Annotated in this window: 294 protein-coding genes, 6 tRNA genes, 1 other RNA gene and 9 pseudogenes; 160 read left to right on the top strand and 150 right to left on the bottom strand. The window is 51.5% G+C overall.

The genetic code is table 11. The annotated features are described in order from the left end of the window. The 4 genes from A7098_RS13060 to A7098_RS13045 all read left to right on the top strand — a co-directional run. Window positions 1-2,241 (top strand): phage tail protein (locus A7098_RS13060; protein ID WP_105280911.1); only part of this gene is annotated, 2,241 nt, incomplete at its 5' end. A gap of 66 nt (window positions 2,242-2,307) precedes the next feature. Beyond that, complete coding sequence (locus A7098_RS13055) at window positions 2,308-2,907, top strand: Ail/Lom family outer membrane beta-barrel protein (protein ID WP_021562222.1); 600 nt, start codon at window positions 2,308-2,310, stop codon at window positions 2,905-2,907. Window positions 2,908-2,971: 64 nt separating this feature from the next. Beyond that, a complete protein-coding gene (locus tag A7098_RS13050; protein ID WP_105280910.1) occupies window positions 2,972-6,322 on the top strand; it encodes a prophage tail fiber N-terminal domain-containing protein in 3,351 nt (1,116 codons plus the stop codon). Beyond that, window positions 6,322-6,906 (top strand): tail fiber assembly protein, encoded by a 585-nt coding sequence (locus tag A7098_RS13045; RefSeq protein ID WP_089641405.1) that lies wholly within the window; start codon window positions 6,322-6,324, stop codon window positions 6,904-6,906. Before A7098_RS13050 ends, A7098_RS13045 begins: the two co-directional genes overlap by 1 nt. Window positions 6,907-7,021: 115 nt before the next feature. Here A7098_RS13045 and A7098_RS13040 read toward each other — a convergent pair whose 3' ends face one another. Then, window positions 7,022-7,270 (bottom strand): DinI-like family protein, encoded by a 249-nt coding sequence (locus A7098_RS13040; protein ID WP_001217553.1) that lies wholly within the window; start codon window positions 7,268-7,270, stop codon window positions 7,022-7,024. Window positions 7,271-7,331: 61 nt separating this feature from the next. Further along, window positions 7,332-8,429 carry a site-specific integrase gene (locus A7098_RS13035; protein WP_000332276.1) on the bottom strand — a complete coding sequence of 366 codons (1,098 nt, stop codon included), beginning with the start codon at window positions 8,427-8,429 and terminating at the stop codon, window positions 7,332-7,334. An 88-nt stretch (window positions 8,430-8,517) separates the two neighbouring features. On the opposite strand from A7098_RS13035, the gene dusA reads away from it, so the two are divergent. Then, window positions 8,518-9,555, top strand: coding sequence for a tRNA dihydrouridine(20/20a) synthase DusA (dusA, locus tag A7098_RS13030; RefSeq protein ID WP_089641404.1), 1,038 nt, complete (start codon window positions 8,518-8,520; stop codon window positions 9,553-9,555). Window positions 9,556-9,690: 135 nt separating this feature from the next. Next, entirely contained in the window at window positions 9,691-9,933 is a 243-nt protein-coding gene (gene pspG, locus A7098_RS13025; protein ID WP_000891404.1) for an envelope stress response protein PspG, read from the top strand. 163 nt (window positions 9,934-10,096) lie between these two features. Here pspG and A7098_RS13020 read toward each other — a convergent pair whose 3' ends face one another. Next, on the bottom strand, window positions 10,097-11,080 hold the full coding sequence (locus tag A7098_RS13020) for a quinone oxidoreductase (protein ID WP_000235546.1): 984 nt from the start codon (window positions 11,078-11,080) through the stop codon (window positions 10,097-10,099). An 82-nt stretch (window positions 11,081-11,162) separates the two neighbouring features. Between A7098_RS13020 and dnaB the strand changes: the two genes are divergently transcribed. The 6 genes from dnaB (at window position 11,163) to A7098_RS12990 (ending at window position 17,082) form a co-directional block, all read left to right on the top strand. Continuing rightward, the gene (gene dnaB, locus A7098_RS13015; protein WP_000918355.1) at window positions 11,163-12,578 is read left to right on the top strand and encodes a replicative DNA helicase; all 1,416 of its coding nucleotides are present in this window, start codon (window positions 11,163-11,165) and stop codon (window positions 12,576-12,578) included. Between the two features lie 52 nt (window positions 12,579-12,630). Continuing rightward, the gene (gene alr, locus A7098_RS13010; RefSeq protein ID WP_001147290.1) at window positions 12,631-13,710 is read left to right on the top strand and encodes an alanine racemase; all 1,080 of its coding nucleotides are present in this window, start codon (window positions 12,631-12,633) and stop codon (window positions 13,708-13,710) included. A gap of 242 nt (window positions 13,711-13,952) precedes the next feature. Next, window positions 13,953-15,146, top strand: coding sequence for an aromatic amino acid transaminase (tyrB, locus tag A7098_RS13005; RefSeq protein ID WP_105280909.1), 1,194 nt, complete (start codon window positions 13,953-13,955; stop codon window positions 15,144-15,146). A gap of 335 nt (window positions 15,147-15,481) precedes the next feature. Continuing rightward, window positions 15,482-16,195: an acid phosphatase AphA gene (gene aphA, locus A7098_RS13000; RefSeq protein ID WP_010344812.1), complete on the top strand. Its 714-nt coding sequence runs from the start codon at window positions 15,482-15,484 to the stop codon at window positions 16,193-16,195. A 110-nt stretch (window positions 16,196-16,305) separates the two neighbouring features. Beyond that, window positions 16,306-16,722 carry a secondary thiamine-phosphate synthase enzyme YjbQ gene (locus A7098_RS12995; protein ID WP_000270381.1) on the top strand — a complete coding sequence of 139 codons (417 nt, stop codon included), beginning with the start codon at window positions 16,306-16,308 and terminating at the stop codon, window positions 16,720-16,722. 3 nt (window positions 16,723-16,725) lie between these two features. After that, the gene (locus A7098_RS12990) at window positions 16,726-17,082 is read left to right on the top strand and encodes an MmcQ/YjbR family DNA-binding protein (protein ID WP_000155671.1); all 357 of its coding nucleotides are present in this window, start codon (window positions 16,726-16,728) and stop codon (window positions 17,080-17,082) included. A 241-nt stretch (window positions 17,083-17,323) separates the two neighbouring features. Here the strand turns inward: A7098_RS12990 and uvrA are convergent, their stop codons facing one another. Beyond that, window positions 17,324-20,146, bottom strand: a complete 2,823-nt coding sequence (gene uvrA / locus A7098_RS12985; protein WP_000357756.1) for an excinuclease ABC subunit UvrA — start codon at window positions 20,144-20,146, stop codon at window positions 17,324-17,326. A gap of 250 nt (window positions 20,147-20,396) precedes the next feature. On the opposite strand from uvrA, the gene ssb1 reads away from it, so the two are divergent. Next, window positions 20,397-20,933 carry a single-stranded DNA-binding protein SSB1 gene (ssb1, locus tag A7098_RS12980; RefSeq protein ID WP_000168309.1) on the top strand — a complete coding sequence of 179 codons (537 nt, stop codon included), beginning with the start codon at window positions 20,397-20,399 and terminating at the stop codon, window positions 20,931-20,933. Between the two features lie 98 nt (window positions 20,934-21,031). Here ssb1 and A7098_RS12975 read toward each other — a convergent pair whose 3' ends face one another. Next, window positions 21,032-21,313: a YjcB family protein gene (locus tag A7098_RS12975; protein ID WP_000224317.1), complete on the bottom strand. Its 282-nt coding sequence runs from the start codon at window positions 21,311-21,313 to the stop codon at window positions 21,032-21,034. A gap of 447 nt (window positions 21,314-21,760) precedes the next feature. On the opposite strand from A7098_RS12975, the gene A7098_RS12965 reads away from it, so the two are divergent. Continuing rightward, on the top strand, window positions 21,761-23,347 hold the full coding sequence (locus A7098_RS12965) for an EAL domain-containing protein (protein ID WP_105280908.1): 1,587 nt from the start codon (window positions 21,761-21,763) through the stop codon (window positions 23,345-23,347). 2 nt (window positions 23,348-23,349) lie between these two features. On the opposite strand, the gene soxS is transcribed toward A7098_RS12965, so the two are convergent. Then, window positions 23,350-23,673: a superoxide response transcriptional regulator SoxS gene (gene soxS / locus A7098_RS12960; RefSeq protein ID WP_000019357.1), complete on the bottom strand. Its 324-nt coding sequence runs from the start codon at window positions 23,671-23,673 to the stop codon at window positions 23,350-23,352. Window positions 23,674-23,758: 85 nt separating this feature from the next. Between soxS and soxR the strand changes: the two genes are divergently transcribed. From soxR to A7098_RS12935, 3 genes are all read left to right on the top strand, one after another. Then, window positions 23,759-24,223 carry a redox-sensitive transcriptional activator SoxR gene (gene soxR, locus A7098_RS12955; protein WP_000412428.1) on the top strand — a complete coding sequence of 155 codons (465 nt, stop codon included), beginning with the start codon at window positions 23,759-23,761 and terminating at the stop codon, window positions 24,221-24,223. A 547-nt stretch (window positions 24,224-24,770) separates the two neighbouring features. Next, window positions 24,771-26,120 carry a guanine/hypoxanthine transporter GhxP gene (gene ghxP, locus A7098_RS12940; protein ID WP_000106865.1) on the top strand — a complete coding sequence of 450 codons (1,350 nt, stop codon included), beginning with the start codon at window positions 24,771-24,773 and terminating at the stop codon, window positions 26,118-26,120. A gap of 150 nt (window positions 26,121-26,270) precedes the next feature. Further along, a complete protein-coding gene (locus A7098_RS12935) occupies window positions 26,271-27,920 on the top strand; it encodes a Na+/H+ antiporter (protein WP_000402198.1) in 1,650 nt (549 codons plus the stop codon). Here the strand turns inward: A7098_RS12935 and A7098_RS12930 are convergent. Next, complete coding sequence (locus A7098_RS12930) at window positions 27,914-28,840, bottom strand: LysR family transcriptional regulator (RefSeq protein ID WP_105280907.1); 927 nt, start codon at window positions 28,838-28,840, stop codon at window positions 27,914-27,916. The genes A7098_RS12935 and A7098_RS12930 overlap by 7 nt on opposite strands. Before the next feature lie 103 nt (window positions 28,841-28,943). Between A7098_RS12930 and A7098_RS12925 the strand changes: the two genes are divergently transcribed. Beyond that, entirely contained in the window at window positions 28,944-29,354 is a 411-nt protein-coding gene (locus A7098_RS12925) for a CidA/LrgA family protein (RefSeq protein ID WP_000109436.1), read from the top strand. Then, window positions 29,347-30,036, top strand: coding sequence for an LrgB family protein (locus tag A7098_RS12920; protein ID WP_105280906.1), 690 nt, complete (start codon window positions 29,347-29,349; stop codon window positions 30,034-30,036). The genes A7098_RS12925 and A7098_RS12920 overlap by 8 nt, the downstream gene beginning before the upstream one ends. A 38-nt stretch (window positions 30,037-30,074) precedes the next feature. Here the strand turns inward: A7098_RS12920 and actP are convergent, their stop codons facing one another. From actP to acs, 3 genes are all read right to left on the bottom strand, one after another. Next, entirely contained in the window at window positions 30,075-31,724 is a 1,650-nt protein-coding gene (gene actP, locus A7098_RS12915; protein WP_000832546.1) for a cation/acetate symporter ActP, read from the bottom strand. Continuing rightward, the gene (locus A7098_RS12910) at window positions 31,721-32,035 is read right to left on the bottom strand and encodes a DUF485 domain-containing protein (RefSeq protein WP_001296646.1); all 315 of its coding nucleotides are present in this window, start codon (window positions 32,033-32,035) and stop codon (window positions 31,721-31,723) included. The genes actP and A7098_RS12910 overlap by 4 nt, the downstream gene beginning before the upstream one ends. Before the next feature lie 200 nt (window positions 32,036-32,235). Continuing rightward, window positions 32,236-34,194: an acetate--CoA ligase gene (gene acs, locus A7098_RS12905; protein WP_000078202.1), complete on the bottom strand. Its 1,959-nt coding sequence runs from the start codon at window positions 34,192-34,194 to the stop codon at window positions 32,236-32,238. A 393-nt stretch (window positions 34,195-34,587) separates the two neighbouring features. On the opposite strand from acs, the gene nrfA reads away from it, so the two are divergent. The 8 genes from nrfA (at window position 34,588) to gltP (ending at window position 42,619) form a co-directional block, all read left to right on the top strand. Beyond that, window positions 34,588-36,024 (top strand): ammonia-forming nitrite reductase cytochrome c552 subunit, encoded by a 1,437-nt coding sequence (gene nrfA / locus A7098_RS12890; protein WP_105280905.1) that lies wholly within the window; start codon window positions 34,588-34,590, stop codon window positions 36,022-36,024. 45 nt (window positions 36,025-36,069) lie between these two features. Beyond that, window positions 36,070-36,636 carry a cytochrome c nitrite reductase pentaheme subunit gene (gene nrfB, locus A7098_RS12885; protein ID WP_010344836.1) on the top strand — a complete coding sequence of 189 codons (567 nt, stop codon included), beginning with the start codon at window positions 36,070-36,072 and terminating at the stop codon, window positions 36,634-36,636. After that, window positions 36,633-37,304, top strand: coding sequence for a cytochrome c nitrite reductase Fe-S protein (nrfC, locus tag A7098_RS12880; RefSeq protein WP_105280904.1), 672 nt, complete (start codon window positions 36,633-36,635; stop codon window positions 37,302-37,304). The genes nrfB and nrfC overlap by 4 nt, the downstream gene beginning before the upstream one ends. Further along, window positions 37,301-38,257 carry a cytochrome c nitrite reductase subunit NrfD gene (gene nrfD / locus A7098_RS12875; RefSeq protein ID WP_105280903.1) on the top strand — a complete coding sequence of 319 codons (957 nt, stop codon included), beginning with the start codon at window positions 37,301-37,303 and terminating at the stop codon, window positions 38,255-38,257. The genes nrfC and nrfD overlap by 4 nt, the downstream gene beginning before the upstream one ends. Window positions 38,258-38,276: 19 nt before the next feature. Further along, window positions 38,277-39,995: a heme lyase CcmF/NrfE family subunit gene (locus A7098_RS12870; protein WP_105280902.1), complete on the top strand. Its 1,719-nt coding sequence runs from the start codon at window positions 38,277-38,279 to the stop codon at window positions 39,993-39,995. After that, on the top strand, window positions 39,988-40,371 hold the full coding sequence (gene nrfF / locus A7098_RS12865; RefSeq protein WP_105280901.1) for a heme lyase NrfEFG subunit NrfF: 384 nt from the start codon (window positions 39,988-39,990) through the stop codon (window positions 40,369-40,371). The genes A7098_RS12870 and nrfF overlap by 8 nt, the downstream gene beginning before the upstream one ends. Beyond that, window positions 40,368-40,964, top strand: coding sequence for a heme lyase NrfEFG subunit NrfG (nrfG, locus tag A7098_RS12860; RefSeq protein WP_105280900.1), 597 nt, complete (start codon window positions 40,368-40,370; stop codon window positions 40,962-40,964). Before nrfF ends, nrfG begins: the two co-directional genes overlap by 4 nt. 341 nt (window positions 40,965-41,305) lie before the next feature. Further along, complete coding sequence (gene gltP, locus A7098_RS12850; RefSeq protein WP_000789605.1) at window positions 41,306-42,619, top strand: glutamate/aspartate:proton symporter GltP; 1,314 nt, start codon at window positions 41,306-41,308, stop codon at window positions 42,617-42,619. A 306-nt stretch (window positions 42,620-42,925) separates the two neighbouring features. On the opposite strand, the gene yjcO is transcribed toward gltP, so the two are convergent. From yjcO to yjcS, 7 genes and pseudogenes are all read right to left on the bottom strand, one after another. After that, a complete protein-coding gene (gene yjcO, locus A7098_RS12845) occupies window positions 42,926-43,615 on the bottom strand; it encodes a Sel1 family TPR-like repeat protein YjcO (RefSeq protein WP_105280899.1) in 690 nt (229 codons plus the stop codon). 93 nt (window positions 43,616-43,708) lie between these two features. Next, entirely contained in the window at window positions 43,709-45,856 is a 2,148-nt protein-coding gene (fdhF, locus tag A7098_RS12840) for a formate dehydrogenase subunit alpha (protein WP_077629703.1), read from the bottom strand. 197 nt (window positions 45,857-46,053) lie between these two features. Further along, window positions 46,054-47,520, bottom strand: a complete 1,467-nt coding sequence (gene mdtP, locus A7098_RS12835) for a multidrug efflux transporter outer membrane subunit MdtP (protein ID WP_105280898.1) — start codon at window positions 47,518-47,520, stop codon at window positions 46,054-46,056. After that, window positions 47,517-49,326: pseudogene (locus A7098_RS12830) on the bottom strand (FUSC family protein). Before A7098_RS12830 ends, mdtP begins: the two are co-directional and overlap by 4 nt. Beyond that, window positions 49,326-50,357, bottom strand: a complete 1,032-nt coding sequence (mdtN, locus tag A7098_RS12825) for a multidrug efflux transporter periplasmic adaptor subunit MdtN (RefSeq protein WP_105280897.1) — start codon at window positions 50,355-50,357, stop codon at window positions 49,326-49,328. Before mdtN ends, A7098_RS12830 begins: the two are co-directional and overlap by 1 nt. 18 nt (window positions 50,358-50,375) lie before the next feature. Continuing rightward, window positions 50,376-50,651: a YtcA family lipoprotein gene (locus A7098_RS12820; RefSeq protein WP_010344852.1), complete on the bottom strand. Its 276-nt coding sequence runs from the start codon at window positions 50,649-50,651 to the stop codon at window positions 50,376-50,378. Between the two features lie 208 nt (window positions 50,652-50,859). After that, the gene (gene yjcS / locus A7098_RS12815; RefSeq protein ID WP_105280896.1) at window positions 50,860-52,845 is read right to left on the bottom strand and encodes an alkyl sulfatase YjcS; all 1,986 of its coding nucleotides are present in this window, start codon (window positions 52,843-52,845) and stop codon (window positions 50,860-50,862) included. A 290-nt stretch (window positions 52,846-53,135) separates the two neighbouring features. On the opposite strand from yjcS, the gene A7098_RS12810 reads away from it, so the two are divergent. Next, window positions 53,136-53,843, top strand: coding sequence for a response regulator transcription factor (locus tag A7098_RS12810; RefSeq protein WP_000805926.1), 708 nt, complete (start codon window positions 53,136-53,138; stop codon window positions 53,841-53,843). On the opposite strand, the gene A7098_RS12805 is transcribed toward A7098_RS12810, so the two are convergent. Genes A7098_RS12805 through A7098_RS12790 form a run of 4 tightly spaced genes read right to left on the bottom strand, consistent with a single transcriptional unit; the run spans window position 53,840 to window position 58,365 of the window. After that, window positions 53,840-54,841 (bottom strand): carbohydrate kinase family protein, encoded by a 1,002-nt coding sequence (locus A7098_RS12805; protein WP_000970595.1) that lies wholly within the window; start codon window positions 54,839-54,841, stop codon window positions 53,840-53,842. The genes A7098_RS12810 and A7098_RS12805 overlap by 4 nt on opposite strands. Window positions 54,842-54,901: 60 nt before the next feature. Next, on the bottom strand, window positions 54,902-55,843 hold the full coding sequence (locus A7098_RS12800; RefSeq protein ID WP_032226457.1) for an ABC transporter substrate-binding protein: 942 nt from the start codon (window positions 55,841-55,843) through the stop codon (window positions 54,902-54,904). A gap of 30 nt (window positions 55,844-55,873) precedes the next feature. Next, the gene (locus tag A7098_RS12795) at window positions 55,874-56,848 is read right to left on the bottom strand and encodes a ribose ABC transporter permease (protein ID WP_105280895.1); all 975 of its coding nucleotides are present in this window, start codon (window positions 56,846-56,848) and stop codon (window positions 55,874-55,876) included. Next, window positions 56,845-58,365: a sugar ABC transporter ATP-binding protein gene (locus A7098_RS12790; RefSeq protein WP_105280894.1), complete on the bottom strand. Its 1,521-nt coding sequence runs from the start codon at window positions 58,363-58,365 to the stop codon at window positions 56,845-56,847. Before A7098_RS12790 ends, A7098_RS12795 begins: the two co-directional genes overlap by 4 nt. A 113-nt stretch (window positions 58,366-58,478) precedes the next feature. Here A7098_RS12790 and A7098_RS12780 point away from each other — a divergent pair, with 113 nt between their 5' ends. The 3 genes from A7098_RS12780 to yjdP all read left to right on the top strand — a co-directional run bounded on the left by A7098_RS12780 (window position 58,479) and on the right by yjdP (window position 61,886). Next, complete coding sequence (locus A7098_RS12780) at window positions 58,479-60,743, top strand: hybrid sensor histidine kinase/response regulator (protein ID WP_105280893.1); 2,265 nt, start codon at window positions 58,479-58,481, stop codon at window positions 60,741-60,743. A gap of 112 nt (window positions 60,744-60,855) precedes the next feature. Further along, the gene (locus A7098_RS12775) at window positions 60,856-61,488 is read left to right on the top strand and encodes an N-acetyltransferase (RefSeq protein ID WP_000636711.1); all 633 of its coding nucleotides are present in this window, start codon (window positions 60,856-60,858) and stop codon (window positions 61,486-61,488) included. Window positions 61,489-61,556: 68 nt separating this feature from the next. Continuing rightward, window positions 61,557-61,886: a DDRRRQL repeat protein YjdP gene (yjdP, locus tag A7098_RS12770; RefSeq protein ID WP_000806200.1), complete on the top strand. Its 330-nt coding sequence runs from the start codon at window positions 61,557-61,559 to the stop codon at window positions 61,884-61,886. 63 nt (window positions 61,887-61,949) lie between these two features. Here the strand turns inward: yjdP and yjdN are convergent, their stop codons facing one another. Together yjdN and A7098_RS12760 are read right to left on the bottom strand one after the other, a co-directional pair. Further along, window positions 61,950-62,393, bottom strand: coding sequence for a VOC family metalloprotein YjdN (yjdN, locus tag A7098_RS12765; protein WP_001131294.1), 444 nt, complete (start codon window positions 62,391-62,393; stop codon window positions 61,950-61,952). A gap of 239 nt (window positions 62,394-62,632) precedes the next feature. After that, window positions 62,633-62,968: a zinc ribbon domain-containing protein YjdM gene (locus A7098_RS12760; RefSeq protein ID WP_001300891.1), complete on the bottom strand. Its 336-nt coding sequence runs from the start codon at window positions 62,966-62,968 to the stop codon at window positions 62,633-62,635. A gap of 399 nt (window positions 62,969-63,367) precedes the next feature. Between A7098_RS12760 and crfC the strand changes: the two genes are divergently transcribed. The 4 genes from crfC to pmrR all read left to right on the top strand — a co-directional run bounded on the left by crfC (window position 63,368) and on the right by pmrR (window position 68,441). Continuing rightward, window positions 63,368-65,596, top strand: coding sequence for a clamp-binding protein CrfC (gene crfC, locus A7098_RS12750; RefSeq protein WP_105280892.1), 2,229 nt, complete (start codon window positions 63,368-63,370; stop codon window positions 65,594-65,596). Next, the gene (locus A7098_RS12745) at window positions 65,593-66,465 is read left to right on the top strand and encodes a diguanylate cyclase regulator RdcB family protein (protein ID WP_105280891.1); all 873 of its coding nucleotides are present in this window, start codon (window positions 65,593-65,595) and stop codon (window positions 66,463-66,465) included. Before crfC ends, A7098_RS12745 begins: the two co-directional genes overlap by 4 nt. 269 nt (window positions 66,466-66,734) lie before the next feature. Further along, on the top strand, window positions 66,735-68,237 hold the full coding sequence (gene proP / locus A7098_RS12740) for a glycine betaine/L-proline transporter ProP (RefSeq protein ID WP_010353876.1): 1,503 nt from the start codon (window positions 66,735-66,737) through the stop codon (window positions 68,235-68,237). 114 nt (window positions 68,238-68,351) lie between these two features. Continuing rightward, window positions 68,352-68,441, top strand: coding sequence for an LpxT activity modulator PmrR (pmrR, locus tag A7098_RS12735; protein ID WP_000797657.1), 90 nt, complete (start codon window positions 68,352-68,354; stop codon window positions 68,439-68,441). On the opposite strand, the gene pmrB is transcribed toward pmrR, so the two are convergent. The 7 genes from pmrB to melR all read right to left on the bottom strand — a co-directional run bounded on the left by pmrB (window position 68,417) and on the right by melR (window position 77,875). Next, a complete protein-coding gene (gene pmrB, locus A7098_RS12730) occupies window positions 68,417-69,517 on the bottom strand; it encodes a two-component system sensor histidine kinase PmrB (RefSeq protein WP_001052143.1) in 1,101 nt (366 codons plus the stop codon). The genes pmrR and pmrB overlap by 25 nt on opposite strands. Next, the gene (gene basR / locus A7098_RS12725) at window positions 69,518-70,186 is read right to left on the bottom strand and encodes a two-component system response regulator BasR (protein WP_000697918.1); all 669 of its coding nucleotides are present in this window, start codon (window positions 70,184-70,186) and stop codon (window positions 69,518-69,520) included. It lies immediately after the preceding gene. Continuing rightward, window positions 70,183-71,826, bottom strand: coding sequence for a phosphoethanolamine transferase EptA (gene eptA / locus A7098_RS12720; protein ID WP_105280890.1), 1,644 nt, complete (start codon window positions 71,824-71,826; stop codon window positions 70,183-70,185). The genes basR and eptA overlap by 4 nt, the downstream gene beginning before the upstream one ends. 103 nt (window positions 71,827-71,929) lie before the next feature. Beyond that, the gene (adiC, locus tag A7098_RS12715; RefSeq protein WP_000093133.1) at window positions 71,930-73,267 is read right to left on the bottom strand and encodes an arginine/agmatine antiporter; all 1,338 of its coding nucleotides are present in this window, start codon (window positions 73,265-73,267) and stop codon (window positions 71,930-71,932) included. Between the two features lie 136 nt (window positions 73,268-73,403). Continuing rightward, window positions 73,404-74,165 carry an AraC family transcriptional regulator gene (locus A7098_RS12710; RefSeq protein ID WP_001217089.1) on the bottom strand — a complete coding sequence of 254 codons (762 nt, stop codon included), beginning with the start codon at window positions 74,163-74,165 and terminating at the stop codon, window positions 73,404-73,406. Between the two features lie 336 nt (window positions 74,166-74,501). Next, a complete protein-coding gene (adiA, locus tag A7098_RS12705) occupies window positions 74,502-76,769 on the bottom strand; it encodes an arginine decarboxylase (RefSeq protein WP_105280916.1) in 2,268 nt (755 codons plus the stop codon). Between the two features lie 197 nt (window positions 76,770-76,966). Then, complete coding sequence (melR, locus tag A7098_RS12700; protein WP_085461272.1) at window positions 76,967-77,875, bottom strand: transcriptional regulator MelR; 909 nt, start codon at window positions 77,873-77,875, stop codon at window positions 76,967-76,969. Between the two features lie 260 nt (window positions 77,876-78,135). Here melR and melA point away from each other — a divergent pair, with 260 nt between their 5' ends. After that, window positions 78,136-79,491, top strand: coding sequence for an alpha-galactosidase (gene melA / locus A7098_RS12695; protein ID WP_105280889.1), 1,356 nt, complete (start codon window positions 78,136-78,138; stop codon window positions 79,489-79,491). Here melA and A7098_RS12690 read toward each other — a convergent pair. From A7098_RS12690 to A7098_RS12670, 5 genes are all read right to left on the bottom strand, one after another. Continuing rightward, the gene (locus tag A7098_RS12690; protein WP_105280888.1) at window positions 79,488-80,138 is read right to left on the bottom strand and encodes a DUF2238 domain-containing protein; all 651 of its coding nucleotides are present in this window, start codon (window positions 80,136-80,138) and stop codon (window positions 79,488-79,490) included. The genes melA and A7098_RS12690 overlap by 4 nt on opposite strands. A gap of 122 nt (window positions 80,139-80,260) precedes the next feature. Next, window positions 80,261-81,907 (bottom strand): class I fumarate hydratase, encoded by a 1,647-nt coding sequence (gene fumB / locus A7098_RS12685; RefSeq protein WP_000066143.1) that lies wholly within the window; start codon window positions 81,905-81,907, stop codon window positions 80,261-80,263. Between the two features lie 77 nt (window positions 81,908-81,984). Beyond that, the gene (gene dcuB / locus A7098_RS12680) at window positions 81,985-83,325 is read right to left on the bottom strand and encodes an anaerobic C4-dicarboxylate transporter DcuB (RefSeq protein ID WP_000899528.1); all 1,341 of its coding nucleotides are present in this window, start codon (window positions 83,323-83,325) and stop codon (window positions 81,985-81,987) included. Window positions 83,326-83,896: 571 nt separating this feature from the next. After that, on the bottom strand, window positions 83,897-84,616 hold the full coding sequence (gene dcuR, locus A7098_RS12675; RefSeq protein WP_000611279.1) for a two-component system response regulator DcuR: 720 nt from the start codon (window positions 84,614-84,616) through the stop codon (window positions 83,897-83,899). Further along, on the bottom strand, window positions 84,613-86,244 hold the full coding sequence (locus A7098_RS12670) for a sensor histidine kinase (protein WP_105280887.1): 1,632 nt from the start codon (window positions 86,242-86,244) through the stop codon (window positions 84,613-84,615). The genes dcuR and A7098_RS12670 overlap by 4 nt, the downstream gene beginning before the upstream one ends. A 178-nt stretch (window positions 86,245-86,422) precedes the next feature. On the opposite strand from A7098_RS12670, the gene yjdI reads away from it, so the two are divergent. Together yjdI and A7098_RS12660 are read left to right on the top strand one after the other, a co-directional pair. Beyond that, a complete protein-coding gene (yjdI, locus tag A7098_RS12665) occupies window positions 86,423-86,653 on the top strand; it encodes a 4Fe-4S mono-cluster protein YjdI (protein ID WP_000371865.1) in 231 nt (76 codons plus the stop codon). Window positions 86,654-86,664: 11 nt separating this feature from the next. Continuing rightward, on the top strand, window positions 86,665-86,937 hold the full coding sequence (locus tag A7098_RS12660; RefSeq protein WP_000405640.1) for a GNAT family N-acetyltransferase: 273 nt from the start codon (window positions 86,665-86,667) through the stop codon (window positions 86,935-86,937). Window positions 86,938-87,008: 71 nt separating this feature from the next. On the opposite strand, the gene A7098_RS12655 is transcribed toward A7098_RS12660, so the two are convergent. The 6 genes from A7098_RS12655 to aspA all read right to left on the bottom strand — a co-directional run bounded on the left by A7098_RS12655 (window position 87,009) and on the right by aspA (window position 92,785). Next, window positions 87,009-87,084 (bottom strand) — tRNA-Phe (locus A7098_RS12655). Window positions 87,085-87,190: 106 nt separating this feature from the next. Beyond that, complete coding sequence (locus A7098_RS12650) at window positions 87,191-87,766, bottom strand: transcriptional regulator (RefSeq protein ID WP_105280886.1); 576 nt, start codon at window positions 87,764-87,766, stop codon at window positions 87,191-87,193. Between the two features lie 36 nt (window positions 87,767-87,802). Further along, window positions 87,803-89,500 carry a protein-disulfide reductase DsbD gene (gene dsbD / locus A7098_RS12645; RefSeq protein WP_000068988.1) on the bottom strand — a complete coding sequence of 566 codons (1,698 nt, stop codon included), beginning with the start codon at window positions 89,498-89,500 and terminating at the stop codon, window positions 87,803-87,805. Continuing rightward, entirely contained in the window at window positions 89,476-89,814 is a 339-nt protein-coding gene (gene cutA, locus A7098_RS12640; RefSeq protein WP_085461256.1) for a divalent cation tolerance protein CutA, read from the bottom strand. The genes dsbD and cutA overlap by 25 nt, the downstream gene beginning before the upstream one ends. Before the next feature lie 115 nt (window positions 89,815-89,929). Continuing rightward, entirely contained in the window at window positions 89,930-91,231 is a 1,302-nt protein-coding gene (gene dcuA / locus A7098_RS12635) for an anaerobic C4-dicarboxylate transporter DcuA (protein ID WP_000961959.1), read from the bottom strand. Window positions 91,232-91,348: 117 nt separating this feature from the next. Beyond that, on the bottom strand, window positions 91,349-92,785 hold the full coding sequence (aspA, locus tag A7098_RS12630) for an aspartate ammonia-lyase (RefSeq protein WP_010344893.1): 1,437 nt from the start codon (window positions 92,783-92,785) through the stop codon (window positions 91,349-91,351). 336 nt (window positions 92,786-93,121) lie between these two features. On the opposite strand from aspA, the gene A7098_RS12625 reads away from it, so the two are divergent. Further along, window positions 93,122-93,598, top strand: coding sequence for an FxsA family protein (locus A7098_RS12625; RefSeq protein ID WP_001267446.1), 477 nt, complete (start codon window positions 93,122-93,124; stop codon window positions 93,596-93,598). A 15-nt stretch (window positions 93,599-93,613) separates the two neighbouring features. Here A7098_RS12625 and yjeH read toward each other — a convergent pair whose 3' ends face one another. Further along, window positions 93,614-94,870, bottom strand: coding sequence for an L-methionine/branched-chain amino acid transporter (gene yjeH / locus A7098_RS12620; protein ID WP_105280885.1), 1,257 nt, complete (start codon window positions 94,868-94,870; stop codon window positions 93,614-93,616). Between the two features lie 275 nt (window positions 94,871-95,145). Between yjeH and A7098_RS12615 the strand changes: the two genes are divergently transcribed. The 3 genes from A7098_RS12615 (at window position 95,146) to A7098_RS12600 (ending at window position 97,620) form a co-directional block, all read left to right on the top strand. Next, a complete protein-coding gene (locus tag A7098_RS12615; protein ID WP_001026276.1) occupies window positions 95,146-95,439 on the top strand; it encodes a co-chaperone GroES in 294 nt (97 codons plus the stop codon). 43 nt (window positions 95,440-95,482) lie between these two features. Then, window positions 95,483-97,129 carry a chaperonin GroEL gene (groL, locus tag A7098_RS12610; RefSeq protein ID WP_000729121.1) on the top strand — a complete coding sequence of 549 codons (1,647 nt, stop codon included), beginning with the start codon at window positions 95,483-95,485 and terminating at the stop codon, window positions 97,127-97,129. A gap of 137 nt (window positions 97,130-97,266) precedes the next feature. Further along, on the top strand, window positions 97,267-97,620 hold the full coding sequence (locus A7098_RS12600; RefSeq protein ID WP_000558209.1) for a DUF4156 domain-containing protein: 354 nt from the start codon (window positions 97,267-97,269) through the stop codon (window positions 97,618-97,620). 202 nt (window positions 97,621-97,822) lie between these two features. Here A7098_RS12600 and A7098_RS12595 read toward each other — a convergent pair whose 3' ends face one another. Continuing rightward, window positions 97,823-98,692, bottom strand: coding sequence for a YjeJ family protein (locus A7098_RS12595; protein ID WP_105280884.1), 870 nt, complete (start codon window positions 98,690-98,692; stop codon window positions 97,823-97,825). 381 nt (window positions 98,693-99,073) lie between these two features. Then, entirely contained in the window at window positions 99,074-100,102 is a 1,029-nt protein-coding gene (gene epmB, locus A7098_RS12590) for an EF-P beta-lysylation protein EpmB (protein WP_105280883.1), read from the bottom strand. A 41-nt stretch (window positions 100,103-100,143) separates the two neighbouring features. Between epmB and efp the strand changes: the two genes are divergently transcribed. The 4 genes from efp to sugE all read left to right on the top strand — a co-directional run bounded on the left by efp (window position 100,144) and on the right by sugE (window position 101,639). Beyond that, a complete protein-coding gene (gene efp / locus A7098_RS12585; RefSeq protein WP_000257278.1) occupies window positions 100,144-100,710 on the top strand; it encodes an elongation factor P in 567 nt (188 codons plus the stop codon). Window positions 100,711-100,761: 51 nt separating this feature from the next. Beyond that, window positions 100,762-100,887 (top strand): lipoprotein antitoxin entericidin A, encoded by a 126-nt coding sequence (ecnA, locus tag A7098_RS12580; RefSeq protein ID WP_000977757.1) that lies wholly within the window; start codon window positions 100,762-100,764, stop codon window positions 100,885-100,887. A 111-nt stretch (window positions 100,888-100,998) separates the two neighbouring features. Further along, window positions 100,999-101,145, top strand: a complete 147-nt coding sequence (ecnB, locus tag A7098_RS12575; RefSeq protein ID WP_000239596.1) for a lipoprotein toxin entericidin B — start codon at window positions 100,999-101,001, stop codon at window positions 101,143-101,145. Window positions 101,146-101,321: 176 nt separating this feature from the next. Then, window positions 101,322-101,639: a quaternary ammonium compound efflux SMR transporter SugE gene (sugE, locus tag A7098_RS12570; protein WP_000118487.1), complete on the top strand. Its 318-nt coding sequence runs from the start codon at window positions 101,322-101,324 to the stop codon at window positions 101,637-101,639. On the opposite strand, the gene blc is transcribed toward sugE, so the two are convergent. From blc to frdA, 6 genes are all read right to left on the bottom strand, one after another. Next, entirely contained in the window at window positions 101,636-102,169 is a 534-nt protein-coding gene (gene blc / locus A7098_RS12565) for a lipocalin Blc (protein WP_001238383.1), read from the bottom strand. The genes sugE and blc overlap by 4 nt on opposite strands. Before the next feature lie 88 nt (window positions 102,170-102,257). Next, entirely contained in the window at window positions 102,258-103,391 is a 1,134-nt protein-coding gene (locus tag A7098_RS12560; RefSeq protein WP_032226438.1) for a BlaEC family class C beta-lactamase, read from the bottom strand. Window positions 103,392-103,453: 62 nt separating this feature from the next. Further along, entirely contained in the window at window positions 103,454-103,813 is a 360-nt protein-coding gene (gene frdD / locus A7098_RS12555) for a fumarate reductase subunit FrdD (RefSeq protein ID WP_010344911.1), read from the bottom strand. Window positions 103,814-103,823: 10 nt separating this feature from the next. Then, window positions 103,824-104,219, bottom strand: a complete 396-nt coding sequence (gene frdC / locus A7098_RS12550) for a fumarate reductase subunit FrdC (protein WP_000208757.1) — start codon at window positions 104,217-104,219, stop codon at window positions 103,824-103,826. A 10-nt stretch (window positions 104,220-104,229) separates the two neighbouring features. After that, the gene (gene frdB / locus A7098_RS12545; protein ID WP_000829498.1) at window positions 104,230-104,964 is read right to left on the bottom strand and encodes a fumarate reductase iron-sulfur protein; all 735 of its coding nucleotides are present in this window, start codon (window positions 104,962-104,964) and stop codon (window positions 104,230-104,232) included. Continuing rightward, a complete protein-coding gene (gene frdA, locus A7098_RS12540) occupies window positions 104,957-106,765 on the bottom strand; it encodes a fumarate reductase (quinol) flavoprotein subunit (RefSeq protein WP_105280882.1) in 1,809 nt (602 codons plus the stop codon). The genes frdB and frdA overlap by 8 nt, the downstream gene beginning before the upstream one ends. A 324-nt stretch (window positions 106,766-107,089) precedes the next feature. Between frdA and epmA the strand changes: the two genes are divergently transcribed. After that, a complete protein-coding gene (gene epmA, locus A7098_RS12535) occupies window positions 107,090-108,067 on the top strand; it encodes an elongation factor P--(R)-beta-lysine ligase (protein WP_000004775.1) in 978 nt (325 codons plus the stop codon). 217 nt (window positions 108,068-108,284) lie between these two features. Beyond that, window positions 108,285-109,787 (top strand): glutamate/gamma-aminobutyrate family transporter YjeM, encoded by a 1,503-nt coding sequence (gene yjeM / locus A7098_RS12530; protein ID WP_024212636.1) that lies wholly within the window; start codon window positions 108,285-108,287, stop codon window positions 109,785-109,787. Window positions 109,788-109,936: 149 nt separating this feature from the next. On the opposite strand, the gene mscM is transcribed toward yjeM, so the two are convergent. The 3 genes from mscM to rsgA all read right to left on the bottom strand — a co-directional run bounded on the left by mscM (window position 109,937) and on the right by rsgA (window position 115,399). Then, window positions 109,937-113,260: a miniconductance mechanosensitive channel MscM gene (gene mscM / locus A7098_RS12525; protein WP_001236786.1), complete on the bottom strand. Its 3,324-nt coding sequence runs from the start codon at window positions 113,258-113,260 to the stop codon at window positions 109,937-109,939. Between the two features lie 21 nt (window positions 113,261-113,281). Next, window positions 113,282-114,250, bottom strand: coding sequence for an archaetidylserine decarboxylase (gene asd / locus A7098_RS12520; protein WP_000934903.1), 969 nt, complete (start codon window positions 114,248-114,250; stop codon window positions 113,282-113,284). 96 nt (window positions 114,251-114,346) lie between these two features. Then, window positions 114,347-115,399: a small ribosomal subunit biogenesis GTPase RsgA gene (rsgA, locus tag A7098_RS12515; protein WP_105280881.1), complete on the bottom strand. Its 1,053-nt coding sequence runs from the start codon at window positions 115,397-115,399 to the stop codon at window positions 114,347-114,349. Between the two features lie 95 nt (window positions 115,400-115,494). Between rsgA and orn the strand changes: the two genes are divergently transcribed. From orn to A7098_RS12490, 5 genes are all read left to right on the top strand, one after another. Next, window positions 115,495-116,040, top strand: coding sequence for an oligoribonuclease (gene orn, locus A7098_RS12510; protein WP_001275617.1), 546 nt, complete (start codon window positions 115,495-115,497; stop codon window positions 116,038-116,040). Window positions 116,041-116,250: 210 nt separating this feature from the next. Continuing rightward, window positions 116,251-116,326, top strand: a tRNA-Gly gene (locus tag A7098_RS12505). A 156-nt stretch (window positions 116,327-116,482) separates the two neighbouring features. Beyond that, window positions 116,483-116,558, top strand: a tRNA-Gly gene (locus A7098_RS12500). Between the two features lie 156 nt (window positions 116,559-116,714). Then, window positions 116,715-116,790 (top strand) — tRNA-Gly (locus A7098_RS12495). Window positions 116,791-117,023: 233 nt separating this feature from the next. After that, entirely contained in the window at window positions 117,024-117,077 is a 54-nt protein-coding gene (locus A7098_RS12490) for a hypothetical protein (protein WP_100664635.1), read from the top strand. Here A7098_RS12490 and queG read toward each other — a convergent pair. Then, window positions 117,060-118,199, bottom strand: a complete 1,140-nt coding sequence (queG, locus tag A7098_RS12485; RefSeq protein WP_105280880.1) for a tRNA epoxyqueuosine(34) reductase QueG — start codon at window positions 118,197-118,199, stop codon at window positions 117,060-117,062. The genes A7098_RS12490 and queG overlap by 18 nt on opposite strands. Here queG and nnr point away from each other — a divergent pair. The 21 genes from nnr (at window position 118,198) to A7098_RS12380 (ending at window position 140,148) form a co-directional block, all read left to right on the top strand. Beyond that, window positions 118,198-119,745 carry a bifunctional ADP-dependent NAD(P)H-hydrate dehydratase/NAD(P)H-hydrate epimerase gene (gene nnr, locus A7098_RS12480; RefSeq protein WP_105280879.1) on the top strand — a complete coding sequence of 516 codons (1,548 nt, stop codon included), beginning with the start codon at window positions 118,198-118,200 and terminating at the stop codon, window positions 119,743-119,745. The two genes, queG and nnr, sit on opposite strands and share 2 nt — an antisense overlap. Then, window positions 119,717-120,178 (top strand): tRNA (adenosine(37)-N6)-threonylcarbamoyltransferase complex ATPase subunit type 1 TsaE, encoded by a 462-nt coding sequence (gene tsaE, locus A7098_RS12475; RefSeq protein ID WP_000981977.1) that lies wholly within the window; start codon window positions 119,717-119,719, stop codon window positions 120,176-120,178. Before nnr ends, tsaE begins: the two co-directional genes overlap by 29 nt. A gap of 17 nt (window positions 120,179-120,195) precedes the next feature. After that, window positions 120,196-121,533: an N-acetylmuramoyl-L-alanine amidase AmiB gene (gene amiB / locus A7098_RS12470; protein WP_105280878.1), complete on the top strand. Its 1,338-nt coding sequence runs from the start codon at window positions 120,196-120,198 to the stop codon at window positions 121,531-121,533. A 9-nt stretch (window positions 121,534-121,542) separates the two neighbouring features. Further along, window positions 121,543-123,390 carry a DNA mismatch repair endonuclease MutL gene (gene mutL / locus A7098_RS12465; RefSeq protein WP_105280877.1) on the top strand — a complete coding sequence of 616 codons (1,848 nt, stop codon included), beginning with the start codon at window positions 121,543-121,545 and terminating at the stop codon, window positions 123,388-123,390. Further along, window positions 123,383-124,333, top strand: a complete 951-nt coding sequence (miaA, locus tag A7098_RS12460) for a tRNA (adenosine(37)-N6)-dimethylallyltransferase MiaA (protein WP_105280876.1) — start codon at window positions 123,383-123,385, stop codon at window positions 124,331-124,333. Before mutL ends, miaA begins: the two co-directional genes overlap by 8 nt. Window positions 124,334-124,418: 85 nt before the next feature. Next, on the top strand, window positions 124,419-124,727 hold the full coding sequence (hfq, locus tag A7098_RS12455; RefSeq protein ID WP_001051883.1) for an RNA chaperone Hfq: 309 nt from the start codon (window positions 124,419-124,421) through the stop codon (window positions 124,725-124,727). 76 nt (window positions 124,728-124,803) lie between these two features. Next, entirely contained in the window at window positions 124,804-126,084 is a 1,281-nt protein-coding gene (hflX, locus tag A7098_RS12450; RefSeq protein WP_000460360.1) for a ribosome rescue GTPase HflX, read from the top strand. Window positions 126,085-126,170: 86 nt separating this feature from the next. Further along, window positions 126,171-127,430: an FtsH protease activity modulator HflK gene (gene hflK, locus A7098_RS12445; RefSeq protein WP_105280875.1), complete on the top strand. Its 1,260-nt coding sequence runs from the start codon at window positions 126,171-126,173 to the stop codon at window positions 127,428-127,430. Window positions 127,431-127,432: 2 nt separating this feature from the next. Next, complete coding sequence (gene hflC, locus A7098_RS12440; RefSeq protein WP_001232412.1) at window positions 127,433-128,437, top strand: protease modulator HflC; 1,005 nt, start codon at window positions 127,433-127,435, stop codon at window positions 128,435-128,437. 81 nt (window positions 128,438-128,518) lie between these two features. After that, window positions 128,519-128,716, top strand: a complete 198-nt coding sequence (locus A7098_RS12435; protein WP_001089300.1) for a DUF2065 domain-containing protein — start codon at window positions 128,519-128,521, stop codon at window positions 128,714-128,716. A gap of 103 nt (window positions 128,717-128,819) precedes the next feature. Then, complete coding sequence (gene purA, locus A7098_RS12430) at window positions 128,820-130,118, top strand: adenylosuccinate synthase (protein WP_000527963.1); 1,299 nt, start codon at window positions 128,820-128,822, stop codon at window positions 130,116-130,118. A 204-nt stretch (window positions 130,119-130,322) separates the two neighbouring features. Beyond that, window positions 130,323-130,748 (top strand): nitric oxide-sensing transcriptional repressor NsrR, encoded by a 426-nt coding sequence (nsrR, locus tag A7098_RS12425; protein WP_001177639.1) that lies wholly within the window; start codon window positions 130,323-130,325, stop codon window positions 130,746-130,748. Window positions 130,749-130,786: 38 nt separating this feature from the next. After that, a complete protein-coding gene (gene rnr / locus A7098_RS12420) occupies window positions 130,787-133,228 on the top strand; it encodes a ribonuclease R (protein ID WP_000076288.1) in 2,442 nt (813 codons plus the stop codon). Window positions 133,229-133,523: 295 nt separating this feature from the next. After that, the gene (gene rlmB / locus A7098_RS12415; RefSeq protein ID WP_032226431.1) at window positions 133,524-134,255 is read left to right on the top strand and encodes a 23S rRNA (guanosine(2251)-2'-O)-methyltransferase RlmB; all 732 of its coding nucleotides are present in this window, start codon (window positions 133,524-133,526) and stop codon (window positions 134,253-134,255) included. Window positions 134,256-134,380: 125 nt separating this feature from the next. Then, a complete protein-coding gene (locus A7098_RS12410) occupies window positions 134,381-134,782 on the top strand; it encodes a DUF2170 family protein (protein ID WP_032226430.1) in 402 nt (133 codons plus the stop codon). An 18-nt stretch (window positions 134,783-134,800) separates the two neighbouring features. Further along, window positions 134,801-135,499: a PspA/IM30 family protein gene (locus A7098_RS12405; RefSeq protein WP_000511939.1), complete on the top strand. Its 699-nt coding sequence runs from the start codon at window positions 134,801-134,803 to the stop codon at window positions 135,497-135,499. 50 nt (window positions 135,500-135,549) lie between these two features. Further along, complete coding sequence (locus tag A7098_RS12400; protein WP_105280874.1) at window positions 135,550-136,209, top strand: YjfK family protein; 660 nt, start codon at window positions 135,550-135,552, stop codon at window positions 136,207-136,209. 17 nt (window positions 136,210-136,226) lie between these two features. After that, window positions 136,227-136,625 (top strand): DUF350 domain-containing protein, encoded by a 399-nt coding sequence (locus A7098_RS12395; RefSeq protein WP_000547757.1) that lies wholly within the window; start codon window positions 136,227-136,229, stop codon window positions 136,623-136,625. A 9-nt stretch (window positions 136,626-136,634) separates the two neighbouring features. Beyond that, complete coding sequence (locus A7098_RS12390) at window positions 136,635-137,273, top strand: DUF1190 domain-containing protein (RefSeq protein ID WP_105280873.1); 639 nt, start codon at window positions 136,635-136,637, stop codon at window positions 137,271-137,273. A 2-nt stretch (window positions 137,274-137,275) separates the two neighbouring features. Beyond that, on the top strand, window positions 137,276-138,439 hold the full coding sequence (locus A7098_RS12385) for a glutathionylspermidine synthase family protein (protein ID WP_032226426.1): 1,164 nt from the start codon (window positions 137,276-137,278) through the stop codon (window positions 138,437-138,439). An 83-nt stretch (window positions 138,440-138,522) separates the two neighbouring features. Beyond that, a complete protein-coding gene (locus tag A7098_RS12380; RefSeq protein WP_024212398.1) occupies window positions 138,523-140,148 on the top strand; it encodes an isovaleryl-CoA dehydrogenase in 1,626 nt (541 codons plus the stop codon). A 104-nt stretch (window positions 140,149-140,252) separates the two neighbouring features. Here A7098_RS12380 and yjfN read toward each other — a convergent pair whose 3' ends face one another. Next, window positions 140,253-140,528, bottom strand: a complete 276-nt coding sequence (yjfN, locus tag A7098_RS12375; RefSeq protein WP_010348195.1) for a DUF1471 family protease activator YjfN — start codon at window positions 140,526-140,528, stop codon at window positions 140,253-140,255. A gap of 273 nt (window positions 140,529-140,801) precedes the next feature. Next, window positions 140,802-141,131 (bottom strand): biofilm peroxide resistance protein BsmA, encoded by a 330-nt coding sequence (gene bsmA, locus A7098_RS12370; protein ID WP_000254628.1) that lies wholly within the window; start codon window positions 141,129-141,131, stop codon window positions 140,802-140,804. Between the two features lie 181 nt (window positions 141,132-141,312). Here bsmA and yjfP point away from each other — a divergent pair, with 181 nt between their 5' ends. After that, window positions 141,313-142,062, top strand: coding sequence for an esterase (yjfP, locus tag A7098_RS12365; RefSeq protein ID WP_105280872.1), 750 nt, complete (start codon window positions 141,313-141,315; stop codon window positions 142,060-142,062). On the opposite strand, the gene ulaR is transcribed toward yjfP, so the two are convergent. Together ulaR and ulaG are read right to left on the bottom strand one after the other, a co-directional pair. Continuing rightward, on the bottom strand, window positions 142,059-142,814 hold the full coding sequence (gene ulaR / locus A7098_RS12360; RefSeq protein WP_000133631.1) for an HTH-type transcriptional regulator UlaR: 756 nt from the start codon (window positions 142,812-142,814) through the stop codon (window positions 142,059-142,061). The two genes, yjfP and ulaR, sit on opposite strands and share 4 nt — an antisense overlap. Before the next feature lie 107 nt (window positions 142,815-142,921). Continuing rightward, on the bottom strand, window positions 142,922-143,986 hold the full coding sequence (ulaG, locus tag A7098_RS12355) for an L-ascorbate 6-phosphate lactonase (RefSeq protein ID WP_001295191.1): 1,065 nt from the start codon (window positions 143,984-143,986) through the stop codon (window positions 142,922-142,924). Between the two features lie 354 nt (window positions 143,987-144,340). Here ulaG and ulaA point away from each other — a divergent pair, with 354 nt between their 5' ends. The 7 genes from ulaA (at window position 144,341) to A7098_RS12320 (ending at window position 149,395) form a co-directional block, all read left to right on the top strand. Continuing rightward, the gene (gene ulaA, locus A7098_RS12350; protein ID WP_001355100.1) at window positions 144,341-145,738 is read left to right on the top strand and encodes a PTS ascorbate transporter subunit IIC; all 1,398 of its coding nucleotides are present in this window, start codon (window positions 144,341-144,343) and stop codon (window positions 145,736-145,738) included. A gap of 15 nt (window positions 145,739-145,753) precedes the next feature. Beyond that, the gene (gene ulaB, locus A7098_RS12345) at window positions 145,754-146,059 is read left to right on the top strand and encodes a PTS ascorbate transporter subunit IIB (protein WP_000218362.1); all 306 of its coding nucleotides are present in this window, start codon (window positions 145,754-145,756) and stop codon (window positions 146,057-146,059) included. Window positions 146,060-146,068: 9 nt separating this feature from the next. Further along, complete coding sequence (gene ulaC, locus A7098_RS12340; RefSeq protein ID WP_000776514.1) at window positions 146,069-146,533, top strand: PTS ascorbate transporter subunit IIA; 465 nt, start codon at window positions 146,069-146,071, stop codon at window positions 146,531-146,533. 13 nt (window positions 146,534-146,546) lie between these two features. Further along, entirely contained in the window at window positions 146,547-147,197 is a 651-nt protein-coding gene (gene ulaD, locus A7098_RS12335) for a 3-keto-L-gulonate-6-phosphate decarboxylase UlaD (RefSeq protein WP_000056760.1), read from the top strand. A gap of 9 nt (window positions 147,198-147,206) precedes the next feature. Further along, entirely contained in the window at window positions 147,207-148,061 is an 855-nt protein-coding gene (gene ulaE, locus A7098_RS12330) for an L-ribulose-5-phosphate 3-epimerase UlaE (protein ID WP_000949498.1), read from the top strand. Next, window positions 148,061-148,747, top strand: coding sequence for an L-ribulose-5-phosphate 4-epimerase UlaF (gene ulaF / locus A7098_RS12325; RefSeq protein WP_105280871.1), 687 nt, complete (start codon window positions 148,061-148,063; stop codon window positions 148,745-148,747). Before ulaE ends, ulaF begins: the two co-directional genes overlap by 1 nt. Window positions 148,748-148,843: 96 nt before the next feature. Next, the gene (locus A7098_RS12320) at window positions 148,844-149,395 is read left to right on the top strand and encodes a DUF1440 domain-containing protein (protein WP_000155761.1); all 552 of its coding nucleotides are present in this window, start codon (window positions 148,844-148,846) and stop codon (window positions 149,393-149,395) included. A 74-nt stretch (window positions 149,396-149,469) separates the two neighbouring features. On the opposite strand, the gene yjfY is transcribed toward A7098_RS12320, so the two are convergent. Further along, window positions 149,470-149,745 (bottom strand): DUF1471 family protein YjfY, encoded by a 276-nt coding sequence (gene yjfY / locus A7098_RS12315; protein ID WP_000492914.1) that lies wholly within the window; start codon window positions 149,743-149,745, stop codon window positions 149,470-149,472. A gap of 326 nt (window positions 149,746-150,071) precedes the next feature. Here yjfY and rpsF point away from each other — a divergent pair, with 326 nt between their 5' ends. From rpsF to rplI, 4 genes are read left to right on the top strand one after another with little or no spacing between them, the layout of a single operon-like run. Next, complete coding sequence (gene rpsF, locus A7098_RS12310) at window positions 150,072-150,467, top strand: 30S ribosomal protein S6 (RefSeq protein WP_001216676.1); 396 nt, start codon at window positions 150,072-150,074, stop codon at window positions 150,465-150,467. Window positions 150,468-150,473: 6 nt separating this feature from the next. Beyond that, window positions 150,474-150,788 carry a primosomal replication protein N gene (gene priB, locus A7098_RS12305; RefSeq protein ID WP_001296681.1) on the top strand — a complete coding sequence of 105 codons (315 nt, stop codon included), beginning with the start codon at window positions 150,474-150,476 and terminating at the stop codon, window positions 150,786-150,788. Between the two features lie 4 nt (window positions 150,789-150,792). Further along, a complete protein-coding gene (gene rpsR, locus A7098_RS12300; RefSeq protein ID WP_000135199.1) occupies window positions 150,793-151,020 on the top strand; it encodes a 30S ribosomal protein S18 in 228 nt (75 codons plus the stop codon). A gap of 41 nt (window positions 151,021-151,061) precedes the next feature. Continuing rightward, window positions 151,062-151,511 (top strand): 50S ribosomal protein L9, encoded by a 450-nt coding sequence (gene rplI, locus A7098_RS12295; protein WP_001196062.1) that lies wholly within the window; start codon window positions 151,062-151,064, stop codon window positions 151,509-151,511. Between the two features lie 101 nt (window positions 151,512-151,612). Here the strand turns inward: rplI and A7098_RS12290 are convergent, their stop codons facing one another. From A7098_RS12290 to A7098_RS12265, 6 genes are all read right to left on the bottom strand, one after another. Beyond that, window positions 151,613-152,890, bottom strand: a complete 1,278-nt coding sequence (locus tag A7098_RS12290) for an MFS transporter (RefSeq protein ID WP_001033619.1) — start codon at window positions 152,888-152,890, stop codon at window positions 151,613-151,615. A 95-nt stretch (window positions 152,891-152,985) separates the two neighbouring features. Next, complete coding sequence (locus tag A7098_RS12285) at window positions 152,986-155,055, bottom strand: FAD-binding protein (RefSeq protein WP_105280870.1); 2,070 nt, start codon at window positions 155,053-155,055, stop codon at window positions 152,986-152,988. Continuing rightward, a complete protein-coding gene (locus A7098_RS12280; RefSeq protein WP_105280869.1) occupies window positions 155,052-156,593 on the bottom strand; it encodes an acyl CoA:acetate/3-ketoacid CoA transferase in 1,542 nt (513 codons plus the stop codon). The genes A7098_RS12285 and A7098_RS12280 overlap by 4 nt, the downstream gene beginning before the upstream one ends. 9 nt (window positions 156,594-156,602) lie before the next feature. Continuing rightward, a complete protein-coding gene (locus A7098_RS12275; RefSeq protein WP_105280868.1) occupies window positions 156,603-157,379 on the bottom strand; it encodes an enoyl-CoA hydratase/isomerase family protein in 777 nt (258 codons plus the stop codon). A gap of 9 nt (window positions 157,380-157,388) precedes the next feature. Beyond that, window positions 157,389-158,231 (bottom strand): sugar phosphate isomerase/epimerase family protein, encoded by an 843-nt coding sequence (locus A7098_RS12270; RefSeq protein ID WP_105280867.1) that lies wholly within the window; start codon window positions 158,229-158,231, stop codon window positions 157,389-157,391. Between the two features lie 9 nt (window positions 158,232-158,240). Further along, window positions 158,241-159,032, bottom strand: coding sequence for a 3-ketoacyl-ACP reductase (locus A7098_RS12265; protein ID WP_000843394.1), 792 nt, complete (start codon window positions 159,030-159,032; stop codon window positions 158,241-158,243). A 211-nt stretch (window positions 159,033-159,243) separates the two neighbouring features. Here A7098_RS12265 and A7098_RS12260 point away from each other — a divergent pair, with 211 nt between their 5' ends. Next, window positions 159,244-159,891 (top strand): TetR/AcrR family transcriptional regulator, encoded by a 648-nt coding sequence (locus tag A7098_RS12260; RefSeq protein WP_105280866.1) that lies wholly within the window; start codon window positions 159,244-159,246, stop codon window positions 159,889-159,891. On the opposite strand, the gene ytfB is transcribed toward A7098_RS12260, so the two are convergent. After that, window positions 159,875-160,513, bottom strand: a complete 639-nt coding sequence (gene ytfB, locus A7098_RS12255; RefSeq protein WP_085461241.1) for a cell division protein YtfB — start codon at window positions 160,511-160,513, stop codon at window positions 159,875-159,877. The two genes, A7098_RS12260 and ytfB, sit on opposite strands and share 17 nt — an antisense overlap. A 217-nt stretch (window positions 160,514-160,730) precedes the next feature. On the opposite strand from ytfB, the gene fklB reads away from it, so the two are divergent. Next, entirely contained in the window at window positions 160,731-161,351 is a 621-nt protein-coding gene (gene fklB / locus A7098_RS12245) for an FKBP-type peptidyl-prolyl cis-trans isomerase (RefSeq protein WP_032226411.1), read from the top strand. A gap of 308 nt (window positions 161,352-161,659) precedes the next feature. Then, window positions 161,660-163,072 (top strand): D-serine/D-alanine/glycine transporter, encoded by a 1,413-nt coding sequence (gene cycA, locus A7098_RS12240; RefSeq protein ID WP_105280865.1) that lies wholly within the window; start codon window positions 161,660-161,662, stop codon window positions 163,070-163,072. A 44-nt stretch (window positions 163,073-163,116) separates the two neighbouring features. Here cycA and ytfE read toward each other — a convergent pair whose 3' ends face one another. The 3 genes from ytfE to qorB all read right to left on the bottom strand — a co-directional run bounded on the left by ytfE (window position 163,117) and on the right by qorB (window position 165,821). Continuing rightward, window positions 163,117-163,779 (bottom strand): iron-sulfur cluster repair protein YtfE, encoded by a 663-nt coding sequence (gene ytfE / locus A7098_RS12235; RefSeq protein ID WP_000331451.1) that lies wholly within the window; start codon window positions 163,777-163,779, stop codon window positions 163,117-163,119. Between the two features lie 107 nt (window positions 163,780-163,886). Next, window positions 163,887-164,852, bottom strand: a complete 966-nt coding sequence (locus A7098_RS12230) for a DMT family transporter (protein ID WP_105280864.1) — start codon at window positions 164,850-164,852, stop codon at window positions 163,887-163,889. Between the two features lie 108 nt (window positions 164,853-164,960). Beyond that, the gene (qorB, locus tag A7098_RS12225; protein WP_105280863.1) at window positions 164,961-165,821 is read right to left on the bottom strand and encodes an NAD(P)H:quinone oxidoreductase; all 861 of its coding nucleotides are present in this window, start codon (window positions 165,819-165,821) and stop codon (window positions 164,961-164,963) included. A gap of 88 nt (window positions 165,822-165,909) precedes the next feature. On the opposite strand from qorB, the gene A7098_RS12220 reads away from it, so the two are divergent. Beyond that, window positions 165,910-166,290 (top strand): helix-turn-helix domain-containing protein, encoded by a 381-nt coding sequence (locus A7098_RS12220; protein WP_105280862.1) that lies wholly within the window; start codon window positions 165,910-165,912, stop codon window positions 166,288-166,290. Window positions 166,291-166,418: 128 nt separating this feature from the next. Here A7098_RS12220 and cpdB read toward each other — a convergent pair whose 3' ends face one another. Further along, entirely contained in the window at window positions 166,419-168,362 is a 1,944-nt protein-coding gene (gene cpdB, locus A7098_RS12215) for a 2',3'-cyclic-nucleotide 2'-phosphodiesterase (RefSeq protein ID WP_105280861.1), read from the bottom strand. Window positions 168,363-168,532: 170 nt separating this feature from the next. Between cpdB and cysQ the strand changes: the two genes are divergently transcribed. Beyond that, entirely contained in the window at window positions 168,533-169,273 is a 741-nt protein-coding gene (cysQ, locus tag A7098_RS12210; RefSeq protein WP_000893402.1) for a 3'(2'),5'-bisphosphate nucleotidase CysQ, read from the top strand. Here cysQ and A7098_RS12205 read toward each other — a convergent pair. Next, window positions 169,263-169,820: a YtfJ family protein gene (locus A7098_RS12205; protein WP_105280860.1), complete on the bottom strand. Its 558-nt coding sequence runs from the start codon at window positions 169,818-169,820 to the stop codon at window positions 169,263-169,265. The genes cysQ and A7098_RS12205 overlap by 11 nt on opposite strands. Window positions 169,821-170,144: 324 nt before the next feature. Here A7098_RS12205 and A7098_RS12200 point away from each other — a divergent pair, with 324 nt between their 5' ends. Next, window positions 170,145-170,351, top strand: a complete 207-nt coding sequence (locus tag A7098_RS12200; protein ID WP_000689228.1) for a DUF1107 domain-containing protein — start codon at window positions 170,145-170,147, stop codon at window positions 170,349-170,351. A 59-nt stretch (window positions 170,352-170,410) separates the two neighbouring features. Here A7098_RS12200 and A7098_RS12195 read toward each other — a convergent pair whose 3' ends face one another. Beyond that, on the bottom strand, window positions 170,411-171,754 hold the full coding sequence (locus A7098_RS12195; RefSeq protein WP_000935031.1) for a hemolysin family protein: 1,344 nt from the start codon (window positions 171,752-171,754) through the stop codon (window positions 170,411-170,413). 187 nt (window positions 171,755-171,941) lie between these two features. After that, complete coding sequence (gene msrA / locus A7098_RS12190; protein ID WP_105280859.1) at window positions 171,942-172,580, bottom strand: peptide-methionine (S)-S-oxide reductase MsrA; 639 nt, start codon at window positions 172,578-172,580, stop codon at window positions 171,942-171,944. Between the two features lie 204 nt (window positions 172,581-172,784). Here msrA and tamA point away from each other — a divergent pair, with 204 nt between their 5' ends. The 5 genes from tamA to chpB all read left to right on the top strand — a co-directional run bounded on the left by tamA (window position 172,785) and on the right by chpB (window position 179,444). Next, window positions 172,785-174,518, top strand: a complete 1,734-nt coding sequence (gene tamA / locus A7098_RS12180) for an autotransporter assembly complex protein TamA (RefSeq protein WP_105280858.1) — start codon at window positions 172,785-172,787, stop codon at window positions 174,516-174,518. Next, the gene (gene tamB, locus A7098_RS12175) at window positions 174,515-178,294 is read left to right on the top strand and encodes an autotransporter assembly complex protein TamB (RefSeq protein WP_105280857.1); all 3,780 of its coding nucleotides are present in this window, start codon (window positions 174,515-174,517) and stop codon (window positions 178,292-178,294) included. Before tamA ends, tamB begins: the two co-directional genes overlap by 4 nt. 2 nt (window positions 178,295-178,296) lie before the next feature. Further along, a complete protein-coding gene (locus A7098_RS12170; protein WP_001219162.1) occupies window positions 178,297-178,641 on the top strand; it encodes a gamma-glutamylcyclotransferase in 345 nt (114 codons plus the stop codon). A gap of 207 nt (window positions 178,642-178,848) precedes the next feature. Further along, complete coding sequence (gene chpS / locus A7098_RS12165; RefSeq protein ID WP_001223205.1) at window positions 178,849-179,100, top strand: type II toxin-antitoxin system antitoxin ChpS; 252 nt, start codon at window positions 178,849-178,851, stop codon at window positions 179,098-179,100. Then, window positions 179,094-179,444: an endoribonuclease toxin ChpB gene (gene chpB / locus A7098_RS12160; protein WP_000239583.1), complete on the top strand. Its 351-nt coding sequence runs from the start codon at window positions 179,094-179,096 to the stop codon at window positions 179,442-179,444. The genes chpS and chpB overlap by 7 nt, the downstream gene beginning before the upstream one ends. Before the next feature lie 78 nt (window positions 179,445-179,522). Here the strand turns inward: chpB and ppa are convergent, their stop codons facing one another. Further along, on the bottom strand, window positions 179,523-180,053 hold the full coding sequence (gene ppa, locus A7098_RS12155) for an inorganic diphosphatase (RefSeq protein WP_000055074.1): 531 nt from the start codon (window positions 180,051-180,053) through the stop codon (window positions 179,523-179,525). Window positions 180,054-180,361: 308 nt separating this feature from the next. Here ppa and ytfQ point away from each other — a divergent pair, with 308 nt between their 5' ends. The 4 genes from ytfQ (at window position 180,362) to yjfF (ending at window position 185,151) form a co-directional block, all read left to right on the top strand. Next, complete coding sequence (gene ytfQ / locus A7098_RS12145) at window positions 180,362-181,318, top strand: galactofuranose ABC transporter substrate-binding protein YtfQ (protein WP_000265933.1); 957 nt, start codon at window positions 180,362-180,364, stop codon at window positions 181,316-181,318. Between the two features lie 312 nt (window positions 181,319-181,630). Further along, the gene (ytfR, locus tag A7098_RS12135) at window positions 181,631-183,133 is read left to right on the top strand and encodes a galactofuranose ABC transporter, ATP-binding protein YtfR (protein ID WP_000205844.1); all 1,503 of its coding nucleotides are present in this window, start codon (window positions 181,631-181,633) and stop codon (window positions 183,131-183,133) included. Window positions 183,134-183,146: 13 nt separating this feature from the next. Further along, on the top strand, window positions 183,147-184,169 hold the full coding sequence (gene ytfT, locus A7098_RS12130; protein WP_032226398.1) for a galactofuranose ABC transporter, ATP-binding protein YtfT: 1,023 nt from the start codon (window positions 183,147-183,149) through the stop codon (window positions 184,167-184,169). Further along, window positions 184,156-185,151: a galactofuranose ABC transporter, permease protein YjfF gene (gene yjfF, locus A7098_RS12125; RefSeq protein ID WP_000596004.1), complete on the top strand. Its 996-nt coding sequence runs from the start codon at window positions 184,156-184,158 to the stop codon at window positions 185,149-185,151. The genes ytfT and yjfF overlap by 14 nt, the downstream gene beginning before the upstream one ends. Window positions 185,152-185,183: 32 nt before the next feature. On the opposite strand, the gene fbp is transcribed toward yjfF, so the two are convergent. Then, window positions 185,184-186,182, bottom strand: a complete 999-nt coding sequence (fbp, locus tag A7098_RS12120) for a class 1 fructose-bisphosphatase (protein WP_000853753.1) — start codon at window positions 186,180-186,182, stop codon at window positions 185,184-185,186. A 175-nt stretch (window positions 186,183-186,357) separates the two neighbouring features. Here fbp and mpl point away from each other — a divergent pair, with 175 nt between their 5' ends. Beyond that, window positions 186,358-187,731, top strand: a complete 1,374-nt coding sequence (gene mpl, locus A7098_RS12115) for a UDP-N-acetylmuramate:L-alanyl-gamma-D-glutamyl-meso-diaminopimelate ligase (protein ID WP_001219777.1) — start codon at window positions 186,358-186,360, stop codon at window positions 187,729-187,731. Between the two features lie 85 nt (window positions 187,732-187,816). Here mpl and yjgA read toward each other — a convergent pair whose 3' ends face one another. Then, complete coding sequence (gene yjgA / locus A7098_RS12110; protein ID WP_000166265.1) at window positions 187,817-188,368, bottom strand: ribosome biogenesis factor YjgA; 552 nt, start codon at window positions 188,366-188,368, stop codon at window positions 187,817-187,819. A 93-nt stretch (window positions 188,369-188,461) separates the two neighbouring features. Here yjgA and pmbA point away from each other — a divergent pair, with 93 nt between their 5' ends. The 4 genes from pmbA (at window position 188,462) to A7098_RS12085 (ending at window position 191,096) form a co-directional block, all read left to right on the top strand. Further along, window positions 188,462-189,814 carry a metalloprotease PmbA gene (gene pmbA / locus A7098_RS12105; RefSeq protein WP_001162186.1) on the top strand — a complete coding sequence of 451 codons (1,353 nt, stop codon included), beginning with the start codon at window positions 188,462-188,464 and terminating at the stop codon, window positions 189,812-189,814. Between the two features lie 181 nt (window positions 189,815-189,995). After that, window positions 189,996-190,382, top strand: a complete 387-nt coding sequence (cybC, locus tag A7098_RS12100; RefSeq protein ID WP_001232258.1) for a cytochrome b562 — start codon at window positions 189,996-189,998, stop codon at window positions 190,380-190,382. A gap of 191 nt (window positions 190,383-190,573) precedes the next feature. Beyond that, complete coding sequence (locus tag A7098_RS12090) at window positions 190,574-190,816, top strand: type II toxin-antitoxin system RelB/DinJ family antitoxin (protein WP_000212715.1); 243 nt, start codon at window positions 190,574-190,576, stop codon at window positions 190,814-190,816. After that, entirely contained in the window at window positions 190,806-191,096 is a 291-nt protein-coding gene (locus tag A7098_RS12085) for a type II toxin-antitoxin system RelE/ParE family toxin (protein WP_105280855.1), read from the top strand. Before A7098_RS12090 ends, A7098_RS12085 begins: the two co-directional genes overlap by 11 nt. On the opposite strand, the gene nrdG is transcribed toward A7098_RS12085, so the two are convergent. The 5 genes and pseudogenes from nrdG to treR form a co-directional block, all read right to left on the bottom strand. After that, window positions 191,097-191,561, bottom strand: a complete 465-nt coding sequence (nrdG, locus tag A7098_RS12080) for an anaerobic ribonucleoside-triphosphate reductase-activating protein (RefSeq protein ID WP_105280854.1) — start codon at window positions 191,559-191,561, stop codon at window positions 191,097-191,099. 186 nt (window positions 191,562-191,747) lie between these two features. Further along, window positions 191,748-193,886 carry an anaerobic ribonucleoside-triphosphate reductase gene (nrdD, locus tag A7098_RS12075; RefSeq protein ID WP_105280853.1) on the bottom strand — a complete coding sequence of 713 codons (2,139 nt, stop codon included), beginning with the start codon at window positions 193,884-193,886 and terminating at the stop codon, window positions 191,748-191,750. 393 nt (window positions 193,887-194,279) lie between these two features. After that, window positions 194,280-195,935 (bottom strand): alpha,alpha-phosphotrehalase, encoded by a 1,656-nt coding sequence (gene treC / locus A7098_RS12070; RefSeq protein WP_000183360.1) that lies wholly within the window; start codon window positions 195,933-195,935, stop codon window positions 194,280-194,282. A 49-nt stretch (window positions 195,936-195,984) separates the two neighbouring features. Continuing rightward, window positions 195,985-197,406 carry a PTS trehalose transporter subunit IIBC gene (gene treB / locus A7098_RS12065; protein WP_021551481.1) on the bottom strand — a complete coding sequence of 474 codons (1,422 nt, stop codon included), beginning with the start codon at window positions 197,404-197,406 and terminating at the stop codon, window positions 195,985-195,987. Window positions 197,407-197,524: 118 nt separating this feature from the next. Then, a pseudogene (gene treR / locus A7098_RS12060) lies at window positions 197,525-198,475 on the bottom strand (trehalose operon repressor TreR); the annotation flags it as partial. 171 nt (window positions 198,476-198,646) lie between these two features. On the opposite strand from treR, the gene mgtL reads away from it, so the two are divergent. After that, a complete protein-coding gene (gene mgtL / locus A7098_RS12055) occupies window positions 198,647-198,700 on the top strand; it encodes a mgtA regulatory leader peptide MgtL (RefSeq protein ID WP_001387276.1) in 54 nt (17 codons plus the stop codon). Between the two features lie 140 nt (window positions 198,701-198,840). Further along, window positions 198,841-201,537, top strand: a complete 2,697-nt coding sequence (mgtA, locus tag A7098_RS12050; RefSeq protein ID WP_105280852.1) for a magnesium-translocating P-type ATPase — start codon at window positions 198,841-198,843, stop codon at window positions 201,535-201,537. A 205-nt stretch (window positions 201,538-201,742) separates the two neighbouring features. Here mgtA and ridA read toward each other — a convergent pair whose 3' ends face one another. From ridA to pyrL, 4 genes are all read right to left on the bottom strand, one after another. Continuing rightward, window positions 201,743-202,129 (bottom strand): 2-iminobutanoate/2-iminopropanoate deaminase, encoded by a 387-nt coding sequence (gene ridA, locus A7098_RS12045; protein ID WP_000047539.1) that lies wholly within the window; start codon window positions 202,127-202,129, stop codon window positions 201,743-201,745. Window positions 202,130-202,201: 72 nt separating this feature from the next. Continuing rightward, on the bottom strand, window positions 202,202-202,663 hold the full coding sequence (gene pyrI / locus A7098_RS12040) for an aspartate carbamoyltransferase regulatory subunit (RefSeq protein ID WP_000148581.1): 462 nt from the start codon (window positions 202,661-202,663) through the stop codon (window positions 202,202-202,204). 12 nt (window positions 202,664-202,675) lie between these two features. After that, the gene (pyrB, locus tag A7098_RS12035; RefSeq protein WP_000013052.1) at window positions 202,676-203,611 is read right to left on the bottom strand and encodes an aspartate carbamoyltransferase; all 936 of its coding nucleotides are present in this window, start codon (window positions 203,609-203,611) and stop codon (window positions 202,676-202,678) included. Between the two features lie 2 nt (window positions 203,612-203,613). Next, window positions 203,614-203,748: a pyr operon leader peptide gene (gene pyrL, locus A7098_RS12030; protein WP_001296693.1), complete on the bottom strand. Its 135-nt coding sequence runs from the start codon at window positions 203,746-203,748 to the stop codon at window positions 203,614-203,616. Window positions 203,749-204,010: 262 nt separating this feature from the next. On the opposite strand from pyrL, the gene tabA reads away from it, so the two are divergent. Next, entirely contained in the window at window positions 204,011-204,463 is a 453-nt protein-coding gene (gene tabA, locus A7098_RS12025) for a toxin-antitoxin biofilm protein TabA (protein ID WP_105280851.1), read from the top strand. Between the two features lie 45 nt (window positions 204,464-204,508). Here the strand turns inward: tabA and argF are convergent, their stop codons facing one another. Beyond that, the gene (gene argF, locus A7098_RS12020) at window positions 204,509-205,513 is read right to left on the bottom strand and encodes an ornithine carbamoyltransferase (protein WP_085461232.1); all 1,005 of its coding nucleotides are present in this window, start codon (window positions 205,511-205,513) and stop codon (window positions 204,509-204,511) included. A gap of 161 nt (window positions 205,514-205,674) precedes the next feature. Between argF and rraB the strand changes: the two genes are divergently transcribed. Further along, entirely contained in the window at window positions 205,675-206,091 is a 417-nt protein-coding gene (gene rraB, locus A7098_RS12015) for a ribonuclease E inhibitor RraB (RefSeq protein ID WP_000002947.1), read from the top strand. Window positions 206,092-206,136: 45 nt separating this feature from the next. Here rraB and A7098_RS12010 read toward each other — a convergent pair whose 3' ends face one another. After that, a complete protein-coding gene (locus tag A7098_RS12010; protein WP_010346276.1) occupies window positions 206,137-206,640 on the bottom strand; it encodes a GNAT family N-acetyltransferase in 504 nt (167 codons plus the stop codon). A 192-nt stretch (window positions 206,641-206,832) separates the two neighbouring features. Here A7098_RS12010 and A7098_RS12005 point away from each other — a divergent pair, with 192 nt between their 5' ends. Then, on the top strand, window positions 206,833-208,020 hold the full coding sequence (locus A7098_RS12005) for a DUF898 family protein (RefSeq protein WP_001014714.1): 1,188 nt from the start codon (window positions 206,833-206,835) through the stop codon (window positions 208,018-208,020). Between the two features lie 46 nt (window positions 208,021-208,066). Here the strand turns inward: A7098_RS12005 and valS are convergent, their stop codons facing one another. The 3 genes from valS to pepA all read right to left on the bottom strand — a co-directional run bounded on the left by valS (window position 208,067) and on the right by pepA (window position 213,010). Next, a complete protein-coding gene (gene valS / locus A7098_RS12000; protein WP_105280850.1) occupies window positions 208,067-210,922 on the bottom strand; it encodes a valine--tRNA ligase in 2,856 nt (951 codons plus the stop codon). Beyond that, window positions 210,922-211,365 (bottom strand): DNA polymerase III subunit chi, encoded by a 444-nt coding sequence (gene holC / locus A7098_RS11995; protein ID WP_000786399.1) that lies wholly within the window; start codon window positions 211,363-211,365, stop codon window positions 210,922-210,924. The genes valS and holC overlap by 1 nt, the downstream gene beginning before the upstream one ends. Before the next feature lie 133 nt (window positions 211,366-211,498). Beyond that, the gene (pepA, locus tag A7098_RS11990; protein WP_000397144.1) at window positions 211,499-213,010 is read right to left on the bottom strand and encodes a leucyl aminopeptidase; all 1,512 of its coding nucleotides are present in this window, start codon (window positions 213,008-213,010) and stop codon (window positions 211,499-211,501) included. A gap of 153 nt (window positions 213,011-213,163) precedes the next feature. Between pepA and ytgA the strand changes: the two genes are divergently transcribed. From ytgA to lptG, 3 genes are all read left to right on the top strand, one after another. Continuing rightward, window positions 213,164-213,214, top strand: coding sequence for a protein YtgA (gene ytgA, locus A7098_RS24235; protein ID WP_211180521.1), 51 nt, complete (start codon window positions 213,164-213,166; stop codon window positions 213,212-213,214). 62 nt (window positions 213,215-213,276) lie between these two features. Next, window positions 213,277-214,377, top strand: coding sequence for an LPS export ABC transporter permease LptF (gene lptF, locus A7098_RS11985; RefSeq protein WP_000584137.1), 1,101 nt, complete (start codon window positions 213,277-213,279; stop codon window positions 214,375-214,377). After that, the gene (lptG, locus tag A7098_RS11980) at window positions 214,377-215,459 is read left to right on the top strand and encodes an LPS export ABC transporter permease LptG (protein ID WP_010346283.1); all 1,083 of its coding nucleotides are present in this window, start codon (window positions 214,377-214,379) and stop codon (window positions 215,457-215,459) included. The genes lptF and lptG overlap by 1 nt, the downstream gene beginning before the upstream one ends. 188 nt (window positions 215,460-215,647) lie before the next feature. On the opposite strand, the gene A7098_RS11975 is transcribed toward lptG, so the two are convergent. Then, on the bottom strand, window positions 215,648-217,150 hold the full coding sequence (locus A7098_RS11975) for a helicase HerA-like C-terminal domain-containing protein (protein ID WP_105280849.1): 1,503 nt from the start codon (window positions 217,148-217,150) through the stop codon (window positions 215,648-215,650). A 116-nt stretch (window positions 217,151-217,266) separates the two neighbouring features. Continuing rightward, a pseudogene (locus tag A7098_RS11970) lies at window positions 217,267-217,446 on the bottom strand (alcohol dehydrogenase); the annotation flags it as partial. 278 nt (window positions 217,447-217,724) lie between these two features. Here A7098_RS11970 and A7098_RS11965 point away from each other — a divergent pair. After that, window positions 217,725-217,809 (top strand) — tRNA-Leu (locus tag A7098_RS11965). 393 nt (window positions 217,810-218,202) lie between these two features. Here A7098_RS11965 and A7098_RS11960 read toward each other — a convergent pair. After that, a pseudogene (locus tag A7098_RS11960) lies at window positions 218,203-218,379 on the bottom strand (transposase); the annotation flags it as partial. A gap of 163 nt (window positions 218,380-218,542) precedes the next feature. Here A7098_RS11960 and A7098_RS11955 point away from each other — a divergent pair. Next, window positions 218,543-219,235 (top strand): SinI family restriction endonuclease, encoded by a 693-nt coding sequence (locus tag A7098_RS11955; RefSeq protein ID WP_000032527.1) that lies wholly within the window; start codon window positions 218,543-218,545, stop codon window positions 219,233-219,235. 177 nt (window positions 219,236-219,412) lie between these two features. Beyond that, window positions 219,413-220,620: pseudogene (locus A7098_RS11950) on the top strand (IS256 family transposase). A 34-nt stretch (window positions 220,621-220,654) separates the two neighbouring features. Here A7098_RS11950 and dcm read toward each other — a convergent pair. The 5 genes and pseudogenes from dcm to argG form a co-directional block, all read right to left on the bottom strand. Then, complete coding sequence (dcm, locus tag A7098_RS11945) at window positions 220,655-221,887, bottom strand: DNA (cytosine-5-)-methyltransferase (protein WP_105280915.1); 1,233 nt, start codon at window positions 221,885-221,887, stop codon at window positions 220,655-220,657. An 80-nt stretch (window positions 221,888-221,967) separates the two neighbouring features. Continuing rightward, entirely contained in the window at window positions 221,968-222,687 is a 720-nt protein-coding gene (locus tag A7098_RS11940; RefSeq protein WP_000054478.1) for an Eco47II family restriction endonuclease, read from the bottom strand. Between the two features lie 296 nt (window positions 222,688-222,983). Further along, a pseudogene (locus A7098_RS24230) lies at window positions 222,984-223,241 on the bottom strand (integrase); the annotation flags it as partial. Beyond that, a pseudogene (locus tag A7098_RS11930) lies at window positions 223,231-223,335 on the bottom strand (integrase core domain-containing protein); the annotation flags it as partial. The pseudogenes A7098_RS11930 and A7098_RS24230, both read right to left, overlap by 11 nt. 403 nt (window positions 223,336-223,738) lie before the next feature. After that, window positions 223,739-225,082: an argininosuccinate synthase gene (argG, locus tag A7098_RS11925; RefSeq protein ID WP_000207675.1), complete on the bottom strand. Its 1,344-nt coding sequence runs from the start codon at window positions 225,080-225,082 to the stop codon at window positions 223,739-223,741. Between the two features lie 347 nt (window positions 225,083-225,429). Here argG and A7098_RS11920 point away from each other — a divergent pair. The 12 genes from A7098_RS11920 to mtr all read left to right on the top strand — a co-directional run bounded on the left by A7098_RS11920 (window position 225,430) and on the right by mtr (window position 239,145). Then, window positions 225,430-225,506, top strand: a tRNA-Met gene (locus A7098_RS11920). Window positions 225,507-225,712: 206 nt separating this feature from the next. Beyond that, window positions 225,713-226,165: a ribosome maturation factor RimP gene (gene rimP, locus A7098_RS11915; RefSeq protein WP_001300397.1), complete on the top strand. Its 453-nt coding sequence runs from the start codon at window positions 225,713-225,715 to the stop codon at window positions 226,163-226,165. Window positions 226,166-226,192: 27 nt separating this feature from the next. After that, window positions 226,193-227,680 (top strand): transcription termination factor NusA, encoded by a 1,488-nt coding sequence (gene nusA, locus A7098_RS11910; RefSeq protein WP_001031044.1) that lies wholly within the window; start codon window positions 226,193-226,195, stop codon window positions 227,678-227,680. Between the two features lie 24 nt (window positions 227,681-227,704). Beyond that, window positions 227,705-230,377 carry a translation initiation factor IF-2 gene (gene infB / locus A7098_RS11905; protein WP_000133059.1) on the top strand — a complete coding sequence of 891 codons (2,673 nt, stop codon included), beginning with the start codon at window positions 227,705-227,707 and terminating at the stop codon, window positions 230,375-230,377. Between the two features lie 162 nt (window positions 230,378-230,539). Continuing rightward, window positions 230,540-230,941: a 30S ribosome-binding factor RbfA gene (rbfA, locus tag A7098_RS11900; protein ID WP_001040205.1), complete on the top strand. Its 402-nt coding sequence runs from the start codon at window positions 230,540-230,542 to the stop codon at window positions 230,939-230,941. Continuing rightward, entirely contained in the window at window positions 230,941-231,885 is a 945-nt protein-coding gene (gene truB / locus A7098_RS11895; protein ID WP_105280848.1) for a tRNA pseudouridine(55) synthase TruB, read from the top strand. The genes rbfA and truB overlap by 1 nt, the downstream gene beginning before the upstream one ends. A 148-nt stretch (window positions 231,886-232,033) precedes the next feature. After that, a complete protein-coding gene (gene rpsO / locus A7098_RS11890) occupies window positions 232,034-232,303 on the top strand; it encodes a 30S ribosomal protein S15 (protein WP_000059470.1) in 270 nt (89 codons plus the stop codon). A gap of 246 nt (window positions 232,304-232,549) precedes the next feature. Beyond that, window positions 232,550-234,685 (top strand): polyribonucleotide nucleotidyltransferase, encoded by a 2,136-nt coding sequence (pnp, locus tag A7098_RS11885; protein WP_000933927.1) that lies wholly within the window; start codon window positions 232,550-232,552, stop codon window positions 234,683-234,685. A gap of 108 nt (window positions 234,686-234,793) precedes the next feature. Beyond that, entirely contained in the window at window positions 234,794-235,678 is an 885-nt protein-coding gene (gene nlpI, locus A7098_RS11880) for a lipoprotein NlpI (RefSeq protein ID WP_000802080.1), read from the top strand. 106 nt (window positions 235,679-235,784) lie between these two features. After that, complete coding sequence (yrbN, locus tag A7098_RS11875; RefSeq protein WP_010723222.1) at window positions 235,785-235,865, top strand: protein YrbN; 81 nt, start codon at window positions 235,785-235,787, stop codon at window positions 235,863-235,865. Then, entirely contained in the window at window positions 235,858-237,747 is a 1,890-nt protein-coding gene (gene deaD, locus A7098_RS11870; RefSeq protein WP_001301504.1) for an ATP-dependent RNA helicase DeaD, read from the top strand. Before yrbN ends, deaD begins: the two co-directional genes overlap by 8 nt. 153 nt (window positions 237,748-237,900) lie before the next feature. Then, window positions 237,901-239,145: a tryptophan permease gene (gene mtr, locus A7098_RS11865; protein ID WP_000224338.1), complete on the top strand. Its 1,245-nt coding sequence runs from the start codon at window positions 237,901-237,903 to the stop codon at window positions 239,143-239,145. 72 nt (window positions 239,146-239,217) lie between these two features. Here mtr and A7098_RS11860 read toward each other — a convergent pair whose 3' ends face one another. From A7098_RS11860 to A7098_RS11850, 3 genes are all read right to left on the bottom strand, one after another. Further along, window positions 239,218-240,225, bottom strand: a complete 1,008-nt coding sequence (locus A7098_RS11860) for an LLM class flavin-dependent oxidoreductase (protein ID WP_000130415.1) — start codon at window positions 240,223-240,225, stop codon at window positions 239,218-239,220. 80 nt (window positions 240,226-240,305) lie between these two features. Then, window positions 240,306-241,184 (bottom strand): U32 family peptidase, encoded by an 879-nt coding sequence (locus A7098_RS11855; RefSeq protein ID WP_032226531.1) that lies wholly within the window; start codon window positions 241,182-241,184, stop codon window positions 240,306-240,308. Between the two features lie 8 nt (window positions 241,185-241,192). After that, on the bottom strand, window positions 241,193-242,188 hold the full coding sequence (locus A7098_RS11850; RefSeq protein WP_000421305.1) for a peptidase U32 family protein: 996 nt from the start codon (window positions 242,186-242,188) through the stop codon (window positions 241,193-241,195). A gap of 208 nt (window positions 242,189-242,396) precedes the next feature. Between A7098_RS11850 and A7098_RS11845 the strand changes: the two genes are divergently transcribed. Together A7098_RS11845 and A7098_RS11840 are read left to right on the top strand one after the other, a co-directional pair. Then, on the top strand, window positions 242,397-242,921 hold the full coding sequence (locus A7098_RS11845; RefSeq protein ID WP_001517154.1) for an SCP2 domain-containing protein: 525 nt from the start codon (window positions 242,397-242,399) through the stop codon (window positions 242,919-242,921). Next, window positions 242,915-243,418: a GNAT family N-acetyltransferase gene (locus A7098_RS11840; RefSeq protein ID WP_000908553.1), complete on the top strand. Its 504-nt coding sequence runs from the start codon at window positions 242,915-242,917 to the stop codon at window positions 243,416-243,418. The genes A7098_RS11845 and A7098_RS11840 overlap by 7 nt, the downstream gene beginning before the upstream one ends. Here A7098_RS11840 and yhbQ read toward each other — a convergent pair. After that, window positions 243,405-243,707, bottom strand: coding sequence for a DNA damage response exodeoxyribonuclease YhbQ (gene yhbQ, locus A7098_RS11835; RefSeq protein WP_105280847.1), 303 nt, complete (start codon window positions 243,705-243,707; stop codon window positions 243,405-243,407). The genes A7098_RS11840 and yhbQ overlap by 14 nt on opposite strands. A gap of 50 nt (window positions 243,708-243,757) precedes the next feature. On the opposite strand from yhbQ, the gene A7098_RS11830 reads away from it, so the two are divergent. Continuing rightward, window positions 243,758-244,201 carry a YhbP family protein gene (locus A7098_RS11830; RefSeq protein WP_105280846.1) on the top strand — a complete coding sequence of 148 codons (444 nt, stop codon included), beginning with the start codon at window positions 243,758-243,760 and terminating at the stop codon, window positions 244,199-244,201. Here A7098_RS11830 and yhbO read toward each other — a convergent pair. Then, the gene (yhbO, locus tag A7098_RS11825) at window positions 244,181-244,699 is read right to left on the bottom strand and encodes a protein/nucleic acid deglycase (RefSeq protein ID WP_000037602.1); all 519 of its coding nucleotides are present in this window, start codon (window positions 244,697-244,699) and stop codon (window positions 244,181-244,183) included. The genes A7098_RS11830 and yhbO overlap by 21 nt on opposite strands. A 127-nt stretch (window positions 244,700-244,826) precedes the next feature. Here yhbO and A7098_RS11820 point away from each other — a divergent pair, with 127 nt between their 5' ends. Both A7098_RS11820 and A7098_RS11815 read left to right on the top strand, forming a co-directional pair. Next, on the top strand, window positions 244,827-245,462 hold the full coding sequence (locus A7098_RS11820) for an NAD(P)H-binding protein (protein ID WP_105280845.1): 636 nt from the start codon (window positions 244,827-244,829) through the stop codon (window positions 245,460-245,462). A gap of 72 nt (window positions 245,463-245,534) precedes the next feature. After that, window positions 245,535-246,575: a permease gene (locus tag A7098_RS11815; RefSeq protein WP_105280844.1), complete on the top strand. Its 1,041-nt coding sequence runs from the start codon at window positions 245,535-245,537 to the stop codon at window positions 246,573-246,575. A 467-nt stretch (window positions 246,576-247,042) separates the two neighbouring features. On the opposite strand, the gene dolP is transcribed toward A7098_RS11815, so the two are convergent. From dolP to lpoA, 4 genes are read right to left on the bottom strand one after another with little or no spacing between them, the layout of a single operon-like run. Further along, window positions 247,043-247,618 (bottom strand): division/outer membrane stress-associated lipid-binding lipoprotein, encoded by a 576-nt coding sequence (gene dolP / locus A7098_RS11810; protein WP_000646033.1) that lies wholly within the window; start codon window positions 247,616-247,618, stop codon window positions 247,043-247,045. Between the two features lie 9 nt (window positions 247,619-247,627). Further along, window positions 247,628-248,218 carry a DnaA initiator-associating protein DiaA gene (diaA, locus tag A7098_RS11805; RefSeq protein WP_001158034.1) on the bottom strand — a complete coding sequence of 197 codons (591 nt, stop codon included), beginning with the start codon at window positions 248,216-248,218 and terminating at the stop codon, window positions 247,628-247,630. Window positions 248,219-248,237: 19 nt separating this feature from the next. Next, on the bottom strand, window positions 248,238-248,633 hold the full coding sequence (locus A7098_RS11800; RefSeq protein ID WP_000246839.1) for a YraN family protein: 396 nt from the start codon (window positions 248,631-248,633) through the stop codon (window positions 248,238-248,240). Next, window positions 248,591-250,627: a penicillin-binding protein activator LpoA gene (lpoA, locus tag A7098_RS11795; protein ID WP_105280843.1), complete on the bottom strand. Its 2,037-nt coding sequence runs from the start codon at window positions 250,625-250,627 to the stop codon at window positions 248,591-248,593. The genes A7098_RS11800 and lpoA overlap by 43 nt, the downstream gene beginning before the upstream one ends. Window positions 250,628-250,691: 64 nt before the next feature. Here lpoA and rsmI point away from each other — a divergent pair, with 64 nt between their 5' ends. After that, complete coding sequence (gene rsmI / locus A7098_RS11790; protein WP_000809261.1) at window positions 250,692-251,555, top strand: 16S rRNA (cytidine(1402)-2'-O)-methyltransferase; 864 nt, start codon at window positions 250,692-250,694, stop codon at window positions 251,553-251,555. A 49-nt stretch (window positions 251,556-251,604) separates the two neighbouring features. Here the strand turns inward: rsmI and A7098_RS11785 are convergent, their stop codons facing one another. The 12 genes and pseudogenes from A7098_RS11785 to kbaZ form a co-directional block, all read right to left on the bottom strand. Further along, entirely contained in the window at window positions 251,605-252,318 is a 714-nt protein-coding gene (locus tag A7098_RS11785; RefSeq protein ID WP_105280842.1) for a galactosamine-6-phosphate isomerase, read from the bottom strand. A 68-nt stretch (window positions 252,319-252,386) separates the two neighbouring features. Further along, window positions 252,387-252,485: pseudogene (locus A7098_RS24225) on the bottom strand (hypothetical protein); the annotation flags it as partial. 61 nt (window positions 252,486-252,546) lie between these two features. Continuing rightward, complete coding sequence (gene agaD / locus A7098_RS11775) at window positions 252,547-253,338, bottom strand: PTS galactosamine transporter subunit IID (RefSeq protein WP_105280840.1); 792 nt, start codon at window positions 253,336-253,338, stop codon at window positions 252,547-252,549. After that, complete coding sequence (agaC, locus tag A7098_RS11770; protein ID WP_032226370.1) at window positions 253,328-254,131, bottom strand: PTS galactosamine transporter subunit IIC; 804 nt, start codon at window positions 254,129-254,131, stop codon at window positions 253,328-253,330. The genes agaD and agaC overlap by 11 nt, the downstream gene beginning before the upstream one ends. A gap of 38 nt (window positions 254,132-254,169) precedes the next feature. Beyond that, on the bottom strand, window positions 254,170-254,646 hold the full coding sequence (gene agaB / locus A7098_RS11765) for a PTS galactosamine transporter subunit IIB (protein WP_000098036.1): 477 nt from the start codon (window positions 254,644-254,646) through the stop codon (window positions 254,170-254,172). A gap of 166 nt (window positions 254,647-254,812) precedes the next feature. Beyond that, window positions 254,813-255,673: a tagatose-bisphosphate aldolase subunit KbaY gene (gene kbaY, locus A7098_RS11760; RefSeq protein WP_000022777.1), complete on the bottom strand. Its 861-nt coding sequence runs from the start codon at window positions 255,671-255,673 to the stop codon at window positions 254,813-254,815. A gap of 12 nt (window positions 255,674-255,685) precedes the next feature. Continuing rightward, window positions 255,686-256,834: an AgaS family sugar isomerase gene (locus A7098_RS11755; protein ID WP_001114846.1), complete on the bottom strand. Its 1,149-nt coding sequence runs from the start codon at window positions 256,832-256,834 to the stop codon at window positions 255,686-255,688. 423 nt (window positions 256,835-257,257) lie between these two features. Continuing rightward, window positions 257,258-257,692, bottom strand: coding sequence for a PTS galactosamine/N-acetylgalactosamine transporter subunit IIA (gene agaF / locus A7098_RS11750; RefSeq protein ID WP_105280839.1), 435 nt, complete (start codon window positions 257,690-257,692; stop codon window positions 257,258-257,260). A gap of 17 nt (window positions 257,693-257,709) precedes the next feature. Continuing rightward, a complete protein-coding gene (agaE, locus tag A7098_RS11745) occupies window positions 257,710-258,588 on the bottom strand; it encodes a PTS N-acetylgalactosamine transporter subunit IID (RefSeq protein WP_105280838.1) in 879 nt (292 codons plus the stop codon). Beyond that, window positions 258,578-259,357, bottom strand: coding sequence for a PTS N-acetylgalactosamine transporter subunit IIC (gene agaW, locus A7098_RS11740; protein WP_000406229.1), 780 nt, complete (start codon window positions 259,355-259,357; stop codon window positions 258,578-258,580). Before agaW ends, agaE begins: the two co-directional genes overlap by 11 nt. A gap of 10 nt (window positions 259,358-259,367) precedes the next feature. After that, window positions 259,368-259,841 (bottom strand): PTS N-acetylgalactosamine transporter subunit IIB, encoded by a 474-nt coding sequence (gene agaV / locus A7098_RS11735; protein ID WP_001132990.1) that lies wholly within the window; start codon window positions 259,839-259,841, stop codon window positions 259,368-259,370. Window positions 259,842-259,862: 21 nt separating this feature from the next. Further along, window positions 259,863-261,143, bottom strand: coding sequence for a tagatose-bisphosphate aldolase subunit KbaZ (gene kbaZ, locus A7098_RS11730; protein WP_105280837.1), 1,281 nt, complete (start codon window positions 261,141-261,143; stop codon window positions 259,863-259,865). Between the two features lie 249 nt (window positions 261,144-261,392). Between kbaZ and agaR the strand changes: the two genes are divergently transcribed. Continuing rightward, on the top strand, window positions 261,393-262,202 hold the full coding sequence (gene agaR / locus A7098_RS11720; RefSeq protein WP_105280836.1) for an aga operon transcriptional regulator AgaR: 810 nt from the start codon (window positions 261,393-261,395) through the stop codon (window positions 262,200-262,202). A 54-nt stretch (window positions 262,203-262,256) separates the two neighbouring features. On the opposite strand, the gene yhaV is transcribed toward agaR, so the two are convergent. From yhaV to garD, 3 genes are all read right to left on the bottom strand, one after another. After that, window positions 262,257-262,721 carry a type II toxin-antitoxin system ribonuclease toxin YhaV gene (gene yhaV, locus A7098_RS11715; RefSeq protein WP_032221941.1) on the bottom strand — a complete coding sequence of 155 codons (465 nt, stop codon included), beginning with the start codon at window positions 262,719-262,721 and terminating at the stop codon, window positions 262,257-262,259. Continuing rightward, window positions 262,721-263,056, bottom strand: coding sequence for a type II toxin-antitoxin system antitoxin PrlF (gene prlF / locus A7098_RS11710; protein WP_016159726.1), 336 nt, complete (start codon window positions 263,054-263,056; stop codon window positions 262,721-262,723). The genes yhaV and prlF overlap by 1 nt, the downstream gene beginning before the upstream one ends. Before the next feature lie 148 nt (window positions 263,057-263,204). After that, on the bottom strand, window positions 263,205-264,776 hold the full coding sequence (gene garD, locus A7098_RS11705) for a galactarate dehydratase (RefSeq protein ID WP_105279315.1): 1,572 nt from the start codon (window positions 264,774-264,776) through the stop codon (window positions 263,205-263,207). Window positions 264,777-265,320: 544 nt separating this feature from the next. Between garD and garL the strand changes: the two genes are divergently transcribed. The 4 genes from garL (at window position 265,321) to rnpB (ending at window position 268,662) form a co-directional block, all read left to right on the top strand. Then, on the top strand, window positions 265,321-266,091 hold the full coding sequence (garL, locus tag A7098_RS11700) for a 2-dehydro-3-deoxyglucarate aldolase (RefSeq protein WP_105280835.1): 771 nt from the start codon (window positions 265,321-265,323) through the stop codon (window positions 266,089-266,091). A 29-nt stretch (window positions 266,092-266,120) separates the two neighbouring features. Further along, window positions 266,121-267,011 carry a 2-hydroxy-3-oxopropionate reductase gene (gene garR, locus A7098_RS11695; protein ID WP_105280914.1) on the top strand — a complete coding sequence of 297 codons (891 nt, stop codon included), beginning with the start codon at window positions 266,121-266,123 and terminating at the stop codon, window positions 267,009-267,011. Between the two features lie 96 nt (window positions 267,012-267,107). Beyond that, window positions 267,108-268,253 carry a glycerate 2-kinase gene (gene garK / locus A7098_RS11690; protein ID WP_085461223.1) on the top strand — a complete coding sequence of 382 codons (1,146 nt, stop codon included), beginning with the start codon at window positions 267,108-267,110 and terminating at the stop codon, window positions 268,251-268,253. Between the two features lie 32 nt (window positions 268,254-268,285). After that, an RNA gene (rnpB, locus tag A7098_RS11685) (RNase P RNA component class A) lies at window positions 268,286-268,662 on the top strand. Between the two features lie 222 nt (window positions 268,663-268,884). Here the strand turns inward: rnpB and tdcR are convergent. Then, window positions 268,885-269,103 carry a transcriptional activator TdcR gene (gene tdcR, locus A7098_RS11680; RefSeq protein WP_038808901.1) on the bottom strand — a complete coding sequence of 73 codons (219 nt, stop codon included), beginning with the start codon at window positions 269,101-269,103 and terminating at the stop codon, window positions 268,885-268,887. A gap of 313 nt (window positions 269,104-269,416) precedes the next feature. Here tdcR and tdcA point away from each other — a divergent pair, with 313 nt between their 5' ends. The 9 genes from tdcA to cyuA all read left to right on the top strand — a co-directional run bounded on the left by tdcA (window position 269,417) and on the right by cyuA (window position 281,142). After that, window positions 269,417-270,355, top strand: coding sequence for a transcriptional regulator TdcA (gene tdcA, locus A7098_RS11675; protein ID WP_000104199.1), 939 nt, complete (start codon window positions 269,417-269,419; stop codon window positions 270,353-270,355). Window positions 270,356-270,454: 99 nt separating this feature from the next. Beyond that, window positions 270,455-271,444 (top strand): bifunctional threonine ammonia-lyase/L-serine ammonia-lyase TdcB, encoded by a 990-nt coding sequence (tdcB, locus tag A7098_RS11670; RefSeq protein WP_032226359.1) that lies wholly within the window; start codon window positions 270,455-270,457, stop codon window positions 271,442-271,444. 21 nt (window positions 271,445-271,465) lie between these two features. Further along, on the top strand, window positions 271,466-272,797 hold the full coding sequence (gene tdcC, locus A7098_RS11665) for a threonine/serine transporter TdcC (RefSeq protein WP_000107715.1): 1,332 nt from the start codon (window positions 271,466-271,468) through the stop codon (window positions 272,795-272,797). Between the two features lie 25 nt (window positions 272,798-272,822). Further along, window positions 272,823-274,031 (top strand): propionate kinase, encoded by a 1,209-nt coding sequence (gene tdcD, locus A7098_RS11660; RefSeq protein WP_010346322.1) that lies wholly within the window; start codon window positions 272,823-272,825, stop codon window positions 274,029-274,031. Window positions 274,032-274,064: 33 nt separating this feature from the next. Continuing rightward, entirely contained in the window at window positions 274,065-276,359 is a 2,295-nt protein-coding gene (gene tdcE, locus A7098_RS11655; RefSeq protein ID WP_105280834.1) for a 2-ketobutyrate formate-lyase/pyruvate formate-lyase, read from the top strand. Window positions 276,360-276,372: 13 nt separating this feature from the next. Then, window positions 276,373-276,762, top strand: a complete 390-nt coding sequence (locus A7098_RS11650) for an enamine/imine deaminase (RefSeq protein ID WP_000719986.1) — start codon at window positions 276,373-276,375, stop codon at window positions 276,760-276,762. Between the two features lie 68 nt (window positions 276,763-276,830). Then, window positions 276,831-278,195, top strand: coding sequence for an L-serine ammonia-lyase (tdcG, locus tag A7098_RS11645; RefSeq protein ID WP_000622149.1), 1,365 nt, complete (start codon window positions 276,831-276,833; stop codon window positions 278,193-278,195). 277 nt (window positions 278,196-278,472) lie between these two features. Beyond that, entirely contained in the window at window positions 278,473-279,804 is a 1,332-nt protein-coding gene (locus A7098_RS11640; RefSeq protein WP_000401617.1) for an amino acid permease, read from the top strand. 27 nt (window positions 279,805-279,831) lie between these two features. Then, window positions 279,832-281,142 (top strand): cysteine desulfidase, encoded by a 1,311-nt coding sequence (gene cyuA, locus A7098_RS11635; protein ID WP_000460496.1) that lies wholly within the window; start codon window positions 279,832-279,834, stop codon window positions 281,140-281,142. A 140-nt stretch (window positions 281,143-281,282) separates the two neighbouring features. Here cyuA and yhaL read toward each other — a convergent pair whose 3' ends face one another. Both yhaL and A7098_RS11625 read right to left on the bottom strand, forming a co-directional pair. After that, the gene (yhaL, locus tag A7098_RS11630; RefSeq protein WP_010346326.1) at window positions 281,283-281,447 is read right to left on the bottom strand and encodes a protein YhaL; all 165 of its coding nucleotides are present in this window, start codon (window positions 281,445-281,447) and stop codon (window positions 281,283-281,285) included. Between the two features lie 22 nt (window positions 281,448-281,469). Then, on the bottom strand, window positions 281,470-282,171 hold the full coding sequence (locus tag A7098_RS11625; protein ID WP_105280833.1) for a pirin family protein: 702 nt from the start codon (window positions 282,169-282,171) through the stop codon (window positions 281,470-281,472). A 104-nt stretch (window positions 282,172-282,275) separates the two neighbouring features. On the opposite strand from A7098_RS11625, the gene yhaJ reads away from it, so the two are divergent. Further along, complete coding sequence (gene yhaJ / locus A7098_RS11620; RefSeq protein ID WP_001041002.1) at window positions 282,276-283,172, top strand: DNA-binding transcriptional regulator YhaJ; 897 nt, start codon at window positions 282,276-282,278, stop codon at window positions 283,170-283,172. Between the two features lie 33 nt (window positions 283,173-283,205). Here the strand turns inward: yhaJ and A7098_RS11615 are convergent, their stop codons facing one another. From A7098_RS11615 to exuR, 10 genes are all read right to left on the bottom strand, one after another. Next, complete coding sequence (locus A7098_RS11615) at window positions 283,206-283,574, bottom strand: DUF805 domain-containing protein (RefSeq protein WP_000384146.1); 369 nt, start codon at window positions 283,572-283,574, stop codon at window positions 283,206-283,208. Between the two features lie 292 nt (window positions 283,575-283,866). Then, entirely contained in the window at window positions 283,867-284,853 is a 987-nt protein-coding gene (gene yqjG, locus A7098_RS11610; RefSeq protein ID WP_105280832.1) for a glutathionyl-hydroquinone reductase YqjG, read from the bottom strand. A 138-nt stretch (window positions 284,854-284,991) separates the two neighbouring features. Next, window positions 284,992-285,384 carry a DoxX family protein gene (locus A7098_RS11605; protein ID WP_000732221.1) on the bottom strand — a complete coding sequence of 131 codons (393 nt, stop codon included), beginning with the start codon at window positions 285,382-285,384 and terminating at the stop codon, window positions 284,992-284,994. Between the two features lie 185 nt (window positions 285,385-285,569). After that, complete coding sequence (locus A7098_RS11600; RefSeq protein ID WP_000015589.1) at window positions 285,570-285,869, bottom strand: YqjK-like family protein; 300 nt, start codon at window positions 285,867-285,869, stop codon at window positions 285,570-285,572. Continuing rightward, window positions 285,859-286,263: a phage holin family protein gene (locus A7098_RS11595; RefSeq protein ID WP_000785727.1), complete on the bottom strand. Its 405-nt coding sequence runs from the start codon at window positions 286,261-286,263 to the stop codon at window positions 285,859-285,861. The genes A7098_RS11600 and A7098_RS11595 overlap by 11 nt, the downstream gene beginning before the upstream one ends. Window positions 286,264-286,265: 2 nt before the next feature. After that, complete coding sequence (locus tag A7098_RS11590) at window positions 286,266-286,571, bottom strand: YqjD family protein (protein ID WP_000031409.1); 306 nt, start codon at window positions 286,569-286,571, stop codon at window positions 286,266-286,268. Window positions 286,572-286,608: 37 nt separating this feature from the next. Further along, entirely contained in the window at window positions 286,609-286,977 is a 369-nt protein-coding gene (yqjC, locus tag A7098_RS11585) for a DUF1090 family protein YqjC (RefSeq protein WP_010346332.1), read from the bottom strand. Window positions 286,978-287,123: 146 nt separating this feature from the next. Then, window positions 287,124-287,507: an EnvZ/OmpR regulon moderator MzrA gene (gene mzrA, locus A7098_RS11580; protein ID WP_001166774.1), complete on the bottom strand. Its 384-nt coding sequence runs from the start codon at window positions 287,505-287,507 to the stop codon at window positions 287,124-287,126. Window positions 287,508-287,510: 3 nt separating this feature from the next. Next, the gene (gene yqjA, locus A7098_RS11575) at window positions 287,511-288,173 is read right to left on the bottom strand and encodes a DedA family general envelope maintenance protein YqjA (RefSeq protein ID WP_000422149.1); all 663 of its coding nucleotides are present in this window, start codon (window positions 288,171-288,173) and stop codon (window positions 287,511-287,513) included. A 343-nt stretch (window positions 288,174-288,516) separates the two neighbouring features. Then, the gene (gene exuR, locus A7098_RS11570) at window positions 288,517-289,293 is read right to left on the bottom strand and encodes a transcriptional regulator ExuR (RefSeq protein WP_000406033.1); all 777 of its coding nucleotides are present in this window, start codon (window positions 289,291-289,293) and stop codon (window positions 288,517-288,519) included. Between the two features lie 295 nt (window positions 289,294-289,588). On the opposite strand from exuR, the gene A7098_RS11565 reads away from it, so the two are divergent. The 4 genes and pseudogenes from A7098_RS11565 to A7098_RS11550 all read left to right on the top strand — a co-directional run bounded on the left by A7098_RS11565 (window position 289,589) and on the right by A7098_RS11550 (window position 294,684). Then, on the top strand, window positions 289,589-290,305 hold the full coding sequence (locus A7098_RS11565) for a fimbria/pilus periplasmic chaperone (RefSeq protein ID WP_000225830.1): 717 nt from the start codon (window positions 289,589-289,591) through the stop codon (window positions 290,303-290,305). Window positions 290,306-290,334: 29 nt separating this feature from the next. Beyond that, a complete protein-coding gene (locus A7098_RS11560) occupies window positions 290,335-290,835 on the top strand; it encodes a CS1 type fimbrial major subunit (RefSeq protein ID WP_000708860.1) in 501 nt (166 codons plus the stop codon). A gap of 90 nt (window positions 290,836-290,925) precedes the next feature. Then, window positions 290,926-293,610: a TcfC E-set like domain-containing protein gene (locus A7098_RS11555; RefSeq protein ID WP_105280830.1), complete on the top strand. Its 2,685-nt coding sequence runs from the start codon at window positions 290,926-290,928 to the stop codon at window positions 293,608-293,610. After that, window positions 293,607-294,684: pseudogene (locus A7098_RS11550) on the top strand (CfaE/CblD family pilus tip adhesin). Before A7098_RS11555 ends, A7098_RS11550 begins: the two are co-directional and overlap by 4 nt. Window positions 294,685-294,766: 82 nt before the next feature. Here the strand turns inward: A7098_RS11550 and exuT are convergent. Further along, window positions 294,767-296,065, bottom strand: coding sequence for a hexuronate transporter ExuT (gene exuT, locus A7098_RS11545; protein WP_024165155.1), 1,299 nt, complete (start codon window positions 296,063-296,065; stop codon window positions 294,767-294,769). A 478-nt stretch (window positions 296,066-296,543) separates the two neighbouring features. Between exuT and uxaC the strand changes: the two genes are divergently transcribed. The 3 genes from uxaC (at window position 296,544) to A7098_RS11530 (ending at window position 300,092) form a co-directional block, all read left to right on the top strand. Further along, window positions 296,544-297,956 (top strand): glucuronate isomerase, encoded by a 1,413-nt coding sequence (gene uxaC / locus A7098_RS11540; RefSeq protein ID WP_105280829.1) that lies wholly within the window; start codon window positions 296,544-296,546, stop codon window positions 297,954-297,956. Window positions 297,957-297,970: 14 nt separating this feature from the next. Then, window positions 297,971-299,458, top strand: coding sequence for an altronate dehydratase (gene uxaA / locus A7098_RS11535; RefSeq protein ID WP_105280828.1), 1,488 nt, complete (start codon window positions 297,971-297,973; stop codon window positions 299,456-299,458). 82 nt (window positions 299,459-299,540) lie between these two features. Continuing rightward, the gene (locus tag A7098_RS11530; protein WP_000128138.1) at window positions 299,541-300,092 is read left to right on the top strand and encodes a YgjV family protein; all 552 of its coding nucleotides are present in this window, start codon (window positions 299,541-299,543) and stop codon (window positions 300,090-300,092) included. Window positions 300,093-300,095: 3 nt separating this feature from the next. On the opposite strand, the gene sstT is transcribed toward A7098_RS11530, so the two are convergent. From sstT to A7098_RS11505, 5 genes are all read right to left on the bottom strand, one after another. Beyond that, complete coding sequence (gene sstT / locus A7098_RS11525; RefSeq protein ID WP_000211391.1) at window positions 300,096-301,340, bottom strand: serine/threonine transporter SstT; 1,245 nt, start codon at window positions 301,338-301,340, stop codon at window positions 300,096-300,098. Between the two features lie 399 nt (window positions 301,341-301,739). Further along, entirely contained in the window at window positions 301,740-302,705 is a 966-nt protein-coding gene (gene alx, locus A7098_RS11520) for a TerC family membrane protein Alx (RefSeq protein WP_001098822.1), read from the bottom strand. Between the two features lie 283 nt (window positions 302,706-302,988). Beyond that, the gene (locus A7098_RS11515) at window positions 302,989-303,975 is read right to left on the bottom strand and encodes a Gfo/Idh/MocA family protein (RefSeq protein WP_105280913.1); all 987 of its coding nucleotides are present in this window, start codon (window positions 303,973-303,975) and stop codon (window positions 302,989-302,991) included. Between the two features lie 78 nt (window positions 303,976-304,053). Next, window positions 304,054-304,746 carry a vancomycin high temperature exclusion protein gene (locus A7098_RS11510; protein ID WP_105280827.1) on the bottom strand — a complete coding sequence of 231 codons (693 nt, stop codon included), beginning with the start codon at window positions 304,744-304,746 and terminating at the stop codon, window positions 304,054-304,056. A gap of 76 nt (window positions 304,747-304,822) precedes the next feature. After that, window positions 304,823-305,326, bottom strand: coding sequence for a M48 family metallopeptidase (locus A7098_RS11505; protein ID WP_001295542.1), 504 nt, complete (start codon window positions 305,324-305,326; stop codon window positions 304,823-304,825). An 84-nt stretch (window positions 305,327-305,410) separates the two neighbouring features. Between A7098_RS11505 and rlmG the strand changes: the two genes are divergently transcribed. Continuing rightward, complete coding sequence (gene rlmG / locus A7098_RS11500) at window positions 305,411-306,547, top strand: 23S rRNA (guanine(1835)-N(2))-methyltransferase RlmG (RefSeq protein WP_105280826.1); 1,137 nt, start codon at window positions 305,411-305,413, stop codon at window positions 306,545-306,547. A gap of 117 nt (window positions 306,548-306,664) precedes the next feature. Here rlmG and fadH read toward each other — a convergent pair whose 3' ends face one another. The 7 genes from fadH to ebgR all read right to left on the bottom strand — a co-directional run bounded on the left by fadH (window position 306,665) and on the right by ebgR (window position 318,889). Continuing rightward, window positions 306,665-308,683, bottom strand: a complete 2,019-nt coding sequence (gene fadH, locus A7098_RS11495) for an NADPH-dependent 2,4-dienoyl-CoA reductase (RefSeq protein WP_105280825.1) — start codon at window positions 308,681-308,683, stop codon at window positions 306,665-306,667. Between the two features lie 432 nt (window positions 308,684-309,115). Further along, entirely contained in the window at window positions 309,116-311,467 is a 2,352-nt protein-coding gene (gene ygjK / locus A7098_RS11490) for an alpha-glucosidase (protein WP_105280824.1), read from the bottom strand. Between the two features lie 16 nt (window positions 311,468-311,483). Next, a complete protein-coding gene (gene ygjJ, locus A7098_RS11485; RefSeq protein ID WP_105280823.1) occupies window positions 311,484-312,554 on the bottom strand; it encodes a protein YgjJ in 1,071 nt (356 codons plus the stop codon). A 133-nt stretch (window positions 312,555-312,687) separates the two neighbouring features. Then, window positions 312,688-314,121, bottom strand: coding sequence for an amino acid permease (locus A7098_RS11480; RefSeq protein ID WP_001285446.1), 1,434 nt, complete (start codon window positions 314,119-314,121; stop codon window positions 312,688-312,690). A gap of 62 nt (window positions 314,122-314,183) precedes the next feature. Beyond that, window positions 314,184-314,633, bottom strand: coding sequence for a beta-galactosidase subunit beta (locus A7098_RS11475; RefSeq protein ID WP_001219943.1), 450 nt, complete (start codon window positions 314,631-314,633; stop codon window positions 314,184-314,186). Next, on the bottom strand, window positions 314,630-317,722 hold the full coding sequence (gene ebgA, locus A7098_RS11470; RefSeq protein WP_105280822.1) for a beta-galactosidase subunit alpha: 3,093 nt from the start codon (window positions 317,720-317,722) through the stop codon (window positions 314,630-314,632). Before ebgA ends, A7098_RS11475 begins: the two co-directional genes overlap by 4 nt. Before the next feature lie 183 nt (window positions 317,723-317,905). Further along, complete coding sequence (gene ebgR, locus A7098_RS11465) at window positions 317,906-318,889, bottom strand: transcriptional regulator EbgR (protein ID WP_105280821.1); 984 nt, start codon at window positions 318,887-318,889, stop codon at window positions 317,906-317,908. A 216-nt stretch (window positions 318,890-319,105) separates the two neighbouring features. On the opposite strand from ebgR, the gene A7098_RS11455 reads away from it, so the two are divergent. Further along, the gene (locus A7098_RS11455) at window positions 319,106-319,438 is read left to right on the top strand and encodes a tRNA-binding protein (RefSeq protein ID WP_000450588.1); all 333 of its coding nucleotides are present in this window, start codon (window positions 319,106-319,108) and stop codon (window positions 319,436-319,438) included. Between the two features lie 42 nt (window positions 319,439-319,480). On the opposite strand, the gene ygjG is transcribed toward A7098_RS11455, so the two are convergent. Next, a complete protein-coding gene (gene ygjG, locus A7098_RS11450; protein ID WP_001309772.1) occupies window positions 319,481-320,860 on the bottom strand; it encodes a putrescine aminotransferase in 1,380 nt (459 codons plus the stop codon). A gap of 418 nt (window positions 320,861-321,278) precedes the next feature. On the opposite strand from ygjG, the gene aer reads away from it, so the two are divergent. Then, entirely contained in the window at window positions 321,279-322,799 is a 1,521-nt protein-coding gene (gene aer / locus A7098_RS11440) for an aerotaxis sensor receptor Aer (RefSeq protein ID WP_085461208.1), read from the top strand. A gap of 295 nt (window positions 322,800-323,094) precedes the next feature. Here the strand turns inward: aer and nfeR are convergent. After that, a partial coding sequence (nfeR, locus tag A7098_RS11435) for a DNA-binding transcriptional regulator NfeR (protein WP_105280819.1) occupies window positions 323,095-323,672 on the bottom strand: 578 nt, incomplete at its 5' end.

The raw sequence follows: 323,672 nt of genomic DNA, 5'->3' as shown, positions 1-323,672 counted from the left end.
CGCTACAGCTTCAGCGCCCTGAAGGACCGCCATAATGCCGTTGAGGTGAACTGGATTGACCCGGACAACGGCTGGGAGACGGCGACAGAGCTTGTGGAGGACACGCAGGCCATTGCCCGTTACGGTCGTAACGTCACGAAGATGGATGCCTTTGGCTGTACCAGTCGGGGGCAGGCACACCGCGCCGGGCTGTGGCTGATTAAAACAGAACTGCTGGAAACGCAGACCGTGGATTTCAGCGTCGGCGCAGAAGGGCTTCGCCATGTACCGGGCGATGTTATTGAAATCTGTGATGATGACTATGCCGGTATCAGCACCGGTGGTCGTGTGCTGGCGGTGAACAGCCAGACCCGGACGCTGACGCTCGACCGTGAAATCACGCTGCCATCCTCCGGTACCACGCTGATAAGCCTGGTTGACGGAAGTGGCAATCCGGTCAGCGTGGAGGTTCAGTCCGTCACCGACGGCGTGAAGGTAAAAGTGAGCCGTGTTCCTGACGGTGTTGCTGAATACAGCGTGTGGGGGCTGAAGCTGCCGACGCTGCGCCAGCGCCTGTTCCGCTGCGTGAGTATCCGTGAGAACGACGACGGCACGTATGCCATCACCGCCGTGCAGCATGTACCGGAAAAAGAGGCCATCGTGGATAACGGGGCGCACTTTGACGGCGACCAGAGCGGCACGGTGAATGGTGTCACGCCGCCAGCGGTGCAGCACCTGACCGCCGAAGTCACCGCAGACAGCGGGGAATACCAGGTGCTGGCGCGCTGGGACACGCCGAAGGTGGTGAAGGGCGTGAGCTTCCTGCTCCGTCTGACCGTGGCAGCGGACGACGGCAGTGAGCGGCTGGTCAGCACGGCCCGGACGACGGAAACCACATACCGCTTCACGCAACTGGCGCCAGGGAACTACAGGCTGACAGTCCGGGCGGCAAATGCCTGGGGGCAGCAGGGCGATCCGGCATCGGTATCGTTCCGTATTGCCGCACCGGCAGCGCCGTCGCGGATTGAGCTGACGCCGGGCTATTTTCAGATAACCGCCACGCCCCATCTTGCCGTTTATGATCCGACGGTACAGTTTGAGTTCTGGTTCTCGGAAACGCGGATTACCGATATCAGGCAGGTTGAAACCACAGCCCGCTACCTTGGCACGGGGCTGTACTGGATAGCTGCCAGTATCAATATCAGGCCGGGCCATGATTATTATTTTTACGTTCGCAGTGTGAACACCGTTGGCAAATCGGCATTCGTGGAGGCTGTTGGTCGGGCGAGCGATGATGCGGAAGGTTACCTGGATTTTTTCAAAGGCCAGATAACCGAATCCCATCTTGGCAAGGAGCTGCTGGAAAAAGTCGAGCTGACGGAGGATAACGCCAGCAAACTGGAGGAGTTTTCGAAAGAGTGGAAGGACGCCAGTGATAAGTGGAATGCCATGTGGGGCGTCAAAATTGAGCAGACCAAAGACGGCAAACATTATGTCGCGGGTATTGGCCTCAGCATGGAGGACACGGAGGAAGGCAAACTGAGCCAGTTCCTGGTTGCCGCTAACCGTATCGCGTTTATTGATCCGTCTAATGGCAACACAAGACCAATGTTTGTTGGTCAGGGCGATCAGATATTCATGAACGACGTGTTCCTGAAACGCCTGACGGCTCCGACCATTACCAGCGGCGGTAATCCTCCGGCATTTTCCCTGACACCGGACGGGCGGCTGACGGCGAAAAATGCCGATATCAGCGGTAACGTGAATGCGAACTCCGGGACGCTCAACAACGTCACGATTAACGAGAACTGTCGGGTTCTGGGAAAACTGTCCGCGAACCAGATTGAAGGCGATCTCGTTAAAACAGTGGGCAAAGCTTTCCCCCGGGACTCCCGTGCACCGGAACGGTGGCCATCAGGGACCATTACCGTCAGGGTTTATGACGATCAGCCGTTTGACCGGCAGATTGTTATTCCTGCGGTGGCATTCAGCGGCGCTAAACATGAGAGAGAGCATACTGATATTTACTCCTCATGCCGTCTGATAGTGCGGAAAAACGGTGCTGAAATTTATAACCGTACCGCGCTGGATAATACGCTGATTTACAGTGGCGTTATTGATATGCCTGCCGGTCACGGTCACATGACGCTGGAGTTTTCGGTGTCAGCATGGCTGGTAAATGACTGGTATCCCACAGCAAGTATCAGCGATTTGCTGGTTGTGGTGATGAAGAAAGCCACCGCAGGCATCAGTATCAGCTGAATTTTATAACCCATAACGGGCGTCAGAAATGACGCCTTTTTTATTGCAGAAAAGCGAGAGGTAATTATGCGTAAACTTTATGCCGCCATTTTGTCCGCAGCCATTTGTCTGGCCGTATCCGGTGCGTCTGCATGGGCGTCTGAACATCAGTCCACGCTGAGCGCGGGGTATCTTCATGCCTCGACGAACGTTCCCGGCAGCGATGATCTGAACGGGATTAACGTGAAATACCGTTATGAGTTTACGGACACACTGGGGATGGTGACGTCATTCAGCTATGCAGGAGACAAGAATCGCCAGCTGACCCATTACAGCGATACCCGCTGGCATGAAGATTCCGTTCGTAACCGCTGGTTCAGCGTAATGGCGGGGCCGTCTGTGCGCGTGAATGAATGGTTCAGCGTGTATGCGATGGCGGGTGTGGCTTACAGCCGTGTGTCGACTTTCTTCGGGGATTATCTCCGCGTAACTGACAACAAGGGGAAAACGCACGATGTGCTGACCGGAAGTGATGACGGTCGCCACAGCAACACGTCTCTGGCGTGGGGGGCTGGCGTGCAGTTTAACCCGACCGAATCCGTGGCCATTGATATTGCTTATGAAGGCTCCGGCAGTGGCGACTGGCGCACTGACGGTTTCATCGTGGGTGTCGGTTATAAATTCTGATTAGCCAGGTAACACAGTGTTATGACAGCCCGCCGGTTCAGGCGGGCTTTTTTGTGGGGTGAATATGGCAGTAAAGATTTCAGGTGTACTGAAAGACGGCACAGGAAAACCGGTACAGAACTGCACAATCCAGCTGAAAGCAAAACGTAACAGCACCACGGTGGTGGTGAACACGCTGGCCTCAGAAAATCCGGATGAAGCCGGGCGTTACAGCATGGACGTTGAGTACGGTCAGTACAGCGTTATTCTGTTGGTGGAAGGATTCCCGCCGTCACATGCCGGGACCATCACCGTGTATGAAGATTCCCGACCCGGTACGCTGAATGATTTTCTCGGTGCCATGACGGAGGATGATGCCCGTCCGGAGGCACTGCGCCGTTTTGAGCTGATGGTGGAAGAGGTGGCGCGTAACGCGTCCGTGGTGGCACAGAACACGGCAGCCGCGAAGAAGTCAGCCAGTGATGCCAGCACATCAGCCCGTGAGGCGGCAACCCATGCGACTGATGCTGCAGGCTCAGCACGCGCAGCCAGCACATCAGCCGGGCAGGCCGCGACGTCGGCTCAGTCAGCGTCTTCCAGCGCAGGAACGGCATCAACAAAGGCCACTGAAGCATCGAAAAGTGCTGCTGCTGCAGAGTCCTCAAAAAGCGCGGCAGCTACCAGTGCCAGTGCCGCGAAAACGTCAGAAACGAATGCCGCAGCGTCACAACAATCAGCAGCCACTTCTGCATCCACCGCGACCACGAAAGCGTCAGAAGCTGCCACCTCAGCCCGGGATGCGGCGGCCTCAAAAGAGGCAGCGAAATCATCAGAAACGAACGCATCCTCGAGCGCCAGTAGCGCAACTTCCTCGGCAACGGCGGCAGGAAATTCCGCGAAGGCGGCAAAAACGTCCGAGACGAACGCTAAGTCTTCTGAGACGGCAGCGGGACAGAGCGCCTCAGCTGCGGCAGGCTCAAAAACAGCGGCTGCATCATCTGCCAGCGCCGCGTCAACAAGTGCCGGGCAGGCCTCAGCCAGTGCCACCGCCGCCGGAAAATCGGCAGAAAGCGCCGCATCATCCGCTTCAACAGCCACAACGAAGGCTGGCGAAGCCACTGAACAGGCCAGCGCAGCAGCGAGTTCTGCTTCCGCAGCGAAGACATCCGAAACGAACGCGAAAGCGTCGGAAACCAGCGCAGAATCCTCAAAAACGGCTGCCGCATCGTCAGCCAGTTCGGCGGCGTCATCGGCATCATCGGCGTCTGCTTCAAAAGATGAGGCGACCAGACTGGCGTCAGCAGCGAAGGGCAGCGCCACGACAGCATCCACGAAGGCGACAGAGGCAGCTGGCAGTGCGACGGCGGCAGCACAGAGCAAAAGTACGGCGGAATCCGCGGCAACGCGCGCCGAGACAGCGGCAAAACGGGCAGAGGATATTGCATCCGCCGTGGCGCTTGAGGATGCGAGCACGACGAAAAAGGGGATAGTACAGCTCAGCAGTGCGACCAACAGTACGTCTGAAACGCTGGCGGCAACGCCAAAGGCAGTAAAATCAGCCTATGACAATGCAGAGAAACGTCTGCAGAAAGACCAGAACGGCGCTGATATACCCGATAAGGGACGCTTCCTGAACAACATTAACGCGGTCAGTAAAACAGACTTTGCTGATAAGCGTGGTATGCGTTATGTGCGGGTTAACGCTCCTGCAGGTGCAACATCTGGAAAATATTACCCTGTTGTTGTTATGCGTTCTGCTGGCTCAGTAAGCGAACTGGCATCAAGGGTCATTATCACCACGGCAACGCGAACCGCAGGCGATCCGATGAATAACTGCGAGTTTAACGGATTTGTTATGCCTGGTGGCTGGACTGACAGGGGGCGTTATGCTTATGGAATGTTCTGGCAATATCAAAACAATGAACGAGCCATCCACTCAATAATGATGAGTAATAAGGGCGATGATTTGCGCTCTGTGTTCTATGTTGATGGCGCTGCTTTCCCTGTTTTTGCGTTTATCGAAGATGGCCTGTCAATATCCGCACCTGGTGCTGATCTCGTTGTTAATGATACGACCTATAAGTTTGGGGCAACAAATCCAGCGACTGAATGTATCGCGGCGGACGTTATCCTTGATTTTAAGAGTGGGCGTGGTTTTTATGAGTCTCATTCGTTAATCGTTAACGATAATTTGTCGTGCAAAAAACTTTTTGCCACAGACGAAATTGTAGCGCGTGGTGGTAATCAGATTCGAATGATAGGTGGGGAGTATGGGGCATTATGGCGTAATGATGGCGCTAAAACTTACCTGCTGCTTACCAATCAAGGTGATGTTTATGGTGGCTGGAATACATTAAGACCGTTTGCTATTGATAACGCAACTGGCGAACTGGTTATTGGAACCAAACTGTCCGCAAGTCTGAACGGTAATGCATTAACAGCAACAAAGCTGCAAACGCCAAGACGGGTTTCTGGTGTTGAGTTTGATGGTTCCAAAGATATTACTTTAACCGCCGCGCATGTGGCTGCTTTTGCCAGAAGGGCAACGGATACATATGCCGATGCGGATGGTGGCGTTCCCTGGAATGCCGAATCAGGCGCTTATAATGTCACCCGCTCTGGCGACAGCTATATTCTGGTTAACTTCTATACCGGAGTCGGAAGTTGCCGGACCTTGCAGATGAAGGCGCATTACAGAAATGGTGGTCTGTTCTACCGTTCTTCAAGAGACGGTTATGGTTTTGAGGAAGACTGGGCAGAAGTTTATACCTCGAAAAATCTTCCACCAGAAAGCTACCCAGTCGGCGCACCAATCCCGTGGCCATCAGATACCGTTCCGTCTGGTTATGCCCTGATGCAGGGGCAGACTTTTGACAAATCTGCCTACCCGAAACTTGCAGCCGCTTATCCGTCAGGCGTGATCCCTGATATGCGTGGCTGGACGATTAAGGGCAAGCCCGCCAGTGGTCGTGCCGTATTGTCTCAGGAACAGGACGGCATAAAATCGCATACCCACAGCGCCAGCGCATCCAGTACTGATTTGGGGACGAAAACCACATCGTCGTTTGATTACGGCACTAAATCCACGAATAACACTGGTGCGCATACCCATAGTGTTAGCGGTACGGCTGCTTCAGCCGGTGCACATACCCATTCGATGACATTTGTTTCAGGTGGTTCCAGTGGTGCTCCGGGAAGTGGATCACCTGATTATTCTAAATACAGTGTTAACACTTCTTCTGCAGGCGCTCATACGCACTCTGTATCGGGTACTGCTGCAAGCGCAGGTGCACACGCACATACTGTCGGTATTGGTGCTCATACGCACTCCGTTGCGATTGGTTCACATGGACATACCATCACCGTTAACGCTGCTGGTAACGCGGAAAACACCGTCAAAAACATCGCATTTAACTATATTGTGAGGCTTGCATAATGGCATTCAGAATGAGTGAACAACCACGGACCATAAAAATTTATAATCTGCTGGCCGGAACTAATGAATTTATTGGTGAAGGTGACGCATATATTCCGCCTCATACCGGTCTGCCTGCAAACAGTACCGCTATTGCACCGCCAGATATTCCGGCTGGCTTTGTGGCTGTTTTCAACAGTGATGAGGCATCGTGGCATCTCGTTGAAGATCATCGGGGTAAAACGGTTTATGACGTGGCATCAGGGGACGCGTTATTTATTTCTGAACTCGGTCCGTTACCGGAAAATGTTACCTGGTTGTCGCCGGAAGGGGAATATCAGAAGTGGAACGGTACAGCCTGGGTGAAAGATGCAGAAGCAGAAAAACTATTCCGGATCCGGGAGGCGGAAGAAACAAAAAACAGCCTGATGCAGGCAGCGAATGAGAATATTGCGCCACTTCAGGATGCTGTGGATCTGGAGATCGCAACGGAAGAAGAGGCGTCGTTGCTGGCAGCATGGAAGAAGTATCGGGTGTTGCTGAACCGTGTTGATACATCAACTGCACCTGATATTGAGTGGCCGGAAGAACCAGACACAATGTAAGCAAAAAAGAAAAACCGCAGACACGACGTATGCAGGACGTGCTGCGGTTGGCTGGTGAACTTTCGATAGTGCGAGTATTGAATGATTTCCAGCCGTTACCGATTTTACGTGTTAATTAGTGAACAAACCACTCGTCAGCAGATTCCCAGGTATCTTTCAGAGTCTCCTGAACAAAAGTTTTTGCAGAATCCTTATCTGCGGTGCGTGTAACAGAAAGGCCATCGTTGCTGGTGGCTTTTACGATCACCTCTACATCGTCATAACGTTTACTGATGCGTCGGGTTAATTCTTCCTTTAACGCATCCACAGCACCGGTTGGCATTTTAGTCATTTTTTCTTTGGCTATGCAGATTTCAATACGCATAAAAGTCCCTCTATACTGTGTTTGTATACAGTATTATTTTTAACTGTATGGATAAACAGTGTCAAGAGGTCTTATTCCTGCTCCTTTGGAGCTCTTCAAAACGATTATGTAAAGATTTCGGATACAGTTCGGTATATACCTGCCATAGCACGTTTAATGAACGATGCCCTGTAACCTGGGCGACTTCCTCAATACTAAAACCAGCCTCAAATAAGCGACTTGCCCCTTCTCTACGCAAATCATGGTATCTCAGATCCTTAATACCTAATTTGCTTCTTACCCTCTGAAATCCCGCAGTAACAGAAGTGCTGTTATATGGAAAAATGAATTCCGATTTTTGAGGCTGTCGTTGGACGATATCCCAGGCTTCCCCAAGCAAGGCTACTTTCATGTGGTTGCCTTCCTTTTTGCGTGGATCTTTCCTGTCTCTTACGAGTATAGATTTTTGTTCCTGGTCGAGATCTTCCCATCGTAACCGGCATACTTCTCCGATTCGCATACAGGACCACACAGAAAATTTGAGGATATCAACGAACGGAATTTTTGAGCATTTATGAGTAGATCGTTGTTGAAGGCCTTCAATGAGCATGTCCAGTTCATCAGATGCTGGTCTACGATTACGACGGTTTGATTTACCAATCAAACCAAGTTTAAGTAGATATGGACGAGCACTTTTCGCCGGGTTTGATGTGTAATTAATTCCGTATACAGGTTTGGCCGCATCCAGAACACTGCCAAGATAACTAACATCGTGGCTGACTGTTGCTGGACCTGCACCAGCGTTGTTTCTTAGCCTGCAATGTTCAATTACGTCATTTTCTGTCAGTTCAGATAGTTTGATCGCGGATATGTCACTATCCATAAGCAGTTCCAGCACATATCTTTTAGTACGGCCTGCTTTACCTCCAGCATTTGGGTCATTTAAATATTTGTGTAGTAAGTCACGGACTGTAAGTCCGTCAACTGCATTTGATGATGGAATGCCATATAGATCTAATTCCATCACTTTCTGTGTGCCCCATGTTTTGGCATGAGCATGTTTAGGGAATGTTTTGCTTTCCCTGTAAGTGATAACACCTTTTTCTTTGATAATCACATTACAGCGATAGCGTGGTGTGCCATCGGATTTTAGTCGTTTCTCTATGTTATAGTACGCCATTACACGACCTCGTTATTTCGGGTTCCCATAAAGCGTGGGAACCTGTGCGGGAACCTAACGCGAGAAAAATAGCCTGAAATGTTCAAAAATGCACGATAATCATGAAACACAAAAAATTAATCAAACCAGCGCAATGCCTGAAAAAACTGACGTTCACTGGAGTGGTCGGTTTAGCGTTGCACCAATGCTCGACTGGACGGACAGACATTGCCGTTATTTCCTGCGTCTGCTCTCCCGCAATACACTTCTCTATACCGAAATGGTGACCACGGGGGCAATTATTCACGGTAAAGGTGATTACCTGGCGTACAGTGAAGAAGAGCATCCGGTGGCGTTGCAACTGGGTGGAAGCGATCCAGCGGCACTGGCGCAGTGTGCGAAGCTGGCAGAAGCGCGCGGATACGATGAAATCAACCTGAATGTCGGCTGCCCGTCTGACCGGGTACAGAACGGCATGTTTGGCGCGTGCCTGATGGGTAATGCGCAACTGGTAGCCGACTGCGTTAAAGCGATGCGCGATGTGGTGTCGATTCCAGTCACGGTGAAAACGCGTATTGGTATTGACGACCAGGACAGCTATGAATTTCTTTGTGATTTCATCAACACCGTTTCCGGTAAAGGCGAATGTGAGATGTTTATCATCCACGCGCGTAAAGCCTGGCTTTCTGGTTTAAGCCCGAAAGAAAACCGCGAAATCCCGCCGCTCGATTACCCGCGCGTCTATCAACTGAAGCGTGACTTTCCGCATCTGACGATGTCGATTAACGGTGGCATCAAGTCGCTGGAAGAGGCTAAAGCGCATTTGCAACATATGGATGGTGTGATGGTCGGACGTGAGGCGTACCAGAATCCGGGGATTCTGGCGGCGGTGGATCGAGAGATCTTTGGTTCCTCGGATACTGATGCCGATCCGGTGGCGGTAGTCCGCGCCATGTATCCGTACATTGAGCGTGAGCTTAGCCAGGGGACGTATCTCGGCCATATTACCCGGCATATGCTGGGTCTGTTCCAGGGTATTCCTGGTGCGCGGCAGTGGCGTCGTTATTTAAGTGAAAATGCCCATAAAGCGGGTGCTGACATTAACGTGCTGGAACATGCGCTCAAACTGGTGGCGGATAAGCGTTAATTTTTCACCACAAAGTAGTCAAATTCACTATGCCCTGCGCACCGTCGCGGGGCATATTTTTTGATAAATCATAATGTTAGTTTTTGGCATGATTCTTGTAATGGCTGCAAGAGATTTCATATTTGGGAGTACATCATGCTGGAACTACTTTTTGTGATTGGCTTTTTTGTCATGTTGATGGTCACCGGCGTTTCGTTGCTGGGCATTATCGCCGCGCTGGTTGTGGCGACGGCCATTATGTTCCTCGGTGGTATGCTGGCATTGATGATTAAGTTGCTGCCGTGGTTACTGCTGGCGATTGCGGTGGTGTGGGTTATTAAGGCGATTAAAGCACCAAAAGTGCCGAAATATCAGCGTTATGACCGCTGGCGTTACTAAGGGATTGTGCGGATGATCACAACCTAAGGTTTTATCCTTAGAACAAAATAGGAATTGATTATCAAATCTGTCACTATTGCGTCTCTAACAGATTCATCGTGCTGTACCCTACATACAGCCGAACTATAAAAGAAAGGGCTTCCCAGGTGGAAGCCCAATTTCTTTATGGGATCAGTAAGCTGGAACCCTGCGTCGCCCGGCTTTCCAGAATCTCATGCGCTCGCCGCGCATCCTTCAGCGGATATTTCTGTTGCTCTGCGACATCGACCTTAATCACGCCGCTGGCGATCAAAGAAAACAGTTCATTACTGGCTTCGGTTAACTCATCCCGCGTGGTGATATAGCCTTGCAGGGAAGGGCGTGTCACATACAGCGAGCCTTTCTGATTGAGAATGCCTAAGTTCACACCCGTCACCGCGCCTGATGAGTTACCAAAACTGACCATTAAACCGCGACGTTGCAGACAATCCAGCGACCGTTCCCAGGTATCTTTGCCTACGGAATCGTACACCACGCGCACTTTCTTGCCGTCGGTGATCTCTTTTAATCGCTCGACCAGATTTTCGTCGCGATAGTTAATTACCTGCCATGCACCCGCTTTTAATGCACTTTGCGCTTTTTGCGCGCTACCCACAGTGCCAATAAGTTTTGCTCCTAAGGCTTTTGCCCACTGGCAGGCAATTAAGCCCACGCCGCCAGCAGCCGCATGGAACAGGAACTGTTCGTCAGGTTTGATTTCATACGTTTTGCGCAGCAGATAATAAACCGTTAAGCCTTTCAGGAACGACGCGGCAGCTTGCTCAAAAGAGATCGCCGCTGGCAGAATTGCCGCTTTATCGGCATTGACGTTATGCACAGAACTGTAAGCCCCTAACGTTGACTGCGCATAAACCACACGATCGCCCGCTTTAATATGTTTCACGCCGCTGCCGACTTTGCTCACAATGCCAGCCGCTTCGGTGCCTAATCCGCTGGGTAGCGATGGCGGTGGATAAAGGCCGCTGCGGATATAAGTGTCGATGAAATTGATGCCAATGGCTTTATTTTCGACCTGGATTTCATTCTCTGCCGGATCGGCAGGAGTAAATTCCACGGTTTGAAGTACTTCCGGGCCACCGTGCTTGTGAAATTCAATTCGTGTTGCCATGTGTCCTCCAGAACGTATCGTCAGGGTCTGCTTCATATGGTAAAGTTTCGACCCATTCTTTATCTCGGTAACTCCATTCACTATGGCAGGAAATAAACCCTTCAACAAACAGCAGGCTGAACCCCGCGATCGCGATCCACAAGTTGCCGGGCTGAAAGTGCCTCCGCACTCGATCGAAGCGGAGCAGTCGGTGTTGGGCGGTTTAATGCTGGATAACGAACGCTGGGACGATGTGGCCGAGCGAGTGGTGGCAGATGATTTCTACACCCGTCCGCACCGTCATATCTTTACCGAAATGGCGCGTTTGCAGGAAAGCGGTAGCCCAATTGACCTGATCACCCTTGCCGAATCACTGGAGCGCCAGGGGCAACTTGACAGCGTTGGTGGTTTTGCTTATTTGGCGGAACTGTCAAAAAATACGCCAAGTGCAGCGAACATCAGTGCCTATGCCGACATCGTGCGCGAACGTGCCGTTGTCCGTGAGATGATCTCAGTTGCGAATGAGATTGCCGAAGCCGGTTTTGATCCGCAAGGGCGCACCAGTGAAGACTTGCTCGACCTTGCTGAATCTCGCGTCTTTAAAATTGCCGAAAGTCGTGCCAATAAAGACGAAGGGCCGAAGAATATCGCCGATGTGCTCGACGCCACGGTGGCGCGTATTGAGCAACTGTTCCAGCAACCGCACGATGGTGTAACCGGTGTTAATACCGGCTATGACGATCTCAACAAAAAAACCGCTGGCTTGCAGCCGTCGGATTTGATCATCGTCGCCGCGCGTCCGTCGATGGGTAAAACGACATTTGCGATGAACCTCGTCGAAAACGCGGCGATGTTGCAGGATAAACCAGTACTTATCTTCTCGCTGGAGATGCCATCGGAACAGATTATGATGCGTTCTCTGGCGTCGTTGTCGCGCGTTGACCAGACCAAAATTCGTACCGGGCAACTGGATGATGAAGACTGGGCGCGTATTTCCGGCACGATGGGCATTTTGCTGGAAAAACGAAATATCTACATTGATGACTCCTCCGGCCTGACGCCAACGGAAGTGCGCTCCCGCGCGCGCCGTATTGCCCGTGAACACGGCGGCATCGGACTCATCATGATCGACTACCTGCAATTGATGCGCGTACCGGCGCTTTCAGACAACCGTACGCTGGAAATTGCAGAAATCTCCCGCTCGCTAAAAGCCCTGGCGAAAGAACTGAATGTGCCGGTGGTGGCGCTGTCTCAGTTGAACCGTTCTCTGGAACAACGTGCTGACAAACGCCCGGTCAACTCCGACCTGCGTGAATCCGGTTCCATCGAGCAGGATGCGGACTTGATCATGTTTATCTATCGTGATGAGGTTTATCACGAAAACAGTGACTTAAAAGGCATCGCGGAAATTATTATCGGTAAACAACGTAACGGCCCAATCGGGACGGTACGCCTGACCTTTAACGGTCAATGGTCGCGTTTCGACAACTACGCGGGGCCACAGTACGACGACGAATAATAATTATTTTATGAATTAGGTAATTAAAGCAAACACTTATCAAGGAACACAAATGCAAGCGGCAACTGTTGTGATTAACCGCCGCGCTCTGCGACACAACCTGCAACGTCTGCGTGAACTGGCACCTGCCAGTAAACTGGTTGCGGTGGTGAAAGCGAACGCCTACGGTCACGGTCTGATTGAGACCGCGCGAACGCTCCCCGATGCCGACGCCTTTGGCGTTGCCCGTCTCGAAGAAGCCCTGCGGCTTAGGGCGGGGGGCATCACGCAACCTATTTTGTTACTGGAAGGCTTTTTTGAAGCAGACGATCTGCCGACGATCTCCGCTGAACATCTGCATACTGCCGTGCATAACGAAGAACAGCTTGCTGCGCTGGAAGAGGCCAATCTGGAGGAGCCAGTTACCGTCTGGATGAAACTCGACACCGGTATGCACCGGCTGGGCGTGTTACCGGAACAAGCTGAAGCGTTTTATCAACGACTTACGCAATGTAAAAACGTCCGTCAGCCGGTGAATATTGTCAGCCACTTTGCTCGTGCTGATGAGCCAAAATGCGGCGCGACTGAGAAACAACTCGATATCTTCAATACCTTTTGCGAAGGCAGACCCGGCAAGCGTTCAATCGCCGCATCGGGCGGAATTTTGTTATGGCCGCAGTCGCATTTTGATTGGGTGCGCCCGGGCATCATTCTTTATGGCGTGTCACCGCTGGAAGATGGCTCCACCGGTGCCGATTTCGGTTGCCAGCCAGTGATGTCACTGACCTCCAGCCTGATTGCCGTGCGTGAGCATAAAGCAGGTGAACCAGTAGGCTATGGCGGCACCTGGATTAGCGAGCGCGATACCCGCCTTGGCGTGGTGGCGATGGGCTATGGCGATGGCTACCCGCGCGCCGCGCCGTCCGGTACACCAGTGCTGGTGAACGGCCGCGAAGTGCCGATTGTGGGGCGAGTCGCGATGGATATGATCTGCGTAGATTTAGGCCCGCAGGCGCAGGATAAAGCCGGGGATCAGGTCATTTTATGGGGCGAAGGTCTGCCCGTAGAGCGTATCGCAGAAATGACGAAAGTGAGTGCTTACGAACTTATCACGCGCCTGACATCAAGGGTCGCGATGAAATACGTGGATTAATCGTTCTGCAATAGTTGATTGTCTGTGCCGGATGCGGTGTGAAAGCCTTATCCGGCCTGCAAATTTATGTAAATTCAATAAATTGATACACTCTTGTCGTTCGTACCTCTGAAGGTTTTGCGTTTTTTATCAGCTTCGCTGCGTTATTAATTGCTGCTCATTGCTAAACATCCTCTCGATCTTCCCCATCTTCCGGTTTATTGTGTTTTAACCACCTGCCCGTAAACCTGGAGAACCATCGCGTGTTTCAAAAAGTTGACGCCTACGCTGGCGACCCGATTCTTTCGCTTATGGAGCGTTTTAAAGAAGACCCTCGCAGCGACAAAGTGAATTTGAGTATCGGTCTGTACTACAACGAAGACGGGATTATTCCACAATTAAAAGCCGTCGAAGAAGCGGAAGCGCGCCTGAATGCGCAGGCTCACGGCGCTTCACTTTATCTGCCGATGGAAGGGCTTAACAGCTATCGCCATGCTATTGCGCCACTGCTGTTTGGCGCTAATCATCCGGTGTTACAACAACAGCGCGTGGCGACTATTCAAACGCTTGGCGGTTCAGGGGCATTGAAAGTGGGGGCTGACTTCCTGAAACGCTACTTCCCGGAATCAGGTGTGTGGGTCAGCGATCCCACCTGGGAAAATCACGTAGCAATATTTGCTGGGGCTGGATTCGAAGTGAGCACTTACCCCTGGTATGATGAAGTGACCAACGGTGTGCGTTTTGACGATCTGTTGGCGACGCTGAAAACATTGCCTGCCCGCAGTATTGTGCTGCTGCATCCGTGCTGTCATAACCCAACGGGCGCCGATCTCACCAACGACCAATGGGACGCAGTCATTGAAATTCTCAAAGCACGCGAGCTTATCCCATTTCTCGATATCGCTTATCAAGGATTTGGTGCCGGTATGGAAGAGGATGCCTACGCCATTCGCGCCACTGCCAGCGCCGGATTACCTGCTCTGGTAAGCAATTCATTCTCGAAAATTTTCTCCCTGTACGGCGAACGTGTCGGCGGTCTTTCGGTGGTGTGTGAAGATGCCGAAGCCGCAGGCCGTGTGCTGGGGCAACTGAAAGCTACTGTGCGCCGTATTTACTCCAGCCCGCCGAATTTTGGTGCACAGGTAGTGGCAACGGTGCTGAATGATGAGGCGTTGAAAGCCAGTTGGTTGGCAGAAGTAGAAGAAATGCGTACCCGTATTCTGGCAATGCGTCAGCAACTGGTGCGGGTGTTGAGCACTGAGATGCCGGAGCGCAATTTTGATTACCTGCTTAAGCAACGCGGCATGTTCAGCTATACCGGTTTAAGCGCCGCTCAGGTCGATCGCCTGCGCGAGGAATTTGGCGTTTACCTGATCGCCAGCGGTCGTATGTGTGTTGCCGGGCTTAACTCTGCGAACGTGCAGCGCGTTGCAAAGGCGTTTGCTGCAGTGATGTAAGGTTAACCAGCAGGCGGTTGAAAAGCCGCCTGCTCTATTATAAATAAGGGGGGCTATGTATTATCCAGGTAAATAGTACGAAGGAGATGAAGACTTATTTCTTATAAACGTGAATAAAATAGGCGTTTCATTTCCGAACATTTTTATACTATGGAAATATATTAAGTTATTAAATAGTTACAAACACGGACTGGTCTCATGTGATCCTTCTCCCTTTCTTCACAAAAGCCGCAGATAATCCTTCCTTTCCCTCGCTGCTGGCGTTATGGTCAGATGGCTTTTCCAACACACTTCATAATAAAAAGTTTCAACTTACTGACTATTTAGGGAAAAATATGCGCAAGATCACACAGGCATTGAGTGCCGTTTGCTTATTGTTCGCTCTAAACAGTTCTGCTGTTGCGTTAGCCTCTTCACCTTCACCGCTTAATCCCGGCACTAACGTTGCCAGACTCGCTGAACAGGCACCTGTCCATTGGGTATCGGTCGCACAAATTGAAAATAGCCTTGCCGGGCGCCCACCGATGGCGGTTGGGTTTGATATCGATGATACCGTTTTGTTTTCCAGCCCCGGATTCTGGCGCGGCAAGAAAATATTCTCGCCAGAAAGCGAAGATTATCTAAAAAACCCAGCATTCTGGGAAAAGATGAACAATGGTTGGGATGAATTCAGCATTCCAAAAGAGGTCGCACGTCAGCTAATTGATATACATGTCCGCCGTGGCGATACCATCTTTTTTGTGACTGGTCGTAGCCCAACGAAAACAGAAACGGTTTCGAAAACATTAGCCGACGATTTCCACATTCCGGCAAGCAGTATGAATCCGGTAATCTTTGCGGGTGATAAACCAGGACAAAACACGAAAACGCAGTGGTTGCAGGATAAAAATATCCGAATGTTTTATGGTGATTCCGATAATGATATGACTGCCGCGCGTGATGTCGGCATTCGTGGTATCCGTATTCTGCGTGCCTCCAACTCTACCTACAAACCCTTGCCACAAGCGGGTGCTTTTGGCGAAGAGGTGATCGTAAATTCAGAATACTGATAGTGCGGGAGAGTGTGTCACTCTCCCGAATGCTGTTTTTTTAATCACACCTTTATCCTTTCGCTGTCTTGCTGCAAACTGATTAAGAGAGTTTTATCAAGGAGCAGCACATGTGGTATCAAAAGACGCTCACGCTTAGCGCCAAATCTCGCGGGTTTCATCTGGTAACGGATGAAATTCTGAATCAACTGGCAGATATGCCGCGTGTTAATGTCGGTTTACTGCACCTGTTGCTGCAACACACTTCCGCCTCTCTGACACTTAATGAGAATTGCGACCCCACGGTACGCCAGGACATGGAGCGTTTTTTCCTCCGCACTGTTCCCGATAACGGAAACTATGAGCATGATTATGAAGGGGCAGATGATATGCCTTCACATATCAAATCTTCCATGCTGGGAGTATCGCTTGTTTTGCCAGTGCATAAAGGACGTATTCAGACCGGCACCTGGCAGGGTATCTGGCTGGGGGAACATCGTGTCCACGGCGGATCGCGTCGCATCATCGCGACACTACAAGGGGAGTAAAAAATGACCATATCGGAGTTGCTACAATATTGCATGGCAAAACCTGGCGCTGAACAGAGCGTTCACAGCGACTGGAAAGCGACGCAAATCAAAGTGGAAGATGTGCTGTTTGCGATGGTGAAAGAAGTGGAAAATCGCCCGGCGGTTTCGCTGAAAACCAGCCCGGAACTGGCGGATCTTCTGCGTCAGCAGCACAGCGATGTACGTCCCAGCCGACATCTGAATAAAGCGCACTGGAGTACCGTATATCTCGACGGATCGTTGCCGGATTCGCAAATCTATTATCTGGTCGATGCGTCGTATCAGCAGGCGGTGAATTTGCTGCCGGAAGAAAAACGCAAATTGCTGGTACAACTCTGAAAGGAAAAGACCGTTCAGAAAGCGGCCTGATATTGCTGAAAAACTGGCTTAAAAGTCAAAAGCGGCACGGTTTTCCCCCTCGCCCTTTTAGGGAGAGGGCCGGGGTGAGGGTAAATAATCACGCCAGTGCTGGTCTGTTCCCCTCACCCTAACCCTCTCCCCGGAGGGGCGAGGGGACTGTCCGAGCACATTTTTAGACTTTGTCATCAGTCTGAGGCCGCTCAGAAAGCGGCCTTTGTGATTACAGCATTGGTTTGAGGAAGCGCGCTGTATGCGAAGCTTCGCACTCCGCGACGGTTTCTGGCGTACCGGAGACGAGGATTTCGCCGCCGCCGCTGCCGCCTTCCGGACCAAGATCGACAATCCAGTCGGCGGTTTTAATCACGTCCAGATTGTGCTCAATCACCACAATGGTGTTGCCCTGATCGCGCAGTTTATGCAGTACGTCGAGCAGTTGCTGAATATCGGCAAAGTGCAGACCGGTGGTCGGCTCATCGAGAATATACAGCGTCTGCCCGGTGCCGCGTTTTGACAGCTCACGCGCCAGCTTCACGCGCTGGGCTTCACCACCGGAAAGCGTGGTGGCGGACTGCCCGAGGCGGATGTACGTCAGGCCAACATCCATCAGCGTTTGCAGTTTACGCGCCAGCGCCGGTACGGCATCAAAGAATTCACGCGCCTCTTCGATGGTCATATCCAGCACTTCGTGGATGGTTTTGCCTTTGTACTTTATCTCCAGCGTTTCGCGGTTATAGCGTTTACCTTTGCACTGGTCGCACGGTACGTAAATATCCGGCAGGAAGTGCATTTCAACTTTGATCACGCCATCGCCCTGACAGGCCTCGCAGCGTCCGCCACGGACGTTAAAGCTGAACCGTCCTGGCGTATAACCGCGCGCGCGGGATTCCGGTACGCCCGCAAACAATTCGCGCACAGGCGTAAACACGCCGGTATAGGTTGCCGGGTTGGAACGCGGAGTACGACCAATTGGGCTTTGGTCGATATCGATGACTTTATCGAAATGCTCCAGCCCCTGAATATCACGGTAGGGTGCCGGTTCGGCGATAGTCGCGCCGTTCAACTGGCGTTGGGCAATCGGGAACAGCGTGTCGTTAATCAGCGTCGATTTACCGGAACCTGAAACCCCTGTAATGCAGGTAAACAGACCTACTGGCAACGTTAGCGTCACATCTTTCAGGTTGTTGCCGCGTGCGCCTGTCAGTTTCAGCACTTTTTCCGGATTCGCAGGGACGCGTTTCTTCGGCACTTCAATCTTGCGTTTACCGCTCATGTACTGCCCGGTCAACGACTCTGGCACTGCCATAATCGCTTCCAGCGGCCCTTCCGCGACCACTTCGCCACCGTGAACACCCGCGCCTGGACCGATGTCTATAACGTGGTCAGCCGCGCGAATTGCGTCTTCATCGTGTTCCACCACAATCACGGTATTACCAAGATCTCGCAGATGGATAAGCGTACCCAGCAAACGTTCGTTATCGCGCTGGTGCAGGCCGATAGACGGCTCATCCAGCACATACATAACGCCAACCAGCCCTGCGCCAATCTGGCTCGCCAGACGGATACGCTGGGCTTCGCCGCCGGAAAGTGTCTCTGCCGAGCGGGAAAGTGTCAGGTAATTCAGCCCAACGTTAACGAGGAATTTCAGCCGATCACCAATCTCTTTGAGGATTTTTTCCGCAATTTTCGCGCGTTGTCCGGCGAGTTTAAGATTGTTGAAAAACTCCATCGCATGACCGATGCTCATGTCAGAGATTGCAGGTAGCGGCGTATTCTCGACATAAACATGGCGCGCTTCACGGCGCAAACGCGTCCCTTCACAACTGGCGCACGGACGATTGCTGATAAACTTAGCTAACTCTTCACGTACCGCGCTGGATTCCGTCTCTTTATAACGGCGCTCCATATTGTGCAGCACGCCTTCGAACGGATGGCGGCGGATGGAGGTATCGCCGCGATCGTTCATGTATTTAAATTCGATATTTTCTTTGCCAGAACCGTACAGCACCACTTTATGCACGTTTGCGCTCAGACTGCCCCACGGCGCTTCGACGTCAAACTTATAGTGATCTGCCAGTGATTTCAGCATCTGGAAATAATAGAAGTTGCGGCGATCCCAGCCACGGATCGCCCCGCCAGCCAGCGACAGTTCCGGGTTCTGGATCACGCGATCGGGATCGAAATATTGCTGTACGCCGAGGCCGTCACAGGTCGGGCAGGCGCCCGCCGGGTTGTTAAACGAGAACAGGCGTGGTTCCAGTTCGCGCATACTGTAGCCGCAAATCGGGCAGGCGAAGTTCGCGGAGAACAGCAGTTCTTCCGCTTTGGGATCGTCCATATCCGCAACAACCGCCGTACCGCCGGAAAGCTCCAGTGCGGTTTCAAACGATTCCGCCAGACGCTGGGTAAGATCGTCACGCACCTTGAAGCGATCGATAACCACTTCAATGGTGTGTTTCTTTTGCAGTTCCAGTTTCGGCGGATCGGAAAGATCGCAGACTTCGCCATCAATACGCGCGCGGATATAACCCTGACTCGCCAGATTCTCCAGCGTTTTAGTGTGTTCGCCTTTGCGCTCTTTGATGATTGGCGCGAGTAGCATCAGACGTTTGCCTTCCGGCTGCGAAAGCACGTTATCCACCATCTGGCTGACAGTTTGCGCTGCCAGCGGAACGTCGTGGTCCGGGCAGCGCGGCTCGCCGACGCGAGCGTACAGCAGACGCAAATAGTCGTGGATTTCAGTGATGGTCCCCACTGTGGAACGCGGGTTATGAGACGTCGATTTCTGTTCAATTGAGATGGCGGGAGAAAGCCCCTCAATATGATCGACATCCGGTTTTTCCATCAGTGACAGAAACTGCCGCGCGTAGGCGGAAAGGGATTCAACGTAACGACGCTGCCCTTCGGCATATAAGGTGTCGAAAGCGAGCGAGGATTTGCCAGAACCCGAAAGCCCGGTGACGACAATCAGTTTGTCGCGGGGGATAACGAGGTTGATATTCTTGAGATTATGGGTGCGGGCGCCCCGAACTTCGATCTTATCCATTCACCTTTCCCGGATTAAACACTTTTTTGCCCGGCGGCATGGCGCTACCGGCGATCACAAACGGTTAATTATGACACAAATCGACCTGAATGAATATACAGTATTGGAATGCAAAACCCGGAATGCTGTGTAACAATGTCGGGCCATGTTTGTTTACCGGAACCGAGGTCACATCGTGGTAAAACCGCTATTGGTAATGCTACAATCGCGCGTTTACACTTATTAGAACGTTTTTTTCAGGAGACACGACATGGCCAGCAGAGGCGTAAATAAGGTTATTCTCGTTGGTAATCTGGGCCAGGACCCGGAAGTACGCTATATGCCGAATGGTGGCGCAGTTGCCAACATTACGCTGGCTACTTCCGAATCCTGGCGTGATAAAGCGACCGGCGAGATGAAAGAGCAGACTGAATGGCACCGTGTTGTGCTGTTCGGCAAACTGGCGGAAGTTGCCAGCGAATATCTGCGTAAAGGTTCTCAGGTTTATATCGAAGGTCAGCTGCGTACCCGCAAATGGACTGACCAATCCGGCCAGGATCGCTACACCACAGAAGTCGTGGTGAACGTTGGCGGCACCATGCAGATGCTGGGTGGTCGCCAGGGCGGCGGCGCACCGGCAGGCGGTAACGTCGGTGGCGGTCAGCCGCAGGGCGGTTGGGGGCAGCCTCAGCAGCCGCAGGGTGGCAATCAGTTCAGCGGCGGTGCGCAGTCTCGCCCGCAGCAGTCCGCTCCGGCAGCGCCGTCTAACGAGCCGCCGATGGATTTCGATGACGACATTCCGTTCTGATTTGTCATTAAAACAATAGGTTATATTGTTTTAATGTGGGTGATTAAAGCATCCGCCAGCCATAAAAAAGAAGCCTCCGTTATGGAGGCTTCTACATATCAGGTCAAAATCATCGGCCACTGTGGTGGAGTTTGACCCATCCCTTCCACCATCACCGACTCAATGTTGTGCCAGATGGCAGTAATATCGGTCATTGTGATGCCAAGCAACCCCATTGCGAACCAACAGGCGGAAACCACGCCCAGACCGCTACTGATCACTGCCAGCCCGACATAATCAGAGCGCCGGAAACGGATGTTGAGCGTGCTGGCCAGAAACATCAATATGGCGCTAAGAAGCTGCCAGCGAAGGAGAACCACGCCAGTGGTGAGGGTAGCCATCAAACATTTCCTCTGAAAATTACCAAGCCCTGGATAGCACGGCATTACTCACGGGGGGCGTGATACACTCTGGCTATCGCGGGACTTTCAGAACATAAAATGAAACACTTAGTTTGTTTCATAAATTTTTGTGAACTATATCACAATTGCTCGTTTGTTAGCCAGATTATGCTGCTACTTTTATTGCTGCACTAATTATGTGGTTTTTCAGTGAAATCGAGACAATGCATAATAAAGAAATATTTTAACTTCCTGCCTGACCTGCATTTTTTCAGCAAAGCCCTTTTGATATCAGCGAGTTATTTTTATTTAAACAAAGATTATGAAGGTATCAATTTCAAATCAGGCAAAAGTGCTATTTATACCGTAAGATTTATCTAACGTCGTCGGTAGCCAGGGTTTTAACCTTGCAATGACCAGGTATAACCAGGCAGGGAATTGATAGAAATGAGTCATAGTGTGCGACACAAATTGCTGGCGTTGCCGGGTATTATCTTTGTAGTCCTCCTTCCCATCATTCTGTCGCTATGGATCGCCTTTCTTTGGGCTAAAGCGGAAGCGAATAATCAACTTCGTGCTTTTGCCCAGTTGGCACTGGAGAAATCCGAGCTGGTCATTCGCCAGGCAGATTTAGCAAGCGACGATGCGGAAGGCTATCAGGGACAAATTTGTACTCCCACTCATCAACAACAAATGTTGAATATTATCCGTGGTTATCTTTATATCAACGAATTGATCTATGCCCACGATAACCTTTTTTTATGCTCAACATTAATGGCTCCCGTTAACGGCTATACGATATCGCCAGCGAACTATAAGCGTGAACCTAATGTCTCAATCTATTATTATCGCGACACTCCTTTTTTTGCCGGTTATAAAATGACCTATATGCAACGAGGAAACTATGTCGCGGTAATTAACCCTTTATTCTGGAGCGAGGTGATGTCTGACGATCCAACGCTGCAATGGGGGGTATATGATACGGTGACGAAAACCTTTTTCTCTTTAAGTAAACAAGCCTCAGCAGAAAAATTCTCACCATTGATTCATCAAAGGGAAATAACCGTACAGCAGAACGGTTATTTATATGCGATAGTCCATTCAACAAAACGTCCCATTGCTGCTATCGTTGCAACCTCCAATCAGCGTATTTTGTCACACTTTTATAATCACCTTGTATTTGCCTTACCGGCAGGCATTATGGGCAGCCTGGTGCTGCTTTTACTCTGGCTGCGTATAAACCAGAAGTACCAGTCACCTAAGCGTAAATTGCAACGTGCCCTCGAAAAACGGCAGCTTTGTCTCTATTACCAACCGATTATTGATATTAAAACGAATAAATGTATTGGTGCTGAGGCATTGCTACGCTGGCCGGGGAATCAGGGACAGGTAATGACGCCAGCAGAGTTTATTCCGCTGGCGGAACAAGAGGGTCTAATTACGCAGGTGACAGATTATGTCATTAATATGGTGTTTGACGATCTTGGTTCCTTGCTGGCAAAACACCCTGAATTATCTACTTCAATTAATTTGTCTGCCTCCGATTTTCATACTTCAAGGGTGATTGCCTTAACCAATCAAAAAATAGAACAATTCACCGTGCGTCCGCAGCAAATTAAATTTGAAGTCACTGAACATGCATTTTTAGATGTCGCCAAAATGACGCCGATTATTCTGGCTTTCCGTCAGGCTGGTTACGAAGTGGCGATCGATGACTTTGGTATTGGCTACTCCAACCTGCATAACCTTAACTCATTGAATATTGATATCCTGAAAATCGATAAATCGTTTGTTGAGACGTTGACCACGCATAAAACCAGCCATTTGATTGCGGAACACATCATCGAACTGGCACATAGTTTGGGTCTAAAAACGATTGCAGAAGGGGTGGAAACGGAGGATCAGGTCAACTGGCTGCGCAAACGCGGCGTGCGCTATTGTCAGGGCTGGTACTTTGCAAAGGCGATGCCGCCGCAGGTTTTTATGGCATGGGCAGAGCAATTACCCGCGCATGACGCCATGCGCGGGCAGTAACCCTAGATCCGGTGGCGGTAATCGCTGGGAGTGCGATCAAATTGCCGACGGAAAACGCGGGAAAAGGTCTGCTGTGAAACGTAACCCAGATCCATCGCGATATCAAAAATAGGGCGCTCGGTGGTGCGCAGTTCAACGGCAGCCAGTAGCAGTCGGCGTTGACGAATGTAATCGCCAAGCGTCTGATGCGTCACAGTGCGGAACATTCGCTGTAAATACCACTTTGAATAACCTGATTTTTTCGCCACCACATCAATGTTCAGCGGCTGGTCGATATGCTCGTCAATCCATGCGATAAGATCCTGAATAATTTTCTGATGGGACATAAATCTGCCTCTTTTCAGTGTTCAGTTCGTTAATTCATCTGTTGGGGAGTATAATTCCTCAAGTTAACTTGAGGTAAAGCGATTTATGGAAAAGAAATTACCCCGCATTAAAGCCTTGCTTACTCCAGGCGAAGTGGCGAAACGTAGCGGCGTGGCGGTATCGGCGCTGCACTTCTATGAAAGCAAAGGATTGATTACCAGTATCCGCAATAGCGGTAATCAGCGGCGATATAAGCGTGATGTGTTGCGATACGTCGCAATTATCAAAATTGCTCAACGCATTGGCATTCCGCTGGCGACCATTGGTGAAGCGTTTGGTGTGTTGCCCGAAGGGCATACGTTAAGTGCGAAAGAGTGGAAACAGCTATCTTCGCAATGGCGAGAAGAACTGGATCGACGCATTCATACCTTAGTCGCGCTGCGTGATGAACTGGACGGTTGTATTGGCTGCGGCTGCCTTTCGCGTAGCGACTGCCCGTTGCGTAACCCGGGCGACCGCTTAGGGGAAGAAGGCACCGGCGCACGCTTGCTGGAAGATGAACAAAACTAAAGCGCCACAAGGGCGCTTTAGTTTGTTTTCCGGTCTTTGTCTTTCACTCTATCCCGCTGGTACACGGGAGGGTTTCCCCCGACGTCAACACACCTCATTCGAGCACGTGGTGGAGGTTCCGGTTAGTGTTGATACTTTAATTGTATGTCACCGCTGTTTCTTCGCCAGTGCAAAGTGATCCTTTTTAACCGCAATATTTTTGCCATCTTGCGTGATTTTTTACCGTAAACCTTCGCCACAAGTTGCCTACAAATGCCGTAATTTTGCGCATCCACGATAACGTTTGCGCATCAATTGCCTGGTTTTTCATCGTCAACACAAGAAAAGGGAAAAAAGCAGCAAACTTCGGTTGAAAAAGCCGCTATGATCGCCGGATAATCGTTTGCTTTTTTTTACCACCCGTTTTGTATGCGCGGAGCTAAACGTTTGCTTTTTTGCGACGCCCCAGATTGTCGCAAACCTGAAGCAGGAAGAATAACGTTTCGCTGGCAGGGGATTGTCCGCCACGCATCTTGACGAAAAATAAACTCTCAGGGGATGTTTTCTTATGTCTACGCCATCAGCGCGTACCGGCGGTTCACTCGACGCCTGGTTTAAAATTTCACAACGTGGAAGCACCGTCCGTCAGGAAGTGGTTGCCGGGTTAACAACGTTTCTGGCGATGGTCTACTCGGTTATCGTCGTTCCAGGTATGTTGGGTAAAGCGGGCTTCCCGCCAGCGGCAGTTTTTGTTGCAACTTGTCTGGTTGCCGGGATTGGTTCTATCGCGATGGGGTTATGGGCCAATCTGCCGTTGGCTATCGGCTGCGCCATCTCTCTGACGGCGTTTACCGCATTCAGCCTGGTGCTGGGGCAACATATTAGCGTACCTGTCGCGCTGGGTGCCGTGTTCCTGATGGGTGTTCTGTTTACGGTAATTTCTGCCACGGGTATCCGTAGCTGGATTTTGCGCAACTTACCGCACGGCGTGGCACACGGCACGGGGATTGGTATCGGCCTGTTCTTGCTGCTGATTGCCGCTAATGGTGTCGGTCTGGTGATTAAAAACCCGCTCGACGGTCTGCCCGTTGCGCTGGGTGATTTCGCAACCTTCCCGGTGATTATGTCGCTGGTAGGTCTGGCGGTAATTATCGGTCTGGAAAAACTGAAAGTACCAGGCGGTATCCTGTTAACCATTATCGGCATCTCGATTGTGGGTCTGCTCTTTGATCCTAACGTCCATTTCTCTGGCGTTTTCGCCATGCCTTCATTGAGCGATGAGAACGGTAATTCGCTAATTGGTAGCCTGGATATTATGGGGGCGCTGAACCCTGTGGTTCTGCCGAGCGTACTGGCGCTGGTGATGACTGCTGTTTTCGATGCTACCGGAACCATCCGTGCGGTAGCCGGTCAGGCGAACCTGCTGGATAAAGACGGGCAGATTATCGACGGTGGTAAAGCACTGACCACCGACTCCCTGAGCAGCGTTTTCTCTGGCCTGGTCGGTGCGGCTCCGGCTGCGGTATACATTGAGTCTGCGGCAGGTACAGCGGCGGGCGGTAAAACCGGTCTGACGGCAATCACGGTTGGCGTGCTGTTTCTGCTGATTCTGTTCCTCTCTCCGCTCTCTTACCTCGTTCCGGGTTACGCAACAGCTCCGGCGCTGATGTACGTTGGCCTGTTGATGTTGAGCAACGTGGCGAAAATCGACTTTGCTGATTTCGTCGATGCAATGGCGGGTCTGGTAACAGCAGTATTCATCGTGCTGACCTGTAACATCGTAACTGGCATCATGATCGGCTTCGCGACCCTGGTGATTGGTCGTCTGGTTTCTGGCGAATGGCGTAAGCTGAACATCGGTACGGTCGTTATCGCCGTGGCGCTGGTCACCTTCTATGCTGGAGGCTGGGCAATCTAAGCTTTAATAAGATTCTGAAAACGGGTGGCAATGGCTGCCCGTTTTTATTTTCTCCGTACATTGTGTGAGCTTTTGCGATATTCTGAAAAACTGAGAGTCCGGGCATAACGCCTTTCTCAAATCATAAAAAACATTGCAAACAGGGAACGCATGGAAATCTTCTTCACCATACTGATAATGACCCTCGTGGTCTCGCTGTCCGGGGTGGTCACTCGTGTCATGCCCTTTCAGATCCCGCTTCCGCTTATGCAAATCGCCATCGGTGCGCTACTGGCGTGGCCGACGTTTGGTTTGCATGTGGAGTTTGATCCTGAACTCTTTTTAGTCTTGTTTATCCCGCCGTTGCTGTTTGCTGATGGCTGGAAAACACCAACCCGCGAATTTCTCGAACATGGTCGGGAAATATTCGGCCTCGCGCTGGCGCTGGTGGTGGTCACTGTGGTCGGCATTGGCTTCCTTATTTACTGGGTGGTGCCGGGTATCCCGCTGATACCCGCCTTTGCGCTGGCGGCGGTGCTCTCTCCGACCGATGCCGTGGCGCTCTCCGGGATTGTTGGCGAAGGGCGCATCCCGAAAAAAATCATGGGTATTTTGCAGGGCGAAGCGTTGATGAATGACGCCTCCGGCCTGGTGTCGCTGAAGTTTGCCGTGGCAGTTGCGATGGGGACGATGATCTTCACCGTTGGCGGCGCGACGGTTGAATTTATGAAAGTGGCCATTGGCGGTATTCTCGCCGGTTTTGCGGTGAGCTGGCTGTATGGTCGCTCGTTGCGTTTCCTCAGCCGCTGGGGCGGTGATGAACCCGCGACGCAGATCGTATTGCTGTTCCTGCTGCCGTTTGCCTCTTATCTGATTGCCGAACATATTGGCGTTTCCGGCATCCTTGCAGCAGTTGCCGCCGGGATGACCATCACCCGTTCCGGCGTGATGCGCCGTGCGCCGCTGGCGATGCGACTGCGCGCGAACAGCACCTGGGCGATGCTGGAATTTGTCTTTAACGGCATGGTGTTCTTGCTGTTGGGTCTGCAACTACCGGGTATTCTGGAAACGTCGCTGGTTGCGGCGGAAATTGACCCTAACGTCGAAATCTGGATGTTGTTTACTGACATCATCTTGATTTATGCGGCGCTAATGCTGGTGCGTTTTGGCTGGCTGTGGACGATGAAAAAGTTCAGCAACCGGTTCCTGAAGAAGAAGCCGATGGAGTTTGGTTCGTGGACGACACGAGAAATCCTTATCGCTTCTTTCGCCGGGGTGCGCGGGGCAATTACTCTTGCTGGTGTGCTCTCTATTCCTCTGCTGTTGCCGGATGGAAATGTCTTCCCGGCGCGTTATGAGCTGGTGTTCCTGGCGGCTGGTGTCATTCTCTTTTCGCTGTTTGTCGGCGTAGTGATGCTGCCTGTTCTGCTACAACACATTGAAGTTGCAGACCATTCACAACAGTTGAAAGAGGAGCGAATCGCGCGCGCGGCAACCGCTGAAGTGGCAATTGTGGCGATCCAGAAAATGGAGGAGCGTCTGGCGGCGGATACCGAAGAGAATATCGACAACCAGTTGCTCACTGAAGTCAGCTCTCGCGTCATTGGTAATCTGCGCCGTCGCGCCGATGGACGTAATGACGTTGAAAGTTCGGTTCAGGAAGAGAACCTGGAGCGTCGCTTCCGTCTGGCGGCGCTGCGTTCTGAACGCGCTGAACTCTACCACCTGCGCGCCACGCGGGAGATCAGCAACGAAACGCTGCAAAAATTACTGCACGATCTCGATTTGCTGGAAGCGTTGTTGATTGAGGAAAATCAATAATCTGCAGGGTTGGCGGGTGAGCCCGCCAACCTGTCTTGCTCTGGCATTAACCAGTATCCTTCACAACAGGTCAGCCACGCCTGGGCACAGTGGGAAAGGTAAACGCCCTCACGCCAAATCATTCCTAATTTCCAGCGTAGTTCGCTTTCCAGCGGCAGCCATTTTAAGGTGTTTTTATCTAATCGCTGGCAAATGGGTTCCGGCAAAATGGCTATTCCGACACCAGCCTGAACCATCGCGGCGAGAAAATCCCATTGTCCGCTGCGAACCGCAATCCTCGGCTTAACGCCATGTTCATCGAATAACGCCATCAATTGCTTACTTAAGGCAAAATCTTCGTTATAGATAAGAAGAGGATGTTCCGCCAGTGTCTCTGGTGAGACGGCATCACGCTCAAGCCATTTACCTGAACGCGGCACCAGAACACAAAGCGGATGACTAAACAGCGATAACGTTGTCAGGCCACTTTCTTCTACTGGCAGGGCGGTCAGTGCCATATCCAGTTCGCCGTTCATTACCGCTTGTTGTACCGTCAGACCACCAAACTCCGAAATCTTCAGTTCCACGCCGGGGTAACGCTGGCGGAACAAGCCAATCGGCCCGGCCATTAACATCCCAACCATCGGCGGGATCCCCAACCGTAAAACGCCGGTTTTAAGCTGATTGATATCGCTAAGCTCAGCTTCCAGTTGCCGAAACTCAGCCAATATAGCCAGCCCGCGCTCAAATACGACGCGACCAGTATCAGTGAGAAGCAGCCGACGACCATCGCGGATCAACAATATACAGTTCAGCTCATCTTCGAGATTCTTCAGCATCTTGCTGATGGTGGGCTGGGTCACAAACAACTTCTCCGCTGCGCGGGTGAAGCTTTGCTGGCGCACGACTTCGACAAAATAACGCAGCGTTCTGATATCCATAACTATTCCCTTTGACTATACCTGCAATGATTTTAATTCATTTCAGTAGCGGCATGAGGCTCTCTATACTTAACGTTCTGTTTTATTTTCAGGATATCCCCTCATGTCCGTGGCGCTTCGCCGCATTACCCCTGCCGTTGTGCAATCTCTTCAGGTATTTGTGCAGGTTGTGCTGTATGCAGGTTTATTTATTTTTGCGCAATATCTCGTCTCCTGGCTGCATTTGCCGCTGCCTGCCAACCTGGTGGGGATGATCCTGATGCTGGCGCTGATTGTTTGCCGCATTATTCCTCTGCAATGGGTACGTGCCGGGGCGCGCTGGTTACTGGCTGAAATGCTGCTGTTTTTTGTTCCTGCCGTGGTGGCGGTGGTGAACTATGCACAACTATTGCTGGTGGATGGTTGGCGTATTTTTGCAGTGATCGCGTTGAGCACGGTGATGGTATTGGGCACGACCGCCTGGGTAGTGGAAAAAGTCTATCGCTATGAAATGCGCAGGTTAAACCGTGACTAATTTTCAGTTAAGTGTGCTTTGTCTGGCGATAACCCTGGTTATCTATTTTCTTAACAAACGCCTTTATCGCCGCTTTCGTAAACTGCCGTTGATGCCTCTGGTGCTGACGCCTGCGCTACTGGTTATGCTGCTGGTTTTTGGCAATATTTCCTGGCAAAACTATATTGGCGAAGCGCACTGGCTACTATGGCTATTAGGCCCGGCAACCATCGCCTTTGCGGTGCCGGTGTATGACAATCGGGCGATCATTAAACGTCACTGGATGTCGCTGACGGCGGGCGTACTGACGGCAACGGTGGTGGCAGTGACCAGCTCGGTGTGGCTGGCACGATTATTTACCCTGTCGGATGAGATCCAGCGTAGCCTGGCGGTGCGTTCGGTCACTACACCATTTGCTCTGGCAGCGAGCCAGTCGCTCGGCGGACAGCCTGATCTGGTGGCGTTGTTTGTGGTGGTCACCGGCGTGTTTGGCATGGCGATTGGCGACGTGCTGTTTTTACGTCTCTCGATTCGCGAAGGGATGGCGAAAGGTGCCGGATTTGGCGCGGCGTCTCATGGCGCCGGGATCGCGCGATCGTATGAATTGGGTCAACAAGAGGGCGTGGTTGCCAGTCTGGTCATGATGCTTTCTGGCGTATTAATGGTACTGGTTTCGCCGCTGGTGGCCTGGATGATGTTCTGAAGAAATTCCCCGGTCGCCTGACCGGGGAAGGGTAGAGATTAATGTGCGCGGCCTTGCTCAACGCCAAAGCCTGTCTGGGAACGGATAAACTGCGCACGGAACAGTTCACGCTCACGCGCCCCTTCCGCTGAATTATCGGTTGCCGAGAAGAACCAGATGCCGAGGAATGCCACGGTGATCGAGAACAGCGCCGGGTATTCATACGGGAAGATGGCTTTTTCGTGACCAAGGATCTGTACCCAAATAGTCGGGCCGAGGATCATCAGCACTACAGCGGTAATCAGCCCCAGCCAACCCCCCAGCATCGCACCACGCGTGGTCAGTTTCGACCAGTACATAGAAAGCAGAATGATTGGGAAGTTACAGCTCGCCGCGATGGCAAACGCCAGACCCACCATGAAGGCGATGTTCTGATTTTCAAACAGGACACCGAGGATAATGGCAATCACGCCCAAAATCAGGACGGTGATTTTCGATACCCGCAGCTCTTCACGTTCGGTCGCGCCTTTTTTGAAGACGTTGGCGTAAAGGTCATGCGAAACCGCCGATGCACCTGCCAGCGTCAGACCGGCAACCACCGCGAGGATGGTGGCGAAAGCAACCGCTGAAATAAAGCCGAGGAACAGGTTACCGCCTACCGCATTGGCCAGGTGAACCGCCGCCATGTTGTTACCGCCAATCAGCGCCCCTGCCGCGTCTTTATAGGCCGGATTCGCACCGACCAGCATGATCGCGCCAAAACCGATAATAAAGGTCAGGATATAGAAGTAGCCCATAAATCCGGTGGCGTAGAACACGCTCTTACGCGCTTCACGGGCATCGCTGACCGTAAAGAAGCGCATCAGAATATGCGGTAAGCCAGCCGTACCAAACATCAGCCCCAGCCCCAGCGACAGCGCAGATATTGGATCTTTCACCAGCCCGCCCGGCTTCATGATGTCGACACCTTTCGGGTGCACCGCCATCGCTTCGCTGAACAGATTGTTGAAGCTAAAGCCAACATGTTTCATCACCATAAAGGCCATAAAGCTGGCACCGAACAGCAACAGTACGGCTTTGATAATCTGTACCCAGGTGGTCGCCAGCATTCCGCCGAACAGGACGTACATCATCATCAGTACGCCGACCAGAACCACCGCAATGTGATAGTTAAGGCCAAACAACAGTTCGATCAGTTTACCTGCGCCTACCATCTGGGCGATAAGGTAAAGCGCCACGACCACCAGAGAACCACAGGCCGAAAGAATACGAATCGGCCCTTGTTTCAGACGGTACGAGGCCACATCCGCAAAGGTATAGCGACCGAGGTTACGCAGACGTTCGGCAATCAGGAACAGAATAATTGGCCAGCCCACCAGGAAGCCCAGCGAGTAAATTAAGCCGTCATAGCCGGAGGTAAACACCAGCGCGGAGATGCCCAAAAATGAGGCGGCAGACATATAGTCACCCGCAATCGCCAGCCCGTTCTGGAAACCGGTGATATTGCCGCCTGCGGTGTAGTAGTCATTACGAGAACGTACACGTTTTGACGCCCAGTAGGTAATACCGAGCGTAAACACGACGAAAATCAGGAACATAATAATCGCCTGCCAGTTCGTCGGCTGGCGCTCTACGGCCCCGCTAATAGCATCCGCCGCGTTAGCTGCGAAAGGGAGTGTGGCGGCAAGCGCCGTCAGAACTCTTTTCATGATGCTTGTACCTCATGCAGGACTTCATTATTAAGACGGTCAAATTCGCCGTTCGCCCGCCAGATGTAGATACCAGTGAGAACAAAGGAGATCACAATCACTCCAACACCGACTGGAATCCCGCGTGTGACGCTGGTGTTCGGGTTCAGCGGAGTGCCCAGCCAGCCGGGCGCGAAGGCGATCAGTAAAATAAAGCCGATATAAACTGCCAGCATAATAATCGACAGGATGGTGGCAAACCGTTGCCGTTTTTCGACTAACTCCCTGAAATGCGCATTGTCTTCTATCCGCTGATAAATAGTGCCATTCATCACAGATTCTCCAGAGGTAATGTAGGGATTGTTTTAATTCCCGCTCCCTTATGGGAGAAGGTTATCGCTCAGGTAACCCTTGCCGAATCTAGGCCGGATAAGGCGTTATACGCCGCATCCGGCAATCAATGCCTGATGCGACGCTGTCGCGTCTTATCAGGCCTACAAACCGTTACCGACTCGCATCCGGCAATTGTGGGTTACGACGGCATTGCGATAGCCTGCTTCTCTTCAAGCAGCTTCTCGACTACGCCAGGATCGGCAAGCGTCGAGGTATCGCCCAGGTTGCTGGTATCGCCCGCCGCAATTTTGCGCAGAATACGGCGCATAATTTTGCCGGAGCGGGTTTTAGGCAGGGAGTCGGTCCAGTGCAGCACGTCTGGCGTTGCCAGCGGGCCAATCTCTTTACGCACCCAGTTGCGGACTTCTGCGTACAGTTCTGGTGACGGTTCCTCCCCGTGATTAAGCGTGACGTAGGCGTAGATCGCCTGACCTTTAATATTGTGCGGAATACCGACGACAGCGGCTTCGGCTATCTTCGGATGCGCCACCAGCGCCGACTCAATCTCCGCTGTCCCCAGACGGTGACCGGAGACGTTCAACACGTCGTCCACGCGCCCGGTGATCCAGTAATAGCCATCTTCGTCACGACGCGCGCCATCGCCACTGAAATACATATTTTTGAAGGTGGAAAAGTAGGTCTGTTCAAAACGCTCGTGATCGCCAAACAGCGTGCGCGCCTGACCCGGCCAGGAGTCGGTGATCACCAGGCTGCCTTCGGTAGCGCCTTCCAGCGGGTTACCTTCGTTATCGACCAGCGCCGGTTGCACGCCGAAGAACGGACGTGTTGCTGAACCGGCTTTCAGCTCGGTAGCGCCAGGCAGTGGGGTAATCATGAAACCGCCGGTTTCGGTCTGCCACCAGGTATCGACCACCGGACATTTCTCGTTGCCGATCTTCTTCCAGTACCACTCCCACGCTTCCGGGTTAATTGGCTCGCCCACAGAACCAAGAATGCGTAGCGACGAACGATCGGTGCCTTCAATCGCTTTATCGCCTTCCGCCATCAGTGCGCGAATCGCCGTGGGTGCGGTATAGAGAATATTGACCTGATGCTTATCCACCACCTGTGCCATACGGGCAGGCGTCGGCCAGTTCGGTACGCCTTCAAACATCAGCGTGGTTGCCCCGCAGGCCAGCGGACCATACAGCAAGTAACTGTGTCCGGTAACCCAGCCCACATCGGCGGTGCACCAGTAGATATCGCCCGGATGATAATCAAAGACATATTTAAAGGTCAGCGCCGCGTACACCAGATAACCGCCGGTAGTGTGCAGCACGCCTTTCGGCTTACCGGTAGAACCGGAGGTGTAGAGAATAAACAACGGATCTTCGGCGTTTACTTCTTCCGGCTGGTGCTGATCGCTCGCTTGCTCAACCAGGTCGTGCCACCACAGGTCGCGTCCTTCCTGCCAGTCGATTTTCCCGCCAGTACGCTTCAGTACAACCACATGTTCAATGCTGGTGACGTTCGGATTTTTCAGCGCGTCATCGACGTTTTTCTTCAGCGGAATGCTACGTCCAGCGCGTACACCTTCGTCGGAAGTGATCACCAATCGTGAGTTGGAATCGATAATACGTCCGGCAACGGCTTCCGGCGAGAAGCCGCCGAAAATCACCGAATGCACCGCACCAATGCGGGCGCAGGCCAACATCGCGACTGCGGCTTCCGGCACCATCGGCATATAAATCGCCACCACATCACCTTTTTTAATGCCCAGCTCAAGCAGGGTATTGGCGAAGCGGCAGACGTCGCGGTGCAGCTCTTTATAGCTGATATGTTTGCTCTGGCTGGCGTCATCGCCTTCCCAGATGATAGCGGTGCGATCGCCGTTTTCTTGCAGATGGCGGTCGAGGCAGTTGGCCGCCAGATTTAGCGTGCCGTCCTCGTACCATTTAATGGACACATTACCCGGGGCAAAGGAGGTGTTTTTCACCTTCTGGTAGGGTTTGATCCAGTCGAGAATTTTTCCCTGTTCGCCCCAGAAGGTATCTGGTGCGTTAATAGATTGTTGATACATCGCTTCGTACTGCTGAGGGTTTATCAGGCAACGGTCTGCGATGTTGGCAGGAATGGTGTGTTTGTGAATTTGACTCATGCTTTTGTTCTCCTTGTAGGATGTTAATAATATGTGGCATAAGCGTTAAATGTAGGGGTATTGGCAGTTTTGTTTAGTATTTGGGCGACAGATCACGCAAAAGTAGAATTGTGCAAATAAACGGCAGGGTAATTTTTGAAGGACACCAACAAAAGTTGATTAATTCTTTGAGGAACATGCAGTTATGCATGCTGTTGAAAAAGAGGAAGATACCGACTAACTCTAAAGTGGTATTTTACATGCACTTACAATTGATTAAAGACAACATTCTGAGTGTGGTTATTTGTTACACATAGGGGCGAGCAATGTCATAACAGTGTATGTGCGGTTACTGTTATGAAAAAACAATAAAAACTGCCATTTCCTCAATGGCAAAATTTGGATGAAGCCCCTATGACAAGGATAAAAATAAACGCACGCCGTATCTTCAGCTTATTGATTCCTTTTTTCTTTTTCACTTCTGTTCACGCTGAACAAACGGCCGCTCCCGCGAAACCTGTAACTGTGGAAGCGAAGAATGAAACCTTTGCCCCGCAGCACCCCGATCAATATCTCTCCTGGAAAGCCACCTCGGAACAATCAGAGCGTGTTGACGCACTGGCGGAAGATCCACGTCTGGTGATCCTGTGGGCGGGGTATCCCTTCTCACGCGATTACAACAAGCCGCGTGGACATGCCTTTGCTGTGACCGATGTACGTGAAACGTTGCGTACCGGTGCGCCGAAAAACGCTGAAGATGGTCCGCTACCGATGGCATGCTGGAGTTGTAAAAGCCCGGATGTGGCGCGTCTGATCCAGAAAGACGGTGAAGATGGCTACTTCCACGGTAAATGGGCGCGCGGCGGCCCGGAAATCGTCAACAATTTAGGTTGTGCCGATTGCCATAACACTGCCTCACCAGAGTTCGCCAAAGGCAAGCCGGAGTTAACCCTTTCCCGTCCGTATGCGGCTCGCGCGATGGACGCCATTGGTAAACCTTTTGAGAAAGCCGGACGCTTCGACCAGCAATCAATGGTTTGCGGTCAGTGCCATGTGGAGTATTACTTCGACGGCAAAAACAAAGCCGTTAAATTCCCGTGGGATAACGGCATGAAAGTCGAAAACATGGAGCAGTATTACGACAAAATTGCCTTCTCTGACTGGACTAACTCCCTGTCGAAAACGCCAATGCTGAAAGCGCAGCACCCGGAATATGAAACCTGGACAGCGGGCATTCACGGTAAAAACAACGTGACCTGTATCGACTGCCATATGCCAAAAGTGCAGAACGCCGAAGGCAAACTCTACACCGACCATAAAATTGGCAATCCGTTTGATAACTTCGCCCAGACTTGTGCGAACTGCCATACCCAGGACAAAGCCACGCTGCAAAAACTGGTCGCGGAGCGTAAACAGTCGATTAACGACCTGAAAATCAAGGTCGAAGATCAACTGGTTCACGCCCACTTCGAAGCGAAAGCGGCGCTGGATGCTGGCGCGACGGAAGCCGAAATGAAGCCGATTCAGGACGATATCCGTCATGCTCAGTGGCGTTGGGATCTGGCGATCGCTTCCCACGGCATTCATATGCACGCGCCGGAAGAAGGTCTGCGGATGCTTGGCACGGCGATGGATAAAGCGGCGGATGCGCGTACCAAACTGGCGCGTTTGCTGGCGACCAAAGGCATCACCCATGAAATCCAGATCCCGGATATCTCGACCAAAGAGAAAGCCCAGCAGGCCATTGGCCTGAACATGGAACAAATCAAGGCCGAGAAGCAGGACTTCATCAAAACGGTGATCCCACAGTGGGAAGAGCAGGCACGTAAAAACGGTCTGTTAAGCCAATAACCCCCGTTCCGCCTCGCAAGGGGCGGAAAACACAATGGAGTGAATATGAGCGTATTACGTTCGTTATTAACTGCCGGGGTGCTGGCGTCGGGCCTGTTGTGGAGCCTGAACGGAATTACCGCTACCCCTGCGGCGCAGGCATCTGGTGATCGCTACGAAGTTACCCAGCAGCGTAACCCGGATGCCGCCTGTCTGGACTGTCATAAGCCAGACACCGAAGGTATGCATGGCAAACATGCTTCCGTTATCAACCCGAATAATAAATTGCCGGTTACCTGCACCAACTGTCACGGCCAGCCGTCACCGCAACACCGCGAAGGGGTGAAAGATGTGATGCGCTTTAACGAGCCGATGTACAACGTTGGTGAGCAGAACAGTGTTTGTATGTCCTGCCATCTGCCGGAACAGTTGCAAAAAGCGTTCTGGCCGCACGATGTCCACGTGACTAAAGTGGCGTGCGCCAGCTGCCATTCCCTGCATCCACAGCAAGATACGATGCAGACGTTAAGTGACAAAGGACGGATTAAGATTTGCGTCGATTGCCACAGCGATCAGCGCACCAATCCGAACTTTAACCCGGCGTCTGTTCCGTTGCTTAAGGAGCAGCCATGACCTGGTCACGTCGCCAGTTTCTCACCGGCGTCGGCGTGCTGGCAGCCGTCAGCGGCACCGCAGGACGCGTGGTGGCGAAAACGTTGAATATCAATGGCGTGCGTTACGGCATGGTGCATGACGAGTCGTTATGCATCGGCTGTACCGCCTGTATGGATGCTTGTCGGGAAGTAAACAAGGTGCCGGAAGGTGTCTCGCGCCTGACGATTATTCGTAGCGAGCCACTGGGCGAATTTCCTGATGTGAAATATCGCTTCTTCCGTAAGTCTTGCCAGCACTGCGACCATGCGCCTTGCGTTGACGTCTGCCCGACCGGCGCCTCTTTTCGCGATGCCGCCAGCGGGATTGTCGATGTTAATCCGGATCTCTGCGTCGGTTGTCAGTACTGCATCGCCGCTTGTCCGTACCGCGTGCGCTTTATCCATCCGGTCACGAAGACGGCGGACAAATGCGATTTCTGCCGTAAGACCAATTTACAGGCCGGTAAGCTGCCCGCGTGCGTTGAAGCTTGCCCGACGAAAGCACTGACGTTTGGCAATCTGGACGATCCTAACAGTGAGATTTCGCAACTGCTGCGCCAGAAGCCCACTTACCGCTACAAGCTGGCGCTGGGAACCAAACCGAAGCTGTACCGCGTACCGTTTAAATACGGGGAGGTGAGTCAATGACGCAGGCTTCCGCATTTCATTTTGAATCACTGGTGTGGGACTGGCCGATTGCCATCTATCTGTTTTTGGTGGGGATTTCTGCCGGGCTGGTGACGCTGGCGGTGTTGCTGCGTCGCTTCTACCCGCAGGCGGGCGGCGCAGACAGTACGTTGCTGCGTACCACGCTGATTGTCGGGCCCGGCGCGGTGATCCTCGGTCTGTTGATCCTCGTCTTCCACCTGACGAGACCGTGGACCTTCTGGAAGCTGATGTTCCACTACAGTTTTACCTCGGTGATGTCGATGGGGGTAATGCTGTTTCAGCTCTACATGGTGGTGCTGGTGCTGTGGCTGGCGAAAATCTTTGAACACGATTTGCTTGCCCTGCAACAACGCTGGTTGCCGAAGCTGGGGATCGTGCAAAAGGTTCTGAACCTGCTGTCACCCGTTCATCGCGGACTGGAAACGCTGATGCTGGTGCTGGCGGTGTTGTTGGGGGCTTATACCGGCTTTCTGCTGTCGGCGCTGAAATCGTATCCGTTTCTCAATAACCCGATCCTGCCGGTGCTGTTCCTGTTCTCCGGCATCTCGTCCGGTGCGGCAGTGGCGCTGATCGCCATGGCGATACGCCAGCGCAGTAATCCGCATTCCACGGAAGCGCACTTTGTTCACCGCATGGAAATCCCCGTGGTATGGGGTGAAATCTTCCTGCTGGTGGCGTTTTTTGTCGGCATGGCGCTGGGCGATGACGGTAAAGTGCGTGCACTGGTGGCGGCGTTGGGCGGCGGTTTCTGGACGTGGTGGTTCTGGCTTGGTGTCGCCGGGCTGGGACTAATTATGCCAATGTTGCTCAAACCGTGGGTCAATCGCAGTTCCGGCATTCCTGCCGTGCTGGCGGCGTGTGGAGCCAGTCTGGTCGGTGTGTTGATGCTGCGTTTTTTCATTCTCTACGCCGGACAGTTGACGGTGGCGTAAACCAGAAAAGAGGTGGTTTCTGGACGTATTCCTTCCTGAAGTCGGTTTTCTGGCGTTGTTGTTAAGTCTTGGGGTCAATGTGTTGACCCCGTTGACAACCTTCGCGGGTGTGCGGTTGCGCTGGCCTGCGATGATGCGGCTCACCAGCATCGGCATTCTGGCGCAGTTCGCGCTCCTGCTGCTCGCCTTTGGCGTACTGACGTATTGTTTTCTCATCAGCGATTTCTCGGTCATTTATGTCGCCCAACATAGCTATAGCCTGCTGTCGTGGGAACTCAAACTGGCGGCGGTGTGGGGCGGTCATGAAGGTTCGCTGCTGCTTTGGGTGCTGCTACTTTCCGCCTGGAGCGCGCTGTTTGCCTGGCATTATCGGCAGCAAACCGATCCGTTATTTCCGCTGACGCTAGCCGTTTTATCTCTCATGCTCGCCGCACTGCTACTGTTTGTGGTGCTGTGGTCCGATCCCTTCGTGCGGATATTTCCACCAGCAATCGAAGGCCGCGATCTCAATCCGATGCTGCAACATCCCGGTCTTATCTTCCATCCGCCGCTGCTTTATCTCGGCTATGGCGGTTTGATGGTGGCGGCGAGCGTGGCGCTGGCGAGTTTACTGCGCGGCGAGTTTGATGCGGCCAGCGCCCGAATTTGCTGGCGCTGGGCGTTACCTGGCTGGAGTGCATTAACTGCGGGGATCATCCTCGGTTCCTGGTGGGCCTACTGCGAACTCGGCTGGGGCGGCTGGTGGTTCTGGGATCCGGTGGAAAACGCCTCTTTATTACCCTGGCTTTCTGCCACTGCGCTGCTGCACAGTTTGTCCCTGACACGCCAGCGGGGGATTTTCTGCCACTGGTCGCTGTTACTGGCGATAGTTACTCTGATGCTGTCGCTGCTGGGCACCTTAATTGTCCGTTCTGGCATTCTGGTTTCGGTTCATGCGTTCGCGCTGGATAACGTCCGCGCCGTGCCGTTGTTCAGCCTGTTTGCACTGATTAGCCTTGCGTCTTTGGCTCTGTATGGCTGGCGAGCGCGGGACGGTGGCCCGGTGGTGCGTTTTTCGGTGTTATCGTGGGAAATGTTAATCCTCGCTACGCTGTTGCTGTTTTGCGCAGTGCTACTGATCGTGCTGGTGGGAACGCTTTATCCGATGATTTACGGCCTGCTGGGCTGGGGACGCCTCTCCGTTGGCGCGCTGTATTTTAACCGCGCGACGTTACCGTTTGGTCTGTTGATGCTGGTGGTGATTGTGCTGGCGACGTTTGTCTCTGGCAAACGCGCGCAGCTTCCGGCGCTGGTAGCTCATGCGGGCGTGCTGTTATTTGCCGCCGGGATCGTGGTCTCCAGCGTCAGCCGTCAGGAGATCAGCCTGAATTTACAGCCGGGTCAGCAGGTGACGCTGGCAGGATACACCTTCCGTTTTGAGCGCCTCGATCTACAAGCCAAAGGTAATTACACCAGCGAAAAAGCGATAGTGGCGTTATTTGACCATCAGCAACGCATTGGTGAACTGACACCGGAGCGGCGTTTTTACGAAGCACGTCGTCAGCAAATGATGGAGCCGTCAATTCGCTGGAACGGCATCCATGACTGGTATGCGGTCATGGGTGAAAAAACCGGAGCGGATCGTTACGCTTTTCGTTTGTATGTACAAAGCGGTGTGCGCTGGATCTGGGGGGGAGGATTGTTGATGATTGCGGGCGCATTGTTAAGCGGATGGCGGGGGAGGAAGCGCGATGAATAAAGGACTTCTCACGCTACTGCTGTTATTTACCTGTTTTGCGCGCGCTCAGGTTGTAGACACCTGGCAATTCGCCAATCCGCAACAACAGCAACAGGCGTTAAATATTGCCAGCCAGTTACGTTGTCCGCAGTGCCAAAATCAGAACTTACTGGAATCCAACGCGCCGGTGGCAGTCAGTATGCGCCATCAGGTTTACAGCATGGTGGCGGAGGGGAAAAGCGAAGCTGAAATCATTGGCTGGATGACCGAACGCTACGGTAATTTTGTTCGCTATAACCCACCGCTGACCGGTCAGACGCTGGTGTTGTGGGCGCTGCCAGTGGTGTTGTTACTACTGATGGCACTGCTCCTCTGGCGAGTGAGGGCGAAGCGATGAAACAGCACCAAATACCGGTGAAAACACTGACAACTCTCACGATTTTTATGTTATTTATCTGTGTCGGTAGTTATCTGTTAAGCCCAAAATGGCAGGCGGTACGTGCGGAGTATCAGCGTCAGCGCGATCCGCTACATCAGTTTGCCAGCCAGCAAACCCCGGAAGCGCAGCTTCAGGCATTGCAGGATAAAATTCGTGCTAATCCACAAAACAGCGAACAGTGGGCGTTGCTGGGCGAGTATTACCTGTGGCAAAACGATTACAGTAATTCGCTGCTGGCATACCGTCAGGCGTTGCAACTACGTGGTGAGAACGCTGAACTGTATGCGGCGCTGGCGACGGTGCTTTATTACCAGGCCAGCCAGCATATGACCGCCCAGACTCGCGCAATGATCGACAAAGCCCTCGCGCTGGACGAAAACGAAATTACCGCCCTGATGCTGCTGGCTTCCGATGCTTTTATGCAGGCGAATTACGCGCAGGCCATCGAACTATGGCAAAAAGTGATGGATCTCAATTCACCCAGGGTCAACCGGACACAGTTGGTTGAGTCGATTAATATGGCAAAACTCCTTCAACGGCGATCGGATTAATCATTCGGCGTTGCAGATTATGTTATTGAGCTGCGTAAAAAATAATCGAATGAATACATGTAAAAAATAATCACCATTAACGATTATTGCAGATTAAACAAATAAAAATCTTTCCATAACAAATGGTTATTCATATAACCTGTCATAAACTCGCGTTATTATGCATTAATGCAGCGAAAAGCTCTGTTGTTAAAGGGTTGCGCAACATACCGCGCAAATGATACTGATCATAAGCGTTAAAAAAATCTACAAACCAACGCAACACAATTCATGCCCTGGCAGTATGTCACGTTCTCGCGTTTCTGAACGGGGAACGGTGCTCCATTGAGGAAGTCATTCATATGAAAAATATAAAATTCAGCCTGGCCTGGCAGATTCTGTTTGCTATGGTGCTGGGCATTCTCCTGGGAAGCTACCTGCACTACCATAGCGACAGTCGCGAATGGCTGGTCGTCAATTTGCTCTCTCCGGCGGGTGATATCTTCATCCACCTGATCAAAATGATTGTTGTGCCGATTGTGATCTCCACGCTGGTGGTAGGTATCGCGGGTGTTGGTGATGCCAAACAGCTTGGGCGTATTGGCGCGAAAACCATTATCTACTTTGAAGTGATCACCACCGTCGCCATCATTCTGGGGATCACTCTGGCAAACGTCTTCCAGCCCGGTGCCGGGGTGGATATGTCGCAGCTGGCGACCGTCGATATCTCGAAATATCAGAGCACTACGGAAGCGGTACAAAGCAGTTCCCACGGCATTATGGGCACGATTTTGTCGCTGGTGCCGACGAACATTGTGGCGTCGATGGCGAAAGGCGAAATGCTGCCGATCATCTTCTTCTCGGTGCTGTTTGGTCTGGGGCTTTCCTCCCTGCCCGCGACGCATCGTGAACCGCTGGTGACCGTGTTCCGCTCCATCTCTGAAACCATGTTTAAAGTGACTCACATGGTGATGCGTTATGCACCGGTGGGTGTGTTTGCGCTGATTGCGGTGACGGTGGCTAACTTTGGTTTCTCTTCTCTGTGGCCACTGGCGAAGCTGGTGCTGCTGGTGCATTTCGCTATTCTGTTCTTCGCGCTGGTGGTGCTGGGAATTGTGGCGCGCCTGTGCGGGTTAAGCGTCTGGATCCTGATTCGTATTCTGAAAGATGAGCTGATTCTGGCGTACTCCACTGCCAGCTCTGAAAGCGTACTGCCGCGAATTATTGAGAAGATGGAAGCCTACGGAGCACCGGCGTCGATCACCAGCTTCGTGGTGCCGACCGGTTACTCTTTTAACCTTGATGGTTCGACGCTGTATCAAAGTATTGCCGCTATCTTCATCGCGCAGTTGTATGGCATTGATTTGTCCATCTGGCAGGAAATCATTCTGGTGCTGACGCTGATGGTGACCTCGAAAGGGATTGCTGGCGTGCCGGGTGTGTCGTTTGTGGTGCTGCTGGCAACGCTGGGTAGCGTCGGTATTCCTCTGGAAGGTCTGGCGTTTATTGCCGGTGTTGACCGTATCCTCGACATGGCGCGTACCGCGCTGAACGTGGTGGGTAACGCGCTGGCGGTGCTGGTGATTGCCAAGTGGGAACACAAATTTGACCGCAAAAAGGCGATGGCCTACGAACGTGAAATGCTGGGCAAATTTGATAAGACTGCGGATCAGTAATTGAAGATTGCCGGGGGTATATCCACCCGGCAATGTATGGATGCCTGATGCGACGCTGTCGCGTCTTATCAGGCCTACGCCAGACAGCGCAATAGCCTGATTTAGCGTGATTTTGTAGGTCGGATAAGGCGTTTACTCCGCATCCGACATCAATGCCTGATGCGACGCTTGCCGCGTCTTATCAGGCCTACGCCAGACAGTGCAATAGCCTGATTTAGCGTGATTTTTGTAGGTCGGATAAGGCGTTTACGCCGCATCCGACATCAACGCCTGATGCGACGCTTAACGCGTCTTATCAGGCCTATCTTAACCGTTGGTTAATTTTTCAAACTCTTCACACCCGGTATCAAACCCTTCCATACAGCTCAGGTTCAACCAATGCAGCGCCTTTTGTTTGTTCTTCTCGATAAAACCCTCTTCACCGTTTAAGAACATCATCCCCGCCCAGTACTCGGAATAACCGGTACGGGAAATCGCGGAGCTGCGTTTGAAATACCAGGTTGCTTTGTCATCGTCAGCCGTAATGCCCACGCCGTTGGCGTAAATCAAGCCAAGCAGCATCTGGGCATCAACGGCGGTATCATTCTCCAGATCTTCCGAGGCGTTTTCTAACAGCGAAATCGCCTTCGGATAATCTGGTTTACCCGCCTGGCTATTAACCAGAATATGCGCCAGCGTCACTTCACCTTCTTTACTGCCCGCCTGCGCTGCTTTCTCGGCGAGCACTTTTGCTTGTGGATAGTCCAGACTGACCGGATTGGTGATTTTGATCTGCGCTAACAGCGCGCAGGCATCGGCATCACCGCTGTCAGCGGCTTTCTGTGCCCAATATTCGGCTTTGCTCAAATCGCCGGAGCTAAACCAGCTGTCGGCAAGAAAATATTGTGCGCGTCGGTCTCCGGCCTCTGCTGCCTTTACATACTGGCTGCCGGGTTCGGAGTCGTTTGCGTGGGCAAAGAATGTCAAAAACAACATCAATGCGATAATTTTTTTCATTTTGATAATACGATTGGGTAGGGAGTAACCAGTATAAAGAGTTCGAATGGATAAAAAAACAGCCTCCGAAAGGAGGCTGTAAGAGGGACTGATTTACGCCAGCGCCGCTTCGCGCAGGCGAGTTTTCAACTTGTTGTACTCGTCGATCACGTACTGCTCGGCGGCGCGCTGATCGGCGATCGGCTCGACGCGCACGGCGCAGTATTTGTACTCCGGCGTTTTCGTAATCGGGCTTAAGTTCTCGGTAACCAGCTCGTTACAGGCACCAATCCACCACTGGTAGGTCATGTAAATCGCTCCTTTGTTCGGACGATCGCTGACCTGCGCACGGGTGATAATTTTGCCTTTACGCGAATGCACCCAAACCAATGCCTCGTCTTCAATACCCAGACGTTTGGCGTCTTCGGTATTAATTTGCGCGTAGCCAGGTTCATCAGCCAGCGCCGCCAGCGCCGCACAGTTACCAGTCATCGAACGACAGGAGTAGTGACCAACTTCACGCACCGTTGACAGTACCATCGGGTACTCGTCGGTGAGCTTGTCGATTGGCGCTACCCAGTCGCAGGTGAAGAACTGCGCCAGACCGTTCGGGGTATCAAACTTCTCTTTAAACAGATAAGAAGTCCCCTGATCGGCATCTGAAGTATCGCGGCAAGGCCACTGAATGAAGCCCAGTTCGCCCATTTTCTCGTAAGTCGCACCGTAGAAATCCGGGCACAGATGACGCAACTCATCCCAGATCTCCTGGGTGTTGTTGTAGTGCATCGGATAACCCATACGGGTGGCGATTTCACTGATGATTTGCCAGTCCGTTTTCAGATCCCATTTCGGTTCAACTGCTTTGAAGAAACGCTGGAAGCCACGGTCAGCCGCAGTAAACACGCCTTCATGCTCGCCCCACGAGGTTGACGGTAAAATAACATCCGCCGCCGACGCGGTTTTGGTCATAAAGATGTCCTGAACGATGACCAGTTCCAGATCTTCAAAGGCTTTACGTACTGCCGACAGTTCCGCATCAGTTTGCAGCGGATCTTCGCCCATAATGTACGCCGCACGGACTTCGCCATGCGCCGCACGGTGCGGCAGTTCGCTGATGCGATAACCGGTATGGGCCGGCAGGCTTTCCACGCCCCAGGCTTTGGCGAATTTCTCGCGGTTAGCCGGATCTTTCACGTACTGATAGCCCGGATACGTATCCGGCAGCGCGCCCATATCGCAGGCACCCTGCACGTTGTTCTGACCACGAACCGGGTTAACGCCCGCATGTGGCTTACCGAGGTTACCGGTCAGCATCGCGAGGCTGGTCAGAGAACGCACGGTTTCCACGCCCTGATAGAACTGGGTAACACCCATGCCCCACAGAATGGATGCGCTTTCGGCCTGGGCATACATCCGCGCCGCCTGACGAATCTCACTGGCGCTGACGCCGGTGATATCTTCAACCGACTCCGGCGTGTAGCCTTCAACGATTTTACGATACTCTTCAAAGCCTTCTGTGCGGGAAGCGACGAACGCTTTGTCGTACAGATTTTCTTCAATAATGACATGGCCCATCGCATTCAACAGCGCGATGTTCGAGCCGTTTTTCAGTGCGATGTGCATGTCAGCAATGCGCGCGGTTTCAATTTTGCGCGGATCGCAGACGATAATTTTCGCCCCGTTACGTTTAGCGTTAATTACGTGATTCGCCACGATTGGGTGGGAATCTGCCGGGTTGTACCCGAAAACGAACACTAAATCGGTATTATCAATTTCGTTAATGGCATTGCTCATTGCGCCGTTACCGACCGATTGGTGCAGACCTGCAACCGATGGGCCGTGTCAGACGCGAGCGCAGCAGTCAACGTTATTAGTACCAATAACGGCGCGCGCAAATTTTTGCATTACATAGTTGGTTTCGTTACCCGTACCACGCGAGGAGCCGGTCGTCTGGATGGCATCCGGACCGTACTTCTCTTTGATGGCGCTCAGGCGCTCGGCAACGTAATTCAGTGCCTCATCCCAGGAAACAGGTTCGAGTTTGCCGCCACGCTGGCGACGGATCATGGGGGTTTTCAGGCGCGGGGTCAGGATCTGGGTATCGTTAATGAAATCCCAGCCATAATAACCCTTCAGACACAGAGTACCCTGGTTGGTTTTCCCCTGCGCTGCCTCCGCCCGGACGATTTTGCCGTTATCGACGACCAGGTTGATTTTGCAACCTGATGCGCAATATGGGCAAACCGTGACGACTTTTTTCATCGGTCTCGCTCCAGTTAATCAAATCACGCATACGCGCTCTCGACTACAGTATGCATCTTTTATGCCACATTTTATTTGGGGACATTCCTTGATATTACGGGCACTATTTATTCAAAACTCTGACGAAAAACAGGCTGTCGTCAGTTTTGACGTGACGAAACGAAATACCGCGTGACAGCCATCACGCGGCAGACATTTTATTTTTTCTCGATGCCGGGAGCCGCCTGATACCCGCCGCCCAGCGATTTCATCAACTGAATGCTTTGGATCACGCGGCGGCTATCCAGCATCAGTAATGACATCTCTTCGGCAAGCACCGGCAATTCGGCTTCGGTTGCCTGTAAGCGGCTGGTTAAACCGCGCTTGTAGGCGGCGTCGGCGGCGCGCTGGGTGAAGCGGGTCGCTTCTACGCGTTCTGCCTGCATCTTCCGCTCGTCATTCAGCGTTTGCAGACGCGTGCCATTGACTGCGACATCGCGCACTGCGTTCAGCACGGACTGGTTGTAGCGTTCAATCATCATGTTGCTGGCGGCACGAGTGCCTTCGAGATTGGCATTCAACCGTCCACCGTCAAACAGCGGCAATTTCAGGCCTGGAATGAAGTTGAACTGGCGACTGCTTTTTTTGAATAAGGTATCCAGGTGAATGGAATCCAGGCCGAAAAACGCTTTGATATCAAAGCTTGGGTAGAACAGCGCCCGCGCGGAATCCACCTGATTTAATGACGCCTGAACATACCAGCGCATGGCTTGCAGATCCGGACGTCTGGCGAGCAACTCATAAGAGAGTGTCGCCGGAATGCCGGTCTGTACCTGTGGTAACGCCACTGGTTTGATCTCCGGCATATCGCTGGCGCCCGCGCCAGTCAATGCGCGCAGAGATTCTCGTGTTTCAGTGATTTGCCCTTTGACGGCAGCAATTTGTTTATCGACCGCCAGAATCTGCGCCCGCGCGCCGTGGAACGGTACTTGCGCTTCCAGGCCGTGCGCCACTTTGCTCTGATGCGCTTTCACCGCGTAATCAATCACGCTGCGGGTTTGCTCTAACAGATCGAGCATCTGGTAGCTGGCCTGCATACTGTAATAAAGCTGCGCTACGCCTGTAGTGAGCGACAGTTCCACTGCCGCAGTTTCTGCCAGCGCGGCGTTATGCGCGCCAATGGCGGCGGCAACCGCTGAGCGATGTACGCCCCATAAATCGAGATCCAGTCCAGCAAATAAACCTACGGTGGCTTCGGTGTAGTACGGACCATCCATTCCCAGTGCGGGCGCATCCATCGCATAAGGGCTTAAAAAGCCGTTGGCAGAGACGCGCTGGCGGTTGAGCATCCCTAACGCCGCCACCTGCAATTGTGAACCAGCATCTAACAAATCTGCCTGCGACCGCGCTTTTTCTTCCCGCAATTTCGCTTCGGCGAGGGTGTGAGAACCGCTTAACGTCCGTTGGATCAGCGCATCCAGTTGTGGATCATTAAACTGTCTCCACCACTGCGCTTGCGGCCAGCCGGAACTGGCAAGATGAATATCATCGGCAAGTTTGATCTGCTCTGGTTTAAGCTGTTGATGAGGGGCTGAATCCTTACGCACTAACGCACAGCCGGAAATCAGCGTCGTGCTGCCGAGAATGCTGCACAACAACAAGCGTGAAAGTTGACGATTGATCATTGAGTGGCTCCTTGTGCCTGTTCCGTGGCGGGCGTTAATGCCGGGGCTGTCCAGTCTGGCAAGCGGGCGATGAGCTGACAGACGTGTTGCTCCTGTTTTAATAAGGTGGGCAGGATGGCCTGCGAGGCGGGTATCTCTTCAAGCGTTATTTGAGGAGAACGGCTGAGCGCGGTTGCCAGACCGGCAGTGTATTTCTCCAGTGCGTCGGCAAAGTGGCTGGCTCTGTCCGGCTGGAGCGCGTGATCCAGCGCCTGAGCCGAGTTCCAGGTGGCATCCCAGGCGTGAAGAATGTCGCGTCCCTGACGAATAACTGTTTGCGAGCGTTCAATCAGTAAGGCGCGTTCATCGCCGTCCAGTTGACGTTCAAGCGCCACGCGTTGGCACATTTCTTCACAGGCATTAAACGCCGCATGTAGACCTATACGAATTTGCAGATAAGTGCGCAGAGCCGTGACTTCCTGCTGGCGCGGGATACGCATCAGTTTGCTTAACATACCCAGCGCGCCAGCCAGTTTTTGCGGCAGTGCACGCGCTTCGCTTTCAGGCCAGACAAAGGTGTAAATCACCGCCGATACCGCCGTACCGATAAGAATGCCGATGGCACGATCGCGTATTTCCACCAGGTCGTAAACCGGACCAAAGACGTTTTCGAGCGTGGCGAGAGCAAAGGTCACCACCATCTGCGTGCCGATATAAGAAGAACGCTCAGAGCTGGTGGCGAACCACGCGCCCACCAGGAAAATCGGTGCCAGTACGAGCAGCAATTCGACAATGTTGTCCAGCCATGGCATGACCAGTAGCGTAAACAGCAACGCCAGAATTGCACCGCAAAAAGCTCCGCCAAAACGTAGCGCCATCTTCTGGTACGAAGAACCGATATTGGGGTTAGCGACGATCACGCAGGTCAGCATACAGGTGTGAATGCCTTCCCAGTCCACGCCGCTGTAGAAGGTATAACAGATCAAACAGGCCAGCAGCGTTTTTACCGCGTAACGCATATAGTCCGGATTAGTAAAGGCATCGGCGACCATTGACGGCGGTTTGGCGGCGGGCGTTGGCGGCGTGTGCGGGTCCATCTGACCAAGCTGTAACATTATGGGTTCGCCAGTCGGCGTCGTCCGCGAGGCAAAAGACATTCAGTTTTTGCAGCGCCAGCGCCTCTCTTTCAATCCGCGTTTCGGGTAGCGGCGCAAGGCTTTCTGTCAGGTGACGTACCGCGTCATCAAGCCGATCATTAAGCGCCTGATGCATCTGCGTAATAGCGCGGCTGGGAAACCACAGCACGCCGATTAACGTCATCAGCAAGGTTGGATAGAGGCCGACAACGATACACCACAGCGTTAAGCGCACGACCACTTCCGGGTAGTCGAGCATGGCGGGGAAGGTTTGCCCGTAAATGGCGACAATGGCGACGGCGAAAAAGACCAGTCCCAGCCGATGGGTGCGCATCAAAAACATGCAGCCCATCAGGACAGGACCTGCGATGATCAATCTGATCAACGGTTCGCCGTATGACCATTTGTAGATCAAAAACAGGCTGCCGATCTCCAGCACCGTGGCAACCACAAATAAGATCGCGACAAATTTGGTGTAAAACGCGTTCGACTGAATACCGTAAAACAGCACTGCCAGTGATAACGCCACGAAGGGGATCTCGAAGGTCATTGAGATCAGAATCACCAGCAGGCAGCCTACCCAGAGCTGCACGGTCTGCGGCACACGACCAGGTCGCCGCTCGCTTAACTCTTCATGAAAGAACGCCAGCAGCCTGACCACCGGTAATGGCAGGGAGTTGAGCGCGCTCATTATTGCGGCTCAAGATTAGCGACTGCCGACGCGCCAATACGGAACATTTCCGGGTCAGGTTTATCGACCATGATTTTGACCGGAAAACGCTGGGCAACGCGAACCCAGTTAATAGAGCGAGACACTTTCGGCAGGCCGCCCAGCACCAGACCGCCGTCATCCGGCAGCACGCCGTAGCCAATGGAATCCACTTTACCCTCGAAGGTTTTGCCGCTGTCGCTCATCAGGCGAATCGTCGCAGGCGTACCGGCATGAATATTTTTCAGATCGGTTTCGCGGAAGTTGGCGATAACGTACCAGTGACGAGTGTCAATTAGCGTGAAAATAGGGCGCATGGCAGAAGCAAATTGCCCAACCGAGGTTTTGAGGGAAATGACCCGACCATCAAACGGCGCGCGGACGGTTGCCATTTCCAGATGCAGTTTGGTTAGCGCGATATCCGCTTCCACCGCCGCACGTTGGGCGACCAGCGCATCGACGCCGCTGACGGCGCTGGCGGCTGACTGCGCCTGTAACAATACGGCATTAAGATCCGCTTCTGCGGCGCGCTGCGCCGTTCTTGCACGGTCAACGTCTTCCGCTGAGACAAAACCTTCTTTCAGTAATGGCTCGGTGCGGCGTAATGTATCTGTGGCCTGTTTCGCGGCGGCACGGGCTTTTTCTACTGTTGCGTTAACTGAGTCGGCGCCAAACTGTTGCGCGTCAACGCTACGCTGGGTGAGCATAATTTGCTTATCCAGCGCCGCGAGGGAGGCTTCGGCTTTCGCCAGATTCGCTTCGTATGGGCGAGGGTCGATGCGGAACAGCAAATCGCCCTGTTTGACTGCCTGGTTGTCTGTGACTGCCAGTTCCACAATACGACCGCTGACTTCCGGCACTACATCGATGGTATCGGCAGAAGCATAAGCGTCGTTGGTTGATGGCGCACTGTCTACGCGCCAGATAACGAAAACGAGGGCAACCAGCGCCAGCGCAACGACCAGCAGGGCAGGGATCTTACTGCGAGGAGCTTTTTTCGGCGTACTTTCCATGAGCGCATCTCAAATAGATTAGAAAAATGCCAGCCAGAACAGCATGGCGTAGAGAGCAAAAAGGGCGGTATAAATAATTCCGACAAATGCCAGATTGATATTTGCCCTCTGAATAATTCGCCTCGTGATGAGTGTCACAATAAGGCTGGCAATAGCGCAGAAAAACCAGCTGGGATAATAAGCGCCAATCACCGGGATCGCCGGAGATAATGAGCATCCCGAAACCATGATGACGGGAATTATCCAGGCTGCTTTTTTGAATTGCATCACCATGCGAGAGAGAACTGTTGGCATAATAAATACATCCTGTCTGCTGCGAACAATATCTGTAGTGAATATCAATATCCATTGAAGGCGTCAGTATGGCTATTTTCTTGATGAATAAAAATAGCTTTATTCAGCCACCGCATTCATAACTTATATATATTGTGTATTAATTTTCTGTATGTATTTTTAATATAAATACTTTCGGGGGCTTGAATGCCCCCGAAAATGAGTGGAATTAATTCGGGGTTACAATATTCACCCACAAATCGAAATTATCCAGACAAGCAATAATTTCTTCCAGTTTCGCACCATTGCCAATAATTTTGGCTTTCTTCGCTTTTACCAGATCCGCCATTTTCGCCTGTCCGGTCAGCACGGCGTGCAGATCTTCACGGCTAATGTAGAAGGACGCATTGGCTTGCGGTTGCAGCGTTTTACGGTAGTTAAGCACGCTATCGTTCAGGGTCAGGTTGAGGTTATCGCCGTTACTCATATTGAAGTTCAGGCTGATGTTCTTCCCGGCGGCTTTTTCGCTATCGAGGCGAACAGCCATAAAGTCGAACAGCATTTCGACCGACATCCCGCGAATGGTATCCGGGGAACCGGTGGTGCCGTGGCTGAACTTATGTACCCCTTCGCGCAGCTCTTTCGCGCCAGTCAGGTAGAAACCGCGCCAGGTGGCTGACTCCGCCTGATAACCAAGCTGTTCAAAGTTATTGGCTTGCAGATTCTTCGCCACCTGGTCGCCCGGATTGGCGGCAATCACCTGTTTCAGTAACTCTGCCGACCAGCGATAATCACCCTGCTTGTTTGCTTCTTGCGCCAGGTTGATGACGCGTGCGGAACCGCCCAGCGCCTGCACATAACGTTTACCCATCTCCACCTGTCCATACGGATGCAGGTTTGCCGGGTTACCGTCGTAATAGCCGAGGTAGAAGTTATATACCGCACGGGCGTTGTGGCTGACAGAACCGTAATAGCCACGGCTGGCCCAGTTATTGGCAAGCGCAGGTGGCAGCTTAATCATGTCGCCGATTTCATTCATGGTGTAGCCCTGGTTTGCCAGGTGCAGGGTCTGGTCGTGAATGTACTTGATAGTATCGCGATATTTACCAATATAATCATTGATATGCTTATTGCCCCATACCGGCCAGGTGTGCGGCATAAACAGGACTTCCGCTTCGTTACCCCACATATCCAGCGTTTCGTTCAGGTACTCGGTCCATTTGCTGGTATCGCGGGTTTTCGCGCCGCGCAGAGTGTAGAAGTTGTGCAGGGTATGAGTGGCGTTCTCGGCGGTACACAGGGCTTTCAGTGCCGGAATATAGAAGTGCATTTCCGCTGGCGCTTCGCTGCCAGGGGTCATCAGGAAGTCAAACTCCAGACCGTCGATAATCATCTTCTCGCCAGTTCTGACGATTGTTTTGGTTGGCGCAATAATGCTTGGGTCACCGGTTGCCAGCGTCACACCGAGACCGTTACCCACGTTACCCTGCGCGTTGTGCGGCAGTAACAGGCCGTAAGAGTAGAGCGCACGGCGGCTCATGATGTTACCCGCCAGTACGTTTTCACTGATGGCTTCGTCCATAAATCCAGCAGGGGCAATCACCTGCACTTTGCCCGATTTAACATCAGCTTCGGAGATAATGCCTTTTACGCCGCCATAGTGGTCGGTGTGGCTGTGGGTGTAGATAACCGCAACAATCGGTTTTTGCGGACGATGCTGGAAGTAAAGGTCAAGGGCGGCTTTTGCGGCAGGCGGCGTTACCAGCGGGTCGATAACAATAATGCCTTTCTCGCCTTCCACGAACGTAATGTTGGAGATGTCCTGGCCGCGCACCTGATACATTTTATCGGTGACTTTGAACAGGCCAGAAATACCGTTGATCTGTGACTGACGCCACAGGCTGGGGTTTACCGTTTCCGGCGCAGCGGCATTAATATCAAATTTGTAATCGTCCGCGCGGTAGTAAACTTTGCCGTTCGCATCACGCAGAATACCTTCATCGAGCAGCGGGGCGATAAATCCGCGCTGGGCGTCGTCAAAATCCTGACGATCGCTAAACGGTAATGATTTGGCGTAATTCTGATTTACCTGTTGCGTATATTGGGAGGTGGCTTTCGCTTCCTCTTTCGCGTAAGCGGTATTTACCATCATGCCGCTGGCGGCGGTTAACGCAATAACAATCCTGCTCAAACGGAATAACCGAGAGTTATTCATATAAATCTCCATTTATCATTTGTGTCGTAAATATGTAATCCATGCAAAATACGTCATTTAAAGCTGGCGATATCATAATTGGGAAATTGCGACTTTAATAAGTGGAAGTGTGAGCGGAACGAGCCATTTTATTAGGGGTTTGTGCTGAAGGTGAAAAAGTACGGCATATCTATTAACAATATCAATAATGTGACATGAATTATATTTTCATTATATATATTGCTTTCCTCTTTCACTTCGCCAGGAAGTACGCACAATGATTAATCAGGTGAATAATGCGGAGTGTAACCATGAAACCCGTGGTGCTGGTGGTGGATGATGACGCGGCTATCTGTGCACTGTTGCAGGACGTGTTAAGCGAACATGTCTTTACGGTTTCAGTCTGCCATACCGGACAGGCGGCAATATCGTGTATTGAAGGCGATCCTGATATTGCGCTGGTGGTGCTGGATATGATGTTGCCTGATACCAACGGCCTGATGGTATTACAACAACTACAGAAAATGCGTCCTGCATTGCCGGTGGTGATGCTGACCGGTCTGGGCAGTGAGTCTGATGTGGTGGTCGGGCTGGAAATGGGCGCGGATGATTACATCTGCAAGCCATTTACCCCACGGGTAGTGGTCGCGCGACTAAAAGCGGTGTTACGGCGCGTTGGCGTGCTGGCGGTCAATGAGGAGAAAAATGCCGGGCTGTCATTTAATGGCTGGTATCTCGATACCACACGCTGCCAGCTACACAATCCGCGACAGCAACTTGTTGAGCTGACTCAGGGCGAATATTGCTTGTTGCTGGCTCTGGCACAAAACGCCCGTCGGGTATTGAGCCGTGAGCAGTTGCTGGAGTTTACCCATAGTGACAGCATAGAGGTGTTTGATCGCACCATCGACGTATTAATCATGCGACTACGACGCAAAATCGAACTGAACCCGCATCAGCCAATGTTGATTAAAACTCTGCGCGGTCTGGGTTATGTCTTCGCTGCCGACGTGCATTAATCCGACATTTCTGTTTGCAGCTCTTCCAGTGTTTTTGCCCCGTCGATGGCGTTGGCGCATAACAGGCTCGCGCGTGCGCAGGCATGTGCCAGTTTGATGCTCTCGGTAAGCGTCCAGCGTTCGTGGCAGCCATACAAAAATCCGGCACAAAACGCATCACCCGCGCCGACGCTACCGATAATCTCGCGCGGTTCTAATTTCCGTGAGGGTATCCACATGCCGCCCTGTTCCGGCGTCTCTCCCCATGCGCCTTCCGCGCAGTGAATCACCACGCGCTGGCGCACGCCCGCATCTAACAGTTCGCGCGCGGCGGCGGCAATATGCGCGATATGTGGCTCGCCGTTAGGCAAACGAATCTCCAGCCCGCTAAATTCCCCAGCCTCCAGTTCGTTAATCACCAGATAATCCAGATGACGCAACGCGGGCAATACCAGCGGCTGATAGCGCGGATCGCCCTTGCGGGAAACCAGATCGAGACAGGTTTCATAGCCAGCGTCATGCATCTGCGCCAGCAGGCGGGCGCTGCGAGTGCCATAAACATCGTCTGGCATATCCAGGCTTTCGAGCAACAGCAGATAACCGAGATGGAAGATTTTCATGCTGCTATCAAGCTGGTCGAACGCCGGAAGATCCAGCAGCCGGTTAGCGCCCGGTGAATGGAAAAATGTGCGCTGTCCGCTGGGATCGGTCATCACCTGCGACATCGACGTCGGCGCAAAAGTGGTGCGCTGCACATGCTGGCGGTTGACGTGATACTGCTCCAGCATTGCCATAATGTAATCGCCATCGCTGTCCTGACCGATTAGCCCGACCGCCTGCAAAGGCAGCCCGGCGCGCATTTTCGCCAGCGTCAGCAGGACGTTAAGCGGCGCGCCGCCGGTGGAGCGTTCGCTGTGGGTGATCTCCGCCAGCCAGCCGCGCTCCGGCCACTGGATAATCTGGTGGACGTGGTCAACCAGCATATTTCCTGCTGCGATAATACCTTTACGTTCCATCATGCCCGCTCCTGGATTAGCTAATGCGCTGTCGCCGGGCAGCGTCGCCGCCCGGCTTCGGACTTATTTCACCGTCCAGCCTTTGTAATTGCCGACGTTGTCTTTGTCGATCATCGTCACCGGGATCAGCACCGGCTCTTTCGGCGCGGGTTTGCCCTGCAAAATGTCATAACCGATCTCGACGGCTTTCGCCGCCATCACCTGTGGGTCTTGTGCGGGAGTCGCGACAAACAATGAGTTCTCACGCTTCAGCGCCTCTTCGGCGTCCGGGCTACCATCCACGCCAACAATAAAGAACTCGTTACGTTGTGCCTGTTTTGCTGCCAGATCGGCGCCGATCGCGGTGGGATCGTTAATCGCAAACACGCCGTCGATCTTCGGATTCGCCGCCAGCAGCCCGGTCATCACCTCCAGTCCGCCTTCACGACTGCCTTTGGCGTTCTGGTTGTCAGAGAGCACCTTGATGTCAGGATGGCGTTTAAATTCGGTCTGGCAGCCTTCGACGCGGTTCTGCACGGCGGACACCGGCGGGCCGTTGATGATCACCACGTTGCCTTTGCCTTTCAGGCGATCGGTGATGTATTTACAGGCCATTTCGCCCGCCTGGGTGTTATCGGAAGTAATGGTGGCGTCGGCACCTTCTGCCGCTACGTCAACCGCCACCACCACGATCCCGGCGTCTTTCGCCCGTTTCACCGCCGGGCCGATCCCTTTTGAATCGGCAGCGTTAAGGATGATCATATCGACGTTAGCGGCGATAAAGTTGTCAATTTGCGACACCTGCTGGCCCAGATCGTAGCCGCTGGAAACCAGCGTCACTTTGACGTTATCGCCTGCCAGTTTACGCGCTTCCAGCTCCGCGCCTTTGGTTATCTGTACGAAGAACGGGTTCGCCAGGTCGCCTACCGTTACGCCTATCGATTTCAGTTCTTTCGCCTGGGCGAACGGTGCCGCAGCCAGCAGCGCGCCTGCACAGAGCGCGGTCACTAAGGGCTTCAATCTCATACTGTATTCCTCATGTGTAGGGTATTGTTGTTATGCGCTTTGATGATGTCGGGTACGGTATTTGTCGATCAGCACCGCAATGATGATCACCGCCCCTTTGATCACCAACTGCCAGAAGTAAGAGACGCCCATTAAGGTCATGCCGTTGTTGAGCGTGGCGATAATCAGCGCGCCGACCAGCGTGCCGGTGATGGTGCCGATCCCGCCAACAAAACTGGTGCCGCCGAGGATCACCGCCGCAATGGCGTCCAGTTCGTAACCCATGCCTAAGTTGCCGTTGGCGCTGTATAGCCGCGAGGCGCTCATAATCCCGCCCAGCCCTGAAAGCAGGCCGCTCATGCCATAAACAAACAGCAGCACCAGCCAGACCTTAATGCCGGTAAGACGCGCCGCCTGCATATTGCCGCCGACGGCGTAGATATGAACGCCAAGTGTGGTGCGGCGCAGAATAAACCAGCACACCACGATCACCGCCAGCGCAATCACCACCAGCCACGGGACCGGCCCGAGATAGTTATTACCTATCCACTCGAAATTAATGTTGGAGTTGATGACCGTGGTGCCGTCTGCCAGCAGATACGCCGCCCCACGTAGCGCCGTATAGGTGCCGAGCGTGACGATAAATGGCGGCAATCCGGCAAAGGTCACCAGTGCGCCGTTGAACAACCCCAGCAGCAGGCCGAGCATCAGCGCCGCTGGAATCGACAGCATGGCGAACTCCGGGCTAAGGGAGACGACCATCGCCGCCACCGCCGTGGTGCCGAGAATTGAACCTACAGAAAGATCGATCCCGCCGGTCAAAATGATGAAGGTCATTCCTGCCGCCAACACAATGTTGATTGACGCCTGGCGGGTAATATTCAGCAGGTTGCTTTCGGTAAAAAAGTTTGGCGCGATAAAGCCAAAAATCGCCACGATCAGGATCAGAATCGGCAAAATGCCGACCGTTTGCATCAGATCGCTCATTAACATTTTTTTGGCAGAGGTCTTTGCAGATGTCGTCATGAGCGCACCGCCTGGGAATGGGCGTCGTTGACGCCGGTCGCTAAGGTCATAATGTTTTCCTGGGTGATGTTGTTGCCGTTTAACTCACCGGCAATGCTGCCTTCGCGCATTACATAAACGCGATCGCTCATCCCGACTATCTCCGGCAGTTCGCTGGAGATCATCAGGATCGCTACGCCCTTGTGCGCCATCTCGTTCATGATCCGGTAGATCTCGCTTTTTGCGCCGACATCCACGCCGCGCGTGGGTTCATCGAGCAGTAAAATGCGTGGGTCAATCGCCACCCAGCGGGAGATCAACAGTTTTTGCTGATTACCGCCCGAAAGCCCACCTGCTCGCACCTGGGCATGAGGCACGCGGATGTTGAGCAACTTAATGGCGTCATCGGAAATGGTTTGTGCTTTTTTGCGATTGAGCATCCCCCAGCTGGCATCGCGCTCCAGGGTTGCCATGGTGATGTTTTCGGCTGCCGCCATTTCAAGGAACAATCCCTGTTCTTTGCGGTTTTCGGTGAGAAAACCAATGCCAAGATCGATGGCTTCGCGCGGGGAGTGGATCACCACCGGTTCGCCATCGACTTCAATCATTCCGCCTGTCGCTTTCCGCACGCCGAAAATTAACTGCGCCAGTTCGGAACGTCCGGCGCCCACCAGCCCGGCGAGGCCGACAATTTCGCCGGAACGCACCAGCAGGCTACTCGGCTGGACTTTGCCGCCGTCGGTCAGGTGGTGAACGTTCAGGCGGGCTTTGCCGAGCGGGATATCGCGCTCTTTATTGAACAGATCGCTCAGCGGCCTGCCGACCATCATCCGCACCAGTTCCCCGGCGTTGAGATTGTCGCGGGTCAGGCTGCCAACGTATTGCCCGTCACGCAGCACGCTGACGCGATCGGAAATCTCATACACTTCTGCCATGCGGTGGCTGATGTAGATAATCGCCATCCCTTCATCGCGCAGTCGCATAATCAGTTCAAACAGGCGGTGAGTTTCGCGGGAGGAGAGGGCGGCGGTAGGTTCGTCCATCACCAGAATGCGGCTGTTGCGATGCAACGCGCGGGCGATTTCGACCTGCTGTTGCTCGGCGATGGTCAGCGTCATGACTTTATCGCTGGCGTTAAACTGCGCGCCGAGGCGGTCGATCACTTTTTGCGCCTGCACCAGCATCTCTTTACGCTGCACCAGCCCGCCGTGGGAAAGCTCGCTGCCGAGGAAAATATTTTCTGCCACCGTCAGATTCGGTGCCAGCTGCATCTCCTGATAAATCAGCGTAATACCGGCGCTTAAGGCATCTTTCGGTGTGCGAATGTGAAAGGGCTTGCCGTCTATCAGGATCTCGCCGCTGGTGGCGGTATACGCCCCCGCCAGCACCTTCATCAGCGTGCTTTTTCCGGCGCCGTTTTCCCCCATCAGGGCATGGATCTCGCCAGGGTAAACCGTCAAATCCACCCCTTTGAGCGCGTAAAATTTGCCGAAGGCTTTGGCAATATTGCGCATCTCCAGAACTGGCGTGCTGTTCATGGCGGACTCCTGCGAGGTTGTCGATATCAGCACTCCATCACAGGAAAGTAAATGCAAAATGTCAGAAGCCGTTCATATTTGTCATATTGCGATTTTTCTTTACGGAGCGTGATATGGCGCACCCCGGACGTCACTTTTTTGCCAGCGCGCGCGGGCGGTTGCTGCTTTTAAATTTGCTTGTGGTGGCGGTGACGCTGATGGTCAGCGGCGTGGCGGTAATGGGCTTTCGTCATGCCAGCCAGATGCAGGAGCAGGTGCAGCAGCAAACGGTGGATGATATGACCGGCAGCCTGAATCTGGCGCGTGACACCGCAAACGTGGCGACAGCGGCGGTGCGATTATCACAGGTGGTGGGGGCGCTGGAATATAAAGGTGAAGCCGAGCGATTGCAGGAGACACAGCGGGCATTAAAAAGCTCGCTTGCACAACTGGCGAACGCGCCTTTAGCACAGCAGGACGCCGGGCTGGTGGCGCGAATCATCCAGCGCAGTAATGAACTGCAAACCAGCGTCGGCGGAATGCTGGAGCGGGGGCAAAGGCGGCACCTGGAACGTAACGCGCTGTTAAGTTCGCTATATCAAAACTTAAGTTATCTGCGGCATCTGCAAAAAGTCACTTACGCGGAAGATGATCTTTTGCTTAACGAGATGAACCGGCTGATCGTTGCCGCCATTGCCACTCCAGCACCGCAGGCGATTATTCATCAACTGGTTGAAGTGATGTCAGCTCTGCCGACTCATAGTGATACGCCGTTAGTAAATACGCTACTTACTGATTTTAATCGTGAACTGCGCAAACTCGCGCCGCTTTCGGCGTCACTGGAGCAAAGCGATCTGGCGATTAGCTGGTATATGTTTCACATCAAAGCTCTGGTGGCGATCCTTAACAGCGATATAAACCATTATGCCGAACAGGTGGCGATGCTTTCCGGTCAGCGGGTAGCACAAAGTTACCAGGATCTGCGCTCCGGCGAGAGGGTGATCATGATTTTTGCCCTGTTAGCGGTGGTGATCACCGCATTTGCAGGTTGGTATATCTATCGCAATCTCGGCTCAAACCTGACGGCGATTTCCCGCGCCATGAGCCGTCTGGCGCACGGTGAAGCAGACGTCAGCTTTCCGGCGTTACAGCGGCGCGATGAGTTAGGTGAACTGGCACGCGCCTTTAACGTCTTCGCCCGTAATACCGCATCGCTTGAGCGGACGTCACGGCTGCTGAAAGAGAAAACCACGCAGATGGAGATTGCTCAAACCGAGCGGCAGGGGCTGGAAGAGGCGCTGTTGCACAGCCAGAAACTAAAAGCGGTCGGGCAACTGACGGGAGGACTGGCGCATGATTTTAATAATCTGTTGGCGGTGATTATTGGCAGCCTGGAGCTGGTGAACACGGACTCGCCCGACGCGCCGCGAATACAGCGAGCGCAGCAAGCCGCCGAACGTGGCGCGCTACTAACCCAGCGACTGTTGGCGTTTTCCCGCAAGCAGTCCTTACATCCACAAGCCATTGAACTGAAAACATTACTGGAAGAGTTAAGTGAATTGATGCGCCACTCCTTACCGACAACGCTGACGCTGGAGATTGAAGCACAGTCTCCGGCGTGGCCTGCGTGGATTGACGTCAGCCAACTGGAAAACGCCATCATCAACCTGGTGATGAACGCTCGTGATGCGATGGAAGGGCTGACGGGAACCCTCAAAATCCGCACCTGGAACCAGCGTGTCACCCGTAGCGGTGGGCAGCGTCAGGACATGGTGGCTCTGGAGGTTATCGATCATGGCTGTGGAATGTCGCAGGAGGTGAAAAGCCAGGTATTCGAGCCGTTCTTTACCACCAAACAGACGGGCAGTGGCAGCGGACTAGGCTTGTCGATGGTCTATGGTTTCGTGCGTCAGTCCGGCGGGAGGGTGGAAATCGAAAGTGCACAGGGGCAGGGAACGACAGTCAGACTACAGCTTCCCCGTGCGTTGTTGGCGGCGAAAAATGTATCGTCAGCGGTGGTAGAACAGACAGCCGTCAGCGGCGATAAGCTGGTGTTGGTGCTGGAAGATGAAGCTGCAGTACGCCAGACAATCTGCGAACAGTTGCACCTGCTGGGCTATTTGACGCTGGAAGCCAGCAGCGGCGAACAGGCGCTGGATCTGCTGGCGGCATCAGTGGAAATCGATATTTTTATCAGCGACTTAATGCTCCCAGGCGGTATGAGCGGCGCAGAAGTGGTCAATGCAGCACGCAAACGCTACCCACACCTGATGCTGCTGCTCATCAGTGGTCAGGATTTACGCCCCAGCTATAACCCCGCGTTGCCAGAAGTGGCGCTGCTGCGCAAACCTTTTACCCGCGTGCAACTGGCGCAGGCATTGGGGCAAATTGAGGGATGATTTTCAGAATTTATCAAGAGGCCTGGAGCAAACGTGCTGCTATTGTGAGCAATTCTGCTCTGAATGGGATATAAAAGGAATTATGTCAGTACTGACAAGAGGCGATTCACATATGATCGTGATGCCAACCACCTATAGCCCAATGACGGTTGCTCGTTCTTTTCGCGTGGTGGAAGAGATCGAGCTTTCCGGGCGTCTGTTACAGGTGATTTATGACAGCCAGACGCCAAGAGCGGCCATCATTGAAGCGGACATTGAAGTTTTTGCAGGCGTGCCACGTCATCGGGTACTCGCCGCTCTCGACCTGCAGCGTAAAAAAGAGTTCGGCAGCGATATTATTGCCGTTGAACGCTGGTGGGAAGACTCGGATCTGGTACAAGTGGAAGGTATCTGCGTCTCCCCAGGTGAACGCGATAAAGGTCTGGCAACGCGACTGTATGAAGCGTTAATCCTGCAATGCGGAATCACACTCATCAGCGATTTTGATCAGTATGATGGCGGGAAGATGCTCTGGCAGAAGATCGCGCGCGAGTCCGATCAGATTTCGGTGTTTATATTAGACACTGAACAAGAGACATTTTGGCCTTACGATGGCACGAAAGTGATCTACGATGGTGGCTGCATTCCGGAAGAACGTATCTGGAGTATTTCTCCGGATCAAAAATGTCATAGCATTGTGCTGGTGGCGGAAAATAAACGGCGAGCTATCCAGCTAATGGAAGAGTCTGCGCCTTACCGTATTTGAGATTACTCCGCTACTCCGGTTATTCACACTCAACTAACGTTAAGCCAGTCCATCACAGAGACTGTCTTATGAAACCTTACTCCACGCTCTTTCTTTTCACCCTGCTCACGCTGACCACCGTTCCGGCTCAGGCCGATATTATCGACGACACGATTGGTAATATTCAGCAGGCGATTAACGACGCTTATAACCCTGACCGTGGGCGTGACTATGAAGATTCGCGCGACGACGGCTGGCAGCGTCAAGTGAGCGACGATCGTCGCAGACAATATGACGACCGCCGCCGCCAGTTTGAAGATCGCCGCAGGCAGCTGGACGACCGCCAGCGCCAGCTTGATCAGGAGCGTCGGCAGCTGGAAGATGAAGAGCGGAGAATGGAAGATGAGTATGGGCGGTGATGTTGGGTATGGGGCAGGCATCGCCCCTCCCCCTAATTCTCCCCATCAGCTATTAAAGCCCGGCTATTGTGTTGACTGCTGCTTAACGACATTAATCATCCACGGCACTCCAAATTTATCGGTAACTTTGCCGAAGCCATGTGCCCAGAAGGTTTCCTGCCAGTCCATTTCGATTTTTCCGTTGGCGGCAAGGTTGTCAAACCAACGTTTCCCTTCCTCGACCTGTTGCGAATCGAGCACCAACGTAAATCCGGAGTAGTTGGCTTTTCCTGACGGTATGGCATCGCTCATCATGATGTCGCTTCCGGCAATGCGCACGTTAGCATGGGCGATGGCAGTATCGGGAAATTGCATCCCTGAAGGACAACCTTCGGAGCTTTCCTGCGCGGGTTTCGGCATTTCCCCAAAGCTGATTTTATAGAGCAGTTCCGCATCTAACGTGCGTTGGTAATAGGCTATGGCGTCGGCACAGTTACCGGCAAAAGAGATATAGGGGCTTAACGGCATGATGGTGACCTCAGTTAAGAGAAGTCAGTTAAGTGTAGTTTGAATTTTGTATAGATGAAGAGTAGGCCTCATAAGACGCGGCAAGCGTCGCATCAGGCATTGGCCCGTTGCCGGATGCGGCGTAAACGCCTTATTCCGGCCTACGGATGGCGCGGGAATTTGTAGGCCTGATAAGACGCGCAAGCGTCGCATCAGGCATTTGGCACCGTTGCCGGATGTATCGCACCCGGCATTCGAAATCAGTTCTTTTTCACAAACTCAGATTTCAGTTTCATTGGACCAAAACCGTCGATTTTGCAATCGATGTTATGGTCGCCTTCAACCAGGCGGATGTTTTTCACTTTGGTGCCGATTTTCAGCATCGAAGAGCTACCTTTCACCTTCAGATCTTTAATGATGGTAACGCTGTCGCCGTCAGCCAGCAGGTTGCCGTTAGCATCTTTAACGATCAGCTCGTCGCTTTCCTGCGCAGGTTCAGCGTCGTTCCATTCGTAGGCGCATTCCGGGCAGATGTACATGCCGTTATCTTCGTAGGTGTATTCGGAGTTGCATTTCGGGCAGTGTGGTAATGACATGTGGATTTCCTCAAAAGTCAGCAGGGCAAAAGCGCCAAAAAACGGCAGATTGCCGAAAAAGGCCGCAATTATACACAAAATCCCTGCGTTTGTCGGGGGTACTGCTGATTTTAGTCGACGATCGTTTTCATTTGAAAGACAACGCAAAAAGAAAATAATCTTTTTGCCTCTGTTTATTATTTAAGTTAAGGTTAACTCTCTTCTTGTTCTTTTTTTAATTAAATTGTTATTTTATCTTTCTGACTTTTAACTTGTCGGAAGAGATTTATTCATCCGAATAAAAACAACATATTAAATATAAAAATTATTTCCTGCAGTAATTATAAAAGCCGACAACAGAACGAAAAAACGATCTGGCTAAATAAAAATAATGAAATTTGCTTTAAGGAAGAATTTTCCATGTACACACAGACAATATATGAGTTAAGTCAGGAGGCTGAACGTCTGTTACAGCTTTCCAGACAACAGTTGCAGTTACTGGAAAAAATGCCGCTCTCTGTGCCCGGAGAAGATGCACCACCACTGGCTTTACCCTGGAGTCAGCCTAATATCGCCGAGCGTCACGCAATGCTGAATAATGAGCTGCGAAAAATTTCCTGTCTGGAAATGGTGCTGGCGATTATTGGCACCATGAAAGCAGGGAAATCAACCACCATTAACGCTATTGTTGGCACTGAAGTTCTGCCTAATCGCAATCGCCCTATGACTGCGCTGCCGACGCTTATTCGCCATACGCCGGGGCAAAAAGAACCGGTGCTGCATTTTTCGCATGTCGCGCCAATCGACTGTTTAATCCAAAAATTACAACAACGCCTGCGCGATTGCGATATTGAGCATCTGACCGAACTGCTGGAAATAGATAAAGATATGCGTGCGCTTATGCAGCGGATCGAAAATGGCGTTGCTTTTGAAAAATATTATCTTGGTGCCCAGCCAATTTTTCATTGCCTGAAAAGTTTGAATGATTTGGTGCGTCTGGCGAAGGCGCTGGACGTCGATTTTCCTTTTTCTGCTTACGCCGCCATTGAGCATATTCCGGTTATTGAAGTGGAGTTTGTCCATCTGGCAGGGCTGGAGAGTTATCCCGGGCAGTTGACGCTGCTGGATACCCCCGGACCGAATGAAGCCGGACAACCGCATCTGCAAAAAATGCTTAACGAGCAACTGGCGCGCGCCTCCGCAGTGCTGGCGGTGCTGGACTATACGCAACTGAAGTCAATCTCCGATGAAGAAGTGCGTGAGGCGGTTTTAGCGGTGGGGAAATCAGTACCGCTGTATGTGCTCGTCAATAAGTTCGATCAGCAGGATCGTAACAGTGACGATGCTGAACAGGTGCGGGCGCTGATTTCCGGGACGTTGATGAAAGGTTGTGTTACGCCAGGGCAGATATTTCCGGTATCGTCGATGTGGGGCTATCTGGCAAATCGGGCACGTCATGAGTTAGCTAACAATGGTAAGTTGCCAGCACCGGAGCAACAACGCTGGGTGGAGGATTTTGCCCATGCCGCGCTTGGCAGGCGCTGGTGCAATGCCGATCTGGCAGATATCGACCATATTCGCCATGCTGCCGATCAACTGTGGGAAGATTCGCTGTTCGCCCAACCGGTTCAGGCATTACTCCATGCCGCCTACGCCAACGCGTCGTTATATGCACTGCGATCTGCCTCGCATAAGTTGTTGAATTATGCCCAACAAGCGCGGGAATACCTTGATTTTCGCGCACACGGGCTGAACGTCGTTTGCGAGCAATTGCGGCAAAATATCCTCCAGGTTGAAGAAAATATGCAGCTATTGCAGCTTAATCAGGTGCAGGTGAGTGGCGAGATTAAACATGAAATCGAGGTGGCTCTGGCATCAGCCAACGACTTTCTGCGTCAGCAGCAAGACGAGGTGAATACCCAGTTAGCTGTGCTGTTTCAACATGATTCGTGGCCGTTAAGCGAGATTCGTACCCGCTGCGAGACGCTGTTACAGGCGGCACAGACCAAAATCAGCCGTGACTTTACGCTGCGTTTTGCTGAACTGGAATCAACCCTTTGCCGGGTGTTAAGCGATGTTATTCACCCCATCGAGCAACGGGTAAAAACAGAATTGAATGAGTCCGGGTTTCGCCCCGGCTTTCATTTTCCTGCTTTTCACGGCGCAGTCCCACACTTCAATACTCGCCAGCTGTTCAGCGATGCAATATCCCACCAGGAAGCAATGGATGAACAGAGCAGCCGTTTTGGCATTGTGCGTGAGACGTTCTCGCGCTGGCTGAATCAGCCTGACTGGGGACGGGGTGGTGAGAAATCACCGCCAGAGGCCGTTGATTACAGTGCGCTACAACGAACGTTAACCGAAGAAGTAGACCTTTATTGCCAACAAATGGCTAAAGCTTTGGCGGTTCAGGTCGATGATTCTGTCACGGCAGGCATGAACACTTTTTTCGCTGATTTCGCGTTATGTTTGACGGAATTACAGGCGCGTTTACGCGATAGTCTGGCTCTGCGTCAACAAAATGAATCCGTGGTCAGGATGATGCAGCAGCAATTGCAACAGACCGTGATGATTCATGGCTGGATTTATACGGACTCTCAGTTGTTACGCGATGATATTCACACTCTTTTCATGGCAGAACAGTATTGACAAAGACGTTACTGGACGGCTCTGGTCGCGTACTGGAGTCAGTTTATCCCCGCTTTTTGGTGGATCTGGCGCAGGGCGATGATGCCCGCTATCCACAAACCCATCAGCAGCAGCTTCGTGAACGACTGATGCAGGAGATCCTTGCTCGCGCACAGCTTCAGACGTGGGCGAATGCCGGAATGTTAAATGCGCCACTTAGCCTGCGCCTGACATTGGTGGAAAAACTGGCGGCGATGCTTGATCCCGGTCATCTGGCGCTGACGCAGATCGCGCAACATTTGGCACTATTGCAAAAAATGGATCACCGTTCGTACTCTGCTTTCCCGGAACTTCCCCAGCAAATCGCCGCGTTGTATGAGTGGTTTTCTGCCCGCTGTCGCTGGAAGGAAAAAGCGTTAATGCAACGAGGGTTACTGGTTCAGGCAGGTGAGCAGAGTGAGCAAATTTTTACCCGCTGGCGTGCTGGTGCGTATAACGCCTGGTCGCTACCGGGACGTTGTTTTATTGCTCTGGAGGAGCTGCGCTGGGGAGCGTTTGGCGATGCCTGCCATCTGGGAAGCCCGCAAGCGGTGGCGTTGTTGCTGGGTGATTTGCGCGTGAAAGCGACGCAATATCTGGCAGATAGTATCAATGCGGCACCGACCACTCGCCATTATTACCATCAGTGGTTTTCCCCTCCTGGAGCCTCGACAGGCGGGGATCATGCAGACTTTTTAAGTTGGCTGGGCAAGTGGTCGGATGCCGATAAGCAGCCTGTTTGCTGGTCAGTAACCCAACGCTGGCAAACCGTCGCGTTGGGGATGCCACGGCTCTGTTCAGCACAACGTCTGGCGGGGGCAATGGTCGAAGAAATCTTCTCTGTAAATTGACTGTAAATAATCAGTTACATCAATGAGTGCTCAACGAAATCCATGTGTGAAGTTGATCACAAATTTAAACGCTGGTAGGGTAAAAAGGTCATTAACTGCCCAATTCAGGCGTCAACAGGTTTGATTGTACAATCCTTAATCGGATCGTGTAAGCAAACCAGCTACGCTTGTTACAGAGATTGCACCCTGCAATTCCCGCTCCCCTTTTGCGGGCGCCGCGTCTATTTGCCTGACGCGTGCGGAAATGGGCTTACTCTGCGAGGAAAGCTATGCTGAAAAGGAAAAAAGTAAAACCGATAACCCTTCGTGATGTCACCATTATTGATGACGGTAAACTGCGAAAAGCCATTACTGCAGCATCGCTGGGTAATGCAATGGAATGGTTCGATTTTGGTGTTTATGGCTTTGTTGCTTACGCATTAGGTAAAGTATTTTTCCCGGGGGCTGACCCCAGCGTGCAGATGGTTGCTGCACTTGCCACCTTCTCCGTTCCCTTTCTGATTCGACCGCTTGGCGGACTCTTCTTCGGTATGTTGGGCGATAAATATGGTCGCCAGAAGATTCTCGCTATCACTATTGTGATTATGTCGATCAGTACGTTCTGTATCGGTTTAATACCGTCCTACGCCTCTATTGGTATTTGGGCGCCGATTTTGCTGTTGATCTGTAAGATGGCACAAGGTTTCTCGGTCGGCGGTGAATATACCGGAGCGTCGATATTTGTTGCGGAATACTCACCTGACCGTAAACGTGGCTTTATGGGCAGCTGGCTGGACTTCGGTTCTATTGCCGGCTTTGTGCTGGGTGCGGGCGTGGTGGTGTTGATTTCGACCATTGTCGGCGAAGAGAACTTCCTTGACTGGGGCTGGCGTATTCCGTTCTTTATCGCGCTGCCGCTGGGAATTATTGGGCTTTATCTTCGTCATGCTTTAGAAGAGACGCCAGCGTTCCAGCAACATGTTGAGAAACTGGAACAGGGTGACCGCGAAGGTTTGCAGGATGGCCCGAAAGTCTCGTTTAAAGAGATTGCCACCAAACACTGGCGCAGTCTGTTGACATGTATTGGTCTGGTGATCGCCACCAACGTGACTTACTACATGTTGCTGACTTATATGCCGAGTTATTTGTCGCATAACCTGCATTACTCCGAAGACCACGGGGTGCTGATTATTATCGCGATTATGATCGGTATGCTGTTTGTTCAGCCGGTGATGGGCTTGCTGAGTGACCGTTTTGGCCGTCGTCCGTTTGTGATCCTCGGCAGTGTTGCGTTGTTTGCGCTGGCGATCCCGGCGTTTATCCTGATTAACAGCAATATTATCGGCCTGATTTTCGCCGGGTTGCTGATGCTGGCGGTGATCCTTAACTGCTTTACGGGGGTTATGGCCTCTACCTTGCCAGCGATGTTCCCGACGCATATCCGTTACAGTGCGCTGGCGGCGGCATTTAATATTTCGGTGCTGGTTGCCGGTCTGACGCCAACGCTGGCGGCCTGGCTGGTGGAAAGCTCGCATAATCTGATGATGCCTGCCTATTACCTGATGGTAGTGGCGGTGATTGGTTTAATCACTGGCGTGACCATGAAAGAGACGGCGAATCGTCCACTGAAAGGTGCGACGCCTGCGGCGTCAGATTTGCAGGAAGCGAAGGAAATTCTCGTCGAGCATTACGATAATATTGAGCAGAAAATCGAGGATATTGACCAGGAAATTGCCGATTTGCAGGCGAAACGTACCCGCCTGGTGCAGCAACATCCGCGAATTGATGAGTAAGCTGAAACGGATTGCCTGATGCGACACTCTCTTATCAGGCCAACAATCGAACTCTTAAGGTTCACTTAATCTCTGACGCGCATACTCTCCTCCAGGACAACGGAGGAGAGTGCAATGAAAAACCGTGTTTATGAAAGTTTAACGACTGTGTTTAGCGTGCTGGTAGTCAGCAGCTTTCTCTATATCTGGTTTGCCACGTATTGATCTTTCTTCAGCCGTACCCAGGCGCGCGTACCGGAAGCCTCTTCCCGGTTTTGCAGGAAAAACTGCCCGTGATGCAACTGTGTGATGCGGCTGACAATACTTAATCCCAGACCAATCCCGCCATAACGGCTGTCCATTCGTACAAACGCTTTGCTCAACTCTCCGCATTTACTCTCATCAATGCCAGGCCCTTCATCTTCAACCGCCATTACCGCACCGCCATCTTCTTGCAGCTGAATCATAATGTTGCTGCCTGCTGGACTATAGCGATGGGCGTTTTCTACCAGGTTACGCAATAACATCCGCAGCAGGGTCGCGTCGCCCTGAACAGTGATGTCAGCGGCGCTCTCTGGTAACAGCAAAGTTTGTTGACGCTGGTCGAGCATGGTGCTGAGTTCGTCATAGGAGGGCAGGATCACATCTTCCAGCAGTTTTACATGCTGATAATTACCGGAAGAAAATGACTGTCCGGCGCGCGCCAGTTGCAACAACTGGGAGACGCTCTCCATCATCTGATCAAGCCGTGCGACTAACGGCGCTACATCAATGTGATGCGTTTTCGCCAGCAGTTCCAGATGCAAACGCACCCCCGCCAGCGGCGTTCGCAGTTCGTGAGCGACGTCAGCGGTAAACAACCTTTCGTTATCCAGCGTGCTGGTCAGGCGACTGACCAGATCGTTCAACGCCGAAACCACCGCTTCGATTTCGAGAGTGGCGCTATGAATGGCAATGGGCGTTAAGTTGTCAGCGGTGCGCGCTTCCAGTTCTTTTTGCAGTTCCGCCAGCGGGCGAGTGATGCGGTGCACTGCCTGATAGCAGATAAATAGTGTCAGGCTGACCATAAATACGCCGGGAACAATCAGGCTGGCAACCGCTTCGCGGATCTCACGCATGATGTGGCGATCGTTGTTGCGATTGTCACGTAGCGCCTGCTCAAAGAGCTGAATTTGCTCGGTACTTTCATGCCATAGCCAAAAGACGCTAATCAGCTCAAAAACCAGCAGAATAGCGCCGATGGTCAATATCAGCCGTTGACGCAGCGACATTGGTCGGCGCAGAAAACGCATCAGATTCAATTAGTTTTCCTCATTCGCGACCAGCATATAGCCAAAGCCGCGCACGGTGCGGATACGTGTTTTGCCCACTTTGTCGCGCAGGTTGTGGATATGCACTTCCAGGGTGTTGGTCGAGGGTTCGTTGTCCCAGTTATAGATATCGTTGTAGAGAATTTCCCGATGCACCGGGCTGCCTGCTTTGAGCATCAGCCGCGATAGCAGAGCATATTCTTTGGGCGTCAGAATCAATTCTTCGCCGCCCATCCATACCTGACGGCGCCCCATATTCAGCGTCAGATTGCCAACAATCAACTCGCTTTCGCCCTGATTATTATGGCGTCGCAGCAGGGCGCGGATGCGGGCGTGTAACTCTTCCAGCGCAAAAGGTTTTACCAGATAGTCATCGGCACCGACATCCAGCCCGGCGATTTTGTCGGTCAGGGTGTCGCGAGCGGTGAGGATCAGTACCGGCAGGGTGTATTTTTTCTGCCGGATACGGGCGAGAAAATGCAGCCCATCTTCGTCGGGTAAACCTAAATCCAACACCACCAGGCTGTAGTGCCCGGCTTCCAGGCTTTGTTCCGCCATCCGCGCGGTCGTGACGCCATCGCACGCGTAGCCTTCGGTTTGTGCCGCCAGAATCAGCCCCTGCAATAACAGTGTATCGTCTTCAACAATCAGTATTTTCATTCAGTCACTCTCCTGCAAGTTTGCAGAATATCATCCGCAGCCTGGTAATACTTCGTCTCGACGCCGGTTAATCCCAACAGGGTTGAGAATAAATTGTCCTGTGAATAGTGCTGTGTTTGTGCCTGTTTTTGCAGGCAGCTCTGGTCAATCTGATATCGCTTTTGATAATCCTCCGACAACCACAGCAGCATCGGTACTTGTTTTTGGCTATCAGGCGCGATGGCATAAGGCAGGCCGTGTAGATAGATGCCATTTTCACCTAACGATTCACCGTGGTCAGAAAGATAAACCAGGCTGGTGGTAAATTTATCCTGATGTTCTTTCAGCAGATTAATTGCTTTATCAACAATATAGTCGACGTAGAGCAACGTATTATCGTAAGTGTTCACCAGTTGTTCTTTGGAACAGGTCTGGATCTCGTTGGTGTCGCAGGTGGGGGTAAATTTCCTGAACTGCGGCGGATAGCGGTTGTAATAGGTCGGGCCGTGGCTACCGATGGTGTGTAAGACAATCACGCCATCACCTTGCAGGTTATTGATGTACTCTTCCAGCCCGTGGAACAGCACCTCGTCATAGCATTCGCCGTTGATGCACTGGCCGGGCAGGTTCAGCGCGGTGACATTCTGGTGCGGTACGCGGTCGCAGACACCTTTGCAGCCACCGTCGTTGTCATTCCACAACACATTAATGCCCGCTCGCTGAATGATATCCAGCACGCCTTCCTGGTGCTGTGCCAGCTCTTCTTTGTAATGCTCACGCGGCATATCCGAGAACATGCATGGCACAGAGACAGCCGTTGCCGTGCCGCAAGACGCGGTATTGGGGAAATAGACCACATTATCTTTCGCCAGCCGTGGATTGGTTTCACGTGGGTAGCCGTTGAGTGAGAAATTCTCTGCCCGCGAGGTTTCGCCGACGATCAAGATGGTCAGATTTTTACGTTTCTCGTTTTGCATTAACGGGTTGCGGTGTGCATCCTCGCCAATGCGAACCAGCGGCAGATTTGCCAGTCGCTGGTGGGAATACCATGACCAACTGGCAACAATGCTGTTGGAGGGGCTTAAGGATTTCACCAGCTCTTTGTTGTTACGAAACAGCGAGGCGTAGTCTTTATAAAACAACGCGGCGACCAGCAGAATCAGCAGTACAGAAATCAGAATATTGACCCCACGGAAAAGAACGCTACGCAGGCGTGAGACTGCGGGTTTGATTTTTACCCAGCAGGCAATCAGAGCAGCAAGAACCCCGCTTAACCCTAGCGTTAATAACATCTGCGGTGTCATTAACGCGTAGCTTTCCGCAGGTGTGGTATCCATGATATTGGCAATCATCGAACGGTCGATGACGATGCCATAAGTCATTATGAAATATTGCGCAGACGCGCCGACAAGAATAAACAGGCAGGCCAGTGGACGATTAAGCCATAAGAAAGAGCCTAGCGTCAGGACAATATTAATCACGCTGAACGCGACGACCGGCATCGACAAGAAAACCAGCACGTTATGCATTGAATCCAGCGGTAGCGCCTGTAAAACCTGTTTAAAAAAGGCAATGTTCAGGCAGATAGCAATATAAAAAGAGGCCAGCAATATCCAGGCGAGTAAATTCAAAGAGGGTCTTTTTAGAAGGCGCTTCAACATCACGGTGTTTCCATCGAACAAAGTGCGCATATGCTCGCAAAGCAAAGTTAAGCCAACCTTAAGTTCTTAAGGTTGGCTTTTATGTTTGCTGGATTAAGGGGGCTTAATCTTTGCTTATTGGTGCATCTAAAGGATAGGGGTTTTTATGCAGTCGGTTGTAGTTCAGTGTGTACATTGCGGTGATCACCATCAGCGTGACGAATGACCACATGACCTCTTGTGCGCCAGAACCGACTACCGCCCAGATGCAGTAAAGGAAGGCGATAGTGGTGATGGCCAGATACGCCGGACGCGCTTTACCAAAGTGACCGTGGCCTAAAAGCAGTAAAGCGGCACAGGTATAAAGATAAGGCACCAGGGTAAAGATTACCGATACGGAAGAGACCAGACCGAACTCTTTGGTTGCGTTTGGCGAAATGCTGCTGAACTGGAAGATAGTCATCAGGATACCGACGATAATCAACCCGGCTACCGGTGTGCCTGCTTTGTTGACGCGGGCAAAAATCGGTGGGAACAGACCGTCATCGGCAGCGGCTTTCGCCGTTTGCCCGGCCAGTAGTGTCCAGCCACCCAGCGAACCTAAGCAACCAGCCGCCGCACAGAAGGAGACAATGGCTCCTGCGGTATCACCCAGCGCCATCCGTGCAGCATCACCGAAAGGTGAGGCGGAAACGCGCAGTGCGGCGTTGGGGATCATCCCCATAATCGCGGTGGTGGAGAGCACATAGCAAACGGCGGCAATCAATACCCCGCCAATGGTGGCGATAGGGACGTTGCGTTTCGGGTTTTTCACCACACCCGCTGCAACAGACGCACTTTCCACCCCGATAAATGACCACAGCGTAACGTTTAAGGTGCTTTGAATCGCGCCGAAGGTGCCCAGGCCGCTGACGTTCCATGCCGCCATATAGGTTTCTCCGTGGAACCAGAACCAGCCGAATACGGCAATCCCGACGATTGGAATCAGCGCCAGCACGGTAGCGACGGCCTGCACGCGGGTGATCATTTTCGGACCGACGATATTAAGCAGAACGAAGATCCACAGCACCACCACGCAGGTGATGGTTAATACCCACGGATCTTTGAGGAGCGGGAAGAAATAGCTCAAATAGCCGACGCCAATGACCACCATAGCGATATTGCCGATCCAGCAGGCCAGCCAGTAGAGAACGTTGGTTTGATATCCGAGAAAAGGACCAAAACAGCGGCGCGCGTAGGCATATGAACCGCCAGGGCTGGGATCGAGGAACGACATTTTGGCGTAGACCATCGATAAAGCCAAAGCACCGATAATCGTCACCAACCAACCATATATAGCAATACCGCCAGTCGAGGCCAGGTTTGCAGGTAACAGAAAGACACCTGACCCCATAATATTCCCCGACACCATCAGAGTAACGGGGATTAAGCCCACTTTGTGAGCATCAGCATCCGAAGACATAATTAAACTCCTGCGAAGGCGAGCTTCGTGACAATAAATTACGTCATATCATACGCCTGCATCCGCGCATTGAATTATCGTCAGTCGGGTTATCGCTGATGCCGTTATTAATATATCTCTTTGTAAAGGTTATAAATCAGGCGACAGAACGTTCTCTGTGTTGGCTAACATAATGGAGTGGCGTCATGCCATAGAAGTCTTTAAATACAGAAATAAAGTAAGACGTGCTGTTGTAGCCACAGGACTGTGACACCTGTGAGATATTTTTTCCATCCATCATTAATTCATTTACAGCATAACGCATCCGGCAGGTGGTTATTATTTGGCTATAACTGGTGTTTTCGCTTTTCAGCTTTTTCTTTAACAAACTTGGGCTAAGACATAAACAACTGGCTACCATACTAAGATTCCAGTCTTTATGGATATCGCTTTCAATGATTTGATAAACGCTGTCGCTAACACAATTACGTAACATATACATAAGTAGAGAAAGGAATTTTTTACTGTCGAGAAAGCGAGAGAGCACAGTGAATAATAATGCACGTGTTCGTTCTTTTTCCGACTCTGTTTCAGCAGGCTCTGTGCTATGTTGCGCTGCAACGCGAAACACCTCTGGTGTAAGGCATGGCAGGGAAATAATCGGTGTGGCGCTACGTTGCCAGACCGGTATTTTCGAGAGATCTTTATTCAGAAAACGGAGATAATCTTTGATGATGTCGAGGCTAATATAAGCAATCAAAGTGTTATTCAGAGAGGAGGCGTCGATAATATTATTTTCACAACTTAATAACGCCATATGGTTAGCTTTTAAACTTATAGGCTCTTTCCCATTCACTCTTAGCCAGACATCTTTTTCAGTTAATAAAACTATACAAGGTTGGTTGCTGCAAATCCTCATACATGTACTCCTGAAATGCAAAGAAAAATAGTGGATCTCGCCAACATAGAGAGATACCGGGAACGGGTTATATAATTGTATGACGAATCAAAACATGCATAAAAATAACGTGTTTTACTAATATTACAAATTTTTATAGTAATTTCTCATGTACAAAAAATTTTACAGAGTAAATAAGGGTAAATAATAAACAAAAAAAAGCGCGGGGTGGGACCGCGCAAAAAGCATGACATTTTTGTTTGCAGCAATTTTTATGAAAACGTTGCCATACTCAAAAGGCCTCAGGCCAGGCGGCGTAATGTTATTAAAACAATTACGCCTTCAGCGGAATAGTGGTTACGCTTTCACACACATTACGTGGTAAATACCGTCAATAATTTCAGTACCTTCAGTTTCGTGTTCAAATCCAGGGAAATGATGATCCCAGGATTGCAGCGAGCGTAAATAACTTACCTGCGGACTGTTTTTATCGCCGAAGTTTTCACCAGACAGCAGCATCGGGATTCCTGGCGGATACGGGATAACTGAGTTCGCCGCAATGCGTCCTGGCAGATTTTCAATGGATACCAGCTCAACGTTGTTGTCGACAATCGCGTTGTACGCTTCACGCGGAGTGATTTCCGCCACCGGCAGGCCGGAATAGGCTTCGTTCAACCGTGCTCCTGGGTTGTTTTCTTTCAGCCAGGCAAACATTTTGTCACCCAGATCGTGAATCCCCATGTTCGCGTAAGTGTCAGGATATTGTTCAACAAGTTCCGGCATCACCTGCGCCAGTGGTGTGTTGGCGTCGTAGTGGTGTTTGAAGGAACAGAGGGTGTTAACCAGAGTTCCCCATTTCCCTCGGGTCACGCCCATTGAGAACAGGAACATAATCTGGAAATCGGTGGTGCGAGTTGGCACGATGCCGTGGTGGCCAAGCCATGCGGTAACCAGTGCGGCAGGTACGCCTGTCTCTTCCAGTTCACCGTCTTCACCCATCCCCGGTGCGAGGATGCTGACTTTTATCGGGTCGAGCATACTCCAGTTGTCCGGGATATCTTTAAAGCCGTGCCAGCTTTCGCCCGGATGCATTACCCAGCAGTCCTGAACGGTGGTCAGCAGTTTGCGCGGCGCGTCAGCAAAGTCATAGGTTTTGCCGGTTTCCGGATCGGTAACCATTTCTTTATTCCACGGTTTAAAGAACCAGCTACCTTCGTCAGTAAACTCTTTATACAACCGTGCCATTGCCTGGCGGAAATCGACCGCTTCGTCGATCACTTCCTGAGTCAGTGACAGACCGCTGTTGCCGTCCATCATTGATACAGCCACATCGTTTGATGCGCAGATGGCATACAGTGGGGAAGTGGTGGCATGCATCATGTATGCCTGATTAAAGCGGGAGAAGTTAATCGCGCCCCGACCTTCACGTACATGAATATAAGACGCCTGCGACAGCGCATTCAGCAGTTTATGTGTGGAGTGGGTAGCGAAAACGGTTGGGCCATTGTGATCGCCCGGTTCACCGCGCATTGCATAGTGATCGGCATAGATTGGGTTAAACCGTGCGTAACCATACCAGGCTTCGTCGAAGTGCAGACGGTCAGAGGTTTTTTCCAGCAGATCCTGCGCGTCTTTGGCGTTATAGCACACGCCGTCGTAGGTGCAGTTGGTCACCACGCAGTAAGAGGGTTTTTGCCCGACTTTGTCTTTAGTCAGCGGGCTTTCGCTGATTTTCTTCTGCAAGGTTTCAGGCTGCATTTCCTGCGGGTAGATTGGCCCGATAATGCCGTAGCGGTTGCGGCTTGGCACCATGTATACCGGTTTCGCGCCAGTCAGCATTAAGCCTTGTTCAATGGATTTGTGGCAGTTACGGTCAACAACGACCACGTCGTTATCCGTCATGCAGGCTTGCATGATGGTGCGGTTAGAACCTGAAGTGCCAACAACGACTGACCAGGAGCGATCGGCACCAAATACGCGTGCGGCATATTTTTCACTTTCGCCAAATGCGCCAGTATGGTCGAGCAAAGAACCGAGAGAAGTTCGTTCGATACCCATATCGGTGCGGAACAGGTTTTCACCATAATAGTCATGGTAGAAACGTCCGGCTGGCGTTTTAGTGAACCCCACACCGCCCTGGTGACCCGGCGCGGCCCAGGAATACTCATGGATGTCGCTATATTTCATCAGCGCGCTGAACAGTGGCGGTAACAACTGTTGACGGTAGCGGGTCATCGCGGCGATGGCGCGCCCGGCAATAAAATCGGCAGTATCTTCCAGAATCCAGGCGAATTCATCGACAAGCTCCAGCAGGTCGCGATCCAGCGCGGCGATTGATTTTTCCCGATCGCCTAACAGGAATACCGGCACGTTTTGCTGGCGTTCATGAAGTTTACCGATCAATTCTCTGACGTTTTGATGTTCGTCCGGATGCTCCATTTGATAACTGAACATCAGACAATCAATGGCTTCATTTGAAGAGAGAATGGCAAAACCATCATCAAATGAGGTTGATTTAATGACGGTAACATTTTGTTGACTCAAGGCATTCGCCAGACGCTCAACGGCGCTACCGACCCAGGTGTCCTGATGTAGAAACTCGCTTTCAACAATTAATACTTTCATCATTGTTTACCCGGTTGTGAAGGAATCTTCGTTGCGGGCAAGTATCTTCCGGGCATTTCAGGCTGTAAAGCGATTGAAAAATAAACGTTTTTAATTTTTTATTATTATAAACAGAAGCTTATATTAATTTTTCAATTAATTTTCAATGTTTATTATCGACAGCTAAATTATTTTTTTGGCTGATACTGATATCGTTTTTAACCGGGAAGCGTCTGGCGGCGTTGTTGGCTAAGTTTGCGGTATTGTTGCGGCGACATGCCGACATATTTGGCGAAAGTACTGTAAAAACGACTGCTCGAACGAAAACCTGCCGTCAGGGCAATATCGAGAATACTTTTATCGGTATCGCTGAGTAACGCGCGAACGTGGTTGATGCGCATTGCGGTAATGTACTGTTTCATCGTCAACTGCATGACTCGCTGAAATATCCCCATCGCATAGTTGGCGTTTAGTTTGACGTGCTCAGCCACGTCGTTGATGGTCAGCGCCTGGTCATAGTTTTCTGCAATAAAGCCCAGCATCTGGCTGACGTAAAATTGCGCATGACGCGAGACGCTGTTTTTGTGCGTGCGCGAGGTTTTATTGACCAAAATCGGTTCCCAGCCGGAGAGGCTAAATCGCTTGAGCATCAGGCCAATTTCATCAATGGCGAGCTGGCGGATTTGCTCATTCGGGCTGTTCAATTCCTGCTGCCAGCGGCGCACTTCAAAGGGGCTAAGTTGCTGTGTCGCCAGCGATTTAATCACCATGCCGTGAGTGACGTGGTTTATAAGGTCTTTATCCAGAGGCCAGGAGAGAAACAGATGCATCGGCAGATTAAAAATCGCCATGCTCTGACAAGTTCCGGTATCGGTTAGTTGGTGCGGCGTACAGGCCCAGAACAGCGTGATATGCCCTTGATTGATATTCACTTGTTCATTGTTGATCAGGTATCCCACATCGCCATCGAAAGGCACATTCACTTCAACCTGACCATGCCAGTGGCTGGTGGTCATGACATGCGGCGCACGAAATTCAATCTCCATTCGCTGATATTCCGAGTACAGCGACAGCGGGCTGCGGGTCTGCTTTTCATCACTGCTGCACATAAACGTGTCTGTGTTCATGGATGGATCTCTTTCCTGGATTATCAGAATTATGTCATGAGTAGCTGAGGATGACTGCGAATGACGACACAAAACATAAAGAGAGAGGATTTTATAAGGGCTAATTACTCTGTTTTTCAGTCAATTTAGTCCCAAAAACTCATATTTACTGCTAAGTAACCCTGGATCTGAGCTTTTGGGAATGCTCAACGGGGAAGCCGGAGGTTTTCTGCAACATCGCCTGCCATGATGAAATCATTCAAGCAAGCCTGGAGACCTGAATGATGTCTGCACCCAAAATTACTTTTATCGGCGCTGGTTCGACAATTTTCGTAAAAAATATTCTTGGTGATGTGTTTCATCGCGAGGCGCTGAAAACGGCGCATATTGCCCTGATGGACATTGATCCAACTCGCCTGGAAGAGTCGCACATTGTGGTGCGTAAGCTGATGGATTCAGCAGGAGCCAGCGGCAAAATTACCTGCCACACGCAACAGAAAGAAGCCTTACAGGATGCCGATTTTGTCGTGGTGGCATTTCAGATTGGTGGTTATGAACCTTGCACGGTGACTGATTTCGAGGTCTGTAAGCGGCATGGTCTGGAACAAACCATTGCCGATACGTTGGGGCCGGGCGGCATTATGCGCGCACTGCGTACCATTCCGCACCTGTGGCAAATTTGCGAGGACATGACGGAAGTCTGCCCCGATGCCACCATGCTCAACTACGTTAACCCGATGGCGATGAATACCTGGGCGATGTATGCCCGTTATCCGCATATCAAACAGGTAGGGTTGTGCCATTCGGTGCAGGGAACGGCGGAAGAGCTGGCGCGCGATCTCAATATTGATCCCGCCACGCTGCGATATCGTTGCGCGGGTATCAACCATATGGCGTTTTACCTGGAGCTGGAGCGCAAAACCACCGACGGCAGTTACGTGAATCTCTACCCGGAACTGCTGGCGGCTTATGACGCAGGTCAGGCACCGAAGCCGAATATTCATGGGAATCCTCGCTGCCAGAACACTGTGCGCTATGAAATGTTCAAAAAGCTGGGCTACTTCGTCACGGAGTCGTCAGAACATTTTGCCGAATATACGCCGTGGTTTATTAAGCCAGGCCGTGAGGATTTGATTGAGCGTTATAAAGTACCGCTGGATGAGTACCCGAAACGCTGCGTCGAGCAGCTGGCGAACTGGCACAAAGAGCTGGAGGAGTATAAGAACGCCTCCCGGATTGATATTAAACCATCACGGGAATATGCCAGCACAATCATGAACGCTATCTGGACCGGAGAGCCGAGCGTGATTTATGGCAACGTCCGTAACGATGGCTTGATTGATAACCTGCCGCAAGGATGTTGCGTGGAAGTGGCCTGTCTGGTTGACGCTAATGGCATTCAGCCGACCAAAGTCGGTACGCTACCTTCGCATCTGGCAGCCCTGATGCAAACCAATATCAACGTACAGACGCTGCTCACCGAAGCCATTCTCACCGAAAACCGTGACCGTGTTTACCACGCTGCGATGATGGATCCGCACACCGCCGCCGTGCTGGGCATTGACGAAATATATGCCCTTGTTGACGATCTGATTGCCGCCCACGGCGACTGGCTGCCAGGCTGGTTGCACCGTTAAGGGGTAATCGCGTCCGGCGCTTTGGTGATTAAGCCATAGCGCCGTAACTGGCGGCAATGAGAGCGAGCGAGGAATATCACCGTAGTTAATGCGCCAAGCAGCGCGCAGAACATATCGGATTGCGTGTCCCATTGGTCGCCCTGGGTGCCAAGAAAATCATCCGCTCCCTGACCCATCGCCAGTGCCGCCCACCACTCGATCAACTCATACATGGCGCTTATCGCCAGTGCCACGCAGCAGACCAGAAACGCGACCATTTTACGTCCGCGCACGTACATCCCACGCACGAGGATTTCTCGTGCTACCAGTGCAGGCACCAGTCCCTGGAAAAAATGCCCCAGCTTGTCATACGGATTACGGCTCAATCCCAGCCATTCCTGCACGTCAAAACCGATGGGGACTTTCGCGTAGGTGTACTGACCGCCGACCATCAGGATAATGGCGTGAAAGAAAATCAGTGCATAAAGCAGTGGCGTTAACGGATAACGTCTGGCGGTGGTAAGCAGCAACGGTACGACAATAATTACCGGCGTCACTTCCATCAACCAGGTGAGTTTGTCATGGGCCGAAATTCCGGTGTACATCAGGATTAACGTCAGCGCCAGTGCGCCAGTGTTAAGAACTAACGGCTTGAGTGTGCGGGTCATGGTGAGTTCGCAAGTCAGGGAAAATACTGACTATTCACCAGCAAGCGTGAAATTACAATCGCAAAAGAGGTGGCCCAGGGGGATCACCTGGCAGTATGCCGCCAGGCGCTGGGCCAAAGAAGTTACTTAGTGCAGTTCGCGCACTGTTTGTTGACGATTTGCTGGAAGAAGTCGTTGCCTTTGTCATCGACCAGGATAAACGCCGGGAAATCTTCTACTTCGATTTTCCAGATAGCTTCCATACCCAGTTCCGGATAAGCGACACATTCCAGATGCTTAATGCTCTGCTGTGCCAGCACTGCCGCCGGGCCGCCAATGCTGCCGAGGTAGAAGCCGCCGTGTTTATGACACGCGTCGGTGACTTGCTGACTGCGGTTACCTTTCGCCAGCATGATCATGCTGCCGCCGTGGGATTGCAGCAGATCCACGTAAGAGTCCATACGGCCTGCGGTGGTTGGGCCTAAAGAACCCGATGGATAACCGGCTGGCGTTTTTGCCGGACCTGCGTAGTAGATCGGATGATCTTTGATGTACTGCGGCAGCTCTTTACCGGCGTCGATCAATTCTTTCAGCTTGGCGTGCGCAATATCACGACCAACGATAATGGTGCCGGTGAGTGACAGACGAGTAGAGACCGGATACTGCGAAAGCTGGGCGAGGATCTCTTTCATCGGACGGTTGAGATCGACTTTCACCGCGTCGCCTTCACCCGCCTGACGCAGTTCTTCCGGAATGTACTGGCCTGGATTGTGTTCCAGTTTTTCGATCCAGATGCCTTCGCGGTTAATTTTTGCTTTGATGTTACGGTCAGCGGAGCAGGAGACGCCCATACCCACCGGGCAGGATGCGCCGTGACGAGGCAGGCGAATCACGCGGATGTCGTGAGCGAAGTATTTACCACCAAACTGTGCGCCGAGGCCGAGTTTCTGAGCCTCGATCAGGAGTTCTTGTTCTAACTGGACATCGCGGAAAGCCTGACCGTGTTCGTTCCCTTCAGTCGGCAGCTCATCGTAATAGTGAGCACTTGCCAACTTGACGGTTTTCAGGTTGGTTTCCGCAGACGTGCCGCCAATCACAAACGCGATATGGTACGGCGGGCAGGCTGCGGTGCCGAGAGTACGCATTTTCTCAACGAGGAAGTTTTTCAGTTTACCCGGAGTCAGCAGGGCTTTGGTTTCCTGATAGAGATACGTTTTGTTGGCAGAACCGCCGCCTTTGGCGACGCAGAGGAATTTGTACTCGTCGCCATCCACTGCGTACAGGTCGATTTGCGCAGGCAGGTTAGTGCCGGTGTTGACCTCTTTGTACATGTCCAGCGGTGCGTTTTGTGAATAGCGCAGGTTATCTTCGATATAAGTGTTATAGACACCTTTTGATAAGGCTTCTTCATCACCGCCGCCGGTCCACACTCGCTGACCTTTTTTACCGACGATGATGGCGGTGCCGGTATCCTGGCAGGTCGGCAATACACCTTTGGCTGCGATTTCGGAGTTTCTCAAGAATTGCAGCGCCACATACTTATCGTTTTCGCTGGCTTCAGGGTCATGAAGAATAGAAGCTACCTGTTGCTGGTGTGCCGGGCGGAGCATGAAAGAAGCGTCATGGAAGGCTTGCTGCGCCAGCAAGGTCAGGGCTTCAGGTTCCACTTTCAGGATGGTTTCGCCGTTAAATTCGGCAACACTAACGTAATCGGATGTGAGCAGATAGTACTCGGTATTGTCTTTCCCCATCGGGAAAGGCGCCTGATAAATAAACTCTTTATTTGACATAGCTTCCAGCCTGTAACTCTGTATTTGTTATACGAAAATGGCGTGCCGCACAGCGACGGGCAGCACGCAGAGTGCAATTACAAGAACCCGTACATCGCAGCGAAGATCCAGCCGAAGACGCACGATACGCTCACACCAATCAACCCTGGCAAAATAAAGCTGTGGTTGATGACGAAGCGGCCGATGTGGGTGGTTCCGGAACGGTCAAACTGAATCGCTGCCAGATCGCTCGGATAGGTCGGCAGGATGTAATAACCATAGCAAGCCGGTGCTGAAGCCACGATGTATGCCGGATCAACGCCAATCGCCAGTGCAACCGGAACAATTGCTGCCAGTGCAGCGGCCTGGGAGTTAACAAACTTGGAGACCAGCAACAGAACAATGGCATAAGCCCACGGATACTCTTTCACCATTTCGCCCAGTACGCCCTGAATTTCAGACATATGCGCACCGAACATGGTTTCGGCCATCCACGCGATACCGTATACCGCCACGATGGCAATCATACCGGAACGGAAGACTTCATTTTTTGAGATGGACGCGGGATTGGTTTTGGTCAGGATAATAATCAACGCCCCGGTCAGCAGCATAAACATCTGGATAACCAGTACCATCGACAGCGGCTTGCCGCCAAAAGACGGACGCAGGTCAGAATCAGCACCAAGAAGTGCGACCACCGCGATTGCCCCGAGGAAGATCCACATTGCCAGCCAGTTGCTTTTCGGTAGTTTTTTATCCAGCAGCGTGGCGGTGTCACCGTAAACGTACTCACGGTTTTCCGGTACGGAGATGAATTTCTGGAACTCTTCGTCTTTGTCCAGATCTTTACCACGGAACCAACTGAAAATACCGATCGCCAGGATACCTAACAAGGTAGAGGGGATGGTAATCGCAAGCAGGTCGAGGAACTCAAGGTGACGACCATCAAAGGTTACGTTCCCCAGCATTGCGACCAGCGATACTACGGCAACCGACACCGGACTGGCGATAATCCCCATCTGCGCGCCGATAGAGCTCGCCGCCATTGGGCGTTCCGGACGGATGTTGTTCTTAATCGCAACGTCGTAGATGATCGGCAGGATGGTGTAAACCACGTGACCCGTACCGCAAAGAATGGTCAGCGTACAGGTGACAAACGGCGCGACGATGGAAACATATTTCGGATTGCGACGCAGCAGTTTTTCGGCAATTTGCAGCATAACATCCAGGCCGCCGGAGGCTTGCAAGGTCGCCGATGCTGCCACCACCGCAATGATGACCAGCATGACATCAACCGGTGGTTTACCCGGCTGAAGATGGAAGACGAAGACCAGAATGACCAGGCCGATACCGCCTAATAAACCCAGCGCGATACCGCCCTTTCTGGCACCATAAAACAGACATATCAGTATTATGATAAGTTGGATGGTAAATAACATGTGTAAACCCTCGCGATAATCCCATTTAAATTCTTGCCAAATAGATCACAGCCACATTCTGTTTTGGATGAACTGTTATCAGAGACTGACTAAATATCCGTTTGGTCGTTGCTGGCTCGAGCAAATACTTCACAGTGAATATTGGCTGATTCAGGCAGCAGTAAATTTATGCACTGTGATAAGTGTTTTTTTCAGAGAAAAATACTCTCTGGCGATGGGGTTATAGTTTGTGTTTCGCAGATGTTAATGGTCTGTTTTTACGCTATCTTGTTGATATTTATTGGTCTATTTTTTGTTCTACAGACGGATGTCATCAACTTTATAGATTATTCTGATCTACCTATTTATGGGTAAAAATACACATAATACGAGTGACATAATAGTTAATTAACTTTTGTTAGCGTTTTGAAATTAAAAACTCTATTTATCCGAATTGATATTAATTCGCAGGGGATGAAGAGGGATAATTATATTTGATCTGGCACAAGTTTTACTGATGGCTGATGTAACTTGTGCCAGTGCTGGTTTGCATTACTGCAATAATTGTTACTTCCAGATAACTAATAACGCGTTATTGGCAATATTGCTTCAGTAATGAGTAATGCTCTGCCTGAATACGGTAGCGATAAACCGGACGACCGGTGACGCCATAATGGATACTGGTAACTAAGATGTGACAATTCACTAGCCAGATCAGATATTTGCGGCAGGAAACGCGAGAGATGTTAACCTCGTTGGCCAGCTCGTCGGTTGAAAATTCATAGTCCTGGTGAGCGTCAATCCACTGGCACAGCGTGCGTAAAGTCTGCGGCGTTAAGCCTTTTGGCAGACGGCGGGTATCCTGTTCGTTAGATGAATTGCCATGAATTAGCTGATCCAGCTCGGCCTGGTCATAGTATTGATGTTTCTCCAGCGCCATTTTCTTTTGTCGCCAGCCGATGAGCGCCTCTTCAAAACGTGATGCCTGGAACGGTTTGATTAGATAATCAACGACGCCATAATGCAGAGAATCCTTAATGGTTGCGGCATCAGCAGCTGAGGAGATGACAATCACATCGCTTTTGCATCGAGCGTTGTGCAGGACAGGCAGTAAATCGAGCCCGTTTTCTTTTTGCATATAGATATCGAGCAAGATCAGGTCGATAGGTGTTTCGTTGTTGAAGATAATCTCTTTGGCTTTCTCCAGTGTCGAGGCTGTTCCGCAGCATTGAAAACCAGGGATCTGCGCCACGTATCGGCGATTCAACTCCGCTACCATTGCGTCGTCATCGATAATTAATACATTGATCATTTGCTCGACCTCTCCCCATCCCAGGGTAACTGGACAAAAAATTGTGTGAAAACCCCGGGTTCTGATTCCACGGTAATGCTGCCGCCGAGATTTTCAACCTGTTGTTTGACAAGTGCCAGACCGACGCCTCGCTCACTTCCTTTTGTCGAGACACCTTTTTCAAAAATGTGATCGATTTTGTCGGGGGAAATTCCCGGACCATCATCGTTAATTTCACAGTGCAGCCAGCCGTGACGGTAGTGCAACGTAACGCTGATTTCACCACCGGGTTCTTGCCCTAATGCCTCCAGCGCGTTTTCTATCAGATTTCCCAACGCGGTAATTAACGTTGCGACTTGATCTTCACTACCGCTGTCTGGCAACTGGCTCTCACTATTTAATATCAGCGTATGGCCTAAATCGGTCGCGCGGTTAATCTTGCTGATTAAAAAACCAGCGATAACCGGAGATTTGATTTTACCCAGCAAAGAGCCAATCTCTTCCTGATAGTTGTTGGCTGTTTTTAGAATGTAATCTTCCAACTGCTTATAACTCTTCAGATGTAATAATCCGAGAATCACGTGTAATTTGTTCATAAATTCGTGGGAGCGTTCACGAAGTGCGTCGGCATAGTTGACCAGCCCATCCAACCGTTGCATTAGCTTACGAACTTCCGTTTTGTCCCTGAAGGTAGAGATGGCTCCGATGATAACGCCATTGCTGCGTATGGGTACGGTGTTGATGAGTAATAGCCGATCTTTGACGGTAACCTCTTCATCTCGTCGCGGCGTGCCGTCACGTAATACTTCCGAGACATCCACCACCTGCGACCATGCCTGACTCAGTGTCGATAGCTTTTCGTCATCCTGGGATTTGTGATAATTAAGCAGTTCTTGCGCAGCATCATTGATGAGTGTGACCTCGCCGTGCGCGTCTACGGCAACGACACCTTCCTTGATTGATTGCAGCATTGCCTGGCGTTGCTCAAACAGAGTTGAGATTTCGTAAGGCTCCAGGCCGAACAGGATGCGCTTAAGTACTTTGACTAAAATCCATGTACCCAGCCCGCCAACCAGCACACCGAATAAAATTGACCAGATAATGCTCCAGCGGCTGTCATTGATCTGCTGCGTTACGCGGCTTAACTCCAGGCCAATCGCCACCACGCCGATCTGCTTATGATTTTCGTCGTAGATAGGGGTAAATACGCGTAAAGCCTGCGCCAGAAAACCGCGATTAATAGCGACATTTTCCTCGCCGTTGAGCGCCTTCAGGATGTCGTCCCCTTTAAAGAGCTGACCAATGCGTTGGGTTTCAGGGTGCGAGTAGCGAAGACTTTGCATATTGGTAACGACAATAAACAGCAAATCGTTGCGTTTACGTACAGCTTCAGCTATGTCCTGGATACCGCTCTCCTGCGGTTTTTTCTGCAAGCCCTGACGAATTTCTGGCGAGTCGGCAAGGGTACGCGCCACGGCCAGTGCCTTGTTGGCCAGCCCGTCACGCGTCATATCGCTGATTTGCGAGAAGTAAACCAGATGCACTACCAGCAGCACCGAGAACAGCACTGCGCTGACCATTAAGATCACCGTGGTACTGAGTTTCATCGGACGTTTGCGTAACATGCGGCAGGGCAGTGAATGTCTCATCAGCTTCCTTGTATGACAAATTTCCTAAGCATTATCTCTGATGCTGCGGGTAATTCAAAGGGAGTAAGGGGATTGGCCATCCGGGGAAGCGGATTTGGTAACTGAAACTTCCGGTGTCGTCTGGCGATTCGAGAGCTATGCTTATAGCGAAAACCATACTTATGAGGGAGAGAAGGTCATGGATCAGGAACTACTGGACGTTGGTTATCGCTGCTATACCGGCGAAAAGGTCGATGTCTATTTCAACACCGCAATATGTCAGCATTCCGGTAATTGTGTGCGCGGTAATAGCAAACTGTTTAATCTCAAACGTAAGCCGTGGATCATGCCGGATGAAGTAGACGTCGCTACCGTCGTGAATGTTATTGATACATGTCCCAGCGGTGCACTGAAATACCGTCATAAATAAGTGAGGGGAAAATGGAAATACGTGAGGGTCATAATAAATTTTACATCAATGATGCGCAGGGAAATCAAATAGCTGAAATTGTCTTTGTGCCGACCGGAGAGAATTTAGCGATTATCGAACATACCGATGTTGATGAAAGCCTGAAAGGGCAGGGGATTGGTAAACAACTGGTAGCGAAAGTCGTGGAAAAAATGCGCCAGGAAAAACGGAAAATTATCCCGCTGTGCCCGTTTGCAAAACACGAATTTGATAAAACGCGTGAGTATGATGATATTCGCAGTTGATGGGGCGAAGGCAGGAAGGACGTATTCCCAAAAGCAAAAACCCGCCTTGTAGGCAGGTTCTCAGGAATTAGTGGTGCCCGGACTCGGAATCGAACCAAGGACACGGGGATTTTCAATCCCCTGCTCTACCGACTGAGCTATCCGGGCAACGGGGCGCATTAAACCGTAATCTGCACATCTCGTCAACCTAATTTCAGTAAAAGCGATTCAACTGCTTAAGATTACGGCAAATCGCTTCTTTTCTGTGTTTCTGTCAGGTCAGTGCACCACCCTGGCGGCAGCGGGCGAAGCGCAGGATATCTTCCGCCAGTCGGAGTGCGGTGTCGACATCCGCCTGGCTACGATTCACCAGCATTCGGCTTAAACAGCCTTCCAGCACCAGTTCCATCTGCTTTGCTACCATCGCCGGATCGTCAACTTCCAGCGTGGTTAACAGTTCGTGGGTGAAATCGTAGGCCGCGCTTTTTTGCTGATCGGCCAGTTGATGAATAGGGTGGCCAGGATCGGGATAAAACGTACAGGCAGCGATAAACAGACAGCCCGGATAGCGGTTGTTTTTAACGCACTCTGATAACGCCTGATAACGCGCCAGCAGCTTTTGTTCGGCGGTTAGCGTTTCGTCCAGCATCAACTGACGACGCCAGACATCTATCTGTTGGCTAAGATAGCGCAGCGCGTCGTAGAGGATCGCCTCTTTGTCCGGCCAGAATCGCCTTAGCTCATCCAGCGGATAATCCACACGTTCAGCAACCATCTCCAGCGTGGTGTTGGCAATCCCTTGTAATTCTAATAATTTCAGGGCTTCTCCCAGTACATCTTCACGTTGCACGCTATTTTCCTCCGTCTTTCCCACTGCAAGTGTCGTTCACGGTTGGCGATCGCGCAAATGTGCGCTGAAGGTTTCAGCATCCATAAAGCCCGTGACGCGTGCTTGTGGATGCTCCTGGCCTTGTCCGTCAAAAAAGAGAATTGTCGGCAGTCCAAGGACATTTAGATGTTTTAACAGCGCCACATCTTGTGCGTCATTAGCGGTGACGTTGGCCTGAAGTAAGACTGTGTCAGCCAACGCTTTTTGCACCTGTGGGTCGCTAAAGGTGTATTTCTCAAACTCTTTACAGGCAACGCACCAGTCGGCATAGAGATCTAACATTACAGGTTTACCTTTGGCTTCAACGAGCGCCTGATTTAACTCATCCACCGTTTTGATTGGTGTAAAGTTGAGATGCGCCTGAGTTTGTGCGGTATGAGTCGCACCAAATGCCCAGTCCTGGAGTGGGCGCACGCTAACCAACGCCGCTGCCAGTAGGATTATTTGCACAATGCGCATCCAACCGCGTTTGGCCTGTAAGCTGGTGACAAAGGCCCAGCTAAAGAATGCGACGCCAAGCGCCGACCACAAGCGTAATCCCCATATATCGCCAATCACTCGCTCAAGCAGGAAGACCGGCAGTGCGAGGATCACAAAACCAAACGCGGTTTTGACCTGTTCCATCCACGGACCGCTTTTCGGCAGCAGACGGTTGCCAAAGACGGTAATTAACATCAGCGGTAGACCCATGCCCAGCGCATAGAGATAAAGTGTGCCGCCGCCCAGCCACATGTTTCCGCTTTGGGCGATATATAGCAGAATCGCGCTAAGCGGCGCGGTGGTGCATGGTGAGCAGATCAAACCGGCAATCGCCCCCATAACAAACACACCGCCGGGCGAGCCACCCTGTTGGCGATTGCTCATCAGCGTGAGGCGCGTTTGCAGTGAAGAGGGGAGTTGCAGGGTAAACAAGCCAAACATCGACATCGCCAGCAAGGTAAAGACGATGGCGAGGCCAATAAGCACGTAAGGATGCTGTAGCGCCGCCTGGAACTGTAACCCTGCGGCGGCAACCACCAGACCCAGCGCCGTGTAGGTCAGCGCCATCCCTTGCACATAAATAAAGGTCAGCAACAATGCTCTGGTGGTGGAGAGCCGCTGTTTACCGCCCAGCACGATGCCGGAAATCAGTGGGTACATCGGCAGTACGCAGGGGGTGAAGGCGATGCCGATGCCTATCAACAATGCCCAGAGCGCAGAAAAGGGCAATTGCGCGGCGGACTGCTCTTGCTGCGGAACAGCCGCAGGTTGTGGCGCTGCGTTGCTGGCGAGCACTTCGCTTAACGGTACGGTTTTGGTTTCTGGCGGATAGCAGAAACCAGCGTCAGCGCAGCCCTGGTAAGTGACAGTTAATGTCGCGCCAGCCGTAGCCTGGTTGATGGTTACAGGAAGCGTCAGTCGCTTGCGATAAATCTCGCTTTTGCCGTAAAACTCATCGTCATGCCAGACGCCTGGCGGTAACTGCACGTCGGCAATTTTCGCGTGTTCAGGCGTGATGCGGATCTGTTTACGGTAAAGGTAATAACCGTCTTTGATCTGCCAGGTCAGATTAAGATCATGTTGGTTTTGCTGAAAATCAAAAGCAAAAGCCTGATCAGCCGGGACAAATTGTGAGCGTCCTGGCGTGTCGAATAATCCGGCAAAAACGGAAGTGCTGCAAAGTAGCAGGATCAGCGTAAAGATGCGTTGAGCCATGAGAGGTAATCTGTGTCTCCGTGTATAACAGGTAAAACCAGAAGCTCCGGGGTTTGATACGGATGATGAGACTTCAGGCATTCCAGCAGAGCTTGCTGGTGAGCGTTGTCGGTTTTTAAGATCATCTGTACTTCATATTCCTGTTCCAGCTTACCTTCCCAGTAATAGAGTGAGGTTGCGCCAGGGATCAGGGTTGCACAGGCCGCCAGTTTTTCTGCCAGCACTTTGGCGGCTAAATCCTGGGCTGTCGCTTCATCCGGTGCGGTACACAGCACCACGACAGACGCGGTATTCGAACTTTTATCATCAAGCATAAACACCTCGCAAGAACAGATGGAACCGCAAGAGAGAGGTCACTATACAACGGACGAGGGAATGATGTTAGTCGGCGGGAAAGAAAGCGGGGCGTGAACGCCCCGCGATTTGTCATTACAGCATGAAGCTACCCAGCACGAAGCCGAAGCAAACGGCCAGGGCAACACCCAGAGTACCTGGGATGAAGAACGGATGGTTGAAGACGAATTTACCGATACGAGTTGTACCCGTGTCATCCATCTGTACCGCAGCAACCAGCGTCGGGTAGGTCGGCAGAATGAACAGACCAGACACCGCAGCAAAAGAAGCAACAGCGGTCAGCGGAGAAACGTTCAGCGCCAGAGCCATCGGCATCAGTGCTTTTGCGGTTGCAGCCTGAGAGTACAGCAGAGCAGAAGCAAAGAAGAAGATGACAGCCAGCAGCCACGGATGACCCTGAATCACTTCACCAGCGGTATCTTTGATCCAGTCGATGTTGTTGGAAACGAAAGTATCGCCCAGCCATGCAACGCCCAGGATACAAATACAGGCGCTCATACCTGCTTTGAAGGTGCTGGAGTTGAGGATGTTGTCGGTATCAACTTTACAGATAACGGTAGTCAGAGTTGCAACGCTGAGCATGATGATCAGGATTGCGTTAGTGGTGTTCATCAGCGGTTTCTCAACCAGGCCCATGCTCGGGCTGTTGATGATTGCATAGATAACCACGCCAACTACGCCCAGCAGGAACAGCCAGACGGAAGTTTTTGCACCAGATTTGATTTCAATCTGCTTTTCACCGCGCAGTTCAACCAGACCTTCTTCCAGACGCTTGCGATAAATCGGATCGTCAGACAGTTTGGAGTTGAACAGCATAGTGACCAGGAAGGACATCACCAGAACCGCCAGCAGGGTGGACGGGATGACTACAGAGAGCAGATGAAGGTAGCTGATGCCATGACCTTCCATTACGGAAGACATGTAAACGACTGCCGCTGAGATTGGCGATGCGGTGATCGCAATCTGCGCGGAAACCACCGCAGTAGACAGCGGACGGCAAGGTTTAACGCCTTGTTCCTTCGCAACTTCAGCGATAACTGGCAGCGTTGCCAGAGAGATGTTGCCAGTACCCGCAAAAATTGTCAGGAAATAGGTCACGATAGGTGCGAGGATCGTGATGTATTTCGGGTTACGGCGCAGCAGCTTTTCTGTCTGATGAACCAGATAGTCCAGACCGCCAGCAACCTGCATGGCAGAAATAGCGGCGATAACCGCCATGATAATGGAAATGACATCGAACGGGATGTTACCAGGTTTGACGCCAATAGCGGCAAGAACCAGCACCCCCAATCCGCCTGCAAAACCAATACCTATTCCCCCCAGTCTGGCGCCCAAGAAGATCGCCAGCAAAACTATGATGAGTTCTACAACTAGCATATTAGCCTTCCTTGTTTTTTAACAAGTTGATATTAGATTGTTATTTTTAAGTTACTGCTCACAAGAAAAAAGGCACGTCGTCTGACGTGCCTTTTTTATTTGTACTACCCTGTACGATTACTGTTCGCTTTCATCAGTATAGCGTTTTGCTTTGTAAGCCGGGTGCATCAGATTCTGTACGGAGAAAATATCGTCTAGTTCCGCTTCAGTCAACAGACCGCGTTCCAGAACGACTTCACGTACACTCTTACCGGTTTCGGCACAGATTTTACCCACGATGTCACCGTTGTGGTGGCCGATGAACGGGTTCAGGTAAGTGACGATACCGATAGAGTTGTAAACGTAACCTTCGCACACTTCTTTGTTAGCAGTGATGCCGTTAACGCATTTTTCCAGCAGGTTGTAGCAAGCGTTGGTCAGAATATGAACTGATTCAAACATGGCCTGGCCAATGACCGGCTCCATAACGTTCAGCTGCAGCTGACCTGCTTCTGCTGCCATGGTAACAGTGGTGTCGTTACCGATGACTTTGAAGCATACCTGGTTAACCACTTCCGGAACAACCGGGTTTACTTTAGCTGGCATGATGGAAGAGCCCGCCTGCAGTTCCGGCAGGTTGATCTCGTTCAGGCCGGCACGTGGGCCAGAAGAGAGCAAGCGCAGGTCGTTACAGATTTTGGACATCTTCACAGCCAGGCGTTTCAGCGCACCGTGAACCATAACGTAAGCGCCGCAGTCAGAGGTCGCTTCGATCAGGTCTTCAGCCGGAACGCATGGGAAGCCAGTGACTTCAGCCAGTTTTTTCACTGCCAGCGGAGAGTACTCTTTCGGCGTGTTCAGGCCTGTACCGATTGCCGTTGCGCCGAGGTTAACTTCCAGCAGCAGTTCAGCGGTACGTTGGATGTTTTTCACTTCTTCTTTCAGCAGAATGCTGAAAGCGCGGAATTCCTGACCAAGGGTCATCGGTACTGCGTCCTGCAGCTGGGTACGACCCATTTTCAGGATGTCCTGGAATTCGACAGCTTTACGTTCAAAGCCTTCGCGCAGTTGGTTAATCGCATCTACCAGTTTAATCAGGGAAGAGTAAACCGCGATACGGAAACCGGTCGGGTAGGCGTCGTTAGTGGACTGACATTTGTTAACATGGTCGTTCGGGTTCAGGTACTGATATTCACCTTTCTGGTGACCCATCAGTTCCAGACCGATATTGGCCAGCACTTCGTTGGTGTTCATGTTTACGGAAGTACCTGCGCCGCCCTGGTAGACGTCTACCGGGAACTGATCCATGCATTTTCCGTTATTCAGGACTTCATCACATGCGGCAATGATTGCATTCGCTACACTTTTAGGAATGGTTTGCAGCTCTTTGTTTGCCATAGCTGCGGCTTTTTTAACCATTACCATACCGCGAACAAATTCAGGAATATCGCTGATTTTGCTGTTGCTGATATAGAAGTTTTCAATCGCTCTCAGAGTGTGAACACCATAGTAGGCATCAGCTGGAACTTCCCTGGTACCCAACAGATCTTCTTCGATACGAATGTTGTTTGACATGTGAACCTTCTTTTTCAAGCTGCCAATGATTTGCTTTAAACACACAGAATATATGTGGTTTCGAATGTTTTTCGACCGACGATTATCCCCTGCATCGGACGAATACCCAGGATCATATGCTGCTTGAGGATTTCTACCGTAATCTGGATCACTTTAAGTGTCGGTTTTTACCCCTTAATTATTAATTTGTGAAATAGATCACCGCTTTGGGATTACTACCAAAAATAGTTGCGCAAACATCTTGAAATTTTGCTAATGACCACAATATAAGCTGAACGCGATTCGCAACCCATTAAGGCGCCCGGATTTAACCGGTTGCTATTACAGGAGAAACCTTTGCGCTGGTTACCTTTTATTGCCATTTTCCTTTATGTCTATATTGAGATTTCAATTTTTATTCAGGTTGCCCATGTCCTGGGGGTATTGCTGACCCTCGTACTGGTTATATTCACGTCGGTTATCGGTATGTCACTGGTACGTAATCAGGGCTTTAAGAATTTTGTGCTGATGCAACAAAAAATGGCGGCGGGTGAAAACCCTGCGGCGGAGATGATTAAAAGTGTTTCGCTGATCATTGCCGGTTTGCTGCTTTTATTACCGGGCTTTTTCACCGACTTCCTCGGTCTTCTTCTTCTATTACCGCCGGTGCAAAAGCATCTGACAGTGAAGCTGATGCCGCATTTGCGTTTCTCCCGGATGCCGGGCGGCGGTTTTAGCGCCGGAACCGGTGGCGGTAATACTTTTGATGGTGAGTACCAGCGAAAGGATGATGACCGCGACCGCCTTGATCATAAAAACGATCGCCAGGATTAATGTCAAAACGCCGGATTATGTGGTTATGCCATTTTCCGGCGTTTTTCGTTTTGGCAGAAACAGCCATAACCCTGCCAGCATGATTAGCGCATAGAGACTTTTCCAGCCGACCATTGCCAATAACAGAACGCATAACAGCCCGCCAGTCACCGCCAGTACGCGATAACGTCCTTGTAATAATTTACAGCCTGCCAACATGCACAATAGGTAAATCATAATAAAGATGCCGTTGGCATAAATAATGAGTGCGTCCAGATTGATCTCTAAAGCATGAATCACCAACGTACTCACCACGCAACAGCCGAGCACGGCATTGAGGGCATTATTCGGGATATGGCGAGAAGAGAGGCGTGCCAGGTAGTGGTCAGGATTATGTTGCGCCTGCGACCAGACCAGGCGGGCGAAGCTCTGTATATAAATGTTGAGGCTGGCAAAGCAGGCCAGATAGCCAATCACGCAGGCAATCCATAACGCCCCTACACCGAATAGCTGCACCACAATTTTGGGAAGCGATGCAGCCGCCGCCATTTTTTCACCATAGGCGTCGAAGTGTAAGACGACTACCGTACAGCCCCAGTAGACTAATCCTGCCAGCAGCAGACCTATCATCAAAGCGCGCGGAAAATCACGCTCTGGATTTTTAAATTCCGAGGCAAGATGGGCAAATGCTTCCAGACCGACAAAGCACCAGAACATCACTGATAACGCAGCAAATAACCCGGTAAGTTCGATATCACCTGGCGCGGGGAAGGGGATGTTCGCAGGTTTGATATCGCCCGCCCACCAGATGGCGACAATCAGTGCGACGATAAGCCCGGCAATGAGCGTTTGTAGATTAGCACTGGAACTGGCACCGCGAGTACCGATATACCACACCAGCGCCAGCGTACCGAGTTCTGCCAACAACAGTTGCCAGCTATGCCAGCCAAACATCGCCTGGCCGAATCCGGCGGCAATTTGTAGCGCGGCGGGCAAACCTACGGGAATGACTGATAAAAACAGCCAGCCGGTGACTCTCTCAAGCCGCGAGCCGAATGCCATACCGACGAAGTGCGCAACACCGCCCGCGCTGGGATAGTGGCGACCCAGAATCGCAAACACAATTGCAATCGGGAACACTAAGATAATCAAAACAGGCCACGCCCAGAGGCTGTTATTGCCCGCTACCAGTGCAGCTAACGCAGGAACGGCAAACACGCCAGTGCCTAATAATGACGTCGATAGCAGGCCGATACCCTGGGCCAGCCCCAATTCTTGTTTGAGTCCACTCATGGGTTGATGTCCGATTGCGCCCAAATATTGGGCAACTGCGCAGGATTTCGATGGTAGCACAATCAGATTCGCTTATGACGGCGATGTCGAAATTGCGATGAAACGTGAGGTGAATCAGGATTTTTACCCGATTTTGTGCTGATCAGAATTTTTTTTCTTTTTCCCCCTTGAAGGGGCGAAGCCTCATCCCCATTTCTCTGGTCACCAGCCGGGAAACCACGTAAGCTCCGGCGTCACCCATAACAGATACGGACTTTCTCAAAGGAGAGTTATCAATGAATATTCGTCCATTGCATGATCGCGTGATCGTCAAGCGTAAAGAAGTTGAAACTAAATCTGCTGGCGGCATCGTTCTGACCGGCTCTGCAGCGGCTAAATCTACCCGTGGCGAAGTGCTGGCTGTCGGCAATGGCCGTATCCTTGAAAATGGCGAAGTGAAGCCGCTGGACGTGAAAGTTGGCGACATCGTTATTTTCAACGATGGCTACGGTGTGAAATCTGAGAAGATCGACAATGAAGAAGTGTTGATCATGTCCGAAAGCGACATTCTGGCAATTGTTGAAGCGTAATCCGCGCACGACACTGAACATACGAATTTAAGGAATAAAGATAATGGCAGCTAAAGACGTAAAATTCGGTAACGACGCTCGTGTGAAAATGCTGCGCGGCGTAAACGTACTGGCAGATGCAGTGAAAGTTACCCTCGGTCCGAAAGGCCGTAACGTAGTTCTGGATAAATCTTTCGGTGCACCGACCATCACCAAAGATGGTGTTTCCGTTGCTCGTGAAATCGAACTGGAAGACAAGTTCGAAAACATGGGTGCGCAGATGGTGAAAGAAGTTGCCTCCAAAGCTAACGACGCTGCAGGCGACGGCACCACCACCGCAACCGTACTGGCTCAGGCTATCATCACTGAAGGTCTGAAAGCTGTTGCTGCGGGCATGAACCCGATGGATCTGAAACGTGGTATCGACAAAGCCGTTACCGCTGCAGTTGAAGAACTGAAAACGCTGTCCGTACCGTGCTCTGACTCTAAAGCTATTGCTCAGGTTGGTACTATCTCCGCTAACTCCGACGAAACTGTAGGTAAACTGATCGCTGAAGCGATGGACAAAGTCGGTAAAGAAGGCGTTATCACCGTTGAAGATGGTACTGGTCTACAGGACGAACTGGACGTGGTTGAAGGTATGCAGTTCGACCGTGGCTACCTGTCTCCTTACTTCATCAACAAGCCGGAAACTGGCGCAGTAGAACTGGAAAGCCCGTTCATCCTGCTGGCTGACAAGAAAATCTCCAACATCCGCGAAATGCTGCCAGTTCTGGAAGCTGTTGCAAAAGCAGGCAAACCGCTGCTGATCATCGCTGAAGATGTTGAAGGTGAAGCACTGGCAACTCTGGTTGTTAACACCATGCGCGGCATCGTGAAAGTCGCTGCGGTTAAAGCACCGGGCTTCGGCGATCGTCGTAAAGCAATGCTGCAGGATATCGCAACCCTGACCGGCGGTACTGTAATCTCTGAAGAGATCGGTATGGAGCTGGAAAAAGCGACCCTGGAAGACCTGGGTCAGGCTAAACGTGTTGTTATTAACAAAGACACCACCACCATCATTGATGGCGTGGGTGAAGAAGCTGCAATCCAGGGCCGTGTTGCTCAGATCCGTCAGCAGATTGAAGAAGCAACTTCTGATTACGACCGTGAAAAACTGCAGGAGCGCGTAGCGAAACTGGCAGGCGGCGTTGCAGTTATCAAAGTAGGTGCTGCTACCGAAGTTGAAATGAAAGAGAAAAAAGCACGCGTTGAAGACGCCCTGCACGCGACCCGTGCTGCGGTAGAAGAAGGCGTGGTTGCTGGTGGCGGCGTTGCGCTGATCCGCGTAGCGTCTAAACTGGCTGACCTGCGTGGTCAGAACGAAGACCAGAACGTGGGTATCAAAGTTGCACTGCGTGCAATGGAAGCTCCGCTGCGTCAGATCGTCCTGAACTGCGGTGAAGAACCTTCTGTTGTTGCTAACACCGTTAAAGGTGGCGACGGCAACTACGGTTACAACGCAGCAACCGAAGAATACGGCAACATGATCGACATGGGTATTCTGGATCCAACCAAAGTTACCCGTTCTGCTCTGCAGTACGCAGCTTCTGTGGCTGGCCTGATGATCACCACCGAGTGCATGGTTACCGACCTGCCGAAAAACGATGCAGCTGACTTAGGCGCTGCTGGCGGTATGGGCGGTATGGGTGGCATGGGCGGCATGATGTAATTGCCCTGCACCTTGCAGAAATAAAGAAACCCTCAGGCAGAAATGTCTGGGGGTTTTTCTTTTGGTCATCTTTCTAGTATAAGATTCAGACACGGACGACACGAGTTGCGTCCAGCTCATTGATTATGGGGAATAACATGCACGTAAAATACTTAGCAGGGATTGTCGGTGCCGCGCTACTGATGGCGGGTTGTAGCTCCAGTAACGAATTGAGTGCTGCCGGTCAGAGTGTGCGCATTGTTGACGAGCAACCAGGTGCAGAGTGCCAACTGATTGGTACTGCGACAGGTAAGCAAAGTAACTGGCTTTCCGGGCAACACGGTGAAGAAGGCGGTTCTATGCGCGGCGCAGCAAACGATCTGCGCAACCAGGCGGCTGCAATGGGCGGTAACGTGATTTATGGCATCAGCAGCCCGTCGCAGGGAATGTTGTCCAGTTTTGTCCCGACGGATAGCCAGATTATCGGTCAGGTTTATAAGTGCCCGAACTGATGTGATCCAGAGGCTGGATGACAAACGTGTAATTGCCTGATGCGCTTCGCTTATCAGGCCTACATCGGGCATTGCAACTGATTGAATGCTCGAGAATTTGTAGGCCAGATAAGGCGTTTACGCCGCATCCGGCATGATCAACGATCACGTTATCAGTAATTTCAGGCTGGAGGGCTCCAGCCTCGCATTCAAAAAGATGAGATTATTTCGCCTGTGGCGCGGCCTTGCTGATGGACTGAACTCGTAAGTGATGTATTGCGCGTAAGCATTGATCCTGAGTCAGTGGTTGGGCGTTATTTGCTGCTACTGTACGAACGTAGACCTGAGATGGCACACCCGCGAGTTTTTTCAGCCGTGGGCTGAAATCAAGCATCCGGCGTGTGATAGCCTCAATTTCTTTACCCGCTGTCGCTTCACGCGTTTTCACCACCGCGCCGCTAAATTGTTCTTTACCACTTTCATCTTTAAAGCGATAAAGCACCGCCAGATAATGGCTAAACAGATTATGTTTCCATTCCGGCTGAGAATAGGTGTCATATTCCAGATTGCCATTGTCCTGGCAGTCGACGTCATATAACGGCAGGAAATCTAATAGCGATGTAATACGCAATGCCAGTTCACGCATTTCAGCATTATTAATTGCATGAATGATTGCTCGCGCCAGCATTTCAATCTGCAACTCATTGACAATTAATTCACATTTGCTGCCATCATGCAGAGTTAATGTGAATGTGAGATTTTCGCCCTGGTTATCGGTAAGTTCCAGCGTGTTAACCCGGCGATTAATATCGGCATTTTTAAGCTCATCAACCAGAATTTCTGGGATATTCTCTGCCATTTTCTTCATGACTTTATCGCGAGCCTGCTCATACTGAATACGTGTATCAGCATCCAGTTTATGCTTTTGATGCAGACGACTTTCCAGCGCAATCAGCAGGTCTCGCAGTTCCATGACAGACATAAAGAATAACGACTCTTTATTGCGAGGCTCTTTAATTTTCAGTGCCAGTGCAATGAAATCATTACTTTTGCGAATAACACCGGTATTAACACCCTTGATGCTTATGGCCATGTAGGTTCTCCCTAACCATTTCTCAATAAAATAATTAATTTTAATTAATAAGCCAGATAAATGAGCTTGGTAGTAATAGTTGTTAAAATAACATAAATAGCCGTGCTCACTCTATATAAACAGAAAAGAAAGGTTAATTATTGGTGTTGGCTATATAAAAAGTAAAAATAGCAACGTAAATGAATAATTAAAGGTTATGCAACGGGCAAAGATTAAACTTCTCTGTTTAGTGACCTGTCTCTGTTCTCGTGTTCGTTGCTCTTGGCGGATGCGGCGTAAATGCCTTATCCCGCCTACAGCTCATTGAGTTTCAATGCACAATGTAGGCCTGACAAGCGAAGCGCATCAGGCAATTTTCTGTTTAACTTCCCTGTTAATCAGTTACTGCTGGCGTAGCTGGAGATCCAGAGGCGTTTTGCTGGGTTCACCGCCAATCTCGCGCGCCAGTTTCGGCACCAGATATCCCGACACCAGTGTCAGTAACTCACGCATAATCTGCCGTGCTTCATCATCACTCACCATAAAATGCGCCGCGCCCTGCACTTTATCGAGCACATGCAGGTAATAGGGCATCACGCCCGCATCGAACAACGCATTACTCAGGTTTGCCAGCGTTTGCGCGTTATCATTCACGCCACGTAACAGAACGCTCTGGTTCAGCAAAGTAACGCCCACGCGGCGCAACTTAGCCATTGCCTGACGGAATGTTTCATCTACCTCATTGGCATGGTTGATGTGATTCACCAGCAAGATTTGCAACGTAGAACGGGCAAAGCGTTCAGCCAGCGACTCTGTGATGCGCGCCGGGATCACAATCGGCAGACGGCTGTGAATCCGCAGACGTTTGATATGCGGGATCGCCTCCAGTTGCGTCAGCAGCCAGTCCAGCTCGTGATCTTTCGCCATCAGCGGATCGCCGCCGGAGAAAATAATCTCGTCCAGTTCCGGATGCGCCGCAACATACTCAAGCGCCGCCTGCCAGTTACGCTTGTTGCCCTGATTTTCGGCATACGGGAAGTGGCGACGGAAACAGTAGCGACAATTTACCGCGCAGCCGCCTTTAACCAACAGTAGCGCCCGGTTGTGATATTTATGCAACAAACCAGGAACTACGCTGTGCTGTTCTTCCAGCGGATCGGTGGAGAATCCGGGTGCGACGACAAACTCATCTTGCGAGGTAAGTACCTGACGCAAAAGTGGATCGTCAGGATTGCCTTTCTCCATGCGATCGATAAATGAGCGGGGCACGCGCAGTGCAAACAGCTTTTTGGCGCTGTGTCCGGCCAACAGTTTTTCGTCCGCGTCTATATTCAAAAGGCGCAGAAGTTCATCAGGATCGGTCACAACATCGGCAAGTTGCGTTAACCAATCTTCTCTGGATGGGGTATTTAGGGTTACAATATGCGCCATTTTGTGGCTTAGCTACCAATTAACAAATTTCAGAGGGCCTTATGGCAACGTACTATAGCAACGATTTTCGTGCTGGTCTTAAAATCATGTTAGACGGCGAACCTTACGCGGTTGAAGCGAGTGAATTCGTAAAACCGGGTAAAGGCCAGGCATTTGCTCGCGTTAAACTGCGTCGTCTGCTGACTGGTACTCGCGTAGAAAAAACTTTCAAATCTACTGATTCCGCTGAAGGCGCTGATGTTGTCGATATGAACCTGACTTACCTGTACAACGACGGTGAGTTCTGGCACTTCATGAACAACGAAACCTTCGAGCAGCTGTCTGCTGATGCAAAAGCAATTGGCGACAACGCTAAATGGCTGCTGGATCAGGCTGAGTGCATTGTAACTCTGTGGAATGGTCAGCCGATCTCCGTTACTCCGCCGAACTTCGTTGAACTGGAAATCGTTGATACCGATCCGGGTCTGAAAGGCGATACCGCAGGTACTGGCGGCAAACCGGCTACCCTGTCTACTGGTGCTGTGGTTAAAGTTCCGCTGTTCGTACAGATCGGCGAAGTCATCAAAGTGGATACCCGCTCTGGTGAATACGTCTCTCGCGTGAAGTAATGCGGTTGTGGTGCGGCCTGCTGGCTGCACCATCACTTATTCAGGTCAGAGATGATGAAACGCCTTATCGTTCTTGTTTTGCTTGCCAGCACGCTGCTTACGGGCTGTAACACCGCTCGGGGGTTCGGCGAAGACATCAAACATCTTGGTAATTCCATCTCCCGCGCTGCCAGCTAATTTATTCTTCACTTCCGAAAAATCATCAGATTTCCGTCATTTTTGGTGATGTTGTCTATTATTAATTTGCTATAGGCAAACACAAATAACATTACCTAAAAGGAAGACGTTATGGTTAAGAAGACAATTGCAGCGATCTTTTCTGTTCTGGTGCTTTCAACTGTATTAACCGCCTGCAATACCACGCGCGGCGTTGGTGAAGACATTTCTGATGGCGGTAACGCGATTTCTGGCGCAGCGACGAAAGCGCAGCAATAAGCAATAACGGTACGGCAGATTTGTCGTGCCGTTTGTTTTTCTCGGCGGTAATCACTGTCGTAACCGTTGAAATTTCCTCTTAAATCGGCAAAATACCTCCTTCACCATCAGCTTTGCAGGACGACCTGCAAACGCTTCTTTTCACCGGGGACGGCCCCAAATCTCCGGAGCCTGATATGTCCTGGATAATCTTAGTTATTGCTGGTCTGCTGGAAGTGGTATGGGCGGTTGGCCTGAAATATACGCACGGCTTTAGTCGCCTGACACCAAGCGTTATTACCGTGACGGCGATGGTTGTTAGTATGGCGCTACTTGCCTGGGCGATGAAATCGTTACCAGTAGGGACGGCTTATGCCGTGTGGACGGGAATTGGCGCAGTCGGGGCGGCGATTACCGGCATTGTACTGCTCGGTGAGTCCGCTAACCCGATGCGCCTGGCGAGTCTGGCGTTAATCGTACTGGGGATTATTGGTCTGAAACTTAGCACCCATTAACTGCCGGGTTGCTGTACCCAAATAAACTTACTGACATCAAACCCTTCCCGGGTCGCGACTGCCAGCATCTCCTGTTTAACTTCGTCAGAAATGGTTGGGGTGCGAGAGAGAATCCACAGGTAATCGCGATCCGGGCCACAAACCAGCGCATGGCGGTACTCCCGATCTAGCGCAATGACGTTATAGCCGCCATAGAAAGGGCCAAAGAACGACACTTTCAGCGCGGCGCGATGCGGGTCTCCCGTAAAGTACGCTTTTCCTTCGCTTTGCTGCCACATCTCTCTGTCCGGATTATAACCCTTGTTGATGACATTCAGGCCGCCGTCATCCCGCAGGCTATACGTCGCAGTCACTTTCTCCAGCCCGCGTTCAAAACGGTGATCAAAACGGGCAATCTCATACCACGTACCCAAATAGCGTTTGGTATCGAAATTATTTACCACAGTAACGCCACGAGGCGGTGTGGGAGAACTACAGGCAACGACCAGAAATGCCGCAGTCGCTGCGGCAACGAGAGGGAGCAGGCGCATAGATGTTTCCTTACTGGTTTTTTTCTAAGTGTAGATGACAGCAAGGAAAAGCGGATAAAAGGTCCGAAAATTCGAACCATCTGCGTTGTTATTGCAAAGCGTTGAGAATCTGCCAGGCGGCAGCGACTCTCGCTGGATTGGGATAGTTTTTGTTAGCCAGCATCACAATCCCCAGCTCTTTCTCTGGAATAAATGCGATGTAGCTACCAAATCCGCCGGTCGCGCCTGTTTTATGTACCCATGATGCTCGTACCGCAGGGGCGGGGGGCGTAATCGCTTTTACTGGTCGTGCTGCCAGCGCAATTTTACTGTCGCTGCCATTAATGATGCTGTCTGGATCTACCGGCCAGTCGAGCATTTCCCAGCCCAGACCTTGATACATGTCGCCAGTTTGCCAGTAGCGTGACTGCGCCAGCTGGATACCTTGCTGAAGTGTTTTGTCGTTGATATCACGGGGATTCATATTGCTCTGCGCCCAGCGAGCCATATCTTCAATGGTTGATTTCACACCGTAAGCTTCAGCATCTAACGCCCCTGGCGAAACATGCACGGCCTTGCCTTCGCGATATCCCCAGGCGTAATTTTTTTCTTCTGCGGGCGGCACATTAATCCACGTATGGGTGAGTTTGAGTGGTTGAAAAACACGAGTTTGCATCGCCTGTTCAAAGCTCAAACCGGATGGTTTCACTGCCAGCGCGCCGAACAAACCGATGCTGGAGTTAGCATACAGACGCTGTGTTCCTGGTGCCCAGGTGGGTTGCCAGTTTTGATAGAAACGTAGCAAGTCGCCTGAGGACTTCACTTCATCGGGCACCTGTAACGGCAGCCCGCCAGCGGTGTAGGTTGCAAGATGTAATAGCGTGATTCCGTTCCACTGTTTAGCAGTAAGTTCAGGCCAGTATTTTGTCGCGGGATCGCTTAGGTTGATTTCCCCTCGTGCAATAGCGTCGCCACCGAGCACACCCGTAAATGTTTTGCTGACCGAACCTAACTCAAACAACGTTTGCTGTGTGACGGGCTGCTTTTTTGCTACGTCCGCATAGCCCCAGGTAAAGTAATAAGGTTTACCCTGATAAATCACCGCCACCGCCATGCCAGGGATTTTGTGTTGCTCTATAAGCGGAGTCATTGTGCGATGCACAATATCGTTGAGCTGTTGGGGGGCGGAGAGTGCGGAGCAAGAAGCGGTAATTAATAAGGCGCAGAGCGTCGTTTTGAACATAGGGTCTGGTTTCCATACAAAACGGCCCGCCATAGGCGGGCCGGATTTACATTGGTGATGCGTTAGATTGTAACGATACCAATCAGCGTGACAACTGTCAGGATAGCAGCCAGACCGTAGAAAACCCATTTGCCCGCAGGCACGTGGATTTTCAGATCGTGCATCGCGTGATGCATACGGTGTAAACCACACCACAGCGGCAGGACGATCATCAGGAACAGGAATACGCGACCAATGAAGCTCTGTGCAAACGCCAGAATGCGCTCATAGCTCAGTGCATCGCCCGGAAACAGGCCCAGTGGTAGCAGAATGCCAACCAGCAGGATCATCACCGGCGCAATGATGGCGCTCCACATACCACCGGCCCCGAAGAGGCCCCAGAATACCGGTTCGTCAGAACGCTTTGGATTTGGATTAATCATCTCAGGCTCCTTACCAGTACAGGGCAACAAACAGGATTACGATGGTGGCAACCACAGTTACCGCCCAGAGACTTTTGATAATTGGCTCTGGTCCCATTTTTTCGTCTTTTACAATGATATTGGCCGCTTTCGGTGCCAGTTCAAACCAGGTTTTGGTGTGCAGCAGAGCTGCCGCCAGAGTGATCAGGTTAATGATCACAATAACCGGGTTTTGTAAAAAGTCGACGAATCCCGCCCAGGCTTCCGGGCCATTTTTCAGGGCAAACAGCCCGAAAATCAGTTCAATGCTGAACCACACAGCCGGAACCGCCGTGCCTTCGCGCAGCATGTAAAAGCGATAAAACGGCAATTTTTTCCACCAGGTGGACGTCATTGGCCGTACATACGGTTTACGTTTAGTCGTCATGTTGCACTCCTTAGCGTGGTTTCAGGGTCGCGATAAGAAAGTCTTTCGAACTTTCTACTTTGCCCTGCTGAATGGCCGCAGCCGGATCGACGTGTTTCGGGCAGACTTCGGAGCAGTAGCCCACGAAAGTACAGCTCCATACGCCGTTCTGGCTGTTCAACTGCGCCATACGCTCCTTCTTACCGTGGTCGCGGCTATCTTCGTTATAACGATGCGCCAGCGTAATGGCAGCCGGACCGATGAACTCTGGGTTCAGGCCAAACTGCGGGCACGCGGCGTAGCACAGACCACAGTTGATGCAACCGGAGAACTGGTGATACTTCGCCATCTGCGCCGGGGTCTGGATGTTAGTACCCTGATCCGCAGTGCGGGAGTTGCCGATGATGTACGGTTTGATCGCTTCCAGACTTTCGATGAAGTGGGTCATATCGACGACCAGATCGCGTTCGATCGGGAAGTTAGCTAACGCTTCAACCTTCATACCGTCGGTGTAGTCACGCAGGAAGGTTTTACATGCCAGTTTCGGTACGTTGTTAACCATCATGCCGCAGGAACCACAAATCGCCATACGGCAGGACCAGCGGTAGCTCAGGTCTGGTGCCAGGTTGTCTTTGATATAGCCCAGCGCATCCAGTAATGAGGTGGTTGCGTCATAAGGCACTTCGTAGAATGCGCTATGCGGTGCGGTATCGACTTCCGGGTTATAGCGCACCACCTCGATTTTCAGGTTCTTCATCTCAGCCATTCGCCTTCTCCTTCTTATTGGCTGCTTCCGCCTTATCGGCTGCATCCGCTTCGCCACCGTAAACGCGTTTAGCTGGCGGCAGCGTAGTAATCTTCACGTCGCTGTACTCCAGGCGGGTAGTGCCATCAGCATCGCGGAAGGCGAGGGTGTGTTTGAGGAAGTTGACGTCGTCACGCTCGGTGCAACCTTCGTCCAGACGCTGGTGTGCGCCGCGAGATTCTTTACGCGCCATTGCGGAGTGCGCCATACATTCAGCAACGTTCAGACCGTGACCCAGTTCAATGGTGTAGAGCAGGTCGGTGTTGAACACGCTGGAGGTATCGGTGATGCGCACGCGCTTGAAGCGTTCCTGCAGCTCTGCCAGTTTGTCGATGGTTTTCTGCATCAGTTCCGGTGTACGGTAGATACCGCAACCTTCTTCCATGGACTGACCCATTTCGTCGCGGATCTTCGCCCAGTTTTCGCCGCCATCCTGGTTAACCAGATCTTTCAGACGCTGCTCAACGCCAGCAACCTGGGCATTGATTGCCGCATCGTTGCCATTACCGGCGGTAGATGCGCGTTCCATAGCTTGCTCACCCGCCAGACGACCGAAGACCACCAGTTCTGCCAGCGAGTTGGAACCCAGACGGTTTGCACCGTGCAGACCAACAGAAGAACATTCGCCAACGGCAAACAGACCTTTAATACGGGTTTCGCAGTTCTGATCGGTTTCGATACCGCCCATGGTGTAGTGTGCGGTCGGACGTACCGGAATCGGTTCTTTAACCGGATCGACGCCAACGTACGCTTTCGCCAGTTCACAGATGAACGGCAGACGTTCGTGCAGTTTTTTCTCGCCCAGATGACGCAGGTCGAGATAAACCACATCGCCACGTGGCGTGGAGATGGTGTTACCTTTACGCCATTCGTGCCAGAAGGCCTGAGAAACTTTGTCGCGCGGACCCAGTTCCATATATTTGTTTTTCGGCTCGCCCAGCGGCGTTTCCGGGCCCATACCGTAGTCTTGCAGATAACGGTAGCCGTTTTTGTTGACCAGAATACCGCCTTCACCACGGCAACCTTCGGTCATCAGGATACCGGAACCTGGCAGGCCGGTCGGGTGATATTGAACGAATTCCATATCACGCAGCGGAACGCCATGGCTCAGCGCCATACCCATACCGTCACCAGTTACGATACCGCCATTGGTGTTGTAGCGATATACACGACCCGCACCGCCGGTTGCCATGACTACCGCATTAGCGCGGATCTGTACCAACGTACCTTCCATCATGTTCATGGCTACCAGGCCGCGAACATGACCATCATCGACCAGAATATCCAGCACGAAGTGTTCGTCAAAACGCTGGATCTGCGGGAATTGCAGAGAGGTCTGGAACAGCGTGTGCAGCATATGGAAGCCGGTCTTATCGGCGGCGAACCAGGTACGCTCGATTTTCATGCCGCCGAAGCGACGTACGTTGACGCTACCATCCGGGCGACGGCTCCATGGGCATCCCCACAGTTCCAGTTGGATCATTTCGGTTGGGCAGTGGTGGACGAAATAATCCACGACATCCTGCTCACACAACCAGTCGCCACCCGCTACTGTATCGTGAAAGTGATATTCGAAGCTGTCATGATCCTGCGCGACAGCGGCGGAGCCCCCTTCAGCGGCAACAGTATGGCTGCGCATCGGGTATACTTTTGAGATTAGTGCGATTTTTGCATTTGGATTTGCCTGCGCGGCAGCAATTGCAGCACGTAATCCCGCGCCACCGGCACCTACAATGGCAAGATCGGCTTGAAAGGTTTGCACGACATTCCTCCAGATTGTTTTTATCCCGCAGCACCGTACTTCAGGGTAAGTATCTGAAAGTTACGGCCTGCGAACGCTATTCCACTGCTCCTTTATAGGTACAACAGTATAGTCTGATGGATAAGTCTGAAATTTGACGAGATCGATTTTTTTAGCGTGCCAGGGGGCTAAATTATCACTGAAGATGATTAATTTAATTACTAAACCATCATATTGCGGTTTTTTTAGTCGCCGTCCACCGTTGATTGATTCCTGCGTAAAATTTGTCTCGCCGCCGCGTTGCGAGTAGACTTCGTGCCCTTGTTAAAAACTGGAGATTTTACTATGAGCGAAACGGCATCCTGGCAGCCGAGCGCGTCTATTCCTAACTTATTAAAACGTGCGGCGATTATGGCGGAGATCCGTCGTTTCTTTGCCGATCGTGGAGTGCTGGAGGTGGAGACGCCTTGTATGAGCCAGGCAACGGTAACCGATATTCATCTGGTCCCGTTTGAGACACGTTTCGTTGGCCCCGGACATTCGCAGGGGATGAATCTCTGGTTAATGACCAGTCCGGAATACCACATGAAACGCCTGTTGGTGGCCGGTTGTGGTCCGGTATTCCAGCTGTGCCGCAGCTTCCGTAATGAAGAGATGGGGCGTTATCACAACCCTGAGTTTACTATGCTGGAGTGGTATCGACCGCACTATGATATGTACCGGTTGATGAACGAGGTGGACGATCTTCTGCAACAGGTGCTGGACTGCCCGGCAGCAGAAAGCCTCTCTTATCAGCAAGCCTTCTTGCGTTATCTGGAAATTGATCCGCTCTCTGCTGATAAAACGCAGTTGCGGGAAGTGGCGGCAAAGCTGGATCTCAGCAACGTTGCAGATACCGAAGAAGATCGCGACACGCTGCTGCAACTGTTGTTTACCTTTGGCGTGGAACCGAACATTGGTAAAGAGAAACCAACTTTTGTGTACCATTTTCCAGCCACTCAGGCATCACTGGCACAAATCAGTACCGAGGATCATCGGGTCGCAGAACGCTTCGAGGTCTACTACAAAGGTATTGAGCTGGCGAATGGTTTCCATGAATTGACGGATGCCCGTGAACAGCAACAACGCTTTGAACAGGATAACCGTAAACGTGCGGCACGTGGTTTACCGCAGCATCCGATAGACCATAACCTGATCGAAGCTCTTGAAGTTGGTATGCCCGACTGTTCCGGCGTGGCGTTAGGTGTTGACCGCCTGGTGATGTTAGCACTGGGCGCGGAGACACTGGCAGAAGTGATCGCCTTTAGTGTTGACCGGGCATAATTCTGAAAAATTGGCTAAAATCCAACACAGAATGGCGTAGCTGGCGCCATTCTGTAGCATATGTTTTCATTTTTCCGCTAAAGCGCACAATTTAAGACTGGATGTTTGCTATCATCCAGGTATCAATTCTGTTTTAGTTTTATTGTTGCCCACCAATCGGTGGGTAGTGCAGTTAGTTGGCGCGTTTAATATGCGCGCTGAAATGAAGGATGATTTCATGCCTCACACGATAAAAAAGATGAGTCTAATTGGACTCATACTGATGATCTTTACTTCAGTATTCGGTTTTGCGAATAGCCCTTCGGCTTATTATTTAATGGGATATAGTGCGATTCCGTGGTATATATTTTCTGCATTATTATTCTTTATTCCATTCGCCTTAATGATGGCTGAAATGGGGGCTGCCTATCGCAAAGAAGAGGGCGGTATCTATTCCTGGATGAATAATAGCGTTGGGCCACGTTTTGCTTTCATCGGCACATTTATGTGGTTTTCCTCTTATATCATTTGGATGGTGAGTACCTCCGCTAAAGTCTGGGTGCCGTTTTCTACTTTCCTCTATGGTAGCGATATGACCCAGCACTGGCGCATTGCTGGGCTTGAGCCTACGCAGGTGGTTGGGCTGCTGGCTGTAGCATGGATGATTCTGGTTACCGTCGTTGCCTCGAAAGGGATTAATAAAATTGCCCGTATTACTGCGGTGGGCGGTATTGCAGTAATGTGTCTTAATTTAGTATTGCTGTTAGTAAGCATTACTATTTTGTTATTAAATGGTGGGCATTTCGCGCAGGATATTAATTTCCTGGCATCACCGAATCCGGGATATCAGTCCGGTCTGGCGATGTTATCTTTTGTCGTATTTGCCATTTTTGCTTATGGCGGAATTGAGGCTGTAGGTGGGCTGGTAGATAAAACGGAAAACCCAGAAAAGAACTTTGCTAAAGGTATTGTTTTTGCCGCTATTGTTATTTCAATCGGTTATTCGTTAGCAATATTCTTATGGGGCGTCAGCACTAACTGGCAGCAGGTATTAAGTAATGGTTCTGTTAACCTTGGTAATATTACTTATGTGCTGATGAAGAGCCTGGGGATGTCTCTGGGTAATGCACTGCATTTATCACCTGAAGCGTCATTGTCGCTGGGCGTATGGTTTGCGCGTATTACCGGACTTTCCATGTTCCTCGCCTACACCGGTGCGTTCTTTACGCTTTGCTACTCACCACTGAAAGCGATTATTCAAGGGACGCCGAAAGCCTTGTGGCCGGAGCCGATGACGCGCCTGAACGCCATGGGGATGCCATCCATTGCTATGTGGATGCAGTGTGGGTTGGTTACTGTCTTCATCCTGCTGGTTTCCTTTGGCGGTGGCACCGCATCGGCGTTCTTTAACAAGCTGACGCTGATGGCGAACGTTTCCATGACCATTCCATATCTGTTCCTCGCGCTGGCTTTCCCGTTCTTTAAAGCGCGTCAGGATCTTGACAGACCGTTTGTGATTTTCAAAACGCATATGTCGGCAATGATCGCGACTGTGGTTGTTGTACTGGTGGTGACATTTGCGAACGTCTTCACCATCATTCAGCCAGTGGTTGAAGCCGGAGACTGGGACAGCACATTGTGGATGATTGGCGGGCCTGTCTTCTTCTCGCTGTTAGCGATGGCGATTTACCAGAACTATTGCAGCCGCATGGCGAATCAGCCTCAGTTAACTTTAGATTGATTATCTGCAATAACAACTCATCGCCAGTCCGGCGATGAGTTGTCAGGAAGAAATGCGTTATGGATGATACTCTCCGGAGCCGGAGATAACTGAAGATGAAGTTAAGCTGCTAAATTAGCCACGTTGGCGTCATTTGGCAGCTTCACACATTACAAACTTCCTGCCTGGCGGCGTCTACCCGCAGAAGTTAATGTCCTTCCCGTTTGTTTACCGTTCAGACTTTCCAGACGCATCTGGAAAGGCGGGAATGGCATATCGATACCGTGGGCGTGGAAGCCTGCCAGAATCAGCTGGTGGATCTCATGGCGTAGCGGCATACGGTGACCCATCTCAGCGGCGTAAATACGCAGCTCGAAAATCTGAATCCCCTGTTGCAGATCCACCAGGAAGACTTCCGGTGCCGGATTGTCGATCACCAGCGAGCAGCGACGTGCTGCGGTGAGCAGGATCTCCGTCACTTCTTCACTGTTGGCATCGGCAGGAGCCGGAATCGTCAATACCACGCGCGTGACCGAGTCAGAGAGCGACCAGTTGATAAACTGCTCGGTAATAAATGCCTTGTTCGGCACGATAATCTCTTTACGATCCCAGTCGCTGATGGTGGTGGCGCGGGTGTTAATTTTCGTCACGCTACCAGTGAGATCGCGAATCGTCACCGTATCGCCAATGCGAATCGGTTTTTCGAACAGGATAATCAGGCCAGAGATAAAGTTGGCGAAAATCTCCTGCAAACCAAAACCGAGACCAACACCGAGCGCAGCGACCAGCCACTGCAATTTCGACCACTCAATACCAATCATCGAGAAGCCGACCAGCCCGCCAATCAGCATCAGCAGATATTTGGTGATAGTGGTGATGGCGTAGCCCGTACCCGGCGTTAAATCGAGGTGCTGCAAAATTGCCAGCTCCAGCAGCGCGGGTAGGTTGCGCACAAGCTGCGTGGTGATAATAAATACCAGAATGGCAATCAGCACCGCACCGAGGGTAATCGGTTCCAGACTTTCCACGCCCTGCACTGTTGATGTGACATCCCATAGCGAAATATTTTCGAGGAAGCCAAAAGCAGAATGGATTTCTGACCACAGCACGATGACCGAAAGCAGGGCGATCAGCATCAGGATTGAACGCACCAGCCGCAAGGATTGCGCGCTGATAGCATCGAGATCGACTTCGCTTTCATCGACTTCAATTGCCCCTTCCGGGCTACTGTGATGATGCGCTTCTTCTTCGCCACGCGCACGTTGCGCTAACATCTCTGCCCGTCGATGCTTCGCCCGGTCAAACGCCAGCCTGCGGCGCTGGATCAGCATCCAGCGGCGGATAACGTGATAAACCACCAGCAACAGGAACCAGATGGCGACCGACGTTTCCAGCCTTGCCAGCAGAGCTTGCGCCGTTGCCAGATAACCCACCGCAGCGGCGAGAATAGCGACCAGCGGCGCGCCAATCATCATGTTCCACAACATATGGTTGGCAATATTGTCACCGCTACCTTCTTTGTTGAGATACAGCGGGATACCGGCTTTTTTCAGGCTGAGTGTGACTACCGCCAATGCACCGCAAATGAGGATAAAGCAAAGACGGCCCAGCGAACCGGAAAACTCGCGGTCGTCGAGATTATCGAACATCATCAGCGCCATAATCAGCGGCACAATAAGCCCGATGCTCATCAGATAGTAGCGCATCCCACGGGAAACCCGTTCGCGCGGCCAGCCAAAATGAGCGATAAACAAGCCGTTCGGGCGGGCAAAGGTGGCGCAAATCATCACTACCCACAGCAATGGCACGGTGGCCGTAACGCCATCGCCAATCGCCACCGCCAGCGGATAAGGCCACGCCTCGCGCAGCCCGTAGCCGAGCGTCATCCACAGCACTGGCAGCGGTGACGCGACGAGAATCGACCAGAAAAGAGTGCGTAACGTCAGCCAGAAGTGATCCTGAGTCACTTTGCCGACTTTCGCCGCTGAACGTTCAAGAAAACGGGTGAAATAGCGGCGCGAGTAAATACTGCAACCGACCAGAATCAAAGCGCCAAACAGTGGCAAAATCGTCTCTTTGCTGGTCAGCATCATCATGGTGGCTTTACCCAACTGACTGAAGGTGTCCAGCGAGATCAGACGGCGTAGATCCTGGGCGATTTCCAGCGGCCAGGCGATGGTCATCGGGCGCACGTCAGAAGTCCAGAACAGATAGCGGTGCGTCGCTTCATTGACCTCTTTCAGTGCATCTTCCAGTTGTCCGTTGGAGACTTTCAGCTTGGTCAGTTCAAGCAGTAGCGTGTCGCCACCCTGGAGTAAGGAGTTCAGTAACTCACGCTGAGTGCGTAGCTGTGCTTCCAGAATACGGTTTTGCTCGGCGGTCAGCGGCTGACCGTCGGCCTGATGGATTTGCCGTAGCAGCGGCTGTTTATTGAGGAGATCCTCATAACGTAACCGTTGCACGCGCAACTGCGCCATTTCAGTATCCAGTTGCTGCGGTTTGGGCATTTCCGGCAGTCGTGCCACTTGTGCCCGCAGTGCTTCGCCGAGCAGGTTTGACGAACCCAGCCATTGTGATTGTTCGCGTAGCGTATTCAGCGCCTGCCGAACCTGCAACGTCTGGCTGGTAGCCTGACGTTGCTGTGAAGCGACGAGATCCATCCGCTGCGCCTGCTGATTCAACGCCGCCGACAGCTCGCGGTTAATTTTGAATTGAGCGACGATATCTTTCGGCAAATCGGCACTGCTTTCTGCCAGTAATTCGGTGCTTTCCAGCGCCCGTTCCGCTTCCAGTTGGCGTTGGCTATTCAACTGGTTACGCAATGCCTGCAAATACGCATCCAGTTGTTGACTCTCTTTTTCTGCCAGTGCCGAACGCAGACGCGCCAGTTCCTGACGATTATTGGCAGAAAGTTGCGCCAGTTCGAGTTCATCGACCAATGACTTCAAACGCGCGGAGTCGGCCTGCAACGCGAAATTTTGCGCCTGATTAAGCGGACTATTTCCCGTGAGTGTTCCCAGACGGCGCTCGATTTCATTCAACTGGCGGCGGGCGTCGGTTTGCTGTTGCGGTAGTTGGTTTAGTGAATCCGCAATCTCGCGGGCGCGCTCCTGTTCTTGCTGAGCCTGACGGCTTTTATCCAGCAATTGACTACTGACCTGGAGAATTTCCTGATTCAGCGCGTCGGTAGACATCCCCGGCGACACGCTGCGCGGCTCATCACGCATGTTGTTCAACTGCGCGCGCAGAGTAGCGGAGAGTTTCGGATAATTATCGATAACTTGCTGATATTGCTTGATGCGCTCAAGGGAGCTTTTTTGCTCCTCAAGCGCATTTAAGGCGGACTGGAGCGCCTCTACGACTTCTGGCTGCGCGGGCTTCGCCGCTTTTGCCTGCTCCAGTTCTTGTGAGATTTGTTTACTATCGGGGGCCGTCGCGGCGTACGCCCCCCAACTGAGGCACCAGGCCATCAGAAAAGTGATAATCAGGCGCACGTCAGCGTTTCCTTTGATGGATTAGACCTGGTCTTTTTTGTCGTCAACCAATGGGCTGGCGTCGTGTTCTGCCTCGATCTCTTCAGCAGGAAGCGGGGCTGGTTCAGCTTCTGGCGTAACAAAGGTTTCGGTAGATACTGCCAGCGGCTGACCAATTTTCGTGACAGACAGGCTTGCCAGTTGCTCAACCAGATTCACTTTACCTGGCGCAAACAAGTTGATAACGGTAGAGCCGAGTTTAAAGCGACCCATTTCCTGGCCTTTCAGCAGTGCCACCGAACCGTCGTTTTCCCCGGCAGGCCAGGTCCAGCGTTTGATGATGCCTTCGCGCGGCGGCGTAATGGTGCCAGCCCAGACAGTTTCAATGCTGCCAACAATCGTCGCCCCGACCAGAATCTGCGCCATCGGGCCAAATTCGGTATCGAACAGGCAGATTACGCGTTCGTTGCGGGCAAACAGATTTGGCACGTTCTGGGCAGTGAGATGGTTAACGGAGAAGAGATCGCCCGGCACGTAGATCATCTCACGCAGGATACCGTTGCATGGCATATGTACGCGGTGATAGTCACGCGGGGAGAGGTAAGTGGTCACAAACGTACCGTTACGGAAGAGATCCGCCATCAGGTAGTTACCCGCCAGCAGGGCTTCGAGGCTGTAGTTGTGGCCTTTCGCTTGCAAGATTTTATCTTCTTCGATTTTACCTAACTGGCTAATAACGCCATCGGCAGGCATGACCAGGACATTGGGATCGGTATCGATTGGGCGCACATCGTCACGCAACGGACGGACAAAAAATTCGTTAAAGGTGCGGTAACTGGCGGTGTCCGGTTTCTGCGCCTCTTTCATGTCGACCTTGTAGTATTTAACGAACAGATCGATAACCAGTTTTGTCAGCCATCCTGCCCGCTTGCTTGCGCCCCAACCCGCCAGGCGAGTAAGCCATAGTTTTGGCAGAATGTACTGTAGCGAAAGTTTAAATGAATTTAACAAGGTAGCCTCCAGGCCATTGTTTTGTCGTTCCTGATCCGGCGTTCATGCCGGATCCTGAAAAAAAGGGGACGATTCTAACGACGGTTAGCTTAATTGTCAGTCATCCGTATCAGAAAAGTTTTTACGCGTTTTTACCTGCGCCATGCTTTCCAGAATACGGTGATAGTTTTCGAAACGAGTTTCCGCGATTTTCCCCTCATCAACCGCTTCACGGATTGCGCAGCCCGGATCGGTATCGTGTTTGCAATCGCGATATTTACACAGGCCTAAGTAATCATGAAATTCGACAAAGCCTTGAGTGATTTGTTCCGGCGCCAGATGCCAGAGGCCGAATTCACGCACGCCAGGGGAATCAATCACATCGCCTCCGTGCGGGAAGTGATACAGCCGGGCAGCAGTGGTGGTGTGCTGACCGAGACCGGAGTTATCTGAGACATCGTTGGTCAGGATCTCTTTTTGCAGACCCAGCAGCGCGTTAAGCAGACTCGATTTGCCGACGCCGGACTGTCCGGCAAAAATGCTGATGCGCCCGGTCAACGCCTCTTCCAGCGGTTTCAGCCCATCCTGAGTATGACTGGAAACCATCAATACGCGATAACCGATATTGCGGTAGATATCCATCTGTTCGTTGACGAATGCCATGCCTTCGTCGCCCAGCAGATCTATCTTGTTGAGCACAATAATCGGCTCAATCTGCAAGGTTTCGCAGGCCACCAGGTAACGGTCGATAATATTGAGCGACAGCTCCGGCAAAATGGCGGAGACAATAACAATCTGGTCGATGTTGGCGGCAATAGGTTTCACGCCGTCGTAAAAATCCGGGCGCGTCAACACTGAGGTGCGCTCATGTACTGCTTCCACGATCCCTTTGACATTTACGCCTTCCGCCGCCGGTTTACCCGGACGCCAGACCACGCGATCGCCGGTCACCAGCGAACGGATAGTACGGCGAATATTGCAGCGGTGAACTTCGCCGTCTGCGGATTCCACATCAGCGTGCATACCAAAACGGCTGATGACGATACCTTCATCAGGCTCGCCAAACAGATTGTCGTCGTAATCGGGCTTCTCCTTAGACGTTTTAAGACGACGCTGGTGATTGGCGTTCACACGGCGCTGTTGGCCTTTGGAGAGTTTATTTTTACTCAATCGTACTGACTCCTGGTCGCCCCTGATGGGCAAAACATCTATGATACACGCAATTGTGGATCAATATAGTCACTGTGAATGGGTGGAAAAATAGCATGAGTGCCAATGAAAACAACCTGATTTGGATCGATCTTGAGATGACCGGTCTGGATCCCGAGCGCGATCGCATTATTGAGATTGCCACGCTGGTGACCGATGCCAACCTGAATATTCTGGCGGAAGGGCCGACCATTGCAGTACACCAGTCTGATGAACAACTGGCGTTGATGGATGACTGGAATGTCCGTACCCATACCGCCAGTGGGCTGGTGGAGCGCGTGAAGGCGAGCACAATGGGCGATCGCGAAGCAGAACTGGCGACGCTCGAGTTCTTAAAAGAGTGGGTGCCTGCGGGGAAATCGCCAATTTGTGGTAACAGCATCGGTCAGGATCGTCGCTTCCTGTTTAAATATATGCCGGAACTGGAAGCCTACTTCCACTACCGTTATCTCGATGTCAGCACCCTGAAAGAGCTGGCGCGCCGCTGGAAGCCGGAAATTCTTGATGGTTTTACTAAGCAGGGGACGCATCAGGCGATGGATGATATCCGTGAATCGGTGGCGGAGCTGGCTTACTACCGCGAGCATTTTATCAAGCTGTAAAACTTTGCCCGGGCACGTAACCGCCGGAATCCACTTGTGGCGGCGTGGGTTTGGCGCTAAATTGAACGTCTTGCTGATAATTTCAGCACTTGAGTTAAAAACTCAAAAAAAATTTTTTAGGGGGGTTGCAGAGGGAAAGATTTCTCGTATAATGCGCCTCCCGTAACGACGCAGAAATGCGAAAATTACGAAAGCAAAATTAAGTAGTACGCGGGAATAGCTCAGTTGGTAGAGCACGACCTTGCCAAGGTCGGGGTCGCGAGTTCGAGTCTCGTTTCCCGCTCCAAAATTTGAAAGTGTTGTAAAGCACAGACCACCCAATCGCAGTATTTCGAATTGCGACAAGGCGGCAACTGAACGAATCCTTGGGAGCTTACAAAAGTAAGTGACTAAGATGAGTGAAGGCAGCCAAGGCAGTAGCGGTTCGAAAGACGAAGATTAAGCGGGAATAGCTCAGTTGGTAGAGCACGACCTTGCCAAGGTCGGGGTCGCGAGTTCGAGTCTCGTTTCCCGCTCCAAAATTTGAAAGTGCTGTAAAGCACAGACCACCCAATCGCAGTATTTCGAATTGCGACAAGGCGGCAACTGAACGAATCCTTGGGAGCTTACAAAAGTAAGTGACTAAGGTGAGTGAAGGCAGCCAAGGCAGTAGCGGTTCGAAAGACGAAGATTAAGCGGGAATAGCTCAGTTGGTAGAGCACGACCTTGCCAAGGTCGGGGTCGCGAGTTCGAGTCTCGTTTCCCGCTCCAAATTCTCCTCCCAATAAAATATCCACAGCGACGCGATGCGTTATTGCTGGTTTTTGTTGTCTCTGACAAACTCTTGTAAACAGAGTTATCCACAGGTTCAGGCTGTAATCTTAATTTCAGAAAAACTTCGCACGGTGAATGGTAATTTTTCAACCTCTTGATATATAAGTTGAAAATTAAGATTGTGTTTTGCCGTATCGATCACTTGACGATGATATTCGTCTTGAATTGCAATGCGTTTTTATTTTTATTCACAAGCTGTGGATGAATCAGGCATCACGCGGTAGTCCCTTTTCAATTACACGAACCAGACGCTGTTTTTTCGGTAATTGTACTTCGACCACGCAGGCATTTCGTCTCTCGATTTGCTGCGCAATCGCCCACGCTATATGCTCATCAAGAAGTGGGTGCTCACCTTTACGACTTTCCAACGCCGTCAGAATCGCTTCATCCCAGGGCGCATTGCCTAATGCCACGGCGATATTACGCAGCCAGCGCAGGTGGCCTATACGGCGAATCGCCGAACCTTCCGTTATTTTTAAAAACTTCTCTTCGCTCCAGGCGAATAACTCAATGAGTTCCGGTGCGTGTAGTGGCTTGCGCGGGTTGAAATCATCTTCAGTTGTCAGTTGCGAATAGCGATTCCACGGACAGATAAGCTGACAGTCATCGCAGCCGTAAATACGGTTTCCCATTAATGGGCGTAACTCTTCCGGGATTGCCCCTTCCAGTTCGATGGTGAGATAAGAGATACAGCGGCGAGCATCAACGGTATATGGCTCGACAATGGCGCCGGTCGGGCAAATCGTCATACAGGCCACGCACTTACCGCATCCTTCCTCGACTGGTTGATCTACCGGTAACGGAATATCAACCAGCAGTTCGCCTAAAAAGAAGAACGAGCCGGCTTCGCGATTGAGGATAAGTGAGTGCTTACCTGTCCAGCCAAGTCCCGCTTTTTCAGCCAGCGGGCGCTCAAGAACAGGCGCAGAATCGACAAACGGTCTAAAATTCAGCGAAACACAATGTTGCTGAATCATCTCGCCCAGCTTTTTGAGTCGGTTGCGCAGAAGTTTGTGGTAGTCACGACCCAGCGCATAACGGCTAACATAGCCGAGTTTGGGATTTTTCAGCGTGCTGGCAAATGCGGCGTTGGCAGGCAGGTAGTTCATCCGCACGCTGATCACGCGCAGCGTACCGGGCAATAACTCGTGGGGGCGGGCGCGCAGCATACCGTGACGCGCCATCCAGTCCATTTCGCCGTGGTATTGTTTGTCCAGCCATGCTTGCAGTTTTGGCTCGGACTCGCTGAGATCGGTATCGGTAATACCCACCTGCTGAAAGCCCAGTTCCAGCCCCCACTGTTTAATTTTTTGCGCTAACTGATTGAGATCGAGGGGCTCTGACATGACGGACCATACAATGAAGAAAAACCCCGTAAGTATACCACACACCGTCTGGCACGCCGACGATATCCGACGTGGCGAACGCGAAGCGGCAGATGCGCTGGGGCTAACGCTTTATGAACTGATGCTTCGTGCGGGTGAAGCCGCGTTTCAGGTGTGTCGTACCGCTTATCCTGACGCCCGCCACTGGCTGGTGCTGTGCGGTCATGGCAATAATGGCGGCGATGGCTACGTGGTCGCGCGGCTGGCAAAAGCGGTCGGTATTGAGGTTACGTTACTGGCCCAGGAGAGCGACAAACCGTTACCGGAAGAGGCTGCGCTGGCACGCGAAGCATGGTTAAACGCGGGAGGCGAGATCCATGCCTCGAATATTGTCTGGCCTGCGCCGGTGGATTTGATCGTTGATGCGCTGCTCGGCACCGGATTGCAGCAAGCACCCCGCGAATCTGTTAGCCAATTAATCGACCATGCTAATTCCCATCCGGCGCCGATTGTGGCGGTTGATATCCCTTCCGGCCTGCTGGCAGAAACCGGCGCCACGCCAGGCACGGTGATCAACGCCGCTCACACCATCACCTTTATTGCCCTTAAACCTGGTTTGTTAACCGGCAAAGCACGGGATGTTACCGGGCAACTGCATTTTGACTCGCTGGGACTGGACAGTTGGCTGGCAGGTCAGGAGACGAAAATTCAGCGGTTTTCGGCAGAACAACTTTCTCACTGGCTGAAACCGCGTCGCCCGACTTCGCATAAAGGCGATCACGGGCGGCTGGTGATTATCGGTGGCGATCACGGCACGGCGGGGGCTATTCGTATGACGGGGGAAGCGGCGCTGCGTGCTGGCGCTGGTCTAGTCCGAGTACTGACCCGCAGTGAAAACATTGCGCCGCTGCTGACCGCACGACCGGAATTGATGGTGTACGAGTTGACGGAGAAATCTTTAACTGAAAGCCTGGAATGGGCCGATGTGGTGGTGATTGGCCCTGGTCTGGGCCAGCAAGAGTGGGGGAAAAAAGCCCTACAAAAAGTTGAGAGTTTTCGCAAACCGATGTTGTGGGATGCTGATGCATTGAACCTGCTGGCAATCAATCCCGATAAGCGTCACAATCGCGTGATCACGCCGCATCCTGGCGAGGCCGCACGGTTGTTGGGCTGTTCCGTTGCAGAAATTGAAAGTGACCGCTTACATTGCGCCCAACGTCTGGTACAACGTTATGGCGGCGTAGCGGTGCTGAAAGGTGCCGGAACCGTGGTCGCCGCCCATCCTGACGCTTTAGGCATTATTGATGCCGGAAATGCAGGGATGGCCAGCGGCGGCATGGGTGATGTGCTCTCTGGTATTATTGGCGCATTGCTTGGGCAAAAACTGTCGCCGTATGATGCAGCCTGTGCTGGCTGTATCGCACACGGCGCGGCGGCTGACGTGCTGGCGGCGCGTTTTGGTACGCGCGGGATGCTGGCAACCGATCTCTTTTCCACGCTACAGCGTATTGTTAACCCGGAAGTGACTGATAAAAACCATGATGAATCGAGTAATTCCGCTCCCTGATGAGCAGGCAACATTAGACCTGGGCGAGCGGGTAGCGAAAGCCTGCGATGGTGCAACCGTAATCTATCTGTATGGCGATTTAGGCGCAGGTAAAACCACCTTTAGCCGGGGCTTTTTACAGGCTCTGGGTCATCAGGGTAATGTCAAAAGCCCCACTTATACGCTGGTCGAACCCTATACGCTCGACAATTTAATGGTTTATCACTTTGATTTGTACCGCCTTGCCGATCCCGAGGAGCTGGAGTTTATGGGGATCCGCGATTATTTTGCCAACGATGCCATCTGCCTGGTGGAGTGGCCACAACAAGGTACAGGTGTTCTTCCTGACCCGGATGTCGAAATACACATTGATTATCAGGCACAAGGCCGTGAGGCGCGCGTGAGTGCGGTCTCCTCTGCGGGTGAATTGTTGCTGGCGCGTTTAGCCGGTTAACCTTTGAAGGTGGCGGGATGATGTATCGCATCAGAAATTGGTTGGTAGCGACGTTGGTGCTGCTGTGCGCGCAGGCTGGCGCCGCGACGCTCTCTGATATTCAGGTTTCTAATGGCAATCAACAGGCGCGGATAACGTTAAGTTTTATTGGCGATCCTGACTATGCATTTAGCCATCAAAGCAAACGCACCGTGGCGCTCGATATCAAACAAACGGGCGTGATTCAGGGGCTGCCGTTGTTGTTCAGCGGTAATAATCTGGTGAAGGCGATTCGCTCTGGAACGCCAAAAGATGCGCAAACGCTGCGGCTGGTGGTCGATCTCACCGAAAACGGTAAAACCGAAGCGGTGAAGCGGCAGAATGGCAGTAATTACACCGTCGTCTTTACGATTAATGCCGATGCGCCACCACCGCCTCCGCCGCCGCCCGTGGTTGCTAAACGTGTTGAAACGCCTGCGGTTGTCGCACCGCGCGTCAGCGAACCGGCGCGTAATCCGTTTAAAACCGAGAGCAACCGGGCTACGGGTGTCATCAGTAGCAATACGGTGACGCGTCCGGCAGCGCGCGCGACGGCTAACACTGGCGAAAAAATTGTCATCGCCATTGATGCCGGACACGGTGGTCAGGATCCTGGCGCTATCGGCCCTGGCGGTACGCGGGAGAAAAATGTCACCATCGCCATCGCGCGTAAATTGCGTACTTTGCTCAATGATGATCCGATGTTTAAGGGCGTTTTAACCCGTGACGGGGATTACTTTATCTCGGTGATGGGGCGCAGCGATGTGGCACGTAAGCAAAACGCCAATTTCCTTGTGTCGATTCACGCTGATGCCGCACCGAACCGCAGTGCTACCGGCGCTTCCGTGTGGGTGCTCTCTAACCGTCGCGCAAACAGTGAAATGGCAAGCTGGCTGGAACAGCACGAGAAACAGTCGGAGCTGCTGGGCGGGGCAGGCGATGTGCTGGCGAACAGTCAGTCTGACCCGTATTTAAGCCAGGCGGTGCTGGATTTACAGTTCGGTCATTCCCAGCGGGTAGGGTATGATGTGGCGACCAGTATGATCAGTCAGTTGCAACGCATTGGCGAAATTCATAAACGTCGACCAGAACACGCCAGCCTTGGCGTTCTGCGTTCGCCGGATATCCCGTCAGTACTGGTCGAAACCGGTTTTATCAGCAACAACAGCGAAGAACGTTTGCTGGCGAGCGACGATTACCAACAACAGCTGGCAGAAGCCATTTACAAAGGCCTGCGCAATTACTTCCTTGCGCATCCGATGCAGTCTGCGCCGCAGGGCGCAACGGCACAAACGGTCAGCACGGTGACGACGCCAGATCGCACGCTGCCAAACTAAGGATTATTAATGCCAATTCAGGTCTTACCGCCACAACTGGCGAACCAGATTGCCGCAGGTGAGGTGGTCGAGCGACCTGCGTCGGTAGTCAAAGAACTGGTAGAAAACAGCCTCGATGCGGGTGCGACGCGCATCGATATTGATATCGAACGCGGTGGGGCGAAACTTATCCGCATTCGTGATAACGGCTGCGGTATCAAAAAAGATGAGCTGGCGCTGGCGCTGGCTCGTCATGCTACCAGTAAAATTGCCTCTCTGGACGATCTCGAAGCTATTATCAGCCTGGGTTTTCGCGGTGAGGCGCTGGCGAGTATCAGTTCGGTTTCCCGCCTGACGCTCACTTCGCGCACTGCGGAACAGCAGGAAGCCTGGCAGGCTTATGCCGAAGGGCGTGATATGGACGTGACGGTTAAACCAGCGGCGCATCCGGTGGGAACAACGCTGGAGGTGCTGGATCTGTTCTACAACACTCCGGCGCGGCGCAAATTCCTGCGCACCGAGAAAACCGAATTTAACCATATCGATGAAATCATCCGCCGCATCGCGCTGGCGCGTTTCGACGTCACTATCAACTTGTCGCATAACGGCAAAATTGTGCGCCAGTACCGCGCAGTGCCGGAAGGCGGGCAAAAAGAACGCCGTTTAGGGGCGATTTGTGGCACCGCTTTTCTCGAACATGCCCTGGCGATTGAATGGCAGCACGGCGATCTCACGCTGCGCGGCTGGGTGGCTGATCCGAATCACACCACGCCCGCACTGGCGGAAATTCAGTATTGCTACGTTAATGGGCGCATGATGCGCGATCGCCTGATCAATCACGCGATCCGCCAGGCCTGCGAAGACAAACTGGGCGCCGATCAGCAACCAGCGTTTGTGCTGTATCTGGAGATCGACCCGCATCAGGTGGACGTCAACGTGCACCCCGCCAAACACGAAGTGCGTTTCCATCAGTCGCGTCTGGTGCATGACTTTATCTATCAGGGTGTGCTGAGCGTGCTACAACAGCAACTGGAAACGCCGCTGCCGCTGGATGATGAACCACAACCTGCATCGCGCGCCATCCCGGAAAACCGCGTAGCCGCAGGGCGTAATCATTTTGCAGAACCGGCAGTTCGTGAACCGGTAGCTCCACGCTACACTCCTGCGCCAGCATCAGGCAGTCGCCAGTCTGCTCCCTGGCCGAACGCGCAACCGGGCTACCAGAAACAGCAAGGCGAAGTGTATCGCCAGCTTTTGCAAACGCCTGCGCCGATGCTCAAACCAAAAGCGCCAGAACCGCAGGAACTTACGCTGGCATCGAATGGTCAAAGCTTTGGTCGGGTGTTGACTATCGTCAATTCCGACTGTGCGCTGCTGGAGCGTGACGGCAACATTTCACTTTTAGCCCTGGCGGTAGCGGAACGTTGGTTGCGTCAGATGCAACTGACGCCGGGGGAATCGCCAGTTTGCGCTCAACCGTTGCTTATTCCGTTGCGGCTAAAAGTCTCTGGCGAAGAAAAATCGGCATTAGAAAAAGCGCAGTCCGCTCTGGCGGAGTTAGGCATTGAATTTCAGTCTGATGCGCAGCATGTGACCATCAGAGCCGTGCCTTTACCCTTACGCCAACAAAATTTACAAATCTTGATTCCTGAACTGATAGGCTACCTGGCGAAGCAGTCCGTATTCGAACCTGGCAATATTGCGCAGTGGATTGCACGAAATCTGATGAGCGAACATGCACAGTGGTCAATGGCTCAGGCCATTACCCTGCTGGCGGATGTAGAACGGTTATGTCCGCAGCTTGTGAAAACGCCGCCGGGTGGTCTGTTACAATCTGTTGATTTACATCCGGCGATAAAAGCCCTGAAAGATGAGTGATATCAGTAAGGCGAGCCTGCCTAAGGCAATTTTTTTGATGGGGCCGACGGCCTCCGGTAAAACGGCGTTAGCCATTGAGCTGCGTAAAATTTTACCAGTAGAGTTGATAAGCGTTGATTCTGCCCTTATTTACAAAGGGATGGATATCGGGACGGCGAAGCCGAACGCTGAAGAGTTACTCGCCGCGCCGCACCGATTGCTGGATATTCGCGATCCGTCGCAGGCTTATTCGGCTGCTGATTTTCGTCGCGATGCGCTGGCGGAAATGGCCGATATCATGACGGCGGGGCGGATCCCGCTGTTAGTGGGCGGTACTATGTTGTATTTCAAGGCGTTACTGGAGGGGTTGTCGCCGCTACCGTCGGCGAACCCCGAAGTACGAGCCAGAATTGAGCAACAAGCGGCAGAGCAAGGTTGGGAGTCATTGCATCGTCAACTTCAGGAGATAGATCCTGTTGCGGCAGCAAGGATTCATCCAAATGATCCACAAAGGCTTTCCCGGGCACTGGAAGTTTTTTTCATTTCGGGTAAAACTTTAACGGAACTGACGCAAACGTCAGGAGACGCTCTACCGTATCAGGTGCATCAGTTCGCCATCGCCCCGGCGAGCCGTGAACTGCTCCATCAACGAATTGAGCAGCGTTTTCATCAGATGTTGGCTTCAGGTTTTGAAGCAGAAGTCCGGGCGCTTTTTGCCCGAGGAGATTTGCATACGGATTTGCCTTCCATTCGTTGCGTGGGTTATCGCCAGATGTGGTCTTACCTTGAAGGCGAAATCTCATACGATGAAATGGTTTATCGAGGTGTTTGCGCCACGAGACAGTTGGCGAAGCGGCAGATAACCTGGCTGCGTGGTTGGGAAGGGGTTCACTGGCTTGACAGTGAAAAACCAGAACAGGCGCGTGACGAAGTATTACAGGTTGTTGGTGCTATCGCAGGCTGAATGTGTACAATTGAGACGTATCGTGCGCAATTTTTTCAGAATCGAAAGGTTCAAAGTACAAATAAGCATATAAGGAAAAGAGAGAATGGCTAAGGGGCAATCTTTACAAGATCCGTTCCTGAACGCACTGCGTCGGGAACGTGTTCCAGTTTCTATTTATTTGGTGAATGGTATTAAGCTGCAAGGACAAATCGAGTCTTTTGATCAGTTCGTGATCCTGTTGAAAAACACGGTCAGCCAGATGGTTTATAAGCACGCGATTTCTACTGTTGTCCCGTCTCGCCCGGTTTCTCATCACAGTAACAATGCCGGTGGCGGTACTAGCAGTAACTATCATCATGGTAGCAGCGCGCAGAATACTTCCGCGCAACAGGACAGCGAAGAAACCGAATAAGGTTTCGGGCTGTTTTTTTTACACGGGGAGCCAGCGATCCTGCGTTCCCCGCTGATCTATTTAGAGGGTTTTACGCTTGTTTGACCGTTATGATGCTGGTGAGCAGGCGGTGCTGGTACACATCTATTTTACGCAAGACAAAGATATGGAAGACCTCCAGGAGTTTGAATCTCTGGTCTCTTCCGCCGGTGTCGAAGCATTGCAGGTGATTACCGGTAGCCGTAAAGCGCCGCACCCAAAGTATTTTGTAGGTGAAGGTAAAGCAGTTGAAATTGCGGAAGCTGTCAAAGCGACGGGTGCTTCGGTCGTTCTTTTTGACCATGCCCTGAGCCCAGCGCAAGAGCGTAACCTGGAGCGTTTGTGCGAGTGTCGTGTCATCGATCGCACCGGCCTTATTTTAGATATTTTCGCCCAACGTGCGCGTACCCATGAGGGTAAGTTGCAGGTTGAGCTGGCGCAGCTGCGCCATCTGGCTACGCGCCTGGTGCGTGGCTGGACCCACCTTGAAAGACAGAAAGGCGGGATCGGTTTGCGTGGTCCGGGTGAAACCCAGCTCGAAACCGACCGTCGTTTGTTGCGTAATCGCATCGTGCAGATACAGTCGCGCCTGGAAAGAGTTGAAAAGCAGCGTGAGCAGGGGCGGCAATCGCGTATCAAAGCCGACGTTCCTACTGTTTCGCTGGTGGGATATACCAACGCCGGTAAATCTACCCTTTTCAATCGCATCACCGAAGCGCGGGTCTACGCGGCAGACCAGTTGTTTGCCACCCTCGATCCGACGTTGCGGCGTATTGATGTCGCGGATGTCGGTGAAACCGTGCTGGCAGATACCGTAGGGTTTATTCGCCACCTGCCGCACGATCTGGTGGCGGCGTTTAAAGCCACGTTACAAGAGACGCGGCAAGCCACATTGCTGCTGCACGTCATTGATGCGGCAGATGTGCGTGTACAAGAAAACATCGAAGCGGTGAATACGGTTCTTGAAGAGATTGATGCTCACGAGATCCCAACCCTGCTGGTGATGAATAAGATCGATATGCTGGAAGATTTCGAACCGCGTATTGATCGGGACGAAGAGAACAAACCGATCCGTGTCTGGCTTTCTGCGCAGACCGGAGCGGGGATACCACAGCTTTTTCAGGCTTTGACGGAGCGGCTTTCCGGTGAGGTGGCGCAGCATACATTGCGTCTGCCGCCGCAGGAAGGGCGTCTGAGAAGTCGTTTTTATCAGCTTCAGGCAATAGAAAAAGAGTGGATGGAGGAGGACGGCAGCGTAAGTCTGCAAGTTCGTATGCCGATCGTTGACTGGCGTCGCCTCTGTAAACAAGAACCGGCGTTGATCGATTACCTGATCTAACCGGCAAAGCGTCTGAAGCGTGGAGTCATATCCTCTGGCGTCGAAAGACAACAGGGATCACCGCATAACAAATATGGAGCACAAACATGGCGTGGAATCAGCCCGGTAATAACGGACAAGACCGCGACCCGTGGGGAAGCAGCAAACCTGGCGGCAACTCTGAGGGAAATGGAAACAAAGGCGGTCGCGATCAAGGGCCACCTGATTTAGATGATATCTTCCGCAAACTGAGCAAAAAGCTCGGTGGTCTGGGCGGCGGTAAAGGCACCGGATCTGGCGGTGGCACTTCATCGCAAGGCCCACGCCCGCAGCTTGGCGGTCGTGTCGTTACCATCGCAGCGGCAGCGATTGTCATTATCTGGGCGGCCAGTGGTTTCTACACCATTAAAGAAGCCGAACGCGGCGTGGTAACACGCTTTGGTAAATTCAGCCATCTGGTTGAACCTGGTCTGAACTGGAAACCGACGTTTATCGACGAAGTTAAACCGGTGAACGTGGAAGCCGTGCGTGAACTGGCAGCTTCTGGTGTGATGCTGACGTCGGACGAGAACGTAGTGCGCGTTGAGATGAACGTGCAGTACCGCGTCACCAATCCGGAAAAATATCTCTATAGCGTGACCAGCCCGGATGACAGCCTGCGTCAGGCTACCGACAGCGCCCTGCGTGGAGTTATCGGTAAATACACCATGGACCGCATTCTGACGGAAGGTCGTACCGTGATTCGTAGCGATACTCAGCGCGAACTGGAAGAGACTATCCGCCCGTATGACATGGGTATCACGCTGCTGGACGTCAACTTCCAGGCTGCTCGTCCGCCGGAAGAAGTAAAAGCGGCGTTTGACGATGCGATTGCCGCGCGTGAAAACGAACAGCAATACATTCGTGAAGCAGAAGCGTATACCAACGAAGTTCAGCCGCGTGCGAACGGTCAGGCGCAACGTATCCTCGAAGAGGCGCGTGCGTACAAGGCTCAGACTATCCTGGAAGCCCAGGGTGAAGTCGCGCGCTTTGCTAAACTTCTGCCGGAATATAAAGCCGCGCCAGAAATTACTCGCGAGCGTCTGTATATCGAGACGATGGAAAAAGTGTTGGGCAATACCCGCAAAGTGCTGGTTAACGACAAAGGTGGCAACCTGATGGTTCTGCCGTTAGACCAGATGCTGAAAGGGGGTAACGCGCCTGCGGCGAAGAGCGACAACGGCGCCAGCAATCTGTTGCGTCTGCCGCCAGCCTCTTCCTCCACGACCAGTGGGGCAAGCAACACGTCGTCCACCAGTCAGGGCGATATTATGGACCAACGCCGCGCCAACGCGCAGCGTAACGACTACCAGCGTCAGGGGGAATAACGATGCGTAAGTCAGTTATCGCGATTATCATCATCGTGCTGGTAGTGCTTTACATGTCTGTCTTTGTCGTCAAAGAAGGTGAGCGCGGTATTACGCTGCGTTTTGGTAAGGTACTGCGTGACGATGACAACAAACCTCTGGTTTATGAGCCGGGTCTGCATTTCAAGATACCGTTCATTGAAACGGTGAAAATGCTCGATGCGCGTATTCAGACCATGGACAACCAGGCCGACCGCTTTGTGACCAAAGAGAAGAAAGACCTGATCGTCGACTCTTACATCAAATGGCGCATCAGCGATTTCAGCCGTTACTACCTGGCAACGGGTGGTGGCGACATTTCGCAAGCGGAAGTGCTATTGAAACGTAAGTTCTCTGACCGTCTGCGTTCTGAAATTGGTCGCCTGGACGTGAAAGACATCGTCACCGACTCCCGTGGTCGTCTGACTCTGGAAGTGCGTGACGCGCTGAACTCCGGTTCTGCGGGTACTGAAGATGAAGTCACTACCCCAGCAGCGGATAACGCCATTGCCGAAGCGGCAGAGCGTGTAACGGCTGAGACGAAGGGCAAAGTTCCGGTCATCAACCCGAACAGTATGGCGGCGCTGGGTATTGAAGTTGTCGATGTGCGTATTAAGCAGATCAACCTGCCGACCGAAGTGTCTGAGGCGATCTACAACCGTATGCGCGCCGAGCGTGAAGCGGTAGCGCGTCGCCATCGTTCACAAGGTCAGGAAGAAGCGGAAAAATTGCGCGCAACTGCCGACTATGAAGTGACCAGAACGCTGGCAGAAGCAGAGCGTCAGGGTCGCATCATGCGCGGTGAAGGTGACGCAGAAGCTGCCAAACTGTTTGCTGATGCATTCAGCAAAGATCCGGACTTCTACGCATTCATCCGTAGCCTGCGTGCTTATGAGAACAGCTTCTCTGGCAATCAGGACGTGATGGTCATGAGCCCGGACAGCGATTTCTTCCGCTACATGAAGACGCCGACTTCCGCAACGCGTTAAGATAACGACTGCGGTACAGGTCAATAAAGCCACCGCATCCTCAGGGATGTCGGTGGTTTTCTTTTTCTATAAGGACAATGAATGAATTCGACAATCTGGCTGGCGCTTGCTCTGGTTTTGGTGCTGGAAGGTTTAGGACCGATGCTTTACCCGCAGGCGTGGAAGAAGATGATCTCTGCGATGACCAATTTACCCGATAATATTTTACGTCGTTTTGGTGGTGGACTTGTGGTTGCGGGCGTTGTGGTCTACTACATGTTGAGGAAAACGATTGGCTGAACAAAAAATAGACTGATTAAGGTCATTTTTGGATGCAAAAAGTGCTGTAACTCTGAAAAAGCGATGGTAGAATCCATTTTTAAGCAAACGGTGATTTTGAAAAATGGGTAACAACGTCGTCGTACTGGGCACCCAATGGGGTGACGAAGGTAAAGGTAAGATCGTCGATCTTCTGACTGAACGGGCTAAATATGTTGTACGCTACCAGGGCGGTCACAACGCAGGCCATACTCTCGTAATCAACGGTGAAAAAACCGTTCTCCATCTTATTCCATCAGGTATTCTCCGCGAGAATGTAACCAGCATCATCGGTAACGGTGTTGTGCTGTCTCCGGCCGCGCTGATGAAAGAGATGAAAGAACTGGAAGACCGTGGCATCCCCGTTCGTGAGCGTCTGCTGCTGTCTGAAGCATGTCCGCTGATCCTTGATTATCACGTTGCGCTGGATAACGCACGTGAGAAAGCGCGTGGCGCGAAAGCGATCGGCACCACCGGTCGTGGTATCGGGCCTGCTTATGAAGATAAAGTAGCACGTCGCGGTCTGCGTGTTGGCGACCTTTTCGACAAAGAAACCTTCGCTGAAAAACTGAAAGAAGTGATGGAATATCACAACTTCCAGTTGGTTAACTACTACAAAGTTGAAGCGGTTGATTACCAGAAAGTTCTGGATGATACGATGGCTGTTGCCGACATCCTGACTTCTATGGTGGTTGACGTTTCTGACCTGCTCGACCAGGCGCGTCAGCGTGGCGATTTCGTCATGTTCGAAGGTGCGCAGGGTACGCTGCTGGATATCGACCACGGTACTTATCCGTACGTAACTTCTTCCAACACCACTGCTGGTGGCGTGGCGACCGGTTCCGGCCTGGGCCCGCGTTATGTTGATTACGTTCTGGGTATCCTCAAAGCTTACTCCACTCGTGTAGGTGCAGGTCCGTTCCCGACCGAACTGTTTGATGAAACTGGCGAGTTCCTCTGCAAGCAGGGTAACGAATTCGGCGCAACTACGGGTCGTCGTCGTCGTACCGGCTGGCTGGACACCGTTGCCGTTCGTCGTGCGGTACAACTGAACTCCCTGTCTGGCTTCTGCCTGACTAAACTGGACGTTCTGGATGGCCTGAAAGAGGTGAAACTCTGCGTGGCTTACCGTATGCCGGATGGTCGTGAAGTGACTACCACTCCGCTGGCAGCTGACGACTGGAAAGGTGTAGAGCCGATTTACGAAACCATGCCGGGCTGGTCTGAATCCACCTTTGGCGTGAAAGATCGTAGCGGCCTGCCGCAGGCGGCGCTGAACTACATCAAGCGCATTGAAGAGCTGACTGGTGTGCCGATCGATATTATCTCTACCGGTCCGGATCGTACTGAAACCATGATTCTGCGCGACCCGTTCGACGCGTAATCCTGGTACGCCTGGCAGATATTTTGCCTGCCGGGCTAACAGTGTGATACATTGCTGTGTCGGGTAAGCCATTATGCTATCCGACACAGTGTTAAATCCTCGCTTTTTTCCTTCCCCAAACTGAAATAAATTAGCGACACAGCTTGTGGCTGGTTTATCATCAATATAAATGTATTTTTTCCCGATTTCCCTTTTGAGGTTGATGTGCAGTTAACGAGTTTCACTGATTACGGATTACGTGCGCTGATCTACATGGCGTCATTGCCAGAAGGGCGGATGACCAGTATTTCTGAAGTGACTGACGTCTACGGCGTCTCCCGTAATCATATGGTCAAAATAATCAATCAACTTAGTCGTGCCGGCTACGTGACTGCTGTTCGTGGAAAAAATGGCGGCATTCGCCTGGGTAAACCGGCGAGTGCGATACGCATTGGTGATGTGGTGCGCGAGCTGGAACCCTTATCGCTGGTGAATTGCAGCAGTGAGTTTTGCCACATTACACCTGCCTGTCGGTTGAAACAGGCACTTTCTAAGGCCGTGCAAAGTTTTCTTACGGAACTGGATAACTACACGCTTGCCGATTTGGTTGAAGAGAATCAACCGCTTTATAAATTATTGCTGGTGGAGTGACGAAAATCTTCATCAGAGATGACAACGGAGGAACCGAGATGTCACAAGATCCTTTCCAGGAACGCGAAGCTGAAAAATACGCGAATCCCATCCCTAGTCGGGAATTTATCCTCGAACATTTAACCAAACGTGAAAAACCGGCCAGCCGTGATGAGCTGGCTGTAGAACTGCACATTGAAGGCGAAGAGCAGCTTGAAGGCCTGCGTCGCCGCCTGCGCGCGATGGAGCGCGACGGTCAACTGGTCTTCACTCGCCGTCAGTGCTATGCGCTGCCGGAACGCCTCGATCTGGTGAAAGGTACAGTTATTGGTCACCGTGATGGCTACGGCTTTCTGCGGGTTGAAGGACGTAAAGATGATTTGTATCTCTCCAGCGAGCAGATGAAAACCTGCATTCATGGCGATCAGGTGCTGGCGCAGCCGCTGGGCGCTGACCGTAAAGGCCGCCGTGAAGCGCGTATTGTCCGTGTACTGGTGCCAAAAACCAGCCAGATTGTTGGTCGCTACTTTACCGAAGCGGGCGTCGGCTTTGTGGTTCCTGACGACAGCCGTTTGAGCTTCGATATCTTAATCCCGCCAGATCAGATCATGGGCGCGCGGATGGGCTTTGTGGTGGTGGTCGAACTGACCCAACGCCCGACTCGTCGAACCAAAGCGGTGGGTAAAATCGTCGAGGTACTTGGCGATAATATGGGCACCGGCATGGCGGTTGATATCGCTCTGCGCACCCATGAAATCCCGTACATCTGGCCACAGGCCGTTGAGCAACAGGTTGCCGGACTGAAAGAAGAAGTGCCGGAAGAAGCAAAAGCAGGCCGTGTCGATCTGCGCGATTTACCGCTGGTCACCATTGATGGCGAAGACGCCCGCGACTTTGACGATGCAGTTTACTGCGAGAAAAAACGCGGCGGCGGCTGGCGTTTATGGGTCGCAATTGCCGATGTCAGCTACTATGTGCGTCCGCCAACGCCGCTGGACAGAGAAGCGCGTAACCGTGGTACGTCGGTGTACTTCCCGTCGCAGGTTATCCCGATGCTGCCGGAAGTGCTCTCTAACGGCCTGTGTTCGCTCAACCCACAGGTAGACCGCCTGTGTATGGTGTGCGAGATGACCATTTCGTCGAAAGGTCGCCTGACTGGCTACAAATTCTACGAAGCGGTGATGAGCTCTCACGCGCGCCTGACCTACACCAAAGTCTGGCATATTCTGCAGGGCGATCAGGATCTGCGCGAGCAGTACGCCCCGCTGGTTAAGCATCTCGAAGAGTTGCATAACCTCTATAAAGTGCTGGATAAAGCTCGTGAAGAACGCGGCGGGATCTCGTTTGAGAGCGAAGAAGCGAAGTTCATTTTCAACGCTGAACGCCGTATTGAACGTATCGAACAGACTCAGCGTAACGACGCGCACAAATTAATTGAAGAGTGTATGATTCTGGCGAATATCTCGGCGGCGCGTTTCGTTGAGAAAGCCAAAGAACCCGCACTGTTCCGTATACACGACAAGCCGAGCACTGAGGCGATTACCTCTTTCCGCTCTGTACTGGCAGAGCTGGGGCTGGAACTGCCGGGCGGTAACAAGCCGGAACCGCGTGACTACGCGGAGCTGCTGGAGTCGGTTGCCGATCGTCCTGACGCAGAAATGCTGCAAACCATGCTGCTGCGTTCAATGAAACAGGCGATTTATGATCCGGAAAACCGTGGTCACTTCGGTCTGGCATTGCAGTCCTATGCGCACTTTACTTCACCGATTCGTCGTTATCCTGACCTGACGCTGCACCGCGCCATTAAGTATCTGCTGGCGAAAGAGCAGGGGCATCAGGGCAACACCACTGAAACTGGCGGCTACCATTATTCGATGGAAGAGATGCTGCAACTGGGTCAGCACTGTTCGATGGCGGAACGTCGTGCCGACGAAGCAACGCGCGATGTGGCTGACTGGCTGAAGTGTGACTTCATGCTCGATCAGGTTGGTAACGTATTTAAAGGTGTAATTTCCAGCGTCACAGGCTTCGGTTTCTTTGTTCGTCTGGATGACTTATTCATCGATGGTCTGGTTCACGTCTCTTCGCTGGACAACGACTACTATCGCTTTGATCAAGTCGGACAACGCCTGATGGGCGAATCCAGCGGCCAGACTTATCGCCTGGGCGATCGCGTGGAAGTTCGCGTCGAAGCGGTTAATATGGACGAGCGCAAAATCGACTTTAGCCTGATCTCCAGCGAACGCGCACCGCGCAACGTCGGTAAAACGGCGCGCGAGAAAGCCAAAAAAGGCGATGCAGGCAAAAAAGGCGGTAAGCGTCGTCAGGTCGGCAAAAAGGTAAACTTTGAGCCAGACAGCGCCTTCCGTGGTGAGAAAAAAGCGAAGCCGAAAGCGGCGAAGAAAGACGCGAAAAAAGCGAAGAAGCCATCGGCTAAAACGCAGAAAATAGCCGCTGCAACCAAAGCGAAGCGTGCGGCGAAGAAAAAAGTGGCAGAGTGATCATTACCCTCTTCAAACAGAAGAGGGTTAGTATTATGACCAACGCAAAAATTCACTCGGACAGTCCCCTCGCCCCTTTGGGGAGAGGGTTAGGGTGAGGGGAACAGGCCAGCACTGGCGCCTATAATTGCCCTTACCTGGGCCCATTCGCCTTCCAGGGGGAGAAAACCGTGCCCACGTTAACGAGTGAACTTGTTTGTCAGCAATCTCGCTCTCTTCAAAAAGAAGAGGGTGAATTATCCGTAGGCCAGATAAGCGTAGCGCATCAGGCAAAACGTAAATAACGAGTACATTAATGAGCGAAATGATTTACGGCATCCACGCAGTGCAGGCCCTGCTGGAGCGCGCCCCTGAACGTTTTCAGGAAGTCTTTATTTTAAAAGGCCGTGAAGATAAACGTCTGTTGCCGCTGATTCACGCCCTTGAGTCCTTGGGCGTGGTTATCCAGCTGGCAAACCGCCAATATCTCGACGAGAAAAGCGACGGTGCCGTGCATCAGGGCATTATCGCCCGCGTGAAGCCAGGTCGTCAGTATCAGGAAAACGATCTGCCAGATCTGATTGCTTCGCTCGATCAGCCGTTCCTGTTGCTCCTCGACGGTGTAACCGATCCGCATAACCTCGGCGCGTGCCTGCGTAGCGCAGACGCCGCTGGTGTTCATGCGGTGATTGTGCCGAAAGATCGCTCCGCGCAACTCAACGCCACGGCGAAAAAAGTGGCCTGTGGCGCGGCAGAAAGTGTTCCGCTGATTCGGGTAACCAACCTGGCGCGTACTATGCGTATGTTGCAGGAAGAGAATATCTGGATCGTCGGTACGGCAGGTGAAGCGGATCATACGCTTTATCAGAGCAAAATGACCGGACGCCTGGCGCTGGTGATGGGCGCGGAAGGTGAAGGTATGCGTCGCCTGACCCGTGAACATTGCGATGAACTGATTAGTATTCCGATGGCAGGTAGCGTTTCTTCCCTGAACGTTTCGGTTGCGACCGGAATTTGCTTATTTGAAGCAGTTCGCCAGCGTAGCTAATTTCTCTGAATTATAAAAAACCATCCATATTTGGATGGTTTTTTTTATCTATAGCTGGTAAGATAATTACGCTCTATAAATATTCATTTTATTAATAATTAAATTTAATCTATATGGAATAATATATGACATGGAATTCGTTGGTGCTGGCGACGGCGCTGCAAACTGTACCTGAACAAAATATTGATGTAACAAATAGCGAGAACGCATTAATTATTAAAATGAATGATTATGGCGATTTGCAAATCAATATTCTTTTTACTTCCCGCCAAATGATTATCGAAACCTTTATTTGTCCGGTAAGTAGTATCAGCAATCCAGATGAATTTAATACCTTCTTATTAAGAAATCAGAAGATGATGCCGCTGTCATCGGTAGGGATCTCCAGTATGCAACAGGAAGAGTATTACATCGTTTTCGGGGCGTTATCGCTTAAATCTTCCCTTGACGACATCCTGCTGGAGATAACCACGCTGGTGGATAACGCATTGGATCTGGCTGAAATTACTGAAGAATATTCACACTAATTACAAGGATTCGTATTTATGGGGATTTTAAAAAGTTTATTTACGCTGGGGAAATCATTTATCGCGCAGGCGGAAGAGTCCATTGAAGAAACCCAGGGTGTGCGGATGCTGGAACAACATATTCGCGACGCTAAAGCTGAACTGGATAAAGCCGGGAAATCTCGCGTCGATCTGCTGGCACGAGTGAAATTAAGCAACGACAAACTGAAAGACTTACGTGCACGTAAAGCGGGTCTGGAAGCCCGTGCGCTGGAAGCGTTAAGTAAGAACGTTAATCCATCGTTGATTAATGAAGTTGCTGAAGAAATCGCGCGTCTTGAGAATCTTATTACCGCTGAAGAACAAGTATTGTCGAATCTGGAAGTTTCCCGCGATGGCGTGGAAAAAGCGGTTGCGGCGACGGCACAGCGTATCGCTCAGTTTGAGCAGCAAATGGAAGTTGTTAAGGCCACTGAAGCTATGCAACGTGCGCAGCAGGCTGTGACGACATCTACAGTTGGCGCGTCTTCCAGCGTTTCGACAGCGGCAGAATCCTTAAAACGCCTGCAAACGCGTCAGGCCGAACGTCAGGCTCGTCTGGATGCTGCCGCACAGCTGGAGAAAGTCGCAGACGGTCGCGACCTCGATGAAAAGCTGGCGGAAGCCGGAATTGGCGGCACCAATAAAAGCAGTGCCCAGGATGTGCTGGCAAGACTGCAACGCCAACAGGGTGAGTAATTTTTTTGCCAGCCTCACTGCAAGGCTGGCAACTATTTTAAGGATAAAATATGTCTGGTTTTTTCCAGCGCCTGTTTGGCAAGGATGATAAGCCTGCTATTAATCGTGGTCCGCTGGGACTCCACCTCAATAGTGGCTTTACGCTCGACACGTTAGCGTTTCGTTTGCTGGAAGAGGCATTGCTGATCGAGTTACCGGGTGAAGAATATACCGTGGCCGCCGTCAGCCGCATCGATCTGGGCGGCGGTAGTCAGATTTTTCGCTATTACACTTCCGGCGATGAATTTCTGCAAATCAACGCCACCGGCGGCGAAGATATTGATGACATTGATGATATCAAGCTCTTTGTCTATGAAGAGAGCTACGGTATCAGCAAAGAAAGCCACTGGCGCGAGGCGATCAACGCCAAAGCGATGGGGGCGATAACCTTAAACTGGCAGGAAAAACGCTGGCAGCGATTTTTTAACAGTGAAGAACCGGGAAATATTGAACCCGTTTACATGCTGGAAAAAGTAGAAAATCAAAACCATGCCAAATGGGAAGTGCATAATTTTACTATGGGTTACCAGCGGCAGGTGACCGAAGATACCTATGAATATTTGCTGTTAAATGGTGAGGAATCTTTTAACGACCTCGGTGAACCGGAGTGGTTATTGTCTCGCGCGCTGGGTGTCGATATCCCACTGACATCACTTCATATTATTGGTTAATTACAGGGACGTTTACAATGCATATACTGGATTCACTCCTCGCTTTTAGCGCCTATTTTTTTATCGGCGTAGCTATGGTGATTATCTTTCTTTTTATCTATTCCAAAATTACTCCGCATAATGAATGGCAGTTGATCAAGAATAATAACACTGCGGCGTCGCTGGCGTTCAGCGGCACGTTGTTGGGTTACGTTATTCCATTATCCAGTGCGGCAATCAATGCGGTGAGTATTCCAGATTATTTTGCCTGGGGCGGAATCGCACTGGTAATTCAGTTACTCGTTTTTGCTGGCGTCAGACTTTATATGCCGGCATTAAGCGATAAAATTATTAATCACAACACTGCGGCAGGAATGTTTATGGGAACCGCCGCGCTGGCTGGCGGTATTTTTAACGCAGCTTGTATGACATGGTAATGGACGATCATGGCCAGAAAACGCAAATCAAGAAATAACAGTAAAATTGGTCACGGAGCGATCAGTCGCATTGGTAGACCGAATAATCCTTTTGAACCGCGTCGCAATCGCTACGCACAAAAATACTTAACGTTGGCGCTAATGGGCGGTGCCGCTTTTTTCGTATTGAAAGGTTGTGCCGATAGCGGCGATGTCGATAACGACGGCGACGGAACGTTTTATTCGACAGTGCAGGATTGTATTGATGACGGTAATAATTCAGACATCTGTGCGCATGGCTGGAACAATGCCAAAGCGGCGTTTTATGCCGATGTTCCGAAGAATATGACTCAGCAGAATTGTCAGTCTAAGTATGAAAATTGTTACTACGACAACGTTGAACAGAGTTGGATCCCGGTAATATCTGGATTTTTATTAAGCCGGGTTATTCGTAAAGATCGCGATGAGCAGTTTGTTTATAACAGCGGCGGTTCCTCTTATGCTTCGCGCCCCGTCTGGCGCAGCACTTCCGGTGATTACTCCTGGCGCTCCGGTTCTGGCAAAAAAGAGTCTTACTCCTCGGGCAGCTTTACCACCAGAAAAGCCTCAACGGTTTCGCGCGGCGGCTATGGTCGCTCCTCCAGCGCCCGTGGGCATTGGGGAGGCTAATCATGCTGAGACATAACGTCCCTGTGCGGCAGGATCTTGACCAGATCGCCGCCGACAACGGTTTCGACTTTCATATTATCGATAATGAGATCTATTGGGATGAGAGTCGAGCCTATCGCTTTACTCTGCGCCAGATTGAAGAGCAGATCGAAAAACCAACCGCAGAGTTACATCAGATGTGCCTTGAGGTGGTGGAACGTGCGGTTAAAGATGAACAGATCCTGACGCAACTGGCGATCCCGCCGTTGTACTGGGATGTGATCGCTGAAAGCTGGCGGGCGCGCGATCCTTCGCTGTATGGTCGGATGGATTTTGCCTGGTGTGGTAATGCGCCGGTGAAGCTGCTTGAGTACAACGCCGATACGCCGACTTCGTTGTATGAGTCGGCATATTTCCAGTGGCTATGGCTGGAGGATGCGCGGCGCAGCGGCGTTATTCCACGTGACGCCGATCAGTACAATGCCATTCAGGAACGCCTCATCTCGCGCTTTAGTGAACTTTACAGTCGGGAGCCGTTTTATTTTTGCTGCTGTCAGGACACCGATGAAGACAGGAGTACCGTGCTGTACTTGCAGGACTGCGCCCAGCAGGCAGGGCAGGAGTCGCGGTTTATCTACATTGAAGATCTTGGCCTGGGCGTCGGCGGCGTGCTGACCGATCTTGATGATAACGTCATCCAGCGTGCATTTAAGCTGTATCCGCTGGAGTGGATGATGCGTGACGATAACGGTCCTCTGCTGCGCAAGCGCCGTGAGCAATGGGTGGAGCCGCTATGGAAAAGCATATTGAGCAATAAAGGGTTAATGCCGTTGCTTTGGCGCTTCTTCCCTGGTCATCCTAACCTTCTGGCCTCCTGGTTTGAGGGCGAAAAACCGCAGATTGCCGCTGGCGAAAGCTATGTGCGTAAACCGATCTACTCGCGCGAAGGCGGCAACGTCACCATTTTCAACGGTCAGAATGATGTCGTTGACCATGCTGATGGTGATTACGCCGATGAACCGATGATCTACCAGGCATTTCAACCGCTGCCGCGTTTTGGCGATAGCTACACACTGATTGGTAGCTGGATTGTCGATGATGAAGCGTGCGGAATGGGTATTCGCGAAGATAACACGCTGATCACTAAAGACACTTCGCGTTTTGTTCCGCATTACATTGCGGGTTAAGAATGTTTTAGCAATCTCTTTCTGTCAGGAATCCGTGGCAGTGACCATACTAATGGTGACTGCCATTGATGGAGGGAGACACAGTGCACTGGCAAACTCACACCGTTTTCAATCAACCTATACCATTAAATAACAGCAACTTATACCTGTCTGATGGCGCGCTCTGTGAAGCGGTAACGCGTGAAGGTGCTGGCTGGGATAGCGATTTTCTTGCCAGTATTGGTCAGCAGTTAGGAACGGCTGAATCCCTTGAACTGGGGCGGCTGGCAAATGTGAATCCGCCTGAATTGTTGCGCTATGACGCGCAGGGGCGCCGTCTGGACGATGTGCGTTTTCATCCTGCATGGCACCTGCTGATGCAGGCGCTATGTACTAATCGGGTACACAATCTGGCCTGGGAAGAAGACGCTCGCTCCGGCGCATTTGTGGCGCGGGCGGCGCGTTTCATGTTACATGCGCAGGTTGAGGCTGGGTCGTTATGCCCGATAACGATGACCTTTGCCGCCACGCCATTGTTGTTACAGATGCTACCCGCGCCGTTTCAGGACTGGACCACGCCACTGTTGAGCGATCGCTACGATTCCCACTTATTGCCAGGCGGGCAAAAACGCGGCCTGTTGATTGGCATGGGAATGACGGAAAAGCAGGGCGGCTCTGATGTTATGAGCAATACCACACGGGCAGAGCGTCTGGAAGATGGCTCTTATCGGCTGGTGGGGCATAAATGGTTTTTCTCGGTGCCGCAAAGCGATGCGCATCTGGTGCTGGCGCAGACCACGGGCGGTCTGTCCTGCTTTTTTGTGCCGCGATTTTTGCCTGACGGGCAACGCAATGCGATTCGCCTCGAGCGGCTGAAAGATAAGCTGGGTAATCGCTCTAACGCCAGTTGCGAAGTGGAGTTTCAGGACGCCATTGGCTGGTTGTTGGGGCAGGAAGGAGAAGGTATTCGCCTGATCCTGAAAATGGGCGGGATGACGCGTTTTGATTGCGCCCTGGGTAGCCATGCCATGATGCGCCGTGCATTCTCGCTGGCGATTTATCATGCACATCAACGCCATGTTTTTGGTAATCCATTGATCCAACAGCCTCTGATGCGTCATGTCTTAAGTCGTATGGCGCTTCAGCTTGAAGGGCAAACGGCATTGCTTTTTCGTCTGGCGCGGGCGTGGGATCGACGCGCCGATGCCAAAGAAGCCCTGTGGGCGCGCTTATTCACCCCAACGGCGAAGTTTGTGATTTGCAAAAGTGGTATTCCGTTTGTGGCTGAAGCGATGGAAGTGCTGGGCGGAATTGGCTATTGCGAGGAGAGCGAGCTGCCGCGTCTTTATCGGGAGATGCCGGTAAACAGTATTTGGGAAGGTTCTGGCAACATCATGTGTCTGGATGTGCTGCGCGTTCTCAATAAGCAGGCGGGTGTATACGACTTACTGTCGGAAGCGTTTATGGAAGTGAAAGGGCAAGATCGTTATTTTGATCGTGCGGTTCGTCGATTACAGCAGCAACTGCGCAAACCTACTGAAGAGCTTGGGCGAGAGATCACTCATCAGCTATTCCTGCTGGGTTGCGGCGCACAAATGTTGAAATATGCTTCACCGCCAATGGCACAGGCGTGGTGTCAGATAATGTTAGATACGCGCGGTGGCGTGCGGGTGTCAGAGCAGATCCAGAATGATTTATTACTGCGGGCGACGGGAGGCGTGTTTTTGTAAGCGAGTACGCCTGATACGACGCTGGCGCGTCTTATCTTAGGATTTGTAGGCCGGATAAGGCGCAGGCGCCGCATCCGGCATTGTTTATTCGATGTTGATGACATTCATGCATACAGTATCGCCTGTACGCGCCAGTTATCGGGCTGCTGGTCTTCGTACATGGTAATAATGCGATACCATGATGCCCCCTGTTCATCGGCCTTTAACGCCACGATACGTTCCACGTCCTGCGGATCCCCTGAAATATTGTTAACCGAGATCTGACCTATTTCATTCAGGCCCGTCACGCAGTCAGCACTGGCGAATTCTGCAGACTGTGCCGTGGCGCTCGCAGGATAAGTCACTAATTGTAGCGAGGGTGAGGCAAGTAATTGTTTCATCGTCAGCTCCATTTTTCGTTTCCCCACATGATGCAGGGCATTCCATCGCGGTAATAAACGCCCGAGCTTCCAGCCGGTAATTTATTGTGCACAGGTAAACACATAGGGACGCAAAGCAATGTAAAGCTGGCTATGTAAGTTGTCTGATTTATTTACGGTATATACTCGTCATACTTCAAGTTGCATGTGCTGCGCCTGCGTTCACTCACCCCAGTCAATTACTTATGTAAGCTCCTGGGGATTCACTCGCTTGTCGTCTTCCTGCAACTCGAATTATTTAGAGTATAAAATGGCTTGTGAATACCACTGTCCTGTCACGATGGTTTCATCCACCATGACGACAACGTAATAATCAGCTTTTGCAGCGACAGCTTTCGCTCTGATTTCTGCTAATGCGTCATCCGGAGAGCCCCGAACCATCGTGCTTACGCTACCTATTCGCTGCAACCCCTGGGTTTGGTCGCGGCGAATCTCTTGCGGATGATCCGTTACTGGCGGCGCTGGCTGTGGCGTACCTTGCAGTGCGCTACAGGCGCTTAACATCAACACCAATAATAAACTGGCAAACCGGGAAATAACGCTATTACGTTTCCTGCTAACCATAGTGTAGTGCCTTATTAATTTAACTTTGGGGGAATGTTCCCGAATTGTTACCTGGTACGCGATTTTCGAATGAAAACTTAGCGAAAGCGTAATCCACATCTCAACATTATGAACTAATACTGCCAGCAGAAACTTGTGCTAAAGATTTGTTCATGTCATACCAGACCCAAAGGAGAAATAGATGATTGAATTAGAATCGCGCGTGCTGGCAGATATTCCCGTTCTTCACGCTTATCCCACAGGGCAAAAAGAAACACCGTTACCATGCGTGATTTTTTATCACGGTTTTACTTCATCCAGCCTGGTGTATAGCTATTTTGCCGTCGCGTTGGCACAGGCTGGTTTGCGGGTGATTATGCCGGATGCGCCCGATCACGGTAGCCGTTTTAGTGGCGACGTACCGCGACGGTTAAATCAATTCTGGCAAATCTTGCTACAAAGTATGCAGGAATTCACTACCTTACGTGCGGCAATAGCCGAAGAAAAATGGCTGCTTGATGAACGCCTGGCGGTTGGTGGCGCATCGATGGGCGCGATGACGGCGCTGGGGATTGCCGCTCGCCACCCCACGGTGAAATGTACCGCCAGCATGATGGGATCGGGCTATTTCTCATCGCTTGCCCGTTCTCTGTTTCCGCCGCTAATACCCGAAACCGCAGCACAGCAGAATGAATTTAATAACATTATCGCGCCACTGTTGGAGTGGGAAGCAACAAACCACCTGGAACAACTCGGGGACAGGCCGCTCCTGCTGTGGCATGGCCTTGACGACGACGTCGTGCCTGCCGACGAATCACTACGTTTGCAGCAGGCCTTAAGCGAGACGGGACGGGATAAATGGCTAACCTGTTCATGGCAGCCAGGCGTGCGCCACCGTATTACACCTGAGGCGTTAGATACCGCCGTGACATTTTTCCGCCAGCATCTTTAAACACGCAGAATGCTGACCCCTTGCGCTTCCAGTTGTTGCAGGATTTCCGGGTTAGCATTTTTGCCGGTGATCAGCATATCAATTTGATCGGCACGGCTAAAAAGCATTCCCGCGCGTTCGCCAATCTTACTGCTATCAACCAGTACCACCAGTTTCCCTACCACGCTCAGCATCTTCTGCTCTGCCATTGCTGTCAGCATATCGGTTTTATACAACCCTTCTGCGGTCAGCCCTTTACCGCTGGTAAACATCCAGTGCCCGGCATAGAGACTGTTTTCGCTGCCCTGCGGGCTTAAAGTGATGGACTGACTTTTGTTGTACTGTCCACCCATAATGATCACGCTGTCATGTTCTTGATCGATCAGGTAATTTGCCAGCGGTAGATAATTAGTGATGATTTGCACTGGCTTGCCACACATTTCCCGCCCAAGCAGAAACGCGGTGGAGCCGCAGTTGATGACTACGCTTTCGCCCGGATTAACCAGCTGCGAGGCCGCTTTAGCGATACGTACCTTTTCATCGTGATTTTGCGCCTGATGCAGATTCATCGGCGTCCAGCGCGGTCGCTGCTGGGTAATCGCTTCTGCGCCATTGCGCACTTTTTTCAGTTTGCCGCTTTCGTCGAGTTTATTGATATCGCGTCGCGCGGTAGCAGGGGAAATTCCCAGACGCTCAACGACTTTCTCAACAGTCACAAAGCCCAGTTGTGCGAGCATTTCCAGGAGAATTTGATGTCTTTGTGCTTCAGTCATGAGCTATTCCGATAAAATTTGATTTTTTTAGATTATATTTGAAATAGCCAGAAAATACTACGCCGGATAGCGCGAACATCTTTACGCTATCCGGTATAAGCGACAGATTACAGGAACGATTTGAACGGCAGATCCGGTTCAATGGTGAAGCAATCGTCAAAACCGCGCGGATAATGGTACTCGAAATTGTCTTTATCCAGCGGCCATGTGAACTTGCCGCCAACCTGCCAGATAAACGGCTTGAAGCCATATTTCAGACGATCTTTTTTCATCTCCCACAGCACGCGGATCTCTTGCGGATCGGCCTGGAAGTTTGACCAGATATCGTGGTGGAACGGGATAACCACTTTCGCATTAAGGGCTTCACCCATACGCAGCATATCGGCACTGGTCATTTTGTCGGTAATACCGCGCGGGTTCTCACCGTACGAGCCTAACGCCACATCGATCTGATGCTCGTTACCATGTTTCGCATAGTAGTTAGAGTAGTGGGAATCGCCACTGTGATACAGGGAGCCGCCAGGCGTTTTGAACAGGTAGTTCACCGCGCGATCGTCCATGCCGTCCGGCAGTACGCCAGCCGCTTTTTGATCCGCAGGCAGAGTGATCAGTGCAGTACGGTCGAAAGCGTCAAGCGCATGAATTTCAATGTCTTTCACTTTTACTACATCGCCCGGTTTGACCACGATGCAACGTTCTTTCGGCACGCCCCAGCCAATCCATAAATCCACGCAGGTTTTCGGCCCGATAAACGGTACGTCATCAGCGCAGTTCTGCATCACGGCGGCTGCCACGTTCACGTCGATATGATCGTTGTGATCGTGAGTCGCCAGCACCGCGTCGATCTGGCGAATTGCAAACGGATCAAGAACAAACGGCGTGGTACGCAGGTTTGGTTGCAGTTTTTTCACGCCCGCCATGCGCTGCATCTGGTGACCCTGTTTCATCAGCGGGTTGCCGTGACTTTGTTTACCAGTACCGCACCAGAAATCGACGCAAACGTTGGTGCCGCCTTCCGATTTCAACCAGATCCCGGTACAGCCGAGCCACCACATCGCGAATGTGCCTGGTGCGACCTGCTCCTGTTCAATTTCTTCATTCAGCCAGCTACCCCACTCCGGGAAAGTACTCAGGATCCAGGATTCACGGGTGATACTTTTCACTTTACTCATCGCCATTTACCTTCATGATGGTTCAATTTGAATCAATAATTGATTGGTTTTGATTAATCCTGACACTATTTTTTCAGGAAGGCAATGACCATTTTTTGACTTTCGGCCTGGTGAGTTGTTGTGAATTTTGGCTGTGGAAAGATTTAATGGAATGTGTAAACAAATTAACTGAATGAATTTAAATGATTAATTGTTTCTTTATGTGAATCACATACTTTCGTTGTGGAATTATTTGCGTGCCGCGTCACATTTAATCATAAATAATCTTGTTGTGATTACTTTTGAAAATTAGAGTGAGTGCACAACATTCCGGGTGTGTGGAATACCCGGTTACCTCTTCTTCAGGAGATCGTTATGGAGATCCTCTACAACATCTTTACCGTGTTTTTTAACCAGGTCATGACCAATGCCCCGTTACTGCTGGGTATTGTGACCTGTCTGGGCTACATCCTGCTGCGCAAAAGTGTCAGCGTGATTATCAAAGGTACGATTAAAACCATTATTGGTTTCATGTTGTTGCAGGCAGGGTCCGGCATCCTGACCAGCACCTTCAAACCGGTGGTGGCGAAAATGTCGGAAGTCTACGGCATCAACGGTGCGATTTCAGATACTTACGCATCGATGATGGCCACTATCGAGCGCATGGGCGATGCCTATAGCTGGGTGGGGTACGCGGTGCTGTTGGCTCTGGCGTTGAACATCTGTTACGTGCTGCTGCGTCGTATTACCGGCATTCGCACCATCATGCTGACCGGCCACATTATGTTCCAGCAGGCCGGGCTGATTGCCGTTACGTTGTTTATTTTCGGCTACTCCATGTGGACGACCATTATCTGCACTGCGATTCTGGTTTCGCTCTATTGGGGCATCACCTCCAACATGATGTACAAGCCGACTCAGGAAGTGACGGACGGCTGCGGTTTCTCCATTGGTCACCAGCAGCAGTTTGCATCATGGATTGCTTATAAAGTCGCGCCGTTCCTGGGCAAAAAAGAGGAGAGCGTTGAAGACCTCAAATTGCCGGGCTGGTTGAACATTTTCCACGATAACATCGTCTCCACGGCGATTGTGATGACCATCTTCTTTGGCGCCATTCTGCTCTCCTTCGGTATCGACACCGTACAGGCGATGGCAGGCAAAGTGCACTGGACGGTCTACATCCTGCAAACCGGTTTCTCCTTTGCGGTAGCGATTTTCATCATCACTCAGGGCGTGCGCATGTTTGTGGCGGAACTCTCTGAAGCATTTAACGGTATCTCCCAGCGCCTGATCCCTGGTGCGGTTCTGGCGATTGACTGTGCGGCTATCTATAGCTTCGCGCCAAACGCCGTGGTCTGGGGCTTTATGTGGGGCACTATCGGTCAGTTGATTGCGGTTGGTATCCTGGTCGCCTGCGGTTCTTCAATCCTGATTATTCCGGGCTTTATTCCAATGTTCTTCTCCAACGCCACCATCGGCGTGTTCGCTAACCACTTCGGCGGCTGGCGTGCAGCACTGAAAATTTGTCTGGTGATGGGGATGATTGAAATCTTTGGCTGTGTCTGGGCGGTGAAACTCACCGGGATGAGCGCCTGGATGGGCATGGCGGACTGGTCGATTCTGGCGCCGCCGATGATGCAGGGCTTCTTCTCCATCGGTATCGCCTTTATGGCCGTCATCATCGTCATTGCACTGGCTTATATGTTCTTCGCTGGCCGCGCGCTGCGCGCAGAAGAAGATGCAGAAAAACAACTGGCAGAACAGTCTGCTTAATAAGGAGTTTTGATTATGACCGTACGTATTCTGGCTGTGTGTGGCAACGGACAAGGTAGTTCCATGATCATGAAGATGAAAGTGGACCAGTTTTTAACCCAGTCGAACATCGACCACACGGTAAATAGCTGCGCAGTTGGCGAATATAAAAGTGAGTTGAGCGGTGCGGATATCATCATCGCATCCACACATATCGCGGGTGAAATCACCGTTACTGGCAACAAATATGTGGTTGGCGTGCGCAACATGCTCTCTCCTGCCGACTTTGGCCCGAAACTGCTGGAAGTGATCAAAGAGCATTTCCCGCAGGACGTGAAGTAAGGGCGCGCTATGAAATTACGTGATTCGCTGGCGGAAAATAAATCCATCCGTCTACAGGCTGAGGCTGAAACCTGGCAGGAAGCGGTAAAAATTGGTGTTGATCTGCTGGTGGCGGCGGACATTGTCGAGCCGCGTTACTACCAGGCGATTCTGGATGCGGTTGAACAGCACGGCCCGTACTTTGTGCTCGCGCCAGGCCTGGCAATGCCGCACGGACGCCCGGAAGAGGGCGTTAAAAAAACCGGCTTTGCACTGGTGACGCTGAAAAAACCGCTCGAGTTTAACCATGAAGATAACGACCCGGTAGATATCCTCATCACGATGGCGGCGGTCGATGCCAACACTCACCAGGAAGTGGGCATCATGCAAATCGTCAACCTGTTTGAAGATGAAGAGAATTTCGACCGTTTACGTGCCTGCCGTACCGAGCAGGAAGTACTGGATTTAATTGACCGCACCAACGCGGCTGCTTAAGAAGGAATTGAAGATGTCATTACCCATGTTGCAAGTCGCGCTGGACAACCAGACTATGGATAGCGCCTACGAAACCACTCGCCTGATTGCTGAAGAAGTCGACATTATCGAAGTGGGCACCATTCTTTGCGTAGGCGAAGGCGTGCGTGCGGTTCGCGATCTGAAAGCACTCTACCCGCATAAAATTGTGCTGGCAGACGCCAAAATTGCCGATGCGGGCAAAATTCTTTCTCGTATGTGTTTTGAAGCCAACGCTGACTGGGTGACCGTGATTTGCTGTGCGGATATCAATACCGCCAAAGGCGCGCTGGACGTGGCAAAAGAGTTTAACGGTGACGTACAGATCGAACTGACCGGTTACTGGACCTGGGAACAGGCGCAGCAGTGGCGCGATGCAGGCATTCAGCAAGTAGTATATCACCGCAGCCGTGACGCGCAGGCCGCAGGCGTGGCGTGGGGCGAAGCGGACATTACCGCGATCAAACGTCTTTCCGATATGGGCTTCAAAGTGACCGTCACCGGTGGCCTGGCGCTGGAAGATCTGCCGCTGTTCAAAGGTATTCCGATTCATGTGTTTATCGCAGGTCGCAGCATCCGTGACGCTGCGTCTCCGGTTGAAGCCGCGCGTCAGTTCAAACGTTCCATCGCCGAACTGTGGGGCTAAGGAGCGGATATGTTGTCCAAACAAATCCCGCTTGGCATCTATGAAAAAGCACTCCCCGCCGGGGAGTGCTGGCTGGAACGGCTGCAACTGGCAAAAACGTTAGGCTTCGATTTTGTCGAGATGTCGGTGGATGAAACGGACGATCGCCTGTCGCGCCTCGACTGGAGCCGCGAACAGCGTCTGGCGCTGGTGAATGCAATTGTGGAAACCGGTGTGCGCGTGCCGTCTATGTGCCTTTCTGCCCACCGTCGTTTCCCGTTGGGCAGTGAAGATGACGCGGTGCGGGCGCAGGGGCTGGAAATTATGCGCAAAGCTATCCAGTTCGCGCAGGACGTCGGCATTCGCGTGATCCAACTGGCGGGCTATGACGTTTACTACCAGGAAGCCAATAACGAAACGCGTCGTCGTTTCCGTGACGGCCTGAAAGAGAGCGTTGAGATGGCGAGTCGCGCGCAGGTGACGCTGGCGATGGAGATCATGGATTACCCACTGATGAACTCCATCAGCAAGGCGCTGGGCTACGCGCACTATCTCAACAACCCATGGTTCCAGCTCTACCCGGATATCGGCAACCTGTCGGCGTGGGACAACGACGTGCAGATGGAATTGCAGGCTGGAATAGGGCATATCGTCGCGGTGCATGTGAAAGACACCAAACCGGGCGTCTTCAAAAACGTACCGTTTGGCGAAGGCGTTGTGGATTTCGAACGTTGCTTCGAAACGCTCAAACAGAGTGGCTATTGCGGGCCGTACCTGATTGAGATGTGGAGCGAAACGGCGGAGGACCCGGCGGCGGAAGTGGCAAAAGCGCGTGATTGGGTGAAAGCGCGCATGGCCAAAGCAGGCATGGTGGAGGCGGCATAATGCAAAAGCTGAAACAGCAGGTGTTTGAAGCCAACATGGATCTGCCGCGTTACGGGCTGGTGACCTTTACCTGGGGCAACGTCAGCGCCATTGACCGCGAACGCGGGCTGGTGGTGATCAAGCCCAGCGGCGTCGCCTACGAAACCATGAAAGCAGACGATATGGTGGTGGTTGATATGAGCGGTGAAGTGGTCGACGGTCAGTATCGTCCCTCTTCAGACACCGCGACGCATCTCGAACTCTACCGTCGTTACCCGTCGCTTGGCGGCATCGTGCATACCCACTCCACTCATGCCACCGCATGGGCGCAGGCGGGGCTGGCAATTCCGGCGTTAGGCACCACGCACGCTGACTACTTCTTTGGCGACATCCCGTGTACGCGTGGATTAAGCGAAGAAGAAGTGCAGAGTGAGTATGAACTGAACACCGGCAAAGTGATTATCGAAACGCTGGGCGATGCCGAGCCGCTGCATACGCCGGGAATTGTGGTGTATCAGCACGGGCCATTTGCCTGGGGGAAAGATGCTCACGATGCGGTGCATAACGCGGTGGTGATGGAAGAAGTGGCAAAAATGGCGTGGATTGCGCGCGGCATTAACCCACAACTGAATCACATCGACAGTTATCTCATGAACAAACACTTCATGCGTAAGCACGGGCCCAACGCCTATTACGGGCAGAAGTAATCAGTGCGCCCCGGAATTATTACCTCCTGAGGGATGTAATTGGTCTGATTCCGGGGCCTCTTCAGTTAAAAAATCGTATAAACAACAGGTGTTTTTATGACTATCAGTGGATTGTTTGTCAGAACTGATCCGCAACGTCGCCGGTATGGCGTGGCGTTACTGGTGGGAGTTCTTTCAGGAATTATTTCGGCATTTGTTAAATGGGGAGCAGAAGTTCCGTTGCCGCCACGCACATTTTCCGGTGGTCGTGATGAATTTAATCCGCCGTATATCTTTTTACGGGATTATTTAGGCATCGATCCAACACAAACGGTGTATACATTCTCGGAACATATCATTAACCCGGTAATGGTAACGCATATCATCTTCTCACTGGTTTTTGCGATAGGCTATTGTGTTGTCGCGGAAATTTTCCCGAAAGTGAAATTATGGCAGGGGGTATTAGCAGGGCTTATTGTGACAGTAGCAGTTCACGGTATTTTTTGCCCGGCGCTGAATTTAACGCCGCCGCTCAGTCAACTGCCTTTTGACGAATATGTCTCTGAAATTCTTGGGCATATTTTCTGGTTCTGGGTAATAGAAATAATGCGCCGCGACTTACGTAATCGCATTACCCATGAGCCGGACCCGGAAGTCGTTATTCGTTGAATGTCCGCGTAAAAAAGCCCCCTGAGAAGGGGGCAAAGCAAACTATGGCAATATTTCGTTGGTTATACCTGGTGCTAGCGATAAATATCCGCGCTGGCGTGCATGTTGCCGTTACTCCCCGGTTCCCGCATTAGAATCACGTGGTAGTACGTTGCGCCCTGCGCATCGGTCTCTTCATTTAATGCCTGACGTGCTTCACTCTCAGTGGCGAAATTATGATTGATATAAATCACGCCTAAGCTTTGCACATCGTCCATATTTCTGGCCTGGTGGTTATTAATTTCAATAGCTGCCCATGTATTTGCACTTAGCAAAAGCACAGCCAGAAGGGCTAAAACACGACTGAACATAGATACCTCCTCGACGGCTGTCTTTGTACGCGCTCCTCTGTGATGATCTTCTGATTTAATTTTAATCAATGATAAAGAAGTTGATGGTGACCATTTCTGATGCAGTTGTTCAAAAAAATACCGTAATGGAATGTGATGAACTTCAAATCAGCGGGTTAGTACGATTTGGTGAAAGATGAGATTTATTTGTCGGCTGGCCTTGAGTTTAACGGAGCATACCAGTACTATAACGCGTCATTTTTCAGCCGACCTTTAACACGTTCCTTGCCTCCCCGGGATTCGGCTGACCCAGACAGGAGGCTGAATAATCCGTAAGGAGCAATTCGATGCGTCATTACGAAATCGTTTTTATGGTCCATCCTGACCAGAGCGAACAGGTTCCGGGCATGATCGAGCGCTACACTGCTGCCATCACTGGTGCAGAAGGCAAGATCCACCGTCTGGAAGACTGGGGCCGCCGTCAGCTGGCTTACCCGATCAACAAACTGCACAAAGCACACTACGTTCTGATGAACGTTGAAGCTCCGCAGGAAGTGATCGATGAGCTGGAAACTACCTTCCGCTTCAACGATGCCGTTATCCGCAGCATGGTTATGCGTACCAAGCACGCTGTTACCGAAGCATCTCCGATGGTTAAAGCGAAAGACGAGCGCCGTGAGCGTCGCGATGATTTCGCAAACGAAACCGCTGATGATGCTGAAGCTGGGGATTCTGAAGAGTAATTTCTGATGACCAACCGTCTGGTGTTGTCCGGCACCGTGTGCAGGACTCCCCTTCGAAAGGTCAGTCCATCAGGAATTCCTCACTGCCAGTTCGTGCTTGAGCATCGTTCTGTGCAGGAGGAAGCCGGTTTTCACCGGCAGGCGTGGTGCCAAATGCCCGTTATTGTTAGCGGACACGAAAACCAGGCCATTACTCACAGTATAACGGTCGGCAGTCGCATAACCGTTCAGGGGTTCATTTCATGCCACAAGGCAAAGAACGGACTGAGCAAAATGGTTTTGCATGCCGAGCAGATTGAATTGATAGATTCTGGAGACTAGCCATATGGCACGTTATTTCCGTCGTCGCAAGTTCTGCCGTTTCACCGCGGAAGGCGTTCAAGAGATCGACTATAAAGATATCGCTACGCTGAAAAACTACATCACCGAAAGCGGTAAGATTGTCCCAAGCCGTATCACCGGTACCCGTGCAAAATACCAGCGTCAGCTGGCTCGCGCTATCAAACGCGCTCGCTACCTGTCCCTGCTGCCGTACACTGATCGCCATCAGTAATCGGTCACGGTCCATTAATACGACTTTGAGAGGATAAGGTAATGCAAGTTATTCTGCTTGATAAAGTAGCAAACCTGGGTAGCCTGGGTGATCAGGTAAACGTTAAAGCGGGCTATGCTCGTAACTTCCTGGTACCGCAGGGTAAAGCTGTTCCAGCTACCAAGAAAAACATTGAATTCTTCGAAGCACGTCGCGCTGAACTGGAAGCTAAACTGGCTGAAGTTCTGGCAGCTGCTAATGCTCGCGCTGAGAAAATCAATGCACTGGAAACTGTTACCATCGCGTCTAAAGCTGGCGACGAAGGTAAGCTGTTCGGTTCCATCGGTACTCGCGACATCGCTGACGCTGTAACTGCAGCTGGCGTTGAAGTGGCTAAGAGCGAAGTTCGTCTGCCGAACGGCGTTCTGCGTACCACTGGCGAACACGAAGTGAGCTTCCAGGTTCACAGCGAAGTATTCGCGAAAGTGATCGTAAACGTAGTAGCTGAATAATTCGTTATTCAACGAGACGTAAAAACGCCGACCATTGGTCGGCGTTTTGCTTTATAGCGAAAGCGTTACAACTGACAATATAACGCTCTGATATCTATTAATTAGCTTGTCGCTAACTGTACTTGCGGTTCTTCATCTTTAACTTTGATAAGCGTCCATAACGCAATAGCGCCAATAATGTCAAAGAAAGCCAGGGCAATAAAGAACGGCGCGAAGCCGATAATGTGAACGAATGCCCCGATGAACAGGTTGAAAATCAACTGACCGCTCCACGCACAGGCTCCTGCCATACCCACTGCGGTAGCGACTTCGTCTTTTTTGAACAGATCGCCACCCAGAGTTGCTGCCACAGTAGAAAGACATTGATGCGAGAACGCGCCAATACTAATCAGTAATACGGCAATGTAGGGATTTTCGACAATACTCACCAGACCAATCGTCATCATAATGACGGCTGCAATAGTGAAGGTAATTCTTCGTGAGTTAATTAAACTCACGCCGCGATCGTGGAAGAACTTCGCGACAAAACCACTGGCTAAACAGCCGAGGTCGCCCAGCAGGAAAGGCAGCCAGACGAACATGGCAATTTCTTTCAGGCTAAAATGCAGCGTTTCGACGAAGAAAATCGGCACCCAGAAGTTAATGGTTCCCCATGCCGGGTCTGCGAGAAACCGCGCGATGCCAATCCCCCAGAAATTACGTTGGCTGAGGATATGCTTGATTGACGTTTTTTCTTTCTTATCTGTTTTAAGATGCTGTTCTTGCCCTGATTCAATATAGTGGCGCTCTTCATCAGAAAGGCGTTTGGCATCTTTCGGATCTTTATAACAAAAGAACCAAAATAAAGCCGCGAGCAAAGCAAGGCTACCTGAGACAATAAACGCAAATTGCCAGCTATGAAACATAATGCACCAGGCAATCAACGGTGGTGCAAGCATCGCGCCGAGTGAGGTGCCCATATTGAAAACACCTGTCGCCACGCCACGCTCTTTTGCCGGGAACCATGTTGATGCGGTTTTTACACCCGCCGGAATGGCCGACGCTTCGCTGAAACCCATCAGGGCGCGCATAAATGCCAGACCTGACCATGTTCCGGTCAACGCATGACCCATTGTTGCCAGCCCCCAGACTGCGGCACATATCGCAAAACTTAACTTCAAACCCACGGTATCAATAAAGAAGCCCATTACCGGTTGCCCTAATGTATAGGCCAACTGGAATGCACTGACAATCCATGAATATTGCTCTTTGGTTATTCCAGTTGTCTCCATAATAGTTGGAGCTGCAATACCTAACGCCGTTCTGTCCAGATAATTGATTACAGTGATAAAGCATACGAGGGCAATCATATGCCACCGATAATTCTTTATTTTATTCATGTTTAAACCTTTTAATTATATTAATAAACCCTGGTTGTTGGTAATTCCGTGTAATAGTTAATAAAAATCAGGTACAGAGAACATATTAAAAATTATTATGTGTAAATCTCTCCCTTTAGGAAATCTGGCCAGTTTTTTTCAAAGTAAATACCATTAATACGCGGTAGCACACGTAACGACTTCACTTCGGTAATAAAAGAACCTTGCGAATATTGAATCGTTAATTTGTGATTTTTGTCTTCAGCGAGTTCAGAGCGAAAGCGCCATTCTTCTTTTACGCCGCGACGAGTTTGTGGTAGACATTCGCCTTGTGGATCAATAATCATCCTCGCCCCACGACTGCCGCCGCCTGCATCAATATAATGCGTCAACTGTGTCAATACGGCGGCAGACGTCAGCGCCATATGCCGCCACATAAACAATTCGGCAACTTCGCCCACGTGTTTGATAGCCAAACCATGCCGTTGTACAAATTCATTCAATAGCAGGGCATCGCGAGTGGCGCGCCGGACTTTATCGCCATGGCAAATAAACCCAGCGTAGTCAGACATTCGTGCCTGGATTTTTTCCCTCACCGCAGACAACGGCATCCCGTTTCCATTATCGTGCGCCTGAGTGATGATCTCTCTGATTGAATTTAGTGCCGGAGATGCCAGTTGTGCGACATCATCTTCAACAGATCGCTTTTGTGTGCAGCCAATAAAACGCGCCAGACGCACGGCAAAAACTTGTCCGGCATTCAGCGCCGCGCCGCCAGGTCGGGTAACACCGTGAGTTCCGGCGACTTCTCCCACTGCAAAACAACCAGGCAGAGACGTTTGCCCCCAGATATCAACCTCAATGCCGCCATTCATATGCTGATTGTTCATGGCAAACTGCAACGGCTGTGTGGTGAGATCGTAACCGTGCATCTTATACAGTGAGATGGACAGCGGATTCATTCTTTGCAGACGTTCGATAGGCGATGGCGCCAGAGCGTCGTTATTTTCCAGATATGCGCGAACGTCGTCGTCCAGTCGATCTAATGAGAATGGCAAATCACCAGGCACCGCTTCAGGATTTCGCTTGAAATCCATAAAAACCTGACGACCCGATTGCTGCTCTTGTGCCACCGCCATATCTAACAGGCTTGAGCCGAAATCCATCACTCGCGTAGCGTGGAACGGCCACTGATAGCCTTTACGGAAGATGTTTGAAGCCAGTTCCTGGGTGGTGCGATAGTAATCCGCGAGGAAGTTATACTCGTTACCCTCGGCATCCACGGAATAGATATACGGGATCACCTGCACATAGGTGCCAGACAAATTCCACGGGAACGTGCTGCGCGGCGTGCCTATACCAAACTGGCTTTCGGTCAGATTGGTTAGCGTCAGACCTTCTTCCAGCGCCAGCCCCAGCGAGCCAAAGCATTTATGCGGATAAACACTGTCGCGATAAAGCTCGCCCGGCCCGCCTGTTGCCAGTACCACATTGGGCGCAGTGACAATTGCCAGCCCCCACGGGTTATGGGCGCGGGAACCGGTTGCGAGGATAGCCCCGGCCACGCGATCTTCGCCGTTTTCACCGCGTTGATGCAGCAGTTTAATCACCGTTGCACTGGTCAACAGTGGGATGGCGAGGCGCTGCACTTCTTCGAGCAATACTTTCACCATCAGACGAGAAGTGCGCGGCCCACAGGAGGTTGCGCGTCCGGCTTCGTCATGGTCGGTCTGATAACGGAGAATTGCACCATAGCGATCTTCCGGTAATTCCAGACCGAGATATTGCAGCCCGCCAAGGGTATGCAGGGAACCGACCGCTTCGACATACGCCGTGTCGTGATCCATCGCACCGCCGCTCGCCAGTGCTTCAGCAAGTTTTGCGAAGTTATCGCCGTTGCCCGCCGTTGCGGCGGTAAACAGCGTCTGTTTATCGGAACCGGAGCAGGCCGATGTTCCCATGTATAACCCGGCGGTGGCGATTAGCACATTTTGCTGGCGACGTTTCAGTTCAACCGCCGCACGTAATCCTGCCGCGCCGCTACCAACGACCAGAGCATCAACTTGCCAGAGTGGGTAATCAACACCATCTACCGTGACAACCCATGCTGGTTCTGCCTGTGCAAAACCCTTCGGGAAAGTGACGTGCGTCAGCGCATCGAGGATGGCGTCATCAGTCTGGCTCATGCATCCTCCATTGGCGTAAACAGGCTACTTTCCATCAGGCGCGGCTGGTTGATAATTGGACGGAAAGCCATGAACGGCAGAATGTCGCGGTCAATCTCCACGCCCGGCGCGATTTCAATTAATTCAACGCCTTCTGCCGTTAACTGAAACACCGCGCGTTCAGTGATATACAACACTTCCTGACCGCTGTGCTGTGCGTAGGCGGCGCTAAAAGTGATTTTTTCCACCTGAGTAACCAGTTTAGGGATTTGACCTGACTGAGCGATATGCAAGCCATCTGGCGTTACATCAATCTTGCTGCCTTTGGCGTCGAACGTGCCGCAGAACACCACCTTACGGGCGTTTTGCGCAATTTCGAGAAATCCGCCGGGGCCGATTAAATTGCCGTTCAGGTGTGAGACGTTGACGTTACCATGTTGATCCATCTCGCCCATGCCGAGGAAAGTAATGTCGATGCCGCCGCCGCTGTAGAACTCGAATTGATCCAGCGAAGGGATAATGGCGTCGGCGTTACGGGCGCAGCCGAAAAACGCGTCATCCAGCATCATACCGTTATGCACGCCTTGCTCGACGCTTAGCCATAAACTTTGGTAAGGAACGCCTTCACGCAGCGCAACCCCAGGAATACCGCCGGGGATACCAAAGCCAAAGTTGGTTGAAGCGCCTGCCACCAGCTCGCGCGCTGCCCGACGGGCAATTAAGCGACGTACCGGATGACTAACCAGTTCAATAGCGTCGTTAGAACTCAGACGGCGATGTTGACCGCTGATCGTCAGGTCGTAACCGCCAAGATAGGTTTGCGGTTGTTCGCGGTATTCAACGATGCCATCAACCAGAATCCCCGGTAATTTGACCCGGCGTGGTTCAATGGCACCGGCTTCCAGTACATCGCGCACCTGTACGAACACTTTGCCACCGCTGTTGTGTGCTGCCAGTGCCATCGAATAGCTATCCATATCAATCGCTTCTTCTTCGAGACTGACGTTGCCACGTGGGTCGGCATAAGTGCCACGCAAAATGGCATAGTCCACTTTGAAAGGGCGATAGCGGAGTTTGGTTTCACCATCGATTTCAATCAGTTCTACCAGATCCTCGGTGGTGCAAGCGTTCGACTTTCCGCCGCCATTGCGTGGATCAACAAACGATCCCAGCCCAACGTGGGTAAAAAGCCCCGGACGTCCAGCACCGATCTCCCGTAGCAACGCCTGAATAACGCCACCAGGAAAACAATAGGCTTCAATCGCGTTATTTTTTACCAGCGCCTGCATTTTGGGTGACCAGGTAAAGTGTCCGGCAATAATGCGTTTGAGCATTTCAGCATGAGCGAAGCGGTTCGTGCCTTTGCAGTCGCGATCGCCAATGCCCAGCGAGTGGATTAATGTCAGATCGCGCGGGTGTCCGGTTTGCAGGAAGCGCGCTTCAATGGCTGCCAGAATATGGTCGGCTTCCACCATGCCGCCGCCGTTACCGCTAATGGCAATGGTTGCGCCATCCTGAATTTGCGCCGCCAGTGCCTCGGCGGTTGTTATCTTACGCATACAATTTCCTTAGTGATTATGGAAGCTCACGCTACTTTTTTCGGCAAATGCCTGCGTCGCCTGCTGGCAATCCTGAGTGGCGGACATTAATCCAGCCAGTAACTGGTGTGGGTATTCAGCGTGTTTATTTTCCAGTGCCAGAATCAGCTGCTTAATATGCGCCAGTGCCACCGGACCACATTTTTCCAGCTGCGCTAACTGGTTCGCCATCCAGCTTTCCACCTGTTCTTTTTCTACTACTTCATCAATTAAATTCGCCGCCTGGGCTTCATGCGCCGTCAGACGTTTACCTAGCATCAGCATCTGGCGACCGACCACCGAGCCGACCTGATTAAGCACGCGTTCAATGCCCATCCAGCCAGGCACCATGCCGAGCATGACTTCCGGGTTAGAAAATTTCGCGCTGGGGCGAGCGATTCGAATATCGCAGCACAAGGCAAGTTCAATACCGCCGCCGATGGTATGACCGTTGAGATTCGCAACCGTTAATTGCGGTAAATTGCGCAGACGATTAAAAACGTCATTACCGCGTTTAATCCATTTCCTGCCCATATCTAATGGCGAATAGGCTGACCACGATTTAATATCACCGCCCGCACAAAAGAATTTATCGCCGGTTGCCGTTAATTCGACTAATCGTAATGTGGTGTCGTTTTCAATTTCATTTAAATAATGGTCGAGAGATTCAATCATCTCTTCGTTAATAGCATGACATTTATCTTCACGGTTCAACGTCAGGCGGCAGGAAGCCGCCGCTCTGCTGAACAGAACGGGTTGGTCACTCATGATTATTCCTTAGCAATAATGCGCGATGCGATCGACGCTAATATCCAGCGTGCTGTTAATATCTTTCTGCCACCAGTACGGTGAGAATATTTCCAGTTCAATAGCGCCATTAAATCCGGCGTTTTCAACCAGTCGACGAATTGACGGAATATTTATCACGCCATCTCCCGGCATTCCCCGGTCATTGACCAGATCGGTGGTCGGCACTAACCAGTCGGAAACATGAAACGCGAGAATACGTTTTCCGGCGCGCAGGATCTGGCTGGCCAGATCCGGATCCCACCAGACATGGTAAACATCCACAGCCACGCCGAGGCCAAATTCGCCATCGGGATCGAGTTCATCACACCAGTCCAGCGCCTGGCGTAACGTGCACAGGCAAGAGCGATCGGCAGCAGTCATCGGGTGCAGCGGCTCCAGCGCAATTGGCACGCCGACATCTTTCGAATGTGGCAGCAACTGGCGAATCCCTTGTTTCACTTGTTCTCGCGCTTCATATAGATCTTTAGTGCCCGTTGGCAGACCGCCAACCACCTGCATATAACAGGCGGCGTTCAGCACCGCTGCGTCGTCCAGCGCCCGGCGGTTATCATCAATTGCCAGTTTGCGTTCCGCCAGCGTCGGCGCGGTGTAGTAGGTGCTACGGCATAAACCGGAAACGTGCATGTTATTGACGGCAAGCTGGCGGGCGATCTGCTGAAGATCTTCACCCTGCAACTCTCTGCGCCAGGGGGCGATCGCACCGATACCGCGTGCGGCACAGGCATCAATAATGGCGGGCAGCGGCACTTTATAGCCCAGCGTCGCGGTATTGATACTGAATAAATCCGGGCGTTGTAACAGATCTCTCATGGTTTAGCCTCAGAAGCGCGGCATACTTAAGCCACCGTCGATGGCGACTGCCTGACCACAGGTGTAAATCAGTTTGCCTTCCGCCATCGCGCGGACAGTGGAAGCGATATCCGCCGGATAACCCCAACGTCCCCACGGCACCAGTCCTTTGGCAATCAATTCGTCGTAATAAGCCGTTGCCGGAATAGTCATATCGGTTTTGATGAGACCAGGGCGCACTTCATAAACGCCAATTTGTTCATTACAAAGGCGAGCAGCAAACAGACGAGCAGCGGCAGAAACGGCGGTTTTGGCAATGGTATATTCGCCGCGATTCATCGCCAGCATGATGGCGTTGATGGAACTGACGAAAATAATCGAGCGGTGCGGCAGTTCTGCTTCCGGTTTCGGCTGTGCCAGTAATCGCTTACTAAATGCCTGAGCAAGGAAGAACGGCGCGCGGGTATTAATGGCAATGTTTTGGTCGAAGCTGTCTGGTTCGAGATCGAGAAGGTCACCGCGCTTTTTCACTGAAATGCCCGCGTTATTGAGCAGGCAGTCCAGACGCCCCCACTGATTTTGCGCCGCGTCGAGCATCTCTTCATGCAGGGAGAGATCGCCAACGTCGGCAGGGAAGCAAATCACTTCCACGCCTTCTGCCAGACATTCCTGTTGCGTGGCATGTAATTTTTCTACGCTGTCGGCATCGGGGCGATCGTTAATCAACAGATTAAATCCGCCACGGGCAAGCTCCAGCGCACACCCCTTACCAATGCCACGTGCGGCTCCAGTGATAACGGCAACAGGACGAGTGGATTTCATACAATAGCTCTCTTTTTAAATATTGTTTCCCTAAGTGACGATTAGCTTGCGGCGTGCGGAAAGAAAGATCAACCATCTGGTTGGTTGATTTGCGATAATGATCACAGGACATTTGATAACCTGATGAAAGTACGAGTTTTTGCCCTTTTTTCTGGAGCTGAAATCAAATCAGGTTATGATAGACATCATGAAGAGGAGATGGGGAAGCGTTATGTATCTTGATACCAGCAACGTACAAAGCCTGAAGGAAAAACTATTATTATGTGCGGTTAATGAATTTGCCGAATATGGTTATGAAGGGGCCAGAGTCGATAATATTGTTAAGGCCGCAGGGTGTAGTAAACAGACGGTTTATCACCATTTTGGTAATAAAGAAAATTTATTTATCGAAGTGCTGGAATACACCTGGAGCGATATTCGACAAAAAGAAAAATCCCTTGATGTTTCAGGTCTTCCTCCACAAAAAGCAATTGAAAAAATCATCGATTTTACCTGGGATTATTACATTGCTAACCCCTGGTTTTTAAAAATTGTGCATAGTGAAAACCAGAGCAAAGGTGTGCATTATGCAAAATCACAGCGTCTTTTAGAAATTAACCATGCGCACTTGCAGTTAATGGAATCTTTGTTGGCTGAAGGGAAGAGACTCAATATTTTTAAGCCAGATATCGACCCGTTGCAGGTGAATATTAATATTGCCGCGCTTGGGGGATATTATTTGATCAACCAGCATACGCTTGGCCTGGTTTATCACCTCAGTATGGTTTCACCGCAGGCACTGGAAGCCAGACGTAAGGTCATCAAAGAGACAATCCTTAGCTGGCTTCTCGTTGACCCTTCATCTACCGCGCACGAATAAAACTGCCATCCGGCTGGCGGGTAAACAGAACCTGTTGATTATTCCCCGTATCAATGGTTAAGCCCGTCACTACGCCGCTGGCGTTCTGGCGGATTTTCACCATCTGCCCGTTTTGCAAATTACTCAGTGGCTTACCCGCGCCTTCTACCTGCGCCATCGCATAGACATCGGTGGCGGGTAGTCCGTGGTCGCGGAATAGCTGCGCCATCGTTTTACCTGGTTCGACACGATAAGAGCGCCACTGATTATCTATTCCACTATCTGGCTGGAATGGTTGCGTTTGCGAGGTTTGTGGCTGATCTTCCGGTTGGCCTTCCTGTATCGGTTCAGGGGCGACTGGAGCTACCTGATCAGGATCATTTTGTGGGGTAACTAATTGCGCCCGTAGTTGCTCTTCCGTTGGCGGTTGTGATTGTGACTGAATATCCAGCTGCGCTTCACGCGTCACTACCGGCGCGTTGGGCGTATCATCAGACGGAAGCAGAAAACCGACCACCAATACAATGGCAGCAATAATGATCCCCCGACGATGCATCGGCGGCAGCGGGTCCATGAAGCGAAAATTATCCGGCGCGTGCCAGACTTTCTCCAGGGTTGGTTTTAGTTCAAAGCGCCCGGGCATGGTTTCCTCCTGCTCCGCGTCTTGTTCCTCAATCATAGCCTATGAATAAGCTAACGCTATGATGTCCGTGGTAAACCCGCCTTTATTATATTCATACGGGATATTGCTATTGTTTCTTTTTCCCCGTGATTTGTCATCATTCCCGCGACAAAGTTTTACCCAAAGAAGTGTGGCTGATATGCTGCCCGCTACTTTATACCCTAAGAAAGGAAATACGATGACCACCCCAACTTTTGACACCATCGAAGCGCAAGCAAGCTACGGTATAGGTTTGCAGGTAGGGCAACAACTGAGTGAATCTGGCCTGGAAGGGCTGCTGCCAGAAGCACTGGTTGCAGGCATTGCCGATGCACTGGAAGGTAAACATCCGGCTGTTCCGGTTGATGTGGTGCACCGCGCGCTGCGTGAAATTCACGAACGTGCCGATGCCGTTCGTCGTCAGCGTTTCCAGGCGATGGCTGCTGAAGGTGTGAAATACCTGGAAGAAAACGCTAAAAAAGAGGGTGTGAGTAGCACCGAATCTGGCCTGCAATTCCGCGTGATCAACCAGGGTGAAGGCGCAATTCCGGCACGTACCGACCGCGTTCGCGTTCATTACACCGGTAAATTGATCGACGGTACTGTATTTGACAGTTCCGTTGCCCGTGGCGAACCGGCTGAATTCCCGGTTAACGGCGTGATCCCTGGCTGGATTGAAGCACTGACTTTGATGCCGGTAGGTTCTAAATGGGAACTGACTATCCCGCAGGAACTGGCTTATGGCGAGCGCGGCGCTGGCGCCTCCATTCCTCCGTTCAGCACCCTGGTGTTTGAAGTCGAACTGCTGGAAATCCTCTAAGCAGCGCATACTGTTCCCCTCGAGCCAGAGGGGAGCAGGCATTCAGCAATAAACCCTTCAGTTTGCCAAACGACGCTATTTTGTGTTGAAAAGACCCCGTAAGCGTGTATTTTTGTGAGCTGTTTCGCGTTATCACCGTGATATGACACCCACTTTAAACATAAAATTAACATTAGATCTAAATCTTAGTATTCATCCCGCGTATTGTTACCTAATATCGATGAGTCCCGATACAGATTCGTCGTATCATAGACTGACTAAAGGCCGCAGAGCCTGAACAACACAGACAGGTACAGGAAGAAAAAAACATGGTAGATCAGGTAAAAGTCGTTGCCGATGATCAGGCTCCGGCTGAACAGTCGCTACGGCGCAATCTCACAAACCGACATATTCAGCTTATTGCCATTGGCGGTGCCATAGGTACAGGGTTGTTTATGGGTTCCGGTAAAACAATCAGTCTTGCCGGGCCGTCGATCATTTTCGTTTATATGATCATTGGTTTTATGCTCTTTTTCGTGATGCGGGCAATGGGGGAATTGCTGCTTTCGAATCTGGAATACAAATCTTTTAGTGACTTCGCTTCCGATTTACTGGGGCCGTGGGCGGGATATTTCACCGGCTGGACTTACTGGTTCTGCTGGGTTGTAACCGGTATGGCAGACGTGGTGGCGATCACGGCTTATGCTCAGTTCTGGTTCCCCGATCTCTCCGACTGGGTCGCCTCGCTGGCGGTGATAGTGCTGCTGCTGACGCTCAACCTTGCCACCGTGAAAATGTTCGGTGAGATGGAGTTCTGGTTTGCGATGATCAAAATCGTCGCCATCGTGTCGCTGATTGTCGTCGGCCTGGTCATGGTGGCGATGCACTTTCAGTCACCGACCGGTGTGGAAGCGTCATTCGCGCATTTGTGGAATGACGGCGGCTGGTTCCCGAAAGGTTTAAGTGGCTTCTTTGCCGGATTCCAGATAGCGGTTTTCGCTTTCGTGGGGATTGAGCTGGTAGGTACAACAGCTGCGGAAACCAAAGATCCAGAGAAATCACTGCCACGCGCGATTAACTCCATTCCGATCCGTATCATTATGTTCTACGTCTTCGCGTTGATTGTGATTATGTCCGTGACGCCGTGGAGTTCGGTAGTCCCGGAGAAAAGCCCGTTCGTTGAACTGTTTGTGTTGGTAGGTTTGCCTGCGGCTGCCAGCGTGATCAACTTTGTGGTGCTGACCTCTGCGGCGTCTTCCGCTAACAGCGGCGTCTTCTCTACCAGCCGTATGCTGTTTGGTCTGGCGCAGGAAGGCGTCGCGCCGAAAGCGTTCGCTAAACTCTCTAAGCGCGCAGTACCCGCGAAAGGGCTGACCTTCTCTTGCATCTGTCTGCTCGGCGGCGTGGTGATGTTGTACGTGAATCCAAGCGTGATTGGCGCGTTCACGATGATCACAACCGTTTCCGCGATTCTGTTTATGTTTGTCTGGACGATTATCCTTTGCTCGTACCTGGTGTACCGCAAACAACGTCCGCACCTGCATGAGAAGTCGATCTACAAGATGCCGCTCGGCAAGCTGATGTGTTGGGTATGTATGGCGTTCTTTGTATTCGTCATCGTGCTGCTGACGCTGGAAGAGGACACCCGCCAGGCGCTGCTGGTTACGCCGTTGTGGTTTATCGCGCTGGGGCTGGGCTGGTTGTTTATTGGTAAGAAGCGGGCTGCTGAACTGCGGAAATAACTGCATTATCATGCTGGATGGCGCAATGCCATCCAGCTTTTAGATCACTCACCCGCCAGCGCGCGCGGGAACAGCACATTGTTTTCCAGACTGATGTGCTCCATCAGGTCATCAATCAGTTCATTAATGCCGTTATACATCGCTTTCCAGGTGGTGCAGGCTTCCGGCGGCGGTGTGACGTTATTGGTCGTGTGTTTAATCACTTCCAGCAGTTCGCCCGCTTCATCGTGCTCGCTTTCCATTACGCTGATTGGCCCCATCGCCTGGCTGCCCATGCCTTGTTTGATCATCGGGAAGAGGATCTGCTCTTCTTTCATCATGTGGCTGGAAAGCTCTTCATGCAGCATGGTCAGGTATTTTGTCAGCCCTTTTGGCACGCTCGGTTTGTCGGCGTGAACGCGCTCTACTTTGGTGGCTTGCAGAATCAGTTCCGGCAGTTGTTCGCGGTGACGATCGTGGTAGCGCACGATGATATGGTCGATGATTTCTGCCAGCGGGGCGCTACGCCAGTCTTTCTCAATCGGTTGTTCAGCAAGCTTTGCCAGTTCAGCTTCAATGACGTCAACATCCAGCTCCTTACGTGCCGCTGCGCGCGCCAGCGTCTGCTTACCGCCGCAGCAGTAATCCATATCATATTTACGAAACAGAGCCGAAGCGCGAGGAATAGAGAGCGCCAGTTCACCTAAAGGTTGGTCGCGATAAGCCATAGCTGATACCTCATTCTTAATAAGATAAGATGTATTTTAAATGCATCTTTAAGGCAAATGCTATAACCCTTACGTAGCAGAGGCTTATTTAACTCACAGCTAGCATGTCAACTTTCAGAGACAGATTCAATTAAAGGTTTTTCGGGTTTTGCCCTGACCGCAATGAACACGCCAACCACTAACAGCGCGATACCGCTCAGCGTCATCAGCGGCGGCATTTGCTGGCGGAGTAAAAAGGTGTACAGCAAACCTGCCAGCGTTTCGAAAACAATCAACGGCCCGAGAATCACGGTTGGTAATCGCTGGCTGGCGACGTTCCAGCAAAGTGCGCCGACCCATGAGCAAAGCACGGCTATCGCAATCATCAGACTAATAAACACCAGCGGACGGGGGCCAAAAGGTAGGGAGAAGTCCGGTGTTTGCGTATTCAGCCAGTAACAAGCGACAACATAACCGATGAGCGAAACCGGCAGCGTGACCAGCGCCTGCGCTGTCGCCCACATCATTGGATGTTTGTCTGGGTTTTCCCGCAGCCAGCGGGCGTTGCGCAGGGCATACCATGCCCAGCAGACCACGGAAACTAACGCCAGCACGATGCCAGAGGTATAACGTGCCCAGTCAAAATCGGGGAGTCCGTGGTTTAACTCAGCAATATTCACACACGCCAGGCCGATGCCAATACAAATCAGTGCCGGGGCGAGTCTTCCCCACGCGAGTTTGCCGTCGCGCTGGCTATAAAGCAGATTGGCAAAGACAGGAATCACCACCGGCAGGGTGCCGATAATCATCGTGGAAACAGGCGCGCCAGTACGTTGAATGGCACTGGCAAGGCAGAAGTAATAAATGAGGTTGCCCATCATAGTGAGCATCAAGGCGGTAAGCCAGTCCCGACGCGCCAACTGACGCAAACGCACGCGTCCCAGCCAGGCAATGGGTAGCGCAATTAACCCTAACGCCAGATAGCGCCCCATCGACTGCAACATTGCCGGGTATTCCGGCACGATCAACGGCCCGACAAAAATAAGCCCCCACATCAACCCTGCTAACAGGGCGTACAGCACGCCGCTAATCATTACTGGCATCCATTGGTCTGTCAGAAGAAACGTTCAGGAAGCAGACATGATTGCTTCCGGCATCCCGTCATTATCAGAGAGGATGCGGGAGGATGCCACTTTAATTAACTAGTTATTAACATTAAGAAGATTGCTTACGCTTTCGGCTAACGTTGTCGTTGGGCGACCAATCAATTTGCTCAGCGTTTTGCTGTCATCAAACAGACCCCCTTTCGATGCGCCAACGTCAGAATCAGCCAGCATGTCCGCCAGTCCGGCAGGAAGACCAACGCCTTTCAGCGCAGCGGCGAAATCGGCTTCGCTCAGATTTTGATAGGTAACCTGTTTGCCGCTCTGTTTGGTCAGCTCTGCCGCTAACTGTGTCAGCGTCCAGGCACTATCGCCCGCCAGTTCGTAAACCTTGCCTTCGTGACCGGCTTCGCTAATCACGCGTGCCGCAGCGGCCGCATAATCTGCCCGCGTTGCTGAGGCAATGTTGCCATCGCCCGCCGCACCGATGAATACGCCGTGCTCCAGTGCTGCCGGGGCGCTGGCAAGGTAGTTCTCGGTATACCAGCCGTTGCGCAGCAGGGTATAAGCGATGCCAGAATTAGCCAGCATTTTCTCCGTCTCGATATGCTCAGCAGCCAGGCCGAGCGGAGATTTATCCGCGTGCAGCAGACTGGTGTACGCAATAAATTTCACGCCAGCCGCCTTTGCGGCATTAATAACATTACGATGCTGCGGGGCACGCTGTCCTACTTCGCTGGAAGAGATCAGCAGTAGTTTTTCCACTCCCTGAAGTGCAGATGTCAGTGCGGCTTCATCGCCGTAGTCAGCCTGACGCACGGTAATGCCTTGTGCTGCCAGGGCCTGGGCTTTTGCCGGATTACGAACGATAGCCACTATTTGGCTGGCAGGAACAGTTTTCATCAAGGATTCAATAACATAGTGACCAAGTTGGCCAGTGGCACCAGTAATAGCGATCATGGGAAGTCTCCATCGTTTTGTCTTGTGTTTAAATACGCTAACACCTAAACTTACTTTTAGTAAGTACGTACAAAAAGGTAAGTATGAAATGAGTCAGGTTAGCCTGTCGCAACAACTGAAAGAGGGCAATCTCTTTGCGGAACAGTGCCCGTCGCGCGAGGTGTTGAAACACGTCACCAGCCGTTGGGGGGTGTTGATTCTGGTGGCGCTACGCGAAGGTACTCATCGCTTTAGCGACCTGCGGCGCAAAATCGGTGGGGTGAGTGAAAAGATGCTTGCGCAGTCGCTACAGGCGTTAGAACAGGATGGTTTTCTTAACCGTATCTCGTATCCGGTGGTGCCGCCGCATGTGGAATATAGCCTCACGCCGCTGGGCGAGCAGGTGAGTGAAAAGGTTGCTGCGCTGGCGGACTGGATTGAGATTCATCTGCCAGAGGTGCTGGCGGTGCGGGATGAACGTGTGGCATAACTGCCGGATGCGCTGCGCTTATCCGGCCTACGGTTTATGGCTTGTAGGGAGGATAAGATACGGTAGCATCGCATCCGACAATAAGTGCCGGATGCGGTTGATGATTTGTAGGCCGGAAAAGAAATATATTACTGACTCAAATCCACCTGATAAATCGCAAATCCGATATCATCGGTCGCGACTTTTTTCATCGGATACTGCCCTTTCTCTTTAATAAACGCTGCGGCTTTATCTGACGGGGATGTTTCAAAACGGATATCCAGTTTCTTATCTCCGGCAATCGGTGCTAAACGCCAGTTGTTATCTGCCGCCGGGTGGATTTCCCCCGCACGCTTCGATTCTTCAGCAATCCACGCTGCCAGCACCGAGCGGTTCTCATCCGGAGAAGCAAAAGCAATATGGCTATCGCCGGTTCCGGCAAATTTGCCGCCATAAGCACGATAGTTATTGGTGGCAACGAGGAACATCGCGTTCGGATCAATCGGTTTGCCATTAAAGGTCAGGTTCTTAATCCTTTCCGCATTGGCATTAATCACCTGACATTCACCGTCATAGCGGGCGGGCTGGGTGACGTCAATCTGGTAATTCACGCCATCAATAACATCAAAGTTATAGGTGCGGAAACCGTCCCAGTTAATTAAAGACTGCGGTTGAGTGCTGTTGGGATCAATCTGGTTAAACTGTCCAGCGGAGCATTCCAGCCACTCTTTCACCTCTTTACCGCTGGCTTTTACCACAATTAGCGTATTGGGGTAGAGATAGAGATCGGCGGCGTTGCGGAAGGTTAGCTGACCTTTTTCCACTTCAACATAGCTGGCTGGGTCATTTTTGCGACCGCCAACTTTAAACGGTGCAGCAGCAGAGAGTACCGGCAGTTTTGCCAGATTCGGGTCGCCCTGAATGTAATGTTCGACATACGCTTTTTGCGCGTTGTTCACCACCTGAACGGTCGGATCGTCCTGCACCAGCGCCAGATAGCTATACATATTGTCGGCAGATTTTCCGATAGGTTTGCTGACAAACTGGCGGGTGGCATCGTGATCGGCTTTCAGCGTTTCGACCAGCTTGCTGTCTTCCGCAGCCAGTGATTTTTTGTTGGCGATGTCGTAAATCGGTCGTGCTTCCGCTTTTGCCTGCGTCACCTGCCATTTTCCGCTGTCATTACTGAGTTGCAGATCGACCACACCGAGATGATCACCCCACATGCCAGGCATCACTGCCGGAACACCGTTCAGCGTACCTTTGGCGATATCAGCCCCTTTGATATCAGCAAAATCTTTACTCGGGAAAACGGCGTGAGCATGGCCAAACATAATGGCGTCAACGCCAGGAATTTCACTGAGATAATAAACTGAGTTTTCCGCCATCACTTTATACGGGTCGGCAGACAAACCAGAGTGCGCCAGAACGACAACAACATCGGCACCTTTCTCGCGCATTTCCGGAACATACTTGCGCACTGTTTCAGTGATATCGTTAACGGTAACTTTGCCGGATAAATTGGCTTTATCCCAGCCCATGATTTGCGGTGGCACAACACCGATGTAGCCAATCTTCAGCATCTGTTTGTTACCGTCTTTATCGACTACTTCGGTGTCTTTAATTAAATACGGTGTGAACATCGGCTGTTTGGTTTTAGTGTCGATGACGTTGGCATTCACATAGGGGAAATTCGCTCCCGCCAGCGCATTTTTCAGGTAATCCAGACCGTAGTTAAACTCGTGGTTGCCAAGCGTGCCGACGGTATAATCCAGCGTATTCAGCGCCTTATAGACCGGATGAACATCACCCGCTTTTAATCCTTTCGCCGACATGTAATCCGCCAGCGGGCTACCCTGGATCAGGTCACCGTTATCGACCAGTACGCTATTTTTCACTTCATTGCGCGCGTCATTAATCAGGCTCGCAGTGCGTACCAGTCCAAATTTTTCTGTGGATGTATCTTTGTAATAATCGAAATCCATCATGTTGCTATGCAAATCAGAGGTTTCCATTATGCGGAGATCGACTGTTGCCGCATTCACACTGGCGGCAATCAGCGTAGCAAGAAGCGTTGCACTAAACTTAACCATCTGGGCATCCTTTTATGAACGAGAAGATGAGACGTCTTTCATACGGAGCGTGAAGGATGCCATAAATAATAAATCAGGAAACGATGACGCCATCACAGTTGGCGGATTCTTTAACGATAGGGTATAAGTAAAACAACAAGTTAACACCACTGAAACAAAAGAGGTGGAGAATGTTAGAACAAGTATGTCAACTCGCACGGAATGCGGGCGATGCCATTATGCAGGTCTACGACGGGACAAAACCGATGGACGTCGTCAGCAAAGCGGATAACTCACCGGTGACGGCGGCGGACATTGCCGCGCACACCGTAATCATGGACGGTTTACGTACACTAACGCCGGATATTCCGGTTCTTTCCGAAGAAGATCCTCCCGGTTGGGAAGTCCGCCAGCACTGGCAACGTTACTGGCTGGTAGATCCGCTGGACGGCACCAAAGAGTTTATTAAACGAAATGGTGAATTTACCGTTAACATTGCGCTGATTGACAAAGGCAAACCGGTATTAGGTGTGGTGTATGCGCCGGTAATGAACGTCATGTACAGCGCGGCGGAAGGCAAAGCCTGGAAAGAAGAGTGCGGCGTGCGCAAGCAGATTCAGGTACGCGACGCCCGTCCGCCGCTGGTGGTCATTAGCCGTTCCCATGCGGATGCCGAGCTGAAAGAGTATCTGCAACAGCTTGGTGAACACCAGACGACATCTATCGGCTCTTCACTGAAATTCTGCCTGGTGGCGGAAGGTCAGGCGCAGCTCTACCCGCGTTTCGGGCCGACAAATATTTGGGATACCGCTGCCGGTCATGCCGTGGCCGCCGCCGCCGGAGCACACGTTCACGACTGGCAGGGTAAACCGCTGGATTACACTCCGCGCGAATCCTTCCTGAATCCTGGATTCCGGGTTTCTATTTATTAAGCAATTTTTGCAGCAAGTCCATGACTTGCTGCACTTCTTGCTGGGTTAACGCCCCGTCCTTCGCCCATTGCACGCGACCGTCTTTATCCAGCACTGCAATGGAAGAACTCTCTTCATCCAGTTGCCAGGCTCCGCGCGCGACGCCATTGCTGTCGACAATAAACTGCGACCACGGATAGAGCTTTTTATTGCTCTCCAGGCTGTTGCGCACAAACATACCTGAGCCGGGAATAGCGTCGTCGGTGTTGACAATGGTGGTGGTCTGGTAGCGGTCGTGCGGCAATTTCGCCGATTTAATTGCTTCAATCAGCGTCGCATTTTTCTCTTTTGCGGAGGTGCGACCGGCAATATGTTGCAGTACTCGCACTTTTCCCGCTAACTGCGCACTGTTCCAGGTTTTGTAGCTAAACTGATCTTTATCAAACACCAACTCGCCACGATCGGTAATACCAATCGGCGGTACGCGCTGACCAGTTTCGAATTTATGCGCGGAGGCCATCATCGGCAGTAGCAAGCAAGTCAGCGCGAGGATCTTGCGTAGGGTCATAGTGTTTCCTTCTTATCGTATGCAGGTGATCCGACCACTTGGGTCTGGCTTTTAATCATATGTGCTATTTATCGAATTTCCCGCAAGTGCGGTGCCAGTTTGCGGACAAGCGCACAAATCATATGAAAAATGAATGTTTATACTGAAGATTGTGGTTAGGTGAAGAGATAATTCTGAATAATTGTAACAGTGGGGTAAAAAAATTTATACACGCTGGAAACATTACCCCGATAGTCTATAGTCATTAGGCATTAAAATTTGCGCCTCATAATAGTTGGGCCGATTGTGGCACCGCAAAGGCGTAATACTCAGCAGGAGACAACAATGAAAATTTTCCAACGGTACAACCCACTTCAGGTGGCGAAGTACGTGAAGATCCTGTTCCGTGGACGGTTATACATCAAGGACGTTGGCGCTTTTGAATTTGATAAGGGTAAGATTCTTATCCCAAAAGTGAAGGATAAACTGCATTTGTCAGTGATGTCCGAAGTTAACCGTCAGGTTATGCGTCTGCAAACAGAGATGGCTTAACCAAGTGCTATGCAGTAATAAGACGGCTCCTGATTCAGGAGCCGTTGATGTTTCTGGGGTTATGCGACGCTTTCTTCTTTATCTTTGGCGTCAGGCAGTTTTGGCGAAAGGGCGGTGGCTTTACTGTCGATTCGCGTAACCAGTAGCTGGTCGATGCGGTAGTTATCAATATCCACCACTTCAAATTTGTAACCGGAGAACTTCACCGAATCAGTGCGTTTCGGGATCTTACGCAACATAAACATCATAAAGCCGCCGATGGTTTCGTAGTTGCCCGACTGCGGGAACTCGTCGATATCCAGCACGCGCATCACGTCGTCAATCGGCGTACCGCCATCGATTAGCCATGAATTCTCATCACGCGCCACAATCTGTTCTTCCAGCCCCTGACCGACCAGATCGCCCATCAACGTGGTCATCACGTCGTTGAGGGTGATGATCCCCACCACCAGTGCGTACTCGTTCATGATTACCGCAAAGTCTTCACCCGCAGCTTTAAAACTTTCCAGCGCCTCAGAGAGGGTCAGCGTATCAGGCACGATCAGCGTATTGCGAATTTGCACGCCGCTGTTCAGTGCCAGGCTTTGATTGGCCAGCACGCGGTTCAGCAGATCTTTTGAATCGACATAACCGATAATGTGATCGATATCTTCATTACAGACGAGGAATTTCGAGTGCGGATGCTCCGCCACTTTATTCTTCAGGCTTTGCTCATCTTCATGGAGATCGAACCAAATCACGTTTTCACGCGGCGTCATGGAAGACGGCACGGTACGGGATTCCAGTTCAAACACGTTTTCGATCAGTTCGTGTTCCTGTTTACGCAATACCCCAGCCAGCGCACCGGCCTCCACGACTGCGTAGATGTCATCAGATGTGATGTCATCTTTACGTACCATTGGCAATTTAAAGATACGGAAGATCATGTTCGCCAGGCCGTTGAAAAACCACACCAGAGGGGTGCAGACGAACAGGCAGAAGCGCATCGGGTTGATGATACGCAAAGCCACAGCTTCTGGCGCAATCATACCGATGCGTTTCGGGGTTAAATCCGCAAACAGAATAAACATGCCAGTCACTAACGAGAAAGAGAGAATAAAGCTCAGTTGCTCAGAGAGTTCCGCCGATATATAGCGGGAGAACAGGCTATTAAAAGCCGGAGAGAACGCCGCATCACCGACGATACCGCCGAGTATTGCCACCGCGTTCAGACCAATTTGCACCACGGTAAAGAACATGCCGGGATTTTCCTGCATATCCAGAACGCGCTGGGCGTTTATATTGCCTTCATCAGCCAGCAGTTTAAGTTTGATTTTGCGTGAGGCGGCAAGCGAGATCTCGGATATCGAGAAGAACGCACTCACAGCGATCAAGCAGAGTATGACTAAAATACTGTTTAACATATCTTATCCGACCGTTCAGGTCAGATCCTCGGAAGGGGAAGTTGATTAATTTGTGTGAAATACACATTGAAAGCCGGTTCGAAGAGAGTGAACCGACATTTTCAGTGGCTAGTATAGCGTAAGGTACTGTAAAGTCGCCAGAGGGTTAAATTTTTGCTTCATTTCGCTTTAGTTCGGCCTTTTATTGCTACGCTTCAGGCGGCAGGCAAACGCCGATCCCACCAACTCCGCAATAACCATACGGGTTTTTATGTAGATATTGCTGGTGGTCATCTTCGGCATAATAAAACGGTGTCGCGTTAGCGATTTCCGTGGTGATGTGACGATCGTCATCGGCGGCAAGCATCGCGGCCTGGAAACGTTCCAGACTGGCGCGGGCGGCAGCATCCTGTTCTGGTGTTAGCGGATAAATCGCGGAACGATACTGCGTGCCATGGTCATTGCCCTGACGCATCCCTTGTGCGGGATCGTGATTCTCCCAGAATACTTGTAACAGTTGTTCGTAGCTGATCACTGACGGATCGTAAACCACGCGTACCGCTTCGGCGTGGCCGGTATCACCAGAACACACTTCCCGATAAGTCGGGTTTGGCGTGTAGCCGCCGGTATAACCTGCGGCGGTGCTGTAAACACCGGGAAGTTGCCAGAAAAGGCGTTCCACGCCCCAGAAACAGCCCATAGCAAAAATGGCGATTTCCATTCCGTCAGGCACATTTGTCATTGAGTGACCGTTGACTGCATTCAACGTGGCTACGGGCATCGGGGTATTACGTCCAGGAAGGGCATCGGCGGGGGAAACCAGATGCTTTTTATCAAATAAACTCATGGTATCGCTCTCCCGAAATCGGTCTTTGGGGTTTAGGTTGTAACAAGAGACGTATTTGCACACAATAACTCTCGTGAATGTGTATAAAGTAAAACATAAGAAATATTTTGGATTTAGTCTGCTTTTAAATCCATATTGCTGGTTTTTTGTTAAGCCGTTTAACGGGGTTCCAGGGGCAGGAACAAAGGATATTCAGGAGAAAATGTGCGCTATATCCGACAGTTATGTTGTGTAAGCTTACTCTGCTTTGGTGGTTCTGCTATCGCCGCGAACGTCCGTCTACAGGTCGAAGGGTTATCAGGACAGCTGGAAAAAAATGTTCGTGCACAGCTTTCTACGATTGAAAGTGATGAAGTGACGCCAGACCGGCGATTTCGCGCGCGTGTCGATGATGCCATCCGCGAAGGCCTGAAGGCGCTGGGCTATTACCAGCCGACCATTGAATTTGATCTCCGACCACCGCCAAAGAAAGGGCGACAGGTTTTGATCGCCAAAGTCACGCCCGGCGTACCCATTTTGATTGGCGGCACCGATGTTGTGCTGCGCGGTGGTGCACGGACCGATAAAGACTATTTGAAGTTGCTCGATACTCGCCCGGCTATAGGCACGGTGCTGAATCAGGGTGACTACGAAAATTTCAAAAAGTCCTTAACCAGCATCGCGTTGCGCAAAGGCTATTTCGATAGTGAATTTACCAAAGCCCAGTTGGGTATTGCACTTGGCTTGCATAAAGCCTATTGGGATATTGATTACAACAGTGGCGAACGCTACCGCTTTGGGCATGTGACCTTCGAAGGCTCACAGATCCGCGATGAGTATCTGCAAAACCTTGTTCCGTTTAAAGAAGGTGATGAATACGAGTCAAAAGACCTGGCAGAGCTGAACCGCCGTCTCTCCGCCACTGGTTGGTTTAACTCGGTGGTGGTCGCACCGCAGTTTGATAAAGCGCGAGAAACAAAAGTATTGCCGCTTACCGGCGTCGTTTCGCCGCGCACGGAAAACACGATTGAAACCGGGGTAGGGTACTCAACGGACGTAGGTCCACGTGTTAAAGCAACGTGGAAAAAGCCGTGGATGAACTCTTACGGTCACAGCCTGACCACCAGCACAAGTATCTCTGCACCGGAACAGACTCTCGACTTTAGCTATAAAATGCCGCTGCTTAAGAACCCGCTGGAACAATATTATCTGGTACAGGGTGGTTTTAAGCGCACCGATCTGAACGATACGGAATCCGACTCTACAACTCTGGTGGCCTCTCGTTATTGGGATCTCTCCAGCGGCTGGCAGCGCGCCATTAACTTACGCTGGAGTCTTGACCACTTTACCCAGGGTGAAATTACCAACACCACGATGCTGTTTTATCCAGGCGTGATGATTAGCCGCACGCGTTCACGCGGCGGCCTGATGCCGACCTGGGGCGACTCGCAACGCTACTCAATCGACTATTCAAACACGGCCTGGGGCTCGGACGTCGATTTCTCTGTGTTTCAGGCGCAAAACGTCTGGATACGCACACTCTACGATCGCCATCGTTTTGTCACGCGCGGCACGTTGGGCTGGATTGAAACGGGTGACTTCGACAAAGTGCCGCCTGATCTGCGTTTCTTTGCCGGGGGTGACCGTAGCATTCGCGGCTATAAATACAAATCTATTGCGCCGAAATACGCCAATGGTGACCTGAAAGGGGCATCAAAACTGATAACTGGATCGCTGGAGTATCAGTACAACGTGACCAGAAAATGGTGGGGCGCGGTGTTTGTCGATAGCGGCGAAGCGGTAAGCGATATTCGCCGCAGTGACTTTAAAACTGGCACCGGGGTTGGCGTGCGCTGGGAATCGCCAGTCGGGCCGATCAAGCTCGATTTCGCGGTTCCGGTCGCTGACAAAGACGAGCATGGTTTACAGTTTTACATCGGTCTGGGGCCAGAATTATGAGTTTATGGAAAAAAATCAGCCTCGGCGCGGTTGTCGTCCTCTTACTGTTGCTGGGATCGGTGGCATTTCTGGTGGGCACCACCAGTGGTTTGCATCTGGTATTTAAAGCGGCAGATCGCTGGGTGCCAGGGCTGGATATCGGTAAGGTGACCGGCGGCTGGAGCGACCTTACTCTGTCTGACGTTCGTTATGAGCAGCCAGGTGTGGCGGTTAAAGCGGGTAATCTGCATCTGGCGGTTGGGCTGGAGTGCCTGTGGGACAGCAGCGTTTGTATTAATGACCTGGCGCTGAAAGACATTCAGGTCAATATAGACAGCAAAAAAATGCCCCCTTCAGAGCAGGTTGAAGAAGAGGAAGACAGCGGCCCGCTGGATCTCTCCACGCCGTATCCCATCACCCTGACGCGGGTGGCGCTGGATAACGTCAATATCAAAATTGATGACACCACGGTGTCGGTGATGGACTTCACCTCCGGTCTGAACTGGCAGGAGAAAACCCTGACCCTGAAACCGACATCGCTGAAAGGCCTGCTGATTGCCCTGCCGAAAGTGGCGGAAGTGGCGCAGGAAGAAGTCGTCGAACCGAAAATTGAAAATCCGCAGCCGGATGAAAAACCGCTCGGCGAAACGCTGAAAGATCTCTTTTCTCGCCCGGTATTGCCGGAAATGACCGACGTGCATTTGCCGCTCAACCTGAATATTGAAGAGTTTAAGGGCGAGCAGCTGCGCGTGACGGGCGACACGGACATCACCGTGCGCACCATGTTGCTGAAAGTGAGCAGCATCGACGGCAATACCAAACTGGACGCGCTGGACATCGACTCTAACCAGGGGAGCGTTAACGCCAGCGGTACGGCGCAGCTGTCCGGTAACTGGCCGGTAGATATCACCCTCAACAGCACACTGAACGTGGAGCCGTTGAAGGGTGAAAAAGTGAAGCTAAAAGTGGGCGGTGCGCTGCGCGAACAACTGGAGATTGGCGTTAACCTTTCTGGTCAGGTGGATATGGATCTGCGTGCTCAGACGCGGCTGGCGGAGGCTGGACTGCCGCTTAACGTCGAAGTGAACAGCAAACAGCTTTACTGGCCGTTTACCGGCGAGAAGCAGTATCAGGCGGACGATCTGAAACTGAAACTCACCGGCAAAATGACCGATTACACGCTCTCTATGCGCACGGCAGTGAAGGGACAGGAGATCCCGCCAGCCACCATTACCCTCGATGCGAAAGGTAATGAACAGCAGGTGAATCTCGACAAACTCACCGTCGCGGCGCTGGAAGGGAAAACTGAGTTGAAAGCGTTGCTCGACTGGCAGCAGGCGATTAGCTGGCGTGGTGAGTTAACGCTTAACGGCATTAACACCGCGAAAGAGTTTCCGGACTGGCCGTCGAAACTCAATGGTTTGATCAAAACGCGCGGCAGCCTGTACGGCGGCACCTGGCAGATGGACGTGCCGGAGTTGAAGCTGACTGGTAACGTTAAACAGAACAAAGTGAACGTTGACGGTACGCTGAAAGGCAACAGTTATATGCAGTGGATGATCCCTGGTCTGCATCTGGAACTGGGATCTAACAGTGCCGAAGTGAAAGGTGAACTGGGAGTAAAAGATCTCAATCTTGATGCCACGATCAACGCGCCGGGTCTGGATAACGCGCTGCCAGGGCTGGGCGGTACAGCGAAAGGGGTGGTGAAGGTTCGCGGTACGGTGGACGCGCCGCAGTTGCTGGCGGATATCACCGCGCGCAGCCTGCGCTGGCAGGAACTCTCCGTGGCGCAGGTTCGCGTGGAAGGCGATATAAAATCCACCGATCAGATTGCGGGTAAACTCGATGTGCGCGTTGAGCAAATTTCGCAGCCGGATGTGAATATCAACCTCGTCACCCTGAATGCGAAAGGCAGCGAAAAGCAGCACGAGCTACAACTGCGGATTCAGGGCGAGCCGGTTTCCGGACAGCTCAATCTGGCGGGCAGTTTTGATCGCAAAGAAGAACGCTGGAAGGGAACGCTGAGTAATACCCGCTTCCAGACGCCAGTCGGCCCGTGGTCGCTGACCCGCGATATTGCGCTGGATTACCGCAATCAGGAGCAAAAAATCAGCATCGGGCCGCACTGCTGGGTAAACCCGAACGCGGAACTGTGCGTGCCGCAAACCATTGATGCCGGGGCTGAAGGGCGTGCGGTGGTGAATCTCAATCGTTTCGACCTGGCCATGCTGAAACCGTTTATGCCGGAAACCACTCAGGCAAGCGGCATCTTTACAGGTAAAGCAGACGTTGCCTGGGACACCACCAAAGAAGGGCTGCCGCAGGGTAGCATCACCCTTTCCGGGCGTAACGTGCAGGTGACGCAAACTGTCAACGACGCGGCGCTGCCGGTGGCGTTTCAGACACTGAATCTGACGGCGGAACTGCGCAACAACCGCGCTGAACTGGGCTGGACCATCCGCCTGACTAATAATGGTCAGTTCGATGGTCAGGTACAGGTGACCGATCCACAAGGCCGCCGCAATCTCGGTGGCAACGTCAACATCCGCAACTTTAACCTCGCGATGGTAAACCCCATCTTTACGCGTGGGGAAAAAGCGGCGGGGATGGTGAGTGCTAATTTACGTCTGGGCGGTGATGTACAAAGCCCGCAGCTCTTTGGTCAGCTCCAGGTTACGGGTGTGGATATCGATGGCAACTTTATGCCGTTTGATATGCAGCCGAGCCAGCTTGCGGTCAACTTTAACGGTATGCGCTCGACGCTTGCGGGCACCGTGCGAACCCAGCAGGGTGACATTTACCTGAACGGGGATGCAGACTGGAGTCAGATTGAAAACTGGCGCGCGCGGGTGACGGCAAAAGGCAGTAAGGTGCGGATCACCGTACCGCCGATGGTACGAATGGATGTATCACCAGATGTCGTATTCGAAGCCACACCAAGCCTGTTTACCCTTGATGGTCGCGTTGACGTACCGTGGGCGCGCATTGTGGTGCATGATTTGCCAGAAAGTGCGGTGGGCGTCTCCAGCGATGTCGTGATGCTCAACGATAACCTACAACCGGAGGAGGCGAAAACTGCGTCGATTCCGATTAACAGCAACCTGATTGTCCACGTCGGCAACAATGTGCGCATTGATGCCTTTGGCCTGAAAGCGCGGCTGACGGGCGATCTCAATGTCGTACAGGACAAACAGGGACTGGGGCTGAACGGACAGATCAACATTCCGGAAGGTCGCTTCCATGCCTATGGTCAGGATCTGATCGTTCGCAAAGGCGAGTTGCTGTTCTCTGGTCCACCGGATCAACCGTATCTTAATATCGAAGCAATTCGTAACCCGGATGCTACAGAAGACGACGTAATCGCCGGTGTTCGCGTCACCGGACTGGCGGATGAACCGAAAGCGGAGATCTTCTCTGACCCGGCGATGTCGCAACAGGCTGCGTTGTCTTACTTGTTGCGTGGACAAGGGCTGGAAAGCGATCAGAGCGACAGCGCGGCGATGACCTCGATGCTGATTGGTCTGGGGGTTGCACAAAGTGGTCAGATTGTGGGTAAAATCGGCGAGACATTTGGCGTAAGTAATTTAGCTCTCGACACCGAGGGAGTAGGCGACTCCTCCCAGGTGGTGGTCAGCGGCTATGTATTACCAGGTCTACAAGTGAAATACGGCGTGGGGATATTTGACTCTATAGCAACACTCACGTTACGTTATCGCCTGATGCCAAAGCTATATCTGGAAGCCGTGTCTGGTGTAGATCAGGCACTGGATTTGCTCTATCAGTTCGAGTTTTAGCGATGCGAATATTTGTCTACGGCAGTTTACGTCACAAACAAGGCAACAGCCACTGGATGACCAATGCCCAGTTGCTGGGCGATTTCAGTATCGATAACTATCAACTGTACAGCCTGGGCCACTATCCAGGCGCAGTTCCGGGTAACGGAACGGTACACGGTGAAGTTTATCGTATTGACAACGCCACGCTGGCCGAACTTGATGCCTTGCGCACCAGGGGCGGTGAATACGCGCGCCAGTTGATTCAGACGCCGTACGGGAGTGCATGGATGTACGTTTATCAACGACCCGTCGATGGATTAACGCTGATTGAAAGCGGCGACTGGTTAGACAGGGATAAGTCATGATATAAACACGCCACCTTTGGGTGGCGCTGTTTTTTCGAGGTATCTCGCATTCTTTTTTGTAACTTCCCCGCCTGTTTCTTTTCCTTCCGAGCCGTTTTCCATATCTGTTAACGCATAAAAAACTCTGCTGGTGTTCACAAATGCGCAGGGGTAAAACGTTTCCTGTCGCACCGTGAGTTATACTTTGTATAACCTAAGGAGGTGCGGATGCGTATAACCATAAAAAAATGGGGGAACAGTGCAGGTATGGTCATTCCCAATATTGTGATGAAAGAGCTTAACTTGCAGCCGGGGCAGAGCGTTGAGGCACAGGTGAGCAACAATCAACTGATTCTGACCCCCATCTCCAGGCGCTACTCGCTTGATGAACTGCTGATGCAGTGCGACATGAACGCCCCGGAACTTAGCGAGCAGGATGTCTGGGGTAAATCCACCCCTGCGGGTGACGAAATATGGTAAAGAAAAGTGAATTTGAACGGGGAGACATTGTGCTGGTCGGCTTTGATCCAGCAAGCGGCCATGAACAGCAAGGTGCTGGTCGGCCTGCGCTTGTGCTCTCCGTTCAAGCCTTTAATCAACTGGGAATGACGTTGGTTGCTCCCATTACTCAGGGCGGAAATTTTGCCCGTTATGCCGGATTTAGCGTTCCGTTACATTGCGAAGAAGGCGATGTGTATGGCGTGGTATTGGTGAATCAGGTACGAATGATGGATTTACGCGCCCGTCAGGCAAAACGTATTGGTCTGGCTGCGGACGAGGTGGTGGAAGACGTGTTATTACGTTTGCAGGCGGTGGTGGAATAAGATGTGTTTATTTATCGCGGACATAAAAAACCCTTACTAACCGAAGCCCGGCGTTCAGGGTTATTGCGCTAGAAGAACTTATTTATTCTTTGCGCGCTCGAAGGAAGCAACGATTTCAGCTTTAGCGGCTTCGGCGTTATCCCAGCCGTCAACTTTAACCCATTTGCCTTTTTCGAGGTCTTTGTAGTGCTCGAAGAAGTGAGCGATCTGAGCCTTCAGCAGTTCCGGCAGATCGTTAACGTCTTTGATGTGATCGTATTCTTTGCTCAGCTTGCTGTGCGGAACAGCAACCAGTTTCGCATCTTCACCGGCTTCGTCGGTCATTTTCAGAACGCCAACCGGACGGCAACGGATCACAGAACCCGGCTGCAGCGGGTACGGGGTCGGAACCAGTACGTCAACCGGGTCACCGTCCAGAGACAGGGTGTGGTTGATGTAACCGTAGTTGCACGGATAGAACATCGCGGTGGACATGAAGCGGTCAACGAACAGTGCGCCGCTCTCTTTGTCGATTTCGTATTTGATCGGATCTGCGTTAGCCGGGATTTCGATAACAACGTAGATGTCTTCCGGCAGATCTTTACCCGCAGGGACGTTGAGTAAGCTCATGTCTGTTTCCTTTAAAATATGTGGCAAACAAGTGCCGAGTATTATAGCCAACTCGCGCCGAATGTCTTCGCTTGTTTTCGTCCTCATATTCCTTTTTCGCCAGTTTTAAGACGGCTTGTGGAGCAGGAAAATCCATAACCGTAGCCGCATTTTTCATAGTGATATGAAAGCGATTACAAACTTGTGATTAACGTTTTATTTACTTTTTTGAAGTGTGATGTAACGCAATCCGTTACATAACGAATTGTCTATAGTTTTTTCGCGAACATCTTTTCACCAATAATAACTATCCCGACGAGGACAACCCTATGTGGAAACGCTTACTTGTAGTCTCTGCAGTCTCGGCAGCCATGTCGTCTATGGCGTTGGCCGCTCCATTAACCGTAGGATTTTCGCAGGTCGGATCAGAATCCGGCTGGCGCGCCGCAGAAACCAACGTGGCGAAAAGTGAGGCCGAAAAACGCGGTATCACGCTGAAAATTGCCGATGGTCAGCAAAAGCAGGAAAACCAGATTAAAGCGGTACGTTCCTTTGTTGCACAAGGGGTAGATGCAATCTTTATTGCTCCAGTGGTGGCGACGGGTTGGGAACCGGTATTAAAAGAGGCGAAAGATGCCGAAATTCCGGTCTTTTTGCTCGACCGTTCCATCGACGTGAAAGACAAATCTCTCTATATGACCACCGTTACTGCCGACAACATTCTGGAAGGCAAGTTGATTGGTGACTGGCTGGTGAAAGAGGTCAACGGTAAACCATGTAACGTGGTTGAGTTGCAGGGAACTGTTGGGGCAAGTGTTGCCATCGACCGTAAAAAAGGCTTTGCCGAAGCTATTAAGAATGCGCCAAACATCAAAATCATCCGCTCACAGTCCGGTGACTTCACCCGCAGTAAAGGCAAAGAAGTTATGGAGAGCTTTATCAAAGCGGAAAACAACGGCAAAAATATCTGCATGGTTTACGCCCATAACGACGACATGGTGATTGGTGCAATTCAGGCAATTAAAGAAGCGGGCCTGAAACCGGGTAAAGATATCCTCACGGGTTCCATTGACGGCGTACCGGATATCTACAAAGCGATGATTGATGGCGAAGCGAACGCCAGCGTTGAACTGACGCCGAATATGGCAGGCCCCGCTTTTGATGCGCTGGAGAAATACAAAAAAGACGGCACTATGCCTGAAAAGTTGACCCTGACCAAATCCACCCTTTACCTGCCTGATACTGCAAAAGAAGAGTTAGAGAAGAAGAAAAATATGGGGTATTGAGGGACATCAATACCTGATGCCGACTTGTACGCCGCCGGATAAGGCGTTTAGGCCGCATCCGGCGGTTGTGCGCGGATGCCTGATGCGACGCTGGCGCGTCTTATCAGGCCTACGAGTTCGGTGCTCTGTGTAGGCCGGATAAGGCGTTCACGCCGCATCCGGCAGTTGTGCAGTACCGGACTTAACACCATGCACAATCTGTCCCCTCGCCCCTTCGGGGAGAGGGTTAGGGTGAGGGGGACAAACGGCGCAGCTCTTAACATCAGGCACGATCTATTCCCAGACTTTTAGAGCGTGGCTAAGGGGGAAACCATGACGACCGACCAACACCAGGAAATCCTCCGTACCGAAGGATTAAGTAAATTTTTCCCCGGCGTCAAAGCGTTAGACAGCGTCGACTTCAGCCTACGGCGCGGTGAAATTATGGCGCTGCTCGGTGAAAACGGAGCCGGTAAATCGACGCTGATCAAAGCACTTACCGGTGTCTACCACGCCGATCGCGGTACTATCTGGTTGGATGGTCAGACTATTTCACCAAAAAACACCGCCCACGCACAACAACTTGGCATCGGCACCGTCTATCAGGAAGTCAACCTGTTACCCAACATGTCGGTAGCCGACAATCTATTCATAGGCCGCGAACCCAGGCGTTTTGGCCTGCTACGCCGTAAAGAGATGGAAAAGCGCGCTACAGAACTGATGGCATCGTATGGCTTCTCCCTCGACGTGCGTGAACCGCTCAACCGTTTTTCGGTGGCGATGCAGCAAATCGTCGCCATTTGTCGGGCTATCGATCTCTCCGCCAAAGTGCTGATCCTTGATGAACCTACCGCCAGCCTCGACACTCAGGAAGTAGAGTTGCTGTTTGGCCTGATGCGCCAGTTGCGCGATCGCGGCGTCAGCCTGATCTTTGTTACGCACTTTCTCGATCAGGTTTATCAAGTCAGCGATCGGATCACCGTCTTACGCAACGGCAACTTCGTTGGCTGTCGGGAAACCCGCGAGCTACCGCAGATCGAACTGGTCAAAATGATGCTTGGGCGCGAACTCGACACCCACGCGCTACAACGTGCCGGGCGGACATTACTTAGCGACAAACCCGTTGCCGCGTTCAAAAATTACGGTAAAAAAGGCACGATCGCACCGTTTGATCTCGAAGTACGCCCCGGCGAGATCGTCGGTCTGGCAGGATTGCTGGGATCAGGGCGTACCGAAACCGCTGAAGTTATCTTCGGTATCAAACCCGCTGACAGCGGTACTGCGCTAATCAAAGGCCAACCACAAACCCTGCGATCGCCACATCAGGCTTCGGTACTGGGCATTGGTTTTTGTCCGGAAGACAGAAAAACCGATGGCATCATTGCCGCCGCCTCGGTGCGGGAAAATATCATCCTTGCCTTACAAGCCCAGCGCGGCTGGCTACGGCCGATCTCTCGCAAAGAACAGCAAGAGATTGCCGAACGTTTTATCCGCCAGCTTGGCATTCGGACACCTTCAACTGAACAACCGATAGAGTTTCTCTCTGGTGGCAATCAGCAAAAAGTGTTGCTCTCACGCTGGCTGCTGACTCGTCCGCAATTTCTGATCCTCGACGAGCCAACGCGCGGCATTGACGTTGGCGCCCATGCTGAAATCATCCGCCTGATTGAAACGCTGTGTGCCGATGGCCTGGCGCTGCTGGTGATCTCCTCAGAACTGGAAGAGCTGGTGGGCTATGCCGATCGGGTGATCATCATGCGCGATCGCAAACAGGTGGCGGAGATCCCGCTGGCAGAGCTTTCCGTTCCGGCGATCATGAATGCCATTGCGGCGTAAGGAGAACAGTGTGATGCCTCAATCTCTCCCTGACACCGCGTCGTCGAAAAGGCGTTTTCGCTGGCCGACGGGAATGCCGCAACTGGCGGCGCTGTTGCTGGTGTTGCTGGTCGATAGTCTGGTCGCCCCACATTTCTGGCAGGTGGTACTTCAGGATGGGCGTTTGTTCGGTAGCCCCATCGACATTCTTAACCGTGCAGCACCCGTTGCGCTGTTGGCGATTGGCATGACGCTGGTGATCGCCACTGGCGGTATCGATCTTTCAGTAGGTGCGGTGATGGCTATCGCAGGAGCCACAACTGCCGCGATGACGGTGGCGGGATTCAGCCTGCCGATTGTTTTGTTAAGCGCCCTTGGCACCGGCATCCTGGCGGGATTGTGGAACGGCATTCTGGTGGCGATCCTCAAAATCCAGCCGTTTGTCGCCACTCTGATCCTGATGGTCGCCGGGCGCGGCGTGGCGCAACTGATCACCTCCGGGCAGATCGTCACGTTTAACTCGCCGGATCTCTCGTGGTTCGGCAGTGGATCGCTGCTGTTCCTGCCAACGCCAGTCATTATCGCCGTGCTGACGCTTCTCCTGTTCTGGCTGTTGGCCCGCAAAACGGCGCTGGGGATGTTTATCGAAGCCGTTGGTATCAACATTCGGGCGGCAAAAAATGCCGGAGTAAACACGCGGATCATCGTCATGCTTACCTACGTGTTGAGCGGGCTGTGTGCGGCAATCGCGGGCATTATCGTGGCGGCGGATATTCGCGGTGCCGATGCCAACAACGCCGGATTATGGCTGGAACTGGACGCTATACTCGCGGTGGTGATCGGCGGTGGATCGCTGATGGGCGGGCGTTTTAACCTGCTGCTTTCGGTAGTGGGGGCGCTGATCATTCAGGGAATGAACACCGGGATTTTACTTTCGGGCTTTCCGCCAGAGATGAACCAGGTGGTGAAAGCGGTGGTGGTGCTTTGCGTACTGATTGTTCAGTCGCAACGCTTTATCAGTCTGATTAAAGGAGTGCGTAGCCGTGATAAAACGTAACTTGCCACTGATGATCACCATCGGCGTTTTTGTGCTGGGCTATCTCTACTGCTTGACGCAGTTTCCCGGTTTTGCTTCCACGCGAGTGATATGCAATATCCTGACCGATAACGCCTTTTTGGGGATTATTGCTGTCGGTATGACCTTTGTGATCCTCTCCGGCGGGATCGATCTTTCCGTCGGTTCGGTGATCGCTTTTACCGGCGTGTTTCTGGCAAAAGTGATTGGCGACTTTGGGATTTCACCACTATTGGCCTTCCCGCTGGTGCTGCTGATGGGGTGTGCATTCGGCGCATTTATGGGGCTTCTGATCGACGCGCTGAAGATCCCGGCATTCATTATTACCCTTGCGGGAATGTTCTTTTTGCGTGGCGTCAGCTATCTCGTTTCGGAAGAGTCGATCCCGATTAACCATCCGATTTACGACACACTCTCAAGCCTTGCGTGGAAAATTCCCGGCGGTGGGCGTTTAAGCGCGATGGGATTACTGATGCTGGCGGTCGTGGTTATCGGTATTTTCCTCGCGCATCGCACCCGCTTTGGTAATCAGGTGTATGCCATTGGCGGCAACGCGACGTCGGCAAACCTGATGGGGATTTCTACCCGCAGCACCACGATTCGCATTTATATGCTTTCCACCGGACTGGCAACGCTGGCGGGGATTGTCTTCTCGATTTACACCCAGGCCGGATACGCGCTGGCAGGCGTAGGTGTGGAACTGGACGCTATCGCGTCGGTGGTGATTGGCGGCACGTTGTTAAGTGGTGGGGTAGGGACGGTATTGGGGACGCTTTTTGGCGTGGCGATTCAGGGACTCATTCAGACTTACATAAACTTTGACGGTACGCTGAGTTCATGGTGGACGAAAATCGCCATCGGCATTTTGTTGTTTATTTTTATTGCCTTACAGCGTGGGCTAACGGTGCTGTGGGAGAATCGTCAGAGTTCACCAGTGACAAGAGTCAACATTGCGCAGCGATAAAAACGCCTCTCCGTGTGGAGAGGCGCAGGAGATTACGCGTCCGGGAACTCACGGATAAAGCGTTCGACATCTTCAACCATATGGTCATTGCCGACGAAGAACGAACGGCGCTGGTGCAGGGTTTCCGGGATGATATCCAGAATACGCTCTTTGCCATCGCTCGCTTTACCGCCCGCTTGTTCCGCCAGGAATGCCATCGGGTTGCACTCATACAGCAAACGCAGTTTGCCGTCCGGGTGGCTGGCGGTGCTTGGGTAGAGATAAATTCCACCTTTCAGCAGGTTACGGTGGAAATCCGCAACCAGTGAACCGATATAACGCGAGGTATACGGGCGGTTGGTGGATTTATCTTCTTCCTGGCAGAATTTAATGTACTTCTTCACCCCGTTAGGGAACTTAATGTAGTTTCCTTCGTTGATGGAGTAGGTTTTGCCTTTCTCCGGGAAGCGCATCCGTTCCTGGCACAGGCAGAAAACGCCGAGCGAAGGATCATAAGTAAAGGCGTGAACACCGCATCCTGTGGTGTAAACCAGCATGGTAGAGGAGCCGTATACCACGTAACCTGCGGCAACCTGTTTGTTACCAGGCTGGAGGAAATCTTCTTCCGTTACCGGCGTACCGACAGGTGTAACGCGGCGGTAGATGGAGAAAATCGTACCGACAGAGACGTTAACATCGATGTTGGACGAGCCATCCAGTGGATCCATCAGCACAACGTATTTTGCGTGTTCACAGCCTTCAAAGACGACAATCTCATCTTCTTCTTCAGATGCAATGCCCGCAACGATATCGCGCGCTTTCAATGCGGCTTTCAGTTTTTCATTAGCGAACAGATCGAGTTTCTGCTGAACCTCGCCCTGCACGTTCTCAGCACCGCTGGCACCCAGGATATCAACCAGTCCTGCTTTGTTGATATCGCGATGGATAATCTTGGCGCCCAGTTTTATTGCCGACAGCAAAGCAGTGAGCTCACCGGTAGCATGAGAAAACTCGTGCTGCTTTTCGACAATAAATTCACCTAACGTTTTCATAAAACTTTCCCTGCAATGTTTATGGAGTAAAGCGACCGCAACAATCTTAACAAATAATCTGAATGTTGCGCTCAGGTGAATCGCGCCAGCAAATTACGGATTATCCTGAAATGCGTTTCTCACTTGCCCGACATATGCGTAAAATGAGCGGTAGATTAAAAAAGGATAATGACGTATGCGCATTCATATTTTAGGAATTTGTGGCACGTTTATGGGTGGTCTGGCGATTCTGGCACGCCAGTTAGGCCATGAAGTAACGGGTTCGGACGCCAATGTGTATCCGCCGATGAGCACCTTACTTGAGAAGCAAGGCATTGAGCTGATTCAGGGTTACGATGCCAGCCAACTCGATCCGCAGCCGGATCTGGTGATTATTGGTAATGCCATGACCCGTGGAAATCCGTGTGTGGAAGCGGTACTGGAAAAAAACATTCCGTATATGTCGGGGCCGCAGTGGTTGCACGATTTCGTGCTGCGCGACCGCTGGGTGCTGGCCGTTGCCGGTACACACGGCAAAACCACCACGGCGGGAATGGCGACCTGGATTCTGGAACAGTGCGGCTATAAACCGGGTTTTGTTATTGGCGGTGTGCCTGGAAACTTTGAGGTTTCGGCGCGTCTGGGCGAAAGCGACTTCTTTGTTATCGAAGCGGACGAGTATGACTGCGCCTTCTTCGACAAACGCTCCAAATTTGTCCATTACTGCCCGCGCACGCTGATCCTCAACAACCTTGAGTTCGATCATGCCGATATCTTTGACGACCTGAAAGCGATCCAGAAACAATTCCATCATCTGGTGCGTATTGTTCCTGGGCAGGGGCGTATTATCTGGCCGGAAAACGACATCAACCTGAAACAGACCATGGCGATGGGCTGCTGGAGCGATCAGGAACAGGTGGGCGAGCAGGGGCGCTGGCAGGCGAAAAAGCTGACCACCGATGCTTCCGAATGGGAAGTATTGCTGGACGGCGAAAAAGTGGGTGAGGTGAAATGGTCACTGGTTGGCGAACATAACATGCACAACGGCCTGATGGCGATTGCTGCGGCTCGCCATGTTGGTGTTGCGCCGGCAGATGCTGCTAATGCGCTGGGGTCGTTTATCAACGCTCGTCGTCGTCTGGAGTTACGCGGTGAAGCGAATGGCGTGACGGTGTATGACGATTTTGCCCATCATCCGACGGCGATTCTGGCAACGCTGGCGGCGCTGCGCGGTAAAGTCGGTGGTACGGCGCGTATTATTGCCGTGCTGGAACCGCGCTCAAACACCATGAAGATGGGCGTCTGCAAAGACGATTTGGCACCGTCATTAGGTCGTGCCGATGAAGTCTTCCTGCTGCAACCGGCGCATATTCCGTGGCAGGTAGCTGAAGTGGCAGAAGCCTGTATTCAGCCTGCGCACTGGAGTGGTGATGTCGATGCGTTGGCAGATATGGTGGTGAAAACCGCCCAGCCAGGCGACCATATTCTGGTGATGAGCAACGGCGGTTTTGGTGGGATTCATCAGAAACTGCTGGATGGTCTGGCGAAGAAGGCGGAAGCTGCGCAGTAATTCTGAAGCTTAAGCCTGGAGTAGCATTGCCGGATAAAGCGTTTACGCCGCATCCGGCAAACCATACTCATATCAACAACAAAACTTACCCTTCGTTCTCTGCCAGCTCGCGCAGATACTGGAAAATCTGGCGTGCAGATTTCGGCGGCTTATTCCCTTCTTTCTCTTTCTTCGCGTTGCGGATCAGAGTACGCAACTGCTGACGATCGGCATCGGGCCACAGATTCAATACATCAGCGATGGCATCATCACCGTGATCGATCAGACGGTCGCGCAGGTTTTCCAGTTTATGGAACAGCACCACCTGCTGGTTGTGGCGGTTTTTTAGCTTATCCAGCGCCTGACGAATAGGCTCTACGTCGCGCTGGCGTAGCATTTTACCGATGAGCTGCAACTGGCGGCGGCGACCTTCCATTTTAATACGCTGGGCTAACTCGATAGCCGCACGCAGATCCGCATCTAACGGGATCTTATCCAGCGCGTTTTTCCCCAGATCAACAATTTCCGCGCCCAGGCGTTTTAGCTCCTCGGCATCACGTTTAATTTCACTTTTACTGACCCAGATAATTTCATCGTCTTCGTCTTCGATATCATCACCGGGAACGTCGTCGAGCCAGTCTTCGGGCTGCTTAGTCATGTCAGGCTCCTTAAAAAAAGAGGCTAATGTTACCAGTTAAGATGCGCACTGAAAAACGGTTCTCTGTTAGACTTCAGAGAAACTCTCTACATTATGGCACTTGCAATGAAAGTAATCTCTCAAGTTGAAGCGCAGCGCAAGATTCTGGAAGAAGCAGTTTCGACTGCGCTGGAGTTGGCCTCAGGCAAATCGGACGGTGCGGAAGTTGCCGTCAGCAAGACCACCGGCATTAGCGTAAGCACGCGCTATGGTGAAGTGGAGAATGTCGAATTCAATAGCGATGGCGCGCTGGGGATCACCGTTTATCACCAGAACCGCAAAGGTAGCGCATCATCCACCGATTTAAGCCCGCAGGCTATTGCCCGCACCGTACAGGCGGCGCTGGATATTGCCCGTTATACCTCGCCAGATCCTTACGCAGGCGTGGCAGATAAAGAGCTGCTGGCCTTTGACGCGCCGGATCTCGACTTGTTCCACCCTGCGGACGTTTCCCCGGATGAAGCCATTGAACTGGCGGCTCGTGCTGAACAGGCGGCATTGCAGGCGGACAAACGCATCACCAATACCGAAGGCGGCAGCTTTAACAGCCACTACGGCGTCAAAGTATTTGGCAACAGCCACGGCATGTTGCAGGGATACTGCTCAACGCGTCATTCACTCTCCAGCTGTGTGATTGCCGAAGAAAATGGCGATATGGAACGTGATTACGCCTACACCATTGGCCGTGCGATGAGCGATCTACAAACGCCGGAGTGGGTTGGGGCAGATTGCGCCCGCCGCACTTTATCGCGCTTGTCGCCGCGTAAACTTTCCACCATGAAAGCGCCGGTGATTTTTGCCAATGAAGTCGCAACCGGATTGTTTGGTCATTTGGTTGGCGCAATTGCCGGTGGTGCTGTCTACCGTAAATCCACCTTCCTGCTCGACTCGCTGGGTAAACAAATTCTGCCGGACTGGCTGACCATTGAAGAACATCCGCATCTGCTGAAAGGGCTGGCATCTACTCCATTCGACAGCGAAGGGGTGCGTACCGAGCGTCGCGATATTATTAAAGATGGCATCCTGACTCAGTGGCTGCTGACCAGTTATTCCGCGCGCAAACTGGGGCTGAAAAGTACCGGTCATGCGGGCGGCATCCACAACTGGCGTATTGCCGGGCAAGGACTCAGCTTTGAGCAGATGCTCAAAGAAATGGGCACCGGCCTGGTGGTGACGGAACTGATGGGCCAGGGCGTGAGTGCAATTACCGGTGATTATTCCCGTGGTGCAGCGGGCTTCTGGGTAGAGAATGGCGAAATTCAATATCCGGTTAGCGAAATCACCATCGCAGGTAATTTGAAAGATATGTGGCGCAATATCGTCACTGTTGGTAACGATATTGAAACACGCAGTAATATACAGTGTGGTTCTGTGCTGTTGCCGGAGATGAAAATCGCCGGGCAGTAAAAAACTGGCGCGACCTGCCGCGCTTAAACTAAAAAATTACACAAAATCATTCGCACTGCATCGAGACGGAAAGTGAATGAGAGCCGGGGAGCGTACTCGTAGTACGTGACTCGGGCGAATGAGCGTAGCCGTCGATGAGGTAGTGTGAAGGATGAAGTGTAAATAAAAAAGGAAGTGAGCAATGCGTAAAAGCCTGTTAGCTATTCTTGCAGTCTCCTCGTTGGTATTCAGTTCGGCGTCGTTTGCCGCTGAGCTGGAAGACAATATGGAAACCCTCAACGACAATTTAAAAGTGGTCGAAAAAGCCGATAACGCGGCGCAAGTCAAAGACGCGTTAACCAAAATGCGTGCTGCGGCGCTGGATGCGCAAAAAGCGACGCCACCGAAGCTGGAAGGCAAATCACCGGACAGCCCGGAGATGAAAGACTTCCGCCACGGTTTCGACATTCTGGTCGGTCAGATTGACGACGCGCTGAAGCTGGCTAATGAAGGTAAAGTCAAAGAAGCACAGGCCGCCGCAGAGCAACTGAAAACGACCCGCAACGCCTATCACCAGAAGTATCGTTAATTCCTTATTGGGCGGTGAAACGTTACCGCCCAACGCTTTCTTCTCCCTTCGTAAAATCACCGCAATATCTATTTTCACCACGGCATATTCCTGCGTGTCGTCCTCATTTTTGCGAGGCGTTTTCCAGAAATGAATGTAATGCATATGTAATGCTATAATGCATTACACTTCTCATAATTACCGGAGGCATAATGGCCACACTTAACGTCCGCCTGGATGACAAACTGAAAAATGAGGCTTATGCGGTGCTGGAAAAATTAAATATCACGCCTACTGAAGCAGTGCGGCTGCTGTTTCAGTACGTTGCGGAAAATGGACGAATGCCGGTAAAAACGCTCACTGTCAGTGATAGTGAAGAAGCCTTGTTACGCACTGTCAGGGAACGACTGGCCAACCCACAAGAGGCCATTAAGGTCCGACTGGATGAACTATGAGCTGGCTTTTGATCTGCGGGCGCTGAAAGAGTGGCAAAAACTGGGCGTGACAGTCCTGGAACAATTTAAAAAAAAGCTTGAGGATGTGCTGAAAAGGCCGCGCAATCCATCGGCTAAACTGCGGGATTTACCGGACTGCTACAAAAATAAGCTGCACACACTGGGATATCGCCTGGTTTATCAGGTTAACGATAAAGAGTTGCTCGTGTTGGTGATAGCTATTGGTAAGAGAGAGAACTCAGCCGTTTATGAAGACGCGACTAAACGGCTGGATGAGTGATTAACGCAAATGATGCACCTCCTGATTGCTGCTGCCGCGCCAGATCAAGGAAGGGTCTTTTAAATCCTGCACAAATTTGCCGTCGACCAGCACGTTAATCAAATCAACAACCTGCATTTGCGCAGCGTTGAGTTCGTCGAGTTTATAGCCTGTCCACACCCAGATGTCTTTACCCGGACACTCGGCGCGGATGCGTTGTACCAGTTTCAGAATATCCGGCACGTTTTGCGGATGCAGCGGATCGCCGCCGGAGAGGGAAATACCCTGGCGTTTGATGCGAGTGTCATTCAGATCGTTAATGATCTGGTCTTCCATTGCTTTGGTAAATGGCTGACCGGAATTTACCCGCCAGGTGCTTTTGTTGTAGCAACCGGGGCATTCATGAACACACCCGGAGACAAACAGAGTGCAGCGAGTGCCGGGGCCGTTGACGATGTCGACAGGATAGTACTGATGATAATTCATTTTCGCTTCTCAATTGACGCCATGACTGCTCTGGTGCGTACGGGGCGAAGTCCTCTGAGGCTTACGCATTTGCCACCTTGCGACGACACCAACTGGCTAGAGGCAACTCATTATGTCGGGAGTCAAGAAGGGGCACGGAACGGTCCCCTCTCCCTGAGGGAGAGGGTTAGGGTGAGGGGGGAAGGCTTAACCTATCTGCCCATTTCCCAAATGTTTAACGCGGCGCTTAACTTCTTCCTGCTTACCGGCGTTAAACGGACGCGCATCCGGGCTACCTAAATATCCGCACACGCGGCGAGTCACCGACACACGGGAGGTGTCATGGTTACCACATTTCGGGCAGGTGAAGCCTTTGCTGGTGCACTCAAACTCACCGGTAAAGCCACACTCGTAGCACTCATCAATCGGTGTATTGGTGCCGTAATACGGTACATGCTGATAGCTGTAATCCCAGACATCTTCCAGCGCCTTCAGGTTGTGCTGAATGTTTGGATACTCGCCGTAGCAAATGAAACCACCGTTAGCCAGCGGCGGGTAAGGTGCTTCAAAGTCGATCTTGTCGTACGGGTTCACCTTTTTCTCCACATCAAGGTGGAAACTGTTGGTGTAGTAACCTTTATCGGTCACGCCCGGCACCACGCCAAACTCAGCGGTATCGAGACGGCAGAAGCGGTCGCACAGGTTTTCACTTGGCGTGCTGTAAAGGCTGAAACCGTAGCCAGTCTCTTCTTTCCACTGATCCACCGCCTGACGCAGACGTTCAACAATCGCAATACCTTTCGCGCGAAGCTGCTCGTTGTCATAAACATGCTCGCCGCCGAACAGCGCGTTAATGGTTTCGTGGATACCGATGTAACCCAGCGAAATAGACGCACGACCGTTTTTGAAGATTTCAGAAACATCATCGTCGGCATTCAGACGCACGCCACAAGCACCTTCCATATAGAGGATAGGAGCCACGCGCGCTTTCACGCCTTCGAGACGAGCGATACGGGTCATCAGCGCCTTACGTGCCAGCAGCAGACGTTCATCCAGCAACTTCCAGAAGGTGGCTTCATCGCCTTTCGCTTCCAGCGCAATACGTGGCAGGTTCAGGCTGATCACGCCGAGGTTGTTGCGACCATCGTGGATCTGCTCGCCGTTTTCGTTTTCCCATACGCCGAGGAAGCTGCGGCAACCCATCGGGGTTTTAAACGAACCGGTTACTTTCACTACCTGATCGTAGTTCAGGATATCCGGATACATGCGCTTGCTTGCGCACTCCAGCGCCAGCTGTTTGATGTCGTAGTTCGGATCGCCTTTTTTATGGTTCAGGCCATCGCGAATCGCAAACACCAGTTTCGGGAACACCGCAGTTTTACGGTTTTTACCGAGGCCAGCGATACGGTTACGCAGGATGGATTCCTGAATCAGGCGCGACTCCCAGCTGGTGCCCAGACCAAAGCCAAAGGTTACAAACGGTGTTTGACCGTTGGCGGTGTGCAGGGTATTTACTTCGTACTCCAGCGACTGGAAGGCGTCGTAGCACTCTTTGATGGTACGAGAGTTGGCGTAGCCTTCAGCATCCGGAATGCTCCACTCCTCCGCCGTTTTACGGTGCTTGTTGTAGCTGGCGGCGACAAACGGAGCCAGAACTTCGTCGATACGGTTAATGGTGGTGCCGCCATAAATATGGCTGGCAACCTGGGCGATAATCTGCGCAGTTACTGCGGTGGCAGTGGAGATCGACTTCGGTGGTTCGATCTCGGCGTTCCCCATCTTAAAGCCCTGAGTTAGCATACCTTTCAGGTCGATCAACATGCAGTTGAACATCGGGAAGAACGGCGAGTAATCGAGGTCGTGGTAGTGAATATCGCCACGCTCATGCGCCTGCACCACGTCACGCGGCAGCAGGTGCTGGCGTGCATAGTGTTTAGCAACAATACCGGCCAGCAGGTCGCGCTGGGTTGGAATTACCTTGCTGTCTTTGTTGGCGTTTTCATTGAGCAACGAAGAGTTGGTCTGCTCGACCAGGCCACGGATCTCCTGGTTCAGGCGACCGCGTTTTTCACGTTCGATGTCGCGATCGTGACGGTACTCGATGTAAGCACGAGCCAGTTGTTTGTACGGGCCTGACATCAGCTGGTTTTCAACTGCGGTCTGGATTTCGTTGATATCGACCTGGTTGCGGCCTTGCATTTGCTCGCTGACGACAGCGGCAACAGTGGCACAATAATCTGCATCATCGACTTCCGCTGCTTTAGCTGCACGCAGAATGGCTTCTTTGATGCGCTCTGATTTAAACGGCACTTTGCAGCCGTCTCGTTTCATCACATGCGGTGTCATGATCGCTCCATATTTTTAAGAACAGGTTATACACAGAAAGTTGGGAAGTGCGCCCCGCTTTATTTAGCTCTTTTTACGGGGAGTTACTGCAATCCCAATCCGCTTTATCCACAATTTTGTCGGCTTTGTTGGCGTGTGTCTTGGTGCAAGTATAGTCGACGGATACAACATATTGGGTTGAGAGGCATTTTAAAGTCTATATATAGTGCTTTGCATTAAGGATGTTTAAGGTTTTTTTGATTTAGCTCAAAGTAAAAAGCAGAGTGTACGGATGACGGGCGCTACAGCGATGTGTAAATTTTTTAATAATTTTCTGTTCAAAAAACCAACAAAAACAATGCGCTGACAGATAAGGCCCCGGAAATACTCGCTTTACCGGGGCCTGGAGAAGAATTATCTCTGCAACCACCAGACAGCCTCAAATGGCCGCAATGTCATGGCTCCCGGTTGAGAGGAGGCTTCTTCATAGTTATGCATTAACAGTTGCCAGTCGCCGCTGATTTGCGTTGGTTGCCAGGGCTGTACGTCACGGCTAAGGTTGGCAATCACCAATAAAGTTTGCCCCAGCCATTCGCGGCGATAGCACCACAATACAGGACTGTTTGGCAGGAGATCCTGGTAATTGCCCCATGTCAGAATGGGTTCTTGTTTACGCAACGTGATTAACTTCTGGTAGGTGTAAAACACTGAAGATTCATCGGCCAGCGCAGATTCTACGTTGATTTCGCGATAGTTATCACACAGACCAATCCACGGCTTGCCGGTAGTAAACCCTGCGTTATCGCCGTTGCTCCATTGCATTGGCGTGCGGCTGTTGTCACGGGATTTACTGGCGAGGATTGCCAATAGCTCTTCGGCGTCACGCCCATCGTTGCGCAGCTCGGCAAACATATTGAGGCTCTCCACGTCGCGATAGTCAGTAATGCGCGTGAAATGTGGGTTGGTCATACCAATCTCTTCGCCCTGGTAGATATACGGCGTTCCCTGCATACCATGCAGCACCATCGCCAGCATTTTTGCCGCAGGCACGCGGTATTCACCTTCATCACCAAAGCGAGAAACAATGCGCGGCTGATCGTGGTTACACCAGAACAAAGCATTCCACGCAACGTTGTGCATTCCCTGTTGCCAGTGGCGGAACAATGTTTTTAACGCCACAAAGTCAGGTTTAGCCAGCGTCCATTTTTCACCGCCGGGATAATCGACCTTCAGGTGATGAAAATTAAAGGTCATCGACAATTCACTGCCTGTCAGTGCCGCGTATCGCTGACAATGTTCAAGGCTGGTGGAGGACATTTCACCCACAGTCATTAATCCGCGTGGCGTAAAGACATCGCGGTTCATTTCGTGCAAAAACTCGTGTGCTCGTGGTCCGTCGGTGTAGAAGCGACGCCCGTCGCCATCCAGATCGTTGGGGAAGTTCTGGTCTTTGGAAATCAGATTCACCACATCCAGGCGCAGCCCGTCTACCCCGCGATCGGCCCAGAACTCACAGACTTTTTTCAGTTCTGTGCGTACTGCTGGGTTTTCCCAGTTGAGATCGGCCTGTTCTGGTGCAAACAGATGCAAGTAATACTGTTCGCTTTCTGCGTGCCAGCGCCAGGCATTGCCACCGAATTTAGAACGCCAGTTATTTGGTGGTATTCCTGGTTCGCCGTCACGCCAGATATAAAACTGACGATAAGGACTTTCTTTGTTCTGCGCCTCGCGAAACCAGGCGTGTTGGGTAGAAGTATGGTTAAACACCATATCAAGGATAATGCGAATACCGCGCGATTTCGCCTGCGCCACCAGTTCATCAAAGTCGTCCAGCGTACCGTAGGTGGGATCAATCGCCGTATAGTTCGCTACGTCGTATCCGTTATCGATCTGTGGGGAGACATAAAAAGGTGTCAACCAGATAGCATTAACGCCCAGTTTTTGTAGATAGTCGAGGCGTAGGGTGACTCCTCGCAGATCGCCGGTGCCGCTGCCCGTGGTGTCCTGAAAACTCTTTGGATAAATCTGGTAGATAACGCCGTTTTGCCACCAGTGGGGAAGATTAGTCATTACGTCATTCCTGCAAATGCGAGGGGGCGCAAGTGCGCCCCGAAGAAAATTAAACAATGTTCAGCGTGCCCAGGCGGTGTTTTCGCTGGTAGATAAACGAGGTGAGCACAATCGGGATGATGATGGCGATAGCCATTGCCAGCGCAAATACCTGCCAGTAGCTCGGCTGAATGGAGAGAATACCAGGCAGACCACCAACGCCGATGCCATTCGCCATAACGCCGTTCAGGCCGCAGAGCAATCCCGCCAGACCGGAACCAATCATCGCGCACAGCATCGGGAAGCGATATTTCAGGTTGATGCCGTACATTGCCGGCTCAGTAACCCCAAGATAAGCGGAGATCGCCGCTGGAACCGAAATTTCCCGCTCGTTCTGTTTACGGCTGGCGATAATAATTCCTACCACTGCCGACGCCTGAGCAATATTCGAAAGGGCAATCAGCGGCCAGACTGGCGTACCGCCCATGCTTTGAATCATCTGCATATCAATGGCAAGCGTGGTCTGGTGTACGCCGGTAATGACCAGCGGCGCATAGAGGAAGCCAAACAATGCCGCGCCAATAGGGGCAAAGCTGCCAGTCATCAGGTGACGTACCGCAAAGGCAACGCCATCGCCAATCATGCGACCAAACGGACCAATCAGCGCATGGGCGAGGAACACCGCGAGGATCAGCGAGCAGACCGGTACAACCACCAGATAGAGATAATCCGGCACGATGCGCTTAAGGCGAGTTTCAATAAAGCCCAGCGCCAGCCCGGCTAACAGCGCCGGGATCACCTGCGCCTGATAGCCTACTTTCGCAATACTGAACATGCCAAAGTCCCACACTTCCGGCACCTGCTGCCCGAGTAGATAGGCGTTCATCAGTTGTGGAGAAACCAGCGTTACGCCAAGCACGATACCGAGGATCGGCGTGCCGCCCATCTTTTTCACCGCCGACCAGCAAATCCCGACCGGCAGATAGAAGAAGATCGCCTCACCGATCAACCACAGAAAATCGTAGATCGTTTGCAGGGAAGGGTACATTTGCGCCAATGTCTGGCCGTTGCTCATGGGCAGATCGCCGATCACATTACGAAAACCGAGGATCAAACCGCCGCTAATCAGCGCGGGCAGTAACGGGAAGAAGATCTCTGCGAAATGGGAGATCAACTGCTCATGCCATTTCATATTCTGCCTGGCGGCTTTTTTCACCTGCTCTTTATCAACCTGCGCCTGACCAGTCGTTGCTAATAACGCTTTGTAGTAATCGCCAACGTTGGTGCCAATCACCACCTGAAATTGCCCGGCATTGGTGAAACAACCTTTCACCATGGGGAGTTGTTCAATTTCTTTCGGTCTGGCATTGGCCGGTTGGTTGAGGACAAAGCGCAGGCGAGTAATACAGTGGCTCACCGTCGCAATATTGCCGCGCCCACCGACCAGTTCAATCAACCGATCGATATCCGTTTGGTTCACTTTGCTCATCATAAGGCCCCGTGGCAGATGACATATTAGGTTGACGGCAGAATATAGTGGGAAGGAAAAATTAAAAATGGGAACGTTCCCGAAACACGGCAAAGATCACAATTTATCGTTCAGGAAACGATCAGGACAGGGTGGCTGGGATGATGATTTGTTGCGGTTCGCTACGCCCGGTTATCTGTTTGATTAACTGGCAGGCCGCCTGGCGTCCGGCTTCTGCGTAGCCTGGATCAACGGTGACGATCTCCGGATGGAGGAACTTCATCAACGGTGTATTACCAACGCTCGCCAGCTGTAAGGTATCGATGCGTTGCTCTTGCAGGTATTTACTTGCGCCAAGTGCCAGCGTGTCAGTTGCGCACAGCAACGCGGTGGTTTCAGGGGTAATGACTTTTGCCACGTTCTCATAACCTTGCTTCATGGCGAGGCCAGGCAGAGCGGCGACGGGATGCAGTTTATGCGCTTTGCAGAACGCCAGGTAGGCTTCATGACGTCGCTTACCGGTCGTCACGTCACTGTGCGGCACGCCGAGATAACTGATATTGCGATGCCCCTGGTCATACAGCCGTTGCATCAGGATTTTGATCGCCCCTTCGTCGTCATAACAGACTGAAGCAAAGCCCTTTGCGTCGCGTGCCAGCAGCACCAGCGATGACTGCCAGTGGGCTAACATCTCTTCGGTTATACCGGTAAAACCAAACAGCACTACGCCGTCGATATTACGACGTTTCAAAACGCCCAGATGTTCGGCAACTAATTGTGGTGAAAACTGGCTTTCCATCATGATGGGGTCGTAACCCTGTTCATAGAACGCCGGCAGCATGGTCTGAACCGCGAGATTTTCTGACAGCGAATCCAGACGTGTCACGATGATGGCGACCACTTTATCGCTTTGCCCACGCATGGCGCGCGCAGAGCGGGAAGGGGAAAATCCATGCTGATTCATCACAGCTTCGACACGTTCACGTGTGCGCTGGCTTACGCCGCTCTCGTTATTCAGCACCCGGGAAACAGTGGATTTTCCCACGCCGCTCAAGCGCGCGATGTCTTTGATGGTCAGCCGATTTTGCATCCTGTTATCCCGTAACGTGTTGTTTAATTATTAGAGACTAACTTTACCCGCGCATTCAGCAATGGGCAAAGTCTGGTTTATCGTTGGTTTAGTTGCCGACAGGTATTATATCGGCATAAATGCTACGAATATTATTGGATTCGCGGCGCTATTTATTCACTTACCGGAGGTTATATGGAACCTGATCCCACGCCTCTCCCTCGACGGAGATTAAAACTTTTCCGGTAAGCCCGTCTTTTCACGGCGTTACCGGATGCGTAAGGCCGTGACGTTTTAACGTCCCTGCTCATATTTATTACCTTCAGGTAAGGCTTCGCCACGCCTGAAGATATTTCTGCACTGTTCCAGACAGTGCGGAGGGACACCCTATGTTTAAAGAAATTTTTACCCGGCTCATTCGCCATTTACCTTCCCGTCTGATCCGTCGCGATCCGCTACCGGGTGCGCAGCAGACAGCGAATGCACCAATCCCGCCTTCCTTAAGCGCGCATTGCCTGAAAATGGCGGTGATGCCCGAAGAAGAATTATGGAACACGTTCGACACCCACCCGGAAGGGTTGAATCAGGCGGAAGTGGAAGTTGCCCGTGAAAAACATGGCGAAAATAAATTACCTGCGCAACAACCATCGCCGTGGTGGGTACATTTGTGGGTCTGCTATCGCAACCCCTTTAATATTTTGCTCACGATCCTTGGCGGCATTTCTTACGCCACGGAAGATTTATTTGCCGCAGGCGTTATCGCGTTAATGGTGGCTATTTCCACGCTGCTGAACTTTATTCAGGAAGCGCGTTCCACCAAAGCGGCAGATGCCCTGAAAGCGATGGTCAGCAATACCGCGACGGTGCTGCGCGTTATTAACAGCAAAGGCGAAAATGGCTGGCTGGAGATCCCGATCGACCAGCTGGTGCCCGGCGATATTATTAAACTGGCGGCGGGGGATATGATCCCGGCAGATTTGCGTATCTTGCAGGCGCGGGATCTGTTCGTCGCTCAGGCGTCGTTAACCGGTGAGTCTCTGCCCGTAGAAAAAGCTGCAACCACTCGCCAGCCGGATCACAGCAATCCGCTGGAGTGTGACACCCTGTGTTTTATGGGCACCACCGTGGTGAGCGGCACGGCACAAGCGATGGTGATTGCCACAGGTGCCAACACCTGGTTTGGTCAACTGGCGGGGCGTGTTAGTGAGCAGGAAAGTGAGCCGAATGCCTTTCAGCAAGGGATCAGCCGCGTCAGTATGCTGCTGATTCGCTTTATGCTGGTGATGGCACCGGTGGTGCTGTTGATCAACGGTTACACCAAAGGCGACTGGTGGGAAGCGGCGCTGTTTGCGCTTTCGGTAGCGGTGGGTTTAACGCCGGAAATGTTGCCGATGATTGTCACCTCAACGCTGGCGCGTGGCGCAGTAAAGCTGTCGAAACAGAAGGTGATCGTCAAATATCTGGATGCCATTCAGAACTTTGGCGCTATGGATATTCTGTGCACTGATAAAACCGGCACCCTGACGCAGGATAAAATTGTGCTGGAGAATCATACCGATATCTCCGGTAAAACCAGCGAACGCGTGCTGCATAGCGCGTGGTTGAACAGTCATTACCAGACTGGACTTAAAAACCTGCTTGATACAGCGGTGCTCGAAGGTACGGATGAAGAGTCGGCGCGTTCGCTGGCCAGCCGTTGGCAGAAAATTGATGAGATTCCGTTTGATTTTGAGCGTCGCCGGATGTCGGTGGTAGTGGCAGAAAATACCGAACATCATCAGCTGGTGTGCAAAGGCGCATTGCAGGAGATCCTTAATGTGTGTTCACAGGTGCGCCACAATGACGAGATTGTGCCGCTCGATGACACCATGCTGCGTAAGATTAAGCGGGTTACTGATACGCTGAATCGTCAGGGGCTGCGCGTGGTTGCGGTGGCGACGAAATATCTGCCCGCGCGTGAAGGAGATTACCAGCGGGCGGATGAATCCGACCTGATCCTCGAAGGATATATCGCTTTTCTTGATCCGCCAAAAGAGACAACCGCTCCGGCGCTGCGGGCATTAAAAGCGAGTGGAATTACCGTGAAAATCCTCACTGGTGACAGTGAATTAGTGGCGGCGAAAGTGTGCCATGAAGTGGGGCTGGACGCGGGAGAGGTGGTCATTGGTAGTGATATTGAAACGCTATCTGATGACGAACTGGCAAATCTCGCACAGCGCACCACACTGTTTGCTCGCCTGACGCCGATGCATAAGGAACGCATCGTAACGTTGCTAAAGCGCGAAGGGCATGTGGTTGGCTTTATGGGCGATGGTATTAATGATGCGCCCGCCTTACGCGCTGCGGATATCGGCATTTCTGTGGACGGCGCGGTAGATATTGCCCGTGAAGCGGCTGATATCATCCTGCTGGAAAAAAGCCTGATGGTGCTGGAAGAGGGGGTTATTGAAGGGCGCCGGACTTTCTCTAACATGCTGAAATACATCAAAATGACGGCGAGTTCTAACTTCGGTAATGTGTTCAGCGTGCTGGTGGCGAGTGCTTTCTTGCCCTTTCTGCCGATGCTGCCGTTACACTTACTGATCCAGAACCTGCTGTACGATGTGTCACAGGTGGCGATCCCGTTTGATAACGTTGATGACGAGCAAATTCAAAAGCCGCAGCGTTGGAATCCGGCGGATCTGGGGCGTTTTATGATCTTCTTCGGACCGATCAGTTCGATCTTCGATATTCTGACGTTTTGCCTGATGTGGTGGGTATTCCATGCCAACACGCCGGAAACGCAAACACTGTTCCAGTCGGGCTGGTTCGTGGTGGGATTACTGTCGCAAACGCTGATTGTGCATATGATCCGTACCCGTCGTGTACCGTTTATTCAGAGTCGCGCATCGTGGCCGTTAATGATCATGACCGTGATCGTGATGATTGTCGGGATCGCGTTGCCGTTTTCGCCGCTGGCCAGTTATCTGCAATTGCAGGCGCTACCGTTAAGTTACTTCCCGTGGCTGATTGCGATTCTGGCAGGATATATGACGTTAACGCAGTTGGTGAAAGGGTTCTATAGCCGTCGTTATGGTTGGCAGTAAAGAATAAGCTGGGCATGGTGGCCCGGATTCAGATTGCAGATAAAGTGAGCTTTGTTCATGCCGGATGCGGCGTAAACGCCTTATCCAGCCTACAAATTCAATAAATTGCAGGAATCACCCTGGCCTGATAAGCGTAGCGCATCAGGCGATTTTGCTTTTGTCATCAGACTTAATCCGGGCACGATAGCCCGGATTTCCATCAAGATTAGCGACGAACAGCGATCGCTTCGATCTCAATCTTCACGTCTTTCGGCAGACGGGCAACTTCAACGCAAGAACGTGCCGGGAAGGTGGCGTTGTGTTCGGTGAAGAAGGCTTCGTAAGTGGCATTTACGGTTGCGAAGTCGTTCAGATCTTTCACAAACACGGTGGTTTTAACGATGTCGCCCACTTTCAGGCCAGCGGCTTCGACGATCGCTTTTACGTTATCCAGCGACTGACGTGCCTGTGCAGCGACGTCTGCCGGTACTTCGCCCGTTTTCGGATTTACCGGGATCTGACCGGAGGTGATGATCATATTGCCCAGATCAACGCCCTGTACGTAAGGACCGATAGCTGCCGGTGCATTTTCCGTCGCGATAGTTTTGCTCATGATTTCTCCTTTATTACAGCGGTAAAAAGTCTGGCTCATTATAGGGAGCCAGACTTTTATTACCAACCGCAATTAATTGGCCAGCACCACATTATGGGAAAACTCTTTTTCACAGTATTTACATTTGAGCGCGATGTCATTGGCGCGTTTTCGCACTGCAAAGCTGGAAGAAACCGGTTCGGCATGGCTGATACAGTTGCTGTTCGGGCAAACCAGCACATTGTCGATGCGCTCCGGCAGGCTGGGGCGCGATTTACCAACCACTTCATAGTTGTCGATACGATTTACCGTGGCTTGCGGTGCGTACAGCGCCAGTTGGTCTACCTGATCTTCACTCAAAAAGGTATTTTCGATCTTGATCAGATCCTTGCGCCCCATCTCGCCAGAAGGCAGGTTCAGACCGATGGTGATACGCTGATCCGTTTCGGTCAGCTTGAACAGACTTAATAGCTTAAAACCGATCTGGGCGGGGATATGGTCAATTACCGTGCCGCGTTTAATAGCTTCAACCTGCAATTTATTATCGTGTGTCATCTCAATTTCCCCTTACAGTACCAGATCGCGATTCAGAACCAGTGCCAGTAACGCCTGGCGAGCGAAAATCCCATTGCCTGCCTGCTGGAAGTACCAGGCGTGCGGCGTTTTATCGACATCTGTCGCAATTTCATCAATACGCGGCAGCGGATGCAGCACTTTCATATTGGCTTTGGCGTTGTGAAGATCGCTGGCGCGCAGGACAAACTGCGCTTTTACGTTGGCGTATTCGGACGGGTCCAGGCGCTCTTTTTGCACGCGGGTCATATACAAAATGTCCACTTCCGCCATCACTTCTTCAATGGAACTATGCAGGCTCCAGGCGATCCCTTTTTCATCAAGCATGTCCAGAATGTACTGCGGCATTGCCAGCGCATCCGGGGCGATGAAGTAGAAACGGTTGCCGTCGAATTTCGCCAGCGCCTGGGTCAGGGAGTGAACGGTGCGACCATATTTCAGGTCGCCGACCATTGCGACACGAAGATTGTCCAGACGTCCCTGGGTTTCCTGAATGGTGAACAGATCCAGCAAGGTTTGCGTCGGATGTTGGTTGGAACCATCACCGGCGTTCAGCACCGGCACATTGCCGGAAAACTCGGTTGCCAGGCGCGCCGCACCTTCCTGCGGATGGCGCATCACAATTGCATCGACGTAAGTGCTGATAACCGAGATGGTATCAGCCAGCGTTTCACCTTTTTTTCCCAGTGAGGTGTTTGCGCTGTCAGAGAATCCCACCACGCTGGCACCCAGGCGGTGCATCGAGGTTTCGAAAGAGAGGCGGGTGCGGGTTGATGCTTCGAAGAAGCAACTGGCAATCACTTTATGTTTCAACAACTCTGGTTGCGGGTTTGCTTTCAGTTTCGCCGCTGTCGCCAGCACCAGATTAAGGTCATCGCGACTAAGGTCATTTATGGAAATGATGTGTTTTTGATATAGCGGATTAGCCATGTTTATCTCCTGACGCCTGGGCAAAAAAAAGCCCCTCGATTGAGGGGCTGGGAATGGGTGATCAACGGGAAGAAAAACGGCAGGCCAGCGTCTTTTTTCAGACGCGGTAAGACAAAATGTCGAACACACTGAACCATACATCCTCCCGGCAAATTGTCCGGCATTATACTCAGCCAGAAAGTGGGATCAAGCGATTAATGCAAGAAACTTCCAAGGTAAACGATTGTTGTGAATTTATATGCTTCAAATTTGAATTTATAACGAAATGAATTTAGGGGGGGGAATGTGGGGGAAAATATGCGCTGGCGCAATCAGGCGGCAAAAAATGCTGGTATGGCAGTAAGGAATTACGTATAACAAGAGAAATGAAACGATGTTTTAATTGAGGGGGTGAAAAAAATGATCATCGGAAATATTCATAATCTCCAGCAATGGTTGCCGGAAGAATTACGTCAGGCGATTGAGTATATTAAAGCGCACGTTACGGCAGAAACGCCAAAAGGTAAGCACGACATCGAAGGCAACCGTCTGTTTTATCTTATCTCTGAAGATATGACCGAGCCGTATGAAGCACGCCGCGCCGAGTACCATGCCCGCTATCTCGATATTCAGATTGTGCTAAAAGGGCAGGAAGGCATGACCTTCAGCACACAACCTGCGGGCACGCCGGATACCGATTGGTTAGCCGATAAAGACATCGCCTTTTTGCCAGAAGGTGTTGAGGAGAAAAAAGTTATCCTCAATGAAGGCGACTTTGTCGTGTTCTATCCGGGTGAAGTACACAAGCCACTGTGCGCAGTGGGCGAGCCAGCCCAGGTTCGCAAAGCGGTTGTGAAAATGCTGATGGCGTAAGTGGATTATGCCGGAGGCGACGTTACGCCGCCTCCGGTACTGGCGTTATTGGGCGAGCGTCGCAACCATTACCGCTTTGATGGTATGCATGCGGTTTTCCGCCTGATCAAAAACAATACTGGCGGCAGATTCAAAGACCTCATCCGTCACTTCCATCCCACCGTGCAGGCCAAACTCTTCTGCCATCTTTTTACCTAGCGTCGTTTGGTCGTCATGAAACGCGGGCAGGCAGTGCAGGAATTTGACGTCTGGATTACCGGTTAACTGCATCATTTTGCTATTCACCTGATAATCACGCAGTAATGCAATACGTTCTGCCCATTTCTCTTTCGCTTCCCCCATCGATACCCACACATCGGTGTAAATAAAGTCGGCACCTTTAACGCCTGCTGCGATATCTTCTGTCAGCGTTATATTCCCGCCATTTTGCTGTGCCAGGGCGCGGCATTCCGTAACCAGCGAAGCTTCCGGCCAGCACGCTTGTGGCGCTACCAGGCGTAAATCCAGACCGGTCAACGCCGCAGCTTCCAGCATTGAGTTACCCATGTTGTTGCGTGCATCTCCGGCATAAACCAGCGTCATCTCATTGAACGCTTTACCTGGTAAATGCTCCTGCATGGTCAGCAAATCCGCCAGAAGCTGTGTAGGATGAAACTCATTAGTCAGGCCGTTCCATACCGGCACACCTGCATATTCCGCCAGCGTTTCGACAATCTCCTGACCATAGCCGCGATACTGAATACCGTCATACATGCGACCAAGCACGCGGGCGGTATCTTTAATCGACTCTTTATGGCCAATCTGGCTGCCGCTGGGGCCGAGATAAGTGACGCGAGCACCCTGGTCATATGCGGCAACTTCGAAAGAGCATCGGGTACGGGTCGAGTCTTTTTCGAAGATGAGCGCGATATTTTTACCTGTGAGTCTGGCTTCTTCTTTGCCGTTTTTCTTATCGGCTTTCAGCTTCGCAGCTAACTGCAGCAGGCTGTTGAGTTCAGCTGGCGTGAAATCGAGTAATTTCAGGAAATGTTTATGATAAAACCCGGACATAGATCCCTCCTGTGGCTAACGCCGTAATGAATTAAAATTCAATTTATATGAATGATTATTCATTTGCAAGTCTAAAACATAAATCTTTGTCACAAAGGTGGAGGCAATGTCAGTGGTGTGTGACAATAAGAGTATCGGCAGGACATTAAGAGGAATGAGCCATGGCAAACCCGGAACAACTGGAAGAACAGCGTGAAGAAACGCGTTTGATTATTGAAGAATTACTGGAAGATGGCAGCGATCCGGACGCGCTGTACACCATCGAACATCACCTTTCCGCAGACGATCTGGAAACCCTGGAAAAAGCAGCGGTTGAAGCGTTTAAACTCGGTTACGAAGTGACCGATCCGGAAGAGTTGGAAGTGGAAGATGGCGATATCGTAATTTGCTGTGACATCCTCAGCGAATGCGCGTTGAATGCCGATCTTATCGACGCCCAGGTTGAGCAATTGATGAACCTGGCAGAGAAGTTCGACGTTGAATACGACGGTTGGGGCACTTACTTTGAAGATCCTAACGGCGAAGATGGCGACGATGAAGATTATGTCGACGAAGATGATGACGGTGTTCGTCACTAATTAATTGATTAAAATGCCCGCTAGTACACACTAGCGGGCATTTTTTTAGAGTTTACGCAGCATCCGCACTTCACAATCGACATGGCCCGTGCAACCAAGTGCGTAATCGATATGTTGAAAACCTAAATGTTCATACAAACCAATCGCTTCTTTTAAAAAAGCGGTCGTTTCCAGATAGCAGCGTTTGAAGCCCATTTCTCGCGCCTGCTCCATCGCCATTAAGGCCAGTTTTTTCGCCAGTCCTTTACCGCGAATAGCAGGAAGAAAATACATCTTTTGCAGTTCGCAAATGTCCGATTCACTACCTGCTAATGGCGCAATCCCGCCGCCACCCACCACTTCGCCATTGTATTCAACTACCCAATACGCATGACTGGGCTGACTATACACTTGATACAATTCGTCGAGATTGGGATCGGCGACGGTGTAGCCTTTATCAGCGGTAAGACCGTATTCTGCGGATACCTGGCGGATGACGCTGGCGATGGCGGGATTATCGGCGGCAGTAAGTTTGCGCAAACGGAGCGCGGGAGAAGTGACAACATTCATAGCATAGCTCAATTTCAAATGTATGATTTATAGCTCACTTTAATACCACCCTCGCTTATGCGGTGCAAGAAGAAGATAAATCAGAAAATATTAAGCATATATCTCTTTGAGAAAGCGTATTCTAGGCGTACCAGTATTAATTTACTGGGATTATTATCTATATGAATGGAATTTATTTTAGGGATATGATTCATGAATGGTGTAAACGTCGGGAAAGATAACTCTCGTCACTCATTTGTTTTTACAGGCAAAGGTGGTGAGTATTTTCTTATTTGTCTTGTGAATTTTTTACTGACAATTATTACTCTGGGAATATATGGGCCGTGGGCATTGGTGAAATGCCGTCGTTATATTTATCAACATGTGACACTCAATGGGCAACCATTTAGTTATAAGGGAACTGGTGGTGCCATTTTCGTTAGCATGTTCCTTATTATTGTCGTTTATCTTCTCAGTATTTCTTGTTTTTCAGGCCAGCACTTTGTTCTTGGTTTTCTCCTGTTTGCTCTCTTGAGCTGCGGTATTCCTTGCATGGCAGTGAAGAGTCTACAATATCAGGCGAACATGACCTCACTGAATGGCATTCGCTTTGGCTTTAACTGCTCGATGCTCCGTGCATGGTGGGTTATGTTAGGTCTGCCTGTTTTGTTGGCGTTAGCGTTTTGGTTCGCACTGTATCTTATTGCGCAATTGACGACATCGATAGGAGGATTATTCTTTAACTTAGTCGCGTTAAGTTTGCTTTCTGCCATCGGGCTGGGTGTCGTCAATGGTATAACCTACAGTAAATGGATGCCATTGCTGGGTAACAATGCAACTTTTGGCATTCATAAGTTTTCTGTTCAGGTAAACGTAAAAGAATGCATTAAAGGTTGTATGCTCGCAATATTAACCATGGTTCCTTTCATCATTGTGATTGGTATTATGATTGCGCCAGTATTTCAGCAGGTAATGATGATGACCATGTTGGGTAGGTCTGATGCTGGTGGTGAGCTTGTATTGCAATATTACCCACAGATTATGGCTTCTTATTTCCTTTATTTTGTTGCGATTTTTGTTTTTGCCAGTTATCTCTATGTCACGTTACGTAGTTTGTTTCTGAATAACCTGACACTGGCAAATGGAACAATTCGTTTTCATTCGTCCGTTACCACGTTCGGTGTGCTTTTACGCATGTTTGCGGTATTAATGGGTTCTTCAATTACCTGTGGACTGGCTTATCCTTGGCTGAAAATGTGGATGATTAGCTGGATTGCCAATAATACCCATGTGCAGGGTGACCTTGATTCACTGGCGTTAGCGAATGATGAAAAACCGCAGGATAGCGGTCCGTTAATGTGGATATCTCGCGGTATTATGCCGTATGTTCCGTTTATCTAAATAAAAAGGCCGGAGCATTCTCCGGCCTTCGTTTTCACTGTGCGTATTACAGCGCGGCAATAACCGCCTGTTGTTCAATCAGCTTCGCTTTCGCTTCCGCATAACCTTCCAGCTTCTCACGCTCTTTCGCGATGACCGCTTCCGGTGCACGTGCGACAAAGCCTTCGTTCGCCAGCTTGTTCTCGATACGGCTGATTTCACCTTCAATCTTCGCCACTTCTTTTGCCAGACGCGCCAGCTCATCTTCTTTGTTGATGAGTCCAGCCATCGGGATCAGCAGCTCAGCGCCGTCGACGATCTTAGTAACGGAAACCGGACCTTTGTCATCGGCAGGCAGCACGGTGATGCTTTCCAGACGTGCCAGCGTTTGCAGGAAGCCACGGTTTTCATTTACGCGACGTTCTGCATCCGCGCTGCAATCACGCAGCAGCAGCTCCAGCGGTTTGCCCGGCGCGATGTTCATTTCTGCACGGATGTTACGTACAGCAACGATCGCCTGTTTCAGCCACTCGGTGTCGGCCAGCGCCGCTTCATCAACCTGAGATGCATCGTACTGCGGGAACGGCTGCAGCATGATGGTGTCAGCGGTGATGCCGCAAAGCACTTTCACACGCTGCCAGATAGTTTCGGTGATGAACGGAATGATCGGATGCGCGAGGCGCAGCAGACCTTCCAGTACCGTAACCAGCGTGTGGCGAGTACCGCGCAATTCGGCCTCAGTTCCACCGTTCATTACCGGCTTGGTTAGCTCCAGATACCAGTCACAGAACTGGTTCCAGGTGAATTCATACAGAATGCCTGCGGCGATATCGAAGCGGAAACTATCCAGTGCTTCGCGGTACGCTTTGATGGTTTGGTTGAACTCCGCCAGAATCCAGCGATCCGCCAGCGACAGCGTCATTTCGCCACCGTTGAAGCCGCAATCCTGACCTTCTGTGTTCATCAGCACAAAGCGGCTGGCGTTCCACAGTTTGTTACAGAAGTTACGGTAACCTTCCAGACGCTTCATATCCCAGTTGATGTCACGACCGGTAGAAGCCAGCGCCGCCAGGGTGAAGCGCAGCGCGTCAGTACCGTGCGGCTCAATGCCGTTCGGGAACTGCTTCTCGGTGCGCTTACGGATTTTGTCCGCCAGCTGCGGCTGCATCATATTACCGGTACGTTTTTCCAGCAGTTCTGGCAGCGAAATACCGTCGACCATATCCAGCGGGTCAATCACGTTCCCCTTGGATTTAGACATCTTCTGGCCTTCGTCGTCACGAATCAGACCGGTCATGTAAACAGTGTGGAACGGCACCTGCGGTTTGCCATTTTCATCTTTGATGAAGTGCATGGTCATCATGATCATGCGGGCAATCCAGAAGAAGATGATGTCGAAGCCAGAAACCATCACGCTGGTCGGGTGGAACTGACGCAGGGCGTCGGTGTTTTCCGGCCAGCCGAGCGTAGAGAAAGTCCACAGCGCGGAAGAGAACCAGGTGTCGAGAACGTCTTCGTCCTGACGCAGCGCGACGTCCGCACCGAGGTTATTTTCTTTACGCACTTCGTCTTCGTTGCGGCCAACATAAACGTTACCCGCTTCGTCATACCATGCCGGGATACGGTGACCCCACCACAGTTGACGAGAGATACACCAGTCCTGAATATCGCGCATCCAGGAGAAGTACATGTTTTCGTACTGCTTCGGTACGAACTGAATATCGCCGTTCTCAACCGCTTCAACTGCCGGTTTCGCCAGTACATCGGCACGCACGTACCACTGGTCAGTCAGCATCGGTTCGATAACCACGCCGCCACGGTCGCCGTAAGGAACGGTCAGATCGTGCGGTTTAATTTCTTCCAGCAGGCCGAGCGCGTCAACTGCGGCAACGACTGCTTTACGCGCAGCAAAACGCTCCAGTTTCTGGAACTCTGCCGGGATTTCGCTGGAATAAACGTCGGATTCGTTGCCTTTGGTATCGAACACCTGGGCGCTTTCACGGATATCACCGTCAAAGGTCAGGATGTTGATCATCGGCAGGGCGTGACGTTTACCGACTTCGTAGTCATTAAAGTCGTGTGCCGGAGTGATCTTCACGCAGCCGGTGCCTTTTTCCATGTCGGCGTGTTCGTCGCCAACGATCGGAATACGACGGTTAACCAGCGGCAGAATGACAAATTTGCCAATCAGATCTTTGTAACGCGGATCTTCCGGGTTAACAGCCACGCCGGTGTCGCCCAGCAGGGTTTCCGGACGGGTAGTCGCAACGACCAGATAATCTTTGCCATCAGCAGTTTTCGCGCCGTCAGCCAGCGGATAGCGGATATGCCACATCGAACCTTTCGATTCGCGGTTTTCCACTTCCAGGTCAGAGATAGCGGTGCGCAGTTTCGGATCCCAGTTTACCAGGCGCTTACCACGGTAAATCAGATCTTCTTTATACAGACGAACGAAAACTTCTTTCACCGCATTGGACAGGCCTTCGTCCATGGTGAAGCGTTCACGCTCCCAGTCGACGGAGTTGCCGAGACGGCGCATCTGACGGGTAATCGTGCCGCCGGATTCCGCTTTCCATTCCCAAATTTTGTCGATGAAAGCTTCGCGGCCGTAGTCGTGACGGGTTTTACCTTCTTCTGCGGCAATCTTGCGCTCAACGACCATCTGGGTAGCGATCCCGGCGTGGTCAGTACCGACCTGCCACAGGGTGTTTTTACCCTGCATACGCTGATAGCGGATCATGGTATCCATGATGGTTTGCTGGAAGGCGTGACCCATATGCAAACTGCCGGTGACGTTCGGCGGCGGGATCATGATGCAGAAACTTTCCTGGCTTTCATCGCCATTAGGCTTAAAGTAGCCCTGCTTTTCCCAGTGCTCGTAAAGCGGCTGTTCGATATCTTGTGGGTTGTATGTCTTTTCCATTATTTCCAGGTTGCCGTATTCAGGTTGAAACCAGCCACGCGGTAGGCTTTATAGCGTTCGCGCGCCAGTTGTTTCAGAGAATCTTCATAAGGAACGAAGTCTACCACTTCTGTGAAAGCGGTGGCAAAATCTGCAAAGCTTGTTCGCAGACTAATCAATATATCGCGCGGGCTGCTGCTACGTTTTTGCGGCCAGGCGATCTCCACCGGCGCGCCGCCGCGCGGTCCTTCTCCCGCTAAATTGTGCGGAACAAAGCTTTCTGCCGGACGCGCCCACAGGGCTTCATCCAGCCGGTAAGCCTGTTTTTCATCTTCACAGGCGATGAGCACGCGCTTACCGCTGCGCCAACGTTCTGCGGCAATTTCACACACCAGTTGCTCAACGGCGCTTAAGCCATCGACGGTGGTGTCATTGTCCAGAAGGTAGAACGTTGCGTTTTTCATATATGGGGCTTCTTGTGGTGGATTTAAATATTGCTGCATTCCTCACCCTGAAAGATGAGCAATGAATTTCTATTGCGCTCGATCGGTTCCCTCTCCCTTAGGGAGAGGGTTAGGGTGAGGGTAAAACGCAAACTTACTCTTCGCCGTTAAACCCAGCGCGATTCAGCAGGAACTGTGCCAGCAACGCCACCGGGCGACCGGTTGCGCCTTTCGCTTTACCAGAACGCCAGGCGGTACCGGCGATATCCAGGTGCGCCCAGTTGTACTTACGGGTAAAGCGCGACAGGAAGCAACCTGCGGTAATCGCCCCACCAGGACGACCGCCAATGTTAGCCATATCGGCAAAATTGGACTCCAGCTGTTCCTGATACTCATCACCCAGCGGTAAACGCCATGCGCGGTCACCGGACTGTTCAGAGGCGGCAATCAGCTCATGGGCCAGTGGGTTATGGTTTGCCATCAGGCCGGTAATGTGATGGCCCAGCGCGATCACGCAGGCACCGGTCAGCGTCGCCACATCAATCACCGCTTCCGGCTCAAAACGTTCAACGTAAGTTAACACGTCGCACAGCACCAGACGGCCTTCAGCGTCGGTATTCAGCACTTCAACGGTTTGACCGGACATGGTGGTTAACACATCGCCCGGACGATAGGCTCGTCCGCCAGGCATGTTTTCGCAGCCTGCCAGCACGCCGATAACGTTAATCGGCAGTTGTAGCTCCGCGACCATCCGCATCACGCCGTAAACCGCTGCCGCACCGCACATATCGTACTTCATCTCATCCATGCCTTCTGAAGGCTTGATGGAGATACCGCCGGAGTCGAAGGTTAAACCTTTACCCACCAGCACGATTGGGCGTGCATCTTCCGACGCGTTGCCTTTGTACTCAATCACCGACATCAGCGATTCGTTCTGCGAACCCTGACCGACCGCCAGATAAGAATGCATCCCCAGCTCTTTCATCTGCTGTTCGCCGATAACGCGGGTGATGACATTCTTGCTGTAGCTGTCAGCCAGCTGGCGCGCCTGAGAGGCGAGATAAGCGGCGTTACAGATATTCGGCGGCATATTACCGAGATCTTTCGCGGCTTTAATCCCGGCGGCAATCGCCAGACCGTGCTGGATCGCGCGCTCACCGCTGGTCAGTTCACGGCGGGTCGGCACGTTGAACACCATCTTACGCAGCGGGCGACGCGGTTCGCTCTTATTCGTTTTCAACTGATCGAAACTGTAGAGCGTCTCTTTTGCTGTCTCGACAGCCTGACGCACTTTCCAGTAGTTGTTACGGCCTTTAACGTGCAGTTCAGTCAGAAAGCAGACCGCTTCCATCGAGCCAGTATCATTCAGCGTATTAATGGTTTTCTGAATAACCTGCTTGTACTGACGCTCATCCAGCTCACGCTCTTTGCCGCAACCAATAAGGAGAATTCGCTCGGAAAGTACATTTGGCACATGGTGCAGCAACAGTGTCTGCCCCGGTTTTCCTTCCAGTTCACCCCGACGTAGCAGGGCGCTGATGTACCCATCGCTGATTTTATCGAGCTGTTCTGCAATCGGAGAAAGGCGACGTGGTTCGAAGACGCCCACGACGATGCAGGCACTCCGCTGTTTCTCCGGGCTACCGCTTTTTACACTAAACTCCATGCACTACGCTCCTGAATCTTAAAGACAACGGCGGTGGCTACAGATAGAATTGCAAGCTTTCGTAACTCATGTCCGCTGTTGCGATGACTTCGTGTTAATCTTAACGTTATTACGGCATTGGCACGTCAGAACAAAATCTGAGAGGTGAATCCGTTGAGTATAATTATCTTAGCGACGATTTCGACGACTCAAGAGAATAAATGACGTTTAAGCCATGAAACAAGCTAAAATCCTGCAAAAGACGAGTTTTTACGGGCGTATTTAAAGTGATAATCATAAGATATCTGGTGCGGGAGACGCTCAAAAGCCAGCTGGCGATACTCTTCATCTTGCTTTTGATCTTCTTCTGTCAAAAGTTAGTGAGGATCCTCGGCGCAGCGGTTGACGGCGATATTCCGGCGAATCTGGTGCTCTCCCTTCTCGGGTTGGGCGTGCCGGAAATGGCGCAGCTTATCCTGCCATTAAGCCTGTTCCTCGGGCTGCTGATGACGTTGGGTAAACTGTATACCGAAAGTGAAATTACGGTAATGCATGCCTGCGGCCTGAGCAAAGCGGTTCTGGTGAAAGCGGCAATGGTTCTCGCGGTGTTCACGGCGATTGTCGCGGCGGTTAACGTCATGTGGGCGGGGCCGTGGTCATCGCGTCATCAGGATGAGGTACTGGCAGAAGCGAAAGCTAACCCAGGCATGGCGGCGCTGGCGCAAGGGCAATTCCAGCAAGCGACCAATGGCAGCTCGGTGCTGTTCATCGAAAGCGTTGACGGCAGCGACTTCAAAGATGTGTTCCTCGCGCAAATCCGACCAAAAGGTAATGCACGTCCTTCCGTGGTAGTGGCCGATTCCGGACATTTAACTCAGTTGCGGGATGGCTCTCAGGTGGTGACTCTCAATCAGGGAACGCGTTTCGAAGGCACTGCACTGTTACGTGATTTCCGCATCACTGACTTCCAGGATTATCAGGCGATCATTGGTCACCAGGCGGTGGCGCTCGACCCGAACGATACCGACCAGATGGACATGCGTACATTGTGGAACACCGACACCGATCGCGCCCGTGCGGAGCTAAACTGGCGTATCACGCTGGTATTCACCGTGTTTATGATGGCGTTGATGGTCGTACCGCTGAGTGTGGTTAACCCGCGTCAGGGGCGTGTACTGTCGATGCTGCCTGCCATGCTGCTGTATCTGCTTTTCTTCCTGATCCAGACCTCCCTGAAATCGAACGGCGGCAAAGGTAAGCTGGATCCGACGCTGTGGATGTGGACCGTTAACCTGATTTATCTGGCTTTGGCGATTGTTCTCAACCTTTGGGATACGGTGCCGGTTCGCCGCCTGCGCGCCAGTTTTTCGCGTAAAGGAGCGGTGTGATGCAACCTTTTGGCGTACTTGACCGCTATATCGGTAAAACTATTTTCACCACCATCATGATGACGCTGTTCATGCTGGTGTCGCTCTCCGGCATTATCAAATTTGTCGATCAGCTGAAAAAAGCCGGGCAGGGGAGTTACGACGCGTTAGGCGCAGGAATGTATACCCTGCTGAGCGTGCCGAAAGATGTGCAAATCTTCTTCCCGATGGCGGCTCTGCTGGGTGCGTTGCTTGGTCTTGGGATGTTGGCGCAACGCAGCGAACTGGTGGTGATGCAGGCTTCTGGTTTTACCCGTATGCAGGTAGCGTTGTCGGTAATGAAAACCGCCATTCCGCTGGTATTGCTGACGATGGCGATCGGAGAATGGGTCGCGCCGCAGGGCGAGCAGATGGCACGTAACTACCGTGCGCAGGCGATGTACGGCGGCTCGTTGCTCTCTACCCAGCAAGGCTTATGGGCGAAAGATGGCAACAACTTTGTTTACATTGAGCGGGTTAAAGGTGACGAAGAGTTAGGGGGTATTAGTATTTATGCCTTTAACGAAAATCGTCGTCTGCAATCCGTACGCTATGCCGCTTCCGCGAAGTTTGATCCTGAACATAAAGTCTGGCGTCTGTCGCAGGTTGATGAATCTGACCTGACCAATCCAAAACAAATCACCGGTTCTCAGACCGTGAGCGGCACCTGGAAAACCAACCTCACGCCAGACAAACTGGGCGTGGTGGCGCTGGATCCGGATGCACTCTCTATCAGCGGTTTGCACAACTATGTGAAGTATCTGAAGTCGAGCGGTCAGGACGCCGGACGTTATCAGCTCAACATGTGGAGCAAAATCTTCCAGCCGCTATCCGTGGCGGTGATGATGCTGATGGCACTGTCGTTCATTTTCGGTCCACTGCGTAGCGTGCCGATGGGCGTGCGCGTGGTTACCGGTATCAGCTTCGGTTTTGTGTTCTATGTACTGGATCAGATCTTCGGCCCGCTGACGTTGGTTTACGGCATCCCGCCGATCATCGGCGCACTGTTGCCAAGTGCAAGTTTCTTCTTAATCAGCCTGTGGCTGTTAATGAGAAAATCGTAACCAGATGAGTGAAGAAAGGGAGCGAAAGCTCCCTTTTACATTGTTGGCAAAGTGCGCTTTGTTCATGCCGGATGCGGCGTGAATGCCTTGTTCGGCCTACAAAATCATGCAAATTCAATATATTGCAGTGGCGTAGGCCTGATAAGACGCGATAGCGTCGCATCAGGCAAAGACAAATCGCACCAGACTTACCTTTTTCTCCCCCCAAGCAAGCTCCCCAGCACACCGCGTATAATCTGGTTCGTGACCTGGCGGGCGGCACTTTTCGCCATAGTCTGTACTACGCCATCTTTCTTTCCGCCACGCGGTCCGGTAGTGCCAAACAAAATGTCCTTTAACCCACCGAGAATACCGTCATCCACAGCCATCTCTTTTCCTTTGGCTGGTGGATTATTTTGCTGTTCGGTACTGGTTTGCACACCTTTTTGCAGCATCTCATAGGCAGATTCCCGATCCACGTCATCTTCATACTTGCCATACACCGGGGAGTGATTAATCAGGCCGTTACGCTCATCTTCTGTCACCGGTCCCATCCGTGAACAAGGTGCAATCACCATTGCACGCTCCACCACAGAAGGACTACCTTTCGCATCAAGAAATGAGACCAACGCTTCGCCGGTTCCCAGCTCCTGGATCGCCTTTTCTGTATCAAACGCTGGATTGGGTCGCATGGTTTGCGCTGCCGTCTTCACCGCTTTCTGGTCTTTCGGCGTAAAGGCGCGCAGAGCGTGTTGAACGCGATTCCCCAACTGCCCGAGTACGTTGTCGGGTATATCCGAAGGGTTTTGCGAGACAAACCAGACGCCCACGCCTTTCGAGCGGATAAGCCGTATGACCTGCTCAATTTTATCCAGCAGCACTTGCGGTGCATCGTTAAATAGCAGATGCGCCTCATCGAAGAAAAAGACGAGTTTCGGTTTATCCAGATCCCCCGCTTCCGGCAGTTGCTCATACAGCTCAGAAAGCATCCACAGCAGACTGGCAGCGTACAGTTTTGGCATCTGGTAGAGCTTTTCGGCGCTAAGGATATTGATAACGCCTTTGCCGTTAGCATCGGTACGCATCCAGTCTTTGATATCCAGCATTGGCTCACCAAAGAAATGCGTCGCTCCTTGCTGCTCCAGCGACAGTAATCCGCGTTGGATTGCACCAACAGATGCGTTACTGATATTGCCATACTGATTCTGGAATGATTTGGCGTTATCTCCGATGTACTGGGTAATGGCCCGAAGATCTTTAAAGTCGAGCAACAACAGTCCCTGATCGTCAGCAATGCGGAAGATGATATCCAGCACGCCAGTTTGCACGTCGTTAAGATTTAACAGTCGTGCAAGCAACAGCGGCCCCAGATCGGAGACCGTTGCCCTTACTGGATGGCCTTTCTCACCAAAAATATCCCACACCACCGCTGGATTCGAATGCGGTTGCCAGTCGTTGACACCGATACTTTTTAACCGAGCGAGCAGTTTTTCCGAGGTCGTACCTTCCTGTGCAACCCCGGTCAAATCGCCTTTCACATCGGCCATAAACACAGGTACACCGATTTCTGACAGTGATTCCGCTAGTTTTTGCAGCGTGACAGTTTTACCCGTCCCCGTTGCGCCAGTAATCAGCCCGTGACGGTTAGCCATAGCGGGTAATAAAAACAGTTCCGTGTCAGGCGTGCGTGCAATTAAAAGTGGTTCGCTCATGAGATTTCCTCCAGTTCCCTGCCTGGAGTATAGGCACGGTTGAAAAGTTTTCACCACTAAATTCAGCCGATTGCGAGATGTCTTAAAGGCCGGGCAGAATCGACCTGGTAAAGGGATCAGAAGACAGCTTTCAGAACCACGCGGTAGCGCGCCTTACCGTCACGTACATGCTGGATGGCATCGTTAATTTTCGACATCGGGAACCGTTCGGTTGTTGGTGCGACTTTGCTGCGGGCAGCGAAGCGCATCAGCTTACGCAGTTCATACGGCGTACCGGTTGTCGAGCCTGAGACGCTCGACATCTTGCGGCGTCAGTTCACCGGGCTCGTACTCATAAAGTTCCAGTTCCCGGCTGCCTCTTTTGCGGCATAGCCCACATGCTTTTGTCCTTCTCATGTGTTGTCTGGAAAGTGTAGAGCATGGCTGGGCGTGGTGTCTGGAGTGTGACAGAGGTTACACATCGCTGAAGACAATGCTGAAATTTTCAGCACTTAGCGATGTGGGTGCAAGCTGACGCTTGCATGGCGGCGCATGACAGGTATAATCCACAACGTTTTCCGCATACCTCTTCAGTGCCGAAGTGGCGAAATCGGTAGACGCAGTTGATTCAAAATCAACCGTAGAAATACGTGCCGGTTCGAGTCCGGCCTTCGGCACCAAAAGTATGCAATAGCTTGTTTTTCAACGAGTTATGGTGAAAACCCTGTCTATTGCTACTAATCTTTTCCCGTAATCTATTACCTTGGACTGCCGCTATGGTTGATGATGGTAATGGGAGATCTTAACTGTAACGGCCTCTAGTTGTACTGCTCGAACAGGTATTAAAAACTCGAAGCTGATGACGATACCACGTCTATAAATCCTTCCAAAGCAGATTAACTAAGCATTCAAGCCCGATGTGCTGTCTTCCTGTATCTGATTTTGAGATCTGAATGGCGGCGTAAACAAGTCTATGGTGGTGTGTATCTGTAAACGATATGCAGGCTCTGCCAGCATTTCAGCCATGCCCCTGCAAAGGTACACAGTTATCCTGATAATGTTCCGGAGTTATCGGGGGAGGCTTTGGGTGTTTTGCCCTGACACTCATTACGCAGTTGTTTGACCCACCTTGTAATCGTGGAAAGGCCGACATCCATAGCTTTGAATGTATCTGCCACTGTGTAGTTCTGGTCAACAACCAGTTGAGTGGATTCGCGTTTGGATTCTGGACTAAAACTTCTTCTTTTCATTGGTGCACCTGTGTTGTTATGAGGTGGGCTTATCACTTCTGTTCAGGTGGCCAAATTCAATAAACCACGACATAAGTTGTGAGAGAGTAAAACTTTTGCTGTAACTTTCAAAGTCAGAAAATTATACTACATCCAAACACTTAATGGATGTCGGGAGAATACAATGTCAAAAGAGACGTCTTTTGTTAAGAATGCTGAGGAACTTGCAAAGCAAAAAATGGATGCTATTAACCCTGAACTTTCTTCAAAATTTAAATTTTTAATAAAATTCCTGTCTCAGTTTCCTGAAGCTTGCTCTAAACCTCGTTCAAAAAAAATGCAGAATAAAGTTGGTCAAGAGGAACATATTGAATATTTAGCTCGTAGTTTTCATGAGAGTCGATTGCCAAGAAAACCCACGCCACCTACAACGGTTCCTGATGAGGTGGTTAGCATAGTTCTTAATATAAGTTTTAATATACAGCCTGAAAATCTTGAGAGAATAAAAGAAGAACATAGATTGTCGATGGCTGCTGAGAATATTGTAGGTGATTTGCTTGAAAGGTATCTTGCTGAAAAACTAGAACCTTCTGGATGGATATGGTGTTCAGGCACAAGTGTTAAAGCAGTTGATTTTATTCACTATGATGAAAAAAACAATGAATGGAACCTGCTCCAAGTTAAAAATAGAGATAATACCGAAAACTCATCGAGTAGTAAGATTAGAGATAATACAACAATAAAAAAATGGTTTAGAACTTACTCACAGCGTGATGCTACTAATTGGGAAAATTTTCCAGATGAAGTATCATCTAAGAATTTAAATGAAGAAGACTTCAGAGCTTTTGTTAAAAATTATTTGGTAAAAATAATATAAAGAGGAGGAAAACACTTCATTTTTATCATAATAATTATTCTGGAATAAATCTAACGCATCCAACATAGAGTAAGAATAAAAGGGTAGGCCATGAAACCTACCCTGTAGAGACTGTGATTAAAATTGTGTAATTGCCTGATTTTGATATGTTCACTCCAGTAACGGAGACAGGCAATTATGGACGAAAAGAAACTCAAAGCCCTTGTGGCTGAACTGGCTAAAGGCCTTAAAACCGAAGCAGATCTCAATGCTTTTTCCCGCATGTTGACGAAGCGTACCGTCGAAACGGCGCTCAATGCGGAGCTGACTGACCACCTCGGGTATGAGAAAAATGTGCCCAAAACAGGCTCAAACACCCGCAATGGCTACTCGTCAAAACGGTGTTATGCGATGACGGCGAGATCGAACTGAACACGTCGCGTGACCGTGAAAACACCTTCGAACCGCAGTTGATTAAGAAGCACCAGACGCGCATTACGCAGATGGACAGCCAGATTTTATCCCTCTACGCCAAAGATATGACTACCCGCGAAATTGTCGCCACCTTCAAAGAGATGTACGACGCAGATGTGTCACCCACGCTGATATGTAAAGTCACTGATGCGGTCAAAGAGCAGGTTGCAGAATGGCAAAATCGACCTCTGGATGCACTGTATCCCATTGTTTACCTTGACTATATCGTGGTGAAAGTTCGTCAAGGTGGCACCGTAATTAACAAAGCGGTGTTCCTTGCACTCGGTATTAATACTGAAGTTCAGAAAGAGTTGCTGGGCATGTGGCTGGCCGAGAACGAAGGGGCGAAGTTCTGGCTGGGTATGCTGACAGAGCTTAAGAATCGGGGGCTTCAGGATATCCTTATTGCCTGCGTGGACGGTCTGAAAGGCTTCCCGGATGCGATAAACAGCGTGTATCCGCAGACGCACATCCAGTTGTGCATCATTCATATGGTGCGCAACAGCCTGAAATACGTATCGTGGAAGGACTACAAAGCCGTCACCGGCGGGTTAAAAACGGTGTATCAGGCGCCAACAGAAGAGGCGGCGCTAGTGGCACTGGAGCAGTTCTCGGATGTCTGGGACGATAAATACCCGCAAATCAGCAAAAGCTGGCGTGCGCACTGGGAAAATCTCAACACGTTCTTCGGCTATTCGCCCGATATCCGCAAGGCCATCTACACCACGAACGCTATCGAATCGCTGAACAGCGTGATCCGTGCGGCCATTAAGAAGCGTAAAGTGTTCCCGACTGACGACTCGCTGCGGAAGGTCATTTCTCTGGCGATCAAGGATGCATCAAAAAAATGGAATATGCCAATCCAGAGCTGGCGGCTGGCGATGAGTCGCTTTATTATCGAGTTCGGTGACCGCCTGAGCGATCACCTTTAATATGGCAGCAATTACACAGAATTATTTACAGGGTCTATCTTTTATTTATCTTATCTAAAAGATGTACCACAGATTTGCCAACAGCAAATGACAGATTAACAGGAACAGCGTTTCCTATTTGCTTATATTTCGCTGACATTGGGCCTTCAAATACCCATTCATCGGGGAAGGTCTGTATTCTTGCATACTCACGCACAGTTAATGGTCTTGTTTCTTCTGGGTGGCAACGCTCTGTTTGTTTCTGTGCTGGGGCGCATGTTAATGTTAGGCTTGGTTCATCCCATGACAAGCGACGAGCCATACCAGTTTTGCCCCCACCTAAGTAAAAACTCTTGAGCATGTATTCTTTTTGAATATCTTCAGGAAGATCTCTCCAGTAGCCACCGGGAGGAACCATACTTAGGATCTCTGCTTTTCTTTTGGGATATTTTTGTCCTTCAGATTCTGGCACGTCGCTATCGTACAGCTCTCCCTTTTTTAATGCATCTTTAAGGGTTAATATTTTATTGTAAGAAGAAGGCCACTCATAATCGATGCCATCAGCAAGATCATTTCTTACAGCTACAATGATCAAACGCTCGCGTTTTTGCGGCACTTTGTAGAAAATAGCCTTAAGCACTCTTGGCTCAAATAAAGTGTAGCCCAAGTCTGTGATAATATTTTTTATTGTTTCTAAAGTTCGTCCATCATCATGATTTAGCAACCCTCGAACATTCTCTGCTAAAAGAACTTTCGGATTGATTTCTTTAGCGGCTCGGGCGAATTCAAAGAAAAGGGTGCCCCGTGTATCTTCAAAACCAAGTTTTTTGCCTGCATAAGAGAATGCCTGGCAAGGAAAGCCACCAGCCAGCACATCAACGGTATTCCTATAAGGGGTGAAGTCTACTTGGCTCACATCACCTTCAACCACATTCCATTCAGGCCTATTTTTTCGTAACGTCTTACAAGCATGGGAGTCAATTTCATTTAGTAAAACAGATTTTAAACCGGCTTTTTCTAAACCTAAAGCCATCCCCCCTGCGCCAGCAAATAACTCTAATACAGTATAAATATTATTGCTTATTTTAGTCTCATCAGGCCACTGGCTTTTAAATAAAAACTGAGCTTGTTCAAAATTTTTAAGTTGCTCTTTTTTATAAAATCGATAGTTGTTTTCGTCATTTCTTTGAGAAACTAATTTTCCAGCAGTATCCCAACGCCTTAAAGTTTCTTTTGAAACGCCCAAAATGTCTGCAACTTCTGAAAGTGAAAACTCTTCCTTTAACATATTTAGTAACCATGCCAACATTAGTCATGGTTACTACTGTATGGGTTTACATGTGCCTTGTCAAACGTTGATCATGGTTATCAGCCGTAAGCGAGCCCAAAATACTTAATAAAACTATCTTTATCAGGGATGGAAAAACCTTGCTGCCCAAGACGTTCGCTCAAAATATACTCAATTGCGTGAGGAAGAGCACTATGGAGTTCTTGCAGAGCATCTGGTCTGCCAGTGACAAGCTCATAGAAACTCGCACCATCAATGATTCGAATGTTAGGGTTCGAAGGACACAGAGTACCACTACCTTTATTGGAAGGGGTAAAGGGGCTGTTATATCTGATAGGTTTACGAGGGATTATATTAACAAAGTACGCACAGTAATCCTTAAATCGGCTATGTTTTGGTGATACCAACTCATCTAAGCCTTTATATTTATCTGCTAAATCCCCGCCAGTAACCGTTGAGTATTTATTTTTCACCTCAGCGATGATTCTTCTTTCTTCGTTGAGAAGATCAACGATGCCACCAATCCCCATATCCCGCCATCCTTCAACATGGCCGAGAATTTTTTGGTGAAACGTACCAACATGATTTTGAATGGTTTTCTGCTGTTGTCGTGCAAGTTCGGAGTTTCGCCACTCTTCATGGGATGAGAACCCCGGAGCTTCAAAAAGTGCACCAAAAGGGTCAATCACATTGCTGGTAAAAGTCTTCTCAGCGGCGTCTTTTTTCTTTTTAGCTTTCGTTAATAAGGTTTCAACTTCGTTAAAAAGATCTTCATCACTGATATATTCAAGTAATGACATAGTTGTCTCTCCATCATTCTTTATAATTCAATAAGTTTTTCGCGTAATAACCTTTGGGGACTATTGCGGTTGCGGCTAATTACACGACAGCTCTCAAAAACGACACTGGAGCAAGTTTTCTAATCATAACGATTACAGACATAGATGAAAACGATCAATAAGCACTTAAAGGGCGTATGTTTGTTGTGGCGGGATTTGAATGGCTTGTGCTGAGGATTCGAGCAATATGTTACAGTGATAGAGGATTTTAACACCTAAATTTTAAGATAAATAATTAATTCTATATATCGCGATACACCAATAGTCGTTACCACCTTCATCTTATCATCAAGAAAGACATAGACCTTCGTCTGCTCTCCCGGTGTGAAGACGTTATAGCTAACCTTACTGCTTTTTGTTCCGAGAGCATGACTGCGCTGAGGATTGTCTGAAGTGGTTTATCATGATAGCGATGGTGTGCCAGATCCCATCTCTGCGCTTAGTTCTGGATGGTTTGGGGTTGTAAGTAGATCCGTTTTAGTTCCCCACCAAATAATGGTGCTGTCGATATTCCTCTGGTGTCATATTGTTCAGTGATTCATGTGGGCGTTCACAGTTATATTCTGATAACCATTTCTCCGTGATTTCCCGTACTTCATTCAGCGTTCTGCATCGGCTTATCCACTAGATAAACTCCAGTGTTACTGCATGTTTCTCTGCTCATCCCCATGAGCAGATATTTGATGACGAGTTATTTATCCTTCCCTATGACCCGAAGGGCAGCAGGCATATCATTTTCCATTGACTGGTTCGGGTGGATAAGATGAATGACATCGTGTCAAAGCACTCTCTGACGGCGTTGCCAGTAAAATGAGATGTGATGTTTTTATAAGCGGTGAGGAAAAGAGTTTTTCAAAGGCTATGAACTCCGCAATGTTGACATCTACTTCGCTGCTCACTGGCACACATTGTTAATGCAAATCATGACATCTTTGCTTATTTGACTGTCAGCAAAGATTTTACAGAGGAAATCCAGATAACCCCGCCCTTGATGGGCAGGGTTAACGTCGAATTACTGGCCTTTGTTTTCCAGATTCTCAACCTGCGGTACGCCGGAAGCGGCAGAAGATGAGAGCAGACCCGTTTTGGCATAACCGAAAAGTTTCTCGCGAGTATCGGTGATATCCAGGTTGCGCATGGTCAGTTGACCAATACGATCATCTGGCGAGAACACCGAGTCACCTTTTTCCATCGTCAGACGTTCTGGTTTGTAAGTCAGGTTGTCAGAGACGGTATTGAGGATGGAGTAATCATTCCCGCGACGCAGCTCCAGAGTAACTTCACCTGTAATCTGGCTGGCAACCCAGCGTTGCAGAGAGTCACGTAGCATCAATGCCTGGGAATCGAACCAACGTCCCTGGTACAGCAAACGGCCTAACTGACGACCATGCGCGTGATACTGCTCGATGGTGTCTTCATTGTGAATACCGGTCAGTAGACGTTCATAAGCGATATGCAGCAGCGCCATCCCCGGAGCTTCGTAGATGCCACGGCTTTTCGCTTCGATGATACGGTTTTCGATTTGGTCGCTCATGCCCAGGCCGTGACGACCGCCGATGCGGTTGGCTTCCAGCATCATTTCCACATCATCGCTAAAGGTTTTGCCGTTCAGCGCCACCGGATGACCCTGTTCAAAACGTACCGTGACTTCTTCTGCCGGGATCTTCACACTCTCATCCCAGAATTTCACGCCCATAATCGGGTTGACGATTTTGACGCTGGAATTGAGATATTCCAGATCTTTCGCTTCGTGCGTCGCACCAAGCATGTTGGAGTCGGTGGAGTAGGCTTTCTCGACCGACATTTTGTAGTCGAAACCGCAGGCAATCATAAATTCAGACATTTCATGACGACCGCCTAACTCATCAATAAAGTCAGTATCAAGCCACGGTTTGTAAATTTGCAGTTCTGCGTTGGTCAACAGGCCGTAACGATAGAAACGTTCGATATCGTTTCCTTTATAGGTGCTGCCATCACCCCAGATGTTAACGCCATCTTCTTTCATCGCAGCAACTAGCATGGTGCCAGTCACGGCACGGCCCAGCGGCGTGGTGTTGAAATAGGTCAGGCCGCCAGTGGTGTTATGGAAAGCACCACACTGAATAGCAGCAATGCCTTCGGCCACCAGTTGTTTGCGGCAGTCGATTAGACGAGCGTTCTCCGCGCCGTATTCCATGGCACGACGAGGGATCGCATCATAATCCTCTTCGTCTGGCTGACCCAAATTTGCAGTATATGCATAAGGAACAGCTCCCTTTTGTCGCATCCACAGCAGTGCGGCACTGGTGTCCAGACCGCCAGAAAAAGCGATGCCAATACGTTGACCTACCGGGAGATGCTTGAGAATCGTCGTCATAAAATAACACCCTGCTTGATTAACTGATGATGAGCCTGGATTTCCGCTCTCACTGAATTTTTATGCAAAATAAATGAGTTTTCATTTAATCATCTTTTATCGGAGACCGGAAGAGTTTAGTGCGTTTTTTGTAAAATAATGCGCTTAAGAGAAGTAAGGTGAGGTAGAAATTATTCAATCAATGAAAGTGAACAGGATATCCATTCACGTGAGTAGCAATAAATGTTGACAAAATGTGGCGTGGATCACTATAATGACCGCAGATTTTACGTCCCGTCTCGGTACACCAAATCCCAGCAGTATTTGCATTTTTTACTCAAAACGAGTAGAATTTGCCACGTTTCAGGCGCGGGGTGGAGCAGCCTGGTAGCTCGTCGGGCTCATAACCCGAAGGTCGTCGGTTCAAATCCGGCCCCCGCAACCACTTTCCCTTAGAGTTCTTTTTCAAATATACTGTGAAGACTTCGGCCTTCGTAGTGGGATTTGAAAAAATCCTTCTGGAAAGTGCTCCAGACCGCATTTGCGGTTATAGGGTTCAGTTATATAAAGCCCCGATTTATCGGGGTTTTTTGTTATCTGACTACAGAATAACTGGGCTTTAGGCCCTTTTTTTATGTCTTGGGGGTGGGCTTGTCCACATTAGAGCAAAAATTAACAGAGATGATTACTGCGCCAGTTGAGGCCCTGGGTTTTGAACTGGTTGGCATCGAGTTTATTCGCGGTCGCACATCCACACTGCGCATCTATATTGATAGTGAAGATGGCATCAATGTTGATGATTGTGCTGATGTGAGCCACCAGGTAAGTGCCGTGTTGGATGTTGAAGATCCCATCACCGTTGCTTATAACCTGGAAGTCTCCTCACCGGGTCTCGATCGCCCACTGTTCACGGCTGAACACTACGCCCGTTTCGTCGGAGAAGAGGTGACTCTGGTTCTCCGCATGGCGGTACAAAACCGTCGTAAATGGCAGGGCGTTATCAAAGCGGTAGACGGTGAAATGATCACAGTTACCGTCGAAGGTAAAGATGAAGTGTTCGCGCTGAGTAATATCCAGAAGGCGAACCTGGTTCCCCACTTTTAATAGTCTGGATGAGGTGAAAACCCCGCGATGAACAAAGAAATTTTGGCTGTAGTTGAAGCCGTCTCCAATGAAAAGGCGCTGCCTCGCGAGAAAATTTTCGAAGCGTTGGAAAGCGCGTTGGCTACAGCAACCAAGAAAAAATATGAACAAGAGATCGACGTTCGCGTACAGATCGATCGCAAAAGTGGTGATTTTGACACCTTCCGTCGCTGGCTGATTGTTGATGAAGTCACACAGCCGACCAAAGAAATCACCCTTGAAGCTGCGCGTTTTGAAGATGAAAGCCTGAACCTGGGCGATTACGTTGAAGATCAGATTGAGTCTGTCACCTTTGACCGCATTACGACCCAGACGGCAAAACAGGTTATCGTGCAGAAAGTTCGTGAAGCCGAACGCGCGATGGTTGTTGATCAGTTCCGTGAACACGAAGGTGAAATCATCACCGGCGTGGTGAAAAAAGTAAACCGCGATAACATCTCTCTGGATCTGGGTAACAATGCTGAAGCTGTCATCCTGCGTGAAGACATGCTGCCGCGTGAAAACTTCCGCCCTGGCGACCGCGTTCGTGGCGTGCTTTATTCCGTTCGCCCGGAAGCGCGTGGCGCGCAGCTTTTCGTCACCCGTTCCAAACCGGAAATGCTGATCGAACTGTTCCGCATTGAAGTGCCGGAAATCGGCGAAGAAGTGATTGAAATTAAAGCTGCCGCTCGCGATCCTGGCTCTCGTGCGAAAATCGCGGTGAAAACCAACGATAAACGTATCGATCCAGTAGGTGCTTGTGTCGGTATGCGTGGTGCCCGTGTTCAGGCAGTTTCCACCGAGCTTGGCGGCGAGCGTATCGATATCGTCCTGTGGGATGATAACCCGGCGCAGTTCGTTATTAATGCAATGGCACCGGCAGACGTTGCTTCTATCGTGGTGGATGAAGATAAACACACCATGGATATCGCCGTTGAAGCTGGTAATCTGGCGCAAGCAATTGGCCGTAACGGTCAGAACGTGCGTCTGGCTTCGCAGCTGAGTGGTTGGGAACTCAACGTAATGACCGTTGACGACCTGCAGGCTAAACATCAGGCGGAAGCACACGCAGCGATCGATACCTTCACCCGTTATCTCGACATTGACGAAGACTTTGCCACTGTCCTGGTAGAAGAAGGCTTCTCGACGCTGGAAGAACTGGCCTATGTGCCGATGAAAGAGCTGTTGGAAATTGAAGGCCTTGATGAGCCGACTGTTGAAGCACTGCGCGAGCGTGCTAAAAATGCACTGGCCACCATTGCACAGGCCCAGGAAGAAAGCCTCGGTGATAACAAACCGGCTGACGATCTGCTGAACCTTGAAGGGATGGATCGTGATTTGGCATTCAAACTGGCCGCCCGTGGCGTTTGTACGCTGGAAGATCTCGCCGAACAGGGCATTGATGATCTGGCTGATATCGAAGGGTTGACCGACGAAAAAGCCGGAGCACTGATTATGGCTGCCCGTAATATTTGCTGGTTCGGTGACGAAGCGTAATAAACTGTAGCAGGAAGGAACAGCATGACAGATGTAACGATTAAAACGCTGGCCGCAGAGCGACAGACCTCCGTGGAACGCCTGGTACAGCAATTTGCTGATGCAGGTATCCGGAAGTCTGCTGACGACTCTGTGACTGCACAAGAGAAACAGACTTTAATTGACCACCTGAATCAGAAAAATTCAGGGCCGGACAAATTAACGCTGCAACGTAAAACACGTAGCACCCTTAACATTCCTGGTACCGGTGGAAAAAGCAAATCGGTACAAATCGAAGTCCGCAAGAAACGCACCTTTGTGAAACGCGATCCGCAAGAGGCTGAACGCCTTGCAGCGGAAGAGCAAGCGCAGCGTGAAGCGGAAGAGCAAGCCCGTCGTGAGGCAGAAGAATTGGCCAAACGCGAGGCGCAACAAAAAGCTGAACGTGAGGCCGCAGAACAAGCTAAACGTGAAGCCGCTGAACAAGCGAAACGTGAAGCTGCGGAAAAAGACAAAGTGAGCAATCAACAAGACGATATGACTAAAAACGCCCAGGCTGAAAAAGCCCGCCGTGAGCAGGAAGCTGCAGAGCTCAAGCGTAAAGCTGAAGAAGAAGCGCGTCGTAAACTCGAAGAAGAAGCACGTCGCGTTGCTGAAGAAGCACGTCGTATGGCGGAAGAAAACAAATGGACTGATAGCGCGGAACCGACCGAAGATTCCAGCGATTATCACGTTACAACCTCTCAACATGCTCGCCAGGCAGAAGACGAAAGCGATCGTGAAGTCGAAGGCGGTCGTGGCCGTGGTCGTAACGCGAAAGCAGCGCGTCCGAAAAAAGGCAACAAACACTCTGAATCTAAGGCCGATCGCGAAGAAGCGCGCGCAGCAGTACGTGGCGGTAAAGGCGGAAAACGCAAAGGTTCTTCACTGCAGCAGGGCTTCCAGAAGCCAGCTCAGGCCGTTAACCGTGACGTGGTGATCGGCGAAACCATCACCGTTGGCGAACTGGCGAACAAGATGGCGGTTAAAGGCTCTCAGGTTATCAAAGCGATGATGAAACTGGGTGCAATGGCAACCATCAACCAGGTCATCGACCAGGAAACCGCACAGTTGGTTGCCGAAGAGATGGGCCACAAAGTTATCCTGCGTCGTGAAAACGAACTGGAAGAAGCGGTAATGAGCGACCGTGATACTGGCGCTGCGGCTGAACCGCGCGCGCCGGTCGTGACCATTATGGGTCACGTTGACCACGGTAAAACTTCTCTGCTGGACTACATTCGTTCAACGAAAGTGGCCTCCGGCGAAGCAGGCGGCATTACCCAGCACATCGGTGCATACCACGTTGAAACTGAAAACGGCATGATCACCTTCCTGGACACCCCGGGGCACGCCGCGTTTACTTCAATGCGTGCACGTGGTGCGCAGGCAACGGATATCGTAGTTCTTGTTGTCGCTGCAGATGACGGCGTAATGCCGCAGACCATTGAAGCAATCCAGCACGCGAAAGCGGCGGGTGTGCCGGTTGTGGTTGCTGTGAACAAAATCGATAAGCCAGAAGCCGATCCAGATCGCGTTAAAAACGAACTGTCCCAGTACGGCATTCTGCCGGAAGAGTGGGGCGGTGAAAGCCAGTTCGTACACGTATCTGCAAAAGCAGGTACAGGTATCGACGAACTGCTGGATGCGATCCTGCTGCAGGCTGAAGTTCTGGAACTGAAAGCCGTGCGTAACGGGATGGCGAGCGGTGCGGTCATCGAATCCTTCCTCGATAAAGGTCGTGGTCCGGTTGCAACTGTGCTGGTACGTGAAGGTACTCTGCACAAGGGCGACATCGTTCTGTGTGGCTTCGAATACGGTCGTGTTCGTGCAATGCGTAACGAACTGGGTCAGGAAGTGCTGGAAGCAGGCCCGTCCATTCCGGTGGAAATCCTTGGCCTGTCCGGTGTTCCGGCTGCGGGTGACGAAGTTACCGTTGTTCGTGACGAGAAGAAAGCTCGTGAAGTTGCACTGTACCGTCAGGGCAAATTCCGTGAAGTTAAACTGGCGCGTCAGCAGAAATCTAAACTCGAGAACATGTTCGCCAACATGACCGAAGGCGAAGTTCATGAAGTGAACATCGTACTGAAGGCTGACGTTCAGGGTTCTGTGGAAGCGATTTCCGATTCCTTGCTGAAACTGTCTACTGACGAAGTTAAAGTGAAGATCATCGGTTCTGGCGTAGGTGGTATCACCGAAACCGACGCGACCCTGGCGGCTGCATCCAACGCGATTCTGGTTGGCTTCAACGTTCGTGCTGATGCCTCTGCGCGTAAAGTGATTGAAGCGGAAAGCCTGGATCTGCGTTACTACTCCGTCATCTATAACCTGATCGATGAAGTTAAAGCGGCGATGAGCGGTATGCTGTCTCCGGAACTGAAACAGCAGATCATCGGTCTGGCAGAAGTGCGTGACGTGTTCAAATCACCGAAATTCGGCGCCATCGCAGGCTGTATGGTTACCGAAGGTGTGGTTAAACGTCACAACCCGATCCGCGTTCTGCGCGACAACGTGGTTATCTACGAAGGCGAGCTGGAGTCCCTGCGCCGCTTCAAAGATGACGTTAACGAAGTCCGTAACGGTATGGAATGTGGTATCGGCGTTAAGAACTACAACGACGTCCGCACTGGCGATGTGATCGAAGTATTCGAAATCATCGAGATTCAGCGTACGATTGCCTAAGGTTGATTGGGTGTAGGCCGGATAAGGCGTTTGAGTCACTTCCGGCAGCCGTTGCCTGATGTGACGCTGGCGCGTCTTATCAGGCCTACGTGAACAGCCCTTCCACCTGAAATTAATTTTAAAAAGGGGCTTATGGCCCCTTTTTTGTCAGGAGAATTTATTATGGCGAAAGAATTTGGTCGCCCGCAGCGCGTAGCGCAGGAAATGCAAAAAGAGATCGCTCTCATCCTGCAACGCGAAATTAAAGATCCTCGTCTGGGCATGATGACCACCGTTTCCGGTGTCGAAATGTCTCGTGACCTGGCGTATGCCAAAGTGTATGTCACTTTCCTCAACGACAAAGATGAAGATGCGGTAAAAGCGGGCATCAAAGCGTTGCAGGAAGCCTCTGGTTTCATCCGCAGCCTGCTGGGCAAAGCGATGCGTCTGCGTATCGTGCCGGAACTGACCTTCTTCTACGACAACTCATTGGTTGAAGGGATGCGTATGTCAAACCTGGTGACCAGCGTGGTCAAACATGACGAAGAACGTCGTGTTAACCCGGACGACAGCAAGGAGGACTAATGAGTCGTCCTCGTCGTCGCGGTCGCGACATTAACGGCGTTTTGTTGCTGGATAAACCGCAGGGTATGTCCAGCAACGATGCGCTGCAAAAAGTGAAACGCATTTATAACGCCAACCGTGCCGGACACACCGGCGCGCTGGATCCGCTGGCAACCGGCATGTTACCGATTTGCCTTGGGGAAGCGACGAAGTTTTCCCAGTATCTGCTGGACTCCGACAAACGCTATCGGGTGATTGCGCGTCTTGGGCAGCGTACCGATACTTCCGACGCTGACGGACAAATCGTTGAGGAGCGTCCGGTAACCTTTAGTGCAGAGCAACTGGCGGCAGCACTGGATACGTTCCGTGGCGATATCGAACAGATCCCTTCGATGTATTCGGCGCTGAAATATCAGGGCAAAAAACTGTATGAGTACGCGCGTCAGGGCATTGAAGTCCCACGCGAAGCGCGTCCGATTACCGTTTATGAATTGCTGTTTATTCGTCATGAAGGCAATGAGCTGGAACTGGAAATTCATTGCTCAAAAGGCACCTATATCCGCACCATCATTGACGACCTGGGTGAAAAACTCGGCTGTGGCGCGCATGTTATTTACCTGCGCCGTCTGGCAGTAAGTAAATATCCAGTCGAACGGATGGTGACTCTGGAACATCTGCGTGAACTGGTTGAGCAAACTGAACAGCAAGAGATTCCGGCGGCACAATTGCTTGATCCATTATTGATGCCAATGGACAGTCCAGCTTCGGACTACCCGGTAGTGAATCTTCCGTTAACATCTTCTGTTTACTTCAAAAATGGTAACCCGGTTCGTACATCTGGTGCGCCGCTGGAAGGACTGGTTCGTGTTACAGAAGGTGAGAACGGCAAGTTTATCGGTATGGGCGAAATTGACGATGAAGGCCGTGTCGCGCCTCGTCGCCTGGTGGTTGAATACCCGGCGTAATGTTAACCGTCTTGCGATAACAGGTCGCTACGAGTAGAATACTGCCGCTTAACGTCGCGTAAATTGTTTAACACTTTGCGTAACGTACACTGGGATCGCTGAATTAGAGATCGGCGTCCTTTCATTCTATATACTTTGGAGTTTTAAAATGTCTCTAAGTACTGAAGCAACAGCTAAAATCGTTTCTGAGTTTGGTCGTGGTGAAAACGACACCGGTTCTACCGAAGTTCAGGTAGCACTGCTGACTGCACAGATCAACCACCTGCAGGGTCACTTTGCAGAGCACAAAAAAGATCACCACAGCCGTCGTGGTCTGCTGCGCATGGTTTCTCAGCGTCGTAAACTGCTCGACTACCTGAAACGTAAAGACGTAGCACGTTACACCCAGCTCATTGAGCGTCTGGGTCTGCGTCGCTAATTCTTGCGAGTTTCAGAAAAGGGGCCTGAGTGGCCCCTTTTTTCAAGCTAACGGCAGCAATTCACTGGAAACTAATGTATTGTTGCTATGAATGATCTTCCGTTGCAGAGGTTCGCGCGGCTAATGAGAGGCTTTACCCACATCAGGCTGGGTTAGGGTTGTCATTAGTCGCGAGGATGCGCAGAAGATCGGGTATTAACACCAGCGCCGTTAAGGTGCTGTCTAAGAAAGAGAAAGGATATTACATTGCTTAATCCGATCGTTCGTAAATTCCAGTACGGTCAACACACCGTAACTCTGGAAACTGGCATGATGGCGCGTCAAGCCACTGCCGCTGTTATGGTTAGTATGGATGACACTGCGGTATTCGTTACCGTTGTTGGTCAGAAAAAAGCCAAACCAGGTCAGGATTTCTTCCCACTGACCGTTAACTATCAGGAGCGTACCTACGCTGCTGGTCGTATCCCGGGTAGCTTCTTCCGTCGTGAAGGCCGCCCAAGCGAAGGCGAAACCCTGATCGCGCGTCTGATTGACCGCCCGATTCGCCCGCTGTTCCCGGAAGGCTTCGTCAACGAAGTTCAGGTTATCGCCACCGTTGTTTCTGTTAACCCGCAGGTTAACCCGGATATCGTCGCGATGATTGGTGCTTCTGCAGCACTGTCTCTGTCTGGTATTCCGTTCAATGGTCCGATTGGTGCTGCCCGCGTGGGTTACATCAATGATCAGTACGTATTGAACCCGACCCAGGACGAGCTGAAAGAGAGCAAACTGGATCTGGTTGTTGCGGGTACTGAAGCCGCTGTACTAATGGTTGAATCTGAAGCTGAACTGCTGAGCGAAGACCAGATGCTGGGCGCAGTGGTGTTCGGTCATGAACAACAGCAGGTTGTTATTCAGAACATCAATGAACTGGTGAAAGAAGCCGGTAAACCGCGTTGGGACTGGCAGCCGGAGCCGGTAAACGAAGAGCTGAACGCACGCGTTGCTGCACTGGCTGAAGCTCGTCTGAGCGATGCTTACCGCATCACCGACAAACAAGAGCGTTATGCGCAGGTTGACGTGATCAAATCTGAAACCATCGCGACGCTGCTTGCTGAAGACGAAACCCTGGACGAAAACGAACTGGGTGAAATTCTGCACGCTATCGAGAAAAACGTTGTTCGTAGCCGCGTACTGGCAGGCGAACCGCGTATCGACGGTCGTGAAAAAGATATGATCCGTGGTCTGGATGTCCGTACTGGCGTGCTGCCGCGTACTCACGGTTCTGCGCTGTTCACCCGTGGTGAAACTCAGGCGCTGGTTACCGCAACGCTGGGTACTGCACGTGACGCGCAGGTTCTTGATGAACTGATGGGCGAGCGTACCGATACCTTCCTGTTCCACTACAACTTCCCTCCGTACTCCGTAGGCGAAACTGGCATGGTCGGTTCTCCGAAGCGTCGTGAAATTGGTCACGGTCGTCTGGCGAAGCGTGGCGTGCTGGCTGTAATGCCGGATATGGACAAATTCCCGTACACCGTACGTGTTGTGTCTGAAATCACCGAATCCAACGGTTCCTCTTCTATGGCTTCCGTGTGCGGCGCTTCTCTGGCGCTGATGGACGCAGGTGTGCCGATCAAAGCCGCCGTTGCGGGTATCGCAATGGGTCTGGTGAAAGAAGGCGACAACTACGTTGTACTGTCTGACATTCTGGGTGACGAAGACCATCTGGGCGATATGGACTTCAAAGTTGCGGGTTCCCGCGACGGTATCTCTGCATTGCAGATGGATATCAAAATTGAAGGTATCACCAAAGAGATCATGCAGGTTGCGCTGAACCAGGCTAAAGGTGCGCGTCTGCATATCCTTGGCGTAATGGAACAGGCGATCAACGCGCCACGTGGCGATATCTCTGAGTTCGCTCCGCGTATCCATACCATCAAGATCAACCCGGACAAGATCAAAGACGTTATCGGTAAAGGCGGTTCTGTTATCCGTGCCCTGACCGAAGAAACCGGCACAACCATCGAAATCGAAGATGACGGTACTGTGAAGATCGCAGCGACCGACGGCGAGAAAGCGAAACATGCTATTCGTCGTATCGAAGAGATCACTGCAGAAATCGAAGTGGGCCGCGTCTACAATGGTAAAGTGACCCGTATCGTTGACTTTGGCGCCTTTGTTGCCATCGGTGGCGGTAAAGAAGGTCTGGTACACATCTCTCAGATCGCTGACAAACGCGTTGAGAAAGTGACCGATTACCTGCAGATGGGTCAGGAAGTGCCGGTGAAAGTTCTGGAAGTTGATCGCCAGGGCCGTATCCGTCTGAGCATTAAAGAAGCGACTGAGCAGTCTCAACCTGCTGCAGCACCGGAAGCTCCGGCTGCTGAACAGGGCGAGTAAGGTTGCCATTTGCCCTCCGCTGCGGCGGGGGGCTTTTAACCGGGCAGGACGCCTTGTTAGCAACCGGGAACAGGACGTTCATTCAACCGTGGTCTTCGGGAGTGGGAAATGAAGCCTTTTTTGCGCTGGTGTTTCGTTGCGACAGCACTTACGCTTGCAGGATGCAGTAATACTTCCTGGCGTAAAAGTGAAGTCCTCGCAGTGCCATTGCAACCGACTTTACAGCAGGAAGTGATTCTGGCACGTATGGAACAGATCCTTGCCAGTCGGGCTTTAACCGATGACGAGCGCGCACAGCTTTTATATGAGCGCGGAGTGTTGTATGATAGTCTCGGTCTGAGGGCATTAGCGCGTAACGATTTTTCGCAGGCGCTGGCAATCCGACCGGATATGCCTGAAGTATTCAATTACTTAGGCATATATTTAACGCAGGCAGGCAATTTTGATGCTGCCTATGAAGCGTTTGATTCTGTACTTGAGCTTGATCCAACTTACAACTACGCGCACTTGAATCGCGGGATCGCATTATATTACGGCGGTCGTGACAAGTTAGCGCAAGATGATCTGCTGGCGTTTTATCAAGACGATCCCAATGATCCTTTCCGTAGTCTGTGGCTTTATCTCGCCGAGCAGAAGCTCGATGAGAAGCAGGCTAAAGAAGTGTTGAAACAGCACTTCGAAAAATCGGACAAGGAGCAGTGGGGATGGAACATTGTCGAGTTCTACCTGGGCAACATTAGCGAACAAACGTTAATGGAAAGGCTCAAGGCGGACGCAACGGATAACACCTCGCTCGCTGAGCATCTCAGTGAAACCAACTTCTATTTAGGTAAGTACTACCTAAGTCTGGGGGATTTGGACAGCGCCACGGCACTGTTCAAACTGGCGGTTGCCAACAACGTTCATAACTTTGTTGAGCACCGATACGCATTGTTGGAATTATCGCTCCTGGGCCAGGACCAAGATGACCTGGCAGAATCGGACCAGCAATAGCTGACGTACACATCAGCCCGTAATCTTATTTGATTGCCATCACCTTAACGGGTGAGGGCGTTGTTGTTCGTTAATACACCTACTTTGAGCCGGTTCACACTTTTCAATGAAAATTGCTGATCAATTTCATGATGAGTTATGTAGACTGGCCGCCATTAATTTTGAGGCACACGTACTACATGGCTGAATTCGAAACCACTTTTGCAGATCTGGGCCTGAAGGCTCCTATCCTTGAAGCCCTTAACGATCTGGGTTACGAAAAACCATCTCCAATTCAGGCAGAGTGTATTCCACATCTGCTGAATGGCCGCGACGTTCTGGGTATGGCTCAGACGGGGAGCGGAAAAACTGCAGCATTCTCTTTACCTCTGTTGCAGAATCTTGATCCTGAGCTGAAAGCACCACAGATTCTGGTGCTGGCACCGACCCGCGAACTGGCGGTACAGGTTGCTGAAGCAATGACGGATTTCTCTAAACACATGCGCGGCGTAAACGTGGTTGCCCTTTACGGCGGCCAGCGTTATGACGTGCAATTACGCGCCCTGCGTCAGGGGCCGCAGATCGTTGTCGGTACTCCGGGCCGTCTGCTGGACCACCTGAAACGTGGCACTCTGGATCTCTCTAAACTGAGCGGTCTGGTTCTGGATGAAGCTGACGAAATGCTGCGCATGGGCTTCATTGAAGACGTTGAAACCATTATGGCGCAGATCCCGGAAGGTCATCAGACCGCTCTGTTCTCCGCCACTATGCCGGAAGCGATCCGTCGCATTACCCGCCGCTTTATGAAAGAGCCGCAGGAAGTGCGTATTCAGTCCAGCGTGACTACCCGTCCTGACATCAGCCAAAGCTACTGGACTGTCTGGGGTATGCGTAAAAACGAAGCACTGGTACGTTTCCTGGAAGCGGAAGATTTTGATGCGGCGATTATCTTCGTTCGTACCAAAAATGCGACTCTGGAAGTGGCTGAAGCCCTTGAGCGTAACGGCTACAACAGCGCCGCGCTGAACGGTGACATGAACCAGGCGCTGCGTGAGCAGACTCTGGAACGCCTGAAAGATGGTCGTCTGGATATCCTGATTGCGACCGACGTTGCGGCTCGTGGCCTGGACGTTGAGCGTATCAGCCTGGTGGTTAACTACGATATCCCGATGGATTCTGAGTCTTACGTTCACCGTATCGGTCGTACCGGTCGTGCGGGTCGTGCTGGCCGCGCGCTGCTGTTCGTTGAGAACCGCGAGCGTCGTCTGCTGCGCAACATTGAACGTACTATGAAGCTGACCATTCCAGAAGTAGAACTGCCGAACGCAGAACTGCTGGGCAAACGCCGTCTGGAAAAATTTGCCGCGAAAGTACAGCAGCAGCTGGAAAGCAGCGATCTGGATCAATACCGTGCACTGCTGAGCAAAATTCAGCCGACTGCAGAAGGTGAAGAACTGGATCTCGAAACTCTGGCAGCCGCACTGCTGAAAATGGCACAGGGTGAACGTACTCTGATTGTTCCGCCAGATGCGCCGATGCGTCCGAAACGTGAATTCCGTGACCGTGATGACCGTGGTCCGCGCGATCGTAACGACCGTGGCCCGCGTGGCGACCGTGAAGATCGTCCGCGTCGTGAACGTCGTGATGTTGGCGACATGCAGCTGTACCGCATTGAAGTGGGCCGCGATGATGGTGTTGAAGTTCGTCATATCGTTGGCGCAATTGCTAACGAAGGCGACATCAGCAGCCGTTACATCGGTAACATCAAGCTGTTTGCTTCTCACTCCACCATCGAACTGCCGAAAGGTATGCCGGGTGAAGTACTGCAACACTTTACGCGTACTCGCATTCTCAACAAACCGATGAACATGCAGTTGCTGGGCGATGCACAGCCGCATACTGGCGGAGAGCGTCGTGGCGGTGGTCGTGGTTTCAGTGGCGAACGTCGTGAAGGCGGTCGTAACTTCAGCGGTGAACGCCGTGAAGGTGGTCGTGGTGATGGTCGTCGTTTTAGCGGCGAACGTCGTGAAGGCCGCGCACCGCGTCGTGATGACTCTACCGGTCGTCGTCGTTTCGGTGGTGATGCGTAATCATCGCTGAACAGCGAAAACAATCTGTAAAATAATATATACAGCCCCGATTTTAACAATCGGGGCTTTTTTTCTGTCTTTTGTACTCGTGTACTGGTACAGTGCAATGCATAACAACGCAGTCGCACTATTTTTCACTGGAGAGAAGCCCTTATGGCAACACTAACCACCACCCAAACGTCACCGTCGCTGCTTGGCGGCGTGGTGATTATCGGCGGCACCATTATTGGCGCAGGAATGTTTTCTCTGCCTGTGGTCATGTCCGGTGCGTGGTTCTTCTGGTCAATGGCGGCGCTAATCTTCACCTGGTTTTGTATGCTGCATTCCGGTTTGATGATTCTGGAAGCTAACCTCAATTATCGAATCGGTTCGAGCTTTGACACCATCACCAAAGATTTGCTGGGCAAAGGCTGGAACGTGGTCAACGGCATTTCCATTGCCTTTGTGCTCTATATCCTGACTTACGCTTATATTTCTGCCAGCGGTTCGATTCTGCATCACACCTTCGCAGAGATGTCGCTAAATGTGCCTGCACGGGCGGCGGGATTTGGTTTTGCACTGTTGGTGGCGTTCGTGGTGTGGTTGAGCACTAAAGCTGTCAGCCGCATGACGGCGATTGTGCTGGGGGCGAAAGTCATTACGTTTTTCCTCACTTTCGGCAGCCTGCTGGGGCATGTACAGCCTGCGACATTGTTCAACGTCGCCGAAAGCAATGCGTCTTATGCACCGTATCTGTTGATGACCCTGCCGTTCTGCCTGGCGTCGTTTGGTTATCACGGTAACGTGCCGAGCCTGATGAAATATTACGGTAAAGATCCGAAAACCATCGTCAAATGCCTGGTGTATGGTACGCTGATGGCGCTGGCGCTGTATACCATCTGGTTGCTGGCGACGATGGGCAACATCCCACGTCCGGAGTTTATCGGCATCGCAGAGAAGGGCGGCAATATAGATGTGCTGGTACAGGCATTAAGTGGCGTGCTGAACAGCCGTAGTCTGGATCTGCTGCTGGTGGTGTTCTCTAACTTTGCGGTAGCGAGTTCATTTCTCGGCGTAACGCTTGGTCTGTTCGATTATCTGGCAGATCTGTTTGGTTTCGACGACTCGGCTCTGGGGCGCTTTAAAACGGCTCTGTTGACCTTTGCACCACCTGTTGTGGGTGGCCTGCTGTTCCCGAACGGATTCCTGTATGCCATTGGTTATGCTGGCTTAGCGGCTACCATCTGGGCGGCAATTGTTCCGGCGCTGCTGGCTCGCGCATCGCGTAAACGCTTCGGTAGCCCGAAATTCCGCGTCTGGGGCGGCAAGCCGATGATTGTCCTGATTCTGGTGTTTGGCATTGGCAATGCTCTGATCCATATTTTATCGAGCTTTAATTTGCTGCCGGTGTATCAGTAAGGGTGAGGTCTGATGCCCTCACCCTAACCCTCTCCCTGTGGGAGAGGGGACTGCCCGGCGCGGAAAATGCACTTACCCCAACAACTCCTCCTTCACATCCATCGCCAGCTCAAACGAATGCAGGCGCGCCTGGTGGTCGAAAATCTGCCCGTTAACCATAATCTCATCGGCGTCGGTTTCGCGCAGGATCGACTGCAAGCCATGACGCACTTTCGCTTTATCACCTACCAACGACATACTCAGCGCCTGCTGCACGCCATACTGCTCGGACGGTGACCAGAACTGATCCATATTTTGAATCGGTGGCGGCAGTTGCCCGGTTTCGCCACGGCGCAGCTTCACAAAGGCTTGCTGCATTGAGGTAAACAGAAATTCGGCATCGCGGTTGCTGTCGGCGGCGATAATATTGATGCACACCATCGCGTATGGTTTCTCCAGCCGTGCCGACGGTTTGAAGTTGCTGCGATAAAGATGCAACGCCTGGAACAGCATATCCGGCGCGAAGTGTGAGGCAAACGCAAACGGCAGACCAAGCTGCGCCGCCAGTTGTGCGCTGTAGAGGCTGGAACCTAACAACCACACGGGAATTTTCTCACCATAGCCCGGCACCGGACGCACATGCGGGTTTGGATCGCGGGCGTCAAACCAGTCCACCAGCTCTGCAACATCACGGGGGAAATTATCAATATCGCCGCTCATATGGCGACGCAGTGCCATCATTGTCCGTTGATCGCTGCCCGGAGCACGACCCAGCCCCAAATCGATTCGCCCCGGATAGAGCGTATTGAGCGTGCCAAACTGTTCGGCAATCACCAACGGTGAGTGGTTAGGTAACATCACGCCGCCGGAACCCAGATGCAGCGTGGTGGTGTTCGCCGCCAGATAGCCAATTAACACCGATGTGGCAGCACTGGCAATGCCGGTCATATTGTGGTGTTCCGCCAGCCAGTAGCGATGATAGCCGCGCTTTTCAGCCAGACGGGCGAGATCGAGAGAGTGGGAGAACGCTTCTCGTGCTGAAGAACCTTCGGGGATGGGAGCCAGATCGAGTAGCGAAAAAGGAATAGTTTTATCAGTCATAACAGCTCACTTTGTTACCGATTAATCTTTAATACTGCATTAAAGAGTAGTTAAAGTTGTTAACAAAGTGAGCTATTTACTTACGCTTGCAGCTCCAGCCCAGCCAGCCGTCGCCAGTAGCCGTTACAATCGCTGTTTGCCGTCAATGGCAGTGGAGCAGCGCCATTTTCATTGGCGCGGAAGGCGTCGAGCATAGCGAAAGTGTCAGCACCCTGCGGCGACAGACGAACCACATCAACCAGCCCCTGCATGGATGTCAGCTCGTTACCGAGGTTGTAAACATAGCCGCTCATGGTCTGAATGCCGTTGAGCACAAACACTTGCTGATTCTCTTGCGACAGCACGTTGCGCCCGTTCGGATACTTAATGCAGCAGGTTTCGCACTCATCTTTCGGGCGGTCTTCCGAACGCGCGGTAAAGCAGCGGGCAGAGTACGCCAGAGGCAGATGACCGTAGCTCAGGACTTCCACTTCAAACTGGTTGCGAATGCCCAGCTCATCGCACTGATTGAGCAGATTCACCAGCCAGTCGCGGGAAAGCTCCACTGGCATACACCAGCGCATCATGCCCTGTTTGAGCAATATTTTCAGCGTCACCGCGTTGTAGCAGTTTAGCGCGTGCCCGGCGACGAACGGCAGTTTACGTTCAGCGCACATATTCACCACGCCGAGATCGCTGGCTTCAATCAGGAACTCACCATTCTCAACATAGCGTTTCAGTTCGCCCAGTTCGGAGGATGCCTGCACCAGCGCCAGCGTGGAGAGCACAATCTGCTTGCCACTCCCGGCGAGCGATTTTGCCATCTCCAGCCAGTCGCCAACTTTGGTTGCCCGACGCTTGCTGCACACGGCTTCACCGAGATAAATCACATCGGCGCTGCTGGTGGCGGCCTGCTGATAAAATTCTTCCAGCGTCTCTTTTGGCCAGTACCACAGCACCGGCCCTAAGGAATATTTCATTGCTTTTCTCACTGCCATTTACGGTGATACGCGCCAAGGGTGGTTTGCGTGCCTTCGGACATCGACCCGAGCGTCTCCATCCACGCGCTTTGCGGTACGAAGTTTTGTGGATCGGCTTTACAACGGTCGATAGCCTGACGCCAGACTTTCGCCACCTGGCTGACATACGCCGGGCTACGCTGGCGGCCTTCAATTTTCACCGAAGCAATATTTGCCGCCATTAACTCTGGCAGTAGTTCCAGGGTATTGAGGCTGGTTGGTTCTTCCAGCGCGTGATAGCGTTCGCCGTCCACCAGATAACGCCCTTTACACAGCGTTGGATAACCCGCGTTTTCGCCGTCCTGATAACGGTCGATCAGCACTTCGTTAAGACGGGATTCCAGCCCCTGTGGCGTTTGTTGCCAGCGCACGAAGCGAGCCGGAGAACACGCACCGACGGTGTTGGGCGACTCACCTGTCAGATACGACGACAGATAGCAACGGCCTTCCGACATAATGCACAGGCTGCCGAAAGCGAACACTTCCAGTGGTACAGGCGTGACCCGCGCCAGTTGTTTCACCTGATGAATCGACAACACGCGCGGCAGCACCACGCGTGCAACGTCAAAATGGCGATGATAAAAGTTAATCGCCTCTTCATTGGTCGCCGAAGCCTGCACCGATACGTGACGCTCAATATGTGGATAACGCTCGGCGGCGTACTCCAGCATGGCGAGGTCGGCGAGGATCAGCGCGTCGGCACCCAGCTGCGCCGCCATATCCACGGCGCGCTGCCAGCGGGCGTAACCGTCCGGGTGCGCAAAAGTGTTAATCGCGATGTGAAGTTTGCGGCGATGTTGATGGACAAAACTCACCGCTTCCTGCAATTTTTTCTCGGTAAAGTTAAGGCCGGCGAAGTGACGGGCATTGGTATCATCTTTTAGCCCGATATAAACAGCATCTGCGCCGTTTTCGATGGCCGCCTTAAGCGCCGGGAGATTTCCGGCAGGGCAGAGCAGCTCCATAATTTTTCCTGAAGGTTGCGCTATCAAAACGCAAAAATGTTAACGAACTGGGATTTTAGTTAACCTTGCTGCGACAATTTTTGATTTAAGGCAGTTAAAGTTGTATTGGTGGTAGCAGCAATTTCATATGGAATTGTTGATTTATACCGCTATGTTATTTTCCTGATATGGCAAAATAGGACGATTGTTGAAACAGGGAGTAAAACTCGTGTTGGATAAACTGCGTTCCCGTATTGTGCATTTGGGGCCATCTCTGTTGAGTGTACCGGTAAAACTGACGCCATTTGCGCTAAAACGCCAGGTTCTTGAGCAGGTCTTAAGCTGGCAATTCCGTCAGGCGCTGGACGACGGCGAGCTTGAGTTTCTTGAAGGCCGCTGGTTAAGTATTCATGTGCGTGATATTGACCTGCAATGGTTTACTTCGGTGGTGAATGGCAAACTGGTTGTCAGCCAGAACGCGCAAGCTGATGTGAGTTTTAGTGCCGACGCCAGCGATCTGCTGATGATTGCGGCGCGTAAACAGGATCCGGATACGCTCTTCTTCCAGCGTCGACTGGTGATTGAAGGCGATACGGAGCTGGGGCTGTATGTGAAAAACCTGATGGACGCCATTGAACTGGAGCAAATGCCGAAAGCCTTACGCATGATGCTGCTGCAACTGGCGGATTTTGTTGAGGCGGGAATGAAAACCACGCCTGAAACCAAACAGACATCGGTAGGTGAACCATGCTAATTCGAGTAGAAATTCCCATTGATGCGCCGGGTATTGATGCCCTGCTGCGTCGTTCATTCGAAAGCGATGCGGAAGCGAAGCTGGTTCACGATCTGCGTGAAGATGGCTTTCTGACGCTGGGGCTGGTGGCGACAGATGACGAAGGTCAGGTCATTGGCTATGTGGCATTTAGTCCGGTTGATGTGCAGGGAGAAGATCTGCAATGGGTCGGCATGGCACCGCTGGCGGTTGATGAAAAATACCGTGGGCAGGGGCTGGCACGCCAACTGGTTTATGAAGGACTCGATTCGCTTAATGAGTTCGGCTATGCCGCAGTGGTGACGCTGGGCGATCCGGCGCTGTACAGTCGTTTCGGCTTTGAACTGGCGGCACATCACGATCTGCGTTGCCGCTGGCCGGGCACTGAAAGCGCCTTCCAGGTACATCGTTTAGCGGATGACGCGCTGAATGGCGTAACTGGTCTGGTTGAATACCACGATCATTTCAATCGCTTTTAATCTCCGGGGTTTGCAGACTGCTTAACAGCTCTGCAAACCCTGCGCCTTCCGCTACCAGACGCTCTTTCTGCCGTTTGGTTAGTTGCTTAACGCGATATTCCGCCCGTAGCGCCAGCGAATGGTCGCCAACTGGTGCGGAAAACGCCAGCGTCAGTTCACCTTTCCCACGCAGTGCTTTCGCCCCTTTACCGCTCTGGTGCTGCTGATAGCGACGTTCGACATCCGTGGTAATCCCGGTATAAAGCTTATTATCGACGGTACGAATCAAATAGAGATACCAGGGTGTCATCGTTTGTGTCACATGTTAAGGTCAGGCCAACAGTATAAAAGAGAACAGCAATGGAAACACTCACCGCCATCAGCCGTTGGCTGGCAAAACAACATGTTGTCACCTGGTGTGTGCAGCAGGAAGGGGAACTGTGGTGCGCCAATGTCTTTTATCTTTTTGATGCACAGAAAGTCGCCTTCTACATTTTGACGGAAGAAAAAACGCGTCACGCGCAGATGAGCGGATCGCAGGCGGCTGTTGCCGGAACGGTAAACGGTCAGCCGAAAACAGTAGCGTTAATTCGTGGCGTGCAATTTAAAGGTGAGATCCGCAAACTGGAAGGTGAGGAAAGCGACCTTGCGCGTCAGGCGTACAATCGCCGCTTTCCGGTTGCCAGAATGCTGTGGGCACCGGTTTGGGAAATCCGGCTCGATGAAATCAAATTCACCGACAACACGCTGGGCTTTGGTAAAAAAATAATTTGGTTACGTGACTCAGGCACCGAGCAGGCGTAACGCCTCGCGGTTAAACGCTGGCAGATCGTCCGGCGTCCGGCTGGTAACCAGCTGATCTTTATCGACCACCACTTCCTGATCGTAAAATTCCGCGCCCGCGTTTTTAACATCAATAATAATCGGTTTAACGGCGGTCAGCTTACGACCGCGAATCACATCGGCGCTAATCAGCAGTTGCGGGCCGTGGCAGATAGCGAAGACCGGTTTACCGCTATTCACAAAATCTCGCGTGAAGGTGACAAAACGATTATCACCACGCAGATAATCCGGTGAATGACCACCAGGAAGCAGCAGGGCATCAAACTCTGCTGGCGTCACTTCATCGATGGATTTATCGATAGTCACGCTGGCTTCCCCTTTTTTTCCTTTCACCGTTTTACCCGCTTGCTTTTCAATGGTGACAACTTCGTGTCCGGCTTTACGAAATGCATCTGCGGGTGAAGTAAATTCTGAATCCTCAAATTCATCAGTGATTAAAACTGCAATCTTTTTACTCATGCTTCCTACGCGTTGTTGCATTGAATGAGGCGAATTTCCCACAATCGGGGATAATTACCTCGTAGACTATTAAGCCTGGTGCATGTACCGGGGAGTGCAAGGCGGACAATTCTGTAAAGGAGCGAAGATGAGTCAGGTACTGATTACAGGCGCAACGGGGCTGGTGGGCGGTCATCTACTGCGGATGTTGATTAACGAACCGAAAGTAAACGCCATTGCTGCGCCGACGCGACGCCCGTTGGGCGATATGCCAGGCGTGTTCAATCCCCATGATCCACAACTGACCGACGCGCTGGCGCAGGTCACCGATCCGATAGATATTGTGTTTTGTTGTCTTGGCACCACGCGGCGGGAGGCGGGTAGCAAAGAAGCGTTTATTCATGCCGATTACACGCTGGTCGTGGACACCGCGTTAACCGGACGGCGGCTGGGTGCACAGCATATGCTGGTGGTTAGTGCCATGGGCGCAAACGCGCATTCGCCCTTTTTCTATAACCGCGTCAAAGGGGAGATGGAAGAAGCATTAATCGCCCAGAACTGGCCGAAATTGACCATTACTCGCCCGTCGATGTTGCTGGGCGATCGAAGCAAACAGCGGATGAACGAAACGCTTTTTGCGCCGCTGTTTCGTTTGCTGCCTGGCAACTGGAAATCCATTGATGCACGGGATGTGGCGCGGGTCATGCTGGCAGAAGCCATGCGGCCTGAACATGAAGGGGTGACTATTTTAAGCTCTTCAGAACTACGCAAAAGAGCTGAATAATTATTCCCAAGGATTGATAGTGAGCGTAATATTCACGCGCTCAATTATCATAACTTATTCCTGGGGAATGCTATGACTGGTCAGTCTTCATCTCAGGCGGCAACGCCCATTCAGTGGTGGAAACCCGCGCTTTTCTTTCTCGTTGTCATTGCCGGACTTTGGTATGTGAAATGGCAACCCTACTACGGCAAAGCGTTTACCGCCGCCGAAACCCACAGTATCGGTAAATCAATACTCGCGCAGGCGGATGCCAATCCGTGGCAGGCAGCGTGGGATTACGCGATGATCTATTTCCTTGCGGTATGGAAAGCGGCGGTGCTGGGGGTGATGCTTGGGTCGTTGATTCAGGTGCTGATTCCACGTGACTGGTTGCTGCGTACGCTTGGGCAATCGCGCTTTCGCGGGACGCTGCTGGGAACGCTGTTTTCGCTACCAGGTATGATGTGTACCTGCTGTGCGGCACCGGTCGCGGCGGGGATGCGTCGCCAGCAGGTGTCGATGGGCGGTGCGCTGGCATTCTGGATGGGGAATCCGTTGTTAAACCCGGCGACGCTGGTGTTTATGGGGTTTGTTCTCGGCTGGGGCTTTGCGGCGATTCGTCTGGTGGCGGGGCTGGTGATGGTGCTGCTGATTGCGACGCTGGTGCAAAAATGGGTGCAGGAGACACCACAAACGCAGGCACCGGTCGAAATTGACATGCCGGAAGCGCAGGGCGGATTTTTTAGCCGCTGGGGCAGGGCGCTGTGGACGCTGTTCTGGAGTACGATCCCGGTTTATATCCTTGCAGTACTGGCGTTGGGTGCCGCTCGCGTCTGGTTATTCCCCCATGCCGATGGCGCTGTTGATAACAGCCTGATGTGGGTAGTGGCGATGGCGGTAGCAGGATGCTTGTTTGTCATTCCCACGGCGGCAGAAATTCCGATTGTGCAAACGATGATGCTGGCAGGTATGGGAACCGCTCCGGCGCTGGCATTGTTGATGACGCTCCCGGCCGTGAGTTTGCCGTCACTGATTATGCTGCGTAAAGCGTTTCCGGCGAAAGCCTTATGGCTGACCGGGGCGATGGTGGCGGTGTCTGGTGTGATTGTCGGCGGGCTGGCGCTGTTGGCCTGAAACATGTCGGATGCGGCGTAAACGCCTTATCCGACCTACGGTTTGCGTCGTTGTAGGCCTGATAAGACGCGGCAAGCGTCGCATCAGGCAACGGCAGTAGGATGCGGCGTAAACGCTTTATCCGACCTACGGTTTGTGTCGTTGTAGGCCTGATAAGACGCGGCAAGCGTCGCATCAGGCAACGGCAGTCGGATGCGGCGTAAACGCCTTATCCGACCTACGGTTTGCGTCGTTGTAGGCCTGATAAGACGCGGCAAGCGTCGCATCAGGCAACGGCAGTCGGATGCGGCGTAAACGCCTTATCCGACCTACGGTTTGCGTCGTTGTAGGCCTGATAAGACGCGGCAAGCGTCGCATCAGGCAACGGCAGTAGGATGCGGCGTAAACGCCTTATCCGACCTACGGTTTGTGTCGTTGTAGGCCTGATAAGACGCGGCAAGCGTCGCATCAGGCATTACAATGCGTTGTTATTTAATAAACGTAAACGCCGTGGTCACCCGCTTCACGCCGCTCACCCGGCTGGCAATATCTGCCGCCGCTTTTGCTTCACGTTCAGTCACCAGTCCCATCAGGAACACTTCGCCGTTTTCGGTGGTCACTTTCACGTTGGACGATTTCACCAGGTCGCTGGTTAACAGTTGCGAACGCACTTTGGTGGTGATCCACGTATCGTTAGACGCTTCGCCCAGACCAATCGGCTGACCCTGACGAATCTCGTTATACACTTCGTTGGCACCGTCTACGCCCATAGCAATCTGTTTGGCGCGAGCCGAAAGTTCAGCATTTGGAGACTGCCCAACCAGCAGCACTTTGCCCTGATAGGCCGTTACATTAATGCGTGCTTCTTTCTTAATCTGTTCGTCTTTTGACAATGCGCTGTTCACGCGCACTTCCAGAGTACCATCGTCCACCTGGGTGCCGACACTGCGGGGGTCGGTCGCCGCTTTAGTACCCACAGCGGCAGTACCTACTACGGCAGCGGCAACACAACCTTGCAACAGCAGCGCGGAAATAAGGACTGCGATTGGCGATAATGCCTTCATGTATTCTCCTTAATCATCCTGGTGAGGGAAAAGCGTGTTATCGATCAGATCGCACAGGCAATTTACCGTCAGCATATGCATTTCCTGAATGCGAGCACTACGATGCGAAGGAATGCGGATCTCCACGTCCTGTGGCCCTAACAAACCGGCAAGTTCGCCGCCGTCATAGCCGGTCAATGCCACAATGGTCATATCACGTGTCACGGCGGCTTCAACTGCTTTTACGATATCGCGGCTGTTGCCACGGGTAGAAATGGCTAATAACACATCTCCCGCATGTCCCAGCGCCCGCACCTGTTTTGCATACACTTCATCATGTAAGCGATCGTTGGCAATCGCCGTTAAGACAACATTATCAGTATTTAGTGCAATGGCAGGTAGGCTGGGTCGTTCCGTTTCGAAACGGTTGATCATGCTGGCAGCAAAATGCTGTGCATTGGCAGCGGAAGTTCCATTACCACAACAGAGGATTTTGTTGCCATTGAGCAGAGACTGAACCAGCGTCATGGCTGCACGGGAGATGGCATCCGGAAGCGCCTCTGCCGCTGCAATTTGAGTTTGAATGCTTTCAGTGAAGCAAGCTTTGATTCTTTCTTGCACGCTAATCCTTAAACCTTAATTATGAGTGGTCATTAAAGGCGTCCTTAATCCACTCAACCTCATTCCCGGTGAAGGCTACCACATCGAACCGGCAATCCACAGTATCAAAACTCCCATTATGACGCGCGAGCCACAAGCGGGCAGTCTGTAATAATTTGTGTTGTTTGCTGCGGGTCACACTGGCTGCCGCGCCGCCATAAAGTGCAGAACGGCGGTAACGCACCTCGACAAAAACGGTGGTCTGGCCTTCATGCATTATCAGATCAATCTCGCCGCCACGCTCGTTCACGTTAGCGGCGACAAAGCGCAGTCCTTTGCCTTCCAGCCAGCGACGCGCTTGTGCTTCCCACGCATCGCCGGTCTGTTTAGTGGTTAACTGGCGGGGACTACCTGACCTTGTTGGTACTGTAGCCATGATAACTTCCTGTTAATCACGCAATCCGGGTTAGCCGTCAGACTTCCGGTATTACCGTTGATTTCAAAACCCTGAACCTGGCGCATTTGCGAGAAATGATTCGCCAGTGACCAGGCATCGACGCCCATCGCATACATGCGCGCCAACGAATAATCATTATTTACCGCACTGAGCGCCTGCTGCATTAACGGCAGATTACCGCCTGCCAGCATCGGGATTTCGCTGTACTGCAAGCCTTCCATCTCCAGTCGGAAATCCGGGCCAGCAGAGCCTCCTGCGCTGCGGGAGCTGGCGTACAACGTTGCACCGCTGTGACTGCCGTTGCGCATGGCGATCATCGGTTTGATGAAGGCGATTTCGGCTGGCGTTGCCACAATGTACACCGCATCGACACGACCGCCATTATCGATGAACTGGTCTCTGGTCGGCGTGGTTTGCAGGGTTGGATTGTTGGTCGTCATGCCGGAGTCGGTTGTCGCTCTGGGTGTAATCGGGCTACCTGTTAAAGCGATACCTGAACGGCCGTTAACACCCGCGTGTAATTCGCTGGTGGAACCAAATTTTTGTTGCAAAACGGTGCCGCCGCCGAGTTTCTGCCACTCTTGCGCAAACGCATTGGCTACGCGATCGCCCAATGAACTGCGTGGGATCAGTACCAGCGGTGCTTGTTTACCCTGGTCACGAATATGACGCGCTGCATCGCGCGCTTCATCTTCTGGCGATAGCGCGAAGTAACAGATATTGGCGCGATTTTCGATATTTTCCGGCTGATTGAGTGCCAGCACGTTCAGCGGGGTGTTGCTCTTGAGCAACTCCTCAACGTTATTTTTTAGCAGTGGACCGACTACAATACTCGCGCCATCCTGCTGAACCTGGTTGAGGATCTGGCTAAGTGGTTGTGATGAGGTATCGTAGATTTTCAGTTCTGCGGATGGATTCGCCGGAGAGCTTACCGCTGCGGTGCTTGCCGGAGGGGCGCTTACAGGCACCGGCTGTGCGGCGGTTTCTTCACCTGTCAGATCGCTAACAGGCGCTTGTGCCGGGCTGGCAACGCCGTCTACGGTTTGCGGCTGGGGTTGTTCTGCTACGTTAGCGGCAGGCGCGGCTGCTACCTGAGCCGCTACTGGCTGAGTGTCGATATTTTTCGCCGCTTCAAAGCCTTGCTGAATAGTGCGGCCAAACACTGCGGCCTGACCATTCAACGGCAACAGCAGGGCGATTTTGTTGGTTGACGCAGGTTTAAACGCTTTTACATTTACCAACTGCGTTGGCAGCATTTTCGCGCCCGGATTGTTCGGGTAACGTTTCTGCCAGTCGGCGATCCCGGCTTTCATCATGTCGGGGTCATTGCGGTTATCAAACCAGATGCGTTGCAGATCCAGCCAGCCTTGTAGGATGTTTTCGTCGGCGTTGATCACCAGCGTATTCGCCTGCTGCTGGGTCATGGCGGAGAGCGCCTGCCAGGTGGCATCGATATTCTGCTGTTTTTCTTGCGCACCGAGTAACGGTTCCTGAGCAATTAATGCGCGCAATAAATCAATGGAAGGACGTCCCTGACTGGCATCGATTTTTGCCTGCCAGTAACGCGCCTGCTGGTTCTGCTCTAAATCTGCCGGAGTAATTTTAGCCAGCAAGGTCTGCGCGCCAGCAAAATCTTTTTGTGTCAGCTTAATCTCTACCGCCAGCAGAGATTTTTCGCGACGCTGGATATCGTTCAGTTCTTGCGGCAGCTGGTTAAACAGTTCAACCGCCTGCCCGGTTTTACCTTCTTTCACCAGTGCACGAATGGCGAGTAATTGCCAGTTGATCCTGGTATCATCAGAGCTTTGCTGCATCTGCTGAAGATAAAAGGCAGAATCGGCCTGCGCCGTGCCCTGCATATAGGCAGTGGACTGATCGGGTGTATGGGTGCCACAACCGGCGAAAATCAGGGCTGCCAGAACAACAGGCAGACAACGCGCGGCTTTCAAACGAGAAAATGTTGAGGGTACCATAATGTATCCAGTGATATTTTTTTTACGCAATTCTCAATATTAAATCGGCAATACGGACGACACAATGAAACAACACCAATCGGCGGATAATTCTCAAGGTCAGCTCTACATTGTACCGACGCCAATCGGCAATCTGGCGGATATCACCCAGCGTGCGCTGGAGGTATTACAGGCCGTTGATCTGATTGCCGCCGAGGATACGCGTCATACCGGTTTGCTGCTGCAACATTTTGGGATAAACGCCCGACTGTTCGCCCTGCACGACCATAACGAACAACAGAAAGCCGAAACGCTGCTGGCGAAGCTGCAAGAGGGACAAAACATTGCGCTGGTTTCTGATGCCGGAACGCCGCTGATTAACGACCCTGGCTACCATCTGGTGCGTACCTGCCGTGAAGCGGGGATTCGCGTGGTGCCGCTACCGGGACCGTGTGCTGCTATCACTGCATTAAGCGCCGCTGGTTTACCATCCGATCGCTTTTGTTATGAAGGCTTTCTGCCCGCCAAATCGAAAGGTCGCCGTGATGCGCTAAAAGCGATTGAAGCGGAACCGCGCACGCTGATTTTTTATGAATCGACCCACCGTCTGTTAGATAGCCTGGAAGATATCGTCGCGGTGCTGGGAGAGTCCCGCTACGTGGTGCTGGCGCGAGAACTGACCAAAACCTGGGAAACCATTCACGGCGCGCCCGTTGGCGAGCTGTTGGCGTGGGTAAAAGAAGATGAAAACCGTCGCAAAGGTGAGATGGTACTGATTGTCGAAGGACATAAAGCGCAGGAAGAAGACTTACCCGCCGATGCACTGCGCACGCTGGCGCTGCTACAGGCAGAACTGCCGCTGAAAAAAGCGGCGGCGCTGGCAGCAGAAATTCACGGCGTGAAGAAAAACGCGCTGTATAAGTATGCGCTGGAGCTGCAAGGGGAGTGATTACAGGCATTGCAGCAGGAACAGAGCTGCGATGCCTGTACTTGGTGAGTTAACGGCTACACATCTCATCAATTACGCATGTGAAATAGTTATGCAGCCATAAAAACGAAGCCGGGATCGTGGTGGAGACTTTAGCCGTGAGAAAACGTTCTGTCGCATCCTGCTTTCCTTCGCCAGTCACCAGTAATAAAACTTCGCGGGCATTGAGAATATCCTTCAAGCCTAAGGTGATCCCGCGAGTCACGGGACGACCAGCGGTTTTTAACATCTCATGTTGCTGGGTTTTCGCGTCAAGTTGGCTGATATGGCAGGCCGGTTGCAGGCTTTCTCCCGGTTCGTTCAGCCCAAGATGACCGTTTTTCCCTAGTCCGAGAACGCACAAATCGAGACCGCCTTTGCGCGCAATCAGATTCGTTACCCGCTCGCACTCTGTCTCGTTTATCTCTTCGGAGCGAAAGCTGATGAGCTGGTCTTCACGTAACCCCAGCGGCTGCACGATATGCTGCTGAAGGAAAGTTTCGCAGGTGCCGGGCACGGTTAATGGCAGATCCACCCATTCGTCGAGCTTCACGAAGGTCAGTTGGCTGACATCAACGTGCTGCTGGTGGATTTTTTCTACCAGATAATGATACGTCAGTAATGGCGTCGCTCCGGTCGCCAGGCAAATCACGGCATTTGGTTTGCTACGGATCACGTCCAATAAATATTCGCTGGCGCGTTCACTTAACACCGTATAGTTTTCAACTTGCTGTAAGGTTTGCATGAGGAGAAATTCCTTGTGTAGAGAGGCACCACCAGGTGTGATACGGAGACCGATGACAAACGCCAAATTGCCTGATGCGCTACGCTTATCAGTCCTACATTGTTTCTGCAATATATTGAATTTGCATGATTTTGTAGGCCGGATAAGGCGTTCACGCCGCATCCGGCATGGACAAAGCGTACTTTGTCAACAATCTGAGGCTGCGTCAGATGCAGTGCCTCGTTCCATTTACAAAATGCCGAATGCGGAACAAACAATAGAGAGCACAAACGTCACGCCGATTAACAGCACCGGATGCGCTTTTTTCACCCGCAGGAAGTAATACATCAGCAGGGTATAGGCCATCGGTAAAATATTCGGGAAGACTTTATCGAAGAAATCCTGCTGCAGTGCGACGCTGTGGCTACTGTCGATAGCAAACGACGTCACCACGTTAATATGCACATACGAAGCGATCAGTCCGCCGATTACCGTGATTCCGAGGATGGTTGCCGAACGGGCGATCATTTGCGAGTTCTCTCGTACTTTATCGATCGCCTTCACGCCGACCGAATAACCGACGTGGGTCCAACCGACGCGCAGGAAAAAGATAAGCAGGTAAACGGCGAAAAACAGAATCGGCCCCAGCAGGTTTCCCTGGCTGGCGAATGATGAGCAAATCCCCGCCATAATTGGCAACAAGGTAAACCAGAAAATCGCATCGCCAATTCCGGCGATTGGGCCAAACAGCGCCACTTTCAGACCTTTAATGGTGTCGCGGTTTTCCCCTTTCTCTTCCATCGAAATTAATAACCCCATCAGGAATCCGACCAGATTTGGGTGGGTATTAATAAATTCGAGGTTATCTTTCATTGCCGCGCTTAAGCCCGGTTTGTCGTCCTTATAAATCTTTTTCAGGATCGGCAACATTACCCAGGTAAAACCGCCTGCCTGCATCCTTTCGTAGTTAAAGCTCGCTTGCAGCAGCGACGAACGAAAGCCCAGACGGGTGATATCTTTTTTACTGATTTCAGATCCCATTGCTGTAGTCCTCTTCTTCATTTTTACTGGCAACGGGCTGCGGTTGCGCTTGCTGCCGGGATTTCGCATTGAAAAACTCATACACCGCAAAGCCTGCGCCCAGTACGGCAACCGGCAACAGGTTGCTGACCTGGATGTAGCAAACAAACAGGAAACCGGCGATCAGGTAAGGAATATATTGCGCTTTGAACATCACGCGCAGCAGCAGGCCAAAACCAACGGCAGGCAGAATGCCGCCAGCCACTTCAAAGCCGTGGGTCAACCAGGCGGGCATTGCTTTTACCAGCGCCTGCATCGCACCCTGCGCCAGGTAAGTACAGAGGAAAGCAATCACCGCATACGAAAAGGCAACAATCAGCATCGTTGTCCAGTTAAGTCGGGAAAACGCTGCTGTATCCGCCTCTTGTGCGCATTTATCGGCTTTGGTCATAAATAATGAGAAAGCGGAATAGAAGAACAGAATGACGTATTGCATTAACAAACTAAACGGCAGGCCAAGACCAATTGCCGTTTTGGCATCGACGCCCGTAGACCACGCAATGACGGTGGTCATCAGACCCGCCATAATTGGGTTGGGCGGCTGAACACCCCCGGCAGGGGTTAATCCGGCGAAAGCCAGCTCTGTCAAGCCACCGGTAATTAAGCCAGTCTGAATATCACCGAGAATAGCACCTGTAAGGGTACAAACGATTATCGGGCGGAATAAAAATAAGGCTTCCAGCCAAAAATCAATCCCCAGAACGAAAACTAATGCCGCCAGGGATAATCCCTGAAGTAGGGTTATTTCATGCATTTTTATTACCTCAAACCAGTATTAAGGCGATGTTAGATTTAGTCAGGGATTTGTTCTTTTTGATCGCCCGGGACGTCCTGAATAAAAACATTCACGCCGCGTTGTTTAATAAAGCGTAAGTCCGTGAGATCCTGGTCATCGACATAAACTTTACTACTTATTTGCTTTTTCCCTTCCGAGAAATGCATATTGCCGACGTTGACATCTTTCAGATCAATGCCACCTTCTACTAATTTACGTACCGTTTGCGGCGTACGGCAAATCAGAAAAATCTTCTGATGTGGTGCAGCTTTGCCGATGACATTAATGGTTTTTTCGACAGTAAAGAAACGGATACCAAAGCCGTAGGTTTCCGCAGTAATACCCATCAGTTTCTGTTGGATATCATCGTTAGCGACAACATCATCCACGACCACCAGCAGATTCGCACCGATGGTGGATGTCCAGGTCACGCCAACCTGGCCATGAACCAGACGGTTATCGATACGGGTTAAGAGAATATTTGGACTGCTCATTGTATAATCCTCACCATAAATTTGAATAATATAATCTTTTTAAATATATTATTGTTGCGATATTGTACTGATGTATTTATTAAGGTTTACTCATTTCCTTTGCCATTAAGGCACTACCCAATATTAGTCGAGCAGTACTTATTAATAAATCGTATAAATTTAATGGTTATGCTGAAATTCGATTCGCCGAACCACAGACATTAATTTTATTCCTGACAACGTCTTTCATTGCATCCATGCCGACGCGCATATAATAGCGAGGATCATTACCCTGCGGGTTTTCCGCAAACCAGGCTTTAACCGCGCCGGCGAAGGCAATTTTCAATTCCGTGGCGACATTAACTTTCGTCACACCCAGTTTAATAGTCCAGCGAACAAATTCATCCGGGACATCGCTGGCGCCATGCAGTACCAGAGGGATGTCTACCATTTCACGAATTTCCGCCAGCCGCTGAAAATCAATTTTCGGTATTTTCCTGTACAGGCCATGCGCCGTACCAATCGCCACAGCCAGGCTGTCGACGCCAGTCAGTTCGACAAAACGTCTGGCTTCTTGTGGGTCGGTGAGGAACGCGCTTTCGGCGTCAACACTTATATCATCTTCCACGCCTCCCAGACGGCCCAGTTCCGCTTCCACGCTGCAATCCTGCGAGTGGCAGAAGTCGACGACCGATTTCACCAGTTTTACGTTTTCAGCAAACGGGAAGTGACTGCCGTCGATCATCGCGCTGCGCACGCCAGCGTGGACTTTACGGCGAATATCATCGAGCGATTCGTGGTGGTCGAGATGCAGCACAAGCGGCATGTTGTAGGTTGTGGAATAGGCACTACACAGGGCGTAGATCTCTTCCAGCGCGATATGTTTAAAAGTCCCTGGCGTCCCGGCGAGGATCACCGGCGATCGCATTTCACTGCACACTTCGAGGATCGCCTGGATCGTCTCGGCGTTATGGATGTTAAACGCAGGCACCGCGTAGCCATTGGCCTGGGCGTCTTGTAACAGATATTTGGTGGAGATAATGCTCATAATGCGATCCTCTTATTCCTGCCACGGATGAATAATTACGCCTTGCACCACGCGGTTTACGGTGCCACTGGCTGATGGGGAATCCGGCGTATTGCCCATATGCAGCGACTGCATCAGTGCAAACGTCTGGGCGTACATCAGGAAGCAAAATGCCTGCTCAACGTCGATAAAGTGACGGGATGGCGGCAGGATGATATGCGGGCCGGCGGCAACAATGTCGTTGCTTTCAGCGGCGATGGCGATCACGCGCATTGCCTGGTTGTCGCGGCGGAGTTCTGCCAGCAGATCAAGATCATACTGACGGGTGTAGGGGTGGCTGGAGACAAACACCACGACCAGCGTTTCATCATCGACCAGCGATTTCGGGCCATGACGGAATCCGGTCGGGGAATCATAAAAGGCCGCCAGTTTACCCGCCGTCAGTTCCAGCACTTTCAGCGCCGACTCACGTGCCGCGCCCTGTAAGCCACCGCTGCCGAGATAAACGATCCGTTTCCACGGCGCGTAACCAAACACGCCTTCGCTGAAATCGCCGAGCGAGGTCAGGATCGCCTGGCAACGATCCGCCACGTCGCGGAAGGTCTGGCTGTTGATTGTCTCAGGCGCGAAAACCGCGAGGCAGCTGGCCATCATGGTGGTAATACTGCTGGTCATCGCAAAGCCGCGATCGTGCGTTTCTGCGGGCATCAGCAGGGCAAACGCGTTATCGCTGTTGAGCGCGTTTTGATAGAGATCGCCCGCTTCATTGCAGGTGATCGGCAGGTGATAGCACTCCGGTACAAATTGATTTGCCAGTTCCACGGCGGCGACGCTTTCCGGGCTATTGCCGGATCGACCGAAGGAGATCAGCAGCAGCGGATGCGCTGGATTCAGGTAGTCCATCGGATTGGTAACCAGATCGGTGGTCGGTACGGCGCTGAAGTTTTTGCCGGTATGGCTGGCGAGCCACGGCGCGATGATGTCACCGATAAATGCCGAGGTTCCGGCACCGGTCAGGATTACCCGCAGGTTCTCTTTGCGCAGTAACGGTTCAAGAAAGTTATTGAGCGCGGAACGTAGCGCGTCAATGTTGGCGAGCGAACGAAGCCACGCGCGAGGCTGATGGCGGATCTCTTCTTCAGTCCATGTACCGGTGGTGGCAGGGGGGTAATTTTCTGGCATAACTCAATCCTTAGTTTGATGAACTTGACGTCGGGCGTTATAGCTTTCGCTTGCCTTTCGTTTCATTTCACTTGGTGATATCTTTCGTTGATTAAAATTTATAGAAAAGAAACTGAAAGTTCAATGAAGAGAAAGGAAATAAAACGAAATTTGTGATCGTTGAAAGAAAAGACAAGGGAAGATAAAGGGATTGTTTGATGGGGGGATATTTGCACCGATTGCCGGATGCGGCGTAAACGCTTTATCCAGCCTGGCTGTCACCAACCGTAGGTCGGATAAGACGCGTCAGCGTCGCATCCGACACCGGTGCAAAAGTCAAAACAAAAGAAAAAAGGCCTTGTGAGGGAAGTGAAAGCCAGATAAAGAAACGAAAGTGTAAAACGCCACTCACAGTCTTTTACCAATAGCGGCGGGGCGCTTACCTCATATTCCTTCCTCGACCGGACATTCTTTATGGCAGCGGCCTAACTCGTCCACCAGACTGGTCAGCCCACGGTGTCCGCACTCCAGCGCCTGCACACGGAATTCTTCTCCGCTTAACCCTTCGCGCTCCAGCACCATTTCCAGTAATAGTTGCAAATTGGTGCCGGTGATCACTTCACAGCCCGGTTTTTGCATCGCCAGCGTTGAAGCTACGCGAAACGGTGTGCCGCCCAGCAAATCCGTCAGAAAAACAATGCCGTCTTCACAATCCAGTTGGGCGATGGCTTCTTCAAGCTGCGATGTAAGCAGCGCGGTGCTTGAGCTTTCCGGAAAATCGATGGCGATAAACTGCGATTGCTCGCCGAGGATTTGCTTCATTGCTTTTTCCATGCCGCTGGCAAATCCGCCATGCCCTGTCAAAATAATACTTAACATCTAATACCTCATTGTATTTAAAGGAAATGACAGAATTTACCGACGATGCCGAGTACCACGGTAACTGCAATCAGGCGCAGCGGACTCCAGCCGCGGCGTACCAGCCAGAACATGGTCAGGGTGTAGACCAGCGGTAAGAAGGCAGGCATCAGTTTGTCGATAACGTCAGTCTGTAGCTTAACCACTGCGTCGCCTGCCGTGATTTCCAGCGTGGTGCTTAATCGGACATAGGTTGCTACCAGCGCGCCGATCACCGTCATCCCGACGATAGACGCCGCATGACCGACTTTTTTGGTATTCGCTTTAATTAGCGGGATCGCCGCCACGCCCATTCGATAAGCGTAATGCGCAAGACCAAAACGCAGACCGAGATGCACCACGTTGAATAACACGATAAATACCACGGCGCCGAGAATAGAGCCTTGCAACGCCAGACTGGCACCAATCCCGCCGCAAATTGGCAGCAACGTCAGCCAGAACATCGCATCGCCAATCCCGCCGAGCGGCGCACCGACAGCAATTTTGGTGCTCTGAATACTGTTAACGTCCTGCTTAGAACGCTCCATCGCAAGGATAATGCCGATCACAAACGTCACCAGAAACGGGTGAGTATTGAAAAAGCCCATATGGCCTTTCATGGCGCGCGCCAGGTCGCGTTTATTGGTATGGATCTTTTTCAGTGCAGGCAGCAGACCGTACAACCAGCCGGAAGCCTGCATACGTTCGTAGTTGAAAGAAGCCTGTAACAGCATGGAACGCCATGCGACGCGATTGATATCTTTTTTCGTTAACTCCGCGCCAATGCTTTGATCTTCATATACGTTTTCATTGACGCCAGTCAGCAGTGCTTCTTCGTTTTCACTGACGTTCGGCAGGGTCGTTTGATTAGATGCCATCTTCAAATTCCTCTTTCTGTGCCGCAGGTTGAATCGGTTCGGGAGATTTACGCAGCAGGTCGATCAGCGCCATCGCCAGCGCGGCAGCAGCAATAGCCAGCACCGGTAACTTGAGCCAGGCGGCGGCAACAAAGCCCAGGATGAAGTAGGGGATGTAGACGTTTTTCATCATGATTTTCAGCAGTACGGCAAAACCGATTGCTGGCATGATGCCGCCTGCGACACCGAGGCCGTCGATTAAGCGTTGCGGCAGGACATCAATGATGGTTTTGGCATGTTCCGCACCGAAGTAAATCGGCAGGAAAGCGCAGAGAAAATAGAAGATGCCGAGCGCCAGCAGCGCCAGATAGTTCACGCGCTCAATGCCGCGCGTATCGGCATTTTCCGCCATCCGGTCGCAACGGGACATCACGCCGGACATCACCGAGAACAGGAAGGTAATCCCCATCTGTACCGCGACGGCGAAAGGTACGGCGATACCGACCGCGACATCGGGTTTCACGCCGGTGGTAATAGCAAATGCCGTACCGACTATAGTACCGATAATTACGTTAGGCGGCTGTGCGCCCGCCAGCGGAGCCAGTCCCATCCATACCAGTTCCAGCGTACCGCCGGTTAAAATACCGGTATGTAGATCGCCAAGTACCAGCCCAACCAACGGTCCAAGAACCACCGGGCGATGTATATGGGTTAAGCCATTAAACATATCCAGGCCAGCGATAAAGGCGAGAATGCCCAACACGAATGCCTGCAACAGACTGATTTCCATAATGAATCCCTCAAAGTAATTTAAAGAGCTCCACAGCAGGTTCTGTCGGGACGCCCTGAACGAAGCATTCCACTCTGGCGGTTTTCAGATCGTTAAACGCCGCGATATCACCCGCATCTACAGAAACCGTTTTGGTGATTTGCTGCTTGCCATTGGTGTAATGCATATTGCCAACGTTAATGCGACTCACCGGGACACCACCTTTTACCAGCGTCAGGAAATCGGCTGGTGTTTTGCAAACCAGCAGGATTTTCTGCCGGTCAGCGGCGCGATGGATATTGTCGATCACTTTTTGCAACGACCAGAAACGCACGGCGATCCCTTCTGCCAGTACCATTTCCATCAGGTTTTGTTGTACCGGATCTTCAGCAACCTCATCATTGGCTACCAGAACCAGATTTGCCCCCGCAAATCCGACCCACTGAACGCCGACCTGACCGTGAATCAAGCGTTCATCAATCCGGCTTAAAACAATATTTGGCATAGCGTGTTCCTCTTGTTTTGGTTATTGGCCTCCACAGGCTGTGTGGTACTGCGCCAGGATGTCCTGAATATGGTTGATAATGAGCGCCCTCGGCGTTGGTTGTAGCTCGCCGGAGCGAACTTTGACGTATTGCAGCGGCAGATACTGGCTGATGAGCGGCAGCGGAATTGGGGCATCCGCCAGGTTACGAATCAGATGGGCGAAAGCGTTATCAATCTGGCTGTCCGGCCAGTAGTAGCGCACGCGATCTGAGTAGCTGTAACCGCGTGCCAGACGACGTGCGTTGCCGTCACCGTGGTAGTGGCTTTGCCAGTATTCCGGGCGATCGAGCATCACGTTTTCCAGTATCTGACGCAGACCGGAACAGGCTTTCGCTGGCACCAGCTCTTCTTCAATCGCCGCCAGAGAAAACAGGGCTTCACGCAGGGCGAAGGTCAGCGCCGGGCCAACTTTCAGAATGGCAAAGTGGTCGATTACCAACTGGCGCAGCGATTGCAGCGTTTGATAATCGGTAGAGTGAGCTTCGAAAATCAGCGTTTCATAGTGTTCAACCATCTGGCTTAAGGCGGTCGCTTTGGCTGGCTGATAATCAATAACGTTGGTGTGATCGAATTCGACGCCGGGTTGTACTACCAGGGCAATGATGCGTGGCCAGATGGCATTCAGACCCTGCTTTTCAAAAGCGTGACGATGAGCTTCCAGCGTGGCGCGGGCGGCATCCGGCGTGGTGACCGCCAGTTCGCTTAAGGTTTCATGAGCGCCGCCAGGCACCGGCACTTCAGTACCAATGACATACACCAGATCGGCTTCGCCAAAGTGTTCGCGGCAGGTTTCTTCCGCCACTTTCGCCAGACGGGCAGCGCGTTCAGCCACGATATCATCGGTTAAGGGAACCGGATCGCCCTGACAGGACATACTGCAATCAAGATGGATTTTTTTGAACCCCGCCGCGACGTAGCTTTTAATCAAATCATCGGCATTGGCCATCGCCTGAGCGGCAGGCAGATTCTGCCAGCGGTTTGGCCCCAGATGGTCACCGCCGAGAATCAACGCGTCTTGCGGGAAATTCAGCGAGTCGGCAAGCTGGCAAACAAAGCCGCGAAAATCGGCGGGCGTCATTCCGGTATATCCGCCGAACTGATCCACCTGATTGGAGGTTGCTTCAATCAGTAACGGCGTTTGGTTTGCGAAGGCGTAGTGGATGGCGGCTTCCAGTACCAGCGGATGCGCGGAGCAAACGGCATAAATCCCATTTGTTTTGCCCTCTTTGTGCTGTCTCACCATTTCTATCAGATATTTCACTTTCCTCTCCAGGCCAGATAACTGCCATTGCTGATCTTTCGTTTTGTTTCAGTTGATACTGCGTCATGGTGAGGTAAAAATAAAACGAAAGGTAATTGTTTTCTGATCTGATTCACAAAAGAAACATAATGAAAGCTTCTGAAACAGGAGTCGCTTGCGTCAACGGGCAAGGTGGGCTTGCATTTGCTTAATAGAACGGTATTAATAATAAAAACGAAATGAAACGAAAGCTTTACGAAAGGATTTTCTATGAGTAATACCGACGCATCAGGTGAGAAACGAGTGACTGGCACCAGCGAACGACGAGAGCAGATCATTCAGCGCCTGCGTCAGCAAGGGAGTGTGCAGGTTAACGATCTGTCAGCATTATTTGGCGTTTCTACCGTGACGATCCGCAATGATCTGGCGTTTCTGGAAAAACAGGGGATCGCCGTGCGTGCGTATGGTGGCGCGTTGATCTGCGATGGCACGACGCCGTCAGTTGAGCCTTCGGTGGAAGATAAAAGCGCGCTGAACACGGCGATGAAACGCAGCGTTGCGAAAGCTGCCGTTGAGTTGATTAAGCCAGGTCATCGGGTGATCCTCGACTCCGGAACCACCACCTTTGAGATTGCCCGTCTGATGCGCAAGCACACCGACGTAATTGCGATGACCAACGGTATGAACGTGGCCAATGCTTTGCTGGAAGCTGAAGGGGTGGAACTGCTGATGACCGGAGGGCATCTGCGCCGCCAGTCGCAATCTTTTTACGGCGATCAGGCTGAACAATCGCTGCAAAATTACCACTTCGATATGCTGTTTCTCGGCGTAGACGCTATCGATCTGGAGCGCGGCGTCAGCACGCACAATGAAGATGAAGCTCGTTTAAACCGCCGGATGTGCGAAGTTGCGGAACGGATCATCGTGGTCACCGATTCCAGTAAGTTCAACCGCTCCAGTTTACATAAGATCATCGATACTCAGCGGATCGATATGATCATTGTCGATGAAGGCATTCCTGCGGATAGTCTGGAAGGACTGCGAAAGGCTGGGGTTGAGGTGATTCTGGTCGGGGAGTGAGAAATGGTGCCCGCTGGTCAAAACGGATGCGTTCGGCGGGCATTGTGAACACCATCAATGGGTTTCTTCAGTCTCTCTGGTGAGGGTTTCCCAGTCGGCAGGAGGATGTCCTCTTTTTAACATTTTGCTGAATACGGTATAGGCATCTGTTTTTTTACCGTAGGTGCGCAGCGTGTTTTCATCGTTCATCCATCCCAGAATGATGACTTTCTCTTTTTCGCTGTAACGAAAGAAGAGACGATAACGACCAGCGCCAAATTTTACCCGTGACCAGTCTTTATTTTTCCCTGAGCCTAACGACTTGCCATGACGGAATGCCGGTGATGATGGATTGACCGTGATATGCTCCTCAATAACTTTATGTACTACTGCCAATAACTTTGTGGCGGCTTTTTTCTGATAATTTTCAGGATCTTTCCCCTTTAATGTCTCAACTTCGGCAACTAAAGCGTCGTAGGTTTCCTGAAAGCAGGGATGAGCATATAGCGCCCAACCATTAACCCTTTGTGGAAAATCCATTATTCGTCGTCGCCAATCTCATCATCAATGTTGACGTCCATGCCAGCGACAAGTCTCTTTCCTTGTTGAATTTCGAATGGACGAGTTTTTTGCGGGTTGTTCTGGATATCTGCATCCAGAAAACGCAAAAATGCATTCATAGTATGATCCTCCTGTTCATCTCCCACACGGCACATAAATACTTGCCCACCAGGCAGGATTTCGTAATGAATGCTGTCCAGGCCTGGCTTCAGTTTTAAGGCCTCACGCACTGGCGCGGGGATAGTTGTTTGTCCGCGTATCGTGACCTTTGATTCAGTGGTCAGTACAGCGTTAGAGCGAGCATTAGCGGGCATTGTTCACTGTCCTTTTACAGCCTTTTTTCTGCTCAAATTATAATCTTCAACTAAGGTAATGCAAATGCATTATTAATGGATGACGGGACTTGAAACAATAAAAACATGGCACTAAGGCCATGTTTTGCGAGGCGCGTTCCAAAAGAAATCAGGTCACCGGCGCCGGGTTAAACACCGCCAGTTGGTTATGCAGTCCCCATTGATCCGAGAAGGTTTTCTTCTTCCCGCTGGCGACATCGAGAATAAAGTGGAACAGCTTCCAGCCCACCTCTTCAATGGTCTCTTCGCCGGTGGCGATAGTGCCCGCATTAATATCCATCAAATCAAACCAGCGGTTCGCCAGTTCGGTGCGGGTCGCCATTTTAATGACCGGCACCGCCATCAGACCGTACGGTGTGCCGCGACCGGTCGTAAATACTTGCACGGTAATCCCTGAAGCCACCTGTTGGGTGCCACAGACGAAATCGCTGGCTGGCGTCGCGGCGTAAATTAATCCGCGTTTGGTCGGACGCTGACCGGGTGACAGCACTTCTACAATCGCGCTTTTACCCGATTTAGCAATGGAGCCGAGTGCCTTTTCCACCACGTTTGCCAGACCGCCTTTTTTGTTACCCGGCGAAGGGTTGGCGCTGCGGTCGGTTTTCCCCATATTGAGATAGTTGTCGTACCACTCCATCTCTTCCAGCAGGCGCTTGCCAACCTCTTCGTTAACAGCGCGCGGCGTCAGCAGATGAATGGCGTCACGCACTTCCGTGACTTCTGAGAACATCACCGTTGCGCCGCAGCGCACTAGTAAATCAGATGCATAACCCACTGCCGGGTTTGCCGTTACACCAGAAAACGCATCGCTGCCGCCGCACTGCATACCGACAACCAGTTCTGAAGCTGGACAGGTTTCTCGCTGCCGTTGATTTAATTTGTGCAGATGGCGATCGGCAACTTGCAAAATATCCTCGACCATTGACTGAAAACCGACATGTTTTTCATCCTGCAAGCTGACAATACTGGCACTTTCCACTGGAATAGCCGGTACATCATCCGTGCCGATCAGCAGGCGCTCAGGTTGCAATTTCTCGCAACCCAGACCAATCACCATCACCTCACCGCCAAAGTTTGGGTTAAGCGAAATGTTGTGAATAGTACGAATAGGCACCACCGCCGCCGGAGCGTTAATCGCCACGCCACAACCGTACAGATGATTCAGCCCCACCACGCCATCGACGTTCGGGTATTTCGGCAGCAGATCGCGTTCAATGATTTTCACCACGTAATCCACCACGCCCGCCACACAGTGGACGCTGGTGGTGATGCCGAGCAGGTTTTTGGTTCCCACGCTGCCATCGGCATTGCGATAGCCTTCAAAGGTATAACCTTCAAGCGCCGGTAAGGGTTCCGGCACTTTAGTTGCCAGTGGCAGCGTGTGTAATGGCGGCGCTTCCGGCAGTACTACCATTGATTCGTCGATCCAACTTCCGCGTGGGATCGCGCGCACGGCGTAACCAATCACTTCGCCATAACGAATAATTTCACCACTAGCCGGAATGTCCAGCAATGCGACTTTATGCCCCTGGGGAATATGTTCAATTAATTCCAGCCCATCCGGAAAACGCGTTCCTGCTTTCAGGCCATTATCATTAACAATAATTGCCACATTATCTGTGTTGTGAACTTTTATATAAAACGCAGTCGGCGTTTCTTGTCTGATTTCGATGTTGGCCATTATCCCGTTTTCTCCGGTCGCTGGTAATAATAAATTTATGTTGATTGATTCTGATGACAGAAATAATTTTATCTGCGAGATGGAATAAGAGTGTCAGGAGATGAAAAGTCAGTATGTGATCAACATCACTAATTATCGTGATAGCAGGGCAACCGGGGCAGGCAAAGCGTAAATATGTGCATTGGCACGCAGCGTGATAGGCATATGCTCAAAATAATATTTATATCAGACAAACATAATGAGCATTTGCACAATGCCTATTGTTTCTGTGCTGATTATACTCATTGTCGAAAACGGATTTATTATTGTGCAGTGGCCAATATTCGTTAATAGAATATTTAATAAATAGCACTGACCTTTTTGCTATCGACTGAATATAAACATGATTAGTGGGATTGATGAATAAGGAACGCATGTGCCTTTTTAATCTTACTGCCTATTTTTATTGTCATCGAAGAGATTGCCCTCTTTCAATACTGCACCAGGAAGCCTGATTGGCGACATTAAACGTATGGAATTGCAGAAATAAGCAAAGGTATAAGCGATGAATAACGATATTTTCCCAAATAAGTTCAAAGCCGCGTTGGCAGCGAAACAGGTACAGATTGGCTGCTGGTCAGCACTTTCTAACCCAATTAGCACAGAAGTTCTTGGTTTAGCTGGCTTTGACTGGCTGGTGCTGGATGGCGAACATGCGCCAAACGATATCTCCACGTTCATTCCTCAGTTGATGGCTCTGAAGGGGAGCGTCAGCGCGCCAGTGGTGCGTGTACCGACCAACGAACCGGTGATCATCAAGCGTCTGCTGGATATCGGTTTTTATAACTTCCTGATCCCCTTTGTGGAAACGAAAGAAGAAGCGGTGCAGGCGGTGGCATCTACCCGTTATCCACCAGAAGGTATTCGCGGCGTCTCCGTTTCTCACCGCGCCAATATGTTTGGCACCGTGGCGGATTACTTCGCTCAGTCGAATAAGAACATCACCATTCTGGTGCAAATTGAAAGCCAGCAAGGCGTTGATAACGTTGATGCTATCACCGCAACCGAAGGCGTGGACGGTATCTTCGTTGGCCCCAGCGATCTGGCAGCGGCATTAGGCCATCTCGGCAATGCGTCGCATCCAGATGTGCAAAAAGCGATTCAACATATTTTTAATCGCGCCAGAGCCAACGGCAAACCCTGCGGCATCCTCGCCCCTGTCGAAGCCGATGCGCGTCGTTATCTGAAATGGGGCGCTACGTTTGTGGCCGTCGGCAGCGATCTCGGCGTATTCCGTTCCGCCACGCAGAAACTGGCAGATACCTTTAAAAAATAACCACCACCGCAACAAGAGAGATGATTGATATGACTATGAAAGTTGGTTTTATTGGCCTGGGTATTATGGGTAAACCAATGAGTAAAAACCTCCTGAAAGCAGGTTACTCGCTGGTGGTTGCTGACCGTAACCCTGAAGCCATTGCTGAAGTGATTGCCGCAGGCGCAGAAACAGCGTCTACGGCTAAAACTATCGCTGAACAGTGCGACGTCATCATAACCATGCTGCCAAACTCCCCTCATGTGAAAGAGGTGGCGCTGGGTGAAAATGGCATCATTGAAGGCGCGAAGCCAGGTACGGTATTGATCGATATGAGTTCAATCGCTCCGCTGGCAAGCCGTGAAATCAGCGAAACACTGAAAGCGAAAGGTATTGATATGCTGGACGCCCCGGTGAGCGGCGGTGAACCGAAAGCCATCGACGGTACGCTGTCAGTGATGGTGGGCGGCGACAAGGCTATTTTCGACAAATACTATGATTTGATGAAAGCGATGGCGGGTTCCGTGGTGCATACCGGGGAAATCGGTGCAGGTAACGTCACCAAACTGGCAAACCAGGTCATTGTGGCGCTGAATATTGCCGCGATGTCAGAAGCGTTAACGCTGGCAACCAAGGCGGGCGTTAACCCGGATCTGGTTTATCAGGCAATTCGCGGTGGACTGGCGGGCAGTACCGTTCTTGACGCCAAAGCGCCTATGGTCATGGACAGAAACTTCAAGCCAGGCTTCCGTATTGATCTGCATATTAAGGATCTGGCAAATGCGCTGGATACCTCCCACGGCGTTGGTGCGCAATTGCCGCTAACTGCTGCGGTTATGGAGATGATGCAGGCACTACGTGCCGATGGTTTGGGAACGGCGGATCATAGCGCCCTGGCGTGCTACTACGAAAAACTGGCGAAAGTCGAAGTTACTCGTTAATGACGTCGCGCCCGGATGGCGTATTGCAATCCGGGCCTGGAATCCAGGCCGAATAAGAGAAACGCCCTCCGGCGTCATGTGGTAACAGGCACAGGTATGAAAATCGTAATCGCCCCAGACTCTTATAAAGAAAGTTTATCTGCCAGCGAGGTTGCGCAGGCGATAGAAAAAGGATTTCGGGAAATTTTTCCTGATGCACAGTACGTTTCTGTTCCGGTTGCTGATGGCGGCGAAGGAACGGTGGAAGCGATGATTGCAGCTACCCAGGGTTCCGAACGTCACGCCTGGGTTACAGGGCCACTGGGCGAGAAGGTGAATGCCAGTTGGGGGATCTCTGGCGATGGTAAAACCGCGTTTATTGAAATGGCGGCGGCCAGTGGGCTGGCGTTAGTACCGTCGGAAAAGCGTGATCCGTTGGTGACGACTTCTCGCGGCACGGGAGAGTTAATTTTGCAGGCGCTGGAGAGTGGCGCGACCAGTATTATTATTGGCATCGGCGGCAGTGCCACCAACGACGGCGGTGCGGGGATGATGCAGGCGCTGGGGGCGAAGTTAAGCGATGTCAACGGTAATGAAATCGGTTTTGGCGGCGGCAGTCTTAATACCCTGAATGATATTGATATCTCCGGCCTCGATCCGCGTTTAAAAGATTGCGCTATTCGCGTCGCCTGCGATGTCACTAATCCACTGGTGGGCGATAACGGTGCTTCGCGTATTTTTGGCCCGCAAAAAGGGGCTAATGAAGCCACGATTATTGAGCTGGACAAGAATCTCTCTCACTATGCTGATGTCATCAAAAAATTGCTGCATGTTGATGTGAAAAACGTTCCTGGTGCAGGGGCGGCAGGCGGCATGGGGGCGGCGCTAATGGCGTTTCTTGGCGCAGAGCTAAAGAGCGGCATTGAGATTGTGACGACGGCGCTCAATCTGGAAGAACATATTCATGATTGCTCGTTGGTGATCACCGGAGAAGGCCGCATTGATAGCCAGAGCGTTCACGGTAAAGTGCCGATTGGCGTAGCGAACGTCGCGAAGAAATACAATAAACCGGTAATTGGTATTGCGGGTAGTCTGACGAAGGATGTCGGCGTTGTGCATCAGCATGGCATCGATGCTGTATTCAGCGTGTTGAACAGTATTGTTACGCTGGATGAAGCTTTCAGAGGGGCTTATGACAATATTTACCGTGCTTCACGCAATATCGCCGCGACGCTGGCGATTGGAATGCGTAACGCGGGGTGACAAGGGCGCGCAAACCCTCTATACTTCGCGCCGAAGCTGACCAGACAGTCGCCGCTTCGTCGTCGTCCTCTTCGGGGGAGACGGGCGGAGGGGAGGAAAGTCCGGGCTCCATAGGGCAGGGTGCCAGGTAACGCCTGGGGGGGAAACCCACGACCAGTGCAACAGAGAGCAAACCGCCGATGGCTCACGCAAGTGGGATCAGGTAAGGGTGAAAGGGTGCGGTAAGAGCGCACCGCGCGGCTGGTAACAGTCCGTGGCACGGTAAACTCCACCCGGAGCAAGGCCAAATAGGGGTTCATAAGGTACGGCCCGTACTGAACCCGGGTAGGCTGCTTGAGCCAGTGAGCGATTGCTGGCCTAGATGAATGACTGTCCACGACAGAACCCGGCTTATCGGTCAGTTTCACCTCTTCAACAGAAACCCGCCAGTGCAAAACTGGCGGGTTTTTGCTTTTGGAGCGGGCGGTAAGATGAATGACTGTCCACGACGCTATACCCAAAAGGAAGCCCAATATAAACACTCTTTTTAGTCACCCCGTGCTCTCTTCTGATAACTTACTTCGAATGGCAATTATTAGTTTTGTGATCCTCAACACAAAATACTGTTCCGCAACCGGAATGCGAGAATAAATCATGGAAAACGATTGCATTCACAAAATGACGTTCTGCAAAAGAGACAATGAATGACGTTAATCAATTGTTCGAGATGATCAATATCTGTATTCGAGATTTTAAAATATTGATAAAATAAATGTTCTATCTCCAACAAATAGCGCAAAAAAATGTGATGTACCGCATTATTTATCTGTGGAAATGATTTATTTATAATAAAATTTGATAACTTGCTAATTAAATTTAACTTAAAAGTCGTCTGCGAAATACACGATAATTGCTTGAAATATCGTCTAAGAGCATTTTTTAATAACAAAAATTAAGTGTGTCGTTATCGCCATAAAATATGGTTACCCCCCCTTGTTTTTTTGATAAAAGTCAGCCTTTGTGTTGATTTTATTTATCTAACTCATTGATATTAAATGATTATATGCCTTTAAGGATATACCTGGAAAACTAATGAAAGTTAATTTGTGAGTGGTCGCACATATCCTATTCATTGCATTTTGATACACTTCATACCGTCAATGAGGTAATTAACGCGGGTTGTTATGAGCACTATTCTTCTTCCTAAAACGCAACACCTGGTAGTCTTTCAGGAAGTCATCAGAAGTGGCTCTATTGGCTCGGCTGCAAAAGAATTAGGGTTAACTCAACCAGCGGTCAGTAAAATCATTAACGATATCGAAGATTATTTTGGCGTGGAATTAGTGGTGCGGAAAAATACCGGTGTAACGCTGACGCCAGCGGGTCAATTGTTGCTCTCACGCTCCGAATCCATTACCCGCGAAATGAAAAATATGGTTAATGAGATTAGCGGTATGTCCTCTGATGCAGTCGTGGAGGTTTCATTTGGTTTTCCATCGCTGATCGGCTTTACCTTTATGTCTGGGATGATCAACAAATTCAAAGAGGTGTTCCCGAAAGCGCAGGTCTCAATGTATGAAGCGCAATTGTCCTCGTTCTTACCGGCTATCCGCGACGGGCGTCTGGATTTTGCGATAGGTACGTTAAGTGCAGAAATGAAGCTTCAGGATTTGCATGTCGAGCCGCTGTTCGAGTCAGAGTTCGTACTGGTTGCCAGTAAGTCCCGAACATCCACCGGCACCACCACGCTGGAGTCTTTGAAGAACGAACAGTGGGTGTTGCCGCAAACGAATATGGGATACTACAGCGAACTACTCACTACGTTACAAAGAAATGGCATCAGTATTGAAAACATCGTTAAAACCGACTCAGTCGTGACAATTTATAATCTTGTTCTCAATGCTGATTTCTTAACCGTGATTCCCTGCGATATGACTTCACCTTTTGGTTCTAATCAATTTATTACCATTCCGGTTGAGGAAACATTACCGGTAGCGCAATATGCCGCAGTATGGTCGAAAAATTATCGTATTAAAAAAGCAGCATCGGTTTTGGTGGAATTAGCCAAAGAATATTCATCTTATAATGGGTGTAGACGAAAGCAATTAATAGAATCTTGTTAGTTATTTGTTTTTTTATTTAAACATAAATAATCCACCTGCCTTTTTGCAGGTGCTGGTTACGGTTACCTACATATTTAATTCAGGCTAAGAGGTTTTATAATGCATATTACATACGATCTGCCGGTTGCTATTGATGACATTATTGAAGCAAAACAACGTCTGGCTGGGCGAATTTATAAAACAGGCATGCCTCGATCTAACTATTTTAGCGAACGTTGCAAAGGTGAAATATTCCTTAAGTTTGAAAACATGCAGCGTACCGGGTCATTTAAAATTCGTGGCGCATTTAATAAATTAAGCTCCTTAACTGATGCTGAGAGACGTAAAGGTGTCGTGGCCTGTTCAGCAGGGAACCACGCGCAAGGGGTTTCGCTCTCCTGTGCGATGTTGGGGATTGATGGTAAAGTTGTAATGCCGAAAGGCGCGCCAAAATCCAAAGTTGCGGCAACGTGTGACTACTCTGCTGAAGTGGTACTGCACGGCGATAACTTCAACGACACCATCGCCAAAGTGAGCGAAATTGTCGAAACGGAAGGTCGCATCTTTATTCCACCTTATGATGATCCGAAAGTGATTGCCGGTCAGGGAACCATTGGGCTGGAAATTATGGAAGATCTTTATGATGTCGATAACGTCATTGTGCCAATTGGCGGTGGCGGTTTAATTGCCGGTATTGCGGTGGCAATTAAATCTATTAACCCGACCATTCGTGTTATTGGTGTGCAGTCAGAAAACGTTCACGGCATGGCGGCTTCTTTCCACTCCGGAGAAATAACCACGCACCGAACTACCGGCACCCTGGCGGATGGTTGTGATGTCGCCCGCCCGGGTAATTTAACTTACGAAATCGTTCGTGAATTAGTCGATGACATCGTGCTGGTTAGTGAAGACGAAATCAGAAACAGTATGATTGCCTTAATTCAGCGTAATAAAGTCGTTACCGAAGGTGCAGGCGCTTTGGCATGTGCTGCATTATTAAGCGGTAAATTAGACCAATATATTCAAAACAGAAAAACCGTCAGTATTATTTCTGGCGGTAATATCGATCTTTCTCGCGTCTCTCAAATCACCGGTTTCGTTGACGCTTAATTAATTCGTTGAGGATAGGATATGAGTACTTCAGATAGCATTGTATCCAGCCAGACAAAACAATCGTCCTGGCGTAAATCAGATACCACATGGACGTTAGGCTTGTTTGGTACGGCAATCGGCGCCGGGGTGCTGTTCTTCCCTATCCGCGCAGGTTTTGGCGGACTGATCCCGATTCTTCTGATGTTGGTATTGGCATACCCGATTGCGTTTTATTGCCACCGGGCGCTGGCGCGTCTGTGTCTCTCTGGCTCTAACCCTTCCGGCAACATTACGGAAACGGTAGAAGAGCACTTTGGTAAAACCGGCGGTGTGGTCATCACTTTCCTGTATTTCTTCGCGATTTGCCCACTGTTGTGGATTTATGGCGTTACCATCACCAACACCTTTATGACCTTCTGGGAAAACCAGCTCGGCTTTGCGCCGCTGAACCGTGGCTTCGTGGCGCTGTTCCTGCTGCTGCTGATGGCGTTCGTCATTTGGTTTGGTAAGGATCTGATGGTTAAAGTGATGAGCTACCTGGTATGGCCTTTTATCGCCAGCCTGGTGCTGATTTCTCTGTCGCTGATCCCTTACTGGAACTCTGCGGTTATCGATCAAGTTGACCTTGGTGCGCTGTCGTTAACAGGTCATGACGGTATCCTGATCACCGTCTGGCTGGGGATATCCATCATGGTTTTCTCCTTTAACTTCTCACCAATCGTCTCTTCTTTCGTCGTTTCTAAGCGTGAAGAGTATGAGAAAGACTTTGGTCGCGACTTCACTGAGCAGAAATGTTCACAAATCATCTCTCGCGCCAGTATGCTGATGGTTGCAGTGGTCATGTTCTTTGCCTTCAGCTGCCTGTTTACGCTGTCTCCGGCGAACATGGCGGAAGCAAAAGCGCAGAATATTCCGGTGCTTTCTTACCTGGCTAACCACTTTGCATCCATGACCGGCACCAAAACGACGTTCGCTATTATTCTGGAATATGCGGCGTCCATCATCGCGCTGGTTGCTATCTTCAAATCTTTCTTCGGTCACTATCTGGGGACGCTGGAAGGTCTGAACGGTCTGATTCTGAAGTTCGGTTATAAAGGCGACAAAACCAAAGTGTCGCTGGGTAAACTGAATACTCTCAGCATGATCTTCATCATGGGCTCCACCTGGGTTGTTGCCTACGCCAACCCGAACATCCTCGACCTGATTGAAGCCATGGGTGCACCGATTATCGCATCCCTGCTGTGCCTGTTGCCGATGTATGCCATCCGTAAAGCGCCGTCTCTGGCGAAATACCGTGGTCGTCTGGATAACGTGTTTGTTACCGTGATTGGTCTGCTGACCATCCTGAACATCGTATACAAACTGTTTTAATCCGTAACTCAGGATGAGAAAAGAGATGAATGAATTTCCGGTTGTTTTGGTTATTAACTGTGGTTCGTCTTCGATTAAGTTTTCCGTGCTCGATACCTGTGACTGTGAAGTATTAATGTCAGGTATTGCCGATGGTATTAACTCGGAAAATGCATTCTTATCCGTAAATGGGGGAGAGCCAGCACCGCTGGCTCACCACAGCTACGAAGGTGCATTGAAGGCAATCGCATTTGAACTGGAAAAACGGAATTTAAATGACAGTGTGGCCTTAATTGGCCACCGCATCGCCCACGGCGGCAGTATTTTTACCGAGTCCGCTATTATTACCGATGAGGTCATTGATAATATCCGCCGCGTTTCTCCACTGGCTCCGCTGCATAATTACGCCAATTTAAGTGGCATTGAATCGGCGCAGCAATTATTTCCTGGCGTAACTCAGGTGGCGGTATTTGATACCAGTTTCCACCAGACGATGGCTCCAGAGGCTTATTTATACGGCCTGCCGTGGAAATATTATGAAGAGTTAGGTGTGCGCCGTTATGGTTTCCACGGAACCTCGCACCGCTATGTTTCCCAGCGCGCCCATTCGCTGCTGGACCTTGTGGAAGATGACTCCGGGCTGGTTGTGGCGCATCTTGGCAATGGCGCGTCAATCTGCGCGGTTCGTAACGGTCAGAGCGTAGATACTTCAATGGGAATGACGCCGCTGGAAGGCTTGATGATGGGGACGCGCAGTGGTGATGTCGACTTCGGCGCGATGTCCTGGGTTGCCAGTCAAACCAATCAGAGCCTGGGCGATCTGGAACGCATAGTGAATAAAGAGTCGGGATTATTAGGTATTTCCGGTCTTTCTTCCGACCTGCGCGTACTGGAAAAAGCCTGGCATGAAGGACACGAGCGCGCACAACTGGCAATTAAAACTTTTGTTCATCGAATTGCCCGTCATATTGCCGGACACGCTGCCTCATTACATCGTCTGGATGGCATTATATTTACCGGCGGAATAGGCGAAAACTCAAGTTTAATTCGTCGTCTGGTCATGGAACATTTAGCCGTATTAGGCGTTGAGATTGATGTGGAAATGAATAATCAATCTAATTCCTACGGTGAACGTATTATTTCCAGTGAAAATGCGCGCGTAATTTGCGCCGTTATTCCGACTAATGAAGAAAAAATGATTGCCTTAGATGCAATTCATTTAGGCAAAGTTAACGCTCCCGCAGAATTTGCATAATTTAGTTGAAGTCTTGTAGAGAGATTATTTTTCATGAAGGTAGATATTGATACCAGCGATAAGCTGTACGCCGACGCATGGCTTGGCTTTAAAGGTACGGACTGGAAAAACGAAATTAATGTCCGCGATTTTATTCAACACAACTATACGCCTTATGAAGGTGATGAATCTTTCCTTGCTGAAGCAACGCCAGCGACCACGGCATTGTGGGAAAAAGTAATGGAAGGCATTCGTATCGAAAATGCGACCCACGCGCCGGTTGATTTCGATACTAATATTGCCACTACCATTACCGCCCATGATGCTGGTTATATTAATCAGCCGCTGGAAAAAATTGTTGGTCTGCAAACCGATGCGCCGTTAAAGCGCGCGCTGCATCCGTTTGGCGGCATTAATATGATTAAAAGTTCATTCCACGCATATGGCCGTGAAATGGACAGCGAATTTGAGTACATCTTTACCGATCTGCGTAAAACCCATAATCAGGGCGTATTTGATGTTTACTCACCGGATATGCTGCGCTGCCGTAAATCTGGCGTACTGACCGGTTTGCCGGACGGTTATGGTCGTGGTCGTATCATCGGAGACTATCGCCGCGTGGCGCTGTACGGCATCAGTTATCTGGTACGTGAACGCGAACTGCAATTTGCCGATCTCCAGTCTCGTCTGGAAAAAGGAGAGGATCTTGAAGCCACCATCCGTCTGCGTGAAGAGCTGGCAGAACATCGTCATGCGCTGTTGCAGATTCAGGAAATGGCGGCGAAATACGGCTTCGACATCTCCCGTCCGGCGCAGAATGCGCAGGAAGCGGTGCAGTGGCTCTACTTCGCTTACCTGGCGGCGGTGAAATCGCAAAACGGCGGCGCAATGTCTCTGGGTCGTACCGCATCGTTCCTCGATATCTACATCGAGCGCGACTTTAAAGCCGGCGTGCTTAATGAGCAGCAGGCGCAGGAACTGATCGACCACTTCATCATGAAGATCCGCATGGTGCGCTTCCTGCGTACACCGGAATTTGATTCGTTGTTCTCCGGCGATCCCATCTGGGCGACGGAAGTGATCGGCGGGATGGGGCTGGATGGCCGCACTCTGGTGACTAAAAACTCCTTCCGCTATCTGCATACCCTACACACCATGGGACCAGCGCCGGAACCAAACCTGACTATTCTGTGGTCGGAAGCATTGCCGATTGCCTTCAAAAAATATGCGGCGCAAGTATCTATCGTCACCTCTTCTTTGCAGTATGAAAACGACGATCTGATGCGTACTGACTTCAACAGCGACGATTACGCGATTGCCTGCTGCGTCAGCCCAATGGTGATTGGTAAGCAGATGCAGTTCTTCGGTGCACGCGCTAACCTGGCGAAAACACTGCTGTACGCAATCAACGGCGGGATGGACGAGAAGCTGAAGATTCAGGTCGGCCCGAAAACGGCACCATTGATGGACGACGTGCTGGATTACAACAAAGTCATGGACAGCCTCGACCATTTCATGGACTGGCTGGCGGTGCAGTACATCAGCGCGCTGAACATCATCCACTACATGCACGACAAGTACAGCTATGAAGCCTCGCTGATGGCGCTGCACGATCGTGATGTCTATCGCACCATGGCTTGCGGCATCGCGGGTCTGTCGGTGGCGACGGATTCACTTTCCGCTATTAAATATGCCCGTGTGAAACCCATCCGTGACGAAAACGGTCTGGCGGTGGACTTTGAAATCGACGGCGAATATCCACAGTACGGCAACAACGACGAGCGTGTAGACAGTATTGCTTGTGACCTGGTTGAACGCTTTATGAAGAAAATTAAAGCACTGCCAACCTATCGTAACGCCGTGCCGACCCAGTCGATCCTGACTATCACTTCTAACGTGGTGTACGGACAGAAAACCGGTAACACACCGGACGGTCGCCGCGCGGGTACGCCGTTTGCGCCGGGCGCTAACCCGATGCACGGTCGTGACCGCAAAGGCGCGGTAGCCTCGCTGACTTCCGTGGCGAAACTGCCGTTCACTTACGCCAAAGACGGTATTTCGTACACCTTCTCGATCGTCCCGGCGGCGCTGGGTAAAGAAGATCCGGTACGCAAAACCAACCTTGTTGGTCTGCTGGATGGATATTTCCATCACGAAGCGGACATCGAAGGCGGTCAACATCTCAACGTTAACGTTATGAATCGGGAAATGTTGTTGGATGCCATTGAGCACCCGGAAAAATACCCGAACCTGACAATCCGTGTCTCTGGCTACGCTGTGCGCTTTAACGCGCTGACTCGCGAACAGCAACAGGATGTGATTTCACGTACCTTTACCCAGGCGCTCTGACGCCGGAGGATGTATGAAAAAGATTATCGAAACGCAACGTGCCCCTGGCGCAATCGGCCCTTATGTTCAGGGCGTTGATTTAGGCAGCATGGTCTTCACTTCCGGACAAATTCCGGTTTGCCCGCAGACTGGCGAGATCCCGGCTGATGTGAAAGATCAGGCGCGTTTAAGCCTTGAAAACGTCAAAGCGATCGTGGTTGCTGCTGGCCTCACCGTGGGCGATATCATCAAGATGACGGTATTCATCACCGATCTGAACGACTTTGCCACCATCAATGAAGTCTATAAGCAGTTCTTCGATGAGCATCAGGCGACTTACCCGACCCGTAGCTGCGTGCAGGTCGCGCGTTTGCCGAAAGATGTGAAGCTGGAAATTGAAGCTATCGCAGTACGTAGCGTGTAAAGCCCGGAGCGGGGCGATTGCAGAGTCGTCCCGCCCTCTTCACAGAATGGCAATCCGAGAGTGTGGTTATGATTAGTGCATTCGATATTTTCAAAATTGGTATTGGCCCCTCCAGTTCGCATACCGTGGGGCCAATGAATGCTGGAAAAAGTTTTATCGACCGACTGGTGAGTAGTGGCTTATTAACTGCAACAAGTCATATTGTGGTCGATCTTTACGGGTCGTTGTCACTGACGGGCAAAGGCCATGCCACGGATATCGCCATCATTATGGGACTGGCAGGAAACAGCCCGCAGGATGTTGTTATTGATGAGATCCCTGCATTTATTGAACTTGTGACGCGCAGTGGGCGACTGCCGGTGGCTTCTGGTGCGCATATTGTTGATTTTCCTGTAGCAAAGAACATTATCTTCCATCCCGAAATGTTGTCTCGTCATGAGAACGGGATGCGGATTACTGCCTGGAACGGGCAGGAAGAGCTATTAAGCAAAACCTATTACTCTGTCGGCGGCGGGTTTATCGTTGAAGAAGAACACTTCGGCCTGTCGCACGATGTCGAAACACCCGTACCTTATGACTTCCACTCGGCAGGCGAACTGCTGAAAATGTGTGATTACAACGGCCTGTCTATTTCTGGCCTGATGATGCATAACGAGCTGGCGCTGCGCAGCAAAGCGGAAATTGATGCAGGGTTTGCTCGTATCTGGCAGGTGATGCACGACGGTATTGAACGCGGCATGAATACCGAAGGCGTATTGCCTGGCCCGCTCAATGTCCCACGCCGGGCGGTGGCGCTGCGCCGTTTGCTGGTCTCTAGTGACAATATCTCTAACGATCCAATGAACGTCATCGACTGGATCAATATGTTTGCTCTGGCGGTCAGCGAAGAAAACGCCGCTGGCGGACGTGTAGTGACAGCACCAACTAACGGCGCTTGCGGTATTATTCCGGCAGTGCTGGCCTATTACGATAAATTCCGCCGTCCGCTCAATGAGCGATCCATCGCCCGTTTTCTACTGGCGGCTGGCGCTATTGGCGCGCTGTATAAAATGAATGCCTCCATCTCTGGTGCGGAAGTGGGGTGTCAGGGCGAAATTGGCGTGGCCTGTTCTATGGCGGCGGCAGGGTTAACCGAACTGCTGGGCGGCAGCCCGGCGCAGGTATGCAATGCGGCGGAAATCGCTATGGAGCATAACCTTGGGCTGACCTGCGATCCGGTTGCCGGACAAGTGCAAATTCCGTGTATTGAACGTAACGCTATCAACGCTGTGAAAGCGGTAAACGCCGCGCGGATGGCAATGCGGCGTACCTCTGCACCGCGTGTTTCGCTCGATAAAGTGATCGAGACGATGTATGAAACCGGCAAAGATATGAACGATAAATACCGCGAAACTTCACGCGGAGGACTGGCGATAAAAGTGGTCTGCGGCTGATATTTCATCCGCATTTATCTTTGGGTGCACAAAATGTGCACCCTTTTTTATTGTGATCTGCCGCAAATAGAGAATAATTGTTTCTTTTCTATTTATTTGATAGAAAATTATTATCCATAACTGCTATTTCAAAGTCTTGATTGTGAAGATTTTCTCTAACCTCACGCGTATCATTTCTTCATTCTAATAACTCGCCTGCAAAAAAACGTAGACCGCGTATCGCCTTGATGCGGCTCGAAAAAAATAAAAAGCCCTACAAAATATTGAGCGAGAAATTATGGAAATTGCAACGAATAAAGGCGTTATTGCAGACGCTTCGACCCCGGCGGGTCGTGCTGGAATGAGTGAAAGTGAATGGCGTGAAGCAATCAAATTTGACAGTACCGACACCGGCTGGGTGATTATGAGTATCGGGATGGCGATTGGCGCGGGGATTGTTTTTCTCCCGGTGCAGGTCGGATTGATGGGATTGTGGGTATTTTTGCTCTCATCAGTGATTGGTTACCCGGCAATGTATCTGTTTCAGCGGTTGTTTATTAATACGCTGGCAGAATCACCGGAGTGTAAAGATTACCCCAGCGTCATTAGCGGTTATTTAGGTAAAAACTGGGGCATCCTGTTAGGTGCACTCTATTTCGTGATGTTGGTGATCTGGATGTTCGTCTATTCCACCGCCATCACCAACGATAGCGCCTCCTATTTACATACTTTTGGCGTGACGGAAAGCGTGCTATCAGACAATCCGTTTTATGGGCTGGTACTGATTTGCATTTTGGTAGCCATCTCCTCACGCGGCGAGAAACTGTTATTCAAGATTTCGACTGGCATGGTTCTGACCAAGCTACTGGTGGTCGCGGCGCTGGGCGTGTCGATGGTGGGAATGTGGCATCTGTATAACGTGGGTTCGCTGCCGCCGCTGGGGCTACTGGTGAAAAACGCCATTATTACGCTGCCGTTTACCCTGACGTCGATTCTGTTTATCCAGACATTAAGCCCGATGGTGATTTCCTATCGCTCGCGGGAAAAATCGATTGAAGTAGCGCGGCATAAAGCGTTGCGGGCAATGAACATCGCGTTCGGCATTCTGTTTGTTACCGTCTTTTTCTACGCCGTGTCGTTCACGCTGGCGATGGGACATGACGAAGCGGTAAAAGCCTACGAGCAGAATATTTCCGCGCTGGCGATTGCCGCACAGTTTATTAGCGGTGACGGTGCAGCGTGGGTAAAAGTGGTTAGTGTCATTCTCAATATCTTTGCCGTAATGACCGCGTTTTTTGGCGTCTATTTAGGCTTCCGTGAAGCAACGCAAGGGATCGTAATGAACATCCTGCGCCGCAAAATACCTGCCGAGAAGATTAACGAAAATCTCGTCCAGCGCGGCATCATGATTTTCGCCATTTTACTGGCCTGGAGCGCCATCGTACTGAACGCGCCGGTGTTGAGCTTCACCTCTATCTGTAGCCCGATATTCGGCATGGTAGGGTGCCTGATCCCGGCGTGGCTGGTTTACAAAGTACCGGCATTGCACAAATACAAAGGGATGTCTCTGTACCTGATTATCGTCACCGGTTTGTTGCTTTGCGTTTCTCCGTTCCTGGCATTTTCTTGATTTACCTGAAATTTTAAGGTTTTTATTATGTTTGATTCGACTTTAAATCCGTTATGGCAGCGTTACATCCTCGCCGTTCAGGAGGAAGTAAAACCGGCGCTGGGATGTACTGAACCTATTTCACTGGCGCTGGCAGCGGCGGTTGCTGCGGCAGAACTGGAAGGTCCGGTTGAACGTGTAGAAGCCTGGGTTTCGCCAAATCTGATGAAGAACGGTCTGGGCGTTACTGTTCCCGGCACGGGAATGGTGGGACTGCCGATTGCGGCGGCGCTGGGAGCGTTAGGTGGAAATGCCAAAGCCGGGCTGGAAGTGCTGAAAGACGCAACTGCGCAGGCGATTGCTGATGCCAAAGCATTGCTGGCGGCGGGGAAAGTCTCGGTTAAGATCCAGGAACCTTGCGACGAGATCCTCTTCTCACGCGCCAAAGTCTGGAACGGCGAGAAGTGGGCGTGTGTCACCATCGTCGGTGGACATACCAACATTGTGCATATTGAGACGCACAATGGCGTGGTATTTGCCCAGCAGGCATGTGTGACAGAGGGGGAGCAAGAGTCGCCGCTGGCGGTGCTCTCCAGAACGACGCTCGCCGAGATCCTGAAGTTCGTCAATGAAGTCCCGTTTGAGGCGATCCGCTTTATTCTCGATTCTGCGAAGTTAAACTGTGCATTATCGCAGGAAGGTTTGAGTGGCAACTGGGGGCTGCATATTGGCGCAACGCTGGAAAAACAGTGTGCGCGCGGTTTGTTGGCGAAGGATCTTTCCTCGTCGATTGTGATTCGTACCAGCGCGGCATCTGATGCGCGTATGGGCGGCGCAACGCTTCCGGCGATGAGTAACTCCGGTTCTGGTAACCAGGGGATCACCGCGACAATGCCCGTAGTGGTGGTCGCGGAACACTTCGGGGTGGATGATGAACGGCTGGCACGCGCGCTGATGCTTTCGCATTTGAGCGCGATTTACATCCATAACCAGTTGCCGCGTTTATCCGCGCTGTGCGCGGCGACGACGGCAGCAATGGGGGCTGCCGCTGGGATGGCGTGGCTGGTGGATGGGCGTTATGAAACGATCTCTATGGCTATCAGCAGTATGATCGGCGATGTCAGCGGCATGATTTGCGATGGTGCGTCGAACAGTTGTGCGATGAAGGTTTCGACCAGTGCTTCGGCAGCGTGGAAAGCGGTGTTAATGGCGCTGGATGATACCGCCGTGACCGGCAATGAAGGGATTGTGGCGCATGATGTTGAGCAGTCGATTGCCAATCTGTGTGCGCTGGCAAGCCATTCGATGCAGCAAACAGATCGGCAGATTATCGAGATTATGGCGAGTAAGGCCAGATAAGCGGCTGGCCTTGGGTATCGTGCCTGAAGCCGGATGCGATGCTGGCGCATCTTATCCGGCCTACGGGATGCGCAATTTGTTGATGTTGTTGGGTTTTGTAGGCCGGATAAGGCGTTTACGCCGCATCCGGCAACCTGTCTTTATGCGGCGGCTTCATCCTCGGCTAACCGCGTTTCGGCGTCGGCTACTATCGCTTCCAGCTCGCTCAACATCTCTTCATAGCCAAAGTTTTTAGTTGCGCGAGTGGTTTCTTTCGCCACAACGGGCTTCACTGACTGGCGTTTCTTCGCCGATTTTTTACTCATCATCTTCTCCCTGTAAAAACAACTAGACAGGTAAATCTATCAGTAAAGCGCGCAGCGGGGAATCAGCAACCAGCGTAATGTTAGCCTCGTCACGAATAAATGCACCATCACCGCAGGTCAGTGCCGCTTTCTCTTCATGATGCGTAATTGCATGAAATTGGCCGTGAATCGATTGTAAATAGGCGCGCGGGCCGTGAAGTTGAAAGTTCGCACTTTCGCCCTTAGCGAGCACAATATGATGCAACCACACTTGCTGGCGCAGTTGCAGGCTACCCTCTGTGCCATCGGGCGAGGCGATTAATTGCTGCTTGCCCATATTAAGCGCCAGTTTTTGAATCAGCGGACTCTCTCGCTGCGGGCAGGCATCCAGCCAAAGCTGCATTCGCGTTAACGGTTTGTCTTTGCTAATGTTATGTTCGCTATAACTCACGCCCGGCTGAGTAGAAAGCAATAAGGCTTCACCGGCGCTGGCCTGAACATGATTGCCTTCACTGTCGCGGTATTCTGCTTCTCCATCCAGAATCACATTCAAAATATCGACTTTTGGATAGGTTCGTGGCTGAAAGGCGGCTCCTGGAGCCAGCACTTCCTGATTGAGCACGCGCAGGGAGGCGTAGCCTAACAATTTAGGGTCGAAGTAGTGTCCAAAGGAAAAAGTATACCGGGCCTGTAACCATCCGTAGTCTGCTTGTCCACACTGCCTGGCAGTTCGGGTAGTAATCATAATTATTGACCTCTCTTTACTTCCTTTTATGGTAAGGGGCTAGACGCTACATTGTTAGCCAGATATTCTGCCCGGTATGTTCAAATTTCCTGAATGAGAACGACATGGCCAAAGAAAGGGCATTAACGCTGGAAGCACTGCGTGTTATGGACGCGATCGATCGCCGTGGCAGTTTTGCGGCAGCAGCAGATGAGCTGGGACGCGTGCCTTCTGCGCTTAGCTACACCATGCAAAAACTGGAAGAAGAGCTGGATGTGGTACTGTTTGACCGCTCTGGCCATCGCACCAAATTCACCAATGTCGGGCGTATGTTGCTGGAGCGAGGACGCGTTCTGCTGGAAGCGGCAGATAAACTGACTACTGATGCGGAAGCCCTAGCGCGCGGTTGGGAAACGCATCTCACCATTGTGACCGAGGCGCTGGTGCCGACGGCTGCCTTTTTCCCTTTGATCGACAAACTGGCGGTGAAGGCCAATACCCAACTGGCAATTATCACCGAAGTGCTGGCGGGCGCGTGGGAGCGGCTGGAGCAGGGGCGAGCGGATATAGTTATCGCGCCGGATATGCATTTTCGTTCCTCGTCGGAGATCAACTCGCGCAAGCTCTATACCTTAATGAACGTCTACGTTGCCGCGCCGGATCACCCGATTCACCAGGAGCCGGAACCGCTTTCTGAGGTGACGCGCGTGAAATATCGCGGAATTGCGGTTGCGGATACCGCTCGTGAGCGTCCGGTATTGACGGTGCAGTTGCTGGACAAACAGCCGCGCTTAACGGTCAGCACCATTGAAGATAAACGCCAGGCGTTACTGGCGGGGCTGGGTGTCGCAACTATGCCGTATCCGATGGTGGAAAAAGATATTGCTGAAGGACGGCTACGTGTCGTTAGCCCGGAATCGACCAGCGAGATCGATATCATTATGGCCTGGCGTCGTGACAGTATGGGGGAAGCGAAATCCTGGTGTTTGCGGGAAATTCCAAAGTTGTTCGCCGGAAAATAAACGATTAAGCACCTTTCACAAGGTGCTTAATTATTATTCCTGTTCCAGTTTCGGGTCTGGCCCAAAGCGGTTTTCACCCGGTGTACCCGCCTGGCAGTTAAAGACGATGATAATCAGCCAGCCGATAAACGGGATTAAGAACAGCAGTACCCACCACGCCGAGCGGTCGGTGTCGTGCAGGCGGCGGAACTGAACTGCCCACCACGGTAAAAACACCAGAATGCCATAGATTGTCGTCAGGATGCCTTCGCCACCGGCGCGTTGCCAGCCTAACATTTTATCCAGTAGTCCCAGCACGAACGTAAAGATGATGTTGACCAGAATAAACATCCAGTACTCTTTGCGCCGCGCACGACCCCGAAATCCGACATAATTTTTTAGTACTTTCAGATACCAGTCCATTTTTGCCTCAATTTTGCTCAATCACTTGTTTTTAAAGCAGCAAATTAAGAATAGACATGAATGAAATGGCAGTAAATATCACCACGGTGAATTAATGAGGTGCAATGAACGGAACTTCAGACTGATGGCAAGCGCAAAATCGCCAGATGCGCTACGCTTATCTGGCCTGTGAGTTCTCTGCAATATATTGAATGTACAATATTTTTAGGTCAAATAAGCCGTTCAAGCCGCATCCGACATGAACAACACGCACTTAGCCAACAATCAGAGGCACCACGAAGGGTGCCTTTGTCTAGCCGAAGCGAACATCTCGTCCATGCGGTTCATCGAGATCCTGCCACGGACCAATTGAAATAATTCCCGTAGGGTTGATGGTCTTATGGCTGCGGAAGTAATGATTACGGATATGATCGAAATTGACTGTTTCGGCAATCCCCGGCATCTGGTAGATATCGCGCAGGAAGCCGTACAGATTCAGGTAATCGCTGATGCGGTGCTTATCACATTTGAAGTGGGTGACATACACCGGATCAAAACGCACCAGCGTGGTCCACAGGCGAATATCGGCTTCGGTTAACTGGTTACCGGTCAGATAGCGATGCTGACCTAAGATCTGCTCCAGTCGCGCCAGCGATTCAAACACTTTCACCACCGCCTCGTCGTAGGCTTCCTGGCTGGTAGCAAAACCGGCTTTATACACGCCATTGTTGACGGTGTCGTAAATCCAGCCGTTAAGTTCGTCAATTTTAGTTTGCAGCGCAGGAGGATAATAATCTCCCGCTTTCGCGCCGAGTGCATCAAACGCGGTATTGAACATGCGGATGATTTCCGCCGATTCGTTGCTGACAATGGTGTGGTTCTTTTTGTCCCATAGCACGGGAACAGTGACACGTCCGCTATAGTGTGGATCGGCGTGGAGATAAAGCTGATACAGAAACTCATGTTGATAGAGCGTATCACCGGTTGCTCCCGGAAAACTGTCATCAAAGGTCCAGCCATTTTCCAGCATCAGCGGATTCACCACGGAAACGGAGATAAACGGTTCCAGACCTTTGAGTTTACGCATAATCAGCGTGCGGTGCGCCCACGGGCAGGCGAGTGAAACATAGAGATGGTAGCGATCTTTTTCTGCGGTAAAACCGCCTTTGCCGGTAGGTCCTGGTGCGCCGTCAGCGGTGAGCCAGTTACGAAATGCGGAAGCTGAACGTTGAAATTTACCGCCGGTGGATTTGGTGTCGTACCAGGTGTCATGCCAGACGCCGTCAATCAGTTGACCCATTTTTCTCTCCTCCAATAGCAAAAACGAGGAGTGTTTCTCCTCGTTTCAGATTGCTGGCAAAGTGCACATTTTTGATTGTCGGATGCGATGCTTACGCATCTTATCCGACCAACAAATATCGTTAAGTATAGTCTCTGCTTACCACTTTTTATTCAGCAGGCGGTCGATGCTGAATGCGCCCGGCCCCGTAATTGCCAGCAGCAGGAATCCGCCAGAAATGGTCAGGTTTTTCATAAACATCAGCGAGTTCATGCCCTCTGCAAAATTGCTGTGAAATAAAAACGCAGTCAGCAGTGTAAAGCCAGCGGTAAACAGCGCCGTGGTGCGAGTCAGGAAACCAAACAGAATTGCCAGACCACCGCCAAACTCAAGCAAAATCACCAGCGGCAGCATAAAGCCGGGGACGCCCATTGCTTCCATATATTGTTGCGTACCCGCGTAGCCTGTAATTTTTCCCCAGCCTGCCGTAATAAACAGAATCGGCATTAAAATACGCGCTACCAGTACACCAATATCTTCTAATTTTTTCATCTTATTCTCCACTGCGCCGCTCAGGCTGCTGATTGTTTTTTTGTGCATTGACGCGGTATTAGCGTCGTTGCTGTCGATGGAGAGAAGCATAAACGTAGTGAATGGTGATTGTTAGCAAGGAAAACTGTCAAATTTTTTCAAAAATTTTGAGGGATAAGGCCGGAATGGCTCCGGCCAGAAAGACGTTAACCGCGCAGCTGTTGCTGTTTGAGGGTGGTTTTAACCAGACGCCAGGCACTCCATACGCCAAAACCGCGCCTGGCCCAGCGAACCAGCATATTCGGATGGCGAATTGTCCAGATAGCCATCACGCTACTGCCAACCAGCGCCCAGGAGCGCAGACTCAACAGTATATTCCAGCGACGATCGTAAGCGCCTGTTGCTTCCAGCCAGTCTCGACGACTGGCGGAAAGATCCAGCCGTTGTTGCTGGATCTGGCTAAGTAGTTGTGCCTTGCGGCGTTCACGTTCGACTTTACCGCTCACGGGACTCCTCCTCGAGCAGTTGCCGATCGTTCGCCAGTTCATGGCGCGTGTGGCGCAACAGTGTCGATTTCCGTGACTTGCGTAACGTCCAGATACCGCCAATCAGTGCCAGTAGCAGCAACACCACGGTGGTGGCAATCATCGCATTCAGGCGATATTGCGGATCAACCGCCCAGATAATCAGCACCATCAGGCTCATAAGACCAAATGCAGCGAAAAGCATCGTCAGGCCCAGCATCAGTAACAGTTGAAAGAGATTGGCTTTTTCCTCTTCCAGCTCCACCACCGCCAGCCGCAGACGTGTCTCCACCATTTCGACCATGATGGTGACTATTCGCTGCCCGATGCCCAGAACGCTTTTACCGGGCCCTTGCGCGTGATGAGTGTCCGCCATAATTAACGACGCGACAGCAGAACGCCGAGCACTACACCGATTGCAGCGCCAATGCCCACCCCCGTCCACGGATTTTCACGCACGTACTCATCGGCACGCGCCGCCGCTTCACGAGTCTGTTTGGCAATTGCCTCGCCAGTTTCACCCAGGCGATAGCGGCTCTGTTTTAGCGCCTGCTCTGCTTTACTACGAATCTTACTCAACTCTTCTTTCGACTTATCTCCTGAGGCGCTTAGTACTTCTTCCAGCGTATCAGACAGGGATTTCAACTCTGCACGCAAATGTTCCGTAGTGTGTTCTTTCGACATAGTTTTCTCCAGGTGAGTAAGTAATGACTATTGTGAATTAGTAGTCGCGCGCTTCCAGCTTTTTCAGCTCTTCCTGCGCTTCTGCCAGTTTCCGTTCGCGTTTGGCAATCTTGTCCGCATCGCCTTTTTGCTTCGCCTCGGCTAAATCTTGCTTGCGTTCCGCCACCTCATCTTTCTGCTTAGCGATTTTTTTCTGATGATCGGCGCGAAGCTGGCTATCTGAACAGTTGGCCCGGACTTCACTCAGGGCTTTATTCAGACCGTCAATACGATTCTGGTTTTGGTGTTTTTCGGCATAGCTGATCTCCTTAAGGATATTTTGCTCCTTTTCCTGACACAGGGTAGTGGCATAACTACCGGCACTAAGAGCAAAAAGAGAAACAGCTAAAGCAATGCGGTATTTCATTCTTGAACCTTCCATTGTGACTCGAACCTATTACAAAGGAACGATTGTCCAGACAACGAAGCGGTAGTGTTAACCACCGCCTCATTAATCATAGACAGTAACGGTGAAATCACCAAAGTGAGTGATATGTTTCGGATAACAGGAAGTTATCCGAAGCGATGAGAATTATCCCGCAGCCGGGTCAGCCACTGCATGGCCTGACTGTTATCGTCCTGCTGCGCAATGATGTAGCCATGGGGCAATGTTCTGTCGAGGACTGCTTTTGCGGCGGCACTCTGGTCGCTGGAGTCAAACGTAATTAACAGAGTGTCGTTCTTGGGGGTAATGCTTTTGAAAGGAATGCCGTGAGCGTCAAGGTGATGCCAGATGGAAAAACCGTCTGGCATCGTCATGCCTTGATGAACGGCACGGATCGCCAGCGTTGAATCTTGCTGACGAACCGCAGACCAGGCCAGCAACAGCGTGCCGACCAGCAATAAAGCAGCGCCGAACCAGACTAGCTGGCGAAGCGACATGCGAGGTATTTGCATCCTTTACCCCCGATTTCCATATTTCTTTTTCCATAACACGACCAGAGAACCTGCCAGGCCAAATACCAGCAGTACCACCGGGAGCAGCATCAGGCATGACATTAGCTGATCCTCGTACTTCAAAAATACCGGCGTTTTGCCGAGCATGTAACCCAGGGTTGTCAGGATCAACACCCACAACAAACCGCTCATCCAGTTGAAGAACTGAAAGCGTGCGTTATTCAGCCCTGATAACCCGGCAATGGTCGGCAGCAGTGTTCTGACAAACGCAATAAAGCGACCAATTAATAGCGCCGATAAACCGTGTTTGTGAAAAAGATGGTGTGCGCGTTGGTGATAGTGCGCGGGTAAATGGGAAAGCCAGTTTTGTACAGTGCGGGTATTGCCCAGCCATCGCCCCTGTATGTAACTGACCCAGCAGCCAAGGCTGGCGGCTACGGTCAATAGCAAAATCGTTTGTGGATAACCCATCGCGCCTTTAGCAATCAATACGCCGACCAACACCAGTAAGCTGTCGCCCGGTAAAAAGGCTGCCGGAAGCAAGCCGTTTTCAAGGAACAAAATTACAAACAAGACAAAATACAACATGCCAATCATCGACGGATTGGCCAGCGTTTCAAAATCCTGCGCCCACAGGGCCTGCAGTAATTGGGTCAAAAGTTCCATTCATTATTCCTGGTGAATCGGTTAACGCCACGCCGGTTTTAAATGATGCACTCCCGCCAGATTATTGCTGTTTTTGTATGGATTGCGGGTCGGAGCACCAACACGGCCTGAACTATTCCCTGTTAAAACGTGAGATAAGAAAACATTTAATAGCATAAATTCAAATTGAATCTAATTGTAACAAAGGTCAACGTTGTTCGTTATCAAAATTACATGTCCGTGGAGTCTGATTTTGCTGATTGCAGGGGAGGGTGGCGAGAGGATTTACACAGGCTGACACTTTATACTTTTTGCTTACTGACAAAGCGTACAGGCGCGTTGTAGCGCCTGCCCGATGGGAATTTCATTTGCTGCCGCTGGCGGCCGTATCCAGATGCACAACCGGGTTTTCTGCGAACAGGTAACGGTCGGCGTTGAACTCGAAATCGTCGCTGGTTTCGTTAAATAACATTATCTTGGTGTTTTCCAGATGCTGCCACATTGCCAGCTTAGCGGCATGGGGATCTTTGCGAATTAACGCCTTAAGGATCTGATCGTGGTCATCACACCAGTTATCGACGGTACGGGAATCAATGTGTTCGTGGAGTTTTTTCCAGTATGGGTTATGGCTACGCTGGGTCCACATCTTCTCAACGATGGCTGCCAGGGCTGAGTTCTGCGTCGCCAGGGCAACCTGAATATGGAACTGCAAATCCCACTCGGAATCGCGGAAGCATTGTTCGCCGCGAGCCTGCTCCTGGATGGCCATCAATTTCATGATGTCCTGTTTGGTCACCTGGGTTGCGGCAAACTCGGCAATATTGCTCTCGATAAGCTGGCGAGCCTGTAGCAGTTCAAACGGGCCGTAATTGGCAAATTCCATATTATCGTCAGCCGCCTGCTGATGGCGCGGCTGGTTGGAAACCACGTGAATACCTGAACCTTTACGCACCTCCACATAGCCTTCAACTTCCAGCATGATGATGGCTTCACGAACTACCGTTCGGCTGACGTTTTTTTCATCGGCAATAAAACGTTCGGCGGGCAGTTTATCACCCACCAGATAGACGCCCTGCTCAATGCGCTCTTTCAGGTCAGCAGCAAGTTGTTGGTACAAACGGCGTGGTTCAGAGATTTCCATATGCGTCTCCCGGAATGGAATGCGGACAAAGTTATCATACCACTTTATTTATGGGTATGCCATTGTTCATATATAAATATGGTGATTGAAATAATGTATTTAATTAACATTGTGAATATTTATAAATTCCTAAAAATTAAGCGTCGATATTGTGAAAATTACTATGTTTCAGTAACTTAATTTTTCGCTTTTTAAATTAATATTAACTAAAAATGCTTTTTTATATTGACTTACAATAAATCTACATTTCTAATGCACTAACTTTTTTGAAACAATTTTATAAGATTAATTCTATATGGTGGCGAAAATTAAACTCTTATCACGGCTTACGCCGCTTTTATTCGTGTTCGCTCCTTTTTTTGCACAGTCAAATATGACTGTTTATCCTATGGCTGTTTCTATTAATAGTCAGGGTGAAGGCAACGTTCGTGTAATATCTAAAAGTAATGAAGTTCAGTATATCAAGGCGACAGTATTCCGTATCGATAATCCATCGACGCCTCAGGAAAATGAAGTTGAGATTAAATCCGGTGATGCAAATCATCTGGTCGTTATGCCACCCAAATTCGCCTTACCAGCCGGTAGCAGCAAAACCGTGCGCTTTGTCGCAATGGAACCAGAGCAAAAAGAGAAAAATTACCGCGTTAAATTTGAAGCAGTTCCCAGTATTGATGACGTTGCCACAGATAAAAAAGATCTCTCTATGCAGTTAACCGTTAACTTGATTTGGGGGATTGTTGTTAGTGTTCCACCCCAACAACCTATTGCTAAGTTAGAAGTAAATCCTGCCAAAAAATTATTTAATGCAGGGAATCAACGTTTAAAACTTTTAACGATCGCTTATTGCAAAAATAATAGCAAAGATAATTGTAAGATGCAGACCGTAAATAAAAATATCTTCCCTGGTCAGGAAATAAATCTTGAAAGCATATCTGGCTACGACAAGATCGTTGTCAAATATAATAACTGGATCACTAAGGATAATGGCGAGTTTGAGCTGGCGATCCATTAATTATCATTGTCATAAACGAAGGAATAGTAATGAAAAAGGCATTTGCAAAATCTCTTCTGGTAGCAGCGTTATTCTCTGTAGCAGGCTCCGCGTTAGCAGTACAAAAAGATATTACTGTAACAGCTAACGTTGATGCCGCTCTGGATATGACGCAAACCGATAACAGCGCACTGCCGAAAGCAGTTGAAATGCAATATCTGCCGGGTCAGGGTCTGCAATCTTATCAGTTGATGACTAAAATTTGGTCTAACGATGTTACTAAAGACATTAAAATGCAGTTGGTTTCCCCTGCGCAACTGGTTCATAACCTGGACGGCAGCAAAACTGTTCCGCTGACTGTGACCTGGGGTGGTACTGAAATCAAGTCCGATGCCGCTACCACTTTTGAAGCAACCAAAATTTTTGCTTCCGATGCTTTAACCAACGGTTCTTTGGCTAAAAACCTGATGTTTGCTCAGACCACCAAAGGTGTACTGGAAACCGGTATTTACCGTGGTGTGGTAAGCATCTATCTGTCCCAGGATATCTAATCCGGATAACAGAATTAATACGTAATAAAGGGGGGCTTGTCCTCCCTTATTTTAACTATTTTAGTCGTTGTTATGGATTACAGGGTTGCCATGGATAAAAAATTACTGGCTCTTTTGATCCTGGCGAGTCTCAGCCCGGCAAAGGCAGCATTAACTAAAATTCCCGCTGGGTTTGAGGTTATTGCACAGGGACAGCAGGAGTATATTGAAGTCTATTATGCCGGGAAAAGTCTCGGTAAATATTATGCAATGGTTAATCTTGATGCCGTAACATTTCTGGATTCAGCAAGTTTATATAATAAGCTGGAGCTGGATACCAAAGACCAAAAAGTCACTCAAGCCGTAAAAGCGAGACTGGCACAACCACTGGCGCGTCATGGTGAACTGGCTTGTGGTTTTGCGCAGACCGATTCAGGATGTGGCTTTCTCAATACCGATTCTGTTGACATTATTTTTAATGATGAAGAGAGTTCCGCCACCCTCTTTCTGAATCCCCAATGGAGTTCTTCGTTAAATTCAAAATCGCTATATTTAAATCCAGACAGAAACGCGATTAATGCATTTATTCATCAGCAGGATATTAACGTGCTGGTGCAGGATGATTACCAATCGTTCTCCATTCAGGGCAATGGTGCGCTGGGTGTCACAGAGAATAGTTATATTGGCGGGCACTGGAATTTCAATGGCTATGAGGCAGAAGATGTCAGCGATAATAATGCTGATGTCAGCGATCTCTATTATCGTTATGATTTTTTACGTCGTTATTATGTGCAGGCGGGGCGAATGGACAACCGCACGCTATTTAATGCACAAGGCGGGAATTTTACTTTTAACTTTCTGCCACTCGGTGCAATCGATGGAATGCGTATCGGGTCAACACTCAGTTATTTAAACCAGGCGCAGAGTCAGCAAGGAACGCCAGTAATGGTCCTGCTTTCGCGCAATTCTCGTGTTGACGCTTATCGTAATGAACAACTTCTGGGATCGTTTTATCTCAATAGTGGTTCGCAATTTATTGATACTGGTTCCTTTCCGCCAGGCAGCTACAGCGTGGCGTTAAAAGTTTATGAGAACAACCAACTCACCCGCACTGAACTTGTCCCTTTTACCAAAACAGGGGGGTTGACGGACGGAAATGCGCAGTGGTTCTTACAGGCCGGTAAAACCACCTCCCAGGCTGCCGATGACGAAAGTTCAGCTTATCAACTGGGTTTTCGCCTGCCGTTACATCCACAATATGAGCTCTACGCAGGGCTGGCGAATACCGATGATGTGAATGCTTTCGAGTTAGGTAATAACTGGACGGCGGATTTAGGCGGGGTGGGGAATCTTGCCATAGGTGCCAGTCTGTTCCGCAATGACGATGACGGCAAAGGTGATATGCAGCAGGTTAACTGGAGTAATTCGGGATGGCCGACGCTGGGCTTTTATCGTACCAACTCCGACGGAGATGCTTGTACAACCGACAGCAGAGATAGCTACAACGCCTTAAGCTGTTATGAAAGCATATCCGCTACGATTTCACAGAATCTTATCGGCTGGAACATGATGCTGGGTTATACCCGCACGCAAAATAACACCGACGACAGCTTACGCTGGGACAAACAGCAGAGTTTTGAAAATAACTATCTTCGCCAGACTTCTGCGCAAAGTATTTCTGAAACCGTACAGCTTAGCGCGTCTCGCGCTTTTGTAATGCGTGACTGGATTTTGAGCACTTCTGTCGGGGTTTTCCATCGTAACGACAACGGCGGAGATAACGACGACAACGGATTGTACTTATCGTTTTCGTTATCTGATACACCAACGATGGACAGCAATAATAACAGTCACTCAACCAATGTTTCGACTGACTATCGCTATAGCGATCAGGATGGCGACCAAACTTCATGGCAGTTATCGCATACCTTTTATAACGATTCATTCAGCCATAAAGAACTTGGCGTAACCGTCGGTGGCCTGAACACCGATACCATAAACAGTGCGGTTAATGGTCGTTGGGAAGGGCAGTACGGTAATCTCAACGGCACCGTATCAGACAGTTACGATCGCAAGAACCATGATCATCTCTCTGCCTTTACGGGGTCATACAGTTCCACACTGGCGGTGAGTCGTTACGGAATTAATCTGGGAGCCAGTGGTACAGATGATCTGCTCGGCGCTGTATTAGTGGATGTAAAAGGATTTACTGAACAGGATGAAGAGAGTCAGGATCTGCAACTTGAAGCACGGGTAGCGGGCAGCAGAACTCTGCAACTTGGTCAAAGTGACAGCGTGTTATTCCCCTATACCGGATTCCAGCCGGGCTTTGTTGAAGTCAGAGACAGCAACCAGGGCAACCAGCAGGGAACAACCAATATTATCAATGGCGCGGGAAACCGGGAATTAATGTTGCTGCCCGGTAAGTTACGTTATCGCGAAGTCACTGCCAGCTTTAACTACAACTATATTGGTCGCTTGTTATTACCAGCATCAGTAGAGAAATTCCCGCTGATTGGTCTGAACAGCACCATGTTATTGGTGGCTGAAGATGGCGGATTTACGCTGGAAATTAGCGGCAATGATAAAGAACTGTATCTGCTTTCCGGACACGAATTCCTTAAATGTCCGCTGACTGTTGTGAAGAAACGCGCCAGCATTCGTTACAGCGGCGATGTGACTTGTAGCATCGTGAGTTATTCGCAATTGCCAGAGTCGATTCAGGTTCAGGCGCAGTTAAAACAGCCTAAATTACGCGAAAGTGTGCAAACGGCGCAAAGGGAGGTTGCACCATGAGAAAGCGATTGATTGCCATACTATTTTGCTTTTTGGGCTCGGTTGCGGGTGTTCAGGCGTCACCCAACGTGACCAGTGAAGTTACGTACGATTTGGTTTCTGGCAGAGCGGATTATTATTTATGGGATAAAGAAGAACCGCCGGGGAAAAACGCTTACATGTGGTACAAATGCGATTATGCCGATGCTCAACAGACTTGTACAACTTCAGGCACAACGTCAATTGTACAAATTTATCTAACTGAGCAGCGTAGCGGTATGCGCTGGCCGGTCAAGTTTAAAGGATATCAAACCATTTTAACATCTGTTGACTCAGGACCATGTGGCCCGGGGGGATATAGCAGACAACGACCTTTAAATGAGAGCGTTGGACGTTCCTGTTCAGATGGTAATGGGTGGTATAATGCGGACAGAAAGCAACTAACACTCTACCTTGAACAATCGGAAATGAAGAAGTTGCCTATAGGTGGTGTGTGGAAAGGGCAAGTAAAACTGCATTTAAATAGCCCTTCACAAGACTATTTCGCAAATATCACACTGAATACGCTCGATCCCAACCATATCGATATCTTCTTTCCGGAGTTTGCCCACGCCACGGGTACAGTTGGATCTACACCCGACGGGGAGCGTCAATGGCAGTAACTATGCTCAGGATCTGACCACGCTGGATATGTGCCTGTACGATGGTTTTAACGGCAACGCCATCAGTTATGAAATCCAGCTTAAAGATGAAGGTCGCCCGGCTGCCGGGCGAAGAGATGGCGACTTCTCGATTTATCGTCAGGGAGGAACATCGACAGATGCCTCAGAACGCATTGATTACCGGGTAAAAATGTATAACCCGGAAACGGGCGGGCAAATTGATGTTCGCAACAATGAAAATATGGTCTGGAACAGCATCAACCTGAAGCGCGTTCGTCCGGTTGTGCTGCCAGGAATTCGTTACGCTGTCATGTGTGTGCCGACGCCATTAACCCTGGCGGTAGAGAAGTTCAGCGTGATGGATAAGCAGGCCGGGTACTACATGGGTAAACTGTCGGTGGTCTTTACTCCGTCCTTGCCAACTATCAATTAACCCTCCAGGCCGGACAAACGTTCTATATAAACAACGAAGCCGCCTGAACAGGCGGCTTCGACATTAAAACTCACGCTAAGCGTTAATGTTGCGGGGCGGGATCGTTATGTGTTTCCTGCGCCACCTCAATCGCCGGTTTGTTCTGCAATACCGTCCAGATAACCAGCGCGCCTAACAGGTCGAACACTGCCAGCACTGCGAACAGCGGGCTGAAGCCGATGGTGTCAGCCAGAGCACCAACAACCAAGGCAAACAGCGTACTTGCCAGCCATGCGGACATCCCGGTCAGACCGTTTGCCGTTGCCACTTCGTTACGACCGAACACGTCAGAAGAGAGCGTAATCAGTGCGCCAGACAGTGCCTGGTGAGCAAAACCACCGATACACAGCAGCATAATCGCCACATATGGATTGGTGAACAGACCGATCATACCTGGGCCAATCATCAGCACCGCACCCAGCGTGACTACCATCTTACGGGAGACGATCAGGTTCACGCCAAACCAACGCTGGAACAGCGGCGGCAGGTAACCACCGAGGATACAACCGAGGTCAGCAAACAGCATCGGCATCCAGGCGAACATCGCGATCTCTTTCAGGTTAAAGCCGTAAACTTTAAACATGAACAGTGGGATCCACGCGTTGAAAGTCCCCCACGCCGGTTCAGCCAGGAAACGCGGCAGCGCGATACCCCAGAACTGACGGTTACGCAGGATCTGACCAACGGACATTTTCTTCGCCGTGCCAACCTGGTGCTGGGCTTCCTGACCGTTAATAATGTATTCGCGTTCTTCATCAGTCAGATGTTTCTGGTCGCGCGGGTGTTTATAGAAAATCAGCCATGCCATCGCCCAGATAAAGCTCAGCGCACCGGAGATGATAAATGCCATCTGCCAGCTGTGCATCACAATTGCCCATACCACCAGCGGCGGTGCAATCATCGCACCAATTGAAGAACCAACGTTAAAGTAACCTACTGCGATGGAACGCTCTTTCGCCGGGAACCATTCGGAACTGGCTTTCAGACCCGCTGGGATCATTGCTGCTTCAGCAGCACCTACCGCACCACGAGCAATCGCCAGGCCGCCCCAGCTACCTGCCAGCGCGGTAGCGCCACAGAACACAGCCCACAACACGGCAAACATCGCGTAACCGATTTTTGTACCCAGAACATCCAGTACATAACCCGCTACCGGTTGCATGACCGTATAAGCAGCAGAATAAGCTGCGATGATGTAGGAATACTGTTGGGTGGAGATGTTTAACTCTTCCATCAGAGTTGGCGCAGCTGCCGCCACAGTGTTACGCGTCAGGTAACCGAGCACGGTGCCGAGCGTCACCAGTGCGATCATATACCAACGTAACCCTTTAATTTTACGCATGTAAAACCTCATCGTTTTGTTATATCCGCAGTAATCGCGGCCATCATCCCGCCAGAGGCTGAAGATGTTACTTACGACCGGGTAACCGAAAAAAAACCGGCACGCCCCGAACGTTGCCATGAAAGTTTCGTGCTAATTCGGCTTCCGTACCGGTCAATCCAATCCATCCAGAGAATGAATCGGCAATTTGCATTCCGTCGACTTATTATTTGCGACGGCAAAAAGATAACTTGTCATACAACTTTAAAAGGTGAGAGCCATCACAAATGTGCGAATATTTGTAGGGACATTACACGATGATAGCGAGGCCAGTAACGGCGCGGCTTGCAGCGATATTTACCACTTTGAGAGTAATTTTTTTAACTACGTTTATTGATCTAACTCACGAAAATATCTTCTGGCTCTGGAAATTGGTGTGATAACTTTGTCAGCATCGCACCATAAGCAAGCTAGCTCACTCGTTAAGAGGAAGACGATAATGACTCCGTTTATGACTGAAGATTTCCTGTTAGATACTGAATTTGCCCGCCGTCTGTATCACGACTACGCAAAAGACCAGCCGATTTTCGACTACCACTGCCATTTGCCGCCGCAGCAGATTGCAGAAGACTATCGCTTTAAGAATTTGTATGACATCTGGCTGAAAGGCGATCACTACAAATGGCGTGCAATGCGCACCAATGGTGTAGCTGAACGCCTGTGTACCGGTGATGCCTCTGACCGTGAAAAGTTTGACGCCTGGGCGGCGACCGTTCCGCACACTATCGGCAACCCGTTATACCACTGGACGCACCTCGAACTGCGTCGTCCGTTCGGTATCACGGGCAAACTGCTGTCTCCGTCGACTGCCGATGAAATCTGGAACGAATGTAACGAACTGCTGGCGCAGGATAACTTCTCCGCGCGCGGCATCATGCAGCAGATGAACGTGAAAATGGTCGGTACTACTGATGACCCGATCGATTCTCTGGAGCATCACGCAGAGATCGCCAAAGATGGCTCTTTCACCATTAAAGTGCTTCCGAGCTGGCGTCCGGATAAAGCCTTCAACATCGAACAGGCGACCTTTAACGACTATATGGCGAAGCTGGGTGAAGTTTCTGATACCGACATTCGCCGCTTTGCAGACCTGCAAACCGCCCTGACCAAACGTCTGGATCACTTCGCCGCTCACGGCTGTAAAGTGTCTGACCACGCGCTGGATGTGGTGATGTTTGCTGAAGCGAACGAAGCGGAACTGGACAGCATTCTGGCACGCCGACTGGCAGGCGAAACCCTGAGTGAGCACGAAGTGGCACAGTTTAAAACTGCGATGCTGGTGTTCCTTGGTGCCGAATACGCACGTCGCGGTTGGGTGCAGCAGTACCACATCGGCGCTCTGCGTAATAACAACCTGCGTCAGTTCAAACTGCTGGGGCCGGATGTTGGTTTTGACTCCATCAACGACCGTCCGATGGCAGAAGAGCTGTCTAAACTGCTGAGCAAACAGAACGAAGAAAACCTGCTACCGAAAACCATTCTCTACTGCCTGAACCCGCGCGATAACGAAGTGCTGGGCACCATGATCGGTAACTTCCAGGGCGAAGGTATGCCGGGCAAAATGCAGTTCGGTTCCGGCTGGTGGTTTAACGACCAGAAAGACGGTATGGAACGTCAGATGACCCAACTGGCGCAGCTCGGTCTGCTGAGCCGCTTTGTCGGTATGCTGACTGACAGCCGTAGCTTCCTGTCATACACCCGTCACGAATACTTCCGCCGCATTCTGTGCCAGATGATCGGTCGCTGGGTGGAAGCGGGCGAAGCACCGGCGGACATCAACCTGCTGGGCGAGATGGTGAAAAACATTTGCTTTAACAATGCGCGTGACTATTTCGCCATTGAACTGAACTAAGGTCTGGGGTTGATATGCAATACATCAAGATCCATGCACTGGATAACGTCGCGGTTGCTTTAGCAGATTTGGCGGAAGGCACAGAAGTCAGTGTCGATAACCAAACCGTTACGCTGCGCCAGGATGTCGCTCGAGGACATAAATTTGCGTTAACGGATATCGCAAAAGGGGCCAACGTCATCAAATATGGCCTGCCGATTGGTTATGCACTGGCGGATATTGCGGCGGGGGAACACGTTCACGCCCACAATACGCGCACGAATCTGAGCGATCTGGATCAGTATCGCTATCAACCTGATTTTCACGAACTGCCAGCACAAGCGGCAGATCGTGAAGTGCAGATCTATCGTCGCGCTAACGGCGATGTCGGGGTGCGTAATGAGCTGTGGATCCTGCCAACCGTGGGCTGTGTCAACGGCATCGCGCGGCAGATCCAGAACCGTTTCCTGAAAGAGACCAACAACGCTGAAGGTACTGACGGCGTGTTCCTCTTCAGCCACACCTACGGCTGCTCACAGCTGGGTGACGATCACATCAATACCCGCACTATGCTGCAAAACATGGTGCGCCACCCGAACGCAGGTGCGGTGCTGGTGATTGGTCTGGGCTGTGAAAACAATCAGGTCGATGTCTTCCGTGAAACGCTGGGGGACATCGATCCTGAACGCGTTCATTTCATGATCTGCCAGCAGCAGGACGATGAGATCGAAGCCGGGATCGAGCATTTGCATCAGCTGTATAACGTGATGCGCAACGATAAACGCGAGCCAGGCAAACTCAGCGAACTGAAGTTTGGTCTGGAGTGCGGCGGTTCTGATGGTCTTTCTGGTATTACCGCTAACCCGATGCTGGGGCGTTTTTCTGACTACGTGATTGCTAACGGCGGTACTACCGTACTGACCGAAGTGCCGGAGATGTTTGGCGCAGAGCAGTTGCTGATGGATCATTGCCGCGACGAAGCAACGTTTGAAAAATTGGTCACCATGGTCAACGATTTCAAACAGTACTTTATTGCTCATGACCAGCCCATTTACGAAAACCCATCACCGGGGAACAAAGCGGGCGGTATCACCACGCTGGAAGATAAATCACTTGGTTGTACTCAGAAAGCGGGTTCCAGTGTCGTGGTTGACGTGCTGCGTTACGGCGAGCGTCTGAAAACGTCGGGGCTGAACTTGTTAAGTGCGCCGGGTAACGATGCCGTAGCGACCAGCGCCCTGGCTGGCGCCGGCTGTCACATGGTGCTGTTCAGTACCGGTCGCGGTACGCCGTATGGTGGTTTTGTGCCGACGGTGAAAATTGCCACTAACAGTGAACTGGCGGCGAAGAAAAAACACTGGATCGACTTTGACGCGGGTCAGTTGATTCACGGAAAAGCGATGCCGCAGTTGCTGGAAGAATTTATCGATACCATCGTTGAGTTTGCCAACGGTAAGCAAACTTGCAACGAGCGTAACGACTTCCGCGAACTGGCGATCTTCAAAAGCGGCGTAACGCTATAAAGTCGAAATGAGTTGTTAATAAAAAACGGCGTTTCATAATGTGAAGCGCCGTTTGCTTTTCCATACCTGTTAAGGATTTATCATGACCGCGTATTGGCTGGCCCAGGGCGTGGGTGTCATCGCCTTTCTGATTGGTATCACTACATTTTTTAACCGTGACGAACGTCGCTTCAAAAAGCAGCTTTCGGTCTATAGCGCCGTTATTGGCGTGCATTTTTTCCTCCTGGGCACTTATCCTGCCGGTGCCAGTGCCATCCTTAATGCTATTCGTACGTTGATTACCTTACGCACGCGCAGCTTATGGGTAATGGCGATATTTATTGTGCTGACTGGCGGAATCGGCCTGGCGAAGTTCCATCATCCTGTTGAACTATTGCCGGTTATTGGCACGATTGTCAGTACCTGGGCGCTGTTCCGCTGTAAAGGGCTGACCATGCGCTGCGTGATGTGGTTTTCAACGTGTTGCTGGGTGATTCACAACTTTTGGGCCGGGTCGATTGGCGGCACGATGATTGAGGGCAGTTTTCTGCTAATGAATGGCCTGAATATTATTCGTTTCTGGCGGATGCAGAAAAGGGGAATTGATCCATTTAAAGTAGAGAAAACCCCTTCCGCCGTTGACGAAAGGGGTTAAACATTAATTACGCAGGGCGCTATTTGCCAGACGCTCGTCTTCTGCCTGGCAAACAGCCGCAGTGAACAGCACGTCAGTTGAAGAGTTCAGTGCGGTTTCGCAAGAGTCCTGCAACACGCCGATGATAAAGCCGACGGCAACCACCTGCATGGCGATATCGTTCGAAATACCGAACATATTACAGGCCAGTGGGATCAGCAGCAGAGAACCCCCCGCCACGCCGGAGGCGCCACAGGCACATAGGGAAGCAACCACGCTCAGCAGCAGCGCCGTAGGCAGATCGACCGGAATACCCAGCGTATTAACCGCAGCAAGCGTCAACACCGTAATGGTGATTGCTGCGCCCGCCATATTAATGGTGGCTCCCAGCGGAATAGAAACGGAATAGGTATCGCGATCCAGATTCAGCTTTTCGCACAGCGCCATATTCACCGGAATGTTCGCCGCAGAGCTGCGGGTGAAGAAGGCGTACACGCCGCTTTCGCGCAGGCACAGCAGCACCAGCGGGAACGGGTTACGACGAATTTTCCACCACACCAGCAGTGGGTTAACCACCAGCGCCACCAGCAACATACAGCCAACCAGCACGACCAGCAGTTGCGCGTAGCCCCACAGTGTGGAGAAACCGGTAGTTGCCAGGGTAGAAGAAACCAGACCAAAAATACCGATTGGTGCGAAGCGAATCACCAGTTTCACCATAAAGGTGACGGCATTCGACATATCATTGACCAGGTTTTTGGTGGTTTCGTTACCGTGACGCAGCGCGAAACCGAGGCCAATCGCCCACACCAGAATCCCGATGTAGTTACCTTTCAACAGCGCGTCGATGGGGTTGGAAACCATGCTCATTACCAGTCCGCGCATCACTTCCACAATACCTGACGGCGGCGAAATATCGCCTGCGCTACTGGACAAATGCAGGGTAGAAGGGAAGGCGAAGCTGAAAACGACTGCGGCCAGTGCGGCGGAGAAAGTACCCAGCAGATAGAGGAACAGAATAGGGCGGATATTGGTTTTCTGCCCGTGTTGGTGGTTAGCGATGGAAGCCATCACCAACATCAGCACCAGGATGGGTGCTACGGCTTTCAGGGCGCCAACAAATAAAGTGCCTAACAGACCAACAGCTTCAGCCGCCGGTTTTGAGATCCATGCCAGAATAATCCCCAGAACAAGGCCGACCAGGATTTGTTTTACCAGGCTGCCATGAGCCAGACGCCGGAATAGCCCCGGTGAATGTTGCGTAGTCATTTTTCGATCCTTTCATTGTGTTGTCGTACATCCCTGGTACGTTCTTTCGACGCATCTTTCAGGATGTAACAAAGTGTTTGCAAGGTCGAGTATAAGGAAAGTTACAGCTTCGGGAAGCGAAAAATGCTGGATTTTAAAGGGAGGTCATGTTTTGCAACTTAATGGTTACATTTGTTTGACATAAAAATAAAGCCCAACGTGCGGCTTCCAGACTGATGACAACGTCAAAAAAGTACCCGGTCAGTCCCCTCGCCCCTTTTGGGGAGAGGGTTAGGGTGAGGGGAACAGGCCAGCATTGGTGCGAAAAATTACCCTCACCCCGACCCTCTCCCTGGAAGGGAGATGGAGAAAACGGTGCTCATGTTGATGACAGGGTACACGGCTCAGGCAGATTAAAAATCATTCTACCCGCTGCTTATCATGCCGATAATTCACCCAGGCGTTGATAATAAACGTCATCACCAGAATGCCAAACACCACGCCCAGCGAGACGGCGATCGGAATATGGTAGAAGTCGACAATCAGCATCTTGATACCGATAAACACCAGAATCACCGCCAGACCATATTTGAGCATCGAGAAACGTTCTGCTACGCCTGCCAGCAGGAAATACATCGCACGCAGGCCGAGGATCGCAAACAGGTTTGAGGTCAGCACAATAAACGGATCGGTGGTAACAGCGAAGATAGCCGGAATGCTATCCACGGCGAAAATCACATCGCTCAATTCCACCAGAATCAGCACCAGCATCAGCGGTGTGGCGTACAACAAGCCATTCTTACGCACAAAGAAATGCTCGTTGTCGATGGTATCGGTCATGCGCAAATGACCGCGCAGCCAGCGCACCAGCGGCTTGTCGCCGATTCCTGATTCATCTTCATGAGCCAGCGCCATCTTCACGCCGGTAAACAGCAGGAATGCACCGAAGATATATAGGATCCAGTCGAACTGCGAAATCAGCCAGCTACCGGTGAAGATCATGACGGTACGCAGAACAATCGCCCCGAGCACGCCATACACCAGCACGCGGCGCTGTAATGCCGCCGGAACAGAGAAATAGCTGAACAACATTAACCAGACGAAGACGTTATCGACCGCCAGCGATTTCTCAATCAGATAACCCGTGAGGAAGGCCAGCGCCTGCGGGTCAGCGACTTCGCGCCCCTGTGTCTGCACCAGATACCACCAGAAAGCGGCGTTAAAGAGTAACGACAGCGTCACCCAGACCAGCGACCAGGCCGCAGCCTGTTTCATGGTCATGGCATGTGCCCCACGACGCCCCTGCAACAACAGGTCGATAGCCAGCATAATGGCGACAACAACAGCGAATCCGCCCCATAGCAACGGCGTGCCGACAGTATTCATAGAAGTTCCTTACACATAAAAAAAACGGCCAACGTCGGAAGACGTCAGCCGCTGCTTTTTATGCATAGACCTCGCCTTCCGGCAAGGTCTCACTTACAACAAAAAAGGAATACGTCTGCGTATTCCTTTCGGGTTGCCCGGTGACCGGATGTGGTTTTTCACACATCGTAATGACGATCGACCGGCAATGAAGTTACTCCCCTTTGCAGGTAACAAAGTATGACAGACCATTCAGCCAGTCAATGGTCTGTTACATGCCTTTTACACTGCTTTACGGTAACAATTATAGATTTACGCTATCGGCAGGAAAAACAACTCCAGTCTGGCGGCGGATCTCGGTCAGCAGTTTGGCAGTGATGCGACTGACCGCCAGCCCTGGATGATCCACCAGATGCTCATCCACCAGGGTAGCGAACAGCTCTGCTTCGTAGAGCATGGTATTAATATGCTGCGGTTGGGTGAGATCCTGCATCTGGCCGCCGCGTGGCACAAAGCAGACTTTCTGGCATTCAGAAAGTTTTTCAATCACCAGCGATCCCGCTTCGCCTTGAATCTCGCTTGCCAGCACAGAATCGCTGACCTTTGAGTGCTGCAACGTAACGCTGAAATCACCGTAATCCATCACCACCACGCCGTGGGCATCCACGCCGCTTGCCAGCAAACTGGCGGTTGCCTGCACGCTTTTCGGTTCACCAAATAACGCCACCGCCGACGCCAGGCAGTAAAAGCCGATATCCATGATTGAACCGTTAGAGAACGCCGGGTTAAAGGTGTTGGGATTCTCGCCGTCCAGATAACGCTGATACCGCGAGGAATACTGGCAGTAGTTGAAAAAGACTTTACGCAATTTGCCGACTTTCGGCAGCACCTGGCGTAACAGATGAAAGTTCGGCAGGCTGGCGGTTTTAAATGCCTCAAACAGCACCACCTGATTTTCTCGTGCGCAGGCAATGGCGGCATCCACTTCCGCCAGATTCGACGCCAGCGGCTTCTCGCAAATCACATGAATTTTATGGCTAAGGAAAAGTTGTGTCTGGGAAAAGTGCAGGGCATTCGGGCTGGCAATATACACCGCGTCAATGGCATCGCTTTCCGCCATCGCTTCCAGCGATGTAAACAGATGCTCGACAGAAAAATCATTGGCGAAGTGCTGAGCCTGTTCAAGGCTGCGGGAATAAACGGCGGTTAACTTGTATTTACCGCTCTCATGGGCGGCCTCGACGAACTGACGAGTGATCCAGTTCGTGCCAATCACAGCGAAACGTATCATAACGCGTGGATACTCCATAAAGGGATTCTGTCGTCAATGTAGCACGCCTTTTTCATCTTCGACGTGCGCAGATACGCATTATTCTTTCGCCGGGCAGCCATGCTCACTAAAGGGACCAATCATGACCGATGACCCAAGATATTTCGGCTGGCGATGGAGGATTTTCGCGTCAATCAACGCACTGACACGAGCGAGTTTCTCCCGCAGTTGAGTATAAAAACCGTGCTTCATATTCAGGTCTGGCGCGTTAAACCCGATAGCGTCGATACCGTACTGTTTTGCCAGCCAGATGGCGCGTTGGTTATGAAATTCTTGCGAGATAATGGTGATATGGTTTTCCCCAAACACCTTTTTGGCACGCACTACCGAATCAAGCGTTGAGAATCCGGCATAGTCGCAGAAGATCACTTTCGCCGGTACGCCTTTAGCGATCAAGGCCTGCTGCATGCCTGATGCTTCATCGTAATTTTTACGTCCGTTATCGCCACTTACCAGCAGCCATTTCACTTTTCCGGCATGGTACAACGCTGCTGCGGTATCAATGCGTCGGGTAAAGTAGCGATTACCCGGTCTCGCCCCCAGCAATAAACCCACGTTACGCGCCGGAACGGCGTTGATATCGCCCCAGGTCAGCTGCTTGCTGGCGGTGACCATTGCGCGATCGGCGATAAAAATGGTCGCTCCTGCCACAAGCAACAATAAACAGGCAATTTTAAGAGTCCGGCGAGAAAAACAAACGCGGCGAAGAAGGCGAGCAAATGCGCGCAGCATGGTCGTTATCCTTAACGAAAAGAGGGGCGTCGATTTTAGGCGTTAATGGTTGAAAATATAACGCCTGGCATCATTTTCAGATTTTGTCCTGCCCAAGCGACAACTGCGTTAGCCACAGCCGGGTGTCGAACTCAAGCTGGTGGTACTGCGGCTCCATATGGCAGCACAATTGATAGAACGCTTTGTTATGCTCTTTCTCCTTCAGGTGCGCCAGCTCGTGCACCACGATCATGCGCAAAAACGGTTCCGGCGCGTTGCGAAACACGGTAGCGACGCGGATTTCTGCTTTTGCTTTCAGCTTGCCGCCCTGCACACGAGAAACAGCGGTATGTAACCCGAGCGCGTTTTTTAGCACATGGATCTTGTTGTCATACATCACTTTATTGATCGGCGGGGCATTGCGCAGAAACTGATTTTTCAGATCCTGGGTATATTGCCAGAGGGCTTTATCGGTGGCGTAGTCGTGCGTTCCCGGATAGCGTTTTGCCAGCACATCGCCCAGACGTTGTTCATTAATCAGCGTGCGCACTTGGGAAAGTAGCTGCTCGGGATAACCCTGAAGATAAGTAAGATTGCTCATAACCGCCCACGAAAAAGAGAAAAAGGGTATACTCACGCACCCTTTTCAGGGGCAACGTCGAAATTTTATCATTCAGGAGGGCCGATGAGCCACTTAGACAACGGTTTCCGTTCACTGACACTACAACGTTTTCCGGCGACGGATGACGTTAACCCGCTACAGGCGTGGGAAGCGGCGGATGAATATCTGCTGCAACAGTTGGACGACACAGAAATCTGCGGCCCGGTGTTGATCCTGAATGATGCTTTTGGCGCATTAAGCTGTGCGCTGGCAGAACATAAGCCGTACAGCATTGGCGACTCGTATATCAGCGAACTGGCAACGCGCGAGAATTTACGTCTCAACGGGATTGATGAGTCGAGTGTGAAGTTTCTCGACAGCACTGCCGACTACCCGCAACAGCCGGGTGTGGTGCTGATCAAAGTACCGAAAACACTGGCATTGCTGGAACAGCAACTGCGTGCGCTGCGTAAAGTGGTCACGTCGGATACGCGTATTATTGCCGGTGCCAAAGCCCGCGATATCCACACTTCCACGCTGGAACTGTTCGAAAAAGTGCTCGGCCCGACCACCACCACGCTGGCATGGAAAAAAGCGCGTCTGATTAATTGCACTTTCAATGAACCGCCGCTGGCCGATGCGTCGCAGACCGTTAGCTGGAAGCTGGAAGGCACTGACTGGACTATCCACAATCACGCGAATGTCTTCTCCCGCACCGGGCTGGATATTGGCGCGCGCTTCTTTATGCAGCATCTGCCGGAGAACCTCGAAGGTGAGATTGTCGATCTCGGCTGTGGTAACGGCGTTATTGGCCTGACATTGCTCGATAAAAACCCGCAGGCGAAAGTGGTGTTTGTCGATGAATCACCGATGGCGGTTGCTTCCAGCCGTTTGAACGTTGAAACCAACATGCCAGAGGCGTTGGATCGCTGCGAGTTTATGATCAACAACGCGCTCTCCGGCGTGGAGCCTTTCCGCTTTAATGCTGTGCTCTGCAACCCGCCGTTTCATCAGCAACATGCGCTGACCGATAACGTCGCCTGGGAGATGTTCCACCACGCCCGCCGCTGCCTGAAAATCAACGGTGAGCTGTATATCGTTGCCAACCGCCATCTGGATTACTTCCATAAACTGAAGAAAATTTTCGGCAACTGCACCACTATTGCTACGAATAATAAATTTGTGGTGCTGAAAGCGGTGAAGCTGGGGCGTCGTCGATAAGATTGGGGGTTACCTGCCGGATGCGGCGTAAACGCCTTATCCGGCCTACGTTCAGCACGTTACCCGTAGGCCGGATAAGACGCGTCAAGCGTCGCATCCGGCACTTCAATGCACGATTTAAATCTCCAGCGCAAGCCGTGTTCCCTGGGCAATCGCTCGCCGTGCGTCCAGCTCCATAGCCACATCGCAGCCGCCGATTAAATGCACGGTTTTTCCTGCATCGATTAAAGGTTGTGCCAGCGCGCGGTTTGGCTCCTGCCCCGCGCAGATCACCACATGATCTACCGCTAAAATTTGCGGTTCACCGTTGATCACCACATGCACTCCGTCATCGTCAATCTTCTGATAACTTACGCCTGGGATCATTTTCACACCCCGCGAGAGCAGGGTAGTGCGATGGATCCAGCCGGTGGTTTTGCCTAACCCCTGTCCCGGTTTGCTGGCTTTGCGCTGGAGCATCACAATCTGCCGTGGGCTACGAGGGATCTGCATTCCCTGCGGGCTTAAGCCACCAGCCTGTTGTAGGCTGCTGTCGATCCCCCACTCATTACAGAACCCGGCGATATTCTGGCTGGTGGATTCGCCCGGCTGACTTAAATACATCGCCGTGTCAAAGCCAATCCCACCACAACCGATGATGGCAACTTTGTTGCCCACCGGCGCTTTGTCGCGCAGTACATCGAGATAACTCAATACATTCGGATGATCGATCCCGTCGATAGGCGGAACGCGCGGCACGATCCCACTGGCGAGGATCGTTTCATCGAACGCCTGTAACTGATCCGCCGTCACGGTGTGATTGAGTTTTAGCGTCACGCCCGTCACTTCGATCATCCGCCGGTAGTAACGTAGCGTTTCGTAAAACTCCTCTTTGCCGGGGATCTGTTTGGCGATATTAAACTGCCCGCCGATCTCGCTGTGCGCATCAAACAATGTTACCTGATGCCCACGCGCTGCCGCGTTAATGGCAAACGCCAGCCCAGCAGGTCCCGCACCGACCACCGCCAGATTTTTTTTCTGCACGGCAGGAAGGATTGGCATTTTGGTTTCGTGGCAGGCGCGAGGATTCACCAGGCACGAGGTGACTTTGCCAACGAAGATCTGATCGAGGCAGGCCTGATTGCAGCCAATACAAGTGTTGATCTCATCGGCTCGCCCTGATTGCGCTTTTGACAGCAGTTCCGCATCAGCAAGAAACGGTCGCGCCATCGATACCATATCGGCATCACCGCGCGAGAGAATGTCTTCGGCAACCTGCGGATCGTTAATCCGGTTGGTGGTCACCAGCGGCAGCGAGACGTGACCTTTCAGTTTGCGCGTGACCCAGCTAAATGCGCCGCGCGGCACGGGCGTGGCGATGGTCGGAATGCGCGCTTCATGCCAGCCAATGCCGGTGTTGATAATGGTCGCGCCTGCCGCTTCGATGGCCTGCGCCAGTTCCACCGTTTCGGCAAAAGTACCGCCGCCTTCGACCAGGTCGAGCATCGACAGGCGGTAGATAATAATGAAGTCGTTGCCGACGCGTTCGCGCACCGCACGCACTACTTCAACGGCAAATCGCATCCGGTTAGGGTAATCGCCGCCCCACTGGTCGCTACGTTGGTTGGTGCGTAGGGTCAGAAATTCGTTGATCAAATACCCTTCGGAACCCATCACCTCTACGCCATCGTATCCGGCCTCCCGCGCCAGTTGCGCGCAGCGGGCAAAATTGTCGATCAGTTGCAGGATCTCTTCATGGCTTAACTCATGGGGCACGAAACGGTTGATGGGAGCCTGCAATGCGGAAGGAGCGACCAGATGCGGTTGGTAGCTGTAGCGCCCGGTATGCAAAATTTGTAGGGCAATTTTGCCGCCTTCCTGATGCACCGCTTCAGTAATGGTGCGATGGTGCGGGATCTGGCTGACGTCATTGAGCATTGCGCCGCCTTCCATGCCAACGCCTGTGAAATCTGGTGCGATACCGCCGCTGACAATCAACGCCACGCCGTGACGGGCGCGTTCGGCATAAAACGCAGCCAGCCGTTCAGCGCCGTCCGGGTATTCCTCCAGCCCGGTGTGCATTGAGCCCATCAACACGCGGTTTTTTAACGTGGTAAAACCTAAATCCAGCGGGGCGAACAGCGACGGGTAGCTCATAAAATTGTCCAGTATGTAAAATAATTGTTATGTGGTCGGATGAGTTCTAATTTAGCCGTCGCCGGAGAAAAGGGAAAAGGGGAATGCGGGGTTTGTGATGGGATTCAAAAAGAATACGCCCGGTGGTAACGCCGGATGCGACGCTTGCCGCGTTTTATCCGGCCTGGGGGATTGCACATATAGGGCGGATAAGGCGTTCACGCCGCATCCGCCAGAGGCGCGGTGCAATTGCCGGATGCGACGCCTGCCGCGTCTTATCCGGCCTACGGAACTGGGGGAACGTACATGTAGGGCGGATAAGGCGTTTACACCGCATCCACCAGTGGCGTGGTGCAATTGCCGGATGCGACGCTTGCCGCGTCTTATCCGGCCTACGGAACGCACATGTAGGGCGGATAAGGCGTTTACGCCGCATCCGCCAGCCGTTGAAAATTACTGCTTACGGAAAAAATCGTTATACAACATATACAAATGCGCGGCACTCCAGGAGAAATTGGGTGCCCCTTGCTGCGCGCCGGTCAGCGGATTGTAATTCTCCTGAATCGGACCATCGGCGGTTAATCCTTTGGCGTGCCGGAAGAACGTATCCGCCAGCTTCAGGGCATCATCACGATAACCGTAACGCTCCATCCCTTTCAGACCAAACCAGAACTGATCCACCCATACGCGCCCACGCCAGTAGATATCCGCGCCAAAGGCCGGGTTGGTTAACGCTGCCGTTCCCAGCGGTACAAAGGTGTTGAACTCTTTAGGATTGAGCATCACCTTCACCACCGCGTCGGCATTGGCCTGCGTTGCCGCACCGTTAAACAGCGGCGACCAGCCTTCCGGCCCTTTACCGCGCTCGACTATCGGTTTGCCCGCGCAGCCGTTCGCCAGCGGTTTATCTTCAATGCGCACGTCATAGTAGAACTGTGTAGTCGGGTCGAACATACAGGTGTTGATGTAGTCCGCGAGCTGCTGTGCCAACTGACGATAGCGTTTGGCCTCTTCCGGCTTACCGAGGATGGTTGCCATCTCCGCCAGATAATGGTTATCGCTGTACATATAGCTGGCCTGATCCACCGACTCCTGCAATAGCGAGTAGCCCAGCAACGTTCCGTCCTGACTGCGGTTTTCGGCGAATTTCACCGTCCAGTCGCTACGTTTGCCGCCGTTAGCGACATATTTATCCAGCTGTTCTTTGTCGATAAACCCAAAGACGGCGGCGTCATCACGCCCTGATTCCCACGACGCAGCGACCTGTGCCGGAATTTCCAGACTGTCATACTGGCCTTTCTCCACCACGCGGGCGTAGTTGTTCAGGCCAGACTGCGTCTCTTCTTTGTCGCCTTTTTTCACCGTAAACAGCATCTCACCGCTCTCGGTGTTGTGGGCTTTATCGCGGGTCGCGCCATATTCCGGCACGCCGTTGCCGTTATGATCGCGGTTACGTAACCACCAGTCGTGATAGGCCACCAGTTTCGGGTACATCTCTGTCAGCCAGGCTTTGTCCTGGGTGACGTTATACACTTCCATCACCGACCAGGCGGCAAGGCTGGGTTTGGTGTTACGTTCGTTCCAGTTGCCGCCATCACCGCCACGCTCGGGGCTAAGGTTCCACGCAATCAGGTCGGGGACAAAGCCCACATCCTGCGGACGCACGGTGTCGCCTGGCTGGATCTGCCAGGAGAAGACCGCGCGGATATTCTCTTTGGCGATATCCGGATTGAAATGCGCCATCGCAAACGCCTGCTTCCAGGTATCCCACGGCCAGGTCTGATTGCCGGAGAACCAGCGCCCGGTTACCGACGGCGTAACGGTGTTATATTTCACCGCACCGCCAGGCGAGCGCCAGTTACCGTTAAGCGTTTCGATTGCTTTCACCGCGACGCGCGTCTGTTCCGGCGTCGCATCCGGGTTGGTTAACCCTTTCTTCAGATACTCTTCCCAGCGTTGCTGCGAGGCGGTGAGATAAAACGCCGGACGCGCCAGAATATCGCGGATCTGCATCTGCTCTTTGCTAACTTCCTGGGCGGTCAGCAGATGGGAATAGGTGGTATAGAGCGTCGTCGAACCGTTGATATGAGCCTTACTGGTAAAGCGATTGCCGCTGATTTCAGTCTGCACAGGCAGGGATTTATGCACCTGATATTCCGATTCGCCGGAGGTCAGCAGATCCCAGGTGGCGCGCACTTTGCCAAAGGTGACTTTCAGGCCATCACGGGTGGCGCTGATTTTGCGCTGATAGTCAGGGTACTCGCCAGCAATGGTTTTATCGGAAAGCGGTTTCCCTTCTTTCGCTTCCAGTTTTTCCAGCAGCTCGCCGTCCCACACCAGATCCAGCGGTTTATTGCTGATGATTTTAGTTTCCAGTAGTGACGTGCGCGGCGTGGCGAAGCGCAGAGTCATTTCAACCTGCACATCTTTTGCTGTCAGTTTTTGCACCAGCGCGCCGGGAATACTGTATGCCTCCAGCGTGAAGTTGACTTTCTTGCCGTCCTGCCAGACGGTCAGGCGGTCGAAATTGGTCGCCATAAAGTTGATGTACTCTTCCGTCAGCAGCGCAACGCCCGGAAAACCGCCCATCGTGTTCGGGCCGTCTGGCAACAGATGACCATGCCAGGCACCGAGATCGAAAAACGGATTAAAACGCTGGTGATCGTCGTAATCGTAATCCTTCATGTACTGCGGCGCGCCGGTACGGTTAATCACGTTTTTATAATTGTCGGCGTTAGCGGCATGGGCGGAAAAACTTATCAGCAGAGCGCAGGTTACTGGCGTTAAAATAGTTTTGATTTTCATGAAATTACAGTCCTTATTACCAGTAGAAATATTGCATCAGGAAGATTTGGTCGCTGGGATCGTTAGAGGCATTTTTCATGTAGAAGCGGCTATCAAAAGCCGTTGCGAAACGTCCGTCGCCGTATTCGTACCAGATACCAAACTGCATGAAAGAGGTGGTTTCATCGTCAGCGTGGTCAGGGCGATGTCTGGCGTAGGTGTAAGCAGTGGAGAGATAAACGCCCTTTAACGCTTTATACATGGCGCTCACCATCATCCCACTTTCGCTTCCCGGTACGTCCAGCCCGTCGGCGCGTCCGGTATGGTGCCAGGCGCGAGCGGCAAAGTTAGGGGTAAGCAGACCCGTGAGATAGAGTTGTCCTGTACCGTCGGTAATTTCCAGACCGTTCATCCAGGTGACGCCTTCGGCAAGGTCATACTGGATGTAACCGTTCATCATTGCCGGATAGGTGTATTTGTCGTCGTAGCGATCGTATTTGCCAAAATGCAGCCAGGCTTTGCTTTCGTCATGATGTCCGGCAGGTGTGGCGGTGACGCTATAGCGGAAGTTGCCGGTTAAGTTCTGCACCTTCAGTGCGGTCATAATGTCGCGGGTATTGGGAATGACGTAGCCCAGATCGGGGGTGAAGTCGCCCCACCATTGCAGGTCATCCAGCGAGGAATCCTGGCGCAGACTGAGCATGATTTCGGTGCCATCGTTGGTACGATAACCGCCATAAAAACGGTTAATCCCACCTTCAAAACCACCCCAGCTATGGTCAGGCACCCAGGCATTGCCGTCGTGGTCGGCCTGCACGGTCCAACCTTCGCCGTAAATCAGGCTGAACCAGGAGCCGTACTTCATCTCCAGGCCACCTTCAATATAAGTGCCGTCGCTGTATTTATGTTTATTCTCGCCCTCTAAATCCATATACCCACCAACCCCTAATTCACCATAAAAACGAAATGAAGGAGAAGACGTCGAGGTAATGGCGGGTGTTTTTGTGTCGTCATGTTCTGCCGGACGTGCTTCATCAGCGGCCGCAGAAAAGGCGTAGCAAAACGGCAGAGCAAGTAATGCTCTGCATGGTGCAGTAATTAATTTCATTGTGTTAATCCATGAGCTAAAGAAAAAGTACAGCCTTTTATCGTTGTAATTATAAAAATATAAAGGCAGAAACTATTTTCCCTCTCCCCATCCAGAAAGAGGGAAAATGCCTGCTCATTTTTTATTATTCTGCTTAATCAACATTGCTGGCTGGCGTCGCTTCAATATGGCGCTCTTCAGCCGTTAATCCCTTTATATATTTACTGTATTTCCACCACGCAAAGCCGAGGAAGATAACAATACCGCCGACGTTATAAAAAATGATGGTCAGAATATTCGCGCCAGTCGGGAATGTCGAAGCGACAAACCCTACGGCAAATATCGCAATCAGCATTGAAACAACGATAATACCGGTGCGGCGGGAGCCCATACGGAAATCGCGTGGCAGGTGATCTAATTTGGCGCGTAAATTCAGATACGCCAGCATAATGAATAACGGCGGAAGCATGGATGCTGCGGCAGTCATATTAATAATGGTATTCATCAGATCCTGCACGGTATTGGAACCGAGCATCGGGATAATCATCAGCGGGATGACGATCAGGAACTGGATCCACGCTGCGCGCGCCGGAACGCCGTTTTCGTTCAGTTCAACGGTTTTCTTACCAAAGATGCCTTCCGGGATTTCGGAGAAGAAAATTTTCACCGGCGTTGCGGTCCACATCAGCAGGGAACCGAACATCGCAGTAAAGGATACCAGACCGACAAAGCGATTCATCAACGCTTCAGGTAGACCAAAATATGCCGCCATGCCGTGGAATACCTGTACCGATCCGCCGGTAAATTTCAACTCTTTGCTGCTGACGAAGACGTTAATCAGCACCGAGGAGACGGAATACAGTACGCCAATGAAAATCCCGGCGAGGATGATCACTTTAACGAACGATTTCGAACCGCCTTTGACGTCGTTAACGTACACCGCGACGGACTCCGCGCCGCCTGCGGCCATAAAGATCCAGGTGGTAACGCCGAGGAATGCCCAGTTGAAGTTCGGGATCATCGCGTCAACGGTGATCGGATCGGCAGGCTGTACGCCGCCAACCAGTGCCGTACCTGCCAGTAAAATGTAGGAGAGCGTTAACAGCAGCATCAGCGTTGAAGTGACGGAGGTGATTGGCCCCAGCATTTTCGCCCCGTTGGTAGAAACCCAGGTGGAGAAAGCGAACAGCACCATACTGATAATGGTGGTGGCAACTGGCGTCATAATATATTCGTAGCCGAGGAAGGCATATGAAGCGTAAGCAATAACGCGCGGCAACAGCGAGGTGAAAAAGAACAGGTTTACGAACCAGTAGGTATAGGCAGTAATAAATGCCCAACGTCCGCCCAGCGAACTTTTTACCCACGCGTAGACACCGGCTTCCGAGTTTTTATTTAACGAGACAAATTCTGCGATAATCAGACAGAAGGGGATAAAATAAAAAATCGTTGCGAGGAAAAACATCGGCGCCGAGGCCAGTCCAAGCTCAATATTATTATTGATAACGTTGTTAAAGCTGTAAACGGCGGCAAAAGTCAGCGAGAGCAAGCCGAATTTGCCGATTGTATTACGTTTGGTATCAGACATAACACATCTCCGAAAATGAGTAGGGTAGCGGTGGCGGCAAACTCCTTTTGCCGCCGTAGTTGTTATTTGTTATGGAAATAACCATCTTCGATGGTGACTTTGAGAACGACTTTTTTGACCGCGTTATTGCAGATAAACCGATACGCTTCATGGATATCGCAAATAACGATTTGCCCTTCGTGAACCTCGACGGTTTCTCCGCAGCCTTTTAAATATTCGCGGTCAGTTTCATCACGATAATATTCCACTACCTGTAATGTTTCTTTCGGCGCATATTCAATCTTTTGCTGCCCTTGCAGGTAGTAATGCACTTCAAAATAACGGCGATGCCCGGTAAATAACGCATCGGTCGCGGAGTCATTTTCCACACGGTAGGTCAATGAGTCACCGATGGAGTGGGCGACGCCGGGCTGAATGTTGTCGATATTTTCAATCGCTTCAACGCAGCGTTGCCACTTCTTGCCAGAGGCGTAAATCTGGCGGAACTGTTCTAAGTTATCGATGATCCTCATTGCTTATTCTCGCTGTGCAAATTCGTGGAAAAGAACCCTGCGCCGAACTCATACGACGCCAGGCTTTGCGCGGTAGCTTCTCCGCCAGAAACCGGCAGCAACGTAAAGCCGTAGCTGAAGTCACGGAACCAGACGCGCCAGGAGTCCAGCACTTCGCTGCCCCAGGAGTTGGAGCCAAGGCCAAGCAGCTGGTGGTCAAGATTCAGGGTGATGTCATCACTGCGCTGAAGTTCGTTGCAGTGTTGCGCGGCGTGGATGTTCTCCTGGGTGTAGTGCCAGGCGCTGAAGTTAATTGGGCGCTGCGGAACCACCAGCAGACCGTTGCCGTGGCGGTTAGTCAGTGCCGCCCAGCGGACATGCTGACGGTTGCCGTTGTTCTGCGGGAAGGGATAGTTCTCGAACATGGCATCGACGTTGCTGCGCCAGATATCAATGATGTTAGCCTGCTGGCTGTCGGCGTAGTTTTCGCCCGGTCCACGACCGTAATACGCCACCTGGTCGTATTCGCCGTTAATCCCCATGGTGAAACCGATGCACGGAATGATGTGCGGATAGTCACCGTAACGCTCGCCGGAAAGCGCCACGTTAACCTGTCCATCGGCAGCGATACGCCAGATGTAGGTGCAGCGCATCCCGAAGTCAAACACCGGCGGGGCAATAACCGTGCGGCTGATGATCAACACTTCGCCATCACTTTGCTCAACGGCAAAGTCGCGCAGATGTTCCTGCATGATCTGCAAATGATTCGGCTGCCACAGCCCTTCGTACTCCTGCTTGTGGTTGTCGATCATTGGCTTGAAGAAGTTGATCTTTGGCTCGCGAGTCAGCATTGATTCGCCATTCACCTGCCATGACGTCGGTTTGCCACTCATTTTTGAGAAGGTGATTGCGAAGTTGTAGCCGCGAACGGTGCAGCTCAAACGATCGTCTTCCAGCGTCAGCGGACGAGCATTATTTGGTGCGAAAGGTACTGGCTGCGCGGTGTTTTCCTTCAGCGGGAACTGATAAGTAGCGATAGGGTGCCCGGCGTCGCTGTAGCGTGTGCGGGAATCTTTGGTCACCGTAATGTTGAGGAACGCTTCGCGGGCGTCCAGTTGTGGCAGCGTAATGCGCAATGGCGCTTCGCTGTTTGGCGCAACGTCGTGCAGCTTAATTTGCTGCGTCGCGAGCGTTTCACCTTCGGCGCGCACCTCTGCGTGCAGGGTGTAGTCATCAAGCGTGGTAAACCACAGTTTATTTTCGACTTTTAGCTCGCCGCGAGTCAGATCCAGCGCGTGGATTTTTACCGGCGCAATAACCTGTTTGTACTCTTTCAGGCCTGGTCCCGGCGTCTGATCGGAATAGATCAAACCATCAAGACAGAAGTTATAGTTGTTGGGATAGTCGCCGTAATCGCCGCCGAATTTATACCAGACATTGCCGTTGTCATCCTGCGCCTGGATCCCGTGGTCGCACCATTCCCAGACATAATGTCCCTGAATGCAATCGTGCTTATAGAAGACGTTCTGGTATTCCGTTAGCCCGCCCGGTCCGTTCCCCATCGCATGAGCGTATTCGCAGATGATACGCGGCTTCGGATGCGGATATTCACCAAACTCATTCATCAGCGGCACGCGGGTGTACATGGTGGAAATAATATCGACCACTTCAGCATCGCGATCTTCTTCGTAATGCACCAGACGCGTGTCATCGAGCGCCTTCGCCGCGTGGTACATCGCGCGGATATTACAGCCATAGCCGGACTCGTTGCCCAGCGACCAGATGATGATCGACGGATGGTTTTTCTGCGCGTGAATATGGCGAACGATGCGCTCGACGTAGACCTTTTCCCACTGCGGATCGTCGGTAATACGGCTGATATCGCCGACATTAGCAAAGCCGTGCGATTCGACGTCGGTTTCCGCCATCACAAACAGGCCGTAGATATCACACAGTTCGTAAAAACGCGGATCGTTCGGGTAGTGAGCGGTACGCACGGAGTTGATGTTGTGCTGCTTCATCAACTGGAGATCTTTCTCGACGCGATCCATCCCAACGGCGCGGCCTTTGCGATGATCGTTATCGTGACGGTTGACGCCGTGCAGCATCACATAACGGTTATTGATCCAGAACAGACCGTCGCGCACTTTGATATCACGGAAGCCGACGCGTTGCGGCACCACTTCCAGAATGTTGCCGTCGGCGTCTTTCAGCGTCATGACCAGATGGTAAAGATAAGGAGATTCTGCCGACCATTGCTGCGGCTGTTCGACAGTAAAAGCAAAGCTGGCGCTGGTCAGTTTTTCAATTGCCAGATGAGGAATGGCGCTGCTGTGCACCACGCGTTCGCCGTCGAACAGGGTATATTCCAGCGTCGTTACGACAGGGGAGGCGGCGAGGTTTTCCAGCACCACTTCGCAGGAGAGCGTGGCATCGCAATAGGCTTCGTCAAAGTCGGTGCGCACGGTGAAATCGTTAATATGCGTCGGTTGTTTACCGATCAGATAAACATCGCGGAAGATCCCCGCTGACCACCACATATCCTGGTCTTCCACGTAGGTGGAGTCCGCCCACTGCATCACGCGCACACACAACAGGTTATCGCCGGTTTTAACCATCGCGCTGATGTCAAACTCTGCGGTCAGGCGACTGCCCTTGCTGAAACCCACATACTGACCGTTAACGTAGACTTCAAAATAGGTTTCGACGCCGTCAAATTTAATCAGCGTCTGCTTGCCCTGCCAGCCGTCGCTGAGGGCGAAAATACGTTGATAGGCACCGGTTGGGTTATCGCTGGGGACAAAAGGCACATCGATGGGGAACGGAAAACCTTCGTCGGTATATTGCAGTTTGCCGTGGCCTTCCATTTGCCACATGGCGGGGACGGTAATGTCCCCCCAGTCAGCCATTAACTCGGAAGTGAAGGCTTCTGGCACTTGCAGCGGATGATCAAAAAAATGGAAATTCCACTGACCGCTTAAGGGCAGAAACAGGCTGCTGGTTTCGCGGGCAAAGGTGCGTGCCTGCGCAACAGAATCATATGAAAAAAAGTACGCACGCGGCGCAAGTCGGTTTTCGTGGGTGAGCTGAATGTTTTCCCAGCGATTCATAGGGCCTCCCGGTAGAGAGAAATCGGAACCATTCATGGTGATGGTAGTTTGTGTAATTGCTGGGGAGTTTAGTAAAATTTTTACTAAAAAGTAGCAGGTAAATGCATTTACTTTAACTGGATCACGAAAATAAACGGCAGCACTGTCCGGCAAAAACGATTGCCGGACAGTGTGTAAGGGGATTTAGCGGGTGGTGCCGCGCAGTTTTAATTTGCTGGGAACAAACACTAACAGCGGCAGCGCGCGACCATCGCGAGCCTTTTCATACAACAGGTTAACGCCCTGGCTTCCCATCATTTCGGAATGGATGCGCACGGTTGAGAGCGGCGGAAAGGTAAATCGCGCGGTGGGGATGTCGTTCACGCTGATAAGCGAAATATCCTGTGGGATGTTCAGGCCACGTTCATGAATTGCCCGCAGTACGCCGATAGCAATGGAATCAGAAGCGACAAACAACGCCTTCGGATAGTCTTCCCGCGCCAGCATTTGCTTTGCCAGTTCATAGCCCGACGAACTGGAAAAACCGCCGCGCCAGATGTCCTCTTCGCGTACTACTTGTTTCAGTCGGCCATATTCCACAAAGGCGACTTCACGAATATCCGCCTTGCCAGGCTCATCTTCGCCGCCAATAAAACCAATACGATTAACGCCCTGATCGATGTAGAAGTCGATGATTTCTTTACTGATGCGTGCCAGATCGATATCCACCGCATCGTAACCGCTGCCGGGTTCGTGAAAGTCGATAAAACAGATATTGTCGGTCAATGCGCTGGCGGCGGCGCGCAGGGCAGGCGTGGGTTTACCGACAATCAAAATACCGGTGACGTTTTTAATGTCCGGTAAGCCGTTGTGCTCATAACAGTTGGTCAGTTCGATCGCCAGCTTTTCGCACTGGGTTTCAATGCCGTGGCGGATCGCCAGATAATAAGGATCGTTGATCTCCAGCTCCTGTTGGTAGCTGTAGATAGCCAGAATATGGTGTTGGTTGACTGTGCCTGTCTGTAGTTTACGGGCGCTACTGGTCTTGTACTCCAGCTTTTCGGCGATCTCGAGAATGCGATGTTTCGTCTCTTCTTTCACATTCAACGTCGGATCGTCATTTAAGACCCTGGATACTGTCGCCAGGGATACGCCAGCTTCGATTGCGATGTCTTTTAGTGTTGCCATGTTTACCTTTTTTACTTTCCCTGATGTGCATCTCCATTGTAGAGGAAGTGCTTATCGGGTCACCTGTTTTCAGTAAATAAAGCGCGTTTCTTTGACGCTGTAACGGTAACACAGCGGCTTACGAATGTGATCACGCCTGCATTCTCCATTTTTAGCCTACAGGATTGAGAAAAACTTTTGCTATAGTTTAGTAAAATTTTACTTGAGGGGGAAACAATGGAAACCGTGGCTTACGCTGATTTTGCGCGACTGGAAATGCGCGTCGGGAAAATTGTGGAAGTGAAACGCCATGAAAACGCCGACAAGCTGTACATTGTACAGGTTGATGTGGGGGAAAAAACGCTGCAAACCGTGACCAGCCTGGTGCCGTACTACAGCGAAGAAGAGCTGATGGGGAAAACGGTGGTGGTGTTGTGCAATCTGCAAAAAGCGAAAATGCGCGGTGAAACGTCGGAATGCATGCTGTTGTGTGCGGAAACCGATGACGGCAGTGAAAGCGTACTGTTAACGCCGGAACGGATGATGCCTGCGGGCGTGCGAATCGTATAAAGAGATCGGATGGCGACGTTGCATCGCCATCCGCCATCGGTATTACGCTTCTTCGACACTTACTCGCATAGCTGCCAGCGCCTTACGCGCCGCTTTAATCACCAGTTCACACTGTTCAATGGTCAGCGTCAGTGGCGGTTCAATGCGGATCGTTTTGGCGTTGTTGAGCGTGCCGGCAACCAGCACGCGCTGGCGGAACATCTCGCTGGCAAAGTTGTAGCCGATTTCGTTATCAACAAACTCAATCGCCATCAACATCCCTTTACCTCGCGCTTCCTGCACCAGATCGGGATATTCCCGCGCCAGTTGGCGGAAACCGTCCAGCAACATATCGCCTTTTTGTTCAGCCTGAGCCGGTAAGTTCTGCTCCAGCAACACATTGATGGTCGCCAGCGCCGCCGCACAGGCCAGCGGGTTGCCGCCAAAGGTGGTGGTATGCAGGAACGGGTTGTCGAACAGGACTGAGAACACCTCTTCAGTGGCGATGGTTGCGCCAATCGGCATCACGCCGCCGCCGAGGGCTTTTGCCAGACACAGAATATCCGGCTGAACGTTCTCATGCTCACAGGCGAACATCTTGCCCGTGCGCCCCATACCCGTTTGTACTTCATCGAGGATCATCAGTGCGCCGAACTCATCGCACAGCTTACGCACGGCGGTGAGATAGCCCGGCGGCGGCAGAATGACGCCACCTTCGCCCTGAATCGGCTCAAGGATCACCGCAGCCACATCATCACCGGTTTTTTTGCACTCGCTAAGGGCCGTGCGCATGGCTTCGATATTGCCAAATGGTACATGACGGAAGCCCGGTAGCAGCGGCATAAACGGTTTGCGGAAGGTCGATTTTGCCGTGGCTGACAGTGCGCCAAGCGATTTACCGTGGAACGCGCCGCTGGTGGCAATAAAAGTAAACTTGCCGCGCGGTGACTGATAAGCCTTCGCCAGCTTCAGCGCCGCTTCAACGGACTCAGTGCCGCTATTACAGAAGAAGCTGTATTTCAGTTTACCGGGCGTTAGCGCGGCAAGGGTTTTCGCCAGCATCGCCCGTAATGGGTCTAGCAACTCCTGGCTGTGCAGCGGCTGTTTCGCAAGTTGATTCTGTACGGCGGAAACCACAACTGGATTACGGTGCCCCACGTTGAAAATGCCAAAACCTCCCAGGCAGTCGATAAACTCCTGTCCCTGGGTGTCGACAAGCGTATTTAAACCTCCCGCTTGCCACTCTACGGCTCCGTAATCCCCGCCGGCGGTAACAGATTTGCGATACTCTAAAAACCCCGGATTGACATGCTCTTTGAAGTATTCAATCACCTCGCGGTTAAGTGCTTTCATCTCCTCATGATCCAGCGTTCGCTTTTCAATGAGATTCAGGGCGTGGGCGCTGCACGCTAAAGCCGATGCGCTCGAAGGTAACCTGTTCAAAATATGCTCCGGAGGATCGCGTATCACATGATACCGATTTAAGTATTGCAGGGATTGCGCCACTCCGGCTGCGATCGCGAAAATCGGGATAAACATAAATGCGGTTATCATTCATGCAATATTTAATGCTATTTGTTAACACTCGCCGTTATTTTGCACGATTTTTATCGGGCACACCTCCTGCTATCCAGGAGGAAATGCACTATGTCAGGGCAATAATTGCCTGATTGTTGGGCAATATAATAAACGTGCCGGGATAGTACCCAAGTGAAAGTATTTTAAATCAAGGAATTAGGTTTTGTGCTTTAATCGAAAATTGCGATCTAAATCAAATTAAACCACTAAAGATAACCTCACCGGAGCCGACATAACTTCTGACAAGAAGTTAACAACAATATAACCTGCACAGGACGCGATTATGTCTTCTCATCCGTATGTCACCCAGCAAAATATCCCGCTGGCTGACGATACCACTCTGATGTCTACTACCAATCTACAAAGCTATATCACACATGCTAATGACACTTTTGTGCAGGTTAGCGGCTATACCTTGCAAGAGTTACAGGGACAGCCGCATAACATGGTGCGCCATCCGGATATGCCGAAAGCGGCCTTTGCTGATATGTGGTACACCCTGAAGCAGGGGGAACCCTGGAGTGGTATTGTGAAAAATCGGCACAAAAATGGCGATCATTATTGGGTGCGGGCGAATGTGGTGCCGATGGTGCGTGAGGGCAAAATCAGTGGTTATATGTCGATTCGTACACGGGCGACGGATGACGAGATCGCAGCGGTAGAGCCGCTGTACAAGGCGCTGAATGCCGGACGTACAAATAAGCGTATTCATAAAGGTCTGGTGGTGCGTAAAGGCTGGCTGGGAAAACAGCCTTCATTGCCGCTTCGCTGGCGGGCGCGTGGAGTGATGGCGCTGATGTTTATCGTGCTGGCGGCAATGCTCTGGTTTGTTGCTGCCCCGGTGGTGACGTATTTCCTCTGTGCGCTAGTGATGTTGTTGGCAAGTGCCTGTTTTGAATGGCAGATTGTACGCCCGATAGAAAATGTTGCCCGTCAGGCACTGAAGGTGGCGACCGGAGAACGTAATAGTGTTGAGCATTTGAATCGCAGCGATGAGCTGGGGCTGACATTACGCGCGGTAGGGCAACTTGGCCTGATGTGCCGTTGGCTAATTAATGATGTCTCAAGCCAGGTGTCCAGTGTCAGAAACGGCAGCGAGACGCTGGCGAAAGGCACTGATGAACTGAACGAACATACCCAGCAGACAGTTGATAACGTTCAGCAAACGGTGGCGACCATGAACCAGATGGCGGCGTCGGTGAAACAGAACTCTGCTACGGCGTCGGCTGCCGATAAACTTTCTATCACTGCCAGTAATGCAGCAGTGCAGGGCGGGGAAGCGATGACCACGGTGATCAAAACGATGGACGATATCGCCGACAGTACCCAGCGCATTGGCACCATAACTTCGCTGATTAACGATATTGCGTTTCAGACCAATATCCTCGCCCTGAATGCGGCGGTGGAAGCGGCGCGCGCCGGAGAACAAGGCAAAGGTTTCGCGGTGGTGGCTGGGGAGGTACGTCATTTAGCCAGCCGTAGCGCCAATGCTGCCAACGATATTCGCAAGCTAATTGATGCCAGTGCAGATAAGGTGCAATCCGGTTCGCAACAGGTACACGCCGCCGGGCGGACGATGGACGATATTGTGGTGCAGGTAAAAAACGTCACCCAGTTAATTGCTCAGATTAGCCATTCAACGCTGGAACAGGCTGATGGGCTTTCCAGCCTGACCCGTGCGGTGGATGAGCTTAACCTGATCACCCAGAAAAACGCCGAGCTAGTGGAGGAGAGCGCGCAGGTGTCGGCGATGGTAAAACACCGCGCCAGCCGACTGGAAGACGCGGTGACGGTGCTGCATTAATCGGTATGCCGCATCCGGCAGTTGGAGCACAATGCCTGATGCGATGCTGGCGCATCTTATCAGGCCTACGGGGGGTAGGCGGATAAGGTGTTTACGCCGCATCCGGCGGTTGGTGCACAATGCCTGATGCGATGCTGGTGCATCTTATCAGTCCTACGGAGGTGTAGGCCGGATAAGGCGTTCACGCCGCATCCGGCGGTTGGTACACAATGCCTGATGCGATGCTGGCGCATCTTATCAGGCCTACGGGTGGGTAGGCGGATAAGGTGTTTACGCCGCATCCGGCAATCGGTGATTAATCCAGTTGCGTAATATCAAAAGCGGCGCGGTCGATCACCGCAATGATCTTTTTTATCTGCGCGTCGGTGATATCGCTCTGGTTGACACGTAGGTCCAGCACCGCTTTAAAATTATCCAGCGCCCGCTTCATTTGCGGGTTCTGGCGCAGCGCCGCACCAACGCAACGCGCTTTGATGCGTTCCTCAATCATCTCCACTTGTTCGCGGTTTTCTTCCAGCCACTGCGCGCCCTGTTCGGTCAGCGCAATCTGTTTTTTGCCGCCTTCCTCTTCGCGGATGGTAATTAGCGACTGCTCCTGGAGAAAATCCAGCGTCGGGTAGATGACGCCCGGGCTTGGGGTGTAATTCCCCTGAGTCAGATTCTCAATCGCTTTAATCAACTCATAACCGTGGCTGTCATCGCGCGAGAGAATATCCAGAATCACCAGGCGCAATTCACCGTGACCAAAGAAACGCTGCCGACGACCGCCGCCGCGACCGTGGCGACCACCGCAGCATTGACCGTGCTCATGCTGGTGACCGTGCCCGGCGTGCTCGTGTTCTGACTTCTCACCTTTACAGCCGCCTTCATGCC

It is taken from the genome of Escherichia sp. MOD1-EC7011 (assembly GCF_002965005.1).
Taxonomy (GTDB): domain Bacteria; phylum Pseudomonadota; class Gammaproteobacteria; order Enterobacterales; family Enterobacteriaceae; genus Escherichia; species Escherichia ruysiae.
This window is presented reverse-complemented; position numbering and strand designations above follow the sequence as displayed.

Excerpts from the sequence above, each read along its gene's own strand:
- ygjJ (WP_105280823.1), bottom strand. The coding sequence starts at position 312,554 with ATGAAATTAATTACTGCACCATGCAGAGCATTACTTGCTCTGCCGTTT.
- A7098_RS12410 (WP_032226430.1), top strand. The coding sequence starts at position 134,381 with ATGACATGGAATTCGTTGGTGCTGGCGACGGCGCTGCAAACTGTACCT.
- A7098_RS12435 (WP_001089300.1), top strand. The coding sequence starts at position 128,519 with ATGAATTCGACAATCTGGCTGGCGCTTGCTCTGGTTTTGGTGCTGGAA.
- A7098_RS12810 (WP_000805926.1), top strand. The coding sequence starts at position 53,136 with ATGAAACCCGTGGTGCTGGTGGTGGATGATGACGCGGCTATCTGTGCA.
- groL (WP_000729121.1), top strand. The coding sequence starts at position 95,483 with ATGGCAGCTAAAGACGTAAAATTCGGTAACGACGCTCGTGTGAAAATG.
- dnaB (WP_000918355.1), top strand. The coding sequence starts at position 11,163 with ATGGCAGGAAATAAACCCTTCAACAAACAGCAGGCTGAACCCCGCGAT.
- A7098_RS11615 (WP_000384146.1), bottom strand. The coding sequence starts at position 283,574 with ATGGACTGGTATCTGAAAGTACTAAAAAATTATGTCGGATTTCGGGGT.
- A7098_RS12990 (WP_000155671.1), top strand. The coding sequence starts at position 16,726 with ATGACCATATCGGAGTTGCTACAATATTGCATGGCAAAACCTGGCGCT.
- agaE (WP_105280838.1), bottom strand. The coding sequence starts at position 258,588 with ATGGCATCTAATCAAACGACCCTGCCGAACGTCAGTGAAAACGAAGAA.
- yjfN (WP_010348195.1), bottom strand. The coding sequence starts at position 140,528 with ATGAAACAATTACTTGCCTCACCCTCGCTACAATTAGTGACTTATCCT.
- garL (WP_105280835.1), top strand. The coding sequence starts at position 265,321 with ATGAATAACGATATTTTCCCAAATAAGTTCAAAGCCGCGTTGGCAGCG.
- aer (WP_085461208.1), top strand. The coding sequence starts at position 321,279 with ATGTCTTCTCATCCGTATGTCACCCAGCAAAATATCCCGCTGGCTGAC.
- nrfC (WP_105280904.1), top strand. The coding sequence starts at position 36,633 with ATGACCTGGTCACGTCGCCAGTTTCTCACCGGCGTCGGCGTGCTGGCA.
- garR (WP_105280914.1), top strand. The coding sequence starts at position 266,121 with ATGACTATGAAAGTTGGTTTTATTGGCCTGGGTATTATGGGTAAACCA.
- A7098_RS13035 (WP_000332276.1), bottom strand. The coding sequence starts at position 8,429 with ATGGCGTACTATAACATAGAGAAACGACTAAAATCCGATGGCACACCA.
- rsmI (WP_000809261.1), top strand. The coding sequence starts at position 250,692 with ATGAAACAACACCAATCGGCGGATAATTCTCAAGGTCAGCTCTACATT.
- chpB (WP_000239583.1), top strand. The coding sequence starts at position 179,094 with ATGGTAAAGAAAAGTGAATTTGAACGGGGAGACATTGTGCTGGTCGGC.
- frdD (WP_010344911.1), bottom strand. The coding sequence starts at position 103,813 with ATGATTAATCCAAATCCAAAGCGTTCTGACGAACCGGTATTCTGGGGC.
- agaC (WP_032226370.1), bottom strand. The coding sequence starts at position 254,131 with ATGCATGAAATAACCCTACTTCAGGGATTATCCCTGGCGGCATTAGTT.
- pepA (WP_000397144.1), bottom strand. The coding sequence starts at position 213,010 with ATGGAGTTTAGTGTAAAAAGCGGTAGCCCGGAGAAACAGCGGAGTGCC.
- fbp (WP_000853753.1), bottom strand. The coding sequence starts at position 186,182 with ATGAAAACGTTAGGTGAATTTATTGTCGAAAAGCAGCACGAGTTTTCT.
- cybC (WP_001232258.1), top strand. The coding sequence starts at position 189,996 with ATGCGTAAAAGCCTGTTAGCTATTCTTGCAGTCTCCTCGTTGGTATTC.
- A7098_RS11510 (WP_105280827.1), bottom strand. The coding sequence starts at position 304,746 with ATGCTGCGCGCATTTGCTCGCCTTCTTCGCCGCGTTTGTTTTTCTCGC.
- dcuB (WP_000899528.1), bottom strand. The coding sequence starts at position 83,325 with ATGTTATTTACCATCCAACTTATCATAATACTGATATGTCTGTTTTAT.
- gltP (WP_000789605.1), top strand. The coding sequence starts at position 41,306 with ATGAAAAATATAAAATTCAGCCTGGCCTGGCAGATTCTGTTTGCTATG.
- ecnA (WP_000977757.1), top strand. The coding sequence starts at position 100,762 with ATGATGAAACGCCTTATCGTTCTTGTTTTGCTTGCCAGCACGCTGCTT.
- dolP (WP_000646033.1), bottom strand. The coding sequence starts at position 247,618 with ATGAAGGCATTATCGCCAATCGCAGTCCTTATTTCCGCGCTGCTGTTG.
- A7098_RS11815 (WP_105280844.1), top strand. The coding sequence starts at position 245,535 with ATGACTGGTCAGTCTTCATCTCAGGCGGCAACGCCCATTCAGTGGTGG.
- tdcD (WP_010346322.1), top strand. The coding sequence starts at position 272,823 with ATGAATGAATTTCCGGTTGTTTTGGTTATTAACTGTGGTTCGTCTTCG.
- yhbO (WP_000037602.1), bottom strand. The coding sequence starts at position 244,699 with ATGAGTAAAAAGATTGCAGTTTTAATCACTGATGAATTTGAGGATTCA.
- A7098_RS12280 (WP_105280869.1), bottom strand. The coding sequence starts at position 156,593 with ATGCGTAAGATAACAACCGCCGAGGCACTGGCGGCGCAAATTCAGGAT.
- efp (WP_000257278.1), top strand. The coding sequence starts at position 100,144 with ATGGCAACGTACTATAGCAACGATTTTCGTGCTGGTCTTAAAATCATG.
- A7098_RS11650 (WP_000719986.1), top strand. The coding sequence starts at position 276,373 with ATGAAAAAGATTATCGAAACGCAACGTGCCCCTGGCGCAATCGGCCCT.
- mutL (WP_105280877.1), top strand. The coding sequence starts at position 121,543 with ATGCCAATTCAGGTCTTACCGCCACAACTGGCGAACCAGATTGCCGCA.
- A7098_RS12560 (WP_032226438.1), bottom strand. The coding sequence starts at position 103,391 with ATGTTCAAAACGACGCTCTGCGCCTTATTAATTACCGCTTCTTGCTCC.
- lptG (WP_010346283.1), top strand. The coding sequence starts at position 214,377 with ATGCAACCTTTTGGCGTACTTGACCGCTATATCGGTAAAACTATTTTC.
- frdB (WP_000829498.1), bottom strand. The coding sequence starts at position 104,964 with ATGGCTGAGATGAAGAACCTGAAAATCGAGGTGGTGCGCTATAACCCG.
- A7098_RS12230 (WP_105280864.1), bottom strand. The coding sequence starts at position 164,852 with ATGATTAGCGGCGTGCTGTACGCCCTGTTAGCAGGGTTGATGTGGGGG.
- rraB (WP_000002947.1), top strand. The coding sequence starts at position 205,675 with ATGGCAAACCCGGAACAACTGGAAGAACAGCGTGAAGAAACGCGTTTG.
- prlF (WP_016159726.1), bottom strand. The coding sequence starts at position 263,056 with ATGCCCGCTAATGCTCGCTCTAACGCTGTACTGACCACTGAATCAAAG.
- alx (WP_001098822.1), bottom strand. The coding sequence starts at position 302,705 with ATGAATACTGTCGGCACGCCGTTGCTATGGGGCGGATTCGCTGTTGTT.
- A7098_RS12090 (WP_000212715.1), top strand. The coding sequence starts at position 190,574 with ATGGCCACACTTAACGTCCGCCTGGATGACAAACTGAAAAATGAGGCT.
- dcm (WP_105280915.1), bottom strand. The coding sequence starts at position 221,887 with ATGTTAAAGGAAGAGTTTTCACTTTCAGAAGTTGCAGACATTTTGGGC.
- nrfF (WP_105280901.1), top strand. The coding sequence starts at position 39,988 with ATGAATAAAGGACTTCTCACGCTACTGCTGTTATTTACCTGTTTTGCG.
- lpoA (WP_105280843.1), bottom strand. The coding sequence starts at position 250,627 with ATGGTACCCTCAACATTTTCTCGTTTGAAAGCCGCGCGTTGTCTGCCT.
- A7098_RS12290 (WP_001033619.1), bottom strand. The coding sequence starts at position 152,890 with ATGAATAAAATAAAGAATTATCGGTGGCATATGATTGCCCTCGTATGC.
- A7098_RS12205 (WP_105280860.1), bottom strand. The coding sequence starts at position 169,820 with ATGACCCTACGCAAGATCCTCGCGCTGACTTGCTTGCTACTGCCGATG.
- A7098_RS12780 (WP_105280893.1), top strand. The coding sequence starts at position 58,479 with ATGGCGCACCCCGGACGTCACTTTTTTGCCAGCGCGCGCGGGCGGTTG.
- yhaJ (WP_001041002.1), top strand. The coding sequence starts at position 282,276 with ATGGCCAAAGAAAGGGCATTAACGCTGGAAGCACTGCGTGTTATGGAC.
- mdtN (WP_105280897.1), bottom strand. The coding sequence starts at position 50,357 with ATGGAAAGTACGCCGAAAAAAGCTCCTCGCAGTAAGATCCCTGCCCTG.
- A7098_RS13050 (WP_105280910.1), top strand. The coding sequence starts at position 2,972 with ATGGCAGTAAAGATTTCAGGTGTACTGAAAGACGGCACAGGAAAACCG.
- ulaF (WP_105280871.1), top strand. The coding sequence starts at position 148,061 with ATGCAAAAGCTGAAACAGCAGGTGTTTGAAGCCAACATGGATCTGCCG.
- dusA (WP_089641404.1), top strand. The coding sequence starts at position 8,518 with ATGCACGATAATCATGAAACACAAAAAATTAATCAAACCAGCGCAATG.
- A7098_RS12615 (WP_001026276.1), top strand. The coding sequence starts at position 95,146 with ATGAATATTCGTCCATTGCATGATCGCGTGATCGTCAAGCGTAAAGAA.
- A7098_RS12775 (WP_000636711.1), top strand. The coding sequence starts at position 60,856 with ATGATCGTGATGCCAACCACCTATAGCCCAATGACGGTTGCTCGTTCT.
- aspA (WP_010344893.1), bottom strand. The coding sequence starts at position 92,785 with ATGTCAAACAACATTCGTATCGAAGAAGATCTGTTGGGTACCAGGGAA.
- A7098_RS11565 (WP_000225830.1), top strand. The coding sequence starts at position 289,589 with ATGGTGGCGAAAATTAAACTCTTATCACGGCTTACGCCGCTTTTATTC.
- A7098_RS11475 (WP_001219943.1), bottom strand. The coding sequence starts at position 314,633 with ATGAGGATCATCGATAACTTAGAACAGTTCCGCCAGATTTACGCCTCT.
- tamB (WP_105280857.1), top strand. The coding sequence starts at position 174,515 with ATGAGTTTATGGAAAAAAATCAGCCTCGGCGCGGTTGTCGTCCTCTTA.
- A7098_RS12995 (WP_000270381.1), top strand. The coding sequence starts at position 16,306 with ATGTGGTATCAAAAGACGCTCACGCTTAGCGCCAAATCTCGCGGGTTT.
- treB (WP_021551481.1), bottom strand. The coding sequence starts at position 197,406 with ATGATGAGCAAAGTGAACCAAACGGATATCGATCGGTTGATTGAACTG.
- pmbA (WP_001162186.1), top strand. The coding sequence starts at position 188,462 with ATGGCACTTGCAATGAAAGTAATCTCTCAAGTTGAAGCGCAGCGCAAG.
- melA (WP_105280889.1), top strand. The coding sequence starts at position 78,136 with ATGATGTCTGCACCCAAAATTACTTTTATCGGCGCTGGTTCGACAATT.
- A7098_RS11800 (WP_000246839.1), bottom strand. The coding sequence starts at position 248,633 with ATGGCTACAGTACCAACAAGGTCAGGTAGTCCCCGCCAGTTAACCACT.
- yjeM (WP_024212636.1), top strand. The coding sequence starts at position 108,285 with ATGCCTCACACGATAAAAAAGATGAGTCTAATTGGACTCATACTGATG.
- nrfB (WP_010344836.1), top strand. The coding sequence starts at position 36,070 with ATGAGCGTATTACGTTCGTTATTAACTGCCGGGGTGCTGGCGTCGGGC.
- argG (WP_000207675.1), bottom strand. The coding sequence starts at position 225,082 with ATGACGACGATTCTCAAGCATCTCCCGGTAGGTCAACGTATTGGCATC.
- infB (WP_000133059.1), top strand. The coding sequence starts at position 227,705 with ATGACAGATGTAACGATTAAAACGCTGGCCGCAGAGCGACAGACCTCC.
- soxS (WP_000019357.1), bottom strand. The coding sequence starts at position 23,673 with ATGTCCCATCAGAAAATTATTCAGGATCTTATCGCATGGATTGACGAG.
- rpsF (WP_001216676.1), top strand. The coding sequence starts at position 150,072 with ATGCGTCATTACGAAATCGTTTTTATGGTCCATCCTGACCAGAGCGAA.
- A7098_RS12670 (WP_105280887.1), bottom strand. The coding sequence starts at position 86,244 with ATGAGACATTCACTGCCCTGCCGCATGTTACGCAAACGTCCGATGAAA.
- A7098_RS12965 (WP_105280908.1), top strand. The coding sequence starts at position 21,761 with ATGAGTCATAGTGTGCGACACAAATTGCTGGCGTTGCCGGGTATTATC.
- uxaC (WP_105280829.1), top strand. The coding sequence starts at position 296,544 with ATGACTCCGTTTATGACTGAAGATTTCCTGTTAGATACTGAATTTGCC.
- A7098_RS13045 (WP_089641405.1), top strand. The coding sequence starts at position 6,322 with ATGGCATTCAGAATGAGTGAACAACCACGGACCATAAAAATTTATAAT.
- ytfB (WP_085461241.1), bottom strand. The coding sequence starts at position 160,513 with ATGCCCGGGCGCTTTGAACTAAAACCAACCCTGGAGAAAGTCTGGCAC.
- mtr (WP_000224338.1), top strand. The coding sequence starts at position 237,901 with ATGGCAACACTAACCACCACCCAAACGTCACCGTCGCTGCTTGGCGGC.
- yjgA (WP_000166265.1), bottom strand. The coding sequence starts at position 188,368 with ATGACTAAGCAGCCCGAAGACTGGCTCGACGACGTTCCCGGTGATGAT.
- A7098_RS11480 (WP_001285446.1), bottom strand. The coding sequence starts at position 314,121 with ATGTCTGATACCAAACGTAATACAATCGGCAAATTCGGCTTGCTCTCG.
- A7098_RS12200 (WP_000689228.1), top strand. The coding sequence starts at position 170,145 with ATGAAAATTTTCCAACGGTACAACCCACTTCAGGTGGCGAAGTACGTG.
- A7098_RS12385 (WP_032226426.1), top strand. The coding sequence starts at position 137,276 with ATGCTGAGACATAACGTCCCTGTGCGGCAGGATCTTGACCAGATCGCC.
- deaD (WP_001301504.1), top strand. The coding sequence starts at position 235,858 with ATGGCTGAATTCGAAACCACTTTTGCAGATCTGGGCCTGAAGGCTCCT.
- epmA (WP_000004775.1), top strand. The coding sequence starts at position 107,090 with ATGAGCGAAACGGCATCCTGGCAGCCGAGCGCGTCTATTCCTAACTTA.
- A7098_RS12170 (WP_001219162.1), top strand. The coding sequence starts at position 178,297 with ATGCGAATATTTGTCTACGGCAGTTTACGTCACAAACAAGGCAACAGC.
- A7098_RS12220 (WP_105280862.1), top strand. The coding sequence starts at position 165,910 with ATGAGTCAGGTTAGCCTGTCGCAACAACTGAAAGAGGGCAATCTCTTT.
- A7098_RS11555 (WP_105280830.1), top strand. The coding sequence starts at position 290,926 with ATGGATAAAAAATTACTGGCTCTTTTGATCCTGGCGAGTCTCAGCCCG.
- tdcA (WP_000104199.1), top strand. The coding sequence starts at position 269,417 with ATGAGCACTATTCTTCTTCCTAAAACGCAACACCTGGTAGTCTTTCAG.
- cysQ (WP_000893402.1), top strand. The coding sequence starts at position 168,533 with ATGTTAGAACAAGTATGTCAACTCGCACGGAATGCGGGCGATGCCATT.
- A7098_RS11590 (WP_000031409.1), bottom strand. The coding sequence starts at position 286,571 with ATGTCGAAAGAACACACTACGGAACATTTGCGTGCAGAGTTGAAATCC.
- A7098_RS11640 (WP_000401617.1), top strand. The coding sequence starts at position 278,473 with ATGGAAATTGCAACGAATAAAGGCGTTATTGCAGACGCTTCGACCCCG.
- A7098_RS12930 (WP_105280907.1), bottom strand. The coding sequence starts at position 28,840 with ATGGATATCAGAACGCTGCGTTATTTTGTCGAAGTCGTGCGCCAGCAA.
- hflK (WP_105280875.1), top strand. The coding sequence starts at position 126,171 with ATGGCGTGGAATCAGCCCGGTAATAACGGACAAGACCGCGACCCGTGG.
- agaB (WP_000098036.1), bottom strand. The coding sequence starts at position 254,646 with ATGAGCAGTCCAAATATTCTCTTAACCCGTATCGATAACCGTCTGGTT.
- A7098_RS11820 (WP_105280845.1), top strand. The coding sequence starts at position 244,827 with ATGAGTCAGGTACTGATTACAGGCGCAACGGGGCTGGTGGGCGGTCAT.
- sugE (WP_000118487.1), top strand. The coding sequence starts at position 101,322 with ATGTCCTGGATAATCTTAGTTATTGCTGGTCTGCTGGAAGTGGTATGG.
- mdtP (WP_105280898.1), bottom strand. The coding sequence starts at position 47,520 with ATGATCAATCGTCAACTTTCACGCTTGTTGTTGTGCAGCATTCTCGGC.
- A7098_RS12195 (WP_000935031.1), bottom strand. The coding sequence starts at position 171,754 with ATGTTAAACAGTATTTTAGTCATACTCTGCTTGATCGCTGTGAGTGCG.
- yqjG (WP_105280832.1), bottom strand. The coding sequence starts at position 284,853 with ATGGGTCAACTGATTGACGGCGTCTGGCATGACACCTGGTACGACACC.
- yjdI (WP_000371865.1), top strand. The coding sequence starts at position 86,423 with ATGGATCAGGAACTACTGGACGTTGGTTATCGCTGCTATACCGGCGAA.
- agaW (WP_000406229.1), bottom strand. The coding sequence starts at position 259,357 with ATGGAAATCAGTCTGTTGCAGGCATTCGTGTTGGGCATTCTCGCCTTT.
- ridA (WP_000047539.1), bottom strand. The coding sequence starts at position 202,129 with ATGAGCAAAACTATCGCGACGGAAAATGCACCGGCAGCTATCGGTCCT.
- A7098_RS12270 (WP_105280867.1), bottom strand. The coding sequence starts at position 158,231 with ATGAGAGATCTGTTACAACGCCCGGATTTATTCAGTATCAATACCGCG.
- mgtA (WP_105280852.1), top strand. The coding sequence starts at position 198,841 with ATGTTTAAAGAAATTTTTACCCGGCTCATTCGCCATTTACCTTCCCGT.
- tdcB (WP_032226359.1), top strand. The coding sequence starts at position 270,455 with ATGCATATTACATACGATCTGCCGGTTGCTATTGATGACATTATTGAA.
- A7098_RS13020 (WP_000235546.1), bottom strand. The coding sequence starts at position 11,080 with ATGGCAACACGAATTGAATTTCACAAGCACGGTGGCCCGGAAGTACTT.
- A7098_RS12975 (WP_000224317.1), bottom strand. The coding sequence starts at position 21,313 with ATGGCTACCCTCACCACTGGCGTGGTTCTCCTTCGCTGGCAGCTTCTT.
- nrfG (WP_105280900.1), top strand. The coding sequence starts at position 40,368 with ATGAAACAGCACCAAATACCGGTGAAAACACTGACAACTCTCACGATT.
- fadH (WP_105280825.1), bottom strand. The coding sequence starts at position 308,683 with ATGAGCTACCCGTCGCTGTTCGCCCCGCTGGATTTAGGTTTTACCACG.
- A7098_RS11530 (WP_000128138.1), top strand. The coding sequence starts at position 299,541 with ATGACCGCGTATTGGCTGGCCCAGGGCGTGGGTGTCATCGCCTTTCTG.
- rpsR (WP_000135199.1), top strand. The coding sequence starts at position 150,793 with ATGGCACGTTATTTCCGTCGTCGCAAGTTCTGCCGTTTCACCGCGGAA.
- A7098_RS12660 (WP_000405640.1), top strand. The coding sequence starts at position 86,665 with ATGGAAATACGTGAGGGTCATAATAAATTTTACATCAATGATGCGCAG.
- pmrR (WP_000797657.1), top strand. The coding sequence starts at position 68,352 with ATGAAAAACCGTGTTTATGAAAGTTTAACGACTGTGTTTAGCGTGCTG.
- yjdP (WP_000806200.1), top strand. The coding sequence starts at position 61,557 with ATGAAACCTTACTCCACGCTCTTTCTTTTCACCCTGCTCACGCTGACC.
- acs (WP_000078202.1), bottom strand. The coding sequence starts at position 34,194 with ATGAGTCAAATTCACAAACACACCATTCCTGCCAACATCGCAGACCGT.
- tdcC (WP_000107715.1), top strand. The coding sequence starts at position 271,466 with ATGAGTACTTCAGATAGCATTGTATCCAGCCAGACAAAACAATCGTCC.
- queG (WP_105280880.1), bottom strand. The coding sequence starts at position 118,199 with ATGTCAGAGCCCCTCGATCTCAATCAGTTAGCGCAAAAAATTAAACAG.
- ulaA (WP_001355100.1), top strand. The coding sequence starts at position 144,341 with ATGGAGATCCTCTACAACATCTTTACCGTGTTTTTTAACCAGGTCATG.
- A7098_RS13055 (WP_021562222.1), top strand. The coding sequence starts at position 2,308 with ATGCGTAAACTTTATGCCGCCATTTTGTCCGCAGCCATTTGTCTGGCC.
- frdC (WP_000208757.1), bottom strand. The coding sequence starts at position 104,219 with ATGACGACTAAACGTAAACCGTATGTACGGCCAATGACGTCCACCTGG.
- yqjC (WP_010346332.1), bottom strand. The coding sequence starts at position 286,977 with ATGAAATACCGCATTGCTTTAGCTGTTTCTCTTTTTGCTCTTAGTGCC.
- purA (WP_000527963.1), top strand. The coding sequence starts at position 128,820 with ATGGGTAACAACGTCGTCGTACTGGGCACCCAATGGGGTGACGAAGGT.
- nusA (WP_001031044.1), top strand. The coding sequence starts at position 226,193 with ATGAACAAAGAAATTTTGGCTGTAGTTGAAGCCGTCTCCAATGAAAAG.
- mzrA (WP_001166774.1), bottom strand. The coding sequence starts at position 287,507 with ATGCAAATACCTCGCATGTCGCTTCGCCAGCTAGTCTGGTTCGGCGCT.
- A7098_RS12910 (WP_001296646.1), bottom strand. The coding sequence starts at position 32,035 with ATGAATGGCACTATTTATCAGCGGATAGAAGACAATGCGCATTTCAGG.
- actP (WP_000832546.1), bottom strand. The coding sequence starts at position 31,724 with ATGAAAAGAGTTCTGACGGCGCTTGCCGCCACACTCCCTTTCGCAGCT.
- nnr (WP_105280879.1), top strand. The coding sequence starts at position 118,198 with ATGACGGACCATACAATGAAGAAAAACCCCGTAAGTATACCACACACC.
- msrA (WP_105280859.1), bottom strand. The coding sequence starts at position 172,580 with ATGAGTTTATTTGATAAAAAGCATCTGGTTTCCCCCGCCGATGCCCTT.
- ulaB (WP_000218362.1), top strand. The coding sequence starts at position 145,754 with ATGACCGTACGTATTCTGGCTGTGTGTGGCAACGGACAAGGTAGTTCC.
- sstT (WP_000211391.1), bottom strand. The coding sequence starts at position 301,340 with ATGACTACGCAACATTCACCGGGGCTATTCCGGCGTCTGGCTCATGGC.
- treC (WP_000183360.1), bottom strand. The coding sequence starts at position 195,935 with ATGACTAATCTTCCCCACTGGTGGCAAAACGGCGTTATCTACCAGATT.
- A7098_RS13040 (WP_001217553.1), bottom strand. The coding sequence starts at position 7,270 with ATGCGTATTGAAATCTGCATAGCCAAAGAAAAAATGACTAAAATGCCA.
- hfq (WP_001051883.1), top strand. The coding sequence starts at position 124,419 with ATGGCTAAGGGGCAATCTTTACAAGATCCGTTCCTGAACGCACTGCGT.
- tdcE (WP_105280834.1), top strand. The coding sequence starts at position 274,065 with ATGAAGGTAGATATTGATACCAGCGATAAGCTGTACGCCGACGCATGG.
- A7098_RS12285 (WP_105280870.1), bottom strand. The coding sequence starts at position 155,055 with ATGAGCCAGACTGATGACGCCATCCTCGATGCGCTGACGCACGTCACT.
- agaD (WP_105280840.1), bottom strand. The coding sequence starts at position 253,338 with ATGGGATCTGAAATCAGTAAAAAAGATATCACCCGTCTGGGCTTTCGT.
- dcuR (WP_000611279.1), bottom strand. The coding sequence starts at position 84,616 with ATGATCAATGTATTAATTATCGATGACGACGCAATGGTAGCGGAGTTG.
- nrdG (WP_105280854.1), bottom strand. The coding sequence starts at position 191,561 with ATGAATTATCATCAGTACTATCCTGTCGACATCGTCAACGGCCCCGGC.
- A7098_RS11785 (WP_105280842.1), bottom strand. The coding sequence starts at position 252,318 with ATGCAAACCTTACAGCAAGTTGAAAACTATACGGTGTTAAGTGAACGC.
- nrfD (WP_105280903.1), top strand. The coding sequence starts at position 37,301 with ATGACGCAGGCTTCCGCATTTCATTTTGAATCACTGGTGTGGGACTGG.
- A7098_RS12400 (WP_105280874.1), top strand. The coding sequence starts at position 135,550 with ATGTCTGGTTTTTTCCAGCGCCTGTTTGGCAAGGATGATAAGCCTGCT.
- dsbD (WP_000068988.1), bottom strand. The coding sequence starts at position 89,500 with ATGGCTCAACGCATCTTTACGCTGATCCTGCTACTTTGCAGCACTTCC.
- basR (WP_000697918.1), bottom strand. The coding sequence starts at position 70,186 with ATGAAAATACTGATTGTTGAAGACGATACACTGTTATTGCAGGGGCTG.
- yjcS (WP_105280896.1), bottom strand. The coding sequence starts at position 52,845 with ATGAATAACTCTCGGTTATTCCGTTTGAGCAGGATTGTTATTGCGTTA.
- exuR (WP_000406033.1), bottom strand. The coding sequence starts at position 289,293 with ATGGAAATCTCTGAACCACGCCGTTTGTACCAACAACTTGCTGCTGAC.
- A7098_RS12805 (WP_000970595.1), bottom strand. The coding sequence starts at position 54,841 with ATGATGGAACGTAAAGGTATTATCGCAGCAGGAAATATGCTGGTTGAC.
- A7098_RS11940 (WP_000054478.1), bottom strand. The coding sequence starts at position 222,687 with ATGTCATTACTTGAATATATCAGTGATGAAGATCTTTTTAACGAAGTT.
- miaA (WP_105280876.1), top strand. The coding sequence starts at position 123,383 with ATGAGTGATATCAGTAAGGCGAGCCTGCCTAAGGCAATTTTTTTGATG.
- ebgR (WP_105280821.1), bottom strand. The coding sequence starts at position 318,889 with ATGGCAACACTAAAAGACATCGCAATCGAAGCTGGCGTATCCCTGGCG.
- exuT (WP_024165155.1), bottom strand. The coding sequence starts at position 296,065 with ATGCGTAAAATTAAAGGGTTACGTTGGTATATGATCGCACTGGTGACG.
- A7098_RS12595 (WP_105280884.1), bottom strand. The coding sequence starts at position 98,692 with ATGGCCATAAGCATCAAGGGTGTTAATACCGGTGTTATTCGCAAAAGT.
- A7098_RS11840 (WP_000908553.1), top strand. The coding sequence starts at position 242,915 with ATGCTAATTCGAGTAGAAATTCCCATTGATGCGCCGGGTATTGATGCC.
- ulaE (WP_000949498.1), top strand. The coding sequence starts at position 147,207 with ATGTTGTCCAAACAAATCCCGCTTGGCATCTATGAAAAAGCACTCCCC.
- A7098_RS12820 (WP_010344852.1), bottom strand. The coding sequence starts at position 50,651 with ATGCCAACAGTTCTCTCTCGCATGGTGATGCAATTCAAAAAAGCAGCC.
- yjeH (WP_105280885.1), bottom strand. The coding sequence starts at position 94,870 with ATGAGTGGACTCAAACAAGAATTGGGGCTGGCCCAGGGTATCGGCCTG.
- ytfR (WP_000205844.1), top strand. The coding sequence starts at position 181,631 with ATGACGACCGACCAACACCAGGAAATCCTCCGTACCGAAGGATTAAGT.
- fumB (WP_000066143.1), bottom strand. The coding sequence starts at position 81,907 with ATGTCAAATAAAGAGTTTATTTATCAGGCGCCTTTCCCGATGGGGAAA.
- A7098_RS12275 (WP_105280868.1), bottom strand. The coding sequence starts at position 157,379 with ATGAGTGACCAACCCGTTCTGTTCAGCAGAGCGGCGGCTTCCTGCCGC.
- A7098_RS12800 (WP_032226457.1), bottom strand. The coding sequence starts at position 55,843 with ATGAGATTGAAGCCCTTAGTGACCGCGCTCTGTGCAGGCGCGCTGCTG.
- A7098_RS11515 (WP_105280913.1), bottom strand. The coding sequence starts at position 303,975 with ATGATACGTTTCGCTGTGATTGGCACGAACTGGATCACTCGTCAGTTC.
- A7098_RS12760 (WP_001300891.1), bottom strand. The coding sequence starts at position 62,968 with ATGTCATTACCACACTGCCCGAAATGCAACTCCGAATACACCTACGAA.
- yjfY (WP_000492914.1), bottom strand. The coding sequence starts at position 149,745 with ATGTTCAGTCGTGTTTTAGCCCTTCTGGCTGTGCTTTTGCTAAGTGCA.
- tabA (WP_105280851.1), top strand. The coding sequence starts at position 204,011 with ATGATCATCGGAAATATTCATAATCTCCAGCAATGGTTGCCGGAAGAA.
- A7098_RS11605 (WP_000732221.1), bottom strand. The coding sequence starts at position 285,384 with ATGAAAAAATTAGAAGATATTGGTGTACTGGTAGCGCGTATTTTAATG.
- hflC (WP_001232412.1), top strand. The coding sequence starts at position 127,433 with ATGCGTAAGTCAGTTATCGCGATTATCATCATCGTGCTGGTAGTGCTT.
- A7098_RS12320 (WP_000155761.1), top strand. The coding sequence starts at position 148,844 with ATGACTATCAGTGGATTGTTTGTCAGAACTGATCCGCAACGTCGCCGG.
- fklB (WP_032226411.1), top strand. The coding sequence starts at position 160,731 with ATGACCACCCCAACTTTTGACACCATCGAAGCGCAAGCAAGCTACGGT.
- garD (WP_105279315.1), bottom strand. The coding sequence starts at position 264,776 with ATGGCCAACATCGAAATCAGACAAGAAACGCCGACTGCGTTTTATATA.
- ygjK (WP_105280824.1), bottom strand. The coding sequence starts at position 311,467 with ATGAAAATCAAAACTATTTTAACGCCAGTAACCTGCGCTCTGCTGATA.
- alr (WP_001147290.1), top strand. The coding sequence starts at position 12,631 with ATGCAAGCGGCAACTGTTGTGATTAACCGCCGCGCTCTGCGACACAAC.
- A7098_RS11975 (WP_105280849.1), bottom strand. The coding sequence starts at position 217,150 with ATGAGCGAACCACTTTTAATTGCACGCACGCCTGACACGGAACTGTTT.
- adiA (WP_105280916.1), bottom strand. The coding sequence starts at position 76,769 with ATGAAAGTATTAATTGTTGAAAGCGAGTTTCTACATCAGGACACCTGG.
- pyrL (WP_001296693.1), bottom strand. The coding sequence starts at position 203,748 with ATGGTTCAGTGTGTTCGACATTTTGTCTTACCGCGTCTGAAAAAAGAC.
- yjcO (WP_105280899.1), bottom strand. The coding sequence starts at position 43,615 with ATGAAAAAAATTATCGCATTGATGTTGTTTTTGACATTCTTTGCCCAC.
- ssb1 (WP_000168309.1), top strand. The coding sequence starts at position 20,397 with ATGGCCAGCAGAGGCGTAAATAAGGTTATTCTCGTTGGTAATCTGGGC.
- eptA (WP_105280890.1), bottom strand. The coding sequence starts at position 71,826 with ATGTTGAAGCGCCTTCTAAAAAGACCCTCTTTGAATTTACTCGCCTGG.
- mpl (WP_001219777.1), top strand. The coding sequence starts at position 186,358 with ATGCGCATTCATATTTTAGGAATTTGTGGCACGTTTATGGGTGGTCTG.
- A7098_RS11505 (WP_001295542.1), bottom strand. The coding sequence starts at position 305,326 with ATGAGCAATCTTACTTATCTTCAGGGTTATCCCGAGCAGCTACTTTCC.
- pyrB (WP_000013052.1), bottom strand. The coding sequence starts at position 203,611 with ATGGCTAATCCGCTATATCAAAAACACATCATTTCCATAAATGACCTT.
- ppa (WP_000055074.1), bottom strand. The coding sequence starts at position 180,053 with ATGAGCTTACTCAACGTCCCTGCGGGTAAAGATCTGCCGGAAGACATC.
- kbaY (WP_000022777.1), bottom strand. The coding sequence starts at position 255,673 with ATGAGCATTATCTCCACCAAATATCTGTTACAAGACGCCCAGGCCAAT.
- ghxP (WP_000106865.1), top strand. The coding sequence starts at position 24,771 with ATGTCTACGCCATCAGCGCGTACCGGCGGTTCACTCGACGCCTGGTTT.
- epmB (WP_105280883.1), bottom strand. The coding sequence starts at position 100,102 with ATGGCGCATATTGTAACCCTAAATACCCCATCCAGAGAAGATTGGTTA.
- A7098_RS11855 (WP_032226531.1), bottom strand. The coding sequence starts at position 241,184 with ATGAAATATTCCTTAGGGCCGGTGCTGTGGTACTGGCCAAAAGAGACG.
- A7098_RS11830 (WP_105280846.1), top strand. The coding sequence starts at position 243,758 with ATGGAAACACTCACCGCCATCAGCCGTTGGCTGGCAAAACAACATGTT.
- rbfA (WP_001040205.1), top strand. The coding sequence starts at position 230,540 with ATGGCGAAAGAATTTGGTCGCCCGCAGCGCGTAGCGCAGGAAATGCAA.
- A7098_RS11625 (WP_105280833.1), bottom strand. The coding sequence starts at position 282,171 with ATGATTACTACCCGAACTGCCAGGCAGTGTGGACAAGCAGACTACGGA.
- pyrI (WP_000148581.1), bottom strand. The coding sequence starts at position 202,663 with ATGACACACGATAATAAATTGCAGGTTGAAGCTATTAAACGCGGCACG.
- A7098_RS12690 (WP_105280888.1), bottom strand. The coding sequence starts at position 80,138 with ATGACCCGCACACTCAAGCCGTTAGTTCTTAACACTGGCGCACTGGCG.
- A7098_RS12390 (WP_105280873.1), top strand. The coding sequence starts at position 136,635 with ATGGCCAGAAAACGCAAATCAAGAAATAACAGTAAAATTGGTCACGGA.
- uvrA (WP_000357756.1), bottom strand. The coding sequence starts at position 20,146 with ATGGATAAGATCGAAGTTCGGGGCGCCCGCACCCATAATCTCAAGAAT.
- A7098_RS11455 (WP_000450588.1), top strand. The coding sequence starts at position 319,106 with ATGGAAACCGTGGCTTACGCTGATTTTGCGCGACTGGAAATGCGCGTC.
- agaR (WP_105280836.1), top strand. The coding sequence starts at position 261,393 with ATGAGTAATACCGACGCATCAGGTGAGAAACGAGTGACTGGCACCAGC.
- A7098_RS12265 (WP_000843394.1), bottom strand. The coding sequence starts at position 159,032 with ATGAAATCCACTCGTCCTGTTGCCGTTATCACTGGAGCCGCACGTGGC.
- bsmA (WP_000254628.1), bottom strand. The coding sequence starts at position 141,131 with ATGGTTAGCAGGAAACGTAATAGCGTTATTTCCCGGTTTGCCAGTTTA.
- rplI (WP_001196062.1), top strand. The coding sequence starts at position 151,062 with ATGCAAGTTATTCTGCTTGATAAAGTAGCAAACCTGGGTAGCCTGGGT.
- A7098_RS12260 (WP_105280866.1), top strand. The coding sequence starts at position 159,244 with ATGTATCTTGATACCAGCAACGTACAAAGCCTGAAGGAAAAACTATTA.
- A7098_RS12710 (WP_001217089.1), bottom strand. The coding sequence starts at position 74,165 with ATGAGGATTTGCAGCAACCAACCTTGTATAGTTTTATTAACTGAAAAA.
- yjfP (WP_105280872.1), top strand. The coding sequence starts at position 141,313 with ATGATTGAATTAGAATCGCGCGTGCTGGCAGATATTCCCGTTCTTCAC.
- cutA (WP_085461256.1), bottom strand. The coding sequence starts at position 89,814 with ATGCTTGATGATAAAAGTTCGAATACCGCGTCTGTCGTGGTGCTGTGT.
- tdcG (WP_000622149.1), top strand. The coding sequence starts at position 276,831 with ATGATTAGTGCATTCGATATTTTCAAAATTGGTATTGGCCCCTCCAGT.
- nrdD (WP_105280853.1), bottom strand. The coding sequence starts at position 193,886 with ATGACACCGCATGTGATGAAACGAGACGGCTGCAAAGTGCCGTTTAAA.
- A7098_RS11560 (WP_000708860.1), top strand. The coding sequence starts at position 290,335 with ATGAAAAAGGCATTTGCAAAATCTCTTCTGGTAGCAGCGTTATTCTCT.
- amiB (WP_105280878.1), top strand. The coding sequence starts at position 120,196 with ATGATGTATCGCATCAGAAATTGGTTGGTAGCGACGTTGGTGCTGCTG.
- tsaE (WP_000981977.1), top strand. The coding sequence starts at position 119,717 with ATGATGAATCGAGTAATTCCGCTCCCTGATGAGCAGGCAACATTAGAC.
- yqjA (WP_000422149.1), bottom strand. The coding sequence starts at position 288,173 with ATGGAACTTTTGACCCAATTACTGCAGGCCCTGTGGGCGCAGGATTTT.
- rpsO (WP_000059470.1), top strand. The coding sequence starts at position 232,034 with ATGTCTCTAAGTACTGAAGCAACAGCTAAAATCGTTTCTGAGTTTGGT.
- ebgA (WP_105280822.1), bottom strand. The coding sequence starts at position 317,722 with ATGAATCGCTGGGAAAACATTCAGCTCACCCACGAAAACCGACTTGCG.
- A7098_RS12405 (WP_000511939.1), top strand. The coding sequence starts at position 134,801 with ATGGGGATTTTAAAAAGTTTATTTACGCTGGGGAAATCATTTATCGCG.
- argF (WP_085461232.1), bottom strand. The coding sequence starts at position 205,513 with ATGTCCGGGTTTTATCATAAACATTTCCTGAAATTACTCGATTTCACG.
- ulaD (WP_000056760.1), top strand. The coding sequence starts at position 146,547 with ATGTCATTACCCATGTTGCAAGTCGCGCTGGACAACCAGACTATGGAT.
- qorB (WP_105280863.1), bottom strand. The coding sequence starts at position 165,821 with ATGATCGCTATTACTGGTGCCACTGGCCAACTTGGTCACTATGTTATT.
- truB (WP_105280848.1), top strand. The coding sequence starts at position 230,941 with ATGAGTCGTCCTCGTCGTCGCGGTCGCGACATTAACGGCGTTTTGTTG.
- A7098_RS12005 (WP_001014714.1), top strand. The coding sequence starts at position 206,833 with ATGAATGGTGTAAACGTCGGGAAAGATAACTCTCGTCACTCATTTGTT.
- A7098_RS12795 (WP_105280895.1), bottom strand. The coding sequence starts at position 56,848 with ATGACGACATCTGCAAAGACCTCTGCCAAAAAAATGTTAATGAGCGAT.
- ulaG (WP_001295191.1), bottom strand. The coding sequence starts at position 143,986 with ATGAGTAAAGTGAAAAGTATCACCCGTGAATCCTGGATCCTGAGTACT.
- priB (WP_001296681.1), top strand. The coding sequence starts at position 150,474 with ATGACCAACCGTCTGGTGTTGTCCGGCACCGTGTGCAGGACTCCCCTT.
- cycA (WP_105280865.1), top strand. The coding sequence starts at position 161,660 with ATGGTAGATCAGGTAAAAGTCGTTGCCGATGATCAGGCTCCGGCTGAA.
- A7098_RS11850 (WP_000421305.1), bottom strand. The coding sequence starts at position 242,188 with ATGGAGCTGCTCTGCCCTGCCGGAAATCTCCCGGCGCTTAAGGCGGCC.
- ytfQ (WP_000265933.1), top strand. The coding sequence starts at position 180,362 with ATGTGGAAACGCTTACTTGTAGTCTCTGCAGTCTCGGCAGCCATGTCG.
- ecnB (WP_000239596.1), top strand. The coding sequence starts at position 100,999 with ATGGTTAAGAAGACAATTGCAGCGATCTTTTCTGTTCTGGTGCTTTCA.
- A7098_RS12010 (WP_010346276.1), bottom strand. The coding sequence starts at position 206,640 with ATGAATGTTGTCACTTCTCCCGCGCTCCGTTTGCGCAAACTTACTGCC.
- ulaC (WP_000776514.1), top strand. The coding sequence starts at position 146,069 with ATGAAATTACGTGATTCGCTGGCGGAAAATAAATCCATCCGTCTACAG.
- nlpI (WP_000802080.1), top strand. The coding sequence starts at position 234,794 with ATGAAGCCTTTTTTGCGCTGGTGTTTCGTTGCGACAGCACTTACGCTT.
- A7098_RS12600 (WP_000558209.1), top strand. The coding sequence starts at position 97,267 with ATGCACGTAAAATACTTAGCAGGGATTGTCGGTGCCGCGCTACTGATG.
- rlmB (WP_032226431.1), top strand. The coding sequence starts at position 133,524 with ATGAGCGAAATGATTTACGGCATCCACGCAGTGCAGGCCCTGCTGGAG.
- yhaV (WP_032221941.1), bottom strand. The coding sequence starts at position 262,721 with ATGGATTTTCCACAAAGGGTTAATGGTTGGGCGCTATATGCTCATCCC.
- garK (WP_085461223.1), top strand. The coding sequence starts at position 267,108 with ATGAAAATCGTAATCGCCCCAGACTCTTATAAAGAAAGTTTATCTGCC.
- soxR (WP_000412428.1), top strand. The coding sequence starts at position 23,759 with ATGGAAAAGAAATTACCCCGCATTAAAGCCTTGCTTACTCCAGGCGAA.
- uxaA (WP_105280828.1), top strand. The coding sequence starts at position 297,971 with ATGCAATACATCAAGATCCATGCACTGGATAACGTCGCGGTTGCTTTA.
- blc (WP_001238383.1), bottom strand. The coding sequence starts at position 102,169 with ATGCGCCTGCTCCCTCTCGTTGCCGCAGCGACTGCGGCATTTCTGGTC.
- rnr (WP_000076288.1), top strand. The coding sequence starts at position 130,787 with ATGTCACAAGATCCTTTCCAGGAACGCGAAGCTGAAAAATACGCGAAT.
- A7098_RS12395 (WP_000547757.1), top strand. The coding sequence starts at position 136,227 with ATGCATATACTGGATTCACTCCTCGCTTTTAGCGCCTATTTTTTTATC.
- valS (WP_105280850.1), bottom strand. The coding sequence starts at position 210,922 with ATGGAAAAGACATACAACCCACAAGATATCGAACAGCCGCTTTACGAG.
- cyuA (WP_000460496.1), top strand. The coding sequence starts at position 279,832 with ATGTTTGATTCGACTTTAAATCCGTTATGGCAGCGTTACATCCTCGCC.
- ulaR (WP_000133631.1), bottom strand. The coding sequence starts at position 142,814 with ATGACTGAAGCACAAAGACATCAAATTCTCCTGGAAATGCTCGCACAA.
- dcuA (WP_000961959.1), bottom strand. The coding sequence starts at position 91,231 with ATGCTAGTTGTAGAACTCATCATAGTTTTGCTGGCGATCTTCTTGGGC.
- nrfA (WP_105280905.1), top strand. The coding sequence starts at position 34,588 with ATGACAAGGATAAAAATAAACGCACGCCGTATCTTCAGCTTATTGATT.
- yjdN (WP_001131294.1), bottom strand. The coding sequence starts at position 62,393 with ATGCCGTTAAGCCCCTATATCTCTTTTGCCGGTAACTGTGCCGACGCC.
- rlmG (WP_105280826.1), top strand. The coding sequence starts at position 305,411 with ATGAGCCACTTAGACAACGGTTTCCGTTCACTGACACTACAACGTTTT.
- aphA (WP_010344812.1), top strand. The coding sequence starts at position 15,482 with ATGCGCAAGATCACACAGGCATTGAGTGCCGTTTGCTTATTGTTCGCT.
- yhbQ (WP_105280847.1), bottom strand. The coding sequence starts at position 243,707 with ATGACACCCTGGTATCTCTATTTGATTCGTACCGTCGATAATAAGCTT.
- A7098_RS12925 (WP_000109436.1), top strand. The coding sequence starts at position 28,944 with ATGTCCGTGGCGCTTCGCCGCATTACCCCTGCCGTTGTGCAATCTCTT.
- A7098_RS11595 (WP_000785727.1), bottom strand. The coding sequence starts at position 286,263 with ATGGCGGACACTCATCACGCGCAAGGGCCCGGTAAAAGCGTTCTGGGC.
- melR (WP_085461272.1), bottom strand. The coding sequence starts at position 77,875 with ATGAACACAGACACGTTTATGTGCAGCAGTGATGAAAAGCAGACCCGC.
- cpdB (WP_105280861.1), bottom strand. The coding sequence starts at position 168,362 with ATGGTTAAGTTTAGTGCAACGCTTCTTGCTACGCTGATTGCCGCCAGT.
- A7098_RS12935 (WP_000402198.1), top strand. The coding sequence starts at position 26,271 with ATGGAAATCTTCTTCACCATACTGATAATGACCCTCGTGGTCTCGCTG.
- A7098_RS11955 (WP_000032527.1), top strand. The coding sequence starts at position 218,543 with ATGTCAAAAGAGACGTCTTTTGTTAAGAATGCTGAGGAACTTGCAAAG.
- A7098_RS12790 (WP_105280894.1), bottom strand. The coding sequence starts at position 58,365 with ATGAACAGCACGCCAGTTCTGGAGATGCGCAATATTGCCAAAGCCTTC.
- proP (WP_010353876.1), top strand. The coding sequence starts at position 66,735 with ATGCTGAAAAGGAAAAAAGTAAAACCGATAACCCTTCGTGATGTCACC.
- orn (WP_001275617.1), top strand. The coding sequence starts at position 115,495 with ATGAGTGCCAATGAAAACAACCTGATTTGGATCGATCTTGAGATGACC.
- holC (WP_000786399.1), bottom strand. The coding sequence starts at position 211,365 with ATGAAAAACGCAACGTTCTACCTTCTGGACAATGACACCACCGTCGAT.
- yhaL (WP_010346326.1), bottom strand. The coding sequence starts at position 281,447 with ATGAGTAAAAAATCGGCGAAGAAACGCCAGTCAGTGAAGCCCGTTGTG.
- chpS (WP_001223205.1), top strand. The coding sequence starts at position 178,849 with ATGCGTATAACCATAAAAAAATGGGGGAACAGTGCAGGTATGGTCATT.
- pspG (WP_000891404.1), top strand. The coding sequence starts at position 9,691 with ATGCTGGAACTACTTTTTGTGATTGGCTTTTTTGTCATGTTGATGGTC.
- agaF (WP_105280839.1), bottom strand. The coding sequence starts at position 257,692 with ATGTTAAGTATTATTTTGACAGGGCATGGCGGATTTGCCAGCGGCATG.
- yrbN (WP_010723222.1), top strand. The coding sequence starts at position 235,785 with ATGAAAATTGCTGATCAATTTCATGATGAGTTATGTAGACTGGCCGCC.
- A7098_RS11860 (WP_000130415.1), bottom strand. The coding sequence starts at position 240,225 with ATGACTGATAAAACTATTCCTTTTTCGCTACTCGATCTGGCTCCCATC.
- ytfT (WP_032226398.1), top strand. The coding sequence starts at position 183,147 with ATGCCTCAATCTCTCCCTGACACCGCGTCGTCGAAAAGGCGTTTTCGC.
- A7098_RS11755 (WP_001114846.1), bottom strand. The coding sequence starts at position 256,834 with ATGCCAGAAAATTACCCCCCTGCCACCACCGGTACATGGACTGAAGAA.
- crfC (WP_105280892.1), top strand. The coding sequence starts at position 63,368 with ATGTACACACAGACAATATATGAGTTAAGTCAGGAGGCTGAACGTCTG.
- A7098_RS12085 (WP_105280855.1), top strand. The coding sequence starts at position 190,806 with ATGAACTATGAGCTGGCTTTTGATCTGCGGGCGCTGAAAGAGTGGCAA.
- ytfE (WP_000331451.1), bottom strand. The coding sequence starts at position 163,779 with ATGGCTTATCGCGACCAACCTTTAGGTGAACTGGCGCTCTCTATTCCT.
- adiC (WP_000093133.1), bottom strand. The coding sequence starts at position 73,267 with ATGTCTTCGGATGCTGATGCTCACAAAGTGGGCTTAATCCCCGTTACT.
- agaV (WP_001132990.1), bottom strand. The coding sequence starts at position 259,841 with ATGCCAAATATTGTTTTAAGCCGGATTGATGAACGCTTGATTCACGGT.